The sequence below is a fragment of the Paenibacillus terrisolis genome, assembly GCF_056171975.1.
In genome coordinates this window covers 1-461,373 of the sequence record NZ_JBKFGG010000005.1, presented here as the reverse complement: position 1 = coordinate 461,373, position 461,373 = coordinate 1, and the positions used below count along the sequence as shown (strand labels likewise).

The 461,373-nt window shown below is 51.2% G+C and carries 430 protein-coding genes, 3 tRNA genes, 1 other RNA gene, 3 pseudogenes, 1 riboswitch and 1 other annotated feature (1 of these 439 only partly in view); of the genes and pseudogenes, 81 read left to right on the top strand and 356 right to left on the bottom strand.

Features of this window, described 5'->3' with window-relative positions; translation table 11 throughout:
• From ACI48K_RS07540 to ACI48K_RS07385, 32 genes are all read right to left on the bottom strand, one after another.
• On the bottom strand, positions 1-442 hold the 5' end (the start) of the coding sequence (locus ACI48K_RS07540; protein ID WP_475026944.1) for an S-layer homology domain-containing protein. 5,957 nt of this gene lie to the left of the window's left edge; only the first 442 of its 6,399 coding nucleotides appear in the window; its start codon is at positions 440-442; its stop codon lies beyond the left edge, outside the window.
• A gap of 188 nt (positions 443-630) precedes the next feature.
• Positions 631-798 (bottom strand): hypothetical protein, encoded by a 168-nt coding sequence (locus tag ACI48K_RS07535; protein ID WP_475026943.1) that lies wholly within the window; start codon positions 796-798, stop codon positions 631-633.
• Positions 799-866: 68 nt separating this feature from the next.
• Positions 867-1,697: a CheR family methyltransferase gene (locus ACI48K_RS07530; protein ID WP_475026942.1), complete on the bottom strand. Its 831-nt coding sequence runs from the start codon at positions 1,695-1,697 to the stop codon at positions 867-869.
• Positions 1,688-2,131, bottom strand: coding sequence for a nucleoside-diphosphate kinase (gene ndk / locus ACI48K_RS07525; RefSeq protein ID WP_475026941.1), 444 nt, complete (start codon positions 2,129-2,131; stop codon positions 1,688-1,690). The genes ACI48K_RS07530 and ndk overlap by 10 nt, the downstream gene beginning before the upstream one ends.
• Before the next feature lie 63 nt (positions 2,132-2,194).
• Positions 2,195-3,169: a polyprenyl synthetase family protein gene (locus ACI48K_RS07520; protein WP_475026940.1), complete on the bottom strand. Its 975-nt coding sequence runs from the start codon at positions 3,167-3,169 to the stop codon at positions 2,195-2,197.
• On the bottom strand, positions 3,166-4,032 hold the full coding sequence (locus tag ACI48K_RS07515; RefSeq protein WP_475026939.1) for a menaquinone biosynthesis protein: 867 nt from the start codon (positions 4,030-4,032) through the stop codon (positions 3,166-3,168). Before ACI48K_RS07515 ends, ACI48K_RS07520 begins: the two co-directional genes overlap by 4 nt.
• Positions 4,013-4,636, bottom strand: a complete 624-nt coding sequence (locus ACI48K_RS07510) for a UbiX family flavin prenyltransferase (RefSeq protein ID WP_475026938.1) — start codon at positions 4,634-4,636, stop codon at positions 4,013-4,015. The genes ACI48K_RS07515 and ACI48K_RS07510 overlap by 20 nt, the downstream gene beginning before the upstream one ends.
• On the bottom strand, positions 4,636-5,508 hold the full coding sequence (locus ACI48K_RS07505; protein WP_475026937.1) for a UbiA-like polyprenyltransferase: 873 nt from the start codon (positions 5,506-5,508) through the stop codon (positions 4,636-4,638). The genes ACI48K_RS07510 and ACI48K_RS07505 overlap by 1 nt, the downstream gene beginning before the upstream one ends.
• Positions 5,501-6,226 (bottom strand): demethylmenaquinone methyltransferase, encoded by a 726-nt coding sequence (locus ACI48K_RS07500; RefSeq protein ID WP_475026981.1) that lies wholly within the window; start codon positions 6,224-6,226, stop codon positions 5,501-5,503. Before ACI48K_RS07500 ends, ACI48K_RS07505 begins: the two co-directional genes overlap by 8 nt.
• A 12-nt stretch (positions 6,227-6,238) precedes the next feature.
• Entirely contained in the window at positions 6,239-7,111 is an 873-nt protein-coding gene (locus tag ACI48K_RS07495; RefSeq protein WP_475026936.1) for a heptaprenyl diphosphate synthase component 1, read from the bottom strand.
• A 148-nt stretch (positions 7,112-7,259) separates the two neighbouring features.
• Complete coding sequence (locus tag ACI48K_RS07490) at positions 7,260-7,796, bottom strand: hypothetical protein (protein WP_475026935.1); 537 nt, start codon at positions 7,794-7,796, stop codon at positions 7,260-7,262.
• Between the two features lie 112 nt (positions 7,797-7,908).
• On the bottom strand, positions 7,909-8,163 hold the full coding sequence (gene mtrB / locus ACI48K_RS07485) for a trp RNA-binding attenuation protein MtrB (RefSeq protein WP_475026934.1): 255 nt from the start codon (positions 8,161-8,163) through the stop codon (positions 7,909-7,911).
• 101 nt (positions 8,164-8,264) lie between these two features.
• Complete coding sequence (locus ACI48K_RS07480) at positions 8,265-8,537, bottom strand: HU family DNA-binding protein (protein ID WP_475026980.1); 273 nt, start codon at positions 8,535-8,537, stop codon at positions 8,265-8,267.
• A 311-nt stretch (positions 8,538-8,848) separates the two neighbouring features.
• The gene (gene spoIVA, locus ACI48K_RS07475; RefSeq protein ID WP_475026979.1) at positions 8,849-10,327 is read right to left on the bottom strand and encodes a stage IV sporulation protein A; all 1,479 of its coding nucleotides are present in this window, start codon (positions 10,325-10,327) and stop codon (positions 8,849-8,851) included.
• 409 nt (positions 10,328-10,736) lie between these two features.
• The gene (locus ACI48K_RS07470; protein WP_475026933.1) at positions 10,737-11,492 is read right to left on the bottom strand and encodes a hypothetical protein; all 756 of its coding nucleotides are present in this window, start codon (positions 11,490-11,492) and stop codon (positions 10,737-10,739) included.
• 41 nt (positions 11,493-11,533) lie between these two features.
• Positions 11,534-11,899 carry a 2Fe-2S iron-sulfur cluster-binding protein gene (locus ACI48K_RS07465; protein WP_475026932.1) on the bottom strand — a complete coding sequence of 122 codons (366 nt, stop codon included), beginning with the start codon at positions 11,897-11,899 and terminating at the stop codon, positions 11,534-11,536.
• A gap of 1 nt (position 11,900) precedes the next feature.
• Positions 11,901-12,545: a nucleotidyltransferase family protein gene (locus tag ACI48K_RS07460; protein WP_475026931.1), complete on the bottom strand. Its 645-nt coding sequence runs from the start codon at positions 12,543-12,545 to the stop codon at positions 11,901-11,903.
• A gap of 42 nt (positions 12,546-12,587) precedes the next feature.
• Positions 12,588-12,767 (bottom strand): DUF2768 family protein, encoded by a 180-nt coding sequence (locus ACI48K_RS07455; protein WP_475026930.1) that lies wholly within the window; start codon positions 12,765-12,767, stop codon positions 12,588-12,590.
• 145 nt (positions 12,768-12,912) lie between these two features.
• On the bottom strand, positions 12,913-13,185 hold the full coding sequence (locus ACI48K_RS07450; RefSeq protein WP_475026929.1) for a stage VI sporulation protein F: 273 nt from the start codon (positions 13,183-13,185) through the stop codon (positions 12,913-12,915).
• 114 nt (positions 13,186-13,299) lie between these two features.
• Positions 13,300-14,340 carry an NAD(P)H-dependent glycerol-3-phosphate dehydrogenase gene (locus tag ACI48K_RS07445; RefSeq protein ID WP_475026978.1) on the bottom strand — a complete coding sequence of 347 codons (1,041 nt, stop codon included), beginning with the start codon at positions 14,338-14,340 and terminating at the stop codon, positions 13,300-13,302.
• A complete protein-coding gene (plsY, locus tag ACI48K_RS07440; RefSeq protein WP_475026928.1) occupies positions 14,333-14,944 on the bottom strand; it encodes a glycerol-3-phosphate 1-O-acyltransferase PlsY in 612 nt (203 codons plus the stop codon). Before plsY ends, ACI48K_RS07445 begins: the two co-directional genes overlap by 8 nt.
• An 11-nt stretch (positions 14,945-14,955) precedes the next feature.
• Positions 14,956-16,278: a ribosome biogenesis GTPase Der gene (der, locus tag ACI48K_RS07435; RefSeq protein WP_475026927.1), complete on the bottom strand. Its 1,323-nt coding sequence runs from the start codon at positions 16,276-16,278 to the stop codon at positions 14,956-14,958.
• A 243-nt stretch (positions 16,279-16,521) separates the two neighbouring features.
• On the bottom strand, positions 16,522-17,760 hold the full coding sequence (gene rpsA, locus ACI48K_RS07430; RefSeq protein WP_475026926.1) for a 30S ribosomal protein S1: 1,239 nt from the start codon (positions 17,758-17,760) through the stop codon (positions 16,522-16,524).
• A 128-nt stretch (positions 17,761-17,888) separates the two neighbouring features.
• A complete protein-coding gene (locus tag ACI48K_RS07425; protein ID WP_475026925.1) occupies positions 17,889-18,467 on the bottom strand; it encodes a lysophospholipid acyltransferase family protein in 579 nt (192 codons plus the stop codon).
• On the bottom strand, positions 18,464-19,168 hold the full coding sequence (gene cmk / locus ACI48K_RS07420) for a (d)CMP kinase (RefSeq protein ID WP_475026924.1): 705 nt from the start codon (positions 19,166-19,168) through the stop codon (positions 18,464-18,466). The genes ACI48K_RS07425 and cmk overlap by 4 nt, the downstream gene beginning before the upstream one ends.
• Before the next feature lie 115 nt (positions 19,169-19,283).
• Complete coding sequence (locus ACI48K_RS07415; RefSeq protein WP_475026923.1) at positions 19,284-19,499, bottom strand: hypothetical protein; 216 nt, start codon at positions 19,497-19,499, stop codon at positions 19,284-19,286.
• 81 nt (positions 19,500-19,580) lie between these two features.
• On the bottom strand, positions 19,581-20,234 hold the full coding sequence (locus ACI48K_RS07410; RefSeq protein WP_475026922.1) for a flagellar brake protein: 654 nt from the start codon (positions 20,232-20,234) through the stop codon (positions 19,581-19,583).
• A gap of 166 nt (positions 20,235-20,400) precedes the next feature.
• Positions 20,401-21,765, bottom strand: coding sequence for a germination protein YpeB (gene ypeB / locus ACI48K_RS07405; RefSeq protein ID WP_475026921.1), 1,365 nt, complete (start codon positions 21,763-21,765; stop codon positions 20,401-20,403).
• 71 nt (positions 21,766-21,836) lie between these two features.
• A complete protein-coding gene (locus ACI48K_RS07400; RefSeq protein WP_475026920.1) occupies positions 21,837-21,986 on the bottom strand; it encodes a hypothetical protein in 150 nt (49 codons plus the stop codon).
• An 85-nt stretch (positions 21,987-22,071) separates the two neighbouring features.
• The gene (gene prsW / locus ACI48K_RS07395) at positions 22,072-22,761 is read right to left on the bottom strand and encodes a glutamic-type intramembrane protease PrsW (RefSeq protein ID WP_475026919.1); all 690 of its coding nucleotides are present in this window, start codon (positions 22,759-22,761) and stop codon (positions 22,072-22,074) included.
• 89 nt (positions 22,762-22,850) lie between these two features.
• The gene (locus ACI48K_RS07390; RefSeq protein WP_475026918.1) at positions 22,851-23,471 is read right to left on the bottom strand and encodes a genetic competence negative regulator; all 621 of its coding nucleotides are present in this window, start codon (positions 23,469-23,471) and stop codon (positions 22,851-22,853) included.
• Between the two features lie 189 nt (positions 23,472-23,660).
• The gene (locus ACI48K_RS07385; RefSeq protein ID WP_475026917.1) at positions 23,661-24,032 is read right to left on the bottom strand and encodes a hypothetical protein; all 372 of its coding nucleotides are present in this window, start codon (positions 24,030-24,032) and stop codon (positions 23,661-23,663) included.
• A gap of 97 nt (positions 24,033-24,129) precedes the next feature.
• On the opposite strand from ACI48K_RS07385, the gene ACI48K_RS07380 reads away from it, so the two are divergent.
• The gene (locus tag ACI48K_RS07380; RefSeq protein ID WP_475026916.1) at positions 24,130-25,035 is read left to right on the top strand and encodes a polysaccharide deacetylase family protein; all 906 of its coding nucleotides are present in this window, start codon (positions 24,130-24,132) and stop codon (positions 25,033-25,035) included.
• 120 nt (positions 25,036-25,155) lie between these two features.
• Here the strand turns inward: ACI48K_RS07380 and ACI48K_RS07375 are convergent, their stop codons facing one another.
• A complete protein-coding gene (locus ACI48K_RS07375; protein ID WP_475026915.1) occupies positions 25,156-25,587 on the bottom strand; it encodes a hypothetical protein in 432 nt (143 codons plus the stop codon).
• A complete protein-coding gene (locus ACI48K_RS07370; RefSeq protein WP_475026914.1) occupies positions 25,584-26,177 on the bottom strand; it encodes a lysostaphin resistance A-like protein in 594 nt (197 codons plus the stop codon). The genes ACI48K_RS07375 and ACI48K_RS07370 overlap by 4 nt, the downstream gene beginning before the upstream one ends.
• A 71-nt stretch (positions 26,178-26,248) precedes the next feature.
• Between ACI48K_RS07370 and ACI48K_RS07365 the strand changes: the two genes are divergently transcribed.
• Positions 26,249-27,169 (top strand): hypothetical protein, encoded by a 921-nt coding sequence (locus ACI48K_RS07365; RefSeq protein WP_475026913.1) that lies wholly within the window; start codon positions 26,249-26,251, stop codon positions 27,167-27,169.
• Between the two features lie 184 nt (positions 27,170-27,353).
• Positions 27,354-27,577: a binding site (T-box leader), on the top strand.
• Positions 27,578-27,865: 288 nt separating this feature from the next.
• Complete coding sequence (gene serA, locus ACI48K_RS07360) at positions 27,866-29,455, top strand: phosphoglycerate dehydrogenase (RefSeq protein WP_475026912.1); 1,590 nt, start codon at positions 27,866-27,868, stop codon at positions 29,453-29,455.
• Between the two features lie 812 nt (positions 29,456-30,267).
• Here serA and ACI48K_RS07355 read toward each other — a convergent pair.
• The 17 genes from ACI48K_RS07355 to ribD all read right to left on the bottom strand — a co-directional run bounded on the left by ACI48K_RS07355 (position 30,268) and on the right by ribD (position 46,337).
• Positions 30,268-31,707 carry a HAMP domain-containing sensor histidine kinase gene (locus ACI48K_RS07355; protein WP_475026911.1) on the bottom strand — a complete coding sequence of 480 codons (1,440 nt, stop codon included), beginning with the start codon at positions 31,705-31,707 and terminating at the stop codon, positions 30,268-30,270.
• Position 31,708: 1 nt separating this feature from the next.
• Positions 31,709-32,425, bottom strand: a complete 717-nt coding sequence (locus tag ACI48K_RS07350; RefSeq protein ID WP_475026910.1) for a response regulator transcription factor — start codon at positions 32,423-32,425, stop codon at positions 31,709-31,711.
• 62 nt (positions 32,426-32,487) lie between these two features.
• Positions 32,488-33,750, bottom strand: a complete 1,263-nt coding sequence (gene ccsA / locus ACI48K_RS07345; RefSeq protein WP_475026909.1) for a cytochrome c biogenesis protein CcsA — start codon at positions 33,748-33,750, stop codon at positions 32,488-32,490.
• Complete coding sequence (resB, locus tag ACI48K_RS07340; protein ID WP_475026908.1) at positions 33,747-35,417, bottom strand: cytochrome c biogenesis protein ResB; 1,671 nt, start codon at positions 35,415-35,417, stop codon at positions 33,747-33,749. The genes ccsA and resB overlap by 4 nt, the downstream gene beginning before the upstream one ends.
• A gap of 21 nt (positions 35,418-35,438) precedes the next feature.
• A complete protein-coding gene (locus tag ACI48K_RS07335; protein ID WP_475026907.1) occupies positions 35,439-35,966 on the bottom strand; it encodes a redoxin domain-containing protein in 528 nt (175 codons plus the stop codon).
• A 194-nt stretch (positions 35,967-36,160) separates the two neighbouring features.
• Positions 36,161-36,916, bottom strand: coding sequence for a pseudouridine synthase (locus ACI48K_RS07330; RefSeq protein ID WP_475026906.1), 756 nt, complete (start codon positions 36,914-36,916; stop codon positions 36,161-36,163).
• A gap of 73 nt (positions 36,917-36,989) precedes the next feature.
• Positions 36,990-37,478 carry a spore maturation protein gene (locus ACI48K_RS07325; RefSeq protein WP_475026977.1) on the bottom strand — a complete coding sequence of 163 codons (489 nt, stop codon included), beginning with the start codon at positions 37,476-37,478 and terminating at the stop codon, positions 36,990-36,992.
• Positions 37,479-37,529: 51 nt separating this feature from the next.
• Positions 37,530-38,165, bottom strand: coding sequence for a nucleoside recognition domain-containing protein (locus ACI48K_RS07320; protein ID WP_475026905.1), 636 nt, complete (start codon positions 38,163-38,165; stop codon positions 37,530-37,532).
• Between the two features lie 51 nt (positions 38,166-38,216).
• A complete protein-coding gene (locus tag ACI48K_RS07315; protein ID WP_475026904.1) occupies positions 38,217-39,401 on the bottom strand; it encodes a D-alanyl-D-alanine carboxypeptidase family protein in 1,185 nt (394 codons plus the stop codon).
• Positions 39,402-39,583: 182 nt separating this feature from the next.
• On the bottom strand, positions 39,584-40,093 hold the full coding sequence (gene ytfJ, locus ACI48K_RS07310; RefSeq protein ID WP_475026903.1) for a GerW family sporulation protein: 510 nt from the start codon (positions 40,091-40,093) through the stop codon (positions 39,584-39,586).
• Positions 40,066-40,749 (bottom strand): DUF2953 domain-containing protein, encoded by a 684-nt coding sequence (locus tag ACI48K_RS07305; protein ID WP_475026902.1) that lies wholly within the window; start codon positions 40,747-40,749, stop codon positions 40,066-40,068. Before ACI48K_RS07305 ends, ytfJ begins: the two co-directional genes overlap by 28 nt.
• 131 nt (positions 40,750-40,880) lie before the next feature.
• Positions 40,881-41,534, bottom strand: coding sequence for an SMC-Scp complex subunit ScpB (gene scpB / locus ACI48K_RS07300; RefSeq protein ID WP_475026901.1), 654 nt, complete (start codon positions 41,532-41,534; stop codon positions 40,881-40,883).
• Entirely contained in the window at positions 41,503-42,327 is an 825-nt protein-coding gene (locus ACI48K_RS07295) for a segregation and condensation protein A (RefSeq protein WP_475026900.1), read from the bottom strand. The genes scpB and ACI48K_RS07295 overlap by 32 nt, the downstream gene beginning before the upstream one ends.
• 373 nt (positions 42,328-42,700) lie before the next feature.
• Complete coding sequence (ribH, locus tag ACI48K_RS07290) at positions 42,701-43,165, bottom strand: 6,7-dimethyl-8-ribityllumazine synthase (protein ID WP_475026899.1); 465 nt, start codon at positions 43,163-43,165, stop codon at positions 42,701-42,703.
• Between the two features lie 76 nt (positions 43,166-43,241).
• Positions 43,242-44,480 carry a bifunctional 3,4-dihydroxy-2-butanone-4-phosphate synthase/GTP cyclohydrolase II gene (locus ACI48K_RS07285; RefSeq protein WP_475026898.1) on the bottom strand — a complete coding sequence of 413 codons (1,239 nt, stop codon included), beginning with the start codon at positions 44,478-44,480 and terminating at the stop codon, positions 43,242-43,244.
• Between the two features lie 47 nt (positions 44,481-44,527).
• Positions 44,528-45,205 (bottom strand): riboflavin synthase, encoded by a 678-nt coding sequence (locus ACI48K_RS07280; protein ID WP_475026897.1) that lies wholly within the window; start codon positions 45,203-45,205, stop codon positions 44,528-44,530.
• A gap of 31 nt (positions 45,206-45,236) precedes the next feature.
• Positions 45,237-46,337, bottom strand: coding sequence for a bifunctional diaminohydroxyphosphoribosylaminopyrimidine deaminase/5-amino-6-(5-phosphoribosylamino)uracil reductase RibD (gene ribD / locus ACI48K_RS07275; RefSeq protein WP_475026896.1), 1,101 nt, complete (start codon positions 46,335-46,337; stop codon positions 45,237-45,239).
• A 269-nt stretch (positions 46,338-46,606) separates the two neighbouring features.
• A riboswitch (FMN riboswitch) is annotated at positions 46,607-46,785 on the bottom strand.
• 176 nt (positions 46,786-46,961) lie between these two features.
• Between ribD and tlp the strand changes: the two genes are divergently transcribed.
• Positions 46,962-47,189 carry a small acid-soluble spore protein Tlp gene (gene tlp / locus ACI48K_RS07270; protein WP_475026895.1) on the top strand — a complete coding sequence of 76 codons (228 nt, stop codon included), beginning with the start codon at positions 46,962-46,964 and terminating at the stop codon, positions 47,187-47,189.
• A 46-nt stretch (positions 47,190-47,235) separates the two neighbouring features.
• On the opposite strand, the gene ACI48K_RS07265 is transcribed toward tlp, so the two are convergent.
• From ACI48K_RS07265 to deoD, 6 genes are all read right to left on the bottom strand, one after another.
• Positions 47,236-47,673, bottom strand: coding sequence for a peptidylprolyl isomerase (locus ACI48K_RS07265; protein ID WP_475026976.1), 438 nt, complete (start codon positions 47,671-47,673; stop codon positions 47,236-47,238).
• 161 nt (positions 47,674-47,834) lie between these two features.
• Positions 47,835-49,166 (bottom strand): diaminopimelate decarboxylase, encoded by a 1,332-nt coding sequence (lysA, locus tag ACI48K_RS07260; protein WP_475026894.1) that lies wholly within the window; start codon positions 49,164-49,166, stop codon positions 47,835-47,837.
• A gap of 112 nt (positions 49,167-49,278) precedes the next feature.
• Positions 49,279-50,934, bottom strand: coding sequence for a spore germination protein (locus ACI48K_RS07255; RefSeq protein WP_475026893.1), 1,656 nt, complete (start codon positions 50,932-50,934; stop codon positions 49,279-49,281).
• A gap of 28 nt (positions 50,935-50,962) precedes the next feature.
• On the bottom strand, positions 50,963-51,385 hold the full coding sequence (locus ACI48K_RS07250; RefSeq protein ID WP_475026892.1) for a stage V sporulation protein AB: 423 nt from the start codon (positions 51,383-51,385) through the stop codon (positions 50,963-50,965).
• On the bottom strand, positions 51,382-52,023 hold the full coding sequence (locus ACI48K_RS07245; protein WP_475026891.1) for a stage V sporulation protein AA: 642 nt from the start codon (positions 52,021-52,023) through the stop codon (positions 51,382-51,384). Before ACI48K_RS07245 ends, ACI48K_RS07250 begins: the two co-directional genes overlap by 4 nt.
• Before the next feature lie 186 nt (positions 52,024-52,209).
• The gene (gene deoD / locus ACI48K_RS07240; RefSeq protein ID WP_475026890.1) at positions 52,210-52,917 is read right to left on the bottom strand and encodes a purine-nucleoside phosphorylase; all 708 of its coding nucleotides are present in this window, start codon (positions 52,915-52,917) and stop codon (positions 52,210-52,212) included.
• Positions 52,918-53,166: 249 nt separating this feature from the next.
• On the opposite strand from deoD, the gene ACI48K_RS07235 reads away from it, so the two are divergent.
• Both ACI48K_RS07235 and ACI48K_RS07230 read left to right on the top strand, forming a co-directional pair.
• Positions 53,167-53,760, top strand: coding sequence for a chromate transporter (locus ACI48K_RS07235; RefSeq protein WP_475026889.1), 594 nt, complete (start codon positions 53,167-53,169; stop codon positions 53,758-53,760).
• Entirely contained in the window at positions 53,761-54,312 is a 552-nt protein-coding gene (locus ACI48K_RS07230; protein ID WP_475026888.1) for a chromate transporter, read from the top strand.
• Between the two features lie 491 nt (positions 54,313-54,803).
• Here ACI48K_RS07230 and sigF read toward each other — a convergent pair whose 3' ends face one another.
• The 13 genes from sigF to ACI48K_RS07165 form a co-directional block, all read right to left on the bottom strand.
• Positions 54,804-55,559, bottom strand: a complete 756-nt coding sequence (gene sigF, locus ACI48K_RS07225) for an RNA polymerase sporulation sigma factor SigF (protein WP_475026887.1) — start codon at positions 55,557-55,559, stop codon at positions 54,804-54,806.
• An 11-nt stretch (positions 55,560-55,570) separates the two neighbouring features.
• The gene (gene spoIIAB / locus ACI48K_RS07220; protein ID WP_475026886.1) at positions 55,571-56,023 is read right to left on the bottom strand and encodes an anti-sigma F factor; all 453 of its coding nucleotides are present in this window, start codon (positions 56,021-56,023) and stop codon (positions 55,571-55,573) included.
• The gene (spoIIAA, locus tag ACI48K_RS07215) at positions 56,020-56,373 is read right to left on the bottom strand and encodes an anti-sigma F factor antagonist (RefSeq protein ID WP_475026885.1); all 354 of its coding nucleotides are present in this window, start codon (positions 56,371-56,373) and stop codon (positions 56,020-56,022) included. The genes spoIIAB and spoIIAA overlap by 4 nt, the downstream gene beginning before the upstream one ends.
• Positions 56,374-56,462: 89 nt before the next feature.
• Positions 56,463-57,656 carry a D-alanyl-D-alanine carboxypeptidase family protein gene (locus tag ACI48K_RS07210; protein ID WP_475026884.1) on the bottom strand — a complete coding sequence of 398 codons (1,194 nt, stop codon included), beginning with the start codon at positions 57,654-57,656 and terminating at the stop codon, positions 56,463-56,465.
• Positions 57,657-57,838: 182 nt separating this feature from the next.
• A complete protein-coding gene (locus tag ACI48K_RS07205) occupies positions 57,839-59,164 on the bottom strand; it encodes a pyrimidine-nucleoside phosphorylase (protein WP_475026883.1) in 1,326 nt (441 codons plus the stop codon).
• A gap of 23 nt (positions 59,165-59,187) precedes the next feature.
• Positions 59,188-60,015 carry a purine-nucleoside phosphorylase gene (locus ACI48K_RS07200; RefSeq protein WP_475026882.1) on the bottom strand — a complete coding sequence of 276 codons (828 nt, stop codon included), beginning with the start codon at positions 60,013-60,015 and terminating at the stop codon, positions 59,188-59,190.
• Positions 60,016-60,033: 18 nt separating this feature from the next.
• Positions 60,034-61,221: a phosphopentomutase gene (gene deoB / locus ACI48K_RS07195; protein WP_475026881.1), complete on the bottom strand. Its 1,188-nt coding sequence runs from the start codon at positions 61,219-61,221 to the stop codon at positions 60,034-60,036.
• Positions 61,222-61,228: 7 nt separating this feature from the next.
• A complete protein-coding gene (gene xerD / locus ACI48K_RS07190) occupies positions 61,229-62,197 on the bottom strand; it encodes a site-specific tyrosine recombinase XerD (RefSeq protein ID WP_475026880.1) in 969 nt (322 codons plus the stop codon).
• A gap of 24 nt (positions 62,198-62,221) precedes the next feature.
• Entirely contained in the window at positions 62,222-62,458 is a 237-nt protein-coding gene (locus ACI48K_RS07185) for a DUF4227 family protein (protein WP_475026879.1), read from the bottom strand.
• 150 nt (positions 62,459-62,608) lie between these two features.
• Positions 62,609-63,070 (bottom strand): ferric iron uptake transcriptional regulator, encoded by a 462-nt coding sequence (fur, locus tag ACI48K_RS07180; protein WP_475026878.1) that lies wholly within the window; start codon positions 63,068-63,070, stop codon positions 62,609-62,611.
• 123 nt (positions 63,071-63,193) lie between these two features.
• The gene (gene spoIIM / locus ACI48K_RS07175; RefSeq protein ID WP_475026877.1) at positions 63,194-63,817 is read right to left on the bottom strand and encodes a stage II sporulation protein M; all 624 of its coding nucleotides are present in this window, start codon (positions 63,815-63,817) and stop codon (positions 63,194-63,196) included.
• Between the two features lie 81 nt (positions 63,818-63,898).
• Positions 63,899-65,092, bottom strand: coding sequence for an endonuclease Q family protein (locus ACI48K_RS07170; RefSeq protein ID WP_475026876.1), 1,194 nt, complete (start codon positions 65,090-65,092; stop codon positions 63,899-63,901).
• Positions 65,089-65,655, bottom strand: a complete 567-nt coding sequence (locus ACI48K_RS07165; RefSeq protein WP_475026875.1) for an NUDIX hydrolase — start codon at positions 65,653-65,655, stop codon at positions 65,089-65,091. The genes ACI48K_RS07170 and ACI48K_RS07165 overlap by 4 nt, the downstream gene beginning before the upstream one ends.
• Before the next feature lie 329 nt (positions 65,656-65,984).
• Between ACI48K_RS07165 and ACI48K_RS07160 the strand changes: the two genes are divergently transcribed.
• Positions 65,985-66,674: a tetratricopeptide repeat protein gene (locus ACI48K_RS07160; RefSeq protein WP_475026874.1), complete on the top strand. Its 690-nt coding sequence runs from the start codon at positions 65,985-65,987 to the stop codon at positions 66,672-66,674.
• Between the two features lie 61 nt (positions 66,675-66,735).
• Here the strand turns inward: ACI48K_RS07160 and ACI48K_RS07155 are convergent, their stop codons facing one another.
• Entirely contained in the window at positions 66,736-67,860 is a 1,125-nt protein-coding gene (locus ACI48K_RS07155) for a M20/M25/M40 family metallo-hydrolase (protein WP_475026873.1), read from the bottom strand.
• A 71-nt stretch (positions 67,861-67,931) separates the two neighbouring features.
• Here ACI48K_RS07155 and prli42 point away from each other — a divergent pair, with 71 nt between their 5' ends.
• The gene (gene prli42, locus ACI48K_RS07150; RefSeq protein WP_475026872.1) at positions 67,932-68,030 is read left to right on the top strand and encodes a stressosome-associated protein Prli42; all 99 of its coding nucleotides are present in this window, start codon (positions 67,932-67,934) and stop codon (positions 68,028-68,030) included.
• Here prli42 and lipB read toward each other — a convergent pair.
• The 5 genes from lipB to lpdA form a co-directional block, all read right to left on the bottom strand.
• A complete protein-coding gene (gene lipB / locus ACI48K_RS07145) occupies positions 68,020-68,721 on the bottom strand; it encodes a lipoyl(octanoyl) transferase LipB (RefSeq protein ID WP_475026871.1) in 702 nt (233 codons plus the stop codon). The two genes, prli42 and lipB, sit on opposite strands and share 11 nt — an antisense overlap.
• Before the next feature lie 66 nt (positions 68,722-68,787).
• The gene (locus ACI48K_RS07140; RefSeq protein WP_475026870.1) at positions 68,788-70,161 is read right to left on the bottom strand and encodes a dihydrolipoamide acetyltransferase family protein; all 1,374 of its coding nucleotides are present in this window, start codon (positions 70,159-70,161) and stop codon (positions 68,788-68,790) included.
• 19 nt (positions 70,162-70,180) lie between these two features.
• Positions 70,181-71,167: an alpha-ketoacid dehydrogenase subunit beta gene (locus ACI48K_RS07135; RefSeq protein ID WP_475026869.1), complete on the bottom strand. Its 987-nt coding sequence runs from the start codon at positions 71,165-71,167 to the stop codon at positions 70,181-70,183.
• A gap of 2 nt (positions 71,168-71,169) precedes the next feature.
• Positions 71,170-72,195 carry a thiamine pyrophosphate-dependent dehydrogenase E1 component subunit alpha gene (locus ACI48K_RS07130; protein ID WP_475026867.1) on the bottom strand — a complete coding sequence of 342 codons (1,026 nt, stop codon included), beginning with the start codon at positions 72,193-72,195 and terminating at the stop codon, positions 71,170-71,172.
• 324 nt (positions 72,196-72,519) lie between these two features.
• Complete coding sequence (lpdA, locus tag ACI48K_RS07125; protein WP_475026866.1) at positions 72,520-73,941, bottom strand: dihydrolipoyl dehydrogenase; 1,422 nt, start codon at positions 73,939-73,941, stop codon at positions 72,520-72,522.
• Between the two features lie 171 nt (positions 73,942-74,112).
• Here lpdA and ACI48K_RS07120 point away from each other — a divergent pair, with 171 nt between their 5' ends.
• The gene (locus ACI48K_RS07120) at positions 74,113-74,394 is read left to right on the top strand and encodes a DUF2627 domain-containing protein (RefSeq protein ID WP_475026865.1); all 282 of its coding nucleotides are present in this window, start codon (positions 74,113-74,115) and stop codon (positions 74,392-74,394) included.
• A 55-nt stretch (positions 74,395-74,449) separates the two neighbouring features.
• Here ACI48K_RS07120 and ACI48K_RS07115 read toward each other — a convergent pair whose 3' ends face one another.
• From ACI48K_RS07115 to ACI48K_RS06945, 35 genes are all read right to left on the bottom strand, one after another.
• Complete coding sequence (locus ACI48K_RS07115) at positions 74,450-74,662, bottom strand: hypothetical protein (RefSeq protein ID WP_475026864.1); 213 nt, start codon at positions 74,660-74,662, stop codon at positions 74,450-74,452.
• Positions 74,663-74,687: 25 nt separating this feature from the next.
• A complete protein-coding gene (locus tag ACI48K_RS07110; RefSeq protein ID WP_475026863.1) occupies positions 74,688-75,674 on the bottom strand; it encodes a cation diffusion facilitator family transporter in 987 nt (328 codons plus the stop codon).
• A gap of 12 nt (positions 75,675-75,686) precedes the next feature.
• Entirely contained in the window at positions 75,687-75,995 is a 309-nt protein-coding gene (locus tag ACI48K_RS07105) for an ArsR/SmtB family transcription factor (RefSeq protein ID WP_475026862.1), read from the bottom strand.
• A 154-nt stretch (positions 75,996-76,149) separates the two neighbouring features.
• Entirely contained in the window at positions 76,150-77,844 is a 1,695-nt protein-coding gene (locus tag ACI48K_RS07100; RefSeq protein WP_475026861.1) for a M3 family oligoendopeptidase, read from the bottom strand.
• Positions 77,845-77,878: 34 nt separating this feature from the next.
• Positions 77,879-78,685, bottom strand: coding sequence for a sporulation transcription factor Spo0A (gene spo0A / locus ACI48K_RS07095; protein ID WP_475026860.1), 807 nt, complete (start codon positions 78,683-78,685; stop codon positions 77,879-77,881).
• Between the two features lie 253 nt (positions 78,686-78,938).
• The gene (spoIVB, locus tag ACI48K_RS07090; protein ID WP_475026859.1) at positions 78,939-80,264 is read right to left on the bottom strand and encodes a SpoIVB peptidase; all 1,326 of its coding nucleotides are present in this window, start codon (positions 80,262-80,264) and stop codon (positions 78,939-78,941) included.
• Positions 80,265-80,363: 99 nt separating this feature from the next.
• Complete coding sequence (recN, locus tag ACI48K_RS07085) at positions 80,364-82,103, bottom strand: DNA repair protein RecN (RefSeq protein WP_475026858.1); 1,740 nt, start codon at positions 82,101-82,103, stop codon at positions 80,364-80,366.
• A 36-nt stretch (positions 82,104-82,139) separates the two neighbouring features.
• Positions 82,140-82,589: a transcriptional regulator AhrC/ArgR gene (gene ahrC / locus ACI48K_RS07080; protein WP_475026857.1), complete on the bottom strand. Its 450-nt coding sequence runs from the start codon at positions 82,587-82,589 to the stop codon at positions 82,140-82,142.
• Positions 82,589-83,086: a hypothetical protein gene (locus tag ACI48K_RS07075; RefSeq protein WP_475026856.1), complete on the bottom strand. Its 498-nt coding sequence runs from the start codon at positions 83,084-83,086 to the stop codon at positions 82,589-82,591. The genes ahrC and ACI48K_RS07075 overlap by 1 nt, the downstream gene beginning before the upstream one ends.
• A 129-nt stretch (positions 83,087-83,215) precedes the next feature.
• Entirely contained in the window at positions 83,216-84,058 is an 843-nt protein-coding gene (locus ACI48K_RS07070) for a TlyA family RNA methyltransferase (RefSeq protein ID WP_475026855.1), read from the bottom strand.
• Between the two features lie 48 nt (positions 84,059-84,106).
• Complete coding sequence (dxs, locus tag ACI48K_RS07065; RefSeq protein ID WP_475026854.1) at positions 84,107-86,014, bottom strand: 1-deoxy-D-xylulose-5-phosphate synthase; 1,908 nt, start codon at positions 86,012-86,014, stop codon at positions 84,107-84,109.
• 95 nt (positions 86,015-86,109) lie between these two features.
• Positions 86,110-86,967 (bottom strand): polyprenyl synthetase family protein, encoded by an 858-nt coding sequence (locus tag ACI48K_RS07060; protein ID WP_475026975.1) that lies wholly within the window; start codon positions 86,965-86,967, stop codon positions 86,110-86,112.
• Between the two features lie 37 nt (positions 86,968-87,004).
• A complete protein-coding gene (xseB, locus tag ACI48K_RS07055) occupies positions 87,005-87,301 on the bottom strand; it encodes an exodeoxyribonuclease VII small subunit (RefSeq protein WP_475026853.1) in 297 nt (98 codons plus the stop codon).
• Positions 87,264-88,607, bottom strand: a complete 1,344-nt coding sequence (gene xseA / locus ACI48K_RS07050) for an exodeoxyribonuclease VII large subunit (RefSeq protein WP_475026974.1) — start codon at positions 88,605-88,607, stop codon at positions 87,264-87,266. The genes xseB and xseA overlap by 38 nt, the downstream gene beginning before the upstream one ends.
• Positions 88,608-88,689: 82 nt before the next feature.
• Complete coding sequence (folD, locus tag ACI48K_RS07045; protein ID WP_475026852.1) at positions 88,690-89,547, bottom strand: bifunctional methylenetetrahydrofolate dehydrogenase/methenyltetrahydrofolate cyclohydrolase FolD; 858 nt, start codon at positions 89,545-89,547, stop codon at positions 88,690-88,692.
• 83 nt (positions 89,548-89,630) lie between these two features.
• Entirely contained in the window at positions 89,631-90,080 is a 450-nt protein-coding gene (gene nusB, locus ACI48K_RS07040; protein ID WP_475026851.1) for a transcription antitermination factor NusB, read from the bottom strand.
• A gap of 342 nt (positions 90,081-90,422) precedes the next feature.
• Positions 90,423-90,656 (bottom strand): DUF2273 domain-containing protein, encoded by a 234-nt coding sequence (locus ACI48K_RS07035; protein ID WP_475026850.1) that lies wholly within the window; start codon positions 90,654-90,656, stop codon positions 90,423-90,425.
• Positions 90,657-90,670: 14 nt separating this feature from the next.
• Positions 90,671-91,210: an alkaline shock response membrane anchor protein AmaP gene (gene amaP / locus ACI48K_RS07030; RefSeq protein ID WP_475026849.1), complete on the bottom strand. Its 540-nt coding sequence runs from the start codon at positions 91,208-91,210 to the stop codon at positions 90,671-90,673.
• 91 nt (positions 91,211-91,301) lie between these two features.
• The gene (locus tag ACI48K_RS07025) at positions 91,302-91,709 is read right to left on the bottom strand and encodes an Asp23/Gls24 family envelope stress response protein (protein WP_475026848.1); all 408 of its coding nucleotides are present in this window, start codon (positions 91,707-91,709) and stop codon (positions 91,302-91,304) included.
• A 116-nt stretch (positions 91,710-91,825) separates the two neighbouring features.
• Positions 91,826-93,169: an acetyl-CoA carboxylase biotin carboxylase subunit gene (gene accC, locus ACI48K_RS07020; protein WP_475026847.1), complete on the bottom strand. Its 1,344-nt coding sequence runs from the start codon at positions 93,167-93,169 to the stop codon at positions 91,826-91,828.
• Between the two features lie 62 nt (positions 93,170-93,231).
• Positions 93,232-93,720: an acetyl-CoA carboxylase biotin carboxyl carrier protein gene (gene accB / locus ACI48K_RS07015; RefSeq protein WP_475026846.1), complete on the bottom strand. Its 489-nt coding sequence runs from the start codon at positions 93,718-93,720 to the stop codon at positions 93,232-93,234.
• A gap of 161 nt (positions 93,721-93,881) precedes the next feature.
• Positions 93,882-94,709 (bottom strand): SpoIIIAH-like family protein, encoded by an 828-nt coding sequence (locus tag ACI48K_RS07010; protein WP_475026845.1) that lies wholly within the window; start codon positions 94,707-94,709, stop codon positions 93,882-93,884.
• A gap of 183 nt (positions 94,710-94,892) precedes the next feature.
• Positions 94,893-95,534 carry a stage III sporulation protein AG gene (gene spoIIIAG / locus ACI48K_RS07005; RefSeq protein ID WP_475026844.1) on the bottom strand — a complete coding sequence of 214 codons (642 nt, stop codon included), beginning with the start codon at positions 95,532-95,534 and terminating at the stop codon, positions 94,893-94,895.
• Between the two features lie 12 nt (positions 95,535-95,546).
• Entirely contained in the window at positions 95,547-96,362 is an 816-nt protein-coding gene (spoIIIAF, locus tag ACI48K_RS07000) for a stage III sporulation protein AF (RefSeq protein WP_475026843.1), read from the bottom strand.
• A 7-nt stretch (positions 96,363-96,369) separates the two neighbouring features.
• Entirely contained in the window at positions 96,370-97,569 is a 1,200-nt protein-coding gene (spoIIIAE, locus tag ACI48K_RS06995) for a stage III sporulation protein AE (RefSeq protein WP_475026842.1), read from the bottom strand.
• 15 nt (positions 97,570-97,584) lie between these two features.
• Positions 97,585-97,974 (bottom strand): stage III sporulation protein AD, encoded by a 390-nt coding sequence (spoIIIAD, locus tag ACI48K_RS06990; RefSeq protein WP_475026841.1) that lies wholly within the window; start codon positions 97,972-97,974, stop codon positions 97,585-97,587.
• A 12-nt stretch (positions 97,975-97,986) separates the two neighbouring features.
• Complete coding sequence (spoIIIAC, locus tag ACI48K_RS06985) at positions 97,987-98,190, bottom strand: stage III sporulation protein AC (RefSeq protein ID WP_009225775.1); 204 nt, start codon at positions 98,188-98,190, stop codon at positions 97,987-97,989.
• 64 nt (positions 98,191-98,254) lie between these two features.
• The gene (gene spoIIIAB, locus ACI48K_RS06980; protein WP_475026840.1) at positions 98,255-98,776 is read right to left on the bottom strand and encodes a stage III sporulation protein SpoIIIAB; all 522 of its coding nucleotides are present in this window, start codon (positions 98,774-98,776) and stop codon (positions 98,255-98,257) included.
• A complete protein-coding gene (gene spoIIIAA, locus ACI48K_RS06975; protein WP_475026839.1) occupies positions 98,769-99,767 on the bottom strand; it encodes a stage III sporulation protein AA in 999 nt (332 codons plus the stop codon). Before spoIIIAA ends, spoIIIAB begins: the two co-directional genes overlap by 8 nt.
• Before the next feature lie 93 nt (positions 99,768-99,860).
• Positions 99,861-100,127: a YqhV family protein gene (locus ACI48K_RS06970; RefSeq protein ID WP_475026838.1), complete on the bottom strand. Its 267-nt coding sequence runs from the start codon at positions 100,125-100,127 to the stop codon at positions 99,861-99,863.
• A gap of 196 nt (positions 100,128-100,323) precedes the next feature.
• Positions 100,324-101,577, bottom strand: coding sequence for an aspartate kinase (locus ACI48K_RS06965; RefSeq protein ID WP_475026837.1), 1,254 nt, complete (start codon positions 101,575-101,577; stop codon positions 100,324-100,326).
• A gap of 203 nt (positions 101,578-101,780) precedes the next feature.
• Positions 101,781-102,338, bottom strand: coding sequence for an elongation factor P (efp, locus tag ACI48K_RS06960; protein ID WP_475026836.1), 558 nt, complete (start codon positions 102,336-102,338; stop codon positions 101,781-101,783).
• A 65-nt stretch (positions 102,339-102,403) separates the two neighbouring features.
• Entirely contained in the window at positions 102,404-103,477 is a 1,074-nt protein-coding gene (locus tag ACI48K_RS06955; RefSeq protein ID WP_475026835.1) for a M24 family metallopeptidase, read from the bottom strand.
• A 48-nt stretch (positions 103,478-103,525) separates the two neighbouring features.
• The gene (gene aroQ / locus ACI48K_RS06950; protein WP_475026834.1) at positions 103,526-103,972 is read right to left on the bottom strand and encodes a type II 3-dehydroquinate dehydratase; all 447 of its coding nucleotides are present in this window, start codon (positions 103,970-103,972) and stop codon (positions 103,526-103,528) included.
• 77 nt (positions 103,973-104,049) lie between these two features.
• A complete protein-coding gene (locus tag ACI48K_RS06945) occupies positions 104,050-104,604 on the bottom strand; it encodes a YqhR family membrane protein (RefSeq protein ID WP_475026833.1) in 555 nt (184 codons plus the stop codon).
• Between the two features lie 177 nt (positions 104,605-104,781).
• Between ACI48K_RS06945 and ACI48K_RS06940 the strand changes: the two genes are divergently transcribed.
• Together ACI48K_RS06940 and ACI48K_RS06935 are read left to right on the top strand one after the other, a co-directional pair.
• Entirely contained in the window at positions 104,782-105,780 is a 999-nt protein-coding gene (locus tag ACI48K_RS06940; protein WP_475026832.1) for a DUF1385 domain-containing protein, read from the top strand.
• 7 nt (positions 105,781-105,787) lie between these two features.
• Entirely contained in the window at positions 105,788-106,114 is a 327-nt protein-coding gene (locus ACI48K_RS06935; RefSeq protein WP_475026831.1) for a hypothetical protein, read from the top strand.
• Positions 106,115-106,187: 73 nt separating this feature from the next.
• On the opposite strand, the gene ACI48K_RS06930 is transcribed toward ACI48K_RS06935, so the two are convergent.
• The 22 genes from ACI48K_RS06930 to adhE form a co-directional block, all read right to left on the bottom strand.
• Positions 106,188-107,150, bottom strand: coding sequence for a patatin-like phospholipase family protein (locus ACI48K_RS06930; protein ID WP_475026830.1), 963 nt, complete (start codon positions 107,148-107,150; stop codon positions 106,188-106,190).
• Positions 107,151-107,652: 502 nt separating this feature from the next.
• Complete coding sequence (locus ACI48K_RS06925) at positions 107,653-109,353, bottom strand: proline--tRNA ligase (protein WP_475026829.1); 1,701 nt, start codon at positions 109,351-109,353, stop codon at positions 107,653-107,655.
• 444 nt (positions 109,354-109,797) lie between these two features.
• Positions 109,798-111,435 (bottom strand): family 10 glycosylhydrolase, encoded by a 1,638-nt coding sequence (locus ACI48K_RS06920; RefSeq protein ID WP_475026973.1) that lies wholly within the window; start codon positions 111,433-111,435, stop codon positions 109,798-109,800.
• A 150-nt stretch (positions 111,436-111,585) separates the two neighbouring features.
• The gene (mntR, locus tag ACI48K_RS06915; RefSeq protein ID WP_475026828.1) at positions 111,586-112,011 is read right to left on the bottom strand and encodes a transcriptional regulator MntR; all 426 of its coding nucleotides are present in this window, start codon (positions 112,009-112,011) and stop codon (positions 111,586-111,588) included.
• A gap of 109 nt (positions 112,012-112,120) precedes the next feature.
• A complete protein-coding gene (locus tag ACI48K_RS06910) occupies positions 112,121-112,834 on the bottom strand; it encodes a cytochrome c biogenesis CcdA family protein (protein ID WP_475026827.1) in 714 nt (237 codons plus the stop codon).
• Positions 112,835-112,907: 73 nt separating this feature from the next.
• Positions 112,908-113,711, bottom strand: coding sequence for a metal ABC transporter permease (locus ACI48K_RS06905; protein WP_475026826.1), 804 nt, complete (start codon positions 113,709-113,711; stop codon positions 112,908-112,910).
• Positions 113,712-113,756: 45 nt separating this feature from the next.
• Positions 113,757-114,518, bottom strand: coding sequence for a metal ABC transporter ATP-binding protein (locus tag ACI48K_RS06900; RefSeq protein WP_475026825.1), 762 nt, complete (start codon positions 114,516-114,518; stop codon positions 113,757-113,759).
• A gap of 34 nt (positions 114,519-114,552) precedes the next feature.
• Positions 114,553-115,512 carry a metal ABC transporter substrate-binding protein gene (locus tag ACI48K_RS06895; protein WP_475026824.1) on the bottom strand — a complete coding sequence of 320 codons (960 nt, stop codon included), beginning with the start codon at positions 115,510-115,512 and terminating at the stop codon, positions 114,553-114,555.
• A 141-nt stretch (positions 115,513-115,653) separates the two neighbouring features.
• Positions 115,654-117,675 (bottom strand): methionine--tRNA ligase, encoded by a 2,022-nt coding sequence (gene metG / locus ACI48K_RS06890; protein WP_475026823.1) that lies wholly within the window; start codon positions 117,673-117,675, stop codon positions 115,654-115,656.
• 69 nt (positions 117,676-117,744) lie between these two features.
• A complete protein-coding gene (locus tag ACI48K_RS06885; protein WP_475026822.1) occupies positions 117,745-117,966 on the bottom strand; it encodes a hypothetical protein in 222 nt (73 codons plus the stop codon).
• Positions 117,967-118,040: 74 nt separating this feature from the next.
• Positions 118,041-118,298 (bottom strand): membrane protein insertion efficiency factor YidD, encoded by a 258-nt coding sequence (gene yidD, locus ACI48K_RS06880; protein WP_475026821.1) that lies wholly within the window; start codon positions 118,296-118,298, stop codon positions 118,041-118,043.
• Position 118,299: 1 nt separating this feature from the next.
• On the bottom strand, positions 118,300-118,761 hold the full coding sequence (locus ACI48K_RS06875) for a Fur family transcriptional regulator (RefSeq protein ID WP_475026820.1): 462 nt from the start codon (positions 118,759-118,761) through the stop codon (positions 118,300-118,302).
• A 171-nt stretch (positions 118,762-118,932) separates the two neighbouring features.
• Complete coding sequence (locus ACI48K_RS06870; RefSeq protein ID WP_475026819.1) at positions 118,933-121,170, bottom strand: copper amine oxidase N-terminal domain-containing protein; 2,238 nt, start codon at positions 121,168-121,170, stop codon at positions 118,933-118,935.
• A 245-nt stretch (positions 121,171-121,415) separates the two neighbouring features.
• The gene (gene nagZ, locus ACI48K_RS06865) at positions 121,416-123,032 is read right to left on the bottom strand and encodes a beta-N-acetylhexosaminidase (protein ID WP_475026972.1); all 1,617 of its coding nucleotides are present in this window, start codon (positions 123,030-123,032) and stop codon (positions 121,416-121,418) included.
• A gap of 33 nt (positions 123,033-123,065) precedes the next feature.
• The gene (locus ACI48K_RS06860; protein ID WP_475026818.1) at positions 123,066-124,673 is read right to left on the bottom strand and encodes a response regulator; all 1,608 of its coding nucleotides are present in this window, start codon (positions 124,671-124,673) and stop codon (positions 123,066-123,068) included.
• Positions 124,670-126,493, bottom strand: coding sequence for a cache domain-containing sensor histidine kinase (locus tag ACI48K_RS06855; RefSeq protein WP_475026817.1), 1,824 nt, complete (start codon positions 126,491-126,493; stop codon positions 124,670-124,672). The genes ACI48K_RS06860 and ACI48K_RS06855 overlap by 4 nt, the downstream gene beginning before the upstream one ends.
• Before the next feature lie 58 nt (positions 126,494-126,551).
• Positions 126,552-127,379 carry a carbohydrate ABC transporter permease gene (locus ACI48K_RS06850; RefSeq protein ID WP_475026816.1) on the bottom strand — a complete coding sequence of 276 codons (828 nt, stop codon included), beginning with the start codon at positions 127,377-127,379 and terminating at the stop codon, positions 126,552-126,554.
• Positions 127,379-128,263 carry a carbohydrate ABC transporter permease gene (locus tag ACI48K_RS06845; protein ID WP_475026815.1) on the bottom strand — a complete coding sequence of 295 codons (885 nt, stop codon included), beginning with the start codon at positions 128,261-128,263 and terminating at the stop codon, positions 127,379-127,381. The genes ACI48K_RS06850 and ACI48K_RS06845 overlap by 1 nt, the downstream gene beginning before the upstream one ends.
• A 98-nt stretch (positions 128,264-128,361) precedes the next feature.
• Positions 128,362-129,744, bottom strand: a complete 1,383-nt coding sequence (locus ACI48K_RS06840) for an extracellular solute-binding protein (RefSeq protein WP_475026814.1) — start codon at positions 129,742-129,744, stop codon at positions 128,362-128,364.
• A 211-nt stretch (positions 129,745-129,955) separates the two neighbouring features.
• Positions 129,956-130,696, bottom strand: a complete 741-nt coding sequence (pflA, locus tag ACI48K_RS06835) for a pyruvate formate-lyase-activating protein (RefSeq protein ID WP_475026813.1) — start codon at positions 130,694-130,696, stop codon at positions 129,956-129,958.
• A gap of 140 nt (positions 130,697-130,836) precedes the next feature.
• Positions 130,837-133,098 (bottom strand): formate C-acetyltransferase, encoded by a 2,262-nt coding sequence (pflB, locus tag ACI48K_RS06830; protein ID WP_475026812.1) that lies wholly within the window; start codon positions 133,096-133,098, stop codon positions 130,837-130,839.
• 254 nt (positions 133,099-133,352) lie between these two features.
• Positions 133,353-135,968, bottom strand: coding sequence for a bifunctional acetaldehyde-CoA/alcohol dehydrogenase (gene adhE, locus ACI48K_RS06825; RefSeq protein ID WP_475026811.1), 2,616 nt, complete (start codon positions 135,966-135,968; stop codon positions 133,353-133,355).
• Between the two features lie 443 nt (positions 135,969-136,411).
• Here adhE and ACI48K_RS06820 point away from each other — a divergent pair, with 443 nt between their 5' ends.
• Positions 136,412-137,128 carry a Crp/Fnr family transcriptional regulator gene (locus ACI48K_RS06820; protein WP_475026810.1) on the top strand — a complete coding sequence of 239 codons (717 nt, stop codon included), beginning with the start codon at positions 136,412-136,414 and terminating at the stop codon, positions 137,126-137,128.
• Positions 137,129-137,469: 341 nt separating this feature from the next.
• Here ACI48K_RS06820 and nirD read toward each other — a convergent pair whose 3' ends face one another.
• From nirD to ACI48K_RS06775, 9 genes are all read right to left on the bottom strand, one after another.
• Positions 137,470-137,802, bottom strand: a complete 333-nt coding sequence (gene nirD, locus ACI48K_RS06815) for a nitrite reductase small subunit NirD (protein WP_475026809.1) — start codon at positions 137,800-137,802, stop codon at positions 137,470-137,472.
• A gap of 56 nt (positions 137,803-137,858) precedes the next feature.
• On the bottom strand, positions 137,859-140,288 hold the full coding sequence (gene nirB / locus ACI48K_RS06810; protein ID WP_475026808.1) for a nitrite reductase large subunit NirB: 2,430 nt from the start codon (positions 140,286-140,288) through the stop codon (positions 137,859-137,861).
• 183 nt (positions 140,289-140,471) lie between these two features.
• The gene (locus tag ACI48K_RS06805) at positions 140,472-140,945 is read right to left on the bottom strand and encodes a hypothetical protein (RefSeq protein WP_475026807.1); all 474 of its coding nucleotides are present in this window, start codon (positions 140,943-140,945) and stop codon (positions 140,472-140,474) included.
• 414 nt (positions 140,946-141,359) lie between these two features.
• Positions 141,360-141,926, bottom strand: a complete 567-nt coding sequence (locus ACI48K_RS06800; RefSeq protein WP_475026806.1) for an FAD-dependent oxidoreductase — start codon at positions 141,924-141,926, stop codon at positions 141,360-141,362.
• 59 nt (positions 141,927-141,985) lie between these two features.
• On the bottom strand, positions 141,986-142,303 hold the full coding sequence (locus tag ACI48K_RS06795; protein ID WP_475026805.1) for a winged helix-turn-helix transcriptional regulator: 318 nt from the start codon (positions 142,301-142,303) through the stop codon (positions 141,986-141,988).
• Positions 142,304-142,546: 243 nt separating this feature from the next.
• On the bottom strand, positions 142,547-143,515 hold the full coding sequence (locus tag ACI48K_RS06790) for a sugar phosphate isomerase/epimerase family protein (protein WP_475026804.1): 969 nt from the start codon (positions 143,513-143,515) through the stop codon (positions 142,547-142,549).
• 98 nt (positions 143,516-143,613) lie between these two features.
• Positions 143,614-144,696 (bottom strand): Gfo/Idh/MocA family protein, encoded by a 1,083-nt coding sequence (locus ACI48K_RS06785; protein WP_475026803.1) that lies wholly within the window; start codon positions 144,694-144,696, stop codon positions 143,614-143,616.
• Positions 144,689-145,459 (bottom strand): sugar phosphate isomerase/epimerase family protein, encoded by a 771-nt coding sequence (locus ACI48K_RS06780; RefSeq protein ID WP_475026802.1) that lies wholly within the window; start codon positions 145,457-145,459, stop codon positions 144,689-144,691. Before ACI48K_RS06780 ends, ACI48K_RS06785 begins: the two co-directional genes overlap by 8 nt.
• Positions 145,460-145,492: 33 nt before the next feature.
• Positions 145,493-146,551 carry a Gfo/Idh/MocA family protein gene (locus ACI48K_RS06775; RefSeq protein ID WP_475026801.1) on the bottom strand — a complete coding sequence of 353 codons (1,059 nt, stop codon included), beginning with the start codon at positions 146,549-146,551 and terminating at the stop codon, positions 145,493-145,495.
• A gap of 149 nt (positions 146,552-146,700) precedes the next feature.
• Between ACI48K_RS06775 and ACI48K_RS06770 the strand changes: the two genes are divergently transcribed.
• Positions 146,701-147,516: an AraC family transcriptional regulator gene (locus tag ACI48K_RS06770; protein WP_475026800.1), complete on the top strand. Its 816-nt coding sequence runs from the start codon at positions 146,701-146,703 to the stop codon at positions 147,514-147,516.
• Between the two features lie 57 nt (positions 147,517-147,573).
• On the opposite strand, the gene ACI48K_RS06765 is transcribed toward ACI48K_RS06770, so the two are convergent.
• The gene (locus ACI48K_RS06765) at positions 147,574-148,272 is read right to left on the bottom strand and encodes a TerC family protein (protein ID WP_475026799.1); all 699 of its coding nucleotides are present in this window, start codon (positions 148,270-148,272) and stop codon (positions 147,574-147,576) included.
• Between the two features lie 476 nt (positions 148,273-148,748).
• On the opposite strand from ACI48K_RS06765, the gene msrB reads away from it, so the two are divergent.
• A complete protein-coding gene (gene msrB, locus ACI48K_RS06760; RefSeq protein ID WP_475026798.1) occupies positions 148,749-149,723 on the top strand; it encodes a peptide-methionine (R)-S-oxide reductase MsrB in 975 nt (324 codons plus the stop codon).
• Between the two features lie 118 nt (positions 149,724-149,841).
• Here the strand turns inward: msrB and ACI48K_RS06755 are convergent, their stop codons facing one another.
• Complete coding sequence (locus ACI48K_RS06755) at positions 149,842-150,426, bottom strand: CGNR zinc finger domain-containing protein (RefSeq protein ID WP_475026797.1); 585 nt, start codon at positions 150,424-150,426, stop codon at positions 149,842-149,844.
• 141 nt (positions 150,427-150,567) lie between these two features.
• Here ACI48K_RS06755 and ACI48K_RS06750 point away from each other — a divergent pair, with 141 nt between their 5' ends.
• On the top strand, positions 150,568-151,056 hold the full coding sequence (locus tag ACI48K_RS06750) for a DinB family protein (protein WP_475026796.1): 489 nt from the start codon (positions 150,568-150,570) through the stop codon (positions 151,054-151,056).
• 20 nt (positions 151,057-151,076) lie between these two features.
• Here ACI48K_RS06750 and ACI48K_RS06745 read toward each other — a convergent pair whose 3' ends face one another.
• Together ACI48K_RS06745 and ACI48K_RS06740 are read right to left on the bottom strand one after the other, a co-directional pair.
• Positions 151,077-151,739 (bottom strand): YitT family protein, encoded by a 663-nt coding sequence (locus ACI48K_RS06745; RefSeq protein WP_475026795.1) that lies wholly within the window; start codon positions 151,737-151,739, stop codon positions 151,077-151,079.
• Between the two features lie 295 nt (positions 151,740-152,034).
• The gene (locus ACI48K_RS06740) at positions 152,035-152,535 is read right to left on the bottom strand and encodes a Crp/Fnr family transcriptional regulator (RefSeq protein ID WP_475026794.1); all 501 of its coding nucleotides are present in this window, start codon (positions 152,533-152,535) and stop codon (positions 152,035-152,037) included.
• A 196-nt stretch (positions 152,536-152,731) separates the two neighbouring features.
• Here ACI48K_RS06740 and ACI48K_RS06735 point away from each other — a divergent pair, with 196 nt between their 5' ends.
• Both ACI48K_RS06735 and ACI48K_RS06730 read left to right on the top strand, forming a co-directional pair.
• Complete coding sequence (locus tag ACI48K_RS06735) at positions 152,732-153,991, top strand: DNA polymerase IV (protein WP_475026793.1); 1,260 nt, start codon at positions 152,732-152,734, stop codon at positions 153,989-153,991.
• The gene (locus ACI48K_RS06730) at positions 153,988-154,461 is read left to right on the top strand and encodes a YhjD family protein (protein ID WP_475026792.1); all 474 of its coding nucleotides are present in this window, start codon (positions 153,988-153,990) and stop codon (positions 154,459-154,461) included. Before ACI48K_RS06735 ends, ACI48K_RS06730 begins: the two co-directional genes overlap by 4 nt.
• A gap of 94 nt (positions 154,462-154,555) precedes the next feature.
• Here ACI48K_RS06730 and ACI48K_RS06725 read toward each other — a convergent pair whose 3' ends face one another.
• The 11 genes from ACI48K_RS06725 to ACI48K_RS06675 all read right to left on the bottom strand — a co-directional run bounded on the left by ACI48K_RS06725 (position 154,556) and on the right by ACI48K_RS06675 (position 160,904).
• On the bottom strand, positions 154,556-155,014 hold the full coding sequence (locus ACI48K_RS06725; protein WP_475026791.1) for a GNAT family N-acetyltransferase: 459 nt from the start codon (positions 155,012-155,014) through the stop codon (positions 154,556-154,558).
• On the bottom strand, positions 155,011-155,220 hold the full coding sequence (locus tag ACI48K_RS06720) for a DUF4177 domain-containing protein (protein ID WP_475026790.1): 210 nt from the start codon (positions 155,218-155,220) through the stop codon (positions 155,011-155,013). Before ACI48K_RS06720 ends, ACI48K_RS06725 begins: the two co-directional genes overlap by 4 nt.
• Before the next feature lie 84 nt (positions 155,221-155,304).
• On the bottom strand, positions 155,305-155,742 hold the full coding sequence (locus tag ACI48K_RS06715; protein WP_475026789.1) for an N-acetyltransferase family protein: 438 nt from the start codon (positions 155,740-155,742) through the stop codon (positions 155,305-155,307).
• A 33-nt stretch (positions 155,743-155,775) separates the two neighbouring features.
• A complete protein-coding gene (locus tag ACI48K_RS06710) occupies positions 155,776-156,618 on the bottom strand; it encodes a cyclase family protein (protein ID WP_475026788.1) in 843 nt (280 codons plus the stop codon).
• 36 nt (positions 156,619-156,654) lie between these two features.
• Complete coding sequence (locus ACI48K_RS06705; RefSeq protein WP_475026787.1) at positions 156,655-157,149, bottom strand: GNAT family N-acetyltransferase; 495 nt, start codon at positions 157,147-157,149, stop codon at positions 156,655-156,657.
• A gap of 41 nt (positions 157,150-157,190) precedes the next feature.
• Positions 157,191-157,646 (bottom strand): GNAT family N-acetyltransferase, encoded by a 456-nt coding sequence (locus ACI48K_RS06700; protein ID WP_475026786.1) that lies wholly within the window; start codon positions 157,644-157,646, stop codon positions 157,191-157,193.
• A 73-nt stretch (positions 157,647-157,719) separates the two neighbouring features.
• Positions 157,720-158,388, bottom strand: a complete 669-nt coding sequence (locus ACI48K_RS06695) for a hypothetical protein (protein WP_475026785.1) — start codon at positions 158,386-158,388, stop codon at positions 157,720-157,722.
• 42 nt (positions 158,389-158,430) lie between these two features.
• Positions 158,431-159,186: a class I SAM-dependent methyltransferase gene (locus tag ACI48K_RS06690; RefSeq protein ID WP_475026971.1), complete on the bottom strand. Its 756-nt coding sequence runs from the start codon at positions 159,184-159,186 to the stop codon at positions 158,431-158,433.
• A 20-nt stretch (positions 159,187-159,206) separates the two neighbouring features.
• Positions 159,207-159,713 (bottom strand): DUF6886 family protein, encoded by a 507-nt coding sequence (locus tag ACI48K_RS06685; protein ID WP_475026784.1) that lies wholly within the window; start codon positions 159,711-159,713, stop codon positions 159,207-159,209.
• Positions 159,694-160,359 (bottom strand): zinc dependent phospholipase C family protein, encoded by a 666-nt coding sequence (locus ACI48K_RS06680; protein WP_475026783.1) that lies wholly within the window; start codon positions 160,357-160,359, stop codon positions 159,694-159,696. The genes ACI48K_RS06685 and ACI48K_RS06680 overlap by 20 nt, the downstream gene beginning before the upstream one ends.
• Positions 160,360-160,379: 20 nt before the next feature.
• A complete protein-coding gene (locus ACI48K_RS06675; protein ID WP_475026782.1) occupies positions 160,380-160,904 on the bottom strand; it encodes a mycothiol transferase in 525 nt (174 codons plus the stop codon).
• A 120-nt stretch (positions 160,905-161,024) separates the two neighbouring features.
• On the opposite strand from ACI48K_RS06675, the gene ACI48K_RS06670 reads away from it, so the two are divergent.
• Complete coding sequence (locus ACI48K_RS06670; protein ID WP_475026781.1) at positions 161,025-161,609, top strand: DeoR/GlpR family DNA-binding transcription regulator; 585 nt, start codon at positions 161,025-161,027, stop codon at positions 161,607-161,609.
• 208 nt (positions 161,610-161,817) lie between these two features.
• Here the strand turns inward: ACI48K_RS06670 and ACI48K_RS06665 are convergent, their stop codons facing one another.
• The 9 genes from ACI48K_RS06665 to ACI48K_RS06625 form a co-directional block, all read right to left on the bottom strand.
• Positions 161,818-162,123 carry a phosphoribosyl-ATP pyrophosphohydrolase gene (locus tag ACI48K_RS06665; RefSeq protein WP_475026780.1) on the bottom strand — a complete coding sequence of 102 codons (306 nt, stop codon included), beginning with the start codon at positions 162,121-162,123 and terminating at the stop codon, positions 161,818-161,820.
• 81 nt (positions 162,124-162,204) lie between these two features.
• Positions 162,205-162,705, bottom strand: a complete 501-nt coding sequence (locus ACI48K_RS06660) for a GNAT family N-acetyltransferase (RefSeq protein WP_475026779.1) — start codon at positions 162,703-162,705, stop codon at positions 162,205-162,207.
• Between the two features lie 14 nt (positions 162,706-162,719).
• Complete coding sequence (locus ACI48K_RS06655) at positions 162,720-163,178, bottom strand: hypothetical protein (protein WP_475026778.1); 459 nt, start codon at positions 163,176-163,178, stop codon at positions 162,720-162,722.
• A 177-nt stretch (positions 163,179-163,355) separates the two neighbouring features.
• Positions 163,356-164,210, bottom strand: a complete 855-nt coding sequence (locus ACI48K_RS06650; RefSeq protein WP_475026777.1) for a helix-turn-helix domain-containing protein — start codon at positions 164,208-164,210, stop codon at positions 163,356-163,358.
• Between the two features lie 169 nt (positions 164,211-164,379).
• Positions 164,380-165,069 carry a DinB family protein gene (locus ACI48K_RS06645; protein ID WP_475026776.1) on the bottom strand — a complete coding sequence of 230 codons (690 nt, stop codon included), beginning with the start codon at positions 165,067-165,069 and terminating at the stop codon, positions 164,380-164,382.
• A 312-nt stretch (positions 165,070-165,381) separates the two neighbouring features.
• Complete coding sequence (locus tag ACI48K_RS06640) at positions 165,382-165,648, bottom strand: hypothetical protein (RefSeq protein ID WP_475026775.1); 267 nt, start codon at positions 165,646-165,648, stop codon at positions 165,382-165,384.
• An 89-nt stretch (positions 165,649-165,737) separates the two neighbouring features.
• The gene (locus tag ACI48K_RS06635) at positions 165,738-166,418 is read right to left on the bottom strand and encodes an HAD family hydrolase (RefSeq protein ID WP_475026774.1); all 681 of its coding nucleotides are present in this window, start codon (positions 166,416-166,418) and stop codon (positions 165,738-165,740) included.
• 7 nt (positions 166,419-166,425) lie between these two features.
• On the bottom strand, positions 166,426-166,656 hold the full coding sequence (locus ACI48K_RS06630) for a hypothetical protein (RefSeq protein WP_475026773.1): 231 nt from the start codon (positions 166,654-166,656) through the stop codon (positions 166,426-166,428).
• Between the two features lie 54 nt (positions 166,657-166,710).
• A complete protein-coding gene (locus ACI48K_RS06625; protein WP_475026772.1) occupies positions 166,711-167,874 on the bottom strand; it encodes a copper amine oxidase N-terminal domain-containing protein in 1,164 nt (387 codons plus the stop codon).
• Between the two features lie 74 nt (positions 167,875-167,948).
• Between ACI48K_RS06625 and ACI48K_RS06620 the strand changes: the two genes are divergently transcribed.
• Positions 167,949-168,353, top strand: coding sequence for a dihydrofolate reductase family protein (locus ACI48K_RS06620; RefSeq protein WP_475026771.1), 405 nt, complete (start codon positions 167,949-167,951; stop codon positions 168,351-168,353).
• Here ACI48K_RS06620 and ACI48K_RS06615 read toward each other — a convergent pair.
• The 6 genes from ACI48K_RS06615 to ACI48K_RS06590 all read right to left on the bottom strand — a co-directional run bounded on the left by ACI48K_RS06615 (position 168,257) and on the right by ACI48K_RS06590 (position 171,539).
• Complete coding sequence (locus ACI48K_RS06615; protein WP_475026770.1) at positions 168,257-168,829, bottom strand: histidine phosphatase family protein; 573 nt, start codon at positions 168,827-168,829, stop codon at positions 168,257-168,259. The genes ACI48K_RS06620 and ACI48K_RS06615 overlap by 97 nt on opposite strands.
• A 13-nt stretch (positions 168,830-168,842) precedes the next feature.
• On the bottom strand, positions 168,843-169,349 hold the full coding sequence (locus tag ACI48K_RS06610; RefSeq protein ID WP_475026769.1) for a hypothetical protein: 507 nt from the start codon (positions 169,347-169,349) through the stop codon (positions 168,843-168,845).
• A gap of 55 nt (positions 169,350-169,404) precedes the next feature.
• A complete protein-coding gene (locus ACI48K_RS06605; protein ID WP_475026768.1) occupies positions 169,405-170,055 on the bottom strand; it encodes a nucleoside/nucleotide kinase family protein in 651 nt (216 codons plus the stop codon).
• A gap of 112 nt (positions 170,056-170,167) precedes the next feature.
• Positions 170,168-170,557 (bottom strand): hypothetical protein, encoded by a 390-nt coding sequence (locus ACI48K_RS06600; RefSeq protein ID WP_475026767.1) that lies wholly within the window; start codon positions 170,555-170,557, stop codon positions 170,168-170,170.
• Positions 170,558-170,579: 22 nt separating this feature from the next.
• Entirely contained in the window at positions 170,580-171,059 is a 480-nt protein-coding gene (locus ACI48K_RS06595; RefSeq protein ID WP_475026766.1) for a DinB family protein, read from the bottom strand.
• Positions 171,060-171,077: 18 nt separating this feature from the next.
• Positions 171,078-171,539, bottom strand: coding sequence for a DUF5316 domain-containing protein (locus ACI48K_RS06590; RefSeq protein ID WP_475026765.1), 462 nt, complete (start codon positions 171,537-171,539; stop codon positions 171,078-171,080).
• Positions 171,540-171,688: 149 nt separating this feature from the next.
• Here ACI48K_RS06590 and ACI48K_RS06585 point away from each other — a divergent pair, with 149 nt between their 5' ends.
• Positions 171,689-173,854: a carbohydrate-binding protein gene (locus ACI48K_RS06585; protein WP_475026764.1), complete on the top strand. Its 2,166-nt coding sequence runs from the start codon at positions 171,689-171,691 to the stop codon at positions 173,852-173,854.
• A gap of 93 nt (positions 173,855-173,947) precedes the next feature.
• Here the strand turns inward: ACI48K_RS06585 and ACI48K_RS06580 are convergent, their stop codons facing one another.
• The 8 genes from ACI48K_RS06580 to ACI48K_RS06545 form a co-directional block, all read right to left on the bottom strand.
• A complete protein-coding gene (locus tag ACI48K_RS06580; protein WP_475026763.1) occupies positions 173,948-174,466 on the bottom strand; it encodes a hypothetical protein in 519 nt (172 codons plus the stop codon).
• 37 nt (positions 174,467-174,503) lie between these two features.
• Positions 174,504-175,745, bottom strand: a complete 1,242-nt coding sequence (locus ACI48K_RS06575) for a GNAT family N-acetyltransferase (protein WP_475026762.1) — start codon at positions 175,743-175,745, stop codon at positions 174,504-174,506.
• The gene (locus tag ACI48K_RS06570; RefSeq protein ID WP_475026761.1) at positions 175,732-176,463 is read right to left on the bottom strand and encodes a metallophosphoesterase family protein; all 732 of its coding nucleotides are present in this window, start codon (positions 176,461-176,463) and stop codon (positions 175,732-175,734) included. The genes ACI48K_RS06575 and ACI48K_RS06570 overlap by 14 nt, the downstream gene beginning before the upstream one ends.
• A gap of 23 nt (positions 176,464-176,486) precedes the next feature.
• Positions 176,487-177,209 carry a hypothetical protein gene (locus ACI48K_RS06565; RefSeq protein WP_475026760.1) on the bottom strand — a complete coding sequence of 241 codons (723 nt, stop codon included), beginning with the start codon at positions 177,207-177,209 and terminating at the stop codon, positions 176,487-176,489.
• 99 nt (positions 177,210-177,308) lie between these two features.
• Positions 177,309-177,464 carry a GNAT family N-acetyltransferase gene (locus ACI48K_RS06560; RefSeq protein WP_475026759.1) on the bottom strand — a complete coding sequence of 52 codons (156 nt, stop codon included), beginning with the start codon at positions 177,462-177,464 and terminating at the stop codon, positions 177,309-177,311.
• Positions 177,465-177,499: 35 nt separating this feature from the next.
• Positions 177,500-177,757, bottom strand: coding sequence for a hypothetical protein (locus tag ACI48K_RS06555; RefSeq protein ID WP_475026757.1), 258 nt, complete (start codon positions 177,755-177,757; stop codon positions 177,500-177,502).
• 49 nt (positions 177,758-177,806) lie between these two features.
• Positions 177,807-178,346: an N-acetyltransferase family protein gene (locus tag ACI48K_RS06550; RefSeq protein WP_475026756.1), complete on the bottom strand. Its 540-nt coding sequence runs from the start codon at positions 178,344-178,346 to the stop codon at positions 177,807-177,809.
• 43 nt (positions 178,347-178,389) lie between these two features.
• Positions 178,390-178,728: a CPBP family glutamic-type intramembrane protease gene (locus ACI48K_RS06545; protein WP_475026969.1), complete on the bottom strand. Its 339-nt coding sequence runs from the start codon at positions 178,726-178,728 to the stop codon at positions 178,390-178,392.
• A gap of 478 nt (positions 178,729-179,206) precedes the next feature.
• Between ACI48K_RS06545 and ACI48K_RS06540 the strand changes: the two genes are divergently transcribed.
• On the top strand, positions 179,207-179,590 hold the full coding sequence (locus ACI48K_RS06540; protein ID WP_475026755.1) for a VOC family protein: 384 nt from the start codon (positions 179,207-179,209) through the stop codon (positions 179,588-179,590).
• On the opposite strand, the gene ACI48K_RS06535 is transcribed toward ACI48K_RS06540, so the two are convergent.
• From ACI48K_RS06535 to ACI48K_RS06480, 12 genes are all read right to left on the bottom strand, one after another.
• Complete coding sequence (locus tag ACI48K_RS06535) at positions 179,577-180,203, bottom strand: hypothetical protein (RefSeq protein ID WP_475026754.1); 627 nt, start codon at positions 180,201-180,203, stop codon at positions 179,577-179,579. The two genes, ACI48K_RS06540 and ACI48K_RS06535, sit on opposite strands and share 14 nt — an antisense overlap.
• 29 nt (positions 180,204-180,232) lie before the next feature.
• Positions 180,233-180,556 (bottom strand): low molecular weight protein tyrosine phosphatase family protein, encoded by a 324-nt coding sequence (locus ACI48K_RS06530; RefSeq protein ID WP_475026968.1) that lies wholly within the window; start codon positions 180,554-180,556, stop codon positions 180,233-180,235.
• Between the two features lie 117 nt (positions 180,557-180,673).
• Complete coding sequence (locus tag ACI48K_RS06525; protein WP_475026753.1) at positions 180,674-181,159, bottom strand: hypothetical protein; 486 nt, start codon at positions 181,157-181,159, stop codon at positions 180,674-180,676.
• A gap of 15 nt (positions 181,160-181,174) precedes the next feature.
• On the bottom strand, positions 181,175-181,582 hold the full coding sequence (locus tag ACI48K_RS06520) for a hypothetical protein (protein ID WP_475026752.1): 408 nt from the start codon (positions 181,580-181,582) through the stop codon (positions 181,175-181,177).
• Positions 181,583-181,661: 79 nt separating this feature from the next.
• Positions 181,662-182,150 (bottom strand): hypothetical protein, encoded by a 489-nt coding sequence (locus ACI48K_RS06515; protein WP_475026751.1) that lies wholly within the window; start codon positions 182,148-182,150, stop codon positions 181,662-181,664.
• A gap of 155 nt (positions 182,151-182,305) precedes the next feature.
• The gene (locus tag ACI48K_RS06510) at positions 182,306-183,295 is read right to left on the bottom strand and encodes a pectinesterase family protein (RefSeq protein WP_475026750.1); all 990 of its coding nucleotides are present in this window, start codon (positions 183,293-183,295) and stop codon (positions 182,306-182,308) included.
• 160 nt (positions 183,296-183,455) lie between these two features.
• On the bottom strand, positions 183,456-184,370 hold the full coding sequence (locus ACI48K_RS06505) for a dienelactone hydrolase family protein (protein WP_475026749.1): 915 nt from the start codon (positions 184,368-184,370) through the stop codon (positions 183,456-183,458).
• Between the two features lie 33 nt (positions 184,371-184,403).
• The gene (locus tag ACI48K_RS06500) at positions 184,404-185,996 is read right to left on the bottom strand and encodes a glycoside hydrolase family 43 protein (RefSeq protein WP_475026748.1); all 1,593 of its coding nucleotides are present in this window, start codon (positions 185,994-185,996) and stop codon (positions 184,404-184,406) included.
• A 23-nt stretch (positions 185,997-186,019) separates the two neighbouring features.
• The gene (locus ACI48K_RS06495; protein ID WP_475026747.1) at positions 186,020-187,381 is read right to left on the bottom strand and encodes a glycoside hydrolase family 28 protein; all 1,362 of its coding nucleotides are present in this window, start codon (positions 187,379-187,381) and stop codon (positions 186,020-186,022) included.
• A 29-nt stretch (positions 187,382-187,410) separates the two neighbouring features.
• Positions 187,411-188,523: a glycoside hydrolase family 88/105 protein gene (locus ACI48K_RS06490; RefSeq protein WP_475026746.1), complete on the bottom strand. Its 1,113-nt coding sequence runs from the start codon at positions 188,521-188,523 to the stop codon at positions 187,411-187,413.
• A 133-nt stretch (positions 188,524-188,656) separates the two neighbouring features.
• Positions 188,657-190,195 carry an extracellular solute-binding protein gene (locus ACI48K_RS06485; protein ID WP_475026745.1) on the bottom strand — a complete coding sequence of 513 codons (1,539 nt, stop codon included), beginning with the start codon at positions 190,193-190,195 and terminating at the stop codon, positions 188,657-188,659.
• A gap of 37 nt (positions 190,196-190,232) precedes the next feature.
• Positions 190,233-191,090 carry an ABC transporter permease gene (locus ACI48K_RS06480; RefSeq protein ID WP_475026967.1) on the bottom strand — a complete coding sequence of 286 codons (858 nt, stop codon included), beginning with the start codon at positions 191,088-191,090 and terminating at the stop codon, positions 190,233-190,235.
• A gap of 385 nt (positions 191,091-191,475) precedes the next feature.
• Between ACI48K_RS06480 and ACI48K_RS06475 the strand changes: the two genes are divergently transcribed.
• On the top strand, positions 191,476-192,354 hold the full coding sequence (locus tag ACI48K_RS06475; RefSeq protein WP_475026744.1) for a carbohydrate ABC transporter permease: 879 nt from the start codon (positions 191,476-191,478) through the stop codon (positions 192,352-192,354).
• Between the two features lie 734 nt (positions 192,355-193,088).
• On the opposite strand, the gene ACI48K_RS06470 is transcribed toward ACI48K_RS06475, so the two are convergent.
• The gene (locus ACI48K_RS06470) at positions 193,089-195,338 is read right to left on the bottom strand and encodes a helix-turn-helix domain-containing protein (RefSeq protein WP_475026743.1); all 2,250 of its coding nucleotides are present in this window, start codon (positions 195,336-195,338) and stop codon (positions 193,089-193,091) included.
• A 145-nt stretch (positions 195,339-195,483) separates the two neighbouring features.
• Here ACI48K_RS06470 and ACI48K_RS06465 point away from each other — a divergent pair, with 145 nt between their 5' ends.
• The 3 genes from ACI48K_RS06465 to ACI48K_RS06455 all read left to right on the top strand — a co-directional run bounded on the left by ACI48K_RS06465 (position 195,484) and on the right by ACI48K_RS06455 (position 197,450).
• Complete coding sequence (locus ACI48K_RS06465; RefSeq protein ID WP_475026742.1) at positions 195,484-195,708, top strand: hypothetical protein; 225 nt, start codon at positions 195,484-195,486, stop codon at positions 195,706-195,708.
• A gap of 192 nt (positions 195,709-195,900) precedes the next feature.
• A complete protein-coding gene (locus ACI48K_RS06460; protein ID WP_475026741.1) occupies positions 195,901-196,590 on the top strand; it encodes a rhamnogalacturonan acetylesterase in 690 nt (229 codons plus the stop codon).
• Positions 196,591-196,607: 17 nt separating this feature from the next.
• Complete coding sequence (locus ACI48K_RS06455) at positions 196,608-197,450, top strand: sugar phosphate isomerase/epimerase family protein (RefSeq protein WP_475026740.1); 843 nt, start codon at positions 196,608-196,610, stop codon at positions 197,448-197,450.
• 326 nt (positions 197,451-197,776) lie between these two features.
• Here ACI48K_RS06455 and ACI48K_RS06450 read toward each other — a convergent pair whose 3' ends face one another.
• The 14 genes from ACI48K_RS06450 to ACI48K_RS06385 all read right to left on the bottom strand — a co-directional run bounded on the left by ACI48K_RS06450 (position 197,777) and on the right by ACI48K_RS06385 (position 217,897).
• Complete coding sequence (locus ACI48K_RS06450; protein ID WP_475026739.1) at positions 197,777-198,454, bottom strand: peptidoglycan recognition protein family protein; 678 nt, start codon at positions 198,452-198,454, stop codon at positions 197,777-197,779.
• Entirely contained in the window at positions 198,451-199,122 is a 672-nt protein-coding gene (locus tag ACI48K_RS06445; RefSeq protein WP_475026738.1) for a phage holin family protein, read from the bottom strand. Before ACI48K_RS06445 ends, ACI48K_RS06450 begins: the two co-directional genes overlap by 4 nt.
• 92 nt (positions 199,123-199,214) lie before the next feature.
• Positions 199,215-204,893, bottom strand: a complete 5,679-nt coding sequence (locus tag ACI48K_RS06440; RefSeq protein WP_475026737.1) for a tail fiber domain-containing protein — start codon at positions 204,891-204,893, stop codon at positions 199,215-199,217.
• A 50-nt stretch (positions 204,894-204,943) separates the two neighbouring features.
• Positions 204,944-205,129 carry a hypothetical protein gene (locus ACI48K_RS06435; RefSeq protein ID WP_475026736.1) on the bottom strand — a complete coding sequence of 62 codons (186 nt, stop codon included), beginning with the start codon at positions 205,127-205,129 and terminating at the stop codon, positions 204,944-204,946.
• 53 nt (positions 205,130-205,182) lie between these two features.
• Positions 205,183-208,050 carry a tail fiber domain-containing protein gene (locus ACI48K_RS06430; protein ID WP_475026735.1) on the bottom strand — a complete coding sequence of 956 codons (2,868 nt, stop codon included), beginning with the start codon at positions 208,048-208,050 and terminating at the stop codon, positions 205,183-205,185.
• 27 nt (positions 208,051-208,077) lie between these two features.
• On the bottom strand, positions 208,078-208,839 hold the full coding sequence (locus tag ACI48K_RS06425; protein ID WP_475026734.1) for a phage tail protein: 762 nt from the start codon (positions 208,837-208,839) through the stop codon (positions 208,078-208,080).
• Positions 208,836-209,699 (bottom strand): hypothetical protein, encoded by an 864-nt coding sequence (locus tag ACI48K_RS06420; RefSeq protein ID WP_475026733.1) that lies wholly within the window; start codon positions 209,697-209,699, stop codon positions 208,836-208,838. The genes ACI48K_RS06425 and ACI48K_RS06420 overlap by 4 nt, the downstream gene beginning before the upstream one ends.
• Positions 209,700-209,724: 25 nt before the next feature.
• Positions 209,725-213,438, bottom strand: a complete 3,714-nt coding sequence (locus ACI48K_RS06415; RefSeq protein WP_475026732.1) for a putative baseplate assembly protein — start codon at positions 213,436-213,438, stop codon at positions 209,725-209,727.
• Positions 213,435-213,830, bottom strand: a complete 396-nt coding sequence (locus ACI48K_RS06410; RefSeq protein ID WP_475026731.1) for a GPW/gp25 family protein — start codon at positions 213,828-213,830, stop codon at positions 213,435-213,437. The genes ACI48K_RS06415 and ACI48K_RS06410 overlap by 4 nt, the downstream gene beginning before the upstream one ends.
• 5 nt (positions 213,831-213,835) lie before the next feature.
• Positions 213,836-214,231 carry a PAAR domain-containing protein gene (locus tag ACI48K_RS06405; RefSeq protein WP_475026730.1) on the bottom strand — a complete coding sequence of 132 codons (396 nt, stop codon included), beginning with the start codon at positions 214,229-214,231 and terminating at the stop codon, positions 213,836-213,838.
• Positions 214,232-214,251: 20 nt separating this feature from the next.
• Positions 214,252-214,974: a phage baseplate assembly protein V gene (locus ACI48K_RS06400; RefSeq protein ID WP_475026729.1), complete on the bottom strand. Its 723-nt coding sequence runs from the start codon at positions 214,972-214,974 to the stop codon at positions 214,252-214,254.
• Complete coding sequence (locus ACI48K_RS06395; protein WP_475026728.1) at positions 214,971-216,014, bottom strand: phage late control D family protein; 1,044 nt, start codon at positions 216,012-216,014, stop codon at positions 214,971-214,973. Before ACI48K_RS06395 ends, ACI48K_RS06400 begins: the two co-directional genes overlap by 4 nt.
• Before the next feature lie 12 nt (positions 216,015-216,026).
• Positions 216,027-216,638 (bottom strand): CIS tube protein, encoded by a 612-nt coding sequence (locus tag ACI48K_RS06390; RefSeq protein WP_475026727.1) that lies wholly within the window; start codon positions 216,636-216,638, stop codon positions 216,027-216,029.
• A complete protein-coding gene (locus ACI48K_RS06385; protein WP_475026726.1) occupies positions 216,638-217,897 on the bottom strand; it encodes a hypothetical protein in 1,260 nt (419 codons plus the stop codon). Before ACI48K_RS06385 ends, ACI48K_RS06390 begins: the two co-directional genes overlap by 1 nt.
• A gap of 57 nt (positions 217,898-217,954) precedes the next feature.
• Between ACI48K_RS06385 and ACI48K_RS06380 the strand changes: the two genes are divergently transcribed.
• Positions 217,955-218,227, top strand: coding sequence for a hypothetical protein (locus ACI48K_RS06380; RefSeq protein WP_475026725.1), 273 nt, complete (start codon positions 217,955-217,957; stop codon positions 218,225-218,227).
• Positions 218,228-218,275: 48 nt separating this feature from the next.
• Here the strand turns inward: ACI48K_RS06380 and ACI48K_RS06375 are convergent, their stop codons facing one another.
• From ACI48K_RS06375 to ACI48K_RS06330, 10 genes are all read right to left on the bottom strand, one after another.
• The gene (locus tag ACI48K_RS06375) at positions 218,276-218,752 is read right to left on the bottom strand and encodes a phage tail protein (RefSeq protein WP_475026724.1); all 477 of its coding nucleotides are present in this window, start codon (positions 218,750-218,752) and stop codon (positions 218,276-218,278) included.
• Between the two features lie 13 nt (positions 218,753-218,765).
• Positions 218,766-218,951, bottom strand: coding sequence for a DUF6760 family protein (locus ACI48K_RS06370; protein WP_475026966.1), 186 nt, complete (start codon positions 218,949-218,951; stop codon positions 218,766-218,768).
• Positions 218,945-219,316, bottom strand: coding sequence for a hypothetical protein (locus ACI48K_RS06365; RefSeq protein ID WP_475026723.1), 372 nt, complete (start codon positions 219,314-219,316; stop codon positions 218,945-218,947). Before ACI48K_RS06365 ends, ACI48K_RS06370 begins: the two co-directional genes overlap by 7 nt.
• A gap of 173 nt (positions 219,317-219,489) precedes the next feature.
• The gene (locus tag ACI48K_RS06360) at positions 219,490-219,933 is read right to left on the bottom strand and encodes a phage tail protein (RefSeq protein WP_475026722.1); all 444 of its coding nucleotides are present in this window, start codon (positions 219,931-219,933) and stop codon (positions 219,490-219,492) included.
• Positions 219,934-219,956: 23 nt separating this feature from the next.
• Positions 219,957-221,492, bottom strand: a complete 1,536-nt coding sequence (locus ACI48K_RS06355; RefSeq protein WP_475026721.1) for a phage tail sheath family protein — start codon at positions 221,490-221,492, stop codon at positions 219,957-219,959.
• Between the two features lie 150 nt (positions 221,493-221,642).
• Positions 221,643-222,215, bottom strand: a complete 573-nt coding sequence (locus ACI48K_RS06350) for a Pvc16 family protein (RefSeq protein ID WP_475026720.1) — start codon at positions 222,213-222,215, stop codon at positions 221,643-221,645.
• A complete protein-coding gene (locus ACI48K_RS06345; protein WP_475026718.1) occupies positions 222,206-224,470 on the bottom strand; it encodes an AAA family ATPase in 2,265 nt (754 codons plus the stop codon). The genes ACI48K_RS06350 and ACI48K_RS06345 overlap by 10 nt, the downstream gene beginning before the upstream one ends.
• Positions 224,471-224,820: 350 nt before the next feature.
• Entirely contained in the window at positions 224,821-225,282 is a 462-nt protein-coding gene (locus tag ACI48K_RS06340; protein ID WP_475026717.1) for a DUF6985 domain-containing protein, read from the bottom strand.
• A 2-nt stretch (positions 225,283-225,284) separates the two neighbouring features.
• Positions 225,285-229,670 carry an HNH endonuclease gene (locus tag ACI48K_RS06335; protein WP_475026716.1) on the bottom strand — a complete coding sequence of 1,462 codons (4,386 nt, stop codon included), beginning with the start codon at positions 229,668-229,670 and terminating at the stop codon, positions 225,285-225,287.
• A gap of 343 nt (positions 229,671-230,013) precedes the next feature.
• Positions 230,014-237,654 carry an HYR domain-containing protein gene (locus ACI48K_RS06330; protein WP_475026715.1) on the bottom strand — a complete coding sequence of 2,547 codons (7,641 nt, stop codon included), beginning with the start codon at positions 237,652-237,654 and terminating at the stop codon, positions 230,014-230,016.
• A 754-nt stretch (positions 237,655-238,408) separates the two neighbouring features.
• Here ACI48K_RS06330 and ACI48K_RS06325 point away from each other — a divergent pair.
• Complete coding sequence (locus ACI48K_RS06325) at positions 238,409-238,774, top strand: sigma-70 RNA polymerase sigma factor region 4 domain-containing protein (RefSeq protein WP_475026714.1); 366 nt, start codon at positions 238,409-238,411, stop codon at positions 238,772-238,774.
• A gap of 26 nt (positions 238,775-238,800) precedes the next feature.
• Entirely contained in the window at positions 238,801-238,932 is a 132-nt protein-coding gene (locus ACI48K_RS06320) for a hypothetical protein (RefSeq protein ID WP_475026713.1), read from the top strand.
• A 1,090-nt stretch (positions 238,933-240,022) separates the two neighbouring features.
• Here ACI48K_RS06320 and ACI48K_RS06315 read toward each other — a convergent pair.
• The 10 genes from ACI48K_RS06315 to ACI48K_RS06270 all read right to left on the bottom strand — a co-directional run bounded on the left by ACI48K_RS06315 (position 240,023) and on the right by ACI48K_RS06270 (position 249,741).
• Entirely contained in the window at positions 240,023-240,292 is a 270-nt protein-coding gene (locus tag ACI48K_RS06315; RefSeq protein ID WP_475026712.1) for a hypothetical protein, read from the bottom strand.
• 214 nt (positions 240,293-240,506) lie between these two features.
• Positions 240,507-240,818 (bottom strand): DUF7878 domain-containing protein, encoded by a 312-nt coding sequence (locus tag ACI48K_RS06310; RefSeq protein WP_475026710.1) that lies wholly within the window; start codon positions 240,816-240,818, stop codon positions 240,507-240,509.
• 1,254 nt (positions 240,819-242,072) lie between these two features.
• Positions 242,073-242,468 (bottom strand): DUF5071 domain-containing protein, encoded by a 396-nt coding sequence (locus ACI48K_RS06305; protein WP_475026709.1) that lies wholly within the window; start codon positions 242,466-242,468, stop codon positions 242,073-242,075.
• Positions 242,455-242,652 (bottom strand): DUF2711 family protein, encoded by a 198-nt coding sequence (locus ACI48K_RS06300; RefSeq protein ID WP_475026708.1) that lies wholly within the window; start codon positions 242,650-242,652, stop codon positions 242,455-242,457. Before ACI48K_RS06300 ends, ACI48K_RS06305 begins: the two co-directional genes overlap by 14 nt.
• Before the next feature lie 46 nt (positions 242,653-242,698).
• A complete protein-coding gene (locus ACI48K_RS06295; RefSeq protein ID WP_475026707.1) occupies positions 242,699-243,178 on the bottom strand; it encodes a GNAT family N-acetyltransferase in 480 nt (159 codons plus the stop codon).
• A gap of 619 nt (positions 243,179-243,797) precedes the next feature.
• Positions 243,798-244,502, bottom strand: coding sequence for an HAD family hydrolase (locus tag ACI48K_RS06290; protein WP_475026706.1), 705 nt, complete (start codon positions 244,500-244,502; stop codon positions 243,798-243,800).
• Positions 244,503-244,811: 309 nt separating this feature from the next.
• Complete coding sequence (locus ACI48K_RS06285; protein ID WP_475026705.1) at positions 244,812-245,072, bottom strand: helix-turn-helix domain-containing protein; 261 nt, start codon at positions 245,070-245,072, stop codon at positions 244,812-244,814.
• A 15-nt stretch (positions 245,073-245,087) separates the two neighbouring features.
• Complete coding sequence (locus ACI48K_RS06280) at positions 245,088-246,089, bottom strand: GPP34 family phosphoprotein (protein ID WP_475026704.1); 1,002 nt, start codon at positions 246,087-246,089, stop codon at positions 245,088-245,090.
• A 302-nt stretch (positions 246,090-246,391) separates the two neighbouring features.
• A complete protein-coding gene (gene helD, locus ACI48K_RS06275; RefSeq protein WP_475026703.1) occupies positions 246,392-248,773 on the bottom strand; it encodes an RNA polymerase recycling motor HelD in 2,382 nt (793 codons plus the stop codon).
• A 263-nt stretch (positions 248,774-249,036) separates the two neighbouring features.
• The gene (locus ACI48K_RS06270) at positions 249,037-249,741 is read right to left on the bottom strand and encodes a VIT1/CCC1 transporter family protein (protein WP_475026702.1); all 705 of its coding nucleotides are present in this window, start codon (positions 249,739-249,741) and stop codon (positions 249,037-249,039) included.
• Between the two features lie 299 nt (positions 249,742-250,040).
• On the opposite strand from ACI48K_RS06270, the gene ACI48K_RS06265 reads away from it, so the two are divergent.
• Positions 250,041-250,241 (top strand): hypothetical protein, encoded by a 201-nt coding sequence (locus ACI48K_RS06265; protein WP_475026701.1) that lies wholly within the window; start codon positions 250,041-250,043, stop codon positions 250,239-250,241.
• A 98-nt stretch (positions 250,242-250,339) separates the two neighbouring features.
• Here ACI48K_RS06265 and ACI48K_RS06260 read toward each other — a convergent pair whose 3' ends face one another.
• The 6 genes from ACI48K_RS06260 to ACI48K_RS06235 all read right to left on the bottom strand — a co-directional run bounded on the left by ACI48K_RS06260 (position 250,340) and on the right by ACI48K_RS06235 (position 259,946).
• A complete protein-coding gene (locus ACI48K_RS06260) occupies positions 250,340-251,233 on the bottom strand; it encodes an ABC transporter ATP-binding protein (protein WP_475026700.1) in 894 nt (297 codons plus the stop codon).
• 3 nt (positions 251,234-251,236) lie between these two features.
• Positions 251,237-254,101, bottom strand: a complete 2,865-nt coding sequence (locus ACI48K_RS06255; protein WP_475026699.1) for an FtsX-like permease family protein — start codon at positions 254,099-254,101, stop codon at positions 251,237-251,239.
• A 32-nt stretch (positions 254,102-254,133) separates the two neighbouring features.
• Positions 254,134-255,162 carry an efflux RND transporter periplasmic adaptor subunit gene (locus tag ACI48K_RS06250; RefSeq protein WP_475026698.1) on the bottom strand — a complete coding sequence of 343 codons (1,029 nt, stop codon included), beginning with the start codon at positions 255,160-255,162 and terminating at the stop codon, positions 254,134-254,136.
• A complete protein-coding gene (locus ACI48K_RS06245; protein WP_475026697.1) occupies positions 255,146-255,841 on the bottom strand; it encodes an ABC transporter ATP-binding protein in 696 nt (231 codons plus the stop codon). The genes ACI48K_RS06250 and ACI48K_RS06245 overlap by 17 nt, the downstream gene beginning before the upstream one ends.
• A gap of 649 nt (positions 255,842-256,490) precedes the next feature.
• Positions 256,491-256,934: a VOC family protein gene (locus ACI48K_RS06240; RefSeq protein ID WP_475026696.1), complete on the bottom strand. Its 444-nt coding sequence runs from the start codon at positions 256,932-256,934 to the stop codon at positions 256,491-256,493.
• Between the two features lie 324 nt (positions 256,935-257,258).
• Positions 257,259-259,946 carry an adenosylcobalamin-dependent ribonucleoside-diphosphate reductase gene (locus tag ACI48K_RS06235; protein ID WP_475026694.1) on the bottom strand — a complete coding sequence of 896 codons (2,688 nt, stop codon included), beginning with the start codon at positions 259,944-259,946 and terminating at the stop codon, positions 257,259-257,261.
• A gap of 995 nt (positions 259,947-260,941) precedes the next feature.
• On the opposite strand from ACI48K_RS06235, the gene ACI48K_RS06230 reads away from it, so the two are divergent.
• From ACI48K_RS06230 to ACI48K_RS06220, 3 genes are all read left to right on the top strand, one after another.
• Positions 260,942-262,705, top strand: a complete 1,764-nt coding sequence (locus ACI48K_RS06230; protein WP_475026692.1) for a DEAD/DEAH box helicase — start codon at positions 260,942-260,944, stop codon at positions 262,703-262,705.
• Between the two features lie 19 nt (positions 262,706-262,724).
• A complete protein-coding gene (locus ACI48K_RS06225; protein ID WP_475026690.1) occupies positions 262,725-263,672 on the top strand; it encodes a YqhG family protein in 948 nt (315 codons plus the stop codon).
• A gap of 148 nt (positions 263,673-263,820) precedes the next feature.
• Positions 263,821-264,822 (top strand): hypothetical protein, encoded by a 1,002-nt coding sequence (locus tag ACI48K_RS06220; RefSeq protein WP_475026689.1) that lies wholly within the window; start codon positions 263,821-263,823, stop codon positions 264,820-264,822.
• Positions 264,823-265,570: 748 nt separating this feature from the next.
• Here ACI48K_RS06220 and ACI48K_RS06215 read toward each other — a convergent pair.
• Positions 265,571-266,557 (bottom strand): aldo/keto reductase, encoded by a 987-nt coding sequence (locus tag ACI48K_RS06215; protein ID WP_475026688.1) that lies wholly within the window; start codon positions 266,555-266,557, stop codon positions 265,571-265,573.
• Between the two features lie 229 nt (positions 266,558-266,786).
• Here ACI48K_RS06215 and ACI48K_RS06210 point away from each other — a divergent pair, with 229 nt between their 5' ends.
• From ACI48K_RS06210 to ACI48K_RS06200, 3 genes are all read left to right on the top strand, one after another.
• Complete coding sequence (locus ACI48K_RS06210) at positions 266,787-267,356, top strand: RNA polymerase sigma factor (RefSeq protein ID WP_475026687.1); 570 nt, start codon at positions 266,787-266,789, stop codon at positions 267,354-267,356.
• Positions 267,337-268,941 carry a DUF4179 domain-containing protein gene (locus tag ACI48K_RS06205; RefSeq protein ID WP_475026686.1) on the top strand — a complete coding sequence of 535 codons (1,605 nt, stop codon included), beginning with the start codon at positions 267,337-267,339 and terminating at the stop codon, positions 268,939-268,941. Before ACI48K_RS06210 ends, ACI48K_RS06205 begins: the two co-directional genes overlap by 20 nt.
• Positions 268,942-269,251: 310 nt before the next feature.
• Positions 269,252-270,730, top strand: a complete 1,479-nt coding sequence (locus tag ACI48K_RS06200; RefSeq protein ID WP_475026684.1) for an Lsa family ABC-F type ribosomal protection protein — start codon at positions 269,252-269,254, stop codon at positions 270,728-270,730.
• A 542-nt stretch (positions 270,731-271,272) separates the two neighbouring features.
• Here the strand turns inward: ACI48K_RS06200 and ACI48K_RS06195 are convergent.
• From ACI48K_RS06195 to ACI48K_RS06105, 19 genes are all read right to left on the bottom strand, one after another.
• Positions 271,273-272,211 (bottom strand): DUF1848 domain-containing protein, encoded by a 939-nt coding sequence (locus ACI48K_RS06195; protein WP_475026683.1) that lies wholly within the window; start codon positions 272,209-272,211, stop codon positions 271,273-271,275.
• Between the two features lie 183 nt (positions 272,212-272,394).
• Positions 272,395-274,539 (bottom strand): glycoside hydrolase family 3 C-terminal domain-containing protein, encoded by a 2,145-nt coding sequence (locus ACI48K_RS06190; RefSeq protein WP_475026682.1) that lies wholly within the window; start codon positions 274,537-274,539, stop codon positions 272,395-272,397.
• Between the two features lie 18 nt (positions 274,540-274,557).
• Entirely contained in the window at positions 274,558-277,773 is a 3,216-nt protein-coding gene (locus ACI48K_RS06185; protein ID WP_475026680.1) for an alpha-mannosidase, read from the bottom strand.
• Positions 277,774-277,883: 110 nt separating this feature from the next.
• Positions 277,884-279,812, bottom strand: coding sequence for a DUF5010 domain-containing protein (locus ACI48K_RS06180; protein ID WP_475026679.1), 1,929 nt, complete (start codon positions 279,810-279,812; stop codon positions 277,884-277,886).
• Positions 279,813-279,870: 58 nt separating this feature from the next.
• Positions 279,871-283,053 carry a glycosyl hydrolase family 95 catalytic domain-containing protein gene (locus tag ACI48K_RS06175; protein WP_475026678.1) on the bottom strand — a complete coding sequence of 1,061 codons (3,183 nt, stop codon included), beginning with the start codon at positions 283,051-283,053 and terminating at the stop codon, positions 279,871-279,873.
• A gap of 208 nt (positions 283,054-283,261) precedes the next feature.
• Complete coding sequence (locus tag ACI48K_RS06170; RefSeq protein WP_475026677.1) at positions 283,262-284,845, bottom strand: extracellular solute-binding protein; 1,584 nt, start codon at positions 284,843-284,845, stop codon at positions 283,262-283,264.
• Between the two features lie 80 nt (positions 284,846-284,925).
• A complete protein-coding gene (locus ACI48K_RS06165; RefSeq protein ID WP_475026676.1) occupies positions 284,926-286,473 on the bottom strand; it encodes an ABC transporter substrate-binding protein in 1,548 nt (515 codons plus the stop codon).
• A 54-nt stretch (positions 286,474-286,527) separates the two neighbouring features.
• Positions 286,528-287,406, bottom strand: a complete 879-nt coding sequence (locus ACI48K_RS06160) for a carbohydrate ABC transporter permease (protein WP_475026675.1) — start codon at positions 287,404-287,406, stop codon at positions 286,528-286,530.
• A gap of 19 nt (positions 287,407-287,425) precedes the next feature.
• Positions 287,426-288,328: an ABC transporter permease gene (locus ACI48K_RS06155; protein WP_475026674.1), complete on the bottom strand. Its 903-nt coding sequence runs from the start codon at positions 288,326-288,328 to the stop codon at positions 287,426-287,428.
• A gap of 233 nt (positions 288,329-288,561) precedes the next feature.
• Positions 288,562-288,720, bottom strand: coding sequence for a hypothetical protein (locus ACI48K_RS06150; protein ID WP_475026673.1), 159 nt, complete (start codon positions 288,718-288,720; stop codon positions 288,562-288,564).
• Positions 288,721-289,218: 498 nt separating this feature from the next.
• Complete coding sequence (locus ACI48K_RS06145; RefSeq protein ID WP_475026672.1) at positions 289,219-291,549, bottom strand: helix-turn-helix domain-containing protein; 2,331 nt, start codon at positions 291,547-291,549, stop codon at positions 289,219-289,221.
• A 191-nt stretch (positions 291,550-291,740) separates the two neighbouring features.
• On the bottom strand, positions 291,741-292,565 hold the full coding sequence (locus ACI48K_RS06140) for a carbohydrate ABC transporter permease (RefSeq protein WP_475026671.1): 825 nt from the start codon (positions 292,563-292,565) through the stop codon (positions 291,741-291,743).
• The gene (locus ACI48K_RS06135) at positions 292,555-293,466 is read right to left on the bottom strand and encodes a carbohydrate ABC transporter permease (RefSeq protein WP_475026670.1); all 912 of its coding nucleotides are present in this window, start codon (positions 293,464-293,466) and stop codon (positions 292,555-292,557) included. Before ACI48K_RS06135 ends, ACI48K_RS06140 begins: the two co-directional genes overlap by 11 nt.
• A gap of 91 nt (positions 293,467-293,557) precedes the next feature.
• Positions 293,558-294,829 (bottom strand): ABC transporter substrate-binding protein, encoded by a 1,272-nt coding sequence (locus tag ACI48K_RS06130; RefSeq protein ID WP_475026669.1) that lies wholly within the window; start codon positions 294,827-294,829, stop codon positions 293,558-293,560.
• 38 nt (positions 294,830-294,867) lie between these two features.
• On the bottom strand, positions 294,868-295,944 hold the full coding sequence (locus ACI48K_RS06125) for a Gfo/Idh/MocA family protein (RefSeq protein WP_475026668.1): 1,077 nt from the start codon (positions 295,942-295,944) through the stop codon (positions 294,868-294,870).
• 244 nt (positions 295,945-296,188) lie between these two features.
• Positions 296,189-297,202, bottom strand: coding sequence for a Gfo/Idh/MocA family protein (locus ACI48K_RS06120; RefSeq protein ID WP_475026667.1), 1,014 nt, complete (start codon positions 297,200-297,202; stop codon positions 296,189-296,191).
• A 1-nt stretch (position 297,203) separates the two neighbouring features.
• The gene (locus ACI48K_RS06115; RefSeq protein WP_475026666.1) at positions 297,204-298,226 is read right to left on the bottom strand and encodes a Gfo/Idh/MocA family protein; all 1,023 of its coding nucleotides are present in this window, start codon (positions 298,224-298,226) and stop codon (positions 297,204-297,206) included.
• Positions 298,227-298,288: 62 nt separating this feature from the next.
• Positions 298,289-299,350 (bottom strand): Gfo/Idh/MocA family protein, encoded by a 1,062-nt coding sequence (locus ACI48K_RS06110; RefSeq protein WP_475026665.1) that lies wholly within the window; start codon positions 299,348-299,350, stop codon positions 298,289-298,291.
• 38 nt (positions 299,351-299,388) lie between these two features.
• Complete coding sequence (locus ACI48K_RS06105) at positions 299,389-301,632, bottom strand: pyruvate formate lyase family protein (RefSeq protein WP_475026664.1); 2,244 nt, start codon at positions 301,630-301,632, stop codon at positions 299,389-299,391.
• Between the two features lie 139 nt (positions 301,633-301,771).
• Between ACI48K_RS06105 and ACI48K_RS06100 the strand changes: the two genes are divergently transcribed.
• Positions 301,772-302,638, top strand: a complete 867-nt coding sequence (locus ACI48K_RS06100; RefSeq protein WP_475026663.1) for a helix-turn-helix transcriptional regulator — start codon at positions 301,772-301,774, stop codon at positions 302,636-302,638.
• Between the two features lie 30 nt (positions 302,639-302,668).
• Here ACI48K_RS06100 and ACI48K_RS06095 read toward each other — a convergent pair whose 3' ends face one another.
• From ACI48K_RS06095 to ACI48K_RS06080, 4 genes are all read right to left on the bottom strand, one after another.
• The gene (locus tag ACI48K_RS06095) at positions 302,669-305,431 is read right to left on the bottom strand and encodes a GH36-type glycosyl hydrolase domain-containing protein (protein ID WP_475026662.1); all 2,763 of its coding nucleotides are present in this window, start codon (positions 305,429-305,431) and stop codon (positions 302,669-302,671) included.
• A gap of 45 nt (positions 305,432-305,476) precedes the next feature.
• Positions 305,477-306,394, bottom strand: a complete 918-nt coding sequence (locus ACI48K_RS06090) for a glycyl-radical enzyme activating protein (RefSeq protein WP_475026661.1) — start codon at positions 306,392-306,394, stop codon at positions 305,477-305,479.
• 291 nt (positions 306,395-306,685) lie between these two features.
• The gene (locus ACI48K_RS06085; RefSeq protein WP_475026659.1) at positions 306,686-307,375 is read right to left on the bottom strand and encodes an SDR family NAD(P)-dependent oxidoreductase; all 690 of its coding nucleotides are present in this window, start codon (positions 307,373-307,375) and stop codon (positions 306,686-306,688) included.
• Between the two features lie 31 nt (positions 307,376-307,406).
• Positions 307,407-307,979: a TetR/AcrR family transcriptional regulator gene (locus ACI48K_RS06080; RefSeq protein WP_475026658.1), complete on the bottom strand. Its 573-nt coding sequence runs from the start codon at positions 307,977-307,979 to the stop codon at positions 307,407-307,409.
• Between the two features lie 168 nt (positions 307,980-308,147).
• On the opposite strand from ACI48K_RS06080, the gene ACI48K_RS06075 reads away from it, so the two are divergent.
• Together ACI48K_RS06075 and ACI48K_RS06070 are read left to right on the top strand one after the other, a co-directional pair.
• Positions 308,148-308,735 (top strand): TetR/AcrR family transcriptional regulator, encoded by a 588-nt coding sequence (locus tag ACI48K_RS06075; protein WP_475026657.1) that lies wholly within the window; start codon positions 308,148-308,150, stop codon positions 308,733-308,735.
• Between the two features lie 99 nt (positions 308,736-308,834).
• A complete protein-coding gene (locus tag ACI48K_RS06070) occupies positions 308,835-310,211 on the top strand; it encodes an MFS transporter (protein ID WP_475026656.1) in 1,377 nt (458 codons plus the stop codon).
• Between the two features lie 5 nt (positions 310,212-310,216).
• On the opposite strand, the gene ACI48K_RS06065 is transcribed toward ACI48K_RS06070, so the two are convergent.
• On the bottom strand, positions 310,217-311,050 hold the full coding sequence (locus ACI48K_RS06065; RefSeq protein WP_475026654.1) for an oxidoreductase: 834 nt from the start codon (positions 311,048-311,050) through the stop codon (positions 310,217-310,219).
• 245 nt (positions 311,051-311,295) lie between these two features.
• Here ACI48K_RS06065 and ACI48K_RS06060 point away from each other — a divergent pair, with 245 nt between their 5' ends.
• A complete protein-coding gene (locus tag ACI48K_RS06060; RefSeq protein WP_475026653.1) occupies positions 311,296-311,847 on the top strand; it encodes a TetR/AcrR family transcriptional regulator in 552 nt (183 codons plus the stop codon).
• A gap of 49 nt (positions 311,848-311,896) precedes the next feature.
• Here ACI48K_RS06060 and ACI48K_RS06055 read toward each other — a convergent pair whose 3' ends face one another.
• The gene (locus tag ACI48K_RS06055; RefSeq protein WP_475026652.1) at positions 311,897-312,910 is read right to left on the bottom strand and encodes an aldo/keto reductase; all 1,014 of its coding nucleotides are present in this window, start codon (positions 312,908-312,910) and stop codon (positions 311,897-311,899) included.
• A gap of 283 nt (positions 312,911-313,193) precedes the next feature.
• Between ACI48K_RS06055 and ACI48K_RS06050 the strand changes: the two genes are divergently transcribed.
• Both ACI48K_RS06050 and ACI48K_RS06045 read left to right on the top strand, forming a co-directional pair.
• Positions 313,194-314,093 (top strand): LysR family transcriptional regulator, encoded by a 900-nt coding sequence (locus ACI48K_RS06050; RefSeq protein ID WP_475026650.1) that lies wholly within the window; start codon positions 313,194-313,196, stop codon positions 314,091-314,093.
• 19 nt (positions 314,094-314,112) lie between these two features.
• Entirely contained in the window at positions 314,113-315,024 is a 912-nt protein-coding gene (locus ACI48K_RS06045) for an AraC family transcriptional regulator (RefSeq protein WP_475026649.1), read from the top strand.
• Positions 315,025-315,117: 93 nt separating this feature from the next.
• On the opposite strand, the gene ACI48K_RS06040 is transcribed toward ACI48K_RS06045, so the two are convergent.
• Both ACI48K_RS06040 and ACI48K_RS06035 read right to left on the bottom strand, forming a co-directional pair.
• On the bottom strand, positions 315,118-316,728 hold the full coding sequence (locus tag ACI48K_RS06040; RefSeq protein ID WP_475026965.1) for a CocE/NonD family hydrolase: 1,611 nt from the start codon (positions 316,726-316,728) through the stop codon (positions 315,118-315,120).
• Between the two features lie 205 nt (positions 316,729-316,933).
• Complete coding sequence (locus ACI48K_RS06035) at positions 316,934-318,568, bottom strand: carbohydrate-binding protein (RefSeq protein WP_475026648.1); 1,635 nt, start codon at positions 318,566-318,568, stop codon at positions 316,934-316,936.
• A gap of 458 nt (positions 318,569-319,026) precedes the next feature.
• On the opposite strand from ACI48K_RS06035, the pseudogene ACI48K_RS06030 reads away from it, so the two are divergent.
• A pseudogene (locus tag ACI48K_RS06030) lies at positions 319,027-319,107 on the top strand (DUF6075 family protein); the annotation flags it as partial.
• Between the two features lie 21 nt (positions 319,108-319,128).
• On the opposite strand, the gene ACI48K_RS06025 reads toward ACI48K_RS06030, so the two are convergent.
• The 10 genes and pseudogenes from ACI48K_RS06025 to ACI48K_RS05980 all read right to left on the bottom strand — a co-directional run bounded on the left by ACI48K_RS06025 (position 319,129) and on the right by ACI48K_RS05980 (position 326,036).
• Entirely contained in the window at positions 319,129-319,530 is a 402-nt protein-coding gene (locus tag ACI48K_RS06025; RefSeq protein WP_475026647.1) for an Rrf2 family transcriptional regulator, read from the bottom strand.
• Between the two features lie 95 nt (positions 319,531-319,625).
• On the bottom strand, positions 319,626-321,038 hold the full coding sequence (locus ACI48K_RS06020; protein ID WP_475026646.1) for a DHA2 family efflux MFS transporter permease subunit: 1,413 nt from the start codon (positions 321,036-321,038) through the stop codon (positions 319,626-319,628).
• 361 nt (positions 321,039-321,399) lie between these two features.
• Complete coding sequence (locus tag ACI48K_RS06015; RefSeq protein ID WP_475026645.1) at positions 321,400-322,278, bottom strand: class I SAM-dependent methyltransferase; 879 nt, start codon at positions 322,276-322,278, stop codon at positions 321,400-321,402.
• Positions 322,279-322,390: 112 nt separating this feature from the next.
• Positions 322,391-323,293, bottom strand: coding sequence for an NAD(P)/FAD-dependent oxidoreductase (locus tag ACI48K_RS06010; RefSeq protein ID WP_475026644.1), 903 nt, complete (start codon positions 323,291-323,293; stop codon positions 322,391-322,393).
• Positions 323,294-323,313: 20 nt separating this feature from the next.
• A pseudogene (locus tag ACI48K_RS06005) lies at positions 323,314-323,831 on the bottom strand (NAD(P)/FAD-dependent oxidoreductase).
• Between the two features lie 108 nt (positions 323,832-323,939).
• A complete protein-coding gene (gene trxA / locus ACI48K_RS06000; RefSeq protein WP_475026643.1) occupies positions 323,940-324,254 on the bottom strand; it encodes a thioredoxin in 315 nt (104 codons plus the stop codon).
• 445 nt (positions 324,255-324,699) lie between these two features.
• Complete coding sequence (locus ACI48K_RS05995; RefSeq protein WP_475026642.1) at positions 324,700-325,035, bottom strand: Rrf2 family transcriptional regulator; 336 nt, start codon at positions 325,033-325,035, stop codon at positions 324,700-324,702.
• A 79-nt stretch (positions 325,036-325,114) separates the two neighbouring features.
• Complete coding sequence (locus ACI48K_RS05990) at positions 325,115-325,384, bottom strand: hypothetical protein (RefSeq protein ID WP_475026641.1); 270 nt, start codon at positions 325,382-325,384, stop codon at positions 325,115-325,117.
• 138 nt (positions 325,385-325,522) lie between these two features.
• A tRNA-Leu gene (locus ACI48K_RS05985) sits at positions 325,523-325,607 on the bottom strand.
• Between the two features lie 213 nt (positions 325,608-325,820).
• A complete protein-coding gene (locus ACI48K_RS05980; protein WP_475026640.1) occupies positions 325,821-326,036 on the bottom strand; it encodes a YqzE family protein in 216 nt (71 codons plus the stop codon).
• A 181-nt stretch (positions 326,037-326,217) separates the two neighbouring features.
• Here ACI48K_RS05980 and ACI48K_RS05975 point away from each other — a divergent pair, with 181 nt between their 5' ends.
• Positions 326,218-326,865: an N-acetylmuramoyl-L-alanine amidase family protein gene (locus ACI48K_RS05975; RefSeq protein WP_475026964.1), complete on the top strand. Its 648-nt coding sequence runs from the start codon at positions 326,218-326,220 to the stop codon at positions 326,863-326,865.
• On the opposite strand, the gene ACI48K_RS05970 is transcribed toward ACI48K_RS05975, so the two are convergent.
• The 26 genes from ACI48K_RS05970 to ACI48K_RS05845 form a co-directional block, all read right to left on the bottom strand.
• Complete coding sequence (locus ACI48K_RS05970) at positions 326,852-327,700, bottom strand: divergent polysaccharide deacetylase family protein (protein WP_475026639.1); 849 nt, start codon at positions 327,698-327,700, stop codon at positions 326,852-326,854. The two genes, ACI48K_RS05975 and ACI48K_RS05970, sit on opposite strands and share 14 nt — an antisense overlap.
• Before the next feature lie 25 nt (positions 327,701-327,725).
• The gene (locus ACI48K_RS05965) at positions 327,726-328,259 is read right to left on the bottom strand and encodes a putative ABC transporter permease (RefSeq protein ID WP_475026638.1); all 534 of its coding nucleotides are present in this window, start codon (positions 328,257-328,259) and stop codon (positions 327,726-327,728) included.
• Between the two features lie 107 nt (positions 328,260-328,366).
• A complete protein-coding gene (locus tag ACI48K_RS05960) occupies positions 328,367-329,602 on the bottom strand; it encodes an ABC transporter permease subunit (RefSeq protein WP_475026637.1) in 1,236 nt (411 codons plus the stop codon).
• A 12-nt stretch (positions 329,603-329,614) separates the two neighbouring features.
• Entirely contained in the window at positions 329,615-330,496 is an 882-nt protein-coding gene (locus ACI48K_RS05955) for an ABC transporter ATP-binding protein (protein WP_475026636.1), read from the bottom strand.
• Between the two features lie 52 nt (positions 330,497-330,548).
• The gene (locus ACI48K_RS05950; RefSeq protein ID WP_475026635.1) at positions 330,549-331,337 is read right to left on the bottom strand and encodes a hypothetical protein; all 789 of its coding nucleotides are present in this window, start codon (positions 331,335-331,337) and stop codon (positions 330,549-330,551) included.
• Complete coding sequence (locus ACI48K_RS05945; protein ID WP_475026634.1) at positions 331,270-331,875, bottom strand: RNA polymerase sigma factor; 606 nt, start codon at positions 331,873-331,875, stop codon at positions 331,270-331,272. Before ACI48K_RS05945 ends, ACI48K_RS05950 begins: the two co-directional genes overlap by 68 nt.
• A 221-nt stretch (positions 331,876-332,096) precedes the next feature.
• Positions 332,097-333,080 carry an aldo/keto reductase gene (locus ACI48K_RS05940; protein WP_475026633.1) on the bottom strand — a complete coding sequence of 328 codons (984 nt, stop codon included), beginning with the start codon at positions 333,078-333,080 and terminating at the stop codon, positions 332,097-332,099.
• A gap of 30 nt (positions 333,081-333,110) precedes the next feature.
• Positions 333,111-333,791 carry an MBL fold metallo-hydrolase gene (locus ACI48K_RS05935; RefSeq protein WP_475026632.1) on the bottom strand — a complete coding sequence of 227 codons (681 nt, stop codon included), beginning with the start codon at positions 333,789-333,791 and terminating at the stop codon, positions 333,111-333,113.
• Positions 333,792-334,212: 421 nt separating this feature from the next.
• Positions 334,213-335,328, bottom strand: coding sequence for an alpha/beta hydrolase family protein (locus ACI48K_RS05930; RefSeq protein WP_475026631.1), 1,116 nt, complete (start codon positions 335,326-335,328; stop codon positions 334,213-334,215).
• Between the two features lie 67 nt (positions 335,329-335,395).
• Positions 335,396-335,833 carry a MarR family winged helix-turn-helix transcriptional regulator gene (locus ACI48K_RS05925; protein WP_475026630.1) on the bottom strand — a complete coding sequence of 146 codons (438 nt, stop codon included), beginning with the start codon at positions 335,831-335,833 and terminating at the stop codon, positions 335,396-335,398.
• A 172-nt stretch (positions 335,834-336,005) separates the two neighbouring features.
• Positions 336,006-337,136 (bottom strand): homocitrate synthase/isopropylmalate synthase family protein, encoded by a 1,131-nt coding sequence (locus ACI48K_RS05920; RefSeq protein WP_475026629.1) that lies wholly within the window; start codon positions 337,134-337,136, stop codon positions 336,006-336,008.
• Positions 337,137-337,180: 44 nt separating this feature from the next.
• Positions 337,181-337,954: a HesA/MoeB/ThiF family protein gene (locus ACI48K_RS05915; RefSeq protein WP_475026628.1), complete on the bottom strand. Its 774-nt coding sequence runs from the start codon at positions 337,952-337,954 to the stop codon at positions 337,181-337,183.
• A 44-nt stretch (positions 337,955-337,998) separates the two neighbouring features.
• Positions 337,999-338,529, bottom strand: coding sequence for a DUF269 domain-containing protein (locus ACI48K_RS05910; RefSeq protein ID WP_475026627.1), 531 nt, complete (start codon positions 338,527-338,529; stop codon positions 337,999-338,001).
• A complete protein-coding gene (nifX, locus tag ACI48K_RS05905; protein WP_475026626.1) occupies positions 338,510-338,935 on the bottom strand; it encodes a nitrogen fixation protein NifX in 426 nt (141 codons plus the stop codon). The genes ACI48K_RS05910 and nifX overlap by 20 nt, the downstream gene beginning before the upstream one ends.
• Positions 338,913-340,238 (bottom strand): nitrogenase iron-molybdenum cofactor biosynthesis protein NifN, encoded by a 1,326-nt coding sequence (gene nifN / locus ACI48K_RS05900; RefSeq protein ID WP_475026625.1) that lies wholly within the window; start codon positions 340,236-340,238, stop codon positions 338,913-338,915. The genes nifX and nifN overlap by 23 nt, the downstream gene beginning before the upstream one ends.
• Entirely contained in the window at positions 340,228-341,589 is a 1,362-nt protein-coding gene (nifE, locus tag ACI48K_RS05895) for a nitrogenase iron-molybdenum cofactor biosynthesis protein NifE (RefSeq protein ID WP_475026624.1), read from the bottom strand. Before nifE ends, nifN begins: the two co-directional genes overlap by 11 nt.
• A gap of 54 nt (positions 341,590-341,643) precedes the next feature.
• Entirely contained in the window at positions 341,644-343,176 is a 1,533-nt protein-coding gene (gene nifK / locus ACI48K_RS05890; RefSeq protein ID WP_475026623.1) for a nitrogenase molybdenum-iron protein subunit beta, read from the bottom strand.
• Positions 343,173-344,621 carry a nitrogenase molybdenum-iron protein alpha chain gene (gene nifD, locus ACI48K_RS05885; RefSeq protein ID WP_475026621.1) on the bottom strand — a complete coding sequence of 483 codons (1,449 nt, stop codon included), beginning with the start codon at positions 344,619-344,621 and terminating at the stop codon, positions 343,173-343,175. The genes nifK and nifD overlap by 4 nt, the downstream gene beginning before the upstream one ends.
• A gap of 49 nt (positions 344,622-344,670) precedes the next feature.
• Positions 344,671-345,540, bottom strand: coding sequence for a nitrogenase iron protein (gene nifH, locus ACI48K_RS05880; protein ID WP_475026620.1), 870 nt, complete (start codon positions 345,538-345,540; stop codon positions 344,671-344,673).
• Positions 345,541-345,547: 7 nt separating this feature from the next.
• A complete protein-coding gene (nifB, locus tag ACI48K_RS05875) occupies positions 345,548-346,936 on the bottom strand; it encodes a nitrogenase cofactor biosynthesis protein NifB (RefSeq protein ID WP_475026619.1) in 1,389 nt (462 codons plus the stop codon).
• Positions 346,937-347,350: 414 nt separating this feature from the next.
• Positions 347,351-348,010, bottom strand: a complete 660-nt coding sequence (locus tag ACI48K_RS05870; protein ID WP_475026618.1) for a GntR family transcriptional regulator — start codon at positions 348,008-348,010, stop codon at positions 347,351-347,353.
• Positions 348,003-348,683 (bottom strand): hypothetical protein, encoded by a 681-nt coding sequence (locus ACI48K_RS05865; protein ID WP_475026963.1) that lies wholly within the window; start codon positions 348,681-348,683, stop codon positions 348,003-348,005. Before ACI48K_RS05865 ends, ACI48K_RS05870 begins: the two co-directional genes overlap by 8 nt.
• 50 nt (positions 348,684-348,733) lie before the next feature.
• Positions 348,734-350,866 (bottom strand): hydantoinase/oxoprolinase family protein, encoded by a 2,133-nt coding sequence (locus ACI48K_RS05860; RefSeq protein WP_475026617.1) that lies wholly within the window; start codon positions 350,864-350,866, stop codon positions 348,734-348,736.
• Between the two features lie 61 nt (positions 350,867-350,927).
• On the bottom strand, positions 350,928-352,280 hold the full coding sequence (locus tag ACI48K_RS05855; protein ID WP_475026616.1) for a citrate transporter: 1,353 nt from the start codon (positions 352,278-352,280) through the stop codon (positions 350,928-350,930).
• A 198-nt stretch (positions 352,281-352,478) separates the two neighbouring features.
• Positions 352,479-352,566, bottom strand: a tRNA-Leu gene (locus ACI48K_RS05850).
• A gap of 73 nt (positions 352,567-352,639) precedes the next feature.
• Positions 352,640-354,637, bottom strand: coding sequence for a TolB family protein (locus tag ACI48K_RS05845; protein ID WP_475026615.1), 1,998 nt, complete (start codon positions 354,635-354,637; stop codon positions 352,640-352,642).
• Between the two features lie 144 nt (positions 354,638-354,781).
• Between ACI48K_RS05845 and ACI48K_RS05840 the strand changes: the two genes are divergently transcribed.
• On the top strand, positions 354,782-355,639 hold the full coding sequence (locus tag ACI48K_RS05840) for a hypothetical protein (RefSeq protein ID WP_475026614.1): 858 nt from the start codon (positions 354,782-354,784) through the stop codon (positions 355,637-355,639).
• A 96-nt stretch (positions 355,640-355,735) separates the two neighbouring features.
• Here the strand turns inward: ACI48K_RS05840 and ACI48K_RS05835 are convergent, their stop codons facing one another.
• Complete coding sequence (locus ACI48K_RS05835; protein WP_475026613.1) at positions 355,736-357,166, bottom strand: aldehyde dehydrogenase family protein; 1,431 nt, start codon at positions 357,164-357,166, stop codon at positions 355,736-355,738.
• Between the two features lie 264 nt (positions 357,167-357,430).
• Entirely contained in the window at positions 357,431-357,958 is a 528-nt protein-coding gene (locus tag ACI48K_RS05830; RefSeq protein ID WP_475026612.1) for an HPP family protein, read from the bottom strand.
• Positions 357,959-358,126: 168 nt separating this feature from the next.
• On the opposite strand from ACI48K_RS05830, the gene ACI48K_RS05825 reads away from it, so the two are divergent.
• Positions 358,127-359,107: a GntR family transcriptional regulator gene (locus ACI48K_RS05825; RefSeq protein ID WP_475026611.1), complete on the top strand. Its 981-nt coding sequence runs from the start codon at positions 358,127-358,129 to the stop codon at positions 359,105-359,107.
• A 21-nt stretch (positions 359,108-359,128) separates the two neighbouring features.
• Here ACI48K_RS05825 and ACI48K_RS05820 read toward each other — a convergent pair whose 3' ends face one another.
• The 3 genes from ACI48K_RS05820 to ACI48K_RS05810 form a co-directional block, all read right to left on the bottom strand.
• On the bottom strand, positions 359,129-359,488 hold the full coding sequence (locus ACI48K_RS05820) for a winged helix-turn-helix transcriptional regulator (protein ID WP_475026610.1): 360 nt from the start codon (positions 359,486-359,488) through the stop codon (positions 359,129-359,131).
• 154 nt (positions 359,489-359,642) lie between these two features.
• Positions 359,643-360,275: a nitroreductase family protein gene (locus tag ACI48K_RS05815; RefSeq protein ID WP_475026962.1), complete on the bottom strand. Its 633-nt coding sequence runs from the start codon at positions 360,273-360,275 to the stop codon at positions 359,643-359,645.
• A 295-nt stretch (positions 360,276-360,570) separates the two neighbouring features.
• On the bottom strand, positions 360,571-364,998 hold the full coding sequence (locus tag ACI48K_RS05810) for a carbohydrate-binding protein (protein ID WP_475026609.1): 4,428 nt from the start codon (positions 364,996-364,998) through the stop codon (positions 360,571-360,573).
• Positions 364,999-365,381: 383 nt separating this feature from the next.
• On the opposite strand from ACI48K_RS05810, the gene ACI48K_RS05805 reads away from it, so the two are divergent.
• Both ACI48K_RS05805 and ACI48K_RS05800 read left to right on the top strand, forming a co-directional pair.
• Positions 365,382-365,555, top strand: coding sequence for a hypothetical protein (locus tag ACI48K_RS05805; protein ID WP_475026607.1), 174 nt, complete (start codon positions 365,382-365,384; stop codon positions 365,553-365,555).
• Positions 365,556-365,895: 340 nt separating this feature from the next.
• Positions 365,896-366,462, top strand: coding sequence for an RNA polymerase sigma factor (locus ACI48K_RS05800; RefSeq protein WP_475026606.1), 567 nt, complete (start codon positions 365,896-365,898; stop codon positions 366,460-366,462).
• A 234-nt stretch (positions 366,463-366,696) separates the two neighbouring features.
• Here ACI48K_RS05800 and ACI48K_RS05795 read toward each other — a convergent pair whose 3' ends face one another.
• Positions 366,697-367,191 (bottom strand): hypothetical protein, encoded by a 495-nt coding sequence (locus tag ACI48K_RS05795; protein ID WP_475026605.1) that lies wholly within the window; start codon positions 367,189-367,191, stop codon positions 366,697-366,699.
• Between the two features lie 324 nt (positions 367,192-367,515).
• Here ACI48K_RS05795 and ACI48K_RS05790 point away from each other — a divergent pair, with 324 nt between their 5' ends.
• Complete coding sequence (locus tag ACI48K_RS05790; protein WP_475026604.1) at positions 367,516-368,910, top strand: chymotrypsin family serine protease; 1,395 nt, start codon at positions 367,516-367,518, stop codon at positions 368,908-368,910.
• A gap of 280 nt (positions 368,911-369,190) precedes the next feature.
• On the opposite strand, the gene ACI48K_RS05785 is transcribed toward ACI48K_RS05790, so the two are convergent.
• From ACI48K_RS05785 to ACI48K_RS05765, 5 genes are all read right to left on the bottom strand, one after another.
• Positions 369,191-369,275 (bottom strand) — tRNA-Leu (locus ACI48K_RS05785).
• Positions 369,276-369,370: 95 nt separating this feature from the next.
• Positions 369,371-369,715, bottom strand: coding sequence for a carboxymuconolactone decarboxylase family protein (locus ACI48K_RS05780; RefSeq protein ID WP_475026603.1), 345 nt, complete (start codon positions 369,713-369,715; stop codon positions 369,371-369,373).
• A gap of 67 nt (positions 369,716-369,782) precedes the next feature.
• Positions 369,783-369,998 carry a hypothetical protein gene (locus ACI48K_RS05775; RefSeq protein ID WP_475026602.1) on the bottom strand — a complete coding sequence of 72 codons (216 nt, stop codon included), beginning with the start codon at positions 369,996-369,998 and terminating at the stop codon, positions 369,783-369,785.
• A 123-nt stretch (positions 369,999-370,121) separates the two neighbouring features.
• Entirely contained in the window at positions 370,122-370,454 is a 333-nt protein-coding gene (locus ACI48K_RS05770; protein WP_475026601.1) for a hypothetical protein, read from the bottom strand.
• 98 nt (positions 370,455-370,552) lie between these two features.
• Positions 370,553-371,125, bottom strand: a complete 573-nt coding sequence (locus ACI48K_RS05765) for a xanthine phosphoribosyltransferase (protein ID WP_475026600.1) — start codon at positions 371,123-371,125, stop codon at positions 370,553-370,555.
• Between the two features lie 100 nt (positions 371,126-371,225).
• Here ACI48K_RS05765 and ACI48K_RS05760 point away from each other — a divergent pair, with 100 nt between their 5' ends.
• A complete protein-coding gene (locus tag ACI48K_RS05760; RefSeq protein WP_475026599.1) occupies positions 371,226-372,269 on the top strand; it encodes a YkvI family membrane protein in 1,044 nt (347 codons plus the stop codon).
• On the opposite strand, the gene ACI48K_RS05755 is transcribed toward ACI48K_RS05760, so the two are convergent.
• Genes ACI48K_RS05755 through ACI48K_RS05745 form a run of 3 tightly spaced genes read right to left on the bottom strand, consistent with a single transcriptional unit; the run spans position 372,258 to position 377,920 of the window.
• Entirely contained in the window at positions 372,258-375,464 is a 3,207-nt protein-coding gene (locus ACI48K_RS05755; RefSeq protein ID WP_475026598.1) for an AAA family ATPase, read from the bottom strand. The two genes, ACI48K_RS05760 and ACI48K_RS05755, sit on opposite strands and share 12 nt — an antisense overlap.
• A complete protein-coding gene (locus ACI48K_RS05750) occupies positions 375,461-376,780 on the bottom strand; it encodes a metallophosphoesterase family protein (RefSeq protein WP_475026597.1) in 1,320 nt (439 codons plus the stop codon). Before ACI48K_RS05750 ends, ACI48K_RS05755 begins: the two co-directional genes overlap by 4 nt.
• A gap of 18 nt (positions 376,781-376,798) precedes the next feature.
• On the bottom strand, positions 376,799-377,920 hold the full coding sequence (locus tag ACI48K_RS05745) for a glycosyltransferase family 4 protein (RefSeq protein WP_475026596.1): 1,122 nt from the start codon (positions 377,918-377,920) through the stop codon (positions 376,799-376,801).
• 167 nt (positions 377,921-378,087) lie between these two features.
• Between ACI48K_RS05745 and ACI48K_RS05740 the strand changes: the two genes are divergently transcribed.
• From ACI48K_RS05740 to ACI48K_RS05725, 4 genes are all read left to right on the top strand, one after another.
• Positions 378,088-379,527, top strand: coding sequence for an RsmB/NOP family class I SAM-dependent RNA methyltransferase (locus ACI48K_RS05740; protein WP_475026594.1), 1,440 nt, complete (start codon positions 378,088-378,090; stop codon positions 379,525-379,527).
• A gap of 122 nt (positions 379,528-379,649) precedes the next feature.
• Entirely contained in the window at positions 379,650-379,745 is a 96-nt protein-coding gene (locus ACI48K_RS05735) for a YjcZ family sporulation protein (RefSeq protein WP_475026593.1), read from the top strand.
• A 172-nt stretch (positions 379,746-379,917) separates the two neighbouring features.
• The gene (locus ACI48K_RS05730) at positions 379,918-380,496 is read left to right on the top strand and encodes a DUF2087 domain-containing protein (RefSeq protein WP_475026592.1); all 579 of its coding nucleotides are present in this window, start codon (positions 379,918-379,920) and stop codon (positions 380,494-380,496) included.
• 86 nt (positions 380,497-380,582) lie between these two features.
• On the top strand, positions 380,583-381,866 hold the full coding sequence (locus ACI48K_RS05725; RefSeq protein ID WP_475026591.1) for an MFS transporter: 1,284 nt from the start codon (positions 380,583-380,585) through the stop codon (positions 381,864-381,866).
• 303 nt (positions 381,867-382,169) lie between these two features.
• Here ACI48K_RS05725 and ACI48K_RS05720 read toward each other — a convergent pair whose 3' ends face one another.
• The 6 genes from ACI48K_RS05720 to ACI48K_RS05695 all read right to left on the bottom strand — a co-directional run bounded on the left by ACI48K_RS05720 (position 382,170) and on the right by ACI48K_RS05695 (position 388,768).
• Positions 382,170-382,973 (bottom strand): Cof-type HAD-IIB family hydrolase, encoded by an 804-nt coding sequence (locus ACI48K_RS05720; RefSeq protein ID WP_475026590.1) that lies wholly within the window; start codon positions 382,971-382,973, stop codon positions 382,170-382,172.
• 897 nt (positions 382,974-383,870) lie between these two features.
• Positions 383,871-384,626, bottom strand: a complete 756-nt coding sequence (locus tag ACI48K_RS05715) for a pseudouridine synthase (RefSeq protein WP_475026588.1) — start codon at positions 384,624-384,626, stop codon at positions 383,871-383,873.
• A 3-nt stretch (positions 384,627-384,629) separates the two neighbouring features.
• Complete coding sequence (locus tag ACI48K_RS05710; protein ID WP_475026586.1) at positions 384,630-386,183, bottom strand: RsmB/NOP family class I SAM-dependent RNA methyltransferase; 1,554 nt, start codon at positions 386,181-386,183, stop codon at positions 384,630-384,632.
• A 149-nt stretch (positions 386,184-386,332) separates the two neighbouring features.
• Positions 386,333-386,839: a DUF309 domain-containing protein gene (locus tag ACI48K_RS05705; protein WP_475026585.1), complete on the bottom strand. Its 507-nt coding sequence runs from the start codon at positions 386,837-386,839 to the stop codon at positions 386,333-386,335.
• Complete coding sequence (gene yjbM, locus ACI48K_RS05700; RefSeq protein ID WP_475026584.1) at positions 386,829-387,644, bottom strand: GTP diphosphokinase; 816 nt, start codon at positions 387,642-387,644, stop codon at positions 386,829-386,831. Before yjbM ends, ACI48K_RS05705 begins: the two co-directional genes overlap by 11 nt.
• Before the next feature lie 29 nt (positions 387,645-387,673).
• Positions 387,674-388,768, bottom strand: a complete 1,095-nt coding sequence (locus ACI48K_RS05695) for a quinone-dependent dihydroorotate dehydrogenase (protein ID WP_475026583.1) — start codon at positions 388,766-388,768, stop codon at positions 387,674-387,676.
• A gap of 195 nt (positions 388,769-388,963) precedes the next feature.
• Here ACI48K_RS05695 and ACI48K_RS05690 point away from each other — a divergent pair, with 195 nt between their 5' ends.
• Positions 388,964-389,101: a hypothetical protein gene (locus ACI48K_RS05690; RefSeq protein WP_475026582.1), complete on the top strand. Its 138-nt coding sequence runs from the start codon at positions 388,964-388,966 to the stop codon at positions 389,099-389,101.
• Between the two features lie 12 nt (positions 389,102-389,113).
• Here the strand turns inward: ACI48K_RS05690 and ACI48K_RS05685 are convergent, their stop codons facing one another.
• The gene (locus ACI48K_RS05685; RefSeq protein ID WP_475026581.1) at positions 389,114-390,562 is read right to left on the bottom strand and encodes a L,D-transpeptidase family protein; all 1,449 of its coding nucleotides are present in this window, start codon (positions 390,560-390,562) and stop codon (positions 389,114-389,116) included.
• A 214-nt stretch (positions 390,563-390,776) separates the two neighbouring features.
• Here ACI48K_RS05685 and ACI48K_RS05680 point away from each other — a divergent pair, with 214 nt between their 5' ends.
• Together ACI48K_RS05680 and ACI48K_RS05675 are read left to right on the top strand one after the other, a co-directional pair.
• Positions 390,777-391,319, top strand: coding sequence for an RNA polymerase sigma factor (locus ACI48K_RS05680; protein ID WP_475026580.1), 543 nt, complete (start codon positions 390,777-390,779; stop codon positions 391,317-391,319).
• Positions 391,312-392,610: a DUF4179 domain-containing protein gene (locus ACI48K_RS05675; RefSeq protein ID WP_475026579.1), complete on the top strand. Its 1,299-nt coding sequence runs from the start codon at positions 391,312-391,314 to the stop codon at positions 392,608-392,610. Before ACI48K_RS05680 ends, ACI48K_RS05675 begins: the two co-directional genes overlap by 8 nt.
• 141 nt (positions 392,611-392,751) lie before the next feature.
• Here ACI48K_RS05675 and ACI48K_RS05670 read toward each other — a convergent pair whose 3' ends face one another.
• Together ACI48K_RS05670 and ACI48K_RS05665 are read right to left on the bottom strand one after the other, a co-directional pair.
• Positions 392,752-392,994 (bottom strand): ferredoxin, encoded by a 243-nt coding sequence (locus tag ACI48K_RS05670; RefSeq protein ID WP_475026578.1) that lies wholly within the window; start codon positions 392,992-392,994, stop codon positions 392,752-392,754.
• Between the two features lie 124 nt (positions 392,995-393,118).
• The gene (locus ACI48K_RS05665; RefSeq protein WP_475026577.1) at positions 393,119-394,405 is read right to left on the bottom strand and encodes a DNA polymerase IV; all 1,287 of its coding nucleotides are present in this window, start codon (positions 394,403-394,405) and stop codon (positions 393,119-393,121) included.
• Between the two features lie 187 nt (positions 394,406-394,592).
• On the opposite strand from ACI48K_RS05665, the gene cimA reads away from it, so the two are divergent.
• Together cimA and ACI48K_RS05655 are read left to right on the top strand one after the other, a co-directional pair.
• Positions 394,593-396,212, top strand: a complete 1,620-nt coding sequence (cimA, locus tag ACI48K_RS05660; protein ID WP_475026576.1) for a citramalate synthase — start codon at positions 394,593-394,595, stop codon at positions 396,210-396,212.
• A gap of 23 nt (positions 396,213-396,235) precedes the next feature.
• The gene (locus ACI48K_RS05655; protein ID WP_475026575.1) at positions 396,236-396,598 is read left to right on the top strand and encodes a DUF1304 domain-containing protein; all 363 of its coding nucleotides are present in this window, start codon (positions 396,236-396,238) and stop codon (positions 396,596-396,598) included.
• A 57-nt stretch (positions 396,599-396,655) separates the two neighbouring features.
• On the opposite strand, the gene ACI48K_RS05650 is transcribed toward ACI48K_RS05655, so the two are convergent.
• Positions 396,656-397,261: a TlpA family protein disulfide reductase gene (locus ACI48K_RS05650; RefSeq protein WP_475026574.1), complete on the bottom strand. Its 606-nt coding sequence runs from the start codon at positions 397,259-397,261 to the stop codon at positions 396,656-396,658.
• A 133-nt stretch (positions 397,262-397,394) separates the two neighbouring features.
• Between ACI48K_RS05650 and ACI48K_RS05645 the strand changes: the two genes are divergently transcribed.
• A complete protein-coding gene (locus ACI48K_RS05645) occupies positions 397,395-397,889 on the top strand; it encodes a M67 family metallopeptidase (protein ID WP_475026573.1) in 495 nt (164 codons plus the stop codon).
• A gap of 4 nt (positions 397,890-397,893) precedes the next feature.
• Here ACI48K_RS05645 and ACI48K_RS05640 read toward each other — a convergent pair whose 3' ends face one another.
• The 3 genes from ACI48K_RS05640 to ACI48K_RS05630 are packed head-to-tail and all read right to left on the bottom strand — an operon-like array spanning position 397,894 to position 401,190.
• Positions 397,894-398,625, bottom strand: a complete 732-nt coding sequence (locus ACI48K_RS05640; RefSeq protein WP_475026572.1) for an exonuclease domain-containing protein — start codon at positions 398,623-398,625, stop codon at positions 397,894-397,896.
• Complete coding sequence (locus ACI48K_RS05635) at positions 398,622-399,713, bottom strand: DUF294 nucleotidyltransferase-like domain-containing protein (protein ID WP_475026570.1); 1,092 nt, start codon at positions 399,711-399,713, stop codon at positions 398,622-398,624. Before ACI48K_RS05635 ends, ACI48K_RS05640 begins: the two co-directional genes overlap by 4 nt.
• 52 nt (positions 399,714-399,765) lie before the next feature.
• Positions 399,766-401,190, bottom strand: a complete 1,425-nt coding sequence (locus ACI48K_RS05630) for an ammonium transporter (protein WP_475026569.1) — start codon at positions 401,188-401,190, stop codon at positions 399,766-399,768.
• A gap of 283 nt (positions 401,191-401,473) precedes the next feature.
• On the opposite strand from ACI48K_RS05630, the gene ACI48K_RS05625 reads away from it, so the two are divergent.
• Both ACI48K_RS05625 and ACI48K_RS05620 read left to right on the top strand, forming a co-directional pair.
• Positions 401,474-401,905: a MerR family transcriptional regulator gene (locus tag ACI48K_RS05625; RefSeq protein WP_475026568.1), complete on the top strand. Its 432-nt coding sequence runs from the start codon at positions 401,474-401,476 to the stop codon at positions 401,903-401,905.
• A 49-nt stretch (positions 401,906-401,954) separates the two neighbouring features.
• On the top strand, positions 401,955-402,635 hold the full coding sequence (locus ACI48K_RS05620) for a zinc metallopeptidase (RefSeq protein ID WP_475026567.1): 681 nt from the start codon (positions 401,955-401,957) through the stop codon (positions 402,633-402,635).
• A gap of 465 nt (positions 402,636-403,100) precedes the next feature.
• Here ACI48K_RS05620 and ACI48K_RS05615 read toward each other — a convergent pair.
• The 3 genes and pseudogenes from ACI48K_RS05615 to ACI48K_RS05605 form a co-directional block, all read right to left on the bottom strand.
• Positions 403,101-403,370 (bottom strand): annotated as a pseudogene (locus ACI48K_RS05615) (transposase); the annotation flags it as partial.
• A 952-nt stretch (positions 403,371-404,322) separates the two neighbouring features.
• On the bottom strand, positions 404,323-405,231 hold the full coding sequence (gene gltC / locus ACI48K_RS05610) for a glutamate biosynthesis transcriptional regulator GltC (RefSeq protein ID WP_475026566.1): 909 nt from the start codon (positions 405,229-405,231) through the stop codon (positions 404,323-404,325).
• 121 nt (positions 405,232-405,352) lie between these two features.
• On the bottom strand, positions 405,353-405,967 hold the full coding sequence (locus ACI48K_RS05605) for a rhomboid family intramembrane serine protease (RefSeq protein WP_475026565.1): 615 nt from the start codon (positions 405,965-405,967) through the stop codon (positions 405,353-405,355).
• A 106-nt stretch (positions 405,968-406,073) separates the two neighbouring features.
• Between ACI48K_RS05605 and tpx the strand changes: the two genes are divergently transcribed.
• The gene (gene tpx / locus ACI48K_RS05600; RefSeq protein ID WP_475026563.1) at positions 406,074-406,595 is read left to right on the top strand and encodes a thiol peroxidase; all 522 of its coding nucleotides are present in this window, start codon (positions 406,074-406,076) and stop codon (positions 406,593-406,595) included.
• An 80-nt stretch (positions 406,596-406,675) separates the two neighbouring features.
• Here tpx and ACI48K_RS05595 read toward each other — a convergent pair whose 3' ends face one another.
• From ACI48K_RS05595 to ACI48K_RS05585, 3 genes are all read right to left on the bottom strand, one after another.
• On the bottom strand, positions 406,676-407,065 hold the full coding sequence (locus tag ACI48K_RS05595; RefSeq protein ID WP_475026562.1) for a DUF1499 domain-containing protein: 390 nt from the start codon (positions 407,063-407,065) through the stop codon (positions 406,676-406,678).
• A gap of 402 nt (positions 407,066-407,467) precedes the next feature.
• A non-coding RNA gene (gene ssrS / locus ACI48K_RS05590) (6S RNA) lies at positions 407,468-407,659 on the bottom strand.
• An 87-nt stretch (positions 407,660-407,746) separates the two neighbouring features.
• Positions 407,747-408,538 (bottom strand): YesL family protein, encoded by a 792-nt coding sequence (locus ACI48K_RS05585; RefSeq protein WP_475026561.1) that lies wholly within the window; start codon positions 408,536-408,538, stop codon positions 407,747-407,749.
• A 189-nt stretch (positions 408,539-408,727) separates the two neighbouring features.
• Between ACI48K_RS05585 and ACI48K_RS05580 the strand changes: the two genes are divergently transcribed.
• Entirely contained in the window at positions 408,728-408,826 is a 99-nt protein-coding gene (locus tag ACI48K_RS05580) for a sporulation protein YjcZ (protein WP_475026560.1), read from the top strand.
• A gap of 73 nt (positions 408,827-408,899) precedes the next feature.
• On the opposite strand, the gene cshA is transcribed toward ACI48K_RS05580, so the two are convergent.
• Positions 408,900-410,495, bottom strand: coding sequence for a degradosome RNA helicase CshA (gene cshA / locus ACI48K_RS05575; protein WP_475026559.1), 1,596 nt, complete (start codon positions 410,493-410,495; stop codon positions 408,900-408,902).
• 245 nt (positions 410,496-410,740) lie between these two features.
• Here cshA and ACI48K_RS05570 point away from each other — a divergent pair, with 245 nt between their 5' ends.
• The 4 genes from ACI48K_RS05570 (at position 410,741) to ACI48K_RS05555 (ending at position 414,869) form a co-directional block, all read left to right on the top strand.
• On the top strand, positions 410,741-411,574 hold the full coding sequence (locus ACI48K_RS05570) for a YitT family protein (RefSeq protein WP_475026558.1): 834 nt from the start codon (positions 410,741-410,743) through the stop codon (positions 411,572-411,574).
• Positions 411,575-411,763: 189 nt separating this feature from the next.
• Positions 411,764-411,952, top strand: coding sequence for a hypothetical protein (locus tag ACI48K_RS05565; RefSeq protein ID WP_475026557.1), 189 nt, complete (start codon positions 411,764-411,766; stop codon positions 411,950-411,952).
• A gap of 195 nt (positions 411,953-412,147) precedes the next feature.
• Positions 412,148-413,344: a putative glycoside hydrolase gene (locus tag ACI48K_RS05560; RefSeq protein WP_475026555.1), complete on the top strand. Its 1,197-nt coding sequence runs from the start codon at positions 412,148-412,150 to the stop codon at positions 413,342-413,344.
• Positions 413,345-413,492: 148 nt separating this feature from the next.
• Positions 413,493-414,869 (top strand): MATE family efflux transporter, encoded by a 1,377-nt coding sequence (locus ACI48K_RS05555; RefSeq protein WP_475026554.1) that lies wholly within the window; start codon positions 413,493-413,495, stop codon positions 414,867-414,869.
• Here ACI48K_RS05555 and ACI48K_RS05550 read toward each other — a convergent pair.
• From ACI48K_RS05550 to ACI48K_RS05535, 4 genes are all read right to left on the bottom strand, one after another.
• On the bottom strand, positions 414,848-415,060 hold the full coding sequence (locus tag ACI48K_RS05550) for a DUF3906 family protein (protein WP_475026553.1): 213 nt from the start codon (positions 415,058-415,060) through the stop codon (positions 414,848-414,850). The genes ACI48K_RS05555 and ACI48K_RS05550 overlap by 22 nt on opposite strands.
• A 155-nt stretch (positions 415,061-415,215) precedes the next feature.
• On the bottom strand, positions 415,216-416,187 hold the full coding sequence (gene pfkA, locus ACI48K_RS05545; RefSeq protein WP_475026552.1) for a 6-phosphofructokinase: 972 nt from the start codon (positions 416,185-416,187) through the stop codon (positions 415,216-415,218).
• Between the two features lie 69 nt (positions 416,188-416,256).
• Positions 416,257-417,336, bottom strand: a complete 1,080-nt coding sequence (locus ACI48K_RS05540) for a tetraprenyl-beta-curcumene synthase family protein (protein WP_475026551.1) — start codon at positions 417,334-417,336, stop codon at positions 416,257-416,259.
• Between the two features lie 88 nt (positions 417,337-417,424).
• The gene (locus tag ACI48K_RS05535) at positions 417,425-417,745 is read right to left on the bottom strand and encodes a hypothetical protein (RefSeq protein ID WP_475026550.1); all 321 of its coding nucleotides are present in this window, start codon (positions 417,743-417,745) and stop codon (positions 417,425-417,427) included.
• Positions 417,746-417,874: 129 nt separating this feature from the next.
• Between ACI48K_RS05535 and ACI48K_RS05530 the strand changes: the two genes are divergently transcribed.
• The gene (locus ACI48K_RS05530; RefSeq protein WP_475026549.1) at positions 417,875-419,056 is read left to right on the top strand and encodes an MFS transporter; all 1,182 of its coding nucleotides are present in this window, start codon (positions 417,875-417,877) and stop codon (positions 419,054-419,056) included.
• A 117-nt stretch (positions 419,057-419,173) separates the two neighbouring features.
• Positions 419,174-419,821 (top strand): nitroreductase family protein, encoded by a 648-nt coding sequence (locus tag ACI48K_RS05525; RefSeq protein ID WP_475026548.1) that lies wholly within the window; start codon positions 419,174-419,176, stop codon positions 419,819-419,821.
• Positions 419,822-419,918: 97 nt separating this feature from the next.
• Here ACI48K_RS05525 and ACI48K_RS05520 read toward each other — a convergent pair whose 3' ends face one another.
• The 4 genes from ACI48K_RS05520 to ACI48K_RS05505 all read right to left on the bottom strand — a co-directional run bounded on the left by ACI48K_RS05520 (position 419,919) and on the right by ACI48K_RS05505 (position 423,319).
• Complete coding sequence (locus ACI48K_RS05520) at positions 419,919-420,809, bottom strand: hypothetical protein (RefSeq protein WP_475026547.1); 891 nt, start codon at positions 420,807-420,809, stop codon at positions 419,919-419,921.
• 29 nt (positions 420,810-420,838) lie between these two features.
• The gene (locus tag ACI48K_RS05515) at positions 420,839-421,921 is read right to left on the bottom strand and encodes a DNA glycosylase AlkZ-like family protein (protein WP_475026546.1); all 1,083 of its coding nucleotides are present in this window, start codon (positions 421,919-421,921) and stop codon (positions 420,839-420,841) included.
• Between the two features lie 15 nt (positions 421,922-421,936).
• On the bottom strand, positions 421,937-422,890 hold the full coding sequence (locus ACI48K_RS05510) for a helix-turn-helix transcriptional regulator (RefSeq protein WP_475026961.1): 954 nt from the start codon (positions 422,888-422,890) through the stop codon (positions 421,937-421,939).
• Positions 422,891-423,121: 231 nt separating this feature from the next.
• Positions 423,122-423,319 (bottom strand): cold shock domain-containing protein, encoded by a 198-nt coding sequence (locus tag ACI48K_RS05505; RefSeq protein WP_018750471.1) that lies wholly within the window; start codon positions 423,317-423,319, stop codon positions 423,122-423,124.
• Positions 423,320-423,551: 232 nt separating this feature from the next.
• On the opposite strand from ACI48K_RS05505, the gene ACI48K_RS05500 reads away from it, so the two are divergent.
• From ACI48K_RS05500 to ACI48K_RS05470, 7 genes are all read left to right on the top strand, one after another.
• On the top strand, positions 423,552-423,785 hold the full coding sequence (locus tag ACI48K_RS05500) for a hypothetical protein (RefSeq protein WP_475026545.1): 234 nt from the start codon (positions 423,552-423,554) through the stop codon (positions 423,783-423,785).
• Between the two features lie 502 nt (positions 423,786-424,287).
• Complete coding sequence (gene pepF, locus ACI48K_RS05495; protein ID WP_475026544.1) at positions 424,288-426,078, top strand: oligoendopeptidase F; 1,791 nt, start codon at positions 424,288-424,290, stop codon at positions 426,076-426,078.
• 85 nt (positions 426,079-426,163) lie between these two features.
• Positions 426,164-426,508, top strand: a complete 345-nt coding sequence (locus ACI48K_RS05490) for a LapA family protein (protein ID WP_475026543.1) — start codon at positions 426,164-426,166, stop codon at positions 426,506-426,508.
• A gap of 47 nt (positions 426,509-426,555) precedes the next feature.
• A complete protein-coding gene (locus ACI48K_RS05485) occupies positions 426,556-427,593 on the top strand; it encodes a M42 family metallopeptidase (protein ID WP_475026542.1) in 1,038 nt (345 codons plus the stop codon).
• Positions 427,580-428,350 (top strand): hypothetical protein, encoded by a 771-nt coding sequence (locus ACI48K_RS05480; protein WP_475026541.1) that lies wholly within the window; start codon positions 427,580-427,582, stop codon positions 428,348-428,350. Before ACI48K_RS05485 ends, ACI48K_RS05480 begins: the two co-directional genes overlap by 14 nt.
• Positions 428,351-428,709: 359 nt before the next feature.
• Complete coding sequence (locus ACI48K_RS05475) at positions 428,710-429,171, top strand: MarR family winged helix-turn-helix transcriptional regulator (protein ID WP_475026540.1); 462 nt, start codon at positions 428,710-428,712, stop codon at positions 429,169-429,171.
• Positions 429,172-429,221: 50 nt separating this feature from the next.
• A complete protein-coding gene (locus ACI48K_RS05470; protein WP_475026539.1) occupies positions 429,222-433,433 on the top strand; it encodes an acyl-CoA dehydratase activase-related protein in 4,212 nt (1,403 codons plus the stop codon).
• 107 nt (positions 433,434-433,540) lie between these two features.
• On the opposite strand, the gene ACI48K_RS05465 is transcribed toward ACI48K_RS05470, so the two are convergent.
• From ACI48K_RS05465 to hemE, 9 genes are all read right to left on the bottom strand, one after another.
• Positions 433,541-434,875 carry an MATE family efflux transporter gene (locus ACI48K_RS05465; RefSeq protein ID WP_475026960.1) on the bottom strand — a complete coding sequence of 445 codons (1,335 nt, stop codon included), beginning with the start codon at positions 434,873-434,875 and terminating at the stop codon, positions 433,541-433,543.
• 773 nt (positions 434,876-435,648) lie between these two features.
• Complete coding sequence (locus tag ACI48K_RS05460; protein WP_475026538.1) at positions 435,649-437,643, bottom strand: ABC-F family ATP-binding cassette domain-containing protein; 1,995 nt, start codon at positions 437,641-437,643, stop codon at positions 435,649-435,651.
• A 14-nt stretch (positions 437,644-437,657) separates the two neighbouring features.
• Positions 437,658-438,479: a DUF92 domain-containing protein gene (locus ACI48K_RS05455; RefSeq protein WP_475026537.1), complete on the bottom strand. Its 822-nt coding sequence runs from the start codon at positions 438,477-438,479 to the stop codon at positions 437,658-437,660.
• Complete coding sequence (locus ACI48K_RS05450; RefSeq protein WP_475026536.1) at positions 438,476-439,120, bottom strand: fumarylacetoacetate hydrolase family protein; 645 nt, start codon at positions 439,118-439,120, stop codon at positions 438,476-438,478. The genes ACI48K_RS05455 and ACI48K_RS05450 overlap by 4 nt, the downstream gene beginning before the upstream one ends.
• Positions 439,121-439,217: 97 nt before the next feature.
• Positions 439,218-439,964, bottom strand: coding sequence for a glycerophosphodiester phosphodiesterase (locus tag ACI48K_RS05445; RefSeq protein WP_475026535.1), 747 nt, complete (start codon positions 439,962-439,964; stop codon positions 439,218-439,220).
• Between the two features lie 53 nt (positions 439,965-440,017).
• On the bottom strand, positions 440,018-441,421 hold the full coding sequence (locus ACI48K_RS05440) for a CapA family protein (protein WP_475026534.1): 1,404 nt from the start codon (positions 441,419-441,421) through the stop codon (positions 440,018-440,020).
• Between the two features lie 133 nt (positions 441,422-441,554).
• A complete protein-coding gene (gene hemG / locus ACI48K_RS05435) occupies positions 441,555-442,979 on the bottom strand; it encodes a protoporphyrinogen oxidase (protein WP_475026533.1) in 1,425 nt (474 codons plus the stop codon).
• Positions 442,980-442,985: 6 nt separating this feature from the next.
• Positions 442,986-443,927, bottom strand: coding sequence for a ferrochelatase (gene hemH, locus ACI48K_RS05430; RefSeq protein WP_475026532.1), 942 nt, complete (start codon positions 443,925-443,927; stop codon positions 442,986-442,988).
• A gap of 28 nt (positions 443,928-443,955) precedes the next feature.
• Positions 443,956-445,017, bottom strand: coding sequence for a uroporphyrinogen decarboxylase (gene hemE / locus ACI48K_RS05425; protein ID WP_475026531.1), 1,062 nt, complete (start codon positions 445,015-445,017; stop codon positions 443,956-443,958).
• A 189-nt stretch (positions 445,018-445,206) separates the two neighbouring features.
• Here hemE and ACI48K_RS05420 point away from each other — a divergent pair, with 189 nt between their 5' ends.
• A complete protein-coding gene (locus tag ACI48K_RS05420) occupies positions 445,207-446,421 on the top strand; it encodes an MFS transporter (protein WP_475026530.1) in 1,215 nt (404 codons plus the stop codon).
• A 531-nt stretch (positions 446,422-446,952) separates the two neighbouring features.
• Here the strand turns inward: ACI48K_RS05420 and ACI48K_RS05415 are convergent.
• Positions 446,953-447,513 carry a TetR/AcrR family transcriptional regulator gene (locus tag ACI48K_RS05415; RefSeq protein ID WP_475026529.1) on the bottom strand — a complete coding sequence of 187 codons (561 nt, stop codon included), beginning with the start codon at positions 447,511-447,513 and terminating at the stop codon, positions 446,953-446,955.
• A gap of 229 nt (positions 447,514-447,742) precedes the next feature.
• Here ACI48K_RS05415 and ACI48K_RS05410 point away from each other — a divergent pair, with 229 nt between their 5' ends.
• Positions 447,743-448,579 (top strand): oxidoreductase, encoded by an 837-nt coding sequence (locus ACI48K_RS05410; RefSeq protein ID WP_475026528.1) that lies wholly within the window; start codon positions 447,743-447,745, stop codon positions 448,577-448,579.
• Positions 448,580-449,005: 426 nt separating this feature from the next.
• Here the strand turns inward: ACI48K_RS05410 and ACI48K_RS05405 are convergent, their stop codons facing one another.
• From ACI48K_RS05405 to ACI48K_RS05380, 6 genes are all read right to left on the bottom strand, one after another.
• Positions 449,006-450,418: an ABC transporter substrate-binding protein gene (locus tag ACI48K_RS05405; protein ID WP_475026527.1), complete on the bottom strand. Its 1,413-nt coding sequence runs from the start codon at positions 450,416-450,418 to the stop codon at positions 449,006-449,008.
• A 64-nt stretch (positions 450,419-450,482) separates the two neighbouring features.
• Positions 450,483-451,307 carry a carbohydrate ABC transporter permease gene (locus ACI48K_RS05400; RefSeq protein ID WP_475026526.1) on the bottom strand — a complete coding sequence of 275 codons (825 nt, stop codon included), beginning with the start codon at positions 451,305-451,307 and terminating at the stop codon, positions 450,483-450,485.
• Positions 451,304-452,275 carry a carbohydrate ABC transporter permease gene (locus ACI48K_RS05395; protein ID WP_475026525.1) on the bottom strand — a complete coding sequence of 324 codons (972 nt, stop codon included), beginning with the start codon at positions 452,273-452,275 and terminating at the stop codon, positions 451,304-451,306. The genes ACI48K_RS05400 and ACI48K_RS05395 overlap by 4 nt, the downstream gene beginning before the upstream one ends.
• Positions 452,276-452,571: 296 nt before the next feature.
• Complete coding sequence (locus ACI48K_RS05390) at positions 452,572-453,570, bottom strand: oxidoreductase (RefSeq protein ID WP_475026524.1); 999 nt, start codon at positions 453,568-453,570, stop codon at positions 452,572-452,574.
• 3 nt (positions 453,571-453,573) lie between these two features.
• On the bottom strand, positions 453,574-453,951 hold the full coding sequence (locus ACI48K_RS05385; protein WP_475026523.1) for a MerR family transcriptional regulator: 378 nt from the start codon (positions 453,949-453,951) through the stop codon (positions 453,574-453,576).
• Between the two features lie 182 nt (positions 453,952-454,133).
• A complete protein-coding gene (locus ACI48K_RS05380; protein WP_475026522.1) occupies positions 454,134-455,303 on the bottom strand; it encodes a hydrolase in 1,170 nt (389 codons plus the stop codon).
• Positions 455,304-455,647: 344 nt separating this feature from the next.
• Between ACI48K_RS05380 and ACI48K_RS05375 the strand changes: the two genes are divergently transcribed.
• The 3 genes from ACI48K_RS05375 to ACI48K_RS05365 all read left to right on the top strand — a co-directional run bounded on the left by ACI48K_RS05375 (position 455,648) and on the right by ACI48K_RS05365 (position 460,854).
• The gene (locus ACI48K_RS05375) at positions 455,648-457,219 is read left to right on the top strand and encodes a glycosyltransferase (RefSeq protein ID WP_475026521.1); all 1,572 of its coding nucleotides are present in this window, start codon (positions 455,648-455,650) and stop codon (positions 457,217-457,219) included.
• A 69-nt stretch (positions 457,220-457,288) separates the two neighbouring features.
• The gene (gene shc, locus ACI48K_RS05370; protein WP_475026520.1) at positions 457,289-459,190 is read left to right on the top strand and encodes a squalene--hopene cyclase; all 1,902 of its coding nucleotides are present in this window, start codon (positions 457,289-457,291) and stop codon (positions 459,188-459,190) included.
• 62 nt (positions 459,191-459,252) lie between these two features.
• Complete coding sequence (locus ACI48K_RS05365; RefSeq protein WP_475026519.1) at positions 459,253-460,854, top strand: gamma-glutamyltransferase family protein; 1,602 nt, start codon at positions 459,253-459,255, stop codon at positions 460,852-460,854.
• A gap of 176 nt (positions 460,855-461,030) precedes the next feature.
• Here ACI48K_RS05365 and ACI48K_RS05360 read toward each other — a convergent pair whose 3' ends face one another.
• Positions 461,031-461,255, bottom strand: coding sequence for a hypothetical protein (locus ACI48K_RS05360; protein ID WP_475026518.1), 225 nt, complete (start codon positions 461,253-461,255; stop codon positions 461,031-461,033).
• Between the last annotated feature and the right edge of the window lie 118 nt (positions 461,256-461,373).

Below are 461,373 nucleotides of genomic sequence, written 5' to 3'. Positions count from 1 at the left end.
GAATGACCAGATTGCTATTTGGCTGAGAAGCGCTGCGAATGACCATATACCCTTCCCGGCTGGAAAGGTCTATGTACCATTGTTCTTGGATGCCGGGAGCCGCCGTATCGACAGCTGTCAGCGGGTCTTCCCGCTTCATGGTTTGAGCGATGCTGATGTAATGTCCGGTTTTTGCGTTCTTGATGCGCGAAACGCCTTCGTCCGTCTCCACCGTCCAATGGGCGGAAGCGTCGGACATGCTTGTCACCCCGTACAGTACTTTTCCGTCCGATGCTTCATACAAATAATTGCTTTGCCATTTGTTCTTGATCATGACAGTGCCTCCGGGAATTTGTCCCGTGCCGGTTCCGCCCGAATTACCTTCCGCCGCGTAGACCGGAAAAGATGTCAGAACAAGCAGCAGCGCCAGCAGCGAGACCACTGCAGACTTCAGCCTTTTCATTCGCAAACCTCCCTCGATCAGGTTCATTTCCTCATCATCATAAAATAACAGCGCTTTCATTTTGATGTCCGATCTTAAGGGAATAGTGGTGTGATTATACGAAATTACGGCATAAAGACCAGAAATGCAAAAAAACGCCAAGGGATTGTCCAATCACCCTGACGTTTTCCAATTCATTGTTCATTGACTTAACCGGAGGCCGGCTGGTTATCCAAGGCTGCAGTGCGCTTAGGCTCATCAGGAAGGTCTTCCAGCAATCTTTTCAAATGAGATCCTTCGATACCCAAAACTTGCGCGCATTCCTGCGGCGTAAGGAATCCCCGCCGATATGCTTCGATAACTTTTCGCTTATCCATGACCTGACCCCCAATATCCTGATGTTCTCAAGTATTGGAAACCGCAAGCCGGAATATACCCGATCGGATTATCCTTTTTTACGGTAAAAGAACGTCTCCGACGCTTCCAGATCATATTGCCCAGGCGAGAAGATCTGCTCCGTGCTCCCGACGAACAAAATGCCTCCCGGACGCAGCGCTTTGGAAAACTTATGATAAAGCCCATGCTTGGCTTCTTCGGTAAAATAGATCATGACGTTGCGGCAAACGATCATGTCAAACCCTTCCTCAAACGTATCGAGCAGCAGATTTTGCTTCTTGAACGTGATCGCTTTCTTCAGCTTGGCGTCAAAACGGTACATCGCGCCTTCCGGCGTAAAATAACGCTTCGCAACATCCGCGGGAACATCCTTCAGCGAACGTTCGAGATACAGCCCCTCCGCCGCTTTGCCAAGCGCCCCTTCGTCTATGTCCGTCGCAAGCAGATAGGTGCTGCTTAACAGCCCTTTATCCGCAAGAATCATCGATAACGTATATGGCTCCTCGCCGGTAGAGCAGGCCGCGCTCCAGATTTTCAGGCGCTGCTTGCCGGCGGCGAGTTCAGGCAGCACGCTGTCCCGCAAAACCTCCCAGCGGTTCGGATTACGCCAAAATTCGGAGACGTTAATCGTCATCTTGTCCAGGAATTCGTAGAATAGCGCCTTTTCGGCCATCATCGCCGTGAAAAATGCGGCGAAGGTCGGATACCCGTTTTTGTTGCGCAGGGTCGTCAAGCGCCGTTTCATTTGGGCCTCTTTGTACTGGGCCAAATCGATGCCCGTGTTTTTCTTGATGCTCTGAATAAAACCCAAATAATCGGGATCCGCTTTGTCTGTGTCGTCCTCCCGAGAGGAGTCGGGGATGATCCGGTTTAGATCCATGGGCTGATGCTCCTTGTATAAGGTATTAGTTCATGCGGCGCAAAAAAATTCTCGATTTCCCGGGTTGCGCTTTCAATTCCGTCGGAACCATGGATTAAATTAAACGGCGTGTGTGCGGCAAAATCGCCCCGAATCGTACCGGGGAGCGCCTCCGTCACTTTCGTCTTGCCGATGACAAGACGGGATAATACGATGATGTCGTCGCCTTCCCACACCATTGCAAATACAGGGCCGGAAGTAATGAAGCTGACCAGTTCGTCGAAAAACGGTTTTCCTTCATGCTCGGCATAATGCTTTTTCGCCTGGGCTTCGGTCGCTTGAACCAGTTTGCCGGCTACCAATTGGAAGCCTTTTTCTTCAAAACGGCTTATAATTCTGCCAATAAGCCCACGCTCAACGCCGTCCGGCTTCACCATCAAAAACGTTCTTTCCATGGTTCCCCTCCCAAAAATTCATCAAGTGTTCACATAAATTTTACAATGGAAGGCAGGCAAGATTCAATATGATCGTTTGTTGACAAATAACGCAATTTCCCGCAGATGAGAGCTCGACTTGTTTTCCGGCAGCCCCTTCAGTGCGTCCAGCGCTTTTTGGATGAACCGGTCCGCCAGATCCTCCGCGCGCCGAATTCCCGGACTGGTCCGGATCATTTCGATCGCCCGATTCACATGCCCGGTCCCATCCCCGGCTTGAATGCCGTGAATTTCCTGAAGCAGCGGCCCCCGCAGTTCCGGCTCCTGAAGGGCAAAAATGACCGGCAGCGTTATATTGCCTTGCCGCATATCGCTTCCGGGCGGCTTGCCGATCACCTTTTCCGTCCCGAACAAATCAAGCAAGTCGTCGCGGATTTGAAACGCCATCCCGACGTTGTATCCGTAACGATACAGCAGCGAACTTGTTTTCGCCGGTGCCTCAGCCGCCATAGCCCCGAGCTGGCAGCTGATCGCAATCAGCAGCGCGGTTTTGCGGCGAATCCGCCGCAGATAATTTCTCACCGTTTGCTCGGTATTGAAAAAATCGCGGATTTGCTCCATTTCGCCGATGGACATTTCAACCATCGCTTTGGCTAAAATGCGGTGTATGTAGGGGTTGCCGAGCTGGGTAACCATCATTAGCGCCTTGGCGTAAATGTAATCGCCGGTATACATTGCAATCCGGCTGTCCCATTTAGCTTTGACGGTCGGTTTTCCCCGCCGGGTCTCCGCGTCATCAATCACATCGTCATGCACCAGCGACGCGGAATGAATCAATTCCAGAGGTACGGCCACATTTTGCAGCCGGCTTAAATCGTATTCTCCGAATTTGCCGCCAAGCAGCACAAATATCGGACGGAGCCGTTTTCCCCCCGCCTTCAGAAGATGCATGGATGTCTCGCCCAGCAGCTCTGCATCGCCGTCGATGCTCCGGTACAGCTGATGCTCGATGAAATCCATATCCTTCTTCAATGCGCCGAAAATATCCATTAGTTTCATTCTTTCACCCGTGTCAGCGTATTGTCGGTCCAAACGTTCATTTGGACCCGATGATCCAATAATCCCATTTCATAAGCATAACTGAAGTATAAAGCCAGTCCAGCCTGCTGTTTATCACTAAAATCATAACATATATTGGTGAAATAATGATGCCAATAATTCGGAGTCCCGCCGATTTCGCTGCAGGCTTCCGCCACAAGCGAGGTCAGATCTCTCAGACTTCTGCGCTTGCTTGCCGCAAACGCCTCGCACACCTCTGCCAGAAAAGCCGGATTCGCCTCGGCAAAATGCTTTTGTACGGCCCATACGGCAAAGGTCATGCCGTAACCGGTCCATCTTTTCCAGACTTCCCCCAAATCCGTCACGATATAACCATGGTCCCGCCAGGAGGCTTGAATGGCGTGATCGCCGATTAAAAGAGCCGCGTCGCTTTGCGCCATCATGGCGTCGAGATCGGGCTCGCTATCCCAATAAGTCGGCTTCGCGCCGTAGGCTTTTTCCATGATGATTTTCAGCAAATTGACTGAAGTGGCCGACGTGTTCGTCAACGCGATAACGCCGCCTCCGAGTTGCTCCGGCGGTTTCCGCGAAAACAGCAGGATCGAGTTGACCGGGCCGTCCGAACTGACGGACAAGTCCGGCAGCAGCCAAAACCGCTCGGATCCATAGCCAAAAGCGAAAGCGGACACCGGGGAGATATCCAGGGATCCGCTCAGCATTCCACGGTTCAGCAAAGACGGAACCTCCGTCACGAGCCGTGCTTTTTGCGACAGGGCTGAGGTCTGAAAATGCTGGAACACGGGCCAACAATTTGTATATTTAATCTTTCCGATGAGGATGTCGTCATTCTCCCGGTTGTTCATTTGAATCCCCCCATCTCGTAAAAAGAGAATGTTCAATGTTCAGACTGTCCAGCACCTTGCCTACCAGGAAAGACACTAAATCGTCGATGGTTTTAGGGCCAAAATAAAACGCCGGCATGGCCGGAATCATCCTTGCTCCAAGCCTGGCCAATTTCAGCATGTTCTCCAAATGAATAGCGTGAAGCGGCGTTTCGCGTGGGACCAGGATCAACTGGCGCCCTTCCTTAAGCATGACGTCCGCCGCGCGGGTCATCAAATTGTCGGAGGCCCCGTTTGCAATGGAGGAGAGCGTGCCCATCGAGCAAGGCATGACGATCATCCCTTGAACCAGGAAAGAACCGCTGGCAATAGATGCCCCGATATCGGCAATGGGATGGTAAGTTAAATGACTGGGAAGATCCCCGAATTTCTCGCGCAGGATTGCCTCCCGATCCGTTATGTTCCAGTCGAGTTCTTCTTTGATCACCCGCCAACCTGCATTTGAAACCACAAGATGGACGGGGTATTCCATCCGAAGCAGCGTTTCCACCAGCTTGACGCCGTAAATGGAACCGCTGGCTCCGGTAATACCGACGACGATTGCTTTATTCTTGGGCTCAGACATCAGTAATAACGCACCACCAAATCGATCAAGGTGAAGGAAAACACAACGATGCTAAGCACGCCGTTCATCATGAAAAAGGCGGTCTGCAAACGGCTGAGATCACCGGGCGACACAATGTGATGCTCATAGAACAGGATCAGATACGCGATGATCATCCCGGCAATATACCACCAGCCCAAGTCAGTCAGCAACAGCAGGGCGATAAATCCGGCTGCAGTGATAATATGGAAGACTTGAGCGATTTTCAGCGATTTCGCCACTCCGAAACGAACAGGGATGGAGTGCAAACCTTCTTTTAAGTCGAACTCCACGTCCTGACAGGAATAGATAATGTCAAAGCCTGCGACCCAGAAGGTGATCGTAAAGAAGAACACCATCGCCGCCCAGTCAACTTTGCCGGTGACCGCCGCCCAACCTCCAAGCGGGGCGAGCGCGATCGTAAGACCAAGCACGACGTGGCACAACCAGGTGAATCGTTTCGTATAAGAATAAAAGACAAGCATGACGACCGCGATCGGCAGCAGCTTCATCGCAAGCGGATTCAGCTCGGCCGCCGCCCAGAACAGCAGCGCAAACGAGGCGATAATGAATACCGTGACTTCTCCGATCTTCAGCAAACCGGCCGGGATCGCCCGGTTCGCCGTGCGCGGGTTCTTCGCATCGCTGACTCGGTCGATAAGGCGATTGAGCCCCATCGCCGCGCTGCGGGCGCCAAACATCGCGAGCAGCACCCAGCCGATTTGCCCCCATGTCGGAAACTCATGAGTAACGACAACTGCACCGAGCAGCGCGCCCATAAAGGCAAAAGGGAGCGCAAACACCGTATGCTCGAACTTGATCATTTGCAGAAAAATTCCGATTTTTCTAAACATGCGACGTCTCCTTTTTCCCAAGATGAAGTGCGGCGATTCCGCCGGTTAAAGGATACGCTTCAACATTTACAAGTCCTACCTCCAGGAAGATTTGCGCGAGTTCCGCTCGGCCGGGAAATTGTGCCAGGGAATCCGGCAGCCACTTGTACTGCTCGTAACGTTTGGCTACCAGCTTGCCAAGCATCGGAAGCACTCTTTGAAAATAAAAATAATAAAGACCTTTAAACGGCTGCCAGGTCGGCTTGGACAGCTCCAGGCAAACGACCATCCCGCCGGGCTTGACCACCCGCCGCATCTCCCGCAGCACCTGGCGCAGGTCGGGCACGTTGCGCAGACCAAATCCGATCGTCGCATAGTCGAACGTGTTATCTTCGAACGGCAATTCCATAGCATTGCCCTGAATCAGGGAGATGCGGTCGTCCAGACCGCGCTCCGCCACTTTGCGGCGTCCGAACTCCAGCATGTTTTCGCTGAAGTCCAGCCCCGTAATCCGTCCTCCGCTGGCTTCCGCCATGCTGATGGTCCAGTCGCAGGTGCCGCAGCACAAATCGATCGCCGTGTCCCCCTGGGACATTTCCATCGCAGCCATCGTCCTTTTGCGCCAGGCTTTATGGCGTCTGAAACTTAAGAGATTATTCATCATGTCGTATTTCGGAGCGATGCTCTCAAAAACCGAGTGAACGAATTGCTCTTTGGATTTGGTCGTGGAATTACTCATGTTCATATACACCTATCCTTCTTGCACGGAACGGCGAGATGGCGACAGCACCGCGGCAAAAGGTTCAAGAATCTCTCTCAATTCGGAGCGTGAAGTCTCTTTCCCGCATTCAAGAAGAAGGGTTTGAACACGCTCTACCGACTGGCGAAGCAAAGACAAAAGCTGCTCTTTAACGTTGTATTTGACCAACAGCAGCGACCATTCCCGGTCCTCAAGCTTGCGGGAGGCCAAAAACTGTCTGTCCTCGCCGGTTCCGGTTTCCATAATCCGCAGATAAGCGTAACCCTGACGGCGGTGCGGCAGTTCGGCGCTGGAATTCATCTCGTCGAGCATGACTTCGCAACGGCTTAATTCCGCAAGCAGCAGGCGCCACAGATTTTGTGCCGGTTTGTCCAATAAATGTGTGAAAGAAAGAAAAAGCCCCATTTTGACATGGACGCATTCTTTCAGATACTCTTCAGCGGGAACCAACATCCGCTTTAATCTCGTGTAGAGACCTACTTTAAGCCGGTTCACCTCGCAGATCGCCGCACTCATGGCGGACACGACGCCGATCTCTCCCGATTTGGCCAGCAGATCATAGAACACGCCGCTGAAATAATCCCCCGCCAGCACCTTTAGCTGGCGCGAGCGCATTACGCGGGTTTCGTCCGGCGTTTCCTCTTCAAGGCCTACACCGTCATGGGTGTCCATGCCAAGCTGAACCAGGAACGCCGCAAGCGCGCAGGCTTCGGCCGACTGCATCGCACCGTTTTCCCGGTCGTTCAAAAACGTATAAAGCAAGCGAACACGGGGCACCGGGAACTCCGGAAGCGCCGTGTGTGCTGAAATCATGTCATAAGAGACATACTTTTGTGCCAATTCCGTTACGCGATAAGGTTTCATTCATCCTTAGCCTCCGAGCCGTCTGTTTCTTTCCTTTGAAAACACATTTCCATAAAAGATGTCACAATCTTGTCCATTATAGCACAAGTTATATCCGTTCGCACGAAGGGCAGGCTCATTTTCGGGCAAAAAAACCGTGATCCCGCGGCTAATTACGGAATCTCGATTTCCATAATTGGGTTTCCGTGATCCTAAACATTTCCTTTAGCTCATCGGGCAGTTCCTGATTGCCCCCATGACGCAATTTCATATAAGCGGTTTCCGACCACTCGCCCCGGCGCACATCCGCCGCAAGCAGCAAATATCTTGTCCCGAGCCACCGGTCTTCCGCCATAAGACGAAGCAGCAGTTGGTCGATATTGCCGGTATGCTCGAAAGAGAACGCCATAATCTCGGCCATCCCCCGATAAATTTGCTCCGGGCTGAAGTTATCCTCAGTCACCTTCAAATCAACCGATAGAATCCCTCGAGCCAAGTCAACCTTGGAAATCGGCAAAGGAAGATCCAACTCACCAAGTTCGTCCACCAAATTCCCGTTGGTCAATTCCAAGGGTCTGGTGCCGGCAAACGCGGTAAATGCCCGAAGCGAAGCCCCGCTTTTTCCGCTCACCCAGGACAAGGAAGCCATAACCATCGCCGCGCAAAGCGTCAGAGCAAGCGCCTGCAGCATCACTTTATACTTCATGGGGCAGTCCCCTTTCTTTTAACCCGGCGATCATGACTCTTCACCAAGTCCACAAGTAGTCCCATACCCCATTGTACAAAGAAAAAAAGCAGGCTATGCCTGCAAAATAAAATCAATCTTCCGTATCGATCTTTCCGTGCTTCGTATATACGATCGCTTTTCCACGCACCTTCACCGCCGAGGTGTGGTCCGTAAATTGCGCGATCAGGACTTCGCCTTTATCGAGCTTCTCCGTATGATGAAACCGCGTGTCTTTTCCCCGGGTCAATCCGATGACCGTAACGCCCTGCTCCTTGGCCTTCACAACAAAGTAATCTCCGCTGGTGGCCTCATTCTCGCCCGAGCCCGTCCGCTCTTGATTGTCCATATTCGGCTGCTCCTCTCTGAATGTTGGTTTCTCTGTTTTTGAAAAGAAAAAGCCGTGAACGATTGCCCACGGTCTTTTGCACGGAAGATATGTAGAAATCTTTATTTAATTCCGTCTTTGAGCGCTTTACCCGGTTTGAACGCTGGGATTTTGCTCGCAGGGATTTCGATTTCCTCTCCGGTTTGCGGGTTGCGGCCTTTGCGGGCGGAACGCTCGCGAACTTCGAAATTGCCGAAGCCGACCAATTGAACTTTGTCTCCGTTTTGAAGCGCTGCTGAAATGGCTTCGAAAACAGCATCAACCGCTTTCGTTGCGTCTTTTTTGGACAATTCCGTGCTTTCTGCCACTTGAGAAACCAAGTCGGATTTGTTCATCATGATTCACCTCCCCATTAAGGAAATAACACCACTCTGCTATTCTGTCTTTCCGTTTTGCTGCAGAATATACGTTATGCCGCGCCAAATCCATACAAATTCCCGTAAAAATGCCGTTTGGGCGCTGTTTTATAGGCGCGGAACAAACTTATAGTAATACAGCCGATTCATAATTTCAAGTTATTTACTGCCGAATGAGTAATATTTGCCTGCAAAAAAACAACCGCACGCAGCCGTTACCGGCATACGTGCGGTTGTTGAGGAGGAATTGCCAAGTTTTCTTCATGATCAAAAGCTGATTACTCTACTGCCTACAGAATGATGGCGATGAGTCCGCCGGAGCCTTCGTTGATGATCCGTCCCAGCGTCTCCTGCAATTTGTATCGGGCGTTATCCGGCATCATCGCGATTTTGCCTTGAATTCCTTCTCTGACGATGGAATGCAGCGAACGGCCGAATATATCGGATTCCCAGATCTTGATCGGATCGTTTTCGAAATCCTGCATCAGATAACGGACGAGTTCTTCGCTTTGTTTCTCGGTGCCGATGATCGGCGCAAATTCCGATTCGACGTCCACGCGGATCATATGGATGGACGGCGCCGTAGCTTTCAGTCTAACGCCGAATCTGGAGCCCTGGCGAATCAATTCGGGCTCGTCAAGAGCCATTTCGGCCAGCGACGGAGCCGCAATGCCGTATCCGGTCGTTTTCACCATTTCCAGCGCTTCGCTAAACCGGTCATACTCCCGTTTCGCATGGGTAAATTCCTGCATCAGCTGCAGCAGATGGTCCTTGCCGCGTATTTCGACCCCGACCACTTCCATCAGGATGTTATCATACAAATCGTCCGGAGCGTACAAATCGATCTCCGCAACGCCTTGGCCCATATTTAAACCGCTGAGACCGGCCCGGTCGATGAAATCGTATTCCATGAAATTGCTTACAACCCGGTCGACATCCCGCAAGCGGCGAATATCCTTCACCGTATCGCGGACGGAGTTTTCATAATTGCTGCGCAGCCAGTGATTTTCGTTCAGCACCATGACCCAGCTCGGCAGATTAACGTTGACTTCATGTACCGGGAACTCGTACAGCACTTCACGCAGAACGCCGGTGACATCCTCTTCGGTCATCGTCGCCGCGCTGAGCGTGATGACGGGAATGTCGTATTTTGCCGCTAATTCGCCGCGCAGCTGCAAGGTTTCCTCGCTATTTGGCCGCGTGGAATTGATGACCAGCACGAACGGTTTGCCGACTTCCTTCAATTCGGCAACGACTCGCTCCTCGGATTCCACGTAAGAATACCGCGGGATATCGGCGATCGTACCATCCGTCGTTACCACGACACCCAGCGTGGAATGCTCCTGAATCACTTTTCGCGTGCCGATTTCCGCCGCTTCCTGAAACGGAATCGGCTCTTCGAACCAAGGCGTTGTAATCATGCGCGGACCGTTTTCGTCTTCGTAGCCTTTTGCGCCTTCCACGGCATAGCCGACGCAATCCACCAATCTTACGTTGACTTCCAGTCCTTCCGCCACCTTGATTTGCACCGCGTTGTTCGGGACAAATTTCGGTTCCGTGGTCATGATCGTTTTGCCTGCGGCGCTTTGCGGAAGTTCATCCACAGCCCGAACCCGGTCGGCTTCGCTGGCAATGTTCGGCAGAACCACCGTCTCCATGAACCGCTTGATGAAGGTTGATTTTCCCGTTCGGACAGCTCCGACGACACCCAGATAAATATCCCCTCCGGTACGTTCGGCTATGTCCTTAAAAATGTCCACTTTCTCCAATACCAATGATATCCCCTCCTCAAATTTCGCCGAAGGAAAAATGCCTTGAGAGCATCCGCTTCGTTATTCACCATTTTTTTCAACATCACTGCTACGGCAGGAGCGGCAGCTCCTCTTGCCCGTGTCCGCCGCCGCAAACCACTGTGAGAGCACCTGAACGAAGCGGCGTTAACTCGTACATGCATTTGGACTAGTATCATCATATGTACCAGATGCGGAAATATGACGGAGTTCACCGTTCAAGTCCACTTTTTTTGCGAGAGTCGTTGATGATCGCCCCGAACAAGGCGGGCACGCAACCGCCATAATTCATTTGTATGACTCTATGGAATAAAGTATGACGCTACAAAAAAAGCCCGGATTTCTCCGGACTTAAAAATGCGAGACTGCTATGAATAGATATAAGGGTCTATGATTCCATAAAAGGAACCGGTTCTCCGCCAACCCAGCGATACGGAAGCGACTTCACCGGCACGAAATCGGAATGTTCGGTCAACCATTCCCGCAAATCCTTTTCGCTGCCGCTCGGTTTCGTTTCGGAACGGTCGATCGCCTGCATGATATCGTAGGCATAATCAAGATACACTCTTCCTTGCTGGTCCATCAAAAAAGGCAGTAATTCGCCCGAATAAACGCTTTGAACCTCAAAACTTTCAGCTCCGATATGTGATAAATCCACGGTAAACAGGCCCGGATAAGTCTCTTCCGGCTTCAACGATGGCAGTTCTCCGGCATGCGAGTCCCGGAATTGACCAACTCGCCTCGCCACATCGTTGACTTTCTGCACCGTCGCTAAATCCATGATCTTTACGGCGGGATCCCTTTCTTCGTCGATGACGAGAAAATAGAAGTCTCCGCCTTTCTCGAAAGCGGCCGAAGGGATTTGATCGACATACCCTTTCTTGTTCAACCGATCCAGGTCGATGCGGAATTTTTCATATTTCGGCGTCTCCGGCCCGGCCGTAAATATCGGTAAAATCCCCTGTTCCTCCTGAAACCGGTCCACCGCCCGCTGGATACGGTCAACGCTTTCGCGGTAAGAGGGCGGCCCCTCCCGGAGCTGTGCCCCACGGTACATGCAGCCGGTCAAAACCGTAATCATCCCCAAAACAAGAAGCAGGCAGGGAACGGACTTGGCCATTCTCCCCATGCGGCATGTTGACACGGACATGTTCACCCTTTTCGTAAATTTTCGAGTAAGCCTGCTCACCACAGCGAATCGTCATCAGCACATTTTTGCTCCAACTGCTTGCGAATCGCCGCCTTAAGCGGATCTTCCGGCAGAGTAACTTCCGCTTGCCCTTTGATCTTCGCTTGGCAGGAAAGCCGAATTCCCTGCTCCAGAAGCGGTCCGAGCTTCCGGCGCTCGGCTTCGGTTGGCGGAGTTAGCTCCATCGCCTTGTCCCTGCCGACCTCGACTTTGCACATCAGGCATCCGGCTGTGCCGCCGCAGCGGGTAGCAATGTGAATGCGGGCTTCCCGTGCCGCACGCAGCACGCTGGTTCCGGGACTTACTTTGACCGTCTTGCCCTGCGGCCGGAAGGTGATTTGCAGAGGTAAGGCGTTTCCCATGTCAGTTCTCCTCCCGATGCTCGCTCCAAGGCAAAGACAACAAAGGCAGATTTAAGATTTCGGCCATTTTGCCCACCACGTCCGCATTCCAGGCATTCCGCATCAATATTTCTGCAATCAACGGAAAATGATGATCAGGCTTTCTGCGAATCGCATCCGCAATAGGCAAATACCGGTCGACCCGTCCGCGAAGCACGTTAAACACAAATTCGTGCGCCAGCGGGGTCACGCGCAGCCGGATAGCTTCAAGCCGAGCTTCCGGCGCGGCTTTCACCAGAACTTCGCCGATCTCGGTCCGGTACACGGCCCCCTGCGCTCGGACTTCAAAGCCGCCAACCAGTTCCATCGTTAACCCGGCCATTTTGTAATGGCTAAGACGGGAGGCATAAATCCCGCTCTTATCGAACCGCGGTTCGTCTATTGCCAAATCCCCCAGGTTCCGATGCAAAATCATGACGTCTTCGGCATCCGCGTAAACGTCAAGATCTCGAGGCTGAGCTCCCAGAGCGACTCCCTGGAGCCATAAGCTGCAACTGCCGCCGAGCAGCCAAGGCACCGCTTCCGTTCCGCCTTCGCTCAGTCTTGCGCCCAACTGTCGCAATGCTTCGGCTACTTCGGGGTACGCCGCCGTGTTTATTCCGTTCATGTCTATTCCTTCTCTCCAGGTTCCCGGTATCGTTCCGGGCATTCAGGTAATCGAAACAAGGCCGGTCAGGAAACCCGCCAGCATAATCACGAAGGCGATCAAGGTCAAAATTCCTTTGAAAACGCCTTTCGTCTTCGTCCGGGCAAAAGTCACCAAAAATACGGACAACCCCATAATGAGAATGGCTACGATCGACAACCACATCTTCGTCATTGCATCCATCGGCGCACGCTCCCATTGGAATATTGATATGATGAATATTATAGCATTTCGGACGCATAAGAAAAACGCCTATTGAAGTAAAAAAAAGCCCTGCGGCTCAAAAAGCCGCAAGGCCAAATTTACTGCTTAGAAAACATAAACGTCTCTATTTCTTTAGCATCAATTTCATCAAGGCTTCCATATTGGACGAATTCATGCCGCTTTTTTTGACGGCACCGATGATTTCCGTAATTGTGCTTTCCGTAACGGGTACTTTTGCCATCGCCGAAACCTGTTTGATCAGCTTACGCAGCTCGGCATCGCTTTGCAGCGTCGCCGGCTTCACCGTGCTGGCCAATTTTTTGACCGACCCCTCCGTAATGCTTTTCCCCGCTTTTTTATTGATGGCATTCAAGGCTTCTTTGGAAATTTTGCTCATGCTTTCGCCTCCTCCGTTGTCCTCTCTCAGCAGTGTATGAGGAGGGCTATTCATTGGTGTTAGGCGGAAGCTGACTTCCTTTCCGAGAGACCTTTCCTATTCGGCGGCAATCCGTCAGGTATGCCACTGCTCCCAGGTTTCCAGCGACATGACTTCCATCTCCGTTTTCTTGTCGCGACCCATGAGCGCCTCAACGGCCGTCCGCGGGTCAAGCTCCTCAAATAAAACGTGATACAGCTGACGAGCGATTGGCATTTGAACCTGATATTTCTCTGAAATGGTATGCGCCGCTTTCGTCGTGCGTATCCCTTCCACGACCATCCCCATGGAGCTCAGCACCGTTTCAAGAGGTTTCCCTTCTCCAAGCATGAAGCCAGCGCGCCAGTTCCGGCTGTGTCGGCTGGTCGCCGTCACGACGAGGTCCCCGATGCCGGCAAGACCGGCAAAAGTCAACGGGTTTGCGCCCATTTCCACGCCAATCCTTGTAATTTCGGCAAGCCCGCGAGTAAGCAGCGCGGCCTTCGCGTTATCTCCGTAACCCAAGCCATCCGACATTCCCGCGCCCAGCGCAATGATATTCTTTAATGCGCCGGCCAGCTCAACGCCAATCATATCCCGGTTCGTATAAACGCGAAAATAAGGGTTCATGAACAGGTCCTGGGCCAATGCGGCCTGCTTTTCTTCCAAAGAAGCCACGACAACGGTAGTCGGGCAGCGTTTGACAACTTCCTCCGCGTGGCTTGGACCGGACAATACGACAACCCGTCCCTCGTCACAGCCAAGCTCCTCGGAAATAACCGTCGATATCCGCTTCAGGCTTTCCGTTTCAAACCCTTTGGTCGCATGAACGACCAGCATGTCCTCATGCCAATGCGGCTTCAGCGCACGGGCCACTTCCCGGACCGCCGAAGAGGGAGCGACTATGACAACGGCTTGAGCTCCGGCTACCGCTTCGCCCATATCGGTAGTTGCCTTGAGATTCGGGGAGAGCTCAACGCCGGGCAAAAAACGCTCGTTCCGGTGCCGAACGTTGATTTCGTTCATTTGCGCCTCATTGCGCGTCCATACGGATACGTCCATTTTCTTGTCGGCAAGCACACTGGCCAAAGCCGTTCCCCAGCTGCCCGCCACCAGCACGGCCGCTTTGTCAAACAACACGATCTCCTCCCCTGGAACCTATCTTGTTTTCCTTACCCCGGGCAATTTTCACAATGTTGGTGCGATGTCTCCAGAAAGCGAAAACCGCAATAATTAAGCTCATCCAGAAATAGGGGCCGAACTCACCGGAAAACGCAAGGAATATCGGGGTCAGGAAAACGAAAATCAATGAACCAAGCGATACATACCGGGTAAAGACGATCGACAGAATCGCGATGATTCCGGCATACAGCGCCGGAAGGAAAAACAAGGTGGCCATCACTCCGATGGTTGTGGAAATGCCCTTACCTCCGCGAAAGCGGAAATAGACAGGCCAGTTATGTCCGACTATCGCGGCAATCCCGCATAGCGCCGGAACCCATTCCGAGCCGGTACCCAGCCACTTTCCGATCCAAACGGCGGCAATGCCTTTGAGGATATCAAGCGCCAGTACAAGAATCGCCGGTCCTTTTCCTAGTACCCGCAGCGTATTGGTAGCTCCAGCATTTCCGCTGCCGTGCTGACGGATGTCAATTCCTTTCAAAATCTTGGCCAGCACGACGCTAAAGCTGACTGAACCTAACAAATAGCAGATAATTACAGCGAGTACGGGTAAAATCACCTTATTCTCCCCTAACCTTCATCAGACTTGCGGCGCGTGAACAGCCGGATTGGCGTTCCCTCGAAATCAAATGCCGCACGGATTTTATTTTCCAAATACCGTTCGTACGAGAAGTGCATCAGCTCCGGATCGTTGACGAACACGACGATCGTCGGCGGTTTCACCGCTACCTGCGTAACATAGTTAATCCTTAGCCGCCGGCCCTTATCCGTTGGAGGAGGATTTATCGCAATCGCATCGGAGACCACGTCGTTAAGCAGATGAGTCTGCACCCGTTTGGTATGCTGATCCGCCGCATGCTGCACGACCGGCAGCAGCTTATGTAAACGCTGCTTGGTTTTCGCCGACAAAAACACGATCGGCGCATATGTCATGAACAGGAAGTGATCGCGAATTTTTTGCTCAAATTGGTGCATTGTTTTATCGTCTTTCTCGACGACATCCCATTTGTTTACGACGAAAATGGATGCCTTGCCGGCCTCATAAGCATAACCGGCTATATGCTTGTCCTGCTCGATAATCCCTTCTTCGCCATTAATCAGCACAAGCACGACATCGGCCCGTTCTATCGCCTTCATGGCCCGCATCACACTGTATTTCTCCGTTGTTTCGTAAACCTTGCCGCGTTTTCTCATGCCGGCCGTATCGATGAGCACATAACGCTGGCCGTCCTTCTCGAACGGCGTATCGATCGCGTCACGGGTTGTCCCGGCAATGTCGCTGACGATAACGCGTTCCTCACCTAAAATGGCGTTGACCAAAGATGACTTTCCGACGTTTGGTCTGCCGATCAGCGCAACGCGTATTACATCCTCATCGTATTCGTCATCCGTTAGTTCAGGCAGATTGGCCGCGATGGCGTCAAGCAAATCGCCAATCCCTGTGCCATGGCTGCCTGAAACGGCGATCGGTTCGCCAAATCCTAAATTGTAAAACTCGTAAATATTTTCGACTCGCCCGATATTATCGACTTTATTCACCGCGACAACAATCGGTTTGCCCGATCGGAACAACAAATTCGCCACTTCCTCATCCGAAGAAGTGACGCCAGCCTTGGCGTCGCACATAAAAATGATCACGTCCGCCTCTTCAATGGCCAATTCCGCCTGCATGCGAATCGATTTCAAAATCGGTTCCTCATCGTCCAACTCGATACCTCCGGTATCGATAATACTAAAAGCTTTGCCGTTCCATTCCGAAGCGCCGTAAATCCGGTCACGCGTAATTCCCGGCTTATCTTCGACAATGGCGAGCCGGTCGCCGATAATGCGGTTGAAAATCGTAGATTTTCCCACATTCGGCCTGCCGACAATGGCCACTACGGGTCTTGCCATAGACATTCCTCCTAGAAATATTACATCAGTAAACGGGTTCCCTGCTCCAGTTCATAGATAGTCTTAATTGAAATCTCTATATATAAAATGAACCATATCTTCTCGGGATACACGTAATTCATCATAACAAAAAAACGGCTAAATGGCTAACTGGAAACAGCTTAAACCCAAATGTCCACACAACAAAATCGGCGAACCCGCTTCAGGGGGTTCGCCGATAATCAAGCTTGCTTCCGTTCCCGCTTATTTCAGTTTGCTCAGCTTGTCGCCGAAACGCTCTCCCAGCGTGATGCTGAGGCCTTGATTGCTAAGCGAAACATTTGGATTGTCGCCCAGATCTTCTTTCTTCACGCTGCTGCCGCCTCTGGAAGGTTTTTCAGCCTTCGGAGCCGGGGCCGGAGCTTCCTCGGTTTCCTTAATGCTAAGGCTAACGCGTTTTTCCGCAGGATTTACGTCAAGCACTTTCACTTGAACCGTTTGACCTTCTTTCAATACTTCATGCGGAGTACCGATATGTTTATGGGAAATTTGAGAGATATGAACGAGTCCTTCGACACCTGGAGCCACTTCAACAAAAGCACCAAAGTTGACCAGACGTTTCACTTCGCCGCTAACGATATCGCCGATATGGAATTGTTCGGCAGCCGTATCCCAAGGACCTGGTGTTGCGGCTTTAATGCTAAGGCTGATCTTCCCTTTTTCCGGATCCACTTTAAGTACCTTAACTTTTACTTGTTGGCCTTCGGAAAGCACGTCAGCCGGTTTTTCGACATGGTTCCACGCGATTTCGGAAACGTGTACCAATCCGTCTACTCCGCCTACATCCACGAATGCCCCAAACTGGGTAAGGCGTTGGACAGTGCCTTCAAGAACTTGGCCTTCCTTAAGTTCGCCCATAACTTTCAATTTGTTGGCTTCGAATTCTTCGTCGAGCACATCTTTTTGAGAGAGGATGACCTTGTTGTTCTCACGGTCAAGTTCCTTCACTTTAACGCGAAGCGTACGTCCTTTGTAATCGCTGAAATCTTCAACGAAGTGACGTTCCACCATCGACGCCGGAATGAAGCCGCGTACGCCTACATCCGCAACGATCCCGCCTTTAACAACATCGGCGACCGTTACTTCAAATGTTTCTTTGCTTTCGAAACGTTTTTCGAGCTCTTCCCATGCGTTTTCGCCGTCGATAGCCCGTTTGGAAAGCACCAGGCGTTCTTTTTCGTCGTCGATACTGACGACTCTGGTTTCCACTTCTTGGCCTACTTGAACGGCATCCGAAGCGTTGTCCAGGTGAACGGAGGACAATTCGCGAATAGGAATAACGCCGTCATATTTATATCCAATGCTTACATAAGCTTGGTTATCATCGATTTTGATGATCGTTCCTTTGACGGTGTCCCCTTTTTTCAAGGATACGATTTGTTCCATTTGATCCTGACTCACTACCTCAGAAGCTTCTTGAACATTTTTTGTTTCTTCCGACATGTCAATACCCTCCTCAATTCAAAAACCCATTTATTTAAACCCGCGTAAAGCGAAGTTCAAAACATTCTTCTAACTCATAGCTTACCAAATGTTTGCTGCCTTCATGCATAGATGCCCGAAAGCAAAAGTTACAGACGTTTCAATTCCGCGATGGCGGACATAATTTTCTCTGTAGCCTGTTCAGCCGCATCCGGATTTTTCCCCTCTTTAAACTCAGAGAGATCAATCGGCGGACCGTACACTACTTTCATTTTACGAAATAATTTATAATTGCCGATAACAGCCACCGGCACGACGGCAGCATCGCTGCGCAGAGCAAAAGTTGCCGCGCCTCTCTTGCCGATTCCGCCTTCATCGCCCTTCATGCGATGCCCTTCCGGGAAAATTCCCATGACGTGACCGCCGCGGAGCAAATTCAGCGCCGTCTTGATCGATTCCTTACTGACGCCTCCCCGTTTGACCGGAAAAGCCCCCAGCTCTTTGATTAGCCAACCAAAGCCGAAAATATTGAACAATTCCTGTTTGGCCATGAAATGCACTTTCCGTTTCAGTAGAATGCCAATTGTAGGAGGATCATAAAGACTGATGTGGTTTGAACAAAGAAGAACCCCGCCTTCGTTTGGAATATGCTCCAAACCGCTGGCTTCCAGACGGAAGATCAATTTGTAAATCAAGCGCAGCACACTTCGACAAAAACGGTAGATCATCCTTGTTTTCTCTCACTCCCATAAGATCTGCACATGTCCACAATCGTTTCGACAACTTCGTCAACGGACATGTCGGTCGTATCAAGCAGCGTCGCGTCATCCGCCTGTCGGAGAGGAGAGACTTTGCGCTCCTGATCCAAACGGTCGCGTTCGGCGATATCCTTTACCAGTTGCTCGAACGAGACTTCAGGCTCTTTCATTTCCAAAAATCTGCGACGCGCCCGTTCCTCGACGCTGGCGGTCATGTAAACTTTGACCTCCGCGTCCGGCAGGACGGTGGTTCCGATATCGCGTCCATCCATCACGACGCCTTTGCGCAAAGCCATTTGCCGCTGTAAAGAGACCAGCCTTTCGCGCAGCCCCTCGATTTGCGCATATCGGGATACCTGAGCATTTACGGCTTGGGTGCGAATTTTGTCCGTTACCTCAAGTCCGTTTAGTTTGACCTGCTGTCCCTCTTCTCCGGGCAATAATTCAATAACCAGATCGGGCAGCATTTGAAGCACTTCTTCGACATTTTCGGGCTCTACTCCCTGATTTTGAAAATACCAGGTCGAAGCCCGGTACATCGCGCCGGTGTCGACATAAACGTAAGACAGCTTGCCAGCAACCATGCGGGCAATCGTGCTCTTGCCTGCCCCGGCCGGACCGTCAATCGCGATGTTGATCTTGTCGTAAGATGTTGACGCCACACTTGCCAAAAGGGCCTTCCTCCTCAATACACGTTCTCAAGAAAAAAGCAGGCATTGCCTGCGACGTGAAAATTATACCACACAAAGCCATTGGATGCAAAAACATCCGGCGGTTGACGGGATTTTACCGCCTTATGTCCCGGTGAACCGGAACCCCTTCATATTTATCCGCCGTCGCCAAATATTGACGGAGCGCCGGAACGCGCAGCGCAGCTTGAAATAGGCACAATGAGACCAAAAGCACGATCAAAGCCTTTTTGAACCAGGATTCCACCCGCTCGGAGAACAGCAAAAACAGCTTCGTGTATTGTTCGTCATCGCCTTCTACTTGCCGCTTCATATCGCTTACCTACTTTCGAAAAAAATCGGATATGCCTAGGATATCCATTTTTCGGAAGGAAGAACCCGGGATGACCGGAAATTAGCGGTTTTTAAAGTCAAATTGGCGTTCAAAACAGTAACGGATGAGCTTCTGCCGTTCCATATCGGAAATGCTCACAAATTTAAGCATGACCAGTACCCGATCCGACTCCAGCTTCTTTGTGCGTACTACTTCCGCTTCAAATGGCGCATGGTCGATCGCCCCGTTCTTGAAAGGAATCAGCAGCCAGCAATACAGTTGGTCTCCCTGGGAGAGTTTGTATCTGCTGCTGCAGAACAGGGAAACTCCCCCGCCGCCGACGTCTTCCGTATGGGTGACGAACCTTGTGTTGTCGCTCAGCTTCACGGCAATTTCAAGTTCGGCAGGGACACGCAAAAAGTTGCGGCGCTGAATTTTGGTAATCGTTTCCGGATCCGGTTTACGAATGCGGACCAGTTGAACGACATCGTCGGCAAAACCGAGCACATATGTATTGAAAAAATTTTTGACTCCGGCTTCCGTGATGAAATAGATGGACAATTCATCGCCAATATAGAGCCGTTTCATCCTTCCGCTCCCGCTTTCAATCGGGACCTCGATCAGGAACGACTCCTCCTCCACTTCGGCAATTCGCGACTTGCATTCCTTGTCCATGCTTTTCTTGTCTGTGGATGCTACCTGTATGTAGACCAAATCATTAACTTTAGGAAACAAGTTTCCCCCACCTACCCCATTATTTAGGTCATTCTACGGAAATATGAACGCTATTCTATTTAATTATAACATGTCAGAGAGTTGATGGGAGGTGAAAAATTAGGATATGCAAAAGAGAACGTCCTCTATGCTCGTGGACGTTCTCAAAATGATTGTCGTTCGCAAATTATGATTTGGCGCCTGCCCCGGTCACCGCGTTTCTGACTTCTTCGATGACCTCCTCATTTCCGTTGTCGGCGTTAATGAATATCCGGTACTGCGAGCCGTTGATTCCCCCGCCAAATTCATACGTCAGCACCTTTTGCGACAGCTCGTTTTCGATTTGGGCCAGCCGATGATATTTGACTTTGAAATCGGGATTCAAAAACTTTTTCGCTTTCGCCGCCGTCAGTTTGGGCGCTTTGATCTTTTGCCGGTTGTCGTGCTCGTAAACGTAATCGCTCGCCTGCATCCCGGTAATCTGGCCGTTGTCCAACGCCACTCTGACCGAAATTTTTTCCGGATAGATGAGCACTTTGCCCTGTCTGCTAACGAAAGTGAAATTGCCGATATTATCGTACTCGTCATACGAAACCGGAGTTAAACCCTTATACCCTTTTTTAGTTAAAAACGCATCCGCCCGGATTCTTGCCGCATCGGCACTCACCGTTTTCGGGCCCACTCCCCGGTTATGGGAATATGAAATCAAGTGTCCGCCGTTTCTCGTAAAATCCAGCGTCCATGACTCCCCTTTTTTATTCCCTTTTACGTTAGCGGTGTAGGAAGCCCATTCCGTGCCGCGGCCGTTTTCCACCACTTTGATCCCCGCCGTATCTTTCGTTCCGATAAATCGGGCGGTTTGCCGTTTGATATCATCCACCGTGATCGGCGTACCGCCGAGTTTCTTGACCGAACGTTTGTTGTACATGCTGGAGATGGAAGGCCCCCAGTCAAGCTCGGGGTATTCACCGACTTTTTTGTCAACGGTTTTGAAGCCATCGATAATCGTATTGTCCTTTGGCTCTTTATTGCTGGCGAGCGCGGTCTCAACATCCATCCAGCGAAGCCGGTTTGAAATGACTTTATTTTGAACGCCCTGCAGGTCTTTCGTTATCTGGGCGGAACTTTTATAAAGCTCTTTCAGGTTTTTCACCTCGCCGTCGGAAAGCGGTTGTTTCGTTAAATCCCGGACGGCGGTTTGATAGGAAAATTTCGAAATCCGCGACAAAAAATCTTCCGTCTTGTTAAAGGGCAAGAGGGTTAAAGGAAGCTGGTTGATTTCGTTTTGCGCTTCACTGGTAATGCGCCAAACGTTAACGAGACCTTTACGCTGCGATCCGGTTGAAGCCGAATGGACGGCCAGGGTATTCCCGAGCTCGCCGTGCAGCTTGTCTACGTGATAAGACAAATCGTGGAAAGCCCGCTGATACTGGTTTTCCGCTTTGATCAATATCGAATTTTTCTCTTGATTTTCTTGATAACCCCATACCAAAGCGCCAATCAACAGCACCGTGGCGATCGGAAACAATATCGCGCTTAATCGTTTATACATCGGTTCAGGCACTCTCCTTTCTCCAACTGGTTGTCGTTAGTTTGACTTGAAGAAAGGAACTTTATGCATTCCTAGAGAGGCTGCTCTTCGATTTCAAATTCGTTCCGATTGTCGCACAGGCACTGTTTGAACCCGGTTTCAATATGTCCCCGTTCTTTTTTGCCGCGCAGCACGTATCGCTCCCCGCAGGTTTTGCATGTTATTTTCACTTTTACGCGCACCAAAAAGGCACCCCTTTCATGTCTCTCGAACCGGACCATACCGGACCTCAATTCATAAAATAAGGATGCCCTATTGCAATGCAAATTAGTCTCTGCCTCCCGCGCCCGTGAGCCGGAAAGGTGAACGGTCATTGGCGCGATACATTTTGCCGATGCCCCCATACCAGAAAAAAGCCATGAGAGGCACGATGTACCAAAGCCAGTATTGCGATAAGTTGTTCAAAACCAAATCATATACGCCATGCCAGAATAGCGGAAGCAGCAATGAAAAGAGCAGGTATTTGCGGCTCTTCCATCCCTCCGAAAACTTGGCTCGCCCCAAATGATATCCCATCATTACGCCAAACATCGCGTGACCGGATACCGGAAGCAAAGCGCGAACCAGCATTTGGCCGATGGAAGCATGGCTGGCAAAAGCATAGATAACATTTTCCACCGTTGCAAAACCAAGCGAAATTGCCGCAGCGTAAAGAATTCCGTCGTAAGGCTCATCAAATTCCGTATGATTGTAAATCATATGGAATAATACGAACCATTTGATGGATTCTTCGACGCCCGCCGAAATGGCAAACGACGAAACCCACGGACCGTCACCCAGCCAAAGCGTCAAACCGCGTTGAAGAATCATGACTGGAAAAACGATAAGAAACCCCAGCAAAAATACTTTTATAACCATATGCAGCGGTTCGGAATCATACTTGTCCTTGAGATAAAAATAAGTCAACAAAGCGATTCCGGGGGCTACCGCTGCAGTTGCTATCGAGAGAAAAAGCAACGGTCTCCCCCCTTTTAACACCCGGTTGCTGTTCCTATCTCTTTCGAAAACCTATCTTACGCTTTCGTCTATGAACGAAAAGCTGTCGCTTAATCCTGACGTTTGAAGTAGCCGCAAATGAGGCTGATGGCGTTCTCGAACATGATGAGATCCCCGTATTCCTCCAGCATTGCGGTTGTTACCGATGTTGCTTCCCCGAATTCAGCCAAAACGGCGATCACTCCGGGATGCTTGCCTTCGTCCATTTCGTCAGGCTCCAGCTGAAGAATCCATTTCCCGTTATATTTATACAGTCTGCCAGCGTCCTGAAGCATATGCTGCAAGACGTGAGCCGCTTCGATCAGATTCTCGAAGTCGTCAAACGAATACAGGATCGTATCGCTTTGTTCAAGCGTAACTTCCATTTCGTAGACTTCATCAGGCAACTCGTCTTCATAAGAGGCAGGGCCTCCATGATGATTGTGATCGTATTTACCGCGCGTTACGATGACGACCATCCCTTGAGCGGGCAAGGCGAATACTTCAACAGCCAAAGGTCCCGTGGCGTCAAACCCCACTTCGTTGTAAGCCTGGTCCATCATTTCGGTGAACAGGTCGTGGACTTTGGGAATTTCCTGCCACATGTCCTCTTTCTGAATACCGCGTTCGCTTAGATCGTCAAACGTGAGGAAAATCCGTATCTTATCCTGGCCAAGTCGTTCTATCTTCATACAGGATCCTCCTCTCCATCGTCGTGTTATAACAGATTATGAAACCTGCTGTATTATGTGATGGAAATGGTTCTTTGTAAGTATGTTATCATTTATTTTCACTAAATGCACGCAATAAAATAGACAAAAAAAGAATCATTTTCCGTCTCCCGAATCGAAGGCCGAAAATGACTCTGAATTCAGAAATACTTATAATCCCGGGATTGTGGTATGCGATTCGCGAAGAATCGCTTCGACTTCCCTACGCACGTCCGCATTGCTTTTAATGAAATCGGTGATTTGATTCAGATTGTATTCTTTCGAATGATTCTTGCCGGTCGATGAAACGGAACTGGGATGCACCTGGGCTTCTGCAGCTCCGACCGATTTTGAACCGAGCGTCTCAGCGGCAGAAGCCTTGTGATCAGCGCATGTATGTTGATGTTTAGACGTCATGCCGGCCCATTTGAATGCCGATCCCGCTCCGCCCATCGAAGACAGCATAAAAGCCTTCCGTTTGGATGTCCAAGCAGCGAGAACGGCGCCCACCAATATCCCGCATAAGAATGAGGAAGATTTCACCTAAAAAACCTCCTTAGATGTGTTAAAATCATACGTAGTATTAGCGGTAGTCAACAAACTCATGCGGCATAATTACAGGAAAGCGAGGATGTTCCCTTTGACCAACAAGAAAGTCCTGATCATCGCCGCCGCTTGCTTTCTTCTCAGCTCATGCGGCCAGCTCAAAACCCCTGCCAATGTCAGTACCGATTCCGGCGCAAGCAATTCCGCGGTGACGGCTCCCGCTGCCGCCGATCCGGCACAGACGGAAGCAAACGGAAACTCGGGAGAGCCGTCCCAGAACGACAAGCCGGAGGTAACTGTCCCGGTGGCTGCCGATCCGCCCGAAGAGACCCCCAAACCCTTGTATCACATCAACAAAGCCTATAATGTAGTTCCAAATGATGAAGGAATTAACAAAAAGGTCGTGCTGCTTACCTTTGACGACGGACCGAAAGAAAAGGAAATGATTGACGGTCTGATCGACACGCTGGACAAACATAAAGCGAAAGCCATCTTTTTCGTCAACGGTTACCGAGTAAAGGCGCATCCGGAACTGCTCAAGCTGATTCACGACCGCGGGCAAATGATCGGAAACCACAGTTGGGACCATATTGATCTGAAAAAAGAATCCGCCGCTAACATGCGAAAACAAATTGAAGACGTGCAAAACATCGTCAAAGAAACGATCGGGGAAAATCCGCGATTTTTCCGTCCGCCCTTCGGTTCCGGAAACGATACGACTCATCAAATCGCCAAGGATAACAACTTGATCTATATGACCTGGTCCAACGGTTCCCTGGATTGGGACAGCAAGAATAAAAACAAGCCCGATGCCGTTATCCAAAACGTACTCGATCAGCTTCATGCCGGCAGCAATATCCTGATGCATGAGCTGCCTTGGACAGTTGAAGCGCTGGATGAACTTCTTACCAAGCTTGAAGAGAAAGGCTACGGTTTTGTCGACCCGCGCACTATTTCCGACGCCCCGAGCACGCCGACAGACACAAACGCAGGTAAATAACTAACACCCGTCCTTCCTTCTTCAAAACGGAAGCGAGTGGGCGAAAACGCAAGAATGCCGGAATGATCCGGCATTCTTTTTTTACATTTTTAGTTAAACGCTCTGCTTACGAAAATTAGTTTAAAACCCGTGGCTTTGTCCCCAAGGAGACTTGCTCAGGCCCCACCAGAGCAAAAAAACCAAAATAATCATAAATATATACAAAAGAGAATTATAAAACCATTTTGTAAACTTTAACCGCTGCGAAGGGAACATTTCTCTTCGCGTAGGCAGTTCCGCGACTTCATTCGCTTCTTCTTTCGGCTCGCCCGGCGTTTCGTCGTTAGGTACGAGCAGGTAATCCGGCAGCGTTAACGACGATAAGGTTTTATCCTCAACCGGTGAGGCCTCGGTAAAAAAAGGATCCGCAGGTGACTCGTATTCCCGCCCCTGAGCCTCTCCCCAGGCAGAGTCAGTTGCGGGTTGTTCTTGTTTTGCGCGCGAACGGCTACTCCGCGGTTTCGAATTGGAGCGCTGACTATGTCGCTCCACTCGGCTCAAACGTTCGTTCATGATTCCCTCCGAAATTTAATCACAAGTCCCGATATGGAATCGATCAGGAAATGACATAGAATCGGTGCCCAAAGCGTCCCGGTGTGCAAATAAATGAAACCTAGTCCATAGCTGCTTGCGAATACCCAACCCGTCGGGATCCAGTGACGCAAATAGCGCACATGAATCAAAGCAAAAACAATGCTGGTCCAATAAGGCCCCAAGCTGTGCTGGATAGCTCCCCGAAACAGCATTTCTTCACATATGGCGACAACTGCGGCAATCACCAAAATGTGCCATATCGGGCGGCCTTTAAACAATAAGACGTTAATGCCACCGTCATCCATGCTTTCCTCGGAGATAAATCTGGATAGCAGCAAATCGACGAGGAACATCACGCCCGCAAGTCCCAGCCCCCAATACACGAAGGTAGGCTGCTGCGGCAAAGCGAACAAAAGAAACGGATTTCTTTTCTGAAAAAACAGAATCACCAAGCCGATAAATAAAGTAAGTCCTTGCGTCAAATACAAATTGATGAGCAATAGACGATCATCAAGCTGACCGGGATCGACTTTTTGTATTTTTATATTGCCGATTTTGAATTTTTTCATAGTATTTGTCAAACCCTGTCCTTTATTATTCTATTAGTGCAAATTTCATATGATTAGGAGAGTCCCGCAACATGCCAAAACCAAAATCTTCACGATCTGAAATGCTGTTCATTATTGGATTCCTGTTTACGCTGATCGCCGCATTCGGCACATTTTTTCTCGGTTTAAGAATGGGCATCGACAAAACGGAGGCAAAATACGCTTATTTGAGCGACAATCCTGCCGAACAAGAAACTTCTGCCTCCTATTCCCAGCAGGATTTAGTCACATTTTATTATGTGGTGTTTCAGCCTTATCAGGAGTTTAAAGAGAATTATCTTAGTCTGATCGATGACTTGAGCTCCAGCCGTTCATCGGCCGAGTCCAACGACGACTTGAAGGAAATCCGCAAAATCGCCAAGCAGCAGTATGAGCAAATAGCGGCTCATTCCATTTCCGGATCGTCTCCGTTGTTAAAAGAAGCTCAGACCGATTTTATGAAAAGCCTAAAGCTGTTTGAGGATGGCGTCGGCAATGCCGTTTCGGCATCCGGAAGCAAAAAGGGCAGCGAATTCGCGCAAATTTTGAGCGAAAGCGATTTTACCAAAAACGCCGAGGGGTACGGCCTTGGAGCCCAAAAGAAATATTACACCTCCATCTTGAAATGGACGGCTAAAACCAATAGCAGCATTCCGGCCAATTATACATATCAAGGCGATGCCAGCATCAAGGAGTGGTCCGGGTATCCATTGGCTATCAAGGATAAAGCAGTCACGGACATGATGGTCAGCAAAAGCCTGTTCGTAACTTACCTTCCGCAGGACTTGACCGCAAAAATCGACAACATGATCAAAAGCGGCAAAGCCAAGGAATTGAAACTCAATTCGGTCTCCGCGATCATCAAAGTGCTTACGGAAACGGAAGCCGTCAAAGGCAAAGAGTTTGCGAAATGGAAGTCTTCTTATTACGAATCGGAATCGCTGCCTGAGGTGCCTTTTTTCTCGGAAGATTAATCAGGTACGATTCTCTTGCTACGAATAGCCAACGAAATTTCGACATTAAAATCATAACCAAAATAACAGCCGGATTCAAGGCGGGACCTTGTGCAGAACAAGCTAACATACTTTACAAGGTAAGTAACAGATTTCGGTTGACACCTTCCATTCTCCGTGTTACATTATGAAAAATTACATTTGCTTAAACACGTTGAAGGAAAAAAGCCGTCAGGAAGCTCTCAGAGAGCCGGTGGTGCTGTGAACCGGTAGCGGAACGATTGCTTAAGCGATCCTGAGTCACTGCGTTGAACGTTTAGTAGGCGCAGTCGGAGGAACTCCGTTATCAATCTGCCTTCATGGCAATGAGGCTGCTATTTGAAAACGCAGCGAATTAGGGTGGTACCACGAATAACTCTCGTCCCTTACTACAGTCGTAGTATGCGGATTGAGAGTTTTTTTATTTCGTGTATTTTGACCTAAAACCGATGCTGCAGCGAATCGTCTCACCTTCATCCTTTTGCGCAGCATAACGGTAATGAATAACAGTATCGAACTATGCTATACAAAACTGAGCCCGCGCTTTCGAAGAGATGTTTTGCCAAGTCTTTCCGGAAGCTTATGCTATACAAAACTAAGCCGATGCTTTCGAAGAGGTTTTGTCGAAGTCTTTCCGGAAGCTTATGCTATACAAAACTTTTAGGAGGTCAGGAAATCATGTTTAAAGTGTTGGTATCGGATCCGATCAGCGATCTGGGGATTCAGCAGCTGATGGATGCAAACGATGTGGTTGTGGAGAAGAAAACGGGTCTCAGCGAAGACGAATTGGTTCAGATTATTTCCGGGTACGATGCCCTGCTGGTTCGCAGCCAGACCAAAGTGACCGAGAAAATCATGGAAGCCGCCGCCAATTTGAAGGTCATTGGACGCGCCGGAGTTGGCGTCGACAATATCAACCTTGAAGCGGCGACCAAACGCGGCATCATTGTTATTAACGCGCCGGACGGCAACACCATTACGACCTGCGAACACGCTTTTGCCATGATGATGGCGCTGGCTCGCCATATTCCTCAAGCCTATGCCAAAACGATTCAAGGCAAGTGGGACCGCAAGTTCCTTGGCGTTGAACTGCGCAACAAGACGCTAGGCATACTTGGCATGGGGCGGATCGGCAGCGAGGTAGCCAAACGCGCCAAGGCCTTCGGCATGGAGATTTTGGGTTACGATCCGTTTCTGACGGAAGACCGCGCGGAGAAAATGGGCGTAAAGCTGGCGACCGTAGACGAAATCGTACGAACTGCCGATTTTATTACTGTTCATACCCCGCTGACTCCGGAAACGAAGCATATGATCTCCCGCCCTCAGTTTGAAATCATGAAAAAGGGCATGCGGATTATCAACTGTGCCCGCGGCGGAGTCGTTGACGAGCTCGCTCTCGTTGAAGCGGTCGAACAAGGCATTGTGGAAGGCGCCGCCTTTGACGTCTTCGAAAAAGAGCCGCCGGAACCCGATCATCCTTTTCTGAATCATCCGAAAATCATCGTTACCCCTCACCTCGGCGCTTCGACGGTAGAAGCCCAGGAAAATGTAGCTATCGATGTATCGGAGCAAGTGCTGCATATTTTGCGGAACGAACCGTTCAAAAATGCGGTAAATATGCCTCCGGTTGCACCAAGCGTCATGAATAAGCTGCAGCCTTATTTCGAGCTCGGCGAAAAAATCGGCGCTTTTGCGGCCCAGCTTAACAATCAGGCCGTACGCGAAATTCACGTGGACTATGCCGGAGACCTGGCCGAAGTCGATACACAGCCTCTAACTCGCTATATCATTAAGGGCGTATTCTCCCGCCATTTCGGCAATGACGTAAATATCGTCAACTCGATGCATTTTGCCAAAGTGCGCGACGTGAACGTCGTCGTCTCCCAAGCTTCGGCGACAAAAGGTTTCACCAATCTGATCAGCGTCACATTGAAAGCCCAGGACGGCTCGGAACGCCGGATCGCCGGCACCTTGCTGAACGGCTACGGCGCCCGTGTCGTACAGCTCGACAAATTCCCGGTCGATATTGCTCCGGAAGGCCATTTGCTCTTTATCTCCCACAATGATAAACCGGGCCTGATCGGCAGCGTTGGCACTTTGCTCGGCAAGAACGACGTCAACATCGCCTCCATGCAGGTCGGCCGCAAAATTGTCGGCGGAGAAGCGATCATGGTGCTGACGGTCGACAAAGCCGTCTCCAAAGCCGTCCTCGACGAACTGACGAATATCCCCGAACTCAACAAAGCGCAGCAAATCGCTTTTGAATAAGAGCTTCAAGTTTGTACAAAAGAACACTCAAGGCATTTAAACCTTGTGTTCTAAGACTTTCGAGAAACCCCGGGTTGTTTATTATGACCTTGGGTTTCTTTATGTTTTTTAACATCTTTTTTGCCAGTCGCCTTGCGTTAGTCTCCTTTCACCCGCTTTTAAGATGAAAGAATGAAATCGACGAGCCGGTCGGCGTGGAAGTGGGACTCATCCAGGTGAATCACTGAAATACCTGTTATACAATCATTTCTTGTCCCGCGTGCCCGAAATCTCCAATTACTTGCGAATTTACAGTTATTTTCTCATTTTTTGGCTCTGACGGAAGGGAACTCGGGAAATTACTGCATTTTTGCAGTTACTGGCTGATCAAGGGGACTAATGTGTGAAAAAGCCTGCATTTTTGCAGGCAAGCTGCCCGGAAAACTCGCCAGCTATTTCCATACGGCCATGTGAACGTTTTGATTTCCATCTTCGACAAGCTGAGGGTACACAATGCATTTAAACCCTTGTGCGTGCTTTTGCCGCCCTTTATTTGTTAATCGTCGAACTTGGCTCGCAGTTGCACAGAAGAGGGCAAGCCTATAGGGTGAAAAGTTTACGGGCCGCCTTTGAAATCGTGTTATACCCATTTGATCGATTCAATAGAACACGAATTCAACAGCGGCTGAAACCTATAGACTTGGCCTCCCCCGTGCTAATACCAGTTCGACGCTTAACAAATCCCCCTCTTTTGTTCCACGATGAACAAGATTTATCTACGGCATTCAACAAAAAAACATCCTTCCTTCAAAGGATGTTTAACCGTTTTACGATTACTGCTTCTTTTCGACAGGCAAAATGATTTTGAACGCCGTTCCTTTGCCTACTTCGCTTTCGGCGTGTATGGTGCCGTGATGGGCGTTGACGATGTTTTTTACGATCGACAAGCCTAAGCCTGTGCCGCCGCTTTCCCCTCGTACGCGCGCTTTATCCGCCTTATAGAACCGTTCGAAAATGAACGGAAGATCATCTATCGGAATGCCTACTCCATCGTCCCTGATCGAAATATGAAGCTCATTCGCGCCCTGCTCATTGGCCTCAATACCGGCGGCGATACCGATGCTTCTCCCTTCAGGAGTATGCCGGAAGGCATTGTCGAGCAGATTGGTCAGTACCTGCTCCAAACGGTCCTCATCCGCCTCCTGCAAGCCAAGCGGCCCCTCCGCCAAGTCCAGCGATAGACTGACGCCATTCTCTTTGGCGCGGACCGAAAATTTCCGGTACACCCGTTCAACAAGCTCCCGAAAATCAAGCGGACGCATCTTCATATCCGTATGGCCCGCCTCCATGCGCGCCAAATCCAGCAGGTCGCGTACGAGCCTGCCCATTCGCAAGGATTCGTCATGGATGACCTGAACCAGCTCCGCGCTCTCTTCGGGGGATGTCGCCATCCCGTCGAGCAGCGCCTCGCTGTAGCCCTGCATCATGGACAATGGGGTGCGGATCTCATGCGATACATTCGCAACAAAATCACGCCGCATCTTCTCAAGCCGGACTTCTTCGGTCACATCACGAAGCACCGCAACCGCTCCGCGGATTTCACCATCCGAGGATAACGGGGCCATGTGAACCGACCAGACGCCTTTCATGACATGGACATTCATCCTCTGGTCGCCTTCCTGTTCCAGCACCTTACGGAACATCGGCTGGAGGGGCTGCGGCATAAATTCGTCCCTTTGCCCCAAACCGTTTCCGCCTTCGGAATCTTCTGCCGGAAGATCGCGCCACATTTGCAAAATCCGATCGCCCGGAGGATTAGTCAAAATCACATAGCCTTCGCGATCGAGAGTAATCACCGCATCGTTCATGCTCCGCAGGACGCTGGAGAGATGTTCCTTTTCGTGCTTCAAGCTGCGAATCGTATTGTCGAGCTCCTCGGCCATATGATTGAACGTACTGGCCAACTCCCCAATCTCATCGCTGGTTCGCAGCGACAGCCGGGTGTCATATTTCCCTTTACGCACCGAATCCGTGGCCTGAATCAGCTTCTGCATCGGCTGCGTAATCTTTGTAAACAGAAATAACGCGAAGAAGGTCGTAAGCGAGAAGCCGATCATCGAGACGATCACGAACAACTTTTTGACGGCGCCAGGGTTCGTGAAATTGGTATCGATGTACGGCAGCAGGAACAAACCCATCGTCAGCAGCACACAGGCTACCAGGCAAATGATCGTAATCCACAGCTTGCCGACAAGCGTTCTCCAGAAATTCACTTTATTTGGCTACCTCCAGTTTATATCCGACGCCCCAGACGGTCGTAATCATGGCAGCCGATTCCGGCGATACTTTGTTCAGTTTTTCGCGCAATCTTTTGACATGGGTATCCACCGTCCGTAAATCACCGAAAAATTCATAATTCCATACATCTTTAAGCAGTTCCTCGCGGGAGAATACTTTATCCGGCGAAACCGCCAAATAATGAAGAAGTTCATATTCTTTCGGGGTTAAGCTGACCTCCTGGCCGCTGGCCGTAACCCGATGGGCATCATGCTCGATGACGAGATGTGGGAATACGATATTGTTGCTCGTCCCGCTTTCTTTGGTTAAATACGCCGTCGCCGAGGCACGTCGCATGATGGCCTTCACCCGGTAGATGACTTCTCTGGGACTGAACGGCTTAACAACATAGTCGTCCGCTCCGACTTCAAAGCCCTGAACGCGGTTGATTTCTTCTCCCTTGGCGGTCAGCATGAGCACGGGTGTCGACTTGACTTGTCTTAAGCGGTTGCAAACCTCGACACCGTCAATCCCGGGCAGCATGACATCCAGCAAAATAAGCCCGTAGTCGCCGACCGTCGCCTTTTTCAGAGCCGTCTCTCCGTCCTCCGCTTCATCGATTTCATAACCTTCTTTTTCCAGGTACATTTTGAGCAGCCGGCGGATACGTTCTTCATCGTCAACCACTAGAATGCGGTTAGCTTGATCTGACATAAACAACAACCCCTTCATCATCTTACCCATACACTTGAGTTATCGATATGGTTAATTACATTTTAATCAGTGCCTGCATAGGAATGTAAACCGGCGATAATCAGGTTAACTCCCACAAGCGTAAACGTGACAACCAGGAAACCAAGAACGGCGAGCCAAGAAGCCTGGCGTCCTTGGAAACCACGCGAAAGACGAAGGTGCAGATATGCGCTGTAATACAGCCACGTAATCAACGCCCACACTTCCTTGGGATCCCAGCCCCAAAATCTTCCCCAAGCCTGCTGAGCCCAAATCATCGCAAACACAAGCGCCCCGAGCGTAAAGATCGGAAAGCCTATGGCGATCGCCCGATAGCTGATCTCGTCCAAATCGTCCGGATCGATACCTTTTAATATGCCGGAGAGCCCCTGACCGAGGGGCCTGCGGAAAATAAGACGCATAAGCAAATATAGCACCGTTCCTGTTAGTATTGCCCATATTACGGTGTTAAGTTTGCGTCCGGCGCTCGCTCCCTTCATCCAGGAAGGAGACTCCAGCCATGGCCGATCCATGCCGAGAAACGGCTGTATCCGTTCCGATTCGCTTTGGTACGGGGCAACAATCGGAGGCAATTTATAGATTTCTTTATCTATTGTACTATCCTGTTGTACTTGGCTGTCAATCGTTGTCTTATTTTGCGTAAATATCGCTTCGTATCCGACAGCCCGAAATGAGAAAACGGAAACAATAAAGCCCAATACTATAATAATAGAAAAAACGGTAAATTCAACCCACCATTTTTGCCGCCGCGACGATTTATCGTTCCCTTGAAAGTTTACCGTCCGCAGCAAATACATAAATCCGGCGGCAAAGCCGACCGCAAAGAAAGATTCGCCGGTCGCCGCCAGCGTAACGTGAATGTACAGCCAAATCGATTTTAGCGATGGAATCAACGGTTGAACTTCCTGAGGGAAAACCGCTGCATAAGCCATAATAATGATTGCGAGAGGAAGCGCGAAGACCCCGAGCAAAATTTTTCGGTAAATCAGAAAAATGACGGTAAAAGCGATCATGATCATCATCGACAAAAAGGTCATGAACTCATACATGTTGCTGACCGGGACATGCCCGCTATAAGCCCAACGGGTACCGCAGTATATTAGATGCGAAACAAGGCCCAGCGAAGACGTGGCGAACGAGATGGCGCCCCACTTCTTCTCATGGGCTGCAGGCTCGCGGTTTCTCCAGGTTTTCCCCGTTACGGCAACCACATAAAAGATGAAAGAAAGGCAGTATAAATAAAAGGCGATCACAAAGGCCAGTCTGCTGGTCTCCAAAAAATTCATGGACGCTTCCCTCCGTTTTCCAAAAACTTCTCGTCCGCTTCAATATTCATCGCTTTCAAAAACGCGGACACTTCACGGCGCATGCCAAACCAATTTTTCGTCGTATGTCCTCCCAGCGTCAATATGCCGTCATCGATCCGCAGCCAGATCCGGCGATGCTGAAAATAAAAGCCCAGAATCAAGCCGAGCATAACAATTCCAAGTCCCGTCCACACAAAAGGCATGGCCCGGTCGATACGAATATTCAGATAGCTGGAGGCACTGATGAAATCAACGTCTTCCATGCCGGTCACATCCAGTTCAAGCTTTTTCTCAAGACCCCCCAGTTTCTCGTTGATCGCATCCTGCTGAAAACGCTCCTTATCGATCTGCTTCGGAAAATAGATATACTGGCTCCCTTCCTGCGACAAACCCGGTCCTTTGACCAAAAACAAAAACGCCGGCGCATTTGGATCGGGCGACTTGGAAACGGGCTGCCCTTCCTCATTTAGAGAGAAGTCCATATATTTATTAACCAGTTCCAGCGTATACGGTCCCAGCTTGTATTCCCGTTCGGGGTTTTTCATTTCAAGCTTGAACTTGCCGTACTGCTCCCCCGTGATTTTATCGACCAAAACAGGCTGGACGGAGCGCAGTCTCGGCGTTAAATCGAAGTCGAATTGGTAGGCTTTCACTCCTTTGTAGTTAAGCGGGGCGTTTACCCGGATGGCATGCCGCTCCACCTCTTTGAGCCGAGGCTGTTTTGAGGGATCGTTACAGTCCGCCGTGCATTGATAAAGGATGGCTTTGGTTTCAAACAGTTTTGGCACAGTCTTGCCGGTCTTCCTGAATTCTTCGGGCATTTCCGACTCGCTGTAGTATTCGACCGTGAACTTTTCGTTTTTCAAATATAGATTCGTATCCGGTATCCGGGTGATTTCACCTTCGGGAAACCAGTAATGCTGATCCAGATGCAGCCCGGGCAGTCCTCGGAACAAAACGGCAAGCAAAAAAATAATCAAGCCTATATGGATAATGTAAGGCCCCCAACGGCTGATCCGCTGTTTTTCGGCGAGCAGCGCGTTCTCTTCGACATAGACGCGGTAATGCCGCCTTTTTAGCGGAACCGCCGCATGTTCCACCCACTGCCTTTCATCGCCTTCGACAGGTCCCTGATACACGATTTTCTGGCGGGTTAAAAATTGGAGATGTTTGAGGATTTTCTGCTTGGAAAGCGCTTTGTACAGCGGCAGTACCCGATCCAGGCTGCAGATCACAAGAGACGACCCGATCAACACCAGAAGCAAGATAAACCACCAGGATTCATAAGTATGGGACAGGCCCAGCTTGTAATAAATTTCGCCGATTGTGCCGTACTTTTCCTTGTAATAGGTCGTCGGGTCAAAGTTGATAAAACTGCTCTCCTGCTCAAAAATGGTGCCGAACATCGCTCCTACCAGAGTGAAAGTAATCAGGTAGACCGCCACCTTCACCGAGGAGAAAAAATTCCAGATCCTGTCTATTACCTTCGGATTGGCCCGCTGCGAGCGCCGTGCCGCTCCGTCATATCGCATTTCCAACAACTCGCCGGCATCCTTGATCTCGTACAGCGGCTTGCCGCAGGCTTCGCACAAAACAGTCCCGACGCGGTTCTGGTGGCCGCATTCGCATTTGGTATTTTCGATCAACGAATAAACCTCCTCATCCGATCAGGAATTCACGAGCTGCTTAATTCGGTCGTCCAAGGTGTCCAAATTGAGCTCGCCCTCGTGAATGGAGGAAATCTTACCTTTTTTATCGATAAAATAAGTGGTCGGCATCGGAACGATGCCGTAATCGCGTACTGCCTCGCCATCGGTGTCCATCAGGATCGGGAAGTCCGCACCGGTCTGCTTCGCGAAATTTTGCACCGTCATTTGATCCTCGCCGGTGTTAATACCGAGGAAAACGACGTCCTGATCGCGCCATTTCTCCCATTCCGACTGCAAGGCGGGCATTTCTTTGACGCAGTACGTACACCATGTGGCCCAAAAATTGATAACGACGGCTTTTCCTCGATATTCGTTCAGCGTATGTACTCCGCCGTCCAATCCGAGCAGCTTAACGGCAGGCGGTTTGTCCCCGACAGCGGGCTTGCCGCCTTCACTTCCGAATGCGGCGGTGCTGATCGCATAGCCGCCAAGAATAACAACCAAACTTAAAATGATGATCTGTACCGAACGTCTCGCTTTTCCCATGTTCAGTTTCCCTTCTATGATAATGATCATAAATCAATATTTAAAAGTGAACATCCTATGAACATTATAACGAAAAGCGGGATGGCATTCGTTGGGTAAAATGTGAACATTGTGTGACGGAGGGGATTTCCGCTCACGTTTGCCGTTGAATTGAGTAAACAATCCAACGGCAAAGAGGAGCAAAAAATTTGAGGTTAGCGTTTCGAAGGTTTTTCCGCTTTGACGGCGGAAGTGCGCGCTTGCTTGAAGAGTCCTTCGACTTCTTCTTTGGTCAAGTGGCGGAATAAGCCGCGTTTCAGGTTGCCCAAATATAATTCGCCGAATGAAATCCGCTTCAGCTTGATGACCGGATGCGAAATCGCATCGAACATCCGCCGGACCTGCCGGTTTCTTCCCTCATGAATCGTGATGGAAATCGTGGATTGTTTGCCTTCAGGATCAATGTCATGGTACTCCACTTCGGCAGGGGATGTCATTCCGTCTTCCAGCATAATGCCTTGCTTCAGCTTGTCCAGTTCCGCACCGTGCGGTACGCCTTTCACCGTGGCAAGATAAGTCTTGGGAACATGATGCTTCGGATGCGTGAGCATATGGGCGAATTCGCCGTCATTCGTAAGAAGGAGCAAGCCTTCGGTATCATAGTCAAGCCGGCCTACCGGGTAGAGCCGTTCCGTAATCCCTTTTAGGTAGTCGGTGACGATTTTTCTTCCCTGGGGGTCGGAGGCGCTTGTAATAACGCCTTTCGGTTTATTAAATACCAGGTACATCTTCTTTTCCGCACCTACGGTTTTCCCGTCTACGGTAATCACGTCCACGGCCGGGTCCGCTTTGGTCCCCAGCGTAGTTACGGTTTCGCCGTTCACCTGGACTTTCCCGCTTAAAATCAGTTCCTCGCATTTGCGGCGGGAAGCAACGCCTGCTCCGGCCAAAATTTTCTGCAATCTTTCCATTGTCTATAAGTCACCTCATTACCCATGATACCCATAGGAGAATAAAACCACAATAGGGGGCTCTATATCATGATCAGGTGAAAATAAGCAGGCAGACCGCTATAGCGGCAACGAAGCCCACCACGTCGGAGAAAAGTCCCACCTTCAGTGCATAACGCCCATGTTTGATGCCAACGGCGCCAAAATAGACGGTCAACACATACAACGTGGTATCCGTACTCCCCTGAATCGTGGACGCAATCCGGCCGATCATGGAATCCGGGCCGTATGTTTTGATAAGATCGGTCGTAAAAGCAAGCGATCCGGTTCCGGTCAGGGGACGCAAAAAACCGAGCGGCAGTACTTCCGGCGGAATCTGCAAACGTTCGAGAAAAGGTGCGGTCCAGCCCACGAGCAAATCAAGCGCTCCAGAGGCCCGGAAAACGCTGATGGCCACCATCATCCCTACAAGATGGGGAATAATTCCGATCGCCGTTGAAAATCCGTCCTTGGCCCCTTCAACGAAGGACTCGTAGACGGGCACTTTTTTGAGATACGCATAAAGAGGAATAAAAGCAATCATCACCGGGACTGCCCAAGCCGAGATAATATTAACCCAATCCAGCAAAGCAAATCACCTCTTCAGCGATAAGGTAGGCTGCGGCGAATGAGGGGGGGACTTAGGAGTCTTATGTATGGTTCGCCTGCGGTACCAGCGATCGGCGGCAATCGCGGCGAAGGTGGCGACAGCGGTGGCGAGCAGGGTTGATCCTACGATTTCCGCCGGGTTCGCTGAATGAAAATTGATTCGGATCGCAATCAAAGTTGTCGGAATCAACGTAATGCTTGCGGTATTTAGCGCGAGCAGCGTACACATTGCCGGAGAGGCCGTTTCCTTGTCCGGATTCAGTTCCTGGAGCTCCTGCATCGCCCGTATCCCCATTGGGGTCGCCGCATTTCCGAGACCCAGCAAATTGGCGCTCATATTGGACAGAATATACCCCATGGCCGGATGGTTTTTCGGAACATCGGGGAACAGAAATGAAACGACGGGGCCAAGCAGCCGGGAAATGGCTTTGACCAGCCCGGAATCCTCTGCCAGCCGCATGATGCCAAGCCAGAATACTAGGACGCTGATTAGTCCAAAGCACACCGTTACCCCCGTGGCGGCTCCGTCAAAGGCGGCTTGAGTCACCGTATTGATATCCCCCTTGGCGGCGGCCACGATAAAACCAATTAAAATGAGCCCAAGCCATATTTTGTTGATCATGCGCTTTCTCCCCTTCCCCTTGCACGTAGCAGCATACGCTATATCTATCGCTTATTTGGCGAGCAGCAGCGTTTCCAGCACGGTTTTGAACGCCCCGGCAAGGCCAGCCTCGCTCAGAGTCGACTCGCTCCCTCTTGTGAGTGCGCCGGAAGTCCTTTCCGGTGCATGCGGAATAGCGCTGCCTTGCTTATAAACCGGAACCGAACCGATTTCTCTTCCATCCAGCACAATAATGATTTTCCCCCGATATCCGAAGGAATCCGCGGCCGCCCGGCTGAGTTTCAGCGTTTTCTTCAGATTTTCCGGTTCTCCCGCCGCCAAGGCGTATTTGAAACTTGCTCCGGTAACCAGCCCGTTTTCCAAGGTATGCCCTTTGGCTACCACTTCGGTCAACGGGTAATGTTTAAATCCGAAATCAAGCAGCTGGCGATGATCGTTCCAGTCATCCCCATCGTTGATGGTGACAGCTACAAGCTGCTGGCCATCTCGCGTTGCCGAACTGACGAGGCAGCGTCTTGCGATTTTGGTGTACCCGGTTTTGACGCCATCCGCCCCTTCGTAAAAACGAAGCATTTTGTTTTTGTTGGTCCACCGGTAATCCCAGGGATCATTAGGATTGGGCGCTTTTTTAATCTGTGTGCGGACAATTTCCTTGAAAAAAGGGTTATGCAGCGCATACGCGGTCAGCTTGGCCAAATCATCCGCGGACGAAAAATGGTCCTTTGCATCCAGACCATGGGGGTTATGAAAATGCGTGTGTTCCAGTCCAAGCGTTTTTGCCTTTTCGTTCATCAAAAAGACAAAGCCTTCCTCCGAGCCTCCAACATGCTCCGCTATGGCGGTAGCTGCATCGTTTCCCGAACGAAGCATCAATCCGTAAAGCATGTTCTCCAAACTCATTTCTTCGCCTAAACGCAAATAGATCGAGGAACCCTCTTTGGCATAGGCGTTTCGCCCAACCTTAACGGTTTCCTTCAAATTTCCGTGCTCTATCGCGACAAGAGCTGTCATGATTTTGGTCAAACTGGCGATAGGGAGTTCTTCATCCCCATGACTGCTGTACAAAAGTCGCCCGGAAGTCACGTCTATGAGCGCGGCGGCCTGAGCATGCGTTACAGGCTCTTTTGGAATAGGGTTGGCTTGTACCTTTTCGGCAGGGAATACCGCCGAGAAAAACAAGGTGCCTGCGGTCAGCAAAGCGATCCAGCGAATTCGTGCGAGTAATGTGGTTCTCATGTTTTTCCCTCCGGTTATATGTAGCAAGCTACATTTATACTATATGCCGCAGGCCAAGCGAGTATGTCCAAGCCTGCCGTCAAAAAAAGACCCCTCCCGGATTTCCGGAAAGGATCGGTCAGCCGAATAAACCCCGTGGAAACATTCGCTTAAGCGACTATTTTTCAGCTTAAGTTTGTCTGTTAGGTGTAGGGGCGAACGTTAGGATCGACAGCTTGGTGACGAGCCAGGCTTTCGGCTGCTTGAGCCGCGGTGATAGGAGCATCAATCCCGTTGTTGTAAGGGATCATGGACTGGATTCTGTCGATGACTCCCGGAACGATGTCGATCAATTTTTCAACCAGATGAGTCTGGTTGTCGAGTGGAACGACATGTACGCCTGCTTTGCCTACAACGAGGAAAGCAATCGGATTAATCGAGACGCCGCCACCGCTGCCGCCGCCGAACGGGCGGATTTTTCCGGTTTCCGCGCCGCCGTTCCCGGAATTATTGTGTCTTTCATGGTGGTCATCATCATCGATGTTAAAATCGCTGCCGCCCGCCGCAAAACCGAAACCTACGCGGCTGATCGGAAGAATGACACTTCCGTCGGGGGTTTCAACCGGATCGCCAACAATCGTGTTGACGTCCACCATGTCCTTGATATTTTCCATCGCGGTTTGCATTAACCCTTGAATAGGATGGTCAACCATTTCTTCACTCCTCCCTTCACTTTTAAGACGCGAACTACAAGTACCAGTCCAGCATATATAGCATAACCGCAGCGGATTTCAGCTATGCAGCGGATTTCCGTGGAAAATAACGGCTTGCTTCCAAAGACGGGAACAATGAACAATTTAGGTTTTTGGCGCAAAGTTATGTAGCAGGAAAGCCATCCGACAAGCGTTGCTTTAAGTCCCCATAAAACGCCGGCCAAGGTTGCCGTATGCGCCGCGTCGGACAAGGCAATATTGGTCGACCATTCCAAATCGCGGAACGAAACGCGACGGAGCGTAACCCTTAGCCAATGTTTGAAACCATGGGTTCCGGCAAGCAATTGGCGAAAATCTCTAAACCAATTGTCAACGGTCTCTTTGTTGATGGAATCTTCATCGCTTCTTGTTTGATCCTTGATCGCGTTGTCGATTCGCTGCTTCTCGAACCGCAGGCCCTCTTCCAGATTGCTCAAAAATACGGTCGGAACTTGGTAATGGATCGCAACAAGCCCATACAACAGCGTGATATCCAGCAGAATCGTATCATTCCGGTTTTCCTTCCGCACCGTTAAGCGGAATGTAATCTTGGACAGCAAAATCAACGCAGCCAAAAGCAGCAGCAGGATCAGGATGCCTCCGAGCCAAATCCACACGGGAAAGCCCTCCATGCCTATCAGATAAAATTCTTTAATATAGTATGTCTTCCTAATTAGGAAAAAATTCAGGGTTATCTCGGACAAAAAAAGCCTCTCCCAAAATCGGGAGGGCTTTTGCCTTTAATGTATTATTCAGGTTTATCGGTTAGTCCGGCGCCGGGTTCCGTCTGATTTTCTTCGGGTTCATCCACATCGTCAAAGGTGAGCTGCTGTTCCTCGAGCTTCTGAAACAGAAGCTGTGTTTCTTCTTCCAGGTGCTCGGCGCTGTCGAAATCGGCCAAATCCGGCAAGTCCTTCAAACTGCCAAGCCCGAAGTAATCCATAAACGCCTTGGTCGTTCCGTACAAAATCGGCCGTCCGATGGCCTCGGCCCGTCCCACCTCTTCGATCAGATCCTTGTTGACCAGCGTATGGATGGCCCGCTCGGACTTGACCCCGCGAATTTCCTCAATTTCGACCCGAGTGATCGGCTGACGGTAAGCCACTATGGACAAGGCCTCAAGCGCGGCCTGGGATAACGAAGAACGGGATGGAGAATACGCCAGCCGCTCAAAATAAGGCGCGTGCTCCGGCAGTGTCGCTAGCTGGTAATTCCCGGCGATTTGCACAATCTGCAATCCTCGTCCGCCCCGCTCGAAGGCAGTTTTCAGATCAAGCAGCGCGTCGGAAATCAATTCAGGACGCTGTTCGGTCACCTCGGCGATCTGCTTGACGCTGAGTCCCTCCTCTCCCGCAAGAAAAAGCAACCCCTCAATAATCGATTTCAGTTCCTGAAAATTCATCAGCCTTTCCTTCCCCTCTCCACTCCATCACGATATCATCAAACAGCTTGTTCTGATAACAGACAATCTGTTTCATTTTCATAAGCTCAAGCACCGCCAAAAACGTAACAACGATCTCGTGCCGGTACATATCTTCGTGAAGCAGTTTCGAAAACAGCAGCCTGCCGCCTCTACCGACCTGCTCCAAAGCCGACATGACCTCCTTAATCCGGTCTTTGACGGAAATCTCATCCCGATGAATCCGGGCCACGGTATTCCGTTTTGCCGCTCTTCTCAGCGCCTTCTGGAACACGGAGATTAAATCTGCCGCATGCAGACCCTTAACCGGATTTTCGGCCACCTCCGGCATAAAAGGCGTCAAATCCTCCGGCTCTTTGGAAAAGATCAGACTCCGCTCCCATTCGCGTTCATGCAAGTGCTCGGCGATTCCCTTATATTTGCGGTATTCGATCAGCTTGCGGATCAACTCGTCCCGCGGGTCTTCTCCATCCTCCAACAAATAATCGAATTCATCATCCAGTTCAATGACGGGAGGTTTCGGGAGCAACTGCTTGCTTTTGATCGACAGCAGTGTCGCCGCCATGACCAGAAACTCGCTGGTGACCTCAAGCTCCAGCTCCTGCATGTCTTGCAAATATTCGAGATATTGATCCGTAATTTCGCTGATGGAAATTTGATGGATATCAATTTCCGCTTTATCGATCAAATGCAGCAGCAAATCGAGCGGTCCCTCGAAGCTTTCCAGCTTGTACAATACTGTCGTCAATGAACATCCTCCACCCGTAACAAACATACATAACTTTAAGTTTACCTGAAAAAAGCAAAAAAAAGTACCCCTATTAGGGGTACTATATTAGATAAGTTGAACTAATGATTAAGGGATTATATAGATGAGCAAAACAATACTTGATCGGAAACTGCAGCGTATGGGCGAACGAGCGAACGCCAATTGGACTTCTAACGAATCGAAATGCCGTTATTTAGGGCGGAATCCAGCGCTTGAAAAATAACGGACCCCACAGCCCTTATTGACCCCAAAACACGCTTTGAGGGCTATTTGGGGACCAATAATTATTAGAACATGAATCCTTGCTTGTAGAGGCAAATAAGAACGCTACGATTCGTTAGACGAACCCCATTTACGCAAAAGGTTCAGACAAACGCTATTACAGCTGTTTCGTCAAGTTCGCCATCTCGATGGCCGCCATTGCGGAATCCCAGCCTTTGTTGCCGGCTTTCGTACCCGCACGTTCGATTGCCTGCTCTATATTTTCCGTAGTCACGACGCCGAAAATGGTCGGTACGCCCGTTTTAAGGCCAATGGCCGCTACGCCTTTGGCAACTTCGTTGCAGACGTAATCATAATGCGTCGTTGATCCGCGGATAACCGTGCCCAGCGTAATAACAGCGTCGTACTTGCCGCTTTCGGCCAGCTTTTGAGCCGCGAACGGAATTTCGAATGCGCCCGGCACCCAAGCCACGCTGACCTCTTCATCCTTGACGCCGTGACGTTTCAGCGCGTCAAGCGCGCCGGAAAGCAGCTTGCTTGTGATAAATTCATTGAACCTTCCGACGACGATCGCGTATTTAAGTCCTTCCGATACCAAATGTCCTTCAAAAATGTTTGCCATAGTTATTCATACCTTTCATGATGGAATGGATTATTCAATTTATTGGTTGAACCAAGTTTGGAATTAAGCTAACGGCTTAAATCCGGGAGGATTCATCCTGCTCGAGATCGTCAAACTTCAGCAAGTGGCCAAGTTTGGCCTGTTTGGTATGCAGGTATTTGGCGTTGTCCTCGTTTTCCTTCATTTGAATCGGAACACGTTCGACGACCTCTAGCCCGTAACCTTCAAGCCCTTTGATTTTGCGTGGGTTGTTGGTCATCAGACGGATTTTGCGAACGCCCAGGTCTTTCAGAATCTGCGCGCCAATGCCGTAATCCCGAAGATCCGCCGGAAAGCCCAGCTTCAGATTGGCATCAACGGTATCGAATCCTTGTTCCTGAAGCTTGTAGGCTTTCAGTTTATTGACCAGGCCAATTCCGCGGCCTTCCTGGCGCATATAGAGCAATATACCGTTCCCGGCCTCTTCGATTTGGCGCAGCGCCGCTTCAAATTGGGGACCACAGTCGCAGCGGTGGGAATGGAAGACGTCCCCGGTCAAGCACTCGGAGTGGACGCGAACCAGCACCGGCTCGTCTCCGTTGATTTCTCCTTTGACGAGGGCCACGTTTTCTTTGGAGTCCACTTCATTCGTATAGGCGATCGCCCGGAACTCGCCGTAATCGGTCGGCATCCGCACTTCAACTTCGCGGGTCACGAGTTTTTCCTTCTCGTTGCGGTAATGAATAAGGTCTTTAACACTGATCAGCTTCAGATCATGCGTTTTCGCAAGCTCCATCAAATCGGGAAGCCGTGCCATCGTTCCGTCCTCTTTAATGACTTCGCAAATCACGCCGGCCGGATAGGCGCCGCACATCCGGGCCAAATCCACCGCCGCTTCCGTATGGCCTGCGCGCCGCAGTACGCCGCCTTTTTTGGCGATCAGCGGAAACATATGACCCGGCCGACGGAAATCCCCAGCCTTGGCGTCCGGATCCATGATCGCTTTGACGGTCAATGACCGTTCGTAAGCGGAAATGCCGGTCGTCGTATCCTTATGGTCGATGGAAACGGTGAATGCCGTTCCATGGTTATCCGTGTTTTGAGCCACCATCGGCTGCAAGTCAAGCTCTTCCGCACGCTCCTGCGTAATCGGCAGGCATACGAGCCCTCTTCCCTGCGTAATCATAAAGTTAATGACCTCAGGCGTTGCCTTTTCGGCCAGGGCGACGAAATCCCCTTCATTTTCGCGATCCTCGTCATCCACCACAATGATGACTTTGCCGCGCATCAATTCATATATCGCCTCTTCGACCCGATCCAGTCTGATATCGCTCATCTCAATCCCCTCCTGTTAATCTCGCTTTCCTGTGATCAATTAAATCCTTAAACAAACCCGTTGGCGGCCAGGAACGGCATATCGATGCCCGTTTTGTTCTCCGCCGCCGAATCCTCGCCGTCACCGGGTTCCGCTTTGTATTTAAGCAAATGCTCCACATATTTTCCCAGCACATCGCATTCCAAATTCACCGTATCGCCGGCTCGTTTAATGGCAAGCACGGTTTCCGCCAACGTGTGCGGAATAATCGAAATCGAAAATTTGCCTTCCCCCGCCTGAACCACTGTCAAGCTAATGCCGTCTACAGTAATCGAACCCTTGGGAATGATGTATTTAAAAAGAGAAGCACGCGCCGGAGCAATTTCATAAACAACGGCGTTCTGATCCTTTTGGGTGCCGAGAATTGTTCCCGTTCCGTCGACATGCCCCTGCACGATATGTCCGCCAAACCGGCCGTTTGCGGCCATGGCCCGTTCCAGGTTGACCTTGCCGCCAATTTTAAGGTCCTTAAGATTGGTATTGCGGTAAGTTTGCGGCATCACGTCCACCGTAAAGGAGGAGGCATCGAAAGAAACGGCCGTAAGACAAACGCCGTTGACCGAAATGCTGTCCCCAAGTTTGATTCCATCCGTGATCACTTTTGCCGAGATATTGAGCAGCATCGCCTCACCCTGGCGGCCGATCGATTTCATCGTCCCCACTTCTTCGACGAGTCCTGTAAACATGTTCCTTCCCTCCCTTCCTGCGTTCAAAAATTCAATTCCAGACCGGCGTTCCATGGATACAGACATTATCCCCGATTTGCTCCACTTCAATGTCGCTTAATCGAACGGCATCGGCCATGGAATCGAATCCGTCAAAAATGAAGCTGCCAACCGGGCCTCCGATCAGCTTCGGTGCAAAGAACAGCACCACTTCATCGGCCAGTTTGCCCTGTATCAAAGATCCGTTCAGCCGTCCTCCACCTTCGACCAGAATGGAGGAAATGCCCATTGCCCCCAATTTGGACAACGCAAGCTTCAAATCCACTTGAGGGCCGACCCCGCAAACGATGACTTCGACCTTCGTTTCAAGAGCCGCCAGTTCCTCCGCTTTTTTCGGATCGGCCTGATTGGTGGTCAGAATGATCGTTTTGGTCAACCCGTCATTCAGCACCTTGGATTTAAGCGGAATTCTCAATGTGGAGTCCACAATGATCCGAATCGGCGACAAACCGGGGACCGGGAGCCTTGTCGTCAGTTGCGGGTCATCCGCGGCAATGGTGGAAGCTCCGACCATAATCGCCTGATGCCGGTGACGTATCGAATGCACGATTTCCCGGGATTCTTCGTTCGAGATCCATTTGCTGTCTCCGGTCCTGGAAGCGATTTTTCCGTCAAGCGTGCTGGCGGTCTTAATCGTGATGTACGGAAGTCCGGTCGTAATGTATTTGATGAACTTCCGGTTCAGCTTTACCGCACGGTTTCGGAGAACGCCCGTCTCCACCTCGATTCCGCTGCTTCTCAGCATCTCGATTCCTCTTCCGGCAACCTGAGGATTCGGATCCTCGCAGGCTACGACGACCCTTGCGACCCTTTCCCGGATCAGGCGCTCTGCGCAAGGCGGGGTTAATCCATAATGGCTGCAAGGCTCCAGTGTTACGTACACCGTGCTGCCTTCCGCCTCCGCTCCGGCCATGTTCAACGCATGAACTTCGGCGTGCGGCGTCCCTCTTTTCAAATGGGTTCCGAGCCCGATCAGAGCCCCGTTCTTTACCACAACCGCGCCGACTACCGGGTTGGTGCCGGTTTGCCCTTGGGCGCGTTCGGCCATATCCAGCGCCAGCCCCATGTAATACTCGTCATTGATACGATCCACACTGCACCTCCTTGCGCTGCAAAAAGCCAAAAATCAAAAAATCCCCGCCGAATGCAACCCGGCAGGGATATTGTGAGAGTTATCGTACGCAACAAAGATAATTTACGATCAAATGGAAATATGCTTGAAGATCGCAAGCATGAAAACCATCGTTTTCTTTTGCAAGTAACCCGGCGAAAACCGACTAGCCGACTTTGTGAAAACTAGAACTTGCAAAAGGCTCTTATCTTGTCGCACATCGTGAGTTATAACGTCACCATGTGTTTTGCGTTCTCCTTCTCCCATCCAGACTATACTGTCGGTCCCGGAATCTCACCGGCTCAGCCGCGGGCGGTTTACGCCTCAAGCGGGTCACGGACTTGTGCCAGCGTCGGTTGGCTTCAATTACGGCCCAACCTCGCTCGCCATCACCGTCGGTAGGGAATTGCACCCTGCCCCGAAGGATTGCTGATATGATTTCATTTTCAAGGAATACTGCAAATCGAATGTTAGCATTAATGCATGAAAAAATCAAGCCGTCACATCACGAAGGCCGGGAACCATGCATAATCGGGCTAAAAAAAAGGAAATGCTAAGGCAGAAGTTTCGACCACAGCATTATTTTAAAATTCGGGAGGAAAACAAATGGCAAAACCAGATGACCGTTCAGACAATGTGGATAAGCTGCAAAAAAGCGTGGCGAACACAATCGAAAATTTCCGCGAGGGTCAGGATTATCTAAGCGAGCATGCCGATGAAATCTCCGGTCAGGAGAAGCGTCAAATCGAGGAGAAAAACGAAAAACGGTTGAATGCCATCGAAGGCCAACGCGAAGAAATCAAGGACGAAGCCGCTCACCAGTCGTCCAAATAAAAACAAGGCCTTCCTGTTAAAAGGGAAGGCCTTGTTTTTATCTTTTTTACGCTTCGTCCCAAACGGTGACTTCTTTCATTTTGTCGCCGGGGCGAATGGCGTCCACCAGATCCATGCCGGAGGTCACTTTGCCGAATACGGTATGAACTCCGTTCAGATGCGGCTGCGGCTCATACACGATAAAGAACTGGCTGCCGCCGGTATCCTTGCCGGCATGGGCCATCGACAGAACGCCGCGTTCGTGTTTCGTCACATTCGTAGCCGTTTCACATTTAATGGTATACCCCGGGCCGCCGGTCCCGTTTCCGACTGGGCAGCCGCCTTGAGCGACAAAGCCCGGAATTACGCGGTGAAACGTAAGTCCGTTATAGAAACCGGTGTTCGCCAGCTTTTCGAAGTTGGCTACCGTTCCCGGAGCTTCTTCAGGCAGAAACTGAATTTCCACCTCTCCGCCTTTTTCCAAAACAATCTTGCCTTTTTTCATATGGGTCACTTCCTCTTCTTCTTTGATCAATAGACAAACCTCTTACAGTGTACTAAAAAAAAGGCAAACGAGCAAAGCGGCAGAATGGCGCACGCCGATGCAATTCCCTGCTGGGAAGCGCAAGCGTGCGAATCCTGCCGCTTAAAGGCACAAAAATCGGTTTATTTATACGAAGGCTGCTTGGAGATCCGTTCCGGAATGACGTCTCCTGCGATCAGGTCCTGCAGCGATTCCCGTTTTACCACAATGTCGCTGACCCCGTCCTTGACGAATACGACGCCAGGACGGCGGATGCGGTTATAGTTGCTCGCCATGGAGTAGTTGTACGCCCCGGTGCAAGCCACCGCCAGCAAATCTCCGCTGTTCACCTTCGGCAGCTCAAGGTCCCAGATCAGCATATCCCCGCTTTCACAGCATTTGCCGGCTACGGATACGGTCTCTTCGTTCGCATCATTGGCTCGGTTGGCCAGCAGCGCTTCATATTGGGACTGGTACAGAGCCGGGCGCGGATTGTCCGTCATCCCGCCGTCTACGGCCACATATTTGCGGACGCCGGGAATGTCTTTGCTCGATCCCACGGTATAAAGCGTCGTGCCGGCGTCGCCGATAATGCTGCGGCCCGGTTCGACCCAAATTTCCGGCAGCTGCGCGTAGGAAGCCGAAAAATATTTCTTTACGGCATCCGTAATCGCCCGCACGTATTCGCCAACCTTAAGCGGGCGATCCCCTTCGACATAACGAATGCCGAAACCGCCGCCGAGATTGACCACTTTGAACGTTACGCCAAGCTCCTCTTTCACTTTCGAGGCAAAACCCGCCACCCGCTCAACGGCCAGCTGGAAACCGTCCACTTCGAAAATTTGCGAACCGATATGCGAATGAACGCCAAGCAGGCTCAGATTCGGGCTGATATTCGCCAGCTTCACCGCTTCGTACGCGGAGCCATTTCCGATATCGAAGCCAAATTTGGAATCCGTTTGACCCGTAGAGGTATATTCATGCGTATGTGCCTCTACCCCGGGAGTTACCCGCAGCAAAATATTGACCTGCCGGCCTTTATCTTCGGCAATGCCCTGAAGCAGATGAAGCTCCGTAAAATTATCGACGACAAAACAGCCGATCCCGGCCGAGAGTGCCATTTCAATTTCATCCGGTGTCTTGTTGTTGCCGTGAAAGTGAATTCGCTGCGCTGGAAATCCTGCCTGCAGGGCAGTATACAATTCTCCCTCTGACACAACGTCAAGGGACAAGCCTTCCTCTTCGACGAGCCGGCACATAGCCATGACGCAAAAAGCTTTGCTGGCGTAGGCTACCTGAAAAGTTAGGCCCGATGCCCGGAAAGCATCCATATATTCACGGCATCTCTGCCGGACAAGGGCTTCGTCCACGATATACAGCGGGGTTCCGTAAGTTTCTTTCAGTTCGACCGTATCGCAGCCGCCGATCTCAAGATGGCCCTTGGCGTTTATTTTGCTGGTACCGTGTAAATACATCTTCGCAGTCCTCCACTCTCAAATTTACCCCAGTATAGCAAACAACCCGGTTTTAGAAAAATGGATTTTTGTGAATATCATTTGTGTTTTTTGTAAGACGAGCCTGAGTCTCCTACTTCTTGCCCGGCATTCGCGTGTTGTCACGCGTCTTGTTGAAAGACGGTCTTTGCTTGGAGGTCAGCACCGGAACGCGGAACAAAATTGCACTCATGGCCTTTGCATTAAAAGGTATGAAGGGCCACAGATAGGACGCGTTGTAGGAACGGCCGGCGGTAAGCAGCAAGATAAAAACCGTAGTTCCCACGACAAAACCCGGCGCCCCAAAAATAGCCACCAAAATAAGCAGCGCCAACCTGACAATGCGATTGGCGAGCCCGAGCTCATAGCTTGGCGTGGCAAACATACCAATGGCCGCAACCGCCATATATAATACGACCTCATTTACGAACAGTCCCGTCGAGACCGCAATATCGCCGATAAGAATCGCCGCAATGAGACCCATGGCCGATGCCAGCGGAGTAGGCGTATGTACCGCGGCCATGCGCATCAAATCAACCCCGAATTCGACGATCAGGAACTGGGCGATCAGCGGAATCTTTCCTTGCTTCTGCGGTCCGATGAAGTCCAGCATCGCCGGCTTTAATTCGGGATGCACCACGACTAATAGCCAGAGCGGCAGCAAAAACAAAGAAGCAAAGATGCCGAAAAATCTAACCCAGCGTAAATACGTGCCCATTAATGCAGTCTGGCGATTCTCTTCGGCGTGTTGGCATAAATCGAAAAAGGTCGTCGGAAGGATCATGACGCTCGGCGAGGTGTCCACGAACACAACTACCCGGCCTTCCAGCAGATGGGAAGCCACGACATCGGGACGCTCGGAATAACGCACCATAGGATAAGGATTCCAGCCTTTGGAGATAATGGCCTCCTCCAGTTGCTTATCCGCCAGAGGGAGTCCGTCGATGTTCACATTTTTGATTTTTTCCCGCACAGCGTCCACTTGCGCCTTATCAACGATATCATCGATGTAGGCGATACAAACGTCGGTTCGAGTCCGCCGCCCCACGTTCATCGCTTCAAATTTCAATCCCGGATCCCGCAGGCGCCGCCGAACGAGTGCCACATTGGTCAGCATCGTTTCGGTAAAGCCGTCACGGGCGCCCCGAACAACGCGTTCCAACGAGGGCTCCTCCGGATTGCGCGACGGATAGTTCCGGGTGTCCAGCACGATCGCGGACTGCGCCCCTTCCACGAACAGAGCGCTCATACCGGTCATGACTTTGTTGACGGCCACGCTGAGCTTCTCCGTTTTTTCCACCTGAATATGGGGAATATACATTTCGAAAAAAGAGCGGAGCGCCCCGGCGGAGAGATCATCCGGAGTGAGATACGTCAGACGCTTAAGGATTTCCTGCATGACCTGGGTATTCGCAAAGCCGTTCATGAATAAAAGCCCGGTTCTTTTGCCGCCAAAGATCATTTCCCGAAAAACAACGTCAAAACTGTCCCCTAGTCCGATAACTTTTTCAAGCGTATGCTTTATTGTATTTAAACTCCGGCTAATGTTGTCGGATTCCTGCCAATAGACAATCGATTCTTCCACCGAATCGGATATCTCCGTCTCGACTTTATGCCTCATGACTTCCTGCCACCGGTCCGGATCTTCCGCCTTCAGTTTGTCCGATTCGCCCGGGTCCGTGTCGCTCGGACGAAAATCAGGCTTCACCCGATTGTCCTGTGAAGTCCCCTCGCGCTCTTGCTCCATCATATATCGAATCACCCTCCACTGCGTTTGATTAAGGTCTGTAAATAAACCATTCGAACAGCGAACCGGCTACCTTCCCAAAAACCATCGCGAGAAGCAGTCCCAGCAAATACCGCTGCATATGAAGCCTTTTGGCCAAAATCGGCAATACGTTAAGTACCTCCGTCAAAGCCGCCGCCAGCATGCCGATAAATATGCCGTTAAGCAAACCTACGGCGCCGGTTGCGATCCACGGTCCGGGAAGGCGCAAGTTCCAAAAGTCGGCGACCGTGCCGAGAAACGCCCCGCTGACCATCGCTCCTTCATACCAGTGAACTTTATCGTAGGACCGGGTTATCTGCGCCAGTCTCGGGATCAAATCAAGCACGATAAACAGGGCGATTGCCCCGCTTCCGACCGCGATTCCTCCCGCCAAGCCGAGAAAAACAGCCAAAGCCGACGAAAAGAGCGTCAAGTCCGATTCCCCGGCGTTTCCGACTTATGCATTTTTTTATATTCCTCGGCGACAACGTAAGAATTAAGGTTTTCCTGATAAAGATACATCTCAACCTCAAGCGGTGTGGGCTCCTCGTTCCATTTTTTCTTGAACAAATGATTAAAAAAGACGATCATCCCGAAACCGATTCCCACCGAATAAGCCCCCTGAAACAGGTAAGGATGCTCATCCCTTTTGCCGGTAATCATCTCGACGATGCGAACCTGCACTTCCGGCATGCTGACGTCGGCATGGAAATTCATAATCGTAAGCGCCGCGCCGAAAAACAGCAGCAGCCATACCACGGCAAAAAGAAGCAGGGACGGCTTCTTCTCATCCGTGATCATTTCGACCAGCGCATGCGGTTCGCCGACGAATTCGACCTTCAGACGGGGAAATCGCTCTTTGATTTTGGCAATCACATGAATCATATCGATCACGATCAAATTACCGTCCCGCTCTTCAGGCCGGACCAGTACGAGATCCATCAGCTTCGCTTCCTGCTCGGGTTCGGCCAAAATGCGGGCGATATCCCGTAAACGGATCGGAGCTCCTGCCGGAAGGCCGACTTGCTTGCGAAGACGCAAATAGATGACAGAGGCGGAATCCTTCTCCAACGAAATCACCCCTTGACAGCGTATTGCCCATAGTATGCCAAGCATGGGGTTGATTTACTCCCGCTTTTCCTCTCCCTTGCTCAGGGTTCCAGATGAATCCCCATAAAAAAACCGCTCCGAAGCGGATTTCGCATCGGAGCGGCCCATTGCAGGCATAGCCTTGGTTTCATATTTCCAAAATGGGTCTTATAGTGAAACAGCCGTGTCCAGCGCCACTTCCATCATCTGCTTGAAGGTCGTTTGACGCTCCTCTGAAGTCGTTTCCTCGCCGGTGAGCAAATGGTCGCTTACAGTGAGGATGGTCAGCGCGTTCAAGCCGTATTTCGCAGCCAGCGTATAAAGCGCGGTAGTCTCCATTTCTACCCCAAGAATGCCGTATTTCATCAAAAGTTGAGTAACGGATGTATCGTCGCGATAGAACATATCCGAGCTGAAAATATTGCCGACATGCATCTTTAGGCCCTTTTCCACCCCGCGGTCGTAGGCCGCTTTAAGCAGCGGAAAGCTGGCGATCGGAGCAAAGTCGTATCCGCTGAACACATGACGGTTCATGCTCGAATCGGTACAGGAGGCCTGGGCGAGGATGACGTCACGGACATGCACATGCTCCTGCATCCCTCCGCAAGTGCCAACGCGGATCAGATTTTTTACGCCGTATTCCCGGATCAGCTCATTGACATAAATCGAAATGGACGGGATTCCCATACCCGTGCCTTGAACGGAAATGCGTTTACCCTGAAAGGAACCGGTAAAGCCCAGCATCCCGCGCACCTCGTTGTAGCAGCTGACATCCTCTAAATACGTATCCGCGATAAATTTGGCGCGAAGCGGGTCCCCCGGCAAAAGAATCGTTTCAGCAACATCCCCCGGTTTGGCTGCAATATGTACACTCATGATTGATAACTCCCTTTATCGATTTGTTTTGGTATGGCAACAACGCTTCTATTATAACCCGAACCCCTGAATTGCCGCGATCAGAAAAAAGAGCGCAGGGCATTTTCCAGGTTCCGCACTCACGGGCTCTTCGATGCAATAATCATGCTCAAAATTGAAGCCGCAAACGGACAAAAAGCAATATAATATGAGAATAGCCCATACGTAGGGTATAATCGGAAATTTTCTGCATGAAAGGGAGGGGACGACTTGAAGCAAAAAAAGAAGGATTACATAGAACTTGGTCTTGCCATGGCACGAACGGGAGTTTTAGGTTACGGCGGTGGGCCTTCGGTGATTCCGCTGATCCGGCATGACGCCGTCAAACGCTATGAGTGGCTCAGCGATGAAGAGTTTGCGGAAATACTCGCCATCGCCAACGCCTTGCCGGGGCCGATTGCCACAAAAATGGCCGCCTATCTCGGTTACAAACGTCAAGGAATTGGGGGTGCCGTCTTTGCCGTGATCATGCATATCTTCCCCAGCGTGCTCGCCATGCTCTTATTGCTGTCGGCCGTTAATTATTTTGCCGGGTCGCAGGTCGTCAAAGGCATGATTGCCGCCGTCTCGCCCGTTATCGCCGTCATGCTTGGGGCTATGGCCTATGAGTTCGCCATAAGAGGGATCAAAGGGCTTGGCGCCGCAGCCGGGATTCTGTTCATGCTGCTCGCCTTGCTGCTGCTTGAAATCCTGCACGTTCACCCGGCCATCGTCATTACGCTGTTCCTTGCTTACGGCTCCGTTCATTACCGGGCGGTGTCCCGGCTGCGCGGCGGCAGTGGACGAAAGGGAGGAAACTCATAGATGGACTCTGACTGGCTGGATTTGATTCTCGGTTTTTTGGTCGCAAATCTTCTTGGATACGGCGGTGGCCCCTCCTCCATCCCGCTGATGTATGAAGAAATTGTTCCGCATTACCATTGGCTGAGCGACGCGGATTTCTCCAACATGCTCGCACTGGGAAACGCCCTGCCGGGGCCGATCGCAACCAAAGTGGCGGCTTATGTCGGTTATGACGTGTACGGCTGGGCCGGTGTCCTGCTGGCGCTGCTCGCCACCGTGCTGCCTTCAGCCGCCGGCCTGATCGTCCTGCTCCGGCTGCTCCATAAATACCGGCAGTCCAAAGTCGTGAAAGGGATGACCTTGATGGTGCAGCCCGTCATCGCCATTTTGATGGTTACCTTAACCTGGCAGATGGCCAAAGCCCCCACCAATACAGTCGGTATCTGGCAGACGATCTTGATCGCCGCCATTTCATTCTGGGCCATGGAGCGCCGCAAAATCCATCCCGCGTTCATTATCGTCGCCGCTTTCGCCTATGGCGGACTTGTTCTCCCGCACTTCATGGAGCTGTAAACAAGCGGATTCTTCATGGCGAGCTTGCTTTTGCTGAACGGGGCCGTCCTGGACTAAAATCAACAACTAACGGCAAATGGGGATTTCGCGAATAGCGGCATAAAATGGCCTTATTTCGCTCCGAAACCGCCTTTTCCTGAAAATAGCGGTGCAAAAGGGCCCTATTAGTAGTGAAACGGCAAAAACCGAGAGAAAAAGGAGCTCTTCTGAAGAAATAAGGCCATTCAACGGCGCTATTCATTCAGAATGAGGGCCCTCTCATGGAAATAAGGCCATATGAGACCGCTATTTTAAGTGTCAGAGGGTGGGATTACGGTGGAGTGTCTGGTGCCGAAAAACCCCATGCTATAATCCCTTCGCTCCATACAAAAGGCGTCCGGCTTCCGCCGAACGCCTTGCTTGAGTTTCCCGTGCCCCATCCCGAAGTCCGTTACCGATACGGATTCAACCGGCGCAAACGTTTCGGGGAAAGCTCGCCGGTTTTCCTAGTCTTACTGAGCGATCTGATCACGAATGCTTTGCAGGATTTTCTTTTCCAGCCGGGACACCTGCACCTGGGAGATGCCAAGGCGGGTGGCGACTTCGGACTGGGTCTGATCCCGGTAATACCTGAGATAGACGATCAGTCGTTCCCTGTCGGTCAATCCGTCAATCGCCTCATGCAACGCCAGCTTATCGAACCAGCGCTCCTGGGATTCATCGGCAATCTGATCCATCAGTGTGATGGGATCGCCGTCATTTTCGAATACCGTTTCGTGAATGGAGGCCGGCGGCTTGTTTGCTTCCTGGGCAAACACGACGTCTTCCGGCGTAACCCCAAGCTCTTCCGCGACCTCTCTAACCGTAGGAAGCCGGCCGAGCAGCTTGGAGAGCTCATCCTTTTTCTTTCGCACCTTATTCGCCATTTCCTTCAGCGAGCGGCTGACCTTAAGGGTTCCGTCGTCCCGCAGAAAGCGCTGAATTTCTCCAATGATCATCGGTACCGCATAGGTTGAGAACTTAACGTCGTAGCTGAGGTCGAACTTGTCAACCGATTTGAGCAGGCCGATGCAGCCGATTTGAAACAAATCTTCGGGCTCGTACCCCCGATTCATGAACCGCTGCACGACGGACCAGACAAGCCGGATGTTGCAATTCACAAGCCGGTCTCTCGCAGCGTTGTCCCCGGACTGACTCAGGGCGATCAACCTTTTGACTTCCGTGTCATCCAAAAACTCTCTCGAGGTTTGCTTCACTTCGGCATCCATAGATCCAACCCCTAATTGTATAAAGCTTTCTTGGATACAATCCGTTTCTTCATCCGAATCGACGTGCCGGCACCAAGCTCGCTGGTCACCTCAAATTCGTCCATGAAATTTTCCATAATCGTAAAACCCATCCCGGAGCGTTCCAGTTCCGGCTTGGAGGTGTACAGCGGCTGCTTCGCAAGCTCCAAATCCTCGATGCCTCGTCCCTGATCCTCGATAACGAGCGTTACCGTATCGTCCGCAATGCTGGCGGAAATCGTAACGACGCCTTCCGGATTTCCATCATACCCGTGAATGATCGAATTCGTTACCGCTTCGGAGACCACGGTTTTCAGATCCGTGATTTCATCCATCGTCGGATCTAGCTGGGAAACGAAGGCTGCGACCGTCACGCGGGCAAAAGATTCATTCTCCGATTTGGCGGCAAATTTCAGCGACATAAAATTGCTCCCTGTTGGATTCATAGGGCGACCTCCAAATCCGAGAGCGCCAGGCTCTCATCCTCGAATATGGACATGATTTTGAACAGTCCCGACATTTCCAGCAGCCGGTATACGGAAGGAGTGGCTTCACAGATCGCCATTTTCCCGCCTTTGTGCTTGATCAGCTTGTATCTTCCCAGAATAACTCCGATGCCGGAGCTATCCATAAACTGCAGAGATTTCAAGCTTAATACAAGATGACGGCAGTTGCCGCGGGCAATTTCTTCGTCCATACGAATTCGGAGATCATCCGAGGTGTGATGGTCCAATTCCCCCGATAAACGTACGATAAGCGTCTCATGATGCCGCTTCATTTCCACTTGCAGATTCACGTCTGTTCACTCTCCTCTCTGACATGAACACAACATTTCTACAGCTTACCGCGTGATTCCTGCCCTATGACAAAACTAGAAGAAAACTCCTATGAATCTACAAAAAACAAATGGGACGCGGTTCGTTTGAACAAAGTCCACCAGCCGGCTTTATCCACGCTCACCGGCGATCTCAGCTCGAATTCGGTAAGCACACGCCCGTCCTGATACACAATCAGCTTGCCGATCGATTGGCCCTCTTTGATCGGTGCCGGCAATTTTTCCGGCGCTGCGAGTTGATGCGTGATTTCGCCTGGCGCCCCCTTCTTGACAAGTACGCTGAGGTTTTTGTTTGCGGCCAGTTCGATTTGGGCATTCTTGCCTTTTTGCACCTTAACCTTGCCAATCACTTCTCCAGCCTTATAGATCGGATGGAGCGTATATTGCGAAAATGCGTAGTCGAACATGCTCGACACTTCGGCGTTGCGCGTCTTGGTATTGGGTTCGCCCAAAACAACGGCGATCAGCCGGAGTCCGTCGCGCTTTGCCGTGGCGGCCAGGCAAAATTTCGCTTCCGACGTATACCCGGTCTTCAGTCCGTCCGCTCCGGTATAGAATCGGACCAGCTTATTCGTATTGACCAGCCAGAACGGCTTTTCGGAATCTTTACGCAAATAATCCTGATAGGCTCCGGTATATTTCGTGATCGTATCGTATTTGAGCAGTTCCCGGCTCATAACGGCGATGTCGTGGGCGGAACTGAAATGATTGCTTACCGGAAGGCCGTTGCAATTTTCAAAATGCGTGTCTTTGAGCCCCAGTTCTTTGGCCCGGTCGTTCATCATTTTCACAAAAACCTTTTCCGAACCGCCGATCTTCTCGGCGAGCGCCACTGAAGCGTCATTGCCCGACGCCATGGCTACTCCTTTCAGCAGCTCATCGACGGTCATGACCTCACCGGGCTCAAGGAAAATTTGCGAGCCTCCCATCGAGGATGCGTATTCGCTGGCGGTGACTTTGTCGGTCAGCTTGAGCGCCCCTTTATCGACCGCTTCCATGGTCAGCAGCATGGTCATCAATTTGGTTATACTGGCCGGCGGAAGCTGCTCATGGCTTTTCTTCTCGTAAATGATCGTCCCCGTGTCCGCATCCATCAGCACGGCGGAACGGGCATTGTCGGCCAGAGCAATTACATCCGCCTGATCCCCGTCATGGGGCCCGCCGTCTTCAGCAAACACCTGCGCAGGCCAACTGGAAAAAGCCAGAGCCAGGACGGCGACCCAGATTAACGCCATTTTTTTCACGATTGATCCCCCTTAGTCAATACTCTCCATTCTTCTAACCTAGTATTGTCAGTAAAGTGGGATTTTATTCCTGGGTATACCCTGCAAGATAAGCGCGTTTTCGATCCCTATTTTTGATCCATAAAAAGCGTCCCCGCGAAGCAAAAGCTTCCGGGGACGCTGTCGATCAATCTTAAATTTATTTAAAAGCGCTTCACGCCATCCTTCGTAACCAAAGCAAAAATGAGCGGGCGTCTTGGTACCTTTTCTTTGGAAATGCCATATGCCTCGCGAACGCGGCGCTCCGCTTCACTGCTCCCGGCCTCGCGGTTAAGATGAAGAACGGCTAAAGTCTCGCCGACTTCAACGGAGTCGCCGATTTTCTTGCGCAGTTCCACGCCCGCGGCAAGGTCGATGACGGAATCCTTGGTCTCCCTTCCCGCACCCAGCATCATGGCAGCGATGCCGATTTCCTCCGCTTGGATGGAGTCAATGTAACCGGCGTTATCCGCTTTAACTTCCACTCTAATGTGCGCGGTCGGCAGGGATTCCGGATGGTCGATTTGCGAGATGTCCCCGCCTTGTGCCGCAACAAAGCTTTTCAGCTTGTCCAGTGCCTCGCCGCTGTCCAGCTTCTCAAGCAGAATCGCTGTTGCTTCTTCTTCCGTTTCGGCTTTTCCGCCGAGTATCAGCATATGGGAAGCGAGAATCAGGCAGACCTCTTCCAAATCGGCCGGACCTTCGCCCCGCAGCGTGGCAACCGCTTCTTTAATTTCAAGCGCATTTCCGATCGCGTAGCCAAGCGGCTGATCCATGTCGCTGATGACGGCAACCGTGCTGCGACCGACTTGAGTGCCGATGTCGACCATCGCTTTGGCGAGACGAATTGAGTCCTCCAGCGTTTTCATAAACGCGCCGCTGCCGGTCTTGACGTCAAGCACAATCGCATCCGCCCCGGCCGCAATCTTCTTGCTCATCACGGAGCTTGCGATCAGCGGGATGGAATCCACGGTGGCCGTCACGTCACGCAGCGCATACAGCTTTTTGTCGGCCGGCGTCATATTGCCGCTTTGCCCAACTACGGCCAGTCCGATTTCATTCACCTGGCTGAAGAACTGTTCTCTGCCAAGCTCCACGGAAAATCCGCGAATCGCCTCCAGTTTGTCGATCGTGCCCCCGGTATGGCCAAGCCCCCGGCCGGACATTTTGGCAACGGGCACGCCTGCCGCGGCCACCAGCGGGCCCAGGACAACCGTCGTTTTGTCGCCTACGCCGCCGGTGGAATGTTTATCCACTTTGACGCCATGAATCGAACTCAAATCGATCATATCGCCGGAAGACGCCATATGCATCGTCAGATCGGCGGTCTCCCGGGCGCTCATTCCCTGGTAATACACGGCCATTGCCCAAGCCGCCATCTGATAATCGGGGATTTGTCCGTCGCTGTATCCCCGGACAAGAAAGCCGATTTCTTCGTTCGTCAACTCTTGGCCATCTCTTTTTTTCCGGATCAGATCCACTGCTCTCATAAGCTTTTCACCTCCGGACGATTTTATAATTCGGGAATAACGGCCAGAACCAAGCTCAGGAACTTCTCCCGAACCCGATCCGTCGTATCGATAACTTCCTGATGGGACAACGGCTGATCCAAAATTCCGGAGGCCATGTTGCTGATGCAGGAGATACCAAGCACACCCAGTCCTGCATGTTTGGCCACGATGACTTCCGAGACGGTAGACATGCCGACGGCATCGGCACCAAGCGTACGAAGCATGCGAATTTCGGCCGGGGTTTCGTAGGAAGGTCCGAGCAGGCCCGCGTATACGCCTTCCTGCAGAGGCACATTTTTGTCCGCGGCGATTTTCTTCGCGATTTCCCGCAGCTTGCGGTTGTAAGCTTGGGACATATCCGGGAAACGAGGCCCAAGCTCGTTATCGTTAGGCCCGACCAGCGGGCTTGTTCCGGTCAGATTGATATGATCCGAAATCAACATCAGGTCCCCCGGCGCAAAAGAAGTGTTAATGCCGCCCGCCGCGTTGGTTACGAGCAGCGTTGTGACGCCCAGTTCCTTCATGACGCGGACCGGAAAAGCGGTCAGCTCGGGGCCGTAACCTTCGTACATATGGAAGCGCCCTTTCATCATGACGACCGGCGTTCCGTTCACGCTGCCGATCAGCAGTTCTCCGGCATGTCCTTCAACCGTGGACTTCGGAAAATGAGGAATATCGCCATAAGCGATGCTTATTCCTTGTTCGATATGATCGGCAAGCACGCCCAGACCGGAACCGAGAATCAACCCCACTTTCGGCGTTATCGCGGACCGGGAGCGGATATACTCGGCAGCCTCTCTAATATTCGCAATCGTTAAAGTCGTTGTCATATGCATCTCTCCCATTAATTAAATCAATTCAGGCAAAAAGCTTGTTCCGAGCTCCCCGCCGCTTACGCCGAAATTATCGGCGATCGTCGCCGCCAGATCGGCAAAAGTACTTCTAACGCCGAGATTGCCCGGCTTCGTCAGACCCGGGCCGTACACGATGATCGGCACATATTCGCGGGTATGGTCGGTTCCGGCATGGATCGGATCATTCCCGTGATCTGCGGTGATAATGAGCAGATCCTGCTCGCCCACGTTGCCCATCAAATCCGGCAGTGCGGCGTCGAATTCCTCCAGCGCATGCGCGTATCCCTGCGGATCTCTCCGATGCCCGTAAAGGGAATCGAAGTCGACCAGGTTCGTAAACAGCAGACCGGAGAAATCTTCGCCGAGCTGCGTTAATGTCTCTTCAATGCCATGCTGGTTGCTCTTGGTCGGGTAAGTGGCGGTAATGCCTTCACCCGAAAAAATATCATTGATCTTGCCGACAGCCACCACGTCTTGTCCCGCATCCTTGAGCGCGTTCAAAACGGTGGATTCCGGAGGTTTCACCGCATAGTCGTGACGATTGGGCGTACGCTTGAAATTGCCGGGCGTCCCCACGAACGGTCGCGCAATGACGCGGCCAACCGTATATTCCGGTTCCAATGTCAACCGGCGTGCGATCTCGCAGGCGCGATACAACTCGGGCAGCGGAATGATTTCTTCATGAGCGGCAATCTGGAACACGCTGTCCGCGGAAGTATACACGATCCAGGCTCCCGTTTTCATATGTTCTTCGCCAAGCTCGTCCAAAATTTCCGTTCCCGAAGCCGGTTTGTTGCCGATAATCGGTCGTCCCGTCTCCTGTACGAAACGGTCGACCAATCCTTTCGGGAACCCGTCCGGATAAGTTTGAAACGGGGTTTCGGTCTTCAGCCCCATTAGCTCCCAGTGCCCGGTCATCGTGTCTTTTCCGGCAGAGATTTCCGCCATTTTGCCGTAATAGGCCCCCGGAGACGAAACCGGCTCCAGGTTAGGCAGGGACGTGATATTCCCTAGCCCCAGCTTCTGCAGGTTCGGCAGCTTCGTCCCGCCAACCGTTCCTAAAATATGGCCAAGCGTATGCGATCCCTTATCTCCGAAATCGGGAGCATCGGGCAGTTCGCCAATACCCACGCTATCGAGGACAATGACGGATATTTTTCTAAAGCGTTTACCGGTTTGCATGAATCGATCACTCCTTAAATTTTATATAGTTATCCTCAGGGGATGCCGCTTCCGGCGTTTCCTGTTCCGGGACTTCTTCCGCCCGTTTCTGCGCCCGAGGATGAAAATGATCGTAAACGGACTTTAAATTAGGCTTTGAGGAAGTCAGGTACATTTGAATCGAAGCGGCATCGGCATGCCCTAGCATCTCCTGCACGGATCTGACGTCCGCCCCGCCCTCCAAGAGATGAACCGCGAAGGAGTGGCGCAGCGTGTGCGGCGTAATCTCTTCCGCGATTCCGGCTTGCCTGCCGTATTTTTTTACGATTTTCCAAAAGCCCTGACGGCTGAACCTCTCTCCCGAGCGGCTCGGGAACAACGTCCGGTTCTCGTCCGACCTCATCAGGCGCGGACGGCTGTCCGCCAAGTATTTGACCATCCATTCGGCCGTAACGGTTCCAAAAGGGATGATGCGTTCCTTCCCGCTTTCGCCGCGGCAACGGAGAAACCTCATCTTCGTTTCGACATCGTCCACCTGGAGCGAAATCAGCTCCGACACCCGAATTCCCGTGGCATACAAGAGCTCCAGCATCGCCTTGTCCCTTAACCCAAGCGGGCTCCCCGAATCGGGTGAATCCAAAAGCAGTTCCGTCTCGGCGACCGATAAGGTTTGAGGAGGTTTTTTATCGCTTTTCGGCCGATCCAGCATCACAAACGGATCTTGTTCGATCACACGCTCGCGAAGCAAATATTGAAAGAAGGCCCGGAGCGTTACGGACACGCGCGCAATCGTCGCCGGCGCCTTGCCTTGCTCCTTCAAGGCGGAAAAATACAGCAGGATTCCCGCTCTTGTTACCTCGCGAAAATCCCCGATATTTCGTTCAAACAAATAGCTTATGTACTGTCTTAAATCCCGGGTATAGGATTCGAGTGTCGCGCCGCTTAGGCCGCGCTCCCAGGCCACATGCGAAATAAAAGAGGCAACGCGCTGTTCCATGTCCGAAGCCTCCTTTCTCTTTGATTATTCCCCATACCAGAAAAACAATTTCAACCGTTCCAAGGGCGTTTCCGCTTCGCCGCTCCCGGAATATCCGGAATGGAACACCTTCACGGCGGATCCTTCGGGTATCCGGTACTTGTCCACAGGAAACAAGTAGTTGTCGAGCAACCCTAGCCCTTTATACAAAGTATAAGCTAACACGACAAAAACGAGCAAATATTTTAAGGTCCGCAGCCACACTCTTACGGAAATAACCATGCCGTTCCCTTCTTTCCGCCGGCGCCGCATTCTATCAGCATAATGGCAACCGTATACAACAGTATATAAGAAGAAAAGGGCTTGTATGCGCAAAATCAAAAAGCCCCATACGGCTCTAACGCCTCTGGGGCTTTCCTGTCATACCGGCTTTTATTTGTCCGATTGATCATTATTCTTATCTTTGCAGCGGTGACAAATCCCTTGAAAATCCAGCCGATGATCAATCACCGTAAAATTGAATTCTTTCTCCAGCCGTTCCTCTAACGGAATAAGCCAATCCTCGCGTATTTCGTCCATCGAGCCGCACTGCACGCAGATCAGATGATGGTGGTGATGTTTAGCCGTGTCTGTTCGCAAATCATACCTTGCGACGCCGTCGCCGAAATTGATTTTCTCGACCACATGCAGTTCACTGAGCAATTCCAAAGTTCGATAAACGGTCGCAAGACCGATTTCCGGAGCTTTATCCTTAACGAGCATGAAAACATCTTCAGCACTCAAGTGATCGTCTTCATTCTCGAGCAGCACGCGTACCGTAGCTTCCCGCTGGGGCGTCAACTTGTAACCGTGGGATTGTAACTGCTGTTTGATTTTTTCGATCTTTGTTTTCATGTTCTCCCTCCCCCAGCCATCAACGTGACAAAAATGAATATCTCTAACCACTTCTTTCATTATAGGGGGAGTGATTGAACAAAGTCAAACATTTTACTAGAGTTGTCTTTGAAATGCAAGCGGCTACAGCATAGGCGCAACCCAGCCCATCATCACCGGGGTAACGTAGGTTTCAAAGGAGGAGACCGCCAGCAGCACCCCTGCCATGGCCAGCGTCAACCCCGTATAGGACAGGAACGGATGCGAAGCTCCGGCGCCGCGAATCGTCAACACCCGGGTACGGATGATCGACAGCGAAAACCCGACCGCGGCCACACTGGCGACCAGCAGAGCGGGAATGACGATAAGATTGTGCGGGGCAACGGATACAAGGGCAAACAACAGACCTTTCCACGTGAATTGATTGACCAGGCAGCCTACCGTAAATCCGATCAGCACGCCTTTCAGAAAATCAAGGATCAGGATACCTGGAAGACCGATCACGGATAGACCCAGAAGCCAGATCAGACCGATCCATTTCAAGTGCAGAGCGGCGACCGCCCAAAATGTCATGGGCTGAAACTCTGCTCCTCCCTCATTGACGGAAAGGAAAAAATCGCCCAAATAACGCGACAAATCCTGCTGCTGCTCCAAAGTCAGCGCATTGACCATCAGCGCACCGAAAACGACCCCCATCAGGAACAAAACGGATACAAACACATACAGCGGCGTCTGATCCTTAAGCGTATGGCGAAACGGTTGAAGCATATTGGGAAGCCCCCTTGCCAGTTCACTCGTAACTATAAATTAACGTATGAACAAGCTCTTCCCCTTATGCTTAAAACTGTGCTACTTCCGCACTTTGCCGTAATTTCCTCCGCCGCCCGAGCTGAGCTGCAGCTTGCCCGAACGCGCGTCGCAAATCAATCCGGCCAGTTCGGAGCCAACGACTTCCGAGAGCCCGGATTCCGGCACGCGGTGCAAAATGTTCATCTCCGTTTCGAATGTGCGCAGCAGCAGCTCCAGCTTGGACGGACCCAGTCCCGGAATGAACTCCAGCGGCACCTGATAATGGTATGGAGGACGATGCGCCGGCATCTGGGGCTTTTCCCGGTCCGCAATCGAACGGATCCGGTCGTAGACTCCGCGAACCAGCTTCACGCTTCCGCAGTATGGGCAGCGCTCCACGGAAATATCGGCTTCGTCGACAATGTAGCCGCAGCCGCCGCAAAAGGTCCGGTGGTATTTGCCCAGTCTTGGATTCAAGCCGTAGTTTCCGGCCACGCGCCGGCCTTCGGTCCGTTTCAGGGCTTTCGTAAATTCCCGGTAATTCGGCGCGCTGAGCAAAAGCTCGTTATATTCCCGGCCGATTTTCCCGAGTGAATGCGCGTCCGAGTTCGTAAGCGCCGTAAACGGATCAAGCTCGCTGATAAAGCCGGCCATTTCGCTGTCCGCGCTGAGTCCAAGTTCCACCGCGCTGATTAAGGACAAATCAAGAACTTCCTCCATCCGCGGTGCGCAGCTGCCGTAAATGCTGCGATGAGGCGTAAAAATATGCGCCGGAATTACGAGGCCGCCCCTCTCGTACACTTCCTCCTGAAGTACCCGCGCTGGCGCATATATCCGTTGGGAGCTAAGCGAGACATTTTTCATCCTTTTTTCCAGCCAGCCCGTGAAGGCACGCATCGTTTCTAAATATGGGAAAAAGACGAGCAGATGCGCCGGCCCCATGCCGGGCTCCCGAATTTCCAGCTCGCTGCCGAGCAGGATCGTGGTCCCCTTATAAGCGATGCCGCCTTCGCTCAACTCCATCATTTCTCCCTGCTGCAAGCATAAGTCGATATCTTCCTGCACGCCGGGCGAATGGCAGTCAATGATGCCGATCAGCTGAATTCCTTTTCGCTCTGCCGCCTCCTTCGCAATGTTGGCAAAGGTCAAATCCCGGCTGCCGCTGATTTTTACGGGCGCTCCTTGCCCGGTACGGCCGATGTGGATGTGCAAATCGGCATAATAAGAGGATAAAGTCTCAGATTTCCCGGTCATACGCTGCGTTCTGCAGCTTCTAGCGCAAGACGATGCTGCCAAATATAAACGGCCATAATCGTTTTGGCGTCCGCAATCCGGCCTTCGGCAATAAATTGGAGCGCTTCTTTCAAAGTTACTTCATATACCTCGATAAATTCATCCTCATCCGGCGCCATTTCCCCGGCTGTAAGCTGCTCCGCCGAATAGAGGTGAATGATTTCATCGGCAAATCCAGGGGAGGTATAAAAAGAATGCAGATGCGTCAGCTTCCCGCAGCGGTATCCCGTTTCCTCCTGGAGCTCCCGCCCCGCCGCATCCATCGGGTCTTCCCCCTTCTCCAACTTTCCCGCAGGAATCTCAAGCTCGCAACGGCCCATCGCCTGCCGATACTGGTCGACGAGCAGCAGACGCCCTTCGTTTATGGCAAGCACCGCCACGGCTCCCGGGTGCTTTACGATTTCCCGTGTGGCGGAAGTCCCATTCGGAAGCTCAACCGTATCGATTTGCAAAGTGATGACTTTTCCGGAAAACACCGGTTCGGTCGATATCGTCGTTTCTTTCAATTGATCCGAAGATTTCATGATTATCCCCATTTCTTTGTTCAATTCTTATTGGATGATGCGCATGCATAACTTGTCCACTTCGGACATATGTTGTTATTATACCAAACCTATTTGGACAGGAGCTGACGAAATGAAAAGCTATTTTGCCCCTCACCGGCTTCATGCTCAGGGCAAGGCGTGGCAAATTCGAATTTTATTATCCCAATGGATGAAAGAGTCGGGGCCGTCCGTAAAAGTAGCCGATTTCACCAAAATGAAATATGACAATTTTAAAACCAAGTTATCAAATTAATACATTCAGTTATTCAGTTAAGTAATATCGGGTTAATAAGTGTAGGGGGTGAATTATGCGTAATTCTCATGTCTCTTTTGCAAAAACGAAGGTTTCGGCCACGATTTATACTGAACGCACTGCAGCCGAGGAGGCGGCAGCTTCCGAAAATGACGACATAAAAGCCTTAACGGGTCATCAAGAAACCGATACTTACGAACAGCCTCGCAATTTGGAGAAGATCGCTTGCCTAATTGAGAATGCGGTAGCCGGAGGCAAGCTGGAAACGGCTGAGCAGCTCACCGGCTACAGCGACCTATTTTTGATAAGTATATTCGTCCAATCGCTATATAAAGAAGGGTATACGGCCCAAGCACAAAAAAAGCTATCCCCTTTTCAAGCTGAGTTATGCAGTCATCCCGCTCCGCCCTTTCTGGAGCTTTCGTATATTTGGGCGGAAATTTGCTACGACAACGAAAACTACCGTGAGGCGGCGTCCATTTTTGAAGCGATCGCCTGCCAAAGTCCGGACATGGCAACCGCAAGATACGGCGCTGCTTCCTGCTATTTGCATGAAGCTATGGACAACCTGCTAAAAAGGGTCGAACTATATCACCCCCCTGAAGCGGAGAAATTAAAAATCGACCGCTATTTGAACGATATCGCCGAAGCCCTGCATTTGATTCAAAGTACAGGCTGGCATACCGAGTGGTCTCCGGCACAATCCCGCAATCTTCCTTTTCGTCCCACCCTTTTACTGCACTGATCTTTAAAATGCCAAAAACGCCCGGGGCCGCTTCATTGGCGTCCGGGCGTTCTTCCGTTAATTATTTCAGCGTTTCCGCTATAATTTCCAAAATAAACTCGGAAGTTTTCGCGATATCGTCGCTTTTGATTTTTTCCTCTGTCGTGTGAATGTCTTCATAACCCACGGACAAATTGGCGGTAGGAATGCCAAGGCCGTTAAAGATATTTGCATCGCTCCCGCCCCCGGAAGCAAATGTTTTTCCCGAGAGCCCGAGGTTCGCCGCCGCTTTTTTCGCCAGCTTTACCAGTTCATCTTCATCCGTAAAGCGGAAGGCCCGGTACAACACTTCACTCTTAAATTCGCCCCTTGCCCCGTAATCGCGACAAGCCGATTCCACGGCTTCCTTCATTTCCTGCAACTGTTTGTCAACTTTGTCCTGGGAAAGGCTGCGGGCTTCGCCGTACAATTTAACGTGATCCGGCACGACGTTGGTGGCTCCTCCGCCTTCGAATTTGCCAATATTGGCAGTCGTTTCCCCGTCGACGCGTCCGAGTTTCATCCGGGCAATCGCTTTGCCTGCCACCTGAATGGCGCTGATTCCATCTTCGGGATTTACGCCGGCATGCGCCGATTTCCCGAAAATTTCGATTTCGATTTTCGCTTGCGTCGGAGCCCCGACACAAACCGCTCCAACCTCGCCGTTGCAGTCGATGGCATACCCGAACTTCGCGTCCAGATATTTTGCCTCCAGCGACCGGGAGCCCCGAAGGCTGGATTCTTCACCTACGGTGATCACGAATTGAATTTGACCATGCGGGAGCTTTTGCTCCTGAAGGGTCTGAATCACCTCAAGCATAGCCGCAATCCCGGCTTTGTCGTCGGAACCAAGAATCGTCGTCCCATCGCTGCGGATCCAGCCGTCTTCGCCAATCACCGGCTTGATGCCTATGCCGGGAGCAACCGTGTCCATGTGGCAAGTCAACAGGAAAGGGGCAGCCTTCGTTTCGCCGTTTGGCTTCAAAGTCGCGATCAGATTCCCCGCCCCGTGACCGGTTTCCGCTTGGGAAGCGTCCTCGACCACATCCAGTCCAAGCGCGGTAAATTTGGCCTTCAAATAATCCGCAATTTGGCGCTCATACTTCGTTTCGCTGTCGATTTGCACCAGTTCCAAAAATTGTCCGATGACTCTTTCCTTGTCGATCATTGGACTTTCCTCGCTTTCTCTTTTACGATAATATAAGTAAGTATATGTCTAACCTAAAGGAGTTTTATGATATGCAGAAAAAATGGCTCAAAATCGTTGTTTATCTCATGTTGTTCGCCATGGTGGCTTCCACAGCTCTGGCTCTGCTTGAGCCGCTGTTCATTCGTTAACGGCGGGCTGTTGATCGCCGCTTTTCTCGCGCTCAAACACCTCGATGAAATAAGGGACGATGTCCCGCGCCGTTTGCTCTACGGAGAACTCAAGGCCGGTGACATCCTCCAGCGAAGTTACCCCGTATTCCTGGATTCCGCAAGGAATAATCCCCTGGAAGCCCTCCTGCTGAATGCCGGACTTGATATTGAAAGCAAATCCGTGGCTCGTAATGAATCCTCTTTTATGCCGGCATTTATTGAATTTCACGCCGATGGCGCAAATCTTGACATCTCCAACCCATACGCCGGTGTATTCCGGCTTTCTGGAGCCTTCTATCCCAAAACTGGCCAAGAAGTTAATGATCACCTGCTCCAGCATGCGCAAATAGCCGTGCAAATCGATCCCTTTGGCGATTTCGAGATACATAAGCGGGTAGCCGACCAGTTGGCCCGGCCCATGGTAGGTAATATCTCCTCCGCGATCGATTTCAAACACGGTAATTCCCTGCTTCTTCAATTCCTCCGGGCTCAGCAGCAAATGCTCCGGATGCCGCTGCGAGCCGATCGTGTAGGTAGGCGGATGCTGTAACAGCAGCAATTGTTCCTGCCGGCCGCCTTCATCGATGGCTTTCACCAGCTGTTTTTGCATCTCCCAGGCTTCCCCGTATTCCAACATCGGATAGTAGTGGACTTCCAAAGTTTTGTTCATGTCCCGTTACTTCGCCTCTTTCTTCGAAAAATCACGAAAGGAGCCCCTTGGCCCCCTCCGCAATAATCAATAAACTTGTGTATCCAAAGAATAGTTTTCCATATTGTCCTTTACACGCTGCATGAAACGGCCGCAAATGACGCCGTCCAAAATACGGTGGTCCAGCGAAAGGCACAGATTGGCCATGGAACGAACGGCAATCATGTCGTTGATCACAACCGGTCTTTTTACGATGGATTCAAAAGTAAGAATGGCGGCTTGCGGATAATTAATAATCGGCTGCGTCAGGATGGAACCAAAAGAACCGGTGTTGTTTACGGTAAACGTTCCGCCCTGCATGTCGTCCAGCTTCAGTTTGCCGGAACGCACTTTGGTCGCAAGATCCTCGATTTCGCGGGCGAGACCGGCGATGTTCTTCTGATCGGCCTTCTTGATCACGGGAGTGAGTACGGAGTCTTCCGTTCCGACGGCCAGCGAAATGTTGATATCGCGCTTGACGATGATTTTATCCACGGCCCATACCGAGTTCATGATCGGATAATCCTTGATGGCGCCAACGACGGCTTTCAAAAGAAAAGCCAAATAAGTCAGGTTGACGCCTTCCTTTTGCTTGAACTCGTTTTTGATCTTGTTGCGCAGCGCGACAAGGTTCGTTACGTCAACCTCGATCATCATCCAGCCGTGCGGAATTTCCGAAACGCTTTGACGCATCCGCGTGGCGATCGTGTTGCGGATCGGAGTGACGTCGATGAAATATTCGGAGCGGTCTCCGCCCTCAACCTCGATCATCGGAATCCGCGGGGACTCCGTCAGGTGAAGGCCGGACTGGCGAACCGGCTCTGAGGCAGCGCGGTTAAGCTCAGCTTGCCATGCAGCACTGGCGCTTGCGGAAACGGCGGCAGGCTGCGGCGGAAGCACTTGCGGCACAGGTTGTTCGGCCGGCTGTGACTTGAATGCTGCCGCAGAAGTTGTATTGCCCCCGTTTTCGATATACGCGAGCACATCCTTACGGGTAATCCGGCCTCCGAGCCCGGTGCCGCTAATTGCCCGCAGGTCGAGACCATGCTGGGCGGCAAGCGTCTGCACGGCCGGTGAGTAACGGCTTCGCTGCGCATCTTTCCCGGCGGCAGTGGCGACTGCTTCGGCCGAAGTCGGGGCTGCCGGAGCTTGCACGCCCGCTTGCGCGGAAGTTTCTTCGATCCGGCAAATGACCGAGCCGACTTCGATTTCCTGGCCTTCCTCAGCCAAAATTTCTCCCATGATTCCGTCCAAGGTGGAAGGAATTTCGGCGTTCACTTTATCGGTGATCACTTCGCAGATCGGCTCGTACTGCTCCACCGGATCGCCCGGTTTCTTGAGCCATTTGCCGATCGTGGCGGATACGAGCGACTCTGCGAGCTGAGGCATAACTACATCGGTTAAAATTTTGTTGGATGGCATTTTTTCACTCACTCCCAGGTTAATAAAGCGCCAATTGAAGCATCGCTTCTTTAACTTTATCTTTACTCAGCATAAAAAACTTCTCCATTGGGGGGCTGATCGGCATAGCCGGTACATCCGGACCGCACAGTCTGTGGATCGGAGCATCCAGTTCAAACAAGCATTCCTCGGCCACAATCGCCGCAACTTCCGCGCCGATACCGCCCGTTTTATTGTCTTCATGTACGATCAGAACTTTCCCCGTCTTGCGTGCTGAGGCAATAATCGCTTCACGATCGAGCGGCTGCAGTGTCCGAAGATCAAGAATATGAGAGCTAATGCCCTGTTCGGCAGCCAGTTCCTCGGCTGCCTGCATTGCAAAATGCAGCGGGAGACTGTAACTGATCACGGTGATGTCCGTCCCTTCGCGCAGCACCTTCGCTTTGCCGATCGGCACGATGTAATCATCCTCAGGAACATCCTCTTTAATCAGCTTGTAGCATTTTTTGTTCTCGAAGAACAAGACGGGATCGGGGTCGCGGATCGCCGCTTTCAGCAATCCTTTGGCGTCATAGGCCGAATAAGGCGCGACGATTTTAAGTCCCGGCGTTCCGAAAAAAATCGATTCCGGACATTGGGAATGGTACAATCCGCCGAAGATCCCGCCCCCGATCGGAGCGCGGACAACGACAGGGCAATTCCAGTCATTGTTGGAGCGATACCGGATTTTGGCCGCTTCGCTGATGATTTGGTTCGTGGCGGGCAGCATAAAATCCGAATACTGCATTTCCGCGATCGGTTTAAGCCCGTACATGGCCGCGCCGATGGCGACACCGGCAATCGCCGACTCCGCAAGCGGCGTATCGATGACCCGCTCCTCGCCAAACTGAGACTGGAGGCCTTTCGTCGTGGTGAACACGCCGCCTTTGACGCCAACGTCTTCGCCCATGACGAATACACTTTCATCGCGTTCCATTTCTTCTTTCATCGCCAGACGAATGGCGTCGATATATTCCATAACCGGCATGATTATTTGCCCTCCTCTTCGCTGGCATACACATGAAGCAAGGTATCCTCCGCCTTTGGAAACGGCGCGTTGTCTGCCGACTCCACCGCTTCCTTCAACTGCTGGTTGATTTCCTTGGCAAGGGCTTCATCCTGCTCTTCGCTCCACAAGCCGTTTTCAATCAGGTATGCCTTCATTTTCGGAAGGCCGTCTTTTTTCCAATTTTCATCGACTTCTTCCTTGGTCCGGTAAGCCAGATCATTGTCCGAAGTGGAGTGAGGCGACAGCCGGTACATTACGGATTCGATCAAAGTAGGTCCCTCGCCGCGCACGGCCCGTTCACGCGCTTCCTTCACGACCCGGTACACTTCAAGCGCATCGTTGCCGTCAACGCGGATGCCCGGAAACCCATAACCTAGAGCCCGGTCGCTTACTTGACCGCCCAGCTGCTTTTTTACCGGAACGGAAATCGCGTATTGGTTGTTTTCGCACAGGAAAATGACCGGGAGCTTTTGAACGCCGGCAAAATTGAGGCCCTCATGAAAATCCCCCTGGTTGCTGGAGCCCTCGCCGAAGGTCACGTACGAAACGATGTCCTTCTTTTGCATTTTGGCTGCCAGCGCGACGCCTACAGCATGCGGAACCTGGGTGGTTACCGGACTGGAGCCGGTAACGATGCGCAGACGCTTGCTGCCGAAATGTCCCGGCATCTGACGTCCGCCGCTATTGGGATCCTCCGCCTTGGCGAATGCCGACAGCATCAATTCTCTCAGCGACATTCCCACGGCGAGAACAAACCCGTAATCCCGGTAGTAAGGCAGGAAATAATCGCGCTGCCGGTCAAGAGCAAATGCCGCCGCTACCTGCGTCGCTTCCTGTCCGATGCCGGACACGTGGAAATTGATTTTGCCGGCGCGCTGCAGCAGCATGTTGCGTTCGTCGAATTTCCGCGCGAGCAGCATATATCTGTACATGTCCACGACTTCTGCATCCGACAAACCGAGTTGTTCATGTTTAGGCTGCGTGTGAACTGAACTTTTTGCGTTCATGGGAGTTACCTCCTTGTAATGGATCCAATATATTAGATCTAATCTTAAAACCTGGTACTAATATTTGGGATAGCTTTATTATAAACGCTTTTGGGGCAAAAGGAAAATAACTTTGGGAAAAGTCCGGCGATCATTCGTCTCTGCGAGAAAGCTTTGGGCTTACGATCGCTGTTGCAGTCGGATTGTCTTTATTTAAGCGAATCAGACAAGGTTACAACCCGTCTGCAAAGGCGAACACTGCCGCTTCTTCAGAACAAATTCAGTCCTACAGCGAATGTATTTACTTTAGCCAATTGCTTCATAATATTAAATTCGCCGGACTTTTCAAGTGGAGAGAGGGAAGCCTTCGATCGCGAGCGCAGCTTCTCCAAGGATCTCGGACAACGTTGGATGCGCAAATACGGCTTGGCTGATTTCCCAAGGCGAAGCATCGAGCAATTGAGCAAGTGCTGCCTGGCCGATCAGCTCCGTAACGTGCGGGCCGATCATTTGAACGCCCAGTAAATCGCCCGTTTCCGCATCGGCAACCATTTTGACGAACCCCTCATTGTGGCCCTGCACCAACGCCTTGCCAATTGCCGAAAATGGCACCTTGCTCACTTTGACTTCATGCCCTCGGGTCTTGGCTTCTTTTTCCGTTATGCCTACTGAAGCAACTTCCGGTCTTGTGTAAACGCAGCGAGGCACTTGATCCTCCCGATAGCCGTGGGACACACTACCTGCCAAATGATGGACAGCGATCAACCCTTCATGGCTCGCCGCGTGAGCAAGCTGCAAGCCGCCGATGCAATCGCCGATTGCGTAAATATGCGGTTCGGTCGTCTGCATGTGCTCATTGACACGGATAAAGCCTTGGTTAAGCCCGATATCCGTATTTTCCAAACCGATATTCTCTACATTCGCCTGCCGACCAATCGAGAGCAGCAGCTTGTCGGCCTGCAGTTCCAGCGTTTCTTCTCCCCGTTTGGCCGTGATGCTAAGCCCTTCTTCGCTGATTCCCAAAGATTCCGATGCTACCATCGTTCCAGTCATCACTGTTATACCGCGGCGATGAAGCTGCTTTTGCAGTTCCTGGGCAACGTCACTGTCTTCCGCAGGCAAAAGCTGATTCGCCGCTTCCACAATCGTCACTTTGACGCCGAAATCATTCAGCAGTGACGCCCACTCCACACCGATCACGCCGCCGCCGATAATCATCATCGATTCGGGGAGCTGCTCCATATGCAAAGCCTCATCGCTGCTTAGAATATGAACGCCGTCGGGAACCAGGCCAGGAAGCGTACGCGGACGCGAGCCGGTGGCTATGATGAGATTGGCGGGGACGATCGTTTCCATTTCCCCGCTGCTTAATTCAACCGCAACCGCCCCGCTTTTCGGCGAAAAAATGGATGGTCCGATCACTCGGCCTTTGCCCTGAATGACCTGAATTTTGTGCTTGCGCATCAAATACTGAACCCCTTTGTGGAGCTGATCCACAATGGCCTGCTTCCGTTCCTGTACTTTTGGAAATACAAGCGACAATCCGCTTGTTTCAATACCGAAGCCGGCGCTGTTTTTCATTTGGTCGTACAGCTCCGCGCTTCGAAGCAAAGCTTTGCTCGGAATGCATCCCCTGTGCAAGCATGTGCCGCCGAGCTTGTCCTGTTCGATGATCACCACTTCCTTACCAAGCTGAGCGGCGCGTATCGCCGCGATATACCCGCCTGTACCGCCGCCTAACACCGCTACATCGCATGTAATTGCCATCTTTTTATCCTCACCCATTCAATATCGTTATTTTATAATTTCCATATGTGCGTGCACTATTATTTTACCTTGTTTTGGCTCCATTACAAATCCGGCAACGCAATAGACAGAATTTGATAAAAAAGGTATGATCAAAAGTGATATTTGTTACGGAAAGGAACGAACAGGCTTATGAAGCTGATCTTTTCCCGTTTTATTGCCATCCTTCTGCTGGTGATCCCCGGCCTTCTGTCCATGTATGGTTTCGTCAAAATGAAGGATGCCTTGTTTCTTTACATGTCTAAGTTCGGAGACGATTCATTATCCCGGATTTCTTTTGATTGGCTGAGTTTTGGAGTTGGTTTCTTGCTTTTTGTCGCTGGCGCGGGCTTCATCGGCGGCTGGATATTTTTCCGCGATCGCAAACGCGGCTATGTCGGCCCCGGGTTCCGGCGCAATAAAGCCAATTCATAAATGTTCTACATAATAAACCTCTTTCACCCAGTACCGGAGAAAGAGGTTTTCGTTTCTATTCGTATAATGCTTCCTTCAATTTGCTCGACATCCGCGCTCCCTGTGAAGAAACGCGAAGCAGCGCCTTGCGAAGCCTGATATTCTCGGCATGAAGCTGCTCTGCTTGCTTCAGCAGTTCGTTAAGCAGCAGCTTTTCCTCTCCCCGAAGACCCGGGCTCTCCACCAACTGCTTATATTTCTCCAAACCCGACATTTCATTTTCAGACATTTTAAATCCTCCCAACATGGTTCGACTAAACCAGGAGCTCACGATGTCGGATATACGGACATTCCACCTGAATTGTAGTATGACCGATCCGATAAACGTCTTCGAGCATCGTGATCGCGTCTTGCAGCACAGTCTGGCTGTCTTGATTAGCCTCAATGATCAAATGGCAGCTTAGCGCGTCCATTCCGGATGTGATCGTCCAAATGTGCAGGTCATGTACTCCGGTGACGCCCTGAATTTGTTCAAGACTGTCTTTGACACGGTCTTGATTGATTGAAGCCGGAGCGCCTTCCATCAGGATATGCACGGATTGCGTCAAAACGCCCCAGGCTCCTTTAAGAATGAGCAGAGCTACAAGTACGCTGATGATCGGGTCGAAAATATACCAGCCAAACAGCGACATAACGATCCCGGCAAGAATGGCGCCTACCGAACCAAGGGCGTCCCCCAACACATGCAAATAAGCGCTCTTGAGGTTAACGTTATCTTTGACATCGCCCTTCTTATGCAGCGCATATGCACTGGCCAGATTCGCAATCAAACCGACAACAGCAATCAGCATCATCGTGTTGCTCGAGACGGTCGGCGGATCAAACAACCGCTGGACCGCCTCCCATATAATAAAAGCAGCGATCACGAACAAAGTCAATCCGTTAAGCATCGCCGCCAAAATTTCGATACGGTAGAATCCGTAGGTTTTACCCGGCGAAGCGGGCCGCGCCGCAATCCAAATCGCAAACAAACTGAATATCAATGAACTCGCATCGCTGATCATATGCCCGGAATCCGATAAAAGCGCCAGACTGTTCGTAAATAGTCCGCCGAAAAATTCGAGCGCCGCAATGCCCGACGTGATGACGAGCGCTATCAACAGGCCTTTCTTATTGCCCGATCTCACCGCGTCATGGTCGAAATGATGGTGATGGCCGCCGTGACCATGTTCGTGACCGTGATGATCATGATTATGGTCATGTTCGTGACGGTCATGGTCGTGATCATGATAATGCCCCATAGTGTTCCCTCCCTAATCGCATTTCGCGTGCTGGATGGCTTGAGTAAGCAGCGAAATGACGTGATTATCATCGCAGCTGTAATACAGCGTATTCGCTTCTCTTCTGTATTTGACAAGTCTTAGGTTACGCAGCGTGCTTAATTGATGCGATACTGCCGATTGAGATAAGTTTAATACCTCGGATATATGGTTAACCGAACATTCCTCTTCGGATAGCAGGTAAAGAATTCGTATTCTGGTTGGATCGGACAAAGCCTTGAATATCGTCGATACCTTCTCCATCGTATCCGGGCTAAAAAAGGAATGCACATTTCTCTCCATAAAACACGGTCAATCCCTTCACGAAAAGTTATATATGAACATATGCTCATATATAGGATATGCCAACAAGGTACTTATTGTCAATGTTTAGGGACGCAAAAAAACGGCGGTTCACGGCATTTGCCGTAAAACCGCCGTTTTCACAACGAATTTTTCACATAGCTTTATCGTTTACACCGTTTAACCAATTCTCGATATCGACGATTACGGATTCCACGCAGCCTTGCTCAAATGGAGAAATCAGACCGGCGTAATCGACCAATTCGAGGAATGACTTGCTTCCGCCTGCTCGGCATAATTTCAGATAACTGTTCCACGCTTCCTCATAATTTTCGTTCAACCGTTTCCAATACTGGAAGGCACACAACTGTGCCAGCGAGTAATCGATATAGTAAAACGGATAGTGATAAATGTGAAGCTGCCGCTGCCAGTAGCCCCCCTGCTCCAAAAACTCGTTGCCGTCGTAATTGCGATGAGGGAGATATTTCTTTTCGATGTTTCTCCATGCGGTTTTACGCTCATCCGGCGTTGCGTCAGGATTTCCATAAACAAAATGCTGGAACTCGTCAACCGAAACGATATAAGGAACGCCAAGCAAAGAGCTCGCCAAATGGTCATAACGATATTTATCCGCATCTTCTTTGAAGAAACGGTCCATCCAAGGCCAAGCGAAAAACTCCATGCTCATCGAATGAATTTCGCAAGCTTCGGCCGTAGGGAAAAAATACTCGGGAACGCCCAAATTGCGGCTTTCATAAGCTTGAAAAGCATGGCCGACTTCATGTGTCAAAACATCGATATCACCGGAAGTTCCGTTAAAATTCGAGAAAATAAACGGCGCTTTATAACCCGGAAGAAAAGTACAATAACCTCCGCCGCGTTTTCCTTTTTTGCTCACCAGATCCATTAAGCCGTTATCGGTCATAAATCCGAAAAATTCTCCGGTTTCCGGTGACATTTCCCGATACATTTCGGTACCGCCCGCCAAAATCCAATCCGCATCTCCTTTCGGCGTCGGATTCCCCGACAGGAAGGTGAGATTTTCATCATAATATTTCAATGTATCGACACCGATCCGCTCAAGTTGGCGTTCTTTAAGCCGAGTAGCGAGCGGAACGATGTGTTCCGCTACCTGCTGCCGAAACCGGCTAACCATTTCTTCGTTATAATCGGTTCGGTCCATGCGGGCATAACCCAATTCAATAAAATTATCATATCCGAGCGCTCGAGCCATTTTTGTTCGAACCTTGACCAGGTCGTCAAAAATTTGATCCAGCTCCTCTGCGTGATCGGACATAAACCGATACCTTGCCTCCGAAGCTTGACGCCGGATTTCCCGATCCGTCGACTGCTCGAATGGAATCAACTGCGGCAGCGTCCGTTCTTCTCCCTCAAAAGGAATTTTGGCCGAAGCCATGATTCGCGCATATTCGGATATCAGCTTATTTTCCTTTTGCAAATCTTCGATAATTTCGGGAGAAAAGGTTTTTAAAGAGATTTCTGCCAAACGAAACAGTTGTTCACCCCATTTTGCTTCCAGCTCCGAACGGAAAGGCGACTGAACCAACGCACGGTAATAATCCGTAACATACTCCTGAACGATCGGCCGAACCTCATCTATATATTCCTGCTCGGTTTTGTAAAACTCATCGTTTGTATTGATCGAATGGCGGATTTCCACCAGGGTTGCCTGCGTTTCAAAATCGATCAAAAGATTATAAACAGCCTCCATGGCTTCATTTTGCTTGTGTACATTGCCGGCTTCGTTGAAAATTTGGAGCTGTTCTTTAAATTGTCCCTCCAATTTTTTAACATCCGGGCGTTTATAAGGAAACTCGGTAAATTTCATGAATAAATGCGCCTCCGGCCTGTATATAAATTGCTTAGCTTACCTTGTGTTCGATTCTGAGCTTGTCTGCTACCATGGCGATGAACTCTGAATTTGTCGGTTTGGACTTGGAGATATTAATCGTGTAGCCAAACAAATGACTAATCGAATCAATATTGCCACGTGTCCAGGCCACCTCAATGGCATGCCGAATAGCTCGTTCTACCCGGGACGGCGTTGTTTTAAATTTTTCAGCTATGGCGGGATACAAAGTTTTGGTGATAGCGCCTAAAATTTCAATATTGTTGTAAACCATCGTGATGGCTTCGCGTAAGTACTGATACCCTTTGATATGTGCAGGAACTCCGATTTCGTGGATGATGGACGTAATGTTCGCATCCAGATTCTTTCCTTTGCCCAAAGGCACCACATTGGACTTGACGAAGGAAGAGGATGGAGCATTTCCGGTTGTTAGGCTTTGAACACCAACAAGCTGACGAATGCGATTCGCAAGCACCTCCATATCGAATGGCTTCAGAATGTAATAAGAAGCTCCGAGTTGGACGGCACGCTGCGTGATGTTTTCTTGTCCGAAAGCGGTCAGCATAATGATTTTGGGCTGCGGAGATAAATTAAGATCACGCAAACGTTCCAATACGCCCAAACCGTCAAGATGAGGCATAATGATGTCCAGGATCAATACTTCCGGAACTTTAGCGGCGCCTTCAATCATCTCCAGTACTTCTTCTCCGTTGTAAGCAATACCTGAGACGACCATGTCGTCTTGCTCCGAAATGTATTCCGCGAGCAAATTGGTAAATTCCCGATTATCATCGGCCAATAACACTTCGATTTTCTGCACTGACTACTTCCTCCTTCAAGAAATAGGTAAAATTTTTCTTTTCTCTTCTTCCAGAATAAGGATTCGACATACAAAAGTAAATTCCTTCTGTCGAAAATTATTTTTCTTTATTTTTTTACCCTGTTACGTTATAATAATTTATTTATTTACATATTCTGATTCGTTTCGAATCAATTCGACAATTCCTTGCTTTTGCCGCTAACTCGCTTGTCGATTGGCCGATACCCAACTATAAAGAAAAAATCTTAAGGCGTCAACTCGCCTTAAGATTTTGTGAAGGGGTTGCCTTTAAAATTCCGGCATCCTGCAGCATCCACTCGATAAAACATCCGTAACCCGATCTCGGATCGTTGACGAATACATGGGTTACGGCCCCTATCAGCTTTCCGTTTTGAATGATGGGGCTTCCGCTCATCCCTTGAACGATGCCGCCTGTTTTCTCCACGAGCTTCGGATCGGTAATCCGGATAACCAACCCTTTGGTTTCCGGCACGCTCTGTCTGGAAACATGGACGATTTCCACATTAAAGCGCTCTACCCGTTGTCCTTCGACGACCGTCAAGATCTCGGCGGGACCTTCCTTTACTTCCTCCGCGAAAGCGACCGGTATCGGTTTCTGGTAAGCGCTGTGCTCGGGGTTCTCCTTCATCTTGCCAAAGATGCCGAAATGCGTGTTTCGTTCGATATTCCCTAAAGTTTTACCCTCTTTAAGAAAATGCGCTCGCTTTTCCCCGGGCTCTCCGCTTTCACTCTTGGAAATGGAAGTCACGCTGGATTGGAGTATTTCGCCGCTGCCCACAATAATCGGCGTCTGCGTATTCAAATCGGTGATAATGTGCCCCAGAGCCCCATAGACCCCGTGATCGGGAGCGTAAAATGTCAAAGTGCCAACCCCCGCCGCCGAATCCCGAATATAAAGACCAAGCCGCCAAGCGTTATCCTGTTTGTCATAAGCTGGAGTTAAAGAAGTAGAAAATTCCTGGTTATTCCGTTTGTAAGTAATCTTAAGAGGCTGTTTGCTATGCCCAGCTTTTGCGGCAATCTCCGCTACATCTCGAACATCCTTTAATTGAATTCCGTTCATATGGGTGATCAAATCGCCAATCTGAATTCCTGCGGCTTCGCCCGGTGAAACTTTGCTGGTGTCGGTCATCACCTGATGATGGCCAACCACCAAGATTCCTGCAGACTTCACTTTAACGCCAATGGTTTGACCGCCGGGAATAACCTTCAAGTCAGGAATGACATTGACCTTCACGGTCTTAAGAGGAATTTGACCGAATAATTTCATGCGAAGTTTGGCTTCTCCACTGCTAAGCGTCGAGAGCTTGAGCGGATGTCCCAAGGAGACCTTCATGGACGCGGTCGATTGATCGTTTAGTCTGACCACATCGGGGCGGTCAACGCTGACCTCGGCCTGTACAGGCAAGGCCAAATCGATCTGTGCTCCCTGTCCCTGAAATAAACGCAGCTCATCGGGCAAAATAAGCGCATGGCCTTTCGCAGCTGATGTACCGATAAAACAAAAGAAGAAGGCAAGTAAAAGACCAAGCAATCCTTTCCTGAGGTTCGGGTTCAATGGCTGTCACGCTCCCTTAGCTTCTTTCGCTTGACGAAAAGGTGGTCGCCAATTGCGTACCTATAAGATACCCCGGGGCAGGTCTTTTATTACTGTCAATCATTGTGCCGGACTTAATAAAACATCCTTTTGAGCCTGTGCCAGCTTCAGCATGTCCTGTGCATGATGCTTCGTCTTCTCGGTGATTTCAACGCCGCCCAGCATACGGGCCAGTTCGTTAACGCGGCCATTCTCATCCAAGGTCTGGACACGGGTCAGCGTTCTGCCATCCTCAACCTGCTTCTCGATCAGATATTGATGATCGGCCATGCAAGCCACCTGCGGCAAATGAGTAATGGAGAAAACTTGACAGGTGTCAGACAGTCTATATAATTTGTTGGCGATCGACTGGGCTGCCCGCCCGCTGACTCCGGTATCAACTTCATCGAAAATGAGCACGGGTACTTCGTCGTGACGCGCGAAAATACTCTTCAAGGCCAACATGATCCGTGACAATTCGCCTCCGGAAGCGATCTTTCCAAGTGGACGCAGCGGTTCGCCCGGGTTCGGAGAAATCAGGAATTCGGCATTATCGATTCCTTGTTTGCCTGGCCGAACTTTGCGGCCTTCATATTCTAAGCCGCGAGGATCCTCGTTCCAATCCAGCTTCACCTGCATGGATGTCCGTTCCATTTGAAGATCCTTCAATTCGCTTTCGATTTTGGCAGCCAGTTCCTCCGCTTTCTTCCTGCGAACCGTGCTTAACTCAGCGGCCTCGGATAACAAAACCGTCAGCAGCTCATCGCGTTTCGCCTGCAGTTTCTCAAGCAGTTCATCTTTATTTTCAAGCGTTTCCGTTTCTTTGGAGATCTTCTGATGATACGCCAAAATACCTTCAACGTTGTCGCCGTATTTACGCCGCAGGGTAGAGATTAAATCCAACCGTTCTTCGACTTCGTCGAGCCGTTCGGGATTAAACTCGATTCGTTCGCGGTAATCGCGAAGGCTGTATGAGGCATCTTCCAGCTGATAATAAGCGGATTGCAGCTGTTCCAGCAAAGGAGCGATTCCTTTGCTGTCGTAGCCCGCCACATCGGAAAGACGGGACACCGCTTTGGCCACGGCTTCCAAACCCTTGGAGCCGTACAGCAGGTCGTACGCTTGCGATATGGAGTCCATCATTTTCTCGCTATGGGATAGCTTTACCTTTTCTGCCGTCAGCAATTCATCTTCTCCCGGCTTCAAACGGGCAGCGGCGATTTCTTCGAGTTGAAAACGGTACAGATCAAGCATCTGCAGCGCCTGCTGGCTGGTGCTCTGCAGGTCGTTCCATTCCTTGTCGAGCCGTACAAAATCCGCATACGTTTCCTGATATCTGGCCTTAACGGGGCCTATGGACTCGGCGCCGAAAGCGTCAAGCAGTTCCAAATGGCGCTCGGAGCGAAGCAGCGTCTGATGCTCGTGCTGGCCATGCAGATTGATCAGAGCTTCGCCGACATCTCTCAGCATCGACAAATTGACCAATTGTCCGTTGATCCGGGCGGAACTCTTGCCTTGAATGCTGATTTCCCGGCGGATAATCAGCAATTCCTCCGCATCGCCTTCAATGCCGAGCCGGGAAAGGATCTCCCAGACCGGATGACCCTGAGGCAAATCGAAAGAAGCCTCCATTTCCGCCTTTTCGCACCCGTACCGGATCAGATCGGCCGAACCCCGGCCGCCGGCGATGAGTCCCAGCGCGTCGATAATAATCGATTTGCCCGCACCGGTTTCTCCCGTCAGCACATGAAACCCGGAGTAAAACGTAACATCCACGGCTTCGACAACCGCCAAATTCCGAATAGATAAATGGACCAACACGATGACGGCAACTCCCTTCCCCTAAACGAAGTTCAGTTAAGAAATGAATCCCATGATTTGATTAATGAGAAAGCGGCTGTATTCTTCATTCCGGCAAATCAGCAAAATCGTATCATCTCCGCAAATCGTTCCGAGCAGATCCGGCCATTCCATATTGTCGATCAATACGGCGACCGAGTTGGCCGTGCCGGGCAAACATTTCATGACCACCAAATTGCCGGTGTGGTCAATATGTACAAAACTGTCGATCAGAGCCCGCTGAAGTTTCTGTACCGGATTGTAGCGCTGGGCCGTCGGCATCGAATATTTATATCTCCCGTCGTCGGTGGGAACTTTAATCAGCATCAATTCCTTAATGTCGCGCGATACCGTTGCTTGAGTCACCTGATAGCCCGATTCACGCAGCGCTTCAACCAGCTCGTCCTGGGTTTCAATTTCCCGGCCCGTAATGATTTCGCGAATTTTAATGTGTCGTTGACCTTTCATTATGCCCTCCATGAGCCTTCTAAGGCTGCTTCATCTTCGTCTTCGTCGGTTGTTAAAGTGATTTCTCTGATGCGCCCGTTCTCCGTATCTACATACAATAAGCCTCCGCATTCGGGATACAGCAGCAAATAAGGCAGCAGTTCTCTGCGGATACCACCGCCCGTCCATTCGATCGCCAAGCGTTCGCGAGAAGTTCTTACCAAATAGAATTCCCCGTTCTTGACGGCAATATAGTCAATAAAAAGACGGCTATGCAGAACTTCGCGATCAACCTTAAAAGCGAGGGGAATCTTCAGCTTATCGCTGATCACTTCATAACCCGCTTGCTCAAGCAGATCGATTGCGGGATGCTCCAGAATCTCTTCGTTCAGTCGAAACCCGATACCCGATCTTAGGGTAAAAGGTTTGCGAACCCAGGAACGGAACCCGCGGTAAACCAGATATGCCGCAATCCCCGCGATCAGCAGCATTAGAACTTGGTCGGAGTACGTTCCCACCTGAAATCACCTCAACAATTATTTCGACGAATCCAGGCAAGCTCCTGTTAATCCTTCAAATAATTTCGAGGTATTTCCATTATACAGCACAAACGTTCGCATTTTCAATTCCCGCATCAAAAAAGCCCGTCATTTCGACGGGCCGCCAGCGAACGTTTCGGAAGCTTCGGATACTATGCGGCGAATCAGCGCCGGAATCGGTTCAGCCGCCAATTCGGAAGGCATCTCGTTTCCTAGCTGCCAATGCGCCAAAAACTCGATATTCCCCTCTCCACCGGTAATTGGTGAAAAAGTAAGACCTTGTAGTCTAAACCCGGATTCTTCGGCAAACTGCAGCACTGTTTCCAGCACTTCAATATGAACCTTGGAATCACGTACTACACCGGATTTGCCGACCTTTTCCCGACCGGCTTCGAACTGCGGTTTAATCAGCGCCACGATGTCAGCCGGACGATTGAGAAGGGTAAGGAGCGGCGGCAAAATAATTTTAAGCGAAATAAAAGAAACATCAATGCTGGCAAAGTTCGGAACAGGACCGTCAAGATCTTCCGGAGTCATATATCGAAAATTCATTCGTTCCTTCACGTTGACTCTCTCGTCATTGCGCAGCGACCAGTCCAATTGATTATACCCGACGTCAATCGCGTAGACGTAACCGGCTCCGTGCTGCAGCGCACAGTCGGTAAATCCGCCGGTGGATGAGCCGATATCAAGCATGGTTCGGCCCGAAAGATCGATGCCGAACCGCTTCAGCGCTTTTTCCAGCTTGAGTCCGCCGCGGCTGACGTAAGGATGAACCGCACCCTTAACGGATAAAATCGTATCGCGAGGAATTTTCGTCCCCGCCTTCTCAAGCCGCTCTTGCCCGCCAAATACCAAGCCGGCCATGATCGCCGCTTTCGCTTTTTCTCTGCTCTCGAAAAATCCCTGCTCCACCAGCAGGACATCAATTCGTTCCTTGGAAACAGACATGATCTAACTCCTGACTTTAATCCCGGGCAGATCCGCAAAACCGCGGCATTAGGACGGTTTTACCTTCTTGCCGTAAGTATATTGTTGTTCGGACCGGTATTTTTGCAGTTCATCAACAACCGCTTCTGCCGTTAGCCCGACTTCATGAAGCTGCTCTTTGATGCTGCCATGCTCGACAAAGCGATCCGGCACTCCCATCAAGCTGACATCCACGCCGGTTACGCCCGCTTCGGCGTAAAATTCAAGGACGGCACTGCCCAAGCTACCGGCCTGCGAGGCTTCTTCCAGCACCACCAGCTTATATCCGCTTTGCGCAAGCTTCATCAACATCGAATGGTCCAAAGGCTTCAAAAATCTCGCATTAACCACGGAAACCGATACGCCGTCGCGCTTCATGATCTCTGCGGCTTCCTCGGCCACCTGAACCATCGGGCCGACGGCAATCACTGCCAAATGCTCGCCTTCCCGGACCGTTTCCCAGGTTCCGATCGGAATCGGAACCAATTCTTCGTCCAGCGGAACGCCCGGAACATTAACCCTAGGGTAACGGTACGCGATTGGTCCATCGTTATATTCAAGCGCCGTCTTCATCATATGGCGCAATTCGTTTTCGTCCTTCGGCATCATGAGCACGATATTCGGAATATGCCGCATAAAAGCGATATCGTAAACACCTTGATGCGTTTCTCCGTCCGCCCCGACAAAACCGGCCCGGTCAATCGCGAACATGACATTGGCATTATGACGGCAAATGTCGTGAACGATCTGGTCGTACGCCCGCTGCATGAAGGTGGAATAGACGGCATATACCGGCTTCATTCCTTCCATGGCCAGCGCCGCGCACATCGTCGCCGCATGCTGCTCGGCGATGCCGACGTCAATCATCCGGCCCGGAAAACGCTCGCCGAATTTGACGAGACCGGAACCGCCCGGCATTGCCGGCGTTACGGCAACGATCCGTTCGTCCTGCTCGGCCAGTTCGATCAGGGTTTGCCCGAACACCTCGGTGTACATCGGATTGCCCACCGCCTTGAGCACCTGACCGGATTCGATCTTGTACGGCGAGATTCCGTGCCATTTGTGAGAATCTTCTTCGGCAGGCGAATAGCCCTTTCCTTTGGTCGTGAGCACGTGCACCAGAACGGGACCGCTCACATTGTTGGCCTGCTTGAATGCTTCAATCAATCCCGAAACGTCATGGCCGTCCACCGGTCCCAAGTACTTGAAGCCGAGCTCCTCAAACAGCACGCCGGAAACCATCATATATTTCAGACTGTCTTTGACCCGTTCGGCCGTTTTGGCCAGCTTTCCGCCAATGGCGGGAATTTTCTTCAGAAACTGCTCGATTTCGTCCTTGGCCCGCAGATAGTTGCGGTCGGAACGGATTTTGGTCAAATAATTATGCATCGCACCGACATTCGGCGCAATCGACATTTCGTTGTCATTCAAAATCACCATGAGATCCTTCTTCTCATGGCCGATATGGTTCAGCGCTTCGAACGCCATGCCGCCCGTTAAAGCGCCATCGCCGATTACGGCGATCACCCGGTGCTTCTCGCCCTTCAGATCCCTCGCAAGCGCCATTCCCATGGCCGCCGAAAGCGAAGTGCTGCTGTGCCCGGCTTCCCACACGTCATGCTCGCTTTCGCTGCGTTTGACGAAGCCGCAAAGGCCGTTATGCTTGCGCAGCGTGTCAAACTGATCCATGCGTCCGGTCAGCATTTTGTGGACGTATGCCTGATGTCCGACGTCAAAAATAAATTTGTCATTCGGACTATCATAGCAATAGTGCATGGCAATCGTTAATTCCACCACACCCAAATTGGAGGCAAGATGCCCGCCAGTCGCCGACAGCTTTTCGATCAAAAACTGGCGGATTTCCGCTGCAAGCGGCGTCAATTGCTCAATGGAATATTTTTTCAGATCGGCAGGTTCGTGAATTTGCGAAAGCAGCACATGAATTCCCCGCTTTCCTTAAATGGATTTCTCTAGATGACTAATAGCACTCATTATACCACAGGATTCCATATTGTCGAAGTCGCTTGTATATGCTAATGGTCACGGCGTACAAGCACATCGGCGATCTCCAGCAGTCTCTCCGGGTCCGGAATCGCGCCTCCCGTAACCGCTTCCTTGGCACTGCGCGTCAAACGATCGACCTCTACCCGCGAGGCGTCGAGCCCGATAAAATAAGGGTAGGTAACCTTTTGCTGTTTCAAATCACTGTGCGTCTTTTTGCCCAGCTTGCTTTCGTCGCCGACCAGATCCAGGATATCGTCCTGAATTTGAAAAGCGAGCCCAAGTGCTCGGCCGTACTTCTCCAGCGCTTCCAGCTGTTCCGGCGAAGCGGAGGCAATCCGGCCGCCCGCCATCAGCGAAAAGACGATGAGGTCGCCCGTTTTATGTTTATGGATATAACGAAGCTGTTCCAGAGCGGTCAGCCCTTGCTCCCCTTCCATATCAGCCACTTGCCCGCCAACCATGCCGGCGGGTCCGGCAAACCGCGACAAATCCTCGATGATCGCAAGGATGTTCTCCGCCGAAACGCCGTGCTTCCGGGCAGTCTGAACGACGCTGTAAAAAGCGTGTGTCAGCAGTCCGTCTCCCGCCAAGATGGCCATTGCTTCCCCGAACACTTTGTGGTTGGTAAGCTTTCCGCGGCGATAATCATCATTATCCATGGCCGGAAGATCGTCATGAATCAGCGAATACGTATGTACCATTTCCACGGCGCAGGCGACGGGCATCGCGGCCTCCCGGTTCGCCCCCAGCGACTCCGCCGCGGCAATGACCAGCAGCGGCCGCAGCCGCTTGCCGCCGGCCATCAGCGAATAGCCCATCGACTTACGCAAAGTCTCCGGAACATCCCATTCCAAAGGAACGCTGATTTCCAAGCGGGAAGCGATCATACTGCCGACTTCTTCCATATACTCGTGAATGCTCGATCTATTCAAAGGAATCACCGCTCTCATCAACCGGCGGCTGAAAAGGCTTCTTAACCAACTCGCCGTTGTCGCCCTGCGCAATCATTTCGATTTTGCGCTCTACTTGGGCCAGCTTTTGGCTGCACAGCTGCGACAGCATCATCCCCTGTTGAAAAAGATCAATCGCTTTCTCCAGCGGGACGTCCCCGTGCTCCAGCTCCGAAACAACTTCTTCAAGCCGGTTCATCGCTTCCTCAAAGTTGATTTCCTGTTCCTCATTTTCAGTTTGCTTCGCCTTCGGCTTTTGCTCTTGTTCCATGGTCGATCGTGTCTCCTTCCCGCATGCCCCATACCTGGCAGTCCAGTTCTCCATCCGTGACCTTGACTTTGATTCGGTCCCCGGGTTCCACTTCGCTTAGCGATTTAATCAGCCGCTCCCCCTGTTCGTCATAGACGAGACTGTAGCCTCTGGCCATGACTTTAAGCGGGCTCAGCGCATCAAGTTGGCGAATGCCGGAAGCGAGCTGCTGCGATTTTTCTTTCAATATGCCGGACATCGTCTGACGCAGCAAACGTTCCGCTTCGCCTTGCCGCCGCTTGGCGTACTGCAGCGCGTCTTGCGGATGAAAACGCAGCAGTCGCTGATGCAAGCGGTCGTGGGACGATGTCGTCAGCTTCATGCGCGACATCGTAACGCTCGTCAGCCGCGCGGACAGCCGGTCCAGCCGCTCCGCGTGCTGGACCAGACCGCGCCGCGGCTGCGTCAGCGCCGGCGACCGCTGGAGCCGGCCGAGCCGCTCGCGCGCCTGCGCAAGGCGGTGCTGCAAGCCTTGCTGCAGCACCTGTTCGCGCTGGCGCAGCATGGCGCGCAGCTCGGCCGTGTGCGGCACGGCCAGCTCAGCGGCGGCGGTGGGCGTGGCGGCGCGCAGGTCGGCGACGAAATCGGCGATGGTAAAATCGGTCTCGTGGCCGACGGCCGAGATGACCGGAATCGCCGAATCGTAAATCGCGCGCGCGACCTGCTCCTCGTTAAACGCCCACAGCTCTTCGAGAGAGCCGCCGCCCCTGCCGACGATCAGCACGTCGGCCTCGCCCATGGCGTTCAGCGCCCGGATCGCTTTCGCGATCGCGGGCGCTGCGCCTTTGCCCTGCACCAGCACGGGGTGCAGGATAACCGCGGCCTGCGGATAACGGCGTTGCAGCGTCGTTAGAATGTCCCGCACGGCCGCTCCCGTCGGCGATGTGACGACGCCGATGACCTTCGGAAACCGCGGCAATGCACGTTTTTTTTCAGGCGCAAACAGCCCTTCCTCCTGCAGCTTTTGCTTAAGCTGCTCAAAAGCCAGATACAGGCTGCCGATCCCGTCCGGCTGCATATGCGTCGCATAAAACTGATACTGCCCGTCCCGCTCGTAGACCGACACATTGCCCCGGGCAATCACGCGCGAGCCTTCCTTCGGAATAAACGGAAGCCGCTGGTTATGCGAGGCGAACATGATCGTTTTGATCCGGCTGTCGGCGTCTTTTAACGTAAAATACATATGGCCGCTGGAATGATGCGTAAAGTTGGATATTTCGCCGCGAATCCACACCTCGGACAGCAAGCTGTCCGATTCCAGCTTCATCCGAATGTACCGATTCAATTCCTTGATCGAAAGAATCCGCTGTTCCACGGGCCTCCCCCTTTTCGTAAAACGAGCTTTCTGATTAGGCTAAGCCTTGGATACGTTTGGATGCAATGAGCGTGTTTTGCATCAGCATCGTGATCGTCATCGGACCTACGCCGCCGGGAACCGGGGTAATCGGACCGGATACTTCCTTGACGCTTTCAAAATCGACGTCTCCGGCCAATTTTCCGTTATCGAGCCGATTCATACCCACGTCGATCACGACCGCTCCCGGTTTTACATAAGAGGCATCGACGAAATTGGCCCGCCCGATAGCCACGACAAGAATATCCGCCTGTTTCGTCAATTCCTTCATATTGGCCGTACGCGAATGACACATCGTCACGGTGGCGTTCTCACGCTGAAGCAGCAGCGAAACCGGCTTGCCGACGATATTGCTTCGGCCGATCACGACGGCATGTTTACCGGAGATTTCGATTCCCGTCCGCTTGATCAGCTCTATCACTCCGGCCGGCGTACAAGGCAGCAGGCTGTCGTCTCCGATCACCAAATTACCGACATTGACGGGATGAAATCCGTCGACGTCCTTTTCCACCGAAATCGCGTCAATAACGGACTTCTCGTCAATTTGTTTGGGCAGCGGAAGCTGCACCAAGATACCATGGATATCCTTCTGACGGTTCAGCTTGTCCACCAGCGCGAGCAGTTCTTCCTGTGACGTAGATTCCGGAAGGCGATGAACCTCCGAATAGTAACCGAGATCCTGGCAGGCCTTTTCTTTATTGCGTACGTATACCTGTGATGCGGGATCCTCCCCGACGAGGACGACAGCCAGCCCAGGGGCTTCACCCATACGCTTAAGGTGCTCCACCTCGCCGCGAAGGCTTGCGCGGATCTCCTCCGAAATTTGTTTTCCGTTAATAATTGGTGCCGACATGTCTTCCTCTCCTTTGTCTGAAGTGTCTGTTTTTATAATAAAAGCAGCCGATAAAGATAGCTGCCTTTGTTGCTTAAATCCGATTATACCTTCTTCTTAAGCGCGTCAAGCTCTTGAATCATTTTCCCGAGTACGCCGTTGACAAACTTGCCCGATTCCGCGGTACCGAAATGCTTAGCCAGTTCAATGGCTTCGTTGACGGCAACCTTTCCCGGAACATCGTCGCGAAAGATCATTTCGTAAGCGGCCAGGCGCAACACCTGCCGGTCAACTTTGGACAGACGGCTGAGCTGCCAGCCCTTCAAATAATCGGAGAGCAAACCGTCAATGGCATCCTTCCGGGTCCAGGTTCCATTTACAATTTCCAGAACAAACGCCTTCGTCGCGTCGACGTCGGACAGTTCAACCTCGCTTTCATTGTCTCCGGCGGCTTCCGCGATCAGCATGGTTACCGCTTCTTCGGCCTCCACCTCGTTCATTTCCATCTGGTACAAACTTTGTATTGCAATTTCTCTTGCCAATCTCCGTTTCATGCGTTTCCTCCTTGAGCTGACTATATAAGTTGAACTTACGTATGAACGCATGAGAGGCAGTCGTGTGAAAAGTTCTTCCGATCGCTGTCGTTCTCGGATTTCTTTGAATTAATAAATTCAGATGAAGCGGAAATCCGCTCACAAAGGCGATCACTGCCGTGCGTGCCAGAACTTTCTCACTCTTGCCTGTTGCTTTTCATTGGTTCAACTTATATAAAACCTTATTTCTTTACGATTGCCGCTCCGGGCACGATTCAAACAAAAAAAACCCGCGATATGCTACCTCCATAAAATGGGCAAGATAAAAAGCAGCTCTTTTCCGGAGTAAGCATATCGCAGGAATTATTTAAAAGGACGCCAGCGCGACGTTAGCCATGCCCACAGCTCACTCCAAGGCAGAAGCGGACCTTGCTCCAAATCCTTCTGCCTGCCTATGGTGTAACCGATAAACAACAGCAGCGCGCAGAACAGCATATTCCAAAATCCGAAAAACAGATAAATCGGGCATAAAAACACGGCGGCCGCCACCCCTAGCAGGCGCCCCCTGTGACTCTCCCACATTTGTTTCCAGAACACCCTGCTACTCACTCCTATTCAACCCGGCTTTTGATCACGGGCGATTGGACTAGGTTGGCGATGTAAACCGAAACATAAGAGACAGGTATTCCCGTAATGTCCTCTACATGATCATGAACCTGCTTTTGTACTTCTTCGGTTAATGCCGGAATCGAGGTTTCGCCGTCCACAAGGGCGCGAACCATAATTTCAAGACCCGCATCGGTAATCCGAATCCGCGTTTTCACTTCTTTGATGCCGCGTATGCGGGAAGCCGCCTTATAAGACAAATTCTCGATCGTATCCACGGAAATTTGAATATCCCCGTAATCCGTACGCTGATCGATCGACGGCAGCGATTGCCGGTCCCGGCGGACGGATATGTAGAAAAACCGAATGCTGAGCAAGAGCAATACGACAACAACCACCCAAGTACCGATATAAAGTGTTTTTTCCTCAACGGCGTCAAGTTGAATCTTCATTGCCCCCGTCATCAGAAGGATCGCGAAAATGGATAGAATTCCGATACTTAAGCTGTAAACAAACAGCAAAAGCCTGTCTAAAATTTTGGCCACGACAAGTAAAGCCTCCTTAAGTAGAGGGAGTTCAAAGCCTAAAAAATTATAGTAAACCCCTGACGCGTGGTCGGGGGTTTTCGCTAACGAATTATTTCACCCTGTGGTTTGGTTCCGTCTCTTCGATTCTCTCGGATGCCTTGAAAATGACGTCGTGAATATGTACATTCACTTCCACCACAGTAAGTCCGGTCATCGTTTCGATCGAACGTTTCACATTGCGCTGGATTTCCGTCGCCACTTCCGGCAGACGATTGCCGTATTCCACAATCACGGATACGTCAACGGCCGCTTCGCGTTGTCCGACGTCCACTTTAACGCCCTTGGAAAGATTCTTCCGTCCGAGCAGCTCGGCAATTCCGCCGGCAAAACCGCCGCTCATACCCGCAACACCTTTCACTTCGACCGTAGCAAGACCCGCAATGACTTCAATGACCTCTGGGGCAATTTGAATTTCACCGATATCGGTACGTTCGAATTCCGTAGGCAATGTATTCATTCTATTCATCCACCTCTCAATAAGTATGACGCTGACCCATCACCGATAGAGAATCGCGCACTTATTATACATACTATATCATTTGGGCCTCATTATGACAAACTGAAGGCCTGTTTCTAAATCTCGTTTTCTTCCAGAAATTTAATATCAAAATCACCTTTGACAAATGTTGGATGTTCCAGCAATCTCTGATGAAAAGGGATCGTTGTATGAATGCCTTCGATGGCGAATTCGGATAAGGCCCGCTTCATTTTGGCGATCGCTTCTTCGCGGGTCGCTCCCCAAACGATCAGCTTCGCGATCATGGAATCGTAGTGAGGAGAGATTGTGTATCCCGGATAAGCTGCGCTATCCACACGAACACCGGGACCGCCCGGAGCTAGATAAAATCCGATTTTACCGGGAGACGGCATAAAGTTCCGTGCGGGATCTTCCGCGTTAATCCGGCATTCGATGGACCAGCCATTGATTTTGATGTCTCCCTGGGAGAAGGAAAGCGGATTGCCTTCGGCAACCGAAATCATTTCCTGAATCAGATCCACTCCCGTCACCATTTCGGTCACCGGATGTTCCACCTGAATCCGCGTATTCATCTCCATGAAGTAAAACCGTCCGTCAGGTCCTAGCAAAAACTCCAGCGTTCCCGCCCCCGAGTAGTTAACGGCAAGCGCCGCGCGTACGGCTGCCTCACCCATTTCCCGGCGTTTCTCCGGAGACAGCACGGTGCATGGCGCTTCTTCCACCAGTTTTTGGCGGCGGCGCTGCACCGAGCAATCGCGTTCGCCTAGAAAAACGGCGTTGCCGTGCTTGTCGGCGATAATTTGAATTTCTACGTGCTTCATGCCGGTCAAATATTTTTCCAAATAAACTCCGGCGTTGCCGAACGCTTTCTGAGCTTCCTGCTGCGCCGTCGTAATCTGTTTAATCAGCGATTCTTCGTCTTCGGCAATACGGATTCCCTTTCCCCCGCCGCCGGCGGTTGCTTTAATAATCACGGGATATCCGATGTCGCGCGCGACCATAACCGCTTCGTCCAGATCCTCGATCAATCCGTCGGAACCGGGAATAACCGGAACTTTGGCAATCTTCATCGTTTGTTTGGCTACGGCTTTGTCGCCCATTCTCGTAATGGCTTCCGGGGACGGCCCAATAAACGTAATGTCGCAGGAGCCGCAAATCTCCGCAAAGTCGGCGTTTTCCGCGAGGAATCCGTATCCCGGATGGATGGCGTCGCATTCGGTCAGCGTTGCTACGCTCATTAAGTTCGTTAAATTCAAATAGCTGTCTTTCGACAGCGTTGGTCCGATGCAATACGCTTCATCCGCGAGCCGCACATGAAGGGAATCCTTGTCCGCTTCCGAATACACGGCAACTGTAGAAATCCCAAGCTCGCGACAGGCGCGAATAATACGAACCGCGATTTCTCCGCGGTTGGCAATTAAGATTTTATGAAATTTCAATGTGTCCCATCCTCCTTGGAAAGCTAGGTAGCACCCTGATGGCAGGGCTTGTAGAACCGCAATTACTCCGGCTTCACCAAAAAGAGAGGTTGTCCGTATTCCACGAGCTGGCCGTTTTCCACAAGAACTTCGGTAATCTCGCCTTTAACTTCAGCCTCAAGCTCGTTCATCAGCTTCATCGCCTCGATAATGCACACCGTTGTCTTCTCGCCGACTCTGTCGCCGACATTAACAAACGGCTGCGAATCTGGCGAAGATGAGCGGTAAAACGTACCCACCATCGGTGAAACAATGGTATGTAAATGGGCAGCCGGTTCCTCCGGTCGGTTGGCCGCTGGAGCGGTACCCGCAGATTCTCCTGCGGAAGCCGCTATTACGGGAGCGGCGATTCCCGGAGCTGCGGACATCGTCATCGGCTGTACGTGCACGATTTCGCTTTTTCCGGGTTTGCGGATGCAAAGACGCGAACCCTCACTTTCAATTTCCAATTCATGGACGGAAGTCTTGTCCACGAGTTCGATCAATTCTTTAATTTCATTCAAATTAAACATGCTTATCCATTCACTCCTTCAGCTTTATGGCAAAGCCTTGGCTCTTGCTGAATCATAACTTTATGTATTATAACACAATCGATAAAAATGGAAAGAGTCCAGGCTATTGCCGGACTCTTCCCGAATTGACCCTATTTGAGCGCCAAATTTTGCGGCTTGTCTTATTGTGTCACATATTGAACACTGACTTGATCCTGAGAAACGCCCAGCTCCTTCATCACCAAGTCCATGATGCTTACCGCGTCTTTAGCTTCCAGCTTTTCGCTCTCAACGAGCACTTTATACTTGTCGTCGGCTTCCGTAACTACCGCGTTGGAATATTGCTGTTGGAGTTTTTCTTCAATACCGTTGATTTTGGCTTCCTTTTCTTCCAAAGCGCTTAATTGCTGCTGGGCCATGGCCGCTTCGTCCAGCGTTTTGGTATTGTCATTGATTGTTTGCAGCAGTTCATCCTGTTTTTTCAGGTTCTCTTGCGTGCGTTCGAATTGATAATTGGTAAGCGCGTCGGAAGCCGTTACCCCCTGGGATTCCATCTCTTTCAGCACATCCTCGTCGCTCAATGCTTGATCTCCGCTTGTTTGCTCCGAATTATTGCCAGCCGTTTTGCCCTCGTCAGCCTGGGCCGTGGCTTTTGTATCGTCTTTTGCCGAATTATCCGCAGCGTTTTTTGCGGTATCCGGGTTATCCGCATTTGCCTTGCCGTCATCGCCATTTTGGGCAGCGTCGGTTGCGGCGGCATCGTCAGTCACCGTTTGATCATCCGTACCGTCTCCCGTAACTTCGGAAAGGATCACATCGTCGCCGGACTGAGTGTCGTCCGGTTGCACCGCTGCCCCTTGGTCCGTACCGTTATCGACCGTGGAAACCTGCTGGCCGTCGACCGATTGGGAAGGTGCGGGACCGTCTTCCGTGAACAGATAATAAGCCGACAAAATCACCATCAAACTGAGCATCGATACCAGCCAAATCGTTTGTCTTTTGGATTTCATTGAACAATTCCTCCTAAAAATTTTTGTGAGTGTTAACCCCTTTGAGTGGCTTCGAACAAAAATTGCTTCGTAAGTATTCGCTTAAGTTTTGTTAGCATTGCTTCTTTGAACTAACTTCGGACAAAACTTGCTTCGTAAGCATTGCTTAATTTTTGTGAACGTCTATATCAACCCAGGCTCCAGTCACTGGGACTGCTTCCGGGGTACGACGGAAATTTGGTAGGACGGAACGTTGAGGCCTTTCTCGACCGCGTCTACGATCAGCCCTTTGACTGTCCTGTTCTCGGCACCTTTGGCCACGATCAGCACCCCTCGGACTTTGGGCTTGATTTTTTTGGTGATAATCGGCTGCTCGTTTCCGGAAGACTCGAACGTTACGATTTCACCGTCTCGCGTGTACTGTGTAATATGCCGTTTTCCTCCGTCCGCATCGGTCTCCTCGGTTAATTCCTGAGTATCTTTCATATTCCTTTGAACCACGACTTCCTCGGTAGAATCTACCGTTACCATGACGTCCACCGCCCCGACGCCGACGATTTTCTCCAGAATTTCTTTGGTCTTGGTTTCCAGTGCCGATTCAATGCTGTCGAAGGGATTATCTCCGTCCCCTTGATCCTGGACGGACGAAGTCTGCATTTGATTAAGCACCGGCGGTTCCCTCCCATCGCCTCCCGTATCCACCTGTTTAACGTTCACGAAGGAATTGAACAGCATGATCGCTACGCCGATGAGTCCCAGGATCAAAAGGAGCCGAAAGGCGTTGATCCCTTTTTTTCCGTCTTTCCCACCGATCCATTGTTCCAGCTTCTTAAGCCAACCCGGCATGATCTTCACCTCCTATTGCTTATCTTCGCTTTGCGGATCTACGACAGAAACCGCCTCCTTCGGAACGCCCCAGTTTCGGTTCAGCAGCTCTTCGATTTGGATTGCGAGTTTGGAGATCTGCTCCGAATCCGCGTTCCCTGTTGTCTTCGGCGATCGATCCCCGCCGGAAGCTCCGGCCATCGCCGGATTGCTTCGCTCTTGTTCCGAGTTCCCCGATTCCCCTTGCTGTTCTCTCTCTATGTTTACATTTATTTTTTCAACCGGGGCAATCGTTATCTTACGACCCTCGCCGGAGTTCCCGGCTCCATCACCCTCCTGGGCAACTGCCGGGGCGGCCTCGGCCATAACGACTTCCACGTAAGAAACCTCGATTTCCGGATTGCCTTGCGCCGGTGTGTTCCCGTTCTTTTCCTTGGAGCCGTCCTGTTTTGCCGCCAGCTTTACCGTAACGCGCTCTACAGGCTGCCCGGTTTCCTGCTGGATCTGCTCCTTCATCTGCCGGGCCGTCTCATCTCCGGCCCACTGGAGCGCTTCGGCCTCCTGCTTCTTTCTCAGCTCTTCGCCTTGCTTTAAAATCGTTTCCGTGCTCTGCTCCGTCTCCGTCCCGCCCATTCCGTCGATATTTTCGGAAAAAGCCGTCTCCAATTGTTGCCTGGCGTCCGGTGAAAACAGTCTCATGACCGGAGAGAGCAGGGTCAACAAAATCAGCAGACTGACGACAAACCTGACATAACGTTCCATCGCCCGATTCGGCAGCAGCAAATCGATAAACACAGCTATCAATACGACGAATATGATCTCTTTCAGCCATTCTCCGAGCCAGGTCATGTCCCGTTCACCTCATCATCACGGTAATGTTCCCCGCGGTCAGCATGATCGTAATCGCCAGAAAAAACATCATCCCTACGGCCGCCATTGCGGCAAAAACGTACAGCATGCTTTTCCCGATCGTTTCGAGGCAGGTGACCACCGGTGAATCTCCAAGCGGCTGCAATACGGCAGCCGATAAATTGAAGATCAGCGCCAGCGTGATGATTTTGATCGCCGGAAAAGCGCAGAGGAACAGCAGGATGATAACCCCGACCAGACCGATGGAGTTTTTGACCAGCATGGAGGCCGAGATGACCGTATCCGTCGCGTCGGCGAACACTTTGCCAACCACAGGAACAAAGTTGCCGGTCAAGTATTTGGCCGCCCTCAAGGTTACGCCGTCCGCTACCGAACCCGTAATCCCTTTGACGGATATGACCCCCAGAAAAATGGTCAACAGGATGCCAAGCAGCGCCATGCTGACGGTTCGCAGCAAATTGGCGAGCTGCGTCAACTGGTACTTTTCGGACAGCGAGCTCACAATGTGGAGCACCGCCGAGAAGAACAGCAGCGGAAACACGATCGTATGAACCACCGTGCCTACCGTATGAACCATAAAAACGACCAGCGGGTGGGTCACCGACACCGTGACGGCATTGCCCATGGAAGCCAGCAGGGTGAACAGCAGCGGCACCATCGCCATCATGAAGTCGATCATGCCCGTAATCGCGTTCGTGGCATAAGTGATGGCGACATGAAAGCTGTTGATCGCGAGCACCAAAATAACCATGTAGCAAATGGCGTAAGCTACCTTGCTTACCTGTTTTCGTTCAAAGGCGGTCTGCAGCGTCTCCAGAATCAGGCTGAATATGGAGAGCAGCACGATGGTCACCAAGATGTGCCCGTTGTAAAGCACTTCATGCCACATGTATCGCATCAGGCCGGTAAGTCCCGTTTTCAGGTTAAAGCTGTGATCCTGCTGTAGAAGCATATCCATGAAGGAAGGAATTTTCTGATCGGGGAAAAAACCGCCGTATTCTTTCATGAGCTGCTGCCAGTACGATTCCACTTGATCGGTGGGAAGCTCCTCTGCCTGACGTTTCATCCATCCGTCGTCAACCCCTTCGGCGGAGGTCAGAACCGGCCAAATCCAAAACAGCAAAGATCCGAGGACGATCAGGAACAGGGTTTTCCGCTGCCATATCGGGTTTGTTGTTTCTATCATCCTTCCCACCTCGCTTTAAGCCGGCAGCAGCTTGATCACGGTCTCAATAATGATACTGATGATCGGAATGGCGAGCACCATGATCAGAATTTTTCCCGCCATCTCAATTTTGGAGGCAATCGATTCCTGCCCCGCGTCCCTGACGATTTGGGCTCCGAATTCGGCGATGTAGGCAATTCCGATGATTTTCAGTATCGTTTTAAGGTAAATCATTTGCACGCCGGAGGATTCGGCCAAATTTTCCAGTACTTCGATAATCCCGCCGATTTTCCCGATAAGATACAAAAAGATCAGAATTCCCGTGGTCGCCGCGATCAAAAAAGCGAACATCGGTTTTTGTTCCTTAATCACCAGGATGAGCACCGTCGCAATGAGTCCAAGTCCGACAATCTGGATAATTTCCACAGTCTAGCTCACCTACTGGAATAAAAAGATCGATTTAATTTCCTGAAAGAGGCTGTCAAGCAGCCGGATGACCATAAACAAAACGACGACAAACCCGATGAGCGTCACCCAATGCGCCATGTCCTCCTTGCCCATTTGTTTCAGTACGGTGTGGATCATGGCGATGATAATGCCGATGCCCGCAATTTGAAAAATGGCGTTCACTTCTATGTTCATTGATTTGGCACCTCGCTATCGATTTCACAGGCGGCTGCTTCAGCCGTTGGAGGGAAACTGCATGTCAGTAGAACAGAATAACGATGAACGCTCCGCATAAGACGCCTAGGCTGCGATACATTTTCTCATAGCGGGCTTGTTCCTCGCGCGCCGTAGTTTCCTCGCTTTCCAGTTGCCGAACCGCCATCGCCAAGTGACCGAGCTGATCTTTCCGGTCGCTTGTCCCTAGCGTATAGCTGAGCTGGAGCAGGACCTCCTGCTCGGGAGCCTTCATAGCCGTATATTTCCACTCGTTTTTTAAGGCTTGTTCCAGACTTTCTTGCGCCGTCCAGTTGTTTCCCGGCGAATTCATGTTTGTGGCCGCCGTGAGAAAAACGGATCGTATCGGTTCGCCGCTTTGTTCGCCGATCCGGTGCAGAGCATCCGGCAGCGGCGTAACGCCGTACATGATTTCCGTCTCCAGACGTTTCAGCGCCAGGATCAGCCGCCGGATTTGATTCGGACGCCGCGCGAACTGTCTGGCCTGCAGAAAGCCTGCCACCGTAGCCGCCAATATGACGAGCACCGCCCCGAACATTTTAAGCATGCTCTTCCCTGCCTTTCCATCCCGGTTCCGGCGGTTGAATTCCCCGGCGTTTGCCGTCCCACAGCCGGAAGGCCAGTCCTTTCTCCGTCCGCTTCAGCACGGCGTACATTTGAAAAAAGGAAGTTTCCGAAAGCTTGGAGAGCGCCGGCCGGGCCGACAGATCGTCCACGTTCGAGCCGTGAGCCGTCGCGATCACGCGGACACCCGCGTGGAGTGCCTCGGCTAACGCCTCCGCATCCTCGGGACGCCCGATTTCATCCACGATCAGCACGTCCGGGGACATGGACCGGATCATCATCATGATGCCTTCCGCCTTGGGGCAACCGTCCATCACATCGGTCCGCGGGCCAACGTCAAAGCTTGGGACGCCGCGCTTGCTGCCGGCGATTTCCGAGCGTTCGTCGATGACGGCTACTTTAAGTCCCGGCCATTTGGCCTCGGGATGCCGCCAGGTTCCGCTGCTGATCTGACGCGCCAAATCGCGTATCAACGTGGTTTTTCCCTGCTGAGGGGGCGAGAGGATCAAAGTGTGAAGTACGCTTTTGTGCTTAAAATCGAGCAATTGCGGCAAAATGGGATCCGCAACTCCGCGTACCTCCCTGGCAATCCGCACGTTAAACCCGCTGATATCGCGAAGATGCTCCACTTTTCCTCCGCTGAGCAGGGTTCTGCCGGCCAGTCCGATTCGATGCCCGCCGGCGATGGTAATGAAGCCTTTGCGAAGCTCCTCCTCCATCGTGTAAAGCGAATGGTTCGTGATCAGATCCAGCAGGCGGTTCCCGTCCTGTTTCCCGGGCTTGTAAGCAGCCTCGGGATCCCGCGTCGTCCCGCCGTCCGGCGTCAGAAAATAGTAGCGCCCCCCCGTATTAACCTCAAGCGGACGTCCCTCGCGAATGCGGATTTCTTCGAGCAGCGGAAAAACGGAAGGCGGCAATTTAAGCAGCAGAGACTGGATATTGTCGGGAAATACGGTCAACCAGCTCGGGTTCATATGCGTACCCCCAAAACTCTTACTCTTATTTGAAATGCTTTTTGCTATATCTCATGTGTATGCCTGTACTTCTTCTTTATGACGGGAAATCTATCATTTCTTCAAAATGCCGATTAAGAGACACGCGACGCCGCAGCTGATCCAAAGCATCTTCCCCAAGGACAGCTTGTCCGCGATGCCGGCAAGTCCGATCGAGGTCGTTAAGATCAGTACCGTAGGCCCTACGAAAGCTAGAGCCGAATTCACCGCAAGCGCCTTGTCGACTCTCCCCAGCTTCAGCATGAGCAGCGCCGCGAGAATTTCCACCGTTCCGGAAATCATCCTGAGTGTTGCCATACTCACCACAAACTTATCAAGCATACAAAGCCTCCTTCTTGTCCCGTAACCTTCACTCACTTCACGATATGCCCAAAAATCTCGTTTTATTAAAAAAAGAAGATTGCAAAACAAAAAGAGGCGCCCCAAGCCATACTGATTGGATGGCTTGAGGCGCCTCTTTTAAAATTTAAAAATCGCTTCTATTACTTAAATGTATTTGGCTGTCTTAAGCGGGGGGTTATCTGCGGTCTTGAGGACCACCTACGAAAACTTGGTTTTCTGTGTCGAGTCCGTAGGCAGTATGAAGCGCTTTGATCACTTCGTGCAGCTTGGCACCGTCAATGACGCAGGACACCTTGATTTCTGAAGTGCTCACCATGTTGATATTGACTCCCTGCTTCGAGATCACTTCGAACATTTGCGCCGCTACGCCCGGATGACTGACCATGCCGGCGCCTACGATCGACACCTTGACCAGACCGTCTTCAAAAGTCGCTTTTTCATAAGGAAGCTCGCCACGGATGCCTTCCAGCACCTTCAGCGCGTTCTCCCGGTCGGAAAGGGCCACGGTAAAGGAGAAGTCCGCTTTGCCGTCCTTTACTCCGCTTTGAACGATAATATCCACGTCGATTTTCGCTTCGGCGAGTGAACCGAATACTTTTGCCAAAACGCCGGGAACATGCGATACCCCTAATATGCTGATTCTTGCCACATTTTTATCATAAGCGATTCCGCTGACTACCACGCCTTGCTCCATATTGACTTCCTCCTTCACCACAGTGCCTTCGTTATGATTAAAGCTTGAGCGCACGACAAGCCGAACTTGATGATGCTTCGCATATTCCACTGCGCGGGGATGCAGTACGGCCGCACCCAGATTGGCCAATTCCAGCATCTCGTCATACGAAATTTCGCTCAGCTTCCGCGCGTTTTTCACGATTCTGGGATCGGTCGAATAGATGCCGTCCACATCCGTGTAGATTTCGCAATAATCCGCCGAAGTCGCCGCAGCCAACGCCACGGCTGTCGTGTCGGAGCCGCCGCGACCAAAGGTCGTGATTTCCCCGTCTTCCGTCATGCCCTGGAACCCGGCCACGATGACGATGTTTGCTTCTTCAAGCGATTTTAACACCCGTTCCGGCCGGATATCGGTAATACGTGCCTTTCCGTGCACCGCCTCCGTGCGGAAGCCCGCTTGCCAGCCCGTATATGAAACGGCTTTTTCGCCCAGTTCTTGAATCGCGATCGACAACAGCGCGATGGAAATTTGCTCGCCTGTTGTCATCAGCATATCCATCTCCCGAAGCGGAGGCTCCTTGCTAAGCAGCTTTGCCTTATCGATCAGATCGTCGGTCGTATCTCCCATCGCGGAAACGACGACCATCACCTGATGGCCTTCCGCTTTTTTCTCCACTACGCGCCGAGCAACGCGCTGCATACGCTCCGTATCGCCAACGGAGCTTCCTCCAAATTTCATGACATATAAAGCCAAGTCAGACCCTCCCTAATATGTTCCATCCTGCCGATGCATTTTATCAGTAACGCTTTAAACCAGTATAATACGAAAGACCCGAAGGAAGTCAATGCTTAAGTTAATATGGGACTTCAATATTATAAAAAATTCCCCCACCCGAGAGGGGTGGAGGATGATTCTTCTCGAAGACTGTAATGCCCGAACAATTCGTGCGGGTAAATTTACGCCCGGGAAATGTATTTTCCTTCGCGAGTATCGACGAGCAGGACATCGTCTTCATTGATGAACAGCGGCACTTGAACGTTAAGACCGGTTTCGACTTTGGCGTTTTTCGTAGCTCCGGTTGCCGTATTGCCTTTGATGCCCGGTTCCGTCTCAATCACTTTCAGCTCGACGCTGTTCGGCAGGTTGATCCCGAGGATTTCGCCTTGGTAGCTGACGATTTTTACGTTCATGTTTTCTTTGAGGAAATTAAGCTCCCATTTCAATTGTTCGGAAGTCAAAGAAAACTGATCGTAAGTTTCGTTGTCCATAAACGTATGCTCCGAACCGCTGGCATACAGGTACTGCACGTCACGGTTCTCGATGATGGCCCGGCCGATGGTTTCACCGGCGCGGAACGTTCTTTCAACGGTGTTGCCGTTGCGGAGATTTTTGAGCTTGGAGCGCACGAACGCGGCGCCTTTACCCGGTTTTACGTGCTGAAAGTCCAGCACCGTAAAGATGTCCCCGTCCACTTCGACGGTCAAGCCTGTTTTAAAATCGTTTACTGAAATCACAAATTGTACCTCCTCAGGTAGGGTTAACATAAAAGTTAATATCAAGATCGGACGACAACCATGGTTTATCCAATCAGGGTATATTCTTTGGTTGATTCCGTCAAACGGCGAATGCCGGTTTCGGTCATGACCACATCGTCCTCGATCCGGACTCCGCCAAAACCGGGCAGATAAATTCCCGGCTCGACCGTGACGACCATGCCCGGCTCAAGCACCGTATCTCCCAGCTTGGATACTCTTGGCGCCTCATGGACTTCCATGCCGAGACCGTGTCCGGTGCTGTGCCCGAACTGTTCCCCGTATCCATATCGGGTAATTACGTCGCGAGCCAGCGCATCCGCTTCGCGACCGGTCATTCCCGGGCGCAGGAATTCAAGCGCATGAAGCTGGGCTTCGAGCACGATATCATAGATTTCGCGGTGTTTGGCGCTTGGCGTACCAAGTCCGACCGTGCGGGTGATATCGGAGCAGTATCCGTTCATCAACGCGCCGAAGTCCATGGTAACGAGTTCGTTGTTTTGCATGATCCGCCCGCTGGCTACGCCGTGCGGAAGCGCCGAACGTTCTCCGGACGCCATGATCGTATCGAACGAAGTGCTGGTTGCCCCATTCTTGCGCATAAATGTTTCCAGCTCCAGCGCCGCGTCCCATTCGCTGATTCCCGGCTTCAGCACGGTCAGCATATGAAGAAACGTCTTGTCGGCCAAATCGGCCGCCTGCTTCATCAAAGACAATTCCTCGCTGTCCTTATACATCCGGAGCCCTTCCACCAAACCGGTCACCGGTTCCAGACGAATCGGGCTGAGATCGCGTTCGTAGGTCCGATAAACGGAGAATACGACGTTTTCTTCCTCAAACCAGAGACGGGCGATTTTCTCCTCAAGCAGCAGCTGCTTGACCGTATCCGTGACGGATGAGCCGTGCTGCACGATCTCAAAGCCGGCGGCCTGCTCGGACGCCTGCGTGACATAACGGAAATCCGTAATCAGCCAAGCCTTATTCGAAGTGATCAGAACGTATCCGGAAGAACCGGTAAATCCCGTCAAATAGCGGCGGTTTATCGCTCCGGTAATCAAGATGGCTTCGATGCCCTGAAGCGCCATCGCTTCACGAAGCCGGATAACACGATTGCTCGCCATGATAAACTCTCCCTTGTATCAACTTAAGGCAGTTCGACAGCCTTCGGATCACTTGGATTGACTCTCCAAGTGATGCTGCAAGGCCATCAGCCCCATCTCATATCCGAATGATCCGAAACCGGCAATTTGGCCCACGGCAATAGGCGCAATTACCGACGTATGCCGGAAAGATTCACGCGCATGAATATTGGACAGATGCACTTCAACAGTGGGGATTTTCACCGAGGTTAATGCATCGCGAAGCGCATAGCTGTAATGCGTTAGCGCCCCCGGATTGATCAGGATGCCGTCGCACTGGCCGTAAGCGGCATGGATGCGGTCGATCAAATCCCCCTCATGGTTGGATTGATGGAACGATAGGGCAATGTCCCGCCCTTCCGCCAACTTCCGCAGCTTGTCCTCAATATCGCTGAGACTCTCCGATCCGTACACGCCGGGTTCACGAACGCCGAGCATGTTTAAATTTGGTCCGTTCATCACCAGGATGCGGTACATAGCAGCTTCCCCTTCCTGTAAAAATAACCAGAAATAATTTTAACATAGAAGAGAGTCCCTTGAGAAGCTTTTTGTGCTTACTGCAGCGCTTTCTTCGGTTCCCGCGCCCTTTCGTCCGTATACTCCTCCGCCGTTGAATATCCGATAAAGAGCCCCCACAACAAATACAAGCAAAACTCGCTGATCATGGTGTTTTTGGGAAGCGCAGTCAGCGGAGCGGTCAAATGGGCCATAGGGTTGATCACGGCGAAAATGATCATCCACCATACGATCCCATAGATGATTCCAGGGCCAGGGCCTTTCAGTTTACGAAGCGTCAAGGTGTAGAGCAGCGCGGCCAGGATCGAAAACACGATGAAAGACAGCCATCCGACATAATAACCCGCTTGGGAATGCAAAAAACGGTTTTTGAAAAACGGCTCTACCAGGTAGCCCGGCAGTACGGTCGTCAGTTTCATGTAATAAAAAATGCCTTTTATCCCTCCCCAGATTAGTCCGGCAAAAAAACCGATTTCCAAAGAGAATAGCCAAATATTTGTTTTTTGCCCGGGGTGTCGCGACCGGCTGCGTGACGGCTGAAATTCCTGCCGCCGCTCAGTTTGCGATTGCCGGCCTTGCTGCTGTTGATCCATCCCGCTTCTTCCCTTCCATAGAAATATTTCCATTTCATTTTTGAAGGTTAGTATGCACATTTTGAAAAAGACTAAACCAACTAGAATTTGCCCGCGAATTTCGTTACAATGGAGTCATTACAAAAAAGTCCGCCATTTGTTTCAAATACTTTACTACATTATAGGAAGGTGAAATATTTGCCTCAGCAATCAGCACCCGCAACCTACGGCGGCCAAGCCGTTATAGAAGGCGTTATGTTCGGCGGAAAACATGTCAATGTGACCGCGGTTCGCCGCAAATCCGGAGAAATTACCTATTTGGAGGTTCCCAAGCAGGATAAAGACTGGGTCAAAAAGCTGCGTAAAATCCCGCTGATCCGCGGGCTTGTCAGTATTATCGACTCCAGCGCCAAAGGCTCCAAGCACCTGAATTATTCCGCCGAGGCGATGGCCGACGACGAAATGGAGCCGGAAGAGCGCGCCAAGCAGAAAGAAAAAGAGGATTCGGGCTTTTCTCTTACTATGATTGTCGGAGTGGCTGTCGCCGGCGTTCTTTCATTTATTGTCGGCAAACTGATTTTCACGCTGGTTCCCGCCTTGCTTGAACAATATTTGTTCCAGCATGCATTTTCAAACCAGGCGCTGCATACGCTGGTGGAAGGTTTTATCAAAATCGTTCTATTGCTCGGTTATCTGTGGATTATTTCCCAAACTCCGGTCATCAAACGTTTGTTCCAATACCACGGCGCGGAGCATAAAGTGATATCCGCCTATGAAGCCGGAGAAGAATTGACGCCCGAAAACGTGCAAAAATATAGCCGCCTCCACTATCGTTGCGGAAGCAGCTTCATTATCTTGACCGTCATTGTCGGCGTGATCATTTATTCGCTGCCGATTTTCCACTGGGATAATATTTGGCAGCGAATGTATTTACGGGTTCTCCTGCTTCCGCTGGTAATCGGCCTTTCCTTCGAAATGCTGCGTTTAACCAACGCCGTCCGGGATATCCCGCTGCTGCGTTTTCTCGGATACCCGGGCTTGTGGCTTCAGCTTCTGACGACCAAGGAACCAAACAACGAGCAAGTGGAAGTTTCGATCGCTTCGTTTAACCGAATGCGCGAGCTCGATGCCCGTTTAGAGCAAGAAAACATCATTGCCTCGCCGGTAAGTTCCGTTTTGGATCCCGTGAAAGGATGATGCAATCATGAAAAAACAGGCCATCATGTTTTGGGTTGTCGTTCTGTTGGCGGCTTTCGCTATTTGGGATGGACTGTTCGGAGAGCATAAATTTCCCTGGAGCGGGTTGCTCCTTCCGCTAGTCATCGTGGGAGTCGTACTGCTGTTGTACAAATTCCCGCCCCGGAAGTACCGTGCGGCCAGACCGCCGAAAGTTAAACCCTCGGCTCGAACCATGGCTAAGGTAGCCGGCGAACGCCGCGCCTCTTCCGGAGAGAAACGCAAATCGTATCCTTTTCAAGTGATTGAAGGAAGTAAAGGCAAGAATGATGACGATCTCCCGAAATACCACTAGCAAGTGAAACCTTCTCGGTGCTGAAAAACTGCTGCAGCTTTTGATCACGAAGCGTATTCAATGAAGTTGATTGTTAACCCTTAGCCTGTTGATACTTTATGAACTGCTCTTCGTAGTACTGGACATTCCAGTCTCCGAAGAAGCGGTCTCCGGAGCGGAATCCGGACTCATAAAGCAGCAGGCTTTCTTCTTTACTGATATCAAACTGCGTGGTACCAATGCCTAGCGTCGGAATTTTAACCGTCCGGTAACGATTGGACTGCTCGATGTATCTCTCGTCGTGCGCGGAAAGCATCGTTTCCACGAGCGCCTGCAGCATACTGAAAGGGCCGTGGATGACATGCGGCTGATTTGTATATTTCCCGACCATTTGAAAGCCGACGGTGGGAATTTTTTCGCCCTTCCGCGGATAGTCGCTATCGAACAGCCACAGGGGGAAGTTGCTGAGCAGTCCTCCGTCTACGATGTGCAGAAACTGCTCCGCAAACGGCTTGCCTTTGGCCAGCTCGGGCGGAAGCCTCAGCAGCACGGGATCGAAAAAGTACGGGATACTGCAGCTCATGCGAACGGCCCGGGCAACCTCGAACTTCTCGGGTCGAAGGCCGATCTTATCCAGATCATCCGGAAGGACAAGAATCTTCCCGCCGGTTATATCTGAAGCAATGATGGTGAGCTTCCCTTTTTCCATATCCGCAAACGTTCGAACGCCCTTTTCCTGCAAAACATTACGGATCCATTCCTCAAGCGCTTCGCCTGAGTACAGCCCTTTCTTCAGCATAACCCGCAGCGCGGGACCAACCAGGGCAGCGTTAAAAATCGGCGACCGCTTTAAAAAGGCGGAGAAAGAGGTAGACATAATTATGTCCCTCATTTCCTCCGCCGTATAACCCGCGGCTATCATCGAGGCGATAATCGAGCCCGATGAAGCACCCGCCACCCGGTGAAAGCGTCCCCCATGCCTTTCCGCCGCCCGAACCGCCCCGGCAAGCGAGATTCCTTTGACCCCGCCGCCTTCAAACACCCCATTCATGAGCACCCGGCAAATACCTCCCATTCATACACAAGTCTACTGCTTATGTATGACGCCAGAGGCTGTTCATATGCTACTTAATATGCTGCATAAACGGGCTTCACGCCATGGCAAAATCGGTGCTTGACAAGAGCCTGCAGCGAACGGTCAACCTTCTAACGAATCGAAATGCCGTTATTACGGCGAAAACCGGCGCTTGAGAGATTTAACGGACCCTACAGCCCTTATTTGACCTCAAAACTTCAATTTGGAGCTGTTTTGGGACGAATAAGGCTTCCTGGGTCCGTTAGAGCATAAAAATCAGTTTTAAAGAACAAATAAGAACACTACGATTTGTTAGCCGAAAAAGGACGACGCTTATCTCGCTAACCAGCAACTCAGTAGCCTAGCAGCCAAGTAACCTACAAATCCTGCAGCTTAGCAGCCCCATTCCTGCAGTTTCCGCAGTCCCCCCAATTCAACAGCCTGGCAGGCCGTCAAGTCCCGATTTCCAGGTCGAGCCCTCCACTTAAATGAAGCGTAAAATTTGTTCGGCAACCTCTTCCATTTTCACCATATTCGTATCGGAGCCGCCTCGTCGTTTGAGTTCCGCCAATCCCTCTTCCGCCCGCTTGCCAATAACCACCCGAAACGGAATACCGATCAGATCGGAATCCTTGAATTTAATTCCTGGACGCTCATCCCGGTCATCGATCAGCACCTCGATCCCGGCGCGGGTCAACTGGTCATAAAGCTTTTCCGTCAGTTTCATCTGTGCCTCATCCTTAACGGAAACCGGAATCAAATGTGCTTGAAACGGCGCGACAGATAGGGGCCAATTTAAACCCGATTCATCGCAGCTCTGCTCGGCGACGGCGGATAGCAATCTGGAAACTCCGATACCATAGCAGCCCATGATCATTTCCTTCGCCCCGCCGTCCGCGTCCAGAAATTTGGCGCCCAGCTTGCTGCTGTACTTCGTGCCCAGCTTAAAGACATGGCCTACTTCAATTCCGCGAAAAAATCCGAGTTTTCCTCCCTCGCACCGGGGACAGGGATCTCCCTCGGAAACATTTCGGAAATCTCCGGCATGGTCCAGCGAAAAGTCCCTTGCAGGACTGACGTTCCGAAGATGGTAGTTGTCTTCATTGGCCCCGGTGATTCCGCACCGCATATTGGCGACTTCCCGATCGACCAGAATGGGAATTTGCAGGCCAAGCGGACCTGCAAACCCCACCGGAGCGCCGGTTACGTTCGTCACGGTCGCCGCATCGGCAAGCTCCAGGTTTTCGGCGCCGATATAATGCTTCACTTTCAGCTCATTCACTTCGTGATCGCCCCGAACCAACACGCCATAGGTTGTGCCGTCCGCGTCATAAATCAGTGTCTTGATGATTTGCTCAGGTTTCACCCCAAGATGCTCCACCAATTGGTCGATCGTGTGGACCTGCGGCGTATGGATTTTTTCCAATGGAGCTTCTTCATTATTCGTTTCACCTTCGGCGAGCGGACCGGACAGCGCTTTTTCGAGGTTTGCGGCGTAATCGCAGCAGTCGCAAGCCGCGATCGTATCTTCGCCGATATCCGCGAGCGCCATGAACTCATGTGTCCCGCCCTCACCGCCGATAGCTCCGGCATCGGCCTCCACGGCTCTGAATTCGAGGCCGCAGCGGTTGAAAATACGGACGTACGCATCATACATTTGCCGGTAGGAATCGTCTAAACCTGCCCAGTCCGTATCAAAGGAATAAGCGTCTTTCATCAAAAATTCCCTGCCTCGCAGCAGTCCGTAGCGAGGCCGCCGTTCATCCCGGTATTTGGTTTGGATCTGATACAATGTGACCGGCAGCTTCCGGTAAGTGGCAACTTCATTCCGCACCAGAGAGGTGATGACTTCCTCATGGGTAGGGCCAAGCACAAAATCGCGGTCATGGTGATCTTTAAGCCGAATCAACTCCGGACCATAGACGGCATATCGGCCGGACTCCTGCCAAAGCTCCGCAGGCTGCATCGACGGCATCAGGATTTCTTGCGCTCCTGCCCGATCGAGCTCTTCCCGGACAATCCGTTCGATGTTCCGCAAAACGCGCCGCCCCAGAGGCAGATAGGTATAGATTCCGGCAGCCAGTTGCCGGATATATCCGGCACGCAGCAGCCACTTGTGGCTGGCTGCCTCGGCTTCGGACGGCGATTCTCGTAAGGTTGATGATATTAATCGGCTTTGACGCATTTGGACAACCTCCCTTTCTAAATAAAAAGGCACATCCGTCAGGGACGAATGTGCCGTGGTACCACCCTATTTTTATCGCCAACAACGCTATAAGCATGGCATGACGATTCTTCAGCCTTTTAACGGAGGATTCCGGTACAGGTTACAATCAAACAAGTTCACCCGTACAGCTCGCAAGGCCGGAACAATTCACTCGGTGCAGAAACCTTTCAGCAATCGGTCTCCTCTCTGGGGCAGCGAAATGGACTATCATTTCCTTGGTCTAAGCTTTTGAATATAAAAAGCATGAACACAAATGGTTGAATGTGCGTAAGCAGCCGTATGAAATGTTTCTTCGATCGCTGTTGTTCCCGGATTTCTTGAACATTTCACACTTTTGCTATACCACCATTCTTTTGTTCAACTTATACAGCAAACTTAGGCTGCTGTCAATTCATTAAATGCTCATGATCCGTAATACGCCTGCAGGAGCGGAATAAGTCCCAACGGATTTTTACGCAAATCCTTGGCGCTGAAGAAAATGCTGCCGCCGATTTCCGGAAGAGTGCGGTTGTATTCCAACTGGTTGATGATTTCGGAAGCGGATGACCAGCCAACCTCATTCGTCCCCAGTTTATATGGCGAATGGCCGATGTACAGCTTCACGTTCGTGCCCCGGACTTCCCCGGCCCACCAGTCGGCCAAAATGTCGTAACGAACCTCGGGTCGCGTCAAACTCCAATAAATTTGCGGAGCCACATAGTCGACCCAGCCGTTTTGAATCCATGTCCGGACATCGGCATATGTGCTGTCGTAAGCGGTCACGCTGGCCTTGGTATCCGATCCGGTAGGATCGGTGGATTTGTTGCGCCATACCCCGTATGGACTGATTCCGTAAGAGACTTGAGGTTTCTCCTGATGGATGCGAACGCCCAAATCCCGAACGAATTGATTGATGTTGTCCCGCCGCCAGTCTCCCTTATTCTTCAGAAGATTCGAATTATAAGTTTTATAAGTGCCGTCATCGTTAAATTTGCTTTTGGCCGTTTCCCCTGTCGGATAAAAATAATCGTCCAGATGCACGCCATCGATATCGTAATTTTTTACAACTTCCATAATAGCCTGAATCACATGCTCCCGCGCTTCCGGAATGCCGGGGTTAATGTACAGTTTTCCGTCGAACTTGACGATCCAATCGGGATGTTCGTTGGCGACGTGATTTGGGGGCAGTTTACTTGCATCGCCTCCGGTGCTTGCCCGAAACGGATTAAACCAAGCGTGAAACTCCATGCCCCGGCGATGCGTCTCCTCAATCAGAAACTGGAGCGGGTCGTATCCGGGATCTTTGCCGGCCGTTCCGGTCAAATAAGAGCTCCACGGAACAAGGCTGGACGGATAAATAGCGTCGGCCGATGGACGAACCTGCACGAATACCGCGTTCAGCCCCATGCTTTGCACGTCATCCAACAGCTTGACGTACTCCGCCTTCTGAGCATCAATGTTTCCGTACGAGGATTTGCTTGGCCAATCGAGATTCGATACGGTCGATATCCACACTCCGCGCATCCCCTCCGTAGAAGTGTCCGGAACACCCGGCTGTCCCGATTGCGAGTCATCGCCGGGCAGTTGACCCACAGGTGTCCCGTCGGTCCCTCCCAAGGCCGTGGTCAGCGTGATTATTCTCTTCTGTGCATTCCAATCAACGTTAAGGCCAAGCTGTTCGCTGACAAAACGAAGCGGAACCATCGTACGGCCGTTTGTGTTTTCGACGGATACGTCAAGCGGAACCGGGTTCCCGTTAACCAGCGCGGTCGAAAGGCCGGACTTAAGCTCAAGCGTGTTTCCGTCTTTGCGAATCATGACGGTTTTGGTTGTCTGCGACCAGTCGACTTGGGCTCCCAGTCCTTCGCTGATGACGCGAAGCGGAACCATCGTGATATTTTGCCCGGGTTTGATATAAGGGGAAGTATCGCTGGATAATTGCCTTCCGTCCAAAAAGATCGGGATATCCGTCCCGGCAGCCCCTGCCGCCGCCGCTTTGCCGAAAACCGGCCAGATCATGGCCAAAATCAGGCAGGGAATCAGCCATGTCCGTAATTTCAAAGCAGATTTCATTAGTTACCTCCAGGTCCAGTAAGTATGTACGGCTTCTTTCCCCACATACCTTTAACGTCCAACCTGTCCCAAGAGTTGCGGAAATTCGTCCAAAAGAACCAAAAAGCACCTGTCCCGAAAAGGACAGATGCTTCTATATTACGATTCGCCGAGGAGATCCTGCTGGACGTCCTGCAAATCCCGAATTCTGGAGTGGTCCCGCTTGAAATATTCAACCAGCGCCGCAATGCAGGTGATCGAATCCCAGCTCAGATGATGTTCGATTCCTTCCACATCTCTGTAAATATTCTCGTGCTCGACCCCGATCATGCCGAGGAACTCCTCAAGCAGCTGATGGCGGTCCACAAGCCGTTTACCGACCTTTTTTCCTTTGCTGGTCAGCACTAATCCCCGGTATTTCTCGTAAATCAAATATTCATCCTTATCCAATTTTTGGATCATTTTCGTGACGGAAGAAGGATGAACTTCCAAACCTTCGGCGATATCGGAAACGCGGGCGTAGCCCTTTTCGTCGATCAGCTTGTAGATACGCTCCAAATAATCCTCCATACTGGGCGTTGGCATCTGATGATTCCCTCTTTTCCATGAGTTGACGCGGACTTAATGTACGCTAAACATTACTCTGTTTATGATACATGTTATGATTGTCCGTTGGCAAGTGCGTTAGCGCACACTAGAACTTCAGCCAGTCCGGCGTAATCCGCTGCAAAAAGATCGTAATCTGAGCCATTTTATTGGTGAACAGCAGTACGCCCATCAGGAGCATCAGGGCTCCGCCGATTTTCATGACAGCCGCAGAGTAACGCAAGATCCATTTCGTCGACCCGATAAAAAAGGCAAGAATAAAGAAGGGAATCGCAAACCCCAGCGTATAAGCTGTAATTAGGCCAAGCCAAGCTCCCGGCTCGCTGACGGCCATTGCGATGATCGCCGCCAGAATCGGACCTACGCAAGGCGACCAGCCCGCGGAAAACCCGATGCCAAAAACAAAAGAGCCCAGATATCCCGCTCTTTTAAATCCCAGATTCATTTTACGCTCCCGAAGGAGAAATTGCGGTTGAAAGACGCCAAGCAGAAACAAACCCATCAGCATTATAAGAAGCGCCGACAACTGCCGGATCAAAGCGCGATGCTGATTGAAAAATTCGCCGAACAAGCCGGCTCCGAAACCAAGCGTGTAAAAGACGACCGAGAACCCCAGAATGAAGGCAAGCGTATGGGTCATCGTCAGAAAACGGACTTCCCCGCTCCTCTGCTCGGTTCTCAGCCGCTGCACCGAAATGCCGGTGATATAGGACAAATAGGAAGGATATAAAGGCAGGCAGCACGGAGAGATAAAGGAAGCCACCCCCGCGCCGAATGCAATCCCCAAATGGATATCGGCCATAGCAACCTCCAATCACTTTTCTGTTTGCCATTCACATGTGTCTGATTTCGAAATGAATTTATGTATTTTCCGCTCAGGCGGAAAAACCTCGTTTCCCGAACAGTGTCAAAATCAACATCGCAATCAGCAGCAGCACAATCGTTGCGCCGGGCGCCAAATTCCAAATTCCTGCCACAACCAAGCCGGCGATAACCGCGATTTCGGCGATGATGACCGAGAAAACAACCGAGGTTTTGAAGCTGCGCGCAATAAGCAGACTGCAGGCGGCCGGAATCGTAAGCAAAGCGGATACCAGCAACGCGCCGACGATTTTGATCGCCGTGCTGATAACCAGCGCCGTCATGACAGTGATGAGCATATTGAGCAGCTTGACGGGCAAACCGCTGACCGCGGCCGCATCCTCTTCGAAGGATAGCAGGAAAAACTCTTTGAAAAACAAGAAAACCACAACAACCACGATGACCGTCACGCCGCCAACCACATATAAGTCGGTCGTGTCCAGCGTGTAAATGCTGCCGAACAAATAACTCACGACATCCGTATTGTAACCCATTCCGAGCGTGAAAAACAGCGAGGCCAGCGCAACGCCGCCCGACATAATAATTGCGATGGATAATTCCGCATAGCCTTTATATGCTTTCCGCAGTTTTTCAATGGCGAACGAAGCAAGTACGGCAAAAACAAGCCCCACGCCTACCGGGTAAACTTCAATCAGAAACCCTAAGGCCACACCGGCTATCGTAACATGCGCCAGCGTATCTCCAATCATGGAAAGGCGCCGCAAGACCAGAAAAATGCCGATCAAGGGGGCCGTAAGGCCGATCAACACTCCGCCGGCAAGCGCTCTTTGAAAAAAATCAGCTGTAAATATGTCCAAATGCCACAACTCCTAAAGTTTGGTGAAACTGTATTTCCTCCGCCTCTAAATCAGCGAATGCTGAAGGTCGGGAATCGCGCAGTCCGTCTCATGGGAATGGCGAACATAAAATTGAATGGCGCCGCACCGGTCTTTCGGCTCGGAGCCCAGGCGCCCTTCAATCATTTCGATATCATGCGACACCATCAAGAAGGTCATATGGTGATGGGCATGCATATGAAAAATCAGCTCGAAAAAATCAGCCTGCGTTTCCGCGTCGATCCCGACCGTCGGTTCATCCAGAATCAACAAATCGGGCTTATTGATCAGCGCTCTCGCTAGAAAAACGCGCTGCTGCTGTCCGCCCGACAATTGGCCGATGCGTTTATCCGCAATGCTGCCAATCCGCATGACCTCCAGTGCGTCGTCGCATTTTTGCTGATCCGCGCGGTTCACGCGGCGGAGCATTTTTTTATTGCCGTATAAGCCCGACAGAACCACCTCCCGGACCGTTGCCGGAAACAGCGGGTTGAACGCGTTCTTCTGCGGCACGTATCCAATCCGTTCCCAATCGCGGAAACGGCGGATCGGCTCGCCAAACAGCCGGATATCTCCCTTCGTCGGCTGCAGCAAACCTACCATCATTCGCAGCAGAGTCGTTTTACCGGCTCCGTTCGAGCCGATGATCCCGACGAAATCCCTCTCCTTCACCACATAGCTGAAGTCTGAAATCACATGCTGGTCTTTATAGGAAAAAGAAACTTGATCTAATTCTATAATATCATCGTGGCATAAACCTGCGGCTGCCGTTGCTGCGTCTTGTTTCATGCAAAGCCTTCCTTCCGGTACAAACAGTCTCCCTTTATTTTAGATCGAGAATTAAATTTTGCAAATTCCTGTCCATCAAGGTGAAATAATTGTCTCCGTTCTTGGCCTGGGCTTCCGTCAACCCTTCGACCGGATTTAATACCAACGTTTTTACGCCCGCTTCCGAAGCAAGCGTTTTGGCCAGTTTATCGGAAACAAGCTCCTCGAAAAAGATGTATTTGATTCCTTTGTCCTTCACAAGCTGCGACAAAGCGACCAAATCCTGGGCTCTGGGTTCCGCTTCGGGCGACAGTCCCATGATCGCATGCTGCGTTAACCCGTAATCCCGGCACACATAACCGAAAGCCTGATGGGACACCACAATTTCTTTTCGCGTTGTCGCAGATAATTCTGCGGTAAATTTGGCATCCAGATCCTTAAGTTTCCCGCTTAACGCTTCAAACCGGGATTCATAATCCGCTTTATGGGCGGGGTCTACTTCGATGTAGCTGTTTTTGATGTTTTCGGCAATGATCTGCGCCGACTTCGGGCTGACCCAAGTGTGCGGATCCACATGCTGCGCTGTACCTTCACCCTCATGCTCATCGTCTCCACTCGCCTCAATCAGCTCGATCCCCCGGCTGACTTCCACCGTTTTGACATTGCTGTCTTTACCAAGCCCTTTCAGGAAATTAGGCACCCATCCTTCCAATCCGGCTCCGTTATACAAAAACAGCTGCGCTTTGGATGTATTTAAAATATCCTGACTTCGCGGCGTCCACTCATGCGGCTCCACTCCCGTAGGCAGCAAATTGATCACGTTGGCCTGTTCTCCGCCGATATCCTTGGCAAATTCGTAAATGGGATAAAAGCTGGTGACGACGTTGATTTTGCCGGGAACGATCTCTCCACCCGACTTTTTCCCGCAACCCGCGAGCAGAGTGAGACCCAAAAGCAGCGCCGCTGCGATTTTCCACCCTTTATTTGTCCAAGCTTTATCTATATGAAACGACATTTTTAGAATCCTCTCTTAATCGTAATGATTACCAAAAGGATTATAGGGCTAATATAAAACAATTGTCAACTGCAAAAAAATCGCCAGGAGCCGTTAGCCCCTGACGATGGATAAAGTTCATTCCGTTTTTGGCGTGCCGTTTTATTTCACGATGGCGCCGTTTGGCATGGAATCCGGCACCGTTGCCAGCGTCAGCTGATCACCCTCGGACGCGGCGAGAATCATGCCCTGCGACAGTTCGCCGCGCAGCTTCACCGGCTTCAGATTGACAACGCAAATGACCTTGCGGCCAACCATGTCCTCCGGTTTATAGAACTTCGCAATGCCCGAAACCACCTGGCGCTGCTCATACCCGAGATCGAGCTGCAGCTTCAGCAGCTTGTCGGCTTTGGGCACCGGCTCGCAGGCGATGACTTCCGCCACGCGCAGCTCGACCTTGGCGAAATCGTCGATGCCGATTTCGTCCTTCGGCTCCGGCTTCTCGACGGGCGCAGCCGTCTTGGCCGCTTCCGAAGCGGCGGCCGGTGCGTCAGCCGGCGCTGCGGCTCCGCCGGACATCGAGTTTGCGATATACTCGATCTCTTGGTCCGCGTCAAGCCGCGGGAAGAGCGGCTCGCCTTGGCCCAGCTTCGTTCCGGCCGGTGTCAGGCCAAATGTTTTCGTACTGTCCCATGCGGTAAGCTCCCCTGGCGTAACGCCAAGCTGCGCCCAAATTTTTGCCGGCGCTTTCGTCAGGAACGGCTGAAGCAAAATGGAAATGATCCGCAGCGATTCCACCAGATGAACCATCACCGACGCCAGTTCCCCTTGCTTCGCTTCGTCCTTTGCGAGCAGCCATGGCTGCGTTTCGTCGATATATTTGTTCGTCCGCGCGATGAGCGTCCCGATATGAGTAAGCGCAACGGAGAACTCCATATTCTCCATGACCTCTTCTACTTTATCGACCGTCCGCAGCGCCGTTTCGGACAAGTCTGCGTCAAACGGCGTTACTTCCGGCTGGTAAGCCGGCACCTCTCCGCCGAAATATTTGCCGACCATCGCGACGGTACGATTCAACAGGTTGCCAAGATCGTTGGCCAAATCGGAATTGACCCGCTGCACGAAGCTCTCCGGCGTGAAGGAACCGTCGGAACCAAAGGGTACCTCACGCAGCAAATAATACCGCGTCGCGTCAAGACCATAACGGTCAATCAGCGTGTTCGGATCCATCACGTTGCCTTTCGATTTGGACATTTTGCCGCCCTTCATCAGCAGCCAGCCATGGCCGAATACTTTTTTCGGCAGCGGCAGTCCTAGCGCCATCAGCATGATCGGCCAATAAATCGTATGGAAACGGACGATCTCTTTGCCGACGAGATGCACATCAGCCGGCCAATACCGCTCGTACAATTCCGGTTGATCCGTCCCGTAACCCAACGCGGTAATGTAGTTGCTCAGGGCATCGATCCACACATACACGACATGTTTCGGATCTCCTTTTACCTTAACGCCCCATTCGAATGTAGTCCGGGACACGGCCAAATCCTCCAGCCCCGGTTTGATGAAGTTGTTGATCATCTCGTTCTTGCGCGACTCCGGCTGGATGAAGCCCGGATTTTCTTCATAATATTTCAACAGCCGGTCCACGTATTTGCTCATCCGGAAAAAGTAAGACTCTTCCTTGACCAGCTCCACCGGATGTCCGCTTTCCGGACTTTTCCCGCCGATAATTTGCCCTTGCTCGTTGCGCTCTACGTCGACAAGCTGGGTTTCCGTATAGTAAGTTTCGTCGGGAATGCTGTACCAACCCTCGTATTCGCCTTTATAAATATCGCCCTGCGCCAGCAACCGATCGAAGATATCGGCAACCACCGCTTTATGGCGTTCTTCCGTCGTGCGAATGAAATCATCATACGAGATATCGAGCTTCTTCCACAGCTCTTTGATGCCCACGACAATGTCGTCGACGAACTGCTGCGGTGTTTTGCCTTTTTCCTGTGCCTTGCGTTCGATCTTCTGTCCATGCTCGTCCGTACCGGTCAAGTAGCGGACATCGTAGCCGCGCAGCCGCTTGTAGCGAGCCATCGCGTCCCCGGCCACCGTTGTGTAGGCATGGCCGATGTGCAGCTTATCGCTTGGATAATAGATCGGCGTTGTAATGTAAAACGTTGGTTTGTTCGACATACACATTCATCTCCTTGAAGTTCGCTGAAAAACAAAAAACTCCCGTCCCTAATGGGACGAGAGATTACCTCACGCGTTACCACCCAAATTCCCCGCATCTTCACAGAAAAGCGGGCTCCATTGGTCTTTAAGACCCTCCGTTAACGCCGGACCAAACGCCGCCCCCTTACCGCAAGAAACAATCGTATGATCGCCGTCTTGCCCAAGCTCGAAAGCAGTTCCTCCCGGACCATCTTCCAAAGCCGATTCAGGCCGGTTTCCAGCTACCCCGGCTCTCTGCCGCTGAATCATTCTCTGTACTCATCCGTTCGTCGGAATTGATATTCCAATATTTAGATTAATCATATGAGAAGACACCTGCGGTGTCAAGTTTCCAAAGGACCCGGCTTCACTTTTTCCTTCTTGGGGGGAACCATGTCGATTCCTCCGGGATGGAACGGATGGCATTTGGAGATCCGCTTGGCCGCAAGCCATGAACCTTTTAGCGGGCCGTGAACCTCGATCGCTTCAAGCGCGTATGCCGAGCAGGTCGGATAGAAGCGGCAGGTCGGCGGCTTAAGCGGAGAGATAAATTTCCGATAAACATGGATCGGTCCCTGGAAGGCCTTGCGCACGACTCCCATCTTAAAACACCTCGCCCTGTGATGGAGATGGCTGCTTGTCTTTGGCGTCCGGGCGGCAGTTTTTGCAATACCCGAAAACCTCGAATTTATGTTTAACCACCTGGAACTGTTCCGGCGCATCGGTCAGCGGCATCGGGCAGAAGTGAATCGGATACGTTTTCTCGCACTGCAAGCAAATCATGTGGTGATGATGGTGCCCTTCATTGCTGCAGCCGACTCTGAACTTGAGACCGTCCTCAAAGACGACCTGCTCCAAAACGCCCAGCTCCTCCATGACCCGCAAATTCCGGTACACGGTATCAAAGCTAAGACCGCTGTACTGCTTGCCCATATAATCATAAACATCCTTTGGGGTCAAAAACCCGTCTCGCTCCGCAAACAGCTTGGCTAAGCTTTTACGCTGATCCGTGATTCTTAAACCTTGCGCGGACATTACTTTAATAATTTCCTCGGTCGACAGCATGTGACATTCCTCCCGTCTAAACCTTTCCTCCATGCGTCTATTTTTATAATGCCCCAAATCCACGGCTCCGTCAATGCGAGCGGCCGGGAACACGCTGCCGATTCCTTAAAGCGAAGTAAAATAAAAAAGGGCGAGCAGGAGAGGTGTCCCTCATTTGCTCGCACTTTTACATTAAGGTTGTTTCTTCTCCGGCATTTGCTGGAACAGCAGGTTGACCGACAAGTTGCTGCCCGGAGCCGCCGTGAACAGGAACTCAACCGTTTGTTCGCGATCTCCGGTCCGGAAGAGCACCGTATTTTCGTTTGGCGCGGATAGCGTACCCACATTAGGAAGCGGGACGATATCGCCATTGACCATAATCGAGCCGACGTATGCACCACCGCGCGGATTGAAAGTGATCAATGTGTTCGCGGCCACGCGGTACAATTTAACCCGGTACAATACCCCGAAGTTCCCGGCATTCATTCTGTATTCGCCGGTAAGAGCATCCGAACCGATCAGGAACGGATCACTCGAGTTGTCGCCGATCATTAACCGCGCCGGCGTATTTCCGATCAAATCTCCATATTCAACGTTGCGGGTTGCCTCCATATAAGTACCCCGGTTATGCTGATCCGGCGGAAGAGCCGTCAAGAAAGGCAGCGAACTGATCGGATCTTGACCACTATCCACCATGACGACGGTATATTGCAAGGTATGATCGCTATTTACATCAGCCAGTAAGGAAATAACGTCTCCTTGCTTCATCACGGAAGCGCTGAGTTCGTTGAAGATAACCCTGCTTTCTCCCGGTGCAATCCACATATCTTTGTATTTGTTCCCTAGCTGCAACGATTCGTAATACCGCTGTGTCGAAGCCTTACCGGAAGCCGTTGCATACTGGCTTGGTCCTCCAAAGCCAAGTCCGGTCTGGGTGAAATGCGTGGTCTCCGAATTGTTATTGGTAGCAATAACATACATTTTCACAGGCTTCCCGGTGGCGTTCGCATGATGGATCATGAAACGCGTATTCCCGATCGCCGATTCGCGGTACAATATACCTTTGGAGCTTACGGTTTCCGGGCTGTTGCTGCGAATCAAAGTTACCGGCTCACTGGTATAGGTGTAATTCACTTTAGACCAGGTAGGCACCTGGGTACCGTCAAAGCTATATTTTTGGCCTACAGGCATGAAGAGCTTATTGAACTCATCCTGCGTGTAGAGCGTTTCGTTCGTAATCGTAATCGTCTTTTCAATTGTGGAATAAAGACCAAACTGATTGACTACCTTTAAGCGGATTATCATTTGTCCCGGTGTAAAGAAAGCCGGCTGGTTGTTCTCCCAAATTCGGTCCGTAATGCCAACTTCATCCGTGCTGAGATCGGTATACGTAATGGGTTCACCCATTTTATAGGTGTCTTTATCGGTTGTAAAATTGGCAACCGGAGGCGTATGCGGCTTGACGACATTGATCGTAAGCGAATACGGATCACTCCATTGGCCGCTGGAATCCTGCACCCTATATGTAACGACATAACTTCCCGGAGTTGCAAAAACATCCTGCCGTCCGGTCCATTCCTCGTTCACGATGGGAAGCCCGATCGGAGAGTAGGAATTCGTCACATATTGAACCTGCGTTTCGCCGGCCACAACCTCGCTGTTGCCGATTGAGAATGAGGCTACCGGCGCCGTAACCAGGTTGACGATAACCCGTTTGCCGACGGCATCGTAGGAATAAGTAATATGAAGAGCGTTTGTTATAGCCGTTAAAGGTACCATGAAGCTGTTCTTGTCGGAATACGATTTGCCTCTCATCGTTTGCACGACGCCGTTTACCTTGTAGCTTGCCGTATTCACCTTGAAGCGAAGCTCGTCATTGCCCCGTTTAATGATTGTTTCCTTAGTTTTATTATCGTAATCAAGCTGAAATCCGGCACGTTCTACGATCGCGCGAATGGACACATAAGAGACTCCGTCCTTCGCCTCCATTGGATGATTAGCCAGATATTCCTTACCGTCCTGATACATTTTATTGCTGTTTACCATTAAAATAAGCTGCCCGGACGAAGAGCCGTTCGGCGAATCTTGCGGCGTTGTCGGATCCGTAGCCGGCGGCTGTGATGCATCATTTCCCGATCCATTGCCTCCGTCCGTTCCATTCGTTCCATCCGTACCGTTTGTTCCGCCGGTTCCATCCGTTCCTTGCTGACCGCCGCCATCCGGAACCGTTCCCTCTTCGGCCCCCCCGCTTTGAGGCGTTCCCGAATTATCAATCTGCTCTTCGGATGAGGCCCCGTTCTGAGGCTGCTGCAGGATATTAGCGGCCCCCTGATTGTTGTTTTGGACAACCGCTTCCGCACTTGCCGGAAGAACCATCGCCACTTGCGATGCTGCCAACACCGTGGTGATAACCAGATTTTTGAATTTCATAACTAAACCCCTTCTACTCCCATTTTGTTGCACTCTCACATTATCTCACAATCTATTAAACGCATGTACCCCCGAAAAGTTGCTGATCATTGAAAGGATGCATAACATAACAAGTCTCCATTCGCCTTTTTACGGCGTATAATTCGCATTTTCAACAGAAGGATGAACAAAAAGACCGGCAAAATTCGCCAAAAAGCGAATCCACCGGTCTGCTAGAGTTGGAACGAATCGGAAGAATCCTGCAGCTAAACATGAAACCCGGCCGGGTATTCAGTGTTCAAACTTACCGGCAAAACCCCGCAGGGTTTCAGTTTTCCCGTTAATACCTTAGCCAATGCGTCCAAAGAAGACTGCCGATTTTCGTACAGGCACAAGTAAGTTCCAATATCCTCAAAAGCGTTGATATCATACGGATTTCGCGTTGAAACCGCGATAACCTCCGCATCTCCTTTTTGCAACAAACCCGTCACCAGCCGTTTCTGCCCTTCGGGAAGTTCTCCTTCCGCCGTATAGGTCGCAACAACGATTTGACTAAAACCCTCGCTTTGGTTGATTACGGTTTCGACCTCCTCAAACGTAGGACGGGTGCCTACGGTGACGAGCGTTACATGCTCATGATACGGATCGAGGGCGTCCGCCAAAGAGTATTGATGAACTGCCGGTTCATCCACCTCCGTGCGGTGGCGCAGCTCGGGCCAGATGACCAGCACGGGCTGATCCGGATTGAGCGGCAGATGGCCGGAATCGCGCACCAGGGTCACGCTGCTTTCCGCACTGCGGCGCAGTATTTCCTCGCTGACATCCACCGGAGTCAACGCCCCCGGCTCATGGCCGGAATCCGGAAAACCAAGCGCCGGCACACTTCCTAGCCGTTTGGCTTTGAGCGCAAGCACGCGCTCCACGGACCGGTTGATTTGTTCCTCGTTTAGCCTTCCGCTCCGAACCGCTTCATTGACCGCCTCAATGGCCGCGATTTGATCCTCCAGAGTATGGCTTACAAGGACTTGGTCCGCACCGGCTTCTATGGCGCGCACCGCTCCTTCGGGAATTCCGAAATGCTTCGAAATCGCCTGCATTTCCAGACAGTCCGTGATGATCAAGCCCTCGTAACCGAGTTCTTCCCGCAGCAAATCCGTAAGCACCCGTTTCGACAAGGTCGCAGGTACTTCCTCAGGCTCAAACGCGGGAAAAATCACGTGAGCCGTCATGATGGCGTCTACACCGGCTTCTATGGCCCGCCTGAACGGCAGCAGCTCAATCCGATTCAGCCTCTCCCTGTCATGCGGGACGACCGCCAGCCCCAGATGGGAATCCACCGCGGTATCTCCATGCCCCGGGAAATGTTTGGCCGTCGCGATGACGCCCTGGCTTTGGTAGCCCCGAATAGCGGCGGCTCCGTGAGCCGCGACATGCTCCGGATTTTCCCCGAAGGAACGGACTCCGATGACCGGGTTCGCCGGATTGTTGTTGACATCCACGCACGGAGCGAAATTAAGATTAATGCCAAGCCGGAGCATTTCCCTGGCAGCCAGCACTGCGATTTCCTCCGTCAAAGCGGGATCGTTAGCCGCGCCCAGCGCCATATTTCCCGGAATCCGGCTCATGCCCGGATGATCCAGTCTGGCCACCATTCCGCCTTCCTGATCGATCGAGATAAACAGCGGAATGCCCGGCGTACTCCGCGGAAGCTCCTGCAAGCTTTTCGACAAGGCTGCTAATTGCCCTACGGATTCGATATTACGCCGGAAATACACTACACCGCCGACATGATACTCTCTCGTCAGTGTCCGAATCTGCTCATCCGGCGTCAAGCTGTGAAACCCGCAAATAAACAGCTGCCCGATTTTTTGCTCCAAACTCATTTCTGCCAATCCCAAGCCCGTCACCTTCCCCAATTATGATACGGTCGACTCTTTGCTCCGGAATTCGGAAGGAGTCATGCCGGTATACTTCTGAAACACTTTGGTAAAATAGCGGCGTTCCTGGTACCCCACTCCGCTGCCGATTTGCGCGATCGATTTGTCGCTGGCGCGCAGCAGGCATTTCGCCATTTCCATGCGCTGCTTGGTCACGTATTCCACAAAAGTCTCCCCGAAGTGGTTTTTGAACAGCAGGCAGAAATAGCTGCAGCTGATGCCGAGATAATCGGCGATCTCCTCGATGCCAAAGTCGTTTTCCAAATGATGCTGAATATAATTTTGCGCCGACATCATAAGCAGCTCGGAGGACTTTTTCGCGGATAAGGCTTCCTGCGACTGCTCTACCAAAGAGATGATAAGGTAAAGCAGCTCTTTCAAGCTGAGCGCCCCTTGAAGGCTGTGCCAGACCCCTTCCTCCTGTGCCCTTGGCAGCATCTGCAGCTCGCGCATTTCGCGCAGCAGATGAATCAGCAGGTAGTGAAGCAGCTTTTCAGCTCCGCCAACCTCGTTTTCGCCTAAATGTCCGATATAAGATTTTAGTTCGGCGACAACTTTGACAAGACTTTCCTGGCTTCCGTTCCTGAGGCCGCCGCCGAGCTGTTCGATCCAGCGCCACTGCACATCCGCCGCGGGGGCCTCGGGTTCCTCGGAACCCGCCGATTCCTGTTCCATTTCCAGAAGCCATTCCTCAGCCGGATTCAAAATCAGCATCTGCTGCATACGCCGATAAACCGCGGACATATCATGCAAAGCGTGAGGACGCTGCTCCAGGCACATTCTCAGCCGCAAGCCTTCTTTGTCTTTAACCAGTTGCTGCAGCTGTTCATACCCCTCCAGCACCAGATCTTTGACGATTCCCTGCCCGCCCGGCGGGGAAGGAAACAGGACGCACCATTCCCCTTCCCGAATCTGAAGCACCGTCGCATTTTCGATGACCCGGCTGAAAATTTCCTTCAGTACGTTTTTCAGATGCAAATTCCAGGCCTTCCGCTCATGAAGGGTCCAGGAGATCGAGCGGTGAGAGTACCCTTCCAAATCCAGCAGCAGCACGGAATAATCAACAGGTGCGGACGTTTCGCCCTCTTCCTCCCAAAAGGCGCTTTCCTGTTCCGTTTCCTGGCCCAGCAGGGAATGAAGCATATAATTTTCGTTCGCCAGATATACCGCTTGTGTCAGACGCTGTTCCTTGTTCAGCTTCTTGCGGTTCTCGCGGATCAACTGGGCCGTTCTCCGCACCGTATCCTCCAGTTCGGCGTAATTGATCGGCTTGCAAATATAATCCTTGACCCCATACCGGATTCCCGTTCTGGCATACTCAAACTCCTGATACCCCGTGAGCAGTAAAATCTCGCACGAGTTCCCCTGTTCCCGGATTTTTTGCAGCAAAGCAATTCCGTCCATAACCGGCATGCGGATGTCGCTTAATATCAAATCGGGATGATGCTCGGCCGCCGCTTCGAGCGCGTCCACGCCGTTCCTTGCCAAACCGACAATTTCAATGTCCATCGCATCCCAAGGCAGCACCTTGGACAAATTGTTCAGGATATGGATCTCATCGTCAACCAGCAAAGCCTTCAGTCTCATTTTTTATCACCCAATTCATATTTAGGTATCACACATTGAATTATGGTTCCCTGCCCGGGCTGCGAGCAGATGAATAAGCCATACCTGCCGCCGTATTGAAACCTTAGCCGGTCGAACACGCTCCTGAGCCCCAATCCCCGGCGTTCGTGACTCGGATAAGGTTCCAACTGCTGATATGCCGGGTTTTCGATATCCGCATATTGAATCGAAGCAAGCTGCTCGTTCGTCATGCCGATGCCATTATCTTCAATCCGCAGCAATATCCGCTCTTTTTCCACCATCCCCGTAATCGTAAGCTTTCCTTTATAATCTATGCCTTCGAACCCGTGCTGAATGCTATTTTCCACAAGCGGCTGAAGCGTCAGCTTAAGGAGCAGGCAGTTCATGATCTCCTCCGGAATATGGATCTCGTAATCGAACAGATCGTCAAACCGGAATTTCTGGATTTCCAGATAGCTGCGCAAATGCTCAATTTCCAAGCTCAGCTTGATTTCTTCCTTGTCCTGAATGCTGATTCGCAAAATACTGGCAAGTCTGAGCACCATTTCGCTGACCTTCCGCCCTTCGTTTTGCACGGCCAGCACATTGATTGATTCCAGCGTGTTAAACAGGAAATGCGGCTTAATCTGCGCCTGCAGCACGCGCAGCTCCGCATTCGCCTTCTGCAATTGCTCGCGCTTGACCTGCTCGAACAGTTCGTTGATCTTATCCATTTGGTTGTTGAAGCCTTTCTGCAGCAGCAACAGCTCGTCGTCGCCCTTCTCGTCGACCCTTGCTCTTAAATCGCCGTCTTCGACTTTGCGCATAAACCGGACGATCATGCCGATCGTACCGGTAATCCGGTTCATGAAAATAACGTTGAACAGCATCGCCGTCAAAACGCAGGCGCAAATGATCGCTACAAACCATTTGGCGAACGTCGTCAGTTCTTGGGACAAATAGCTCCAGGAAGTCACTGAAACAAGACTCCATGGATAACCGTTCAGCTTATAAATGGAAATAATGCTTTCCTGGCCGTTAAATTTCTCCTTGTAGCTCTGATAGCGAGTCCCCAGCGTCACCTTTTGCCGGACAAAGGATTGAATCGATTGACCGTCCAGCTTGGACTGGTAATCATACAAAATAAGCCCCTGATCGTTGACGAGCATGAACCTCGTATCCCGCATGTTGCTGCCAAGCTCGAGGTTCTGGAAGATCTTTTCGAACTCCCAGTTTTTGATCTGCACGAACAGGATGCCGACCCGCTGCAAATTGCTCAGCTTCTTGATCAGGCGAATTTGCGTAAATACGTTCTCCGAGCCGGTTAATTCCGGATATTCATGCGGTGCGATCCACTTGGGCATACCGTTCAGCGACATGACTTCCTTATATAACGGATGCTCCTGAAATTTCTCAAAAGGAAGCGTCTTAAAATCCTCTTTGTTGAAAATTGAAATCACGTTCGAACCCTCTCGGGCATGCAAATTATACAGAAACGCATAATCGATCGCGGGATGGTTGTAGAGCAGCGTGCGGAAGTTTCGCTGGTTGGCGTTGAGTTCAAGCTGCGTCGTTGCCGTTAAATCCTGGGAACCCGGATCCTTCGCCACAAGCGCATCCTGAAAGATGCCTTTGGCAATGCCGGTATCCGTCACGTTGTCGATTTCATGCAGCGCGCTGTCGATGCTGTAGCTGATCGCTTTCAGCGAATATTCCGCCTGTTGGCTGTATTTCTTCTCTATCGAACTGAACGTAACGAAAAACGTAATGATCCCCAGAGTAAAAAGCGGAACGATAACCAAGCCCAAAAAGGCCGTAAACAGCTTGATTCGCAGATTCATAGGCAGCAGCTCCCAAAGTTAAACGCTAGATATATACTACTTCTACCTGCGCCCGAAATTATCCTTTGACACTGCCTGCCGTGACGCCCTCGATGATCTTCTCCTGCAAAATCGCGTAGATAATCATGACCGGAAGCACGCTGAACACGATCCCCGCCGACATCTGCGCGTAGTTGGTGTTGTAGGCATCTCTGAAGCCGACCATGCCTACCGGAAGCGTTTTTAACTCGTCGTTCGACAAAAAATAGTTCGCCAGCAAAAATTCGTTCCAGTTGCCGAGGAAATTAATGATAAATACGGTTACGATCGCCGGCACCGTCAGCGGAATAATCACCTTGACGAACAATCCTGCCGAGCCCAAGCCGTCCATCACCGCGGCTTCTTCGATTTCCCCGGGAAGCGAGCGCATAAACGCCGCCAAGATGATGACCGAAAACGGAATGGCGTTCGCAACGTAAGGCAAAATGAGCGCCATATGCGTGTTCAAAATATCCAGCTTGCGCATAATGCCGTATATCGGCAGCAGCAAGGAGTTGTTCGGAATGAGCATCCCCAGCAGAATCAACTGGAACACAATCGCGCTGAGTCTGTTGTATCGCATCCTCGTCACGGCAAAGGCCAGCATCGCCGCAAGCAGAATGGAAAGAACGGCCGACAGCACCCCAATATATAAACTGTTGAAAAAATAAGTGCTGATTTTGGCGTTCACCCAAGCGTTGACATAGTTATCGAACATGATCGCTTTCGGCAATCCGAACGGATTGGAGGCGATCGCCTGATTATCGGTTTTGACCGAGGAAAACAATACGAATAGAAATGGATACAAAATGATGAGCAGATAAGCCATCAGGAAAATATGCGGGATCGATTTTTTGAGCGCTCTCATCAGTATTCAATCCTTTCCGTACGTCTAGCGACCAGAAGCTGGTAAGCTGCCGTAATAATGATCGTAAACACGAAAATCAGCACGGCGATCGCATTGCCAAAGCCGTGTCTGAAGCTGGTGATCGCATAGCGGATCATGTAGGTCGCCATAACGTCCGTCGAACCGGCCGGCCCTCCTTTGGTCATGACAAGCACAATGTCCGCCGCCTTCATCGCGCCAGCTACGGACAACATGATAACGACGGACACAATCGGCATAATCAGCGGAATCGTGATGCGGGTTGCCCGTTGAAAGCCGGTAGCTCCGTCGATGGCCGCCGCTTCGTCCAATTCCCGCGGAATGGACAAGATCGCCGCCAGCACCATCACGATATAAAAACCGGTCCATTGCCAGGCGTTGGTAATCAAAATTGAAATCATCGCCCAATTCTTGTCGGATAACCAGTAGATCGGCGGCACGCCGAAAACGCCCAAAATCTCATTCATCAAGCCGAAGTCGGGGTTGTAAATAAATCCCCACAAAATGCCGATGACCGCGGTGGACATAATCGAAGGCATAAATACGGCCGTTTTGTATAAGCCTTTGAGCTTCTTCACGTTGGCGATGAGCAGAGAGAAGAAGATGATGAGCGGAACCTGAATAAAGCAGGAAAAAAAAATAAAATACACGTTATTGCGGACCGACTTCCAGAAGGCATGATCCTGAAACGCCGTCACGTAGTTATCGAAGCCGATATAATGCATGGTTTTCGAAATCCCGTTCCAGCTCGTAAAGCCGTTATTGATTGCCGTAAAGATCGGGTAAATAAAAAAGGCCAGAAACAGCACAAAGGCCGGAACTACGAACAAAAAATAAATCAGAGGGTTTCTGAGCGCTTTGTTCATGCGAATAACCTCCGTCATTTGAAGAAAAGGCGCCCCCACATGTTTCGAGGCGGGTGGCGCCCTTGCTTAATTAAGAATTCGGACTCGTTTGATTCAGATTACTCTTCCGCGGCGTTGGCTCCGTCTTGGGCAGCCTGCACGTTTTCAAGCATCTTATCCGGCTTGATTTCGCCGCCGATGATTTGCTGGATTCCCATGCTGAGCGCCGTATTGACATCCGCTTGAACGAGAGCGTCAAAGGCCGGGAACGAGGTGTCGATTTCGCTGACGGCTTTAAAAATATCCTGCATCAGAGCGTCGTCCGATGCGGTTTTCATTTGTTCGAGATCCATCTTCATGGCAGGCAGCACGCCGTCTTCTTTCAGGCCGCGCAGCTGCATTTCATCCGTCCACATGTTTTTGATGAATTCCTTCACCGCTTGCAGCTTGCGAGCATCGTCGGCCACGGCGCTGGAGAAGCCGTAACCGTTATTGGCGTCCTGCATGACAACGATTGGATCGCCTTCGTTCACAGGCGGCATATTAAAGTAGCCGATTTTGCCGACCATATCGCCGGCTTGCGCCGGATCCCGGAATACCGAGTTGGCCCAGGAGCCGTCAAACATCATGATGGCTTCGCCGGTAACGACCTGGTTTCTCATATCGGCGTATTCAAATCCGAGTTCGCCTTTTTTGTAGTAACCTTTTTCTTCCCATTCCTGATGTTTCGCTACGGCTTTAACCATGTTCGGATCGGTCCACTTCGTTTCCCCGGTTTTGAAGCCGTACGTAATTTCCGGCCCGGCGTAGTAAGACCACAGATTATTGGTTGTCATCAACGGGATCCAGGCATCCTTCGAGGATTGGGCAAACGGAATTTTGCCGTCCGCTTTGATCTTCTCTGCCAGTTGTTCCAGTTCACCGAGCGTCTTAGGGACCGTGAGTCCTTTTTGTTCAAAGTATTCTTTATTGTAGAAATATCCTTCGATCGACCCGCCGATCGGCAGGCCGTATACTTTGCCGTCCTGCGTAAACGGCGCCAGCGTCGTAAACTTGTCCTTGAGTCCTAGTTCATCCAAAATCGGGGTCAAATCGAGCATCAAGCCTTCTTTGGCATATAATGCGGCGTCAGGGCTGCCGAATACATCAAAAATTTCCGGCGGTTTCCCCGCAGCCATTTCGCCTCTCAGCTTCTCCTTACGGTTCACTTCAGAGTCGACAGCGTCAAGCTTGATGGTCAAACCGGGCACAGCCGCTTCCGTTTTCTTCACGACGTCTTCCAGCAACGCCAAACGGAATTTCTTGGATTCGCCTACCTGCGTATGGCGGATGGTGATTTCAAATGGCTCATCATTCGTCTTCGCTTCGTTCGTCCCATTGTTCGTCGTCGCTTGCCCTTCATTGGCCGGGGCATTGCTGTTGTTGTTTCCGGATCCACAGCCGGCGATCAGCGATGACGCCACAACGAACAGCGATAGGAGCAGCACCAAACGTTTCTTCATTTTTCTAAGACCCTCCTCAAGATCGAATTGGCTTTACATTCCCATTATAAAAAGCGCCTCTTCCTCTGATAAGGAGGACATTTTTCTTTTACCGGGATAATATCATCTAAACTTAAAAATGAAAACGGTTAAACCTAACATAATTGTGTTAGATTTAACCGTTTTAGTTTTATATTCGATTTTTATGTCATGTTATATAACACAAACCCGTTTATTCTACAGGAGTTGCTTGCTGTTGTCCTTCGCGAATCAAACGATATGCCCGTTCGATCTCTTCATCCGTTGGAGAAGGAACGCCTTCCAGCGGATAATCCCAACCAAGCTCCTGCCATTTGTAAATTCCCATTTGGTGATAAGGAAGAATTTCAAATTTTTCTACTCCTTGCAAGGTGCCGACGAATCGTCCAAGATTCAGCAAATCTTCTTCGTCGTCATGAATGCCGGGAACATATACGTGACGAATCCACATTTTCCGGCCGTGTTCGGACAGCCACCGAGCCATTGCAAGCATGCGGTCATTAGGTTTGCCCGTCAGCTTGATGTGCTTCTCGTTGTCGATATGCTTCAAATCAAGCAGGACCAGATCGGTCACGTCCAACAGGTCGCGGATTTTATCCCCCTCATTGTAGCCGTTGGTATCCAGGCATGTATGAAGGTTCCAGCGTTTCTTGGCTTCCCGGAACAATTCGGTAACAAACGGAGCCTGCAGCGTAGCTTCGCCGCCGGATACCGTTAAACCACCGCCCGATGAGCGGTAATAGGGAAGATAAGATTCGATCTCGGCAAGAACTTCTTCCACGGTCATTTCCTTGCCTTCCGTCAAGCTCCAGGTGTCCGGATTATGGCAGTATTGGCACTTCAAGAGGCAACCTTGCATAAAGAGCACGAAACGAATACCGGGTCCATCAACCGTTCCGAAGGTCTCCAAAGAATGAATGCGGCCTGTTAGCATCTTTCGTCACCCTTTCAAAATGTATATAAATTTAAATTTTTAAATATTTCACAAGACTTACGAAGCAGCTTCCGTTAAGAAAGCTGCTTCTTTGGTAAGTCTAGATTATACGATTAATACTGCTTAAGTCTAGAATTCAATTACATTTGGCCGTGGAATGTACGGTTGATAACATCAAGTTGTTGTTCACGAGTCAGCTTGATGAAGTTAACCGCATATCCGGAAACGCGGATGGTCAATTGTGGATAGTTTTCCGGATGATCCATAGCGTCGAGCAGTTGTTCACGATCAAATACGTTGACGTTCAGGTGATGAGCGTCGCTGCCGAAGTAGCCGTCCATCATCGATACGAGGTTGGATTTACGAACATCTTCGTCTTTACCCAGTGCTTTAGGCACGATGGAGAAGGTATTTGAGATGCCGTCCAAGCTGTGTTCATATGGCAGTTTAGCTACGGAACTCAAGGAAGCAAGAGCACCTTTCTTATCGCGGCCGTGCATTGGGTTAGCGCCTGGAGCGAACGGTTCGCCTGCTTTACGTCCGTCAGGTGTAGTACCCGTTTTCTTACCATATACAACGTTCGAAGTGATAGTCAAGATCGATTGTGTCGGCAATGCATTGCGGTAAGTTGTTTGTTTGCGGATCATGCTCATGAATTTCTCAACCAGATCAACCGCGATTTGGTCAACACGATCGTCGTTGTTGCCGTAGCAAGGGTATTCGCCTTCGGTTACGAAGTCAACGGCGATGCCGTTTTCGTTGCGGATGGCTTTTACCTTCGCGTATTTGATAGCGCTCAAGGAGTCGGTTACAACGGACAGACCGGCGATACCGCAAGCCAGCGTACGGAGAATGTCACGGTCATGCAGCGCCATTTCGATACGTTCGTAAGCATATTTATCATGCATGTAGTGAATAACATTAAGAGTATTTACATAAAGCTTAGCCAGCCACTCCATCATAGGAACGAAACGTTTCATCACTTCTTCGTAATCCAGATATTCGGAAGTGATCGCCGGATATTCAGGACCAACTTGGGAACCGTATCTTTCATCCTTACCGCCGTTGATTGCGTACAGCAGGCATTTAGCCAAGTTTGCGCGAGCTCCGAAGAATTGCATTTGTTTACCGATGCGCATTGCGGATACGCAGCAAGCGATGCCGTAGTCGTCGCCGTAAATCGGACGCATCAGATCGTCGTTTTCGTATTGAATCGAGCTGGTTTCGATCGAAACTTTAGCGCAGAATTGTTTGAACGCTTCCGGCAATCTTTCGGACCAAAGAACCGTAAGGTTTGGTTCCGGAGCAGGACCCAGGTTTTTCAGGGTATGCAAGAAACGGAAGCTGTTCTTGGTAACGCGAGTAACTCCGTTTACGGACATGCCGCCAATGGACTCAGTTACCCAAGTCGGGTCGCCGCTATACAGTTCGTTGTATTCAGGAGTTCTCAGGAACTTAACGATCCGCAATTTCATAACGAAATGGTCAACCAGTTCTTGAGCCGATTCTTCAGTCAAAACGCCTTCGGCAAGATCGCGTTCGATGTAGGCGTCAAGGAAGGAAGATACGCGGCCAAGGGACATTGCAGCGCCATCTTGTTCTTTAACGGCTGCCAAGTAACCGAAATACAGCCATTGGAAAGCTTCTTTAGCGGTATTTGCAGGTCTTGCAATATCAAAACCGTACATTTCGCCGAGTTGTTTCAATTCGCCCAAAGCGCGGATTTGTTCGGACAGTTCTTCGCGAAGACGAATCACGTCAACGTCCATCACGTCAACTTCGAGTTCTTTATGTTCTTGTTGCTTTTGTTTGATCAGGAAGTCCACGCCATACAGTGCTATACGACGATAGTCGCCAATAATACGACCGCGGCCGTAGGCATCTGGCAAACCAGTGATGATACCGGTATGACGGGCATTTCTCATTTCTGCAGTATAGGCATCAAATACGCCTTGGTTATGTGTTTTGCGAACATTGGTATACAGGTCTACGATTTCTTCCGGCAATTCAAAGCCGTAAGCTTTACAAGCCGTAATAACCATTCTTACGCCGCCGTTAGGACGGATCGTGCGTTGGAAAGGAGCGGAGCCTTGTACACCTACGATTTGTTCTTTGTCCTTGTCCAAAAAGCCAGGAGCGTGGGAAGTAATTGTGGATGGCGTATTTACGTCAACATCCAGCACCCCGCCGGCTTCTCTTTCTTTCTTGGACAGATCGGATACGATTTCCCACAATGCTTTGGTGTTCGCCGTAGCACCTTTCAAGAAAGATTCGTTACCTTCATAAGGCGTGATGTTCGTATCGATGAAATCCTTGGTGTTAACCTCTTTCATCCATTTGCCCGGTTTAAAACCTCTCCATGCGTCTTGCACTGCCGTTGTTTCTTTTTCCATCACCGACATCTTTATTCCCTCCATATATATAGTTTGAAGTACGCGGTTTGAAGGATATATCCCGCGCCTCATGATCCCTTAAAATTTGTGATACTTTTCACAACTTTGACAACAATTGTGAACAGCACGTGTTCCGAATCCTTTTCCATCATAAATCTATGAGGGATCATTTATACTGTAATAATAGCTCAACCACCATAAAAAGAGTGTGACAAATATCACTCTAAGTGATATTTGTCACTCTTCTCGACTTACCTGTTCACTTATTCTTCAAATCTTCCATAGAATGCGTCGCGGTACACATCAGCCAGCTCGGTGACCAGCGGCAGCTTAGGATTTGCTGTGGTGCATTGGTCTTCAAATGCGCGGTCAGCAAGTTCCGCTACGCCGGCTTCGAATTCTTTCGCGTCGAAACCAAGTTCTTGGAAGGTTTCCGGCATGCTGAGTTTTTTGTTCAGGTCGCGAACCGCTTTGATCAAGCTCTTCACGCCTTCTTCGGTCGTACGAGCCGGCAGTCCCAGAATGCGGGCGATTTCGGCGTAACGTTCGTCGGCTACAAAGTTCGTGTATTTAGGCCATGCGGCAAATTTCGTAGGTTTCTTAGCGTTGTAGCGGATAACGTGCGGCAGCAGGATCGCGTTGGTACGACCGTGCGGCGTATGGTATTTACCGCCCCATTTGTGCGCCAAGCTGTGGTTGATGCCCAGGAATGCGTTGGCAAATGCCATACCGGCAAGTGTCGATGCGTTATGCATTTTTTCACGTGCCAGTTTGTCGGCTTGCAATGCCGATTTTTCCAGCCATTCGAACACGAGTTGGATCGCTTTGATCGCGAGACCGTCCGTGTAGTCGTTAGCCATTACCGAAACATAAGCTTCGATGGCGTGAGTCAGAACGTCCATACCGGTGTCGGCAACGGCCGCTTTCGGCAAACTGTATACGAACTCAGGGTCGATAATTGCAACGTCCGGAGTCAACTCGTAGTCAGCCAAAGGATATTTGGTGTTGCCGTTGGTTTTGTCGGTAATAACCGCGAACGAGGTTACTTCCGAACCTGTACCCGAAGTCGTAGGGATCGCAACGAATTTCGCTTTTTGACCCAGACGAGGGAATTTGTAAATCCGTTTGCGGATATCCATGAATTTTTGCTTCAGGTTGTGGAAATCGGTTTCCGGATATTCATAGAACAGCCACATGCCCTTCGCGGCGTCCATTGGCGAGCCCCCGCCGAGTGCGATGATGCAGTCCGGCTGGAATCTTTCCATCAATTCTCTACCGCGTTCAACTGTCGTTGTCGATGGATCCGGTTCAACGTCCGAGAATACTTCGATCGCTACCGGAGTTTGGCGCTCACGCAGATAATGTTCTACTCTTTCAACATATCCGAGTTTCACCATCACAGGGTCGGTAACAATCAGGACACGCGTGATATCAGGCATTTTGGCAAGATATTGAGTCGCGCCTTTTTCGAAGTAGATCTTGTTCGGTACTTTAAACCATTGCATATTCACGGTACGACGGTTCACCCTTTTCACGTTGATCAGATTGATAGCCGTTACGTTCGACGATGTCGAGTTGCGTCCGTAAGATCCGCAGCCCAGAGTCAGCGATGGCAGGTTCGTATTGTAGATATCGCCGATACCGCCTTGCGAAGAAGGTTGGTTTACCAGGATACGGCAGGTAGGCATAGCATCGGAATATTTTTGAATGATTTCTTCATTGTTCGAATGGATGACCGAAGAGTGACCCATGCCGCCGAATTGAACAACTTCCAGAGCGCGTTCGATGCCTTGATCCGCATTTTTCACTTTGTAGCATGCCAGCACAGGGCTCAGTTTTTCGGCGGAAAGCGGAAATTTCGGACCTACGCCTTCGATTTCAGCAACCAGAATTTTCGTTCCGGCCGGAACGTCGATCCCGCACATTTCGGCGATCTTTGTAGCCGATTGGCCAACAATCGCCGGGTTCACCGCGCATTTATCGGCAATGATTGCGCCTGCGGTCAATTTTGCAGCTTCGTCTTTATTCACGAAGTAGCAGCCGTTGGCGATCATTTTCTTTTTCACTTGGTCGAAGATCGGTTCTTCAATAATAACCGCTTGTTCGGAAGCGCAGATCATGCCGTTATCAAACGTTTTGGAGAGAATCAGGTCGTTCACCGCTTGGTCCAGATCGGCAGTCTTTTCAATGAAGCAAGGCACGTTACCAGGGCCTACGCCGAGAGCCGGTTTGCCGCAGCTGTAAGCCGCTTTAACCATAGCGGATCCGCCGGTTGCCAGGATACAGGCAATGTCTTTATGATTCATCAAAGCGTTTGTACGATCCATCGACGGATTTTCGATCCATTGGATGCAGTCCGCAGGAGCGCCATGCTTAACGGCAGCTTCGAGCAGGATTTTCGCAGCTTCGGTGCTGCAAGATTGGGCGGATGGATGGAATCCGAAAATGATCGGGTTGCGAGTTTTGATCGCGATCAGAGATTTGAAGATCGTTGTCGAAGTCGGGTTGGTTACCGGAGTAATCCCCATGATGATGCCGACCGGTTCCGCGATTTTTTGGAAGTTGTCGTAAGAGTTGTCTTCGATCACGCCTACCGTCTTATCGTTCTTGATGCTGTGGAAAATGTACTCGGTTGCGAACATGTTCTTGATGATCTTGTCTTCATATACGCCGCGACCCGTTTCTTCGATTGCCAGTTTCGCGAGGTGCATATGCTTGTCAAGCCCCGCCAAAGCCATCGCTTGCACAATGTTGTCGATTTGCTCTTGATCCATGTTCATGAAAGCTTCGGATGCTTTTTTCGCCTTGTCGATCAAGCCTTGGATGTAATCTTCTGCAGTTGGCTGAACTTTCGTCACCACTTCGTTCTTAACGGCCATTTCTCTCATCCTCCTAAGATTTAGAAAGGTTCAAACCAGTAAGCGTGAAGGAAAATTGTAATAGTGAAAATTTTCACTTACTTGTCTGCCCTTACGAAGCTTTGCGCTTCTCTTTATGGATTTATCATAGCATACGGGTCTTAACTTGTATAGTGAATTTTTTCACATACTTTAAATAAAGTGAAAATTTTTCACTTGCCATGTGTTTTTTTTCAATTATACTTTACATGTGGAGAAAGGCATGGCAGAATTTTGACGAAATCCAAAAAACGCTGTCGTTCCTTGTCTAATACCCTACTTTAGCAAGTTACAAAGTGAATTTAGTCACAATGTTGAAATTTCGACACTTTTTCAGGCTTAAGAGCCACCCCAAAATCAAATAATCGTTATATAATTAATTTAAAATTTTCAGAAAAATTTGGAGTACAAAGGGGAAATCAATGATGAGTGAAATCGTAAATGCCACCCTGCCCCGCGGCAACACCAGCTGTTTTACAGAGCAAAACTTCAACCGCCTTCTCGTCACCATGAAAGACAAAGCATATCCTGAGGGGACGCATTTGTTCTGGGAAGGTGATTTTTCCGATAAACTGTTTTATATCAAACGCGGTCGCGTGAAACTGACGAAATCGACCGACGAAGGCAAGGAACTGATTTTGTACATGTATGGACGTGGAGACATGGTCGGCCAAGCCGATCCGTTCTTCAGCACCAAACACAGCTTTACCGCGGAAGTGATCGAAGACAGCGAAATCGGCGTCATCGAGCAAAAAGATCTCGAAATCATGATCTGCCAGCATTGCGATTTCGCCATCGACTTCATGAAATGGATGGGAATCCATCACCGCTTAACTCAAACGAAATTCCGCGATTTAATGATGTACGGCAAACCGGGCGCTCTCTGCTCCACGCTGATCCGCCTCAGCAACACGTATGGCGAACAGCATGGCGATACGGTTCTGATCAACAAAAAGATTACGCACACCGACTTGTCGAACATGATCGGCGCCACACGCGAAAGTGTTAACCGTATGCTCAGCGATTTGCGGAAAAAAGATGCCCTGGAATATGAAAACGGGATGATTGTGATCAAAGACCTTGTGATGCTGCAGGACATCTGTCACTGCGAGCTGTGCCCAAATGAAATTTGCCGGATCTGACGTACGGAATTCGCGTCATTTCCGGGGGTGCCTATAGCAAAACCGTCCTCGGAAGCGAATGGACGGTTTTTTGCTGTGCCTATGTATGGTAGTGTTAGTGAGCGAACTCTAAACTTTGGCGTGTTGGGAAGCCATGCCTATGGGGCATCAGCCGCTGTTAAAGCCGTGTTCCTGCGTGAATTTATATTGGATTGGAACACGGCTTTAAAGGCGGCCCGTATACTTTTCGCCCATAGGCCCGGCCTCTTCTGTGCAACTGTGAGGAAACCGCAGCGCTTGAAAGGCGCCATATCCGCAGCGCCCCAGAAGCGATCGCCTCACCATTTATCGCATTGATCCAATCAAAAATCGGCGATCCACACCTGTCCTTCTTCCACCTTTACCGGGAATACCGGAACCTGACCATTGTCGGGGGCCTGAACCGATCCCGTAGTTAAATCGATTTTCCAATCGTGCAGCGGATCATACAGGTAATGCCCTGATACGATTCCCTCTGCCAACGGCCCGCCCTTCGGATGCGGACTTTGGTTCAGCACCGCAAATACCCGGCCGTCCGAAACGCGAAAAACCGCCACCTGCCGGCCGCTGAGATCGACAACCCGGCCGATTTGCACCAAAAATTCCTCCAAAGCTCCCGCCAGACGATAGATTTCTTTGCCTATTTCACTGCTCATGCGCCGTTTTCTCCCTTCCGTTCTTTCGTCATGCACCATACTTCCTTCAAACGCCTTTACAGCCGTTCGCCCATTTCAAGGCTGTGAAACATTTTGCCGCTACCGGGCTCGTCTTGCAGCATCTTTTTCCAGGGATCGGACACTTGCTTCAAAGCAAATTCGATCCGTTCCGCCAATGCTTTACGGGCTTCAGAATCGTCCACGACAACCGATTTGATGTGCTCCAAACCGAGCCGCTCCACCCACTCCGAGGTTCTTTCCAGGTAATTTCCCGTTTCCCGGTAATACTGCATAATGGCTCCGCACAGCTCAATAAGTTCTTCGTCGGTTTTTACTTTGCAGAGCGAGTCGGCAAGGCGCGCCTTAATTCCTCCGTTGCCGCCGATAAAAATCTCCCATCCGCCGTCGTTGCCTACGATGCCAATGTCCTTCGTACACGACTCGGCGCAGTTGCGCGGACAGCCGTTGACCGCCATTTTGAATTTGGCCGGAAAATCAAGCCGTTCGAATTTGCGTTCCAACAGCGCGCCCATTCCCATCGAATCCTGAGTGCCGAAGCGGCAGAACTGCGAGCCTACACAGGTTTTAACGGTGCGCAGCGATTTGGCGTATGCATACCCGGACGGCATAGCGAGCTCTTCCCACACCTTCGGAAGATCCTCTTTTTTCACTCCGATCAAATCCAGCCGTTGCCCGCCTGTGACTTTGACGACTTTGACATCATATTTCAGCGATACGTCGGCGATTTTCTTCAAATCCTCCGGCGTCGTCACACCGCCGTACATCCGCGGAACGACGGTATAGGTTCCGTCTTTCTGAATATTGGCGTTCATGCGCTCGTTGACGAAACGCGATTCTTTCTCGTCCTCGTGGGTATCCGGGTAAATCATCCCGAGATAATAGTTGATCGCCGGGCGGCATTTGGAACAGCCCTCCGGCTGAGTCCAGCCAAGGACGTTCATCACTTCCTTGGTCGTCCGCAAGCCTTTGGCATTGATCTCTGCAACGATCTCATCCCGGCCAAGCGTCGTGCAGCCGCAGATTCCCTGTTTGGCCGCCGACTTGAATCCGTCGCCAAGCACATACTGCAAAATCTGCTCGACAACCGGTTTACAGCCGCCGCAGGAACGGGTCGCCCCGGTGCAAGCCTTGATCTCGTCCACCGTGGTCAATCCCTGATTGGTGATAACGTCCACGATCGTGCCTTTCGTTACGCCGTTGCAGCCGCAAACAATTTCGTCATCGGGCATCGTTTCCACCGATTTTTCTTTTTTCCCGGCGGTACATCCCGAACCCATCAAGGAAGCATAGAGTTCATCCGTCATCTCGGCGTTTTGCCGGATCAGCTTCTGCAGCTCGGCCGAATCGGAAATATCGCCAAACAGCACGGCCCCAACCAGATGATTGTCCTTCAGCAATATTTTCTTGTACATGCGTTTCCAATCGTCTTTGCTGCTGATCATCGTGTGCTCGGGTCCATCGATAAATTCTCCGGTGGAGAACACATCCACCCCGGAAATTTTGAGCTTGGTCGAAACGACCGATCCTTCATACGGAGTTGTCTCCACACCGCTGATATGCTTCGCCAGAACCATGCCTTGCTCAAATAAAGGCGCTACGAGCCCATAGCACACTCCCCGGTGCTCGGCACATTCCCCAACCGCATAAACGTTTTCCATAGAGGTTTGCATATAATCGTTCACCGAAATTCCCCGGCCTGTTTCAATACCGCTTTCTTTCGCCACCGCGATGTTTGGCTTGATACCGACGGCCATGACGACAAATTCGGCTTCCAGCGCCGTGTCGTCGGCAAACCGGAGCCCACTGACCCGCGAATCGCCAAGCAGTTCGACAGTCTGAGCGCCCATTTTGAATTTGATCCCTTGCCGTTCAAGTTCGGCCTGCAGCATGGACGACGCTTGACGATCCAACTGGCGCTCCATCAAATCTTCCATCAAATGGACTACGGTTACGTCCATTCCCAGTTCGACAAGTCCTTTGGCCGCTTCCAGTCCAAGCAATCCCCCACCGATGACGGCTGCCTTCCTGCAGGTTTTGGCTGCTTCCAACATGCTTTGGCAGTCGGCGATATCGCGGAAGCCTACGACACCTTCTTTATCGCTGCCCGGGATCGGAAGAATAAACGAATTGGACCCGGTTGCGATCAGCACTTTGTCATAAGGCACTCGCATACCGTTATCCGCCAAGACTTCTTTTGCCGATTCATCGATTTTTATCGCCGCAGTTCCTGTGTGAAGCGTAATCCCGTTGTCACGGTACCAGTTCAGATCATTCAGTACGATATCATCCAGCGTTTTGCTGCCTTCCAGTACGTAAGAGAGCATAATCCGGTTATAGTTCGGGTACGGTTCGCTTCCGAACACGGTAATATCGTATTTCGAGCTTAACTTTAAAATCTGCTCTACGGCGCTGATTCCCGCCATGCCGTTGCCGATCACCACAAGCTTTTCTTTGTCTATTCCCATTGTCAGTAGTGCCTCCTTCAGTATAGGCTTATTCCTATCGATAAAAGCTGCGCCATCCTATACCGAAAGTGTACCTATCAAAACAGGAGCCATTTGTGATTCCAGGCACTTTAAATGTGAATGAATTCACAAGAATTGTCGAAATCATTTTCCATTCCTATTGAAAAAAATACAAAATTTTGCTCAAGGTTTCGCCCGGCCGGGAACTTCCGCTTTGCTCTGCCCACTGCCGCCCGTTTTCACATAAACCAAAATGACATCACCCGCCTGAAGGGGAGTATTCCATTTTGCCGGCGGCAGTTCCCGTTCATTCAGCTTAACGCCCCATCCCAACGCGGAATCCAGCGAAACGCTGCCTACCGACTCGATCGCGTCCTCTTCCGCAGTCAGCACAACGGTCCCGCTGCTTATTAATGCATCCCTTACGGTATTTCCGTCCATGTAATCGAAGCGGAGGCTGCGCGTCATATCGGGAACGAAAAAACCTCCGTCAATATCCAAAGTTATTTCCGGCTTCTCGGCCTGGACCTGCTTTTTCATCGCTTCCGGAGGCATCTGGCTTGGAATCGGCTGATCTTTTGCGCAGGCGGTACAAATCCACACCATCATTAATGTCATAACAATCCATAATTTTGTGTTTGCGCTCATTGCCGCCACTGCCTTTCCTCCGGTGAGTGTTGTTTTTGCCGCCAGTTGCGTTTTCGCTTAATCCCATTTTCCCTTAGGGGGATTAAGAATATTCCAAATGCCGCCGTAAAAACTTGTCAGGGCGCAAAAGAGGCCTCCCCTAAAGCGGGAAGGCCTCCTTAACGTCTAACTATATAAATTGAATCAAAGATTGAATACGTATAACGGCAGCCGTGTGAAATATTCTTTCGATCGCTATTGTTCCCGGATTTCATGGATTTATTTAATTCAAATGGAGTGACATCCGGTCACAAAGGCGAACGAAGCCTATGCTTAAAGGTGCAGCTTTCTTTCAGAAAGCTTTTCGCTTCTGCCAGAACATTTCACACTCTTGCCAAGCTACTTTTTCATGGATTCAACTTATATAGACGTTATTTGTCTTATTTATTTAAGTATGTCGTGATCCACGTAACGCTCGCCATTAAGTTCACTAATCAGTTCGATGGCCACCTTCGCGCCGTCTCCGGCGGTGATGATCGTATGGACGCTGACTCCGGCTACAGTTCCCGCAGCCCAAATCCGCGGCTTGCTTGTATGTCCAAATTCGTCGGTAGCGATTACATTTTTGATCCGCGGTTCCCGGCCTTCCTTCAATTCCAGCCCGATATGGCCGGCAAGCTCGGTAAGGGCTCCGGTTGCCAAAATAATATGGGAAGCCTCATAGCTGCGGCCGGATTCCGTTTTGACGGTTACTTTCGTGCCGCCGTTCGTATCGATATCCGACACTTTCTCTTCGATGAATTTGGCTCCGAATTTCTCCGCTTGCTCCCGTCCGATCGCCAGCAAATCCGGACCGGTAATGTCCTTAGCCCCATAGTGGTTCTCAATCCAAGCCCGCTTGGTCATGCTGGCGTTGCTGTCCAGAACCAGGGTTTCTTTCCCCGCTTTTGCCAGGAATAAAGCTGCGCTAGCTCCTGCCGGTCCTGCTCCAATTACAATTACCTCAGCCACAAGTACACCTACTTTCAATAATATTCATGCCGCTTCCGTCACCAAAAACGGCATGTGGTCTACTTAATCCATTCTTCGGCCCAAGTCTGCACCTGATCCATGACCGGGCGAAGCGCTCTCCCCTTTTCGGTCAACTCGTATTCGATTCGAACCGGCGTTTCAGGATAAACATGGCGAATCAAAATGCCTTCGCATTCCAAATCCTTCATCCGCTCCGACAGCATCTTATCGCTCATGGAAGGAATCTGATTTGAAATATCCTTGAATCGTTTCGGTCCGCTCAATAAGGTTCGAATGATCAAACCGTTCCAGCGTTTTCCGAGAAAAGAAAAAGCCGATTCAAAACGCGGACACATCGCTGTAGACTTCTCATCCATAAATGTTCACCTCTTTATTGTATAGAAACCAGCTTCTATATAAGTCGAATGGAAGAACCCATATAAAAGCTTACGTTTAGTTAGTATATTTCATATTAGCATATTTCTATACAAAAAGTATAGGCCAAATACCGAACGCCGTTTCGATTTTAAAAAAACGGCCGCCTCAGGGCAGCCGCTTTTCGAGTTGCGTAAGAGCTGTATGCTCAACTTCCTCTACTAGTATATTGCAGGTTTTGTAGGTTATACCCACCACATTTCGCCGGCGGAATCCTCCATCAGCACCTGCTGCAAATTGCGAACCGCTTTGGTAAAGCCTTCCTCGATCGACATCAGGCCGTCCTCGTGTTCGATGCTGACCGCGTAGTCATATCCATACAAACGGAGGGCGCTGATAATGTCCGCCCAAGTTTTGAGATCGTGGCCGTATCCGACGGTACGGAACTGCCAAGCCCGGTCCTGCATATTTGAATAAGGCTGCATGTCGGTGACGCCGTACCGGCTAACGTTGATCGGATCGATCGTAGTATCCTTTGCATGAAAGTGATGGATCGCGCCGGCGCGGCCAAGGATCGAAATCGCTTGGACGGGATCAATGCCTTGCCACCACATATGGCTTGGATCCAGGTTGGCGCCGATCACTTCACCGGCGGCTTCGCGAAGCCGAAGCAGCGTTGCCGGAGTGTGGACGGAAAATCCGCCGTGCAGCTCCAGACCGATTTTTACATGATGATCGGACGCAAATTTACCCCACTCCGTCCAGTAAGGAATAACTTTGTTTTTCCACTGCCAATCGAGAACCTCCTGAAAATCGTTCGGCCATGGGGCCACCGGCCAGTTCGGGTATTTGGCGTCTTCATGATCGCCGGGACAACCCGAAAATGTATTAACTACAGGAACTTCGAGCAGTTCGGCGAGTTCAACGGTTTTTACGAACACGTCGTGAAATTCTTTCGCGATCGCTTTCTGCGGATGCAGCGGATTGCCATGACAGCTAAGGGCGCTGATGATCAGGCCGCGGGATTCCACGGCGTTCTTGAAGCGATCTCTGGCCGCTTTATCCGAGAGCAGCACATCCGGATTGCAATGCGCGTTGCCGGGATGTCCGCCCGTGCCGATTTCCACTGCCTTCAATCCTTGTGCCGCCGCGATATCCAGCGCCTCTTCCAAAGGACGTCCGCCGAATAATACCATGAATACTCCTAACTTCATCTTGGTTCCTCCTAAAAAGTTTTGTGAGCGTAAGCATCTGAGTGTATTCTTCGGACAAAACTTGCATCGGAAGCATACGCTTAGTTTTGTATACAGGCCTAGTCAAAATAAACGGTTTGCCCGGTTTTGGCCGATTTATAGATCGCTTCGAGAATCTCCGTAACGACCAGCGCCTGCTCCGGTTTAACGAGCGGTTCCTTGTCTTCCAGAATCGCTTCCACCCAGGCTCTGGCTTCCCGGTCGGCATCCCTTTCCTGCTTGCCGTCAAAGAATGCCACGCCTCCGGAACCCATATCGACTTTCGTCTCATAGAGGCGGCTGAATTTCTCGCCGTTGATCCGCAGGCCGTTCGTCATGTCCGCGCCGGCTTCAGTTCCGCACAGCAAGGTTTTGGCTTCGCCGAACTCAGCTACGTTAAGCGCCCAGCTGGATTCCAATACGATGGTCGCGCCGTTTTTCATAGTAATGAAGCCGAACGCGGAATCCTCAACCTTAAATTGCTCCGGATCCCACGGTCCAAAAGCGTTCGCCGCGTTTTTGCGGTTCCCGAGCTTATGAAATACCGAACCGGTGACGCTTTTCGGCTCGTAATTGTCCATCAGCCACAGGGTTAAATCAAGGGCATGCGTACCGATGTCGATAAGCGGGCCTCCGCCTTGCTTCTCTTCGTCCAGGAATACGCCCCAAGTCGGGACGGCGCGCCGTCTCAGTGCCAGCGCCTTGCCGAAATAAATGTCGCCGAGCTCCCCGTTCTCGCATAGCTCCTTCAAATACAAGCTGTCGTTGCGGAAACGGTTCTGGTAAGCGATCGACAGCTTTTTCCCGGTGCGTTTGGCCGCGTCCAGCATTTGCCGCGCCTGCTCCGCCGTTTTCGCCATCGGCTTCTCGCACATTACGTGTTTGCCGGACTCCAGCGAGGCCACCGTAATTTCGGAATGGGAATCGTTTGGCGTGCATACATGCACTACTTCAGCATCAGTTTCCTTCAGCAATTGGCGAAAATCCGTGTAGACTTTGGCTCCTTCGGCGCCGTATTCCGCCGCGGCTTTGGTCGCCCGCTCCTCGATAATATCACAGAAGGCCACCAATTGAACCTCCGACAGCTTCGAAAGGCTAGGCAAATGCTTACCGTTCGCAATCCCTCCGCAGCCGATAATCGCAACTTTTACCGTCTTAGACATCGATTCTTCCTCCTTCTTTGGCGTAAGCACGCAGCCATTCCATGCTTACGGCAATGCTGTCAAGGGAATTCCCCGCGCAATAGTCTTGTTCGACAATCAGCCACTTCACTCCTGCTCCGATGGCGGCATCGGCAATGGATTGCACGGCGATTTCACCCTTTCCAAGCTCAACCGTTTCCGGAGAACCGTCTTCTTTCGTGATCACATCTTTCAAATGAAGGAGCGGCAGCCGGTCGCGATATGTCACGATGTATTCCAGCGGATCGGCTCCGGAAAAGGCTACCCAGCACGAATCCAGCTCAACTTGTATTTTTTCGGCCGGAATTTCTTCATAAATGACGTCCAGGACGGGTTTGCCTCCGAGCAGTTGGGTCAATTCGAAATCATGGTTGTGGTAGCATAAAACCAGTCCTTCTTCAGCGCAGCGCTCGCCGATCACTTTCAGATCCTCGATTACCTCATACCAGCGGCCCCGCTCTTCCGGCGCCAGATAAGGGAACACAAGATAACGATTCCCGATCGCCTTGCTGAACGCGATTTCTTCTTCCAGCGCATCTTTCAGCCGAGCGTACGGGGTATGAGCGCCGATGACGGCCAAGCCGGTTTCTTTCAGAATCGCTTGAACCTGCTCAGCCGTACGTCCAAAATAACCCGCAAACTCAACGCCTTGGTAACCAAGCTCGGCTACCTTGCGGAGCGTTCCTTCAAAATCGCGTTCCATGTGATCCCGAACCGTGTAAAGCTGCAATCCTACTTGTACCATTACAATCACCTCAAATTATTATTTTTTGTTTCATCAAAAATGGAATTCGGTCAGCGTGATATGGCGGGCCTCCTGCGAGGATTGCTTGACCGCATGCATCGCTTCCAGCACATGATGCGCAAGCCTGCCGCTTGCCCGGTGTTCCCGGCCTTCCAGAATCGCTTTGGCCATTTCTTCGACGCCTCGTCCCCGCTCGTTCTGCCCGCTGGGATATACCGGCGGAAGCAGCTCACGTTCGCTCGCTCCGGGGCGAGTTATCGTGACGTCGCCGTTAAACCAGTTCGGATCGGGAACATGCAGCGTCCCTTCCGTCCCGTAAATTTCAATCCAGGGCAGCGAGCTTCCGCCCGGGATGTCGAAGCTCATGATCATCGTGCCGATGGCCCCTCCGGCAAAATCAAGGGTCGCGCTGTAATGGGTCGGCGTATCCACCGAAATTTCCGTACCGGTTTTAGGTCCGGTTTGCACAAAACGCGGCGCGATTTGAATTTCCGCAGAGCCGCTGACTCGTGCAATCGGGCCAAGCAGTTGTACGAGCGCCGTCAGATAATACGGTCCCATGTCAAACATCGGGCCTCCGCCATCGACATAAAAGAATTCGGGGTTCGGATGCCAGGCTTCCGGGCCCGATCCCATCATAAAAGCTGCAGCTGCAACCGGTCTGCCGATCAGTCCGCCTTGAATGGCCCGGCGGCTCGTCTCAATTCCGGCCCCAAGGAAGGTATCGGGCGCGCAGCCGACGCGCAGATTTTTGGCTTCAGCCAGATCCATCACTTGCTTGGCATCCGCAAGCGAAATCGACAGCGGCTTCTCCGAATAGACGTGTTTGCCGCTTTCCAGCGCGGCCAGATCAATCGCCGCATGGGAGGAAGGCACCGTCAGGTTGAGAATGATATCGATTTCAGGATGCCGAAGCATTTCCTCCACCGTGTATACGTTTTCAACTCCAAATTCCTCGGCCCGCTCGCGAGCCTTCTCGGGCAGCAAATCAGCTACTGCGGCCACTTTCACAATCTCGCTTTGTCCCAAATACTTCAAATAGGCCGGACTGATATTTCCACAGCCTATCATGCCGATGCAGATCTCGGTCAATAGCATCACTCCTGTGAAGCAGTATATTATTTTGTAGCCGATCAACTACAATCCCATGGTATTTCAAATTGCCGCATTGTAAAATGAATAATATGATTAAAACATGAACAATCTGGTCATTATTTTTGTCAGCCACTGGGGGACGCTTCATGAGCGAAAATCAAAACATGCAAATTTTGTTTGCCGGTTATTCCGTGCATCGCAAGCCTTATCACAGTTATCAGGCAAACGGCATGGGCCACTATCTGATTCGGCTGCAAACCTCCGGCAAATGCCGCACCCGTCTGGGCGGCCGACTTGAACTGCTGGAACCGGGAGACCTGCTTCTTTTTGGGCCGGACGAGCCTTACGAACTGAAAATCGAAGCCGAGGAAAACGGAATTGGCGAAAATACGATCTCGAGCGGAGATTACCACATCTTTGCGATGGGCGAATGGATCGAGTCCTGGTGGAAGCGGCGGACCCGCCCCCAGCGCATCAAAATCCCGCTGTCCGAAGGAATCATCGGAGCTTTTCGCCAGATCATGCTGGAGCAGCGGAGAATCTCCAATCCTTCTCCGGAAATCGCCGAGTACTATTTGAAAATATTATGCATGGATATCGACCGCAATCTGCTGCAGCAGCCTTTGCCAAGCTATCCGACTTATCTTGCCCATCGGATCAAGAACTATATCGAAGAAAATGCCGCCTCTCCCTTCAAGTTGGAAGATGCGGCTTCCCATGTCGGCATCAGCGTCTCGCGTGCCGTGCATCTGTTTAAGGAAGTATTCGACACCAGCATCATTCAATATACGCTGGATGTACGGCTAAACATGGCCCGCGAACGGATTATTTTCAGCCCGCTGTCGCTGGAGGACGTCGCCGAAAGCTCCGGCTTTCCGAGTTACAACTATTTCCACAAAGTATTCCGTAAACGATATGGCATGTCGCCAAAGCAGTTTCGGCAATCGGCCCGAGGGGTCTGAGGCCAAAAAACGCCGCTTTCGTCAACGCGTTTGACGAAAAGCGGCGTTTCTCATATGTCAGTTCATTTCGGATACGGAGGAATGATTGTCAACCATCCGGGATTTTCGTTTTTTCATCCAGGTTCCCAGCCCGACGATCGCCAGGACGACTACAAGCTCGAAGCCGTATTTGATGAACCCTGAGGTGAACCAGTCGTGAATTAGCGGTTCGGCGACGATCATCTTCGACGCTGTCCAGGCCAGAACCGCCGCGCCGATGGTGATGACGATCGGGAAACGTTCCGTCAGCTTCAAAATCATCGTGCTGCCCCAAACCATGATCGGTACGGAAATGGCAAGCCCGACGATCACCAGGGTCACGTCCCCATGCGCGGCTCCGGCTACGGCAAGCACGTTATCCAGCCCCATCATCGCATCGGCGATAATGATCGTGCGAATGGCCGCGAGCATACGGTTGCCCGCCTTGATCTCATGGCTTTTCTCGTCAACCAGGAGCTTATAGGCGATCCAAATCAAAGCCAGTCCGCCCGCCAGACGGAGACCGGGGATGTTCAGCAACTGAACGACCAGCACCGTCATGATCACCCGAACGACGATTGCCCCTACCGTCCCCCATAAAATCACTTTTTTCTGATCGGCCTTCGGCACATTCCGCGCGGCAAGCCCGATGACGATCGCGTTATCGCCGGCCAGCACAAGGTCAATCAACACGATGGACAATAACGCGGTCCAAAACTCCACTGCAAATAAATCCATATTCTCTCCCCTTCCCATAGGTTTGATTTACCATGCAGTGGGCCCATTTTTCCAAAAAACCGGCTGCGGTTCTCTGAAGATTCTAAAATATCGGCCCTTACGGTGAGGCCTCATTCTTCGAATCTATAAAAAATGCGCCGTGTCCATATTGGGCACGACGCAAAAATCGCATCAAAAAAGACCTTTACCCAATACTCGCGACGGGCAAAGGTCTCGCTAACAACGGATTCGTTGCCAATAAAGCCGGGGTATGTATATCCCGTAATGACGACTTTATTGTTACAAGCTACTCCCCTTTGGGAACCATGCATGTTTATTTAAATTTATTATAGCATGCGCTATTTCATAAAGCCAGATTTATATGAAATTGGGAAAACAGCCTGTCGCTGCCGTTTGGGATTTGGCGGGAAAAACGCTATAATGGAACCGAATACTTTAGATTTTAAATTTCGTCATATTGAATGGAGGGATTATAGATGAGTACAACGCCATCTTCGGGCTTGGAGCTGGCTACTTTTGCCGGCGGCTGCTTTTGGTGCATGGTATCGCCATTTGAAGAACTGCCCGGCATCCACGGAATCGTCTCGGGTTATACCGGCGGACATACGATAAATCCGACATACGAGCAAGTGTGCGCCGGAGGCACCGGCCATTACGAAGCCGTCCAAATCACGTTTGATCCGGCGGTTTTCCCTTACCGGAAGCTGCTGGAGCTGTATTGGCAGCAAATCGATCCGACGGATGAAGGCGGGCAATTTCACGACCGCGGCGATTCTTACCGGACGGCCGTATTTTATCACAATGACCGGCAGCGGCAGGAGGCGGAACTGTCTCGTCTTGAGCTCGTGAACAGCGGTCGTTTCGACAAGCCGATTGTCACTCCGATCATCCCGGCCTCGCCTTTTTATCCCGCGGAGGAATATCATCAAGGGTATCACCGGAAAAATCCGGGCCATTACAAACGGTATCGCAAGGGCTCGGGACGGGAAGATTTTATCGAGCAGCATTGGTCCGGACCCGAGGATAAGGAGGAACTGAAACGCCGTCTGACGCCGATCCAATACGAGGTCACGCAAAACAGCGCCACGGAGCGACCGTTCACCGGCGAGTTTTGGGATCATACGGAGGAAGGCATCTATGTTGACATCGTTTCGGGCGAACCTCTGTTCAGCTCCACGGATAAATACGACGCAGGCTGCGGCTGGCCAAGCTTTACCCGCCCACTTCGGGATTACAACGTCAAGGAAAAGACCGATACCAGCCATTTCATGATTCGGACCGAAGTGCGCAGCCGCTCGGGCAATTCCCATCTCGGCCATCTCTTCGACGACGGGCCCGAGCCGACGGGACTTCGCTACTGCATCAACTCCGCCGCCCTTCGCTTCGTTCCGAAGGCCGATCTGGAAAAGGAAGGGTACGGAGAATACTTGCCGCTGTTCGAATCACGGTGAATATAAAGCGGAGAGCTTTCTTAAGGCTAATCAGCGAAAGGGAACAACCAATTCGTTATTCCCTTTCATGCGCAAAAAAACGCAGGCGAATATTATTCGCCTGCGTTTTTTCGCTGTCTTACCGTTCCATCATTCCGTCTTTCGTTTCTTGCTCCTGCCCGGCTTTTTTTCTGGCCCGGAATCGCCGCACCTTCATTAGATTGCCGCAGGTTTTATCCTCGCAGTATTTTTTGGTCCGGTTCCTCGTATCGTCGTAAAAAACCCACCGGCAATCCGGATTGTCGCAAACCCGGACCCGCCGGGGTTCTCCTTCCAGCAGGGTTTGCGCGAAACCGGAGGCAACCTCCGCCATTACCTGATCCCAATCCTCCCGGAGCGGGATAAGCTCCATGCGGCGCTCACCCGTTCCTGCCGCGACCCGCCGGTAAACCGCCCCTTTCTCCATCGCCCCATTCAGCCACCGCCAATCCTCTTCACCCATCGACCCGCCTTCGGCCGCTTTGTCCGCCAGATCATGCAGCCGTTCGCGGAAAGCTTCCATCCGCTGCAGTTCCTCCGGCGCAGCCGGAACGGAAGCCGTCAATCCCCAATCGCGCAGCAGACGCGACTGCCATTTGACTTGTCCGAGCCGGTCCTCCGAGCGGCCGCTCCCGCGCCAGTCATGCCATTCACTGTTAATAAAATCACTCCAAAGCGTCTCCAAGTCCTTCAGCTCCTACTGCCATCATGCGTAACTATCTATTTGCAAAATAAGTGGTTACACTCATGTTTAATATATGTTACAATCCCATTGTAACCCTTTAAACCGTAATTAGCCAGTTACCTTATTAAGGAGGATGAGTACGTGAGCGTAAGCGCAACCGACCTGCTTCTGCTGCAAAAAGGCAATACCTGGGAAGTCGAGGAATGGATCGTCCCTTTATCCACGGCGCTGGAAGGCGTTACCGCCGAACAGGCCGCTTGGCAGCCGCCCGGCGGAGGCAATACGATCCGGCAAACGGTCAGCCATATCAACTACTACAACAAACGCATTCTCAGCCGTTTAAATCACATCGATCCCGGAGCTGGCGCCGAAACCAACGAAGAAACGTTTAACGAACCGGGAGAACCGCTGGATGCGGGAAGCTGGAATGAAATGCTTGCCGAAACGAAGCGGATTGCTCTGGGGCTGCACGAAACGATCGCCGGGTTGACCGAAAGCGATCTGGAGGCGCCTTATGCCGCAACCTCCGAGCCTACCGGGCGCGAACTGTCGCGCTGGCTGCTGCATGACGCCTATCACGCCGGTCAAATCGTGCTGATCCGCAAGCTGCAGGGTTCGTGGAGATCTTAAGGCAAAAAAACGGCTCGAGCTTAAGCTCGAGCCGTTTTTTCCTTAACCGGGTACGGCACACGGAGAGGCGACAAGCCGCCTTGACCGTAATGAACCGTCCACGTAATCATCTTGCCGGCGATCAACACCGCCATTACTGTATACATGGTTTCCTTGAGTGGCATATACAAGAGTGAAATCGTCAGCACAACCGCATCCATCATGATGAACACCGTGCCGATTTTTATTCCGGACCATTGGCTGATCAGCGTGGACAAAATATCGTCTCCGCCGGTAGCCCCGCCGGCCCGCAGTACGAGGCCCGCTCCGATTCCCGTCAGAAAACCCGAGAGCAGCGCCGCCAGCGGCAAATTCGCATGCAAATCCATGGTCAGCGGCGAGAATTTCTCGCATAATTCATAAAATGCCGAGAATACCAGGGAAGCAAACAACGTGTTCACTACAAATTGGGGCCCTTTCAGGAACAAGGCCACCGCAATCACCGGAACGTCAAGCACGATCATCGACAGCGCCGGCGGCAGATTAAACAGGTATTTGCCCAACAGAGCAAGCCCGACAAAACCGCCTTCCGACAATCCGTTTTGAAAATTGATATGATAATAAGTAAACGCCAGCAAACATGATCCGAACAACATGGTTAACAACTGAACACCATTAACTTGCCATCCTGTTTTTTTCCTCATTCGGAATCCCTCTTATCGCAGTTTGGTTGACCTCACGGCAACACCCTACGGAGAAGATCCTAGAGGACTTCGTCCTTCGCATCATCACACGCCTCTTTCGCAGGGTTATTGGCCGTAAACCGACACGCCGCGAAAGAAGCTAAGTATAAGAGAGATCACAACGTTTCCAAATCGTCCTTTGGGAATTCGTCCTTCGGGAACTCATGGTATCCTGATCCTTTCCATTTGATTTTCTTCTATTCATATTATACCACAAAGTCATTCATGACTAAAATCGCTTCTTTTGTAAAAAAGATCAATGTCCGCGATGCAGCAACCGGTTGACGGTTTCTCTTCTTACGCCGATCAGCTGGCCGATCTCCTCCTGCGTCAAATAATCGGTTAAAGGAGCCCCATGAGCATGCTGGCCCAGCCATTTCGTCAGCAATTCCAGACGTTCCGCCGGCGTGCCGACGGTCAGGTGATCAAGCCGCTCCTGCATAAACCGGACCTTCTCTTGCAGCAGCCTCGCCACCTCCAGCGGTTTTTTCGGATCCTCCTCCAGCTCCCGATACCATTTTTGCGCGGGGATAGCCTCCACTTCGCTGCGCATCAGCGCCGTCGCCGTGCCGTGGGTCTCCTTCGGCGAAATCAGGGAATGATGAGGAACGGTCTCGCCCGGATACAAAATGTTGAACAACACGATATTGCCGTTCTCGTGCAGGCGCGTAACTTTGAACAGCCCGCTTTTGACGTGGTACAGATATTCTCCTTCATCGCCTTGATGGAACAAGACTTCTCCCTTATGCAAAATCATTCTATCTCTCCATTCCCCATTAATTGCTGTTAGTCCTATTATAGCAAAAATCACCATCGACTTCTTTCGCGGCTTTTTTCCGCAAAAGCCCCGCCGCAAGCGGCAATTGGGACAATTAACCATTGCATAGCGAACATGCATTCGGTATATAATGAGAATATACGTTCGGTTTTAACGACAAGCAGGAGTGAACATCATGTCCCGTGAACGCACGATTTTTTTAATTGACGGCCAGTCCTTTTATGCTTCGATCGAAAAAGCGGCTCATCCGGATCTGCGAGATAAGCCGGTTGCGGTGGGCGATCCAAGCCGGAAGTCGGGCATTATTCTGGCGGCCTGTCCCCTCGCCAAAGCCCGCGGAGTCACAACCGCCGAAAGGGTTGGGGAAGCTCTTTCCAAATGTCCCGATTTGACCGTAATTCGCCCGCGAATGCAAACCTACATTACGGTATCTCTATTTATTACCCAAATCTTCGAAACGTTCACGGATCAGGTCGAACCCTATTCCATTGACGAGCAGTTTCTCGACGTGACGGGCTCCATCGCTTACTTTGGCCCGCCGGAAGAAATGGCCCGCCAAATTCAGCAGCGGGTTCTTTTATCGACGGGGGTATGGACCCGGTGCGGAATTGGCCCTACCAAAGTATTGGCGAAGATGGCCACCGATAATTTTGCCAAAAAGAGCCCGGAGGGTATTTTCAGACTGGACAACAGCAATATGGAATCCGAATTATGGCCTTTGCCGGTCAACCATCTGTTTATGGCGGCATCGCGGATGACCCGGCATTTCAACCGGATGGGTCTGCGCACCATCGGCGATATCGCACGTTTGGAACTGAGGGATTTTAAGCGGCGCATGCGGTATGAAATGGGAAAGCAAAGCGATATTCAGGCCGAATATTATTGGCAAACGGCACGGGGGATCGATCCCAGCCCGGTCGTCTCCGGGATCCGCAACAAGCTGAAATCCGTCAGCCACGGCAAAGCCCTCCGAAGCAGCCTGTATCATCGTCTTTCGGATATTGAAGTCGTCCTGCTGGAACTGGTCGTCGAGGTTTGCCGCCGCTGCCGAAAATGGGGGTACCTCGGCCAGGTCGTATCCGTGGGAGCCGCAGAGAGCAATGGACAACGGTCTTCATCGTTCCATCGGCAAATCACGCTTCAGCATCCTACCTCCCTCTCTTCGGAGGTTGCGGTGGCCGCCCGGCAAATCTTCAAAAAATATTGGCAGGGTATGCCGATAAGCCATCTGCACATTTCCCTTTCGGAGTTGTCGGACGACAACGTGCTTCAACTGACTCTTTTTGAAGATCGGATTAAAGCCTACGGGTTGGAGCGAGCCGCCGACAAAATTAAGGACAGATACGGCAGCGACGCCATCATGAGAGCTTCGTCTTTATTGGAATCCGGTGTAGCCCGGGAAAGAGCGGAACAGATTGGAGGTCATTACAAATGAGCAAACTGGACGGCAATGAGCGTTGGAAATCAAAAATGCTGCTCACCGAACATCAGGAGCAGTACGAACACCGCAGCGGCCCCCAGATAGGCCAGCGCCCTACGGAAGATGAGCTGGTTATGATCCGCGATTATATTCTGCTGCCCTACATGCTGAGCATGGTTCAAAAAAGCATCGACGACCTTGAGAACAACGCCAATCTTTTGAAGCAGCTTTATCTCACTGCGGGCCGGGTGGTCAAAGGTAAAATCAGCGACGATTTATACCGGCTGCGGCGCGAGCTTGCCAAACGCAACATTAAAGTCTTCAGCGACGAACAGGTAGATCTGATCGTCTACCACCGGTTTATTTGCAGAGGTTACGAGGAGCGTTTTGGCATCGTTCGCGACGTTGTACGCTCGGAGATCAGCATTCGCTTGTCCAAATACATTAAAGAAATCGTGGAGCGGTTGTCCCATGAAGCTCCATAAGTTTAAATAACGATTCCGCCAAGATTAGCCGTGTGAAATGTTCTTCCGATCGCTATTGTTCCCGGGTTTCTATGATCATATAAATTAAGCCTGTTTATAACTCTTTCCCCATACAGAGGCTGGCTTCGCTGTCGACATAAGGTTCATACCGGTCGATTTCCTTATACCCCAATTTCGTGTACAGCCCTACAGCCTCCGGTTGGTTCAGGCCGGTCTCCAGAATGGCCCGCCGCTTGCCTTCTTCCCTGGCCCACGCTTCGAGAGCGGTGAGTACGGCTTTCGCGATTCCCCGGCCTCTTGCGTTGTCCAGCACAAACATTCTCTTGATTTCAACGACGTCAGGGTCAGTCATCTCCCGATAACACCCGCATCCGGCGGGATGGCCGTCCAGATAAGCAACCACAACCTTGGCGTCGAGCTTGATCTTGTTAAAGGGAACAAAGTTCTGCTGCGTATCCGGATACCGGCTCCACAGATCCAGGTCCAGCTGTTCGATCAAACGCCCAAAATCCGGGTCGCCGGGAACCGTTCTTTTCAAGTCGGTCATTGTCATTGCGGCACGCTTCCCCCTCTTCTCTTAAATATCACAATGATATCCCGGGAGGCTCCTTGGCTCTGGCTGGTGTCAAAGCAGGAAACCAGCTCCCAGCCCTGCTGGCCGTAACGGTTCAGTTCCCTTTCGAACTCACCTTCGTCTATTTTCCCTCCCAAAAATCCGCCGGTTTTGAATTTTAACGTTTGATATTCCCATTGTTCCATGGTGCATGTTCCTTTCCGTATAAGGTCTGCTCGTTCGTCCAAATCGCAATATGTTCAATTCTCATCGTACGCCTCTTTCTTGGTTTAGTGGAAATGCTTACGGTAGCCTTCTACCTTCTCGTCGCGGAATCCTAATTTCTTGTAAAATTGGTGAGCTTCTTTTCTTTGTCCGCCTGAAACAAAAATCATGTAATAGCAGCCCAGCTCCTTGGCCATGGCTTCCATTTCCAGCATCAGCTTCGTGCCGGCCCCTTGTCTCTGTGCCCGCTTCGAAACGATCACGTTCTCAATGACCATAAACGGCTTGCATTCCCCAACAAAATCCTGGCAAACGATCCCCATGAGAGAACCGACAAGGCCCTTCTCGCCGTAAGCACCCAAAATCATGTAGCTGTCGTTGTCCACGATAGATTGATAGGCAGAGACTAGCTTGTCATAATTCGTCGTACCCTCAATCAGTTCATTATACAGCAGGCAGAGATCGGGCAAATCTTCAAAACCGATCGGCTTGATAGTAACCATACTGCACACTCGCTTTCATTTTTGATATCGATATCAGCCGTTCTCTTTCACGCGAGCGACAACCCGGGCAATGGAGGAATCGGCTTTGATCCGAAGCGGCAGAGCGATGATTTCAAAAGCTTTGACCCTCAGCAGCTCCTCCACGTTGGTTAAATTTTCAGCAATGAGGACTTTACTTTCGAACAAATATTTATGGATCGCAAAAGGATATTCATCAGGGGAAGGCGTATCGAGGCCTATCATTTTAATTCGTTTCCTTACCAATAAATCGGCAAAATCTTCCGTAAGCACGGGAAACTTCGCAAAATACTCCGCCTGCCCGTACAGCTTGCCGTGCCCCGTATGCACAACCACGATCTGCCGATCCTGGATCAGGGACTCGTATTCTTCTTTATAATCGATCCGATCCTCCCCGGAAACATCCAGCACGCACCCATCGCCAATAAATGATTCCGGAGGGAAATCGCTCAAGTATAATGGAGACTCCGTCAAATGCATCGGTCCGTCGATATGAGTGCCGGCATGCATGTTGATCGATAAATGATGGTTATTATAATGATCCTGCCGTAGATGTTTGGAGTGAAGCAGCTCCGTTTCGGCGTCCCCCGGATATACCGGCATTTTGTCTATAAGAAGATGTGTCAGATCGATAATCATGGGCAGCTCCTTTCCTACCAGAATCGCGTGAAATCTATTAATCCCCCTATAAATGACCCAACGAAGCATTAGGGTAAGAACGACATAAATGACCAAAACGACGACCAGCGTCTTCATTCTTTCCGCAAGCGATCCGTCCGCGAACAAAACGGGACCCATGCCAAAGAAAGAAACCAGCAGGTACATGATGATAAAAATGGCGTATATTAGCCATTTCATGGAGTTCTCCCCCTCCTGTCCGTCCTACAATACCATTTAAATTCCCTCCAGCAGTCTCATTTCATACAGAGCATAGTCCCGGTCTCCGACCGTTTTTTTGCCGACCCGGACAAACCCCATGCTCTCGTATAGCCGGCAGAGCTTATCTCTGCTCCACCCCGTATCTAATCTTAAATAGGGGACTCCTCGAGTTCTGCATGCCTGCATGGCAAATTCAACCATCTTTTTTGATAACCCTTGGCCCGAATAGCTCCTCCTAACGCATAACTTATGAAGAAAACCGGATTCACCTTCACCGATCTCCGGCCAAAAAACAGGGTCTTTCCACTGCAGTATGGCTGCTGCCACAGGATCATTCAGGACAGATCCAATATAAAAATTCTCCTCTGTTATCCCCCGTATCAGCTTATCCTTAATCAAATCATCCAAGTTCCACATATTTTTGCCGGTTGACTGGCACCACTCCGCAACCTCCCGCATAATACGAATCGCGCCGTCCGCATCGCCCTGTTGAACTATAAAATCTTCCACTGCCTTCTATCCCCTTAGAAAAGAGTAAATCCGTTTGGCCTTTATAAATGAAGGCTTAAGCGAATCATATCGATGCACCGAATACCATTCTCGAAGATTTCTTCCGCATAATGCCTCACAAAAAAATTCCGGTCGACTCCGGTGATGCGAAATCCGCATTTCTGATATAACGAAAGCTGTTGGATGCTTGAGTTGCCGGTACCGATTTCCAGAGTCTTAACCCCATGCTTTCTGGCATGGTCAATCGCATGGTCGACAAGCTGCTTTCCGATTCCTTTTCCTTGAAAGTTTTCTCGCACCGCGATATTGACGATTTCCATGGTCTCGGGCCGAGTTTCGAGCAAAACATATACCCCGATGATTTCGGCGGGAGCTTGGATCGCTATGCAGCATTGGCTTCTGCTCAAATAACCTTTTATCATCTCCGCTGAAGGATCGGCCAAAAGCAGTAAATCCATGGGCGGCTTTTCATCGGCATGAAGCAATCTGATTTCCATTGCCGTAATGCTCCTTTCCCTGGTCAGCAGGCTTGTGATTATCTCCACCAAGTTGGTAATTGACGAAATCAAATCATCCCATCCGTAAGTCCGGCGCTTCCAAAATCTCGTATTGCTTCGTTTCCAGATCCAAGATCCGGCTTCGGGTATCGTTCTTGGATAGATAAACCGGTTCTCCGTTATGATCTATCCAATAGGATATCGGAATCGAAATTCCGCAATTGCGGTAGGAGCCGTCCGCGTGGCTGGTTCCGATCATCATGGCTCTGTATTTTCTCGCAATTTGGGACGCTTCTTGAATCCATTCGTTAAACTGCCCATCGCTGAACATTCCCACGCCAATGGGATGAGTTATAAAATCGAGGCTTGGCGCCTGAGTCTCCAAACCGTCCAAGCCCAGCAGCAATTCGACGCACAGCAAGTATCCAATGTTATACCCGGAGTTTTGGATCACCGAAGGCGAATATAAATGTTCGTTCATGGGGGTTTTGGCGCGTTCCAGAACGATTTCACCCGTTTGATCGATAATGAGCGGCCGGTCCTTTTTGTTGTCGTCCAAATAGCTCGTAATCAATAAAACGTCATATTCTTTGGCGAGTTTTTTAAATTCAGCCACGCCATTGGCATCTCTAACATAACCTTCGGGATAAATAGCGGCGTTTAGGTTCGGTATGCGGTTCAACTCTTCTCTGAGCTGTTCAAGTCCTTCCTCATGTTTAGGTTGAGACACAAGAATTTTCATTTTTGTTCCTCCTTTCATATGAAAATCGCCATACAGTCGACATCACCGTTTCTTCGCTTCAAAGGTGATCATATGGTCCGCATGATAAGGCGCGGCCGCATATTGGTAATCCGCCGAAATGACAATATCGGTAAAACCAACGCTTTCCAAAACCAATTTGAATTCCTGAACACCGTACCAACACACGGGAAAACGCTGAAGCTCCGTTTTGACCAGGTTTCCTTCCGACCACTTTTCATACTTAAGCAGCGAAACTGCTTTTTGCTCAACGAAATTAACCTCAATGCGCTTTTCTTCCAACGTAATTACTTCGTTTCTCAGATTCTCCCAGGATCTTGTTTTTATGGAGTTCATATCGAAATCGCTTTGCAAAAATATATCAACCATAAAGGTTCCCTGCGCCTCCAAATGACGATAATAGCATCTGAGCGCTTTCATGAAATTTTCTCTGTTTTCAATAAGCTGAATGGAGCCTCCGGGAATGATAATAGCCCCATATTTGTCGTCCAGATGAAAGTCGGACATGTCGCCCTCGTACACAACCGGATCAAGTCCAAGTTTCTTGCTGGTCTTTCGGCAGGACTCAAGCATCAAAGGGGAATTATCGATTCCCTCCACCATAATGCCCGATTGCAGCAGCGGAACAAGAACTCGGCCGGAGCCGCAGGCTACCTCCAGCGTTTTTCCCTTCACTTCTTTCAATCTTTCGGCATAATACTCAACATCGCCGTAGCTGAACCCAACCGGCTTGCTCAGTTCATAGACTTCCGTGCAAAGTTCTCCGTAAGTTGCATACATGGTATCAACCCATTCTCTCATTAATTAGACTCCAGGTTCCGCATCCGAATCATCGAGAACTGGATGGTCGAAGCCAGAATCCGATCTCGTAAAGGAATTAAGGAAGAGATGATTCTCAGCTCGATGCACTCATCCAAAATAGCCGTGATCAGATCATCAATTTTTTCCATTTTACCTGGTACAACCGCAGAGGTCGCCGTGTAATAGCCCGCATTAGGTTCGTCCAATTCGAATCCCTCCGGGTCAAACGTATATCGGTAAATGTGGCCCTGCCGAACCTGATCGTACCAGTCGGATTGGATGGCGATCACTCGTTTGGTCCGGGACAAACCAAAAAACAGATCCAAATCCGTTTCAGAGGTATCCTCCTTGGGCCAGACGCAAATTCTGGGGCACTCCCGCGGGAAAAAATAATGAGGTGCATGAAACTCGTCGATCGCCCATACCTTCGCTTCCGACTGGTCGTATATCTTTCTTGGCTCAAAAACGGCAATATCAGGATTATCGCTAAAGTGATAGAGTTTCATGATTGCGTGCCCCCAATATTTCCCTGCCTAATTCCGCCGTTTGCTCAACAAATTCATGAACCTCCGCTGCGGAAAGATAGGTGAACTGATAATCCTCGGGAAGGGACTCCGTCAAATAGAAGCTGGTAATATTCCTGATTTGCTCATAGGTTTGCCCGTCGGGGAAAATATCCAGGTATTCCGGAAATCCGTCGATGTGCTGAAAATGATCCATAAAAATGTTCTCGTGATGGTTTTTCAAATATAAGAAGTCCTGACCATACCAATCTTCCTTAACCGCCCGCGGATATTCCGGCGTATTCCAGATTGGCCGATACACGCCTTCTTGCTTTTTCCGCCCATGGAGTTTGCTCCATTCCCGGTCTGTGATCAGATGGACATAGTACCCTATGTAATAGGATTTTTTCTTTAAGTCGGTCTCCCTCTGATGATCCTTAAGGTACCGGTCGTAAAAAAGCTCCGCGTCGATCACTTTTTCCGTCATAAAATGGGTGATCTCCTTAGGCGGATTAAATCGCCCTTCCGATTCCGAATGCAAGCCGCAATCAGGCCCGATGTTTCCTACCAGAAACTCGGTTTTGCTGACCAAGAGCCCTGATTTCAACAGTTCATCCGCTATTCTAAAGTGAGTCATCCAGGTTGCCAAAGCGTAGCCTCCTTTAAATTTTACCGCCTTTTCAAAAAACGGTTGAGAATCAGGCTGATTTGTCCACGATGATGCAGTTCGTCCTCCAGCACTTCAAACCAGTTAAAGTATTTGTTTTTGGCCTTCTCCCCGTTAAGCAGCTCTTCGTAAAGCCAAGCGTCATTTACCGTTTTAAATCTTGAAAGAGTTATTTCCCGAATTTGGGCCAATTGATCGATATAGTATTCGATTTCGTGATTCTTGATCGAGGTTCTTGCCTGTTCGCCAAGCATCAAAGCCGCTTCCCATTGGCCCCATTCTTCCGGAGTTAAATCCCTGTCCTCAAACGTCCGGGTTGCGATCAGGAATTCTCCCGAGGCAATATGGGACAACAAAGCGCCGATGGAATTGGCCTTATCGTCAATCAAGTAATCAAGATCGTGCGTTTTCAGTCCGCCGACCATCTTCAACGTAGTGGAACGAACATACGTCAGCATAGTGACAAACTTTCCGATTTCCGGAGTGTAACCTTCCAGGCCCTTAATGTAGGATATTTTTTCCGCCACGGCAAAATCGCCCCTTTCTTGATTATTTTCGTATTATATTGATTTGCCCGGACTCTTCTTTCCGCTTGCAACCCATTGGTTCATAAACCCTGATTGCGCCTTTTTAAACATTGTTACATAGTGTTTTCTTCACGTTCATCGGTAGATTCGGCCCGCCGAGATTTGAGAATTCTCGAAGAGAAGGGATTGCTGAAACGGACGCACGGCGGCGCGATCCTTTTGCCGAAAGTGGGAATAAAACCCCCGGATGACTGGACCGTGCGCGATATCAAAGAGATCAACCCCTGCTACGATGCGATTGCGAAAAGAGCCTGCAAGCTCATTCAAGAAAACGATACGATTTTTATTACCAGTGCTTCGGTAGGCTTTCTTATGCTAAAATATCTTCCTTCCCGCATGCCCTATACCGTTGTCACCAACTCCATCATCATTGCCGACGAGTTGAAATCCAAGGAAAACATCGATGTCTTTATGGTTGGCGGAAAGCTGAGAAGCCGCGGAAACTGCCGGGATGCTTTAGCCGTCGAATTCGTCAAAAAACTGAATTTCGACATCAACTTCATCACGGGAGCCGGTTTCTCGGCCAAGGTTGGACTCAGCAACGGCACGCCCGAAACCGCAGCCTTTCAGCAAGCTTTAATTGAAAACAGCCGTAAAAACGTAGCACTCGTCCCGAACCCGAAAATCGGGTTCATGGTCTCTTAAAGGTAGCGGATGCCGCCAGGTTTGATGTTTTGATCACGGATTGGAAAGCTCTGGAAGAGGAACTGAGAAGGATCCAGGATCTTGGAGTTGATGTTATCGTTGCGGAACAGGAAGTCAATTAACTTCAGGTCAGCTCAGATAGTGTAAAAAATAACGATCCCCTTGGATATTTCCGTCCCAGGGGATCGGTGTATATGGAAATATGCCATTACTCCTCTACTTCGACAAGTAATAAATTTTGTTCAAACGCGCCATTTTTGCTTCGTTTATCGAGACGCAACTGCTCCAGTTGTTCCCGAGCGATTCCCTTGAGTCCGGCAACAGCGTAGACGACTTCAAGAAGATCCGCAAGCTCGCGTACGTCCTCCTCTATCAAAAACTCATCAAGCTCTTCCTGCAGCTTGATTTTCAGTGCACGCAGAAACTGTTCATCGCTAAGCTGAAGCGTTTTATATTTTTTTCCAGTACGGTCTATGACTTGAGGGACCTTATCACGTATAGCTTTGTTGTACATGATCATGGATTTCTAAACCTTTCTCCAGTCAACTACTTCTTTGTGTCAAACGAGGTATGTATGATATTGATTATTCCACAGTTATACATCCGACGATGAACGTTTCATAACGATAAAATCCAGGTCCCGGTCTTGGACCCAGCTTTTGAAGGTCGCTCCCCTAACAAACCCGGCGCGTTCGTATACTTTGATCGCCCGTTCATTAAAAGTGGTAACAACCAGCCTGAAATGTGAGGTTTGATAGCGGTCGCCGATAAATTGAAGACTGGCGGCCAAAAAACGAAGGCCATGTCCTTGACCTGCCCATCTTGGATTTAAACCCAAACCTATATCAAGGCGGTCATCGCTGCTATAGAGTCCGATGCCGTAACCTCCGGGAACCCGGGCCGAATTTCCCGTGCAGATAAACCCTGCTAACTGATTGTCGTCGTTCAAAGCATAATAGTAATCGCCATTCAGCAGCTCCGCAACACTCTCCGGATCTCCATCCAAACTATACATGGAGTAAGGCTCTTCATAGGTCCAATCGGCAATGGAAGCGGCAGCTTCCGGGGTCATTTTATAAAACTGAAATAAACCCATACATAAGCCTCCCTTCATTCAGTGATCAGATCATCTACCGATTTTTCAGACAAGATGATCCCTTCAACCAAAGCTTTCTTGTATTTGATTTTAGCAAAGCTGCTGGCCGCTTCGTCATACGATAAGCCGGCGACATGAAGCATACCGTGGCTGCCTGAGTTCTTTTCCGTATAAATCAACGAAACCTCATAATCCTTGAATCCCTTGCCGTAGACATATTCATAATCGTATTCGCTTGTATGGTCGCTAATGGAGTACACAAACAATTGCCTTGGTTTTGCCTCCTGCTGCGATGCTGCAAGCCACTTCGCAACTTCTTCCGCATGACTGGGTTCCATCGTATTCAAACGAGTAGAAAAGATAGGCGCCATGCTATTAGCGGGACTCTGTTGTAGCCCCGACTGATCCTTGTTATAACAGCCGGTCATTAAAACGAATCCCAGCAAGCACCCCCATATTCGAGGCATCCGCATAAGTCTCTCCCCCTATATGGTTACTTCAAAACAACGAACACCTTTTCGCAAATCCGGGCTATTAAGAAAGCCCCGGCCAAAGATAACTCAGATCTTTGACCGGAGCGGTTTAAAGGGCTAAGTTTCTTCCATGATTATACAACGGGACTATCGAGTAGCGGTAGACCTTAATCCACCCTATTCAATGGGGAAATAAATGTCCATAACCGTGGTGCCATCAGTCGTAATCGCCTCTTCTAGCCAATACCGTTCCGTATCGCACGAGGTCTTATAGCCTTTGGCGTGCACCCAGCTCACAAGCTTCTTCCATCCTGCCGGAATCCGCTCGAACGGATCGATAAACGGCTCCGTAATTCTTAGAGCAGCATACTTGCAGCCTTCCACATGTTTAATCGTTACATCTTGAGGCACAGGCTGGTTTCCATCAACGGTGATCCAATACTCGTATCCCCGTAAGCCTTGCTTTTGCTGTTCCTCCGAGACGGGAATATCAAACCCGAATCTCCTTGAATGCAGCCCGATTCCCTTCTCGTCCGCCCAGTTCGTCATGTAAGTGATAACCTCGTCTTCCGGATTGTTACTTATTCTGCTTGCGCTTGCTACGGTCATCGTGCTCAAATCCGTAATCGTAACTTCGCCTAAATAATCCATGGCATATCCTCCTTGTAATGGATTTAAAAAATGGGACAATATCGGTTTTGGGGGAATCTCATATCTGCCGTTTCGGCAGCGACTGGGAATCTGCCCGAATTCCTGCAAAAAGGCCCGGCTGAACGAACGTTCAGAGCTGTAACCATATTCCATGGCGATATCTATGATTCTTTTTCCGTTCAAGATGTCCAGCATAGCATGGCATAAACGCCTTCTTCGTATATATTCCATGACCGGAAGACCAACAAACACCCCAAACAACCGGTGAAAATGATACTTCGAAAATCCGGCGACACGAGCACATTCGTCAATGGAAATCGGTCTATCCAGATTTTCTTCAATATAATCGATCGTTTTTTGCAGATACTCGATATGCCCCATTACCACTGCTCCTCGTTGCAACGATTATCTACATTATAGAAAGCCCTCGCTCAGGGTACAGGACATTTATTGCTAAAGTGCGCAGTTAACAATTTTTCAAAATCCACCCAAGTATTCTTTCCTACCGTTTAGTCCCAACGGCGGTCCATCTACCTTCAACTCGACTATCCTATTTCTTCTGAAGCTTGCTCTTAATGCGAATCGACTTATTGAGATGCAGAAAATTATGTCTCGTCGCTGGCATCAGAATAAGTCCGGCCAGAGTTTTGCCGCCCCAATATTCAAGCAGCCAGCCGGCTTCCTCCTTAACCGCGCCCCGGTCAGAGAGTTTTTTGATTCTCGCAGGATCTACCTTCTGCTTAAACTGACCCGTCTCTAAGGATTTTACGATTTCACGCGTTTGCCGCCCAACAGCCAAGCGATATGAAAGCAGAGCGGGCAGATCAATACGGGAACTGAGCTCGGCCACCTCTTCCTCGGACATGCCGTTTCCCGTATTCGGACAATCAATGCTAAGCTTGTCCGCCCAACCTCCGGAAAGAAATATCTGTTCGCCGCCTGCAATGAGCACATTCATGGTCATGTCTTCGATACGGGCAATATGCCAAAGATGCCAGGCAATCGAATTTTTGGTATCCGGGGTTACAACAGGGTACTTGCGAAACATCTCCTCCGTCAAATCATGGACCAGTTCATCCTCCAACGTCTTCACCTCAGCAGATTCCATTTCCGAAGAGTACAGCAAGGCATGCTGGCTCAAAAAGAGCCCTCTCGCATTCTCATGTTCCGCCTGCTTTAGGATGATGTCCGTTAATCTTTTGTGATTATGGTTCCAAAGCTTCCTTTGCTCTAAATCCATCGTCATCCCTGCTTTCAAAAATAATATCTTCCGCTGCGCCTTCCATCCATCCAACCCATCTCTATATGTTCCTATTTTCACAAAACGACCCAGCCATAGATAGCTCCTTTTATCTTAGGCTGGGTCATGGGTTGATCGAATATCTTTTCCGGTTTTTAATTTTGAGCTTTGTTCGCAACAAAAATAGTAGCAAATTTACTCTCGGTATCCTGCACGGACTCCAGTTGAAAACCCGCAGCTCGAAACAAGCTTATATATTCATCCGTGCTTACGGGATACACCTTAACTTTGCGATCGTTGCACACAAGCCATTCATCGTCCCGACTTGCCGATATAAAACGAATGTTCCGCCGTTCTTCCAACCAGGGACCGACAGCCTGCGTTTAAAATCGTTTTGGCGATCCTCCCGGTACCAATCCCAATGTCCAACAACGTCTTATCTCGGGGAGAAATCGCATCGAAAAAAAGAGGGCCGTCCCAGCCGTTCATATATTTCTGCAATAACGGCAGGTCATGAACAGGATCATTTCCTTCGTCAATAAGCATTTCATAATGCTCAAGAGCCGTTACAATCTTCATAACAACGCCCTCTCATCTATCACCTAAGATAACGAATGTATGTTCCCGTGTCAAGGAAACATTTTCTAATTCCATGCATCTGCAAAAGCTCAAAAAGGTACAATCCCTTCCAAATCGCTTAAACTCGTTATCTCAAAATCAGGCTTCAATTCATGCTCCCAGGCTCTCTTATCCCGGTTCAGCCAGCAGGTCGTTATCCCTTCGCGTTTTGCCCCCAAAATATCAGCGGCCGAATCTCCGATATGAATCACTTTTTCCGGGGCCGTCTTATAAAATGCCAACAATTCTTTAAACATAGTGTTATTCTCGTCATTTTTATAAGATTGGTAATATTCCGAGGTGAAAATTCGGATTCCGTAATCATCATAAAACGGCGGCACCATTGCGTCATCCGCGTCGCTGACAATGCAGACTTTGTACTTTTGCGTAACCCTGTCCAAAAATTCCGCCGTATCCTCATAAAATTCGGACCGCGTATGCTCATCAAATAAAATTTGATTGGCCGCGCCGGGCTCGTATGACAAATTCATGGATTCAAATACACTTGCGAAGCTTCTGGCATAAACCTCTTTCATGAGGTAGAACCGTCCGGGTTCCTTAAGCTTTACCCAATGTTCAAAAAAATGATCCAGCAATAATCGGGCGCACTCCTGGGCGAATCCGGCCGTATAGCTGTCCTTCAAAATCGGCCTCCAGATATGCTCGATTCTCGAGTCCGTATTTACTAAGGTTTGAAACATGTCCAGACTCACGATGTCAAATGGTTTCATTCCGTCATCATCCTTGCTGTTTAATGGACTCCCGTATTTTCAATATGCAGTAAAATTCCTCATGAGGATGTTCATCGCTTAATAAAGCGGCGCGATACTGCTTGTTTCCCTTGTACATACTGAACCACTGCAACTCTCTGCCCGGAGACGCCAATATCCATTTGACCCTGATTTTTTTAAACCACAAGGAGATCTTGTCGAAAACCGGGCCGAATAGAAATTCAAAAATCTCGTCCATGCCGCTCTCCTCAATTTCAGATCACAAAGCCTTGTTCTCCCGCCAAATGAAACGCTATTCCTTGGGGTTCGTCGAATCGGCCTCATTTAACAGCAGCTCAAGTTTGATTTGCTGCGCGATTTGCGCATCTTCCGGATTCCGCGGATCCAAAGCGTAGGAATCGGTAATGATGATTAACCCCTGCTCATAAAAAACGTTCTTTTTCAGAACATCCGTAACCACTCGCAGCGGCACAAAAACGCGGCCGTTTTTCGCTTCAATCGCCGTGTTCTTTAAATACACAAAACCATTAATCGAGACCGTGGATGATTTTTCGCTAAACACAATTTTTTGATTGCTGTGCTGGGCGACTACTTCATGCTTTTGCGAATCATAATGAATCTGCGTGTCAAACGCGGTGGATATAAAGCGCAGCGGAACCATTGTTTTTCCATTTTTAACATATGGAACGACACTGGCCGACGCTGGATCAATTGTTGTTTTGGTTTCTTTATCAAGAACATGGGGGTTGCCGACAGAAAGCACAACGGCCTGTTTAAGAACGTTGTTCAGCTTGGAATCAGGCGATGCCGGCGGCTCGGCCTGATTTTGACATGAACCGCCCTCGTACAGTTTCATGTAATCCACGATAATATCGATGGCATCCTGCCGGATATCCTTCTGGAGTTTTTTATCGGAAAGAACCTGCTCGATATTATTCCAGCTGCATTCCATATTTTGTTGGGACAAGGTAAGCGCGTAAATGAGCGCGATTGTCATGCTGCCTGGAATTTCTTTTTTCGCTTGGGCCAACCAGTCCAAATCCGGAGTAAAATAGTGGTCCAAAGCTTTCATATATCCAAGGACAAAAAATTCGTCCGCTCTCAAGGCTTCCATATCCAAGGAATCCAGCGTTTTTCCGTACACGGAAGCCGCATATTTGGAAGCAAGGTCCTTCTCTTCCCATGTTTGGCCCGAAGCATATAAAGCGTTAATCACCGCCGCCTTCTCATCCAATGGGGAATCCTTCGAGGACAAGAAGCCGGTCACTTTTTCGCTGAGGCCGTTATCTTTGGCTTCAGTGACCGCGTCTACGTTAAGATATGCCCGATAAAAGTCTGTAGAGGTAAGCGGTGAATCCGCTTGCACGATGGATTGTTGAAATCCCAAGAAAAGCAAAACAAAAACTAGAGCCGCCGGAATCCATTTATTAAGACGATATTGAACCCATTTGTTCATCAACATTTCCTCCTAAACATAAAAACGGCCCAGCCCTTAAATACAGCTCTATTGGGGGACTAGGTCGTTAAGGTATGAGCTTCTTCCATGATTATACAATAGGACGAGCAACGGATGTAAGCCCGCAGTTTGGAAAGTTAGTTAACAATATCAAAGCTCTTGCTTACCTGGAATCAAAAGGCCACACCACCGCTGTGCTCGCAGGTGGTGGAAGTCTGCACGATACCTTCCTGCAAGCAGGACTTGTCGATGAACTGGTTCTGAACTACACGCCAATTCTGGAAGGCAAAGGCACTCAGTTGCTGCTGAACCCGGATCATGCCGAATACAAGGAAATCAAGCTGCTTGACTTCAACTCCATCGGCGACGGCATAATGCAAAGTTATGTTTCCCATAATCTTTGCGTCTCTATAAGCTTTTCTTCTTCAAATTCCATCTTGTATACGTCGGGTTTTGAAGTTTTCATCAGAAAATCATAATCGTAACGGCTGTCAAAATACCTCATCATCAAGGTCATTACCATTCCATGAGTGCCTAAGGCAATTTTTTGCCCTTTATATTTCATCAAAACTTCCTTTAAAACAGCAACAGCGCGACTCAAACATTCCCTGCCGGATTCTCCTCCGGGCAAAGCATAGTCCGGATCGGAGAACATTTTCTCTACAATCGGATACAATTCCTTATCGGTCATGATCGTATCTTCACCCGAAAATACGAGCTCCCGTAAATCTTCATAGACAAGTATCTCTTTTCCGGATAATCCTGCCAGTTCTTCGATGGTTAAAGCGGCTCTCCGATACGGGCTGGAGATGAAGACGTCAATACTTTTATTTTTAAGCAATTCGGTAACTTTGCTGGCATCCGCCATTCCCTTTTCCGTAAGCCCACGGGTTCTTTCGTTTTCGTTTAGCTTCGGCGATTCGCCATGCCTTATCATGTATATGTAGGTTTTCACGATGCCTCCTGAATTACATAAATAGATTCGCAAGATAATCTTTCGAAATCTCGATAAAAACATAAACGAGAATCAAAACGTTGAGAATTAATCCGATCAAGCTCGCCAAGCCTTCATTTTGATCTCTGCGAAATAGCAGCCGATTCGCCTGAAAACCTAACGAAATGCCTTCGCCGATCATATTGATCGGTATGACTATCATGGAGTACAGGGCTACTCCAAGTGCAATCTGCCAGGCTTGTCCAATAGCTATGCACAAAATCAAAATAAAAAAATGGATTATTGGCCACCAGATAAAGATTGCGCTTAATATTGATTTCCCTTCAACCAAAAATCCAAGAATTAAGCCGATACTTATCAACAAAACAAGAAATGAGACAGACGATTCCAGAGGAACCGCCGAATGGCTGAATAACTCCCCGTCAAAACTTTGAATCACATCACGACCGTAAAAAAAACAGACTCCGGCAAGAACAAAAACTATGAAAATGAGAAGGATTTTTCCTGTTAATTGGCTCATGTCTCACCTTTTCTCTTTTGCAGACTCTGCCTAATTATACCATCCCTGTTTCTCCCTATGATTTCATATTTTTTACTATTTCATTTCTTATCAGCTCTACGATACGGCTTAATTCCGTATTTCCCTGAACTACGAAGTCGGCATGCTCCTTTACCCGAGCGCCATTCAGCAAATACATTTCCCTTACCCCGCCATATAAATAGTCCGATAAAAAATGATCCAGCAAGTTCACAAGAACCTCCGGATCATGCTTTAAGTGTTTAATTAAATCATGTATTCTGCGGCCAAGAGAAACCTCCGGGCTGACATCCAAATAAATCACCATATCTATATATTCCACTACTTCATCCCTTGCTTTTCCAAACGGTTCTTCTAGCAAAATCAGATTTCCCGGTCTAATCTCGAGGGACTCTTCCTGTGCCGTTATACCGTATTCCCGGGCCCATCCGTTCCTCTTGGCTAGGAACAACGATTCTCCTCGGGTCAGGCGAGATAAATGCTCCCGAAGCAGTGGTGTTCTCACCACATTCGAATCGCCTCCGCCTTGAATCCACGACAGGATGTCCTCCGGGAAGTTGCTCTTCGACGCATAATCATCAAAAAACAAGGTCGCACATGAGGGCAAAATTTTGGCCAATTCCATAATGATCGTGCTTTTCCCCGATCCGGAGTGACCGCTAATCGCAACTACAAATGGTTTCTTCATACAACACCTTTTCCCCATAAATAATCAAGGAGCGGATCTAAAATCATTAGATCTGCTCCTTGTTAGACAATATCATATCATGGAATTCCCCGATTTCAAGCACCCATTTCCATCAGCCTTCAACCAACTGATAGAATCTGAGATCGCCTGCTTCGGTCTCAGCGATTAAGATATCTCCTCTTTCTTTGACGCTAAACAATTTTGTCCCCGGTTTTAATATGTTGGCCGACCCATTTTCAAACTTCTTGGGATCTCCCGTTTGCTCTAGGATTTCCGTTACAAATTGATCTTTTGTAAGCTCTAATTCATCGACCCAATCAACGCCCGAATTATAAATTACGTCCGAATACATAAAGATGTTGGCATCCGGATTAAGGGCCAGCACTTCTTCGGCAGTCGGATTATGAGTGACGTCTACCTTCTGTTCCGACGTCCCTTTTGCTTCGCATCCAACCAACAAAAGAAGCGCGCAGCCCAGAAAAATCAAAAATGTCTTTTTCATTTTCCCCCTCCTCAAAATTTTTTCAGAGATCAAACAAGCCCCTGCGAATCAGGTTTGCGGTAACCGGCCGCTTGCCTATCTCCCGCGACCATACCGACAGTTGCCCGATATGGTGAATCTCATGGGCGATCACATGTCTCATGACTTCCCCGAATTTGAAGCACTCCCGCTCGCCTGAATCGTCATCTTGATCGGATAAAATACAGGTCTCCTTGCTTCCGTCCCAGGAGTTGATAAAGGGAGCGATTTCCGTGCGGCAGCGCGTTGAGTAAGCTCTCAACTTTTGCGCGTTGGCACAATCCTCAAACTCAAGTTTTTGAGGCTCCGTTTCTTGCAACCCGCTGATCCAGCAATACTCGACATCCACGATATGATAGAGCGTTTGCAGAATATTTCCCTGACCGCCTGTGCGTTTCTTCAGCAACTCTTCCTCACGCACCTCTTCGCACCAAACGAACCAATCATCCCGCACTTGCCAGTTATACTCGAAGAGTTTCAACATGCTTCCGGAATCCCCTTCCTATTGCTTAGTTAGCAAATAAATGACAATTGCGGCTATCAGAAACGGCAGCCCAAATAAAAATAACGCGTTTGAATACCTGCTTCTAAATTTCTTGTCCTCTACCGTTTCAATACTCTCATTGGCTCTGGAGCGATCTCCGCTAATAAATGCTCCCGAAAGAATTCCCGCCAATATCAGCGCAACGGCTCCGATTCCTGCAGTTATATTTTGCGCCAAACCCCAATCGCCAATAAGTCCTATGAATATGGCAACGATGATACTCAGCATGGCCCCAACCAGCAATTTTATGATAGGAATCACTCCTTTGAACGGAAGCTCCCTGCTTCCTCCATGATTATACATTTCCCAACTGAAACGCGATAGCCTCGCATTGTGAATCCCCAGCACCCAGACCATTGGGTAATCGACTGGAAGTTCAGAGAAAAATAACATTTTTAACCATAATTTCCGATATTCCATATATATCCGCGTGAAAGGAGGCCGAATCGGGTAAAGATGATTGAGATCCTTAATTTTCCAAATTGAGATTAAAAAGGAGGCAGGTGTACGCGGAGCGTTTCATAAGAGCATGAGTTTTTATCTACTTTTAAAATACAAGGAGGGTATTGATGTTGAAAACGATAAAAGTCAAACGTTTTTCCGCTTGGTTGCTCGGGTTTGTTCTGGTCATCTCATCATTTTCTCTTCCTTCCAGCACGGTATCGGCGGCGGGAAATCTGGCCTTAAACAAGCCGATTACGGCCGGAAGCTTTACGCAAGTCTATACTGCTCAAAATGCCAATGACGGTAATCAGGCGACATATTGGGAAGGAACTCCAAACGCGTATCCCAACTGGATCCGTGTCGATCTGGGCAGCGTGAATACCGTTGATCAAGTAAAACTTAAGCTGCCGGATTTTTGGGGAGATCGAACTCAAACCCTGTCGGTTCAGAAAAGCGACGATGACGCAAATTACAGTACGGTGGTTAATTCCGCCGTTTATACCTTCCATTCGGGCACTAACACGGCGGATATCACCTTCCCGGCTACTTCGGCAAGATATATCAAAATCAATTTCACGGTCAATTCCGGGGCAACCGGCGGACAGGTCTCCGAAATGGAAGTATACGGGCCCGAGACGCCTCCTCCCGGGGATCCGAATCCAACGCCAACGCGTTCCGCTTTTGACCAAATTGCCGCCTCCGGGTACGACAGTCAATTCGGCATTCAGTTAGAGTCCTCCAGCGAGGGCGGGCAAAATATCGCCTTTATCGATAACGGGGATTATATCGCCTTTAACGATGTGGATTTTGGAAACGGTGCCAACAGCTTTAAGGCGCGGGTAGCAAGCAATGCAAACGGAGGTGCGATTGAAATCCGTTTGGACAGTTTAACCGGCCCCTTGGTCGGAACCTCCGCGGTATCCAATACGGGCGGCTGGCAAAATTGGGTCACCAATTCGGCGACGATCGGCTCGGTGACCGGGACGCACGATTTGTATTTGAAATTCACCGGGGCCAGCGGCAATTTGTTTAATATTCTCTGGTTTGCGTTTGGCGCCTCCCCTTCCGACCCGCAAGATCCTCCTACTCCTCCAAGCGGCGGAGACGTCGTCGGGAAACTTTTTGCCGGATACCAAGGGTGGTTTAATGCCGCCGGCGACGATTCTCCCAATAATGGATGGATTCACTGGTCGAAGAATAGCAGCGCTCCAACCCCCAACTCCAATGTGAATTTTGAACTTTACCCGGATCTTCGCGAATATTCCAAGCTGTATTCCACCAATCTGGGAAATCTGGGCAACGGCCAGCCGGCTAAGCTCTTCTCGTCCTATGATCAGGAAACGGTAAACAAGCACTTCGAATGGATGAAAACTTACAATATCAGCGGCGCAGCCCTGCAACGGTTCGGCGCCAGCGCAAGCGACGCACCGGATGGCTGGAGAATGAACCGGGACAGCGTAGCGGTCAAGGTCAAAAATGCGGCCGAGACTTATGACCGCAAGTTTTACGTGATGTATGACATCACGGGCATGAACCCCAGCAATTGGGTACAAGCCGTTGAGCATGACTGGAACACCAACGTTCTTAACAATATGCGCCTGACCTCCTCCCCGGCTTATGCGAAGCAAGACGGCAAGCCTGTGGTCTGCATTTGGGGCATCGGGTTTACCGATCGGCCGGGAACCGTCGAAGAAGCAGCTTCTCTGATCAGCTGGTTCAAGAATCAAGGTTATTATGTCATCGGCGGAGTGCCTACCCACTGGCGTGATGGCAACGAAGATTCCAAGCCGGGTTTCCTTGACGTTTACAAATCGCTGGATATGATTTCGCCCTGGTTTGTCGGTCGTTTCAGCGGGCTTGACGGGGCTGACCATTACAAGCAGTGGCAGTACGGACCTGACTTTACCTTTACTCAACAGAACGGCATCGATTACCAGCCGGTTATTTTTCCGGGTTTTGCCTGGTCCAATATGAACAAGGATAAAGGAGCGCAGCCAAATCAAATCCCGCGGCTGCACGGCGATTTCATGTGGCGGCAAGCCTACGATATGAAAAGCCTCGGGATTTCTACAGGCTATGTAGCGATGTTCGACGAATACGACGAGGGGACCGCAATCGCTAAGGCTGCCGAAAACAGCTCCATGATCCCGAACAATCAGTATTTCCTGACGTTGGACGCCGATGGGGTCTCGCTGTCGTCGGATTTCTATCTCAGACTGGCCGGGGACATCAACCGCCTCTTTAACAACGAGATACCGTTGACGGAGAATCACCCGACAAGCCATCGATAATCCGGGTAGTCCCGATAAAGTCGTTTCGTAACCGAAATACGCAAACAGCGCCCATATTTATCAGGGGCGCTGTTTGCGTATTTCTTCGGCAAGTCAAATTAATGAACGCAGTTCTTGCCTCATTTCTTTACTCAGAATATTCGTTCCGATCAAGTCGTTGATCAATGAGGCATTCGTTTTCTCCCGATTCGCTTTCATATAATTCAAAAGCAAATTCGCCTTTGTGCCCCTATTCATGAGATGATATGCCACATACCAAACTTCAGGGCTGGATATATTTATCCCACCCCATGTATCAAAATGATGAACCGGTAGATTTATTACCCCATCTTCAGTATGGCAAGCAAAGTAGCCTATGAAATCGATATTAAGCGACGGAATTTTTATCCGATACTGGCTAGCAAACGGGTAATCTCCGCTTTTTTGTTCAAACCAATCATCATTCCCGATAGCGACAATAAGCTCTTCTTTGGGACATTCTACTGTAATATCCCAATCATTTATGGAATCGACCAAATTCAAATAGAACAATAACCCGCTGCCGCCAAGAGCATATGTAATGTTGTGCTTCTTCAAGCGCTCAATCACCGGCCAAAGCGTATCGTATTTCATCAAAATCCTCCTTGTAAGGCAGTTTCAGAGAATTGAATTACAGCTTCTTTTTGAACCCCTTCTGATCCGTGGTGTACCCGATAGCTTGATAAAATTGATGCGATCCTTCGCGCGCGCTTTCGGATACCAGAATCACATACTTGCACTGATGCTCTTTTCCAAACTCCTCAATGGAATCCATGAGGGCTTTGCCTACTCCATGCCCTTGATAATCCGGGGCAACGACTACATTCTCAACTAACATAAAAGTTCCGCAATCTCCGACAAGGTCATAGCAAATAATTCCCATCGCGGTTCCGATCACTTTATCGCCATTATCCGCAACCGCAACATAATAATTTTTATCCTCGGTGATTACCTTTAACTGTTCTTGCATTTTGCCTACGCTCGAAGCTCTGGAAATAAAATCGTAAAACAAGTCGGAAAGGTGTTCTATGTCTCCGGGTTCAGCTTTTCTAATGTGATAAGACATATCAACTATCTCCTCAATGCCGTCACCCTTTTTTAACTCTCTAAGCAATAAGGCTTTAAAGCTGCTGCTCGCATGCCGCTCTTTCCAAGGCGTATGTCCGCATTTATCAATTAATTCATATCTGAAATCCTTAATGATTGGAGATAGAGGTTCAATCACCCCCGTGTAGGGATGAGAGTCATAAGTGCCATGTATGGCGACAACCGGGCAGGTTATTCTTCTTCCGTGTTCAAGCAGCTCGCCGTTTTTTCTTAGCAAACTGGCCTCTTCCCATATGCTTTGATAATGTTCGAAGTTCAGATGAACATCATCGGATTCATCCGGCACGGCGTCATAATTGTCCAACCCTGACATAAATTTTCCGAATTCGCTTAAAATTTGCGTTCTTTCGCCTTCGCCCGAGCTTAACTGTTCCGTAAGTTCATCCAGCTTTATTTTGTCCATGTCGGTCATCCTGCCGATTCTGGCTTGGTTCATCTTCTGGACATATTTGTCTTCAAACGGCCCGCTCCCTACGAGAATCAGCTTACGGACCAACTCCGGATAAACCGAAGAAAAGATCAAAGACAGCCAAGCCCCCCACGAGTAACCAACCAAGTTAACGGGCGCAGCCCCGGTCTCTTCAATCACTTCTTTCAGCTCGACCAGCAATTCCTTGATGGAACCCTTTGTCTGATAAGGTTCCACAATGCCTATGGTGCCGCAAAGCATCTTCGATAGCGGAGCCATTTCACCTGCCGCCGCGGGGCCGCCATGGATCAAAAAGCTGCTATAGGGCGGCTCGCCGTAGATTTTATAATGGTTCATGGTATTGGCCCCCGTGAAAAATTCTTAGTATAAATTCCCGTTCGGGGACCTTTAATTCCTCATAGGATCGCAAAAATGCCGTATTATCGTAGGGAACCTCATGCTGTTCGGTATGTATTTTGCCGTTCGAAATAGTTACGATCCCATACCTTGCCAATGGTTTATCGTAACAACCTAACGATCCTGGGTTAAAATAGGTCCTTTCGAGGGATTCAAACTGATGAACAACATGGTGGTGGCCGAAGCAGACCAGCTTGTAATGGGTCTCCGCGTACGTTTGATCCAATTTTTCCGTTGTCGGAGAAAGATCAACTTGGCGAAACCCGTTCTTTGGGTCAAGATGATAGTGAGTAAACAAAACTTTGCTTCCTTCAATGAACTCTTCCAGCTGCATCGGCCATTTTCTCATCCGTTCAATATACTTGGGGTCCATTCGCTGCGCTAACCACTCATGATGTACACGTTCCTCTTCATTCCCTTTCGGGGGCTCTTGATGGTGAAATGCAGCTAAAATCGCTATTTCATGATTGCCAAGCACAAATGATACATCGTCTCTTTCCGTCAGCATCCCAAGTACCTGATTGGAGTCCGGGCCTATCCCCACAACGTCCCCCAAACAGTAGATTCGCTCCGCATGCGAACGGCCGATATCATTCAGTACCGCTTTTAATCCTGGGCTATTTCCATGAACATCCGTAATTACAGCGATGGAAGTCATTAACTCCCCCCTTATTCCCCTTATTAATCTTCTTCAATAAGCTTCCATATCTTTTTCGATAAAACCAGCCATATCCCATAGTCCGGAATCTTTTCCTTGATATCATCGATTTTGTCCATATCTTTGTATTTGCCAACAAGGGTTATGGGAATTTTCAGCTCGTGCTCACTTTTATCCATCTTGGTAAAGTCCACAAACAAACCATCCTTAGTCAAATCAAGAAGAACGCTTGAGATATCGCTCGGAATATCGATCACGGATTTCCTCGTAAACTTTCGCAGTTTGGATACAATGACGTTTGACAGAAGAGTCTCATAGTCTTCCAAATGGCTAACGTAAAGCTTGTTAAACCATCCGTCGTCATGGGCATAATAAGCGAATCTGTCCTTCGGCACTTCATTTAAAGGCTTGGCAAAATGACCAAAGAACAATAGCTCCGCAAGTTGGAATTTAGTCAAATCATTAAGGTCTTCCTCATGGATATCTACCCAGCAAAAATCCCCATACCCGCAGACATCATCTTCGATTAGCTCGTCTATTTCTTGGGACGTAACGTAATCAAACCGGGAGTGGGAATTCCACTGCGCGTTACCGAAATCATGTTTCAGCAAAACTAGATTTTCAGGCCTATGGTCGACACATGACATAAACTCGTTAAATTCAATTCCGTAAGAATAAAAGCATTTATCTTCGATGTCGCTTCCGTTCACATAGAACAGATCTCTAGTTTTTCGTTTATTCTTCATCGTGTTTGCCCTCTCGTATACGGCTTCTGTTTGTTATCTGTTCCATTAACTCCCTCGTCAATGCCATATTGTAAGAACCTCCCTCTTGATAGCTAAAAATCACTCGATAGTTCTTATAAATCCTGTTTTTACCCCTTTTTCAAACCCGCAGCTCTCGTAAAACCGATGTACCTCTTCTTTTTTCGAACCGGTCATTAACATGACTTTATAACAGTTCATCTCTTCAGCGTATTCTGTCGCCTTATTCAAGGCCATTTGGCCAAACCCGTTCTTCCTATGTTTCGGATGCGTTACAACTTCTCAATTAATCCGTAGGGCCTTGCGCCTCTTGTTAGATTTCTTATTACCGATAATACGCAAGTGGATACAAGTTTGCCTCCATGCTCAACAACCACGATCTTCGTCAAAGGATCATCGATGATCTCATCCCACAAATCTTTGATTTCCTCTTCATCCATGACGGGGTCGTCTTGGTGAAGATGCCTATAGAGCATTAAAAGTTCCGCCAATTCTTCATGGCGCACGGTCCGAACGGTAGCCGTTGACATCATTGCACCTGCCTATGAATTCTATGTCTGTTTTCGTCCGTCTATTAAATCAGAACCTTCCCATCACGATCGTATTGTAATAATTCCCGTCCGATAGATATTTATCTTTTTTGAGTATCCCTTCAATCTCAAATCCATGATTGGAATACAGGTGAATCGCTTTTTGATTCGTCTCCAGAACCTTTAGCGTCATTTTTTTAATGCCTTGAGCATCGGCCCATTCGATAGATTCTCTTAGCAAATTTTTGCCAATGCCATGCCCCCAAAATTCTTGCAAAACACATACTCCGAATTCTACGATATGAGAGGTCCGGCTCAAATGGCTCCCTTCGCACCTGGAGAAACCAACGATCCGGTCTTGGGTGACGGCGACTAAAAATAAATTCCTGGGATGCTCCGTATCCGCCCGAATCAAATGTTCGAAACCTTGCCGATCGATGAAAGCTTCCCCGCTCTCCCTGTCCATGTTTTCCGTTTCTCCGTCGATCCGCAGGCGTAATTTCGAGAGTTCGTTGGCATCGGCCAGGACTGCCGAACGTATCGTGTACTTAAGATCCTGCACGAGAAAATCTTTGGAATGAATGATCACGTATGCTGCACCTCATTTTTCAAGCAACTGAACGTTACGGAAGTCAGAACCTGGACTTTTTCGCGAAATGCACGGCTAACATATTAAATTCCATATGCAATAAAATAGAGAACAAAATCGAATGGGTCAAATCCGTTATGGCGCCAAAAATAATTCCGCCCAAAAATGCAAACAACAAAAACCGGGCGCTCTGAAGGGATAATTTATAATACTGCAAGTGACAAATCGCAAAAAGCAATGCGGAGACTAGCACAGGTAATGTAATCGGCATATATATTACTTGCATAAAAGCTGTCAAATTTAAATATTGATTCAAGTAGGGAAGTATCAATCCTCGAAAGAGGATTTCTTCAATGACCGGAAAAAGAAATATAAAATTCATCGTGTAAAACCGGCCGACAGGATTATACCCCGAATATCGTGATATCAAATAATTTACGAACAAGACCACCAGAAAAGCCGGCATTGCGCTTTTTAGATGATTTGGCAAACTGAATATGTAGTTATCCTCGAAAAGAGGAAGTAAAAGCACAACAAGAAAAGCCCATATGTAGGTACTGTATTTTGCCAGCCTCGCCGATAATATCTTTCCGGTAATGACCTCAACGATCTTATATGCGAAAGTTAGCAGCAGCGATAGCCCCAACGCGAAGCACATGACATCCCTCCAATTTTTCCCGGTAAAGTCTCTTCCATATTATACCTCTAACCGCCGGGGGTGTCGAAGACTATACACATTCCTAGCGCACTTGATATTGACGGTTAAATTGCAAAAAATTACAATTGTATGTAAGCGCATTCTTGGCAAAAAGCAAACTCAAACTACTTTTGCTCGGTTTCACTAAAAGGAGGAAGCAAGTATGAAGGACGTTGGTCTGTTTGTGGAAGACATGAACAAGATGGTCTCGTTTTACAGGGATGTACTGAACTTTGAAGTGAATTGGGACGGAGGAATGTTTGCAAGCTTCAAAAAAGGCAATGACGGATTATTTATGTATGATCGCAAGGATTTTGCAGAGGCCATTGGAGAAACATATTATCCGCCAAACGGAATGAATCTCACGATGGAAATGTACCTGGGATTTACTACGCCTGAAGTTGATCAAGAATATGAAAGACTCAGAAACCTTAACGTCAGGATCGTAACCGAGATAGCGAACCAACCATGGGGGATGAGAAACTTTTTTATAGCGGACCCCGAAGGGAATCTGATTGAAATCGGAGACTTAGCTAATATAGTTTAAAATGTTCTTCGACAATCGCTAAGTTCTCTTCCAATGTATTCCTTCCATCGACAACAATGGTTCTTAACCCTCTGCTTTGTGCGTCCTTATTGATGAATCGCGCAAATTCAATATCCCGATTCATCCAATTCTCAAACGACTGCTTGGGATCCCTACAATTTTCTAAAATCGACCGAACCCAATCCCTTTTAGCATACTGCTCAATTTGAAATTTTGCCGTAGGTATCATCCATATCCCCCGATTCAGGGAGTCAAGGAACGGAGACACGTTCTCAGGCAATAAAGCCGCTCCCTCAATCAGAATTGGCCTATTTGAAGAAATAGACGCTGTATCTTCCAGAATAAATCCGAACTCTTCCCGATAAAATCGGATCGTTTCTTCAACCTGCCGATCTACGGGCCGCGAAAAAAGATCATTTATCGATAAATCCTTCACTTTGGCCATAATGGGTTGAAGCTCAGGCAGACATCTCTGTATGTGCTGGTGATAAGCTTCATCACATTTGTAATAAATAAAATCATGCTTCTCCGTTAATCGCTCTGCTATGGTGCTTTTACCGGAACACGGAGAACCTCCTATCCAGTAAATGTTTCTTGAATGGTTTTGATTCATGCTTAAATCCCTCTCAGATACTTGCCGAATTATATATCGACATAGTCTTGAACTCTTGCTTCAAGGATCTCGATTAAATCCTCATCCATAAATCGATAGTCATCGGGTATGTTTAAACAAACGATTCGTTTACCGCTTATTTCAGTTCTAAATTTGTCCTGCAGCCTTCTAACATGCTTCTTTTCCATGACGAAGATCAAATCCGCCCAGCCTATGTGACCTTCCGTTACTCTGACCCTGGCATTTTCTTCTGTCCCGGCCGATCTTGCTTCATGTCCGTTTCGACCGCTAAAAATCTTTTCTGCCGTTAAACTCCTCCATTTGTTCCTGCTGCATATAAAAAGTAGTTGTATCTCTCGCACCACCTTGTACCTGAATTTCATTGATTCCTTACAGGATCATATGAATCTTTTAAGTGTTATATATTCCCCACTCATGGATATCACCTTCACTCCTTCTTGCGAACAACTCTACATCAACGTTTGAAAAAATTTATTTTTTACTTCTTTTTTGTTGATTTCAGCCCATTCGGCAATTTGATTTAATCCGCTTGTTTCCTCGCTCTTATTGAAATAAAAACATAAATCCATAGGCACCAGTCGCTTGCCTTTCACTTTAATCCCAATTCTTTTATAACTCATATAAACGCATTCAATACGAGCTGCTTCATACTTTTTACCGCTCGAGGATATTACGTAATCCGTTCCTAAAGTAATACTGAATTCAGTGAAAAACATTCGCTTGATTATCGCCATAATATAAACCAATACACCGAACATTATAAAATAGGCAACGTACTTAAATGGACCGTCACGGTCAACTAATACATTTATAAAAAGACTTCCCTCAATGATGATCATGGCAAGCAAATGAAGTTTTGTTCTGGGATAAACGGTTCTAAAGGTATCATCCATTTTGTTATTCCCTTCTCGCTGATTTCTGATAGCTTGGGTCATTCGTTTCGCCCGTTATTAGACAATAGCTACTATAAGGCTTGTAATAAGCAGAAGCAATGAGACGGGCGCCCATATTCTTTTTTCCCAAACACTTTTTGTCATTATATTTAAAATTGTAGCAATCATGGAAAAGGCAACCGCAAACCAAATCGCCCGATTCGAAAACGCATCCCAACCCGGAAGTATAAAGCCGGATTTACTCAGTACAATGACCGCTATGAATATCAGAACAACGATCTGGATCAGGCAGGCTGCCCGCATGGGTGGCGGATACTTCCCGGGAAATTTCCCGCCCATTGAATATTTCCCCCACGGCAGGCCTGCAGCTAAGGCTGCTTGAAAAAGAATGACAATAGAAACCAAGATTGAAAATACAATGGATGATATGGTTGCAATCATATTTTCGTTCCCCGCTTTCACCATTCAACTAGGTCATCCCGAATTCACGTTCAAAGTTTATTCCTTCATTCCAAGCCGGATAAAAAATATTGATGCTGCGTATTCAGCAGTCCGGAATTTCCAGAATTTCCTTATGCGTTATCGGGTTACGGATACTTATCAATTCCCCGCCGCATCTGAAATATTTGCGGCCATCCGCATATATATGCTCATCCCCCTCCAGCTTATCCTCGCATTTTACACAGTTATAACATCCGGTGTATTTGTAGTTATACTCTTCAATGACGGCTCTGACACTTTCATGAAAAATAAAGGAGTAGTCTGTTGAAGCATAAAATTTGAGCTTTAATACCGGCTTTCCTTTTTCAATCGAGAACTTCATAATATGTTTTTTCGTCTTGTAATTACTAAACACATAAGTTTTGCTTTCCGTGACATAAGATCCCCTCCTCATCACTAGAATTCTTAGTATCTCAATTTCCAAATAAGCCGATAAAAAGCAAATTAAAATTACAAAAACGCCCCGGCCATAGATAGCTCTCATCCTTGGGCCGGGGCGTCTGCTGTCTGAGCTTCTTCCATGATTATACATCCGACAACCGAGGGGCGTAAGCCCCGATTGGTAGATGGAATGTTCAGATGGGCATGAGCCCCCATTTCTTATCCGTGGCCCAAAAATAATTTAAGTATATAATGTTAGCTGAAGCTTCTTACATCTTCAGGTCCCCTTCCTCACCCCGCCGATTTTCAAGTCGACTCTGTCCATGTTGGAGTAAATGCCGCAGCTTCTCCAAATATACGCTCCTTGCTCCACGCTTCATCGCCTCGTTCGCTGCATTCAGCCCATGCCGTCCGCTGCAGGCGAATCTCCTTGGCGCGATCGCCCAAACCGTATTCCCCATAGCAAACGGTCGCCTCATTCGCCGGATCGCCCCAGTTGTCCCAACCCTGCGGATGAATATGAGCTCCCGTCCGGCAGCCCACGAACACAGTCTTGGCGAATTCCCGCCACGGACGGCCCAGATACACCGAGCCTGTTTTTACTCCAGGCGCCGCGGATAAATAGCAATCCCGGAACACATAACCGTACTCTTGCCCTTGCGGCGTGGAGGCCGCTGTAATATACCCGGGCTTCCCCCCCTCCCGGGGCAAGCTTCGAATCTCGCAGCGGTCAAAGTATGCCGTCGCCCCGCCAAAAATAAAATCGACGTTGCCCTCAATCCGGCAATGCCGATACATTTGACGATACCCACCATGATATTCCTTCAGAGGAATTCCGCCAAACGCTCCCCCCGATTTCATCGCCGGCGGCAGAGGACCGGTGAATAGCGTATCCTGATACCCCTTGAAAGTGCAGTGCCGGAACAAGGACAGATCGCTATGCGCATAAACGGCGAGCGCCTGCCCAAAGCGCTCGCCGGTTCCGGCCGTATTTTCGACGATCAGATGGTCCAAAAGCAAGCGGCTGCCGCCCAAAAATAAAGTCGGCGTGGCAAACGTCCCGATCTCCTTCCCATACTCATCCAACTCTCTGGCATATCGGTTCATCCGAATCGCCACCTCCCCGAGGCCGATGATAGCCAGATTGGACCGGTAGATTCGCACCGTTTCCTCATAGACGCCGGGCAAAATGTATATCGCCCCCGGCACGTTGTTGGACTTCCGCTCTGCGATGTCGACTGCCGCTTGAATCGTCGCTGTATCGCAGCCGGGTTCCCTGCCCACCCAGAGTTGCATCGCATATCCCTCTCCTCCGGCAAAACTCGGCGTACCGCTTCACTGATATAAGTTGAACTAATGAATGAGCGTATTCAGATAATGTTGAGATCCGCACAAAGGCGACCACTACCGTTTCTTCCAGAACTTTTCACGCTCTTGCCAGATTACTTTCTTTTGTTCAACTTATATACCGCCGCATAAACGTCGTCCAGGCGGCTCGCATTTCCGCCGTTTCCATATGGCCGCCTCCGGTAACGACGGTCTGCCAATGCTCCGGCCGTCCGGCTGCCGCATAAGCCTCACGCAGACCTTGATCCAGCAGCTGTACGCCTTCAATCGGACACAGCCGGTCGTTTTGGCCCGTTAAGCTCAACCGGGGACGCGGTACAATCAATTTTTGGATATCCAAAGTGGTGAAGTGCTTCAACAAACCGGGAACATAGAAATAAAAGCCGTGATGGTCCAGTCCTCTTTTGGCAATCAGTGTCCCGGCATCAACCTGACCGCAGATGTCGACCGTTACCTTGATCCGTTCATCGAGCGCGGCCAGCCACCAGGCCATCAGGCCACCCATCGACATGCCGATCGTGGCGATCCGCGAAGCGTCGATATCCTGTCGGCCGGAGATGTAATCCAGCAGCCGCAGGTTGTCGTAGAGCATCATGCCCCACATTACCCGGCCGTTCCACAGCATTTCTTTGACCAGCTCGCTTTCGGTCTTCCCGCCGCGTTCGTTAAAGGCCCACATATCGATGCAGCACGCTGCACAGCCCATACCGGTTAACACTTTTGCAAACGAAGGCTCCTGCAGATAAGAGCCGCTGGCGATCAACTCCTTGCGTCCGTTCCCATAATTTCCGCCATGGGAGTGGTTAAAGACCACGAGCGGAAACGGCCCGGTTCCTTCCCGCGGTTTAGCCAGATAAGCCGGAACCGCTTCTATCCCGTTCAGTTCCAGCAGCAGCGTCTCCAGCAAATACCCGTCCCGTTCCTCGATATGCTGGACCCTGGACAAGACCGGCCCCTCCTCACGAGGCAGATCACCCAGCAATCCCCGCAATTTTTCACGTGCATCGTCCGGGCTCGAATCCATGCGGTTCCTTCCCCCTTCCAGGCTCTTCCCCAGTCAGTCCTGTTTGTCCCGGCCGCGATACCGGAAATATTCAAAGTCCGCGAAGCTGCCGCCAAATCGATTCATGTCGTGCGCGGCGATCCCGATATAGTTGCCGGTAAAACCGCCCGACAGGAAGCCAATATTTCGGGTTCCGCCCAGTACGCGCCACTCTTCTTTATCTTCCGTGCGGTAATAGAACTGTCCGTTTACTCCAGCTACGTCAACCGCCAGTTGGATCGCTTTCGCCTGGCCGATATCGATCAGGACCGGTTCCAGTTCGAATTTATCCCTTTCGCAGCGCATGAGCCTCAGCACCTTGCCCAAGCCTTCTTCATGACTGACGCAAGCACACCAATAATTATCCTCGTTTAAATAAAGCATCAGCCCGGCCATTTGCAAAAAAGAAACCGGCTCGTATTCCACCTTCGTCTCCGCCCGGAACGACATGTCCGTTTGGCGGATCGCGACGATATGGTGGCGGAACAAGCTTTGCGCGGATTCACCCGCCTGAATCCGCAAGCAGCCCTTTCTTGCGGATAGTGAACACCAGCTTTCGTCCGGCATGATCCGCAGCGTGTTCCAGTTTTTCTTCAGTTCCGGCCCCGAGAAATCATCTTCAAAATCGGTCGCCGCTACTTTCGGCTCGGCCGTCCCTCGGGGCAGCGGCACCCGCTGCCGCGGAGCGTTTCCGCCCGCGGACAGGCGGAGCCAGCCTTGATCGTCCCAATAAACCTGCTGCAGTGCGGTTTCTCTTCCTAAGATGGCATATTGCCCCTCGACAGGGCGCGTACACAAATGCGCCATATACCATTCGCCGCCGGGCGTCTCAACCAGGCTGCCGTGGCCGGCGCACTGCAGCGCCAGTCCCGGATCATTTCGCGATGTCAGCATCGGGTTGAACGGATCGACTTCATAAGATCCTAACAGCTCCCTGGAACGCGCCACGGTAACGGCATGCCCCGTGCCGGTTCCTCCTTCGGCCGTAATGAGATAATAGTAACCGGCTCGCTGATAAAGATGGGGGGCTTCCGTTTTTTTCAGCGGCGTGCCATCGAACAATTTCACCGGCTCGCCGACGAGCTTTCCCAAACGGGGGGCATATTCCTGAATGACGATTCCGCTCGACTTGTTGCCTTCACTTATGCGGTAATCCCATAAGCAATTGAGCAGCCACTTGCGGCCGTCACCATCATGGAATAAGGAGGGATCGAATCCGCTGCTGTTCAGGTATATCGGCTCCGACCAAGGACCATAAATCGATGGAGCGGTCATCAAATAATTGTGGCAATCCTTAAAAGGGCGCTTCGTACTTTTCACATCGGTATATAAGAGATACAACAATCCGTCATGATAGCTGAGCTGAGGAGCCCAAATGCTGCAGTTTTTAGGATTTCCTTTTAGGTCTATCTGACGGGTTAGCAAATCCGTGCAATGCGCCCAATCGGCGAGATTGGGCGATTCGTATATTCGGATCCCGGGAAGCCACTCGAACGTAGATACCGCAATGTAATAAACGTCTTCGACTCTTACAATACAAGGATCGGGGTTAAAACCGGGCAGGATCGGGTTTTGGACAAAACCCGTCTTATTTCTATCCGCAATCATAATTCCCCGCCTCCTCGCCTGAATTAGTCCTGCATATCCGGATTCGCTGGCGCAACCGTCACTTGTTCCAACAGCTTTTCCTCACCCTTCGTGTTTCTGGACTCGCAATGCTCCACAACAACCTGCTCTCCATTCTCCACATAAAAAGCCGGTCCTTCATGATTTTCGATCGTGACATGGTGAAACCGGATCTGTCTTACGTTTCCGAGGTAAAAGCCCCGATTGTTCATTTCGCCAATACCCGCCATCATGGCCGGGACTCCGGGGACGGCATGTTCCGCCATGGAAATATCGATATGATCAAATGTAATTTCGGAAATGTACCGCTCGGCAAGGCCGTATAAAAACCCGGCGGCGGCATGAACCCGGCGCGCGGTAATGTTCGCGAAGTGGATGCGCCGAAAGCAAGGGGTTTCCTCCGTCACGGGATAAGGATTTTTATCCCATACGTATTTGTCTTTGCCGCGCGGTCCGCAGAAATAGTACAGATTCATGATGAACGGACAAATGACGTCGTCCATGACGATATTGCCGATGCGGATATCTTCCACGATTCCCCCGCGTCCGCGCCGGGATTTCAGGCGGATGCCGCGGTCGGTATGCTGGAATACACAGCCGGTGATCGTGACGTTGCGGATGCTCCCGCTCATCTCGCTGCCCAGCACCACGCCGCCATGACCGTGCACCATCGTGCAATTGGTGATCGTAATATTTTCGCAGGGAATCCGCTCCGCCGTGTCCTCCGTGCCCGCCTTAATCGCAATGCAGTCGTCCCCCACATCGATATGGCAATTGCTGATCCGTACATTTTGGCACGATTCCGGATTGATACCGTCCGTGTTCGGCGAATCGGCGGGATTATGGATGGACAAATTGTCGATCGTGACATCGGAGCAGCAAATGGGATTGACGGTCCAGCTCGGGGAGTTGATCAGCTTCAGATCCCTTAGCCTCACGCGGCGGCAGCCATCCAGGCTGATCAGCTTCGGCCGGGGAAACTCCAGTTCCTCCGGCGCGTTCCGCTTCTTGTCCCACCACGTCCGGCCGTTCCCATCCAGCGTGCCGCCGCCCGTAATCGCTACATTTTCCAGATCTCGGCCGAAAATGCACGAAGCATGCACCTGCCGGAGAACGCCTTCCCATCTGGAGCTAACGGCCGGATAGTGCCCCGGATCCGTGCTAAATGACAACACGGCCCCAGGGCTTACATTCAGCTCGACGTGACTTTTCATCCATATTGAACCGGTCAAATATTGTCCCGCCGGAACGAATACCGTCCCGCCGCCTGCCGCGCTCGCCGCATCGATGGCAGATTGAAACGCTGCGGTCGCCAGCGCCATCCCGTCCCCGGCCGCCCCGTAATCGGCAACGTTAAACACTTGCATATCCCTCTTCCTCCGTTCCAAAATCCGTCCTATGGTTTTTGCAGCCATTCCACTTCGGCACAAGCCTGCAGGAATGCCCCGACTCCCTTCGGATCGTTCGCAACAATCGGCTCGCTGAGATAATACGCATAGGTCCCGTCCCGGCGAGCGGCGCCTCCCAAACCGGCTACCATACAGTTTTTGTTCAAATTGACCCAGCCCGCCTTCGTTTCCAGCACAAATTCCGCAATCAGTCCCCGGAAAGCCTTATCCAACGTCTCCTGCCAATCGTCCGCATCCAATACCCCAATTCGAATCCCCTTTGCGATCGCAAATACGATCATGCTGGAGGCCGAAGCCTCCAAATAATTGCCTTTGCGGCCGCCCAGATTCACGACCTGGTACCAGACGCCGCTCGTTTCATCCTGATAGTTTCTCAAAGCCGCCAGCACGCCGTTCAGGATCCGGACGAGCTCGACATAATCGCCGTGGTCGCTCGGAAGCAGCTCCAGCACATCCGCCAGGGCCATGACATACCAGCCCATGGAACGGCCCCAAAAGTTCGGGGACAATCCGGTGACAGGGTCGCACCAGGGTTGAACCTTTTTCTCATCCCAGGCATGATACAGCAGCCCGGTATCGGCGTCTTTCGTATGCTTTTCACACAGAATAAACTGCTTTGTCGCATCGTCCAGTCCGTTTCCCTCTTCAAAGGTCAGCAAATATTCCAGATAGAACGGCGCTCCCATATAAAGGCCATCCAGCCAAATTTGAAAGGGGTAAATTTGTTTGTGCCAAAACGCTCCTTCCGATGTGCGCGGATGACTGGCTAGCTGCTCTCTCAGCAGCCTGGCCGCTTGCCGGTATTTCTCCAAACCGGTTTCCTGATACAGCAAAAACAGCAGCTTGCCGTTATTGATGTGGTCAATATTGAATTCATCCTGACGGTATCCCCGGATACTCCCGTCTTCCCGGATAAAATAATCCATATTGTCCCGAATATACTGAAAATACTTCCGATTCCCCGTCCTTTTCCACAGCAGGGCAAACCCCCTCAATACGACCCCGTAATCGTATGACCATTTCCCGTGATACGCATCGTCATCGTATAGTTTCGGCGTCCGCTCCATGACGGATTTTGCCGTCTTTTCAGCCCATTCCATCCGTTAATTTACACCCTCTCGGCAAAAAGATGGCGGCCCTTCCCGCAGGTTTAGGGAAGGACCCCTTGATTCTTAATTTTTTCTCAATATCTAACTCTAGTGCGAGTTCAACAACCCCTTCTATTACTGCGGATTAAGAATTTGCCTCTCGATAGGCAGCTTCGTATTCGCTGATCATTTTACTGCCTCCGGCTTGCTTCCATTTCTCCACCTCCGCCTTAAATCCGTTCAAATCGGTGTTGCCAAGCATGTATTTATAAGTAGCGTCCGTAATTATTTTTTGCAGCTCCGACCCCATGGTCGTGAAGGTTTCCGAATCCAGCGATAAGGCCGGATTGTAGACCGCGTATTTCTCATTTTCCTTGATCTGTCTAGCCGCTTCGGCTTTCAGCGGATCCGCGTCATGAATTTGATAACCCGGCTCCCTCGGACGGGAAGAGGCATACGGCTGAACCTCCTGCGTCCACTTATCCTGATCGGTAATCGTCACGGCCTTATCCGCATCGGCGGTGTAATGAACGCCTTCGATGCCATAAGTCATCAAGGCAAAAACATCTTCGTCCATCAGATCGTTCACGAATTTCAATACACGTTTCAATTCCGTTTCATCTTTAACTTCCGATTTAGGAAAGGCCAACAGCCCGCCGATCCCGCCGCCTGCCGCCCAGATCGCCCGATCGCTTTCATTGCCGGTCGTCGTAATATCGTTCACAAGCGCGAGCTCCATCATATCCTGAATCCCTTTGGCCCCGATAAGCAGGTTTTTGCCGTCAAATAAAGCGCCGACATAAATTCCCGCTTTGCCTTGCATGAAGGCCTCCTGCTGATCCTTCTTGGCCGTAACGGCAAAATCCTGGTTAATGTAGTGGTTATCATACAATGCTTTCATATAGTCCATCGTCTTGACGTATTCATCGGTGTCAAACTCCGGCGTAAATTTGCCATCCTCGCTCACTTTCCAGTTGTTGGGGGTGCCAAAATAAGAACCTAACGTTTTGAATGCCCCGTAGATCAAATCGTTGCGGTCTACAAATCCGTAAGTATCTTTTGTCCCATTGCCGTCCGGATCCTGCTCGGTGAACGCTTTGGCCGCAGCCATTAATTCATCGGTCGTCTTCGGGACCTTCAGGCCCAGCTTATCCAGCCAGTCTTTGCGAATGACCACGCCGTTGCGCGCAATGTCTTTCAGAAGAGGAACCCCGTACAGCTTGCCGCTGATCGAACCGGCTTGCCGCTGTTCCTCGGGAATCGCCGCCAAATTCGGGAATTCATCCAGGTAAGGCTCGACTTCCCAAAACATCCCCGATTTCAGTGCGTTACGTACCGATGCGTTATCAAGAAAAGTCAAAGAGACGATATCCGCCAGCGAGTCGGACGCAAGCGCCGTATTAATCCGCTCTTCTTTGGACGCATCGGGTATCCATGACATTTTGATTTTCGTATTTGTTTTTTCTTCAATGAGCGATTGGACATCGCCCGATGGCGGGGAAGCCGTATGCAAAATATTCAGCCATGAGAGGTTGAACGGTTCATCTGCCGCCGCATTCTCGCCTGCGCCTGACTGAGTGTTTCCGCCTTTCGCTTGGTTACTGTCGGAATTCGGTCCGCAAGCGGACAACAAAAGGAAACAGACTAACAAAAGTACGGACAGTTGTTTCATTTTCACGTTCATCTTTTCTACCCCTTTTCGATTTATATTGGACTTAAGCTTAGTACACGCCTTCTTCACCGAATTTCCTTGCCAACTTGTTGGATATAACCACCAGAGTCAATCCGACGACACCTTTGAACAAGCCGACGGTTGTCGTAAAGCTCAGCTGCCCGTTCTTCAGACCGGCCGTATAAATATAAGTATCGAAAATTTCGGCAACCTCACGGTTCAAGGAATTCAGAAGCAAGTACATATGCTCGAAACCCAGATCCAAAGTGCTGCCGATCTTAAGAATCAACAGCGTAATGATAACGGGACGAATCGCCGGCAAAGTAATATGCCATGTTTTTCTCCAGCGTCCGGCGCCATCCATTTCGGCAGCTTCATATAACTGCGTGTCCACGACCGTGATGGCCGCCAGATATATAATCGTCGACCATCCAAGCTCCTTCCAGATGATTTGGACGATATAGATCGTCCGCAGCCACTCCGGCGAGGTCAAAAAGCTGATCTTGCTAAACCCCAGCGAAGCGAGGAACTCATTGATCACGCCGCCGTCCACATTCAGGAGCACATACGAGATCGACACGATAATAACCCAGGACATGAAATGCGGAAGGTATATCGTCGTTTGCACGAGGTTTTTAAACCATTTGCCCTGCACTTCGTTCAACATCAGCGCCAGAATGATCGGCAGCGGAAAGAAAAACACAATGTTCATGCCAAACAGAATCAGCGTATTTTTTAGCAGCATGAAAAAAGTAGGCTCCGTAAACAAGCGTTCGAAATGTTTTAAACCGACCCAAGGGCTCCCCGTAATCCCCAGGAATGGCTGATAATCCTGAAATGCGATGACCAGTCCTCCCATCGGCAAGTACTTAAATATAATGAAGTAGATGAGGCCGGGGAAAATCATGAGGTACAAAAGCTTGTTGCGCCTTATGCTTTTGAGAACCGGAGAAGCCTTACGTTTATATTTGGGTTTCAATCCCGTAACCACTGGTGCGGTACTTGATGCTTTCACTAGACAACCTCCTCGTCCTTTCCTTTTTACGTGTTAAGCGTACTGGATGGGGGAACATTCCGTATATAATCATCAAATGACAACGGTTACAAAATCTGCTGGAATCAGGCTTTCTCCGCTTATCGCCTCATTTGATGATTATGGGTTAAGCTGAGGAGTATTTGATTTTTGATCCTATTTCCACCTCTCGAAAAAGACCTAGATTGAGGATTATATACGTAATCTTTTTTGGTTGTTAAGGTGAAATTGTCAGACGAATCAAGAGGAGGAAACTTGAATGGCCATACGTAAGAAACATTCCATCGGCGACCGTATCTTTACCATTGTCAACGGCGTTTTACTGACGCTCATCGCTTTGATTTGTCTCTTGCCTTTTTTCAACGTCATCTTCAGTTCATTTGCTTCAACGCAGGAAATCGTAGAGAAGCGATTTATCCTGTTTCCAACCACGTTTTCGCTGGACGCTTACAAGTACATTCTTTCAACGCCGACCATCTTTAGAGGCTTGGGCGTTTCAATCGGCGTAACTTTAATCGGAACTTTCATCAGCATGTCCCTGACCGCTATGATGGCGTACGGGTTATCCCGCAAATATCTTTACGGAAGAAATCCCGTCAATTTTATTGTCGTATTCTCCATGCTTTTTAGCGGCGGGATGATTCCTACCTTTTTGGTCGTAAAAAGCGTACATCTGATTGACTCCTATTGGGCAATGATTATTCCGAGCGCCGTCAATGCGTTTAACCTGATCATTATGCGCAACTTCTTCCAGTCCTTGCCCGATAGTCTGGAAGAATCGGCGAAAATCGACGGCAGCAGCGATTTCGGAGTTTTCTTCAAAATCATGCTGCCGTTGTCGCTGCCGTCGATTGCGACCATATCGCTGTTCTACGGGGTAGCGTATTGGAACACTTACATGAACGCTATTTTGTACCTGAACGATTCCTTCAAATGGCCGATCCAGGTGTTGCTGCGGCAAATCGTCATCGTGTCCAGCGGCATGCAGGGAAATACCAGCGTCGTGGACATCGTTCCGCCGGCACAGTCGATCAAGATGGCCGTTATCGTCATGGCCACTTTGCCGATGCTGCTGGCCTATCCTTTCGTGCAGCGCCACTTCGTCAAAGGAGCCATGCTCGGCTCGGTCAAAGGGTAAGAAACGCAGAAAAAACAAACCTATAGAAGTTGAACTAATGATAGAGCGTATAAAGGCAGCCGTGTGAAATGTTCTTCCGATCGCTGTTGTTCCCGGATTTCTTTGATTTATTAGATGACTCCTTTCTTTGAATTCTTTGAATTCTGTGACTCCTGATCAGTGATCAGTGCAGGAATCATCTTCTCTTATTCTTTACGAATTAGTTTTTTGCGAGAAACCTGCAGAAGTACATCTTTTATCTCCGCAAATCCCCTTACCAGGCCAAATACCTGCAAAAGTGCAGGTATTTGGAGTTCATCAGCAAGGCATCGGCCTTTGGACCGAAAGAAACTGCACATTTGCAGGTTTTCACTCATTTCGGATCTTAACGACGAAAAAGCCTGTACTTTCGCAGGAATTTCTTCTGGGGAGCCACGGAGGCAGGACGGCGGCTCACGGTTACAAGGCGATTCAACGCATGCCCCTGAGTTTCTTGTGTGTCTAGTAATCATCCCCGAATTTCTCTAAGGCCTTATGGGACAGGGCCTTGATTCTTCCAGATCATTTTACTCTCTTGCTGGATTACTTTCTTTTGTTCAACGGATATGGATTTTCATGCACTCCTCAAGGCGCTCGGAAAAATACTTTACGTGTTTGCTGATGAACCTCTAAGGAGTGCATTTTTTTTCCTTTCGTGAGCAGTAAATAAAAAGGCCGACACCGGCAAAGTGCCAATATCAACCTGTTTATGTTCCTCAAAGCGCTTGCCTTGCCTTTCGGTACTCTCCCGGGGTAACATGTTCCTTTTTACGGAACGACCGGATGAAGTTTTGCGGTTTATGGTATTGGAGCCGCTCCGCAATCTCCCGTACGGTCATGTCCGTCTCCACCAGCCACTTTCTGGCCATGTCCAGCCTGTAGCTCATCAAATAGTCGCTGAAGGTTGTTCCGTATTCTTTTTTAAAGATGTTGCTCAAATAGTCCGGGTTGTAATGCAGCCGATCGGCGATTTGCTCCAAGGTGATTTCCTGATCGTACTCGGACCTCACGATAATTGCAATTTCTTCGGACAGACTGCGGAACTGCCTATTCGTCTTATCTTTCATGCATTTTACCATGGGAAAAATGATATCTTTTACTAACATTCGTTCAATTTCTTCCGGATTCCTCGTATCCAGCAGCACATGATATAGCGCGTAATTATCCTGCTTCAGCAGGACCTCGATACCGAGAAGCTGTTCGAGTTGAATCAGGTTATTTACGAATCTGACCAAGGCCACTTCGAAATTCATGGAGTATTTATTTTTCTTCATCATCTCCGCGAGCAGTAAATACAAAGCCCGATTGACCTGCTCCTCGTCGCCAAGGCGAATGGCATCGAAAAGCTGGGACTCCAAATCCACCGGATAATGAAGCAGAACCGGACCGGATATAACCCGCGAAATATCTTCGTAGAAAATGATCGATTCTTTGCCTAAATTAAGGCGGTGATGCAGCGCCTGTTTACCCATCTCACAGGCTTCCTTGCTTTCCAGCAAGCTGCCGTACGTTTTGCTGATGCCGATGCTGATGGACACTTTCAAATAATCTCTGCCTCTTTTCATTAGGGCGGTAGCCAATTGAAGCAATTGTTTTTGAATCTCCTGCTCGGTTTTGCCCGCGAACATTAAAATCGTGGCTTGGGTCTTTTCGTTCAGGATGATGGGAAGCATCCGCTCTTCGGGCGGAATCTGATCTTCCACCAGTTTGTTGATTGCGAGCAGCAAAACGTCCTTATCGGAGGCTTCGTGTTCGCCAAGATTGTCCAATTGAATCAACATCGCCGCATAAAGATAGTTATCCATCTGCCGATAACCCAGCCGAGAGAGTTTTAAGGCCAGTTCGTCCGGAGAAACCCGGTTGCGGAACAGATTCATGATCAACTGCATTTCAAGCTGCGGCTTTTCCGCTTCCATCAGGTTCTCCAGACTTTCTTTCTCGGTCAATATCGTATCGATGGAATGAATAATCGTTTCGATTTCATTTTTGGACGCCCGGTCATCAAGCGACAGGCTCCGTTTGATTTGCCGGATCGGCCTTGTAAAGTAAACGGCAAGAATATAGGCCACTATGATAATAAAAAGCGTCAGCACCGCTCCCATGATGATGATGCCGAAACGGGTCAGCTTCAGGGCACCCGCTATTTCCTTCTGATCCAGCACCGTCAGATAAACCCAGTTGTTATACGTCGATTTTGCGTAGATTATTTTTAGAGGAGCTGCGCGGGTTTCCACCTTTTGCAAAGACAGCATTCCCGTCTGTTCGGGGTCTTCGGATATTCGGGATATGACTTTCTTCAATTGCCCCTCGGTAAGGGCGGACTGTACCGGACTGCTCTCATACATAAGCTGGCCCTGCTTATTCAATATGAAAACCTTACTCCCATCCCCGATTTGAATCGTTTGATTCAGTGTCTCCTGCGAAATGTCCGACAAAGCGATCGCTTGTTTGTTTTTGGAGAACATGGGCAGAGTGTTGACAAAACGAATTCCGGCATCCGTTTTGATCCAGAACAGACTTTGGTTTTTGTTTTTAACATACGTTTCAATCAATGCTTCCTTTTCTTCTTCGCTTAGCTTCGTCAACCGTCCGTTCGAAATCTGCCAGTCCTGCTCCAGACTGATCAGTGCGTATTCCGTCCGCTCCATGCCCATGGTGGCAATATAATTCAGCTGTGTGTTCACGTTGCGGTACGCGATGAAATCCTGCTCCGTAATGGGATGATTGACGACCTCGCTAAAAGACGTTGTTGTGCTGTATGTATCAAACGCATATTCGATCGTCCGGATTTGCTGATCCAAATTGTTTTTGGTCTGTGCAATGAAGTTTTTCTTGCCGCCCGCGATCCGCTCGTTTACGGAGTTTTCCGTACTGGAGTAAATGTAACTGGCAAAGCTGACCACAAGACCGATGCCGAACACAAGAATAGAAATGAATATTTTATAAAACAACCTTCCTTTTCGCATCTACGCTACTCCTTTTTCCTAAATAATCCCTTCAATTATAGCGCTTTCATAAATAGTGATTTGAACGTGTGCATTATATAATAAGCATTGACTTATTCAAAAAAACGAGATTAGAATGTAATCGTTAAATGTATTTCGATTCCCGATGAAGAAGAGGCTTACGGTCACGATCAAAGACATCGCAAAAAAATCGCAGGCGTTTTTTTCATACGACAGTTTCCAGGACGCTGAAGAGGAGTCCGCACTTCAAGAAGAAATCTGCGACAAAATCGAAACGATCGCCGACGATTTGAATGATGCCCAATTTCAGCGTCAAATGTCTAGTTATGTAAAAATCGTATACGAATTGGCTATTTTTCTCAAGTGCTAGACAGGAATTTTCCCAGCCTCTTCCTTTTTAAATTGACTTTAATAGACGTTTTCTATTTAGGGTTGTTAACGTGTGCATTTATTTGTTTAAAAAGGAGTGAAATAGGCTCATGGCACAGTCGCTTTCCAGAAGTAGGCCTCCCGATTTTGACCTCCTATCGCGAGCGAATAATTCAATTCGGGGGTTTACGTTATGAGCATTACTTTGTATATCGTAGGTGATTCCACGGCTGCCCAAAAAGCGGCGGACCAAAAACCGATGACGGGCTGGGGCGAATACTTTCAGGGATTCTTCAAACCGGAAGTGTTCGTCGATAACCGGGCGGTCAACGGCAGAAGCACCAAATCGTTCATTGACGAAGGACGGCTAGAGGAAATTCTGCAGACTTTCCGGGCCGGTGATTATCTGTTTATTCAATTCGGACATAACGATGGTAAAGCCGAGGACCCGCAGCGATATGCGGATTCCTTCGGAGCTTACACAAGGAATTTGGCGGCGTTCATTCACGCTGCCAAAGAGCGCGGCGGCTTCCCCGTGCTGCTCACCCCGGTAAGCCGCCGCCGGTTTGTCGACGGGAAGGAACCCGACCCGCTGGCTGTCGGCGAGTATCCCCGGGCGATGCGGCAAACCGCAGTAACAACGCAAACACCGTTGCTGGACATATTCGCGGCATCCCAGTCGCTGTACCGCTCTCTTGGGCCCTACGACACCAAACGGCTGTTCCTGCACCTGGCAGCAGGAGAGCACCCGAATTATCCGTGCGGATCAGAAGACAATACCCACTTCTCAGAAGACGGAGCGCGGGTAATCGCCGAGGTGATTCGGGCGGAGATGGAAACCTGCGCGAAATTGTCCGATTTGAGACGTCATCTCAAATCCTAGAACAGGAGGTCTGCAGCATGGCCAAGCCACTGCATCTCGGCATCCGGGCTCACGACTTCGGACAAATCCCGCTGCCTGAGCTTCTGGAGAAGCTGCAGCAGTATGACTTCTCCTATATTCAATTTGCGATCAACAAATCTTTCCCGCAAAGCGTCCCCTCTTTATCGGCCCTAAGCCCGTCCACAGCGGCTTATTATGGAGACGCCTTCCGAAAAGCGGGGATCCAAATCGCCGTGTTGGGCTGTTATGTCAACATCGTCGATTCCGACCCGGTCAAACGGGCGCAAGCTCTCGCGGATTTTTCCGCCCAGCTCCGCTTGGCCCGAGATTTCGGGGCCGGCCTGGTCGGAACCGAAACGGGCAGTGTCGGACAAGGCTACACGGAGGAAAATTTTACGGAAGCGTCCTTTCAAAAGGTCGGCGATTCAGTTCGAAAAATGGTCTCCGAGGCTGAGCGCTTCGGCGCGACGATCGGCCTTGAGGCGGGGCTGAACCATCCGCTCTATACGGCGCCTCTTGCCCGTATGCTGCTAGAATTAATCCCTTCGAATCATATTCAAATGATCATGGACGCGGCTAATTTGGCGACCCCTTGGAATTATACGTTTCATGACAATGTCGTACGGGAAGCGCTTGAGCTGCTTGACGATAAAATCGCAGTCATCCATCTGAAAGATTTTACTGTCCGGAACGGTCAAATAGAAGTTGTCCCGGTCGGTCAGGGCCTTCTTCGCTTCGAAACGATCCTCCATTACCTAAAATACAAACGTCCGCACATTCAGGCCATCATCGAAGCCACCCCAGAGCCTTTCCTGCGGGACAGCATCGCTTATCTTCGTGATCTCTACGATAAAGTATAAAAGAGAACTTATCGCTCCGTTTTCGTGTTCACGACGGCTCGCCGCCTTAAGCCTCCACAGGAACCGGCCGCGATGAGATAAGGTGGTATGCGGATGTGTTCCCACCGACCGTGTAAACTCTGTATTATGTGAAGTTCTGTCTTTTCGTTTAATAGAAAATACTCAAAAATTGTTATAAAAAAAGCCTGCAATCCTTATTGCAGACTTCGTAAATCTAATTCATTCAAGTCAATATTATTTTTTTCGATCCACCGTCCCGGTTCATATTAAGTGCCCACTTCCTCTTCTCCCCGGTTTTGCATAAATGATTTTCAAAAGGTTCTTTTTCACTTCCGGACCCTTAGCACCACCGTTAACGTCCTCCATCCTTCCAGCGTAAACTTCGGGTCGCTGATCAAGCCGTTCAGATCCGCCGACCCAAACTCGTCCACGAACCATTCCGGTGCCTCGACTCGCGCCTCCAGTTCTTCCACACGTTTCTGCAATGTTTCGACTGCTTCCAGTGCTTTCACCTCATCCATCACCTCCTGCACGCTATTCACAAATTTCTTCCATCCATTCCATGTGCCGCCGTCATACATCAGCCGTGGGCAGATCTTCCCGCTCCAATCCCAGTGTCTCCGCAAGCGGTCTGTCCCCCAAGCTCGCTCCTTGAGAAGCTTGGCCGCGAGACTGGCAGCATTTTGCAAAGTCAACGTGTAATTTCCGCTCTCGCAAATTTCTATTGCGATGGATGTGCGGTTTCCCGGACCGCTGTATCCATCCCCGGCATGCCAGGCATTTTCGTTCAACGGCAAGCACTCAGTCACCTCAGTATCGTCGACCACGAGGTGAAAAGAAGCTTGGCGGGAATTCTGCGGATTGGTCAGCCAATCCCGCTCATTTCTCGCGGATGAGGCGGAATTTCCTGTATTGTGGATAGTGATTGATTCCGCATCTAGCCTTAACCCCGAACGACGTTGATTGGGTGTTGAACGAGGAATATGATCGACCGTGTATTTCACTGCTTGTCCACCTCGCTTTTACCTTTCAGAATCTCAATCGCTTGTTGAATCACCGGCGGAACAGGCGCTCCTAAACGGCCCATATTCTCAATGATGGACAGCAGCTCATTGGCAAGATAAAAAAAGATCGCGGCATCCCGAAACAAATGGGCATCTCCCAATGCCGTGTCTATAAGGTGGGCAACCGCAACGACCACAAATACGGCGATTTTCTTCGCAATACCCCAGGTCCCGATTTGGCTGCTCAGCTTTCCTTCTTTTCCCGAAGCCGCAATGCCCGATAAGTAATCGATTACGACAAACACTAATAAAATGTTCAGCAAAGCACTCCACCCCCCAAACAAATATGAGGCAGCAGAGCCGCCAATAGCCAAAACCGACTTGAGCAAAAAGTCCAACTTTTTCTCCCCCTTTACCATAGCATACTTCAAGAGTTCATTCATCGTTAGAAAGCCGCCCCTGGCAAAGCCGCTTGCGATGAATGCTGAACAAGTTTCCCGGTTCACCTGCCTGACCGTCTCTTGTTCTTCCTCTACATTAATTGGCATTAAACCAAGGGAATTTACAACCAAACAAGATAAATAGCTGATGCCAAACACCTGCAAAAGTGCAGGTATTTGGCGTTCATCAGTAAGGCATCGACCTTTGGACCGAAAGAAACTGCACATTTGCAGGCTTTCACTCGGTTAGGACCTTTTCGACGGAAAAGCCTGTTTTTCGCAGGAATTTCTTCTGGAGGCCACGGAGGCAGGACAGCGGCTCAAACCATCCCCCCGGCCAACCCTTCCATTTGCTGCTGAAGAGCTTTCATCTGCTTGCGCATCGCAGCTGCATCTTTCTGCTGCATCTGAACTACGGTTGTCAGCACCCCGATTATATCCATCAGCGTGACGGACTTATGGTCGGTGGTGGCAAAAGCATCCGGCACTTCCTCAGCTATGAATCCGATGTTGCTTCGCTTGTCCGCATCTTCAATGTAATTGAAGCTCACCGGATTCAATTTGTTCAGCAGTTCCACTGCCTTTTTGCCTGGAAGCTTCATGATATTTTCTTTGAAGATTCGGGATGAGGTTTGTGAAAAATTGGTTGCACGAAGGTTGCCCTGAATATCCAGCCTGAAGCCTTCTTCCGCGGTTTTGCCAATCCCTACATTCTGATTTTGATCCACGATCAGCACGTTCGTCAGAGCCGTCAGGGCAGCATGCGTATGGTCGCTGTATGCCAGCGGCTTCAACATACTGCCGACGCCTGCCAGCAACTGCGTGTTCGCACTGTCCCATGTAATCCGCGCGGTTGTTCCATCCGCCAGTTTGAGATCCAATCCTTCATTGGCAACCAAGTTGCCCTGAACTTCGGCATCTTGCACCGTCAGACTTCCGCTAAGTGCTGCATCAACGGCAGCCAGCGTCCCGCTCAATTCTGCATCAACAGCAGTCAATGTCCCGCTCAGTTCCACATTGACAGCGGCCAGTGTCCCGCTCAATTCCGCATCAACGGCGGTCAGCCCTCCGCTGAACACCGCATCTGCTCCTGTCAGCATGCCGTCAATCACAGCCGATCCTGCATGCACCTGACCCGTCGCCGTTACATCGCTCAAATGAACAGCATCGGAAACATGTAGATCATTTACAGACAATTGTCCAGACACTATCGCATCGCCAACGACATCCAACTGTGCCAAAGGCGTAGCGTTGCCAACTCCTAATCGACCCGCTTCGTCAACCGTCAGCGTATCTGCCAGCTTATCCAGCTCAGCATGTGTATGGTCGCTGTACGCCAAGGCCTTCAATATGCTGCCGGCGCCTGCCAGCAACTGCGTGTTCGTACTGTCCCATGCAATCCGCGCGGTTGTTCCATCCGCCAATTTGAGATCCATGCCTTCATTGGCAACCAGGTTGCCCTGAACTTCGGCATCTTGTACGGTCAAGCTTCCGCTAAGCGCTGCATCAGCCGCAGTCAGAGTCCCGCTCAATTCTGCATCAACAGCAGTCAATGTCCCGCTCAGTTCCGCATCGACAGCGGCCAGCGTCCCGCCCAAATCCGCGTCAACAGCGGTCAACCCTCCGCTGAACACCGCGTCTGCTCCTGTCAGCATGCCGTCGATCACTGCTGATCCTGCATGCACCTGACCCGTCGCCGTTACCTCCGTTAAGCTCAACTCTCCGGCGATATCCAGATCATTCACAGTCAACTGCCCCGTCACAATCGCATCGCCGGCTACATCCAGCTTCGCTGCAGGGGCATCTGTACCGATCCCCACATTTCCATCAACATCGGCCATGACGGCTTCTATGATCGCTTCAAATTCCTCATGCGTATGATCCTCGAGCGAAACGCCCTTCAAATCATCCGACAGACCCGCAACCCATTTATCATGAGTCTCATCCCACAGCAGTTGAGCTGCGTGGGCCGTTCCGCCGCGGTAAACCTCCAGGCCTCCGTTTTGCTCAAGCGGTTCGTCCCGCGGAGCATAGTTATTGACTCGTACAATTTTGTCTTTCACATCCAACTCTGTCGTATTAATCGTTACCGTCTCGCCCTCAACCAGCAGATTCCCGGATACTTTCAGGTTATTGGATATTACGGCGCTCTCGGCAGTCATTTCACCATGAACGATCGCTTTCCCCTGGACATCCAGTGCGGCGGCCGGCGAAGCCGTACCGATTCCCACATATCCATTCTCAGTAACACTAAACGCTGTGGCTTGCGAATTTTTTTTGACCTCGAATTTTGCCTGCGGTTCTTCCGTGCCGATCCCGACATAACCGCTGTTGCCGACACCCAGTCCCAGAATCGTACCGCCGGCGTTATACAATTTGTTCTGCAGAGCGTTTCCGGCACCAAGCTTAACGGTATGGGTTCCGTCATTTAAATACCAGGCTTTCTGCATCTTATCCCACGCAATATTCGCGGTTGCCGCTTCATCATCCAAGGCGTATAACCCGGTCGCCGTCAAATGACCGGTCACGGTCAAATCGCCATTTACTGCAGCCTGCTCGGCTGTCAGATCAGACACCGAAGCTTCGCCCAGCGCCGATTTCCCTTGTACGGTCAGGTCCCCTGTCATCAACACGGTACCGTCCATATCCGCACCGGTTCTGAAATAAGCTTTTCCCTGGACATCCAGCGCTTCGGAAGGATTATTGAGCCCCACTCCCACTCTGCCGCTTCGGGTAACCGTGAGTGCATAGTTGTTCTCGGTCCCAAGCTTCCAGCAGTTGGCGTCCCATTTGATTTCCGCTTTGGTTTCCAAGCCCTGCGGAACTTCAATTCCTTTGCCGACAGACAATGTACCTGCAAGCTTGGCAGAATCTGCTGCGAGCGCTCCCCGGATATCCGCTTCCGCTGCCTGCAACTTACCGGCCGCGCTCATGTTGCCCGTTTGATCGATGAAAAGTGCCGTCCGATCCCCGGCTGTACCGATTTTCCATTGTCCGTTTGCTTCATCCCAGGTGATTTGTGCCGCAGGCTGGTCCTGGCCCCGATAAATTTCCATTCCTCCGCCTTCGGCAGAAGCCGCGTCGGCGCCATATTGATTGAGCGTCATCTTCGGACTCTTGATCTTCAGTTCATCCGTTTCCAGATTTGCTGTCGTACCCCGAATGTCCAAGCTGCCGGTTACGGTTAACTTACTGCCGACGGTCAGATCATGATGAACGTCAACATCTCCTTCCGCACTGGCGCTTAACGCCAGCACATCATTTTGCGGGTTGTACAGCTGACTATGCACGTGGAGATCGTCTGCGTTCGTTTGCTGGGTCAACTGATCCCATGAGCTGCCGCTGGCGATTTCCTCCAGTGAAGAGCCGATCCCAAGCTTCCACATTCGTTCTGTCTCACTCCAGATCAATCGGGCACTCGGTTGGGAATCTCCGCGAAAGACTTCAATGCCGCTCTCCTCAACCGGATTTTCGTCACCGTCAAACTTGTTGATTTCCAATATGTTATTTTTCACGACCAGTTCCTGCTGGGTCACGGTTGTCGTCTTGCCCTTGACAACCAAGTCGCCGTCCACCGTCAGCGATCCATCAACGGCCATGCCTCCCGTTACATCAGCACCGTTGTTGACGGTCAATGTTCCCTTGATCTCGGCATCATTCTCGATCTCGATGTTCCCTTCGTCGTTCACCTCAATCATGGCATTGCCGCCGCTATCCCGCAGCGCGTTATGCATATGCAGTCCATTGGCATCGGAAGCGGTGCCTCCGGTTAACGCATCCCAGTTCTCGCCGTAAGCAATATCGGATAAATCCTCTCCCAGCCCCAGCCTCCACTTAGCCGTGTCCTCGTCCCAGACCATCCGGGCATTCGGAAGCGACTCGCCGCGATATACCTCGATGCTGCTCTGTTTGATTTGCGAACTGCTGCCGGTTGATTTGTTCATCTCGATCTTGTTGGTTTTAACGATTAAATCTTCCTTGTTCACATACGTGGTCTTCCCTTTGACGGTAAGATCGCCTTCAATCGTTGCCGATCCGCCCACATTCAGATCCGCATCCAGCTTCGAGGAGCCTGTCACCTGCAGCGATCCCTTCACGGATACATCAGCGGCAGCGGACAGATTCGCCCGATCATCGGCCGACAATGCGGTACCTCCTGAAGAAGTGCTAAGCTGACTGTGGCGGTGCGAATCGTTGGCAATGGATCCGTCCGTCAGCATATCCCACTTCGTCCCGTAAGGAATATCCGACAGGCTGCCGTCGACACCGATCCTCCATTTTTTCGAAGCTTCATTCCACTCGATTTTGGCGGGACTATTCTGGCTGCCGCGATATACTTCCAAGCCGCCTTTCGTACTGGAGGGCTGATCGGCATCCGACTTGTTCACGGTCAAAAAGCTGTCCGCCAGCTCTTGCTCGACCTTCTTCACGACCACTTCTTCTTCTTTTACAATCAATCTGTTTACGGTCAGCGTCTCTCCCACATTCAGTTCATGCGGAATTTCCACATTCCCGTCAGCGGCGATTTCCAGAGCCAGCTTGCTTTTGTCCGCATTATGAAACTGCCTATGCGTATGCAGGTCATCGGCATTGGCGTCGCCCCCGGTCAGCTGTTCCCACTGCTCTCCGTCAGGAATGTCCATCATTTCGCCGTCAACCGTACCGATCTGCCATTTCTTGACCGACTCATTCCAAGCCAGCTTGGCATTCGGCGCATTGCCTTCCCTTATGACTTCCAGGCCATGATTCGAAATCAGTTCGCCTCGCACAGTAAGCGATTGGGAGATTTCCACATTACCGTCCGTTCCGACTTCGAGCCTGCTCTCGCCGTCCGTTCCACTAAGCCTGCTGTGCTTATGCAATCCGTCCACGTTATCCCCTAAACGCATCTGCTCCCATTCTTTCCCGTAGGCGATGGGGTACATTTCCGCTGTCGTTTCATCGCTTGTATTCTCTGCGCGGACACCAATTTTCCAGCCCGATTTTTGCGTATCCTCGTCTTCTTCCCAGACGATCTGCGCCTTGCTTCCATCGGAGCGGTATATTTCCAAACCGCTATTGCCCGCGGCATTCGCATTGCGGTTTAAAGCAATCATGTTTCCAGTGACAGCGACTTGATCAAACGTTGCCGTCCCGCCGCTTACCTCCAGACCACTCTTCGCCGACAAGATTCCGTCAACCGTCGTTTTGCCGTTGATCTCCACATCCCCGGAAGCATTGACCTTCAGCGTCTGCTTGTTGCTGGTCGTAACCGTCAATGCCCCATTGACATCGGCATTGCCGTATGTGCTGATCGCTCCGCTGCGGATCGACCCGGTAAATTCCGTAGCCGGAGCATGGATATATAATTTGTTCTCTTGGCTGTCATCTTCCTCCGGTCCGCTCAAATACGGCACTTCCAGCTCATCCTTGGAACCGATTTTCAAGGTTTTTAATGTTAAGGTTTCCCCGCCAACCGCACGTGTTACGATCTCATTGCCGTCTTCATCCTGATCCGAAATCTCAGCGATCGCTACGCTTCCCGCACTTTGGCTGAAGACGACCCTGGCGAGAATGATCTCCTTGCGGGTGTCCTCCGGCAAACTGGACGATACTGTAATTTTCGGCTGCTCCCAGACATGAATCTTGTTGTCTTCACCGCCTTTGACCAGATCGGTATCCGCTTCAATTTCGTTGTAGCTCACCGTGATGTATGCACTGTCACGGGTGCTGAATCCTGTAAGGTCCAGCATCCTTCCCGGATGATTGTCGCTGACCAGCACTTCCTGGCTGATCTCTTCGCCGTCTTCCACTGTGCGGTTCATGGCCAAGCCCGGGGTGATTTCAACCTTCGTTTGATCCAGTTGAATCACTTCGAGGCCGTATACAATTCCCCATTCATGGAAGTAGCGGTTATGCAGACGGCGCAAACGCTTGTGATAGTCCTGATCCAGCGTCATGTCCTCCTGCTTCAGCAGAAGCCCGTCAAAATAATTCATTCGCTTCATTTCTTTTGGCACAATCTCACTCCCCATCGGATCGTCATTTTTGCCGCCTGATTTCTGCCTGCTTATTCAGCCGCCAATGGTGTTTCTCCAGCCGCAAGCAGTTCTTCCAGCACCTGAATCGCGCCGCTGATGCGGAGCACGGTATAGCTTAATTGACTTCGCTTCTCATCCATTTCCGCCATCATTTGCTGTCCGGATTCCAGCTCCGCCTTCAACTGCTGAATACGCGCTTCCAATTGCTCTTTCATGTGAATTCCTCCAAATTTTTTTTAATAGGACTGCATGTTCAATAAGGCAAGATTTATGCGCTCTCCAAAGCTGCAATCTGCTTCTGCATTCTTGCCATGGCTTTTTGTTGATCCTTGACCACACTGGTCAATACGGCAATAATATCCATCGGACTGACCGCTTGCTGATCGGGATCCGCCAATTGCCCGGGTACTTCTTCCGCGATGAAGCCTAAGGTGCGCTCCCGATTTGCCCCCTTGTAATGGAAGGAAACCGGATTTAGGGACTCAAGCAGCTGCTTCGCTTCTTTTGTGGAAATATCCGCGATATTCTCTTTAAGTTCCCTCGAAGACAAGTAATACAGCGCGGTTCCGTATACGCCTCCGCTTGCGTTCAGATGAATCCGGTCGCCCCGGTCGTTGGAGACGCCGATATCCAGAATGCAGTTCTCTCCGCCTGATGGATAGTACTTGATCCATGCAACGTCTCCCGAGCCGCCGCCCGGATCCGAAGGGAAGATAATACCGTTGGTTCCGCTGCCCGCGCTTGGAATGATCGCCCTGGTGACATACAGGCTGCTGTGCACCGCCGCGGAAGACCAGTCGTTGCCGTAGTTCAGAACCAGCTGACTGCCGCTATCGACCAGTGCCCGGCCAAGGCTTCCTCTTCTTCCGGAATATCCGATGCACAGATCGGCGCAGCGAATCGAAGCCGTGAAGTAATTCGCCACATCCAAACGGTCGAACTGTCCATCAAACTTCAGCACATCGGTTTTAATCGATCCCTTAATCTGCAGGTCTCCGGTGATCTGCATACTTCCGTTGACCTGCAGATAGCCGTTGACATCCAACCGGTCCCAAACGGAGACTTTTCTGCCTTGGCCGCCGGAGGAATTACCCACAATCATCAGGGTTTTATAGTTAGCTGTATCATTGCTGATCTCCGCCTGCTGCGAACCGGCAAAACCTTGCCAGCTCGAGGTAAAGCGAAGCGGATTCTGATCGCTCATAATTCGCATGCCGCCGTGAACTTCCAGCTTGTCGGCAGGCGTCAGCGTCCCGATCCCGACGTTGCCGGACGGATTCAATGAGATATGATCGTTAAAATCATTACTGGTGCCGATTTCCAGGTTGCACTGCTCATCTGTTCGTGGATAATACTTGATCCATGCCCGGTCGCTTGATCCGCCGCCCGGGTCGGCCGGGAAGATGATCCCGTTATTCGAGCCGCTGCCCGCGCTTGGAATAATCTCCTCTGTGGCCTGCAGCTTGCCTTTGACATACAGGAAGCCGTTCACGTCGAGCCGGTCCCAGATCGCCACCTTGCGTCCCTGCCCTGACGAACGGTTGCCGACGATCATCAGCGCTTTATAATTCGTCGTGTCGTTGCTGATCTCCGCGCCATTGTTCTTATCGTCCGGGAACCCCGACCAAGCCGATGTGAAACGAATCGGATTTTTCCCTGCACCGCTGAGAATGCGCATACTTCCGTCTACGTCGAGATTATCCGCCAGCGTCTTCTTCGGCCCGATTCCGACATCTCCGCTGTTGTTCCAGGACAGTACAATCCGCTCTGCTCTCGCTCCGCTGCTGTCCACTGTTCTGGCTCCAAGCGCGCCTCCCGATTTACCGAACAGCACCGGTCCGTCCACCACGGCATCGGAGAACGGCTTTCCCTGGCCGAACCAGCCAAGCCCGTGGGTACTGTCAATCGTGCTGCGATCCGTCGCCTTCAGCCACAGGGTTGTATCATCTTTCATCGCCAAATCGCTGTCCGCCACCAGTTTGCCGCCGTCGTTAAAACCGAAGCTGAGCCCGCCGGTTGACGATAAGAAGCTGTGCTTGTGCATCCCGTCCGCAAATTGATTTTTGATCAATTTATCCCAGTCGTCGCCGTAAGCCATTTTCTTCAGATCGGTGCCCATGCCTACTTTCCAGCACTGATCATTCTCTGCCCAGACAATTCTGGCATCCTGGTTCTGCGGCCCGCGGTAAACTTCCAGACCGCCGTCTTGGGGTCCCGGAAATTCATAATCGGGATCATCCCAGTTGGGACTGTTCACCTCGACAAAGCTGTTCATGATCTTCATTTCGCTTTGGGACTTGTCTCCGCTGCTCAGAACCAGCTCTCCCTCGATGCTCAAGTCTCCCTTGATCTTGACATCATTGGAAAACTCGGTCTCATCCGCCTTCACCTTCAGGACTTTTCCATCGGGATCCGTGCTCAACGTTGGCATCCCGTCCAGGTTGTCTTCCTCAACGGACATATCCCAAATGTCGTCGTCCTCCGCCTTGGAACGAACCACGAGCTCTTCTGTCACCATTTTCCTGCCGGCAGCCCCGGCATATACGCGCAGCGGCTTGTCCACCTTTTGATTGGTCGCCGGATCATTGACCTGTTCCGCCTCGAAAATACAGTCCTTATCCACCACGATGGATCCCCCGACCGCTTTCGGCACAATCTTGGCCAGCAATATCTTGGATGTGTCCGTCGGTTTATCCTTACTGAGAAGAATGCGCCCGCGCTCCCAGATATGAATCTCTCCACCCTGGCCGCGCTCATTATTGCGATCGTCAACCGTCTCCTCATAACTGACCATGATATAAGACGTTTCATTCGCCGCATATTCGGACAGATCTATCGGATTATCCGGGTGTCCGTCATAAATCAAAATTTCTTGGCTGACGCTCTCCTGTTTGCCCGTGGCAACATCGGTAACCACGACCTGATTCAACGCCAGCCCTTCCGTCACTTTTACCTTGGGCTTTCCATCCGGGTCTTCATACGGAACTACCTTCAGTCCGCAGACGATCCCCCATGTATGCAAGTACCGGTTATGAAGTCTCTGCAGCCGCAGATAAAAATCCTGATCCAAGGTATAGTCCTCTGCATTCAGAAAAAGCCCGTCAAAATATCGCATTCGCTTCAATTCTTTTCCCATCTATCGCATCCTCCGGATTCATAATGTCTACTTTTCCGCCATCCCTCCGAGCAAGGTTTCCTTTCCCACTCGCCCGTAAACGCCCACTCGCATTTGCGGAACTTCCACGTTCAGCTTGGCATTGGTATAATAGGGCTTTTCCTTCCGAATCACCTCCTCTAAGATTTCTGTTTTTTTCTGCAGCATCGTACGGCTGTGAGCCGGGATCAAAGCATGGACCGAGAAGTAATACGGGTTCGCAGTCCCAACCATCGTATTTATGCCGGCACGCATGACGGTACCCAAACGAATCGGCTCTTCATAATCCTCTATCGCGATCGTCGACTCTTCACCGGCGAACACTTGCAGATATTCCTTCAACCCGCCCAAGGTTCCCCGCTTCTTATATAGCTGAATGATGCGGCCGATGAGTTCGCGATAAGTCGAACTGCGCGCCTCGCTCAAAGGAAGCTGCTGCAAATCTGCCTGCTTGTCTTTCTCCAACGTATCCTGCTCACCGTAATACTCAACGCCGTCCTCCAGTTCCAAACCGACCCACCCGGCCAGCCATGGAAGAAAGGCCGCAGGGGTATACGCCGGATCAAGATACAGGGTGAAGTTGTCCAATAAGGCTTCAATGCCAACGGCTTCTCCTTGAGGGGCATCGGTTTTTCCGGAAAGTACCGCCTCGAACGCTTTCAGAAAGCGTCCCAGGAAATAGTCCTCATCCGATTGCCCCGCTTGCTGCTGAAACACCCTTGGAAGATAGTACGAATAGCTGCTGAAATCAGGCTCCTCTTGACTGTTCACGGTTCCACCTCGACCTTCAGCTCGTAGAGCTTAAATAATTGATGCGGTTTCAGATCAGGCGAAACCAGATCAATGGTTTTCACATGATCCACCCCATCGATCGCTTCAATCAGTCGATAAATATCGGACGCATAGCATTTTCTCCCCGGAGGCCAACCCTGTCCGCCGTCGCCCCCCGAAACCGGATCGAGATACCGTTCAATCAAGTTTTGCACGGTACTGCCGACGGCTTTGTTCTTCGCGGCGACCTGCACCTCCATTCTTACCTCAAGGTATTCCGGCTCCACGACATGAACGCGGGTCGTCAGCAGCTTGCGCTGGTTCAGATATTGCTTGACCTCACTGTTGATGCCCGCAATCTCATTCAACAGATCCGGGTTGGACGATTTCAAAATCAGGATGATGGAAACATGTCCGGGCTTGTCTTCCCCGGCAGCGAATTCCAGATCCCGGTTCACCAACCCGATCGTTCGATAGGTCAGATCGGGATATCGGCCCGCAAGCCCGGAGATGGAAGTCAGGCCTTGAACGGCCAGCCATTCAAAATCAGCCGCCGTGACCGCCCGATTTCTTACCGTCAGTTGCATGGCGGCACGGCGAATTCCCGATTCCAGCGTCTCATCGGCTTCCGGTTCCACGCCCAGCAGCTTGAGAAATTTCAACTGATGCTCATCCGTAATCTGATCCATCCGGTAAAGCACCATTTCACAAAACCATGCCAACAACTCCAGGATCGTAATGCCGGGATCGGACGGATTAAAGTTCGTCCAATCCGGATCATAGATCGGGATCAAATTTTTGGCGTCTTCCACCAAATCTTGAAATCCCAAATCATCCAGATTTGGTACAGGCAGAGACATCGGCTTCACTCCTTTCGGTTACCTGCTATTCTTCCGGAGGAAAACAATAAGGACAACGGCCGGCCGATTCCGGCGCCTCGTCTTGTTCCCTCATATATTTGCGTTGTTCTTTCGGGATTTCATCCAGCAAGCATGCGGAAACCGTTCCGCTGAGATCATGAATCCGATTCTGTTCTTTATCCAGCAAGTACGGGAAGATCAATTCTTTTCTTTTATTGATCAAGTGAACTCCCCCGCAAATCATTTCATTTTCTTCAAGAAAAATATTTTCGGTGCAAACCTTCAGAATCTTCAGCGGAACCGGATTCACATATTCATCCGGACGGCTGACATGGACAATATCCCGAGGTTCAAATACGGCGATTTTGGCATAAAAGGTTTTCGAGCCCTTCACGAATTCATTCATGATGAAGGTACGAATCGTCATATCCGCGGTGATATCGTATTCCAGATCGCTGCCTTCTGGATAATCCTCGTCAAGCGGAATTCCGCTCTCCGTCTCGCATTCCAAGATATCCCCGTCGATGGACAACACCAGCAGTTCGACCGGCTGGCGGTTTCGGTAGCGAAGCCGAACGATTTCGTTCTCCTTGAACCCTTTTACCGAAAGTGTCTTTATTCCCATTTCCGCCGGAGCGGATTCCGCAAGCGCAAACCGGGTCAAGTTGTCGTCCGTTCTTACCGGGCTGAACTTGGGATAATCGACGACCGGCTGATATGGACCATATTCAAGCGGCTCTAAATTGAGCGTGTAGCATTGGAGTGAAGGCCTCAGCACAATTTCGGAAACATAATCCACTCCCGGCGTATTCTGAATATTCGAATACACTTCAGAGATATACAAGTTCTTGCCAAGCTCCCAGCCGGTTTCTTCGTCCCCGCCCATGAGCGGATGAAAAAAGCGATTCAGCTTATCCAAAATTTGACCTTCGACAATCTTGCCCTGTTCCGCCGAATTGTAAGACACAGTGGCTTCCACGCCGACTTCAATGTAATCCGGTCCGATCACCTCAATCCCCGGAAGATCCGTATGAAGGACGGCTGACGTCCGCTCCAGCAAATAGGTCTCGATCTCCCCCAGCAGCTCCTGGCTTGGCGTCGGCTTGGCATCCTGCGTATCCGGGACGACAATGATGGTTCCCTTCCCGGGGACATATTCCAAATTCCGGTTCATGGCACTCAAACATTTGACTTTTGCAATTTGCGGCATGGCTTCACGCACCAGCCATTCCATATCCTCGGACGTGACTCCGCGTTCCCAGCTTTTTAAGGTGTGCGGACCGCGAAGCTGAGCCTGCTCAGGTTCTTCCTGGTCGAACCCTCCGTCCGCCGCAACCGGATTGACCGCGGAATCAAGCCATGGAAACCGGCTCCACACCTTCGTAATCGTCCCGGCCGCCACATTGCCGGCGGTTCCTCCTCCCTGCTTATAGTCGCAGCGGATATTGTCGACGCCGAGAGGAGGAACCATCCCGTTCCGGCCGTCTCCGAACTGGATCCCGCCGTTCTTCCGATCCAGCACATAATGCCTGCTGTCCACCCCCGAAAGGGAGAAGCTGTCGACCTCTTCCCAAGCCATCCAGGCTCCATCACCCAGCGTTTCCCGTACCATTAAGGTCTGTCCGGACAACACCGGCGTTTTGGACAATTGAAACGTCTGTCCCGCTTCTCCACTGCTGGAGCCGAGGATTTCTCCTGTCATGGTGTTGGCGTTTCGCGCCCAAACCGCATTGCCGTAAATCATATCGATGGAAGGATAAGTTTGAAAGGAGCCTTGCTCCAATCTGGCACGAACCCAATAGGCTTCCGTGCCGAAGAGCGGCCGTCTCCGAATGTCCGCAGGCACGGCAAATTGGACGATCTCCCGTCTCGTAAAATGTTTCGTCCCGTCATTGGCGCTTAATGTCATCCATTTTCTCCCGTTCCAATATTCCCAAGCCACGATCGGCGCTTCTCCTAATTGATCGCCCGTGAACGGAAAAAACAGAGAGAATGGAAGACTCGCGATATCCTGGTTAAAAGCAAGATAGAGCGTCGGTTCTTCTTCTATAGAGGGGTAAAACGGCTTGAAATAGAGCCCCTCTTGCTTGCATTCCACGGTCTTATCATGAAAACCGAAATTGTTCTCCGTCAGCACCCATTCAGGCACGGATTCAACGGTGTTGGCATAATCGACTTTCAGCGATTCGATCGACGGAGGAGCAAAGGAAGGCGGATGATACGTGAGCTGCGAAATTTTGACGGTCTCATGATTCTCCCCAAGCTCAACGTCCACATCCTCATAATCATAGAAGCCTTCCTTCCCATAGTTGCCTCCAATGATCCGAACCCGTATCCAATAGTTCTCATTTCCGCTGACCGTGCAGGGCATCATATCGGGGCATTGGAATCTTACCGTACCGCCCACCGTGAACGTCTTCGGAGAGGGGGTAAACCCATTGTCGGGAGTACCGTCCGTATCGGGCTTATCTTCCGAGGCTGCCGCGAGCTCTGCAGTATCATCCTCAACTTCGAAAACTTTCCACTCCCGCCCGTTCCAGTACTCCCATGCCAGTTTGACCGCTGTCGTATCCGGGGCGGGGGAAATATCGATGTCGGACAGTTGAATCTCGATTGAGACTTCCGCGCCCGGTTTGGAAAAGGCCTCTCGGTTTGCCATATAATAGGCATCGTTGATCTTCGGTTTATCTCCGAAAGGATAATAATCTTTACTCATATCCACCTGCGTTCCGTTATACAGCGCCGCATCCAGAAGCATTTGCGAATTGCTGCTCGCAAGTTCAAACCGGATATCTTCAAGGTCCGGCATCTGCTCTTCAGCCGTTACCGGCTCGGTCAGCTCCGCGTAAATCCACCGGCTCGTCCATTGACCTTTCGTTTCATCGCTGTCATATCCGCTAATCGTTTGTTCGGGTATAGCGGAAAGATTCTCAAACCGATAGGAGGCCTTCCAGGGGATCCCTGCCGGCTGAATCGTGTCGGCTGCCGTCAACGGTATACGGGCGCCTTCTTTATCGATAAAGAACCATTTCATGTCCAAGTGATACGAAGTGGAAGAAGCCGGACTCCCCGTTCCTTCCCAATCTTTATTAAAGACCACCTTCAGACGGTTGCCCGGTTCCAACGCTCCAAGCATGGCATTGTGGCCAAGATAGAGACGATGCACCACGGTATCCTCTCCGCGAAACAGCTCCGCTTGTCTCCCGGTCTGTTCCTTTGCAAACATGAAGTCCAAATTCGTCCACCGATCGGCTGTGGGATCCAGACTAATGGCGCGATAAAGGCTGGCCGGGGTCACGGTCAAATCGCTTTCCGTTTCAAACACAACCTCCTTGCGGTTCTCGGGCTGAGCCGAGAGCTTGGTTCCGGCCGGTATGGTACCGCTCTGGTTCCAATCCTTCTTCATTTTGAAAAGAATCGGAGCCTTGGCCGCCCTCGGCGGTGTCTGACTAATGCCAATCAAATTCAAAAAAGCAACAAAGCTTTTTTGAGCCGCTTGATTCAGTCTTTGAATCACCTTTGCCATCATGTCGGAGAACATCCCCGTCATCGCAGCGACTTGTTTATCCTCCTTTAATTCCAGCAATTCGGGCCTCGATTGCGCCTGCTCTTTTGGGCCTTTTAATTCCCAAGGATCCGGCCATTCTCTCTTGCAATTTTCGTAAATAAGCTGCTGCAGCTCGGCCTCAATTTGCTCTTTTGTCCGATAATCAATTTTCGGTACGTTATTCGGCATCATTTCCCCACACCTTCAAGAAAGAATGGATACACCAGATTGTACTTGCTGTTGGTAGATTTAATTACGTAATCAATGGATACCTCCATGACGGGCTGGTCCGCGCTTGGGGTTACGGTAATATCCTGTACTTCGATGCGCGGCTCCCAGTTCAGCAGAGCCTCCTCGATAAAGCTGCGAATCAAGGTTGCTGTACTCGTGTTGTTGGGTGCGAAAACCAGCTCGCTCAATCTGCAGCCGAAGTCCGGACGCATGACGCGTTCGCCTTTGGCCGTGGACAAGATCAGCTGGATCGATTCCCGAATGGAAGCTGCACCTTCCGCCGTATTCACACTGCCCCTTGAAACCGAAACGGGGTATTTCCATCCGCGTCCCAGGAAATCTATCAATTCCATTCCTTTCACCCTCCTATCATGACCGTCCCGGCTGCCACCACCTTGCCTACGGGCAGATCGGACGGATCATTGCATGTCATGGCGGTATCGCCATTTCTCGCGGCCATCTTGCCGTTGATCTTTACCGTGGCACTCCCCATCATCACCTTGCCTTTATTCGTGGGAGGCTTTTGGAACGGTCCCCCTTGCGGAACGTGGGCCGGGGTGTTGGTCGCCGTCGAATCAACGGTTGCTGCCGGCATCCCCATGATTTTGACATCGCTGCTCAGCGCCCCGTCGAGAATGCCCGTAAACGGATGAGGCAGAGGCGTCGGCACGACCGAGGGACCGGCCGGTATGAGCACGATATGGGTATCCGTAGCCAAAATTTGATCGCCTTGTTTTGCTGCCGGTTGTCCCATCTGAATCTTCCTTTCTTGTCCTAGTTGATATTGACGGTCGCTCCCTTAAGCGTCATACTCGCCGAGGCTTTCGCTTCCAAGCCTGCCGATGCCTCGATTTTGGTATCCGCCGACGATTTGATCTCTATATTTTGCGCACTCATCTTCAGCGTGCCTTTGGGCGCGGAGATTTCAATATCTTTTTCAGAGATGACCGAGATCAGATTATCCTTGGTAGAGATCACGATTTTATTTTTTCCGGACTGATCGACCACCTGAATGCTCTCGCCGCCGCTCGTATCATCCACCGTAATCACATGGCCCTTGGACGAGGTGACCGTGATTTTCTCTTCGCCGGCTTTATCATTGAACTCCATGCTGTGCCCGCTTCGCGATTTGATCAATCGAATATTGTTCTCGCCATCGCTGTTCGTTTCCGGAGGTGCGTCTTGTCCATTCCACAAAGCACCGATAATATAAGGCTTGTTTACATCCCCATTTTCAAACGACACCAACACCTCATCATTGACTTCGGGTAAGAAGAACGCTCCTCTTTCGGCTCCGGCCATAAAAGAAACCAGCCTCGCCCAGTTCGATTCTTCCATGCCAATCAGCGGGATTTTCACCTTGACCAGTCCGGGACCCGGTTGGTCCCCGTCGTTTGCCGAATCGTTGTTGACCACGATCCCGATCATCATTCCGTAAATCTTCCCGCCGCCGTTTGCGCCATCCGTTCCATAACCCATTTCCATTCCCGGCATCATAGGCTTGTCCTCTTCACTTTGAATATGGTGGTATATCCTTTGCTGTCTACTTTGTGGATCGACGCTTGGATATAATAGATGCCGCTGAACCTCTCATCCATACCCAGCAGCTTTACTGTTCTCCCCGCACGGAGCTGCGGGTTTCCCCAGCACATTCCCTCACCGGTGACAAATTCCCGCAAACGGCTGTTATAGGCGGCAACGGCCATCGTTTTCGCCTCATTCGCATCGATCAGATGTTCAGCAGCAATCGCAATCGGCGATTCCTCGATTCCCGAAGCTGTCCATTCATAGCCGGTCTTCTGGCCGCCCATTTTCGTCGTTTCATCGCCGGCTGCGGCGTCTCCCTGCAGTTCCGCCTTCTCCTTCACATCCCAGCCGCGAATCGTCACCTGGCTTCCGTGCGTCAACGAACGCATCTCGAGGTTCAAACTCTCAAAGTCCTTCTTGAAGGTGAGATCCGGCAGATCGGGCGATTTCACGGCACGGGATTTTACGTAGTACAGCTTCTTGTCCTCGGTATAGATTTCATAATCCTGCAGCGCCGCTCGTTCGAGCAAGAAATCATAATCGCTCTGATTGTTTTGAAACAGGGAGGGATACACCGTGCCGGTGTCGTCTACCTCCGCCGACAGCCCGTGATCGCCGGCGATCTCCGAAGCGATATCGCTGTCTTTTTTCTTGGTAAAAAGCTTGTTTCTTGTCCCCATGCGCAGCCGGTGCAAAAGGTCATAGCCCCGAATTTCCATCACCGAGTGCTCACCCAGATTGAGTTCCAGACTGGTAATCTCGCCGCTGACCATCAGCTCCGCCTTATCCAGACCAAGATACACCTTCACTTTGTCGCCGGGCTTAAATACTTTGAGATCCAGCCCTCTCCATTTGCCATCGTTGAAATTGACTATATTTACCTGGATGTTAAACATCGCCGGCCAATTGATCTCATCCTCGACCGAAACCGCTTCGATCGCCAGCGACCATTCATCGGAGAGCGGACTGCCGTTCAGCTCCACTTTATAATTCGCTACACTGACACTCATCCAAATTCCACCTTAATCCGGGATGACCAATGTCCTCCCGATGTCATTTTTTCCGGGAAAACCGACGGGATTGACTACCCCGTTCAGCTCGGCAATCCTGCGCCACTGCCCCGGATCCTTCAAGGCCTCGTTGGCAATCAAATCCAGGCGGTCTCCGCTTTTCACCACCCAGAGCTTGCGGCAGGCTTCCAAACCTTGATTGTTATCGACGACCTTATCCGATTCCTCGGTAATAAAAGTGACATCCATCAATGACCGCACCGGCGTCCCGTTTTCCATGAACATCGTGAACTTCTGTTCGATTTTGGTTAACAGCCCCCGATAGGTAAAGCCGCCCCAGACAAACAAGCAGACCGGGGGCCGCTTCGTGCTTTTTCCGCTGACTTTTGGATCGAGCAATCCAGTCAGCTTGCCCGTTTCCTTCCTTACATCCCTGCGTTTTTCATAGGTGTCATAGAATAAAGAGACTTTAAACTCCGGTGTTTCCGAAATTTGAAATTGCTTGTTGGCTTTTTCGCCGGTATATTTCCCTTCAAATGAGACGGTATACTCATTTGGATTGAACATGACCTCAATCGGGCCGCCGTCCCCATCCAAGGGGATAATCTGCGCTTTTTCCGCCATTACCTTAAGCCCCTCCGATCCTTTTGAATCGACATTCTTTTTTCAATCGCCTTATATACGCGCTCCGCCAGCACATTCACCTCATCTGCTCCGAGCTCCAGCTTGGGCGGAGGCTGGGTGCGGAAGACTTCGCTGCGGGTTGAGAACACCTCCGGCGCAGGCTGGTTATGTCGGTGTTTGTCCTCCGGTTGCACTTCTGTCTTTTGACTTTCGGATCGCCGATGAATGAATAAACGAGGGTTCGATTCCCTTACTTCCAGTTCCTCAATCCGAAGAGGATTCGCTTGGTCTATTCGGGTAAGCCCAAGGTGAACATCGTCCGCGACTGTCCCACCCATGGAGCGCATCCATTCCGTTCGCAAGGGAGCCATCGAAGCGTGACTGTGCGAGCGAATAAGCGGATGCACTGCCGGCAGTTTACTGGTTCTTGGCAACAAGTCCAACCGATTCAACAGCGTCATGCGGGTCCCCGTTTCTACGGATTGAACGGTCCCCAGAACATCCATTCCGCCGCGCATTTCTGTGTACAGCTCAACCGTCACGATCCGCCCGGGCAGCTTCTTTATGCTGTGTCCAGCCAACAGCCGAATGTTTGGCCGTCCCTCATGGATCTGAGGGCGTGAATGACGTGATTCAGCCGTCTGTTCAGTCTCGGTGGAAGGCTTCATTCCACTGGCAAATTCTTTGCTTGCCAGCAGCAGACTCGGTTTATCAATCCGCTTTGCTCCTGATTTGAAAGTACGAGGCATAGATGGTTCGGCCGCATTGCTTGGTCCGGCTTCAGCAATCGATTCCGCTGTAACAGGCCGGATATGGGCAGAACGAGAGAATATCCGAAGCAAATCAATCTGACGGTCGATCTGATTTAACGGCGCCCGGATTGGTGTTGACCCTTGTCTTTGAACCGCCCGGTTCTGCCACCGCGGGTGCATGAACGGTGTATCAACCGATGATTCATCGTATTGCGTCCCCCCAGCCAGCCTAGTCTCTGTCCGAGCTCTCGGCAAAGCCGCTTCGCTGTGGTAAAAAGAAGCATGATCCGGATGGATACCTGCTTCAACAGCTCTTGCTTCGGACAACGGACGAACGATGGGAACAGGAAGCTGGCTGTCCTTTCCTTTTCCGGTGAGGTGATGCACAGGTATCAATGACTGTTCTTGCGTTCCGCTTACCTTACGCACATGTGTTTCAACTGCCGTTCCGGGCGGCAGGATAACCATCCCCCGGTTTTGTCGCGGATCCGGTCGGACACCTGCCATTCGCGGCGCGTGTGCAATTAGATACGCTGGCTGTTTCTTCATAGATGGAGCGGATGATTGGATCGACTTGATGTTCATGATCGGCTGATTTGGGGTCCGCACAACCGAAGACTTGACCGCTGCCGGTACGTCTATATGATGAGTCTGGTGGATGATTTGCAAAGGATGAATATGGGTTTGCGTAACGGAGGCCTTCTCTGGCTTCGTTCCCGCTTCCTGCTGAAGAAGAAGCCGATGAATGAATCGAAACCACCGGCCAGGCCCTATCGTCCGGGTATATTTTCCGCTGACCTGTTCTGCAAACCTAAGGTGGTTGACTGCGATCACTGATTTCCTGTCAGATGGAACATGCCCCCTCAGCTTCATGCTCCTCTTCATTTATCTGTACCTGTACAAGCCATTATGCGTCAGGACCAAGCTTTCCACGGCCACGCCGCTGCTTGATGCGTTTAGCGACGGCCCTTCCCATTTGATCGGGCAGGCGTCAAGGAAGTTCCACCACACCTGGGGACTGCCGGTATCGTCCAGCAGGCAGATTGACCCGCTGCGCCTTTGCACCACCCCGTTGATGACCCGTTGATACCAGTTCCATAGATAATCATCCGTAGTGACCCCATGCTTCAAAGTCAGATCCGAATACTTTGTCGTGGATAGAAATGTGAATTCACGGTGATTCTCACCGCCAAAGGTCTTTTTCTCCACCTGGGTTTCCATACTCAGACCGGAGACTTCGGAAAAACCGGCCACAGAAATCCCTTCGATCTCCACCATAAAGTTGAAGGACTGATAGGGGTCTTTTCTTTTGCCCGGCACCCAGTTCCGTCTAGCTTCAATATTCAGCATCGCGCTGCTCACGGTTCACCATCTCCTAGACCTCAAAGAAGTCTTTCTTGTTATCCTCGCCATTGAGTTTTTGGTTTATTTTGCTGACTTCCTTGCACCAGCGTTCTCTTTCGAAATGCTCCAGATGGAGCACCGTCTCGTAATCCCAGTGCAAATAGTAAGTAAGAAAGGCTACCTCCTCATATAGGCGGTCAAGGGGGTAGCCTACGATTCCCCCGCTGTTTCCATGTCCACCTCGAAGGCTTGTTCACACTTGGGGCATTGCACGGCCATCGTATTGGATCCGCCTTGATTGATGCGGTTATACATTTCCTGCAGATAGGAAAAATCCGCCGTATACAGCTCTTCAATCACTCTGGGCGTAATCATCGGAAGACCGCCCAAACCGACCACCACTCTGGACAGCAGAATCACCGTCAAATAAGCGGGGTTCTGCTGCACGCGGGAATCGCGAAGAGGCATGATCTCATCGGCAGCCGTCGCCAAACGCATAGTCCCTTCCTTATGGAGTGTGCCGCTTTCATCAACATAACCTTTGGGCAATGTAAATTTAAATTCGGTTTGCAATACATCCATTCCGTTACCCTCGCTTCTTTCTCAAAATTGATCCCGCAGAAGGATATGCAAATACCATCAAATAGGAGTTGATCATCTTACCCTTTTCCATTTGTTGACGGGACATGGATCAACTCCATTTGATGATAGAAGTCAAAACCTTGGTTATATACATAATCCGGTCAGGAATCTGATTATTTCACGCGGCGAACGCTTTCGTGCACCAGCTCCAGCGTCTCAATGCTGACTTCGTTGCCTTTCGCATTCAATCCGCTGACATCGTATTTGATCGGCCAAGCTTCAACGATATCCCACTGCGCTTTCTCGTTGCCTTCTTCGTCAATCAGAATGATCGACAAGCTCTTGCGGTTGTTGATCGCTCCTTTATCCTCGACCGCCTTGCGCCAATTGTACAAATCCATGACATCGGTCAAGCCCTTTTTCAAGCTGACATTGCCGAACTTGGTCAAGCCCGAAAGCTTGCGTGCATGTGGCGCGTCAATGCCTTCCCGATACTCTACCGCTTCGGTTGATGTATCGGGGATGGTGGCTTCTGCAAATGCGGCGGTTTGAATGCCGTCAATCACCACTCTGAATCGATAATTGCGATATGGATCCACTCTTTTGCCGGTTGGCATAGGATGATTCTCCTCTCATTCTATTATTTGGACAACGTCTTCTGGCTGACACGGATAATCACGAATTCAGCCGGCTTAACCGGGGCGACGCCGACTTCAATCACCAGTTGACCGGCATCGCGTACAGCCGGAGGATTGTTCTCTTCATCCACCTTGACGAAGAACGCTTCCTCCTGCGTCGATCCGTACAGCGCGCCGTCTCTCCAGACTCGGGACAAGAAAGCGCTCAGATTCCGTTTGACTTTGCCCCACAGGCTTGGATCATTCGGTTCGAACACGACCCATTGGCTGCCTTCATCCAGGGATTCTTCAATATACATCAGTAGGCGGCGAACGTTGACATAGTTCCATTCCGCATCCGCGGACAAGGTTCTGGCTCCCCATATGCAGATGCCTTCAGGCAGCGATCGAATGAGGTTGACGCCAAGCGGGTTCAACAGCCCCTGCTCCGCTTTGGTAATCTTGCGCTCAATGCCGACGACCGAATCCAGGTAACCGTCGCTCGTGCCGGCAGGCGCTTTATGCACGCCGCGCACGGAATCAACATAAGCATACGTTCCGGCAACCGCGCCGGACGGCGGTACCAGCTTCTGCTTGCCGGTCAATGGGTCAGTGATGTATACCCAAGGATAGTACAAGGCGCCATAAGAGTTGTTGAACGAATTGCCGAGGAAGCGATCGCCTACACCTTCCTTGAAGTCTTTCGCTTCCTGAGGCGTCAGGCCATGCGGAGGATCCACCAGGAACATGCAATCCTTGCGCAGCCTGCAGTAATTCAGCATTTCCAGGATCGTGCCCCGGCTAAAGTCCATATCCGCGATATCGGGACAAGCAACGATGTTGATATCATCCACCGTGTCGAAAGCATGAATCCCCAATCGATTGTCGGCGTCACCCAGGAATTCAACCGGCATCATGCCGTTGACTCCCCCGGTTAGCGAAAGGAAGTCCTCGCTGAATTCCGGCACCTTTTCCATGTTTTCCAGTATGGTTAGATCGACCAACGGCGTTACCTTTACGAATGCGGACACTTGATTGATTCTTTCTTCGAAATTCGTAATCAGCATGTTGTCGAAGGTTTCGACAATCTTGCCCTCCTCGTCTTCACCTTCGTATTCAGCCGGGAACGACTCGGTGTACTGAACCCCAATTTGAAAGCCCATATCCTGGTTGTTCGAAGATTGGGCGACTTTGATGGCGATCCGGTTGCCCCAGACGCCTTCGGAGCGGGCCTCAACTTCAAACAGATCCGCACCTTCGGTGTCTTTAATGACCAGTTTGGCCGGCAGGACATCTTTAGGAGCTGCCCTCACGACGTAACACGATGTGCCGCCTTCCGCGAAGAAATTGTAAACCGCGTAAGCCAGATAAGCATTCGGCAGAAAATTCCCGAATCCCGCGACAAACTGGCTCCAGTTCGTCACCAGCACCGCTTGGCCAATGACTCCTTTCTCTGCGATGCCCACGAAGGCACCTACAGAAGTTCCTACACCGGCAATCGGTTTGACGCCGCTGGAGACCTCTTCCACATAAACCCCTGGCGATAAATAGTTTGCCATCTCAAATCCTCCTTGTATGGATTGGTTTCCTTGTCCTGCTTATCCGCGAATCGAAGATTTTCGCGGCCAACCAAGACGAGCAATAAGTGACTATTTGTTTCGCTTCGTCCATGAATCACTCCCTTCACATGAGTACAAGCTGCCGGGATGCTATATCTTGTGTACGTCCAGATCCCGAACCTGAACTCTCGGAATCGTGATCGTCTTGTCTGCCGGAAGCCGGACCGGCGATACCAGATAAGACAAGCTCGCCTTGGCCGGCTTGCCGGGAAACACCTCCCATAGCTGTTTGATATCGTGTATGGTCAAATTGTTATAGGAAATGCGAATCTCTTCATTCCCGCATGCCGCAAGATTGCCGCCCAAGTCGCTGCCGCTCAGCAGAGGATGCTCATGAAACAGTTGGAAGATTCGGCCCAGCAGCAATTGTTCGGTTTCTCTGTCATTGGCATAGGGAGTCAGCAGGTAATATAAATCGAGATAAGCCGGCGGATAATGGAATTCATTCGTGTCTAAGACAGCCTCCCGTTCACTGTTTCGCATGCTCGGACTATGGTTTAAATAATAGAGGCACATCGAAAGCTTCATGGATGAAGCGTCAATATCACTCGGAGATCCCAGACTGATGAAGCTGTCATCGTTCAATTCCGGCACATTTGTTTTCAACAAGGTTTTCAGACTGGTGCTGACATCCCGGATCACGGTTCCCGTATCTACCGGCATGGCGTTTTCACCTCCATTAATTGGTGATAGGGATCAAAATCGGACTTTACAAACGTCTTGCCCTGCTTGACATATTCACGCTTCGCTGCCAACATCATCTGTTTCATGCCGACCGGACAGTCTTCGTGCGCCGCGTAAAACGCTGCATTCAAGGCGATGTTCTTGATGCTGCCTCCTGCAAATGGCAGCTTCTGCGCCATGAAATCGAAATCCATATCGGGAGCGATCGGTACCTTCTCCGGAAACATGCCCTGCCAAATCCGCTTTCGTTGTTCCTGTTCAGGAAACGGGAACTCTACTTTAAAATGCAGCCTGCGAAGAAATGCTTCATCCAGATTCTGCGTCAGATTGGTCGCAAGGATGACAATCCCTTCGTACTCCTCCATCTTTTGCAGCAGGTAACTGACCTCCTGATTGGCATACCGGTCATGGGCATCCTTCACTTCAGACCGTTTTCCGAACAAGGCATCCGCTTCATCAAAGAATAAAATGGCGTTGGAGGAGCCTGCGTCATTGAAAATCCTGGACAAATTTTTCTCCGTTTCCCCGATATATTTACTGACGATTTGCGAGACATCTATCTTATACAGCTCGAGCCCCAATTCACGGGCAATCACCTCGGCGCTCATCGTCTTCCCTGTTCCCGGCGGACCGGAAAATAACACATTCAGACCTTTTCCCAAGGACAGCCGTTTGGCAAAGCCCCACTCCCCATAAACCTTGGAACGATATTTCACCTGATTGCAGATTTCCTTCAGTTGGTTCATGGGATCGGCCGGCAGCACCAGCATATCCCAGCTGTACGCCGGTTCGATTCTGGTTGCCATGGAAGACATGCTGCGATTGGATTGGAAATAACAGGCCTGCTGCAGCTCCGGGCGTCCAATCCTCGCTTCGCCGTCCCCGTTCCATAGCGCCATCGTCCGGCTGTGACGAAGGGCCGCGCGGATCTGCTGCGGCGTGAATCGAAAGCGGTCCGCCGTTTCGGCAAGATCGACCTGCTTCGTCAGATTGAAATCCCGGCTGAACATTTCCCAATAGGCAAGGCGATCAGTGGAATCCGGAAGCGGAAAATCAACCTGAACGTACTCGATACCCGGATGCTGAAGCTTGACATGCCAATCGGTCTCCCCAAGCACAAACACGAAAGGATGAAAATTATGGAGCATGTCGAAAAACCAACGCTGCTGGAGCTTGTATTTCTCCGACTCGCGGACCAAGCTGTCAGCGTACTCAAAACAAAGAGCCGTATCCCACAGCATCGCGTGCTGTCCCAGCCGTCGGAGCATTTCCCGCACATCCGCGCCTGTTTCAAACAGCTTGTCCAGGTCGACCGTCAACACCCTCATGCCTAAACTCTTGCAGGCAAATTCCACCGTACCGAGTTTGCCGGTCCCCTCCGGGCCGCTGCAGTAGAGCAGTTGAGCCGCCGCTGCTTGGTCCTGCCGACGAAGTCTTCGCGAGAGGTATCGTCCCATCCGCTCCGCGATATCCGGATGTACCGCTGCCGGATCGTATTCCTCTTCCTTCCGAAGGTCAGCCACTCTGATCAAGCATTCATCCAATGTCTCCTGACTGAGCAGAAAGCTTACGGTCCAATCGTTCAGTTTCAGCCGTTTGGCGTACAATGGAAGGGTGCAGTCCGCGAAGTCCCCCCGCGTTTCCAGCACCATCTGCACAAATGGGCGTTCCGGCGCGAATATCTGTCTTGCGGCCACGCGCTCTTGTGAGCTGGGCGCAAAGAGTCGCAGCAGCAGATCGACAGAAGGACCGGAAACCGTAAAATGACTGTCGAGCAGCCCATAGACCTTCTCGTATCTTCGGTCCAGCTCCATAGCCAAGCAGGCAACCACGCAATGCTGTTCGAAAGGTTCGAGCTTCAGCTTGCGGACGAGTTCGGGCAGTTGCACAAGCACACCCTTCTTCCGAGACGCAGCGAGACGCTGTTCGATATGCCGGTCCAGTCCAATCCGTTCGGAAGCCAAATTTTTCGAATCCGCCGTGATCGTGTGCCATTCCTCAGCGCTGTACCAGGAATCGCTTCCCAGTACATTTGACACGGAGGCGTATATCTCCGTTTCTGCGCCGTACTCCTTAGCAGCCAACTGCATGAGCCTCAGATTCAGCCGCTGCATCTCTTCCAGCAAATGCTCCGGGTTCGATCCATAAGCTATCGCTTCCGCGCCCTCCTCTTGAGGCTGCGGAAGCTTGCCTGCGTCCATCTCAGTGAATAGGGTTTTCCATCTCATCTTCATCGCTTCGTATCCTCGTTCTTCATTTTTCCCTTCATTTGAATAGGAAGATTGAGAGGAGAATGTACAACTGGTTTTGGAAAAAAGTTTTGGGAAAATAGAGTTAATAGAGTGATCTGAGGCAGGAGCTTGTCAGCCAAGCATCATGGGGCCGAAAATGAGGCAGGTTAAAAAAACAAAGGCAGTTACCTCTATTGAGATAACCGCCTCGAAATTAAAAAATAATGTAATTACTGGTTTGAAACTATCTCTTTCATCTCAGTTGCCTTTATAGCAGATATACCCTTTTTCATTGCCAAGATAATTGCATTTTATAATATGGATAGGTAATGAGGATGGTAGAACTCCATTTTTTATAATGCAATATGTTGTGTTCCTACATTTACAATTTTATCATTCTCAATTCTCACCGCTAATCCACCATCTATATCCCATGTGCATTCAAGAATAATACCAATTTCTCGTACATCCTTTATTTTTAATACTACAATTTCTAGTGGTGTAACCAGTTTTTCAAGTTCTTGCATCTCATTAATTAAAGGTGCGCATTCGTCAGCTTCGTCTTCCAACATATTTCGATATTCATCGCACACTGATAAATAATAGTTATATATAGCATTTTCAATTTCGGAAATTTTAACTTTATCAAATTTTATAAAATTCGTATACGCTTCTTTTTGTGTTTCTAAAATTGGCTTATCTTCACTACCAGAAACAACTAAAGTTACTTCATTTTTCTTTCCCCATAATTCAAATATTTCTTTTCGTCTCCAACCGTACTTAAACCCCATTTCTCCAAATACGTTATCATTCATCTTTATAATCCTTTCTTTTTCATAATATTGTACTCACCAACACCGCCCAAATGCTTAAAAATAGGTGTATTAATAATTGTTGGAACCAATTGTACAGTTTTCATATCATTTAATTCATGCCAAGTATACTCATTTTCCTTCCTCCAAGTTTCAACATCTTCTTTTGTCCACTCTTTTCCACCTTTTCTTTCTTCATTCCACTGTTTTGCCAAACTCTCATCAGCTTGAGAATAATTTGATGACCTACTATTTGTAACTTCACGAATTTTTACTTCGCCGACTACAAAAAGTGAAAAGTCTGGCATGCCACTTTTGTATATTATTCCTTTAACGCCTTTTTTCTCTAGAAGAGCTTTTACTCTTTTATCAGATGAAATAAACATTGAATTTCCTCTTTCACCTGTCCATGTTCCGTTATCACTCTGCTCACTTGGTGTGCGCTTAACTCTTTCCTCCAAAGTGCTATACTTTGGTTTTACTTCGTATCCTTTGGTATATTCAGACTCAGCGCCTTCCTTATCAACGTCACTTACTTCCGCACCAGTTTTTCCCGCCCCCTCAGCCCTATTTAGCTGCTCTCCGATGATCTTTACTTTGCTTTTAGCCTCAAGCAAGCTCTTCTCATCTGCTGTTCCATTTGGCGCTTCAATTTTTTTGTTGATGCTGTTTAAAGTGTCAATGGAATTAGAAATAGGGGCCAGATCAGCGGATTTTAGTGCATCTTCTTTGCGCACCTCGTCCAATCTGGATCTAAAGTTTTGGATATGGTTCTGCAAAGTATCTTTTTCGCTCGCCATCATCACAACTTTACGGGAGCCGCGCTTCTCGATCCACAGCTCGTGGCTCTCTCTGCCGATGGTGAACTTGACGACGGCTCCGGTGATCGCGTCTTTGACTTTGGATGCGGCCCCTTTGGCCTTGTTCCAGCCTGCAATGGCCAGGTCCTTGCCGGATTGCATCAGACGTTTGCCGGCAGCAAGCAGGTGGGTATGGATGCCGCCTTTGACGGTGGAGAGGAAGTCTCCGCCTTCTTCCTTCTTGCCTTTATCTGTACCTGCAGCCTCCTTGCCTGCGGCAGCTCCGGCAAGACCCGTCAGCAGCTTGGCTCCGTCGCCGAAGATGGCGCCGGTTGTCTGCTCGGCTTCCTGCACCATGTTCGTAGCGCCGCTTGTCACTTCGTCAATCAGGCCCCCGACTTGTTTGACCGGACCTTCGAGCGGCTTCATAAGTCCCTGAACGGGGGCGGAACCGGCGATCTTATCGATCAGCTTGTCCGCAAACGGGATATACTTGCGCACCAGTTCGATGATGGATTGGCCAGACGCCTCAATTCCCTTAAATACCGCTTTGAGCAGAGCTGAAGGCGGGTTGCTGATGATGAAGTTCAGCACCATGTCGACCGCTTTGTTGGCAATCATCTTCATCAATTGGGCCGGTTCGCCGAGGATTGCGAGCTTGGATTTGATGCTTCCGGCTACATCGGTAATCTTACCTTTGATGCCGCTAAAAAAGCTGCCTGCGGCTTCTTTCAGATTGCCGGCGCCTGCGCTTAACGCTTGGGCCGGATTCTTCACAATCTCCAGAGCCTGTACCGCGCCAGCGTAAATTACGCTGAATGGATTAAACCAGGACTTGGTGGAAATATTCATCTTCGGCAGGATCCTGTTGATCGCGCCGCCAACCTTGCCGACTACACTTTGCAGGGATTGGAACAGGCCGGTGAGGATGCCGAGCACTTTCATCAAGCCGGACTGCTTCTCGCCTTTGCCTTCAGGCTGTTCTTTCTCTTGGCCTTCCGCTTGTGCGTCTACAGGCAGCGGATCAAGCTCGCCGAACAGTCCTTTGACGAGGAAGCCGCCTATCCCTGCCGGACTGAGCCATTTCTTGATGTCGGATAGCTTAAAGTTCTTCAGCTGTTTCACAAAATTGAAGATGGCGGCCGCCTTTCGGAACAGCTCTGGCAAAGTGGTGACAAGCCATTTGACGATCTGCAGCAGCACACTGCCGCCGCCGGTGGCAAAGGCTAGCGCAATTTCGGCGGCAATCTGCGCGGCTTCCCAGATCCGTCCAAATACGGCTTTGAATCCGCCGCTGAAGAACGAGGCGATGCCGTTCATTACTTTGTTGTACAAGGTTTGCACGCCGGAAATCAGCTTGTCCAGCGTCTTCGCCATAGCATTCAGTGCGGTGGTAACGCCTTTCTTCAGGAGTTTGGCCGCGCTGTTGACGATCTGCACGGCTTTATTCACCGCACGGTCGATCAGTCCGGTGATCCGTTTGGCAATGCCCGGGAACTTCGCAAACACTTTGTTCACGAGGCCTTTCAGCACGTTGCCTAAGCCTTTGATGGCAGACACAATCAGCTTGCGGCCTGCTTCGATCAAGCCGACCACGGCGGCTTTCGCCTTGTCGAAGATCGTCTTCACGGCTTTACGCAGTTGGGTGAAGATGGCTCCCACCGCTTTTTTGATGCCTTCGGCCAGTTGATTGACCTTTTCCTTGCCCCAGTCCCATGCTTTTTGGAAGATGTTGCGATCTTTTTGCTTGTCGGACTTTGCATTCTCTTCCTGTTCCTTCTTACCGGCATCCGATTTGGCGGTGTTGACTTCTTTGGATGCATCGGCTTCCGCTTGCGAAAGTGTACTCCGGGCTCCGCGTTCCTTGTCTTGCTTGATTTGGTCGATCTCTTGGCGCTTCGAAGCCGCTGCTTCGCCAGCTTCCTTGTCATATTGGCTCGACGCATCGTTGACCTCGCTGCGCCACTGCGTCCGCAGTCCGTCCACTTCCGCTTTCGCCGCCGCCTGCTGGCCGCGTTGCTGCTCGGCCGTCTCGGCTTTCAGGCCGGCGACTTCCTTGTCGGTGTCGGTCTTTGCCTGCGCGACCCCCGCATCAAACACCGTTTTGCCTTGCGCGTACTCGCCTTTCCGGCTTTCCATGAAGCCGGAGAGCAGGGGCGCCAGCTGCGGGTTCATCCGTTCGGCGACATCCGGCCGAACGACCGGCGGGTGCGGCAGCCGCGCCGAAGGCGGAGCCGCCGCCTGGAGCTGCGTCCCCGCGCGCAGCACGGCAGGATCGTGGGCGGGCACGATGCGCCCTTCGCCAAAGTCCCGCTGCGTCTCAGCGAGCTCCGCCTTTTTGGCCGCCGCCACCTGATGGGCGCCTTCTTGATGGAAGCCGGCGACCTGCGACGGATCGGCTTCGCCGTCGAGGCTGACCTTCGGCGGATCGGACGCATATGACCGCGCCTCAGCCATCACTTGGTCGGGATCGACGTCCTCTCCCGAACCGAGTTGCAGGCTGCCCGGCATGGCCGCCTGACCACCACCGCCGCTCTGCTCGCTCTGGAACCGGGTCAACTCCGGTTGTCTCCCGGTGTTCACGCTTGCCGCAGCCAGACCCGGCTGCGGTGCTTGCCCCGGCTCAACGCCCGTCGGCGTCGGGATTTCGGGCAGCGTTTGCTCGGTCCGCTTCTTCTCTTTCTCAAACGCGGTCCCGGATACGTCGACCGCCTGATTAAACGCACCCATCATCTGTGCAGGCGGCACTTGACTCAACTGAGTGAGGATATCTCCCGGCTTCTCTGCATGGAACGTAATAGGCGCGGGGGCGGCTTCTACCGGCGCAGCTTGCTCATCTGCTGAAGGCGGAGCTTCCTTTCCCGCTTTAGGCGAAGCCTGTTTCTCTGCTTTAGACGAAGCCTGCTTTTCCGCCTTAGCCGGGGCTTCCTTCTCTGCCTTAGGCGAAACTTCCTTTTCCACCTTAGCCGGAGCTTCCTTTCCCCCCTTAGGCGAAGCAGGCTCACCCGCAGTCGATCCCTTCACCGCAGCACTACTGCCGCTTTGTTCTGCCTTCGTCTTGTTGACCGCCTGAGCTGCCGCATTCTCTGTCGCTTTAATATTTCCAGATCCTGTTTTGATTTCCTGCTTCGAGGTAGGATCAAGGACTGACTTATTGCCTGTTTTCATTTCCTTCCCCGATTCGGCGGCATCGTCCTTTTCCTCGTTCGTCGGTACGGGCTTTTGCACGATAGGGGAAGCAGACTCGGGTTTCTTCTGGGTTATCGATTGGGTTTGCCGAGTCGTCTCCACAGTTTGTTGTGCATCAACCTTCGCTGACTGCTGGGTCAATTGTTTGCGCCTGCTCGTTTCAACAAATTGGTTCGCTTCACGATATCCGATTTCCCGCGTAAGCTGAGCAAACTCTCCACGGGTCATCCGCTCCGGCGCTTGCTCGATGCGGTCCTTCAGCTGTTTCAGCTCCTCTGGATTCCGCATCGTCTGCTTTGGCGTTGGCCGACGATTAGAGATTGCCATTTCGGATGCTGTATTTCGAGCCGAGGCCCCGGTCGACGGCTCGGCTGGCTTCGGCGTTACGATCTTGGTTTGCATCGTTCCTCCACTCCTTTGAAATTTCCCTTACGATATAAATAATTCCAAAGGTTTTTTTACAACCGAATGATCAAAAAAAGGTTTCCCTTTTCACGGATAAGTTGAACGGATGATTGAACGCATAATGACCACCGTGTGAAATGTTCTTTCAATCGATGTTGTTCTCGGATTTCATTGATCTATTAAATTCAGATGAAAGTAACCGCTCACAAAGGCGACACTACCGTTTTCGCCAGAACAGTTCACTCTCTTGCCAAGCCAAAAACTTATACTTTCTAACTGCACAAAAAAAAGAACCACCCGAAGGTGGTTCAATCCATCATTTCTCCGGAACCCATCATGCTTATTCAGGCTCGTTGCCGGCGATTTTAGTATTGGACAAATAAACAGTCAAATGATTCGTGTTCGTGTAATCTCTTGCCGATTCATTAAAGGAATAATCGTTGTCTTGATAATAATTTGAAAAATCGGTTTTCCAAAAACGGCTCTGAATTTGCACTTTTTCGCCCGGCTTTAGGGTTCCGGCATTTCTGGTGAAGCCGATTTCCACATAATAATCGCTTGCCGAAGTCACGGAATTAACAAAGATTCCCGATACCTCGGAGGTGATGTTGCGGTTGGTACCGGAACCACCCGTTACGCTTGCAAAATCCGCGGCAAACGCCTGCCGTTTATCCCCATCAACCGTGTAATAGTATCTGATCTTCATATCTGCCAATGAGATGGTGCTGCTTCCCGTGTTCTCCACTAAAATGCGAGGAGAAATCGTATTGGTATAAGAGCTTCTGTTGCTGTTATAGGCCTGAATCTTCACGTTTTGGACAACCGTTACATTTTGCACCGCTTTTGCTGTATTGCCGTTTGCATCCACAGCCGTCCAAGTGACTGCCGTGCGGCCCACAGGGAATCCTCCTGCCGGAGCATTATTAGTAACCGTCACATGAAATAAATCCGATGCCACAGCTTCACCCAGATTGACTTGTGTGGCTGTTCCTGTCGCTACTACAGTCAAGTCTGCCGGTGCAACCAGGCTTGGAGGTGTCGTATCAGCGACCGTCACCTGCTGCACGCCGGTGGTCATGTTGCCGTGTTCATCCGTGGCCGTCCAGGTTACCTTTGTCGTTCCCACCGGATAGGTTGCCGGCGCATCGCTCTTCACCGTCACACCAAAGATATCCGTGGCGCTCGCCTCACCGATTTCCACTGGACTTAACACCGCGCTCGCTTCCACCGTTACATCCGCCGGCAGCGTCAGTTTTGGCGCCGTTGTATCCTTTACCGTCACCTGCTGCACACCGGTCGTCACGTTGCCGTGTTCATCCGTGGCCGTCCAGGTCACCTTTGTCGTTCCCACCGGATAGGTTGCCGGCGCATCGCTCTTCACCGTCACACCAAAGACATCCGTGGCTGTCGCCTCACCGATTTCCACCGAACTTAACACCGCGCTCGCTTCCGCCGTTATATCCGCCGGCAGCGTCAGCTCCGGTGCCGTCGTATCCACGACCGTCACCTGCTGCACGCCGGTAGTCACGTTGCCGTGTTCATCTGTTGCCGTCCAGGTCACCTTTGTCGTTCCCACCGGATAGGTTGCCGGCGCATCGCTCTTCACCGTCACACCAAAGATATCCGTTGCTGTCGCCTCACCGATTTCCACCGGACTTAACACCGCGCTCGCTTCCGCCGTTATATCCGCCGGCAGCGTCATCTCCGGTGCCGTCGTATCCTTAACCGTGATTCTTTGTATGCTTGAGGTTTCGTTCCCGTTTGCGTCAACCGCGGTCCACGTTACCTCCGTCGTTCCAACCGGGTAAGCTTCCGGTGCGTTGCTCTCCACCGTTACGCCAAAGATATCCGTTGCTGTCGCTTCCCCGATTTCCACTGGACTGAGCACATCCGTCGCTTCCAGGGTCATGTCTGCCGGAACGGTCATCCTCGGCTTGGTGGTATCCTTAATCGTGACTGTCACAATTCCGATGCTGGTATTGCCGCTGGAATCCCGAATAGTCCATGTTACCTTGGTTGTTCCGAGCGGAAAATCAGCCGTGATATGGCCGTCATAGTCAGCTGGGTTTACCTCTCCATAACCTGGAGCATCACAAGTGATCGTGACTGGAAACAGCTCCGAAACCGACGGGATTTCCAAAACAACTGATGTTTCCACTGCATTGGCTTCTTTCATCACCGTCATCGGTTCAGTAAAGGAGAGAACCGGCTTGGTTGTATCCACCACGGTAACTTGCTGAACACCCGTAGTCACATTTCCGTGCTCATCCGTCGCCGTCCATGTCACCGGTGTTGTTCCCAAAGAATAGGTTGCAGGCGCATCGTTTTCCAATGCTACATCGAAAATATCAGTTGCTCTGGCCTCTCCGATCTTCACGACACTCTGCACCGCATTCGCTTCCACCGTCACGTCCGCTGGCAGTGTCAATTCCGGTGCCGTTGTATCCTTTACCGTTACCTGCTGCACACCGGTAGTTACGTTGCCGTGCTCATCCGTGGCCGTCCAAGTTACCTCTGTCGTGCCCACCGGATAAGCTCTCGGTGCATCGCTCTCCACCGTCACATCCGCCGGCAGCGTCAATTCCGGTGCCGTCGTATCCTTCACCGTAACCTTTTGTACGCCAGTGGCCACATTGCCATGTTCGTCCGTGGCCGTCCAAGTTACCTCTGTCGTGCCCACCGGATAAGCTCTCGGTGCATCGCTCTCCACCGTCACTCCAAAGATATCCGCCCCACTCGCCTCGCCGATCGCTACTGGACTGAGCACCGCGCTCGCTTCCACCGTCACATCCGCCGGCAGCGTCAATTCCGGTGCCGTCGTATCCTTCACCGTAACCTTTTGTACGCCAGTGGCCACATTGCCATGTTCGTCCGTGGCCGTCCAAGTTACCTCTGTCGTGCCCACCGGATAAGCTCTCGGTGCATCGCTCTCCACCGTCACTCCAAAGATATCCGCCCCACTCGCCTCGCCGATCGCTACCGGACTGAGCACCGCACTCGCTTCCACCGTCACATCCGCTGGCAGCGTCAATTCCGGTGCTGTTGTATCCTCTACCGTCACCAGCTGCACGCCAGTGGTCACATTGCCGTGCTCATCCGTGGCCGTCCAAGTTACCTCCGTTGTTCCCACCGGATACGCTGCCGGTGCATCGCTTTCCACCGTCACACCAAAGATATCCGTGGCTGTCGCCTCGCCGATTTCCACTGGACTGAGCACCGCACTCGCTTCAACCGTCACATCCGCCGGCAACGTCAGCTCCGGCGCCGTTGTATCCTCTACCGTCACCTGCTGCACGCCAGTGGACACATTGCCATGCTCATCCGTGACCGTCCATGTCACCTTAGTCGTGCCTACCGGATACGTTGCCGGTGCATCACTCTCCACCGTCACTCCAAAAATATCCGCCCCACTTGCCGTACCGATGTCCACCGGACTGAGCACCGCACTCGCTTCAACCGTCACATCCGCTGGCAGCGTCAGCTCCGGCGCTGTTGTATCCTCTACCGTCACCAACTGCACACCGGTGGTTACATTATGATGTTCATCCGCTGCTGTCCAGGTCACCTTTGTGACTCCGACAGGATAAGAGGTTGGTGCATCATTAGTCACCGTCACATCAAAGATATCTGAAGCATGTGCCAGCCCGATATCCACTTTGCTCAGCACATCGCTCGCTTCAACCGTCACATTCTCCGGAAGCGTCAACTTTGGTGCCGTCGTATCTACGACCGTCACCCGCTGTACGCCGGTAGTTACATTACCGTGCTCATCCGTGGCCGTCCAGGTCACTGGTGTCGTTCCTACCGGATACGTCGCCGGCGCATCACTCTCCACCGTCACTCCAAAAATATCCGTTGCGCTGGCCTCGCCAATCTCCACGGCACTCTGCACCGCGTTCGCTTCCACCGTCACATCCGCCGGCAGCGTTAATTCCGGCGCGGTCGTATCCTCCACGATCACCTTCTGTACGCCAGTGGTAACATTGCCGTGCTCATCCGTGGCCGTCCAGGTCACCTCTGTCGTTCCCACCGGATACGCTCTTGGCGCATCGCTTTCCACCGTCACTCCAAAAATATCTGTCGCGCTGGCCTCGCCAATCTCCACGACACTCTGCACCGCATTCGCTTCCACCGTCACGTCCGCCGGCAGCGTCAATTCCGGCGCCGTTGTATCCTTCACCGTCACCTTCTGCACTCCAGTAGTTACGTTGCCATGCTCATCTGTCGCCGTCCAGGTCACCTCTGTCGTTCCCACCGGATACGCTGCCGGCGCATCGCTTTCCACCGTCACTCCAAAAATATCCGTCGCACTCGCCGACCCGATCTCAACCGGACTTAGCACATCCGTCGCTTCCACCGCCACATCCGCCGGCAGCGTCAGTTTCGGCGCCGTCGTATCCCGCACCATAACTTTTTGCTGGGTATGGGATACATTGCCGTTTTGATCCTTGAATGTCCAGGTAACAACCGTCTCACCGACAGGATACGATGTCGGCGCATCACTTTGAATTAACGTAATCGGAAAAATATCGCTGACTTCCGGCTGCTCCAAAGAAACCAAAGTCAGCTTTCCGGTCGCTTCGATCGTCATATCTTCCGGGGCAATAAATGCAGGCGGCGTAGTGTCAACCACCGTAATCCTTTGTGTTTTTGTGCTGATATTCCCGTGTTCATCGACCGCTTTCCAAGTTACATAAGTGTTGCCCAAAGCATAATCGGCCGGCCCATTATTGGTTATGGTTACATTGAAAATATCGCCCGCAGACGCCTGACCGATATTTACCGCTGTCCGTATACCGGATGCCTCAACTCGGATATCTGCCGGAGCAGTCAAAACCGGCGGAGTATGATCTGTAACCGCCACATTCTGAACCGCTGTAGTTACATTCCCATTCGCATCCTCCGCTGTCCAGACTACATGGGTTGTTCCGACCGGAAAGGCCTCCGGAGCGTTACTCGCCACGGTCACTTCAAACAGATCGGATGCTTCAGGCTCGCCCAGCTCTACCGGACTCAGCACATCGCTGGCTTCTGCCGTCACATCTGCCGGAGCAACCAAGACGGGAGCTGTTGTATCCTCTACTCTAACCTTCTGCTCGCCGATCACAACATTGCCGCTGGGATCTTCAGCCATCCAGGTCACGATCGTCTCGCCTAGCGGATAATCGGCCGGCGCATCATTGGTTACTGTCACGTCAAACAAATCAGAGACTTCAGGTTCGCCTAAATCGACCACGGTCCGTTCTCCAGTCGCCTCAAAAACGATATCATCAGGGACTTTCAATGTCGGAGACGTAGTATCCTCTACGGTAACCGTCTGCGTACCTGTTGTCGCATTCCCGTTCGCGTCGGTTGCTGTCCAGGTCACTACGGTGTCGCCAAGCGGGTAATCGGCCGGCGCATCATTCTCTACCTTTACCTCAAACAGATCGGATACATCCGGCTCGCCTATATCGACCGGCGTCCGTATCCCAGTCGCCTCTACCGTCCGATCCGTCGGAACGTGCAGCAATGGCTTAATCGTATCTCTGACCGTGACCAGCTGTGTGGCACTGGAAACATTGCCGTGAATGTCCGTTGCTGTCCAGGTCACCGACGTCGTGCCCACTGGAAACCCGGCCGGTGCATTATTGTCGATCGTCACATCGAAAATGTCATCGGCTTTCGCTTCTCCCAGATGGATTGCCGTGCTCGCTCCAGTCGCTTCCGCCGTGATATCCCGCGGAACTTGCAATTTCGGAGCCGTCTTGTCCGTAACGGTAATATGCTGAACCGCTATGGTGACATTTCCGTGTTCATCTTTTGCTGTCCAGGTGACATCTGTTGTGCCAACCGGATAACTTACGGGCGCGTTATTCGAAACCAGCACATCGAACAAATCGGTTGCCGTTGCCTGCCCAATCTCTATTTCTGTTCTTGGCGCATTGGCTTCTACCGTAATATCATTAGGAATCGCCAAATCCGGCGCAATCGTATCTGTAATGGTAATCGATTGTTCCGCTGTGGATGCATTCCCATTCACATCCTCCGCTTTCCAAACCACCGTGGTTGTGCCTACAGGAAAGTCGGTCGTGAGCGCATTATTCGAAATGGTGACATCGAAGATGTCTTCCGCCTCAGCGCTTCCAATATCGACCGTTGTTTTTCTTCCCGTCGCTTCTAATGTTCTATCCTCCGGTGCATGAATCACAGGCTTGGTCGAGTCTACTACCGTCACATTTTGATACGCTGTAATTTTATTCCCGTTTGCATCTGTTGCGGTCCATGCGACTCTCGTCGTACCAACAGGAAAATCATTCGGCGCATCATTGATAACAATGACCGGGAAAATATCGTCCGCATGCGCCCCGCTCATGACAATCGGCGTCCGAACCGCTGTGGCCTCAACCACAATATCGCCTTTAACGGTCAATACCGGCTTCGTCGTATCTTTGATGGTAACGATTTGCACCTTTGAGGTTTGATTTCCGACCGGGTCCGTTGCCGTCCAGGTTACCGTGGTGCTTCCAATCGGAAATCCGTCCGGAGCGTCATTCGTGATCTGTACATCGCCAGGCGCCACATCCTGCACAGAAGCTTCTCCAAGTTCAATAGGCGTCAAAACATGGGAAGCTTCTGCCGTAATATTGGCAGGAACGGTGATCACCGGCATGGTCATGTCAATCTTGACCTGCGCGGTTTGCATCGCGGACGCATTTCCCGCCTTATCGACAGCCCAGTATGAGATTGGCGTAATGCCTTCCGTCTGAACGTTAAAGCTGCCCTTATTGCCGGCAATCGTCTGCTCTGCTGCATTCTCTCCAATTTTATAATGAATCTCTTTCACACCTGAACCTGTGTCCGAAGCCGAGAGATTTACGGTTACTTCAGATTTGTTCCAACCCTTTTCATTTTCAATCGGATTCCGCTGAACCGATAATACGGGAGCCGTATGATCCAGCTTTACGTCCAGCGTCCGAGGCGTTTCTTCATTTCCGGTCCGATCTACTGCCCAATAGCGAACCGTAGTCACGCCTTCAGCAGCCACCTCAAATTCAGCGGAATCCCCGCGGATCATCACCGGCTCGCTGTTATTCAGTTGATAATATAGCGCCGCCACACCCGATAAATGGTCTTCCGCCTGAATCTGAACCGTTACCGTACTTTGATTCCATTCCTTCCCCGCAATGCCAATGGCTTCTGCCGAAGAAACCGGTGCGCTTTTATCAATGTTGATCGGTCCAAAGCTTACGGTTGAGGTATGCAGCGGATCACTGTTACTGGTCGCTGCACTATCAACCGCCTTACCCGTTGCGGTCTGATTTGCCCCTTCGTCATCAAACACTTGATCCGCTGTACAGGACTTAATGCTGGACAATGTATCCTGGCAGATGTAACTAACAATCACATCCTCGTTCGTCCATGATCCAGCAATATAATTGTTTCCCGAGTCCGTCACTGCATGGGCTGAAATACTTGGCGGTGTCGTATCCGCAATATTGGAGCCAATGGTCCCGATTTCAACTTCAAAAACGACCGGATCAAAGCCTGGGGCAGTTGCTGTCACCCTCAGCGTTTTCTTCACTCCGGGATTCTTTGAAAACACTTGATAACCTTCTCCAAGGTACTCCGTCAAATTATTGGCCGCCGATGCCAAACCGTTGGCATCGGTCGCAACTGTAAACGTATTGCTGTTGTATCCTCTCATCACGATTGTAATCGAGCTGTCCACAGAGGCTGTAAACGTAACATTTACGCCGGCCCTCGGATTGCCCGCTACATCCCTTACAGCCACGGTTTGCGGCAGCATGAATCCGCGTCCGCCGGGTATCACTGTCGTACCCTGTGATAATTTCATTTGCTGCAGCTGTGGCGATACCGCTGTCATACTGCCTGCCGAATCCGCTTCTGCAGAGCCCATAAACAGCATCAACGACATACATAGCAGAAAGAGCGGCACCCATCCTTTCCAACGTGGTATTTTGTGCGCGTGTCCCATCATGCTTAACCTCCCTATGAAAATGAATTTTAAATAAATACCATCACTTCAAGGCAAATGCGATGGTTCTATTCCCTCCAAAAACATAGGTATTTCCAAATCATCATGTACAACTGAAATCTATAAAATGTATGCGCGGATTTATTTGCTAGTGTCATAGATTTGCTATCTCTATGTTCAAAATTCTCGATAGTATCGGATCTTTTCCAACAATAAAATGCAGGACAATAAATGTTATTTCCTGAATATTCTGCATGAATAAGAAGAGAATTACTTTAAAATTAGGGGGATTTTCAACTTTTTTATCGTATCCAATCGGTTTGGCCTCACAATTTATCAACTATTTATTAATATTACTATTTTCCTTCATTTCCAGGTTGTGGAATTAACTCTGTTTTTTACTGAATATATAAGGGGGGATGGATAGCGAAAAAACTTAGTTTAAACCCATTCTTAGCCTATGAATTTCACTTGATAGCAATAGTGGTGACAACTCTCTGTCCTGGCTGTTGTCCGTTCCTGCTTAGGATTCATCCACTGGCGGGCCAAGCATTACTTGTAAAGCGAATTGAGGGAGGATATAAATCAGGCGCCGAAATGAGGAATAGGGCATCCCTCGCATCATGAAGCAACCATCTGAAATATCTACACCTAGCGGGCGGGATGATTAAAGCACAGCGTCCCGGATTTATTCCATTTTTATCCTCTTCGTTCTAAAAATGTCTGATGTCTGATTCTAGCATTGGAGGAATAGATCATGCCGACAAATCATGATGAAAAGCAAGTGGATATGTGCAGAACCCTGTTAAAGCAAGCTGCCTGGAGATTTCGATACAAAGCTCGCATGCAACAGATACGGGAAAGCCTCTCCCTTTATGAGAATCAGGCGTTTGAGCCAGGTTTTGAAACCGATATTTTATCCGAGATGTATGTGAAGGAACTGCTGGACAGCATCCCTTGGGACAAGTGCAGGTATATAGTAAAAAAAACAGTAATCGACGGTATGTCCGAAAAAGAAGTAGCTTTGAAATTAAATATGACTCAACAGGGGGTCAGTAAATGGAAACAGAAGGGGTTAAACACACTCAAACAACACCTTATCCTTTTACAAGAACAGTCTTGAAAGCAAGAAACGGGGATAAGAAATCGATGGAAGATTTGCTGGATCTTTTCGCTGGCGATATTGAATATTTGTCCAAATTTATCATGCTTCCCAGAGAAGAAGCCGTTCAAGTACTCAAAACCGAACTCATTCATATTATCCACGAACAACTCAATTAATCCTGCTTTTCAGGCATATGTTCATCCTTCCAGTGCAAATCAATGAACAAACTCCGGGGGCACTGAGACTCCTGATATTTATTAAGCTTTAGACCGGGATCCTTCTCTTGTATTCGAATGCCGGCTGAACCTTAAAAATACGTTCTTCCGCAAAGCTGGGAGGAGCATGATTAGAGAAGCAAAACGCCCTTACTCACCCCACTTCGACTGTAAACACACCTTGATCGTCCGATACGGGTTGACCCAATCAAAGTTCAAAAGCTTTATTTAGTTACGCCGAAAACGGTATGTATAAGTTCTTGTATTCACGAAACGCCCCAGCCTTAGATAAGAGCTATCTAAGCCTGGGGCGTTTGTTGTGAGCTTCTTCTTTGATTATCTATCTGATAAACAAGGGCGATAGCCCGGAAGCGTGAATAAGGTCTGGCTGACCTCTTCGAATTACATACAGGTTCTATTTGATTTTCCAGTATGAGTAGCCTCCACCTGGGTAGAGACAACTAGAAATTCCCCAGGCCCTTGAAGTGCCACCCTTCATACCACGAGCTGTCTTGAAACAAGTCAAGAAACACTTCCCCGTCAAATGCCACAATAAGATCTGAAATATCTTCATACTGTATTATGTCTTTTATTGGGTTTCAACTTCAAAATATGCTTTTCTTTTTTATCATCTATTTCTGTTTCTGGTTGGCCGGCAATAATTCTATTTCCCTTCCTTGATTTCCAAGGACACTCGATTGTTAGATGACCTTCCTGAAGATTGAGTATTGGATAAATTCTATTTATCTCAGTAATCTTCTGCCCAATTATTGGAGAGAAATCTATTAGACTCTTTTCTCTCTGCACTGAATCACTTCGAGGAATGTCCACAATGCGATAAAGTGGTGCGGGTGTATCCGGCTGATTTCACTTCCCTGCAGCTGAAATGCCTCACTGAATCCACTTCTTACTTATGCCGATCCAAGGGGCCGAATGGCCCGATGCGTGAATACGGTATTAGGTGAAGCATGTCTCTTCTATAAGATTTTATCGCTTATGTATCTAAAGACATATATAGATTTATTAAAGCAAAATTCAATTTGTCAAAATGTTATAATAACTCTTCCCTATTATTTGAGTAATTACTCTGTACATAAAAACGCGAGCAAGTATAGAGAAGTAAACCAACGATTTCTTTATTTACGTTTTCTTTATCTTTAATTTGCATTTGATATTGATTGAGTTGGTCGTAAAGTCGGTTTATTAGTTCAAAATTTATTAATGCATTTCCGTTTTTTGCTTGATTGCCTCTTAATTCAAGGACTAATTGCTTACAGATCTCTAATATGTCTTCTTCAATTTCTGATTTATATAATTTCATATTTTTATCCTTTCAAAATATTTTAGACATATTTCACCTAACGTTCTTGTATTCACGACGTCCTTCCACCTTAAGGCGACAAAGTCGTCGGGCCGCGATGCGGTTAGGTGGTGCGAATATGTCCCGGCAATCGCTTCATCAACTTATCTCCTGGGACCGAGGCGTCCGCTGTTGCGTGAACACATTGTTAGGCGATGCCCTTGACATCTTCCAGTTACTTGAGAAAATCAAGGGTTGTTATAGCATATCTTTTATTTAATTCTATATTTAGTTCTCTTATATATGCCTTAACAATACTGTCTAATGTCTCATCAGGGACTATTACTTGAAGATCATTTAAATGCCATGGAGAATATATTCTCCACTTGTTTTCATTCACTTTATGAAATTCAAATATTGCCTCATTATCATGATCCATAGAGTAATAAAAGTAGCTTTCATTATTTTTCTTATTTGTATTGAGCCAATGATGTAATGAGACCCCAAGTTCTAATAAATAGTTTCCCACTTCTTCGAGAAAGGTCATCTCTACTTATAATAAGATCGTCATATATACGGAACCTTAATTTTAGGTTTGACATGGAACAATCATTCCTTTTTTCAGGGGGTTCTCTTGCATTCACGAAACGCCCCACCTTAGATAGCTCTTATCTTTGGCTGGGGCGTTTGTTGTCTGAGCTACTTCCGCGATTATCTATCTGATAAACAAGGGCGATAGCCCCGCAGCGTGAATGCGTTGTTATCTGATGCCGATGCCTCCATTGAAATACTTACACTACTTTCTTTTTATTTCTTTCACTATAGGACTGTCGCATGACACTACATCAATAATGTGATCGTAACATACAACTCCGTAATGCTTATATGGACCCGGATAATCTTCTGATGCAAATGTCCCCGCGGAAATGAAATCCATATATCTTGATATAGAATAAATTCTAAATGCATTTCCCGCAAACTACTGATATTCATCCCATGATGTAAATGACTCATTTAATATTGAATATCCTATATAACCATCAAAATCAATTTGAATGACAGAAGTTTGATCATCTACATGATCTTTATAGACCTTGACCATCCCTCCCTGCCAGCTAAATCCCTCAAATCATTCTCAGCAACGTTTGTTAGTTCAGGATCTAGCGTATAGAATGAACCACAATACGTCTCACCACACTCACACAAACAAATTATTCTTAGTTCTTTGACCTGTTTGTACAAGTCCATTCTTTGGGTTTCGGTAAATTTAAGCATTAATATCTGAGCTAATTCTGGTAATACTTCAATTAATAATAATTCCTCATTATCTCTTATAGCAACCCATCGCCACCTAGATAACTCAGTTGTATATTGTTTCGCTAGGCGGCTTCGACTTTAAGCCTCGCAGGGTCGTCTGCCTAAAGTCAACTTCCCCTGAAATACCTCGGTCGAATCGAGCGACCAACAGACGAAATTTTGCCCTCTTCGAAATTCCCCGCATAAATATCTAAGACTTATTTCTCTTCAATCTTTCTTCAAGTAATTTTATTTCATAATTGGCTTCTTTTATCAAACACTTAAGTGATACACCTGCAATTAACGAAGATATCGAAATCACAAAACAAATTAGCATCCAGACAGTTCCTCTCAGATCATTGGTGAAGTTATACGAAAGGACTTCAGTGAACTGGCTGCTTGCAAAGAAGATTATAGTCAGAATGAGAAATAGTACAAAAAAACAAAAAAAGAAATTGGACAGTTTATTCGTTTTCTGGAAAAATATCATTACTGCCTCCCCTTCTTAATCAATTGCCGTAATTTCGTCTAATAGTTCTGTCGCTATATCATCTATTTCAGATACGATCTCATCTTTCGTGGGGAAATCTTTCATTCGATTTAAATCGGGTTTTAATTCTTTCAGAATATGTTTTGGTAACCTACTTGCCAAACCGTGAAGTATAAAAAACTTCCATTCCCCATCATTTGTATTAAATATGTTCTTTAAATGTGGTAATAAATCTGCCTGATAGTTAATCACAATGTCTTCTATATCTTGAGCAATTGGCCAATTCATATCCTGCAACCATTCAAGTAATTCAGGTAATATCGGTTTCATTTCTTCCAGTGTTTTTGTTTTTAATTGTTCTACTCTTTCATAGTCTTGCTTATGTTTTGGAATCAATTCACGAATATCCATAAGGATTCACCAAATTTCTTTTAATGAGTTTTGTGTTTAGAATTTCACAATTATCTCCATTAACATTCGTGTATTTATGTATCTTGGAACATATGGTTGCGTCCCAACCCATTTGTTTTATTATTTCCAATGGGTTATGTACATTTGTGCGAATTAACGTAATAAAAGAATCATTCACGCTCATAAGGCAATTCTATGTAAATCATCGGTAATTATTTATTATGAAGCCCTTAACTATTACATAAAACAACAGACGTTTCAATTTGTCTTTCAGGAACATCCCAATAAGATTGTAATAATTTTTCCTTCTCATCAGGTGAAACAAGAATAAAGCCATTTTTCAAATAAAACTTAATTGCCCAATCGGCTGATTCCCAAGTTCCTATCAAGATCGTTTTATTAGTTAAAGACGTCAAGTGAGACAGAAGTTTGCTGCCAATCCCGCTTTTGCGTTGGTTTGTTCGTACATAGGCATGTCTGATTAAAGATACTTCATTCTTATCTTGAATCCCCATAACTCCCAATAATTGATTATTTTCCTCATAACCCCAAAATACAACACCATCCCTGATTTCTTTATTCAGTTCTTCCATTGACATATAAGGTTCATGATACCTATCGTCAGGTATCACTCCTTTATAGGCCTCTGCTGCATCGTTGATTATCAGATAGATTTCTTCCATATCCATACTGTTACACATTCTTATCATGATAAAAAAGCCCTCCTATAGGGTTGTAACGATTATAAGGTTTTTAAACATTCTTATGTTCCCGACGCCGAAAAGGCTTAATCCGCTGCGCTTGCGCAGTTAGCCTTGCGGGTGTGCCCGCTTTCCAAGGTTAATGCCTTTTTCGAATTAACTCTGAAGCTCATTCTTTATAGTTTTTGGGTAGTTCTCTATCACTTCCCAGCTTCTAAATTGAATCAATCTAATGATATTTACAGTGATTGAGTAGAGGATTCCTGCTCCAAGCAGTGTAAATATTGTTAAATTCGAGTTCCCCAATAAAAAATAATCCGAGAAATTTACCAGCAGTAGCACTAGCCATATCAATCCTAGTACTAGATATATATATCTTCTGATAGTTGACCTCTTAATCTTATTAAATAGAAATGTATAGCAATCTATACAAATCACCATTTTTCTCTTACCTAATAATAGTAGACAATCTTCACAATAATCTTTATTACAATATGGGCAACTTTTGGCATGCGGTTTTTCAGCATGCTTATAGCACACTTGCATTGTTTTAGCTCCTTTTTAATTTTAAGTTAAATTTGGATAACGATTTCAAATCACGAATCCTAACTGTCTTCCTCGATTCCACTTACAAATAATTCAATAATTCATTGAGATTTTTTATACTGAATTGTTGGTTCCATTCTTGATTTTGATGTTCTCTATTTAATAGAATTGATTGAATTTCAGCTGTATTGGCCCCTTCCATATCCTTCTGTTCATTACCTACATACATGATTTGCTTACTTGAGACCCCAAGCTTATTACATAATTCCACAAATCCTTCAGGCCGTGGTTTTCTATATCCAACATCAACTGAAGTCAGTAGTACATCTACATAATCTTTAATTGGCTCTATATCTTTTAAAACTAACGATTTGTTCATTCCGTAGGGTACATCGGTAAGGATACCAATTCTAATACTTCTTCGTTTTAATTCTTCCAATAGTGTCAGGGTATCTTGGTAAACCATCGATCGTTGCTGAAAAAAACTAAAAAACGTTTTTATCGCTTGATTGGTATGTTGATCACTCACCCCCCATACAGCCAATATATCTTTAAAAATATCACTATCACTCACTTCTTGTTCTCTAGGGTTTATTCTGGTGTTGTAACGAGATAATATCAGTTCTGCATCATGAATGACGTCATCACTAAGTTGTAAATTTAGATCTTGTACAATCTTAATTAATGCACATCTATATAGGTTCTTCCAATTTAACGGTACATTATCGTAATAGATCAATGTATCCCCAAGATCGAAACCAACAGCCTTCACCGAATCACCCCACATTCTCTAATCACTTCCGGCTGCTTTCTATATCCCATAATTGTATATTTGACGAAGCCTAATATAATCCTTGTTCGATCCCTACTTATTGTCTGTTTGGCTAATCCTTGGATTCCTTCACTTCTTTATCCCTCATCAACCGGTCCAGGGGACTATGGATAAGCCTAAGGTTCTTAAGGACCTCCTTATGAAACTACAACCTACCCAACAAAAAAAGACCCCCGCCACTGCGGAAGTCTCCAATGCTTTTGGAATCCAGCTTCACCTAAAATACATCATATATCAGGCCCGCGGCCGCACTAGCTCCCGCCTTTAACTCCCGCACAGCGCTTCTTTAACCTCAGGGATCGACAACCCTTCCGTCCTCAGTTTCTTGATCCGCAGAATCATCTCAACGCTCTCTTCCCGTTTATACCGGCGCGTCAAATTCTCCTCCGCTTGTTCGAACGGCAGCATGCCTTCCTCCGTGTAGAACTTCAAGGTGCTGTATCGGGTCGCCGTCAGCCGTACCAGTTCGCCGATCGTGACGTACTCCGAGGCTAGAATGGCTTCTATGGAACGTTGTCTGGACATAGTTACAGGGCTCCTTTAAACCGGACGCTTTGGAATGAGCCGTACTCCCTGGATCGGCACGCGTACTTGGACGAAATGTGGAACTGCTTCATAAACAAGATTGTCGACTTTAATCGTCGGAGTCCCCCCGCCTTCCAGCACCGTAAATACGTGGCCCTGCGATTCGAGCCGCGTCTTGACGGCGTTCAGCCGCTCATGCGAGCTCGCGAACCAGGACTCCGTCTCAATAAAAACCGCCTGGGAACGCTCCAGAAACGGAAACAGAAACATCATCCCGGTACCGACCGAAGTACGCACAAACGTGGTTTTCAGGCGAAAAAAATGCTTCAGCGCGAACTCCCATCCCCGATGAATCCCCATCAGAAACAACGTATGGGCCAGCGGATTCGTTTGATCCAGGCCATTCATTTTCGCCGCTACCGTTTCAAGTTCATTTCGCGAGAAAAAGTCCAGCAGACAGCCGCTCTCCCGCAGCAGCCACAATAAACAAACGGTCTCGTCGCTCACCGGGCCGTCTTCGAGGATTTCCGCACGGATTCCCTCCGTAATCCTTGTATATTCCTGCATGTCGCTTCGGTACTCTTTGACCGAAACGCCTGCCGATTCGTAATACATGTCGCACCCGAGCAGATTGGGAATCTCCTCCAGCATGCCAAGGTCCGAAAGAGACTCGGCCATTGCGCGCTCCATTCGGACCAGCTTGCGCTTGGATAATGAAGAAGCCTGTTTCAACCACCACTGCAAGGTTTGCTGGCCCTCTTTGGACTTGAAACGTAAAGGTTCCAAAACCCTTGCCACATACGCCGTCTGGGTAACAGCCGCAAAATCAGCGTCCAGCGTGAGCACATCCGTTCCATTCCCATTCGCAGCCTGAAACCCGCCCTCCAGGTGAACCTCCAATACCGCCGCGGCGGCCATCGCGCGAAGGGCTGCCTTTTTCACGGAGGTCATCGTACCGCTCCGCTGTGCATTTAAAGCGATCATCGAAAAACGCTGTGCCAATGCAAGCTCAGTCATCGCCAAACTCCCCCATCAACATGGAATCGAGCGGCCTTTACCTGATAAATGAGAACGCGAGATCTTGATGTCGATTCCTGGCCACCCATAATTTACACTTACTACTTACTACTTATCACTTACTACTTACTATATATTCCTTTTGAGCGGCATTGTCAACCTTCAAACAACAACCGCCATAAAAAAGAACAAGGCGAACCCCCTCGCTTTTTCCCGCCCCGAATCGCCGCAGGCAAAAAAAGCCCTTCGGGCTTCATCAATGAAGCCCGAAGGGCTGAGATCGCCAAACGGAATCTTTTACGTTATGCGCCTTCAATGACCAAAGCTTCCGGCGCAACGTTCTTCAATAATGAACTTGGCTCGCCCACGCTGTACAGCTGCAGTTCATGCATGGCCCGGGTGCATGCGGTATAGAACAGTCTTCGCAGGCTCGCATCGCCGTATACCCGAGTCGATGCGTCATAGACGATCACAGCGTCGAACTCAATGCCTTTCGCCAAATAAGCCGGGATCACCACAACGCCCTGCTTGTATTCAATCGACCCCCTTGACACCAGCTTGAGCTCTTCAATCCCGCCGCCCAAAGCCTCGAAAGCAGCCGCGCTCTCCACAGCGGATTTGCAGATGACCGCGATTGTGTGATACTGCCGCTCCCGCAGTTCCGCAACTTTGGCGATGATGCTGCGGTGCAATTCGTCGTGATCCGCTACCTTGGTCAGCACCGGCTTATCGCCGTCCCGTTCGAACGGGATGATCCGTTCCCCGCCGGCCACAAGCCCGCGCGTAAATTCGACAATCGGCTTCGTGGACCGATAGCTTCGGTCGAGCGTGATCGTTTCGATCTGATCCGCCCCGTAAAGCCCGGCAAGACCGTGAAAGTCGCGCGATTCTCCGGTATGAGCGAAAATCGCCTGATTAAAGTCCCCAAGTACGGTCATCTTGGCCGCCGGAAACAATCTTTTGACAAATTCGAATTGAAAAGGAGAGTAGTCCTGCGCCTCGTCGATCAACACATGCCGGATGGAGACATTCGTTTGAAAGCCCAGAATCAGCTCATTCAAAAGCAAATACGGGGTCGCATCCTCGTACGGCAGTTTGCCATTGTCCAGCTCATTTACCGTCAACTCGCAAATATCCGTCCATTTTTCCGGCGCGTCCCCTTCCATCCAGGCGGAAATTCCCGAAGGATCGGCAAAAAGCTGTTTGTAAATGGCTTTGCTATCCACAAATTGAAGCGTCTTGATCCGCTCGCGCAGCGGTTTGAACTTCCGGCGAACGATCATGCGGGCCAGTTCCCGTTTCGCGTCATCAATTTGAATATCCTCATCCTCGGCGAAGTTCGATTCCGCATCAGACTCCGCAGCTTCCGGAAGTCCGCCTTTTTTCCGCAGCCGGGCATAGGCTTTTTCATATTCCTCGTTGCTGAGCAGCTCGATTTCGTCTTGCACCCACGTTTGTTCCCGTTCGCGCTTTTCGGCTTCATGAAGCTGTCCGCTCAGCCATTCCGCCAGCCGGTCTATCCGTCCGTGAAAACGGAGTGATGTATCGGCGCTGTAAAATCTCTCGGCGATTTGTTCGGCGGAGACTATCGTTTCACCCCGGAACCGGAGGGTCCTGAACAGCATCCCCGCCGACTCCAGCGACTCCCGGTAAGCGTGAATCGCCTCAACAAAGCGGGTCGATGCCTTAAAACGAATGCTCTCCATGCGAGTCGGGTAATTCGGTTCTTCCGCTGCCGTCAGCCCATACTCCAACTGCTCGTAAGGGTCTTCCACGTCAAAGCCGTCGCTCAGACGATGGCTCAAATATTCCTGGAACGTGGCCTGCTGCATATTTTCCTCGCCGAGCTCGGGCAGCACCTGGGAGACGTAGCTCTTGAACATGGCGTTTGGCGAAAATAAAACGATCTGATCCGCCGTCAGCCGCTCCCGATATTTGTACAGCAAATAAGCGATCCGCTGCAGAGCGGCCGAAGTTTTACCGCTGCCGGCAGCGCCGTGAACAACGAGCAGGCGCCCCTGGTCATGCCGGATAATCCGGTTCTGCTCCTGCTGGATGGTGGCCACGATGCTGCGCATATGGCTGTCCGTGGATCTGCCGAGGACCTGCTGCAGAATCTCGTCGCCGATGGTTATGCTCGTGTCGAACATCGACTCGATGTTGCCGCCGCGAATAAGATACTGCCACTTTTTCTCAAGCTCTCCGCGAATCGTGCCTCCAGGCGTCTCGTATTGCGCCGGTCCGGGCGTGTAGTCGTAATAAACACTGGAAACCGGCGCCCGCCAGTCATAGATTAGAAACTCCTCGCCGCTATCATCCGCAAGCGAAGAAACGCCGATATAAACCCGTTCCGTACCCGGCATACCTTCCTCGGCAAAATCAATCCGGCCAAAATAAGGCGTTTCCCTGAGCCGACGAAGCGAATTCAGCCGCTTGGAGGATTGCCGATGCGTGCTTTGGCTCAAAGACAGGACTTCCGCCTGCTGCCGCAAGCTGATGATCGTTTCGAGAAAATCGTCGAAGTTGTCCTGGTTCACCGTAACGTCTTCCCAAAACCCTTTGCGAAGATCGACCACCTCTTTCCGGTGCCGGGAGGTTTCGTCCTCAAGAGTGCCGATTTGTCCCGCAATCGTCTCCAGGACGCGGTTCACCCGCTCTTGCTCTTGCCGAAGTTCATTTTTCATTTACTGGCTCCTCCTTTATAAAAATGGGGGGTTGACTGGCTTGAGAAAATAGCGTAAAATAATAATTGGATAATTAGGTTTATTTTCAAACAATATTTAAACATGCCTTTTCACTATATCACGCTTATACTCTTTTGGCAATCCTTCTGAGCGTATAAAGCAATAAATTAAGCCGCGTTACGGACAGCTTCTTTTCGCCATCCGTAACGCGGCTTTTATATTCCCCGGAATACCGGATCATCCGGCCGGCTTATTAGTAACATTCAAGAGATGATTTTCGCTACCAGAAAGGCGATCCCTGCGGCTACCCCGCCAACCAAAGTGGTCTGAACAGCACTTTTCCACGGCTTTGAACCCGTGAATTTTCCCTTGACGAAACCGAAAACGAATAATGCGATCAAGGTCGCGACCACGGAGACCGTCAAAGCGGCAGCGGCTTGATGAATGAACATATAAGGCAGCAAAGGAATGAGACCGCCGGTAATGTAGGATAAGCCGATCGTTAAAGAACTGTTCCGGGCTCTCTTGGGTTCGGGCTCTTCCAGTCCAAGCTCGTGTTTCATCATGAAAGATACCCATCGATCCGGGTCTTCGCTGATTTCGTTCACCGCCGATTCGACGATCGGCTCTTTAAGCCCCCATTCCCGCAGAACATCAGCCACTTCTTCCCTTTCGCGATCCGGAAGCTCGATAACCTCCCGCCGTTCTCTCTCCAGTTCATTTTCGTAGTGCTCCCGATCCGTTCGGGCGGCCAAATATCCGCCGAGCCCCATGGCGATCGATCCGGCTGCGATTTCCGCAAGACCGGCAACGACTACGATATTGGTTCCCGTGACCGATCCGGATAAACCTGCGGCAAGCGCAAACGGAACCGTGAGCCCGTCCGACATACCGATCACGATGTCCCGAATCAAATCCGAAGCCATAAAATGTTTCTCCACATGCGTGTTATTTCCCAAATTATCCAACGGATGCACCCCTTATTCGACTTGTGACCTTGTCTTATCTAAATCATTCTACCCCTGTAGAAGTGCAGCCTCAATACTAAAGCGAATAATCACCTCCTCTAATCCATAACGGATCGTACAACTCCTCGAAGCGCACCTCCAGCAGTCCCCGAGGCCAATCCCACCAGGCGATGTCCACAGAAGCTGCCGAACGATGGACTCGGTGAACCGCAGCCGAATCGGCCGAGCGGGAACGCCCGCCACGATCGTATAGGGCGGCACGTCCTTCGTGACGACGGAGTCGGAGCCGATGACCTTGCATGGCCGATCCAGACGTCGTGGCCGATCGTCACGCGATGCTCTTTAAGCCATTGGAAGAATTCGGCGTCATCCGACTCGGCAAAGCGATATTGGGCACGGCGGTAGGTCGAATGATGCTGCGTCACACGCCACATCGGTTGATTGCAGGGATTATGCAGGCATGCGATGCGATGGAGCAAAATTTGCCGATATCCGCGTAATGAGTATGTACTTGATCCACGCCATAGCTGGATACGTCCAGTCTTCTTTTAATTCAAAAAACCACCCCGGCAACTCTTCCAGGGCGGTTTCGCTTGATTTACGACGCTTCCTCCGGCGGAGTCAGCACAATAGTGCCCTCCACCAGTTCGACTTTCACTTTGTTGGTATTCTTGATGCCGATAGCTTTCAAATAATCGGCTGGCACCTGCAGCCGGCCGGCTTTGTCCAAGACGGCGTATTCGACATGAGTTTCTTCTTCTGCGTCCACGGCCGCACCGCCCTGCTCCAGCTCGGCCAACTCCTCGGAGTAAGAGCGTTTGCGGAGCATCTCCGAAGAGATTTTGCCGTCGCGAATGGCGACCACCCGGTCTACCTTCTTGGCTAGCAGCGGGTCGTGGGTGACGATGACCACGGTGATGCCCATACTTCGGTTCAATTCCCGGAACAAATCGAGAATTTGTTCGGACATGCGGGAGTCCAGCGACCCTGTCGGTTCGTCCGCCAAAAGCAGCCTCGGATGGTTGGCCAGAGCGATGGCGATGGCTACCCGCTGCTGCTCCCCGCCGGAGAGCTGATGCAACCTGCTCAGCATCCGCTCCTTCAGCCCCACCGCCTCCAGAAGCTGAATCGCCCGCTCTCTCCGGCGGCGGCCCTTCAGCAAAATCGGCAGCTCCACGTTTTGCAGCGCCGTCAAATAAGGGATCAGGTTGCGGGCGTTGTTTTGCCAGACGAAGCCGACGCTTTCCCGTTTATACCGAACCAAGTCTTTCTCCGTCATCTTCAGCATGTTGCGCCCGTCCACCGTCAGCGTTCCCGCCGTCGGCCGATCCAGACCCCCCAGCATATTCAGCAGCGTCGATTTGCCGCTGCCGCTGTTGCCGATGATAGCCATCAGCTCGCCGTCCTCGACTTGGAGGTCCAACCCCTGCAGGGCAAACACCTCCAGATCGGCGGCTTTGTAGATTTTCACCAAGCCTTCGCAGTGTATCATCGGTTAATCCTCCCCTAGCTTGAGCGCTTGATGAATTTTCAGCCGGGACAGTATGTAGCCGATAATGATCAAGCCCACAGCCAGCATCACCCCGACAACGGTGTACAAGCGAATGAAGTCGATGGAGGCGAACACCACCCGGAAGGGCGGTACCAGACTGCCCGGATTAAACGCCATCTGGAAATTTGGTACATACAGCCGGCCTGTAATGTTTCCGACGACCACGCCGATGACGATGGCTACGCCGGAGGTAAGCAGCTGCTCCAGCGCCAGCATGCTGATCAACTGCCGCAAGGACAAACCGATAGCTCGCATGATGCCGTTTTGCAGCGTTCTTCCCCGAAGCGTCAAAATCCAGTAAAGCAGAAAGCCCGTGAAGGTCACAATCATAGAAAGCAGGAAACCCAGAGTTAGGATACCGTTTACCGCCAGCAAGAACGGATCGTTTTTTGCCGAGACCAAACTGTCCCGTGTATTCATCATGTTGTTAAGGCTTGCGCCGGATTTCTCAATGCCATCATAAAGAGTCGCAATCGAAGCTCCCGGCTGCAACTTCAGCCAAATTTGATATGGCTCCATCCCCAATTGGAATTGAATGCGGGATAAATGACCGACGATGAGCATAGGCGCATTGTTGGCCGTTCCCGAAGTTATCCCGTTGGGATTGGGATTAAACGTAGGGAAATAATCGATAACGCCGAATACGATAAACGGCTGCTCATTCACGCCCTCCCAGCCGACGTAGATGGAATCGCCAACCTTCACCTTCATTTGATCCGCCAATGTTCCAGAAATCAACACTCCCCGGGAATCCGATGCCAAAACATTCAAATACTCGTAAAACGGATGTACCAGCAGCCCATCGGGGAACCAGGAGGTGCGCCCAAAGTCATCGGTGTCAATGCCGATTAAAGAAGCGGAGCCATGGCTTTGACTGGTGGAAAAGGTCGCATCCTTTTTAATAAACACCTTCGCCGCTTGCTCGACGCCCGGCAGCTTGGTATAGGGGTCAAAAGCGGGCTCCAGATAGTGCACCGGCTTCGACAAGCTGGAAGCAGACGGGCCGGACCCGGGAGGAGCCCCCGGCGCTGCCAGCGGAGGGGCATCGTTGATCCAAACGGGTTGCAGCACGATGTCGGCGCCGTTGCCGTAGCGAATCCGCTCCTCCGTGTTGCTGTTGATGGTCCGGGCCGCCCCGGCGCTAAACACCCCGACAGAGATAGTGAGTATCATGAAAATCATCAGAAACTGATATTGGCTGCTGGAGCGGCCCACCTGAATCAGCGTGGAATAAGCTGCAGGCGGCCACCAGCGGCGGCCCAGCCAATATATGAATCGCAGCACATACGGGTATAGCCTGAGCAAGACCAATCCGGCCCCCAAGATGAACAGGGCGGGAACGATAAATTGCAGTGGATCCAGCTTTAGATCGTCCGTGCCGAGAGCGAGGTTTTTCAAATCCTTCAACCTGCTGCGGAAGGTGAATAACCCGTAAATAGATACAGCCAAAGCGAGAACGTCCAGAAACGCTTTATTCCAAAGGGGCCGCTTCGCAGAACGGGCTAACTCCTGCTTCCGTCCGACGATGGATACCCGGGTTGCGAGCAGAACGGGAATCATTGTCATGACAAAGGCGCTGGCGGCGGCGACGGCTCCGTAAAGATACGCTTCCCTCGTCAAATGCAGCGGCAGCATCGCCCGCCTAACAAAGACAAGGAAGCCGCTGGACGCGCCCAGCATATCCGTCAAGAGCAAGCCGAGCGGCGGCCCCAAAGCCAGCGCAACCGCCCCCAGAATCAAACCCTCGCCGGCGAAGGATGCGGCCACTTGCCAACGGGCGGCACCACGGCTGCGGAGGACGGCGATCTCATTCTTTTGCCGCTCCACAATGAGATTCGACACCATGAACATGTAAAAGCCCAGCATGGTCAATACCGGTACGTTAAGCGCCCACATCAGCTTACGCAGCTGCTTTCCCCGGTCAAAATAGTGGGTAATGGTGTCCAGCGCCGGCATGTTGTAGGAAGCATAAACGCTGCTAACCCGGCTGTTTACCGTTTTACGAACCAGCTTGTCTGCTGCTAGGAATTGCTCAACATTGCTAAGCTCGATTTTGGAATAGTCCAGAACGGTATACCACGAGCTGGCTTGCAAATTCATCTTATTTTTATCCAGAATCTCCGTTTGGAACAAGTTTTCGTCGATGACAAAGAAATTGGCAAAATCACTGAGATTCGTATTATAAAAGTAGGGATCGTCATCCGTTTTCTTCTCGAAAACGCCAACGGGTTTCAAATTGATCGTCTCCGTGATTTTAGGGTCCTTGAGGTAGAAAACATTTCCCAACACCATATTGTACTTTTGCAGCGTCTGATCCGTTACCAGCGCCTCGTAAACCCCATCCACGGGCTTGCCCAAAGGCAGTCGGCCGTCGGTCAATTTGATATGGTCATAGATCCCGCTATAGGAGCGCAATGTGGTGTACGGATAATCCTTCTTATTCGAATCGAACTGCTCCGGCACCAAATGAGCTGGTTGGGTTCTTCGATCGATGACGTAGTCGATTACCGGAAGACCGAAATCATTATGCTCCTTGGCCATAAAGCTATCCAGGCCATACATCGCCTTTTTCCGGGCATCGTTCGTATTTTGCATGTAGTTCACCGTTGTATAATGAATGCCGGGGCGGGCGCCATTGTCGGTTTGCAGCTTCTCCAGATCTTTGAACAGCATTCGTGACAGAATGCCCTCGGTATAGATCGGCATCGTGCTCACCAGTGCCACCGTTATCAGCATCCCAAAGAACAGGCTCCCCGCTAACCACTTGTTTTGCGCCATTTTTCGGATCAACATGAGAAATAAGGCCACTCAAAAGCCTCCCTGTCATCAAGAATGCCAAACTATTGCAGGACGACGGTTTGGCCCGCTTCCAGTCCCTTGGTGATCTCAACTTCCGTTGATGCGGTAATCCCCGTCTCGACATCCACTTCCCGGAGCTTGTTCCCATCTTCCAGAATGCGTACGAAAGATTGGCCGAAATTATTGCGCAATCCGCCCCTCGGAATCTTCACCACATTATCCTTTTGCTGCGTCACGATCTCCACATTGGCGGAGCTGCCGATTTCTGCGTTATCGGGAATCTTATCCAGATTAATGAACAGCGACTTGGCGTATTTTTCGGCCAAATCTTTATTCAGCGTCTGCGGCGAGGAGGACGGTGTTTGCACGACCTTTCCTACAAGCTTCGTACCCTTCACCTCTACATTGGCCGCCATGCCGACTTCCACATTGCTGATATCGGAGCTATTTTCCACACTCATTGCCAGACGAAGCTTCGTCGGATCGGCTATCGTCACTAACGTCTGATATGCATCCACCACATCTCCCGGTTTCAGAGCCTCGACGAACACCACCTGACCGTCCATACTGGCGGCAATCTGCTTGCTGTTGTATAAATTTTGCAGCCGATCATATTTGATTTGCTCGACTTCTACCTGGAGCTTGGCGATCCGCACTGCTTCCGCATCCTGCCCGCCTTCCCGCGCTTGCGTAAGGGCGTACTTGGCCCGTTCCAACGCCAGCTCCTGTTCTTTCAGCTGTAAATCAAGGTCGTCGGTTACCAGGCGAATGAGCACGTCGCCTTTCTTGACCTTATCGCCGGAGGATACCAGGATTTCGCTAATGCGTCCCCCTTGCCCTTGGAACATCGCCACATCCGTGGAAACCGACTCCCAAGTGCCCGTACCTTGAATACTTTTCGTAATCGTACCCTTCTCCGCTTTGGCCGTATCATAGTTTTCCTGAGCAGGCTTCACCAGAGGAGGGGCGAGAGCTTCATCCTCCTTGGGCAAAAGCGAACAGCCGCTGAGCGCTGCAGCAAGGGAGACAGCGCTTATGAGAAAGACCCATCGTTTAATGGTTTGCGACAATGCGTCCATCCTCCAATTCGTAAACATGATCCACGATTTCCATAATGGCCGGATCGTGGGTGGTAATCACAACGGTCAAGCCCTGCTGCAGCACCAGATCGCGAAACACTTTAATGATGTGCAGCCCAGTCCGGCTATCCAGCTCCGCCGTAGGCTCGTCCGCCAAAATCAGCTTAGGCTTATGGGCAATGGCGCGGGCAATCGCTGTCCGCTGCTGCTCTCCTCCGGATAGTTCGAAGGGGCGGTGATGCATCCGGGACTTCAGCCCCACCAAATCCAGTGCGGCGATGGCCGCCGTTTCCCGCTCCTTGACCGGAATTCCGGATATCCGTAGAACGAACTCCACATTCTCATAAGCCGACATAAGCGGAATGAGAGCAAACGATTGAAACACCAGCCCCATCTGCGCCCGCCGGATTCCGTCTCGTTCCCGGTCCGATAATGCGGTCAAATCTTGGCCCTCGAAAAGCACCCGGCCTTCCGTCGGCCGGTCCAGGGCGCTGAGCAGATTCATCAGCGTCGTTTTGCCGGAGCCCGATCTCCCTTTAAAAGCAACGAGCTTGCCTGCGGGGATTTCCAGGTTGACATCGTGCAATACCGTCACCGCGCCGCTGCCACGGCCGAACATTCGTTTGACACCTTCAACCTCGATGAGAGCATCGCCTGATTCAGCTGTCATAGTCCGCCTCCCAACACTCCCTGAAGGAACCTTCTTGTCGGACCGTCCATCCAGGGTTATCCACTTTTTTACAACTTCCACTCATTATATCTCATCTCCGTAAGGGAGCTCTTTGGAGATGCTAACTTTCGATTTCCCGTCGGCCCACCGACATCCGCTCCATTAAGGCAGGGAGGATCGCAACTCTTCGGCCTGTTCCCTCCATTTATCGCTAACTCTAGTTCTCGGGCTAAATCTTTTATCATCGTCTTCAAAAATAGACTTCCTTTCTATCCCGATTTCCACATTCTACCTTCCCCTCCGTTTTCCCCTTCCTCGGAAGCGTTTTCAAAATCATACCATTGTCATCCATTTATTGTAAATCCTCAAATTCGAGCATACCTATGTCATATGACGTTATTCATGGCTGAAGAACCGAATGAATGGGAAGGAATTACATTCTCATGATTACGCTCCCTGCAGATGAACTTCATGCGCAAAATCCGCCGAAGCCGCTTAAATTCTCATCATAATAGAGTTTTGGATGAATTAATCAAGCAGCCATTATTATTCTCCTCCTTCTATAAAGAATAATAGAAAAAGGCGAAATCATGCGCGTCGGTCTGTATGAGCAGGGCCTTTATGTACAGTTATTGGTATGACGATCTTCTTATTTCATGCCGGAGGCAGCATCGGCTAATTTCCGAAAAGCCTGATCTTGCAGGGAGTCGGGTAAAATTTGCACAAATTCAATGCTGTTGCCTTCCAGATCGCGGGTAAAAAAGAACTTGCTGCCGGATTGCCCCTTTCTAGGCGCCCCGTCCGTATAAGTTCCTCTTGCCGTCAAGCTGCCGTACAATGCTTCTACGTCCTCTGTTTCAAAGCAAATATGCAGGAAGCCCGTCTGAACCTCTCCCACCGGAAAATCCTCCGTTCCCGCTCTCATCAGCTCCAAAAACTGTCTGTCCTTGATCTGAACGGCGATGAGGCTGGCATCCCCATTGTCATCCGTCATCCGGAACAACTCCTTAAATCCGAAATGATCAGCATAATATTCCGCCGACGCCTCGATATCGCGTACAAGAATTGCCATGTGCCCAAATGAAGTTTGCATGTCCGTTACTCCTCCATAATATGTTGTGATTTTTCACTTTAAAAGATCGATGATTCAAATAAATTAATCGCATATATTAGCTGTCTCCCTCACCTCTTCTAGATCGATGAAATCTTTTTTCCTATTATAAACCGTTTCAATGGATATGGGCATTCTTATAGCTTGAACATGCGTAAAATCTAACAACAAGATTGTGGATTAAAAAAAGAACACGGCATATTAAAATAATTAATCTGCCGTGCTCAAGGTGTAAGAATATGAAAAAATTTTCATTAGAGTTAAAAAATCACAAAGTAGCACTTCAATCCTTATGCCTTAAACACTTCAGTTGCACTTGCTATACCCGCAGTTGCTGCAGGTTTTGCAGCCTTCGATGTTGATCAGCGAAGCGGAGCCGCAGGACGGGCAGAGGTCGCGGGATGTAAACGGCGCGCTGCCGTGGTTATGGCCGGCACTGCCGTGCGATGCCGTTGCCGCATCATGGTCGTGACCGTGATCATGGCCATAATCATGAGTCGCCTCGTCATGCTGTGCTATCGTTGCGGCCACCGGTGCCGGGTCATGGTCATCGTACGGGCCGTTTTGCACGTGAGTTTCGAGCGCTTTGGCCACGGCGTCGGCAATCGATTCGACCCGGTTCGGGCCGAAGCCGATGGCCCCGGAGCCGCCGATGCCCTTCAGGTGCTTGATCAAAAGTTCGACCTTCTCGCCGTGATCTCCGTACCGCAGGAACAAGGAGCAGACGCGGCCCAGCGCTTCCGCCATGGCAAAGACGTCGGAGCCCGCTTTTCCTACGTTCAGGAAGATTTCGCCCGGAATGCCGTTCAGATCGTTGATCGTGATATAGGCCATGCCAAACGGCGTGTTGATTTTATAGGTTGCCCCGTGCAGCACTTGCGGACGTCTCTTATATTTGTTGTCGAACACCTTCTTCTTCTCGGCGTCGACGCCGGAAGTGAGGTTTTGGTCAAACCCGTTCAAAGCTGCTTGCTCGGCAGCCGAAGCGCCCGATGCGGACACCGTTTCGTTCATGGGAGCATCAACGGTTTCGGAAGCGTTCGCTTCCGTCTTGTCTTCTTTTTTCTCGGTTTGCAGCACTTGCACGTCGCGGCTACCGTCGCGGTAGATCGTTACGCCTTTGCAGCCGAGGTCAAACGCCAGCTCATACAGCCGTTTCGTGTCTTCAACGGTGAAATCCGCCGGGCAGTTGGCCGTTTTGGAAATCGAGCTGTCGACCCAACGCTGAATGGCCGCCTGCGCACGGATGTGGTCCTCCGCCGACAAGCTCATAGCGGTAACAAAGTACTCCGGCAGTTCTTCGCCAGGATGCGCGTCGATCCAATCCTGCGCGATCGGCACGAACTGCTCGTCGAAGCCAAGCCGGCTTTGGCGGTAATATTTGAAGGCGAAATACGGCTCAATACCCGTGGAGGTCCCAACCATCGTGCCCGTGCTTCCGGTCGGCGCCTGCGTGATGATCGTCACGTTACGGATGCCTTTTTCGCGAACCGCTTCGCCCACTTCCGGATAAACCTCCGTCATCACTTTCATGAAGCCGCTTTGCAAATATTTGTCCGCTTCAAACGCAGGGAAGGAGCCCTTTTCTTCCGCAATGCCGGCGGAGGCGAGATAAGCTTCCTTGGCGATGAAGCCGTATATTTTATCGAGGAATTCCAGCGATTCCGGGCTGCCGTAACGGATTTTCAGCTTGATCATCAGCTCGGCCAGGCCCATTGTTCCGAGGCCTACACGGCGCTCCTTCTTCTGGTTTTTCTCGTTTTCTTCAAAATGATATGGCGTTGTGTTGATGACATTGTCCAGGAAACGGACGGAATAACGCGTTGTTGTCGCAAGCTCTTCCCAAGCGACATCGTTCGCCTCTTCGTCATAGAACTTGGACAGGTTCATCGCCGACAGATTGCACACGCCCCAGCCCGGCAGACCTTGTTCACCGCACGGATTCGTACAGATGATCGGGTTGAAATACCAGCTGTTGGACATTTGATTGTAGTATTCCATAAAAACGACGCCCGGTTCGGCCGATTTCCAGGCCGATTCGATGATCGTATGCCAGATGTCGCGCGCCTTCACGGTACGGAAATGCACCACTTTGCGGCCGGCCGCCTTCCACTTATCAAGGTCTCCATCCCACACTTCGGTATAATCCTCGTCTGCGGTATCCGGGAAAACCAGCTCCCAATCGAGGTCTTCTTTTACGGCTTTCATAAAAGCGTTGCTCACGCAAACCGACAGGTTCGCGTTCGTCACTGCCCCCATCGTTTGCTTAACCGTAATAAAATCAAGCACGTCCGGATGCCAGTCGTTCATCATCAGCATGAGGGCTCCCCGGCGGCTGCCGCCTTGTTCGATAAGGCCGGTCGTATAGCTGAACAAGCCGCCCCATGAAACGGCGCCGCTCGACGAGCCGTTCACGCCTTTGACGACCGCGCGGCGCGGACGCAGCGAGCTGAGGTTGATGCCTACGCCGCCGCCGCGTGCCATAATTTCGGTCATTTCCGACAGCGTCTCCATGATGCCGCCGCGGCTGTCTTTTGGCGAAGGAATGACATAGCAGTTAAACAAGGTCAATTCCTCGCTGGCTCCCGCCCCGGCCGCAATCCGGCCGCCGGGAACAAGCTTCCAGTCGTCCAAAATGTAGCGGAATTTATCTTCCCATTCTTTCTGCAGCTCCGGCGTCGCTTCCACCGAAGCCATAGCCGACGCGAGCCGGTCCCACATTTCTTCAGGCGTTTTCTCGATATTGAGCGTCAGCTTCTCCACATCGGATTCGACCAGTTCGCCCCGGCGCGTCTGTACGGTGACGCTGCGTCCGTTGCGCGCGACAATTTCGCCGACTTCCTTCGTTGGAAATTTCGGATCGTCTTTCGTCAAGACCAGAACGACATCGCCGACCTTGGCATGACTTGGGTCGGGATTTTTCCAGGCGTACCGGTCCAAAAAGATTTTCTCGCTAAGCCCCTCAAGGCGCTGCTGCTTCTGCACGGTTTTCAAAGAAAACACCTCTCCTAATAAGTTTTGTAATAGTGATGCTCCTCAGCTAAGTCTTAATTACAAAACTTCACTTCGTAAGCATCGGCTAAGTTTTGTTGAGCGTCTGCTGCTACGATCATCTTCGAAACAAAACTTGCTTCGTAAGCATCCGCTTATGCGGTCAATCCGTAAAACGCATATGAATACCGTTATGATAATTCCGGCAGGTCTATCGTCAGATAAGCCTAGGATGAACACTTTCCAGTAAAAAACACAAAAAAACGGTGTTTTGCGGCACCCGGAAGCCGTATCCAACGGGATTCTGCGGTGTTCGGACGAGCCGATTTCCGCCATAAAGCCAATCGCACACTTTACATTCATATGTACAAATCACAATATATTGTGTGCGAATACCATTATACTATACAACATATCGTTATGACAGTCGGACAAACTGAAATTTTAGCCTAAAAAAAGAACCACTCTTAGTTGATCGCGCATTTGCTCCAAATCTCTCTTTTTTTCACCCCTCTCCGATGTAATCACCGTGAAAATTTTCCAATTCATCAGCTATTCCGCATAGCAGAAGTCTTTCAGGCCATTCCCCTTCTCGGAAACTGTGAATCACGCACGCTTCGCCCTCTCGCCTCTTCCGCCACCTTTGAAACCATGTCAAATCAGAGGACCGCGTGAGCTAACGAATCGTAGAAGCTTTATTTCGCGAAAAAAGGGACAACTGCGAATCTAACGGACCCAAATGCCGTTATTCAGGTCGGCTCGGCAGCAAAGGCCCGCAAAAGAGCAAAATAAGGTTATTGGAATCCGTTAGAGTTTTTTTAAAGGTCAACATTCGAAATTAACGGCTGTAGGATTCGTTAGATCTGTCAGGTTGTAGACATCTGGATTCGTTCAAAGGTTCAAAAAGCTTCAAGTCTGCAAAGTTATGAACTTTCTCTTTTTCGTCCATACTACACCTACAACAAATGCTCGATGAAGATATAGGGAGGTTTTGCATCATGAATCCGCATCCCCCAAGCACCGCAATCGAAGATTCGGACCTGTCGGCCCCCGTACCGGTCGAATTCGACCGAAGCTGGTATGGCGAGCTCGAAACCCGGAGAGACAAAGGCGGCCCATGGGACGATTGGAAGCTGTTCAACCTCGCCTACCAGGCCGAAACCGCCTCGCTCGTGACAAGCTTCGAGGAAATGCAGTGCCTGAAGCATTTGCAGAACGTGGAGCCGCTCCCGCATCAAACCGAAACCGCCCGGAAGGTGCTGTTCGAGATGCGCGGCCGCGCGATTCTTGCCGATGAAGTGGGCCTTGGCAAAACGATTGAAGCCGGACTGATTTTAAAAGAATATATTGTTCGCGGACTCGTCCGTAAAGTGCTTATCCTTGTCCCCGCCTCGCTGGTGCTTCAGTGGGTGCGGGAATTGAACCAGAAATTCGGGATTCCCGCCATCGCCCAGAAAAAAGAGCACTCGTGGCAAAACGACGTGGTCGTCGCCTCGATGGACACGGCCAAACGCGATCCTCATAAAGCGATTCTGCTTGACAACGAATACGACATGATTATTGTCGATGAAGCGCACAAGCTGAAAAACAAAAAAACGACCAACTACCAGCTCATGCTGCAGCTTCGCAAAAAATACTGCCTGCTTCTGACGGCGACGCCCGTGCAAAACGACCTCGACGAACTGTTCAACCTGATTTCCCTGCTCAAACCGGGTCAGCTTGGAGGGCAAAACGATTTTGCCGCCAATTTCGTCGTGGATAAGCGGCAGCCCAAAAACGAAGGGCAGTTGAAAGAAGAACTCTCCAAAGTCATGATCCGCAACCGGCGGATCGAAGGAGAGCTGGAATTCACCAAACGGATCGTCCGCAACATCGACGTCGAACTTTCACCGGAAGAGAAGCAATTATACGAAGGAGTCACGGCGTTTGTCAAAGACCAATACAAAGCGGCCGGCGGCGATTTAAGCAGCATGCTGTCTCTCGTGACGCTGCAGCGGGAGGTGTGCAGCAGCCGGGATGCCGTTTTCGTGACGCTCGTCAATTTATCCAAAAAGCTGGAGCCCGATTCTCCGCTCCGGGACAAAATCTGGGAGCTTGTCGGCTTGATCAAATTGATCCAGGCCAACAGCAAAGCGGAAAAAGCGATGGAGCTCATCCGGCAAATGGACGACAAAGTCATTTTATTTACCGAATACCGGGCAACGCAGGAATACCTGCTGAAATATTTGCGCGACCGGGGCATGACGGCCGTCCCTTACCGTGGCGGAATGAACCGCGGCAAAAAGGACTGGATGATGGATCTTTTCCGCGGCCGGGCTCAGGTTATGGTGGCGACCGAAGCGGGCGGCGAGGGTATCAATCTGCAGTTCTGCCACCAGATGATCAACTTCGATTTGCCGTGGAACCCGATGCGGGTCGAGCAGCGGATCGGACGCGTCCACCGGCTGGGGCAGCAAAACGATGTGCAAATTTTCAATTTATCCACCAAGGGAACCATTGAGGAGCATATCCTGAATCTGCTGCATGAAAAGATCAATATGTTCGAGATGGTGATCGGCCAGCTGGACGTCATTTTGGAACGGTTCGAGAAACAGCATTCTTTGGAAAAGAGCATTTACAAAATTCTGCTCGAATCCGGCAGCGAGGAAGAAATCGCCAACAGGGTTGAATCCCTGGGCCGTACGTTCCAAGCGATCAAAACGGAGCTGGATGTGGAGTCCTCCGCGGCCGAAAACGGGAGCGCGGAAAAACAGCTTGGATAAGGAGGCGGCCTGAACAACCATGTCGATGACCCAGGAACAAATCCGGCAGTACGTCATGACCTATTTGGATACCACGGAATGCCAAGTGATCGAAAAATCGCCTTACCACGTCACGGTCAAGCTTTCTCCCCGGGCGGACAAGGATTTGACGAACCGTCCGTATTATTGGGGGTTTATTGAGCGGACGGGCGTTGAACCCGAAACCATGTCGTTTTCGTTCATTTTTGATCCCGAACGCCACCGGCTGGCCGAGGAGAAACAAGCTTCCGCCAAACAACCTGCAGCAAACCAGCCACAGGAAGACAGCGTGCTCGGCCGCTATTTTGGCGCTGTCCGCCCCCTGCCGATCCTCGGTCCGGGGCGGATACAACGCGAGGAGCTGGCCTTCGGCAGTCCCCGGCTGAAGCAAATATTCGACGCCGCGAGGCGCGGCGGCCGCTATGTGAACCTGTACGAGGATCCCGGCCTGCTGCAGCGGGCAACTCTCTTTCCCGCCGCTTACGAGCCTTGGCTCGGCATCTGTTTCAAGGCGGAATTCTGCTGCGACATGAAGCGCGAGGAACTTCATTTTTTCGGCTTCTCCCTGAAGACCGGGAAAACCGACGAGACCTTTCTGGAAAAGCTGTCCGTCATTCCGCTCGTGCCGCGCCTGCCCGAAAATGTGCACATCGAGCCAACGAGATTTACTCTGGCGGACGGCCGAAATGCTCTTGAAGCAAAACTATCCAGCCTGCTCGCCTCCTATGACAACGGCTGGGCGGAAGGTGCGCGGGAGCGCTTAAACGATGAATTGGCGCTCATCGACGCGTATTATAAGGATCTTCTGAACGACCAGGATGAAGAGCGCACCCGGGCCGTTCGCGAACAATACGAATCGCGGCGCAGTGAAATACGCTGGCAGTATGAGCCGAGAATTGTCGTATCCGCCTTGGCGTGCGGCATCTTTCATCTGCGTTCGCCGAGGTAACCACAAATTGACCGTTCTCGCTAAAAGACCGCAAAAATAGAAGCGGCTTTCGTCCATCCGGCGCGACAGGTTGCAACAACCTTTTCGAGCGAGCTCCGGTACAATTTGGACAAGCCTTAAAACCGAAGGAAACGGCAGGTGAAAAACCTTGAAATCTCCTAAAGTCTGGCCCGTCGCTATAAAAATTTTGCTGTGCACCGGCATTTTGCTTCCCGTCTCCGGACTGCAGCCCCGCGAACCGGGGGTGTTTGCGCTGGGTAACGGAGCCGTCATGAACATGGCCCAATCGGCGGCTTTGGCCCCCCAAGAACTGCAGAAGTTCGCCGACGACACGATCGGGAGGCTCGCGGCTACCCCCGAATTCTCCGCCTGGGCCGGGAGCGTGACGACCATCGAACCGCTTGGCCCCGGAACGCGCAGTTGGCTCATCACGATCCATGGCGGCAAAACAGATGAACACAACGCTTCCCCGCTCGGTTATCTCATCGTATCCGCCACGGGAAACGGAGAGTATAAACTCGTCGAATACGGCAAAGGCGACGGATCTTTGTTCGCCAAACCAACGCTTGAATACGGATTGAGCGGGCTTATGGGCTCGGCAGGTTCGAGGCCTAAACCGGAGCTTAGTCCGGTTCCGCTGTACGCAGGCCCCACACTCGCTGCCTGGAAGGTTGCGCTGCCGGGCATCCCCGCTTCCCCGGGATTCCTCGATGCACTTACCGGCGAACAGCTCCCGGAGAGCAAAATAAGCTGGGAGCGGCAAGCAGAGGGATATCTTCCGCCGCCGTCGGCTGCGGGGAGCGGCGGAACTCTTCTGACGCCCGGCCCGCTCACGGCAATATCCCGAAGCTTCGATCCGTACGAGAACCTGCTCTGGATGACGGGCAAAGCCCTCCCGGTTTCGACGGACAATTTCATCAAGGTGCTTGAAGCGAGCAAACGGCTTGTTCTCGCCGCCTCCGGTCCGGAGCGCACTTATTCTATTCCTTATCCGGTTTACGGTTACCAGCTATGGACCGGCGGCGATTCTTCGGCTAAAAGCAGTCAAGCCGCTTCCATCTATGTGTTAACCGGCACGGAGACCTCCATGCGCCTGATTGCGCTGGATGCCCTTCTTGACTCCGGTAGTTTCATAGAGTATCCGGAATAAAAAAATCAAAACCGTTTTTTTGGACTATGACCAAAAACGGTATGTAGTATTTTGTATGCAGCTAGAATGATCAGAACCTGCAGCGAACAAGCGAATGGGCATCTGTTGTCCAGCTCCTAAGCTTCTAACGAATCGAAATGACGTTATATAGAAGCTGAGTATTCCGGTCACTTGAAAACTTCTCCTGGTCGGGGGAGGTTTCTTTTTTTGTGATTCAGAACAAACTAAAACAAGCTATCCCCTCTATTTTGAGAGTACAGCTTGTTCATAAATTTTTATCGTACTGAAGAGGCTTTGGTCGCACCGCGTGCAGCTTCCAACGCGCGGTGTTTCGCTGCATGACGGTTAGAAGAAAATAAGATATAAAGGAACAAAAGGACGCTATTGGAGCAATACTCCCCGTTTTGCGTGAAATAGAGGCCCAAAATGGCGCTATTTTCACGAATCACCGGAAAACCGTCTTATTGGGCTTCGTTTGCTCCAAGATAAGACCCAAAAATGCCTCTATTGATGAGAAATACGCTGGAATCTGGAAAATAAGACCCTAACGTGCCGCTATTTTATGTGGTGCCGTTAGCCAACTGTCCTCAGTCGAGTGCACTTAGTCAGGAGCACTTAGTCAGTACATAGTCAGAACTGCCCTTGCTATGAAAATGCCGCCGACAGATGACTCCCGTTATCTCCGGTTCGATCCGCCGGATTACCGAAAGCACTTATATTTCTCCTGTCCTTGTGGAGCCGACTCTGCTTACAGGTTCAAGCTCTTCATGCTCGCCGCAGCATACCGGTCTCCGAGAGCGATGCCTTTGGGGGCGATTTCGTCGATGGCTGCGAGCTCATCGTTCGTCAACTCCACGTTCAGGGCTCCGATGTTTTCTTCCAAATAAGACACGCGTTTGGTCCCGGGAATCGGCACGATGTCTTCTCCTTGTGCGAGCAGCCAAGCCAGCGCCAATTGCGAAGGCTTGCAGCCTTTTTGTTCCGAGATCGATTTGACGTGCTCGACCAGCTCAAGGTTTTTGCTGAAGTTCTCCCCTTGGAAGCGCGGTAAAAACCGGCGGAAATCGTCTTCAGCAAGATCTTCGAATTTCGTAATTTGACCCGTCAGAAACCCTCTGCCCAGCGGGCTGTAGGAAACGAATCCGATGCCGAGCTCACGGCAGGTCGGCAGGATTTCATCCTCCACTTCCCGGCTCCAAAGCGAGAACTCGGTTTGCAGGGCGGTAATCGGATGCACCGCGTTTGCGCGTCTGATGGTGGCCGCCGAGGCCTCGGACATGCCGAGATAACGAACCTTGCCCTCCCGTACCAGATCGGCCATAGCGCCGATGGTCTCTTCGATCGGCGTGTCCGGATCGACGCGATGCTGATAATACAAATCGATATGATCCACGCCCAGGCGCCGCAGGCTGGCTTCACAAGCCGCTTTCACATACTCGGGCCGCCCGTTAATTCCTAAACGCTCGCCGTTTGGCCCCCGCACATTTCCGAATTTGGTGGCCAGCACGACTTTGTTCCGCTGTCCGGCAATGGCTTTTCCGACCAGCTCTTCATTTTGGCCGACTCCGTACATATCCGCGGTATCGAGCAGCGTCACGCCGAGCGCAAGCGCCCGGTGAATAGTCCGAATGGATTCCTGCTCATCGCGGCCGCTGTAGAATTCCGACATCCCCATACAGCCTAGTCCAAGCGCGGAAACTTCCAAATTTGCTTTTCCGAGTTTTCTTGTTTTCATGTTCATAACCCCTTTCCGTTCACTTCTAACCCTAAGTTGGTTTTCGATTCTCATACTACTACCTCGAGTTTGCTCTAAGTCAAGTGTTTTTTATGCCTTTGCTTTAGAACTCGTTGTCTTTTTGTGGATCATGCTGTAACGTTTCTTTCCGGATGTCGTTAAAGTAGGTGGAATGACAAAAAGATGTCGCTGCGCAGCGAACCTTTTTGGATAGGAGGAAACCTCGAACATGCAGGACGATCTGGATGCGATCAAGCGGGTTTTGGGCGGCGATTCCCAAAGCTACGGCTTCCTCGTTGATAAATATAAGGACAAGCTTTTCAGTTATATGTACGGGATGAGCGGAAGCCGCCAGGATGCCCAGGATTTAACCCAGGAGGTATTCGTAAAAGCTTACTTCAAGCTGGACCGTTATACGGGCGAATCCCGGTTTTGGACCTGGCTGTACCGGATTGCCACCAATCATTGCATCGACGCGCTTCGCAAACGCAAGCGGAGACCGGCAATTCTCCCTCTGGAGCTGGCCGAGCCCACCTACGTCAACACCCCGGAGAACGCCATGCTGCAAAAGGAACGCCGGCAAATGGTACAAAACCTGGTGCTTCAGTTACCCGAAACGTACCGCGTCGTATTTTTGCTCCGGTATAACCAGCAGCTAAGCTGCAAAGAAATCGGCGATATCCTGGGGTTATCGGAAAACAATGTGCGGGCGCGCCTTTACCGCGCCAGACAGAAACTTCAAGAGGCCGTACGCGGCGGCAGGGAAGGAGGAAATTTGGATGAAATGCTTAACCTTTGAGCAATGGATGAGATATATCGACGGTGAAATGGAGCCGCAGCAGAGGATTGAAGCGGAAAAACATATCCTTGAATGCCCGGACTGCCGGAAGCAGCGCGATAAATGGCTGGAACAAGAGGACCTCTTGGATGAATTGGCTTTCGGAGCGATAGGGCCGGATGTCTCCTTCACGGAAAATGTCATGCGGGAAATCGAAACCCGAAGCAGGAAGCCCAGGAAACGAATTGCGGAGGCTTTCCGGAAAGGAGGTTTTTTCAAAAGAGCCGCCGTAATTGCCGCAGCTTTGACGCTGCTGTTATCTCTTGGCAGTCTCGTATCTCCCGCGCTGGCGGGCGGATTTCACTTTCTCTTTGAGCTGATCCAGGGCGATCAAGGCGCCCGGCAGGCGGCGGAGGACGGTGCTGCCGTTCCTTCGGACGCGGCCGTTACCGATCAAGGCATCACCTTCCGGGCGAAGGAAGTAATTGCCGATCCGTTCCGCCTGTCGATCATGTACGGCCTCGAGCAAAACGGACAGCCGCTTGACGCCATTGCCGTCGAAGACGGAGTCCTTCCCGCCGACCCTAACCGGGAAATTGGGACCACGAAAATCAATGCAACCGATGAATCCGGCGGAGATATCAACATTCGCTATACCATCCGCAGCGAGGGGCCAAACGGCGTGCTTGAGCTGATGTTCAATAATCCTTTGGTGTCGGCTGGCCCAGGCGGAGCCGCCGATATCCCCGACCGGATTATCGTGCACTTCGAGGTCCGCCGGCTCGGAGACGTGAAAGGCAACTGGGACCTCGATGTCCCCGTTGATTTTACGAATTACAAGTCAATGGCGCGCCAATGGCCGATCAACCAAGATTTTGCGGCGCCCGAGGGGATTCGGCTCCATCTGGATCAAATCCGATCGGGTCCCAGCGCGGCCGCGGTTTATTATGAATTGAAAGGCCCCGATAACTTCCTAGGAATCGCCTATCAAATCACCGACGGGAAAGGAAAAGTGTTGGGAGCCTGGGACGGAACCCCGATCGCGGGGCTCAGGCAGGGCGAGAAAAACGTAAGCGAAAGCTATCAGTCCGGAGCGGGTATAAACGGGATACGGCAGGATCTGTTTCTACCGTTTGGAGACCCGAAGAAGCTTCGTTTCGAGCTTACCGGGCTGTATTCGAGGGAACCGGCGGACTTTAAATTTTCTTTTGCGGCGGACGATGTTCAGGACCATCCGGTAAAGACGGAGTATCAAGGCATGCGGATTACTGTCGGCAAGGTTTGGCAGAAGACGGATACGGCTCCTCTATCCATCCCATTGGCTGAGGGCGAAGCCTACCTGTCGGGCAAAGGAGTCGTCGTCGAACTTGACACCGATCAGGGGCAGACTAAGCGGAACTTCATCCATTGGGGAGTTAATGTGCAAAATAACGGTCCCGGCGGCGCGGTCCAAGACTACGCCAAGGTGACCAAAGACAAACAGGGCAATTACAGTTCCCATATCTGGCTGTTCATCCCGAATGCGAGTCTTCCGGAGAAAATCACGCTGTCCAGCGATCTGCTGGAGAAAAAAACGCCTGTCCGCTGGATCGTCAACATTCACTGATCCCCTTGTCTTTCCCGCTTGGGCGAAGTTGAGTTTTGAAAATGGGTGTGTTATATTACACTTGAATTAAGACCGAAGGAGTTGAAAGGAACATGTAAAATTTCTTGCTCAGAATGATAAAACCGCAAAGTGAGAAGCAGCTTTGTTTCTCGCGCGTTTTATTCTTTTGGCAGGAAAGTTACTGATCCTTTCACTCAAACGATATATCCTTATTCGACGCCACACGTGGGTTGAATTTGCCGTATCCATTTGAGCTGCAAGAAGTAACTTTCTTGCGGCTTTTATTTTTGCGTGCAGGAGGATATTTATCATGTCATTAGTCAATGTAAAAAATCTGTCGTTTGCCTATGAGGGCAGCTACGATCCTATTTTCGAGAACGTCAGCTTTCAAATCGATACCGATTGGAAGCTGGGTTTTACGGGGAGAAACGGGCGCGGAAAAACGACGTTTCTGAATCTGCTGCTCGGAAAGTACGAATACGGCGGCAGCATATCGGCCGATATCGGCTTCGAGTATTTCCCTTTTCAAGTCGAAAATAAAGAGTTCAATACCCTCGATGTTATCGCCGACATTTACCCGGATTATGTCCATTGGGAACTGATGCGCGAACTGTCGCTGCTGCAGGTTTCCGAGGACGTGTTATACCGCCCTTTCGGTTCGTTGTCGGACGGAGAGCAGACGAAAGTGATGCTGGCCGCTCTTTTCCTGAAGGAAGACCGCTTCCTGCTCATCGACGAACCGACGAACCATCTGGACATGGAAGCCAGAGAACTTGTCAGCGACTACCTGGGCGCCAAAAGCGGCTTTATTCTCGTATCCCATGACCGGGCGTTTCTCGATAACTGCGTGGATCATATTCTGTCCATCAACAAAACCAACATTGAAGTTCAAAAAGGTAATTTCTCCGATTGGTGGCAAAATAAAGAACGCCAGGACCATTTCGAGCAAGCCGAAAACGACAAGCTGCGCAAAGACGTCAAGCGGCTGTCCGAAGCGGCGAAACGTACAAACAACTGGTCGCATGAAGTGGAAAAAACGAAAAACGGAACCCGGAACTCCGGCTCCAAGGTGGATAAAGGATACATCGGCCACAAAGCCGCCAAAATGATGAAACGCTCGAAAAGCATGGAGCAGCGGCAGCAATCGGCGATCGAGGAAAAATCCCGGCTGCTCAAAAATGTGGAAAGCTCGGAAAATCTGAAGCTGTCGCAGCTTGCTTACCACAAAAGCCAACTCGCCCAATTGGACCATGTGTCGATCCATTATGCCGACAAGACGGCCTGCCGGGATATCGGCTTTACGATTAACCAAGGGGACCGAATTGCGCTCACCGGTAAAAACGGCTCGGGCAAATCCAGCATTCTCAAGCTGATTTGCGGAGAGCCTCTCAGCCACACGGGCACGCTCCATGTAGGAAGCCAGCTAAAAATATCCTACGTGTCCCAAGACACTTCACACTTGCGCGGAAATCTTTCGGATTACGCCAGAGACCAGGATATTGACGAAAGTCTGTTTAAGGCGATCCTTCGGAAGCTCGATTTCTCCAGAGATCAGTTTGAAAAGGATCTTTCGGATTACAGCGGCGGACAAAAGAAAAAAGTGCTGCTCGCCAAAAGCCTTTCCGAAAAAGCCCATTTGCTCGTCTGGGATGAGCCGCTCAATTTCATCGACGTCATTTCCCGCATGCAGATCGAAGAACTGCTGCTAGATTCCGCCCCGACCGTACTGTTCGTAGAGCATGACCGGGAATTCTGCGATAACATCGCGACCAAGATCGTGGAGCTTTGAGGCGGGATCCGGGCAGACCGGCAAACCGGTTTGTTTGATATTTGGCTGCCGAGCCTTAACCGTTCTCCATTCTCCCTAGATAGCGGAATTTTTTGGCCCTATTTCCACTGAAAGCCTCATTTTGGATAAATAGCGCCGTTTTATGGCCTTATTTCTGCAGGAGAGCTCCTTTTCCCCTCGATTTGGGACGTTTTGCCGAAAATAGGGCCATTTTGTATCGCTATTTTCTGAAAAACGCGGTTTGGGAATGAAATAAGGCCATTTTGTACCGCTATTCGAGAAATCGCCGTTTGCCGTTTATTATTTATTCCAGGCCAGGATGGTCCCGTTCAGCGCCTGCCGCTCCCCGCGGCAAAAGCCAAAGTAAGCCGGTCCCACGCCCGACTGGGCTGAATCCGGCTGACGAGCAGCTCACCCTCGATGACGAGCTACACTCCGGCCGCTCGGATCGCCCTCAATGCCGGCAGCACGAGGGCCTGCGCGCCGTGCATCAAGGGCAACTCCAATTTACTTTTGAAACGGCCGCTCTTTTTGTACGACTCTCAAAACAAATACGGCTGCGATTCCTTCAGCGATTTGGCTTCCCTGTCGGTGATGAGATCACCGGGATTCGGCTCGCCGATTAACAGGGGCGACTGTTTATCATGAAGCCTCATATTGTTCACAACCGCAGCCTGGCTGGCGGTGGCATAGCAATACAGACATCCGTATGGACAGGAGTCATATCCCCCGATATCCACACTCTGAATACATCCACACTCCAAACGTTGATTGGGGTCTTTTTTAGCGCTGATCGGACAGCCGATTACGCTTTCAATCATCCCTTGATCGATGCAAGAACCATGGGTTATTCCGTACCGCTCAAGATCGATTTTTTCGGAACAGGTGGATAACTGAATGCGGTGCTCGGCGGCGATTTTGGCAAACCCCTCGGCGATGCGGTTCATGTTCGTTTCGGTCAATTCTTCGTCAATCGTGCCTCTGGCTCTCTTTTTCATTTTGGCGTAAAGATCAACATAACTGAACATGCATCTGTCCGTGTATTCTCCGAGCGATTCGGCCATTCTTGCAAAGGTCTCCAGGTGATACCGCACGCTCATCTCCTCGTTTACGATTACGGGATCGTAGCGCCATACCACCCGCCCGGCGCCGATTTGTCCGCTCAGCTTCTTGAAGGTCTCGATGATTTCCGTTTTCGGCGGCAGCCCCGGTTCTACGGATTTGCCGTACGGGGTCAACGTGAATTGGAAATAAAACGGGTAACCCATTTCCTCGATAGCCTTCAGTTTTCCCAGCATCGGCTGCGGATTTTTCGTCCAGAACACGATACAATCCACGACATCCGGGTTTAAAACGACCCGGCTGACGCGCTGCGGATTCATCGGGTTTTTGACCAGCACGAATCCTTCCTTCAAACGGTTCATCAGCCAATCCGCATAAAAAGCCGGGATATCGGTCCGCCGGCTCGCGCTGATAATCATGTTTACCACCTTCACTTCCGGTAAGAATCCAACTCTCCATAGGAACATGTGTACTTATATTTTACACGAAAGACGGAGGTTTAGGCAAAACGGTGATTTTCCGTTGTTTAAACAGAAAAAAGCTCTTCCCTCCCCGAAAAGGGAAAGAAGAGCCCCTGTTGCGGCATTCAAGCCGCATAAAATTTATATCATAAAAAATGAGACATGATTGACGGATTGCCCCGTCAATTCTTCACTTCGCCCGTCCGGCTGGCTTCCCCCGATATGAACGCGGAATTCTCCCGGTTCCAGAACGGACGCCCCCTCCTCGGTGATCAGGGCCATGCTTTCCGGTTTGATTTCGAAGCTGACCGTCTCTTGACGCCCCGGCTCCAGGTACAGTTTCTTGATACCGACAAGCTGACGGATCGGAACCCGGACGGAAGCTTCGACATCCTCGAGATAACATTGTACAACCTCGCTGCCGGCCGCTTGACCGGCATTTTTCACCGTGACGGAAGCAACGACCGGTTGTCCGGCTTGAACGGCAGTATTGGAGAGCGTTAATTCGCTGTACTCGAAACAGGTAAAGCTCAAGCCGTACCCAAACGGATACAGCGGTTTCGCCTGCGAAAAACGGTAAGTCCGGTTCTCCATCGAATAGTCTTCAAACGGCGGCAAGTCGTCCAGCGAGGCTGGAAAAGTTACGGGCAGCCGTCCGCAAGGATTGAAATCCCCGAACAGGATATCGGCGACGCCCTCTCCTCCCTGGCCTCCCGGATACCAGGCTTCCAGAATAGCCGGAATATGCTCCTCGGCCCAGGATACCTGAAGCGCACTGCCGTTTTGGAGCACCAGCACGACCGGCGTGCCGGTGGCATGAATGGCTTCGAGCAGCGCTTGCTGCACGCTTGGCAGCTCCAGGTACACTCGGTCGCCCGCGGCATCGGAATTGAAAGCGTCCCCGTTCTCCCCTTCAATCCGCGAGGATAATCCAAGGCACAGGACCGTCACATCCGCCCGCTCAGCCGCAGACACCGCTTCGGAGAAGCCGACGCGATCCATGGAGGTCACCATGCTTTGCCCCTGGTTATTGAGCAAGTCGCAGCCCTTGGCGTAATAAATGCGCGTCTGCGGCGATACGGCACGCCGGATGCCGTCCAGCAAAGTCACGGGATGCGACGGGGTACCGTTATAATTGCCGAGCAGCACTTCGCGATCGTCCGCGTTAGGGCCGATGACGGCGATGGATTTCAGTTCCTTGGACAAGGGAAGCAGACTGCCTGCATTCTTGAGCAAAACGGCGCTTTCTCTGGCCGCCTTGCGGGCAAGCTCGCGATGTTCCTCGCAATCGACGACTTCATAAGGAATGGAGGCATAAGGCACCCGTTCTTCCGGATCAAACATTCCCAATTTGAAACGGGTCCGCAGCACACGCCGCAGCGCGTGATCTATCTCCTCTTCCGTCAGCATCCCTTCAAGGTATGCCTGATTTAAAAAGCGATAGGTTCCTCCGCAGTGCAGCTCGCAGCCGCTTTTTACCGCCTTCGCGGCGGCTTCCGCTTCGTTTGCGGCCGTCTTGTGGAACTCGCTGATGAAATAAATGGCGCCGCAGTCGGATACGACATGTCCTTTAAAGCCCCATTCTTCCCGCAGCACATCCTCCAGCAGCCAGCGATTGTTCGAGCACGGCTCCCCGTTGAGCCGATTGTAGGCCGACATGACGGCCTCCACATGGGCTTCGGTCACCGAAGCGCGGAAGGCGGGAAAGTAGGTTTCCCGCATATCCTTGACGGAAACCCGCGAATCGAAGGATTCGCGATTCTTCTCAGGCCCGCTGTGCACCGCAAAGTGCTTGGCGCAGGCAGCCACCTTAAGATAATCGGGGTCGTCTCCCTGCAGCCCCCGAATGAAAGCAACCGCCAGCTCGGAGGTTAAATACGGATCTTCCCCGTAGGTTTCCTGCCCCCGGCCCCATCTTGGATCCCGAAAAATATTGACGTTCGGAGCCCACATCGTCAGACCTTTATAGCTCCCCCTGTCTCCCTGGCGCACGAATTCATGATGCTTGGCTCTCGCCTCGCCGGATATGACCTCGGCCACCCGCAGCAGCAGGTTGGAATCAAAGGTCGCCGCGAGTCCGATCGCCTGGGGAAACACCGTCGCGACCCCGGCCCGCGCAACGCCGTGCAGCGACTCATTCCACCAGTTGTACGCCGGAATGTCCAGCGGTTCGATCGCGGGCGCGTCGTGCAATAACTGCGACAGCTTTTCTTTCGGCGTCAGACGGCGTACCAGATCCTCCACCCGTTCCTCAAGCGGCAGGTCAACGTTTAAATAGGCTTTCATCGGTTTGATCTCCTCGTTTCAGTAATAAATTTTGACGGTTTTGATCTCAAACGGCCGAAAATCTAGCGATATCTCCGCACCGCCCAGCTCAAGCTCCGAAAGCTCTTCCTCCAGCAGGTTCACCAGCGCGGCGCGTTTCGGTGTCACGCCAAGCCGCAGCTTCGCTCCTTTGACGGCGCTGCGTTCCGTTTCGTAAAGACGCAGCACGAACGCATCGTCATCCTCCGCCGGCTTGACGGTTTCGATCAGCACATGGGCCGCATCAACGGCCGCAAGCGATATAAAAGACGGATGGGCTTCGCCCCAAACGGAGAGAACCGGCACATTCAGCTCATAAGCCGGACGAATGACGTTCTCCGCTCCGAAACCGCCGTTGTGCGGCAGGAAGGAGTAGGTGACTTCATGCACGCCCACATCTCCGCGAGGGTCGGGATGTTGGCCGCCTTTGTGCAGCGTCAGCCGGAGATCGGAGCCTTCCGCGGAAACGCCGTATTTGCAATCGTTGAGCAGGGCGACGCCGAATCTCGACTCCGATAAATCGGTCCATTTATGGGCGCACACCTCGAACATCCCTTGATCAATCGAGGTATTGGTGTGCGTAGGCCGCTCGACATGCCCGAACTGCACCTCGTGCCGGGCGCTGTGCGCCAGCAGATCGACATCGAAACCGACTTTAAGCAGTTGATGCGGGTCTTTCCAATCAATTACCGTTTCAAAATCCACCCGCGGACTGTTCGCATGGAAAACCATATCCTGTTCCAGAGACGATTGACGGCCGATCCGGTAACTGCTGCGGATTCGCAACTGCAGCGGACCATCGGCGACAACCTCGCGGCTTAACAGATCCGTTTGAAGTTTCAGTTTTCCCGCCGCATCCCGGTCGATGTCCCAATTGTCCCACGCCCAAGGGATGTCCTCGCCCATCAGCAGAGCGTTAAGCGGAAGCGCTCCAGGCCGACGCAGTTCGCGTCCCGAGTCTTTATCGACATACGAAGAAATATAGCCCTTTTCATCAAACAAAACGGCGGCGAACGGCGTGTCAAGCCGCCGGCCCTCCAGCTTGAACGGTGAAACTGCCGGTTTGGCCTTGCTTGCGGCCAGCTTGACGGTTACTGCGCCCAAAGCCGGCATTTTTGTACCGCCAACGAGCAGCTTCTCCCGGCCCGCCACATCCTTGATCCGCTGCCAGGAAAGCGCGGAGTCCGCCGGGATAAGTTCGGGGCCCTGACCAACGTGCTGTTCCGAATTCTGCGGAACCATCACTTCAACTGTGCCCGTGCGTTCCCAGCTAAGCGAGTTCCATAGCGTTACCGTTTCCTCCGCCGGTTCCGCCGTCTCCGCGAACAAAGAATCGGCCAATGCTTCGGCCTCGGCGATAACTCCACCCACTTCGCGGATGGCGCGGTCATGCACTTCAGGAATGGAGGTGCCCGGAAGAATGTCGTGGAACTGATTGATTAACAGCAGCTCGTAAAGTTCCTCGCGGCGCGCGGCGGCAGACGAAGAAACCGCTCCCTTTTCAAGCCGCCGCACTACCTCCGCCAGTTCCAGCGTTCTTAACGCAAATTCCGCTTTGCGGTTGTTGTGCTTAATCTGATGCATCTGTGTAAGCGTGCCGCGATGGCCTTCGAAATACAGCTCGCCCGAATGCACCGGAGGCGTAAAATCGCTCGCTTCGAGCTCCGCCATAAAGCGGCCGACCCGCGTATGCTCGGCGCGAGGCGCGCCCTCCAAATCCCGAACCCGGCGGGCCGCCTCCAGCATCTCGTACTGGGGACCGCCGCCTCCGTCACCGTATCCGTACGAGACAAGCCGCCGCGAAGCCGCAGTCACCGGAATCCCGCCGCTTCCGGAGACGCTTGATCCGTTGCTGCTGTACCCCGCGCCGTAAATCCGCTGAATCAGCGATCCGGCATCCGGCCAGCAGTGAATGAAATTGAAGTGGGACAATACCGAAGTCCCGTCCAGGCCGCGCCACTTAAACGTCGTGTAAGGGAAGTCGTTCGTGTCGTTCCAGGACAGCTTGGTGGTCAGAAAATATTTCACGTTAGCTCCCGCCATGATCTGCGGGATGGCCGCGCTATAGCCGAAGGTATCGGGCAGCCAGAAGGTGTCCGCCGTATAGCCGAAGTGCTCCCGGGTATACCGCTGTCCTTTCAAAAATTGCCGCACCAGCGACTCTCCCGACACCAGATTGCAGTCGCATTCGATCCACACTGCCCCGTTTGGCTCCCATCGCCCCTCGGCGATCCTTTTTTTCATTCCTTCAAAAATCGCCGGGTAATGACGCCGCATCAGCTCCGCATGAAAGGCCGAGCTTTGGATAAAAGTGTATTCGGGATACTGCTCCATCAAGCTGAGGACATTGGCGTAGGTACGCGCGCATTTTCGGATCGTCTCGTCGCGCGTCCAGAGCCAGGCCGTATCCATATGCGAATGCCCGATGATCCCGGCAACCGGAGCGGATTCGCTGTTTCGGGCGGACAAGAGCGGCTCCATAATCCCCAGGGCCTCGGCAATGCGCGGGCGCCACTCGCTTTCCGGCGCTTCCCCCGGTGCTTGAACGACAAGGTCATAAACCTGAAGCAGTCCTTCGATCACCCGTTTCCGGCGAAATCCGTCCACAGCGTTCGCTGCGGCAAGCTGATTCAGCGTACGCAGTCCAAAGACAAAATCCTTGACGTCTTCACGGCGAAGCATCACCTTCACTGTCCGGAAAATCCGCTCGAACCGGCTGTGGTATCCGTCATTGGACTCGTACGTTTGAAAAGGCTGGGTTCCGAAGCAAGGATGTCCCGCATATGCCTCAAAAGCCAGTTCGAACGAGGCTCCGGCACGAGCTCCGGCGGCAAGCAGCAGCGTATGATGGTTGCCGCGGTTGTCCGCTTCCTTCGGATGGGTGAAAATGCCGCGAGGTTGCCCGTCCACCCAGAACAAGGCCTCCACCGCGTCCAACTCCGCGGTTATGTAAAGATCCCTGCCGGCAACCTCGCCAGGGACCGTATATTTCCCTTTGAACCAAGCCGAACCCCAGGCTTTGCCCCAGACCGTTCCGGGGCTTGCGGGACTCCATTCCTCCGAATCGTCCGGCACCTCATACAAATGGGCATCCGTCTCCCGATATCGGACCGGTATTTCGTCAACCCTTTCAAAAATGCAGGCGGCATAGTTTTCTTCGATTCTTTGCAATTTGTCAAGCGTTTTCGCAATATGACGTTCATGGATCATGCTCATGCTTTTGCTCTCCTCCTTATCCGTCAAGCCGCGTAAAACCGCGGTTCCCGCAAGCTTTCGGGAACCGCGGTCAGTCAAACGGACCTGCCGATGTTCAAATGAAGTCAGGTTTAGTTCGTCCAGTAATTTAAGTTAATACCGCCGTCGAGCAGTTCAAGGCGAACCGTATGGTAGCTGCCTGCCGGGAACGTAAAGCTTCCGGCATCCACCGTCTGATAAGTCTGCCCTCCGCCCGTATTCGGAATCGTAACGGTAGGCCCGGCAACGCCGTCTACGACGAACCGGACTCTGCTGCCGCTATTCTGAGCCGCCGCGCGAACCTTCAGCGTCACGTTGCCCTGCAGCGGAATCTCTTTCCATTCCAGCCATTCCCCGGCCGCCGTGCTGCCGACGTTCCAGCCGCCACCGGTATCCCCGGTCGCTTGCACGTCGATATTGCCGTCGCGATACACGCCAAAGCTGTTGCCCGTCGTTGTATCGCTGTAGCTGTCCGCGCTTTCCGCTTCCACTCTAAGGCTCGTCGGGAACGGATTGCGCGAGAATTGACGCAGGATATTGATCATTTGGTTAGGGTAGTCATACCAGGTATTCGCGTAAGTTCCTTCTCTGCCGCGCCACATGGCCGCGTTTTCTTCCCAATCGGAAAAACCTTCGACCAGGGTCACCAAGCTGTTCGGCACCGTGGCATTCAGATTGTCTTTGAACGTTTGGCCATGGTTTGGTTCAATCAACATATGCGTGTTGCCTACATCAAAGCGGAAGGAAGGAACGGCAACGCCGAAGTTCTTTCCGTTAAAGGCTCTTACCGTTTTTCCACCGGGTACCGGGAACCAATTGTCTACACCGTCGATGACGGAGGCTACAGTAGGATCTTCCGTAAGCCAGGATTGGTCGACGATCAGATACGGATTGATCCCGAACTCCTCCTGCGCTTTCTCGCGAATATATTCCACCATTTTCTTCAAATTGCCGTTGCCTTGATTCGTGAAGGCGAAGTCTCCGACGCCCCATTCGTAAATAACCGGTCTGCCGTCGATTTTAAACCGCAGATTATCGGGCACCGCTTGGAAGAAAGCGCGAAGATTATGGTCCCAAATATACTGGTAGCCGCCTTCGCCGGTTCCGTTCTCGTCGCCGATGTCAAACGGCGGATTATAGCCGCCCGTGTTATGCTTAAAGGCGTTCTTCTTGTCCGTCATCGAAGCAGGAGTGTCGTCGAGCGCGCTGATTTTAAGCTGGTCCGCCGCGCCTCGGCGGTTAATGGCGTCCACCAGGCCGCTCAGCTTCCGTGTATCCCCGCCGCCGTTCGCCGCCATTGGCGGGTCCAGATATCCGCGAATGGTCGGTGCGACGAAGTCGACTCCCGCCGACAACAGCTCTTCCACATAATTATCCCAGAACTTCGTTTCATCAACAGTCGCTTTGAACATCGGCAAATTGAAAATTTGATTGCCTTGGTTGTCATAAGGACCGCCGTGCAGCGTTCTGTCCGAGAAACCGAAGGTGACGCCCAAATAATGCGGACCGCCCGGATTCACGGGAGTGGAGACGACGACCTTTTCAAAAAGCTCCCATGGCCCCGCCGTAGTGCGATCGGCCGTGAGCGGCAGCCCCTCGTCGATATCGGCCGAGACATACCGGCTGTTCACGGTCGAACGGATGTTGACATTGTTGCCGCCGGCGTCGATGATTTCAAATTTCTCGTTCGGGCCGATGGTGCTGGCGCTGGCGACAAGCTGATTGTTGGCCTGCTTCGAAACGTATTTGTTGTTGGCGTTGGCTTGCAATGCGTACAGCCCGCCGCCGGCGTCGCGAATGATAAACTGTTCCCAGGCTCCAACGGCTTCACGGTTGGCGATCAACGGCTCGGCACCGCTATTCTCCGCGCACACGTAATAGTTATTGGACAAGGCTTTTAGGGCGATGGTCTCGCCAATCACCGGCGCCGAAGCGCTTGCCCGTCCGGGCATTCCGGATATCACCGGAACGGCGAGCAGCAAAACCAGCAGACACAGCAGCTGTTTTTTCATGAACATCATTCATTACCTCCGTTACAAAAGTTTGAATTCAAGTTCTTCCAGCGCTTTCCAAGGCTGCCTATCTCAAAAATTTTTCCCATACGCCGACGGATTCGCGGTTAGCGATCAAAGGCTCCGCACCTCCGTTTTCCGCGCACACGTATTGGCCGGTCGCCGCAAGCTGCAGCGAAAACGTGCCGTCGTCATTGTCAATCCAGCGGAACTTCTCCCCGTCCCCAAGGGTTGAAGCCTCCGCGATCAAGCTCTCCGTGCCTGCATTCCCGGCAGTTACATACAAGTTGTTGGCCAGCGCCTGAAGAGCAATCAGGCCGCCGCCGGCGTCAATCACCTTGAACTGCTCCCACGGTCCCGCGACCGGACGGTTCGCGATCAGCGGCTCGTTTCCGGCATTTTCCGCCGTGACGTAAAGCCCGTTAGCCAGCGATGTCATCGCAATCGTCGCTCCGATGGGCGCCGTGCTGCCGCTTTCTCCCGAGTACACCTTGAAAGCGTCGATAGCTGCCACCTGCGCCGTTTTGCTGACGATCCGAATCGTATGCGTTCCCGCGGTCAGCCCGGTTTTGCTGAATACCACCTGCTGAACCTGTCTTGAACCGGATATATTCAGGTTGACGTTCGCTTGGAACTCATTGTCGATATAGACATCCACATTGCCCATATCGCCGAATTTTTCGCTGTAGTAGTCAATGCCGGTCCCCGTAAACGTAAATTCCGCCGCAGCGCCGTTTGTCGTGGTGTAATGGATGTCGTCGCCGTAATCGCCGAGCCCCCGCCCGTCGCTGTTTTGCCAGCCGCTTCCATAGGAGAACCCGACGGACGCGTCGTCGTTGATCATTTCCGGATCCGCATTTCCACCCCCGGAGGAACCAAGCTTCGCGGTCGTTCCGCCTAACGATTTCATACCTTGGTTAGCCGTTCCGGTCAGCGTCGCATGCGTGTAATTGCTCAAAGGTTTATTGGTACGCTCGATGACGTATACCGCGCCGGCTGTCGTCGCAAAGTTAAGCTCCGCGCCGGATGAAGTCAGCGCCACCGAATTGTCCGAAACCCTTCTGACTTGCACCTGCTGGGTGCCCCAAGGGTTGACCACCGTCGCCCCGTTTCCGTAAAGACTCTTTATCCCCACGTATTTGATCTCCCCGCTCTCCTTTTCAGAGCTAACGAGGAAACCTCCGCTTGCCAGCAGCGTGAACTTGGCGTCCATCCCCGGATCCGACGGCAAAGCGGGAAACACGCGGATTTTATCATTGTAGCTTTGCAGCAGCGATTCATTGATCGCCGACAAATGAACGCCCAAATACTCGAACTCGCCGTTCGTATCGTTCGTCCGTCCGTTCGGCAGTGTCTGATACCGCTGAAGCATGGTCTTCATGCCCGAATAAGCCGCGTCCCCAAGTCCCAGCCGGGCCGCTTGAATCGCCCCCGGGTCCCAAATGGCCCCATAGGTGAATATCCGGCTGTTAAAATTATTCACCAGCTTCTGATAGTCCGGCGCGCCGATCCCGCTTACGCTGTAAGGCCACAAGAGCTCCAGAACCACGTTTTCTCCGTTGCGGATCGTGGAGGCCGGCGGCGTATGCGGGAAATATTTGTTCGGATCGGCGGGATCGACCGGATAATCCACCAGGTTATTCAGAATGTTCTGCCATTGGCTGCGCAGTCCACTGTCCGTGCCGAGCTGCTGGCTGACCTGGATCGCCTTCGGGAACAGCGCCCGCACAGCGGCAAGATCGGTAATGGCGTTCTGCACGTCCCAATAAGTCTCATGCGCATTGGAGCTGGCCATATAATATTTGCCTGTCGCATTGTTGAAGGACAGCTTGGCGGCGTAGAACTTGGCGGTCTCCCGCATGAACGGATAGGCCGTGCCGCTCAAATAAGCCGCGTCATTCGTATATTTGTACTGGGCGTACATGTTCAGGGCGGCTTCCACGCCGGTGGAATAGATATCATTCACGAAGTCGCTGCCGATCGTTCCCGCAGCGCTCCCGTTCCACCCCATCGTTTCGGGCACCCAAATGCCGTCAATGCCGTACCTGGTCATCGTATACGCTTTCAACGCGTTATAGTTGCGACTGTACATGTTGTTGAACACATTCATCATATCGGTATGGTTGGAAGCCAGGAACGAATTATAAATGTCCCTTTGATTCCAGTACCAATAGGCGTTGCTCCACTTGCTGCTGTCGTCGTCCCTTACTCCGCTGAACACGCCGTTGATGAAATGAAACGGATAATTGCCGTAACCGCCTGCTGCGATCATGTAAGTGGCCAGATCGTAAATGTTCTCCAAATAATCGGCATCGCCGGACGGATTGGAATATTGCACAAAGGATTTCTCCCAAAAATCATGCCACCAGTCCGTATAGCTGGCTAGCGTCGCCGCGTAACCCGCATTTTTTACGCTGTTCAGCTGCGCTTTGGCTTCATTCACCGAATTATGACCAGGCGCGTTTAATCTGCTGGCGGCAGCGATCCAGACGGTATAGCTGGAAGACGGCGTAATGTTGAGCCGTACCTTCCGTCCATCCACGGCCTGCGTCGTGAAATTGGCCCCTTCTACCGTTGCGGCAAGCGTATACCCGAAGTTGTTCGGATCGGCTTGCCCCCGGCTTAAGCCCGCCACCGTCGGTTCGGTAAACGTATTTACCGTCCGCCAGGTGTTCATGTTCGGCACATCCCCGCCGCCGAAGCCGGAGACATCCCAAAGGCTGAGATCCAGCGCCACGTTTGACACATTAGAGCGTGAATCCTCCACGTGAATGCCAAGCACTTCGGAATTCGGCGAGCCCAGCACCGTTACGGTCCGGTCGTTGTCGTACTTCGTGGTCAGCAAGCCGCCATACAAATCAAGCCGCTGTTGGTAAGTGCTGTAACCCGTATCCATGCCGGGGTTGCTGTACAGATTGACCAGCCCCTGGGACGCAAATCCCTCCTCGGAAGCGTCTACGCCGGATACCTGCATCGTAATTCCGTTTGCGCTCCATACCATGGCTCCAACTTTGCCGTTGCCCACAGTCAGTCCGCTTTTCGGGTCCGTGTTGGGTTTGTTATACACCACGTCATGCTTTGATAAATATGAGGCATAGTCCACATCAAGCGTGCCCGACGCCGTATTGAACGAATAAGTCGTCGGAGCCGCGGCAGCCATTCCGGTGAAAAAGTTGGCCGCGAGCAGCGAAATTACAGTCGCTCCCGAAATCATTTTTTTCAAACGTTTACTGCTTTGCTTGTGTCCCAAATCAACGCCTCCCCGTTTTAAATGTTATTGCCTCCTACAAATAAACGGTCTTAGCAACATGGCCCACGGTTCTCCTAATGGGTCCTCACCTCCTTTCCCGGGCGACCATGCCTCGAAGATTTGGGATATTTGATTATTAAAGAATAATTATGGAAATAAGAAAGCGTAAAGATTGCCGCAGCAGCGAAGGCCACTGCGGCAACCCCATTTATTTTTGCAAGAACTCGTCAATCTGTTTTTGTTTCTCGGCAATGATCTTGTCGGAGCCGGCCTTTTTCAACTTATCGATAAATTCGTTGTATTTCTCTTCAAGCTGAGCGTCTGAGCTGGAGCCGCTTTCCAACACTTTGCGGTATTCGCCGACCACGGCGCTGACTTTTGAAATTTCCGATTTCACGGCATCCGGTTTGAAGTCGAAGCCGGCGATGACCGATTTCTGGAAATTGTTCGGATCGGTCAAATAAGTCAGGAACTGTTTGTCCGTGTCGGTGGCATTGGCCGAAATTCTGGCGTTGGCCCACGGAGTCACCATCCACCATTCGTTATGGAACGTCTTGGTCGTATCCATGCCGTCGGGAAATTTGAATTGATTGTCGCCGACTGCGATAAAGTCCTGACCCTCGATGCCGTACAGGTAAAGATCGCGGATTTCCTTGTCGCTATAAAGCAAATTCAGGAACATCAGCACCCGCTCCGGATTCTTGGAATCGGGGGAAACCACCGTGAAATTGCCGGCTTTAAAGGAACTGACCATCTTAAAGCCGTCGCCCTCAAGTAAAACATAGTCCAGTTTGGCACCCGCTTCGAGTTGGGAAAGCGATGCGGTACGGTCGCCGAGCCAGCCTTCCGGCGCATTGCCGAAGCTGCCGAGCGCAGTCGTATCGGTGCTTGCATCCGTCGTAACCGACGCTTTGTTGAACAACGAATCCCGGTCAATCAAACCTTCACTCCACCAGCGCTGTTTCATTTTCAAAAAGTCCTTATACTGCTGGGTTTCGAACTGGTTAACGACTTTCGGCTCGTTGTTCAGCAGCATGCCGGGAGAGTTGAAATCGTTGCTCGGGAGAAATTCCCGCTGCGTACCCAGGAAGGCCAGAGCCGGATAATCCCCGGTGTATTCACCGTTATAACGAATCCCAATCTTGCCCTTTTCCCCGGCCAGCGCTTTGTTCATAAACGCCTCGACGTCGGCTACGGATTTCAGATTATCTCTGTTATAGCCGTATTTCTCCGCGATATCGGCACGGAAATTAAAGCCTTGCGGATATTCGAGCGGTCCCGGTACCGGAATACCGTATATTTTCCCGTTATATTTATTTGTGTTCACATAATCAGCCGTCAGCCCGTTGTATAAATCCGGAGCGTATTTCGGGAACATCTCGGTGATGTCCAGCGCTCCTCCTTTATCCAGCACCTGTGCGTAGTTTTGCCACCAGCCGTCGTAATAGAAGTCAAAATTTTCACCGGCGGCCAGCTTCACCAGAATTTGGTCCTTGTAGCTATCCCAAGGAATGTATTGAATCTCCAATGAGGCCTGAATCTTTTCCTGAAGCTTTTGGTTTATTGCTTCCATGACCTGGTCGTAATGCTGGGGTTTGTCGCCCGGCAAAATAAGCTTCAGAGTGACTTGGTCAAGCTTGGAATCCGATGTGTTACCGGTTGTGTTGGAAGGGGAATTTTGCCCCTCCTGATTACCGTTGCCACTGTTGCCGTTGTTCCCTCCGGAGCAGCCGCTGAGCGCAAGGACCGCAGCCAGCATGATCGGCAGGAATACCTTCCAGCTTTTTTTCATGTGCATAACCCTCCTGTATCTTTTTTATATGCTATACCGTTAAACGGATTGTAGCCAAGCTAACTTATCCTTTGATGCCGTCATTTCTTCAGGAATTCGTCAATTTGTTTCTGCTTTTCGGCAATAATCTTATCGACGCCCGCTTTTTTCATCTTACTAATAAACTCATCGTATTTGGTTTGCTGCTCGGCGGCCGTACCTGAGCCGCTTTCCAGCACTTTACGATATTCCAGCACCACCGCAGACACCTTGGAAGTTTCCGATTTTACCGGATCGGAGTTGAACTCAAAGCCGGAGATGACGGACTTCTCGAAATTGTCCGGATTCGTCAAAAACTCGATGGTCTTTTTGTCCGTTTCCGTAGCATTGGCCGACAGGCGGGCCTTAGACCAAGGGGTGACCATCCACCATTCGTTGAAAAATGCCTTTGTTTTGTCCTTACCCTCGGGATATTTGAACTGGTCATCTCCCACAGGGATGAAATCCTCTCCTTCGATGCCGTATAAATAATTGTCGCGCACGGCCTGGTCGGTGTAGAGCAGATTCAGGAACATCAGCACCCGTTCCGGATTTTTGGAGGATGGGGAGATTACCGTGAAATTACTGGCCTTGAAAGAGCTGACCATTTTAACGCCTTTTTCCATGAAGACAAAGTCCATACGCGCCCCGGGCTCGATTTTGGACAGTGCCGCCGAGCGGTCGCCCAGCTCGCCTTCAGGTGGATTGCCCATGCCTCCAATGACGCTGACATCGGAATTGGAGAGAGTCACCACATTGGATTTGCTGAACAGCGAATCTTTGTCGGCCAAGCCTTCGTTCCAGCAGTCGTTTTGCAATTTCAGGAAATCTTTGTATTGCTGGGTTTCAAACTGGTTGACGACGACCGGTTCGTTATTCAGCAGCATGCCCGGCGAACTGAAATCGTTGTTCGGAATATATTCCCGCTGCATGCCGAGGAAGGCGGCCGATTGGTAGTTCCCGGTATATTCACCGTTAAACCTGCCCACGATCCTCGTCTTGTCGGCTGCCATCACCTTTCGGCCAAAATCGATCGTATCTTCAAGCGTCTTGAAATCCTCCGGCTTATAGCCGTATTTCTCGGCCAGGTCCGCCCGGAAGTTGTAGCCTTGAGGGTACTCAAGCGGCCCTGGAACCGGTATGCCGTAAATTTTGTCCTTATATTTGTTGGTGTTGATATAATCCTCTGTCAGGCCGTTATACAGATCGGGAGCATATTTCTGAAAAATATCGGTGATATCCTTCGTTCCCCCTTTGGCAAGCACTTGGGCATAGCCGATCCACCAGCCGTGATAGTAAAAATCAAAATTCTCGCCGGCCGCCAGCTTGACCAGAATCTGATCTTTGTAGTTATCCCACGGAATATATTGAATGTCCAATGTGGCCTGGATTTTGTCAGTCAGCTTCTCGTTCAGGGCCTTCATGGCTTCATCGTAATGCTGCGGCTTGTCGCCGGGGAGAATCAGCTTAAGCTGGACCTGTTCCAGCTTTTGATCTCCGGACGTCTTGTTTTGGCCGGTGTCCGCAGAGTTGCTGCTTCCCCCGCATCCTGCGAGACTCATAAATGCGAGTAATAAGATCAGTATAGGTATAAAGCGCTTTATTTTCATAAAACGGATGACCTCCTGATTTTTATCGAAAAAAGCCTTCGGGACGTCAATCATTTACCCTTTAATACTTCCGATCGTCAGCCCTTTAACGAAATATTTTTGAATGTAAGGGTAGACCAATACAATCGGTCCGATGGAAATGATCGTGGTCGCCATCTGAACGCCGTTGGACGGAACCTGAATGAAGCTTGACGTGTCTACCTGGCTGGAGATGAAGGTCAGGTTCGAAATCATCCTTTTCAGCAGCAGTTGGACAGGCATTAGGTGGTCGGATTCAATAAAATTGAGCGACAGCCACCAATCGTTCCAATAGGATAACGCATAGAACAGACCTATCGTTGCCAATCCCGGAGTAGAAAGCGGAATAATAATGCTCAAAAAGGTACGAAGCGGCCCCGCTCCGTCGATCCGGGCGGACTCGGTAATTTCCCGAGGAATCGTTTCGAAGAAGCTTTTCAGGACAAACATATTAAACGGATTTACCAGATACGGAACGATCAACACCCATAGCGTGTCCTTGAGATGCAAATATTTCGTGATGAGAATGTACCAGGGGACAAGACCGCCGTTAAACAGCATCGTGACCAGCACGAAGCCCAGAATAAGGCCGCGTAGCTTCATCTCGCGCTGCGACAGGGAATACGCCAGCAAGCTGGTGACCAGCAGCGCGGACAGGGTCCCGAGCACGGTCACGGAGATGCTCACCAGGAAAGATTGGGTGATCGTATTCAATTGGAAAACCGTCTGATAGGCTAACGTCGTGAAGTGTTCCGGAATCAGCGAAAATCCCCGGTCCAGCAGTATGGACTCCGACTCGAACGAGCTGCCCAGCACAATAAGGAACGGAACCAGGCAGATGACGCCGAGCAGTATGAAAATGCAGTAATTGATGACATTAAACAATCGAAAGCCAAAGCTCTTTTGTTCAACCATGACATTTCTTCCTTTCCTATCAAAAGAGAACGCCCTGGTTCTCGTCGTCCAATTTTTTGGAAACCCAGTTTGCGGCCAAAATCATGATCAGCCCCATTAACGATTGATACAGACCCACCGCCGAAGTCATCCCCATGTCGCCCAGCGTTCTCATCGAACGGAACACGTAGGTGTCAATGACATCCGTCGTGGGATACAGTTGGCCGTTATCGCCTACCAGCGCGTAAATCATCCCGAAATCGCCGTAGAAGATTCTTCCCACCGCCAGGATGAACAACACCAGAATGGTCGGCTTGAGCTGCGGGAGCAAAATACGGGTAATCTGCTGAAACCGGTTGGCCCCGTCAATACGGGCGGCTTCGTAATACTCCGGATTGATACCGGTAATGGCCGCAAGATAGATAATGACGCTGTACCCCGTCGTTTTCCACAAATAAACGATGACCAGAATCGCCGGCCATAAAGCCGGGTTGTTCATAAAATCGACCCGCTCAAGCCCGATGCTGCTCAGCACTTGGTTGATGATCCCTTTTTCGTAAGCGAGAAAAGTCCCGAGGAACAAGGAAACGACGATCCAGGAAATAAAGTAAGGAAAGAAAATCAGATTTTGAAACAGTCTTGCGCCAAGCTTGCTGCGAACTTCGTTTAACAGGATCGAAATCAAAACGGCAAACGTGGTCCCGATCACGATAAACAAGCTGTTCAGAAAAAGCGTATTGTAGGTGACTCGGAACAAATCGGGCGAAGTAAAGAAAAATTCAAAGTTGGAAAAACCCGACCAAGGACTTCCGAATATTCCGTCCGCAAAATTATAATCTTTGAAGGCGATGACGACGCCGAACATCGGCAGATAGCTGAATACCAGAAAGAACAAAATTCCCGGCAACGCCATCCAATATAATGCACGATTCGTTTGCTTCAATCGGCCCCCTCCTCTCGTTGTATAACCGCCGCGGTCCTCTTTATTGTTGCGGGGGAAGGGGTCAAAAAGATACTTTAATATCCGCTTTTAACTCAGAAAAACAACGAAAACGGCTTTTTTGCAGGTTGTACGGCGGTTCTTAACCGGAACGATGGAATAAAAAAACGCCTTACGGCGTCTAAGATCGTCAAGAAACCTCCGTTTTGTTTCAAAGACGGCTAGGTTTCTCTTTTTTAGAAAAGATATGGAGGCTCACTAGAAGAAAGACCATCTTCTTCATGTTCTATGCGGCTGCCATCAATAGCTGTCGAGGCTTTCTCGGGTAGCTTGCCTGCAATGATGCAGTCATTTTCACACATCACTCCCCTTGATCCGGCAGTAACTGCAATCATGCAGTTACTGCCCACGTTTTCCCCCCGTTAGAGCCGAAAACGAGAAAATAACGGTATATTCGCAGGTATTTTGAAATTTCGGGCACCGGAGACGGAAATGACTGCTTAATTGTAGGTATTCAGTGATCCATCCGGATGAGTCCCTCTACGCCTACGCCGACCTGATCATCAATTTCATTTTTTCTATGTTCTGAATTCCCCACATTCCCGCCCCGTAGGCCGCATACATCCTTACCGAGCAAAATAGCGGTCATCTGTGGCGCTATTTGCTCGTTTTGAACTCTTACCCGCAAAATAAAGGAACTTTTTGGCCCTATTTTCTTGCGAGGCTTGGAAAAAACGCTATTTCCCACTTATTCCTCAGAAATAGCGGTAAAAAACCCCTCTATTTTAGAGAACTTTACTTTTTCGGCAAAAATAAAGCCCTTCTTTACCGCTATTTCCGCATCCTCCGTAAATGAAACCGGTGGTCGCTGAAGCCCAGGACCCGGAATTAAATTATCCGGGTTCCTCCTGATTTTGCATTTTCCGGTACGCGTTTGGCGTCATACCGAATTCTTTTTTAAAGACGAAGTAGAAATAGTTGCTCGAACTGAAGCCGGCCTCCCGTGCAATCTCATGGATCAGCATGCCGGAATGAAGGACAAGCTGCCTCGCTTTTTCCAGCCTTAACCGGTTGATCCATTCGTGCACCGACTGGCCGGCGGCTTCATTGAACAATTTGTTCAAATGGCTGACGGAGTATTGCAAATATTCAGATACGTTCGCGACCGAGAAATCCGTTTCTCTGTAATGCTCTTCAATGTATTTAATTCCTTTTTCCACTGTGGCGGCATTTTTGAACTTCTTCTCATCCGTCCGCTCTTCCCAAAGATACGCAAACCGCTCCAATATCCAGTTGCGGATCTCCCGAACGGATTCCTGCTTTCCAAGCTCGGCGTACAGATCGTCGTAACGCGCCGGAACCAGCGGCTGCGCCCGGCCCGGCGACGTCTGCACCTGCTTCAGCGTATTCAGCACCACCTGCGCGATTAAGGAGAACATGTCCCGGTAGGGGTTTTTCTCCAAAAAACACAGGAAGGCGTCCACCGTCTCCTCTACCTTCTGCGGCCTGCACAGCTTCAGTTCATCGGCCATGGCTTTTTCCCGGTCAAACGGATATTCAAGCGCCGGATGGGCGAATCTCTCCTCATACAGCAGCAGACTGCCGGGACCGGAAAAGATGCGAAAGTCGCTGACGGCCAGCGCCCCCTCATAGGAAAAAGCGGATTCGGCCAGCGATGCGGCCGGTTCCCCGATTCCGATCGTCGTCTCCAGCTTCAGGTACTCCCGGATATTCCGCTGGACCGTCCCAAGCTGCTCCAGCAGATCCCCTTCGTTCTCCATCTCCCCAAGAAAGACGGCGATATGATCGGAGCCCATGTCCACTAGGTAAGAGAGCGGATCCCCCCCCAACGTCTCTTCCGCGATGTTCAGCATCGCGTACCGCAGCAAATAGCGGCTTTCTCCGTCATGCACTTCTTCAAATCTCCGGTAATGGTCAATTCGGCAAACGGCCACACGAATCCGATCGGAATGTCCGAACCTGATTCCGTGCCCCTCGGCGTTTTTCCACATCGATGTCACGCTGTAATCGCTGCCCTGCAGCAGTCCGCGCAGGAATTGATCCCGCAAAAGCCGCCTTGTGCGAAGCGAGAAGCTTTCCAGCGTTTCCTTCTTCTTGATCACTTCGTTCAGGACGCGGGAAATCGTCTCGATTTCTCCGGCCGGAGCCGCGTCCTTCACGCTTTTCAGCTGTTTGGCGGCAAGCTGCGTGAGCATCCGGATCGGAGAATACAGCCTTCTCGATAGCAGCAGTGAAATAGCAAAGCTCGCGGCGATCAGGCAAGTTCCGCTCACCAGTGAAATATTGCGGATATGCAGCAGACTGGCAAACAGCCGGACATAGGGGTAAACGCTTACATAAGTAAATCCGGTGCTTTCGAGATTCGTTTTTTGGTAAGCGATGACATATTGCTTTCCGTTGACGGCGGTAACAAAAGTCCCGCTGTTTCGGCCGCTGTCAACCAGCATGTCGTTATACCGGAAACGCGAATCGTCTCCGACGAACAGAGAAGACCCGGACGGCGTGACGAATTGTCCATCATCCTGAAGAATAAACAGCTCGTTATACGGATCGTTCGACATTTCCGCAACCAAGTTGCGAAGGCGCGCGCTGTCCAAATTGATGACCATGGCTCCCTGAATGCGGTTGCTGTTGGAGGACGGCTCCGAGACAATCAGGGAAAGCATGGGATCGCCTTCCTTGTCCTCGTTCGTCCGCAGCAAATATGGGATACGGGGAGAATCGTATTTGAAGTCGACGACATCACGGGTCATCTCCCGGTCGGGAAACCGCTCCAGCGTTAAATTGGGGTAGGCGGAAGAAATTACGGTATCAAGCTGCAGATTGTATAAATAAATGGAATGAACGATCGGATTCATTTGGATAAAACGGTTCATCCGAGTCGTCAGCTTATTCTGATCGAATACATCCATCGGGTCGTCGGAGAACATCGCGCTGTAAATGCTTTCGTCATAGTAAAGATCGTACCCTCCCTTGACGGTGGCGGTGTAGACATAATTGGAAATATTCTGAGTTTGTGCCAGCAATCGGTGGGAAAGTAAATCGATTTCATTTTTCATGACGCTTTCCGCTTTCCAGTAATAAAATCCGAATGCGAACAGCACATTCAGGATATTAAGGACCATGAAGGACAGAAGCAGCTTCACGAAGATGCTGCTCCTCCGCGTATAAATCGTTTCCCGTACAATTCCCAAAAATCGCATGTATGCCGAGCCTCCCGAAACTGTGATGTTGCCTTTCCTTCATGCCCGGCCAAGGCAATGAATCATGAAAGCCGAAGCCGGGAACGAAATAGACCGGCGATAAACAGCTACACCTCGTTTCTTTTCGGTAGCGGCTTGGAAATATCCTCTTTGCCGCTTCATTTTTTTCAGGGAAGATTCGGCGATGAGGCCTAGCCTTTGACGGCTCCCCCCGTGGTTCCCTCGGCAAGATATTTCTGGACAAAAAAACCGACGATAATGATCGGCAGCATCGTAACCGTAGCGGCGGCGCTGCTCTTGCCCCAATCCACCGATACCGAGCCGACGAATCTGGAAATGCCTACCGGCAGGGTGTATGTGTCCATATTCGTTAACTGCAGCGAAAAGACGAGTTCGTTCCAGGAATACTGCATGGACAAAATAGCGGCTGCCGTGATTCCCGGTAAAATAATCGGCAGAATGATTCTCCCGAACGCCTGCATCTTGGTGCAGCCGTCAATCAGCGCGGACTGCTCCAGCTCCTTCGGCACATCCTGCAGAAAACTGATCGCCAGCCATATGACAAACGGGAGATTGATCGCCGTATGGGCGAGCACCGGACCTACATACGTGCCAAGCAGCCCGGCAGCGTTAATCATCACGAACAGCGGAAGCAGCATTGTGACGGCGGGCACAAGCTTGCCCACCATAAAGAAATTCATCAGCGCGCCGGAACGCTTCAGCTTAAAGGAAGTCAGGCCGTAAGCGCACAACGTGCCAAGCGAGACGGCGAGCAGGGAAGACAGAACCGCCACCAGTGCGCTGTTCAGGAAATAAGCGCCGAAGTCTCCGTTTGCAAACGCTTTCGAATAATTGTTCAGCGTTGGATGAAACGTCCATTTGAACGGAACGGTAAAAATATCCTTTTGCGTCTTGAACGAGGTCAACACGACCAGCAAAATGGGGATCACGGTCCAGCCCGCAAACAAAACCAGAATGATTCCTTTGAATCCCCGACGAAGCAGCTTACCTGGCATCGGAGCGTCCTCCTTTCGGTCCTCTGTCCATATACGACGATCTTTTGACCAGCGGCCCGAACAAGGCGATCAGCACGAGCATGGTGATCAGCGATATGGCCATGGCATAACCCATTTCATATTGCTGAAAGCCCTGCTTGAAGGCGTAAATGCTCAGCGACATGGTGGAGTTCGCCGGTCCCCCGCCCGTAAGGGCATAAATAATGTCAAACACGCGAAAAGCGTCAGTGCCGCGAATGAGCGTCACGAGCAGAATGATTTTACCGATCATCGGCAGCGTAATGCGCACCAGCACCCGCCAAAAACCGGCTCCATCGATGCGGGCGGCTTCATACACTTCATGCGGAATCGTCGCCAGACCGGAGGTGACAACCAGCAGAATAAACGGCGTCGTCTGCCAGACATCGGCGATGATGATGCTGAAAAGGGCGTATCCCGGCTTGGACAATCCCCCGAAATAACCGTCCAGTCCGAACAAACGCAGCCATTCGTACACGAGACCAAAGGTCGGATCGTACATATAGCGCCAGATCAGACCGACAATGATCGGAGAGACCAGCAGCGGCATGGAATAAACGGCGCGAAGCGGTTTGGACAGCCAGGTCGGCAGCCCGGTTAAGAGAACGGCCATCCCGATGCCGAGGACAAGCTCCAGTGTAAGCGCGCCCGCAGTAAAAATCAACGTAGTACCCAGCGACCCCAATGCCACCCGGTCCTGAAAAAAAGAAATATAATTTTGCAATCCGACGAATACGGCCGATGCTTCCTGCCCCGCTCCGAATTCGAACAAACTCATCACAACGGCATAACCGAGCGGCAGAATCATGGCCAGCAGGACCACGACCACCGCTGGAAGCACGAGAAAACCCGCCAGGTAGGAACGTTCGGTTTTGACAGGCATGTATGTTGTCCTCCTCCAAAATATAAATGCACCCGGCAGGGACGGAGCTTAGTTCATCGCTCCGCCGCTGCCGGAAATTAACATACGTATCCTATTCGAACGTGCCGGCAAGATCCTGTTGGGCGCTGTCAAGCTGCTCTTTCGGATCGGCCCCGCTTGCGGCGATGGCCGACAAGACCGTCTGCAGCTTATCCATCAGCTTGGGCGCTTCGGGAGTGAGCGGCTGGGTATCGGCCTGCTTCATCGCTTCCCCGACAGCCGGGAAGAACGGGAACTTGGCGACCAGTTCCTCGTCCGTAAACAGAGATTGCCGCCCGGCGATCTGGCCGTTCTTAAGGCTCATCGCTTTCTCGGTTTCTTTGCTGGTCAGCCATGCGGCTAGGCGGTAAGCTTCTTTGGGATGCTTGCTGTCGGCCGTCACGCACCAGTTCCATACGGACAACGTTCCGTAGGACTGTTTGCTGTAAGGGAGCGGCGCGTAACCGATCTTGCCCGCCACGGAGGACTGACTGTCATCCTCCAGCCCGCCGACCTGGCCGGAAATGGTGAGGCCGAGCGGCGCCTGACCGGACTGCACGGCCTTGGTGACTTCGTCGAAATGCCAGGTCGTGCTGCCGTTCATGGAGACGGCGCTCAAATCTTTCCAGAATTGCGCGGTTTCCACATTGGCAGGGCTGTTCAGCGCCAGTTTCCCATCCTCGCCGAAATAATCGCCGCCGTTTGAACGCATCAGCGAAGCGAAAATGTCCACGGCGGCCTGGCCTTGCTTCGCCGGAAGCGCAATTCCCGTGCCCTTATCGTGGAAATGGCGGGCCACCGCCAGCGTCTCCTCCCAGGTTTTCGGAGGCGTCAGCCCCTCCGCTTCCAGCAGATCCTTGTTGTACACCATTAAAGGCAGCTGAATGAACGTAGGGAGCCCGTAAAGCTTGCCGTCTTCGGTCATAATTTGAATCAGATTCGGATTGAAATCCGCAAAGTCAAAATCTTCCGGATTAAGGCTGTCATCCTTCACGTAATCATCGATCGGCAGCAAATAACCGGCTTTGATATATTCGGGGATCCAGATTTCCTGAGCCCAGACCAGATCGTACTCCCCCGTCTTGCCGGACATGTTCAGCGTCTGCTTTTGCTGCAATTGGGCATAGTCGACATCGTCCATTTTGACGGTAATCCCGGTTTCCTTTTCGAACTGCTTCAGCAGCTCCTTCTGATCGTCGGCATGGGGGCCGGCCCAACGCGAAATGGTCAGCGTTGTTTTGCCGCCCGAGTTTCCGGAGGAGGCGCCGTTTCCGGAAGCGCAAGCGGCAAGCGAGAGAAGAATTGCCGTCAAAAGTAAATAGAAGCCTGTTTTTTTCATGTTCATGGCATTTTATCTCCTTTTTTGGGCCCTCCTGTTGGCTCTTATCCAAGGTAAATCGTCTTTTTCTCTTTGGCCGAGGCATACCCGGCTTCCGTCGCCCGCGCGACATGCCAGCCGTCGCGGAAGCTCACCCGGAACGGGCGGTCTTCCCGGAGGCAGGCAATGATGTCCGTCACCTCTCTTTTGTAATGCTGGGCATGAGGCGGCCAGCTTTGATAGTCGTGGGGTTCGGTTTCCCCCGGTTTGATATGCGGCTCAAACCAGCTCCCGCTTGCGGCTCCCCCAAGATGCTCGGAATAAACCTGCAGCTTCGGATGCTTGCTTGTCAGCTCCAATGAAAGAGTTCCTTCCGTTCCGTAAATCTCCAGCGTATTGCGCATCCCCACGTCGATATGAAGGCTCCACAGCGTGTTTAGCGTGCCGAGAGCGCCGCCGGCAAACTGCAGAGCCAAGGCTGCGTTGTCCTCGACTTGAAGCTGCGGCTTGGCGATGTTCGCCGAAAAAGCGGACACCGCGGCGATATCGCCCGCATACCATCTCAGCAGATCGAGCGCATGGGCGCCTTCGTCAATCAGTGCGCCTCCGCCGCCGCGGCCCGGGTCGGTCATCCAATCATCCATGTAATCGGGACAGCCGATTTCCCGGATTCCGGCCAGGCCGATAACCCCGCGAAGCGCGATGATTCGGCCGAGCAGACCGCTGTCGACCACTTCCTTGGCGCGTTCCGCTTCCGGAATAAAGCGGCTGCAGAAGCCCAGCGTGGCAAGCAGGCCGGCTTTTTCCACCGCTTCGGTCATAACGAGGGCATCGGCGGCGGAGGTTGCGATCGGCTTCTCGCAGAACAAATTTTTGCGGGCCGACACGGCGTCCAGCACCATCTGCCGATGATCCCCGTTGGCGGAATGAATAAATATGAAATCGATATCCTTGCGCTCCAAAAGGCGGCGGTAATCTTCGTAATATTCGCCTCCGTAACGGGCTGCGGCTGCTTCGCCGCGGGTCTTGTCGGCGTCCGCGATCGCCGCGATTTCCACATCTTCCATCTCGCTCAGCGCTTTGGAGCGAAAATCGGCATGCACATGCTCGTAACTGATCATTCCGATTCGAAGTTTTGCCACCTTTTATTCCTCCTCGTATGGTAGAGTCACTACATTAACTAACGAAACCAGATTAAACCTATGATCGATCGTATAAAAGGCAGACGTGTGAAATGTTCCTTCGATCGCTGTTGTTCCCGGATTTCTTGAATATATAAATTCAGATTGGGTTGAAATCCGCTCACAAAGGCGACCACTGCCGTTTCTGCCGGAACATCTCACACTCTTGCCATTACACTTCTCGGCTGATGAACTAAATAAAGTTTCACCGGTTCAGCAGAACCGGCGCGCCGCTGCGCAGTGAACGGTAAGCGGCGTCGACCCAGGTCATGATTTCATACCCTTCCGCGCCCGTGGAACGGCACGGAGTGCCATCCCGCAGGCAATCGCGGAAGTGAGTCAGCATATTCAAATGGCCGTCTTTGATAAAGTGCTCGTCAACCGGGTGAAGCTGAGAAAGCGTCCCCCCGCCTTCCCCGGAGCCGCCCGTCATGGTACGGATCGGATGGGAATGCAGCAGGTCGACCAGCGCGTGTCCTTTCGTGCCAAACACTTCGAACCGGGAATCAAACCCTCCGGCCAGCGACCAACTGTCTTCCGTCTGGCCGATGGAGCCGTCGTCGAAACGCATCACGATCACCGATGTATCCTCCGCCTGCTGGTTGTGCAGGAAGGTTCCTGCCTCCGCGTGAAGCTTCACCGCCCGTTTGTCCGCAGCCATCCACTGCAAAAAGGAGAAACCGTGAACCGCCATATCGATAATTGAGCCGCCGCCGGCAAGGGCAGGGTTCGAGAACCAGGAAGCGTGCAGCGCTCCGATGCCTTCGCAGGCCTTATAGCGGAACAGGGAGCCGAATTGCCCGCCGTCCGCCAGTTCTCTCAGCTTCATCAGCGCCGGAATGAAAGGAACATTCTCCGCGTAAAACAGCCGACGCCCGCGTTTTTCCGCCTCGTTGACCATCCGGTAAGCGTCAGCCTCACTGGTGGCCAAAGGTTTGATGCAGATGACATCCTTCCCTTCCGCAAAGGCGGCAAGCGCGATTTCGGCATGGAGATGATTGGGCGTACAGATGTCGACAACATCCACATTCGGATCACCGACCAGCGCTTGATAATTTTCATACGCCGCGGGAATGCCGAATTCCGCGGCGGCGCGTTTCGCATTGTCCGGGTTGCCCGAAGCGATGGCCCGAAGCGCAAACCCTTCAATGGATCGAACCGCGGGAAGATGGGTCATTTTCGCCCAAAAACCGGTTCCGACTACACCGATGCCAATCATGCTATACCCCCGGCACAGGAACGGCCCGGGAGGATTTCATGGAGGAATCGGCCAAAAGCGCCAGCTTCTGCGCCTCCACGGCGTCGGCCCCCGTCGCCTGCGGCGTTGCTTTCCCCAAAACGCTGTACGTAAACTGCTTTGCTTCCTGCAAATAACCGAATTTCCAGAGTACGCCGAGATTGCTCCAGCCTTCCTGAACGGAAGAATTTCCAGCTTCGGTTGTTTTCTTGATAAAAGCGCGGCCGCCTTGAGCTTCCATCAAATCGATGAAAAAGGAGCCTTTCGTTCCGTAAATCTCCAGCGTCTTGTCTCCGTAACCGCTCGACCAGCTTCCGTAAATGCTGCCCATCGCGCCGCTTTTGAATTTGATGGCGCACATCACGTTGTCCGGCGTATCGTAACGGCGCGCGCCCTCGAATACGAACGCTCCGCCGTCGGCATAGACGGAAGCGGCATCCCCCGCATACCAGCGGAACAAATCGAAGGTATGGATGATCGTGTCGATCAGAAGTCCGCCGCCTTTGTCCGGATCATAGAACCAGTCCGCCGACGGCTCCCAGCCGAACACCGCCGAACGCAGCGCGATAATGTCGCCGATTTCTCCGCGGTCCAGCCGTTCCTTGACTTCCACGAACGGAGGCGTAAACCGGAGCATAAAGCCGACCTGCAGAATAACACCGTTCTCCGCCGCGGCTTCATTCATGCGTTCACACTGCGGAACAGTCAGCGCCATCGGCTTCTGGCAAAAGACGTGCTTGCCCGCCCGGGCCGCGTCGATCACCATCTGTTCGTGCAAAAAGGTCGGCGTACATACAAGCACAGCGTCGATTTCATCCGAAGCCAGCATCTCTTGATAGCTGTCATATACGCGCGCTATGCCAAATTTGGCGGCCAGCCCCTCCGCCGCGGGACGCACGACATCAAATACGCCCTGAAGCCGCGATTCCGGGACCTGCGCGTGGGCCGTACACATCACATGGGAAATTCTGCCGGCACCAATAATGCCGATACGAACCTGTTCCATAGATAGAACCTCCATTCATTTTTGTATAAGATCAGCAATTCCCCCCATTTAACGAGGGCGGTTCAGTGGCGCAAATCGACCAGCTTGCCGCTTTCCGAAGAAAGGTAAGCGCCTTCAATTACCCGCAGCGCCTTCAGACCGTCCTTTCCGCTTACATAGTCCGTTTTGACGCCATGTACTGCGGCAAGAAAATCGTTCAGGCATTCGAGATAGCAGATTTCATAACGCTCGTCGCCCTGCCAGTCGAAATATTCCCGGCCTTTGATCCCTCGGCCGGATACCTCAAGCTGCGGGCTCTTCTGGTAATGGATGGAGATTTCACCCTCCGTGCCGACGATCAGGCATTCCTCCTGGCTGGACATTGGAGCGTACCAGCCCGGCGCGTGCCAGGTGCTCTCAATAGTGACGATTTGTCCGCCGTCCATGGTCACCACGCAGACGCCGTAATCGTCCACCGCCAGCTCATGATGCTTCAGCTTCGCTACCTTTCCGAACACGCTGACCGGTTCGCTGCCGAGCAGATAACGCATGATGTCCGTATAATGGATGCCGTGATCGTTGAAGCCCCCGTATCCGCCCCGCTTCGGATCGACGTACCAGCCGGGCTCTTTGACGCCCGGGGAATCGGTAATGAAATCCAGCGGGCAGCGAATGGAGATCTTCATCGTCAGCGGCTTGCCGATCGTTCCTTCTTCAATGAGCCGCCGAGCTTTGATGTAGGGCGGCAAATAGCGGATCAAATAAGCCATCATCAGCACCACGCCCGCCTTGTCAGCCGCGGCGATCATCCGCTCCGCCTGCTCCGTCCGGATCGAAATCGGCTTGTCGAGAAGAACGTGCTTCCCGTGGGCGGCGCAGTCCAATACATCCTGCTCATGGGTACCGGTGTCGCTCATCACAAGGACGGCGTCTACCTCCGGGTCGGCGAACAGCGCTTCCCGCGAGGGGTAACATGAGGTTAGGCCATATTTGGCGGCGAAGTCTTCCGCCTGTTCCGTACGTTCGTCATATACGCCTGCCCAGACGATGCCGGGGACGTCTCCCCGCGAAATATAGTGCGCCATGGGATAAATATGATAATGGTTGTGCAGTCCAAGTACAGCCACGCGAAGCCTTTCGGTCATTGTTTTGGTCCCCTTCCTCATGTTAATTAATGATCAGATCAATACGTATTTCTGCTTAATACTTCCTCCTGCACATCCTTCGTCAAATCGATGAAACGGGCGCTGAAACCGCCGACCCGCACGAACAAATCCGTGTATTTTTCGGGTTCCTCCATAGCCTTCTTCAGATCGTCGCGATTGACGACCGTAATCATGGCCTGGTTGCCGCCTTTGCGGAAATAGGTTTTCAACAGGGCTTCGAATCGCGGCCGGTTTTTGATAAACAGGTCTTTGCCGAATCTCATGTTATGAACGGCTCCCGCATGAATCGAGTGATCCGGCTTGACGATGGAATTGATCATCGCGGTAACGCCCTTTTTGTCGTTCCCGCCGGCAGGCGTATTGGCGTTGGCCATGGCTCCCCCGGCTTTGCGGCCGTCCGCCGAAGCGCCGCCCCACCGGCCCAGCGTCGTGTTCATGTCGTTGTTGATAATGACCGCCAGATAAGAATGAAGACCCGTTCTCAGCTTCTGGTCGCGAATCGTATTGCAGACGAAATCATGCACCTTGACCAGCATGGCGTCGGCCTCTTCATCGTCGTTGCCGAATTTCGGGCATTCCACCATCAGCTTATACTCTTTCTCAAAGCCTCTGAAGTTATTGTCCAATACCTCAAGCAGCCGTTCCGGAGACAGAAGCTTCCGGTCATACACGAGCTCTTTGATCGCCGTCAGGCTATCCGCCGTATTAACGTTGCCGTAGGTCTCCAGCGTTCCGCCAAGATAGCGGATGCCGCCCGCGAATATGCCTTTGCCGCTTTCCAGGCAATCGTCGTAGAACATGCTCATGAACAGATACGGAGTGCTTTCCCCCAGCACCTTGTATTCCAGTTCTTCATGATCGGCCAAAATTTCGGTAAAATAGGTTACTTGCTTTTGGTATGCCGCAAACAGATCGTCAAAGCTTTGTAAGTCTTTCAATTCCCCTGTAGGCAATCCGGCGATCATCCCGGTGACCGGGTCGACGCCGTTATGAAGAGTCACTTCGAGCGCTTTTAACAAATTAATGGAGCCGCTTGGAGTCCCATAGCTGCGATGGTTCAGTACATACTCGCCGCAGCCGAATGGAACGTAGTGCTCGGCTTCGGACTCGGGCACCTCGAAAGCCTTGCTGACTGCAGGAATATTAACGTCGTCGTTGTAGAGGAGCGGGAAGGTGCAGCCTTCTCCAAGCACCGTAACGGCCTTATCCAGCAGTTCCGGATTCATGCCCTCATAGCAGCGCAAGGTAAGTTGCGGCAAAATGCCGCGCGCCCGGCTGGAGGCTTCCATCGCAAGCAGCGCAAAGCGGTCGGCATTCGCCTCGTTCGGGCGGCCTTTGCCTCCGATAATCACCCGTCCGTCCACTTTGACAATCAGATCGCCGATCAGCTTCCAGACGGATATCACCATCTTCAGCGCTTCCTCTTCGCTCATCACCCCTCTCTCGAGATCGCGAACATAAAAGTCGCCAAGGTAAACGTCCATCCGCCCGAATTCAAGCGAACCGCAGACGGTGGAATACAACCAGGCGAGCTGCAGCGCCTGCCGGAAGGATGCCGGTTTGGCTTGCGCAATATGGGCGAGAGTTTCCGCCATTTGCAGCAGTTCCTGTTTTCTTGCGCCGTCCGGCAGCGCTGCGGCGAGGTCAAGCGCCTCGGTTTCATAGTGGAGGCAGACTGCAACGAATTGATCCAGAGCCATCAACATCGCTTCGAACAGCTTGACGTCTCCGCCTTCCGCGGACGCTTTGGCAAGGTACGACTCCACCTCCGCCTTGATGCCGGGAACGCCCAATTTCATCAGCTTTTCGTAATCAATGTAGACCCCCGCCATCCGGTACAGCGGCGTAGCGATTTCGGGCTCGTAATGAAACGGAAACTCCGCGATCTTGTCTTTGCACAGCACCTTGTTCATTTCCGGAGTGAAGGCGGCTTCAATCTTCCGCGTCGTCGTTTCCTTTCTCCAGAATTGCAGCATATCCATGACTCGCTCCCGCTGCTCCGCGCTCATCCGTCCTTCCATGACGGCTTCCACAATAGCCATTTCATTGCAGTAGTAGCCGAAGCCGCCAAACTGCGGGCTAAACCCTACAAAGCCATACTTGACGCGTCCCGCGATCAGGTCGCCCTCCTCGATGCCGGTCAGAATGGAAGGAAACTGTTCCTTCAGACACATGGCTTCCCTGATGGCCGGATGTTCGTGTTGATATTTGCGGTAAGCGTCGGTGAATCTTAACTCCATGGAAAAATCCGTGCTTATCACGATACTGACCTCCTTGATGGTTTTTGATTTGCGTCTTTACGCTTTAATCATAGATTTTAAAACGATTTTTCTCTTGTCTTGCCTTGATTTGTTCATTGTGCTAGATTGATTTCAAGAACATGGAGAGGATGATCCCGGGATGACGGTACAGCGGCTGCGTCTTGACGATTACAGAAAAGCGGGCCTGGAGTCCAGCGGAAGCTTTTTTACTTCCGTAAAGTTTATTTCCGCCGAGCATTGTCACGATTTCTTTGAGCTGTGTCTTGTCACGGAAGGCAAGCTTATGCATTTCTGCAACGGAAGACGCGAGCTGCTGCAGCAGGGGCGTTTCCTCTTCATCCGGCCGGAGGATGTGCACTACTTCCAAAGCGTGGAGGAGCAATATTTCCAGTTCGTCAATCTGGCCATCGCGCCGGAGGTTATCCGCGATCTGTTTGCCTTTCTGGGAGAAGGCTTCCGGCCCGCCCGTTTTCTGGATTCCTCCCATCCCTTGTCAACCGAGGTGCCCAAAGCTGAACTGGAGCCGCTGAAGGCTTCGCTCGAGCCGTTTGTCATGATGGCGCATTTGAACGACAGCATGGTCCGGACCAATCTGAGAGCCGTGCTGGTCAGCCTGTTCACCCGTTACTTTCCTTTAAAGCTCTGGGAGAACAAAACCTCGGTCCCGCTCTGGCTCGATTGGCTGCACAAGGAAATGCAGCAGCGGGAGAACTTCACCGGCGGCATCGCCACCATGCAAAAGCTGGCCTGCAAGTCGCCGGAGCATCTGTCCCGGGAATTCAAGAAGTATTTCGGCATCACGCCAACGGTGTTCATCAACGACACTCGCTTGAATTACGCCAAAAGCCTGCTGACTTACAGCGACGAGAAAGTGATCGACGTTTCGTACGCCTCCGGCTTTCAGAACCTCAGCCATTTCTGCCATGAATTCAAGAAGAAATACGGGATGTCGCCCACCGATTACCGGGATCTCCATCAGAAGCTGATCGGGCTCGAAAAATCATGACAAGCCTGGCTTTTATCGGCTCCTATCTCCTTATCGTCCCAGCGTAACCTCTACCGTCTGTTCTCCCTCTGCGGTAAACATCGCTTCCAGCCGCGTCCGCTCAAGTTTGGCCTCCTTCGGGCTGTCCGCTTGCGCGAACGATGCCTCTTGACTATTGACCGCGATGCGAAGTATGCGATATTCCTCGTAGTCGAGTCCTTCAGGATTGCGGTAAACCAGGCGGACTCTTTTCCCGAGGAACCCCGCCGTAGCTGAAGCCTCTCCGTTTCCGTCAAACTGTTCTTTCACCAGCCTTGGCGCAATTTTCAAATCGCCGTATTCCCCTTTGAAGCCGAACATTTCGGTCAATACCGTCATCAAGAGCCAACTGGCGGAACCGGACAAGTAAGGATACATGCCCCGGCCTTCATGGGAAACGTATTCGGGCAGGCCCGGATAGATCTTCGCCCGCTCCGTGTCGTTCGGCAGTTCGCAGAGGGTGCGGAATACCTCAAACGCCTCTTTGACGAAGCCGCGCCGGTACAGGCCGTTCATAAACATGACCACCATGTGATGGAAGGTGCCTCCGGTTTCTTTTTCCCCGTATACCACCGCATAACCCCGTCCGAAATTCAGCGTGTTAGGCCCAAGCGGAGTCGTAAGCCGGAATCCTCCGGTATGCGGATCCTTGAGAATCGACTTTGCGGCCGCAAAAGCCCGCCCGGTTTGCTCTTCGGTGGCCGCTCCCGACATAATGGCGAAAGTCTGAGCCGTCAGGTTCATGCGCGGGCCGTTCTCGCAGTCGCCGTCCACCCGTTCACCGTCATTATTGTAATAACCGTTGAAAAATCCGTAGCCGCTCTCGGAATCGATCCATTCCGCTCCTCTGACATGGCTCAGCACCCAATTCCCCATGTCCCGCAAATCCGCGGCCAGGGCTTCGATCGGAACCTCGGTCGTCTCTCCCGAAATCGCCGGCTGGGCCGCGGCAAAATACGCCTGCAGCCGCCCTTGCTTCGCTTCCGGCGACTCATAATCGACCTTGCCGTTTAAACCGGTCAACGTCAGCAATTCGCGGAACAGCTTAATGCTGTCGACCTTATTCACTTTTTTGTAATGCAGAAGAAGCTCGGAGATGGACAGCAGGTTCCAGCCATAAAAAGCCGAGAACGGCACCGTTTCCCCTTTTTCATTGGCCATATCCAAAAGATCGTTCCAGTCCGCGTCCTCCAGCTTCATATTGTTGTGCTCCCCGACATTGTGGAAGCAGGTCAGATGCTGCACCAGGACGTGCTCCAGCAGCGTTCCCGTATACGGCTCGCCGTCCGCGGTTTTTTGCTGCGTTCCTTCCGCCGGTTTCCAGCCGTAATCCGTGGACTTGGCCCGGTGAATCTGATGATCCTTCCAATAGGGCAGCTCGTGGAAAAAGATGTCCAAATCTCCGGTCTGGTCGGCATACAGCTTGACCGTGAAATACGGCCATACGCCGTGATCCATCCAGACGCGGGAGATTTTGTTGCGGTCGGCGGAAAAGCGGCCGAGCCCTTTCTCGATGATCGTAGCGTTGCTGCCGTCGAGTCTTACCCCTCCAAAGCTGGAAGACAACGTATCCCGCATCTCATCCGGGCTTTGAAGCAGCAGCGCCAGACAATCCTGCCACAGATCGCGCCATCCCCGGCCGCCCCGGCCGTAGTCGAAGTGAGGCAAGAAGGAGTTTCCGTAGATTTTGCGCAAAATCGGCTGCAGCGCCACCCAATGCATCCAGGTATCGAAATGGCTGTCCGCGGTGTGGAAGGAGATTCGCTCCACTTTCTCCAGCCAGTAACGGCGGTTGTCCTCAAGCGCCTGCCGCACCTTGGCTTCGCTGCCGTACCGTTCGATGCAGCGGAGTACCTCCGCTTTGTCCTGCGTCACTCCCGAAATGACAACATATCCCTTGGTTTCCCCGGGCGACAGCTTCGTTTCCCCGAAACGGATGGCACCCACCGTCTCCATGCCGTCGCGGCGATTCGGAGGCGTCACATAGGGCGGCAGATTTTTGACGACGGCCTCCGGCCAGTCGAGCGCCCCTTCCTCGCCGATAAACTCGGCGATCGTGGGAAACTGGCCGATCGGCTTTTCGCCGTCCTCGCCCACGGCCAGCGCGAAATATATCGTTTCGTTCGGCTTGTGTCCCCGTTCATCATGGATAATGGCAGGCTTCACCGTCAGCCCGTAGTCGTTCATTTCAAGGCGGTGCGCCAAAGAAGTCCAATGATTGTGGTCGCGCTGATTATCCGCCGAACGGCCGTAGATAGGAAGCGCCGTTGTTGGCGTAAGATGAAGCGTGTCCTGTGAAGTGTTGGTGATGCGCACCCACATGATTTCCACCGCATCGTCCGTCACCGGGGCAAAGCTGGTAATCTCCGATTTCAGGCCGGCCGCCAAGTCTTCCCGAACCAACGTATGGGCCAGGAACGCACCGCGAATGGTTGTATCCGTGCGATCCGCCCCCGTGAACAGGCCCGACTGCTGCCGGGCCGAATTCCCGGTCAGGGAGTAGGCTCCCAGATTACTGCCGTACACCCAAAAATTGCGGGCCGAACGGGTATTGTGCAAATCCGAGAGCACCAGCGGCAGCCGCAAAAACGTATGCTGTCCGGTGGTCGCGTCCCCATGGAGCCTTGGCGTCACCGAACCCATCATCCCCGCCTCATTGCATAGCGGGAAATAGAGTTGGCTCAGCGTGTGCGGATTTTTCCACTCAAAGCTGCCTTCCTCATCCGTAAACACCCAGTTGGTTTGCTTGGTCCTGCTTTTGTCGGTCATCTGCATCCTAGAATCCTCCATCACTTTTAAAAATAGTTTTTTTCCGCGCTTCTACCTTATTTCCGCCCGTTCGCATCCGAGCTCATTCAGCAAGCAATGCCACCGCTCTTTCCGCTCCTCGTCCGCCGACTTTAAGTCGCCAAGCGGCATTGTCAGCCCGACCTGCGATCCCTTGGACACGCCCATATTGTGGTAGGGCAAAATCTCAATGCCCTCGAGGTCCGGGTATTTGCGCCCAAGCTCCGCGATGCCGCGGAAATGCCCCTCCGAATCGTTTACGCCGGGGATCATCGGGCAGCGTAAGATCAGCTTCGCTCCGCTGCCGTAAAGAAAATCGAGATTAGCCAAAATTCGCTCATTGGGCACCCCCGTCAAAGTCTGGTGCTCCTCCGCATCCGAGCTTTTATAATCGAACAGGAAAACATCAACCCAAGGCAGCGCTGCGGCATAGCTGTCCCGCGAAGCATATCCGCAGGTTTCCACACAGGTGGAAATGCCCGCTTCCTTGCATTTGCGCAGAAGCTCCAGCACGGGGCCGGGCTGCATCATGGGCTCTCCCCCGGACAAAGTGACGCCGCCTCCCGACTGCTCGTAAAAGTCCCGGTCATGCTCGATTTCTTCCAGCAGCTCATCCGTGTCCATTTCTTTTCCGATTATTTTTAAAGCCCCCGCCGGGCAAACCCGAACGCATTCGCCGCATGTTCTGCACTTGTCGAAGTCAACCGTATGCTTCCCGTTCTCATTCCGGTGAGCCCCGGACGGACAAACCGCGACGCAAGCCATACAATCGATGCATTTCTCCATGTTGAACGAAAGCTGAGGTCTGATTGACCAGGATTCCGGGTTATGGCACCACTGGCATCGAAGCGGGCAGCCTTTGAAAAAGACGGTCGTCCGAATGCCCGGCCCGTCAAACATGGAGGCCCTGAACACATCGAAAACCATTCCTTTTTTCCCTGCTGTCGGCATGTTGGCCACCCCCTTGTTCTACATGTTTCGTCATTGATTAGACCGCATCGTGTTCCAAAATAAGGTAAGCGCTTGCAAATAGTTCATTACGCTTACATTGTAGTCTTCAGGAAAGCTGGAAATCTTGTTATTCGTTGATGATTAAATTGTGCTGCATTGATTTTTGCGTCAAAGCTTGGCGATAAAAACGCAACAAGCCCGTGAATCTCCGCATAGGGAAATCCACGAGCTTGTACTATTGTATATATGATGAATTCAGAAGAATTCCTGATACTATGAAAGTTTCATTGTTCAGACGCTGGCGCTCATTTGCATTTGCTGCATAATTCCTTGCGGGTATGTAGCTTCCGGTACGGATTTTTTAACATACAAATCATACCAGGCTTCGGCAACGTCATCCGGATTAAAATTGCTGCCTTGCTTGATCAACGGGCTGATGGACAAATGGCCGACATAGACTCCCGAGGTGCTTAACTTATCGTGCAGGCTCAAAACATAATTACGCAAGCCGGACATGGCAATGCCCACATTCCCGAACATCGGCGTAGGGAACATCGCCGACAGATCCGTCGTAAACAGGAGCGCCCCGGATTTTCGGTTCATCATATCGGGAATGACTTCCCGGGTGCTTGTAATCGCGCCGAGCACGAGCTTATTGAAGGCTTCGCTTGCGTCTTCCTCATCGGTTTCCAGCGCCGGAGTAAGCGATATGCTTCCGCTTGGTGGGCTGTATTCCAGCACTTCGATTTCGCCGAATTCTTCCCGTATGCGCCGGATCGCTCCGACGAGCTGTTTCCGATTCGAAATATCCGCGGCAAACCCTTTGGATATAATGCCTTCCTTGCTTAATTGTTCGCTATACCGGTCCAGCTTGTCCTGCGACCGTGATACGAGCGCGACCTGGAAACCCTCATGCCCGAACTTCTTGGCCAAAGACATGCCCAGTCCCGGTCCGGCCCCGATAATTACCAAGTTTTTCATAGTTACTCCCCTCCAACTCCTGAACTTTGTTTTATTTCTGGGAGATCGCTCCCCAAAAGGCGTGCCATCCATCCGTTTTGTACGCCTCTAATTGTTTATCATCCTTCAGTGCCAGATCGATCACCAACTCGGCAAGGGATTCCATGATTCCTACCAGCAGTTCGACAGGCATCTTGCGCAAAATGCCCGTTCGAAATCCCTGATCGATCATTTCCTCAATGCACGTAAAAATGACCCTGCCGGACTCGCGCGTATCCTCCGTCAGTTTGTCGGAGACGATCAATTGGCGCAATGCTTTGCATTTCGCAGGAGACTTGGCTCCCCACTCGAAGTATCGGTTCCAGAAATGCCGGCACTGATCCATCAAGCTCGCTTCATCGGGAAAGTCGGAACTAACCCGTCCCTGCAGATCGTCTTTGAGATAAAGATACAGCTGGTTCAGCAGCTCGTCCTTCGTGCGAAAATAGACGAATAGCGTGCCGTCGGCAACACCCGCGGCCCTGGCAATTTTCGCGGTGGGCGCCCCAAGTCCCTGAAACGCAAACGCGTCGATGGCCGCCTCCAGAATGGCCGTTCTTTTTTCTTCACATAATGACCTTGCCATGAGTTCACCCCCTTTCAATAAATAACTGCCTGCTCACTCATTTTAGAATGGTAAATGTTTCATGTCAAATGCTTTTTTTCGAGTCGATATTTCTCCATCACAATCGGACACAGCGACCATCCATGGCTTCGGATAGTTATTGACTGCTCATTCCATAATGAGTATGATATGAGCATGAGCAGACCAAGAGAGTTTGATTATGACAAGGTGTTGCAGGCTTCAATTGAGGTTTTTAGAGAGCATGGTTATAACGCTTGTTCTTACGAAATTTTGACGAAAGGAGTGAAATTGAAAAGGCAAAGCCTTTACGGCGCTTTCGGCGATAAAAAATCACTGTTCGAAAAATCGCTGGCGCTGTATTATGACAAGCATCTGGAAAGTTTTCAAGAGTTGTTGAACGAAGGCTCTACGGCGCTTGAAGCTCTTCGATACTGGCAGCAGCATCTGCTTGCTTCTTTTGGAGACAAGAAGTTTGGTTGTCTGATCGTCAATTCGGCAATGGAGCTTCCGAATCCGGAGTTTAGCAACGTGAAAAACACGTTTTCCGATATGATCCAAGGGATGCAGGCTCTTCTCTATCCTGTCATAGAGAAAGGTCAACAGGAAGGATCCTTCACGCGTAAGCTCTCAACTGAACAGATCACCACCCTCTTGACCAACGCAGTCGTAGGACTGCGTGTAATGATTCGGGCCGGAGTGCCTGAAGAACATCTCAAAATGACATTGGACGCCGCCGTGCAATCCATTTTAGTGTAGCTGGTCGTCCGGTTTACTTACCTCATTAATGAGGTTTTTTCGCCTAATTATTGAATGTACATTCAATAATATCTCATCTAAGAAAAAAAGGGGATCTTTATGCAAAATCGGACGTACAAAATCATTTTGTTTATTTTATGTATCGCTGTTTTTATGGGTAGCCTGGACATTTTTATCGTGAACGTAGCTTTAAACAATATCGGAAAGGCCATCGGTCAAGGTTCGCTTTCCAACTTAAGCTGGGTGCTGAGCAGCTATGCGATCATATATGCCGCTCTTTTGGTACCTGCAGGAAAATGGGCGGACCGGTTTGGGCAAAAGAATGGATTCATTTGGGGTTTGGCATTGTTTACCTTATCCAGTCTCGGAGCTACGCTCAGCGGGAGCTTATGGATGCTGATCATGTTCCGCAGTACACAAGCTGTCGGAGCTGCGCTCTTGACGCCAAGCAGCTTGGGGTTACTGCTGACAGTCATGCCGGATCAGCAGAAAAAACGCGCGATTCGCATCTGGGCGAGCAGCGGCTCTCTTGCGGCTGCTGCGGGCCCTGCAGTGGGAGGATTCCTGCTTGAACTGTCCTGGCAATGGATCTTTGTTATCAATTTGCCGATCGGGCTCTTCGCCATTTTCTCAGCTCTCAAATATGTTCCCGCTACCAAGCAAAACTCCACGTCCGCAATGCCAGATCTATTGGGCGGTTTGCTGCTGGCCGTCTCCATCGGCGCCCTATCATTAGGACTTGGAAAAGGTCAGGACTGGGGCTGGGCGAGTTTCTATACCTGGAGTAGCTTTATTGTATTTGTTCTTGCTTTTACAGGATTTATTATTCAATCCCGTCGTCATCCGTTTCCGATTATCGATTTCTCTTTGTTTGAGAACAGGCTGTTCACTTGGTCAAATGTAGGGGCAGCGCTCATTAATGCTGCCTTCGCCATTGAGCTGCTGTCCCTTATTCTATATCTGCAAAATGTTTGGGGTTGGTCGACGCTGACAACCGGACTGGCCATATCCATAGGTCCCTGCATGGTTTGGCCGTTCGCAGCCATTGCCCAACGCCTTGCCAAACGCGTGTCCGTCAACATCATTGCGGCAGTAGGGACATTGCTTATCGGTCTGGGCCCATTATTATTTGTGCTGCCGATCCATGGACCCTCCAACTTTTGGACTCAGTTTTTTCCCGGCTGGCTAATTATCGGGATCGGGTATGGCCTCGCCCTGCCGTTGATGGTTTCTTCCGCAACTATTGATCTTGCACCAAACCAGACCTCTATCGGCAGCGCAGTTGTAAGCATGTCACGACAAATCGGCGCCGTATTTGGCACCACGATTCTTGTTGTCGTTATGGGCCTCTTCGTCTCTAAAAGCCAGTCGTTTGAAGCAAGTTGGTACACAGCAGCGGTAATTTCACTGATCGGGGCATTTGCAGCACTCGGAATTGCGCAGAAACGCAGCCAAGTAAAAATGGTCAACACATAACGGAGTTAACCGACAATATCTGTCGAGACCGACAAGTCGCGCCATTCGTTCGTCGTTGATTGCAATGAAGCCGCCTTGTCGTACATGACCTGGGCGGCATCGGAACCGGCAGCGAAACGAACCGGGGGTTCCTCTGCATTCGCAAGTTCGACCATCGCCCGGCCAAATGCAGCCGGATCCCCGGCCTGCCGATGATTGTTATCGTCGTTAGCCTTCGTGGCAGCCGCAGTCACCTCCGCGTAGTCGTCGATCGAAATGTCCGAATGAGCGACGGAGCTCCGGTCAAGAAAATCCGTTCTGAAAGTGCCCGGGTAGACGACAGTCGCATGGATGCCAAACCGGGGAAGCTCAAGGCTGAGCGATTCGGACCATCCCGCCAGCGCAAACTTGGACGAACAGTAGATTGACGCCGTATCGAAGCCGATCACGCCGCAAATCGACGAGACCGATATGATGTGCCCGGAGCGCTGCGAGCGCATGATCGGAAGCACAGCGCGCGTAACGGCAAAGGCGCCGAAAACATTCGTTGAAAATTGCCGCTCGATGGAATCGGCCGATAGCTCCTCAAATGCGCCGAGAAGTCCATAACCTGCGTTATTGACGAGAACATCGATGCGCCCGAATCGCTGAACCGCAGAGTCAACGGCGGTCTTAATCGACAACGTATCGGTAACATCGAGTTCCAATGCAAGCACGCGGCTGTCATCAGAACCGATTGCTTCAATAATTTTTTTCGCATTACGTCCGGTCGCAACGACCTGATCGCCTGCGGCAAGCGCAGCTCGCGCGGTCTCAAGCCCAAGTCCGCGGGACGCTCCGGTAATAAACCATGTTTTCATTGGTCTCCACTCCTGCCTCCAAAATAGTAAATAAACATAAATCTAATAATGTATTCATGTTTATTATACAAAGATTCATCATTCTTACCATTGTCAGATGAATGTAATTTGTCCATTAGTAGACAACTCCATTAAAATTGTCAATTATTTATTGTGAAAGATAATAATCCTTGATTCGTTAATGAACAACTGTCTATAATTATAAAAACTATAGAAATCACAAGAGAAAGACGGATGAACATCTAATGGCCAAAGTGGATCGAAGAATTCTCAAAACGCAAGAGGCATTAAAAAATGCTGTTATCGAGCTGATGTCAGAAAAAAACTTCGACGATATTACGCTTCAGGATCTATCCGACCGTGCCAATGTCAGTCGGGGAACGATCTATCTCCATTATCTGGATAAATACGATCTACTGGACAAACTCATTGAAACTCATATCAATGAACTGAGGGTTAGGTGCGCAGCATCTCCCGATTTGGATTTTATCGACGGGACGCTGATTTGGACGGATTACCTCGACAGCAACTTCAGCTTTTTTTCAATCATGCTGGCAAGTAAAGGGGCTCCATACTTTCGAAACCGGTTCGTTGATTTTCTGATTCAAGAGTTTCAGAACGAGGTGGATGTAACGAAAGGAAAAAATCAAGGTTTAGCTAAGGAGCTTGCCGTCCATTTCGTAGCTTCGGCCTACGTAGGAGTGGTGGAATGGTGGTTCATGAACAATAAGCCCATTTCACATCAGGCCCTGGCTGAGCAATTAGGGACACTGTTGGAAAGGGTGTGCGAAGATTAATCACACACCCTCATTGCTGCCGATTTCGGCAAATATAACTTCCGCAGATTTAGTAGCGGCGCAAGCGTTTGTTTTCTATTGCCGGGTTCAGGAAGAAGTTGTCCGCCGCATTGACCTCGGTGCCTGGAGGCACAATTTCGTCGATCCGGTCTAAGATATCTTCGCCAAGTTTTGTGTCGGCGCCGTCCAGAAGCCCCTTTAGCTGCTCAGAGTTTCTAGTTCCAACGATGACGGATGTCACGCCCGGGTGCGAAAGTACGAATGCGTTAGCCAGATGCGGCAGCGCGATTCCCGCTTCCGAGGCGAGCTCAGTAAGCTGTTTGACGACCTCCAGCTTCTTCTGATTTTCAGGCACCGCTACGTCGAAATCTTTGGTTTGCAGTGCGATTCGGTTACCCTTTGCGGGATCGGCCCTACCTGACAACCAGCCGCTGCCGAGCGACCCGTAAGTCAGTACGCCCATTCCGTATCGCTGCGTTGTGGGAAGAACCGCCGCTTCAATGTTTCTCGTGAGAATCGAGTAACGGGGCTGCTCCGTCACAAACCGCCGATGACCGCGTTTTTCGGCAACCCACTGCGCCTCAACAATCAGCTCGGCCGGGAAAGTGGAAGCGCCAATCGTACGCACCTTCCCCGCCCGTACCAGATCGGAAAGTGCCGAAAGCGTCTCATCAATGTCCGTGTTTGGGTCAGGACGATGCATCTGATACAGATCTATATAGTCAGTACCAAGCCTCCGCAGGCTGTCTTCGACCTCACGGATGATCCAGCGCCGCGAACCCCCGCTATGATTAATTTCCTCCTTCATCGGCAAAGTAAACTTCGTCGCAAGAATCACGTCGTCGCGACGCCCCTTGAGAGCCTTTCCGACAATCTCCTCCGACTCGCCAAAAGAATAGTTGTCCGATGTATCGATAAAGTTAATACCTGCATCCAGCGCCATATGGATGGTACGAATCCCCTCTTCCTGATCGGGATTTCCGTGAACGGCTCCAAACATCATCGCCCCAAGAGCGAATTCGCTGACCGTCATACCGGTTCTTCCAAGCGTTTTGTATTGCATATCGTTATCCTCCTTATCTTTTCATAAAAATGAAAGCAAACATGCCAAACTAAAAAGCATGATCGACTTCTCGGGGTTATGATATCAAGGGACAATATATATGTAAAATTGATGCTTTAGATATATTGATTCGATAAAATCGATCGGACGCTATCAAAAAAATATCTTCCGTTCGATTTTATCGAATGATATGATCGATACCATTTATTTTACAGATGGAAAGAAGATCTGCTACTATAGCTAGAAGTTACTACGGTACCTTACTTGGGAAAGGATGAGACTTGTGGAGATTAGACAAATTAAAACCTTCATGATGATCGCGGGGTTAAACAGTTTCACGCAAGCAGCCAGGGAGCTTGGATATGCGCAATCGTCCATTACTTCGCAAATACAATTGCTGGAGAAGGAATTAGGCGTGCAGCTCTTTGAAAGGCTTGGCAAAACGATCTCCCTCACTTCCGTAGGAGAGCATTTCCTGGACTATTCCAGACAAATGCTGAATTTGTGGGAAAAAGCCAAAGGATCCATTTCGGAAACCGGCAGGCCAAATGGAAGGCTCATCATTGGTGCGGAAGAATCGATCTGCGGTTATAAACTGCCTGCGCTATTGAAAGAATACGCCACGCTCTATCCGGAAGTGGAGCTTAACATAAGAATCGGAGACGGATATAAGCTGGAGTCTTTGCTTAGAGAGAATAGCATCGACGTTGCTATATTTTCCGATAATAAAATATCATACCAAGACCTTGTAGTAGAGATCGCCCACGATGAACCCTTTGTTTTATTAGCTTCATCCGACCATTTACTGGCGCAGAAGAAAATAATTCAGCCTGAAGATTTTTCCCTCTATCCCATACTTATGCCGGGTCATGGGTGCAGTTGGCAGGAGATATTCAGAAAAGATATCGAAGAATCCGATATGTCATTTAAGTTTATGGCTTACGAAGGGAGCAGCCATACGCTGAAGCAATTGGCCGTTAATGGGCTTGGCATCGCTCTTTTGCCTTTATATACGGTTGCTCAAGAACTTGAAGACGGCAAGCTGGCAAAGATCAATTTTAAAGACAAAGAATTCAAACTGATCACCCAAGTGGTTTATCACAAGGACAAATGGAAATCCTCGGCCATCAAATCCTTTATGGCTTTATATAAAGAGTGGAATTTGCAACCAATTAGAAATTGAAGTGAAAGAGATACCGACGATGAATAACCATCTGACTGACGCAAAAGTGGCGCTAGATCGGCTTTTGGCTCAGAGTCTGCAAAAGAATTCTATCTCCTCGGGGATTATACGGACGAGTATTCCATTTCTTGATGTTATTAAAGAAAGCAAGCCTACACAGTTGGCCCCAGGTGTTCTCAATCCTTCCTTAAGTATCCTGTTGCAAGGAAGAAAGCGGCTGCAGGTTGGGGAAGAAACGATTGAATATAAAGCGGGGGATTTGTTGTCCGTAAGCGTAAATGTGCCGGTAAGCGAACAGGTGACCGAAGCCGGGGATGATTCGCCATATCTTGCCTTACGGATTGGGCTGACGCCAGGAGAAGTTGCGATCGTCGCTTTGGGGGCCAATCTGATTCTCCGCACGGAGCCGGGCTTGCAGACGGGCATTTTTGTTGGGGAGCCTGGCATGGAAATCATTGAAGGATTCGAAAAGCTCCTCCGGTTATCTTCGGATGCCAAAGCCGCCGATTACCTCGCTTCAAGCGTAAAGCAGGAAATGATTTATTGGCTGCTAAACAGCGAGAAAGGACCGCTTTTTTTCAAAAACATGTCGCTGCATCAGGAAGCTGCCGAGATCAGCAAAGTAATTAACTGGATTACAGCCAACTTCGACAGTCCATTAGCTATTGAAGAATTGGCTGAACTGAGTAACATGAGCGTGTCAAATCTGCATTATAAATTTAAAGAAGTGACCGCCATGGCTCCTTTACAGTATCAGAAGCGGCTTCGTCTGCAGAAAGCGCGCAAGCTGCTGTTTGACGGCGCCAATGTAACGGAAACGGCGCTAAGGATCGGTTACCAAAGCCCGACTCAATTTAGCCGTGAATATAAGAGACTGTTTGGTCTTTCGCCTCAGCAAGATATTCAAGCCGTGAAGTTGATTGGAAGCTAACCCTACAAAATGCTGCATAGAACATGTTGACTTTCCAAGTTCTATGCAGCATTTTTATGTTACTTCGGCCTCCCATATAAAATCCGGAGTCCATCAAACCTGCGGAAGAGTTAGGCGGGATGGATGATCGCCTCCGAATCGCAGACGGATGGCCGTTTTGCGCTTGTTCACGCCGGCGGCGATCCCTTCGCCCATGCCAAGGTTTCTGGCATATCGCGGAAAAGCCCCGCCGGCGACCAGCAACTGCAGCCGGTGTCCTGCCGAAATGCGCCAGAACGTTGGCAGCAAAGGTACAGTCACGACGCGATCCTCACCTGGGGGATGCGTTGGAAGACGCAAATAACCGTCCGTGATATTGATCGCTTTACCGCTCTCATCAACATCGCAAAGGCATACGAAGAGATCGTGATCAGACCCATCCGCTGAAATTTCTACCGTCAGTTCCGGCTGGCCGGCAATCTCAATATCCGTCTCCTGCTTCAGTCCGACGAAACTCAGCACATCGGCGCGTGCGGCAAGAGGCCGCATATCGCCTCGTCCACTGCTGTCGGACAGCTTTGGACCGGCGAGGCTTGGCGTCGGGTTGTCGGGATCATAGACGAACCTTCTTTCTCCGTAGGCAACGAGGTCATCCTGCAAGCTCCCGTCGGAAGCAAGATGAAGCGCCCGCAACGTACTCGGAGCAGGCGGCCACGCAGCTGCATTCCTCCATTCCTCTGCCCGGTTTACCCACGCACGGACGTGCTTCGGATCACTTGACGCGTCCGTGCGGCCCTTAAGATGAATTTCGAACCATTCGAGTCCTATCCGGACGGTGTTCCCCATTCCTTTAAGCGCGGTGTGCGAAAACCCGTCAATCTCAAGCCGAACGGTTTTTCCTGCTGCGCGAAGAGCTTGATAGTCGCGAAGCTGGTGGCCGAGAAACACATCGGACCAGCCTGCCAGCATGCTGACCGGCGCGGTGATACGGGAAAAGGTCTCCCGGTTGCGCAGAGGATGCCAGAAAGGATCGGACGGGTTGTCATGCGCAAGCCACTTTTGCCAATAATCCACCTTCCGGCCAAAAGCTCGCTCGTCTACTTCTTTTATCGGCAAAGCCGAATAGTGTTTGGCAAGCGGGTCGCCTGTCAAAACCCGCTTGAATGTCTGAATGAGAGCATTGCTTTTCTCCTGAGCGTTGATGATGGAAACCCAGGTCATAAAGTCCTCAAGCCGAAAACCGCCGCCGTCCCACATGGCACCCGCGAAATCTGATGCCGTTCTCGCAACGGCCATCGCAGCAATGCGATCGCCTAGCTCCGCCGCCATCGACCAGTGCACCAGACCGTCGTAGCTAACTCCCCAGAGCCCCAGCCGTCCGCTGTACCAAGGCTGACGCTCGATCCAGCCAACCGTATCAAGCCCGTCGTCGCGCTCCTGAAAAAAGGGACTGAAAGTTCCACCCGAACCGAAGGTACCGCGAACGCTCTGTACGACGGTTATATATCCGCGCTCGGCGAAGATGCGTCCGAAAATACCCTCCACGTTTGCGCGGCCATAAGGCGAGCGGATCAACACCGTCGACGGCCGATCAATCCCCTGCGGATGATAGACGTCGCACAACAGTTCAGTTCCATCTCGCATGGGAACAGCTTGCCGACGATCGACACGAACGCGGTTTGTCGCCGGTGAAAGGCCCATCATACGAGCCATAATTCGAGTCATTAACACAGTGGAAAACCCTCCTTGTTGATGTGAGATATCATCGGTATCCTTATTATCCGGTACGCCTCCGTCTTCAAGAAAGTTCATTCATGCGGGATATCTGCCTGATTCTCTTGAACTTACTGGCCCTAGGCGCGCGTATAACCAAAAAAGCTCTTGAACCGTCACAAGGACGATTCAAGAGCTTTTTCATTATTAATAGAACCTATTGCTTCTTAGTAATAGTGAACCAATTCACATTCAGGTCGCCTGCGGTCGGAAAAGCCAAAGCAATTTCCTGTTCTGCAGATGAGAGCACTACATCATGTGAGATGGTGGTCCAATTCTGCCAATCCCCCGTTGCCGGAACTGAAATGGTGCCGAATATTGCTCCTCCGCCAGCCCGTTCAAATTGAATTTTACTGCCATTTGGGCTGGCTACCCGATAGCTGATTGTGTAAGTCCCCGGAGAAAGGCTGGTTGGAGTTGAATAAGTCATCCAGTCACCAGGGTCGATCCATCCGACATTTTTTCCTCCACCGACATCTGTTGTGTCTTGCGTCTGAACGCCATAACTGTTGGTATAATTCTCTGCCTCTATTTTTATGCTGGGTGTACTGGTTTTCTCTTCGATTTTAATCCAGTTAAGATTAAACTCCCCGGAGGGAAAGGATAATTTTAATTGCTGCTCTCCGGCGGAAAGACTAACATCATGGGAAATCGTGGTCCAATTCTGCCAATCGCCTGTCGAAGGAACTTCGATAGAACCAAGTACCTGGCCCGTATTGCCTTGCTCTGCTTGAATCTTTCCGCCGCCATCCGGACTTGATACCCTGTAACTTACGGTATATGTATTGGATGAAGAGACATTGATGGGATAAGTCATCCAATCGCCAGAATCGATCCAGCCTACATTGAGGCCTCCGCCCGTATCGGAAGTGTTTTGAGTTTGTACTCCATACATGCCGGAATAGTTTTCAGCCTCTATTGTGCCGGGTACATTAAAGGAAGTGTTAGGCTGCTCACCGCCTCCCATCCATAGAAGAGCATTCATAATAAGCTTGTTCTGAGTCGGATCGGAAAAAGTATAGGATTTCGCCGTGTTTTTGGCGTAATCCATATCATTATGGCCCATATTGACATACATCATTTTATAATTTTTATTGGTCCAAACTACAGGGTAATAACCGCTGTACCAAGATTGGTTGGGATCCGTTCCAAGGGGAAAACTCACAGGATCAATGGAATACAGGATGTCAATACTGGGTTTGTTGCGCAAATCAACCGACCAGCTATACCATTCGTTGGCCGGGGTTTTGAATGTTGCCGGTAAATCACGGGTGACGGGATGAGTGTTGTCTTCAACGCGCAGAACAGCCGGCGTCGGGAACCACGTGTTTGATTTAAAAGATCCCGACCCTAAAAAATCGTTATAGTACCAGTTCCATGACGAAGGGTTCGTGGTAAAAGCGCTAACATGAAATCCCAGCCATCCTCCGCCATTTTTCATATATTGCTCAAATGCAGTTCTTTGAGCGGCGTTAACGGGCGCATCATCCAAAAAGATGACAACCTGGTATTGGGAAAGAAAGGTAGTATTTAGCTTGCTCCAATCGTTTGTCGATTCATACGAGAAATTGTATTGTTTGGCAAACTCGGGAAATCTCTGGTTCGCTTCTTTTACAAAGTTAATATGGGCTGCATCCCAAGTTCCATTGTAAAAAGCGATAACTTTAAATTGTGGGGCGGCTTCCGCGGGCTTGATACCGTAAGTGAAAGAAGAACATACGAAAATGAAAATTAAACAGACGGCAAAGACCCGGGCTAACAAATTACTTCTCTTCTTAGTTAGTGTGGACACTATTCCTTCCTCCAGTTCATTTTTGAAGTTCCCTTCGGAGTTGTGACTCTAAGGGGTTGTTGCATAGGTGTCTCGATCGTGTGCAATGCCTCCTTTCTACTATTTACTGGTAATTATATCAACAAAAAATAGCAAATAAAAGATAATTAGAGGAAATATGGGTTTATATAGAAAAATACTATAACTATCATCTAAATTATGAACGTCCTGCAACAAAAAAAGCGACCCATTTGGGGGCCGCTTTTTCTTATGTGTCGTCATGAGCAATGCACAAAGCTTCCTGAGCATATAAAAACAGGTCCTTTGATGGCATCCAGCCATCAAAGAACCTGTGAATAGTTAAGGCGATGCGGTCGAGAGGACTCGAACCTCCGCGGGGGTTAGCCCATACGGATCTGCAAACCAGTTCCACCGCCAAAATGACACGTTTGGCTTTTAACTGAAACTACAGTCCGTACTTCATGTTCGATACCAGCTTGCTTCCGTACTTTTTTGAAGCCGTCAAATTACGATATGCCGAATACGTCAACAACCGATAATCTGAAAAAAACAGTTGTTCTTCACAGAACAACCGTCATTTTCTTAGCAAGCTCAGACAATTTTTGGTTTCTTAAAAAGTCCTCCATTTTCTCTTCCGCCGATACCATCACCTTCTGAATTAAACACTCTGATCCATGATTCATTTCGCATTCGAATAAGGAGGCAGATCCTTCAATGGCATGAATAACGTCAAGAAACGAGATTTCTTCCCAATTCCGTTTTAGACGATATCCGCCATTGGCCCCTGAAGTGGATTCAATCATTCCCACCTTGACCAGCTTGGTAAGGATTTTGGATAAATACGTTGGAGAAACCTCTTGCTTCTCCGCCAATTGTTGTACGCCGATAAGTTTGTTCGGCGGGAATGCGGCAAGAAAGAGCATGGTGTGAAGAGCGTAGTTTGTCGCTTTTGAAAATTTCATAGCGTGATGTTCACCTCAATCATGGACTTTATATGCCCATAATAACTTTTTGCATTGGGTTAAGTCAAATCTCCTCTGCCGGATTCTTCCTTTATTTATGACATCTGGCGGCTCTCCATGACTTGCGCTTCCGCTGAACCTTTGCCGTACGGAACAAAGAAAGTAAGAAAAAAACCACTCGCTGCAACGAAGGCTAATGACCAGAACGCGGCTTGAATTCCTTCATGCATATTGAACGGAAAAGATACTAAGCTATAATCTGCGGTAATTGTCACTATGGTGATGAGCAGAGCTCCGCCCATCGACATGCCCAATGTACGTATGGCCGTTGTCATCGGTGAGGCGTAGTTCATCAACGAACTCGGCAAGCTCGCCATGGCAAAAGCAGTAATAGGAGTCATCATAAAACCGACCCCGGTCATAAGTAACGCATATAATCCCATCAATAGACTATAGGAGGCATGAATCGACAATGCCATCGTTAATAGGGCCGTTACGACGGCAATACCAAAAAAGCCGAACCGAATCAAATAGCGGCCACCGAACCGGTCGTAGATCTTACCCGAAATCATTCCGGACACCCCCATAAGCAATGCGCCTGGAAGTAACAATAGCCCCGATTCTCTAGGCATTAGCCCTCTGACATTTTGCGCATATATGGGGAGCAGCAGTTCCACCCCGGCCATTACAATGAATAGGGCTACGCCTATGATCGATGCATAAGTAAATCTCGGGTAACGAAACACGTTGAAATCAAGCAAAGGGACGGCCAGTTTGAATTGGCGCTTCACAAACAGGAACGACATGACAAATCCAACGATAAGGATGGTCACAGCAAGCAGAATACCCCTTCCCTGATCGCTAAGGATGCTGAATCCATACAACAGGCTGCCGAAGCCTAAACTCGAATAGAGAATAGATCTCCAGTCCAATTTCGCTTTGTGCGTATCCCAAACGTTTTCCAAACAATAATAGGCGACAAACAAGTTCGCAATCGCAACGGGCGCAACCCCGTAGAATAAGAATCTCCAGGAATGATATTGAATCACGAAGCCAGAAATCGTCGGACCCAGTGCAGGGGCGAGTCCCACAATAAGACTGGCCAGACCCATAGCTGCCCCGAGTTTTTCCTTTGGGAACACTAGGATAATCGTATTCAGGAACACCGGTACCAACAATCCGGCGCCAATCCCCTGAATAATTCGTCCGCTCAGGATCAATGCAAAGTCGGCGGAGAAGCCGGCAATTAGCGTCCCTGTCGTAAACGCCCCAGCGGAAGCGAAAAACAGGGTTCTCGTCGAGTATTTTCCGATCAGGAATCCCGTCACAGGGATAACAATTCCAGAGACTAGAAGATAGACAGTGATCAGCCATTGTGCCCGATTGACCTGGATTCCAAGGTCAAGCATCATTTGTGGCAAAGCCGTGTTCAGCATGGTTTGCATTAATTGCGCCAAAAAATTCGCGACGATTAGAGAAGCGACAATGATTAAGGGTTTTCTTTTCATTGCGTGACCCACCACTTTCCTTTCCATTTGGAGGCCGTTAGCTGAGCTAGAACACGTTTCGGCAAAATACCAACTTCTTCTGTCTGAAGCAGCCCATGAAATGTAGAATCTGTTGCGTGTTGAATTGTCAAGATTATGATCATCCCTTCATTATCTATGGATATGATGGATATTTTATATCCATTATATAGTATTGAACGACGAGGCCATCTCGTCGAGAAACGATAGTTGAAAATTGTCACGCGCTCCCTTTATTAACGCTAGCTCTATTTCGATAACATCATGCCTCACATTCATCGAAAGAGTGGCTCTACCACACCGAAATATTCAAAAATCTACTCTACACGGCTCACAAATCGGTTTACATGTTCAGATCCTTCAATCGAATAAGCGTCTTGCCAAAACGCCCGCCCTGCCGGATGACCACTCTGTCCGTCGGATAAGTCCGTTCCAAATAATCGGCTACGGTTTTCCTGTTCTGGTCATCCGCAGGCAAACCGAAAGTTCTCAGCCATTCCATAACCTCCTGGAGTGCCGTTTCTCTGGATACCTCCGTGGTTTTCGTTTCCCGGGTTACGAGCGACTCATAGGAATACCCTTTGAGATACAGCAAATGGAGCAAATAAGCCATCTCCAATTGTTCCGTTTTCATGGGCTGATCAGTGACCAGAGGCCAAATCTCTTTTACCAGACTGTGCTCCCTAGAGCCGACAGACAGGCTGATATAGCAAAACTGTCGTGCGCAGCTCAGTACTTTCTCCACACTCTCCCAATTGACAATAACCGGGCACATGGAGACAAATACGAAATCAAAGGCTTTTTTCCACCCCTTTGCTTGAATATCAATGTCTTCGAAAGGCTCAACCACAATCTCTACATTCCCGTTCTTTAATCCCGTTATGTTACTTTTCAGTAGCTCAACTAATGGAAGACTAGGCTCCACAGAAGTAACACTGGCCCCTCTCTCCGCAAACGGCACTGTAAATCCGCCTGAGGCTGCTCCAATGTCTAATATGGAAGTATCTTTAAATGTCACACCCTGTCCTTCCAGCCAATTCATTATCCTTTTTGTTCTTCGCCTGCCTTCTTCGTTAAACGCCTGCTCGTTAAATGACCTTGCCCTATGGTCAAAAGTGTGTGCTGGATCAATTCCGGCTTTTTTCATTTTGCTAACTGCTGTATCTGGATCATTCTTCCAAGCCTTTTCCCAAACGGCATCATTAAAAAAATCGTTCGTCATAATCCTCCTCATCCCTTTCTGTAATGTGTAACCATTACAATTATGACTTTTGAAAAAATGCCCTTCTCTCTATGAAACTTTTTCCCAAAGAGAAGGACATGTCCACTTAGAGTTAAACGAAATCTTCTTCTGTCAGTTCCATATTGATGCCAACCGCCGCTTTGCTTCCGCCTGCTGCAGCATAAATCAACTGGGAAGGCATTACGTAAGCAGCATCCCCGGCAGCATACACACCTGAAACCGTGCTTTTGCCCCACTCATTCGTGGCGATACCGCCAAACTCATTTACCTCATAACCGAGCGAACCCTGAAAAGACGCCTTCGGTTTCCACTCCGGTGTAACGAATCCTCCCGTTCTCTCGATCCGCGTGCCATCCGCAAATTCCACCTGCCGCAATTTCCCCTCATGACCGATAAACATCGTTACTGCTTGTTCAACCACTTCGATATTTCTGGATTTCAACAGATGTTTTTGATTGGTATCCAGAACAGCATGCCCATTCGTACAAATCACAAGATCTTTACTCCAGGTATAGAGCAACTTGGCCATATGAAACACTCCAGAGTTCTCGGAAACAACAATTAGCGGCTGATCTCGAAGCTCCCAACCATCGCAGTAGGGACAATTGAACAAACTTGTTCCATAACAATCACGCAAACCTGGAATATCTGGGAAAATCTCCGCAAGTCCCGTGGTGACCAGCAATTTGCGTGCTTCAATCTGTCTTCCGGTTGACGTCACGACGACGAACCTGTTATCAGAGCGGTGAATCTCGGTTACTTCCCAAGGTAAAAGTTCTACGGAGGGATACCCCTGAACCTCCTCATATGCAATACGCCTGAATTCGGCTGGTGTCACACCGTCTCTTGTAATAAATCCATGGGAAGCATGTGTAACCGCATTTCGGGGCTGGCTGTTATCAAATAAAGCAACACTGCGCCTGGCCCGCCCAAGTACCAGAGCCGCATTTAGTCCTGCCGGGCCTCCGCCGATAATGGCACAATCATAACTCAAAAGGATCTCCCCCTTAAATGTTACCTGGAAAAAGTGATGTGTTCATTAAGAAATTTCTCACAATCTAACGCAGCTGTACGTCCACTGCCCACCGCTGCAATCGCTTGACGATATTTGTGATCTTGAACATCGCCGCAGGTAAAGACACCCGGAATATTCGTCTCAGCAGATCCCGGCTTCATAATAATGTAGCCATATTCATCGGTATCAATTTGACCCTTAAGAAAACCTGTATTCGGCGTATGACCAATCGCTACAAAAATAGCGCAGTTTCGAAACCGCTTCCTGACCGCTCTCATTATTCTTCACCTTTAAGCCCGTAACGCCTTTTTCACCTGCAATAACCTCTAACGGAGTGCAATTAAGGCCCCATTATTCCCTCTGGAAAGCATGGGAAATTTTCGACTACCGTTGTGGTTGTCAATTGACCACCCGGTTCGGGTCCTTCGATCACCAAAGGATTTAAGTTAGCCCGTGCCCAATAAATAGCAGCGGTCAGTCTCGCAGGACCTGTTCCAATGACGATTGTTTTATACATATGTGACTCCTGGCGTTTTTCAAGCCCATTCACTTGCCGCACTATTTTTTTGGATAAAGCAGATGCTATACTTGCTAAAGCGATACCTGTCGGCTTTTGTTTGTTGATTTATTTGGAGGCAACAAGCTGCTGCAGGGCAACTTTCGACAATATGCCTAATTCTTTATATAGGGGCATTCCATCTTTGAATATAATGGTTGCCGGTATGCTCATAATCTGAAATTGTGAAGAGGTTACCGGATTTTCGTCTACATTAACTTTAATTACTTTAATGGAATCATTTGCTTCCTTTTCAAACTTCTCTAAAACAGGTGCAAACATTCTGCATGGACCACACCAAGGAGCCCAAAAATTCACTACTGTTATACCTTCAGTTTGCACCATCTCTTTAAAAGTAGAATCGTTCGCGTGTTGAATAGCCATCGTGATCATCCTTTCGGAATTAAATATATTAAAGACATTTTATATCTTTAATTACACATTAGATTTCAACTGTTCATCTGTTGGAGTTTAAGGCTCTGTTTTCACTAATTCCAATGCCTGGAATCATTCGCGGCAGTGCTGTATTGTTGTCCTCCCATCCTACTCACCTCCTTTCAGGCCACTTTCTATTTCCGTGGGGAATTTTGTCTGTGCGTGACGGGGAACCTACAAGGAATTGCTCGGGACAGCATTGAGTTCCGCCGGCCTCCACCGATAATGGCAAAATTCCAATCGTCACAATAAAATCCTTCTCACGTATCACGTTTATTAATCGATATTATAGTTAAATTATATCTACAAATAGTTAAAAAATGGTCGATTAATCCATTCCCTTAAATTGCAAGGCCAGTTCATGAATTTTTTTGTTTTTCAGATACTGCTCCATTTAGTGTTCTGCTTCGGTGATGACTTGTTGAATCAAACATTCACTGCCGTGATCAAGGCCGCACTCGAACAGCGAAGCGGTTCCTTCGATTGCGTGAATAACATCCAGGAACGAGATGTCTTCCCAATTGCGTCGAAGCCGGTACCCTCCGTTCGCGCCGGACATAGACTGGATGAGTCCAGCCTTAACTAGCTTGGTCAGCATTTTAGACAAATATGTTTGGGAAACGCCCAGTTTCTCGGCCAGTTGTTGCACGCTTAGCGGATTGTCCGGTGCTGTTGCCACCAAATAGAACATCGCGTGAAGCGCATAATCGATTGCTTGCGAATATTTCAAAGTGCTCCTTCATCGAAAATTTTAAAGACTTCATGACTCCATGATAACTTTATTTTGTATATGATGCAAGTGTCCGCAATCATTGCGTAAGGGCAAAATTTTGCATCGATTTAACGAAACCAATTACCTCATGGATACATTCCTCCCTGGAGATAGGAAGCCCGTTCTCGTTCACCGGCTCGCCCTTCCCCGCCTCATTGCGCGGCGCGGCATAATAATCTTCATATTCATAATCGAAAGAGACCGCAGCCCCATCTTGGGTTTCATATGATGCTGTGGTTTGTACCGGATGCCACTTCAGCAGATACCTCGCCGCCGTCCGGGCCGACTCTCCCAAACCCGCCGGCAAGAATTTACGCTCATTTGGATTACAATTCAAAGATTTCTTCTGCCCAGGTAATGAGCACCAGCTTAGAAGTATTGAATAGCAAAAAGGTTCCTTCTCTGCTAGAAAAAGCAGATCAGAAACCTGTCATTGATGAAGTGATGCGGTCGAGAGGACTCGAACCTCCACGGGGGGTTAGCCCACACGGACCTGAACCGTGCGCGTCTGCCAATTCCGCCACGACCGCAAATTTGAATGCCAACAGCGGAAGAAGTTTGCCGCAGCGACAAGATATAAAATACCATGTTTTGCTTACAAAAGTCAACCCTCATTTACTTGACGTTTACGATTAGCACATATCCTTCGCCCAACGCAAAAAAAGGCAACCGTCCGCACCTTTCCCGGGAAGAACACGATCGCCTTTAGTCAAATGGATTGTCCGTTAATTCGTAAAGCCGCGTTAGAGGTTCCGGGACGCCGACTGCTTTTCCCGTTTCCGCTTGTGGCGCGGAAGCTGCTGAGCCCAAAGCGAAATCGAAAACGGGATCATGCCGAACCAGCGGGATGACCACGATTCCTTGACTTTGGAGCGTTCCCGCCGAATTTCCCGCGGGGTTTCGACGTAATCAACGACCCGCTCCGTAATGTATTTGACCAGCTCATCACCCTTGGCCAAGAGGATCCCTCCTTTCGTCTTGTTATTGATATTTCTAGTTTGCGCCGTTTGCCATCATCATAAACGTAAACGGACTGTTCATGCATGAATTACGCCGACTAAGCCAACTCTAAATAGGACAAATCCAAGCCTTCAAAGGATGAGAACAATGAGAAAAATAATAACTTCCCTGCTCGTCGTCATGTCGCTCGCTGGTGTTTGGAGCGCTCCCGCCTTGGCGGACGGCAAAGACCTAAGGCATGCGTTCCCCGAGCCGGTCATTCTGATCGATGCCGGCCATGGCGGAATTGACGGGGGAACCTCATATCAGAACATTCTGGAGAAAGACATTAATCTGAACATCTCAAGAAGATTGTATCTCGTGCTCCGCAGCCACGGTTACCGGACAATCCTGAACCGTACCGGAGACTATGCCTTAAGCGACGACAACCGATGGTTCAACAGCCGTTCCCGGCATCTGCGCGATTTGGCTCAGCGGAAGGAACTCAGCGAACAGCTTCCCGCCTCCATCGTCGTCAGTTTGCATGTCAATTGGGGACGGAACGCCGGCAAGCGTGGTCCGCTTGTCCTGCATCAAAACGAAGGGCGCAGCGCCTTGCTGGCCGCAGCGATCCAGCAGGAACTGGAAGCTCTTTACCCGACGAAATCGGCGCCTGAGCTAGGCAATCCTTTTTATTTGCTAAAGCACATGGATGCGCCTGCCGTCATTGTCGAGACGGGCTTTCTCAGCAACGCCGAAGACCGCGCCATGCTTACCAATAGCCGCGGCCAACAGCGGATTGCCGAAGCAATCTACGCCGGCATCGCCAGATATTTTACGGTAATGTAAACCCGGGGCCTCCTTCGGGTTTTTCTTGTTCCTGCACCAAATCCGTAATCCCGACAAAAGAAACGCCACGCTTTTGAAATTCGGGAATGAATTTTCTTAGCACCACGGCGGTTTTCAGACCCTGGGTTCCCACATGGCCGATCGTCACGCAATAGCCGTTCTGGTCCAAGAGCTCTTGAACCTTGACCAATTGTCCGGAGATATGCTCCTCGTTGTGGAAGTCGTCAAGAAAAATATCGTTTTTTACCTGCGGAAGCCCCTTTTCCTCGCATAGTTTCCCGATAACCGACCAGTAATTGGTCCGGCTGTCCACAAAAAACATTCCCCGCTCGCGGCACACCTCCAAAATGACGGACATGATACGTTCGTCTCCCGTAACCTTGGAGCCCATATGATTATTGATTCCTACCGCATAAGGAACCTGATCGAGGGCTTCCTCTACCTTTTGGCGAATTTCCTCATCGGTCATATCGGCCAAAATCGCTCCGGGCCCAAGCCATTCCGGACGCCCGTGCTTGGGCTGCATCGGAAGATGGACAATGACGTCGTGCCCCTGCTCGTGAGCGCGGATCGCATCGGACTTGGTCGTTTCGAGAAAAGGCATGACCGCAACGGTTACCTTGACGGGAAGCGCGATAATTTCGTCCGTTCCGCCCATGTTGTTCCCCATATCGTCAATGATAACCGCCAGCTTTTGGGGAGCCGTACCGAAATCCTCAGCACCCTCAATGCTGTCGGCCTTGGCCTCGACTGGTTCGAGGACTGCCGCAGCCAGAGCCAAACTTAGGACTAGCCCTGCCGACTTTCGCCCGAAACCGGTTCGAATAATTCCCATGCCAGCTTTCACCCCCTTGGTCATATCAGATCGGATTTCCTTTCCAGGCCTTCCAGGCTCTCCGCCGTACCCGAAAGGTCCACAACAAATCGGCAACAAAGAGCAGCGCAAAGTAGGGGCTAAGCTTCTCCCATGCCGGAGCCAGACTCATGTATCCACGCACCATCAAAGGGTGAATAAGCCAAAGAAAAACAAGCGACAGAATCCCCCAATACAGCGAAAAGCGCAGGCAAATATAACCGCGTATATGCCCGCGCATTCCGGTATAGTCCCACCACCGCTGTCCGAAAAGCGTATGCAGCAAATACCCGCTTACATATTCGACGACGGTCGGAACAACCAGGCATAAAAGCAGGACATAGACCGGGTAACGTTCGAAATTTTCACCGCCCAAAGCCAATATCAGCAGCGGAGCGAAACCGTACATCGGTTTCATCGGGCTTTTCAGAAATCCTTCTTTCCAGAATTCTCCTTGGGTAAAGAAACTGTAGACATTTTCCAGCAACCATCCCAAAAACGAATAGGCCAAAAAATAAAAAACCATCTCGTCAAGCGCCATGCGAACGTCAGCCTTCCTAAGGTGTGATGTTGAATCTTCCTTATTATGACTGTCGCCGCCGAGATTCATGCGCCTGCTTGATTTTTGCGAAGATAACTAAAGTCCGACTAAACCACCTGATGGTTTTTAAAAGCCCGATATGCCAAAGTCAGCAGAAGCACCGTCGCAATAAGCGAGAAGCCTGCTGCGAATTTGTACTCCGGAATCAGTTGGCCGAATATTCGAAAGGCTTCATAGCCGGTGATTTGGCTGAACCCTTCAAACATATGAACCGGCAGCAAATCCCTCAGATGATTGAACAAACGGCTACCGGTCGACGGAATAAACAGCGGTCCGATCAGGAAAACTGCGCTGATGACAATAACGGGAAAAGGACTTTTCAAGCGGCTGGACAACCACAACGTTACCGCTCCCACAAGCAGGCAGGCCAATCCTCCTACTAAGACTGTCCACAAATACGTTTGCAGAACCGTATACGGAACCGGGGCCAACAGTGTAAGCAGCTGTACGCTGGCGTTTCCGCCTCCAAAACCGAAAATACCGAGCAGCAGAAGCGTATACACCGACAGCTCCAATATAAGCAGCCCCAGGGCTACGATCAGGCTCGCTTTTATCTTGGCGGCAATGACCCTCCTGCGGCCATGTCGTGTCGACAGGATAACGGAATCCGCCCCGCTCTGATATTCCCCGGCAAATACGGGGGCCAGACATACGGCGATCACAAATGCGCTGGATAAGAACACAAACTGTACATTTTCGAACACTTTGTCCCAGCCCGTCACATAATCCATTTCCAAGGGAACCTTGATACCCTCATTCATTTTGAGAAAGTAGGCCTTCTCCTCCGCCGAATACCGCCCGAAAGGGTAGCTCTTGTCCAAAAAGGCTTGAATCTTTTCCATCCGGCGATCATAAAAACGCTTGGCATCGTCAGGCTTGATCGTATCGACAATACCGTAATCGTAATCATCCAACGGCGAAAAAGCGGTTCTTATCAGATCCTTGATCTGATTATCCTTCACGATCTCCTTTCCATAGGACTCAGGAGTGATCTCCCCGTTACTGTCCAGATTTTGCGGGTTCCCGATCACCTGCTGATGCCGTTCAACCGCCTGCGCAATTTTGTCCTCGGTTAGCGGTCCGGCAAGCTGACGATCATACTCTCTTTGCAGCGAGATGGCGTTCATCCCCTTCAGTTCCTTGCCGTCTTTCCCCGTGATCCGCGCGCCCGTAATCAGCAGGCTGGTCGCCAGAACCAACACAACCGCCAAAATCAACAGTCCCGCATAAAAAGACTTCCGGTGTACGATTTTGCGAAATTCGAACCGGGTCAATGCATCCATGTATGGCTCCCCCTATTTTTTCGCAATGGCCTCTTCTTGAAAATGGTACAAATACAAATCCTCGAGCGTCGGAGAAACGGCTTCGGCATGCGGAGCGGGCTTGCCGGCGGAAACGATGCGAAGCTCGGCCGAGTCCCCTTCATGCCGCAGATTGCTCACGCAATAGCGGTTGTTCCATTCTCCCGCCTCCCGGGCCGGAATACGGCAGGTCCATACGTGGCCTTCCATCTGCGCCGTCAACTCCTCCACGGTTCCGGTCATCGATAATCGTCCTTGCTTCATGACCAATATTTGGTCGGCGATATATTCCACATCGGACACGATATGCGTGGACAGGAGCACAATCTTGTCCCTGGCGAGATCCGCGATCAGATTGCGGAAACGAACCCGCTCTTTGGGATCAAGTCCCGCCGTCGGCTCGTCGAGGACCAGCAGCTTCGGGTCGTTAAGCATGGCCTGGGCAATGCCCAGCCGCTGCTTCATCCCTCCGGAGAAGGCGCGGATTTTCTTGCGTGCCGCTTCCTCCAGAGCCACTGTTCGCAGCAGCTCCCGTGCTTTTCCCTTTGAAGCGGCAAGCGTTAATCCTTTTAACGAACCCACATACCATAGAAATTCCTCTGCGCTGAAATCAGGGTAATAACCGAAGTTCTGGGGCAGATAACCCAGTAAATCACGGTAATTCTCCCCCATGCGCTCAATATCCTGACCATTCATTTGAATCGTGCCCGACGTTGGATGCAAAACTCCGCAGACCATCCGCATCAGTGTTGTTTTTCCGGCTCCGTTGGCTCCCAGCAGACCATATACGCCGCTGGTCAGCTTAGCCGAAATACCGTCCACCGCCGTTTTGCCGGAAAAATGCTTGCTTACCTCGTTTATAGCCAGCTCCAGCATCAAATGCCTCCTTATACACGCATTCTTTCAATAATTGAATAAGCCATATCCGTCAAACCGGCAGCCCTGAGGCCGATTCCAAGCTGCGGCAAGTCCGGCGAACCCGCTGCATTTCAAAGACGATTCCGGCAGCGGCAACCAGCAGCAAGATCTGCCACACAGCGATCGCCGAAGCTCCGAACAGCTCCAGGGATGGGGAAAATGCCAAAAGCACTTGCGCCAGCGCGATCAAGCCGCCAAAAAGCAAACAGTAATATCCGCAGTTCGGCGTGCGAACCCGATTAAGCAGCCACAGGCAGCCGAGACAGGTTAGATTGAAGGGCACCAGCAAATAGAGCAGTATTTCCAAAGTTCCAATCCGCATCAGCCCATTTACCAAGACGGCAAGCAACAGCAACCCTGCAAGATCCCCGATCCCCAGCAAGCTTATACGAACCAGCGTCAATTTTTCCAAACGATGCCGCGCACTGAGTTCGATCTCCAGCATTTTACAACTCAGCGAACGGGTCAACGTCTGGATGCCGGCGATCACCAGCAGCGGCGAAGCGATTGAGGCCAGCATCAGAAGCTCAATATTGCCATTCCCTTCGAAAACGTAATTCCGTACCAGCAGTCCCGTTCCCAAAACGATCAGGAGCTGCATCATCCAGACCTTCCAACTGATGAAGCGCAGCTGCGCCACATAAAACTCGCCCAAAGATGTTCTTCGTCTGCTGTGCGTTTCACTCACAATTTCCGCCGCCCGTTTGATCGTTTTCTCCATTTGATCCTGTTCAGCGGGAGGGGAAGGATAATTCCTGAGAACGCTGATGACGGCTTGCCGCCGCGATCTCCCATTCATCCGATTCACTCCTTTCCAAATGCTGTCTTAACGCGGTTAATCCGCGCTTTACCCGATACTGCGCCACGCATACATTCACGCCCGTGATACGGGCAATATCGCGAAAGGTCAAATCCAGGCAAAACCGCATAAATACCGGTTCACGCTGCTCTTCGGGCAATAAACGGAGCAGTTCGTGAACCTGCTGTTCCCTCTCCACCTGTTCCTCTAACGACCCGCTTGACGATAAAGCAGCCGTCCGTTCGACTGCATCTTCGGCCTTCTCCCAAGCCAGGCGGGAACGCAGCTTCAGGTGATCGTTGCAGAGATTCCGGGCAATCGTATATAAATAGGCGCGGCATTTTCCCGTATCGGCATAAGTTTCTATCCGCCTGCAAAAACGATAAAAGGTTTCCTGCGTCAAGTCTTCGGACTCTTCCTCGCTTCGGATCCGCCAGCGGCAGTACTTCCGGATGTCGGCATAATACCGCTCGATCAGCGGCGTCAGATATTGGGTGTCCCCTTGTTGAATGCGCTTAATCCATTCGCCTTCATCCACGCGTATCCCCCTCTCCTTTCTATTAGATATAACAGTTTTTGAATGGAAAAAAATGAAAATGCGTTATGTCTTTTTTGTGAACGGGTATTTAACGCAAAAAACCTCACGGCCGCACAACGTAATCAATACGTCGTATAGCCGTGAGGTCAAAAGATCTTAAACAAAATCCGGCGATTTATATAAATTTAATCAAAAATTGAAGTCGAATAAAGGCAGCTTCCTTAATTAAGCCCGCCAAGCACCGGATGCGGTACGTACGGTTCTTCCAGACCGGCCACTTCTTCCGGGGTCAGCTTCAATGTTACTGCGGCGGCGGCATCGTCCAGATGATGCGGCTTGGTTGCTCCGATAATCGGCGACGTCACCGGAGATTTCTGCAGCACCCATGCAAGCGCGACCTGCGCGCGAGGTACTCCCCGCTTCGCGGCGACTTCGGCCACGCGCTCGACGACCTTCCGGTCGGCTTCCGCCGTCACCGAATACAACCGCTTGCCGAATTCGTCGGTCTGGGAACGTTCGCTCACCGCATCAAAGTCGCGGGTTAACCGGCCGCGAGCCAGCGGACTCCACGGAATGACGCCAATCTTTTCCGCTTCGCACAGCGGCAGCATTTCCCGTTCTTCTTCCCGGTACAGCAGGTTGAGGTAATTTTGCATCGAAACAAACCGCGTCCAGCCGTGGCTTTCGGACACATGCAAAGCTTTCAGGAACTGCCAGGCATACATAGAGGAAGCTCCGATATAACGAGCCTTCCCGGCCTTCACCACATCGTGCAGCGCTTCCAGGGTTTCTTCGATCGTCGTATGGTTGTCCCAGCGATGAATTTGGTACAAGTCCACGTAATCCGTTCCGAGCCGTTTCAGGCTGTTGTCGATCTCGGCAAAAATCGCTTTGCGCGAAAGACCGCCGCCGTTAGGACCCGGACGCATCTGTCCATGAACCTTCGTCGCGATGACGATTTCATCCCGGCTGGCGAAATCCTTCAGGGCGCGGCCGACGATTTCTTCACTGGAGCCATCGGAATAAACATTGGCCGTATCAAAAAAATTGATGCCTAAATCCAGCGCCTTTTTGATAAACGGGCGGCTTTGCTCTTCATTCAACGACCAGGTGTGATTGCCCCGTTCAGGTTCCCCGTAGCTCATGCAGCCGAGACAAATTCGTGAAACGTCAAGTCCGGTGTTTCCGAGTTTTACATATTCCATCTGAAATAGCTCCTTTCTATATTAAAAAGATTACTGCTCTCCCGCCGCAATTTGCTGCAGCCGTTCCGAAATCCGCTCCGTGCATACACCGCCGTGATAGGTGATCACGGTTTCGATGTTTAGTCCGATCAGTTTGCCCACGGATTCAAGCGCCTGTTCGTAATTTGGCGTGTACTGCGGAACCGGAGGCATCAGCAGCCCGTTATCCGACACCATCGCATCGCCGCTGATCAGCGTTTTGCTCGGAATGTGATAGAGACAAATATGGTCCGGCGTATGTCCCGGCGTGCAAATGACCTGAATGCCGCCGCAATAGGGAAGCACTTCGCCGTCCTGCACAGTAATATCTACCTTCGAAGGCATAGGCACGGTCACCGCTCTTTTAATCAACGGCAGCTCTCCGGCAAGATACGGAATAATATTTTCGTGCGCCAGCACCTTCACTCTTCCCTCCGAAGCTTCCACAAGCTCCGGCAAGCTGCCGATATGATCCATATCCTGATGCGTGATGATGATTTTGGTCAACTTTTCAAAAGGAAACCCGGCCTCCTCGAGCGCCTGGCGAATCGTGCCTAACTGACCCGGAATGCCGGCGTCGACTAGAATAACGTCCTGCTCGTCCCACAGCAGCGTTGCACAAGCCGTCATCACAACTTGACCATTCACGGCAAGAGGCAGTACCAAAGGTTTAATTCCAGATCCGGTCGTCATATTTATCCCCTTTATATATGGATTTTTCTCCCTCTCTTCTATTATAGGTTCGGTAATAGGGGAATACAATTTCAGTTCAAGCGCAGATTCATTTAGATGGAATTTTCGTTAAATAATTGCATTTTTATTGAAGTTTATTAAACCCCCGCTAAGAAGAAACAGTAGGTTCTTATAAGCAAAAACTTATAATAATGGAGGCAGAGGGCGATTGGAGAGCTTTAACAAGCGGGGCTGGCTGGCCGGAATCGTCACGCCCCTGCTCATCATCGGAGGATTGCTTGCTATTCTTTTTCAAATAACGTCGCCGCCTCTTGCGGATTTGGGCCATGATCCCTTTGTGATCATGGCTTTCTTATGTCTCCGATTATCGGATAAAAGAAATTTGTATGATGAGGTCAAGAGGACTCTAGTCACCTTTAGTTCATTTCAAGTTTTGTTTTAGCCAGTCCATGATTTCCGGGAAAACTTCATCGAGATAATTCATCGTGCAATGTTCCCCGTCCTCGTAAAATTTTAGCAGTTTGTCTCCTTGGGCCCATTTCATCATTTTGTCTGCGTGAAGTTTAGGCGAAGGCATTACTTCATCCTTACCTGCATGATAAAACAATAGCGGCACCTCCAAATTCGGAGCCGTTTCGATATCCCAATCAAAGTTGTGAACCGCCTCTTCGAGTGTCGTACATCCGGTCATATAAGTGACGCCACGCTGCCAGATCGGATTCATTTTCTTCAATCCGTTCAGACCTCCGATATAGACCAGCCCGCTGTTGCCTACCACACATTTTACTCGTTTGTCGTACGCCGCAGAAACCGGGGCTAAATATCCGCCCAAGCTAAAACCGGTCAAAGCGATGTTTTGAGTATCTATTTCATATCCCCGTTGCGCTTCAACCCAGTCGATAATAGCCGAAACCGCTTGATAATAGTTCTTGGCGTCGAATTTCATGTCTTTCCAAAGCTCCCCCTGTCCGGGGCCGTCAAATGTTATAAAATTGAATCCATGCTGCTTGTAAATGGTTCCTTGCGAGTGCCCTTCCGCTTCCTTGATGTTGTCCATTCCGTTTACGAAAATAACCAACGGCTTACCGGGTTCTCCAAAAAGCCGCAAGTATGCAGGAATTTTCACCCCATTAAACGGAATTTCAAGCCGGATTGGTTTTTCTCTTTCTTCATACAGACCAATTGCCCGTTTATAGCTTGTTCTTGCTTTTTCCTGCGACTCCTCTTTCTGCTTGCTATCAATAAAAAAGATATGCTGCCCAACATGATAGCATCCTACTGCCTCATGAAATAACGCTCTTGCCTTAATGGCATATCCTTCACTTAACGCTTGCTCAGCCTTTCTATAGAGCTCATCTCCTTCCTTTGTCCATTCCATGCACCACTGCGTCCAACTTGGAATTCTGGCGATGACTCTTTTCAATCTTCCGTAATCAATTCCAAAGGACAAGAATCTTCCATACCATCTGTGATACACATTCCTCTCGTTAAAGATAAACCGAAAAGCAAACTTTTCTTTCAAGGACAGCTGTACCATAGAAATCCTCCTTTGATTTATAATTGCTGTATCCATAATAGCTATAGCAACTATTTGTTTAAAAAAATTACTCTGCGTTACCGCTTATTTTTTCAAGCACCTTAATAAATATTTCAAATTCCTCCTCCGAAACCCCTTTACGAAACTGTTCATTGATGGATACCACACAAGGAATCAGATCCTGGAACATCTTATTTCCGGCATCCGTCAGATAAATGCAGGTGCTTCTTCTGTCTCTGTCATGCGTCACCCTTACTATGTAGCCTCTTTTAGAAAGAACATCCAGTATTCTGGTCAGATTGGTTCTATCTTTGTAGGTTTTCGCGGCAATTTCACTTTGAATCAAACCCGGCTCCGCATATAGTACATTGAGGACTGTCCATTGCTCGAAAGTAATATCATATCCCTTTTCCAAAAATGCGGACAGAAGCTTTCTCTTTATGAGAACTTCCCCCTTAATAATTTTAAATCCGACCAGCTCTGTATAGTCATATGATACCGTCAATTTCTATCCCACCCAAATTATCGTTATAACTATATTAGCTATAGCAAATAATTATGTCAATATACCCTAAGCGGCCCTTTAATAAAAAAAGAACATAATCGATGCCTGCTTTTCTAAAATGAGGATCTCCAACAACTTTTGTTTTGCCGTTTTCCAGTACTCGCCGTTAAGTTTAGCGGCTTTCCTCCCACCACTGCCGCAGTTCGGACACTTCGACGTTTCTTTTCTCCCGCCTGGCCTGAAGCTGAACGCGGCGCAGCAGCTTTTCCAGTACCGTCGAATCAAATTCCGCGACAATGCCTTCCTGCTCCAAAATGTAGCGGATGGCGCCTTTGCCGGAATGGGTTCCCAGCACCACCCGATGCTCCCGGCCAAGCTCCAGCGGATCAAAGCTTTGATAGGTGTCCGCGTGTTTGGCGAGGCCGTCGACATGAATGCCCGATTCATGCGTAAAGACCAGCGGACCCAGAATCGGTTTCGCCTCCGGCACTCGCCGCCCCGACGCCATGGACACCGCTTCTGCCAAAGCCTGCAGGCGCTCAGGCTTCACGTCGCATGTGCCGCCATAAAGATGCTGCCAGGCCATCGCGACCTCTTCCAGTGCGGCGTTCCCCGCCCGTTCCCCAATTCCCATCACCGTTGTGCTGGCCCAAGCCGCCCCGGCGGCGATCCCGCTTAACGTGTTGGCCGCAGCAAGGCCAAAATCGTTGTGACAGTGCACCTCCAGTTCGATTCCCTCGGGAATCTCCCGCTTGAGTGCATGAATGCGTTCCGCTAAGCCGGCCGGGTGGTGCAGCGAAATCGTGTCCGCATAGCGGAAACGAACGATGCCCAGTTCCGCGTGAAGCGTTCGCATCCACCGGGCCAAAAACACGGGATCCGCCCGGGAGGCGTCCTCCATCCCGACCGAAACCCTCATTCCCCGGCTGAGTCCGTATTCCGCCGACTGCAGCATGCGATGCAAAGCCTGCTCCCCGTTCCAGCCAAGCTTATGGGAGAGCTGGATGGAAGAGACGGGGAGCGAGATATGGCACCAGGCCGCCCCCGTTTCCTTGGCCCGGTCGATATCCGCGGGCAATGCGCGGTTCCAGGTCATGAGCTTGATCGAGAGGCCGAGCTCCGCCATAGCGGCGATGTCCCGCTGCTCGGCAAGGCCCATGGCCGGAATCCCGACCTCGGCCTGCTCGACGCCGGCTTCCGCCAGCAGACGGAGGATCTCCAGCTTTTCCCGCTGCGTAAAAGAAACCCCGGCCGATTGTTCGCCATCCCGCAGGGTTGTGTCACAAATGCGCAGCTTGGTCATAAGCGCCGCCTCCTGTTTATTATGGTTGATCGGATTGTCCGGGATCACAACGGACGCTCCGTAGATCTCGCCCCGCAGCACCGGCACTCCGGATTTCGTTTAAGACGAAAGCTGCTTCCTTGCATCGTCAGTGTATCGAAGCGATGCATGACACCCAGAAACGGCGCCCCAACGCCGGTGATCCATTTAACAGCTTCCATCGCCGCCAAACAGCCGGCAATACCGGAGGTCGCTCCCAACACCGGAAAGCCAAACGGCTCCCAATCGACGGCAGGGACGGGATACACACACTCCAGGCAAGGCGTTGCTCCCGGTACAATAGTCGTCAGCGACATTTCATAACCGTACATGGCCGCCTCTACCATCGGTTTGCGGCAGTCGACACACAGCCGGTTAAGCGTGTAGCGCTCCGGAAAATCGTATCTGGCGTCAATCACGATATCGGCAGCCATCACCCACGGCTTAGCGGCTTCGTATTCGATCCTCTGCGGGTAACCCTCAAGCTCGACATTCGGGTTGATTCGCCGCAGCTGCCCCAAAGCCGTCTCCATTCGGGAATCCCCAACCCGGGAGGAATCCATTAGAATTTGCCGGTTCATATCCGGCAGCGAAATAACGCCCTCATGGGCTAAAATTAATTTCCCTACGCCGGCTGCCGCCAAGTAAATGGCCGCCGTTCCGCCAAGCCCGCCGATCCCGGCAATCATCACCGACGCGACGGCCAGCCGCCTTTGCCCGTCTTCGCCCAGCAGCTTTAGTTGCCGGGCGAAGCGGACTTTCTCCGTTTCGCTTATTTCGCGGGCTGCTTCTTCAATCATGAGATCACCGTCCCGGATCAGGATTCAATACTAAAAATTTCGGTTTACGAGGACAAGAACGAGGTCAGCTGCGCAAACCTCTCCCGGTTCTGCAATCCTTCCCGTAGGCAGGACACCCCGTAAACCTCCGTTTTAGCCCCGTCCGCAAACGGAAACGGATAACCTCCGCGAAAGCTGTCCGCCACCAGGACGGTTCGCCCGGAATAAACGAGCGCGCGTCCGAATCCTTCCTCGTTCACCTCGACCATGCTTTGCATCAGATCGCCGCAAAACTGCTCCAATGACGCCGCGACGGCCTGAAAAAATACCGACACCTGCGTCCGCACGATCGGCGACACGCGGCAATCCGCGGCGATTTCCCGCTTTTTCTCCATAGGGCAAAGGAACAACTTTTCCAGTCTTTCCTGCCGGGAAAGCGCGGAATATCTGCCCCATGTGTCCGCCGCCTGAAGATGGCGATCCAGGCTCAGCATAAACCGTTCGCCCAGCTTTTCTTCGTTCAGGACTGTGCTCTCGCTTATGTGCAAATCTTCGGCTCCGGCCGCTCGGTCGGTATTAAACGCTTGTTCCATCATCGTCATCCCCCTGTCTCAAGGATTCGTCTTCATTCAAGATCTTAGCCAGCCATATCGGCGGCCTGCCCTGAAGCATCTCCTGCAGACGCTTCAGCTGTCCATGGATCGAGCTGCCCTGAGCAACTTTGACCGGCATGATTTTTTTACGGGTTACGCGAGCCGCCGCCGAAGCTCCGATCTGCATGAGAAAAACCAGCGCACAATCTTCCACCGCGGCGATCCGCGCTTCGATTCTTCCCTGTTCATCCCCGTCAAAAGCCTCCGCGATCCGGCGAACTTCCAGCAGTTCGGTCTCGCTCCCTTTCCCTCCGCTTCCTTTTCTTAAGTCGTATACCGCAAACTGCGAACATTGACCGAAATGGGCATTGACCGTTAATCCATCCTCACTGGCAAACGCGACCTTCATGACGTGCTTCCTCCCTTCGAATCAGCAGATTGCCGGCCCGGTTTACGAGATTCATCGCCCCCCGGTAGCCGACGCTCACCTCCATGTAGGAGCCCAATTCGTCGATGATCGGAAACCCGGCGGACAAATAGGCGGCCCCAACCCTTTGGGCGCCCTTTCGTCCATGGCAGTTGCTTATCCACAAATGCGCTCCTTCACCAAGGCGTTCGGCGTCGTCAAGATCGCCGATCCATATGTCTCGCTGCACATCCTTAAGCTGCGGGGTTTCGCAGGGTGCCACCAGCCCTGCGATCTTGACGCCCATCTCTTCCAGCCAGGAAGCGACGGAAAAGAGATGGTCCGGCTCAAGGGCGGCGACGGCGGAAGCCCCGACATAATAAAAATGGGCGTCCAGCATACTGTCGAGCAGATTTTCCCGCTGCCAGCGGTAACGAACCGGTACCGGCACCCCGCTTAACTCCTGCAGAAAGGAAAGCAGCTCATCGGTCGCCCGCAGCCCGTGCATGTCGGAAAACACTTTATAAGGAATGCCAACCGCATTTTGCAGCCTGCGCGCCGGCCGTTCCATACCGGCTCCCAGAGCGATCGTAAAGCGGGACCGCAAGGCGTCCCGGAGCGAGTCCCGCAGCGTGCCGCCTCGCGTCAGCGGCGAAAAGCCGGTGAGGAGATGTCCCGACAAGGAGGTTGATATATCGGGTATGGTGATCACCTCAAAGCCGAAATCACCGATGATTTCCCTGAGCTCCATCACATCCCCCGGCGTCAGACAAGGGCCGGGAAGCAAGTTGATCTGGCCGATGGCCGTTTTGCCGGGATTTTTCGCGCCTTCTTCCTGAATGACGGTGTCCAGGATTCCCTCCGTCACGGCGCTGAATCCCGATTCCAACGAGCCGCTGAAATCCGGCAGCGATATGGGAACGATCAGGCAATTGCGGTGCCCCCGCTCGCGGATATACTTCTTTACGCAAGCCGCGTAATCCGTGCCCGCCACATCCGTGAGCTCCGTACCGATGACCGCGATCAGTTCGGGATGGTGTTTAGCGATGATGATATCCAGCGCCTCCTCCAGATTCCGGTCGGCGTCAAACACGACATCCATTTCCTGCAACGCCGAGGTCTGAACCGCGATCGTATCGCGGAAGTGGCGCGTGAGCAGCGATTTGGAGAACGCCGCGCAGCCCTGCGCCCCGTGAATCAGCGCAATCGCCCGGTAATAACCCTGCACGGCGAGAGCTCCGCCCAAAGAAGGGCCGATTTTAAGCAAGTTGACCGATACCGGTTTTTTCGCATGCTTAACGGTCATGGCTCTCCCCCACCTCCCAGGGCGCAGGACGCTCCGTCAACTTCCAAACCGGATGCTGGAGCGCGTGCGCGATTTGCTGTGCCAGTCTCAGAAGTCCATCGTATCCGGCATAGGCGGTATGCCGCTCCTGGTTGATATCGATAAACGGAATTCGTTCCTTCAGGCTGACATACATATTTCTGCCTCCGGCGATCATCAGGTCGGCTTTCCGCTCTTTGACGGCCTTTAGGATCCGCTTCGCCCCTCCTTCGGCTATATAATCGGCGTCCTCTCCGATCCGGTTCACGATCCGGTTCACGTCCTCGGCAGTGCTTTTGTTCGTACCGACGCCTACGACCTGGATGCCAAGCTCCTTCAAAGCGGAAATAACCGACCAGCTCTTCACGCCGCCCGTATAAAGAATCGCCTTTTTGCCTTTAAGCAGCGGGCGATATAACTTAAGCTCCGCGGTCACCCGCGCTTCCTCCCGCTCGACAAGCTGATCCACCTTGCGCTCCACTTCCCGGTTATTCAGCAGATATGCCATATGGCGCAAGGAGTAACTCGTCTCCTTAGCGCCATAAAAGGAACCCTCGAAATAAGGGATATGATAGGTGTCTTCCATTCGTTTTGCCAGTCCGAGCAGCGCCCGGCTGCAGACCACCATGTTGGCCTTGGCCCGGTGGGCATACCCGATTTCGGCGTATCGCCCATCGCCCGTAATTCTGGACAGAATCGAGATGCCGGCCCGGTTCATCAATCTTTCGATCTCCCACATCTCGCCGGCGATGTTGTACTCGCCGATCAGGTTTACGTCGCAGCCCGTCAAATGCTCCGGCTCGCCGCGTCCGATGACATACTGCATCAGCGCCTCCCCGGCCAGCTTGTTGCCGAGGTTCTTGCTGCCGACGAATCCCGGGCTGTTCACCGGTATGACGGGAAGTCCCAGCCGCTCTGCCGCCGCCTTGCATACGGCGTCCAGATCTTCGCCGATCAGAGCGGTTACGCAGGTCGCATAGACGAAAATCGCCGGAGGTTTATATCTTTCGGCGATATATTCGATGGCTTTTGCCAGCTTTTTTTCCGCTCCGAAGATAATATCTTGTTCGCTTAGCGCCGTTCCGAAGCTGTACTCCGACAGCCGGGGGCCGCTCGACAAGCTGCCGCGGCTCTCCCAACTGTTCCCGATGCAGGCCGCCGGCCCGTGCACCAGATGCGCGGCGTCGGCGATCGGAAGCAGCGTAATTTGCGCTCCGTCGAAGGAACAACCTCCGGCGGCTTCTCCCGGCTTCGGGCGCGGACAAGCTTTAGACTTCGGCTCTATTTTGGCGCACAACTCATCATCGACAGAAATCCTTGAAGTCGCCTCCACCCTCATCCACTCCCTTAGATTTAAGCTTGGCCATGGCTTGCAGCCGCCAGGACGTTATCTGACCAGATCGAATCCGTATTCCGGAGCTTGCTCATCGAGATGTTCCAGCACCGTATTCACGATGGAAGTCAGCAAGTTTAGCGCCCCTTGATAACCGATGATCGGGTAACGGTGCAAATGATGCCGGTCGAAGATCGGAAACCCGAGGCGAATCAGCGGAATGTTCGCGTCTTTGGCCGCGTATTTCAAATGCGAGCTACCGATGGCCAGATCCACCGGATTGCTGATCAGTAGAGACCGCATATGCCATAGATCGCTGCCTGCATACACCTTTCCTTCCTCCCCGTAGGGACTTGAAGCGAGCAGCGCTTCCGCTTCTTGCAGAAACTCTTTGTCTCCGTTCGTGCATACGATGTGCACCGGCTCCATGCCCACTTCCAGGCAAAAAGCGATCAATCCGATCAGCAGATCGGGATCACCCGCCAGAGCCGCGCGTTTACCGTGAAGGTAATTGTGCGAATCGGCCAGCGCATCCACCACTCGGCCCCTTTCCTGAATCAGCGATTCGGGCACGTCCAGCCCCGTAAGCTCGGAGATCGCCTCCACAAGCCGATCCGTGGCCCGAACGCCAAGCGGAGTCGGCATCGATATCACTTGCTGCTTCCAGCTTCCGCCAATGTAATCGAGCGTCCTCTTCACCGCGAATTTCTGAAGCGAAATCGTCCCGAGCGCATGGGCCGCCTTTGGCACATCGGCCAGCTTCGTTCCGCCGGTATAATAGCGGTATTCGCCCATCGCGGGTGAATCGAAGTTCCCGCTGTGATCGCCAAGCACGGTATATCCGATGCCAAAAGCATCCGCAATTTTCCCGATCTCCGCAAAATTGCCGGTGTAGGGCTCAAAGCCCAGCACAAGATTCACCTTGGCCATATCCTCCGGGGCAGCCGCCTTGTCATCGGCCCGGTCGTACAAATAAGACAGGATCGATTTTAACATGGCGTCATAGCCGGAAATATGCGAACCGACGAAGCTTGGCGTGTTGGCATAAGGAATGGGAATATCCTTACCGGCGGCCCCTTCCTGCCGGGCCGTTTCGATAAACGCGTGCAGATCGTCGCCGATGACCTCGGCCATGCAGGTCGTCGCAACGGCGACCATCTCCGGCTTATACAGCGCCAGGCTGTTCTCCAGTCCGTCGATAAGATTCCGCATTCCGCCGAACACTGCGCCATCTTCCGTCATGGACGAGGAAACCGCGGGAACCGGCTCTTTAAAATGACGGGATAAATGGCTGCGGAAATAGGCCGTACAGCCTTGCGATCCGTGCAGGAAAGGCAGTGTTTTTTCAAATCCGAGCGCAGCCATCACCGCTCCAAGCGGCTGGCAGGCTTTAGCCGGATTTACGACCAGCGAGCTTCGGGCAAAGTTTTTCTCCTTATATTCCTCCGTTTTGGAATAGGCCAGCGTTTCTTCCACTTCCGCCGACGTGCAGGGCGCTTCGAACGCTTTTTTACGTTCGCGCAGTTCCTTATACGGCTCGCTTTGAAACAGCTTATTGAAATCCTGAATTTCCGGATTCACGCTCATACATTCACCGCCTTTCTTGGCGCCGGTTCCAGCAGATTCCAAACCGGACTGTTTACGGTCATATCCATATCTCTCGCAAACACCTTGAATCCGTCAAATCCGTGGTATGGGCCGCTGTAATCCCAGGAATGCATTTGCCGGAACGGAATGCCCATTTTGTGGTACACGTATTTTTCCTTAACACCGGCTCCCATCAAATCAATGTCCAGTTTTTGGGCAAGCTCTTCTAGCTCATAGGCGGAAGGATCGTCATAGATGATCGTACCCTCTTTTAGCTCCGGGAAGGTACGCTCGTAATCGTCCTTATGGCCGAATTCGTAGCCCGAAGCCACAATTTCCATGCCCAGATCCTCATAGGCGCCGATCGTATGGCGCGGACGGAGACCTCCGATCAACAGCATCACCTTTTTGCCTTGAAGACGAGGCTTGTATTTATGGATAATGGCATTCATCTCGATTTGATACTTCGCGATCATTTTCTCGCAGTTTTCCCGAATATGGTCGTCGAAACGGTCCGCGATCGCCCGCAGGCTTTCGATCGTTTTGGTCGGCCCGAAAAAGTTGTATTCCATCCACGGAACGCCGTATTCCCTTTCCATTGTGGTACACATGTAGTTCATCGAGCGGAAGCAGTGGATCAGGTTCAGCTTCGCCTTGTGCGCAATAGACAGCTCATTAATAGTGCCGTCGCCGGACCATTGGGCGATGACCCGCAGTCCCATCTCCTCCAGTAAGATCCGCGAAGCCCACGCGTCGCCGCCGATATTGTAGTCCCCGATAATCGTAACGTCGTACGGGCCGGTTTCCTCAAGCTCCTTGCGACCCATGAGGAAATCGCGAATGGCATCGTTGGCGATATGGTGGCCCAGCGACTGGCTTACGCCGCGAAACCCTTCGCAGCGTACCGGGACAACCGGAATGCCCAGCTCGGCGGACATTTTTTTGGAGACCGCTTCGATATCGTCGCCGATCAGCCCGACCGGACATTCCGACTGGATCGAAATGCCCTTGGCCAGCGGGAACATCACCTTGATCTCCCGGCAGATTTCCTCCAGCTTTTTGTCCCCGCCGAAGACGATGTCCTTTTCCTGAAAATCGCTCGTGATCTGCATCGCCGTAAAATTATCGATCCCCAGCGTCCCGCTGCTATAATTCCGCCGCGTCCCCCAGCTGTATTGTCCGCAGCCCACAGGGCCGTGGCTGATATGAATCATATCCTTGATGGGTCCCCATACGACGCCTTTGGATCCGGCGTAGGCGCAGCCGCGGACCGTCATGACGCCCGGACGGGATTTCATATTGGATTTAATCGCGCATTTGCCGCAGTTGATCAAGTCCTCGTTATTGATCTCGTAATGTTTGGTTCGATCTTTTCTGGCCTTCTCGGGATAGGCTTCCAGCATGTCGCCGATCAAACGCTGCTTGCTCTCAAGATCCGTGCTCACCGGGTTTCCCTCCTTCTCTCATTCATTCGAACATGGCCCCTCGGAAGATTTATACGGCCTTCTGTTCGTTCAGCTTCTTGATATGCGCTTCCTCATCCTCTATCACGCCGAAGTTGATGAGCAGGTCCTCTAGTTCCTCCATCGAGATCGGCGTCGGGATCGTCAGCATATCATTATGCAAAATTTTCCCGGCCAAAATCTCGTATTCCTTCGCCTGCGCATGATCCGGCGCGTATTGAGCCACGGTCATCCGCCGCAGCTCCGCATGCTGCACTACGTTATTCCGAGGCAGGAAGTGGATCATCTGCGTATTCAGCCGCCGCGCCAGCTCCATGATCAGTTCGTCCTCCCGGTCCGTATTCCGGCTGTTGCAGATCAGGCCTCCCAACCGAACCCCGCCGCTGTTGGCATACTTCAAAATCCCGCGGGCGATGTTGTTGGCGGCATACATGGCCATCATTTCACCTGAGCAGACGATATAGATTTCCTGCGCTTTATTCTCCCGGATCGGCATGGCAAAGCCGCCGCAGACGACGTCGCCGAGCACATCGTAAGAAACGAAATCCAGCCCGTCATACGCTCCTTCCTGTTCCAGGAAATTGATCGCCGTAATGATGCCTCTTCCCGCGCAGCCTACGCCGGGCTCCGGACCGCCGCATTCGACGCAGGAAATATCACCGTATCCTTGCTGCACCACATCTTCCAGTTCCAGATCCTCCACGGTTCCGCGTTCCGCAGCCAGATGCAGCACGGTTTGCTGCGCTTTTGTGTTCAAAATCAGGCGAGTCGAATCCGCCTTGGGATCGCAGCCGACAATCATCGTTTTTTGCCCGAATTTAGTGGCAAGCTGGGCAAGCGTGTTTTGCGAGGTGGTCGATTTCCCGATTCCGCCTTTTCCGTAAAATGCGATTTGTCTCATGATTTCCTCATCCTTTCGAAATAGGGATATTTTGAAAATAACGGCTGTATTTCACACTTTCGAGGACGAGCTCTTCCGCGTCCCCGGTGCGTATCAGCGGCACAATTCCGGCTTTCTGCAGCATCTTGCGCGGATGGTCGCCGATCCCCGAGCAGAGGAGGATCCGGCAATCGCCAAGAATTGAACAGATTTCCCGCAGCGTCTCCTGCTTGTCGCCGTTGCAGTCGGCACGGCCGTGGCAATAAGATTGCACTTTGCGAATACCGAGAAACCGCACGGTTTGCCCGTTGCTCTCATAAATCATAAATTCCTGGGCATGCCCGAAATGCAGGTTGATTTTACCTGAGCCTCTGGAGGCGACCGCAACGGTGACGATTTCCGCTGCGTCATCGAATTCGCCTTGAACAAGCTCGCTGCGGCGGCCCTTCGGGGACATCACCCGCTGCTTGATCTTCTCGGAGAGACTCTCCTGCAGCTGCCTTCGGGCGTCCAAATCGAGCGGCGGCGCCTGCTCAAGCCGCTCCCAGGTGAAATCCCGGCTGCGATCCTCACCCAGCAGCCCGACGGCGTCGGCACGGCACTGGCGGCAATGCCGCATCACCTTGATTCCTTCACGGCCGCATACTTCCTGAAGGGCGTGAAGCTCTTTTGGCCGTGGCGCCCGCTGTCCTTCTTGCTCGAACCTGCTGCCCGGCGCGACGATGAGCGGCGTCACATTGTGAAGGACGGCTCCCAGCGACTTCACGGTTTTGGATACCTCCGGCAAATGGGTGTCGTTCACTCCCGGAATAAGCACGGAATTGACTTTGCATAAAATCCCCCGTTCGCTTAGCGCTTTAAGCCCGGCAAGCTGCCGCGAAATCAGCAGTTCCGCCGCCGCTTTTCCTTCGTACATTACCCCACCGTCGTTCACCCAAGCATAAATCCGGCTGCCGGTTTCAGGATCGACCGCGTTGATCGTAATCGTCACATGCCGGATTCCAAGCCGCTCGATGTCGTCCAGATGCTGCAGTAATGTAAGCCCGTTCGTACTCAGGCAAAGCGACGTATCCGGAACGGCCGCTTTCACCCTGCGGAACGTCTCGAAGGTGCGATCCGCATTGGCCAGCGGATCTCCGGGACCGGCAATCCCCACCACGGACAGCTGCAGCAATTGGGCGGCGACTCCCCGCGCTTTCTTCTCCGCCTGCAGAGGCGTCAGCACTTCGCTGACGACGCCGGGACGGCTCTCATTGACGCAATCGTATTTCCGGTTGCAGTAATTGCACTGGATATTGCAAGCCGGGGCGACAGGAAGATGCATCCGGGCGAAATACCGGTGAGCCTCCTCGCTGTAACAAGGATGTGTGCTGATTTCTCGAACCGCGTTTAATTCGGCGCATCCTCCAGCTTCCATGCTTCATCCCTCCTCTCCGTCTTTCTCTCTCTTTGTCGATGTCAGGTTTTCTCATGTTTTATACATGAATATGACTTTTATTTACATTCATCATATTTACAAGGAATTTCAGCGTCAATTAACTTACCATCTGTTTTCCGTCAAAAAGCGGCTCGTTCTCAAATTTGCCATGATTTGTGTTATTTATAGTTACATGTATATTACATGGAGGCGTTTTCTTGTCTCAGTTTCGAGATCCAATTCGATAACAAAAAATCCTCCCCGCTTTCCCGGAAGGATTCAAACACAAACCTGAAACGACGTTCGACAGCATCAAATCCGATGTCTGCGATTGCGTTCTGCATTCAAATGGAATGAATAGAAAACAAAAAACCGCCGCGTCCCCATTGCCGCGGCGGTTCATCTTTGTTTTTTTCAGAAAAAATGAGGATATTCCTTAGACATGCTGTTCACCTGCTCAAGCAGACTGTTGGAGTGTTCCATCACCGCTTTGCGCAAGACCTCCGTATCGCGTTTGCGAATGGCCGCAACCATCTTTTCGTGCTGATCGATATGGGATTGCTTGACTCCCTCCATTTTGCCGTACAACAGACAAATGCGGTTATAATGGGAGGCGACTTCTTCAATCGTGGACCAGGAAAGCGATTCACCGGCCGTCTCGAAAATAAGCTGATGAAAACGGTTATCCTTGCAGTAAAACTCAATGAAATACTTTTTGTCCATATATTTCTTCTGTTTATTGATCAATTCCTGCATCGTGTCCGCCACCAGTTCGCTGCACCTGCGGATAAATTCATCCACGACCGCGGATTCCAGCGAAGTCCGGATGAACCATTCCTCTCGGACCCTTTGCAGATCGATTTTGGATACTACCGTTTTGCGCTGAGGATAGATTTCCACCAGCCCCGACTGTTGAAGCCGAACCACAGCCTCGCGCACCGGTGTCCTGCTGACGCCGTAACGCTCGGAAAGCTTTTGCACGCTGACATCCATGCCCGGCTCCAACGTCATATTCATAATATCTTCTTTGATTTTATTGTAGGTTAAATCATTTAACGAATTGCTATTATTCATAATTTTCAACTGGTTCCCTACACCTTCCTAAACCCACTCCTAAAACATCACGATAGATTTTCTCCGCACCCGAAGAATCGTAGCTGTAATATAAAAGAACATCCAGAATAAAGGGGGAATAGCTTAGTCCGTTCAGTTCCTGCGTAAATGCCATGGCCCCGATTTCGCTCAGGGCGCGTATTGTGGAATAGTTCTTAAAGCCCAGGAAATTCCACAATAAAACTCTTTCAGTCCGCGTATAGATTTTTGCTTCAAACCGCTCTTCTATTGCATGAAAAATTTCATGTCCCAAGATAGTATTCATTATATCATCTTGCCGAAATAGTTCAACCATGCTCGAATCTTCCTCAAATACCAGCCCGGCCGCTCTGCGCACGGGTTCTTCCATAATCTTGATCATGTCCGGCGGCGTATAGCAGGCGAACAATATCCGTTGTCCCGTCATGGAGGCATCCTGAAACTGAATCTTTAGATTCAATTTTTCGGCAATCAAACGCACGTCCGCACTCCCATAGGCACGAATGATTTGCTGTGCGTTATCTCGGCCGCAAGCCATGGCTTTGGCAATCATTTCGGATTTTTGATCCGGTTCTATGCGCCGGTTCAGAATGTCCCTCGAAAAGGCATAGCGCCCCCAGGTTTCGTCGTCCGCCTGCAACAGAGACCGGATCATATCCGCCAACCCGATTTGTTCCCGCATGCTTCCTCCCATCATCCGTGAATTTAGCTCTGCTTGATATTTGCGGCTACGATAATGACCTCGGTCGCAGGATCAAAAGTGGATGCTTCAATATCCATCAACAGTTCCAACTGCCCGAATTCGGATGCCGTAAAATCCATGACCCGCGCGCCGATGCACAAATAAAAATCCGGTCTGGCAATAAGTTCGGTCTGGTAAACCGCCATCTTGTCCCATAGCTGTTTCACGGCCTCCAGATATTCTCCCGCGGTTGTTTTGATAGCCATGGCACGGCCTCTTTGAATCTTGATGAACCCTTTCGTGTCCAGGATGCGAATGGCTCCGGCGTCTCCTTCTTTTTTAACCGTTTCGCCAAAAATATGAAAATATCGGGTTTTTTGAAGCAGCTCCGTCTGGTCACTGGAAATTCGCATATCCTTCGCGGCGATTTCCTTTAACTCCTCTTCGCTGCATTCCTTTAATAGCTCATTGGTTTTGACTTCCGTGGAACCGGTGGCGATCGCCGTTACCTTGGACGTTTGCGGATCGATATCGATATGAATTTCTATGCTTTCCGGCGTTGCCCCGCTTTGTATGGCTTTATTCATCGCTTCCATTTTGATGGCGCCGATCTCCTCCTTGGAAGGCGAGGGGATGATGCGTTCCACAACGTCCCTTACCATGGAAAGAGCGACGCCGATGGAAGAGATAACCTCGGCGTTTTCAGGGATACTGTACTTCAAGCCCATCTTCTCCGCAAAATACACGATCAGGGAAGCCGCGCCGCCGCCAACCCCAACCAGGGAAATCTGGTCTTTCTCCAATCTATACTTTTCGGCAAGAGACAAAATGATCGGTTCAATTTTGCCATATGCCTTTTCCATAATCTGTTTGGCGATATCTTCCACAGTCGTTCCGCAATAATCGGCCAAGGCCTGCATCGCCTTTCTGGCGGCTTCCACATTGCCATGGGAAAAATGCTCTTCCTTCACCAGTCCAAGCACGTTGGCCGCACAGGAATTCGTGATCGTCACCCGTTCGCCGCTTTCCAACCGGACCGCCACATAATCCGCCGGATCGCCGGGTTTCGGCGAGAAGAATTCAACCTTGGCTCCCTTGATTTTTGCCGGATCCGTAAACACCGAATAATCCAGCCCGGCGATATGCGCCGATCTTGGCCCTACATCGATTACTCCATGTCTGGCGGCACGAACCATGGAACCTCCTGCCACGCCGAGAACCCGCACATCCAGCGAATTGACATAGGTCGGGTGACCGCCGACGATCGAGTAATCGATAGCCGGACGGCCATTTTTGATGACGCCGATATTGGTTGTTGTTCCGCCTACTTCAAAGTACACGCCGTTGGAAGCTCTCAAATACATCAAAGATCCCATAACCGAAGCTGCCGGACCGGAAAGCATCGTCAATATCGGACGTTTCTTCATTTCCTTGATTTCCATCACGCCGCCGTCGCCTCTCATGATCATCAGAGGAACGTGAACGCCGGCTTCCTTCACGGATTGTTCCGTCGAATTGGCCGTGTCCAGCATTTTGGGCAGAATGCTTGCGTTAATCGCCGCCGTTCTCGTCCTGCGGGTTAATCCGTACAATTTCGTAATATCGGATGCCATGGTGGTAGGAATGCCCTTTTTCTCAGCCTCTTCATATACAAGCTGTTCGGGTCTGCCGTTGTCGACCCCAAAAGCCATGGACGGAACGACAACTTGCGCTCCCGTCTCTTTCAGTTCATCGATGATCTGCAGTACAGTTTCTTCCGTCATTTTTTTAACATTGATAAAAGCGTTGAAAATCTTGATTTCTTTGTTGTTTCCCAAATCAATATTTGGCAATTTCGTCTGCCTTTTGGCCAGAAAACCTTCGAAGCCGCCTTTCCCCATCCCAATGATGCCGACCTGGGCGATATCTCCTTCAATAAGCGCATTGGTTGCCTGCGTTGTACTATGCGCCACGAAAACCACGTCTTCCGGTTTGATGTTGTTTTCCGTCAAACAATTTTGGAAACACTTCACAACCCCGGCAGCTACGCCTCTCACATCGTCATGCGTCGTTTTCACGGATGATTTTCCGATAATTTCGTGGGTTTCGTTGTCAATGGCAACGGCTTTAGTATGGGTTCCCCCCACATCGATCCCCATTCGAATCATTCTGCTCATGCTGCTCCTCCAATCCTTATATAACCGGCTCCCATGCCGAATCCGTCACGTCAACCACCCGTTAAACCAAGTTACCGTACAAAATAAATACTATGGCGCAAAGAATAACCCCGATGATCCAGCCTGAAGGTATGGACATCTTCATGAACGACCTTGCCGGAACCTTCGTATAACCGAATCCCCACGCGACCCAGGATTGGGTTACGTCCAAATGCTGAGGAGCAATCGTTGTCGTCGCGAATAAAGGGTATAAGAATTGCACCGGCCAGGCTGCCGTGGACACGACCACAGCCAGAATGGCCGATCCTGACCCGACCAGATTCATCGGTCCGCGGAAGAAGCCAAGCGGCGTCAGTATGGCGAATACAATACATAGCAGCAACGCGGTCTGAGGCATCATTCCTCCGAACAGGATTTTAAAATATGGCGAAGCGTATGTAGCCGCGTTATTAAACATGGACAACGTCAGCAAAAAGCCGATCATGGGCGCTACGTCAATGGCTCCGTCGGCAAATTGTTTCGAAAGCATCCGGCAAATATTGGCGAAGCCGCCCTTTAATTTGCCACAAGTCAACAAGGCAAAAACGCCGGCAAAAATAAACCCGAAAATAATCGGAGCTTTAAATACGACAACGCCGATAACCGGAAGAATGATCGAAATCCACGAAATGGCCGGCGCATCTCCCGTATTCTTTTCATCGGGGGTCGTCGCTGCCCATGCGCGGGATATTTTCTTGCTATTCATAGACAAATTAGCCACCGTGAGCACAACAATCAGCGCAACGGCCATCGCAATCATGCCAAAGGTAAAGTACGCGTTATAATCGTAACTGGCATAGCTGTCGTTCGCGGTAGCAAAAATGGCCTGATACTGTTTAAAGTTGACAATATTCCCGAAAATCCCGGCCATAATGGAACCCATGAAAGAAAACAAGGCGATCGGGGAAGGAATTCCCAGCGAAAGCATGATCGGCAGTACGATGACGGCAATGGAAATAACCGGCCCGATGCCTGTCATGGATGTAAAAATAACGGCCGTAACAATGCATAAGAGCGACATGGTCACCCTTGGTTTGTCTCCCCCCAGTTCCACCACTTTACGGATTAAAGTCGCGGCAATCCCGGTGTCAATCAGAACCCGGCCGAAAAAGGCGCCGAAGAAAACGTTTACAAGAATGGCCTTGCCATAGTTTTCCGGCCCCGTCTGAAAGACATTCGTCAGAACGGCAACGAGCGATTGCCCATCCATCGCCGAACTGGGCGAAATCGCGTTGCCAATCAACGCGATTGCCGTCCATAATACCGACATGACAAAAAAGCCCACCATGAGGTTATACCCTTTAACGCAGTACCAAACCAGCCCAAAAAATGACAGGACCATAATGAAACCGATTACATAATTAGCTGCATCCACAAAATACCCTCCTTAATAATAGGAAAAAGATATAAGACGCTGACATGCTAACATGTCATATTGTATAACTAACATGTTAGTCGTCTTGTAAAAGAATACCATGTCGTCCGTTTACCGTCAATATCAATCCGCCTTTGAAAATAAAAAAGCTCTCGAATCTCCATAAACGGAAATTCAAGAGCCTGTTCGTTATTATGGTGGTGCGGTCGAGAGGACTCGAACCTCCACGGGGGGTTAGCCCACACGGACCTGAACCGTGCGCGTCTGCCAATTCCGCCACGACCGCATTTTTTGTCGATGCATTGTTTTGCAGCAACGAAATAGATAATATCACGATTCTCAAAGAGAGTCAACAAATTTTACAACTCGTGGGGAGATGCCAGCTCCATCACATGATTCTTGAAGTCCGGCTTAAAACGCTGCTCGACCACAGCTTCATTGCCGGCTCCCCCACCATGCTGAACCAGCAGCAGTCCGTTATCTACCTTGAGTTCCGTTGCAGGCAAGAAATCGTATCCGTCATAACTGCCTTCTTCGGTGACAAAACGCATTAACGAAGCTCCCTCAGCGTCCGTATCCACCAAATAAAACGAAATCCCGTGACAATCCGTATAATTGGGAACCACCACGAAAACGTCATGACCGGGAAAAGACAGCTTGGTCAATTCAATCGTTTCGTTCCGGGGCTGGATAAAACCCGTTAACCCGGGCAGCGTCAGCTCGATGACCTTATTTTGGGAATCCGTATAACGGACGCTGTAACTCCCTTGAATCCGATAGTCTTCCGCGGCTCCGGAGCAGCTTGGAGCCCCAAGCCGTTCAATGCTCTCTTTCTTGAGCGGCTCTATAACCAATTTCCCATAGGCGGATCGACCCGTTGCCCTTGCTGTTAATGGAGATGAATCCGAGCCGGACAAGAAATTCATATCGGTCGAAGTGCCCGGCCCAGCCTTGAACTCTATGCTCTCCGCCGACAAACGGTTTTGAAGCGGGTCGTAATTATAAAGAATGTTGAAATCCCCAATATAGTCGGTGATCGAAATATTCGCCCCTAGGGAAACCGCGAGCTTGCTTCCGTCAACGGAATAATAAATCACGGAGCCGAATCCCACATGATCAAGCAGATTCTGACTTTCGCCGTTCACTTGATAAGCGGATTCTTTGCCGTCGATGGAAATCGATATCTCCGTCTTTTGACCGTTTACTGGCTTTAACGTACTTTGCACAAGATTTTGGAGAATGCCGGAAGGATCATCCACTTTGATCTCCTTAAAATCCACCGATTTTATGACGTGAATTTCTTGAAGATTCAATTCCGTTCCGCTCCCGGTCGTAAGTACCACTACAGCTTCCGGCATGCCGTCCCCGGTTAGATCGGAATAGGCCAACTGCGGAGTGGCAGTATAAACAGGCACATTCCAAACAAAGTATCGCTCCTTGCCGTTCATGCTCAAATAAAATCCCTTATACATCTTCCCGTCATCCGAGACTCCATATAATTTGACCTCTTGATCCGACCCGCCATAAGCCGCTGCCGCTATAAGCGTCTTTCCGTTCACCTTAGCCGCCGCGCCGTATAAATTCTCTGGGGCAAAGCGCTTAAGGCTATCGAGCTGCTTTCTTGTCAGGTCCGCCACCCGCGTTATTTTCTTTCCGTTCAAATCCAATCTATACAATTTATATTGGTCGGAAGGTTTTTCGCTCGCAATATCCACAAAGCGGCCGTCCTTGCTCCACATGACGTAAGCCGCGGAAATCCAGCCATCTTTCCCGGCCGGTTTCGTAAAACTGCGGTCACCAGGCTTGTACACGGCAATTTTGCCTGAGCTTGTATCTCCATATGAAAAAGCGAGCATGCGGCTGTCCGGAGACCAGCCATACGCTTGAATCGTCTCAACAAAACCGTATCCCCGCGTTTTAAGCTCATCGTTCAGAGTAATGTATTGGGCCTTTTTCAAATCAGCGACGATCAGACTTGATCCGGCTCCGGTAAATGCGCGAAACGCCAAAAATGCACGGTCCGGCGATACGGACACCGATTCCAGGCGGACAGGTTTGGTTGCAAGCTTGATATCAAACACTTGGGTTGCCGTTGCAACAGTGATGGCTTGGACAAATTTCCGCCCCGGCTCCTTCATCCCGGAAGAGTTCAAGGAAGCCGTTAAGCTTATGTTCCCGGCGCTCCAAACTACCCGGTTTTCGAGCAGTTTCTGCTTGCTGTCCACTTTGTTCATGAAATAGGAAGATGCCGAGACTCCTTTCTCCGAAGCGAATTTCGCCTCCAGAGCCGTGCCGTTGCCACCGGAAACGGCCAAAATAACCAATGAAATCATCAGAACGATTCGAAACATTCTCATAAACTCACACCTTTTAAAAATTTCAGGATTCAGATCATCACTAAAAGATTAGACCACAGCCGCCTTAAAAGAGTTTCATATCTATTTCATTTTGTATAAAGTTTTGTTAATTTTAATGTACTTGGGACGAAATGGGGAATGCGGATGATACGTTTTGATGAATTGTGGGATTACAATCACCCGAAGGACACCGAGCAAAAGTTCACTCATCTGTTGGAGGAGCGAAAAGACAAGGAAGCGCCCAATTACGTCGCCGAATTGCTCACCCAAATCGCTCGCGCTCAAGGGCTGCAGGGGAATTTTGAGGCTGCCCGCCAAACTTTGGATGAAGCCGAAAAACTGCTGACAAGCGACATGCCAGCGGCGAAGGTAAGGTATTTGCTGGAACGGGGAAGAGTCTATAATTCCTCCTCCAAGCCGGAACTGGCCGTGCCCCTTTTCGTACAAGCCTGGGAAGCGGGACTCCAGCATGGGCTTGATTACTATGCGGTAGATGCGGCGCATATGCTGGGAATCGCCGAAGCTGCACCGGAATTGAAAATGGAGTGGAACCTGAAAGCGCTGGCTCACGCCGAAGCCAAGCCGGAGGCAAGACGCTGGTTAGGCTCGCTCTACAACAACATCGGCTGGGCTCAGGTGGATGCCGGAAATCTGGAAGAAGCGCTTGACTTGTTCCGGCGGGCGCTTTCGTTCCGGGAATCCCAAGGCAATGCCCAAAATATTTTCATCGCCAAATGGTGTATTGCCAAAGTGCTTCGTTTACTTGGAGAAATGCAGAACGCGCTAGAAATTCAGCAGGCTTTGTTTGAGGAATTGCAGCATGTGGAGGATCCGGAAGGTTATGTTTTCGAGGAGTTGGGCGAATGCTGGCTGCTTCTGGGCGACGAGGACAAGGCTCGGCCATTTTTTGCCCTGGCGCACGGGCGGTTCGCCCTGGATTCGTGGCTCACAGCACATGAGCCTGAACGTATCGAACGCATTAAACAACTAGCGGGCTTGTAAGACAAGCCCGCTTTTTTTTGCTTACTTCAAACTGCCGCTGCGGCATAATTACGAACCTCATATCATCTTTTTCACACACGGGAATCATGCGATGTCTTATTCGGCAGCCCAGTAGCCCATCAGCGTTTTCGGCTGAACGTATTCTCTGATTCCATATTTGCCGTTTTCTCTCCCCATGCCGGATTGTTTATAACCCCCAAACGGAGCCTTCGGCTCATGATGGATTCCGTTGATCGCCACCGTACCCGCTTCAAGTTTCGCGGCGAGACGGTTCGCCCGTTCAAGATCGGTGGAAGAGATGTAAGCCGCCAGCCCGTACACCGTGTTGTTGGCAATCTCTACCGCCTCATCTTCCGTCGTATACGCAAGAATCGAAAGAACCGGTCCGAAAATTTCTTCTTGGGCGATCGTCATTTCCGGGGTGACCCCTGCAAATACCGTCGGTTTTACAAAATTTCCGTGCTCCAGCCCCTCGGGATGGCCTATCCCTCCGATCAGCAGTTCAGCGCCTTCCCTGATCCCCAGTTCGATATAATGCTGTACTCTTTCATACTGCTTCCGTGTGACCTGCGGACCGATCTGCGTCGTTGCTTCCGCAGGGCTGCCGACTTGAATCGTTTGCACGACGGCCTTCACGTACGCCTTAATTTCTTCCAAGCGATGCTCAGGAACCAGCAAGCGGGTTCCGGCAAGGCAAGCCTGGCCGTTATTTCCGTAGCAGGCCATGACCGCCAGCGGAATCGCCTGGCTCAAGTCGGCATCATCCAGAATGATGTTCGGCGATTTCCCGCCCATCTCCAGCGTGACCCGCTTCATCGTTTCGGCGGCGCCCCTCCGGATGGCTTTGCCCACTCGGGTCGACCCCGTAAATGAAATCATGGCCACATCGGGATTACGGATGAGCTCCTCGCCGACAACATCGCCTAGGCCATTTACAATATTGACCACCCCTGCCGGAATGTTTGCTTCATGGAAGCACTCCATCAGGAGCTCAGTCTGAAGAGCGCTCAATTCGCTTGGTTTAATCACCGCCGTGCAGCCCGTCGCAATCGCCGGAGCGAGCTTGGCGCAAATTTGATAGTAATTCGCGTTCCAAGGGGTGATCATCCCCACTACGCCAAGCGGTTCAAGGATGACTTTGGCCGTGCCGATATATTCGACAAAATCGAATTCTTCCAGCGCTTCCTTCACGGTAAGAAAAACCTCGGCGGCATTGTGCATCAAACCGGTGGCTTGCGCCAGCGGCGCACCATATTCCTCAACGGTAGCTTGAATTAACGCATCCGATTTGGCTATCATAACATCATGCAGCCGCTGCAGCATTTCTTTGCGCTCTTCTATCGTCGTTTGGGAAAAGCTTTTGAAAGCCGCTTTAGCGGCCCGAATGGCTTCCTGCGCATCCTTTTCGTTGCCCAGCGTCACTTCACCGATCACTTCATTCGTCGTCGGGTTAAAGATCCGCATTTTCTCCGTGCCTTGCGGATTCACAAAATCGCCATTCATGTACAGGCGCTCGATAGTTTTCATTCGATCTCCTCCAATTTTATTAATTGAATGTTCGTTTAATATAATATAAAATTTCGTTTTTCTCATAATGCGCTCATCCGTTTATCGACTTTTTTCATCTCCTTTTCTGTCAAAAGATCTTACGGAATTATAATAAACGATCATTCGGTTAATATCAAGTATGCTTTTTTTTCTTTTGCCCTCAGGCAATAGCAAAACGGCCCGTGCCGATGGATCGGCGATTATACGGGCCAAAAGATTTCCGCTTACGTCAGATTTTCCGCATTAAAGCCAAAAGGAGGGATATTTTCGTTCCCTGTCCAAATTGTTGACCAGCACAGCCACAATCACGATCAGGACGGAACCGATCAATACCGGCGTGAATAGAAAAGACCAACCGCTTCCCGCCATTACTACGACTAACGGATCGGCTCCCGCCGGAGGATGCGTTGTTTTAGTCAACATCATCAATCCGATCGCGAAACCTACACCGGCGGCCATGACCCATATCCCTTGACCGAACAGATGGAACATCGCGAGTCCGGTCAAAGTCGAAATCACATGCCCCCCGATAATGCTGCGCGGCTGAGACAAAGGCGCATCCCACACTCCAAAGGCAAGCACGCAGCTGGCGCCAAACGGAGCCATAATCCAAAGGCTCGAGGTCCAATTTGTGAGCAGCGCCAGGATCCCGATAGCCAAAAAACCGCCAATTGCCCCAATGATCGCATTTCGGGGAATTATTTTTAATGTGCTTCTTCCCTTCCCTTTCATTTTGCCGAAATAGGAAGCTTGCTCTTGCTGCAAGTTCATTAAGGATCCTCCTTATATTCATGGTTAACTAGTAATTTAGTTATATTTCATTTTATCCCCACAGTCAATACTAATATTTGTAATTGCCCAAATCATTGAAAGTTGCTTGTTCTTAATGATTTTTAAGCTATACTATAACTAGTTGACTATGAAAAGAGGTACCAGGAGATGGACGAAAAAAAACTGCTGCTGCGCGCCGATTCCGAGCTGACCTTTAACGTAAATGCTCAGATCCGGGAACAGCTTAAATGGTTGATCGGAATGGGTCGCATTGCGCCGGGCGACATGCTTCCCCCGGCAAGCCAGTTAGCGGAGGAGCTTGGCATTAACCGGAACACGATCAATTGGGTGTATACCCAGCTTCGGGATGAAGGGCTCGTCACGATGCACAAAGGGCGCGGTACCCAGGTTACGGCCGAAGCGCTAAAGCTTCGCAAGCAGCGGCTGCCCATGCTGGAGATCTTGGAGAAAACGATTCGTGAGGCGGAAGCTAGAAAATTGGATCCGCGGCAATTTTTTGCCGCCGGACTAGCTTATGTTTTGTTGCAGCAGCCTGAGCAGGTAAGCCGTCCACGTTTCCTTCTGGTGGAGTGCAAAGGACATGACCATCTTTTTTACCGCGAGGCCATTGAGCAGGCTGCCGCAGGTGAAGTCGAAACTCTGTTTTTGGAGGATTTGCGGGAAAATAAAAAAAACGCCGTCGAGGCGCTTCAGCAGTTTCCGATTGTTATCACTACCGTAAACCATGCGGATGAAGTCAAAAAACGCTTTGCCCGTTATAACGTCAAAGTGCTCGTGATCGGAGCGACGGTCGATGCCCCTTTGCTCCTTGAAATTGCCAAGCTCAAGCAAGATTCCCGCGTGACTTTTGCCTGTTTGGGCAAAATCGGCGGCGAATGGATGGCCAGTCGCGTGCAAGATGCAGGCATCCGGCAGATCCGGATTGAGACATTGGGATGGGAAGAAACCGAGAAAAACGCGGACGCTTTGCTGCTGCCAGACAAGATTTACGCATCAGCCGCCGTTTACCCCGAGCTTGCCAAGCTTGCTCCAAGCAAGGTTGAACTGTATCCGATGCGACTTGAAGCAAGCAGCGAAACTCTGCTGCGCGACATTTCTTCGACGGGTACCCTACCGCCGGTTCCTTAACCCCAATTAAAGCCTTATCTTCTACAAGAATCGGATTTCCTCAAGCACCGAAGATTTATCGCCGTAAATTCGGGTAATGTGGTTCTCTCCCCATTCACAGAGCGTTTTTAGAATACTTTCGAGGCTATGTCCGTACTCCGTTACCTCATATTCGACTTTTGGCGGAACCTCATTATAAACGATCCTTTTGACGAGCCCGTCTCTTTCCATTTCTCGAAGCTGCTGAGTTAGCATTTTCGGCGTAATGTCCGGCATAAGCCGCAAAAGCTCATTCGTTCGTTTCTTGCTGTGAATAATATGGCAAAGAATGATGCATTTCCATTTCCCCCCTAAAACCTCAAGCGTTGCTTCAAGGGCGATATTATATTTTTTCTTTGTCATGGTCTTAATTCCCCCTAGAGCAAAATCGATCCTTTATCGATATTATAACCCCATATCCAATACGGCCGTCAGCCTGTAAAAAAACACCTATCGCCTACCGGTGATCCGATATCGATAGGTGTTTGGAAAGACGATGGATTGCCGTGATCCTTATTTATCCCAGTTCGTTCCAAAAAGTCACTTCATCAACGGAAAGTCTTATAGTCGGATGACCGGGCTTGGCCGCTTTGCCTAAGGCAATTAACAAAATATCATGATAGCGGTCAGGAATTTGAAACTCTTTCCGAAATAGACCCGAGTCATAACCAAGCATCGGAAGCGTATCGAATCCCCTTGCTCTAGCGGCTAACATGAATTGCATAGAGACTAACCCGCCGTCGATCAGCAAATAATTTTTAACCGTCTCTTCGCTTACGTGCTCGTAGAACTTAGAAACCGATTGCTGCAGCACGTCTTTTGCCTCGATTGTCATATAACCGGCTTCAACCGATTTTTGATAGATCCGCTCTGTCTGCCGGAAAGCCTCCTTATCGCCCAAAACCGCAATCATGGCGGAAGCATCGAGCACTTGCTTTTGACGGAGAATAATGGGGAACAACTTGTCCTTTTGGGCTTGATCCGTGAGAACCATAAATCGCCAACTGTGCATATTGCTATTATTTGGCGCAAGCATAGCCTCACTAATAAGCTGTTTGATCTCATCATCCGAGATCTTGAAGGACGGATCATAATATCTGACGGCACGACGTTCCCGAATCAAATCATAAAAGTTAGCGGTTCTTCCCATTTGTTCAATCTCCTTGGCTTCCAAATTAGAAAATCTCATCGGTAGCTGGAAGAGGCCTCATCAACTGCTACAAAAACCATGGTACATGCTTGCATTAAAAAATTGAAGTACGTACTTTTTTGTATATTAGGCACTAAAAAGTAAGTATGGTGGCATGAAATTCAGAAAGGACTAAATCGAGAGAAAATAAAGCATTAAAACAGGAAAAGCCGGACAAGTTGTCCGGCCTTTCTATTGCTGCAATGGTATGGTCTATGCGGGAGGTTTGCCTTGGCGCTCAGCCTTATCCGCACATTTACTGGACAATGATATCATCCAGGTTCACGCCGCCGCTCCCGCCGACAATCTTAATCGTATTGTTCGTGCCGGCATTCAGTGTGATTGATTTTTCCACACTCCCCGTAAATGTGAGCCACCCTCCGGTTTGCGGACAGGCAAGCGTTCCGATCGAAGCTCCGTTGACGTATACGGTTATTGCGGATGCGTCGTTCGAAGCGTAATTGATTATTAATTTTTTGCTTCCTCCGGTACCTCCGTCGATATTGCCGACCTCGGACGAGGCGTTGTCCATATGCATGTTTTTGATATATTTCCCGCCGGAAGCGGTGCTGTCATCGGCTATTTCCGCACCATTGGCCATCGCTCCGCTTTCCATTTCATATTTTACCGGGGCTGTTGAACCGCCGTCACTTGCCGGGGTTACTGCAATATAATCCAGATTTACCCCGCCGTTGCCTCCGGTCAGCTTGATCGTATTGCCGGTGCCCGGATTCAGAGTAATGGTCAAATAGACGTGCCCGCCAAAAGCAGTCCATCCCCCGGTAGAGGGCGTATCGATATAGGAATAATCTTCGCCGTTTACATTCAGGTTTAATCTTCCCGGTTCAGCGGCCGCATAAGAGATATCGAGGGTCGCTTTGCCTCCACTGCCGCCGTCCACATTGTTAAACTGGCTGAAGGCGTTGACTAAATGTAAATTTTGCAGATATCCTCCCCCGGAAGCGGCGCTATCGTTGACTGCTGTTGCACCGTCGCCCAACAAAGCGTTTTCCGCCTCATATTTAATGGTGGTCTCTCCGCCGGTAGCGGATTTTGCAAATTTGAACCAGTTCAAATTAATCCCCGTATCAAAAACAAGATACACGTCGTGAACTCCGCTCACATTGCCAATATTGACGGATGCCGTTGTATAGGCTTGCCATCCGCCGGTATCAACCCCGTCTATTACTCCAATATCCGGGGATGTGGCTTTGTCCAGCCTGATATGAATTTTTCCGGCAGCGCTTAAACCGGCAATTCTCGCTTGAAATTGTGTAGCGCCGCTTCCGAAATCCACTTTATAGTACGCAACGCTGTCTCCCGTAGAGGTATATCCAAGATCCATGCCGCCTTCCCCGCAGGGCTCCGCATGTACAGTACCCGTTACATTATTGTAGTTCTCCGCTTCCATTTGCGAGAAAGCGCTGGTGGTTGCTAAGGTCAAGCCATTATAGACCGTCTGGGCTACGACCTGTGCTCCGGCGCTGTTCGGATGAATGTTGTCCGGGAAATTCTGAGGCATATTTTTGGTCGCGGAATTGACATCAATAACCGGGAGACCTTCTTCCATGCCAATTTGTCTGATCAGCGGAGTGATTTGCCCGGTTACAATCGGGTCCGTTATATCAAAATTTCCGTCTCCGTAAACACTGAGCAGCGTATTGATATAAATTTTCGGGTGCGAGGGCAAATTTCTGTAATGCTCGATCATTGCCTTATAATCGCGGACGTAATCGCTTTGATAGACCCAGTTGTAAGGTTTGGAGTCATTGGAACCCAACATAATGATAACGATATCCGGCGAAGAGTTGCTGCTGTCGATATATTGCTGGGTATTCCAGTAAGGCGCATTGCCTCTCTTGATCATGGTCGTGCCGCTGGCGCCAAAGTTCATTACTGTATATCCGCCTCCCAGCATTTGCGCCAGGTACTCAGGATAATTGGGTGTTCCATAACCGGTTGGAGACGAAGTATCGCTGGCTCCCACAGTGGCGATTCGGATCGGCCTTTCTGCGTCGCCGCCATTGCCGCCATTTGCATAAATCTTGACCGACGACATGACATCATTGCAGCCGAAAGCTACAAAATCCGCATTATCCGCAGTGAATGTCCATTTTGCCCCGCCAAAATTATCGCCATCGTAGACTTCAACCGTGTACCCGGCAGGCACTTTTACCGAAGATGTCCAGTTATCCGGTATTCCTGCCGCTCTCAGCTGCGCCGTAGTATAATTGCCCGGAGCCAGACTCACGGCAGGACCTCCAAAGCTGGTATCCTGATAAAAAGTGGTTTGAGTAACGCCTCCGCTGCCTCCGCCTGAACCCAGCACGGAATTTGTCCCGCTTAATGTTTTCTTGGACTGGTTTGCCGTCCCGGTAAGCTGCTGGAAGGTATAATTATTCAGAGGTTTCGAGGTTCTTTCGATTACGTATACTGTATTGGCCGCCGTGCTGAAATTGAATTCGCCGCTTGAGGTTTTCAATACAATCCCGTTGTCGGAGACCCTTCTTACCTGTACCTCCTGGGTTCCCCAAGGATTCACCACCGTGGCCCCATTCCCGTACAAGCTCTTGACCCCTACATATTTGATCTCATTCGCTTCTTTTTCGGAGCTTACAAGGAAGCCGCCGCTGGCCAGCAAAGTAAATTTGGAGACAAAAGCGGGATCGCCCGGAAGCGCCGGGAAAACCCTGATTTTATCATTATAGCTTTGCAGCAGTGCTTCGTTCATCGCCGAAAGGTGTACGCCGTGATATTCAAACTCGCCGTTTGTATTGGTGGTTCGTGAATTCGGATAGTTCTGATAGATTTGGAGCATTCTCTTCATACCGTTGTATACTTCATCGCCCAGTCCGAGCCTTGCCGCCTGAATCGCATCAGGAGACCATACATTTCCATACGGGTAAGGACGATTGTTAAAGCCCGCCAACGCTTTTGAATAGTCGGGGGCCCCGATTCCTGTAACACCGTATGGCCAAAGCATTTCAGAGACGACATTCTCATTGTTGCGACCAGGCGCCGCCGGAGGGTCATGGGGCAAATATTGATTCCCGTCTGTCGGATATGGGGCCAGGTTGTTCAATATATTCTGCCATTGGCCGATCAGCGAGCTGTCAAGCCCCAGTTGCTGAGCGGATTTTATCGTGATGGGGAACAGGCTTCTGACCGCAGCCAGATCGGTTAATGCATTCTGTACATTCCAGTAGGTCTCATGGGAATTGGAGGATGCCATATCATATTTGCCGGTGCCGCTATTGTAAGACAGCTTCGCCGCATAGAATTTTACTACTTCCTTCATAAAAGGATAAGCCGTATTGCGCAAGTAATTGGTGTCATTTGTATACTTGTACTGTGCATACATATTTTCGGCGGCTTCAGCGCCGGTTGACAGGATATTTTTCGTATAGTCGCTGCCCACGGTACCGTTGGCGCTTGCGTTCCAGCCCATGGTTTCGGGCACCCAGATGCCGTCAATGCCGTACCTTGTTTGCGTATACGATTTTAACGCATTAAAATTGCGGCTGTACAAGTTGTTGAACCCATTCATAACATCGGGGTGATTGGATGCTAAAAATGAATTGTACACATCTCTTTGGTTCCAATACCAATAAGCATTGCTCCACTTGTTGGAGTCGTTGTCATTGACGCCGCTGTACACGCCGCTGATAAAGTGGAACGGGTAATTTCCATATCCTCCTGCAGCAATCATATACGTGCTGAGATAGTACATATTTTCCATGTAATCGGCATCTCCGGAAGCGTTGGAATACTGCACGAAGGATTTGTTCCAGAAATTATGCCACCAGTTTTTATAATTGGCCAAGGTAGTTGCATATCCCGTGTTCTTGACGCCGATTAAAAGATTTTTGGCCTGGGCGACGGAATCATAACCCGGCGCGTTCAATCTGCTGGCGCAGGCAATCCAGATGGTGTAGCTGGAGCTGGGAGTTATGTTCAGCCTTACCTTGCTGCCGTTTACTACCTGAGTTGTGAAGTTAGCGCCTTCAACCGATGCCGCAAGGGTATAACCGAAATGATTGGCATCCGTCTGTCCTCTGCTTATTCCTGCTCCGTTTGCATCATTGTAAGTGGATACGGTTCTCCAGGTATTGATGTCGGGAACATCGCCGCCCGAGAAATTGCCGACATCCCATAAACTCAGGTCAAGCGCTACATTGGAGAGGCCTGTCCGGCTGTCATCGACATGGATTCCCATGACTTCCGAGTTCGGAGAACCCATGACGGTTACCGTGCGGTTTGAATCATATTTCGTGGTCATCAGACCGTCATATAAGGAAAGTCTCTGCTGAAAAGTGGTATACCCCGTATCCATGCCCGGATTTGTATAAAGGTTTACCAGTCCTTGAGAAGCAAACCCTTCTTCAGAAGCGTCAACTCCGCTAATTTGCATGGTAAGCCCGTTGGCATTCCAAACCTGAGCGCCTACACGACCATTTCCTACTGTCACTCCGCTTTTCGGATCTGTAATCGGAGAGTTGAATACCACATCATGCTTGGACAAGTACCCGGCATAATCAACGTCTAATACCCCCGTACTTGTGTTAAATGCTTCCGTAGTCGGGCTTGCTTTCACCGTACCGGCGGCGAGGCCTGGTGTAACCAAAGAAATCGCAACCAACATCAGGGCGAATCGTTTCTTAAAGCTTCTGCCAAAGTCTTTCATAATTATGCCTCCTTATCAATTTGGTTTTGTACAGCAACCCTTAGAGCTAAACAAAGTAAGAGCTCCAAGGGCTGAAGTCGATTAAGGACATTAAGCGCCCAGCTATCATTTAATAATGGCCATACTTTTGAAAATAATAGAAACAAATTTTTAATAAAAGATATAAAATATGTAATTTTAATTTATTATATCTTAATATAGCAATTTTTGTATCATTCATTAGTCCTGGATTGGTGAAAATCAAACTCCCGGGCAAGAAGGACTTCAAGTCTTCTCGCCAAACAAATCCTAAGCAGAACATTGGAAAACGGGAAGTCTCTCAAAATGAACAAGCGATAAATGAAAGTTTAATTGAGGCAGAGATTGTTTCGGTGCAGGCGGCAATGAAGTCAGGCGCATTATCGTCGGAGGATTGCGTTCACTGGTATTTGGAGCGAATCGAACGGCTCAACACGAAGTTAAAAGCAATGCTTGAAGTTCAACCCGGACACGGGGTATCCTGCCATCAACGTACCGAGCGGGTACGCAGAGACAGGCATCACCGCCAAATTCACTAATCCAAAATAATCAAAAAGGTCGGCTAATCGCTATCGGCAATTAACCAACCTTTTTTGTAAAGCAATGCGGTCGAGAGGACGCGAACCTCCACGGGGGGGTAGCCCACACGGACCTGAATCTCTTAGCAGAGTAAAACGACTAGGCAAGTAATTCTTATCCGGCAGCTTAGGATTCGGAAATAATCAGTATTAATTAGCAACCTTTTAATTTCAATGACGCAATTAATAAATTATTAGTAATTTTCAATATACCCATTATTTTCCTTTTTTGGTATACTAATAATGACCGTCCTGGATTCCAATTTAACACCACTAATATAAATCTCAGTGGAGGAAACTTATGGAACAATGGTTTTATTTGTTGCGTAGTCCAATAAATGTACTGGATAAAACAATTCAGGAGTTGGTTTATCGCTCTTTTTATCAATTCGTTTATCGCGATATCTATTTTATGGTCCATGAGCATTCACTTACAGAGGATGTAATTCATGATGCTTTTATAAAAGCAATCACCAATGGACCGCTGATGAAATCAGATATAAACATCCAGGCTTGGGTCAAGCAACTTACTCGTAATACTGCTTTAGATCATCTAAGGAAATTAAAACGAGATCGTCAAATATTTACGGAACCCTACGATATTATACGTAATACAACTTCCGATGAAATCAGTGTGACAATCGAGGTTGAAACCAAAGAAAGAGATGAACTACTTTATGAAGCACTCACCGAACTACAAACGAATTATCAATCAATTTTATTTCTCTTTTATTTGGAGGGAAAGTCCTATCGGGAAATTTGCAAAGAGTTACATTTAACTGAATCGGTTCTTACACAGCGTTTAGCAAGAGCACGGAAAAAATTGCTTAAACTCTTTTTAAGAAAGTGGACTGATGATAATAAATGAATCTAACGAACTTCTATTTTGTACAATTAGCCCATATTCGAATCGAATTATGAAATTACCTCTATGTTCCATTTAACACTTCCGTAGCTTTTTCCTCATAGATTCACTTTTTGTTTTCTCTGATCAGTTAAATAGCCTCGACCTTTTAAAAGTAGTTAATACTAACAATGGTGGAGGCTATAATTCTGAATGAATGTCTTTGTCTTGAGCAAATGTGGTGATTAGAAACCTAGGCTATTTTTCACTATCAGTAACTTCTATTGTTCGAAGATCAGTTTCAACTTTATAATTCTGGCTGCTTCCATCCTTATTAACCGTGAATTCAGAAACCGCTGACACCTCATAAAAACCCGGTTCTTTAATTTTATAAGTATACGTCTCTGAAATAGTCATCTTTCCTGAAAATTCCCGATTTTTACCTACATCCGAAATTACAGAAGAGTTGACCTGCTTTCCACTATGATCCTTAATCACAAATTCAAACATATTTTCCCTACTCATAATCATAAGTTTTTGTTCTGTTTTCACTTCAAAATCTGCTCTAATTGTAAATGCTTGATTAGCTTGGATTTTATCTGGAGCTATAATATTGGCAGCAAAAAACTTATTTTCTTTATTGCTAATCGTTGAAGAAATTCCCTCTACATTTGATACTGTAGACTGGTTTAAATTTATTGACCGACAACCGAGCAAATTCAGAAAGATAACAATAATTAGCAATATCTTCAAGTATAACCACCTCCATTTTAGCAGACGTAAAAAAATGGTTTTTGTTGCAAAAGCCATTTCATTCTATTGAAGCATGTTCTCGAACTAATGTATCAAAGCGATTTGGAGTTTGGCTAAATAATTAGCATTCGGCTAGCAATTTCCGTTAGAAAAGGGTTAATTGCAACGTTATTAATATAGTAATTCCAAAAAAAGGAGGAAGCAACCAGGAATTTTCATCTTGAAGCCGGGTAGGAGTCATATCCTTGCGAAAGGAGGATACAAATAAAATTTTTGCTTTTTGATTAGCACAAAATAATTAATTAAGGAAAGGAATGAAACCAAGTGAAGAATAAAGTTTTAATTGGATCGATTATACTTGCTATCTCCTTAATTTTTAGTTCAAGCATTAATACTTCCGTAAGTGCAGAAGATAACTATCAATGGAAAACGGTTAGAGGAAGTATCTGGGATATTGCAGAGATCACTCAAAAAAATAATGTTAATGAAATCCCCTATCCCATTGAAACTAACATATCTCCCAATATTCTAGGCAATACTACACTTCTGGATAACTATGTTGAAAAGCAAAGAATCAAGCGAGATATCCCCTCTATCAAAAAGCTTATTGAAGAGTCCCCTGACCAATTTTCAGGATATTACTATGCTGAAGATGAGGGCACGGTAGTCGTCCAAATTACTGAAAACTCCGAATCCCTAAAAAAACTGGTCCGTGAATCAATCCAAAACCAGGATAAAGTTGACTTTGAAGTTACAAAGTTTTCTTGGGCCGATATCGAGAATGCAAAAACGATAATTGAAAAAAGTGTTGAACCCGGATCGGTTCGAGCCCTTATTCCCGATGTAAAAAATAACAGGCTAATTATTGCATTGGATGAAGACACAATCGTTAGTAAAGAATCGGTGACTTCGCTTATTCCCCAATCAGATTTGCTTGAGTTTACCGAAGTACCAGCTTCGGCATTTACGGTGGAAACAGACGATACTCATTACGGTTCTTTATTTCCTATGGGATCAAAAATCGGGGGAAACTACCATGAAGTAGGAGATAATTTATACCAATACAGCGTTTGTACTGCAGGTTATTTTGGTGTAAATCAAAACAATCAAAATGTGCTGGTTACTGCTGGTCATTGTCAACCTACAGACACAGTCAGCGCTTGGTATCAACCTACATGGAATACTACCTCAATTGGTGATTATACCTATAGAACCACTTCTGCTGGGGATGGCTCAAATGCAGTTGCTGATGCAGGTTATATAACTTTGAACTCTAATTACGAAGGACGCCCGAGGGTTCCCTACCCTTCTGTTACAAATATGGCTATGATAACCGGTATATATGTTGCCGATACACCTGGAGATACAATTTATTTAAGAGGCGCGAATAGCGGAACCACTACATCAGGTCAAATAGCCTATTCAGATGTTGATATTTATTGGGGGGGCGATGGTTATGGGTACAAACGTAACGAAGTTTTAGCTACCGGGTATTCTTCTATGGGGGGAGACAGCGGCGGGTCTATTTTAACTGACTACGCATATGATAACTCTTTACAAGGCTGGACTTTTGATATAGCCGGTACCCATACAGGAGTCGTAACTCTCAGCAGTACAGATAGTCCTATTCCTCCAGGAAGCTATAAAGTATATGAACCTGTCTGGACATCATTCAATGATTTGCATCTTGACGGTATCATGATTGTTGCTCCACAGTAATACTCGATATAATCGCATATATTACAAGAGTCGTATAGTCCTGACTATCAAGGGCTATACGACTCTTCATTTATTGATAGTTTAGTACGAAGTACACAGCTTGACCAATTTTAAAGGCTCGCCTAAACCCAGAACGAGTTTCCTTTTCTAACTACCTAATACGGATCAAATAGATAAGTGCAAGACTTTTTGTCCAGATAACGAGCAGTAACTTGAGTTAGCAGTTATGTAAAAAAGGCTTGTAGTTGCCTGAGCAACTAAAGCCTTTTTTATAAAGTAATGCGGTCGAGAGGACTCGAACCTCCACGGGGGGTTAGCCCACACGGACCTGAACCGTGCGCGTCTGCCAATTCCGCCACGACCGCGTAATTTCGTCTTGCGAGAAAGTGTTTTTCCGCAGTGACAAAGTTTATAATATCACGCGGTCATGGGGGAGTCAACCTGTAAATCCTGGATGAGGCTATTGAACAGGCCGAACCGTAAGAGCTTCCTGAACCCGGGTCACGCCCTGGGACAAAGCGTTTCCGGCCAACGCCGCGGAAGCCACCGCTACGGTTTCCAAAATCTCCGCATCGCTTGCCCCTTTTGATTTGGCTTCTGCGGCATGATAGAAGGTGCAGATTTCGTTATTTACAGACAACGCAATACCCAGCGCGATCAGCTGCTTCGTTTTCGCGTCCAGCGAACCGTCGGAAAAGCTTTCGCCGGTAAATTGATGATATGCTTCCGTCACTTTCGGCATGGAGGCGCCGTAGCGATCCATTTCCTCTTTGTACGCATTGATTTTGTCGGTAACCCGCGACATGGCAAAGCATCCTTTCTTTTTAGGATTGGAATCACTTATACAATGTCCCGTGCCGCGAAAAATATGCCTATTCCCCCGGCGATACCCGAGATTGTTTAGCGGTCTGATAGATGTAGCTCCGGTCCAGCTTAACGATGTTTCGATTGGGCTTACGCACGAGTACATGGGTGTCATCCCAGGCGACGACAATGCCCCGGACATCGTTGGCTTCGATCGCATCGCGCACGACTCGTACTTTTTCGCCGGATAGGCGGTATTCGTTCAATTGTTCATCCGAGATCATCGGTTAACTGCTCCTTCCTGTGACGAGTTTCAAAAAAAGACCCCGCTTAGTCAAGGCGGAGTCTTTCTATATGACGGCAGATCTTGACGAGCTATCGGTAAAGTCGCAATTTCTTAAAACGAATTAAAGGGAAGCATGTTCCTTGCTATCATTCTTTTCGAACCAGAAATCAAGCACTTTCGCAGACATCACGCGTTGTTCCAAATACCCCACCTGCTGAGGACTGAACTGATCCTTCCATGGCACATTCAGTTCCTGACACAACCCTGCGATCGTCAGTAACGCCGACCAGGCAACGTAACGTTTGTACCAGAAAAACTGGGGATGTTCAAGCATATAGGGATAAAGGTCATCAAATTCCGTATGTTTACAATCCAGGGCACGTTCAAATGTGACCTTTGCATCGGACAATTTCGAGATAAAAAACTCCACGTCTACAACTGATTCTTTCCCCATGATTTAAGCCTCCTCTCCCTAGTACTCCCCATTATAACGAAAAAAGGAGGGCCTGCAAAGGATTCTTACAAAAATGTTCCCTTTGGAAGAGCCCAAGTTTAATCGGCAAAACGGATTTGGCCGCCTTCGAGAGAAGCGATCCTCACCAACGATTCCAGGCGGACGCCTTGCTCCCGGATAGCCCTCGCGCCAGGCTGAAAGCACTTTTCCACCGCAATTCCCGCACCTACCAGCTCCGCTCCGGAACGAGCGATGATTTTGATAAGTCCCCGCGCCGCATCCCCGTTTGCGATAATATCGTCGATAAACAGGATCCGGTCTTCTTCCCCGATGAACTCCCGGGACACGAGGATATCCGTGACAATGCCTTTCGTAAACGAAGGTACCCGTTCGCACAGCATGTCCGGTTCAACAAGAAGCGTCTTTTTCCGGCGCGCAAACACCAAAGGCACCCCCAGCTCATAAGCGGCGGCAAAAGCAATCGCGATCCCCGACGACTCCACGGTAATGACCCTCGTCACGCCGGCATCGCGGAATCGCTCCGCAAACTCCTTGCCCATCCGCATGGTCAACTGCGGATCCACCTGATGGTTCAGCAGCCCATCCAACTTCAGCACTTGGTCCGAGACGATAACGCCCTGCTCCATGATCCTTTGTTTTAATAACTCCATATTTTTGCCTCCAAAGCTCATCATTTAGGTTTTGAGTCATGTCCCGTTCCAAGACGACATACCTTGTACTATATATAGCACATCCGCCGGGGGGAAAACCATGAAAAATGCCGTAAAAATTCTGCAGATCGCCTTCACATATATCGGTACGGTCGTTGGGGCCGGTTTTGCGACGGGGCAGGAAATTCTTCAGTTTTTCACCCGGTACGGCAAATGGGGAATTCCGATGATCCTCGTATCGACGATCCTGTTCGTATGGCTGGGCACCAAAATGATGCTGCTCGCCCGGGAGATCAAGGCCGTATCCTACGAGGATTTGAACCGCCGCCTATTCGGCGATAAAGTAGGACGAGGCCTCAGCTTGTTCACCTTGATCGTCCTGATCGGCGTCAACAGCGTGATGCTCGCCGGGGCCGGCTCGGTCTTCATGGAGCATCTCGGACTTCATTATCAGATAGGCTTATGGATTACGCTCCTATGTACCTTTCTGCTGCTCGGCCGGGGCATCGGCGGCGTGATGCAGTTGAACTCCATCGTCGTTCCGATGATGCTGGCATTATCCCTCGCCATCATCTTCAATACGGCCGGTTCGCCGGGGGCGACGCGTTTTCTCACGCTTGGCACCGATGACCTCCTCTATTTTGCCTGGGCTTCGCCGCTGATGTACACCGCCTTTAATTTGTCTATGGCGCAAGCGGTCCTGGTTCCGATCGGCAGCCATACTGACAATCGGCGCGTGATCATCGCAGGAGGAGTTTTGGGCGGAACCGGGGTTGGTTTTATGCTGATGGCCGGCCATTTCGCCTTGTCCGCCCATATGCCGGGCATCGTTCAATACGAGATCCCCATGGGCAGCATCGCCCAGCAGCTTGGCACGACGGTGCAGCTCATCTATGTTCTGCTGATTTTTATGGAAATCTTCAGCACGTTCGTTGCCGATGTATACGGGGTAACTCTGCAGATTCAGCAGCGAATTCAAGCTCCGCCCATGCTGATCGGCCTTACGATTTTGTTTATCTGCTACGTGACCAGTCTCTTTGGCTTCAGTTCCCTGCTGTCCGTACTTTATCCGGCATTTGGGTTGTTTAGCCTGCTGTGGGCCTTTATGCTGGCCAACTACCGAAAAAAGGGCTCATCCGGATAACCCCACAATTTGAGCGCCCGGCATTTGGGCTTGAATCCGCTCCACGATATGGGCGTGGCAGGTCATCATGATGATCTGCTGCCGGTTTGAAACAGAGCGAAGCACCGAAAGAGCCCCGTCAAGCCGGGACAGATCAAAGTTGACGAACAGATCGTCGAGCAGAAGAGGAAGGCTGCCTTCTCTCAGCACCGCCTCCGACAAGGCCAGCCGCATCGCGAGATACAGCTGCTCGGCTGTCCCCCGGCTCAAATAGGCGCTTTCGATCACCCCATGTTCGGCATGCTCGGCCATAAGTTCCTGACTGCCCATTTTCATCACGATCCGCTTGTAAGTCCCGCCCGTCATTTCCGTAAAATAACCGGACGCCGCCCGCAGCACCGCAGGCTGCCGCTCCTCCTCATATATGCGGCGAACGCGGGCGATCAGTTCGCTGCACACCGCCATGACCGCATATTGGTCCACACCGTCGGCAAGAGCGGACTCCGCCTCGGCCAGCTTCTGCTGCAAATCCTCCTGTCTACCGCGCTGCTCCAAAGTCTCTTTTTCCTGCAAGAGCCGGCCGCGTCTTTCCTGAAGAAGCTTCCAGCTCGCCTCAGATTCTTCCTTGGTTACCCGTGCTTGTTCAGCCTGCCGAAGGAGCTCCGCCTCGTCTGCCACTCGCAGCAGCGCCTTAAGTTCGCTCCGTTCGTTTTCGTCCAACCCGCTGAAGAGCAGCAATTCCTGCTGCCGTAGATTCCGTTCAAGCTCCTGACGCCGTTTGACGTTCGCCCCGATGCGCAGGAAGGCTTCCCCATCCTCGGCCTGACCTTCTGCCAGCAGACCTTGCTCCTGCAGCTCCAGCCGGCTCAGGCGGTCCTCCAAGCGCTCGCCTTCCTCCTTGAGCGGAGCCAGCTTCGCCAGCAGCATCTCGCGTTTGGTATGAAGCTCCATCTCGTGGTCCAGCCGGATCAGGGCTTGTTTGAGCCCGGCAACCGCGGAATCCATCAACTCGGACGAGGAGACGGACTGAACGAGAAGCGCTGAGCATTCTTCCTCGAACCGCTTCAGATCCTTGTGGAAAGTTGCGGCTTTGCCGGAAACGAAGTCCAGGCGGTTCAAGCGCTCCCGGCCCTGTTCGGCAAGCCGGAACACGTCCATCGCCGCCTCCGGCGACAGATCGGAGGAGAGCCTGCGCTCCGTCAGCCAATCTTCCCAGTCCCGCGCCAGTTCGGCGAACGCCGCTTCACGCCTGGACAACTCGCGTTCCAGCCCCTCAAGCTCGTCCTTCGCCGCAGCCGCCCGATTGCGGCATGCAAGCGCCTCTGCCTCAAGCGTATCGTGACGCTGTTCCCACAGCGCCCAGCTCTCCATCAGCCGGCGCAGCTGCCGCTCTTCTTGGTCCCATGCGCCGGGCACCTGCACGGAAGCCGATCCGCCGTTTTCCCGGGCAGCCGCGCTCAGCGGATGCCGAATCAGGCGGGACAGAAGCGCATTCAAGCGATCTTCCGGACCGGCGGCCGCCTCCCTTCCGGAGCGTCTGCCGGAAAGAGAACGCGGGCGTTTATTGTCTTGCCGGCCATATGCGGAGAAGCCAAGATAAGCGTCAAAGACGGCCAGGATAACGCCGGTCAGCAATGCTCCCCAGGGAGAATCCGCAGCAAGCCACAACACGGCCGGAAGCGCAAGGGTCAGCAGAGCGCTTCCGGCAAGCAATTTCCCGTACAGCGAGCGCATTTGCGACACCGCCAGCGCTTCCGCGTCAGCGGCGCGAAGCTCCGCCATCCGGGAGGCGGATTGCTCTCTCCAGCGGTCGAGCTCAAGCGCGAGCTCCTGCCATGCGGCGCGGATATCGGCGCGCGTTTGCGGGACAAGCACGGAGAACTGCCGTTCTCCTGCCGCTTCGTTTTCAATCACCAATGCGTTTGCCGCCTCGAAAGCCGCCCTTGCGGATGCCGCAACCCGCTCCTGTTTGAAACGTTCGCTGCGAAGCACCTCCATGTCCTTATCGTAAGCGGCGAACCTAGCGGCAAATTGACGCACGCTTTCCCGCTCGCCTACCGTTCCCGCGAAGATTCGCAAGTCGTCCGGCGTCCAGTCCGGGCGGATGCTGCGCAAATCTTCCTCCAGGCGGCCATGAAGCTGAACCGACTCGGCCTCCAATTCGACCAGTTCCCGCCGTTTGGCTTCGTATTCCGGCAATTGTCCCTCCAGAGAGCGCAAGGCCGCCTCTTGCCGAAGCAGCGCTTCATCGGGCGTTACCGAACGAAGCTCGGCCTGCCGAGCTTCGAGTCGCCGGGCGAGCTCGCTGTGCTCCAGCAGCAGCCGCTCTTTTTCCGCCTGCAGCGCCTGCCAGCGGGCCAAGCCTTCCTCCGGAAACCGATTGTGCCGGGGAATCGCTTCAAGTTCGGAGCGGACGGCTTCCCGCCGAATCCAATCGGACCGGTCGTCCACCGCTTTTTGCAGCCTCGACGCGATTCGGTTCAGCGTCATTCGCTCCGCTTCGCCGGCTGCCAGTTCGGCGACGGTCGCCTCCAGCTCCTCAAGCACCACGTTGTAGCGAGGCAGCAGAGTCTTCGCCGACTCGGCTTCCTTTTCAAGCCGCTCCACGGCCTGGAGGCGAAGCGCAATCTCTTGCGTTCTTCCCCGCGGCCGGTACAGCTTGTCCATGTCCTGCAGAAGCTTTTTCTCCCCGCGCAGCACGGCCGCTCCTCCGCCGATTCCGGCATGGAACAGAAAACGGCTCATCTCCTCCGAGCGAAGGGCCGACACCTCCTGCAGCTCAGTCAGCGAAACGGCAAACAGCTGCTTGAACATGTCTTTGGACATGCCGCCGAGCAGCTGCCGCTGCAGTTCCTCCTGCGTTGTCTCCAGCAGCATGCCGTTTTCACCGCTTCGGGAGATACGCAGCCGATCGCCGCGGGTTCCCGCGAGATTCCGGCCTTCCGGCGGCTGTGCATACCGTTCGACGGTCCAGACGGCTCCGTCCTCGCCGCGAATCGTCAATGTCCCTCCATGGACGCCGCCGCGGACGGGCTCATAACGTTCCGGTCCGTTCGCGCGGCTCGGGATGCCAAACAGCATGGCCCGTACGAATCCGAGGAGCGTGCTTTTCCCGGCCTCGTTCGGTCCGTAAAGCACGGTTACCGATCCCGGCAGCGCAATGTCCAAACCGTTCAAATGCCCAAATCCGCTAACCTGCAGCCTCTCGATCCTCATGGGTTTCTTCCCTCCCTCGTCTCCTCTGCCAACAGCAGGGAGGAGGCCAGCTCTTCGGCCCGGTGCAGCAATTCAAGGCGCTCCCGCGCACCCATTCCTTTTATCAGCTTCCGCAGCTGGCGGTTGTCGGAAAGCGGACCTATCGCCCCGTCCATAATGGCATCCAGCAGATCCGGCTCTTCTTTTGCAAGGTCTCCCAGCCGGAGCAATTCGCCAAGGAAGCTGTCCTCCCGCATGATCCGGGCCTTGTCAATATCCATGCCCGTATCGCTTTTGAAGCCTGCCGGCCATACGATTCCATGCGGCATTCCCGCCGCTTCCCGTTCCAGAAGCTCCGTCTCCCGCCGCCGCAGCTCCTGCAGCAAATCATCGCTTTCACGGCCGGACTGAAGCAGGGGATGAAGCGGACCTCTGCCGGTAAATGTCAGCCGCAAAATTGCGATTTTATCGTCGTTTTCTTCCCGGGTCTCCTCCAGCTTCTCTTCCACCTGAAGCTTCCAGGCTTCCTCGGAATTTAAGCCTTCGATCGGCACCTCCGCCTCCAGCCATATGACCTGCGCCAGCTCGCGGAACGTCAGCCGGGCGGTTCCGTTTTCCGCCACGTCCACGAGATAGCAGCCCTTCGGTCCGGTCTCCTTCAGGCTTCTCCCCTGAATGTTGCCGGGATAGACCACCCACGGGGCTTCGGATAAGATCTGCCGCTTATGGATGTGGCCAAGCGCCCAATAGTCGTACCCGGACGCCTGCAAATCCCGCAGCGAGCATGGGGCGTAAGCGTCATGCCCTTCCTGCCCGTCCACATTGGCGTGAAGCACCGCGATATGATACAGCGGCGGCGAGGACGGCTCCCGGCGAAACTGCAGGGACAGGTTGTCCGTGACCGCCGCGGTCCCGTAGGATACCCCGCTGACGATAGCCACGGGCTGCCCGTCGCTTCGGCGCACGGCCGTAACCTCTTCGGCCTGCGGCCCGAATATCTTGACATGCGGCGGCGTGGCCAGCCGCAAGCGGCTGCTGCCGAGCGGATCGTGATTCCCGTGAATGGCATACACGGGAATGCCGTGCAGCCCGAGCTTGTCCCAGGCTTCCCGCAGCCTTAGCTGCGCCCGCAGGGACGAGTCGGCGGCGTCGTAAATATCGCCGCTCAGCACGATAAAATCCACCTCCTCGGCGACGGCCAGATCGACCAATTTTGCGAAGGCGGCAAAGGTGGATTCCCGCAAATACCGACGCAGCCGATCCGGCACGCCGGACATCCCCGAAAACGGGGTGTCCAGATGCAGATCGGCAGCGTGAAGAAATCGGAACGAATTCATAACATCAGCACTCTTTCATTATTTGAATTGCAAATACACTTTTTTCAATTCATGGACCACGCGGTTCAGAGAATACAGGTTTTTCGCTTTATCCGACCCCGTGCGCGCCAACTCGTAGCGGTAAGACGGATCGACGATCATCTTCTCCAATGCGTTGGCCAGTTCGAACGGGTTCTCCGGCGGAACAAGCAGGCCGTTGATTCCATTCTCGATCTGCTCGGCAATGCCTCCGGTGTCCGTGCCGACAAGCGCAAGGGAACACATCGCCGCCTCGGCGAATACCGAACCGAAAGCCTCCGCCCGCGAAGGCAGCACGAAAATATCAAAGAACGGCATAAACTCTTCGGGGTGCAGCGTGTATCCGTAAAAAATCGTGTCGTCATAAATCCCGAGACGCTGGGCCAGCTGTTCCAGCTCTAATCGGCTGGGCCCGTCGCCGATAATATGCAGCACATAACTTAAGCCCCGCGATTTCAATTCGGCGCAGGCTTTCAGCAGAATATCAAGCCCTTTTGCCGGGACGAGACGGCAAACCGAAACCAGCTGCGCGACCTCGTTTTCATGCGGCACCGGTTTGAAACGTTTCTCGTCAAATCCGTTCGGAATGACTTGGATCGCGTCCGGATCGTCGACATAGGGAGCCAAATACTCGGCAAAAGACTTCGAAACCGTATACATCCGGTCGGTCTTTTTCTCCAGTTCTTTATACAGCAAAGTGAGGAATTGGTGCTCGATGTCGTTTTCTTTAATCCGTCCGTTCAGAATCAACTCCCGCTCATAACTGGAGTGGACGCTTTGTACCACGGGCGTGTCGGGGAAAGCGGCTTTCATGGCCAGCCCCGCAATCGGATGATGGGCGTGGATCAAATCGTAAGACGTTTTGATCCGCAGCTTCGTCCACCACAAATAATCGCGATAGGTTTGCACGTATTTTTGCACGATCGGGCTTTGCTCGAATTCATGCCAGTCGAAGGTTTCGAATTCAACGGGATCGGTTCCTTTGGAACGGATGCGCTTGGGCAGGGAAAACAGTTCCATCTCCCAATGGGGAGGGTTGAACCGGTCTTGCATAAAAGGAATCATCGATGATACGCCGCCGGGTTGTTCCGGAGGAAAAAATAAAGCCTGCAGCAGTTTCATATAGGTTCTCCTTTGCATGGTCATTCCGTTTTGCGGATGAAACGCTCGCATCTTCATTATACAGAACGCAGGAAAGAACATCCATTCCCCTTTTGAGATTAAAAGACGATGTGATAAACTTCTGAGGTAATGTTGACTGGAACTTTGAAAGGAGCCTTCCCCAGACGATGACAGAAATATCCCTGCCCGCAGTGTTCCAAAAAACGGTCCTCTCCATGCTTGGCGAGAAGGAAGGACAAGCTTTTCTGGACAGCTACGCGCTGCCGAGAACCTTCGGGCTTCGACTTAATACGCTTAAAGCTCCCTTCGAATCCCCGGCTGCCTCCCGCATCGCGGAGTTGTTTGCGCTCACTTCCGTTCCTTGGTGCGAAACGGGTTATTATTATGAAGAGCAAGCTCGGCCTGGTAAACATCCTTTCCATTCGGCCGGATTATATTATATTCAGGAACCGTCGGCGATGTCGGCCGTGGAGCTGCTTAATCCGCAGCCGGGCGAAACGGTGCTGGACCTTGCTGCCGCCCCCGGCGGGAAAACGACGCAGATCGCCGCAAAAATGCAGGGTGAAGGGCTGCTCGTCAGCAACGAGATTCACCCGCAGCGCGCGCGGATTCTGGCGGAGAACGTAGAACGGCTCGGCATCCGAAACGCGATCGTTACCCAGGCAACGCCGCCGGAGCTTTCGGCTCGTTTTCCGCTTACGTTTGACCGGATCATGCTCGACGCCCCCTGCTCCGGGGAAGGCATGTTCCGCAAGGATCCGGACGCGATTTCCGAATGGTCGCCGGAATCGGTGGAGCTGTGTGCCGCCCGGCAGTGGGACATTTTGCAGGATGCGGTAAAAATGCTAAAGCCCGGCGGAAAATCGGCTTATTCCACCTGCACGTTCAACCGCAAGGAGAACGAAGAGACGATACTTCGACTGCTGGAGGCTTACCCTTTTTTGCGGCTGCTCGGCGAAAAGCGGATCTGGCCGCACCGCGAGCGCGGCGAAGGCCACTACGTCGCCCTGCTGGAACGGGCTCACGATGCGGAAGCTGCCGGCGGCGATACGGCGCTTCCGGTCGCCCCCTCTGGCCGCAACCGGGAACAACGCCGGCCGGCAGGAGCGCACGGCGGCAAACGGGCCGGCCAGGACGCCGCCGCCCGGGAGCTCGCGGCCGCTTGGGACGCGTACCGTTCTTGGGCCGCGGAGGATCTCCCCGGCTTCGAGCCCGGGAACGGCGACCCGGTTCTGTTCGGCGAAGCGCTGTATTGGCTGCCGCAAAGCCATGGACTTGCACTTACGGCGGAGCAGCTCTCCGGTCTGAAGATCCCCCGGGCGGGACTCCACCTCGGGGATTATCGGAAAGGGCGCTTCCAACCCGCCCACGCGCTAGCGATGGCCGTTAAGGCGGCCGATGCCCTCCGGGTCTGGCCGCTGGAGGAAAATTCCGCAGAGACAGCGGCTTTTCTGCACGGAGAGACGGTCGGGATTCCTGCGGATTTGAAAGGCTGGTGTCTCGCCGCCGTTTCGTGCGGGGGAGAGCTGTTTCCGCTCGGCTGGGGCAAGGCAAGCGGCGGCCAGCTCAAGAATCACCTTCCCAAAGGGCTGCGCAGTCTGAAGTAAAAAGGACTGCAGCCCCTTTTCCCGCGATTGGCCGCTAGTCCAAAATTATTTCTTTTCCAAGGCATACGATATGGTATCTCGTGAATGCGAGAATCCCAACGGACAGCAAGGGAGGAATAACAATGAGTGACGTAGTAGGCGGAGCCTTCACTTCCACGGGAGTCATTTTGGTACTTTTCATCTTGCTCGTTATCGTTTCCCGTGCCTTCTTAGTTTAATAGTCTAGCAAAAAAGCGGGATGAATCCGGATCAGGGTTCATTCCGCTTTTTTATTGCGCTTTTTATGGCTTTTGGGGCCAAGGCAGCGCTCTTTCTATTGACTTCTCCGGGTTGTCGTGGAATAATACAAGCGTCTAATTAAATATTTATCAAATTAGCGAGGGGATATATATGCAGCTGGACCGATTGGTGAATTTTCATAAGGCCGTGGGAGATGTGACCCGGATCCGGATTATCGCTCTGCTGCAAAACGGACCGCTCCATGGTCAGGCGCTTGCCGGCAAACTCGGGGTTACGCCCCCGACGATTACCCACCACATGACCAAACTTCGCGAAGCCGACCTAGTTTACGAGCGCCGCGACAAAAACACGATCTACTTCTACCTGAACGAGAAGAGCTTATCCCAACAGGCGCAGGCGATTTTGAACATCGGAAAGCCGGCTCCAAGCTCGGAGGGCAAAAAAGGAGACGCCGAGAAAAAAGCGGCGGTGCTGGACAACTTTTTTACCAAGGAAGGCACTTTGAAGCATCTTCCTGCTCAGCGCAAGAAAAAACTCATCGTGCTCGAACGGCTTGTCAAGGGTTTGGAACCGCACCGGCGATATACCGAGAAAGAAATTAACGATTACATTTTGAAATACCACGAGGATTTTGCGACGATTCGCCGCGAGTTTGTCATGAATCATTTTATGTACAGGGAAAACAGCATCTATGAGCTGAATCCGCCGGAAATGTGGGGGCAAAAGTGAATTGCCCTTTTTTTTCGATATCTAATTAGATATATGTGAAATTAGATAAATATATGTTTGCGGAATACGAAAGGAGTCTATTCGAAATGAATCATCGCTTGGTGCTGCGTCAAGAATCACAGTATAGGCGGTTGTTCGGCGCAGGGCTTATCAATGGCATCGGGGACCGCTTCAGCCAAGTGGCCGTTTTAGGGCTGCTGTTATCGCTAACCGGTTCGGGGTTGTCCGTAGGGATTACTTTTGCCGTTCGCCTGCTCCCCTACCTTGTTCTCGGGCCGCTTGGCGGCTGGCTGTCCGACCGTTTCTCCAAAAAAACGATCATGATCCTGACCGACGCCGTACGGGTTTTCTTCGCACTATGCCCGCTGCTTGTCAAGGATTCGGGAGATGTGTGGATCATTTACGTCAGTTCATTCATCTTATCCGCCGGCGAAGCGCTTTACGCTCCGGCCCGCATGTCGGTCATTCCCCGTCTGGTTCGCAAGGAGAATCTGCTCGCCGTGAACAGTCTGGAGCAATCGAAGGTAGGTTTCGTGCTAATCGGCGGTTCCGTAACGGGCGGGGTGATCGCGGCAGCTGTCGGCGGGCAGGTTTCTTTTGTCATCAATGCTCTGTCGTTTCTGCTTTCCGCTCTTCTGTTGTCCGGGCTTTCCATTCCTGAAGCCGCACTGCCGGATGCTCCCGGGCAAAAAACTGGGCCTCCTGCATCGTCCGGCCAACCGGCCGGTACAACTTCTCCGCCCTTTGCGGCAACGTTCGGCGAGCTGCGCAAGGTGATAGCCGGGTCGGCGTTTCTGCGGGCCATGCTGGTCGTATTCGCCGTATTGCCGGTTGGCGACGGGATTTTCAACATTCTGATCAGCGTGTACGCCTCCGAAGTTTTTCGGATGGGCGACCTGGGGATCGGTATTTTATACGGCGCGCTTGGCTTGGGCATGATCGCCGGATCGGCGTTTACCGGAAAAGTGGCCCGAATCATGAAAGCGGCGACGATTTTCGCCATCCTGCTGGAAGGGGTTACCCATGTGCTGATCAGCCAAAGCCCGTCATTTCTGCTGATTGCCGTTCTGCTCGTGTTCTCGGCGATTTTCTCCAGCATCGGGAACGCATGCAGCGAGACGATTTTGATGACCGCTTTCCCGGCAGAGCTGCAAGGGCGTTTCTTCGGAATGCTGGCGACCATGCAAAATACGCTAATGGGCCTTTCCATGTTTGCCGCAGGCCTGGTTCTGGAAGGCTTCTCCCCCAGAGAGCTGGGGTTCGCCGGCGGTAGTTTGTTCGTCGCGATCGGCTGCGTGTTCGCTTTCGTTTTCTTCTATGGCGGCGCACGCTTGAACGACGCGGAGAGTCCGGCGGATTTGAGCCGGTAGCGGTTTAGGTGGTGTGGCGTTCGTGTATGACTCCCTTTTTTGGGGCTAACGGATCGTAGCGACGTTATTTAGCGGTTTTCGCTTGATTTCCTCGGCTAACGGACTCAGATGACCTTATTCGGCTTGGAAGCGTGACATTTGAGGGCGTTTCGGGCAAATAACGTTTCCTCGATCCGTTAGCGGAAAATAGTTGGCAAAATCCTTGAAATAAGGAATGCTGAGTCCGTTAAAAAGGACCGAGAGAAATTAATCCCCCCGATCCTTCAATATTATGCTTCATTAAATGCTTCAATGCTTCGCAAATTAAGCTTGAAGGCAATATTTCTGCAGCGCCAGCTTGACGCCTTCCGCGTTATTGGATGCCGTCACCGCATTTGCCGCGGCTTTCACTTCCAGCGGCGAATTGTCCATGGCCACGCCCAGTCCGGCAAAGGTCAGCATCGTAATGTCGTTATAATAATTGCCGATGGCCATGACATTCTCGGCCGGAATCCCGCGTTTTTCCGCCAGTTTCTGCAGCGCCGCTCCCTTGGAAGCTTCCTTATGCATCAGGTCGATGAAAAAGTCTCCGCTCCGCAGCATATTGAATTCCTGCTGCCAAAGACTCCAGTCCGCGTAAACCTTATCCATCACTTTCATTTGATCGGATACGGTGAATTTGACGATCGGTTCGCTGAAATCGGCCCAAGCGGGAAGCTCCAGCGGCTCGATCAAAAACTTGTGATACATGTCCAGCGCGACTTGACTGAGGCCCGCGACTCCTTGCACATAAAGCGCAAACGTCGTATTGACGTCAAAATGGATGCCGTTCTCCCGGCAGTAATCCATATAAGGCTCCAGTCCATGCGGATTAAGCGCAAACTCGTGGACAATTTCCCCGCTTCGGACATCGACGGTGGCCGCCCCATTATGGGTGATGACATACCCTTCAAGCCCCATCTTTTTCATAAAAGGAATCGAATTGCCCGGAGCACGCCCGGTGCACAGTACGAATTCCGCTCCTTGATCCGCCAGGCTGCGGATCGTTTCCGCCGTTCCCGGCGACAATTCGTGATCGTCGTTCAGCAAGGTTCCGTCTACGTCTAATGCTATCAGTTTGTATTTCATCTCCGTGGTCTTCTCCTTTTAATTTATCTCAACCCTCCCAAACCCTCCCTTACCGTAAGGGAGGGCCCCAAGGGCTTGCAGCCCTCTGGACTCCCGCAAACTGGGATAACGTTGGAGGGGCAGAGGCGCTCCTGCCGCTGTCCCCTTCGGGGATGCGCTTGGACTTTGGTGCGTGGAACGCTTTTCCCCCTTCGGGTACGTCTTACTTTAAGTTCACCCGGGTTACCTGGTAAACCGGCCTGCTCGTGACTGCCGCTTTAGCGCACCCGGGATACTTAGGCTGCTAATTAAGCCGCTTGTCGCCCTGCGGGCACGCTCTACTTTTAGCGCTCCCGCTTGGGGCGGTGAGTTCAACTAGGTAGCTTTTTTACCTTACTGTGTGCTAACAGCGCTCTCCCTGCGGGAATCGCTTTACGTTTGTGCAGGGATTAATTTGTGGGGCGCTTCTCTGCTACTTTCTGCTAACAGCGCTCTCCCTGCGGGAATCGCTTTACGTTTATGCAGGGATTAATTTGTGGGGCGTTTCTCTGCTACTTTCGGCTAACAGCGCTCTCCCCGCGGGAATCGCTTTACGTTTATGCAGGGATTAATTTGTGGGGCGCTTCTCTGCTACTTTCTGCTAACAGCGCTCTCCCTGCGGGAATCGCTTTACGTTTATGCAGAGATTAATTTGTGGGTGCTTTTCTGCTACTTCCTGCTAACAGCGCTCTCCCTGCGGGAATCGCTTTACGTTTGTGCAGAGATTAATTTGTGGGTGCTTTTCTGCTACTTTCTGCTGACAGCGCTCTCCCTGCGGGAATCGCTTTACGTTTGTGCAGGGATTAATTTGTGGGTGCTTTTCTGCTACTTCCTGCTAACAGCGCTCTCCCTGCGGGAATCGCTTTACGTTTGCCTTAGCTATTTTTTGTAGGTCCGCAGGGTTTCCAGTTCCTGCTCCGTCAACTCGCGAAAGGAACCCATCGGCAGGGTTTCGTCCAGGGCCAGAGGGCCCATGGAGATCCGCTTCAGGTAGGTGACCTTGGAGCCGACGGCCTCGAACATTCGCTTCACTTGATGGAACTTGCCCTCCGAGATCGTCAGATGGATGAGCGACTGCTTGCTGCCGTCGTCCAGTGTGCGGTGCTCCAGCACGTTCAGCTCTGCGGGAAGGGTGACGTATCCGTCGTCGAGTTCGACGCCTTGCTTGAAGCGTTTATCCTCCGCGTCGCCGATGTGACCGAGGACGATGGCCTCGTAGGTCTTTGGCACATGCTTGCGCGGGGAGAGCAGGTCATGGGCGAGCTGGCCGTCGTTGGTCAGCAGCAGAAGACCCTCGGTGTCCTTGTCCAGCCGGCCGACCGGGAATGGCGCAAAAACCTGGAATTCTGCGGGAAGCAGGTCGATGACGGTCCGCTCTCGCGTATCCTCGGTCGCAGAAATCACGCCCGGAGGTTTATGCATCATCAGATACACGTACTCCCGGTAAAAGACGGCTTCCCCGTCCACTTCAATGGTGTCGGCCATGGGATCGCTTTGGACGCCGCTGTCTTTCACGGCGGCGCCGTTCAGCGTGACCCTCCCCTGCTTGACCATCTTTTTGATGTCAGAGCGCGAGCCGTATCCCAGGTGGCCTAAAATTTTATCGATACGCTGCGTTTTTTTGCCTTGACTCATGCCTTATGTCCACCTCCAGCCTGCGGGATATTCGTTTTTCAAAAGGCCGTCCAGCCACTTGCCCCAGCCCAGCGAATATCCGTCCGCCGTTACAAGAACGTATCCTTTAGGCATCGCGCCCGGCCGGCAGCGAATTCGGTCCACGGCAATTTCCAGCGTCTCGCCTTTTAAATACCGGACCGCTTCCCCCGCCGCAGCGGAGAGATCCAGCGTTCTGGCCGCTTCTTCCGGCTTTAGCGCGGTTGCCAGAGGATGGCCGGGGGTGAATCTGCCGTTTTTAACCGTACCCGCGTACCAACCGGGGCGAACCACTTTTAATCCGTCCAACTGCTCCTTCGGCAGCGGCGACAAATAAACATTGCCCCCGAACAGCAGCGGAGCTCCCGGCAGTTCATTGTGCAGATCAAGCTGCTCCTCCGAAAAGGATGTCCAACTGCCGAGCAGCTCATGTTCATCCGGCCCTTTCCGGCCTCCGGCAGGCAGCCCCCGTTTTTTCCCGCCGCCTTGACGGGATTCGGCGGAATCGCGCCGGTAGCGTTCTTCCGTCGCCTTGCCAACCGTCTCATCGTCAAATTGCGGCCGGTCCTCCTGTGAACCCGCTGCCCCTCTCCGCCGCAACAAAGCAAAGAAATGGCCCTCTCCTTCAACCCGATGCGGCCACAGCCGGCCGCACCCTGCGGTTTGAGTAGCGATCTCCGCGGCAAAACCCGCGCCGCCTTCCTTTCCCCGCAGCCAGTCCAGCCATTCCGGCCGGCCAGGCTCAATCCCGGCGCCACGCGGGAGCGGAACCACTTCAAAATCCGGGTTATCTTCCAGGAACTCGGCAATCATCGCCTCATCCTCTTCGGGCGCAAACGTGCAGGTGGAATAGACGATCAACCCCTCCGGCGCCAGCATGGAAGCCGCCGTTCTGAGAATATCCCGCTGCATCGCCGTGCATTTGGCGATGGAATGCTTCTCCCATTGCCGCGCCATATCCTCGTCCTTGCGGAACATGCCCTCGCCCGAGCAAGGGGCATCGATCAGGATTTTATCGAAAAAGTACGGAAACTTGGCGGCGATCCGCTCCGGCGATTCATTCAGCACCACCGCGTTGCGGACGCCGTACAACTCGATATTTTTGGCCAGCGCTTTCGTCCGCTCGGCGCTGATGTCATTGGTGACAAGCATTCCCCGCCCGTTCAGCTTGGCCGCAATTTGCGTCGACTTGCCTCCCGGCGCCGCGCACAGATCAAGCACCCGGTCTCCCGGAACGACGTTCAGCAGTTCCACGGGCGCCATGGCGCTGGGCTCCTGAATATAATATAAACCGGCATGGTAAAAAGCGTGTTTTCCCGGTTTAAGACTTTCATCAACATAAAACCCCGTCTCGCACCACGGAATCGGCCTTAGTTCAAACGGAGCGATCTTCCGGAACGACTCGACGCCGATTTTCAGCGTATTTACGCGGATGCCCGCGTATCTGGGATTATCGTAGGAGGACAGGAATTCGTCATATTCATCCTCCAGCAGCTCCCGCATTCGATTTAGAAAAGCTACCGGCAACTGTATCGCCATTCATTTACCTTCCATTCCGTTTAAGCTGGTGATCCATTACAAAACAATCTTATTGTACCATATGGCCCTCCCTCCCGATACGGGAAGCGTCCCGATCCGCCCTAGCACAAAAAAGCCCTCCCCATTCAAAGGGAGGACCTTGACATTTTTCATTTATCCAAACGAACCCTTTTGGGGTCGGTATCCCGTTCCAGCAACTTCTTTTGCCGCTCTTCGTGTTTCGGCCCCCGCTCAGGCCCGCGCCGCTGCGGGATATTGGGCGCAATTTTATTCGCCGCCTCTTCCACCTCTTGGAGCAGCAAAGGATCCAGGATGGAAATCGTCAAATCATAATATTCGAACGGGTGACTCATATAGCTCTCCAACGCTTCGGCATATTTCCGAATCTCGCTGCGCAGGCTTTCCAGATCGATGCCCAAGCTGTCCGCAGGATACGCCGCGAGCCGCTCCGCCGCTGAAAGCAGCATTTTCCGGCCACCCCCCGCATTTCCGCCCCGAAAATGGTACAGTCCCACAGCAGCCTGAAGCAGCCCTTTATAAAGCGGGTCGCGGCCCCGGCTCAGCCACAGTTCCTCGAGCACCTCATGACACTCAAAATAATCGCGGTCCCGGTTAAAATAAATCAGATAGGCCACATAGAGCGGCTCATAGCTCATCCCCGGGTTCCTCCACTTTTTTGTGCGCTTTAATGAGGTCTTTCACCTCATTCATCAGTTCCTTGATGCCTTCCATGTCGTGGGCTTCCCATAGCTCGTTAAATTTGCGCTGCGCGCTGATCGCCTCGGACACCAAATGGTAAAAGTACAGCTGGTGAATGGATGAAAGCAGCACGGAAACAATGTTCGAGTCGTCTTCGAAGCTCTTTTGCGCGATCAGAATTTCCTGGCGGATGCTGGACATTTCGTTGTCGAGGACAAATGCGGCTTCGGCGGCTTTTTTCAGCCGTCCCCGCATTTCTTCAGGCAGGCTTTCCCGATATTTATAGTTCAGCGAATGCTCGATCGTCGCCCAGAAATTCATGGCCAGCGTGCGGATTTGGATTTCGGCCAGCACATTTTTTTGCCCAAGCGCAGTTTGCACCGGATATTCCACGATCATATGGAAGCTGCGGTAGCCGCTTTCTTTGTAATTCGTAATATAGTCCTTCTCGTACAAAACTCTGAGATCCTTGCGCATGCGGATATATTCGGCAACCCGGCGGATGTCCTCGACAAACTGGCACATAATGCGGATGCCGGCAATGTCTTCGATACCCGTCTCAAGGTCATCCATGGATACGTTTAGTCTTTTGGCTTTGTCCAGTATGCTGGAAATCTTCTTGACGCGGCCGGTCACGAATTCGATAGGCGCATACTCCTCAAGCTTCTTCAGCTCGGAACGCATCGTTTTCAATTTCACTTTCAATTCCTCAACAGTTTGTTCATATGGAAGCAAAAATGTTCCCCAATCCCTACTGTCCATCCTAATGCCTCCTGTCTACAGTACCCAGCTTATCGGTGATCAGCCCCTACCGCCTCGGATATATGGGCGAATCCGTCCCGCCTCAGCAGTTCCTTTAAGCCGCGGTGAATGGCGCGATTGATCTCAGGACCTTCATATATAAGTGCCGTGTAAATCTCGACCAAGCTAGCTCCCGCGCGAATTTTGGCGTAAGCGTCGGCGGCGTTAAATATCCCGCCTGATCCGATAATCGGCAGCCGTCCCTCCGTTTGCTGGTACACTTTGGATATAATTTCAGTCGAGCGGGCGGCAAGCGGCTTCCCGCTAAGTCCGCCGGTTTCCTTGGCACGGCTGTGCCGAATCCCTTCCCGAGAAACGGTGGTATTGGTTGCAATAAGCCCGGAAACGCCGCTGGCCTTAATCGTTTCGACCATAAATTCCAACTCATCGTCAGTGACGTCAGGGGCGATTTTCACCAGCACCGCCTTTCGCGAACCATGCCGCTTGGCCTGAGCCGCCATCTCACCAACCACAGCCTCAAGCAGTGAAGACAAATCGTCGCCATGCTGCAAATTACGCAAATCCGGCGTATTCGGTGAACTGATGTTCACCACAAAGAAATCGGCGTACGGATATAGCGCCGAAATACACTGTTCATAGTCGCGGTATGCCTGTTCATTGGGCGTCGTCTTGTTTTTGCCGATGTTTACGGCAATCGGGATGGGCCGGGATTTCAGTGCGCCAAGTCGCCTTGCCATTTGTTCCGCTCCGCGATTATTGAAGCCCATCCGGTTGATCAGCGCTTCCTCTGACGGAAGCCGGAACAACCGCGGCAAATCGTTGCCCGGCTGGCCTTTCGGCGTTACCGTCCCTACTTCCATGAACCCGAACCCAATGGAGGAAAAGCCCTCAACGGCGTCCGCATTTTTATCGAGCCCGGCGGCAAGCCCAACCGGGGAAGGGAAATGAATTCCGAATAGTTCGATAGCAAGCTCCGGCGTTTCATGAACGCCGTACAATCCGCGAAGCATCAAGGCCGCACCAGGGACCCTGGAAGCCGTATGTAAACCGCCGATCACGAGATGATGTGCTTTTTCCGGATCCATCCGGAAAAACGCAGGTTTTCCTATATGCCGGTACAACACGTTCGTTATTCACTCCGTTCGTCAAGCTTTCCTTGCTCTATAACCAGTTTAGCCGTTTCTCCGGCAAAAGAAAAGTCGGCATGAACTTTGTGAAATAGCGGACATGTATGGATATTTGAAATGAAAGCCATTACAATATAGATATGTGTACCGATAATTGTCAATTCCTTATAGTAAAGAGAGGGGAAGGTATCCATGTCAACCAAACGCAAACCGCCTACGCTGCAGCAAAAAAGAGATGAGGTCAACAAGAAAGCGCTCATCTGGACCATATCCATTGTAGCGGTGCTCATTATAGCCGTTGCCGTCGTGCTTATTTTGTTCCAGACTTAAACTACTAAGCTACTACAGCCAGTGATATGTTCGATGGGGATTTGTCTGATCTTGCCGGTGTCCCAGCGCAAAACGCTGCTTCGGGACGCTCTCAAGCGAAGACAATATCCCCTTTCCTATCGTTACCTTCGTTCCTTTGGGCACCAAATCGAACAATTCCTCGATATCCTTTTTCCCCATGCGGACGCAGCCCTTCGATTCGTCTTTACCGATGCTGTCCGGATCGTTCGTTCCATGGATCGCGTAGTTCGTATCCGACAGTTGCATGCCGCGGCTTCCGAATTCTCCGTTGTCCTTTCCGTTCGGGTTCACGACTTTTTCCGAAATCGCAAACGTGCCTTCCGGCGTATGGTCTCCGCCCAGTCCAATCGGATAACTTCTTAAAATGATATTTCCGCTGACCACCGCGAGACGATGCGTCCTTTTGTCGACGATGATTTCCAAAGGTTTGTCAAAATACGGCTGTTCTCCCGGACGGAAGCCGGTTGCCTCATCCGCCGAATTCGCCGGTTTACCCTTTTCGTCACTTGAATTGTCGTTTCCGTTTCCGCTTTGAAGCTCCTTAAGCATAGGCGCAAAAGCCTGCTCCATCACGTCATTGCTCCCCGCCAGCCAATTGTCAGGAAACGGGCCGGTTAATTCCTTCAAGGTTGACGGCCAGTTGCCAAGCTGCTGTTTATAGCGGGTCATCGCCGAAGAGAGCACAGCAAGCGACTCTTGGCGCTCCTCCCATTTTTTCGCGTCCTTCATCAGCCCCGACGCATCCGGCGCTTTGCACTTACAGGCGGCGGAGTCATAAGATTGAATCGTGGTGCGTCCGCCCTCCTGACTGCGCTCGATGCCGTAGACAATCGGCATTTTATCCGACCATATCAGCCATTTGCCGGCAGGCTTCATGCCGAGAACCGCGGTATTCAGCACGGTCGGCTGATTCCGGCTTGGTTCCTGCAGCAGGGCGCCCAGCGTCTTGGCGGGATCTCCAGAGCCGCCCGCATATGCTTTTGCCGTAAAAACGGGACCCTTAACGGGCGGCTCAGAAACAGTCTCCGCGTTATCTACGCCTGCATTGTCATCGGGCAGTTGCGTATCGACCGCAGGTTCTACGGTATCCGCATTGGCCTCCTGGGCGCTGTCCGCAGACGGCGAGCCTCCCGGAACTTGGGCGGACGGAAAGATGAGCAGCAGCGCAAACAGCAGCGCCACGCCTACCTTGCGGATAAGCTTTCCCCGTTTCTCCAAACGTTTTGACTCCTGGACAATGCCCGCCTGATAGCCCTTCCATAAATCCTCGGGGGTTTTGCCGGACTCAAACGCTTCGTATACGTTCCCGGCCTGAATGTAACAGTAGTGGGCCTTGCCCTCCTGTCCGGTTGCTTCATATTCCTTGCCCAGCAGGTACCAGGCCATTTTATTGTTAGGATGATTCTCCACATATTTTTTGAGATACACCGAATTCGACATTGACATCCTCCAAAAAGGTGATCGGATATATCTTTATATATCGGTAAAAATAGCCGGGATACTGAACCCGTTCCTTCGCGAAAACCAAATTTGCGACTTAAAGCCTACTGTAAAAATGAGGAAAGCTAATTAAATGGTAATATTACCGTGAAATCCATTTTCAAATGAACCTTTTGGGCCGCTATATGCTCTTAAAGTAAAGAGAGGTGAAGACATGAGTATCGCATCCAGCGTAAAGAAGGCCAAGAAGGGGGACAAGGAAGCTCTCTTGCAATTAATTATGGCGGAGAAAGACAAATATTACCGGCTGGCTTATTTTTATCTGAAAAATGAGGCGGACGCCATGGATGCTCTGTCGGACATGATCGTTACGCTCTACGAGCAGATCGTTTATTTAAAGAAGGAAGACGCCTTTTACTCCTGGAGTAAGACCATTCTGGTCAACCAATGCATCCGATCGCTCAAAAGAAGCAGCAAAGTCGTGCCGATCGGGGATCAGCTTCCGGAGTCAAGCGGCCGCGAGGAACATGGCGGGACCTATGAATATCGTCAGGCGGAAGAGCAAATGGACCTCAACGCGCTGATGTCGCATTTAAACGATGAACAGCGCGAAGCCCTCCATCTCAAATATTATCGCGATCTGGACTATAGGACGATTGCCGATTTGACTCATGTTCCGACAGGAACTGTCAAATCCCGGATTTATAACGGTTTAAAAAGGCTGAGAGAGCTGCAAGGGAGGAAAGAACATGAGTAAAATGGATGAGGATCGGCTTTTGGAGATGACGCTGGGCTCGCTTGCAGCCCCCGAAAACATGGAGTCAAGATTGAGAGAAGCTTTGGATAAGGCAGTACCGCGGAGAACCCGGAAATTGCATATAAAGAGCGGTTGGAAAATCGCGGCAGCCCTCTTTGCCGTTATATTGTTTGCCGGCAATCAATACCATGCGCTGGCCTATTACGGGAAAACCCTGTTAGGCTTTGACGGAGTCGTGAATGCCACTCTGAGCGAACTTAGCAACCAGGCAAAGGGACAAGCTCTCGAAAAACGAACACAACTTGCGGACGGTACCGAGCTAACGATTAATGGGATCATGTCGGATGAGAATCAATTTATTTTGTTCTATACTCTGAGCAATCCAAAGGGCATTATTGATGGCGGCACGGATATTTTCCAAGCTATCGGGATTAAAGGTTTTGGGACGAATTCCCGTTTCCAGTCAGGTGCGAGTGATGGCAGGAACAAAAACGAGATTAAAGGATACTTTACTTTTGAGCGAGTCAGCCCGTTTGCCAAAAAACTGACACTTTCATATTGGCAAAATACCCCCGGAAAGGATCAGAGGACAAAAGGACATCTTTCATTCCCCTATTACTCGGACATGGCGATGGCAACAAAGATCAAACAGCCTATCAAACAAACGCTCAAGATTGGCGGCAGCAGCATTACCTTTGGATCCATCACCGCAACACCGACAATGACTTTAATTGAAGGCACGGTTCAATTGGAAAATGATAAACAGCTGGACCAGGCATTAAGCGGTGTCGACTTGTTGGCGAACGGAGAGCCGGTTGCGCGGATCGGCAGCGAAATTGGCCCGTTGGATTCAACGGGGCATACAAGGGCATTCAACTTGCGTTTTGACTCGCTCCCGGAAAATCTTCAATCTTTGCGACTTGATCTAAAGAAATTTTCCGCATATCGCGGGATTGACCAGAAAGTTCCGTTGGATAAGATCGGCGCGCCGCTGTCATTGGAAGGGCGAGAGCTTAAGATCATGAAAGTGGTTTTGGGAGACCAAGGTATTGGGATTACTATCGAGACCGATGAAGACGTAGTATTCGACGGAGTATCCATTGAGACGGAATCCGGCAGTGTTCCCTTACAGGCTACCGAAGGGGAAACCGGGTTTAAGGAAGCGGACGGAACGTTTAAAAGCACAAGAACTTTGTTGTTCGCCACTAAAGAAAAGCCGCATGATTTAGTCATAAAAAGCATGGTTTCTCTCGAGCCATATAACGACTCAGTGAGGATTCCAATCAAGTAAGTTCATTTATATAAGCGGCAATAGCTCAAAGAAATGGCGATGCAGGGATAATTCCCACGCATCGCCATTTCTTCGAGCTGTCTGTTAAGTTTAGTTAATTCCTTTTGGGACAACCCCTTCTTCGTACCGTGACGATTAAGCTTAGCCTTCTTTATTGAACGGAGTATCCGCAATTTTGATGGAATCCGTTGGGCAGCCGTCGCTAGCGTCTTGCAGGTCGTCATGCAAATCCTCAGGAATTTCCGTTACACCGCGGTTGCCATCGTTTTCATAAATGACTTCGGCAAGGCCTTCATCGTCGTAATCGTAGATATCCGGTGCTGTAGCGCCGCAAGCGCCACAGGCGATGCAAGTTTCTTTTTCAACCCAAGTATATTTCGCCATCTTTTTCTGCCTCCTGAAATAAACAAATACAAGTCCGGTGCTTGTTACATCACCATGATCAATATAATATAAACGGCTGGTAAATTCAATGTATTTTCCGTATTATTCCAATTGAGAATCGTGATCATTCCTCGCTGTTTTCCCGCAGAAAATCTTTCTGCAAAGAGGTTCCGCGGACCTTGTGATTGCGGATGAGCGCGGACGGATCGTCAGTCAGCATTCCGGCCGTCAGGACGGCATCCTCGCCGAATTTGTCGCGCAGCATATCCATCGTTTTGATCAGCGACTCCCGTTTGGGCTGCTGCTCATAATCGAACAGGTCAAGCTGAAGCGCCGAGTCCTCCTTGTCCACCAGGTTTTGCAGCGTAATTCCGAGCAGACGCACGGGTTTGTCTTCGCTCCAGTGTTTCCGGTAAAGTTCGCAGGCTTCATGGTAGATGTCCTCCGCTCTTTCGGTGACGGTCTCCAGTGTTTGCGAGCGAGTGATCGTCTTCATATCAGGCGTCCGGATCGTGATCTGCACCGTTTGCGCCACCAGCTTCTGCCGCCGCAGCCTTCTCGCCACCTGATCCGCCAGGTTTAGCATCACCCGCTGTACATCCTCCATGCTGCTGATATCTTTCGGGAGCGTCGTTGTGTGCCCGACGGATTTACTCTTCTCACGCTCCTCGCGCACCGGAGAGTCGTCAAGCCCATTCGCCGCCTGCTTCATCCAGATGCCAAACACGCCAAAGCGCTCTTCGAGCTTGCGTTCATCCGCCGCCGCGAGCTGACCGATCGTATGAATCCGCATCAATTTCAGCTTTTCCGCAGTTTTCCGGCCGATCCCGAACAGATCGCCGCACGGCTTGCCCCACAGCAGATCGGGCACGTCCCGGATTCGGAGCACCGTGATTCCGTTGGGCTTTTTCATATCGGAGGCCATTTTGGCGAGCAGCTTATTCGGAGCTATCCCGATGGAACACGGAAGCGCCAGTTCATCGGCAACCCGCCGCTGTAGTTCCCGGGCGATATCCAGCGGCGTCCCGAACTGGCGCGAACCGGAAATATCGAGATAGCATTCATCGATCGACATGGCCTGAAGCAGCGGCGTGTAGCTGTATGCGATACTCATGAACGCCTTCGAATATTTTCGGTACAAATCGAAATTCGGACGAATAACGATCAGCTCCGGGCATTTCTTCAGCCCCTGGCTCACCGTCATCCCGGTGGCAACTCCCATTTTGCGCGCCGTGTAGGAGCAGGTGACGATAACGCCTTTGCGCAGCTCCACACTCCCGGCCACCGCGGTCGGGCGGTTCCGGTATTTTTCCGGCTCCTCCGCTTCGTGCACGGAGCAATAAAAAGCGTTCATATCGACGTGAAGAATGACCCTGCCCTTAGCCGGATAATAATCATCGACATTTTTCACAGGCTACCCCTCATTTATCAGTTCTACCCTTTCTCCCAGCATACCTTTCCCTATATAACGGGTCAACATCGGCCCATGCAAAATCATAAAAACCGTGTTACATTTAAAAAAACAGGTGTTATAATAAAGAAATTATACCAAAACGGTTACTTCAAATTCAGGACATCCAAAGGGGGACACTTCCATCATGTCAAAAGCTTTATCCATCTTCGACACAACTCTTCGGGACGGCACGCAAAGCGAGGGCATTAGCCTGTCGGCGGACGACAAGCTGAAGATCGCAAGGAAGCTGGATCAGCTAGGTGTCCATTACATTGAAGGCGGAATCCCGGGAAGCAACAGCAAAGATATCGAATTTTTCTCCCGTGTCAAGGATCTCCGGTTGCAGGCGAAAATCGCCGCATTCGGCAGTACCCGCCGCAAGGACAGCATCGCGGAGCATGACGTCAATTTGAACCGGATGATCGAAGCCGGCGTTCATGCTGCCACCCTCGTCGGAAAGTCCTGGGATTTCCACGTCCATACCGCATTGCAGACGACGCTTGAGGAAAATCTGGCGATGATTTACGATTCCATTGCTTACTTGAAGCGGCAAGGCCTTGAAGTTGTCTTCGACGCCGAGCATTTCTTTGACGGTTATAAAAACAATCCGGAATATGCGCTCGCCGTCATGCGCAAGGCCGAGGAAGCGGGAGCCGACTGGCTGGTCATGTGTGACACGAACGGCGGCAGCATGCCGCATGAAGTGCACGATATCGTCAGCGTGCTCTCCGGCAAGACAACGAGCTCGCGCCTCGGCATCCATACGCATAACGACTGCGAGCTGGCGGTGGCCAACTCGATCAGCGCGGTTCGCGCCGGCGCGGAGCAGATTCAGGGAACGATGAACGGCTATGGCGAACGCTGCGGCAATGCCAACCTCTGCTCCATCATTCCGAATCTTCAGCTCAAGCTCGGTTATACGGTGCTCGAACCCGATCGGTTGAAGCAGCTCACGAATACGGCCCGTTTTGTCAGCGAGATCGCCAACGTTCATCTGCCGATTAATCAACCTTATGTAGGAACCGCCGCGTTTGCCCATAAAGGCGGCATCCACGTCTCCGCGATTCTTCGCGACTCGCGCACGTACGAGCATATTTCTCCGGAAACCGTCGGCAACCGGCAACGGGTGCTTGTGTCCGAGCTCGCGGGCCAAAGCAACATTTTATCCAAGGCCAAGGAGATGGGCATCGACTTCGATCCCGAAAATGAGAATACCCGCGAGGTTATCGCCAAGATCAAGGATCTTGAACACCAGGGGTATCAATTCGAGGGGGCGGACGCTTCGCTGGAGCTGCTGCTTCGACAGGCAAACGGCGAGCTTAAAGAACTGTTCGTATTCGAATCGTTCAAAATGCTGGTGGAGAAATCAGCGGGCAACCCGGTCGTTTCGGAAGCGTTTGTCAAGCTGAATATCGACGGAGCCAGCATATACACAGCGGCAGAAGGCAACGGTCCGGTCAACGCGCTCGACAACGCGCTTCGCAAAGCATTGATCACCTACTACCCGGGTCTCAAAGAAATGCATTTGTCCGACTATAAAGTGCGCGTGCTCGATGACAAGGATGCGACGGCTTCCAAAGTTCGCGTGCTTATCGAATCCAAAGATATTGAAAATTCCTGGAACACCGTCGGCGTCTCCAGCAATGTCATCGAAGCCAGCTGGGAAGCCTTGGTTGACAGTCTGCGGTATGCTCTCATCGGTCAGACCAAACGGGAGGACTACGAAGAAATTCCGTCGGCCGGCTGGGGACTGGTCAATCATTGATCTATGGAGAGAGGTACAAAACGATGGAATGGTTAAGCAAAATTCTGGTAGGGATTGTAGCGCTGGAGCATGTTTACATTCTCATTTTGGAGATGTTCCTGTGGACATCGCCCCGGGCAAGAAAGGCCTTCGGCACAACGCCCGAACTGGCTTCGGCAACCAAATCGCTGGCAGCCAATCAGGGCTTGTATAACGGATTTTTGACGGCTGGCCTGATTTGGGGGCTGGTTCATGGAGATGCGGCGTTTGGCCAGCAGATTCAAATTTTCTTTCTCGCCTGTGTAGCCGTCGCCGCCATTTACGGCGGACTTACCGCAAAGAGATCGATTATCCTGGTGCAGGGGCTTCCGGCGTTTTTGGCACTGGCCGCGGTATTATTCACTTAATCGATAACGCAAAAACCCGAAGAATCCTGACGGACACTTCGGGTTTTTGATTGTTGGTCATGATTGGGGCTGCTCCAAGAGTTTCATGAGCTTTGCTTCCAATTCCTCCGGTGGAAGAGTGCCAACGATAACCTCCCGGACGATTTCGTTCGCATCGATCAGGACGTTCGTCGGAAACGCGACGCCGTTAAACAAACGGTACGCCTTTTCGTTCTCGTCGAGCAGAACCGGGAAGTTATATCCGTATTTTTTCACGAATGCTTTGGCATCCTCCAGCTTGTCGTAAACGGTAACGTTAACCGCGTAGACATCAAGCGAATCCTTGTATTTATCGGCCAGGGCAACTAAGTCCTGCGCTTCTTCCTTGCATGGATCACACCAGGAGGCCCAGAAATTCAAGAGCAGCGCTTTGTCTCGTTTGCCGCCGACTACATAGGTTTCCCCATCCAGCGCTTTCAGGGAAAATGCCGGAGACGGCGTTCCCGGCTTCGGAGCCCCTTCGGCGGCAAGCTCTCCAAGAGACTTGTTCTCCTCCGAAGCGGACGACGACACCGGCTCCGCCCCAGCCCCGGAATACGAAAACAGGCCCTCACCGCGATTTTCATACAGAACGGCGGCCAAGAGAATCAGAAAAGCTGCCAGAATCCATCGGTTTCGCTTCATTTCGCTCGTTCCTTTATGGTATGGTGGGTTGTGGCTAAATAATTCTTTCTATTAACATTGTACCCTGATTTTACGATATGTTACAGACCTGTGAAATTAGCTTCAAAATTAAACCGATTCGGAGCGATAAGAGATGCAGCATTCACTGTCATTGGGCGCTCAAGATCCCGGCTTGCTTATATATCCGGAGGCGTGGCGCCGCCTTAAGGAAGACGGGTGCCGGAGGTATCCGGAGGAGGCCTGCGGACTCCTGTTCGGAACATTCTCCTCGGAAGCTTCCATCATCGAACGTTATCTGCCGTTATCCAACGCTGCCGCCGCGCCGCAGCACACTTTTGAATTCGACCCCGCCGAGTGGGTCAGGAGCTGCTTTGACCCGAAGCTGATCGGCGTTTACCATACCCATCCGACGACGCTTCCGATGCCCTCCGATACCGATCTCAGGCAACTGCCCCTTTTTGCCGGCATGCTTAGGCTTTATCTGATCGGATCGCCGGATTCGCCCGAACAAGCCGAAAAACCGCCCGGTGCTCCGGACGGCTTTTGGTTGAACGCTTATCGTATCGAATCCTATGAGAACGGAAGTTATACCTTGCATCAAACCGAATTGTCGCTTTTGCTGGAATAACGCCCTAGGTTTTGCTCAAATAAGTGTAAAGATCGCCAAGTGTAATGACCCGCTGTTCTTTGAGACGTCCTATCAATGCACTCCATAGACTGGCCGTCATCTTGGCGTCTTCAAGCGCATGGTGCCGCTGCGTAATGGGAATGTCATACATAGCAAGCCATTCGTCCAAGCCGGATGTGCGGCTGTCCGCATGCAGCTTGCGCGCAATCATCATCGTATCAAGCACCCGGTGCCCGAGATGCGCTTTGGTCGTTTTCCAAAGGGCGACATCGAGAAACGCTTTGTCATGGGCACTGCCATGGGCCACCAGCACCCGGTCGTCGACGAACGCCATAAAACCGCGAAGCGCCTCGAGCAAAGGCGGCGCGTCACCGGCCATTTCCGGCGTAATCCCGGTCAATTCCACGATGCGCTCAGGAATATCGCATGCCGGCTTGGCAAGAGAGTAGTACACATCATCACTAATATTGTCCCCCTCCACCTTTACCGCCCCAAATGACAAAATTTCATCACCATAATGATAATGAAATCCTGTCGTTTCCAAATCGAAAACCGCGATTTTCAAATCGGTAAGCGAAACGTGGAGCGTTTCCGGGCGGCGTTGCCCTTTGGTCAGGGAGCGGACAAACGCAATTTGCTGGGCGCTTGGTGCGCCAAGCATAGAAGCAATTCGAGGCACTCCCCCTCCCTTCAAGGCATCCCAGAAACCGCCGTTCCCTTTCATCGGTTCCTTCATAGCCATTTCCTTTCCGTATACCGGTGCTGCCGCTGCAGCGTCCGGTACATCAGCCTCACCGTACCCAGCGCTTCCCTAAGCTCGCGCCGGAGTTCCTTCTGCCTAATCATAATCTGCGGCAAATAATGAGTGCCTGTCAGCAATCCGTCTTCAATTTCCGGCGGCGTCAGGGATCTTAACCGCACGGCTGTATCAAAGGCTTTTTTGCAAGACTCCAGCCAGCGGCTAGGAACGGCTTCCAACTGATAAAGCTGCCCGATCCTTTCCCATGTCGTTGAGGATTCGACTCCGTATTGCATAGCCAAATACCTCACCGCATTAACAATCGGAATATAAAGCCCGTATTTCACATCAAAGTCTCCGGCGTGTTCTCCCGAAGGTTCGGTAATCACTTGACCCAGCACATTCAGAGCGGCTTTATGCCTCACCGTATTGCGCAATATGGCGGAAATCAGATCCTGATCCACTCCCTGATCGATCTCCATGACATCGGTCAAAATTTTGCGGAGAGCCGCAGACAAGCTCTCATCTCCAGAGATATGACGCATATCCGCCGCGATCATAAGGTATCTAACCTGCTCCCATCCCAGCAGCTCGCGCCACCCTGTGAATTGATTCTTCCATTCCTTCAGCGAGTGCCGCCACAAGGAATTGGACAGCATCACATTGCCGGGACAAGGAGGATAACCAACTTCGGTCAGAATTCGGGAAAGTTTTGAGCTGAATGTCTGAAAATAGGATTCCGTCTCCGCTTCATCCCCGTCTCCGATAATCAACCCGTTGTCCTGATCGCTCCACAGCGTTTGTTCCGCCCGTCCGGCGCTTCCGAAGGCAATAAAAGCGTAAGAGGCTGGCGGGGGGCCGAAGCCCTCCCGTACCATCGCCTCTTCGCATAATACCGCCGCCCGCGCCATAATGGCGTCGTGCATTTCACTTGCCTCGCGGTTCCATTCCTCGACCGGCAAGGAAGAAAGCTTGCCATAGATCGAGTCCTGTTCTTCAATTCTCGCCAGCCTGAGCGATCCGGGAGATGAAGCCGCACGGATCGCTTGTAAACCAGCGCTGTTTAGGGCAGCTTCATGACGCATGGCTATACTCCCTTTCTGGCCCGGATCATCGCTCCTTGGAATCAAGGCTTGATTACAATTCCGCCGACTTGCCGGTTTCAGCTGCCGGGGCTACGCCTCCAACGCTGCGGTTCAGCAAGCTCATTTGTTCCGGATAGCCATAAGTGCCATGTTCACTGATATCAAGTCCCATCATTTCCTCTTCTTCGGTAACGCGCAGACCCATGATCCACTTCATCCCGCCAAGGATAATGAAGGAAAGCACCAGTACGAATGCAAATGTTCCGATTACTCCGAGAAGTTGTACGCCCAGTTGGCCGAAACCGCCGCCGTAGAATAATCCGGCGTCGCCCACTCCCGTTTTTTCGGCAAGCTCAGGTGTTGCAAACAATCCTGTGGAAATTGCGCCCCAAATCCCGGCAATCCCGTGTACGGAGAAAGCGTAGATCGGATCGTCCAGACCGGCCCGTTCAAACCATCTTGCCGTAAAGAACGTCAGCACGCCCGCAACGGCACCGATAACAATGGAAGCCCAAGCTTCGACGAATGCGCAAGAACCGGTGATTGCAACGAGTGCGGCAAGTACGCCGTTAAGCATGCTCGGAATATCCGATTTGCCCATAACCGCCCAGGAGATGAGCAAAGCGGCAACTCCACCCGCTGCGGCAGCCAGGTTCGTCGTCAATAATACATAACCGAAGAATCCGTCATTCAGCGGCGTCAATGCACTGCCCGGGTTGAATCCGAACCAGCCGACCCACAAAATGATAACCCCGAGTACCGTAAGCACTTGGTTATGACCAGGAATATTGTTTGGTTTGCCGTCTTTATTGAATTTGCCAAGACGAGGCTTAAGCAGGAAGGTCGCCGCCAAGGCCGCCGTTGCGCCTGTGAGATGCACGACTGTGGAACCCGCGTAGTCTTGCATACCCAATTTGCCGAGCCAGCCTCCGCCCCATACCCAGTGAGCGATAATCGGATAAATCACGATGATAAAAATCGTACCGAAGATAATATAAACGCTTAGCTTGGCCCGTTCCGCCATACCGCCGCAAGCGATTGCCAGCGAGACGGCAGCGAAGGCCATTTGGAACAAGAACATCAGGTTCAGCGGAACGCCAACTTCGGAAAAGACGCTGAACGAACCGATGGCGCTGTCTCCTCCAAACAGAAATCCGGTTGTTCCCCAGAAGCCGTTGCCGTCGCCAAAGGCGAATCCGAAGCCAAGCAGCCACCAAGCAATGACGGCTATGCCGGCAGTCAGGACGGTTTTACCTGCCACGTGACCGGCATTTTTCATCCGAACCGTTCCCGCTTCAAGAAGCGCAAAGCCCGCTTGCATGAAAAATACGAGCATGGTTGCCAAAAATACGAATACTGCGTTCAAGCCGACTTGCAGTACCGGAGTTGGAATATCCCCATCGGCGGCGAAAGCCGATGCCGGAAATGCAAGCATTGCGACAGTCCCCAATAATCCAAAAAGCCACTTCTTCTTCATCTCACGCACTCCCCTAATGTTAAGTTTCCTAACACAAAATGAATTATTAATGTGATTATAAGACGAAAGCATTATATATGACAATAGTTTTTTTGAAAAAACGCATATTTAACATATATTCTAACATTTGATGTTATGTTTTGTATGTTTTTTTGTTCCTTAGCCGCTATAAAAAATAAAGCATTACGTTTGACTGTACAGTTCCTATTAAGTATCATAAGAATATATAAAGAAAATTATGATCTAATCTTGGGTAGCAAGGAGAGGTGATTCGGTTGGAGTTATGAAGTTATACCGGATTGGGGAATTGGCCAAAGCTGCCGCGGTAAGCGAGCGGACGATCGATTACTATACCAAGCTGGGATTGATCAGACCCGAGAAGCGGACGCAAACCAACTATCGATTGTACAGTCCTGAAACCTTAAGCCGGCTTGAACGTATTAATCAAATGAAGCAAGAGAAATATACGCTGGATGAAATCCGCGAGAAGCTGGAGCAATGGAGCCGGGTCAGCCATGAAGAACAAGTTACCGAGAAGCTTAGTTCCCTGGAGATTCACATGCAGCAGCTTGAGCGGGAGGTAAAGGAATTGGAGCCCCTCATCTCCAACCTGCAACCTAATCAGGCAAAAAGGGCATTCTCTCATTTAATGCCGCAGAGTCTGGCTTGCATGGAAGCGATCCGCATCTTATTGAATCACGGGCCATTCTCTTGACAGCCGAGTCAAACATCATCTTTCAACTTTAATAATGGAGGAATGCTTCATGTACTCTGACGTAATGCTAATTCCGATTCTCATCGCTTTTGCCCTCTCCCTTTGGGCGCAGTTCCGGGTAAAAGGAACTTTTAATCGATGGTCGAACGTATCGAATATGTACGGGTTAACCGGACGTGACGCCGCAAGACGTATGCTGGACGCAAACGGCCTGCATGACGTTCCGATCGAACCGGTCCGAGGCGTCCTGACCGATCACTATGATCCGATCCACCGTGTCGTCCGTTTATCGGAACCGGTATTCTACGAAAGCTCGATCTCGGCCGTTGCCGTTGCCTGCCACGAAGTCGGGCATGCGATTCAGCACAAGGAATCCTATCCTATGCTGGTACTGCGCCACCGGATGTTCCCGATCGTGAACTTCGCTTCCGGTATCGCTCCTTTCCTGCTGCTTGCCGGATTTATCTTCGGGGCCTTTAATCTGATCGGACTCGGGATCATTTTCTTCTCGGCCGCCGTTCTGTTCCAGATCGTAACGCTTCCGGTAGAGTTTAACGCCAGCAGTCGGGCCCGGAAAGTCATGGTGAACCAAGGCTTCATCAGCCATGAAGAATCGCGCGGCGTGGGCAAAGTTCTAAATGCCGCCGCATTAACTTATGTGGCTGCAGCGCTCATCTCCATCCTTGAGCTGCTTCGTTACATCCTGCTTTTCGTCGGCAACCGCGATTAAAATACATGAGCTAATCAAAATGAGGGTATTCCAAAATTAAACTTTGGAATACCCTCAATAATAAAATAGGATGGCATCCGCAAAAACCAGGGAGCTAAGCGAGAACGGAGCGCTTAGCTCCTTGATTTTTTAGCGTCCACAGCAGCTTTTTTCAGTAAATTACGGGCAAGGCCCCCCCCCCCGTCCTCCAGGCATACTTTCGGCAAGCCTTTGGGCAGGGACTGCTTAAACCCTCGATTGTTCTCGATAGCCTGCACCGAGTTCGCGCTTTCCCCTGCTCCGTCACCGCGCTCACCCTGTATTAATAAGCCGTTCTGTTCGTTAACCCCGCATTCGTGTATCCCAAACACAAGTTCTGGCTCAACCCCGCCGCCTAACCGCCGGCATATTGCCTTTTTCACTACCAAGCCTTTCCCACGTTTGGTTCTTTAACCGCATATATTTCATACTGACTTTGATCTAAGAGTCCGGAAGTCCGGGCGCTGCCGGCCACATGAACATGATGTTTTCCCGGATAGCTTTGGCGATCTGACGAGAAGAAGATATCCGCTGGGTGTAGGCGTAGATGTTGACTTGGGTGAGCATCTTGGGATGATAGCTATCTCGTCCGCCTCCCGAGCAAGCCGCGTCGAAGATGGCGTCATTCAGACGGTTGACAGCGCCGTTACCACGCGTACAAGGCGATTTTCGGGAGCTGTCTTCTTCTAAATCCATTGGTAAAAACAATTGATCCATGGTATATCAAATGTACAAAAGAAACCTCCTTTACAACAATGGTTGGGGGTGTGCATCCATTTTACCGAAGAGGGGCTTCTTTTTATTTGATGAAATGAAAAAAGGATGGCCCTTCGTCACCTACGATGACTTTTAAGACACCCTCATAAAACTTATCATAACAAGTGAGAAGAAAAACCCTGCCCGACCGCTGACAGGTACCGGATCAACTTTGAGGATTGGATTGCGTTAAAGCAAATGGTTAGAACACGTGTCAGGTCTGGTCAACGCTATCCCCAAACGACGCATCCCTCCGGCACTCAAAATAGCGGCCCTTTATGGCCTTATTTCCACCGGGAGACCTCATTTTGAAAGAATAGCGCCGTTTTATGGCCTTATTTCTTCAGAAGATCTCCCTTTTTCCCCGGTTTTGAACGTTTTGCCGAAAATAAGACCATTTTGTACCCCTATTTTCGGGAAAATGCGGTTTCGGAGTGAAATAAGGCCATTTTATACCGCTATTCGAGAGATCATTCGAGAATCGTTCGAGAAATCATTCGAGTTTGAGAAATCGTTCGAGAAATTGCCGCTTGCCGTTTCGTTGATTGTTGATTCCGGGCCAGGACGGCCCCGTTCAGCGCTCGCCGCTCCAGCGAAGCAAGTAAAGGTACGCGCCGGGCTCGAACCCGATGAGGCCTTAATCCGGCTGAGCGAGCGCTCACGCTCGATGCCGAGCTCACTCCGGCTGACTGGCGACCGGGCTGCCACCGCCGGCAAAGCCGGCCCGAATGCGAATCTCACGCGGACCTGCTCGCCCTGTGCGCCGTGCATCAAAGGCACCCGAAACTCACGGCGTTTTCGGCTTCGAAACGAGCCCATTTACTTTTGGGACACCCTCTTCGTGTCCCTCCCTGTGACGCTGAAACCCCAACTTGCGAAAAACGCAGCAGAACGCTTTCAGCATTCGCTTTTCTTAACTTGGCGGCGTCGTTATCTGGAGTCCGAAATACTCCAGCAAAAACAGGCGGAATGACTGCGCAACCAGCGGCAGCTTCTCATCCGCCCGGTGGATCAGGCCGATGGTTCGGGTCACCTTCGGCTCGGAGATGCGCACACGGGTGGGCTGCAGCGTAAAGCTCTGAAACAGCGCCATTTCCGGCAGCAGGCTGACGCCCATCCCAGCGGCGACCAACCCTCGGATCGTGTCGGTCTCCTCTCCTTCAAAAGCGATCTTTGGCGTAAACCCCGCCTCCAAACAAGCGTGCCAAACAATCGGCCTGAGCGAATAACCTTTGCTGAACAAAATGAACTTCTCATCCTTCAGCTGATTCAATCGAATGCTCTGCTCGGCGGCAAGCGGATGGCTGGGAGGCAAAATCGCCACCAGATCCTCCGTCAGCACCACGTTCCCCGTAACCTGATCATGGTTTTCCGGAAACGGGGATATAAACGCCAAATCGACTTCGCCGGATACGACATCACGGATTAAAGTAGGATAAGTGCCTTGTCTAAAACGGAATTTAACGTTCGGGTACATTTTACGGAACTCGGCTACCACGCTGGGAATCATATGGATCCCGAGGCTATTTGGAAAGCCTAGGCGGATTTCCCCTTGTTCCGGATCCAGAAATTCATGAACCTCATTGACGGCCCGATCCAAATCCTTAAGAATCGTCTCCACCCGGCTGCAAAACAGCTGGCCGACCGCCGTCAAATGCAGGTTCCTTCCCTTTTGCATGAACAAATCAACGCCGAGCTCTTGCTCCAACTGATGAATTTGCCGGCTGACCGCCGACTGGGCCACGTGAAGCTCCTCGGCCGCCTGGGTGACATGCTCTTTCCTCGCTACTTTCACAAAATATTGCAGTTGTCTCAATTCCACGAATCTGATCGCTCCATTTCGCTCTCCCGCTCGCATCCGAAAAAAAGCTGTTTTATCATGATCATATGTTTATTTAACATAATTATAATTAACTTTAATGTACCATTTACTTACAAATGGTTCAACGGCGTTTTAACAAACGGATCATTAATCCGTAAACGAAAAATCCGCTGATCAGCCCGCCGATATGAGCCATCCAATTCACCTGCGGTACGGCGAAAGAGAAGATGATCCCGACGGCCAGCAGGCTGTATAACGTCTTGCGCGAGCTTTCGTCCATCATCTGGCGCTGCAGTAGGGCGATGTACAGAAAAGCCCCATAAACGCCGTAGACGGCCCCGGAGGCGCCCAATGAAAAGTGCGCAACCGAAGACTGCATGTAAATCTCGAGGCTGATCCAGTTGGCTATCACGCCGGTAACCAAATATAACAACGCGTAACGCCACCAACCCAAAAGCCGCTCCATCGGCGGCGCGATCACCAGTATGGCGAAGCTGTTGGACAGCAGGTGGCTGAATCCGCCATGAAGAAAAATCGCCGTCCCCAGGCGCCACCACTCGCCCGCATAGGGCTCCACATTGGTCAACACTCCGTATTTGACCAGCGTTTCCGCGTTTTGGACACCTCCATCGAAGGCAACAATGATCGACATAATAATATTTATCGCCGTGATCAAACAGGTGACGGGATAATATTTGAGGTAACTTTTCCAATTTTCGTATCTGATAAAAATCATACCGTTCCTCCTCTATGTCCTATTTTCCTTTTGTTGGACATTTCATTTTTAAAACGATTATAATTAAAATTGAAGTTAAACTATGAACCATAGGAGGAGAAATGCAATGACACAAGAACGCGCTAACGCGGCTACATCTAAAGGCAATCCGATTACACTGGTAGGACCGGAACTCAAAGTAGGCGATACCGCCCCCGATTTCCGCTTGAATAAAAATCTGCTTGAAGAAGCCACTTTGCAAGATTATGCCGGCAAGATCAAGCTGATCAGCGTCGTGCCCTCCCTGGATACGGGCGTATGCGACGCCCAAACCCGCCGCTTCAATCAGGAAGCCGCTGGTCTAGGCGAGGACGTGGTCATTCTGACTGTGAGCGTGGATTTGCCGTTCGCTCAAGCCCGCTGGTGCGGCGCAGCCGGTGTTGACCGCGTGATCACGTTATCCGACTATAAGGACAATTCCTTCGGCAAGGCCTACGGCGTGCTGATCAAGGAATTTGCGCTCGACCACCGCGCAGTATTCGTCGTCGACAAGGACAATAAGATCCAATACGTCGAAGTCTTGAAGGAAATGTCCGAGCATCCGGACTATGAAAAACCGATCGCTGCGGTTAAAGCTTTATTAGGCTAAACTTGCCGCCGCGCTTCAAAAGAAAAGCGAGTAGGAGAGAATCTCTCCCCTGCTCGCTTTTTTGTTTGACCACGCAATCTTTACATAGTCTTGTAAGTTCCCAACTTCTTCTCCAGCATCGCATACAAGTGCATAATGTTCCGGTAATTCGCGCCCAAATCGCCAAACGAACCACGTGTCGCGGAGTAGATATCAACCGCGCTGCGCACCGGTCCCGTGGAGACGATGGATACCGTAATATCCATGATACGCCCGAAGCTCGTACGCTTCTCAAGCGTGATCTCGCCTACGGAAGGCACTTCGTGCAGCACCTTATATCCGGGGATTTTCTTTAAAGTCGAGGATACTTCCTCCCACAAATTGTCTTTCGATAATTGATAATATCTTGTTTTCAATTCTGGGACTTTCGCGCGGTCGCTGGTTCCCTCCTGACTGCGGAAAATACCGGTTAACGTTCTTTTAAATGACAACCTCTTCTTCCTCCTTCAACCAATTCAACGGGTGGTATGCGTTTTCTTTATTCTAGTTTATCATTGTTGAAACGCAAACAAAAGCAAAGACTATATAAGTCGAACCAAAGATTGAAAACGTAAAACGGCAGCCGTGCAAAATATTCTTTCGATCGCTGTTGTTCCCGGATTTTTTGATTTATTAAATTCAAATGGAGTAGAAATCCGGTCACAAAGGCGAACGAAGCCTATGCTTCCGATGCAGCTTTTTTTACAGAAAGCTTTTAGCTTCTGCCGGAACATTTCACACTCTTGCCAAGTTACTTTTTCAGCGGTTCAACTTATATAGGTAGCGCATACAAAAAAAGCACCCCGTTTCCCTTTTTGTGACAAAAGAGACTCAAGGTGCCATTCAGTGATTAAATAAGACCCGCCTATGCCGTCCGGTTACATTGTCTCGAACCTGCATCCGCAGGTGGGTGACCGCAGCGACGTTTTTGAAGTCCCCTCATCACAAATGGATAGGGCCTTTCAGCCGCGACGCAATTTAGGTCTCCCGAGACATTGTCATTGGTTCAAAACAACATAGAACCGAAACGTACATCGCAGGACGTAAACCTATTATAGAACTTCGTTAACTAAATGTAAACTCAGGCGGCAAGCTGTCTCGCAGGTAAAATTTCCCTCAAAGGAACAAACCGCTCAGCTCTTCTCCTGCTCGTCCCCGACCGGGAGCTCCAACACCGAATCTTCATCGTTGGCGCCAGCTTCTCCGTCCGTTTGCTCTTCTTCGGCCTGACGCATTTTCTCAACTTTTTCCTGCACTTTGTTGAATGCCACATGGAAATTATGATATGCGACAAAAGCCATCAAGCTCCCGAATCCGAACAGGATCAGCCAGGAGTATTTCAGCGTCAGAAACGCCAAAGCCACGGTGCAAATCAGCGTCGACAAAGAACGAAAAGGACGGATAATGGTGAACAAAATTGCGTTTTTGATCAGCGGAATCACCTTTAGATGATAATGAGCCACCAAAGAAAAGAAATTAAATAACGAAATGGAAAGCAAGATCAAGAAAACCAGAATCAACATGCCTACAAACTGCAAGTTGGTAAACTTTTTCATGTAAACGTCGAAATCAATGGCCATGATCACAAACAGCAGCGTATAAAAAATGCCGCCAAGCATGCTCTGCTTATAGTTTTCCCGGTAACCTTTGAAGAAAACCTTAAAGACGCTTAGGTCCGCTTCGCCCATCACCCATTTGCGCGCCACCGAAAATAACGCGGCCGTCGCCGGAAACAGTGTAAACGGTGCCAAAATCGCCATGTATAAAGATGTATCCCGCAAAGTCAGTTCGGGTATCATCAACCCACTAAACAAAAAGAACATAAACGGCAGCGAGCAAATCAACCACAGCAGGTTGCTTCCCGCAATTCGCATGATCCATTCCGTAATTTTATAAAAGCCGCCCATAAGACCCTTGTATTCCAAGTAAAGTTCTCCCCTCAAATCGTGATTTATGTCTATATCTTACTATACATGATTCGTCCATCGCGTTCCAGCGCCTAATTTGAAAGTTCTGGGTAAGCGTCTAAACTGCAAACGCCCGTGTGCCATAGTATATACCGTAACTTCAAAACTTCAACCAACATTCTGCAACAATAAAGGAGGTTTTTGCAAATGTCCGGTGTAGGATATGGAGGGTTTGGGACTTCCATCGGAATCATATTGGTTTTGTTTATTCTGCTTGTCATTATAAGCCGCGCGTTCATCTTCTAGTCACCCTCATAAATAACAAAGAAGACGGAGAAAATTCTTCGTCTTCTTTGTGTTGATCCCTCAAAATCAGGAATTAATTGTCAAAAGAGTTGTTCTCGCTGCGCTTCGCCGGTCTGCGATCGCCGCCGCCGCTTGGGCGTGGCTTGCGGTCGGAAGAGGAAGACCGGTACGAATCGCGTCCGCCCTCTCTGTTATAACCGCCTTTATTGCCGTAACCGCCACGGCTCCCGCCATCACGGTTGTCGCGGCGATATCCGCCGCCGCTTCCACCGCTGCCGCCGCTGCGGCTTCCGTAGCCCGAAGGCTTGCGTCCGCTCGAGCGAATGTCCGGATTCCGGCGTTTCACGCGAATCGGTTCCTCAGGTGTAAGCTCGATGTTAGTCTGTTCGCTTTTATCGCCGGTGATCAGCTTAAAGGCGGCGGAAAGCAGGTTCACGGAATCATATTGCTCCAGCAATTGGATAGCGATGCCTTTGTACTCGTTCAGCTCGCCGGCTTCCACCAGCTCGAGAATCCGTTCCGCCGTAATCCGCTGCTTGCCTTCAATCGCTTCCGCGATGCTCGGCAATGGCTTGCGGGCGATCTTGTGGCGCGTAATCCGCTCGATGAAATGAAGATGGTCGATTTCGCGCGGCGTAACGAAGGACCAAGCGGCACCTTCCTTCCCGGCGCGGCCGGTACGGCCAATCCGGTGCACGTAGCTCTCGGGGTCCTGCGGCAAGTCGAAGTTTACGACGTGCGAAACGCCGGAAACGTCGAGACCGCGGGCGGCCACGTCAGTGGCTACGAGTACGTCGATGCTGCCGTCGCGGAATTTGCGCATCACGGTGTCGCGTTGGTTTTGGGACAAGTCGCCGTGCAGGCCGTCGGCGGAATAGCCGCGTTTTTGCAGCGCTTCGGCGAGTTCGTCGACCCGGCGTTTGGTCCGGCCGAATACGATCGCAAGCTCAGGCGATTCCATATCGAGCAGGCGGGTTAACGCATCGAATTTTTGGCGTTCATGCACTTCGATGTATGCCTGTTCGATCAGCGGCGCGCTGACCTGTTTAGGAATGACGGATACATGCTCCGGTTCTTTCAGGAATTGCTGAGCCAGCTTTTGGATATTTGCCGGCATGGTTGCCGAAAATAACATTGTTTGGCGTTCTTCCGGAACCAGCTTAAGGATGGCCTGAATATCCTCCATGAAGCCCATATCCAGCATTTCATCGGCTTCATCCAGCACTACGGTTTGCACATCGTCAAGTTTGATCGTTTTCCGGTTGATGTGGTCAAGAAGACGGCCCGGAGTACCGATGATGATTTGGGGTTTCTTCTTGAGCGCGCGAATTTGGCGGACGATGTCTTGACCGCCGTAGATAGGAAGGGAACGAGTTCCTTTAAAGCGGGCCAGCTTGCCGATTTCTTCGGCAACCTGAATGGCGAGTTCACGGGTTGGCGTCATGATCAGAGCGACAATCCGTTCTTCCTCTTTGGGAATCTTGTTGATCAGCGGCAGGCCAAACGCCGCGGTTTTGCCCGTACCGGTCTGAGCTTGTCCGATTAGGTCGCGGCCGCTCAGCGCGAAGGGGATCGATTTGGCTTGGATCGGGGTCGCTTCCTCGAATCCGAGCTCGGTAACTGCCTGTAAGACTTTAGGCTCGAGGCCGAAATCTGCAAAAGTGTTCAATATGTTCATACTCCTTCTATATAGTGGACATTCCACCATCTTCACTGTATTCTTAAGTAGCATTTAAACGTTTATAGACTGTCCAAACAGCCGATATATTTTACATACGACACCATTCATAGCATGTCGATAAAATGGAAAAGGCTCCCTACTCAAGAATATCTCAAACATTATAGCACAAAACAATCAAGGAACACCAGCAAGCAGGCTCTCGGTACTTCCATATTTTCGTGAGGTGAAATGAAGTGTTTAAAGAAATCAGGAACTGTGTCGTGATACTGATCGGAGCGGCTTTGATCGCTGCGGGTTTCAACCTGTTCCTCGTTCCGCATCATCTGCTGAGCGGCGGCGTGTCCGGTCTTGCCATGCTGACCGGCTACTTCTCCTCTCTCAGCATCAGTACCATGTATCTGGCTTACAATGTGCCGATTCTGATCGCCGGACTCTTTTTGCTCGGGAAGCGATTCGTCGGCTTAAGCATTTTATCCGTTGCCGGCACTACCTGGTTCATCACTCTGATTCCCGTTCCGGCTCCGGATCAGCTTCTGGCATCCGACCCTTTGCTATCCGCTGTCTTCGGGGGCGTGATCGTCGGGATCGGCAGCGGTATCTCATTCCGCGTAGGCGGTTCCTCCGGCGGCTTCGACATCGTTGGCTCCATCGTCACCCGCTTCCGCGATTTTCCGGTCGGCAATGTGCTGGTCTCTCTCAATGCGATCGTTATTCTGGCCATGGGTTATCTTGACGGCAACTGGGATCTGGCCCTGGCTTCGATGGTTTCCATATATATTTCCGGCAAGGCCGTCGATCTCATTCATATCAGCCATATCAAAGTTACTTTGTATATCATTACGGACCAAACCGATGCCATGCTGGCCCGGCTGCTTAAGCTGCCGCGGGGCGTAACGCTAATCAAAACGCAAGGCGCTTTTTCCCATAAAGAAAAAGATATGCTGATGACCGTCACCACGCGATACGAGCTGACGGAGCTTAAAGAAATCATTAGGCAAACCGACCCCGGCGCCTTCGTCAATATCGTGGAAACCGTCGGAGTCATGGGCTCGTTCCGGCGGAGGTAACCTGCGGAGGATTTGGGGTTTCATACCGTTTAATTTTCAATTTTTATTTGCTATAATGATTTAAACGGTTCCTTAGTCAATTTCATAAGTAACAGCTTTACCCGGTTATTTCACAAGCTTTGTGCTTTTCCTGGGCAAGAATGATTCTAAGTTCGAATGATTCTGAAGGAAAGGGTGATTGTTGTGGAAATGGAAACGGTAAAACTGGAACAAATCGTTATGAAGTGGTTCCCTGACATGTTGCCTGTCTTCAATCAGAAGGAACTCAATTCGATGATCATCCTGCGGGATGGCCTAACCATCTTGGAATCGAAAGATGCCATGGAAATTATCCAATTCAGCATCTGTGAGCACCAAAACACGGCATTTCTTCATTAAAAAGCTTTAAGATATTCAGCAGCACCCGGCCGTTTCTTTTGCCTAGTCAAAAGAGACGGCCTTTTTGCGGCTTTGGCCAGAATCTATGAATCTTCGAAAAAATTGTCAATTTGCTTAATAATGACAAAGATGTTCATTCTGCCGTCCTTTTATCCGGTATAATCAAAACGAATGCTTACAAGGGAGAGGAATATCATGAACATCATCTGGACGCTCCTGCTTCTGGCCTTGAGTACAGGGAGCGCAGCACCGCAGGCACATTCTACTACTGACAACAGCCACCTGACACGTATCCTGCAATCATCCTATCGTACCTTTACCGCAAATCTGGCTCAAGGCCGCATCGACCATCCTCTAGGTCCTTCCGAGCTGGCGGTAAGCAATCTGCCGCAGGAAGCCGCACCCAAAGTCAAAGGCATCTACGTTACCGCGTACAGCGCCGGAGGCTCCCGGATGAACCAGTTGGTCGATCTTGTCGACAAGACGGAGCTCAATGCCATGGTCATCGACCTGAAGGACGATTCGGGATACATTACGTACAAGACCGATAATCCCGATTTGATCAAAATGGGCAAGCCGCAGCCGTTCATCCGCGATATCAACGCTTTGATGGACCGCCTCAATAAACATCAGATTTATCCGATAGCCCGCATCGTTGTGTTCAAAGATACGATTCTTGCCAAAAAGCATCCGGAATTATCATTTGTTCAAAAGGACGGCAAGGTGTGGAGCAATGGGGGCGGCGATAGCTTCGTCAATCCGTACAGCAAAGAGGTATGGGATTACAATGTGGAAATCGCCAAGGAAGCCGCAAAGCTGGGCTTCAAGGAAATCCAGTTTGATTACGTCCGATTCCCCGAAGGCTTCGAGAAACGCGCAAATACGCTGAAATACGAGAAGAACGGCATGAGCCGGGTTGACGCCGTCTCCTCTTTCGTGAAGTACGCAAGAGAGCAGCTTGAACCCCTCGGCATAAAGGTGTCGGTCGATATTTTCGGATATGCGGCATCCGTTCCGGCCGCTGAAGGCATCGGCCAGGATTTCGTGAAAATCTCCGACAACGTCAACGTGATTTGTCCCATGATCTATCCGAGCCATTACAGCACGGGCTGGTTTGACGCCAAAGATCCCGACAAAGCTCCGTATCAAACGGTCAAGGGCGCTATGAAGGACACCCATGCCAAGCTGGATCCCTTGGGCGATAAGAAACCCGTGATCCGTCCGTGGATACAGGATTTCACGGCCAGTTGGCTGGGGCAAGGCCACTACATCAAATATGGCAAGCAAGAAGTCGAAGAGCAAATCAAAGCGCTGAAGGAAATGAACGTCGACGAATTCCTGCTCTGGAACGCGTCCAATAAATATACAGCGAACGTTGATTATAATAAATAAGCCGATAAGGAACAAACCTAACCCGGGCTCCCAAGGCCCGGGTTAGGTTTGGCTTGATATTATGGCGATGCATCCCGGCAGTTCAAGCGGGGAAGCTATGAATGAAATAGACAAACAGTCTTACTTTACGAACGGAGTCATACTTATCATGATCGAAACTCAAACGATGAAGCAAAAATACATACAGTTCCTGCACATTCTTGTTCCGATACTCATCACCCAGGTGACCATGTCGCTGATGACCTTCTTCGACACGATGATGTCCGGTCATGCCAGTCCGGCCGACCTTGCCGGAGCCGCCATCGGCTCAAGCCTGTGGATTCCCGTGCAAACCGGACTCAGCGGAATCCTGATGGGGATTACCCCTATCGTTTCACAGCTGGTCGGCGCCGGTCAAAAGGACAAGGTCGGCTATCACGTCATCCAGGCCGTTTGGCTTTCCATTGCCGTGGGCGTAGCAGTTCTCATCCTGGGAAGCGTGTCCGTTTCTCCGCTGCTCGAAGGGATGAATCTTGAACCGAAGGTTCATCACGTGGCCTTCTATTTCCTTGCGGCCATTTCCACCGGAATTCTCCCGCTGTTCGGCTATATCGTTCTCCGCTCCTTCATCGATGCGCTGGGACAAACGAGAGTGTCCATGATGATTACGCTAATTTCGCTGCCTCTTAATGTTGGAGCCGGGTATTTGCTCATTTTCGGACGGCTGGGTTTCCCCCGCCTTGGCGGCATCGGGTCCGGCGTCGCTACGGCCTTTACTTACTGGTGCATATTTATCGTCGCCCTGCTGATCGTTCATAAAAGCGAGCCGTTTGCTTCTTACGGCATATTCCGTAAGCTGCATCGCATTTCTCTCGGGAAATGGAAAGAGCTGATGAAGATCGGCGTGCCGATCGGTTTTGCGATCTTTTTCGAAACGGCCGTGTTCGCTGCCGTGACCTTGCTAATGAGCCGGTTTGACACGGTGACGATCGCCGCCCATCAAGCGGCCAACAATTTCGCTTCCACGCTGTACATGATTCCGCTAAGCATTTGCCTTGCGCTGACGATACTGGTCGGTTTTGAGACCGGGGCTTCCCGGCTTAAGGACGCGAGACAGTACGCCGTGCTTGGCATCGGGACGGCTGCGGTGTTGGCCTTGGTTCTCGCCTTCCTGCTTACATTGTTCCGCCAAAGCGTGGCCGAACTTTACTCGACCGACCCGGACGTGGTTTCGCTGATCAAGCATTTTCTGATCTACGCCATCTTTTTCCAGATGTCGGATGCCATCGCTACGCCTACGCAAGGCGCCCTGCGCGGCTACAAGGATGTCAGCCCGGGCTTCTGGATTTCCCTTCTGGCCTACTGGATTATCGGCTTGCCGCTGGGATTTGTGCTGGCCAACTACACGCCGCAAGGCCCCTTCGGCTATTGGATCGGCCTCATTACCGGCCTTGCGGTTGCCGCGGTTTTGCTGCTCCGGAGACTGATTGTCATCCAGCGCAGATTGATCCGGTCCGGCCATATTCAGGCCGGCGGCAAGCATTGAACGACATAGCCGGCCCCCGGCGTGATTCTTTTCTTCTCGACGATGCTGATTTCCCCGATGGCCGGAGCGGGCAGAAACTGCCGCTCGATATGCTCTTCGGCAGCGGCGAAAGCCTGTTCCTCATCCCCGGCGGCGACAACCAGCGCCAGCAATCCGGCCGAAGTCTCCGCCTCCAGACGATATAAATACATGCTCATCTTCCTTTCCTTATTTTAGGATTGATTCTACCAGAGTCATGCGATGCATTGAAAGAAAAAACAGCCGCTCCCGGAAAATGGATACCGAATTCCATTTGCCGAGGAGCGGCTGCTTCTTATATAACATTAGTGCTGTTTATGCTCAAAAATTATTGCGACAAGCGGGAAGCGAGCTCATAAAGATCCGTGTTAAACGCTTTTTTCGTAGCTACTACTTTTTCGATGTCGGTCATGACCAATTCTCCGCCAATCATGCCGCAGGCTTTGTTGGACTCTCCGGCGATCAGGCTGCGTACGGCGAAATCGCCAAGACGGCTGGCCAAGTTGCGATCGAACGGAGTAGGCGATCCGCCGCGTTGAATGTGGCCAAGCACGGTTGCGCGCGGTTCAAGCGAAGGCTGCCGTTCTTTGATCGCTTCGACGACATCGTCGCCTTTACCTACGCCTTCGGCTACGATTACGATGCTGTGCCGTTTCCCTTTATCGAAGTTTTGCTTCATGCGGTCGGCTACTTCGTTCAGGTTGAACGGTACCTCAGGCACCAGAATCGCTTCGGCGCCGGCGGCAAGGCCCGCATGCAGCGCAATGTCGCCGCAATGACGGCCCATAACTTCTACGACGGAAGCCCGTTCATGGGAGGACATCGTATCCCGCAGCTTGTTCACCGCGTCCACCACGATGCCAACCGCGGTATCGAAACCGATTGTATAATCCGTAAAGGAAATATCATTATCAATCGTCCCCGGCAGACCCATCGTTTTGATGCCAAGCTTGCTCAGCTTTTCGGCCCCTTGGTAGGAACCGTCGCCGCCGATGACAACCAGGCCGTCAATTCCGTGTTCGCGCAGAATTTGCGCGCCCTTTTGCTGGCCTTCCGGCGTTTTGAACTCAAGGCATCGAGCGGATTGGAGAATGGTGCCCCCGCGTTGAATGATGTCGCCTACACTGCGGATATCCATCTCAAAAATGTCGTTGTTCAGCAAGCCTTGATAGCCGCGTTGAATGCCGAAAACTTGAAGCCCGTAGAACAGTCCGCTGCGGACAACGGCGCGAACCGCCGCGTTCATTCCTTGGGAATCCCCTCCGCTTGTAAGAACTGCGATTTTTTTCACTGCTGACATGATAATTCCTCCTAATGATTAGTAAAACGCTAGCTTCGTCGGTGTGTGGATTTATGATTACCGAAACGCTCAAAGATGCCTGCGGATCCAAAGGCTGTTTACGAAAAAAAACAACCGCATCAGCGGACTTCTGCGCATCAATCGCCTGGAAACCTCGCGAATCTCTTCCTGCTGGCTGACTTTGGGATCGGATAGATAAAGTGCGAGCAATCCTTCGATAATCATGCGATGAAAGGAAGAAGCGGGCAGCCGCTTGATATCCCGGCGGGCTCCTTCAACAATCAGGGCAATGCGTCCGAGCATCGTTTCTTTACTATCGTAATAGCTGCAAAAGTTCAGGTCCCCGCCAAGCTCGTCCTCCGCCTGATCGATCAGGTAGTCGAGCATGATATGAAGCCCGCAGACATGCGGAAAATACGCATCTTGAATGGCTTTGGCGCTTTTGTCGTCCAATTCGGCATGTCCGGCGGCCAAAAACAGCATAAAAACGCCAAGAGTTGAGCCCGTTGCTGCGGCAAATTCATTCCAGCGCAAATGCGGAGCCCGCTCCTCGTGGCTTTCCCACCATTTCAGCAGTGCTGCCTCGCGCCGCTTCGGATCGATATGCTTGTACACCTGCAGATCGCAATACAGCCCGACCAGCTCCGTTATATACGGCTTAGCCGGGGCATAACCGGGAAGCAGGGCGATATTGCTGCGGCACGTTTCTACCAGACGGTGCAAATACCCTCCATCCAGCTGTTCCTCACGAAGCGCATAATAGTTCTGCAGCGGGGTTTCCGGGTTCACCGCGTCCAGCATGCTTTGATGCAGCAGGCGAAAATCCTGCTCATCCCGCGAGGTGCTCCGATCGCACAAATTATCGAGATAGTCGCTGATCGTCTGAAACGCAACGATGAGAGGAATCAGGATATGGCGTTTGGGCAAATCGGCGGCCGCATACACGGCGCCCCCCTGGCAGTGGAATTCCTTCGTGGCAATGCTGGCAAGCGCTTGTTTTCTAAGCTCCGGATCGGGAATCGCTTCCGCGTCGTTCCTCCAGCCATCCAATTCCTTCCGCACGTCCGGTAGAATGAATTTATATACCCGGCTCATCAGCCTGATCGGCTCCCTGGGAAACTGGTTGCGGCTTTGCTCAAGTTCAATCACTGGCCTGCCTCCACTATCTTTTAAATACAGCAAATTAAAACCATTTTATATTATAGTATGATCCATCTTTTAGCACAAATAAACAAAATCACAAGTGTCTCCGGACCTCCGGCTCATCCTGCGCGACCCTGTACCAGATGTGAAGATCGTTGATTTGGCTGGCGAGTTCCGCAATCTCGGCGTTTATTTCGCAGCTCTTTTCAAAATCATGCTCCTCATTCATTTCTCCGAGCTTTTGCTCGATGGAGCACTCCAAATTCATAACTTTGGAGGGAATGCCTCCACGGATTTCTTCCCACAGCTCGATCATGGATAGACGGTCGATTAAATTGTATTCCTCAAAAGGACGTTCAAGCGAGGGAACGGAAATTCCCAGTCTTTGATCATACACAAAACAACGATGAATCATTCAGATACCTCCCGTAATCGTAAGCACACGCCGGCTTTTTCTGTTATACTATCCTTTGGCTTTCGGCGTATGCGGCAAAAAAGCATACAGTGAGCACTTTCTTATTCGAAACGGAGTTTCAAATACATTATGAAGTTACGTGCATTGTCCCAGCCCGACATCAACTGGCTGCGTTTCTTTACTTTCACAGTATACGGGACCAGTGTCCTTGTTTCCTCTTATTTTCCCTTATTTTATGCCCAGCTTGGTTTCTCCAGCAGCGAAATCGGAGTGCTGTACGCGCTCGGACCGATGATTTCCCTGATTGCCAACCTGCTCTGGAGCGTGGCCAGCGATCGTTACGGAACCATAAAGAAAATACTGCTGCTGCTCCTCGCAGGGCAAATCCTGCTGACCTTTATTTTATCGGTTTCCTCGACCTTTTCCATCATTATTGTGATCATTACGGCGTTTTACTTTTTTTTCTATCCCGTTATTCCTTTATCGGATACGCTTGCGATCACGACAGCCAAGCAAAAAGGGATTCATTTCATCTCCATTCGGCTGTTCGGTTCGCTCGGATATGCGATTTTCGCCATCGTGATCGGGTATGTCCTGGCCCTCGTGGGTCCATCCAAAACCATGTGGGTTTCCATTTCCATTGCCGGCATGGCCTTCCTGCTGGGTCTGTTCATTAAAGACCAAGCAACCTCTGTGGCGAAAATGAATTTTGCGGATATCTGGTCGATTCTGAAGCAAAAAGAGCTGCTGTGGTTTTTCGGGTGCGTATTTTGCCTGGCTATCGGCATGCGCATGAACGACGCCTTCCTCACGATCACGCTCCACGATCTTGGAGCCAGCGAAAATCTGATCGGATGGGCCAGCTTGGCTTCCGCATTTTCCGAGATTCCCGTGTTCGTGTATCTCAGCTTTTACGGAGACAAGTTCAAGGAACTGCCGCTGCTTGTTTTTGCCAGCCTCATGTTTGCCCTTCGTTTCCTAATCATGGGACTGAATGACTCGGCGGTCGCCATTCTTGGCATTCAGCTCATGCATGGTCTCACTTTCGGGGTGTTTTATGTAACGGCCATCCGTCTTCTGACCCGTTTGATTCCGGACGAATTCCGCGCAACGGGTATGGCGCTGTTTACGATTATGTGGTCAAGTCTGTCGGGCCTGCTCAGCGGTACGTTTGGCGGAATGGTATTCGAGTACTTTGGAAGACACGATTTTTATTTCGTTGCGATGGGAGTTTCCATCCTGGCGTGCCTGGGCTTCGCCAGCCGATATTTCCACCGAGAAAGCAGTGCGGATATTAGTAAAGAAGCCTGACGAACGTCAAGCTTCCACCTGTTCAAACCATGCGTGATAAGCTATAATAATTATCATCAAGTTTATTATCAGATTATAGTACCTGGTGTTAAATTTAGTAAAGCAGGTGGAATTAAGATGGATTTTGCAGATTTTCAAGAGGTGATCAAGACCCGCCGCAGCATCCGGGATTTTACCGAAGAGAAGATTAGCTTGGCCGATCTCGAAGATATCGTCGACAGCGCAAGATACGCCCCAAGCGATACGAATTCGCAGACTTGGGAGTTTATCGCCATCCTTAACCGGGAGAAAATCAAGCAAATTGAAGCGTTCACTTGGGAAAAGCTTCATGAGAAGGCCGTCCTTGCCGCGCAGCAAGGTCTCGAGCGTGAGGCCAAGCTGCTCGTGAAATCGTTTGGTCCATACGCTACGGCATTTTCAGGCGCCCCCGCGCTGATCGTCTGCCTTTCCACGCCGTATACCTCCAAGTTCCGCGACAAGATCTTCGATCCTATCTCGTTTGTGGAGCCGAAGGTGTGGGAAGAGGAAGGCTTAAAGAGCAGCTGTCTGGCCGCGGAAAACCTCATGCTCGCCGCCCACGCCAAGGGACTCGCGACCTGCCCGATGACGGGACCGGTGCTCCTGGCCGAAGAGCGGCTGCGCGAGTTTCTCGACATTCCCGCGAACCGGGGTGTCAATATGGTTATCGCGTTAGGACATCCCGCAGTCTCGCCTAAAGCCGTTCCGCGCAAGGAAGTATCGGAAATTCTGCGAATCGTGGAGTAGTCCTTAACATTGAATTGAACACAGAAAACAGATGAAAGCCCCGCCGGTTCGGCGGGGCTTTTTGAATTGTTATCCGGCACTTTTCACGTCTGCCCGATCAAATCCTTCCGTACGCCCGCAGCGTCTTTAGGCGGTCCACGGTGATCATCCCCCGCCATTCCAGTCCGGCAGCCGGGCTGGTCTCCGGAAAGCTGATTGGCCAGCCTCCGTCCTCCTGCTGCGTCTCCAGCAGCCAATCCAGATGCCGGTTCACTTCCTCCGCCGACATTAGCTTGGACGCATAACTTCCCGGAGCAGGTGCGTAATCCAGCACTTTATGAACATAACCTTCCGCCTTGGGATTTCGTTCGATGCCTTTGGGGCCGGCGAGCCATTCATCCAGCCGCGACTGCAACTCAGCCGCTCGTTCGCGATCCGGAACATGCTCCAGGAACGAGATCCACTGCATGGCCTCGTGATATTCGCCGGGAAGACCGTTCTCCAGGCACTGCCAGACAAAAGATATGTTGCTGATAAACCAGCTTTCCGAGAAAAAGTCCGTGCGCACTTGCTGACCCAGCAATGTCCCGATAATGCTTCCGGTAGGGTTCAGCGAAGGGATTCCGTCTTCCTCCGTCGTCCACCACGGCCCGTGGGGATAAGCGTTCACCTGTGTAGTCGCCCGCGGCAGACCGCCTCCTTCAATTGTCATCAGCGACAAATACGCTTTCACTCCGTCCAACATCCCGGTATCAAAACCATCCACTTCGCGGATGATGTGCAGAGCCATTTCCGTTGCCACCGTTTGGCTGTGCGGACCGCGCAAGTCGCATTCCAGCGCGTTGCCGAAGCCTCCGTCCGCATTTTGATACGCCTGCAGCGCTTTCAGCACATCTTCTTTCGATCCGCCTTCAAAATGATAGGCATACCGCATCCGGTCGAGCAATCTCGCATTCCCGTACACAAATGTCTTTCCTCGCTCCAGAACCTTCGCTTCCTTGTTCGTCATCGTCTTTCCTCCTCGAAATTCGATATTTTTCATTCGCTGATCTCGGAGCCGTTATACTTCAGTATGCCGTGATACTTGGGACTATAGACTTTCCGCACTGCGGCGATGATTTCATCCTTTCGCTCTTTCGCTTCTTCCGCGGGCAGTTCGACTACAATATCATCCACATCATAGGGGCCGATCCGCCAATGACCCAAAATGACTCCTCTAAAGAATCCGTCAATAAGTAAAAACTGCAGCACTTCCTTTCCCTTGTAGCGGGGTTTTAGCTCGTCCATATCGGCGCGAACGAGAAAATCCGACTTATCCAGCATATATGCACGGCGCGGGATTTCCGGGTCTCCCTTAGCGTTTCCAGGGGAAGCCAAGTCCGAGGGATGCATCAAGCCCGTTCCCATGCCTTCGACCTCGGTCCGAACCAGACGGCCTTCGTCAATCAGCTTTGCGACGGCGTTTCCAATCGTTTTGATGGGCAGTTCGCTCCAGCTCTTGATTTGCTTCTCCGTGGCAAATACCATCGCATCCGTAAACCGGACGATCACTTCCGAGATCGCTTCATTCCTGCCTTCTTCATCCGCCGGCACTTCAAACCACTCTTCGGCAAATTCCAGCCATCCCGTATCCCAGTCGGTATCCGTCTGCTCTTCGAACAGCAGAAAAGCTATCTGCAAATCCTGCAGCGCTTTCCCGATCTCCCCCGCCGGGTAGTCGAGCTCTTCCTTCAACTGTTCCTTGGTCAACCCGCCGGCGCCTCTAACCGCAATCATCACGTCTTCGTGGATCTGCTTAAACACCGCCGGCGTCTTCCTGAACGCCGGCGCGTAAAGCCGTAAATCCTCCTCCAGCACGTAACCGACGCGGCCTCCCTGGAACCTGCCCTTAATCAGCCGATGCCGCTCCCTCAATGAAGAGGACATTTCCATGTCGTCATAAAAGGTTCGATGAACGAGCTTGGGCGGGTCTCCCGGACGGGTAAAATGGACCGGGGCCATCGGCTGCAGTCTCCGAAACCGTTCGAGATAGGCTTCCTCGTCTTCCCAATCCTCAAGCGGATGCGTCAATCCTTGTCTGATCAGCCTTTCCGCCAGCACTTGTTGTTGATTCCATTTCATGGAACACACTCCCAGTCACGTTTTATTGCCGTAACGCCGGACTACGCCTGCGGCCCGCTCGGCGATTTCATCACGAAGCCGCCGGGGCTCCAGTACCTCGGCATCCAGACCCATTGCGTAAAAGAATCCGATCACCCAGTTCCATTCCGAGCTCGGCAGCAAAAAGTCCAGCTTCCACTCTTCATCGCTTATCTGCTGCACCAGATGGCCGAAATGCTCATCCTGCTCGGCCCGCAACGCGCCACGATAGGTTAGCTTGACGAGGATTCGGACATCTTCCCTTTCAGCTATCGCTTCGTCCGGCTTACTCCCCTTTCCATGGGCCGCCCCTCCCCCCTGCTCCGCCAATTCCGGCGGGGGAGAAGTCGCTTCAAGCTCCTCGATTCGATCGACGCGAAACGTTCGGGGCTCGCCATGATGGAACGAATAAGCTTCGCAGTACCAAAAACCGTGGGCGGCAAACACTCGAATCGGCTTCAAAATCAGATCCCTGCGATAATTTTGCGAACGGTAGAGAACGCGCACATAGTCTGATTCCGCGGCGTATTTCATCAGCGCGTTCAAATGGGGCGTCTTGTAGCGCCGGTTTGGCACTTCAAGCTCCACATGTTCAAGCATGGGATCAATTTGGCTCAGCATTTGCTCCGGCAAAGCGGAACGGATTTTGTCCGCAACCGTCCACCTTGCGCGCTGAAAAGGACTGTCGCTGTACTTGGCCATTCCGTCCAGCGCAAGCAGGACCGAGAGCGCTTCCTCAGGATCCAGCATGAGCGGCGGCAACCGGTATCCTTCCATCAGCCGATAACCGCCTCCCGGACCGGACAAGGCGTAAAGCGGAACGCCCAATTCCGCCAAAGCCTGCATGTCGCGCAGCACCGTCCGCTTGGAGACTTCCAGCTTGCCGGCGAGCGACTGGGCGGTTTCCGGCCGCTGCTGCAGCGCCATGACGATCGCCATCATCCGGTCCATCCTTTTCACCCTTCGTTCCTCCTCCGCGCTCGACCTTATGATATCAATGGATTGGTGACAACAGACTGTCACCAATCCATGAAGCATTTTCCGCTATTTTTATGTACAGATTATCATTTGCAGCGCATATCGGTCAAAAGGCACAAAAAAACACAGCCCCATTCAGAGCTGTGTCTTTCATATCGTTGCTTGGAACCAAACTTTATAAGTGATCCGTTGCCGGAAGTGATCTTATAATTTGATTACGTTAGCAGCTTGAGGACCACGGTTGCCGTCAGTGATTTCGAACTCAACAGCTTGGCCTTCTTCTAATGTTTTGAATCCGTCTCCTTGAATTGCGGAGAAATGCACGAATACGTCTTCGCCGCCTTCAACTTGGATAAAGCCATAGCCTTTTTCTGCGTTAAACCATTTAACTGTACCTTTCAAATGAACAACCTCCTAAAAATAATCGTCATCATTGACGAATATCCATATTATACTCCATGGTCAAAGACAATGCAATGTGTCATTACCTTAAAGTTTCCGGGAGCAGCGCGGCTCGTCCCTGTTTTTCATTTGCTTTCCGTCAGGGGCTGAGGTATCATTTTACATAAAATATTGGTATTTTACCCCACCCCACGCACCTGTATTTTAAGCTAAAGAATGGAGAAAGACATCGATGATCAAAAAACACGAAATATACAAAAAAGACAAATGGAATATGATGACGGTAGAGGTCCAGGGAAAATATATCGTCCTCCGGGAAATCTCCGATCAATGGGGGGAGGAATCCCATACCTTTCTAAGCCGGCCCGCTATGATGAATTGGGTAAATCACCGTTTTCCGAAAGAGGAATTCACCGGCAAAGAAGAGGAATGGAACAGCATTATAGAAGCGTTCAAGCAGGTTTAACGCTGGGCGCCGAAGGCTCTATAATTTAAGGGAACGGAGTTTCAAACACATGGATAGTTCAAGTCTTCTCATCTTTATTATCTGCGCTTTCTCTTTGGGAGGCGTGCTCATTATGAGCAAAAACAACATTCCGCCCAAGCTGAGACGCGGTCTTGCACTTACGACGGTCATTCTGGTGGCGGCGGCCTTTTGCTTGATCATTTACAGTTTTTTGGCTTAGTCAGTTGAAGCGAAGATTTCGCATTCAGTCCAACGCGGAAAATGGCAGCGTCAGCCAAATATTTGAGCGGTATTCGGCCATACTAGGTGAATGCCCGAACCGTCGCCGATCACGGTGTTCCGGATACTTCGGGCTCCCGAATTGAAAGGGAGGATTCCCGGTATGCGTGCCAAACGTCTATTATCCCTGCTCTTAACCTGCTGTCTGCTGTCTGCCGCGATACCCGGAGAAATCGCCGGAAAACCATCCGCGTCTTCTTACCCAAATCAAAGGAGGATTCCAATGAGCACACTATCGAAACGTTCCGAGGTCAGACCCGAAAACACTTGGAAGCTGGAGGATCTGTTCCGCGATCAGCAGGCGTGGGACCAATCCTATAACGAGCTCAAAACGTTAAAAGACAAAGCTGCCGAATACGAAGGCAAACTGAACAACGCCCAAAACATCAAGGCCGTTTTCGTACTGGAGGACGACCTGTCTCTCAAAATCGAACGGCTGTATGTGTACGCTCACCTGAGCCATGATGAAGACACGACCAACCCTACATATCAGGCGCTTGTGCAAAAGGCCAAAAAACTCAGCGTAGAGGTCGGCGAAGCGCTGTCCTACATCACTCCGGAAATTCTGTCGCTGCCGGAGCAGGAGCTTGACGGCTTCATCGATAATCCGGAGTTGTCGGATTATAAATTCACGCTGCAGGAAATCAAACGCGAAAAAGCACATGTCTTGAGCAAAGCCGAAGAAGCGCTGCTCGCCCAAGTCGGCAACCTGTCGCAAGCCCCGCAAAACATTTACGGCATGATCAACAACGCCGATCTTAAGTTTCCGAAAATTAAGGACGAAAACGGAAACGAGGCCGCTTTGACCCAAGGAAGTTATATTCAGTTCCTGGAAAGCCCGAATCGCGAAGTGCGGCAACGTGCTTTTAAGGCCGTATACGAAACCTACGGGAAGCAAAAAAATACGATTGCCGCAACGCTGAGCGCCAACGTGAACAAGAACATGTTTTACTCCCGCGTGCGCAAATATCCTTCCGTGCTGGAAATGTCCCTCTACGGCGACAACATTCCGAAGGAAGTGTACACGAACCTGATCGAGACCATTCACGAAAGTCTGCCGCTGCTTCAGCGCTACATGAAGCTCCGCAAAAAGCTGCTTGGCGTCGATGAACTGCACATGTACGATCTGTTCGCTCCGCTCGTGGAAGAATACAAATGGGACATCACCTATGAGGATGCCAAAAAGATGGTGGAAGAAGGATTGCAGCCGCTTGGCGAGGATTATCTCAAAGTGCTGCACTCCGGGTTCGAAGACCGCTGGATCGACATTTACGAGAATGAAGGCAAACGCACGGGGGCGTACAGCTGGGGAGCTTACGGCACGCATCCTTATGTGCTGCTGAACCATAAGGATAATCTGAACAGCATGTTCACCCTAGCCCATGAAATGGGGCATGCTCTGCATTCGTATTTCTCGGACGACACCCTGAAATACCGCAATGCGCAGTATACGATCTTCCTGGCGGAAGTCGCTTCAACCACCAACGAGGCGCTGCTGATGGATTATCTTTTGAAAAAATCCACCGATCCGAAGCAAAAACTGTACCTGCTCACGTATTATGCCGACCAGTTCCGCACAACCGTGTTCCGCCAAACGATGTTCGCCGAATTCGAGAAGATCATTCACGAACGCGCCGAAGCGGGAGACTCGCTAACGCCGCAGGAGCTGTCTTCGATCTACTACGATTTGAACGTGAAATATCACGGCAAAGACATGGCCGTCGATCAGGATATCGAAATGGAATGGGCGCGGATCCCGCATTTCTACACCAGCTTCTACGTGTACAAATACGCTACCGGCTTCTCCGCCGCCACCAGTTTCTCCAAACAAATCCTTGAGGAAGGCAAACCCGCGGTTGATCGTTACCTCGGCTTCCTGAAGAGCGGCGGCAGTGACTATTCCATCAATATCTTGAAAAAAGCGGGCGTTGACATGTCCTCGCCGCAGCCGATTCGCGAAGCGATGAGCGTATTCGAAAACGTCATCGAGCAAATGGAGCAATTGACCAAGTAAATTGCAAACAAAGGTTAAGTTTTTCAAATCCCTTGCCCGGAACGGACAAGGGATTTTATACTGTTTTACAAGGAGGTGTTTCCCCATGAAAATTCAGTGGTCCTTAATTCTGGTTCTGGTATTTGCCCTGATCACCGCGGTGTTTGCGGTTATTAACGTCGACCCGGTTCCCGTTAACCTGCTGTTCGGCTCCGTTACCCTGCCGCTGATCCTGCTGATCCTCGGCTGTGTGCTGCTCGGCGGCATCATCGTCGGCTCCTTCGGCATTTACCGGGGGTACCGCCTGCAAAAGGAAGTAAAAACACTGCACCAAAAACTCGTACATATCCAAGACGCCACCGGCTATACGTTCCCGGAACCGGAGAAAACGAACGGCAAAAAGAAACAGGACGACAAAAATTCGGAACCTGCCTCGAGCGATCCGGTTTGAGGATTTAACGCTTTGGAATATTTTCAATAAAGGAGGCTTCTTTACTAATGAGCATTAATCCCGACCAATCCTATATTTTATCATTCTTGAAAACCTTGCTGGATACCCCAAGTCCCAGCGGCTTTACGCATGAGATCATGAAGATGATTGAGCATGAGGCCCATTCGCTCGGGATTCCGTTTGCCCAAAACGAAAAAGGCGGCGGGGTCCTGACGCTTCCGGGCAAGGACTCCTCCCGGCGCATTGCGCTCAGCGCCCATGTGGATACGCTGGGCGCCATGGTCCGCGCGGTGAACGCGAACGGCACTCTGGCCATCACGTCGGTTGGCGGATTTATGATGAACAGCATCGAGAACGAATACTGCCTGATTCATACGCGCGGCGGCAAAACCTATACCGGCACGATTTTATCGGCTCATCCTTCCGTTCACGTATACACCGACGCACGCGAATATAAACGCGAGGAAAGCCACATGGAAGTGCGGATCGACGAAATCGCGGAAAATAAAGACGATGTCCTCAAGCTCGGCATCTCCGTCGGCGACTTTATTTCGTTCGACGCCCGGGCGGTCGTTACGCTAAGCGGGTACGTGAAGTCCCGTCATCTGGACGACAAAGCCAGCGTGGCCGCCCTGTTCGGCCTGATCGAATCCAGCCGCCGGGAAGGCTGGACGCCGCGCCATGATCTCGTATTCCTCATTTCCAATTATGAAGAAGTCGGACATGGCACCGCCTGGATACCGGAAGGCATCCAGGAAATGATCGCTGTCGACATGGGCGCGATGGGCGACAACCTGAGCTGTAAAGAAACCGACGTCTCGATCTGCGCCAAAGACTCCAGCGGCCCGTACGATTACGAAATGACCGGTAGGCTGATCGAGCTCGCCAAGGAGCTTGGCATTCCGTACGCGGTCGATATTTATCCTTATTACGGATCGGACGCCTCCGCGGCTTTGCGTGGCGGCAACAATATCCGGGCCGCACTGATCGGGCCGGGCGTTCACGCCTCCCACGCGATGGAGCGGACCCATTCGCAAGCCGTCGTGAACACGGCCAAGCTGTTAGGGGCTTATGTGGCGGACTGAACATAAGCGCTGGATCGTGGCCGCCGCTTCGGCGGCGGCTATTTTTACAGGTGTGCTGGCCATGCTCCTGTGGGGAAAAAGCTTCATCCTGCCCCATGATTACGCATACCGCGAAGCAGCGGCGAGCAATGGGGTCATGCTGCATATGCTGGCTGCCGACCCGGACCGGGTGGAGCTTCGGACGGCGGACCGGCCGCTGGGCAGGTATCGTGTGTACGGCATCAACGGCGGATTTTTTTATGAGAAGGCCGTATTGTCCATTGCGGTAAACGGTGACAAACCTGTAAAAGGGCAAGCGGGCGAATACGGTTCGGGTTGGTTTAACGCAAAATATGCCCGCGGTACGCTGGTTTGGGACGGCGCCGCCAGTCGCTTCTCCATTCAGGTCGTCTCCTCCGCTCCGGAGATTCGGGTCACCGACCGCGGCCGCTACTTCGCCCAAGGAGGGGTCAGCATGAACCTGCGCGATGATGCCGTCTGGAAATCCGCCATCGCTTCGGAACACCTGCCGAACCCGGACGAAGCCAGGCTCCGCTCCGGCCTTGTATATGACGATAACGGCAAGCTGTGGTTGATCGTTACGCCCACCCGCTGCACGGCGGAGGAGTTTCGCTCAGCCATCCTGGAGAACGTCGCCCCGGCAGTCGGTAAGGAAGGCATTTTCCTCGATGGCGATGGTTCCGCCCAAATGAACGCGGCCGAAGCCAAGCTGAACGGCGACTCACGGGATTTGCGGCAGGTGATCGTGATCAGGTAAGAGAAAATGAGCGGGCTTTTTGCAGTTTTGAATGTATTATACTCGGCCAAAAAGCGAAAAAAGCACAGGGTAGCCGTGCCGGTTGGCATTGCCCTGTGCTTTTTTTATTTTCGGGAAAGAAAGATCCGCTGCTTCCTCAATGACATCCTGCAGTAGCGATCATTCGCTTCCGCCAACTTCCAAAAACCTTTTATCCTCTTTAGCCCGGTTATCAAACGACAAAACATAGACGTCCTTCAAACCCAAAATGCCCGTCCGCTGTTACTTTTTTAATATCTCCCTCCCTTTTTCCGGTGATATGGTTTGAGTATAAAGTTTTATCGTAAAACTTTTTTGAAGTCGGAAAGGTTGTGATCGGCATGGAAGACCACTTGGACGTCGTCGTCGGGATCTGCGAAACAACGCTCGATATCGCCCACAGTATGGGCAAATTGTTTTTTAACGACGGGGACAATATTTTGCCCAGCAAGTTTTTCATTCTGCTCGCCGTCAATCGAAACGGAAAATGCATGGTGTCGCAAATTGCCGAACAGGTCGGCCTCTCCTCCAGCGCAAATACGATCGCCGTGAATAAGATGGTACAGGAAGGCCTGCTGATCCGGACGAAAGATCACGTAGATAAACGCATATGTTGGATTGAAATTACTGAGCATGGAAGAATCGTGCTGAACGAGATGATCGACAAGCGCAACCGCATGTTCGTGAGGATTCTCAACGATTTCCCACCGGAGCAGCTCGCTGTGTTTTTACGCTCGCTGCAGACGATCCGCGACAAGTTTTCCGGGGCCGAAGAGGCTGTCATGCAAAAATCGATATTGTAACCGTTATTTGACAACGATGTGCAATTCAAATGGGAGACAGGTGAGACAAAATGCTGCTTCATATCGGGCTTGATATAGGATCCACCACGGCAAAAATCATCGCCATGCACGGCATGTCGATCGTCCATCAGGAGTATGTCCGTCACTTTTCGGATATCAAATCATCCGTCATCTCGCTATGGCGTGATGTGATCGGCCGTTTTCCAGACGCGGAGGCCAGCGTGTGCATCAGCGGGTCTTCGGGCCTGCAGCTGTCGGAGCTGGCCGGCATTCCGTTTCTGCAGGAGGTCGTAGCCTGCACGAAAGCGATCAAACATGCGGCGCCGGAAACGGACACCGCGATTGAACTCGGCGGTGAGGACGCCAAGATCATCTACTTCCGCGGCGGCATCGAGCAGCGGATGAACAATGCTTGCGCCGGCGGAACCGGAGCATTCATCGACCAGATGGCGGCGCTGCTTGAGACCGACCCTGCCGGTCTGGACGAATTGGCCGGTCGCCACACAACGATTTACCCTATCGCTTCCCGCTGCGGGGTTTTCGCCAAAACCGACGTGCAGCCGCTGCTGAACGAAGGGGCGCGGCGCGAGGATATCGCCGCATCGATTTTTCAAAGCATCGTTACGCAGACAATCACCGGGCTTGCTTGCGGCCGGCCGATTCGCGGCAAGGTCGCCTTTCTTGGCGGACCGCTGACGTTTCTGCCGCAGCTTCGGGAGCGCTTTGCGGCAACGCTGAATCTGGCGGAGGACGATGTTGTCTTTCCCGACAATGCCCAATACTTTGTGGCCATCGGCTCCAGTCTGCACAGCGCCACGGAAGCGCCGAAACCGCTGACCGAATGGCTGCTGCGTCTGGAGTCTGCCGATTTCGCCGCCGGACGCAACAAGGATGCACTGCTTCCGCCGCTGTTTACGGATGAGCGGGAGTTTGACGCCTTCCGCGAACGCCACGCGCTTGCAACCGCTTCGCGCGCGGATCTGGCCGGCTACAGCGGCCCTTGCTTTCTCGGAATCGACGCGGGTTCGACAACGACGAAGCTGGTTTTGACCGATATCGACAACCGTATTTTACATACCTATTACGGCAGCAACAAAGGCAATCCTTTGGCTTCCCTTTCGGAGGCGCTGCACGAGATGTACGCACTGCTGCCAAGCGGCTGCTTCATCGCCCGCTCCTGCGTCACGGGGTACGGCGAAGGGCTCGTCAAAACCGCATTCCGCATCGATGCCGGCGAAGTCGAGACGGTAGCCCATTACAAAGCAGCCTCTCACTTCATGCCGGACGTCGATTTTATCCTCGATATCGGCGGCCAGGACATGAAATGCATCAAAATCCGCGGCGGCGCCATCGACAGCCTCATGCTGAACGAAGCCTGCTCCGCGGGATGCGGTTCTTTTCTGGAAAGCTTCGCCGGCGCGCTGGGGATCGGAATCGCGGAATTTGCCGAGCAGGCCCTGAAATCGACCCATCCGGTTGATTTGGGATCACGCTGCACGGTATTCATGAACTCGAAGGTCAAGCAGGTGCAAAAGGAAGGCGCCTCTCTGTCCGACTTGTCCGCCGGGCTCGCTTATTCCGTCATCAAAAACGCGCTGCAAAAAGTAATCAAGGTCCGCAACCCCGAAGAACTCGGACGGCATATCGTCGTGCAGGGCGGAACATTTTACAATAACGCCGTTCTGCGGGCTTTCGAGAACCTCATCGGCAGAGAGGTCGTACGTCCCGACATCGCCGGAATGATGGGCGCCTACGGCTGCGCTCTCCTCGCCGGTGAACAATATGACGGCGCCGGAATCAGCCGTTTGCTGCCGCCGGATGAGTTGGACTCGTTCACCTACGAGGTGTCGCATGCCCGCTGCTCCCTCTGCAGCAACAACTGCGCGATGACGATCAGCCGGTTTCCCGATAAAAGCTTCCATGTAAGCGGGAACCGCTGCGAACGGGGAGCGACACAGAAAAAAATCAAGAACGAACTGCCGAACCTTGTGGAATACAAATACGACCGGATATTTAATTATGTCCCGCTTGCGCCGGAGAACGCGCCGCGCGGAACCGTCGGACTGCCGCGCGTGCTCAACATGTTCGAGAACTATCCCTTCTGGCACACCTTTTTTACGAAGCTGGGGTACCGGGTCGTGCTTTCTCCCAAATCGTCCAAAAAGCTCTATGAAAGCGGAATGGAGACGATCCCTTCGGAGTCGGTCTGCTATCCGGCGAAACTCGCGCACGGGCATATCCACAGCCTGCTCCAAAGCAAGGTGGATTTCATCTTCTACCCTGCTGTCGTGTATGAGAAAAAAGAGGACGCCTCCGCCGACAACCACTTCAACTGTCCGGTGGTAGCCTCGTATCCCGAGGTCATCCGCACGAATATGGACGGACTGAAGGAAAGCGGCATTCCGCTGGTCAGCCCGTTCCTGAACATCGACAACGTTCCGGCGCTTAAGAAGACGCTGCAGGACACCTTCCCCGCCATTCCCAGGGAGGAACTGACCGCAGCCGTGGAAACGGCTTTGTCGGAAGCCCGGCGTGCCAAGGACGATATCCAGGCCAAAGGCGAAGAAACGCTGCACTTGCTGGAGCAAACCGGAACTAAGGGGGTGGTGCTATGCGGGCACCCGTATCACACCGATCCGGAGATCAACCACGGCATCGCCGAACTGATCACCGGCCTGGGGCTGGCGGTGCTGACCGAGGATTCCGTTTGCCATCTCGGATCGGTCAAAAATCCGCTGCCGGTCGTCAACCAATGGACGTATCACGGCCGGATGTACCGCGCCGCTTACGTTGTCAGCGAACGGAGCGATCTCGAGCTGGTTCAGCTCACCTCGTTCGGCTGCGGTATCGACGCTATCACCGCCGATACGATTCAGGAGATTTTGGAGCGGCACGGTAAAACGTTCACGCTCATTAAAGTGGATGAAATCAGCAACCTGGGAGCGGCGCGCATTCGGCTGCGTTCCCTGCTGGCGGCCATGAAGGAGCGGGAGCAGGCGCAGGTTGCCGCAAGCATCCCGGCTGCTCCGGCCGCGCGGGCGTCTTTTACGAAAGATATGAAAAGCCATTATACGATTCTCGCCCCGCAGCTCTCGCCGATCCATTTCGAATTGTTCGAAACCGTGTTTCAAGATGCCGGTTACCGGCTCAAGGTGTTGGAGAGAGCCAGCAAGGAAGCGACGGACGAAGGGCTGAAGTTCGTCAACAACGACGCTTGCTACCCGGCCATTATGACGATCGGGCAAATCATGGCTGCGTTGCAGAGCGGAGATTGCGATCCGGACCGTACGGCGGTGATATTGACCCAGACCGGCGGCGGGTGCCGGGCAACCAATTATATCGCCTTGCTTCGCAAGGCGCTGAAGGAAGCCCGCATGGAGCAAATTCCAGTGATTTCGCTGAACGCCTCGGGCATGGAAAATCAGCCCGGCTTCAAGCTTAGCCTGAAAACGATCAACCGGCTGATCGCCGCGGCCTGTTACGGCGACCTGTTGATGCGTCTTCTGTACCGCTTCCGCCCATACGAGCTTCGGGCCGGAGATACGGAGCTACTGTTCCGCAAATGGATGCAGCTGTGCAAGCATTCGCTCGAGAACTTTACGTTCTGGCAGTACAAGGATCATATCCGCAGGATGGTCTCGGAATTCGAAGCACTGCCGATCACGGGAGCATCCAAGCCTAAGGTGGGCATTGTCGGAGAAATCCTGATCAAATTCCATCCCGACGCCAACAACCAGATCGTTCAAGTTATCGAATCCGAAGGCGGCGAAGCGGTGGTTCCCGATTTTCTCGATTTCCTGTTCTACTGCCTGTACAACCCGATTTACAAAGCGGAAAATTTGGGGAAAAGCAAGTGGCTCGGTTTCCTTAATCCGATGGCCATCCGTTACTTGGAAATGTACCGCAAGCCGGTTCGCCAGGCGCTGGAATCCAGCCGCTTCCTGCATGCTCCGGAGAGCATTTATGCGCTGGCCGAAAAAGCCGGCCGTCTCGTCTCCGTCGGCAACCAGATGGGCGAGGGCTGGTTCCTCACGGCGGAAATGATGGAGCTCCTGGATCACGGCGTAGACAACATCGTATGCATCCAGCCGTTTGCCTGCCTGCCGAATCATATTACGGGACGCGGCATGGTAAAGGGGCTGAAGGAACTGTATCCGAACGCCAACATTGCCGCCATCGATTACGACGCCGGAGCCAGCGAAGTCAATCAAATCAACCGGATCAAGCTGATGATGTCCATCGCGAACGGCGTCCTCTGTTAAAAAAGAAAACCGCCTGAGAGCTTTGAACCTGGCTCTCAGGCGGTTTTTATTATGTTAAGATGCGATACTCTCGACTATTCACAGAGTGTTAGGCTACCCGACTAATCTTAGGCGGCATCCTCGATCAACCGATGCTGATACCACTTTTTCCTGCGGAAACGCCTCAAAAATACAACCCCTCTGATCCCCCATTCGCAATCCATGGCCAGCCAGACCCCGAAGACACCAAACGGCAGAACCACGGCGAGTATATAGCCAAGCACGACGCGGAACAGCCACATGGAGAGCATGGAGACGACAGAGGTATATTTGGCGTCACCCGCAGCCCGAAGCGCGGAAGGCGTGATGAAGCTGATCGACCAGAGCGGTATCGACGCCAAGGTGTTGACCAGCAATATGTTGAAGATGTCGTCCACGATTTCGGCAGGCGGGTGGAACAAAGCGACCAGCGGATAAAATAACGGCATGATAATCACGCCCATAATGATGAAAGTGAGCGACGACAGCCAAATAAAGGAACGGATAAGTTTTTTGGCGTCATCAATGTCTCGCCGCCCGATGCATTGGCCAACCACCGTCACGATCGTGATGGACAAGGCGTTGGCCGGAATCTGAATCACGCCCGCAATCGAGGCGCAGATCGCATTGGTCGCTATCGCGTAGGTTCCGAGTCCGACGATGAAAATCTGCGTCAAAATTTTTCCGCCGTTGAAGAACATCTGCTCCGCCGCAAACGGCAAACCGATAAACAGAATCTTTTTTAGCATAGCCATGTTGACCCGCAGCGTCTCTTTGATCCGGAAATGAATCGAGGTCTCCATTCTGACCAGATAATAAATCGCGCAGACCGCTCCCGCGTATCTGGCGATATTGATCGAGATAGTCATGCCAAGCACGCCCATATGGGCCACATTGATAAACACAAAATTCAGCAGCACGTACGTCACGTTCATGATCAGGGACAGCATCAGCGAGGCCCGCGTTTTCCCGACGCCCCGCAGCACGCCGCAGACCGCCTCGGTAACCGCAATCCCCGCAAAGGAAACGCCGCTGCCGATCAAATACGTTCTGGCGCTCTCCAGCACATCGGCGTCAGCCGAACCGAACAACAGGTTCAAGGTCGGGCCATGCAGCACAATCACGAACAAGCTGATGGCAAAGGACAGCAGGAACACCGAAGAGACGGAGCCGGCCGAGGCTTTGGACACCATCTGATCATTCCGGCTGCCTTTATACTGCGCGACCACGACCGTTCCCCCGGTAGATACGGCCACAAAAACGTTGATGAGAAAAATATTGAGCGAATCCACCATATTGACCGCACTCACCGCCGCCACGCCGGAAGAACTGATCATGGCGGTATTAAAAAGGTTCAGGCATATAATGAACGCCTGGTCGATCAAAATCGGGAACATAAGCGCAATGATCTGCCGGTAATCCATCGAATTGCCGGAAAAATGCTTATGCAAAAATCCATCCGTTCTGTTTCTTAACTCTGCTGAGCTAACCACATCATCACATCTTTTTTATCAAAGTTGTCGTTTCATAGATAAGAACATATGAATATATCAGCGGGAAAAATAAAAGACCCTTCATGCGAAGAGTTTTCTGCCAACTGTAATTTCAATTTTCATAGATTCAAGGCTCGGCTAGTATTATATCATAAAAATATTCACCTGCCAGCGGTCTTATGTGTTCATTTCGTGGAAGGAGCAAAAGTTCCGCGTGAAATTGCGCGATATTTCGCTGGCTTTCCCAGGTCCGCTTGCCAATGTTTCGCAGGTGTTTCTTGTTGATTCAGCCGATTTTTCCAGCTGGCTCCGCCCCATTAAAGTTCCAACGGACTCCACATTCCTTATTTTCCTTTTAGGCGCTGTTTCGGATTCTAACGGATCGAATAGCCCTTATTAGGATTAATTGAACACACTTGGGCCTTTTTTGTAGAAATAAGGACACTGGAGTCCGTTAAAATCTCTAAACCGTCTTTTTTACCCGAATAACGTCTTTTGAGTCCGTTAGTGCATCCCCCACAGGAAGGAATCGCCCTTCAAGTTACTCTGGTCCGCCAGCAACCCAATGTGAATCTATCCCAACGGTAACTACCGCCATATTCACACAAAATAAAAAGCCCCGGGACACTTCCCCCGGGGCATAGTACGCAACATAGTTCGGCTCGGTTACGCGGATCATTCAAGTTCAGGCCCGGACCTCAAGCTCAAGAATTTTTCTGAGCTTCGATTTTCTCCGCCAGTTCGTTCAGGTACGCCCAGCGGTCCATCAGGCGCTCGAGCTCCGCTTCCGCCTCCTGCTGCTTTTGCATCAGCTCCTGAAGCGTGCCGGCATCGCTTGCCGAGGATTCCATTTCAACGGACAACTTCTGCAGAAGCTGTTCGGCAGCCTCGATCATGCCGTCGATAGCCTCGTACTCCCGCTGCTCGTTATAGCTGAACTTGAGCTTTTCGCTCCGTGTAGAAGCTCTTCCGGAGGTCCCATCGGAGGAGGATGCTGCGTTTGAGGCCGAGCCGGACCCGCCGCTTCCTGCGGAGCCCGCACCCGCAGAACTTGCGCCCGTCCCCGCTCCCTTCCCGTCTCCTGGCGCTGCCGTCAGGCCGCCCGCGTTCACACGCTCCTCGTAGTCGCTGTAATCTCCGACATGCACGGCCACAACTCCGCCGCCCTCGAAAGCCATGATTTTATCGACAGTCCGATCAAGAAAATAACGGTCGTGCGAGACTACGAAAACGGCGCCGGGGAACTCGTCGAGATAAGCTTCCAGCACGGTCAGCGTCTGGATATCCAGGTCGTTGGTCGGTTCGTCCAGCAGCAAAACGTTTGGAGCACCCATCAGAACGCGCAGCAAATATAAACGCCGCTTCTCGCCTCCCGACAACTTCGCGATCGGGGTCCACTGCATGGCCGGCGGGAACAAAAACCGCTCCAGCATTTGCGCGGCCGTAATCCGCGAGCCGTCCGCCGTCGTAACAACCTCGGCTTCGTCTTTGATGTATTCGATCACGCGCTGCTTCTCGTCCATCTCCTGATGTTCCTGGGTAAAATACCCCAGCTTCACGGTCTGTCCGACCACGATCGTCCCTAGATCAGGTTCGATTCGCCCGGCAATCATGTTCAAAAGCGTCGACTTGCCGCTGCCGTTTGGTCCCACGATTCCGACACGGTCGCCCGGTACGGCAGTGTAGGTTAAATCTCCGATCAGCAGCCGCCCTCCGACGGACTTGCGCATCCCTTCGATCTCCACGATTTTCCGGCCTAGCCGAGTCGAAGCCACCGAAATGTCCAGCGTGTCGTTTTTATATTCCGTTTTAGCGTTTTGCAGCTTTTCGAACCGTTCGATCCGCGCCTTTTGCTTCGTCGAGCGGGCTTTGGCCCCGCGGCGAATCCAGGCCAGCTCGTTACGAAACAGGTTCTGCCGCTTTTGTTCCGCGGAGGCTTCCCGCTCTTCGCGTTCGCTTTTCAGTTCCAGAAACCGGCTGTAATTCGCCTCATATCTGAACAAGCGTCCATGATCCAGCTCCAGCATCACATTGCACACCCGGTCCAAAAAGTAACGGTCATGCGTGATCAAAAGCAGCGCCCCGCGGCGTTTTTGCAGGTAGGACTCCAGCCAAGCCACGGAATCGTTATCGATATGGTTCGTCGGTTCGTCCATGATCAGCAGTTCGGAAGGGATGATCAAAGCGGACGCTAGGGCGACCCGTTTGCGCTGTCCGCCGGACAAGCTGCCCATCTTCTGACTGAAATCGGAGATGCCCAGCTTGTTCAGCACGCTTTTCGCTTCGCTTTCCAAGGTCCATGCCTGCAGGCGGTCCATGTCCTGTCCAAGCTTTGAAACTTTGGCCTGAAGCTCTGCATTATCCGGCTGCAGCGCAAGTTCTTCCTCAGCTTCCATGTAGGAAGAAACGACTTCTAGCTCGGGCCCGCCTCCTTGAAACACGCCGCGCAGCACGGAAATGTCCGGATCGAAATCGGGATTTTGCGCCAAAAAAGTAATCCGCGTATCCCGGTTTTTGGCCACGCGCCCGTCATCCGGCGGCTCAAGTCCGGCAATCACCCGCAGAAACGTCGATTTGCCCGTTCCGTTGACGCCGATCACGCCGATTTTATCGTTTTCCTCCATGCCGAAGGATGCATCCTCAAACAGCACTTTTTCGCCGTAACTTTTGGTAATATGTTCAACCGTCAATATATTCATGAATGTTCCTTTCTTTACAGCAGCATCCCGATTCCCAAAGCCAGCCCTCCGGCCGCCAGAGAACTCAGCAAATTGACCATATCGTTGTTCATCCAGGCGAATCCCCGCTCCGCAACCGTCTCATGCCCGCAATGCGTCTTGACTTCCACGCTTTTGCCGCACACCTGGCAATGGTACATACGCTGCAAGGTAGCCCCAAGAAAGGAGTCGACGAAAGCCCCGGCAAATCCGGAAATCCCGCCGATCAGCCCCCATCTCCACAGTCCGAGCGTCGGAAGCCCGGGGGCGCTCCGGGTCCACAGGATCAGCACCCAGGCAGCGCCGCCGATCATGACCGCCCCGGCCAGCGCCGCTGAGCTGCCCAGCAGCGTAACGCCCCCGGACGTCCCCGGAGGAAGCCGCTTTCCGGTCAGCACCGACCTTGGCGCGCTCCGGCTGAGCCCTCCCCATTCCGTAGCCCATGTATCCGCGGTTACCGCCGCCAACGTCCCGATAAAAAAATAACCCCAAGCGGGATCCGGCCATAAATAATTGCCGATACAGGCCAGCATGCCAAGTCCTCCGTTGGCCAGCACCTGCCCGGCGTCCCGGGTTCCGCTTTTGGCGTAGGATTTCTCAAGCTCCTGCTTCCGGTCGCCGCGAAACCTGGAGAACAGCGAGGAAGTCACGAAAAACAGCAGCAAAATACCAAACCAGAACAAATTTCCGGCCCCGTAATACACGGTCCCCATAATCAAAGCGGCCAGCATGCCCGACAAGGACAGGGATCTTTTCCAAAACGCAGCCGCAGACACAATCAGGGCGCATAGCGCCCCAATGACCCAACTGTTCATCATACCGCGGACAGACCGCCGATTGTAATCTTGCAACTGCCTAGCGTTTGACCGCCATAGGAAAGCTCCAGCTTGTCCCCCGGACGGACTGGACCCACTCCCTCGGGAGTTCCCGTAAAGATCAAATCTCCTTCGCCCAGACCATAGCGGTCCGCTATGTAATCCACAATTTGCTGCAGGGAGAAGATCATATTGCTTGTATTGCCCCGCTGTACGACTTCACCATTTTGGCGCAGCAGAAAATCTTCTTTCGCAAGCTCCGAAACGCCGGGAAAAGCGATATACGGCGTCAGCGGCGCCGAATTCCGGAATCCCTTGGCTGCCGTCCATGGGTGGCCTTTCTTCTTCAGTTCGCTTTGCACATCCCGCAGCGTAAAATCGATTCCGAACGCCATCACGTCCGCCAGCTCGTCCACCGTCATTCCCGGCTTATAATCGCGGCTGATCCGCAGGACCAACTCCGCTTCGTAATGCACCTCGCCCCGTCCTTCCGGCAGAGCGACTTCCCCGCCGTTCATCGGAACGACCGCGTGGGACGGCTTCAGGAAAATCATCGGCTCGGACGGAACCTCGTTGCCCAGCTCCTCGGCGTGCAGCCGGTAATTCCGCCCGACGCAATATACGTTTGCGGTTAATTTACTCATCGTGACGACTCCTTTCGGATATGCGATTGGATAATATAAGTATTTGGGTTTGAGGCATCTCTTATAGGGTATATCAAATCAGGGCAAACCGCCAGATTCATTCCGCGCCGCTTGCCCGTTCGGCGATAGTTTTACGCCAAATGTCCGGGCGGTTCGTGCACAAAAGAATATTCGGGTGCATCGCCGCGATACGGCGCAATCTCCGCGCATCATCCATCGTCCAAGCCATGACCTGTATGCCGCGTTTGGCAGCTTTGACCGCCAGATCGGCATTCAGATACCGGTAATTGATGGAGAGAAATGTGCTGTGCAGAAGCTGAAGCCGCAGCAGTAAATCCTTTGGATTGCCTTCGATGATAAGCCCCGTGCGAATGCCTCGGCATATCTCTTTTACCTTAGCCAATACGCGCGGTTCAAAAGAAGTTAATACAACGTTTTCCTCCATGTGCCGCCGTTTTACAGCTTCAATGACTTTCTCCTCGATGCCCGGATACAAATCGCCTTGCGTTTTGATTTCGATGTTGGCCTTCATCCGTCCGCGAATCAAATCCAAAAAATCATCCAGGCTAGGCAGACGTTCTCCCGCATAAGTCTTGGACTTCCAGCTTCCCGCGTCCAGTTCCTGCAGTTCGGCCCAGGTTTTGGCCTTAACCGGCCCGCGCCCGTTCGTCGTCCGATTTAGCGTATAGTCGTGAATCAGCAGGGGAACACCGTCCTTTGACAGCTGAACGTCAACTTCCACCCAATGAACTTCCGGTTCCTCCATAGCAAGCTTGACGGCTGCCAGCGTATTCTCCGGAGCTATGCCGGAGAAGCCGCGGTGGGCTACACAAGGGTTGCGCATACCAAGTCACCTGCCCCTCTCTCCATTTCCCTCCATGAACTTTTTTCTATATTTTACAGCATGCCGGCGGTTGAAGCCCGATCTTCGAGATCCGAAACCGCATCCGAATCGTCCTGACCTTCCATCGGTTCGGATGCGACGGAAGATCCGTTGCCGGTCGGTTTCCCGGTAACGGCGGTCACTTCGCCGGAACTGCCGATCTTCACGCCATGCGAAAAGCTCTCAACCTCTTTCAGCAGCTTCCGTCCCTGTTCCGGTTCCATCGGAATCGGCTGACCGAGTTCCGTGCGGTAAGGAATAAGCTTCAGGCTGCAATCCCCCTGGCGGGTGCATCTGGCGGAAAATACGGCCGTTTCCCAAGTTTTCGGATCATTGGATTTGGTGAAAATGAAATTTCCCGTGCTGTAAGCAATCCATTTTCCTTTATACCTTTCAATTCCCTGCATCACATGCGGGTGTCCGCCGACAACAAGGTCCGCCCCCGCGTCGATAAAAGCGTGCGCCAGTTCGGTCTGATGCCCTTCCAGCGTGGCCGTACGCTCTTTGCCCCAGTGAGCGACCACAAGCACGAGATCGGCGGTTTTGCGGGCTTCCCGGATGGCTTTCAACGCCGGATCGGGAACGTAAGCGGAGGCCACGCCGGCCTTATTCTTGCCCGCAACCCAGCTCGGCTCCGGGATCACCCGGCTGAAGCCGAATAATGCGATTCGGATGCCTTTACGTTCCAGCAGGACGGGAGCATACGCTTCCTTGCTGTTCCGGCCGGCGCCGAAATACCCGATGTGATTTTGCCTCAGATGCGCCATCGTATCGAGCAGGCCAACCGTGCCCTGATCGAGGACATGGTTATTCGCCAAATTCACCGCGTCGACTCCGGCCTTGGCCATGGGGGCGAGCGCCTTGGGCGAGGACTTAAAAACATAAGTTTTGTTCTCGGCTGCATCCCCCCGGTCCGTTACCGGAGTTTCCAGGTTCAGCACGCTTAAATCGTCATTCTGAAACAGATTGCGAACATATTGATACGGATAGTCATATCCGGTTTTGGCCAGCTTGTCGGACACTTTTCCGGAAAAAAGCGTATCCCCTGCAAAATGAATCAGCAGGGCATCCTTATCCGTTGGCGAATCGGATTCCCCCGGTTGATTCGCCAGGCCGACGTCCGTTCCCTGGGATTCATGACCGGCAGACGAATCATCCGCCGGAAGGGAGCCGGCATTTCCGGCATTTCCGGAATTACTTTCGGGTTGTTCTTCAATAGCGCCGTCAGAACCGGCCGGAGTCTGAACCTTGCTCCCGCCCTGACTGCTCTGCGGAAATTTTTCCTGTAAGTAAAAATATGTGCCCATTAAAAGAATCAGTGCGATGAGCACCACATTGACAATGATCCAAACGCGGGTTTGGCGCCGCTGTTTGTCTTGTTTTTTCTGTTTGTGTTTCTCGGATCTTGGCGGATACATTACGGACTCCTTTTAACGATATTTGACCGTATTGATTTTATTATATCAGGGATTCCGAAATAAATAGAACCCCTCGCCTATTTTGCAGGAAAGGGGCCTTGAAGTCCTATTGCGATGAATTTGCATAAAAGAATCAGTGCGCCGCGACTTTTACCTTCGAAGCCAACGTTTCGGCTAGCTCCTTGGCCATCTTGATGCAGTCCGGCAAGCCTACGCCTTCGAACGCCGCGCCTGTGGCGTACAAGCCCGGCAGCGAAGCTTCGAGACCGCGGCGGAATTCGGCGATTTGCCGCAAATGGTGAACCGGATATTGGGGCATCGATTTGGCAAGCCGGGTGATTTCCGAGAACAGCGGCCTGGCCGTAATGTTCATCAGCTTGTGCAGGTCCTTAAGCACCAGTTCCGTAAGTTCTTCGTCGGAAACAAACACGTTCTTCTCGTTGCCGGAGCGCCCAACATAGCAGCGCAGCAGCATTTTATCTTCGGGGCTCGTGTGCAGCCACTTGATTCCGGTCCAGGTGCAGGCGGTAATGTTCATGCCTTCCTCTTTCGGCACCAGGAACCCGGAGCCGTCGAACAGGCCGCTCACATCTTTCCGGTCAAAAGCGAGCACGACATTAGCCACCGATACGTAATTAATCGCGTCCAGCGCGCTGACATCCGTATGCGGGCGGAGCAGCTCGGCGGCGGCAAACGCGGGAGTCGTTACGATCACATCGTCGGCCTCGAGCTTTTCACCTGAAGCAAGCGAAATTTCGTAAGTATCCTGTCCTAAACGGCGCAGTCCGGTAACCTCCGTTTCGAGGCGCTGCTCCACATCGGAAAGCTCGCGGACGAGCCCGATCACCAGGCTTTGCAGGCCGCGGCGGAAGGTCAGGAAAGCGCTGCGTTTGGTTCCCGTATGAGTTTCCATCGGCTTTTTGCCGGTCATCATGCCTTTGATCAGGCTGCCGTAAGTCCGCTCCAGCTCGCCGAATTGCGGGAAGGTGGATTGCAGGCTGATTTTGTACATATCTCCCGCATAAATGCCGGCAAGCAGCGGTTCGGTCATCTTTTGCAGCACTTCCGTGCCTAGGCGGCGCTCGATCAAAGCACCCAGCGATTCATCTTCGGCGCTTCTGCGCGGAGGCAGCACGAAATCCAGCATGGCCCGGGCTTTTCCCGGCCATGAGACCAGACCGCTTTTCATGAACGGACCAAGCTCCGTAGGAATCCCAAGCACCAGACCGGATGGCATCGGGTGCAATTCTCCGCCGCTGACGATGTAGGTTTTCTTGGCATCCGGGTTCATCGATACCAGTTCCTCGTCAAGTCCGATTTCCCGCGCCAGGTCGGTCATTGCCGTTTTCCGGGCCAGAAAGGAGTCCGGCCCTTTTTCGATGACGAATCCGTCGCGATGCAGGGTCTCGATTTTACCGCCCATAACCTTCGATTTTTCCAGGATCGTAATTTGCGGCGCCAAGCCTTTCTCCCGGTAAAATTTGCGAATGTAAAACGCTGCGCTGAGCCCGGTCAATCCCCCGCCGATAATCGCTATCTTACGATTTGAATCACTCATGCCCGCTCATCCCTTTTCACATTTTTTCATCACGCAATCGCTTAATGCCTCCATATACAGCGGGTCGGAATTCAGCGATTCGATGCGCTCCAGGCGCATATCCAGCTCTTTGGCAATCGTTTTGGCCTCGATGTCGAGGTCATACAGCACCTCAAGATGATCCGAGACGAAACCGACCGGGGCCACCAGGACATCTTCGACCTGCTCGCGGCTTAAGTCGCGAAGCGTTTCCAAGATGTCGGGGCCAAGCCATGGCTCCGCGGTCCGTCCGGCGCTTTGCCAGGTAAACTGCCAGGATGTAACTCCCGTCTTCTCGGCGACCGCTCTTGAAGTCTCAAGAAGCTGCTCCCGATACGGATCGCCCATCTGCAAAATTTTCTCCGGCAGGCTGTGCGCGCTGAAAAGAACTCTCACCTTGCTTCTGTCGGCACCGGCCTCCTCAAAGAGATCCAGCTTGCGGGAAACGCGTTCCGATAACGCCTCGATCAGCTTGGGCTGCAAATGATAGCTCTCAACGAAGCTCATCGCAATCCCTGCTTCCTTGGCTTTCGCTTCCGCCCGCTTGATGTAGCCGCCGATGCTCATCGCCGAGTAATGCGGGGCAAGTACGATGCCAACCGCCTCGCGGATACCGTCCGCAGCCATTTGGTTCACGCCGTCTTCGATAAACGGATGGGCGTGCTTCAGCCCCTGATAGCAAACAAACTCCCTGGCACTCCCCTCGTTCAAACGGTTCAGCGTCGTTTGCAAAGCGGCCACCTGGTTATCGGTATTGGCGCGCAGCGGGAACACCCCGCCGACAATCGCCTCATACCGTCCTTTAAGTTCCGCCAGCTGCGCTTCCGCCGGCGGATGGCCGTGACGGATATGGGTATAGTAAGCTTCCACTTGATCCATGCTTTCCGGTGTGCCGTAGGACATCACCAATACGCCAATCTTGGTTTTCAATCCGTTCACCTCTCGATTCTTTTTACGTTTACGAATGCAGCACGGCTTGCTTGCGAATGGCCTCCGCCGAATAGTCGTGAATGTATTCCGTCAACTCGCGGAGCTTATCGATCGATGCCTCCGGAAATAACCCGTGCCCTAGGTTGAAAATGAACCCCGGAGACCGGATACCCTCGTCGATAATGCTCTTGGCCTGTTCCCGAATGACGTTCATGGGGGCTGTCAGTACATAGGGGTCAAGGTTACCCTGTACCGCAAACTTGCCGCCTGTCCGCCGCCGTCCTTCTTCAATCGACACGCGCCAGTCCAGCCCGATCACATCTGCCTTAAGACCGGACAAGACCGGTAGCAGCTCGCCGGAACTTACCCCGGGAAAATAGATTTTTGGCACATTCAAATCCTGAAGCTCGGCAAAAATACGAACAATCGTCGGAAGGACGTAACGTTCGAAGTCTTTGGGAGCAAGCGCTCCGACCCAGCTGTCAAACAGTTGGAACGCTTTGCCTCCGTTTTGGACATGGGCCCGCAAATAAGCGATAACCATATCTCCCAGTTTGTCCATAAGCTTCCGCCACAACTCGGGTTCACTGTACATCATCGTTTTGGTGCGGATATAGCTTTTTGAGGGGTGTCCTTCAATCAGATAACTGGCAATCGTAAACGGCGCTCCCGCAAACGTGATCAGCGGAACGTCCAGCTCGCGGTCCAAAATGCGGATCGTTTCCAAAATATGCGGCAAATCCCCTTCTACGTCGATCGGTTTCAGCCGGTCGATATCCGCGGCCGTTCGAATCGGTTCGGCGATGACGGGGCCAATATTTTTGACGATGTCGAAATCGACGCCCAGCGAAGCAACCGGATTCATAATATCGGAATATAAAATGGCCGCGTCCACGCCTAATTTGCGAACCGGCATCATCGTTATTTCGGCGGCCAACTCGGGCTGGCGGCTAATTTCCAGAAGGCTGTACTTTTCCTTGATTTTCCGGTATTCGGGATCGTATCGACCCGCCTGGCGCATGTACCAAACCGGAAGTCGGTCTACCTCGTGCCTCTGACAGGCATGAATAAACCGGTCATTATAAGCCATATAGTTACGCCTCCAATATTGTAATTATTCTAATTAACATTATGCATTTTTTAATACCAAGTAACAACCACCCTGAAGACCGATCCTTGACAATCATATGACATTGCCTGCCGAATTGATTTTGCGTATTGTGCTATACTTAAATGACGTTGTTTTCAACCGAGACCTGCGAAAGGAAGTGAAAGCACTTTGAGGACTTGGAAAATCAATCTCCTGGTGCTTTGGTTCGGACAGTTTTTTGTAAACGCAGGAATGACGATGATCACTCCATTCCTCTCCCTTTACCTTGCCAGGGATCTGCATGTCCACGGCGATCGGGCCATCGGACTTTGGGCGGGCATGATTTTCGCGGCGAACTTCGCCACCTCATTCGTGTTCCAGCCGATTTGGGGCAAGCTCTCCGACAAATACGGCCGGAAGATCATGCTGCTGCGCTCGGGTTTTGGCATGGCCATCGTCATTTCGCTGATGGGCTTCGCGACGCAGCCGTGGCATCTGCTGGCGCTGCGGCTGCTAAACGGGACGATTTCGGGCTTTAATCCCGCCTCGGTGGCCCTGATTTCGGGGACCGCCCCCAAGGAACGCATGGGCTTCGCCATGGGAACCATTCAGTCCGGCAACGTCGCCGGCACGATCCTTGGTCCGCTTATCGGAGGCTTACTGGCCGAGTGGGTAGGTTTCCGCCCTATTTTTTACATTACAGGCAGTTTATTATTCCTGGCTTCTCTGCTCGCCCTATTGTTCGTACGGGAAAAGTTCGACCGCGAGAAAGCCGCCCATAAGCCGCAAATTTCCGTGATCCAAGGTTTTCTCCAGTTGAACAAAACCCCGCAGCTGACCGCGTTGTTTGCCGTAACGTTTCTGCTGCAGTTCGCCATGCTCAGCCCGATGTCGCTGCTCCCGCTGTATGTCGAGAAGCTGCACGGAGCCGCGGCGGACGTACCCTTTTGGGCCGGATTCGTCAGCGCCGTTACCGGCATGTCCAACATGGTGACTTCGCCCGTGCTGGGGCGGGTCAGCGATAAGGTCGGCGCGCATCGCATTTTGACCTATTGCCTGATCGGGGCGGCGGCCACGCTGATTCCTCAAGCTTTCGTACATACGGTCTGGCAGTTGATCATCATCCGCTTCCTGATGGGTGTCTTCATGGGAGGTTTACTGCCAAGCGTGAACGCTTTGATCCGCTCTTACACCCCCGACGGCATGGAAAGCCGGGCGTTTGGCTTCAACAGCAGCACGCTGGCTTTGGGGAACATGCTTGGCGCTCTGATAGGCGGTTTTCTGTCCGGTTATATCGGGATCGAAGGGTTATTCATCATATCCGGCGTTCTGCTGCTGTTCAACACGGTCTGGGTAAGATGGAAGCTGTTCTCCAAACCTAAAATGGCGGCGCCCGCAAAATAAACGCCATGCATAGGGGTATCGCGGGCTCGCAGATCATCTTCAATCAATTTTTGTTTGCCTGGATATAATAAACGGAAATTTCTCGAATAACGGTATAAAATGGCTTTATTTCACTCCGAAATCGCATTTTCTTGAAAATAGCGGTGAAAAATGGCCCTATTTTCGGCAGGATGTCCAAAAACCGAGGGGGAAATGGAGATTTTCAAATAATAACGCCATATAACGGCGCTATTCTTTCAGAATGAGACCTTTTCAGTGGAATAAGGCCGTAAAAGACTTCTATTTAAAATCTCGGAGGGAGGAATGCGGCGTTGGGGGACGTCGTTGACCAGAGTAGAGCAGTCCATTTGTTCCAACGCAAACCCTCGAAGCCGATCCGGTATCTGGCAGCGATCCGGCAGGGCTCTTCTTCTCTGCTGCTATGATACGTTTTTTAGGGTGCGTCAAAGGTCATCTATGATGACTTTTGACGCACCCTCTATTAATTTGACCTGCCCCGGCTTATCACCCGAATTACAAATGAATCCCCGGTTACAACTTTACGGCTTTCCAGCAAGCTTCGATCGTTTGCTGAATATGAAGCTCGTCGAGCGGATACTTTCCGATCAGATAGCCTTTGACGACCGATGCGATCATCCCATGTATGATCTGATGACAGAAATGCGGTTCCATCTCTTTGAGGATTCCCTGCTTTTGACCTTCAATGATGACGTTCAGGGCTTCCCGGCCGCTTCCTCCGTCATCCATATTGCGCAGCTCGGGCGTGATGTACGGGGAATACGAATAGCTGTCGATAAACAAAAACTCCTTGGAAAAATCGACGGCGAACCGGATTCGGTTCAGTTGAATGCGCTTGTATCTTTCGTATAGGCTTGCTTCCGGATCGTAACCGATCAGCAGACTGTCCGCCATATGAATGCGGGCTTGCCGATACACTTCGTTAACCAGCTCTTCCTTGCTGGAGAAATAGTTAAATAACGTTCCCGAACCCACCTGGGCCCGTTTGAAGATCTTAGCGAAGGTCACGGATTGCAGGCCTTCCTCGTCGATCAAATCCAGTGTGGCTTTCAAAATATCTTCGCGTTTGCTCATCCTACACACCTCATTAAAACCACTTTAATATTTGCCGGCCGGTTTCGTCAACAATTTGGAATATACATTCTATATTATTGATATTTTCATTTGTTTTATACCGTTATTAATCGGTTTTTCTTTGTTCAACTAGAACATACATTCCAAAATTTCTTGACTTTCATCCGACGTCTGATTTATGATGAGAACGTTGGAACAAATATTCCAAAATACAAAGGAGAGATCCACAATGTCAAAAGTATGGCTTATTACCGGCAGCTCGCGCGGGTTCGGGCGCAGTCTGGCCGAAGCGGTTTTGGCCAAAGGCGATCAACTGGTCGCTACGGCTCGTAGACCGGAACAACTTGCGGACCTTGCCGAACGCTATGGCGACCGGGTTCGGACCGTCGCGCTCGACGTTACCGACCAGGAGCAGGCCAAGACCGCGGTTCGGTCGGCCATCGAAGCTTTTGGCCGGCTGGATGTGCTTGTGAATAATGCCGGATACGGAAACATTTCGTCTATCGAAGAAACTTCCTTTGAAGATTTCCGCGCGCAGATCGAAACGAATTTGTGGGGAGTCATTAACGTTACCAAAGCGGCATTGCCCATTCTCAGAGAACAGGGTTCCGGACACATCATGCAGTTCTCCTCGATAGGCGGACGCCTCGGATCGCCGGGTTTGGCCCCCTACCAGGCAGCCAAATGGGCGGTCGAAGGCTTCTCCGAGGTGCTGGATAAGGAAGTTGCTCCGCTGGGGATCAAAGTGACGATCATCGAGCCGGGCGGCTTTCGTACCGACTGGGCGGGCACGTCGATGAGCCACATCGAACCGCGGGCGGAGTACCGGGACACGGTCGGCAGCATGCTTGAACTCATTCGCCAAGGCTCCGGCAAGCAGCCAGGCGACCCGGATAAGGCAGCACAAGCGATCATCACGATCGCAAACGAGGAAAATCCGCCGCTTCGGCTGCTGTTGGGAAGCGATGCAGTACAACTGGCCCGTATGATCGATCAGCAGCGTCTGGCCGAAACGGAGCGCTGGGCAAAGCTTAGCGTCTCGACCGATTTTGGCTCGGCAGAGTAATCCGAAGCGAACCCCGGTTAGCGGCGGTCGATTGGTAGGAAGCGAAAGCGATTTTTATATGAAGCCGTTCATAGTATTAAGCCGTTGGCAGCTTCATATTTAGCGGCCGGAAACAAGCGGTAAGCAACAACTTTTGTCCGGCTAACGGACTCAAATGACGCTATCGGCTCCTAAATGACGCTTATTTATTCTAACGGATCGTAATGACGCTATTTGAGCGAAAAGCCGGATAGCGAGGGACAATTTGTTGGAATAACGATTCTAGAGTCCGTTAGAACGGACTGCAGAGTAAAATCAGGCCGATAACGAATGTTGAATCCGTTAGATGGACCTCTAGGGAACCCGCGCAGAGTTACGTGCCACCTAACATAGAAAAAGGGCGGAAAACGGGATCACCCGGCTTCCGCCCTTTTTGTTCGTCCCGCGTTATTTTTGCACCGTGGCGTTATACTGACCGATCTTGTCGGTAATTTGCTTGGCCGCGTCTTCGAGCGCCGCTTTCGGCTGCTTTTGGCCGTTCAGCGCTTCCTCGATGGCGCCTTCAACGATTTGACGCGCTTCCGGGAATACGCCCATGACCGCGCCCGATGTTGCCGTCGATTCGGTGGAAGCGTGCAACTGATCCACCGCCGTTTGGAATTGCGGATATTTGGCCATGTTGTCCTTGAGCACCTGTTGATCGTAGGCCGCTTTCGTAATCGGGAAATATCCCGTCGCTACGCTCCATTTTGCTTGCGCTTCAGGCGAAGCTACGTACTTGATGAAATCCCACGCCGCTTTTTGCTGTTCTTCCGATTTGTTATTCATAATGTACAAGCTTGCGCCCCCGACCACGACTCCACCGTCTTTCGCTGCGGCCGGCTTCGGCAGGAACGCGGTGCCGACTTCAAACTTGCCGCCCACCGCTTCAACGATCTTGCGCAGCGACGCCGTCGAATCCAGCGTCATGGCGATTTGCCCGGCCGCAAAAGCATTGTCGGTATCATCCGTATTCCGTCCGAGGTTGGCGACTGTTTTTTCATCCACCATCTTTTTCCACCATTCCAGCGTCTTTACGCCCGCGTCCGAGGCCAGCAGCGATTCCGTTGCAGCCGACTCCCGGCCATTGCCGTTGTTGACGTAATCGACGTTTTGATTCGCGAAAAATTGCTCCATGAACCATCCGTAAATCGCAATCGCCGCGCCCGGCTTGCCGTTTTTACTAAGCGCCTTGGCGGCCGCCTCGAAGTCCTCATAAGTTTTCGGAGGATTTTCCGGGTCCAGCCCCGCTGCTTTAAACGCGTCTTTGTTGTAGTAGAGGATCGGGTTGGACGTGTTGAAAGGCATGGCGTTCAGTTTTCCGTCGATCGTGTAATAACGGGTAATGTTCGGCTCAAGCGCCGACAAATCAAATCCGTCCTGATCGATAAACTGCTGAACCGGCGTAATCGCCTTGGAGTCGATCATGAATTTGCTGCCAATCTCGTACACCTGAATCAAATCCGGACCGCTGTTCGAACCAAGCGACGCTTTAAGTTTGTTCAGGCTTTCGTCGTATTTCCCCTGAAACACCGCTTCGACTTGAATTTTGTCCTGGCTTGCGTTAAAGTCGGACACGATCTCGTTGATTGCCTTTTCGTTGGTGCCCGACATGGAGTGCCACCAGGTGATCTTGATCGGAGAAGCCGCTGCGCTTGCGCTGTTTGCGCTCGGTTCCGAAGTGCTGCCTTGCGGATTGCCGGCATTGCCGCTTGCGCTGTTGTTCGAGCCGTTATTTGCGCCCGCGCCGCAGCCCGCCAGGGCCACCATTAGCGTAAGCATTACCAGAGCCAAACTTGATTTGAAGCGAAACCGTTTCATCGTATAAATTCTCTCCTTCTATATTATAGATTGTGTTGCCCAAAACCATAGTCAATGAACCTCCTCAGCCCTTCAGCGCTCCCGCCGCCATTCCCCGGACCAATTGCTTCAGCCCGAATATCAGCATCAGCAGGGAAGGCAAGATGGCAAGCGTGATGCCGGCAAAAACCAGGTTCCACGATGTCGCTTCCTGAAATTCGAGCATCGAGATGCCGATTTGTATCGTACGCATCGGCGTACTGTTGGTGATCAGCAGCGGCCATAAGTAAGAGTTGTACATATTCAGGAAAGAGTACACGGCAAGCGTTCCGAGCGCCGGTCTCGACAGCGGCAGCACATGGAACAGGAAATAGCGGGTATGTCCGCAACCGTCCATTTTGGCCGCTTCAAACAATTCCTTCGGTAACTGCAGGAAAAACTGGCGCAGCAAAAACGTGCCAAACGCCGTCGCCAAAAACGGCACGATGAGTCCTTGATACGAGTCCAGCCAGTTAAGACTGCGGACGGTGAGATAATTCGGGATCATCGTCACTTCCCAAGGCAGCATCATCGTAGCCACAAACAAACCAAACATCAGTCCTTTGCCCTTAAAGTCCATTTTGGCGAAAGCGTAAGCCGCAAGGCTCGCCGTAACAAGCTGCCCCGCCGTCACCGCGGCGGACACGAGAAACGTGTTGCCGATAAAGGTCGCGATCGGAATAATTCCGAACACTTCCTTAAAGTTCGCCGGATTCAGCGAGTGCGGAATGATCGAAGGCGGATAAGAGCTTGCCTCCTCCGGACTCATGACGGACATGAAAAAGCTGTATAGCACGGGATATAACGTCAGCAGCGCCGCAACAATCAGCACGGCGTAAACAACGGCTTGTCCGGAAGTAAGCTTTTTCATTGGTAATGGACTTTCCTTTCCACCCACTTGAACTGAATCAGCGTAAGCAGCATGATGACCAGGAACAGCAGCAACGCTTGGGCACTCCCGGTTCCGAACCGGAAATTGATGAACGCCTCCTGATAGATGCTGTACACAAATACATTCGTACGGTTCATTGGCCCGCCCATAGTTAAAATATTGATCTGCCCGAACGATTGGAAGGCGCTGATGATCGAAACGACCAATATGAAGAACAAGGTTGGCGACAAAAGTGGGAGCGTAATTCGGCGCAGCAGCGTTATCGGCCCGGCCCCGTCGATTTTGGCGCTTTCGTAAATTTCGTCCGGAATCCCCTGCAATCCGCTGGACATCATGATGTAGTTAAAACCCAGGTTCATCCAAACCGTCATCAGAGAAATGGACAGCAGCGCCGTGTCCGGGTTCACGAGCCAGGAAACCGGGGCAAACCCCGCAAGTCCCAGCAAGTAGTTCAGCATGCCCAGTGTCGGATGGAACAAGAACTTCCAGATGACCGCCGCGGAACCGACCGACAATACCAGCGGCAGCGAGAAGGCAAACTGGAACAAGCGCTTGCCCCTCAGCATGTTATGGGTGAGAACCGCCAGGATCAGGGCAAGCAACATGCCGCTTGGCACCGTTAATAGAGCAAACAGCGCCGTAACCTTGATTCCGCTGAAAAATAATCCCGAAGAAAACAACTCGGCAAAGTTATCCAGGCCGACATATCCGGCGATGCGTCCGGTGGGATCCGTGCTGTGCAAGCTGAGATATACCGACCGGATCAGCGGATAAAACAAAAATACGCCAAACAGCAGCAGCGAGGGCGCCAGGAAAGCATACGCAAGCGCGTTTTCCCGGAGCTTCAGCCTTTTTAAGGAAGCGGTCGAACTTTGGCTTCGCAGACGGGAAGCAGACGATTTGCCTCCGCTCGCCGGGAAGCTTAGCCCGTTCTCCAGTTCATTCATGGAAGCGGCCTCCTTTCTTGACTGATATGTAATTCACTTCCTATTAACTATGCAAGTGTAAAACTTGGATGTAAGTAGAGAGTTAGGGGAAATTAAACAGAGGGTTAAATAAAATTAAAAGTGTTAAAAAAATAACAATTAAAAACGAAAAAACCGCAAACTTTGTAAAAGAAACCTACGGAGCAATAAGTTAGAAATGCCAAAGCTTTGGGAATTAAACAAGGAGCCATGAGCGTGCGAATCACGTCTTCGCACACCATGGCTCCTTGTTATGAAGCAAATTCGGCAATCGCCCGTTAAATTTCAAAGACGGCCCCGGTCAGTTTTTCGCTCAACGTCCAAAGCTTCTCTGCCGCTTCCCGATCGACGGCCCAGGGGAATACCCCGCTTTTACCTTGATGATCGGCAGGCACCAGCCTAGCGATATCCGCATTTTCGCAATACACGCCGCCCATGCCTTCAAGCTGCGGGCTTGCGGCGCACCAAACAATAGTCGACGCCCCCTCGGCGACGGTTTTCTGCAGCTCGTTGACCTCGGACCAAACCCGCAGCCCTTGATCATCCATAGCGCCCATGGCCCGCATTTCGTCGTCCGACAGGTGCCGGGACAAATCCGTAACGATGGATCCCGGATGAACGGAGAACGCACGGACGCCATAGGCCCGGCCTCTTTGATCGAGCTCCAGCGCAAACAACGCGTTGGCCGTTTTCGATTGGCCGTAGGCCTTCCATTTGTCGTACTCTCGTTCACGATAATTGGGATCGCCAAAATCGACGGCGCTAGAGCGATGGGCCAGCGAAGAAACCGAGACGACCCGCGCGCCTTGCGCTTTTTTCAAAGCCGGCCACAACCGGACGGCAAGTTGAAAATGCCCCAAATGGTTCGTGGCGAAATGCAGCTCATATCCGCGCTTGTCGAATCCTTTCGGCACCGCCATGATGCCCGCGCTGTTCACCAGCATATGAAGCGGGCGGGCGGTTGCCAGGAAACGCTGCACAAACGCATCGATGGACGAAGGATCCAGCAGGTCCAACTCCTCCAGCTCCGCGCCCGGTATCATCGCCACAGCCTCGCGCGCTTTTTCCGGCGTACGCACCGGAATGATGACACGGGCTCCCGCCGCAGCCAGCGTTTTGGCCGTTTCAAGCCCGAGGCCGGAATATCCGCCGGTAATAATGGCGATTTTGCCGTTAAGATCCGTGTCTCCAAGCGCCTCTTTTGCCGTTGTACGCGGGCCGAACCCCGACGGGATCGGAGCCTGAAGCGTTTGTTCAGGCAATTTATCGTTAGTCATCGTTTACTCTTCCTTTCTTTTGCCGTTTTTGATTTCTTGAAAATGCTGCAGCTTGTATTTAATCAGGTTCAAGGTCATCGTTAATTCCTCAATTTGCATCTCAATCGATTCCTTGTGCTCGTCCAGCAAGTCATAACATGCCGTCTCATCCTGTTCCGCGTAAGCCTGCACATACTGCTGGATTTTCTTCAGCGGCATCTGCGTCCGTTTCAGATAAGCGAGAAACATGATTTTGTCCACGTCCCGATCGCTGTACATTCGGCTGCCGCCGATTCCGCGCTCCGGGGAGCTCAGCAGCCCGATTTTTTCGTAATAACGAAGAGTATCGGCAGTCAGGCCGGTTAACTCGGCCGCCTCCGAAATCGTAAAGGTTTTGTTCACGTTTTTTCTCTCCTTAAGGATGTTGGGAATGACGTCATAATCGAATGATACCCCTTGGAGCAAACTCCAAGTCAAGCTTGGCCGAAAAAAAGGATTGCCATAAAAAAAGCTTCCAGTCACCCGATACGTCAGGGTCTGAAAGCCATAAGCTCAATAGGTTTATTTTGAATGTTCCGCTTCGCCTAACTTAAAGATTGTTTGACAAATTCGTAAAAAGCCAATGCGTCCTCCCAGGCACCAAAGCCTGCTTGCGCCTGTTTGTCGCTGCCTCCGCCTTTGCCGCCGAATTTGCCGAGATGCTCCTTGTAAAACGCTCCGCAGGCCAAATCAAAACGGCCGTTATGCGACAAGATCACCTTGCAATCCGGGATGGTTGCGAACAGTACGACGCCATCTTGGTCCGAGGTGAGCCTGACGGCCAGATTATGCGCTTCCTTTAGCGACTTGTCCGCAAAAACATGCGCAATCAGGCTTCCCTCCCGCTTCTCCAGCAGCTCAGCCGTAACATACTCGTCGATTTGTTCCTGAAGGTTAGTAAGCTCCGCCTGCAACTGCAGCTGTTCGCTCTCCCATTTTTCAATCCGCTCGATCAGTCCGTCCTTGCTCGTCTTGAACTTAACCGACAAGGTGTTCAGGATACGCTGATTCTCATTGAATTCCGCAAGAGCGCGGTTCCCGCATTTGAAATAAATCCGGGTATTTCCCTTCTGCTTTTCGGATTTCAGCAGCTTAATGATCCCGATTTCACCCGTCGACGAAACATGCGTCCCTCCGCATCCGTTGTATTCGACGTCTTTCATTTCGACGATCCGAATGTTCTCGCTGACCTTCGGCTGTTTGACAAGCGGCAGCTTCCCCGCCTCTTCACCCGTCACGAAATAACTGACGATCGGGTGGTTTAGGAAAATATGCCGGTTCACCTCTTGCTCAAGCGCGTTCAGCTCTTCCGGGCTTAGTTCCGGCTTCTCTACATCAATCGAGCAATAATCCGCTCCCAGATGAAAACTCACGGTCATCGCATCATATAAATTGCGGCAGACGGCCGACAGCAGATGCTGGCCGCTGTGCTGCTGCATATGATCGAATCGGCGGTTCCATTCGACTTTGCAGGAAACCAGGGGTCCCTCGGGCAAACGCTCTACCTTATGCAGCACCACGTCTTCCTCGCTGGTCACATCAAGTACGGGAACTCCGCCAATGCTTCCCTCGTCGCAAGGCTGTCCGCCTCCATGCGGATAAAAGGCGCTCTCTTCAAGAATGAGGTATTGCCCGTCCTCCCGTTCCAAAGTTTGGCTGATCCTCGTGTGCCACTCAGTCAAATAGGCGGAATCGAAATATAGTCTTTTCGTCATTGTCATGTTCTTGTCCTTTCGCTAATAACGTCCGTTAAGCTTTAATATAACACAAACCGGACAGCCATTTAGGGTTTGACAGAAACCTTTCAAGAGAGAATTGCGTCTAATTCCTTAGAATTATTTTCCTGCATCCTGATTCCATGTTCCTGAGCGATGATCTATATTATAGCGGACGAAGCGGCGACCAGTTGTCCTTCTCCTATAAGGACGGCAAGAAGCCGGTGACTTTCACGCACATATTAAACGCAGCCGGGAAATGAAACCGGCAAACTGTGGTGCATAAAGCCGTGCCCCGGAATAAGCCCGGTCCAAGTCTACAATTCTAGCATATTCATATAGAAATGGATTTGGATCGAGGTGATCCCAGACAGATGAAAATACTCATTTCTACCTACTCTGCTTACCCCCGGGTCGGGGGGCGTTCGATGTATATCAAGGTCCTGTCGGAAGAGCTTGAAAAGTTAGGGCACCAGGTCGATTTAATCGCGCATGCTCCCGGACTCTCCGAAATCTACCATTCGAAAGAAGGCAGCGTCCATAAACAAACGGCACGGTTATGGGCAGAATCCCAAATGCACCGCTTCAGTGCGCAGAATTACGCTCGTGCTGCGGACTGGATCCGATGGCGCGAAATCGAACGTTATACCTATGAGGCCGCAGTCCGGAAGTTTGACCTGTCGGGATATGATATCATCCATGCCCAGGATATCATCTCTGCGCGCGCGCTTGCCCGGGTAAAACCTCCGCATACCCCGCTTATCGTCACTTACCATAACAGCAAAACCCGGGAATGGCGGCAAAACGATCCGGCCAAACCCGAAATCGAGATGGACTATGTTCTGCAAGAGGAAAAAATGAGCGCCGCCAGTGCCGACGCGGTCATCTTTCCTTGCGGCTGGCTGAAGCAAACCTTTCGTGATGATCAAATTCCGGTGGGCAATGCCCATATCATTCCTTACGGCATCCGCCCGTTATTTGAAAGCGGGGGCGCAAAGGCGAAAGCGCGGGGAATCGCACCGATAATCGCTTGCCCCGCCCGGTTGGTGCCGATCAAGGGGCATTCTTTTTTGCTGGATGCATTTGAAATATTACAGAAGCAGGGCTTTCGGTTCGAAGGTTGGATCATCGGGGACGGTGTGCTCCGCAAGCAGTTGGAGGATCTATCCCGGGAAAAGGGCCTGGGACAAAACGTGCGTTTCCTCGGATATCGAGACGACGTGCCCAATCTTCTGCTCCAATCCGATATCGTTGCCTTGCCGACGATTCACGATACATTTCCGTTTGCCGTTATCGAGGGCCAGTTGGCCGGAAAACCGGTCGTCTCCAGCCGAGTTGGCGGAATCGAAGAAATGGTGGACTCCGGAAGCACCGGCTTATTGATCGCCCCCGGCGACAGCCGCGGATTGGCCAAAGCGTTGGCGTCATTGCTGGACGCCCCTGAACGGCGGCTAACGATTGGACTGCAAGCGCAGGCAGCGGCAAATCGGCGTTTTTCCCCCGAAGGCATGGTTGCGGAGACTCTGGAAGTGTACCGGCAAGTCGCAGCTTCTCCCGTCTTAAAGCAGGTTAGCGGCTCGCTGCCCGATAAGGAACTGCTGGGACCGCTTATTCCGAAATGGATGGGTTCCTCCTCGTCCCCCACCCCTCTTTACGGCAATATTCACGGACGGATCAACCTTCCCGAATCGGACGAAGATCTGACCAGGGTCGCCGTACATTTGACGGACATATCATGGGTAACGCTTCTAACGGAGTCCGCCGATGAACATGGCTTTTTTCGCTTTCCCCGTCTCCCTGCAGGGAAATACAGCTTGATGGTTTCTTCGCCCCCGTTCCCGGCCGTATCCCGGTACGTTGAAGTGAAGGAAGGGCAGGAAAGCTTCGTTGACATTAAGTTTGAGCACGCGAAATAACCTTGGCTCCTCATTTCCCCTTATGTACCCTCATATAATGGTGAAAATATCTGTGGAGGTACCGGGTACATGGTTCAAGTTCTTGATCGTGTAAATGCGGAAATCGATGCTTTGACCGGAGAGATGCTTCGGTGCCAGCGACCGGACGGAACCTGGCGATTTTGTTTTGAGAACGGAACAACCCTTGACGCTGGCGTCATTATTCTTTTCAGATCGATTCAAAAGGGAGACGAAGACCTGATCCATGCGCTGCATGACCGGATTCTGGCGGCCCAACAGCCGGACGGAGGGTGGAGATGGTACCCGGATGAAGAGGACGGCAATTTGTCCGCATCGGTGGAAGCTTATTATGCTTTGCTTTATTCCGGGTACAGCCGGGAAACGGATGAAGCGATTCGGCGGGCCCGGAATTACATTTTGTCCCGGGGCGGAATCGGCAATGCCTCCAGCCTGCTGACCAAAACGATTCTAGCCGCAACCGGCCAAAGAAAATGGCCTCTCTCTATTTCATCCATCCCTCTCGAAATGCTGCTGCTGCCGAATTCTTTTCCGCTCAATTTTTTTGATTTCTCGGGGTATTCCCGGATCCACCTTGTTCCTCTGCTAATCATGGCCGACAGGAATTTTTCCGTTCGCAATTCCCTGACGCCGGATTTGAGCGGTCTTTATGCCGATGGTCGCAGCGATGACGAAGAACGGGAGCGGCTCCCCTCGGACAGCCAAAAGCTGCTAGAGCGAATTCAGGCCGAGATCGGGCGGCTTATCGGTTCGCCCCGGCGCATCCATGAAGCGGCTGTAAAGAAAGCCGAACAGTTCATGCTGGAGCGGATCGAACCGGACGGAACTCTGTACACCTATGCGAGTTGTACGGTTCTGATGGTTTTTGCCCTGCTTGCGCTCGGTTACGACAGACGGCATCCGTTAATCGCCAAGGCGGCGGACGGATTGTCCGCCATGCGCTGCAAGGCCGGCGGACAGATCACGATTCAAAACTCGCCCTCAACCGTGTGGGATACCGCGCTGCTCGCTTATGCCCTCCAGGAGTCCGGAACCGCCGGCGATCATGAAGCCATTCGGCGGGCCGCCGCTTATTTGCGCGGCAAGCAGCACGATAAAGCCGGGGATTGGCAAATTCATAATCCGAATGTTCCTCCGGGCGGCTGGGGATTCTCAGACACCAATACGATCATTCCGGACGTGGACGACACGACGGCAGCGCTGCGGGCCATTCACGGATTGGCTGCGGCAGATCCGGATTTCCTCGAAGCCTGGAACCGCGGTCTCAACTGGCTGATCTCCATGCAAAACGATGACGGCGGCTGGCCTGCTTTTGAAAAGAACGCCAACAAGGAAATGCTCACCTGGCTGGCGATCGAGGGCGCCAAATCGGCGGCAACCGATCCATCGGAAGCGGATCTCACGGGCCGGGCTTTGGAGTTTCTTGGCCATTTTGCCGGACTGGATCATAGACATGCGTTTGTGGACCGAGGGACCAACTGGCTCATTCAGCATCAGCAAAAAGACGGCTCATGGTACGGCCGATGGGGAATCTGTTACATTTACGGCACGTGGGCCGCACTCACAGGGATGAGAGCCTGCGGGATTCCCCATGACCATGAGACGGTGCAAAAAGGGGCGGATTGGCTGCTTCGCGCGCAAAATCCGGATGGCGGCTGGGGAGAGTCATGCCGCAGCGACCGGCTGGAGCGGTATGTCCCTCTTGGAGCCAGCACGCCTTCGCAAACGGCCTGGGCGCTCGACGCGCTGATCGCCGCGCATCCGCGGCCGACGGCCGAAATCGACCGCGGTATGCTGCGGCTGGCCTCCTTGCTCCATGAGGACGGCTGGGAGACGGTCTACCCTACCGGAGCGGGGCTTCCGGGCAACTTTTACGTTCATTACCACAGCTACAAGTACATCTGGCCGCTGCTGACGCTGGGGCATTACCGGAAAAAGTATGGAACGATGTAAGGACACGGGCGGACATTTGTCGTATAGTATTCCTAAAACAGACAGGAAAGGAATGAACATCCATGGATTTTGATTCCTTGTCTTATCCGTATCCTTCTCGGCGAACGCCGGTTTTCGCCGCCAAAGGCATGGTCGCGGCCTCACAGCCCCTGGCGGCTCAGGCCGGACTTGCGATTCTTCGTCAAGGCGGCAACGCCATTGACGCCGCGATCGCCACTGCCGCCGCGCTTACGGTCGTCGAACCAAGCGCCAACGGAATCGGCGGCGACGCTTTTGCCTTGGTTTGGACAAACGGCAAACTTCATGGCCTCAATTCCAGCGGGCCGGCGCCGATGGGCATTTCCGTCGAAGCCTTGGAAAAGGCCGGATTGAAGGAAATTCCGAAATACGGTTTCGTCCCGGTCACCGTCCCGGGAACGCCCGCCGCATGGACGGAGCTGTCCCGGCGGTTCGGGAAGCTTCCCCTCGCAGAGGCGCTGCGTCCGGCAGCCCAATATGCCGAAGAAGGGTTTCCGGTGTCTCCCGGCATCTATTGGGGACGGGCCTTTGAGCTGTATAAGCGGCAGCTCACCGGGCCTGAATTCGCGGAGTGGTTTGACACCTTTGCCCCGGAAGGCAAAGCTCCGGGGATCGGCGAACTAATCCGTCTCCCCGACCATGCCGCAACGCTTCGCTCCATCGGTGAGACCGGAGCCGACTCCTTCTACCGCGGCGATCTTGCCGAACGGATCGACCGGTTCTCGCAAGAGCACGGCGGTTATATCCGCAAAGCGGACTTGGAGGCGTTTCGTCCGGAATGGACATCGCCCATCGGTATTTCGTACCGGGGCTACGACGTCTGGGAGATTCCCCCGAACGGTCAAGGAATCGCCGCGCTGATGGCGCTGAACATTTTAAAGGGCTTCGAATTTGATGTGCGCGACAGCGTAGAAACCTGCCATAAGCAAATCGAAGCGATGAAGCTGGCATTTGCCGACGCCAAAAATTACATAGCCGATCCGGCAGCCATGTCCTTGTCGGCCCGCGATCTCCTGTCCGAGGCTTATGCGGAGGAACGGCGTCGGCTGATCGGCCGGACGGCACTCGAACCCGTCAGCGGCAAGCCGGATCGCGGAGGAACGGTCTACCTCTGCGCGGCGGACGGTGAAGGCAACATGATCTCCTACATCCAAAGCAATTACATGGGTTTTGGATCGGGGCTCGTTGTTCCGGGGACGGGCATTGCGCTGCACAACCGGGGGCACAACTTCACCCTTGAGCCCCACCATCCCAACCGGCTTGCTCCGGGGAAACGGCCTTATCATACGATCATTCCGGGTTTTCTCACCAAAGACGGCGCGCCCGTCGGACCGTTTGGAGTCATGGGAGGTTATATGCAGCCTCAAGGCCATGTTCAGGTCATTATGAACACAATCGACTTCGGACTTAATCCTCAATCGGCACTGGACGCCCCAAGATGGCAATGGATTGAGGGTAAATCCGTTTCGTTCGAACACACGGTTCCGCCGCATATCGTGGAGGGGCTCGCCCGCAGAGGGCATCAAGTCGATTGGAGCGTAGGCTCCGGATCCTTCGGACGGGGTGAAATTATCTGGCGGCTGAACGGCGGCGTGCTCGCCGGAGGAACCGAACCGCGAACGGACGGCCAAATTGCGGCTTGGTAAGCCATGACCATTGACCTCTAGTCAACCGTATTCACAATCCTAAAACCATCCGATCTCCGAGCTGGATTTCGGCAAGTTTCGAAGTCTAAAACGCCGTAAGCTCCGGTTGCCCTTGATGCACGGCGCGCAGGTCCGCTTTCAGACCCGCGTGCTGGCCGGCCTTGCCGGCGGTTCAGTCAGCCGGTGGGCTCGGCACTGAGGATGAATTGCTCGTGCGCAGCTGAGTTGGCGATTTCTCCAATGATTTCTTGAATAGCGGTATAAAATGGCCTTATTTCGCTCCGAAACCGCATTTTCCTGAAAATAGCGGTACAAAATGGCTCTATTTTCGGCAAAATGTCCAAAATCAAGGGGAAAAGGAACTCTTTGAAGAAATAAGGCCATAAAACGGTGCTATTCATGCAAAATGAGGCCTCCCCAGTGGAAATAAGGCCATAAATGCAGCTAGAATAAAAAGTGGACATCTCTTAGTGTCAAACAGATAATTGAATCTAATAAGACGAAGAGGTGCCAAAAATG

Coding starts and splice junctions, on each gene's coding strand:
- ACI48K_RS07535 (WP_475026943.1), bottom strand. CDS start 798: ATGGATAAGCGAAAAGTTATCGAAGCATATCGGCGGGGATTCCTTACG.
- ACI48K_RS07530 (WP_475026942.1), bottom strand. CDS start 1,697: ATGGATCTAAACCGGATCATCCCCGACTCCTCTCGGGAGGACGACACA.
- ndk (WP_475026941.1), bottom strand. CDS start 2,131: ATGGAAAGAACGTTTTTGATGGTGAAGCCGGACGGCGTTGAGCGTGGG.
- ACI48K_RS07520 (WP_475026940.1), bottom strand. CDS start 3,169: ATGAAACTAATGGATATTTTCGGCGCATTGAAGAAGGATATGGATTTC.
- ACI48K_RS07515 (WP_475026939.1), bottom strand. CDS start 4,032: ATGAACAACCGGGAGAATGACGACATCCTCATCGGAAAGATTAAATAT.
- ACI48K_RS07510 (WP_475026938.1), bottom strand. CDS start 4,636: ATGTCTGAGCCCAAGAATAAAGCAATCGTCGTCGGTATTACCGGAGCC.
- ACI48K_RS07505 (WP_475026937.1), bottom strand. CDS start 5,508: ATGTTTAGAAAAATCGGAATTTTTCTGCAAATGATCAAGTTCGAGCAT.
- ACI48K_RS07500 (WP_475026981.1), bottom strand. CDS start 6,226: ATGAGTAATTCCACGACCAAATCCAAAGAGCAATTCGTTCACTCGGTT.
- ACI48K_RS07495 (WP_475026936.1), bottom strand. CDS start 7,111: ATGAAACCTTATCGCGTAACGGAATTGGCACAAAAGTATGTCTCTTAT.
- ACI48K_RS07490 (WP_475026935.1), bottom strand. CDS start 7,796: ATGAAGTATAAAGTGATGCTGCAGGCGCTTGCTCTGACGCTTTGCGCG.
- mtrB (WP_475026934.1), bottom strand. CDS start 8,163: ATGGACAATCAAGAGCGGACGGGCTCGGGCGAGAATGAGGCCACCAGC.
- ACI48K_RS07480 (WP_475026980.1), bottom strand. CDS start 8,537: ATGAACAAATCCGACTTGGTTTCTCAAGTGGCAGAAAGCACGGAATTG.
- ACI48K_RS07465 (WP_475026932.1), bottom strand. CDS start 11,899: ATGGGAAACGCCTTACCTCTGCAAATCACCTTCCGGCCGCAGGGCAAG.
- ACI48K_RS07460 (WP_475026931.1), bottom strand. CDS start 12,545: ATGAACGGAATAAACACGGCGGCGTACCCCGAAGTAGCCGAAGCATTG.
- ACI48K_RS07455 (WP_475026930.1), bottom strand. CDS start 12,767: ATGGATGCAATGACGAAGATGTGGTTGTCGATCGTAGCCATTCTCATT.
- ACI48K_RS07450 (WP_475026929.1), bottom strand. CDS start 13,185: ATGAGCAAAATTTCCAAAGAAGCCTTGAATGCCATCAATAAAAAAGCG.
- der (WP_475026927.1), bottom strand. CDS start 16,278: ATGGCAAGACCCGTAGTGGCCATTGTCGGCAGGCCGAATGTGGGAAAA.
- rpsA (WP_475026926.1), bottom strand. CDS start 17,760: ATGTCGGAAGAAACAAAAAATGTTCAAGAAGCTTCTGAGGTAGTGAGT.
- ACI48K_RS07425 (WP_475026925.1), bottom strand. CDS start 18,467: ATGATCTACCGTTTTTGTCGAAGTGTGCTGCGCTTGATTTACAAATTG.
- ACI48K_RS07415 (WP_475026923.1), bottom strand. CDS start 19,499: ATGAAGCGGCAAGTAGAAGGCGATGACGAACAATACACGAAGCTGTTT.
- ypeB (WP_475026921.1), bottom strand. CDS start 21,765: ATGTATAAACGATTAAGCGCGATATTGTTTCCGATCGCCACGGTGCTG.
- ACI48K_RS07390 (WP_475026918.1), bottom strand. CDS start 23,471: ATGAAGATAGAACGACTTGGCCAGGATAAGATACGGATTTTCCTCACG.
- ACI48K_RS07375 (WP_475026915.1), bottom strand. CDS start 25,587: ATGAACGAACGTTTGAGCCGAGTGGAGCGACATAGTCAGCGCTCCAAT.
- ACI48K_RS07370 (WP_475026914.1), bottom strand. CDS start 26,177: ATGAAAAAATTCAAAATCGGCAATATAAAAATACAAAAAGTCGATCCC.
- ACI48K_RS07365 (WP_475026913.1), top strand. CDS start 26,249: ATGCCAAAACCAAAATCTTCACGATCTGAAATGCTGTTCATTATTGGA.
- serA (WP_475026912.1), top strand. CDS start 27,866: ATGTTTAAAGTGTTGGTATCGGATCCGATCAGCGATCTGGGGATTCAG.
- ACI48K_RS07350 (WP_475026910.1), bottom strand. CDS start 32,425: ATGTCAGATCAAGCTAACCGCATTCTAGTGGTTGACGATGAAGAACGT.
- ccsA (WP_475026909.1), bottom strand. CDS start 33,750: ATGAATTTTTTGGAGACCAGCAGACTGGCCTTTGTGATCGCCTTTTAT.
- ACI48K_RS07335 (WP_475026907.1), bottom strand. CDS start 35,966: ATGGGAAAAGCGAGACGTTCGGTACAGATCATCATTTTAAGTTTGGTT.
- ACI48K_RS07330 (WP_475026906.1), bottom strand. CDS start 36,916: ATGGAAAGATTGCAGAAAATTTTGGCCGGAGCAGGCGTTGCTTCCCGC.
- ACI48K_RS07325 (WP_475026977.1), bottom strand. CDS start 37,478: ATGATTGCTTTTATTCCTCTTTATGCGTATCTCAAAAAAGTGCCCGTC.
- ACI48K_RS07320 (WP_475026905.1), bottom strand. CDS start 38,165: ATGATCAACAAAATATGGCTTGGGCTCATTTTAATTGGTTTTATCGTG.
- ACI48K_RS07315 (WP_475026904.1), bottom strand. CDS start 39,401: ATGAGAACCACATTACTCGCACGAATTCGCTGGATCGCTTTGCTGACC.
- ytfJ (WP_475026903.1), bottom strand. CDS start 40,093: ATGGTTGACCATCCTATTCAAGGGTTAATGCAAACCGCGATGGAAAAT.
- scpB (WP_475026901.1), bottom strand. CDS start 41,534: ATGAATTTTCAGGAACTGAAATCGATTATTGAGGGGTTGCTTTTTCTT.
- ACI48K_RS07295 (WP_475026900.1), bottom strand. CDS start 42,327: ATGTTTGTTACGGGTGGAGGATGTTCATTGACGACAGTATTGTACAAG.
- ribH (WP_475026899.1), bottom strand. CDS start 43,165: ATGGCAAACATTTTTGAAGGACATTTGGTATCGGAAGGACTTAAATAC.
- ACI48K_RS07285 (WP_475026898.1), bottom strand. CDS start 44,480: ATGAGCGATATCAGACTGGATCGGGTCGAAGAGGCGATATATGAATTG.
- ACI48K_RS07280 (WP_475026897.1), bottom strand. CDS start 45,205: ATGTTTACAGGACTCGTCGAAGAAGTGGGGACGATGAAATCGATCGGC.
- tlp (WP_475026895.1), top strand. CDS start 46,962: ATGGCAAAACCAGATGACCGTTCAGACAATGTGGATAAGCTGCAAAAA.
- ACI48K_RS07265 (WP_475026976.1), bottom strand. CDS start 47,673: ATGAAAAAAGGCAAGATTGTTTTGGAAAAAGGCGGAGAGGTGGAAATT.
- lysA (WP_475026894.1), bottom strand. CDS start 49,166: ATGTATTTACACGGTACCAGCAAAATAAACGCCAAGGGCCATCTTGAG.
- ACI48K_RS07255 (WP_475026893.1), bottom strand. CDS start 50,934: ATGATGGAGCAAGAGCGCGAGGGGACTTCACAGGACAATCGGGTGAAG.
- deoD (WP_475026890.1), bottom strand. CDS start 52,917: ATGAGTGTACATATTGCAGCCAAACCGGGGGATGTTGCTGAAACGATT.
- ACI48K_RS07230 (WP_475026888.1), top strand. CDS start 53,761: ATGGACTCTGACTGGCTGGATTTGATTCTCGGTTTTTTGGTCGCAAAT.
- sigF (WP_475026887.1), bottom strand. CDS start 55,559: ATGGATGCCGAAGTGAAGCAAACCTCGAGAGAGTTTTTGGATGACACG.
- spoIIAB (WP_475026886.1), bottom strand. CDS start 56,023: ATGAATCCAACAGGGAGCAATTTTATGTCGCTGAAATTTGCCGCCAAA.
- ACI48K_RS07205 (WP_475026883.1), bottom strand. CDS start 59,164: ATGAGAGCAGTGGATCTGATCCGGAAAAAAAGAGATGGCCAAGAGTTG.
- ACI48K_RS07200 (WP_475026882.1), bottom strand. CDS start 60,015: ATGACAACGACTTTAACGATTGCGAATATTAGAGAGGCTGCCGAGTAT.
- deoB (WP_475026881.1), bottom strand. CDS start 61,221: ATGCAAACCGGTAAACGCTTTAGAAAAATATCCGTCATTGTCCTCGAT.
- xerD (WP_475026880.1), bottom strand. CDS start 62,197: ATGGAACAGCGCGTTGCCTCTTTTATTTCGCATGTGGCCTGGGAGCGC.
- ACI48K_RS07185 (WP_475026879.1), bottom strand. CDS start 62,458: ATGGTTATTTCCGTAAGAGTGTGGCTGCGGACCTTAAAATATTTGCTC.
- fur (WP_475026878.1), bottom strand. CDS start 63,070: ATGAAAACAAAGATCGAAAAAATCAAACAGCAGTTACAATCCCACGGT.
- spoIIM (WP_475026877.1), bottom strand. CDS start 63,817: ATGCTTCAACCGTTTCGCCATACGCTTAAGGATCAGACGCCGCTGTAT.
- ACI48K_RS07170 (WP_475026876.1), bottom strand. CDS start 65,092: ATGACCGGGAAATCTGAGACTTTATCCTCTTATTATGCCGATTTGCAC.
- ACI48K_RS07165 (WP_475026875.1), bottom strand. CDS start 65,655: ATGAAATCTTCGGATCAATTGAAAGAAACGACGATATCGACCGAACCG.
- ACI48K_RS07160 (WP_475026874.1), top strand. CDS start 65,985: ATGCGTAATTCTCATGTCTCTTTTGCAAAAACGAAGGTTTCGGCCACG.
- ACI48K_RS07155 (WP_475026873.1), bottom strand. CDS start 67,860: ATGATCGACAAGGAAAGAGTCATCGGACAATTTTTGGAACTGGTGCAA.
- prli42 (WP_475026872.1), top strand. CDS start 67,932: ATGCAGAAAAAATGGCTCAAAATCGTTGTTTATCTCATGTTGTTCGCC.
- lipB (WP_475026871.1), bottom strand. CDS start 68,721: ATGAACAAAACTTTGGAAGTCCACTACTATCCGATGTTGGAATACGGG.
- ACI48K_RS07140 (WP_475026870.1), bottom strand. CDS start 70,161: ATGCCATCCAACAAAATTTTAACCGATGTAGTTATGCCTCAGCTCGCA.
- ACI48K_RS07135 (WP_475026869.1), bottom strand. CDS start 71,167: ATGCCGGTTATGGAATATATCGACGCCATTCGTCTGGCGATGAAAGAA.
- ACI48K_RS07130 (WP_475026867.1), bottom strand. CDS start 72,195: ATGAACGCAAAAAGTTCAGTTCACACGCAGCCTAAACATGAACAACTC.
- lpdA (WP_475026866.1), bottom strand. CDS start 73,941: ATGGCAATTACATGCGATGTAGCGGTGTTAGGCGGCGGTACAGGCGGG.
- ACI48K_RS07120 (WP_475026865.1), top strand. CDS start 74,113: ATGAAGCTGATCTTTTCCCGTTTTATTGCCATCCTTCTGCTGGTGATC.
- ACI48K_RS07115 (WP_475026864.1), bottom strand. CDS start 74,662: ATGTCTGAAAATGAAATGTCGGGTTTGGAGAAATATAAGCAGTTGGTG.
- ACI48K_RS07110 (WP_475026863.1), bottom strand. CDS start 75,674: ATGGGGCATTATCATGATCACGACCATGACCGTCACGAACATGACCAT.
- ACI48K_RS07105 (WP_475026862.1), bottom strand. CDS start 75,995: ATGGAGAGAAATGTGCATTCCTTTTTTAGCCCGGATACGATGGAGAAG.
- ACI48K_RS07100 (WP_475026861.1), bottom strand. CDS start 77,844: ATGAAATTTACCGAGTTTCCTTATAAACGCCCGGATGTTAAAAAATTG.
- ahrC (WP_475026857.1), bottom strand. CDS start 82,589: ATGAAAGGTCAACGACACATTAAAATTCGCGAAATCATTACGGGCCGG.
- ACI48K_RS07070 (WP_475026855.1), bottom strand. CDS start 84,058: ATGTCTGTTTCCAAGGAACGAATTGATGTCCTGCTGGTGGAGCAGGGA.
- ACI48K_RS07060 (WP_475026975.1), bottom strand. CDS start 86,967: ATGATCGCTTCCCGCTTGGAAATCAGCGTTCCTTTGGAATGGGATGTT.
- xseB (WP_475026853.1), bottom strand. CDS start 87,301: ATGGAACAAGAGCAAAAGCCGAAGGCGAAGCAAACTGAAAATGAGGAA.
- xseA (WP_475026974.1), bottom strand. CDS start 88,607: ATGAAGCTGGAATCGGACAGCTTGCTGTCCGAGGTGTGGATTCGCGGC.
- folD (WP_475026852.1), bottom strand. CDS start 89,547: ATGTCGGCACCAATTATTAACGGAAAACAAATTTCGGAGGAGATCCGC.
- nusB (WP_475026851.1), bottom strand. CDS start 90,080: ATGAAACGGAGATTGGCAAGAGAAATTGCAATACAAAGTTTGTACCAG.
- ACI48K_RS07025 (WP_475026848.1), bottom strand. CDS start 91,709: ATGAATACATTGCCTACGGAATTCGAACGTACCGATATCGGTGAAATT.
- accB (WP_475026846.1), bottom strand. CDS start 93,720: ATGTTTAATTTGAATGAAATTAAAGAATTGATCGAACTCGTGGACAAG.
- ACI48K_RS07010 (WP_475026845.1), bottom strand. CDS start 94,709: ATGAAATCCAAAAGACAAACGATTTGGCTGGTATCGATGCTCAGTTTG.
- spoIIIAG (WP_475026844.1), bottom strand. CDS start 95,534: ATGCCGGGTTGGCTTAAGAAGCTGGAACAATGGATCGGTGGGAAAGAC.
- spoIIIAF (WP_475026843.1), bottom strand. CDS start 96,362: ATGACCTGGCTCGGAGAATGGCTGAAAGAGATCATATTCGTCGTATTG.
- spoIIIAE (WP_475026842.1), bottom strand. CDS start 97,569: ATGATAGAAACAACAAACCCGATATGGCAGCGGAAAACCCTGTTCCTG.
- spoIIIAC (WP_009225775.1), bottom strand. CDS start 98,190: ATGAACATAGAAGTGAACGCCATTTTTCAAATTGCGGGCATCGGCATT.
- spoIIIAB (WP_475026840.1), bottom strand. CDS start 98,776: ATGCTTAAAATGTTCGGGGCGGTGCTCGTCATATTGGCGGCTACGGTG.
- spoIIIAA (WP_475026839.1), bottom strand. CDS start 99,767: ATGAACCCGAGCTGGTTGACCGTATTTCCCGACAATATCCAGTCTCTG.
- ACI48K_RS06970 (WP_475026838.1), bottom strand. CDS start 100,127: ATGCTTGATAAGTTTGTGGTGAGTATGGCAACACTCAGGATGATTTCC.
- ACI48K_RS06955 (WP_475026835.1), bottom strand. CDS start 103,477: ATGGCGAGCAATCGTGTTATCCGGCTTCGTGAAGCGATGGCGCTTCAG.
- aroQ (WP_475026834.1), bottom strand. CDS start 103,972: ATGTACCGCATCCTGGTGATGAACGGACCAAATTTAAACATGCTCGGC.
- ACI48K_RS06945 (WP_475026833.1), bottom strand. CDS start 104,604: ATGGATCAACAGCAGCAAGGCCGGCAATCGCAAACTGAGCGGCGGCAG.
- ACI48K_RS06935 (WP_475026831.1), top strand. CDS start 105,788: ATGAAAAAACAGGCCATCATGTTTTGGGTTGTCGTTCTGTTGGCGGCT.
- ACI48K_RS06925 (WP_475026829.1), bottom strand. CDS start 109,353: ATGCGTCAAAGCCGATTAATATCATCAACCTTACGAGAATCGCCGTCC.
- mntR (WP_475026828.1), bottom strand. CDS start 112,011: ATGCCAACGCCCAGTATGGAGGATTATTTGGAGCGTATCTACAAGCTG.
- ACI48K_RS06910 (WP_475026827.1), bottom strand. CDS start 112,834: ATGGCCGATATCCATTTGGGGATTGCATTCGGCGCGGGGGTGGCTTCC.
- ACI48K_RS06900 (WP_475026825.1), bottom strand. CDS start 114,518: ATGAAACAAGACGCAGCAACGGCAGCCGCAGGTTTATGCCACGATGAT.
- ACI48K_RS06895 (WP_475026824.1), bottom strand. CDS start 115,512: ATGTCGTTTCATATAGATAAAGCTTGGACAAATAAAGGGTGGAAAATC.
- metG (WP_475026823.1), bottom strand. CDS start 117,675: ATGTCGAACAAACCAACGTTTTACATTACAACGCCGATCTATTATCCA.
- ACI48K_RS06885 (WP_475026822.1), bottom strand. CDS start 117,966: ATGATTCAGCGGCAGAGAGCCGGGGTAGCTGGAAACCGGCCTGAATCG.
- yidD (WP_475026821.1), bottom strand. CDS start 118,298: ATGGGAGTCGTGCGCAAGGCCTTCCAGGGACCGATCCATGTTTATCGG.
- ACI48K_RS06875 (WP_475026820.1), bottom strand. CDS start 118,761: ATGCTGTCGACCGAGGAAATTATTAAAGTAATGTCCGCGCAAGGTTTA.
- ACI48K_RS06870 (WP_475026819.1), bottom strand. CDS start 121,170: ATGAAATTCAAAAATCTGGTTATCACCACGGTGTTGGCAGCATCGCAA.
- nagZ (WP_475026972.1), bottom strand. CDS start 123,032: ATGAGTTTGGAGCAAAAAATCGGGCAGCTGTTTATTTGCGGGTTTCAC.
- ACI48K_RS06860 (WP_475026818.1), bottom strand. CDS start 124,673: ATGAGACTGAAGGCTTTGCTGGTTGACGATGAGATCCATATCCTGAAC.
- ACI48K_RS06855 (WP_475026817.1), bottom strand. CDS start 126,493: ATGAATCTGCGAATCAAGCTGTTTACGGCCTTTTTGGGCTTGGTTATC.
- ACI48K_RS06850 (WP_475026816.1), bottom strand. CDS start 127,379: ATGAGAGCGCTCAAAAAATCGATCCCGCATATTTTCCTGATGGCTTAT.
- ACI48K_RS06845 (WP_475026815.1), bottom strand. CDS start 128,263: ATGAACAAAGCGCTCAGAAACCCTCTGATTTATTTTTTGTTCGTAGTT.
- ACI48K_RS06840 (WP_475026814.1), bottom strand. CDS start 129,744: ATGAAGAAACGTTTGGTGCTGCTCCTATCGCTGTTCGTTGTGGCGTCA.
- pflA (WP_475026813.1), bottom strand. CDS start 130,696: ATGCTAACAGGCCGCATTCATTCTTTGGAGACCTTCGGAACGGTTGAT.
- pflB (WP_475026812.1), bottom strand. CDS start 133,098: ATGTCGGTGATGGAAAAAGAAACAACGGCAGTGCAAGACGCATGGAGA.
- adhE (WP_475026811.1), bottom strand. CDS start 135,968: ATGGCCGTTAAGAACGAAGTGGTGACGAAAGTTCAGCCAACTGCAGAA.
- ACI48K_RS06820 (WP_475026810.1), top strand. CDS start 136,412: ATGAGTGAAATCGTAAATGCCACCCTGCCCCGCGGCAACACCAGCTGT.
- nirD (WP_475026809.1), bottom strand. CDS start 137,802: ATGAGCAGTGAAATAGGCAAAGAAATCTATCGTCTGGCGGGAGCTTTG.
- nirB (WP_475026808.1), bottom strand. CDS start 140,288: ATGGGAATAGACAAAGAAAAGCTTGTGGTGATCGGCAACGGCATGGCG.
- ACI48K_RS06795 (WP_475026805.1), bottom strand. CDS start 142,303: ATGGATGAGAAGTCTACAGCGATGTGTCCGCGTTTTGAATCGGCTTTT.
- ACI48K_RS06790 (WP_475026804.1), bottom strand. CDS start 143,515: ATGAAGTTAGGAGTATTCATGGTATTATTCGGCGGACGTCCTTTGGAA.
- ACI48K_RS06785 (WP_475026803.1), bottom strand. CDS start 144,696: ATGTCTAAGACGGTAAAAGTTGCGATTATCGGCTGCGGAGGGATTGCG.
- ACI48K_RS06780 (WP_475026802.1), bottom strand. CDS start 145,459: ATGGTACAAGTAGGATTGCAGCTTTACACGGTTCGGGATCACATGGAA.
- ACI48K_RS06770 (WP_475026800.1), top strand. CDS start 146,701: ATGAGCGAAAATCAAAACATGCAAATTTTGTTTGCCGGTTATTCCGTG.
- ACI48K_RS06765 (WP_475026799.1), bottom strand. CDS start 148,272: ATGGATTTATTTGCAGTGGAGTTTTGGACCGCGTTATTGTCCATCGTG.
- msrB (WP_475026798.1), top strand. CDS start 148,749: ATGAGTACAACGCCATCTTCGGGCTTGGAGCTGGCTACTTTTGCCGGC.
- ACI48K_RS06745 (WP_475026795.1), bottom strand. CDS start 151,739: ATGAGGAAAAAAACAGGATGGCAAGTTAATGGTGTTCAGTTGTTAACC.
- ACI48K_RS06740 (WP_475026794.1), bottom strand. CDS start 152,535: ATGATTTTGCATAAGGGAGAAGTCTTGTTCCATCAAGGCGATGAAGGA.
- ACI48K_RS06735 (WP_475026793.1), top strand. CDS start 152,732: ATGTCCCGTGAACGCACGATTTTTTTAATTGACGGCCAGTCCTTTTAT.
- ACI48K_RS06730 (WP_475026792.1), top strand. CDS start 153,988: ATGAGCAAACTGGACGGCAATGAGCGTTGGAAATCAAAAATGCTGCTC.
- ACI48K_RS06725 (WP_475026791.1), bottom strand. CDS start 155,014: ATGACAATGACCGACTTGAAAAGAACGGTTCCCGGCGACCCGGATTTT.
- ACI48K_RS06720 (WP_475026790.1), bottom strand. CDS start 155,220: ATGGAACAATGGGAATATCAAACGTTAAAATTCAAAACCGGCGGATTT.
- ACI48K_RS06715 (WP_475026789.1), bottom strand. CDS start 155,742: ATGGTTACTATCAAGCCGATCGGTTTTGAAGATTTGCCCGATCTCTGC.
- ACI48K_RS06710 (WP_475026788.1), bottom strand. CDS start 156,618: ATGAAATGGCTAATATACGCCATTTTTATCATCATGTACCTGCTGGTT.
- ACI48K_RS06700 (WP_475026786.1), bottom strand. CDS start 157,646: ATGGAAATCAGATTGCTTCATGCCGATGAAAAGCCGCCCATGGATTTA.
- ACI48K_RS06695 (WP_475026785.1), bottom strand. CDS start 158,388: ATGAAAATTCTTGTGTCTCAACCTAAACATGAGGAAGGACTTGAACAG.
- ACI48K_RS06690 (WP_475026971.1), bottom strand. CDS start 159,186: ATGTATGCAACTTACGGAGAACTTTGCACGGAAGTCTATGAACTGAGC.
- ACI48K_RS06685 (WP_475026784.1), bottom strand. CDS start 159,713: ATGAAACTCTATCACTTTAGCGATAATCCTGATATTGCCGTTTTTGAG.
- ACI48K_RS06665 (WP_475026780.1), bottom strand. CDS start 162,123: ATGTACAACAAAGCTATACGTGATAAGGTCCCTCAAGTCATAGACCGT.
- ACI48K_RS06660 (WP_475026779.1), bottom strand. CDS start 162,705: ATGGGTTTATTTCAGTTTTATAAAATGACCCCGGAAGCTGCCGCTTCC.
- ACI48K_RS06655 (WP_475026778.1), bottom strand. CDS start 163,178: ATGCGGATGCCTCGAATATGGGGGTGCTTGCTGGGATTCGTTTTAATG.
- ACI48K_RS06650 (WP_475026777.1), bottom strand. CDS start 164,210: ATGGGGCATATCGAGTATCTGCAAAAAACGATCGATTATATTGAAGAA.
- ACI48K_RS06645 (WP_475026776.1), bottom strand. CDS start 165,069: ATGGATTTAGAGCAAAGGAAGCTTTGGAACCATAATCACAAAAGATTA.
- ACI48K_RS06640 (WP_475026775.1), bottom strand. CDS start 165,648: ATGAAGATTGTAACGGCTCTTGAGCATTATGAAATGCTTATTGACGAA.
- ACI48K_RS06635 (WP_475026774.1), bottom strand. CDS start 166,418: ATGAAACCATTTGACATCGTGAGTCTGGACATGTTTCAAACCTTAGTA.
- ACI48K_RS06630 (WP_475026773.1), bottom strand. CDS start 166,656: ATGGACGAGATTTTTGAATTTCTATTCGGCCCGGTTTTCGACAAGATC.
- ACI48K_RS06625 (WP_475026772.1), bottom strand. CDS start 167,874: ATGAACAAATGGGTTCAATATCGTCTTAATAAATGGATTCCGGCGGCT.
- ACI48K_RS06620 (WP_475026771.1), top strand. CDS start 167,949: ATGAGCTTCTTCCATGATTATACAATAGGACGAGCAACGGATGTAAGC.
- ACI48K_RS06610 (WP_475026769.1), bottom strand. CDS start 169,349: ATGAGCCAATTAACAGGAAAAATCCTTCTCATTTTCATAGTTTTTGTT.
- ACI48K_RS06605 (WP_475026768.1), bottom strand. CDS start 170,055: ATGAAGAAACCATTTGTAGTTGCGATTAGCGGTCACTCCGGATCGGGG.
- ACI48K_RS06600 (WP_475026767.1), bottom strand. CDS start 170,557: ATGAAAAAGACATTTTTGATTTTTCTGGGCTGCGCGCTTCTTTTGTTG.
- ACI48K_RS06595 (WP_475026766.1), bottom strand. CDS start 171,059: ATGTTGAAACTCTTCGAGTATAACTGGCAAGTGCGGGATGATTGGTTC.
- ACI48K_RS06590 (WP_475026765.1), bottom strand. CDS start 171,539: ATGGAATATCGGAAATTATGGTTAAAAATGTTATTTTTCTCTGAACTT.
- ACI48K_RS06585 (WP_475026764.1), top strand. CDS start 171,689: ATGTTGAAAACGATAAAAGTCAAACGTTTTTCCGCTTGGTTGCTCGGG.
- ACI48K_RS06580 (WP_475026763.1), bottom strand. CDS start 174,466: ATGAAATACGATACGCTTTGGCCGGTGATTGAGCGCTTGAAGAAGCAC.
- ACI48K_RS06575 (WP_475026762.1), bottom strand. CDS start 175,745: ATGAACCATTATAAAATCTACGGCGAGCCGCCCTATAGCAGCTTTTTG.
- ACI48K_RS06570 (WP_475026761.1), bottom strand. CDS start 176,463: ATGACTTCCATCGCTGTAATTACGGATGTTCATGGAAATAGCCCAGGA.
- ACI48K_RS06565 (WP_475026760.1), bottom strand. CDS start 177,209: ATGAAGAATAAACGAAAAACTAGAGATCTGTTCTATGTGAACGGAAGC.
- ACI48K_RS06560 (WP_475026759.1), bottom strand. CDS start 177,464: ATGGCCTTGAATAAGGCGACAGAATACGCTGAAGAGATGAACTGTTAT.
- ACI48K_RS06555 (WP_475026757.1), bottom strand. CDS start 177,757: ATGTCAACGGCTACCGTTCGGACCGTGCGCCATGAAGAATTGGCGGAA.
- ACI48K_RS06545 (WP_475026969.1), bottom strand. CDS start 178,728: ATGAATTTTATATTTCTTTTTCCGGTCATTGAAGAAATCCTCTTTCGA.
- ACI48K_RS06540 (WP_475026755.1), top strand. CDS start 179,207: ATGAAGGACGTTGGTCTGTTTGTGGAAGACATGAACAAGATGGTCTCG.
- ACI48K_RS06535 (WP_475026754.1), bottom strand. CDS start 180,203: ATGAATCAAAACCATTCAAGAAACATTTACTGGATAGGAGGTTCTCCG.
- ACI48K_RS06525 (WP_475026753.1), bottom strand. CDS start 181,159: ATGACCCAAGCTATCAGAAATCAGCGAGAAGGGAATAACAAAATGGAT.
- ACI48K_RS06520 (WP_475026752.1), bottom strand. CDS start 181,582: ATGGTGAAAGCGGGGAACGAAAATATGATTGCAACCATATCATCCATT.
- ACI48K_RS06515 (WP_475026751.1), bottom strand. CDS start 182,150: ATGTATAATCATGGAAGAAGCTCAGACAGCAGACGCCCCGGCCCAAGG.
- ACI48K_RS06510 (WP_475026750.1), bottom strand. CDS start 183,295: ATGCAACTCTGGGTGGGCAGGGAACCCGGCTGCGATACAGCGACGATT.
- ACI48K_RS06505 (WP_475026749.1), bottom strand. CDS start 184,370: ATGGATTCGAGCCCGGACGATGCACGTGAAAAATTGCGGGGATTGCTG.
- ACI48K_RS06500 (WP_475026748.1), bottom strand. CDS start 185,996: ATGATTGCGGATAGAAATAAGACGGGTTTTGTCCAAAACCCGATCCTG.
- ACI48K_RS06495 (WP_475026747.1), bottom strand. CDS start 187,381: ATGCAAGTGTTTAACGTTGCCGATTACGGGGCGGCCGGGGACGGGATG.
- ACI48K_RS06490 (WP_475026746.1), bottom strand. CDS start 188,523: ATGGAATGGGCTGAAAAGACGGCAAAATCCGTCATGGAGCGGACGCCG.
- ACI48K_RS06485 (WP_475026745.1), bottom strand. CDS start 190,195: ATGAACGTGAAAATGAAACAACTGTCCGTACTTTTGTTAGTCTGTTTC.
- ACI48K_RS06480 (WP_475026967.1), bottom strand. CDS start 191,090: ATGATTTTCCCCGGCCTCATCTACTTCATTATATTTAAGTACTTGCCG.
- ACI48K_RS06475 (WP_475026744.1), top strand. CDS start 191,476: ATGGCCATACGTAAGAAACATTCCATCGGCGACCGTATCTTTACCATT.
- ACI48K_RS06470 (WP_475026743.1), bottom strand. CDS start 195,338: ATGCGAAAAGGAAGGTTGTTTTATAAAATATTCATTTCTATTCTTGTG.
- ACI48K_RS06465 (WP_475026742.1), top strand. CDS start 195,484: ATGAAGAAGAGGCTTACGGTCACGATCAAAGACATCGCAAAAAAATCG.
- ACI48K_RS06460 (WP_475026741.1), top strand. CDS start 195,901: ATGAGCATTACTTTGTATATCGTAGGTGATTCCACGGCTGCCCAAAAA.
- ACI48K_RS06455 (WP_475026740.1), top strand. CDS start 196,608: ATGGCCAAGCCACTGCATCTCGGCATCCGGGCTCACGACTTCGGACAA.
- ACI48K_RS06445 (WP_475026738.1), bottom strand. CDS start 199,122: ATGTGCAGTTTCTTTCGGTCCAAAGGTCGATGCCTTACTGATGAACGC.
- ACI48K_RS06435 (WP_475026736.1), bottom strand. CDS start 205,129: ATGAAAGAGCAATTGGAAGCGCGTATTCAGCAGTTGAAGGCGGAGCTG.
- ACI48K_RS06430 (WP_475026735.1), bottom strand. CDS start 208,050: ATGGGAAAAGAATTGAAGCGAATGCGATATTTTGACGGGCTTTTTCTG.
- ACI48K_RS06420 (WP_475026733.1), bottom strand. CDS start 209,699: ATGTCTCTGCCTGTACCAAATCTGGATGATTTGGGATTTCAAGATTTG.
- ACI48K_RS06415 (WP_475026732.1), bottom strand. CDS start 213,438: ATGATGCCGAATAACGTACCGAAAATTGATTATCGGACAAAAGAGCAA.
- ACI48K_RS06410 (WP_475026731.1), bottom strand. CDS start 213,830: ATGGAATTGATAGATTTCCTGGGACGCGGATGGAAATACCCCGTTTCG.
- ACI48K_RS06405 (WP_475026730.1), bottom strand. CDS start 214,231: ATGGGACAACCGGCAGCAAAACAAGGCGATCAAATTTTGGCTACGGAT.
- ACI48K_RS06400 (WP_475026729.1), bottom strand. CDS start 214,974: ATGATGCCGGGAATGGAAATGGGTTATGGAACGGATGGCGCAAACGGC.
- ACI48K_RS06395 (WP_475026728.1), bottom strand. CDS start 216,014: ATGAGTGTCAGTGTAGCGAATTATAAAGTGGAGCTGAACGGCAGTCCG.
- ACI48K_RS06390 (WP_475026727.1), bottom strand. CDS start 216,638: ATGGCGGAAAAAGCGCAGATTATCCCCTTGGATGGGGACGGCGGCCCG.
- ACI48K_RS06385 (WP_475026726.1), bottom strand. CDS start 217,897: ATGGCAGGTGTCCGACCGGATCCGCGACAAAACCGGGGGATGGTTATC.
- ACI48K_RS06365 (WP_475026723.1), bottom strand. CDS start 219,316: ATGGATGTATTGCAAACCGAATTTAAATTTACATTGCCCAAAGGTTAT.
- ACI48K_RS06360 (WP_475026722.1), bottom strand. CDS start 219,933: ATGCCAACCGGCAAAAGAGTGGATCCATATCGCAATTATCGATTCAGA.
- ACI48K_RS06355 (WP_475026721.1), bottom strand. CDS start 221,492: ATGGCAAACTATTTATCGCCAGGGGTTTATGTGGAAGAGGTCTCCAGC.
- ACI48K_RS06350 (WP_475026720.1), bottom strand. CDS start 222,215: ATGCCGGTAGATACGGGAACCGTGATCCGGGATGTCAGCACCAGTCTG.
- ACI48K_RS06345 (WP_475026718.1), bottom strand. CDS start 224,470: ATGAAGATGAGATGGAAAACCCTATTCACTGAGATGGACGCAGGCAAG.
- ACI48K_RS06340 (WP_475026717.1), bottom strand. CDS start 225,282: ATGAATGATAACGTATTTGGAGAAATGGGGTTTAAGTACGGTTGGAGA.
- ACI48K_RS06335 (WP_475026716.1), bottom strand. CDS start 229,670: ATGCAAACCAAGATCGTAACGCCGAAGCCAGCCGAGCCGTCGACCGGG.
- ACI48K_RS06330 (WP_475026715.1), bottom strand. CDS start 237,654: ATGATGGGACACGCGCACAAAATACCACGTTGGAAAGGATGGGTGCCG.
- ACI48K_RS06325 (WP_475026714.1), top strand. CDS start 238,409: ATGCCGACAAATCATGATGAAAAGCAAGTGGATATGTGCAGAACCCTG.
- ACI48K_RS06320 (WP_475026713.1), top strand. CDS start 238,801: ATGGAAGATTTGCTGGATCTTTTCGCTGGCGATATTGAATATTTGTCC.
- ACI48K_RS06315 (WP_475026712.1), bottom strand. CDS start 240,292: ATGAAATTATATAAATCAGAAATTGAAGAAGACATATTAGAGATCTGT.
- ACI48K_RS06310 (WP_475026710.1), bottom strand. CDS start 240,818: ATGACCTTTCTCGAAGAAGTGGGAAACTATTTATTAGAACTTGGGGTC.
- ACI48K_RS06305 (WP_475026709.1), bottom strand. CDS start 242,468: ATGGATATTCGTGAATTGATTCCAAAACATAAGCAAGACTATGAAAGA.
- ACI48K_RS06300 (WP_475026708.1), bottom strand. CDS start 242,652: ATGAGCGTGAATGATTCTTTTATTACGTTAATTCGCACAAATGTACAT.
- ACI48K_RS06295 (WP_475026707.1), bottom strand. CDS start 243,178: ATGATAAGAATGTGTAACAGTATGGATATGGAAGAAATCTATCTGATA.
- ACI48K_RS06290 (WP_475026706.1), bottom strand. CDS start 244,502: ATGTGGGGTGATTCGGTGAAGGCTGTTGGTTTCGATCTTGGGGATACA.
- ACI48K_RS06285 (WP_475026705.1), bottom strand. CDS start 245,072: ATGTCCAGACAACGTTCCATAGAAGCCATTCTAGCCTCGGAGTACGTC.
- ACI48K_RS06280 (WP_475026704.1), bottom strand. CDS start 246,089: ATGACTGAGCTTGCATTGGCACAGCGTTTTTCGATGATCGCTTTAAAT.
- helD (WP_475026703.1), bottom strand. CDS start 248,773: ATGAAAAATGAACTTCGGCAAGAGCAAGAGCGGGTGAACCGCGTCCTG.
- ACI48K_RS06265 (WP_475026701.1), top strand. CDS start 250,041: ATGGCCGATCCAGACGTCGTGGCCGATCGTCACGCGATGCTCTTTAAG.
- ACI48K_RS06260 (WP_475026700.1), bottom strand. CDS start 251,233: ATGATACACTGCGAAGGCTTGGTGAAAATCTACAAAGCCGCCGATCTG.
- ACI48K_RS06245 (WP_475026697.1), bottom strand. CDS start 255,841: ATGACAGCTGAATCAGGCGATGCTCTCATCGAGGTTGAAGGTGTCAAA.
- ACI48K_RS06240 (WP_475026696.1), bottom strand. CDS start 256,934: ATGCAAACTTCATTTGGGCACATGGCAATTCTTGTACGCGATATCGAG.
- ACI48K_RS06230 (WP_475026692.1), top strand. CDS start 260,942: ATGAATCCGCATCCCCCAAGCACCGCAATCGAAGATTCGGACCTGTCG.
- ACI48K_RS06225 (WP_475026690.1), top strand. CDS start 262,725: ATGTCGATGACCCAGGAACAAATCCGGCAGTACGTCATGACCTATTTG.
- ACI48K_RS06215 (WP_475026688.1), bottom strand. CDS start 266,557: ATGAAAACAAGAAAACTCGGAAAAGCAAATTTGGAAGTTTCCGCGCTT.
- ACI48K_RS06210 (WP_475026687.1), top strand. CDS start 266,787: ATGCAGGACGATCTGGATGCGATCAAGCGGGTTTTGGGCGGCGATTCC.
- ACI48K_RS06205 (WP_475026686.1), top strand. CDS start 267,337: ATGAAATGCTTAACCTTTGAGCAATGGATGAGATATATCGACGGTGAA.
- ACI48K_RS06200 (WP_475026684.1), top strand. CDS start 269,252: ATGTCATTAGTCAATGTAAAAAATCTGTCGTTTGCCTATGAGGGCAGC.
- ACI48K_RS06195 (WP_475026683.1), bottom strand. CDS start 272,211: ATGATTATCAGCGCGAGCCGGCGGACCGATATCCCGGCTTTTTATGCG.
- ACI48K_RS06190 (WP_475026682.1), bottom strand. CDS start 274,539: ATGAAAGCCTATTTAAACGTTGACCTGCCGCTTGAGGAACGGGTGGAG.
- ACI48K_RS06185 (WP_475026680.1), bottom strand. CDS start 277,773: ATGAGCATGATCCATGAACGTCATATTGCGAAAACGCTTGACAAATTG.
- ACI48K_RS06180 (WP_475026679.1), bottom strand. CDS start 279,812: ATGATGTTCATGAAAAAACAGCTGCTGTGTCTGCTGGTTTTGCTGCTC.
- ACI48K_RS06170 (WP_475026677.1), bottom strand. CDS start 284,845: ATGAAAAAAAGCTGGAAGGTATTCCTGCCGATCATGCTGGCTGCGGTC.
- ACI48K_RS06165 (WP_475026676.1), bottom strand. CDS start 286,473: ATGAAAATAAAGCGCTTTATACCTATACTGATCTTATTACTCGCATTT.
- ACI48K_RS06160 (WP_475026675.1), bottom strand. CDS start 287,406: ATGGTTGAACAAAAGAGCTTTGGCTTTCGATTGTTTAATGTCATCAAT.
- ACI48K_RS06150 (WP_475026673.1), bottom strand. CDS start 288,720: ATGATTGCAGTTACTGCCGGATCAAGGGGAGTGATGTGTGAAAATGAC.
- ACI48K_RS06145 (WP_475026672.1), bottom strand. CDS start 291,549: ATGCGATTTTTGGGAATTGTACGGGAAACGATTTATACGCGGAGGAGC.
- ACI48K_RS06140 (WP_475026671.1), bottom strand. CDS start 292,565: ATGCCAGGTAAGCTGCTTCGTCGGGGATTCAAAGGAATCATTCTGGTT.
- ACI48K_RS06135 (WP_475026670.1), bottom strand. CDS start 293,466: ATGCCTGTCAAAACCGAACGTTCCTACCTGGCGGGTTTTCTCGTGCTT.
- ACI48K_RS06130 (WP_475026669.1), bottom strand. CDS start 294,829: ATGAACATGAAAAAAACAGGCTTCTATTTACTTTTGACGGCAATTCTT.
- ACI48K_RS06120 (WP_475026667.1), bottom strand. CDS start 297,202: ATGATTGGCATCGGTGTAGTCGGAACCGGTTTTTGGGCGAAAATGACC.
- ACI48K_RS06115 (WP_475026666.1), bottom strand. CDS start 298,226: ATGGAACAGGTTCGTATCGGCATTATTGGTGCCGGCAGAATTTCCCAT.
- ACI48K_RS06110 (WP_475026665.1), bottom strand. CDS start 299,350: ATGACCGAAAGGCTTCGCGTGGCTGTACTTGGACTGCACAACCATTAT.
- ACI48K_RS06100 (WP_475026663.1), top strand. CDS start 301,772: ATGACGGTACAGCGGCTGCGTCTTGACGATTACAGAAAAGCGGGCCTG.
- ACI48K_RS06095 (WP_475026662.1), bottom strand. CDS start 305,431: ATGCAGATGACCGACAAAAGCAGGACCAAGCAAACCAACTGGGTGTTT.
- ACI48K_RS06090 (WP_475026661.1), bottom strand. CDS start 306,394: ATGCCGACAGCAGGGAAAAAAGGAATGGTTTTCGATGTGTTCAGGGCC.
- ACI48K_RS06085 (WP_475026659.1), bottom strand. CDS start 307,375: ATGAAAAACTTGGTAATTATCGGGGCCGGACCGGGACTGGGCATGTCT.
- ACI48K_RS06080 (WP_475026658.1), bottom strand. CDS start 307,979: ATGGCAAGGTCATTATGTGAAGAAAAAAGAACGGCCATTCTGGAGGCG.
- ACI48K_RS06075 (WP_475026657.1), top strand. CDS start 308,148: ATGAGCATGAGCAGACCAAGAGAGTTTGATTATGACAAGGTGTTGCAG.
- ACI48K_RS06070 (WP_475026656.1), top strand. CDS start 308,835: ATGCAAAATCGGACGTACAAAATCATTTTGTTTATTTTATGTATCGCT.
- ACI48K_RS06065 (WP_475026654.1), bottom strand. CDS start 311,050: ATGAAAACATGGTTTATTACCGGAGCGTCCCGCGGACTTGGGCTTGAG.
- ACI48K_RS06060 (WP_475026653.1), top strand. CDS start 311,296: ATGGCCAAAGTGGATCGAAGAATTCTCAAAACGCAAGAGGCATTAAAA.
- ACI48K_RS06055 (WP_475026652.1), bottom strand. CDS start 312,910: ATGCAATACAAAACGCTTGGAAGAACCGGTATGACGGTCAGCGAATTC.
- ACI48K_RS06045 (WP_475026649.1), top strand. CDS start 314,113: ATGAATAACCATCTGACTGACGCAAAAGTGGCGCTAGATCGGCTTTTG.
- ACI48K_RS06040 (WP_475026965.1), bottom strand. CDS start 316,728: ATGACTCGAATTATGGCTCGTATGATGGGCCTTTCACCGGCGACAAAC.
- ACI48K_RS06025 (WP_475026647.1), bottom strand. CDS start 319,530: ATGAAATTTTCAAAAGCGACAAACTACGCTCTTCACACCATGCTCTTT.
- ACI48K_RS06020 (WP_475026646.1), bottom strand. CDS start 321,038: ATGAAAAGAAAACCCTTAATCATTGTCGCTTCTCTAATCGTCGCGAAT.
- ACI48K_RS06015 (WP_475026645.1), bottom strand. CDS start 322,278: ATGACGAACGATTTTTTTAATGATGCCGTTTGGGAAAAGGCTTGGAAG.
- trxA (WP_475026643.1), bottom strand. CDS start 324,254: ATGGCTATTCAACACGCGAACGATTCTACTTTTAAAGAGATGGTGCAA.
- ACI48K_RS05975 (WP_475026964.1), top strand. CDS start 326,218: ATGTCGCTCGCTGGTGTTTGGAGCGCTCCCGCCTTGGCGGACGGCAAA.
- ACI48K_RS05970 (WP_475026639.1), bottom strand. CDS start 327,700: ATGGGAATTATTCGAACCGGTTTCGGGCGAAAGTCGGCAGGGCTAGTC.
- ACI48K_RS05965 (WP_475026638.1), bottom strand. CDS start 328,259: ATGGCGCTTGACGAGATGGTTTTTTATTTTTTGGCCTATTCGTTTTTG.
- ACI48K_RS05960 (WP_475026637.1), bottom strand. CDS start 329,602: ATGGATGCATTGACCCGGTTCGAATTTCGCAAAATCGTACACCGGAAG.
- ACI48K_RS05955 (WP_475026636.1), bottom strand. CDS start 330,496: ATGCTGGAGCTGGCTATAAACGAGGTAAGCAAGCATTTTTCCGGCAAA.
- ACI48K_RS05950 (WP_475026635.1), bottom strand. CDS start 331,337: ATGAATGGGAGATCGCGGCGGCAAGCCGTCATCAGCGTTCTCAGGAAT.
- ACI48K_RS05940 (WP_475026633.1), bottom strand. CDS start 333,080: ATGGAATATGTAAAACTCGGAAACACCGGACTTGACGTTTCACGAATT.
- ACI48K_RS05935 (WP_475026632.1), bottom strand. CDS start 333,791: ATGACGACCGGATCTGGAATTAAACCTTTGGTACTGCCTCTTGCCGTG.
- ACI48K_RS05930 (WP_475026631.1), bottom strand. CDS start 335,328: ATGGTACAGCTGTCCTTGAAAGAAAAGTTTGCTTTTCGGTTTATCTTT.
- ACI48K_RS05920 (WP_475026629.1), bottom strand. CDS start 337,136: ATGACCAAGCTGCGCATTTGTGACACAACCCTGCGGGATGGCGAACAA.
- ACI48K_RS05915 (WP_475026628.1), bottom strand. CDS start 337,954: ATGATTGAAGAAGCAGCCCGCGAAATAAGCGAAACGGAGAAAGTCCGC.
- ACI48K_RS05910 (WP_475026627.1), bottom strand. CDS start 338,529: ATGATGGAACAAGCGTTTAATACCGACCGAGCGGCCGGAGCCGAAGAT.
- nifX (WP_475026626.1), bottom strand. CDS start 338,935: ATGAAGGTCGCGTTTGCCAGTGAGGATGGATTAACGGTCAATGCCCAT.
- nifN (WP_475026625.1), bottom strand. CDS start 340,238: ATGACCGTTAAGCATGCGAAAAAACCGGTATCGGTCAACTTGCTTAAA.
- nifK (WP_475026623.1), bottom strand. CDS start 343,176: ATGAGCGTGAATCCGGAAATTCAGGATTTCAATAAGCTGTTTCAAAGC.
- nifH (WP_475026620.1), bottom strand. CDS start 345,540: ATGAGACAAATCGCATTTTACGGAAAAGGCGGAATCGGGAAATCGACC.
- nifB (WP_475026619.1), bottom strand. CDS start 346,936: ATGGAAGCTGGAGGATGCGCCGAATTAAACGCGGTTCGAGAAATCAGC.
- ACI48K_RS05870 (WP_475026618.1), bottom strand. CDS start 348,010: ATGAATAATAGCAATTCGTTAAATGATTTAACCTACAATAAAATCAAA.
- ACI48K_RS05865 (WP_475026963.1), bottom strand. CDS start 348,683: ATGATCCGGTCTCTGTTGCAGGCGGACGACGAAACCTGGGGGCGCTAT.
- ACI48K_RS05860 (WP_475026617.1), bottom strand. CDS start 350,866: ATGAGCAGAATGATTCGAATGGGGATCGATGTGGGGGGAACCCATACT.
- ACI48K_RS05845 (WP_475026615.1), bottom strand. CDS start 354,637: ATGAGAATGTTTCGAATCGTTCTGATGATTTCATTGGTTATTTTGGCC.
- ACI48K_RS05840 (WP_475026614.1), top strand. CDS start 354,782: ATGATACGTTTTGATGAATTGTGGGATTACAATCACCCGAAGGACACC.
- ACI48K_RS05835 (WP_475026613.1), bottom strand. CDS start 357,166: ATGAAAACTATCGAGCGCCTGTACATGAATGGCGATTTTGTGAATCCG.
- ACI48K_RS05830 (WP_475026612.1), bottom strand. CDS start 357,958: ATGAACTTGCAGCAAGAGCAAGCTTCCTATTTCGGCAAAATGAAAGGG.
- ACI48K_RS05825 (WP_475026611.1), top strand. CDS start 358,127: ATGGACGAAAAAAAACTGCTGCTGCGCGCCGATTCCGAGCTGACCTTT.
- ACI48K_RS05820 (WP_475026610.1), bottom strand. CDS start 359,488: ATGACAAAGAAAAAATATAATATCGCCCTTGAAGCAACGCTTGAGGTT.
- ACI48K_RS05815 (WP_475026962.1), bottom strand. CDS start 360,275: ATGGGAAGAACCGCTAACTTTTATGATTTGATTCGGGAACGTCGTGCC.
- ACI48K_RS05810 (WP_475026609.1), bottom strand. CDS start 364,998: ATGAAAGACTTTGGCAGAAGCTTTAAGAAACGATTCGCCCTGATGTTG.
- ACI48K_RS05805 (WP_475026607.1), top strand. CDS start 365,382: ATGAAGTCAGGCGCATTATCGTCGGAGGATTGCGTTCACTGGTATTTG.
- ACI48K_RS05800 (WP_475026606.1), top strand. CDS start 365,896: ATGGAACAATGGTTTTATTTGTTGCGTAGTCCAATAAATGTACTGGAT.
- ACI48K_RS05780 (WP_475026603.1), bottom strand. CDS start 369,715: ATGTCGCGGGTTACCGACAAAATCAATGCGTACAAAGAGGAAATGGAT.
- ACI48K_RS05775 (WP_475026602.1), bottom strand. CDS start 369,998: ATGATCTCGGATGAACAATTGAACGAATACCGCCTATCCGGCGAAAAA.
- ACI48K_RS05770 (WP_475026601.1), bottom strand. CDS start 370,454: ATGGGGAAAGAATCAGTTGTAGACGTGGAGTTTTTTATCTCGAAATTG.
- ACI48K_RS05765 (WP_475026600.1), bottom strand. CDS start 371,125: ATGGAGTTATTAAAACAAAGGATCATGGAGCAGGGCGTTATCGTCTCG.
- ACI48K_RS05760 (WP_475026599.1), top strand. CDS start 371,226: ATGAAAAATGCCGTAAAAATTCTGCAGATCGCCTTCACATATATCGGT.
- ACI48K_RS05755 (WP_475026598.1), bottom strand. CDS start 375,464: ATGAGGATCGAGAGGCTGCAGGTTAGCGGATTTGGGCATTTGAACGGT.
- ACI48K_RS05750 (WP_475026597.1), bottom strand. CDS start 376,780: ATGAATTCGTTCCGATTTCTTCACGCTGCCGATCTGCATCTGGACACC.
- ACI48K_RS05745 (WP_475026596.1), bottom strand. CDS start 377,920: ATGAAACTGCTGCAGGCTTTATTTTTTCCTCCGGAACAACCCGGCGGC.
- ACI48K_RS05740 (WP_475026594.1), top strand. CDS start 378,088: ATGACAGAAATATCCCTGCCCGCAGTGTTCCAAAAAACGGTCCTCTCC.
- ACI48K_RS05735 (WP_475026593.1), top strand. CDS start 379,650: ATGAGTGACGTAGTAGGCGGAGCCTTCACTTCCACGGGAGTCATTTTG.
- ACI48K_RS05730 (WP_475026592.1), top strand. CDS start 379,918: ATGCAGCTGGACCGATTGGTGAATTTTCATAAGGCCGTGGGAGATGTG.
- ACI48K_RS05725 (WP_475026591.1), top strand. CDS start 380,583: ATGAATCATCGCTTGGTGCTGCGTCAAGAATCACAGTATAGGCGGTTG.
- ACI48K_RS05720 (WP_475026590.1), bottom strand. CDS start 382,973: ATGAAATACAAACTGATAGCATTAGACGTAGACGGAACCTTGCTGAAC.
- ACI48K_RS05715 (WP_475026588.1), bottom strand. CDS start 384,626: ATGAGTCAAGGCAAAAAAACGCAGCGTATCGATAAAATTTTAGGCCAC.
- ACI48K_RS05710 (WP_475026586.1), bottom strand. CDS start 386,183: ATGGCGATACAGTTGCCGGTAGCTTTTCTAAATCGAATGCGGGAGCTG.
- ACI48K_RS05705 (WP_475026585.1), bottom strand. CDS start 386,839: ATGAGCTATGAGCCGCTCTATGTGGCCTATCTGATTTATTTTAACCGG.
- yjbM (WP_475026584.1), bottom strand. CDS start 387,644: ATGGACAGTAGGGATTGGGGAACATTTTTGCTTCCATATGAACAAACT.
- ACI48K_RS05690 (WP_475026582.1), top strand. CDS start 388,964: ATGTCAACCAAACGCAAACCGCCTACGCTGCAGCAAAAAAGAGATGAG.
- ACI48K_RS05685 (WP_475026581.1), bottom strand. CDS start 390,562: ATGTCGAATTCGGTGTATCTCAAAAAATATGTGGAGAATCATCCTAAC.
- ACI48K_RS05680 (WP_475026580.1), top strand. CDS start 390,777: ATGAGTATCGCATCCAGCGTAAAGAAGGCCAAGAAGGGGGACAAGGAA.
- ACI48K_RS05675 (WP_475026579.1), top strand. CDS start 391,312: ATGAGTAAAATGGATGAGGATCGGCTTTTGGAGATGACGCTGGGCTCG.
- ACI48K_RS05670 (WP_475026578.1), bottom strand. CDS start 392,994: ATGGCGAAATATACTTGGGTTGAAAAAGAAACTTGCATCGCCTGTGGC.
- cimA (WP_475026576.1), top strand. CDS start 394,593: ATGTCAAAAGCTTTATCCATCTTCGACACAACTCTTCGGGACGGCACG.
- ACI48K_RS05655 (WP_475026575.1), top strand. CDS start 396,236: ATGGAATGGTTAAGCAAAATTCTGGTAGGGATTGTAGCGCTGGAGCAT.
- ACI48K_RS05650 (WP_475026574.1), bottom strand. CDS start 397,261: ATGAAGCGAAACCGATGGATTCTGGCAGCTTTTCTGATTCTCTTGGCC.
- ACI48K_RS05645 (WP_475026573.1), top strand. CDS start 397,395: ATGCAGCATTCACTGTCATTGGGCGCTCAAGATCCCGGCTTGCTTATA.
- ACI48K_RS05640 (WP_475026572.1), bottom strand. CDS start 398,625: ATGAAGGAACCGATGAAAGGGAACGGCGGTTTCTGGGATGCCTTGAAG.
- ACI48K_RS05635 (WP_475026570.1), bottom strand. CDS start 399,713: ATGCGTCATGAAGCTGCCCTAAACAGCGCTGGTTTACAAGCGATCCGT.
- ACI48K_RS05630 (WP_475026569.1), bottom strand. CDS start 401,190: ATGAAGAAGAAGTGGCTTTTTGGATTATTGGGGACTGTCGCAATGCTT.
- ACI48K_RS05625 (WP_475026568.1), top strand. CDS start 401,474: ATGAAGTTATACCGGATTGGGGAATTGGCCAAAGCTGCCGCGGTAAGC.
- ACI48K_RS05620 (WP_475026567.1), top strand. CDS start 401,955: ATGTACTCTGACGTAATGCTAATTCCGATTCTCATCGCTTTTGCCCTC.
- ACI48K_RS05605 (WP_475026565.1), bottom strand. CDS start 405,967: ATGATTTTTATCAGATACGAAAATTGGAAAAGTTACCTCAAATATTAT.
- tpx (WP_475026563.1), top strand. CDS start 406,074: ATGACACAAGAACGCGCTAACGCGGCTACATCTAAAGGCAATCCGATT.
- ACI48K_RS05580 (WP_475026560.1), top strand. CDS start 408,728: ATGTCCGGTGTAGGATATGGAGGGTTTGGGACTTCCATCGGAATCATA.
- ACI48K_RS05565 (WP_475026557.1), top strand. CDS start 411,764: ATGGAAACGGTAAAACTGGAACAAATCGTTATGAAGTGGTTCCCTGAC.
- ACI48K_RS05560 (WP_475026555.1), top strand. CDS start 412,148: ATGAACATCATCTGGACGCTCCTGCTTCTGGCCTTGAGTACAGGGAGC.
- ACI48K_RS05555 (WP_475026554.1), top strand. CDS start 413,493: ATGATCGAAACTCAAACGATGAAGCAAAAATACATACAGTTCCTGCAC.
- ACI48K_RS05550 (WP_475026553.1), bottom strand. CDS start 415,060: ATGTATTTATATCGTCTGGAGGCGGAGACTTCGGCCGGATTGCTGGCG.
- pfkA (WP_475026552.1), bottom strand. CDS start 416,187: ATGTCAGCAGTGAAAAAAATCGCAGTTCTTACAAGCGGAGGGGATTCC.
- ACI48K_RS05535 (WP_475026550.1), bottom strand. CDS start 417,745: ATGATTCATCGTTGTTTTGTGTATGATCAAAGACTGGGAATTTCCGTT.
- ACI48K_RS05530 (WP_475026549.1), top strand. CDS start 417,875: ATGAAGTTACGTGCATTGTCCCAGCCCGACATCAACTGGCTGCGTTTC.
- ACI48K_RS05525 (WP_475026548.1), top strand. CDS start 419,174: ATGGATTTTGCAGATTTTCAAGAGGTGATCAAGACCCGCCGCAGCATC.
- ACI48K_RS05520 (WP_475026547.1), bottom strand. CDS start 420,809: ATGACGAACAAGGAAGCGAAGGTTCTGGAGCGAGGAAAGACATTTGTG.
- ACI48K_RS05515 (WP_475026546.1), bottom strand. CDS start 421,921: ATGAAATGGAATCAACAACAAGTGCTGGCGGAAAGGCTGATCAGACAA.
- ACI48K_RS05510 (WP_475026961.1), bottom strand. CDS start 422,890: ATGGACCGGATGATGGCGATCGTCATGGCGCTGCAGCAGCGGCCGGAA.
- ACI48K_RS05500 (WP_475026545.1), top strand. CDS start 423,552: ATGATCAAAAAACACGAAATATACAAAAAAGACAAATGGAATATGATG.
- pepF (WP_475026544.1), top strand. CDS start 424,288: ATGAGCACACTATCGAAACGTTCCGAGGTCAGACCCGAAAACACTTGG.
- ACI48K_RS05490 (WP_475026543.1), top strand. CDS start 426,164: ATGAAAATTCAGTGGTCCTTAATTCTGGTTCTGGTATTTGCCCTGATC.
- ACI48K_RS05485 (WP_475026542.1), top strand. CDS start 426,556: ATGAGCATTAATCCCGACCAATCCTATATTTTATCATTCTTGAAAACC.
- ACI48K_RS05480 (WP_475026541.1), top strand. CDS start 427,580: ATGTGGCGGACTGAACATAAGCGCTGGATCGTGGCCGCCGCTTCGGCG.
- ACI48K_RS05475 (WP_475026540.1), top strand. CDS start 428,710: ATGGAAGACCACTTGGACGTCGTCGTCGGGATCTGCGAAACAACGCTC.
- ACI48K_RS05470 (WP_475026539.1), top strand. CDS start 429,222: ATGCTGCTTCATATCGGGCTTGATATAGGATCCACCACGGCAAAAATC.
- ACI48K_RS05465 (WP_475026960.1), bottom strand. CDS start 434,875: ATGGATTACCGGCAGATCATTGCGCTTATGTTCCCGATTTTGATCGAC.
- ACI48K_RS05460 (WP_475026538.1), bottom strand. CDS start 437,643: ATGAATATATTGACGGTTGAACATATTACCAAAAGTTACGGCGAAAAA.
- ACI48K_RS05455 (WP_475026537.1), bottom strand. CDS start 438,479: ATGATGAACAGTTGGGTCATTGGGGCGCTATGCGCCCTGATTGTGTCT.
- ACI48K_RS05450 (WP_475026536.1), bottom strand. CDS start 439,120: ATGAGTAAATTAACCGCAAACGTATATTGCGTCGGGCGGAATTACCGG.
- ACI48K_RS05445 (WP_475026535.1), bottom strand. CDS start 439,964: ATGCGCAACCCTTGTGTAGCCCACCGCGGCTTCTCCGGCATAGCTCCG.
- ACI48K_RS05440 (WP_475026534.1), bottom strand. CDS start 441,421: ATGTATCCGCCAAGATCCGAGAAACACAAACAGAAAAAACAAGACAAA.
- hemG (WP_475026533.1), bottom strand. CDS start 442,979: ATGAGTGATTCAAATCGTAAGATAGCGATTATCGGCGGGGGATTGACC.
- hemE (WP_475026531.1), bottom strand. CDS start 445,017: ATGGCTTATAATGACCGGTTTATTCATGCCTGTCAGAGGCACGAGGTA.
- ACI48K_RS05415 (WP_475026529.1), bottom strand. CDS start 447,513: ATGAGCAAACGCGAAGATATTTTGAAAGCCACACTGGATTTGATCGAC.
- ACI48K_RS05410 (WP_475026528.1), top strand. CDS start 447,743: ATGTCAAAAGTATGGCTTATTACCGGCAGCTCGCGCGGGTTCGGGCGC.
- ACI48K_RS05405 (WP_475026527.1), bottom strand. CDS start 450,418: ATGAAACGGTTTCGCTTCAAATCAAGTTTGGCTCTGGTAATGCTTACG.
- ACI48K_RS05400 (WP_475026526.1), bottom strand. CDS start 451,307: ATGAAAAAGCTTACTTCCGGACAAGCCGTTGTTTACGCCGTGCTGATT.
- ACI48K_RS05395 (WP_475026525.1), bottom strand. CDS start 452,275: ATGAATGAACTGGAGAACGGGCTAAGCTTCCCGGCGAGCGGAGGCAAA.
- ACI48K_RS05390 (WP_475026524.1), bottom strand. CDS start 453,570: ATGACTAACGATAAATTGCCTGAACAAACGCTTCAGGCTCCGATCCCG.
- ACI48K_RS05380 (WP_475026522.1), bottom strand. CDS start 455,303: ATGACGAAAAGACTATATTTCGATTCCGCCTATTTGACTGAGTGGCAC.
- ACI48K_RS05375 (WP_475026521.1), top strand. CDS start 455,648: ATGGATTTGGATCGAGGTGATCCCAGACAGATGAAAATACTCATTTCT.
- shc (WP_475026520.1), top strand. CDS start 457,289: ATGGTTCAAGTTCTTGATCGTGTAAATGCGGAAATCGATGCTTTGACC.
- ACI48K_RS05365 (WP_475026519.1), top strand. CDS start 459,253: ATGGATTTTGATTCCTTGTCTTATCCGTATCCTTCTCGGCGAACGCCG.
- ACI48K_RS05360 (WP_475026518.1), bottom strand. CDS start 461,255: ATGAATAGCACCGTTTTATGGCCTTATTTCTTCAAAGAGTTCCTTTTC.